Below are 372,572 nucleotides of genomic sequence, written 5' to 3'. Positions count from 1 at the left end.
CTTGCCTGCGAAAGCGGTGGCACAGGCGACATCTCCACCCGCAGTGCCGCCGCCTTCGTAGCCTCGCTAAAGCTCGACAACTCCCACATTTTGATTTGTGAACCCGCTCCAATGTGGGAGCTGGCTTGCCTGCGAAAGCGGTGGCACAGGCGACATCTCCACCCGCAGTGACGCCGCCTTCGTAGCCTCGCTAAAGCTCGACAACTCCCACATTTTGCTTTGTGAACCCGCTCCAATGTGGGAGCTGGCTTGCCTGCGAAAGCGGTGGCACAGGCGACATCTCCACCCGCAGTGCCGCCGCCTTCGTAGCCTCGCTAAAGCTCGACAACTCCCACATTTTGATTTGTGAACCCGCTCCAATGTGGGAGCTGGCTTACCTGCGAAAGCGGTGGCACAGGCGACATCTCCACCCGCAGTGCCGCCGCCTTCGTAGCCTCGCTAAAGCTCGACAACTCCCACATTCTGAATTGTGAACCCGTTCAAAGGTGGGAGCTGGCTTGCCTGCGAAGACGCCGGCACAGGCGTCATCTCTATCGACCATGCCGCCGCCTTCGTAGCCTCGCTAAAGCTCGACAACTCCCACATTTTGCTTTGTGAACCCGTTCAAAGGTGGGAGCTGGCTTGCCTGCGATGGCAGTGGGTCAGTCAATCAAGGGGTGACTGATACACCGCTATCGCAGGCAAGCCAGCTCCCACACAAGCCAGTGCCCACAACTGGATTGGCGTCAGGCGAGGTATTTGCGGAACCAGCCCAGCGTGCGCTCCCACGCCAGATTTGCCGCCGCCTCGTCATACCGTGGCGTCGAATCATTGTGGAAACCATGGTTGGCGCCCTTGTAGATAAACGCCTCATACGTGGTGCCCGCGGCTTTCAACGCCGCTTCATACGCCGGCCAGCCCTCATTGATCCGCGTATCCAGCTCGCCAAAATGCAGCATGATCGGCGCCTTGATGCGCGGTACGTCCTTGGCGTCCGGCTGGCGCCCATAGAACGACACCGCCGCACCCAATTCCGGGTAGGCCACCGCCGCCGCATTGGTCACGCCGCCGCCGTAGCAGAAGCCGGTGATGCCGACCTTGCCGGTGCTGCTGTCGTGGTGCATCAGCCATTCGATGGCGGCGAAGAAGTCGTTCATCAGCTTGGTCGGGTCAACGGTCTGTTGCAGGGCCACGCCTTTTTCATCGTTGCCGGGGTAGCCGCCCACCGAGGTCAGTCCATCGGGGGCCAGGGCAATAAAACCGGCTTTCGCCAGGCGCCGCGCGACGTCTTCGATATACGGGTTGAGGCCACGGTTTTCATGCACAACCACCACGGCAGGCAATTTGCCTGCGGCCTTGGCCGGGCGCACCAGATAGCCGCGTACGGTGCCGTTGCCCTTGGGCGAGGGATAGGTGATGTAGTCGGCGACGATATCCGGGTCGGTGAATTTCACCTGTTCGGCCAGCGCGTAGTTGGGGCTCAGGGCCGCCAGCAACGCCGAGGCGGTCAGGCCGCCAAAGGTGAACAGCGCGGCGCGGTCGAGAAATTCGCGGCGGTTGATCTTGCCGTGGGCATAGCCGTCGTAGAGTTCCAGCAGTTCGGGCGCAAAGTCTTTCGCGGTGAGACGAGTCATCGGTGCATTCCTCGATTAGCGGTGGCGGTCAATGTAAACCACCTTCAACCCTCGCGGCCATGGGCGGTGGCGGCCAATTGGCCGGTGTCGACGCGCACGAACACCGAGTCGCCAATGGCCGTCAGCACGTCACCCGCGTACACCTCGCAGACCACGCGGCTTTTGCGCCCCACATCGCCCTCGACCCGCGCGCGCAAGGTCAGCGTGATGCCCATGGGTGTCGGCTTGATGAACTTGATGCCCAGGTTGCCGGTGACGCAGTCGATGCGCGGCAGGCTACCGGGTTCGCGCTGCTCGGCTCGGTAGTGGTAGGCCATGGCCGTCCAGTTGGAATGGCAATCCACCAGCATGGCGATCAGGCCGCCGTAGACCAGGTCGGGCCAGCCGCTGTATTGGGCGTCGGGCAGATGTTCGGCGATCAGGTGGATGCCGTCGGCGTCCCAGCGGCTCTTGATGTGCAGGCCGTGGGGGGTGCTGGCGCCGCAGCCGTAGCAGATGCCTTCGGGAGCGGTAATGTCCTGGAGGGAAGCAGGGTGCATGAAACGTCCTTATTATTTTGGGGGGCTACTCTGTTTAGCAGGACACGGGCAGGATGGGAACACGGTGGCCTTACTTCTTGCGGAGCGTTGCATGAACCTTCGACTTTTCCCAATCGTGTTGCTGGCCCTGGGTGGGTTTTCCAGTGCCCAGGCCGTGGAGTACCGGGACGTCAACCGCGCGGCCAGCCAGATCAGCTTCACCTTCCAGCAGTTCGGGCAGCGGGTCTATGGCACGTTCGGCGAGTTTGAAGGGACGCTGGCGTTTGACACGCAGCACCCCGAGGCGGCCCATGCGCTGCTCACCATCCAGCTTGCCAGCATCGATGCCGGCAGCCCGGACGCCAATGATCAATTGCAGCGTCCGTCCTGGTTCGATACCGCGACCTATCCGCAGGGCGTCTACCAATCCAGCGGCGCCACGGCGCTGGGGGACAATCGCTTCAAGATCAACGGCAACCTGACCCTCAAAGGCATCACGCAACCGGTGACGGTGGATGTGGTGCTCAAGGAGCAGGGCGGCATTGGTGTGTTCGACGGCGAGTTCATCCTCAAGCGCGCCGACTTCAAGATCGGCGAGGGCGAGTGGGCCGGCAACAGCGTGGTGTCCAATGACATCCACATCAAGTTCAAGATGGTCGCGCCGCAACGCTAGCGGGCGAACTTCTTCGCGCCGGCCACGCTAGCGATGACCGCGACGGTGACCAGCACCATGCCCAGGCTGACCTGCTCATGCAGCAAGCCTGCCGCCAGCGCCAGGCCGAAGAACGGTTGCAGCAATTGCAACTGGCCCACCGCCGCGATACCGCCCTGGGCCAGGCCGCGATACCAGAACACAAAGCCGATCAGCATGCTGAACACCGCCACATAGCCCAGGCTCAGCCATGCAGGCAGGCTGATGCCGCGTAAACTCGCGGGGGCGAGGATCAGGCTCAACGGCAGCACCACCGGCAGCGACACTACCAGCGCCCAGCAGATCACCTGCCAGCCGCCGAGGCTTCGCGACAACTTGGCGCCTTCGGCATACCCCAGGCCGCACACCAGCACCGCCAACAACATCAACACGTCACCCGCCGGCGCCGCGCTCAAGCCTTGGGCAAACGCATAACCCATCACCAGCACGCTGCCCAGGATCGAAAACAGCCAGAACACCGGACGCGGACGCTCGCCGCCGCGCAGCACGCCGAACACCGCCGTGGCCAGCGGCAGCAGGCCGATAAACACGATGGAGTGGGCGGAGGTCACGTATTGCAGCGCCAGTGCCGTGAGCAAGGGGAAGCCGATGACCACGCCCAGCGCGACGATCACCAAAGGAGCCCACTGGTTGCGTGCCGGACGTTTCTCCTTGAATAGCCCTAACAGCAACAATCCGAGTACGGCGGCAATGGCGGCGCGGATCATGGTCAGGAACACCGGGTCGAACTCCATCACCGCCAAGCGCGTGGCCGGCAACGAGCCGCTGAAGATCACCACGCCGATAAAGCCGTTGATCCAGCCCTGGGTGCTGCTGTCCAGGGTGTTGAGAGAAGAAGTGCGTTCCATGGGCAGTGGCCTGAAAAGAATGATTGCGTGCTGGCCATCCTAAAGTTGAAGATTAGTACAATCAAAAAATTGTCATGGATACAGCCCTATGCCGCGCGCCCGCTACAAGTCGCTGGTCGATACCTTTGCCGCCGCCATCCGCAACGGCGACATGCCGCCCGGCACGCGCCTGCCGACCCATCGGCAATTGGCCGCCGAGCATGGCTTGGCGCTGGTCACCGCCAGCCGGGTGTACGCCGAGTTGGAGGCCATGGGCCTGGTCAGCGGTGAAACCGGGCGTGGCACCTTTGTGCGTGAGATCGCCTTGCCGCCAGGGCAGGGCAGCGGGCAGATGAACGTTGCAACGGGCATGCTGGACCTGAACTTCAACTATCCGTCACTGCCGGGCCAGGCGGATTTGCTGCGCACGGCCCTGCGCCAGTTGGCATTGTCCGGCGACCTGGAAGCGCTGTTGCGTTATCAGCCCCATGCCGGTCGCATCCATGAGCGCGCCGTGCTGGCCCATCACCTATTGAGCCGAGGGCTGGCGGTCGAAGCCGAGCAGGTGCTGGTGGTCAGTGGCGCACAGCACGGATTGGCAGTGACGATGATGGCACTGCTCAAACCAGGGGATGTGATCGCCGTCGATGCGCTGACCTATTCGGGCTTCAAGGTGCTGGCCGAGACCCTGCACCTGGAAATCGTCGCGATTCCTGTCACGCCCGCAGGCCCCGACCTCGATCACTTGCAGCAGCTGTGCCGCAAGCGCCCGGTGCGCGCGGTGTACAGCATGCCGACCCTGCATAACCCGCTGGGCTGGGTCATGAGCCTGGAGCAGCGCGAGCAATTGGTGGCCATTGCCCGCCAGCACAATCTGATGATTATCGAGGACGCCGCCTACGCGTTCCTGGTCGAAAACCCGCCGCCGTCCCTGGCGACCTTGGCGCCGGAGCGCACGGTGTACGTGGGTGGGTTGTCGAAAAGTGTCGCGACGGGGCTGCGGGTCGGGTTTGTCGCGGCGCCTGCCGAGTGGGTGAAGGTGTTGGAACGCACCATCATGGCCACCACCTGGAACGTGCCGGGGGTGATGAGCGCGATTGCCGTGGGTTGGATCGAAGACGGTACTGTCGCCCAGTTGGAAGCGCAAAAGCGCGCGGATGCCCAGGCGCGCCAGGCGTTGGCGGCGCGGGTGCTGACGGGGCTGGATTACCTCAGTCACCCGTCATCGTATTTCTTGTGGCTGCCATTGGCGGAGGAGTTCCGCGCTGATCAGATCGCCATGACCTTGCAGCGCGAGCATATTTCCGTGTCCACCGCCGAGCCGTTTGCGGTATCGGCCCAGGTGCCCCACGCGTTACGCCTGGCATTGGGCTCGGTGGCCATGCCGGCGCTGCGCGAAGCGCTGGTGAAGGTGCGCAAGGTGGTGGCGTGGTAAATCAGTATTTGTAGGCCTGGCGCCCGATCAGCAGCCATTTGCCATGCTGCTTCTGCCAGACCTGGAAGTTATCGATGTCGGTGGGCACTTCGACGCCGCTGTTCACTGCCAAGGCGTGAAAGTGGTTGCGTACCAGGGCGGTGTCGCCGTTCAGGGTGATGGTCTGGTTCTGCATTTCCAGGGTCTTGAAGGCGCTGGTGTGGGTTTCCAGGTCGGCGATGAACTGCGCCTTGTTCTGCACTTTGCCGCTGGAATGGCCGTAGGTGAGCGTGTCGGAAGTCAGCGCATGCAGCTGCTTGAGGTCCAGGTGGAGCATGGCCTGGGTCAGTTGATCGACCGCTTGGGCCACGTCCTTTTCCGCTGGGGCGGCGGCCACATAGCCGCTGAACAGGCACAGAAAACCGATCAGCACTTTGACGTTGGGCATGGGTGTTTCCTTATTGTTGTGGGGGTGAATACGACGGCTTAAGTCGTCGTACAACCATGCAATATTTGTCAGCAAGAAAGAAAGTGAAATTTGAAATATCTTGAAAAGATTGGAGGGATTGCGATGAATATAAATATACGACGTCCTACTACTACAAATAATCCTGACCGATTCTTCCTGGCAAAGTGGCACATCGCTATGCTGTCCCCCAAACAACAAAACACCCGAGAGACAAAATGGAATTTGACTGGCACAGCGACATCATCACCCGCGCCACCCCTGTAACGCCAAGCTATAAAAACACCCAGAACGTACGCCGCTTCATGCTGGAGCACTGCGGCCCGGGGTTTAAATTCGATCGATCTTTCATGGCCTGGATTCGCAATGGCATCGCCAAGAACCTGGGCGATGCAGTGGATGAATGGCGGCGTCGCAACCCCGATCACCAGGAGTCGCGCGCGTGATCACCGAAGGCATGTGGGTGTTGGTCGACTACGCCAGCCACCTGACCCCCGGCCTGGCGCTGTTCGGCCTGTGGTTTGCGCTGACGCCCAAGACGCTGCCGGCGATGCGCATCCTGACTCTGCTGGCAGCGTTTGTGCTGATGCGCGACGTGATGACACCGTTGGGCATGTGGGCGCTGGGCAGCGAGGTGCAGATCGCCTTCAGCGCCAATGCGTTTGTGCTGGCGATGCTGGGCTGGCTCTCGGTGCTGCTGATCATGCTGCTGGCACGCATCGCGCCGGATTTGTGGCGGCTGATCCGCTGGACCCTCGGCCACCCTGGCATTGGCTTGGCGTGCGGGCTGGTGGTCGGGGGCTTGATCGGCGTGCCGCTGCGGATTTACCAAGGCATCGATGCGTCGACGATCCACGGCTATTGGGTGTGGTTGCCGGGCATGGTGGTGTTGGCGTTTGGCGCCAATGCCCTGGAAGAAGTGTTGTTTCGTGGGTTTTTGCAGGGTTACCTGGAACAACACGTCACGCTGTTGCGCGCGGCGTTGATCAGTGGGGTGGCGTTTGCGGCGTGCCATGCCTTCCTGGCGTTGAGCGTGACGCAACTGGGCTGGCCGGTGTTGCTCTTTACGTTGCTCGAAGGGCTGGCGTGTGCGTTGGTGCGCATGCGTTATGGCGTGTTGCCAGCGGCGGTGGCCCATGGTACGGCGATCTTGCTGATTGCGGTGCCCTATATCCCCTGATTTGAAATACAAAGCCAAAGGTGGGAGCGATCAATGTGGGAGCTGGCTTGCCTGCGATAGCGGTTTGTCAGCAAAAGATCTACCAACTGAACCACCGCCATCGCGGGCAAGCCCGGCTCCCACAGTGACCGCGGTGAGCCTGTATTAGAGTGTTTAGGCTACTGGCAACGGCGGCGTACGCGGCGGAACCTGGCGTTTGCTCCCCGTCGCTTCAAACGCCGCCGCAAAGCGCAGCAACGCCGAATCATCATAGGCACGCCCGGCAAACGTCAGCCCGACCGGCATGCCAATGTCCGCCATCACACCCATCGGCACGGTGACCGTCGGGACGCCCAGGTGGCGGATCGCCAGGTTGCCGTTGGCCACCCAGATGCCATTGCTCCAGGCGATATCCGCCGACGCTTCGTTCACATCCGCATCCGCCGGGCCTACATCGGCCACGGTGGGGAACAGCACGGCGTCGAGGCCGAGGTTGTCCATCCAGTCTTCCAGGTCCAGCCGCCGGGTTTGCTCCAGGCCGCGCAGGCCGTCGGGCACGGTGCTGATCTCGTTCCACGGGGTGATGCCGCGTTCGGCCATGCGCACGTACTCGTCCATGCCGGCGGCGAGGTCGTCTTCACGGTTAGGCAAGGTGCCGGGGTCGTGGGGGAAGATTTTCGGGCCGTCCACATCCGCTAGGCGGTTGAGGCTTGGGTCGCCGTTGGCACGCAGGAAATCGTCGAAGGCCCACGCGGACAATTCCCACAGCTCATCGTGGAGGAATTCCTTGGACACCAGGCCACGGGTAAACACCGTCGGCGCGCCGGGGCGATCGCCTTCGCAGTTGGACACCAGCGGGAAATCCACCTCGATAACTTCGGCACCGGCCGCTTCCAGGGCTTGGCGCGCGGCCTGCCACAGGTCGATCACCGTGGCGCGGGTGTTGATCTTTTGCCCGGTCGGGCCGCCGATGCCGGGTTTCTCGCTGGTGCCGGCGTCGGCATCGGCGTTGATGTACATGCGCGGCACACCGAAGCGTTTGCCGGCCAGGGAGGCGGCATCCACCGCCAGTTCCGCGTAGGACGCCGGGCGTACCGAGGCTACGCTCGGGATCGGCACCCAGGGTTGCAGGCGCCACAGGTCGCCACGGGTGTCGGGGTCTTCGGCGACCACCACGTCGAGCACTTCCAGCAGGTCGGCCATGGTGCGCGCGTAGGGCACCACCACGTCCATGGTCGGCGTCAGCGGCCAGTTGCCACGCACCGAAATCACTCCACGGGACGGGGTGTAGGCACACAGGCCATTGTTGGACGCAGGGCCTCGCCCGCTGGACCAGGTTTCTTCCGCTAAACCGAACGCCGCAAAGCTCGCAGCCGTGGCGGTGCCGGCACCGTTGGACGAGCCAGAGGCAAACGGTGCGGTCAGGTAGTTGGCGTTGTAGGGACTTTCGGCGCGGCCATACACACCGCGTTGCATGCCGCCGTTGGCCATCGGCGGCATATTGGTCTTGCCCAGGCAGATCGCCCCGCCGGCACGCAGGCGCTCGATGGTGAAGGCGTCGCGGTGCGCGACGAGTTTGGCAAAGGCCGGGCTGCCGGATGCAGCGGTCAGGCCCTTGACCAGGTAGCTGTCTTTGGCGGTGTACGGAATGCCATCCAATGGCCCCAGGGTTGCGCCCTTGGCCCGGCGCGCATCGGACGCCTGGGCTTCTTCAAGGGCTTGCGGGTTGCGCACGACCACGGCGTTCAGCGCGGTGGCGGTCTGGGGGCCGTCATAGGCGTCGATTCGCGCCAGGTACGCCTGGACCAGTTCAACGGCAGTGGTCTGGCCGGATTCCAGCGCAGCGCGCAATTGGGCAATGGAGACTTCGGTTACTTGCATCACGTTTTTTTCGCCGCCTTCAAGTGGGGGTATGGCGGCAGTCTACGTACAGATATTTCACAAAACCAGCGCCGAATAGTCCGCATAGGCGGTACGCATTATCTGCCAAGTGTGTGCGTCAGCCGGAATCAGATGTTCGATACGCAGGGAGGTGAGGGTGATGTCCTGGGGCATGCCGAAGGTGGTGAAGGTGGAGAGGAAGTTCAGCTCGCCCTGGCTTGAGCGGATGCGGGTCAGCACCAGGGGTGGCATTTCCCGGGGCAACTCGCTGCCCGTTGGCGCCGGCAACTCTGCGAGCAATGCGGCCAGTTCAGGGTTGCCCAATGCCTCGCGGGTGGCGCGTTGCCAAGCCAGGGTGCGGATCTCGTCGGCATTGTTCAGGTGATCGCCGAGGCCGCCGGGTTGCAGCAGGGTACCCAGCAGGTTCAAGCCAGCGGCCGCATCCGGCGGTATGCCCACCAAGCCAAACAACACGGCGGTACTTGCGTTGGCCGCCAGCACCTCCCACTGGCTGCCCAGCAGGATTGCCGGCGCGGGATTGTTGGCGTGCAACACATGGTCCACGGCTTCGCGAATCGCCGCCATGGCCGGCGCCTCAAGCGGCGTGGCGCCGTAGCGCGGGGCGAAGCCGGCGGCGAGGAACACACGGTTGCACTGCTCCAGCGGCACCTCCAGTGCCGTCAGCAAATTGTGCAGCGTGGCGGAGCTGGGTTTGGCGCGGCCGGTTTCCAGGCAACTGAGGTGGCGCTGGGAAACCCCGGTGATCAAGGCCAAGTCGAGTTGGCTGAGCTTGGCCTGGCGACGCAGTTGGCGCAGCTGTTCGCCGGCGCTGGGTGGGTTGTCCATGAGCGGTTCATGACCTCCGAGGTCATTGCGAGGGGCGCAACCTTATCACTAACGTGGGCCTCCATCATTCCAAGGACGAGACCATGCACAGACCCTACATAGCCCTGGCCGCTTTGCTGGGATTTACCCTGTATACCTTGTTCACGATGCTGACGGCGGAGCAGTCGCTGCTGGCGTTTGGGCGGGAATTGCTGGCGCGGCCGGACACGGCGCAGGTGGTGATCGACCTGTATCTGATGGCGGCGCTGGCGTGTGTGTGGATGTATCGGGATGCGCTTGGGCGAGGGCGGTCGCTGCGTTCGGTGCTGCCGTATTTTTTGCTGACGGCGGTGTTTGTGTCAGTGGGGCCGCTGCTTTATATCGTGGTGAAGGGGTTCAGGGATGAATGATCTTTTACCGGTCTATGCGGTGTGCGTGTTGGTGCTGTGCGTGAAGATGTTCGCCATTTCCTGTTATCAGGGATATTTCCGTATACGGGGGCGGGCGTTTACCAATCGGGAAGATGCGGCTTTTTTTAATCGCAGCGCGCAGTGCGAGGAGCTGCCACAAGTCGCCAGGGCCGCGAAGGCGTGGGCGAATGACTTGGAAAACATCCCGCTGTTTTTTGTGTTGGGCGGGTTGTGTGTCGCGCTGCAAAGTGACAGCGCCGCGATCCTATGGCTGTTCGGTGTTTTCACCTTGGCGCGGGTGCTGCATACCGTGGCGTACCTGATGGGATGGCAACCTTGGCGCACACTGGCCTATGGCGTGGGGGTGGCCTGCCTGTTCGGCCTCGGATCCTGGATCTTGGAGAGCACCGCCGATCAAATGTGGGAGTTGTCGAGCTTTAGCGAGGCTACGAAGGCGGCGGCAGTGCTGGTAGAGATGTCGCCTGTGCTGCCGCCATCGCAGGCAAGCCAGCTCCCACAGGCGGCGGCATTGCTGGTAGAGATGTCGCCTGTGCTGCCGCCATCGCAGGCAAGCCAGCTCCCACAGGCGGCGGCATTGCTGGTAGAGATGTCGCCTGTGCTGCCGCCATCGCAGGCAAGCCAGCTCCCACAGGCGGCGGCAGTGCTGGTAGAGATGTCGCCTGTGCTGCCGCCATCGCAGGCAAGCCAGCTCCCACAGGCGGCGGCACTGCTGGTAGAGATGTTACCTGTGCCGCCGCTTTCGCAGGCAAGCCAGCTCCCACAGTTGAGTGGGTTCACAGATCAAGATGTGGGAGCTTTGGGGGCTATGGGTTGAGGAACGCCTGGTAATTGTCCTTGGTGATCTGCTGATAAGGAATCGTCAGTTCAGCGGTGTACGGTTCCTTCTTCACCATCTTCACCGCCAGGTCAATCGAGCCCACCGCCTGGCCTTTATTGTCCTGGTACACCGTCACCAGCAATTGGCCCTTTTTCACTGCATCCAACCCGGCTGGGCCGCCGTCGCTGCCTGCCACGAGGATGTCCTTGCCCGGTTGCATGCCAGCCTGGCTGATGGCCATGGCGGCGCCAATCGCCATTTCATCGGCGTTCGCCGCCACTGCGTCGATCTTGCGCCCGGAGACGATCCAGTTGTTCATCAGGTCGATCGCCTTGTTGCGCTGCCACTCCGCGGTTTGTTCCTCGACGATCTTGATCTCCGGGTAATCCTTGAGCACGGTCTTTACCCCCAGCGTGCGGTTGTGGGTGGCGTTGTTGGACAGCAGCCCGAGCATGATTGCCAGGTTGCCCTTGCCGCCCATTTTCTCGGCCAGGTAGCGCATCTGGATCTCCCCGGCCTTGACCTCATCGGAGCCCACATAACCGACACCCGGCGGCAATTGCTGGGCATCCGGGCGGCGGTTGACGTAGACCAGCGGGGTCTTGGCCTGTTGGGCATTGGTGCTCATCTTCGCCGTAGCGGCGGTGTCCACCGGGTTGACGATGATCGCGTCCATGCCCTGGGCGGTGAAGTTCTGCACCTGGTTGAGCTGACGCACCACATCGCCTTGGGCATCTTCGAATTGCAGGGTCACGCCGGGCAACTCCTTGGCGTGGGCGGCCATGTAGTCGCGCATCTGCGCGAGGAATACATCATCGACCTGGGCGATGCTCACGCCGATACGGATATCGGCCAGCGCCCACGGCGTGACGGCAAGGGTAAACAGTGCCGCAAGGACGTGCTTCTTCATGGTTTTGCTCCGTTGTTATTGTTGTTAAAGCAGGGGTGATTCAGGCCTGGCGCTTGGCGCGCATCTGCGCCACCGCCGCCGCGAAGTCCGAGAGCGGCCAGCGTTCGCTCAGTGCCTGTTGCATCAGTTGTTGTCCGGTTTGCGGGGCGAGGCCTTTGAGCGGCGGATCGGTGTCGAGGTTGGTGGGGAAGGAATAACCGTCGGCCGTGCAAGCGATTACGGCCTCGGCATCCAGGGACGGATTGGCCAGCAGCGCCGGGTACACCGCGAGCATCATACGGTCGCGGTCGAGGGCTTCCATGGGTTTGCCGAACGCCGAGGAAATTTGCAGCAGGTTGGCCATGCGCTGGCGGTCGGCGGTGCGGTTGGTGCCGGCGGCGTGGAACAGCGCCGGGTTGAAGAACAGCAGGTCGCCCTTGTGAAGCGGCAACTGCACCGCGTGTTGCTGGAAGTAGTCGATAAACTCTTCGCGGCGCCATGCCAGGTAACCCAAGGCGTATTGCTGGGAGAACGGCAGCAGTTGGGTCGGCCCGGTTTCCAGCGGCATATCCGTGTGGGCCACCGCGCCTTGCAGCGTCAGATATTGGGACAGCACGTGCAAGGGCAGGGGGAAACGTTCCACCACATCATTGGTTTGGAAACCCAGGTGGTAATCGCGGTGCGGCTGCTGCGCCTGGCCGCCGGGATGCACCACGTTGACCTGCGCCGTCACCTGAAAACTCGGCCCCAGCCACGCCTCGGCAATCAGCCCCAGCAGCGGATTGGCGTAGTACTCGGCAAACGACTCGGGCGACTGCAACGCGGCTTTCTGCAACGAATTCCAGATGCGCCCGTTGCTGCCGGCCTTGGCGAAGTGGTCGGCGGCCACGCCTTGGGCGGCCTCATTGGCAAAGATCGCCTCGAACACCTGGCTGTGCCGGTCCACCACTTCCAAATCTTCATAGGCCCGGCGCACCACCATCACCCCCGGCCCGTCACGGAACAGCCGGTGCAGCTCATTCATCACGCTGCGGCGGTCGCTGTTGCGCAGGGTCTGGGCCTGATAGATCGGCACATTGCTCAGCACCTCCTGGCACAGCGGGTAATCCTCGGCCTGCGCCTGCTGCGCACAAAGCTGGCTGAAATCCGCCAGGCGTACGGCCTCAGCGCTGACAAACGCCGACATCACACACACCCTGGCAGGCTCAAGGCCTGGTGCGGTTGCGGGCTGCCACCGTCGGTGCAGCCGACCACGCCTTGTTCCAGGTCGATCACCGAGCCGGTCATCATCCCCGATTCGCTGGACAGCAAAAACGCCACGCTGCGCGCCACTTCCTCCGGCTTGAGCAGGCGCCCGAACGGCTGCGCGCTTTCGGCCTCTGCCAGCCAGCCGTCCTGGGCACCGTGGTACTGGCGTTGGATATCATCTTCGTGGGGCGTGTCCATCCAACCGATGTTTAAGCCGTTCACGCGGATACGGTTGCGCAGCGCAGTGAACGCGACGTTCTTGGTGAGGATCGCCAGCGCGCCTTTCGACGCCGCATATGCACTCAAAAACGATTGCCCGCCATGCCCGGTAACGCTCTGGATATTCACCACGGCGCCTTCCACACCTTTACTGATCATCAGCTTCAGCGCTTCCTGCATGAGGAAAAACGGCGCCCGCACATTCACCGCAAATAGTGTGTCGAACAGCTCCGGCGAGGTGTCGAGGATGGTGCCGCGATCCGACATGCCGGCGCAGTTCACCAAGCCGTGCAAGGTGCCGAAGTGGGTGCGCGCCGCGTCGATGATCGCCCGGCAATCCTCGACCTTCTCCAGGTCCGCCTCGACAAAAAACGCCTGGCAATCCAGCTGGGCCAACTGCCGCACTTGCTCCTCGCCCTGGGCACGGCGGCGCCCGCAGATGATCAAGCCGGCGGCGCCACGCCGGGCCAAGGTGTGCGCGACAGCGGCGCCGAGGCCCTGGGTGCTGCCGGTGACGACAAAGTATTGGCCGCTGAACGAGGTGGCGAGATCGGTGTTAGGCATGCAGTTCTCCTGAATTTTTGTTGTTGTGCATCACCTGGCTCGACGCCGGGCAAAACTGAGACTAGCATTGCGAAACCTCAGTAACGCCCAAATAAGACCTCAAAAACACCTCAGGCGAACCGCATGCTCGAACGCGCAAAACACTTCTCCATCAAGCAACTCGCGACCCAGGCGGGCGTGAGCAAAGCCACGGTCGATCGTGTGCTGCACCAGCGCGGCAGCGTGCATGCGCAGACCCGGCGGCGCATCGAGCAGGCGTTGGATGAGCTGGAGTCCCAGGAGAAAAACGGCCTGGCGGTTGGCCGCACCTTTCATGTGGACGTGATCATGCACACGCCCAAGCGCTTCAGCGCCGCGGTGCAGGCGGCCATCGTCGCGCAACTGGCCAGCCTGGCGCCGTTTCGGATTGCCCCGCGCTTTCACCTGTTCGAAGAGATCGAACCCCAGGCCATGCACGACCAACTGTTGCGCTGCCTCGACACCGGCAGCCAGGGCGTGGTGCTCAAGGCTGCCGATGAACCGGCGGTGAACCAGGCGGTCAAGCAACTGATCGCGGCGGGCATTCCGGTGGTCACCCTGGTCACGGACCTGCCGCAAAGCGAGCGCATCGGCTACGTCGGCATGGACAACCGCACGGCTGGGCAGACCGCCGCGTACCTGATGTCGCGCTGGTTGCCGACGGTTGCCCAGGACGTCGCCGTGGTGATCGGCAGCGAGTTGTTCCGTGGCGAAGAAGAACGCGAGATGGGCTTTCGCGCCTGGTTGCGCGGGCGCGCCGCGCACCTGCGGGTGCTGGACATCAGCGGCGGTTACGGCGTTTACGACCGCACTTTTGAGCGTGTGACCCAGGCGCTGAAACACCATCCCGAGTTGAAGGCGGTGTACAGCGTCGGCGGCGGCAACCGCGCGATTGTCGATGCCTTCGCCGCCCTCGAACGCCCGCTGGACGTGTTTGTCGGCCACGACCTCGACGAAGAAAACCGCCAGCTGCTGCGTGAAGAAAAAGTCGCCGCAATCATCGACCACAACCTGCAGATCGACGCGCGCAGCGTGTTCCTGCACATCCTGCAATTTCATCGGCTGTGGAAGGCCGGGCCGATTGCGCCGTCACAGGTGCAGATCGTCACGCCGTTCAACCTGCCGGACTGAATCTCTCCCCAACAACAAAACCAGGAGTGTTCACCATGCTACGAATCGCCGTTCTAGGTGCCGGGCGCATCGCCAAGATCCATGCCGCCAACGTCGCCGCCCACCCAGATGCCACGCTGGTGCTGGTGGCCGATCCCTGGCGCGAGGGAGTCGATGCACTAAGCACGCAATTGGGCTGCGAGGCGGCTTACGATTGCGCCGCCGTGCTCAGCCGTGAAGACATCGACGCCGTCGTCATCGGCACACCCACCGACACCCATATCGACCTGCTGCTGGCAGCGGTGGCTGCGGGCAAGGCGGTACTCTGCGAAAAACCCATCGACCTTGATATCGCCAAGGCGCGCAGCGCAGCAAAGGCCGTGGAGCGCCAGGGCGGCCAGGTGATGCTCGGCTTCAACCGGCGTTTCGACCCCGACATGCTGCGCCTGCGCCAAGCCCTGGATGCCGGGCAGATTGGCGCCGTGCGCCAAGTGATCATCACCAGCCGCGACCCCGGCCTGGCCCCGCGTGACTACCTGGCCCACTCCGGCGGCATCCTGCGCGACATGACCATCCACGACTTCGACACCGCGCGCCATCTGCTTGGCGAAGAACCGGTGGAAGTCAGCGCCATCGCCAGCCGGCTGGTGGACCCCAGCCTGGCCGAGATCGACGATTACGACAGCGTGATGGTCTTGCTGCGCACCGCCTCGGGCAAGCAATGCCATATCAACTGCTGCCGCCAGGCGGTGTATGGCTATGACCAACGCGTCGAAGTGTCCGGCGCCAGCGGCGTGTTGCTCACCGACAACCATCGGCCCAGCACCTTGCGCCACTGGAGCGCGGAGCACACCGAGGCGATGGAGCCGTTGCAGCATTTCTTCCTGGAGCGGTATGCGGATGCCTATCGTAATGAGCTGACGCAGTTCATTGATGCGCTGAACAGCGGCCAGCCGCTGCCCACCACCATGCGCGACGGTTTGTATGCGTTGCACCTGGCGGATTGTGCGCTGGAGTCGGTGAAGAGTGGGCGGAGTGTGGCGGTGAGTTACGATTTTTAGTGGTAGGTGTGGTTGGGAAATGGGGACGGCCCCCATTTCCCCTGATGCGACGAATCGCGGTTAAATCAATCCGAGCTTAATGGCTATGCCAGTGGTCATCATGACCGCTATGAGCCCGAACGCGCTCCATTGCAGACGCACGAATTTAAGTTTGAGCGCGACTGGAAAACCTGCGAGATCTGCGGTGCTCAGCGTACCTCTTTTGATGTGGATCCTTGGAAACGTGACGACTCCAGAGATGCCACCGATCAACAGCAATTTCCCCCATGGCCCCCCATGCCGCAACGGCGCCCTGACTGTGATTGCCGAACTGTTTTTCAGGTGTTCTAGGATGAGGTCCAATTTTGTATAGGCAAGGTGCAGACAAATACCAATCCATAGAAAAATGCCGGCAAAGTCTGTCAAGGCAATAACCAAAAACACCTTGTCGCCTATGCTCAGGCTCATTTAACGGCCTCATAAATCTTTTCCCCTACCTGTTCACCCGCTGCCCCGCCTACAACTCCAGCGGTGACGGAGGCTGCACCAACAACGACGACAGCACATGCCAAGCTCGCAACACCTGCTGTCGGCACACCAAGGGCAATACATATTGCGGTGACGGACGAACCCGATAAAATCGCCCCTACGATTGCGCCCCCACCAACGCTGCCAACAAAGCTACCCGTTTCCGTAAACTTGATCTTCTCGCAGGCTTCTTGGTTACCCGCAGAACACACGTTTTTCACCTTCATATAAGAAGCCCCACCCCCAATCGCTGTACCGACCCAGCCTCCATGTTTGATCACCGTCGAAGCTTTCGCCAACTGTTGGATGTGGGTCGCGTAACCAGGTATCTGGCCCGGTGCCCCGGCCTGTGTCCACCGATGAACAAGGCTACGGCTTGATATCCCCAGCGCGATTTTCAGGTTGGGATGGTCGGGGATACCAGCGCTTCTGCGGGTCAGGGAAGTGAGGTGAGTATCAAGCCGGGCCAGCAGGTTTTTACGTTCGGCGAAGAATTCGGGTGATCGTAAGTGCCCATCCTTGAGAAACGCTTTTTGGTGCAGGGCTTCGATCTCTTGCAAGATTGTTTTCAAGCTATCCAGATTCCTCGCGAGCATGGATTCACCCGCTCCGATAGCGGTTGAACTGTGGGCCAGGAAGCTTTGGATCTGCTCGCGATGGCGCATCATGAAGTCCGCATCGGCTGTACTCAGAGGGTTTATAGCGTCATGGGTGAGTGCTGCGGCTGCCAGTAACTGGTTTTCTTCTTTGCTGCATTGAAAATTGTTTGGGTCGCCAAGCACGATCAATGAGCCGGCTTTAACGTTGTCTGTTCGAGGATTGAGCGTTCGGAACTTGGCCATTATCGCTGGGTCTGGCGTTGGAAATAACGTGGCCTCCAGCGCTTCGCGGGTCGTGCTTTGGGGGACGATATAGAAGCCGGGTTCTTCACCTTGTGGGCTGTTAAGCGCAGAGGGCGTCCAATTACGCAAAGGACTGTACGTCGGCTGATTCGGGCCTGCCGAACTGTGGGCTTGACCCACTGGCGCCGGTTCAGCGGCCCGTCTCGTGGCTGGTGGTTCGTAGCTTTCGTTGCGATAGATGGCGGTGTAGACCGAGGGAATGAATCTGGCGCGGCAGGGGCAACTGCTGAAGCTGTCCAGCGTGCCGGCCATCAGCCTGCCATGGCTGTTCATGTGTGAAATACCGCCGAGTATTTTATATATGCCCGGGTGCTTTCCACAGGTCACGCGGTCTCCCTCACAGGCGTGGAGGAGGCCATAGATGTTTATGCTGGGGTCGCCATCCAGGACTTTCCCGCCGCAGGTAGTTTTATCACCCAAGCCAATGAAGTGTCCGTCACTCATTCAAAATGTCCTTTTTATGCAGTCAGTAAACGTGCGTTTATTGCGCAGTTACCCTGATAATTTGGATATTCGAAGTACAGTCGGACGCTTCCGGCCTTCACTTAGGAAAAGTCAGCTGGATAGGTAGGGATGGTGCAGGTGGGGTCGCTGCACGGTGAAAATCACCCTCAGCGACGATTAGCCAAACGAACTCGCTCCGGTGCGATCCACCAACCGAATGCTGTCACGCCCACCGCGCTTGGTTTCATAGAGCGCGGTGTCCCCGTGTTCGATCAACTCCGTCAGGCTCGCCGGCGGCTGGTCGAACAGGTTGGCGCCGATGCTCAAGGTCACCGCTGTCGGGGTCGCAAAGGTTTGCGAGGTGAATTGAAAAAATTGCCCGCGCAGGCGGCTGCCGAGGTCGACGATTTGTTCGGTGGAGGCTGGATGCAGCAGGATCACAAACTCATCGCCACCCAAGCGCGCGACCAATGCGCCACGGGGCACCACTGCGCGGATCATCTCGCTCAAGGCAATCAGCAGACGGTCGCCGGCGATGTGGCCGTAAAGGTCGTTGACCGGCTTGAAGTTGTCGATGTCGATCAACAGCAGTGCGCCCGGACGGGCCGGGGACACCTGGGCCAGCAAGCGCGGCGCGCGCAGGTCCAGGGCGCGGCGGTTGTAGAGGGCGGTCAGCGGGTCGCGGGCGGCGAGGCGGGCGATCTGCTGTTCGCGGCGATAACGTTCCGAGCCGGTCATCGACAACGCGATCAGCATGATCGCCATCGCGCCTTCCACCAACGACACCTGGATGATCTCGCCCTTGAACGCCGCCAGGTCGATCAAGGTACCGGGGATCAACACCGACAGCGCCTTGGCCACATAGAACGAGCCGTGGATCAGCAGCACATAGCGCAGTTGCACCGCGCCGATGCTCAATGACTTGCCGTGTGGGCGCAGCAGGCTGCTGGCACACAAAGTCGGCGCCGCTACCAGCAACGATTGCACCGCCAGCATGGCTTTGGACCACGGCAAGTCGGCCGGCAACAGCAGCATGCCCAGCCACACGACGGGCATCAGCAGCCACCACCGCGACAGCCGTGCCTGGGTAAACCGCGCCACGCCGAGCAAAAACAGGAAGTGGGCGATCACCAGCAAGCCATTGGCGAACCAGATGCCGATCATCAGGAAGCCGCTGCTGCGCAGCAAGGCGAGGGTGGAGCCGACGCTGATGGTCGCGAAACCGGCGCTCCAGCACAGCAGCGACGGTTCGCGCACGCTGCGCCATTCAACGGCCAGGTACAGGGCGGCCGCAGCGGCCAGGGCCACGGTGAGGGCCAAAATCGTAGGAGGGTCGAGCGTCATGTCTAGCCGGGTCTGCCTGGTGTGCGTTTAAACCGGGATTGTAAGCGCACACGCAGGTTTTCAGAACACTCATCGTCATGGCATTCAGCCATGCCGATGATCGGTGGTTCAGACGCCTTTGGTAGAGGGCAGCAATATCGTCAGAATGCCCACTAGCGGCAGGAACGAACACAGCTTGTAGACGTACTCGATGCCATGGTTATCCGCGAGCAAACCGAGCAGCGCGGCGCCAATCCCACTGAAGCCGAACATCAGGCCGAAGAAGATCCCGGCGATCATGCCGACGTTGCCGGGCACCAGCTCCTGGGCGAACACCACGATGGCGGAGAAGGCCGAGGCGAGGATAAAACCGATCACCACGCTGAGCACGGCGGTCCAGAACAGATCGACGTAGGGCAGGGCGAGGGTGAACGGCGCGGCCCCGAGGATCGAGAACCAGATGACTTTCTTGCGGCCGATCTTGTCGCCAATCGGCCCGCCGGCAAAGGTGCCCACGGCGACTGCACCGAGGAACAGGAACAGGTACATCTGCGAACTGGCGACCGACAGGTGGAACTTCTCGATCAGGTAGAAGGTGAAGTAGCTGGTGAGGCTGGACATGTAGAAGTACTTGGAAAATACCAGCACGGCCAGCACCACCAAGGCAAAGGTCACGCGGCCCTTGGACAAGCCATGGGTGGCTTTACCGCCTTGCTTGAGCTTGAACAGGCTGAGGTGGTTGCGATACCAGCGGCTCAAACCGTAGAGCACCAGGATGGCAAACACCGCAAACAGGCCGAACCAGGCGACATGGCCCTGGCCGTAGGGAATGATGATCGCCGCTGCGAGCAATGGGCCGAGGGCGCTGCCGGTATTGCCGCCGACCTGGAACGTCGATTGCGCCAGGCCAAAGCGACCGCCGGACGCCAGGCGCGCGACGCGCGAGGTTTCCGGGTGGAAGGTCGAGGAACCCACGCCCACCATGCCTGCGGCGAGCAGGATCGCCGGGAAGCTGCCGACAAACGCCAGCATCAGGATGCCGATCAAGGTGCAGACCATGCCGGCGGGCAGCAGCCATGGTTTGGGATGGCGGTCGGTGTGGTAGCCGATCCACGGTTGCAGCAGGGAGGCGGTCAGCTGGAAGGTCAGGGTAATCAGGCCGACCTGGGCAAAGCTCAGGCCGTAGTTGGCCTTGAGCATCGGGTAGATCGACGGCAGCACGGCCTGGATCAGGTCATTGATCAAATGCGCCAGGGCACAGGCGCCGAGAATGCGCATGACCAAAGGGCTGGCTTGGGGCGTGGCGGTGGCAGCAGCGGGTGACGCGGTCAGGGTCGACATGCAGGCATTCCATACAGGGTGGCGAGTACTTGAGCTCACCATCTATTTCAAAATGATTCGGTGCCCATGCTAGATTTGCCGAAAATGCCTGTCTCGCGAAATTCGGGCAGCAATCATCGCAAAAAGGGCGAAATGATCAAATCACTGGATAAATTTCTACAGGAAATCGACGAAGGCGACTGGACGGTGATCAGTTCGGCCACCGATTACCCCGAGAACTGGGTGATCCCCGAGCACAGTCACGAGAAGCACCAATTACTCTACGCCATCGAAGGCGTGATGGTGGTGCACTCGGCACAAAGCCAATGGACGGTGCCGTCCAACCGTGGGTTCTGGATGCCGTGCGGGCAGGTTCACTCGCTGCGGTGCGTAGGGGCGCTGAAAATGCGCAGTGTGTTTGTGCGCCCTGAGGCGTTCCCCAACCTGCCGAGTGAAACCAAGGCGGTGAGTATCTCGCCGTTGTTGAGCGAGCTGATCAAGGCCTCGGTGAGCCTGAAACCGCCGTATGCCGAAGACTCGCGGGATGCGCGGATTATGCACCTGATCCTCGATGAGCTGGCGTTGCTGCCGGCCTTGCCGCTGTCCCTGCCACAGCCTGGCGATCCGCGCATCCAGCGGATCTGCGCGGCGTTGCAGGACGATCCGGGCGACGCCTCCACCGTAGCCGACTGGAGCGAACGCCTGGGCCTGGACCAGAAGACCATCCAGCGCCTGTTCCGCAAGGAAACCGCACTAACCTTCGGCCAATGGCGCCAGCAGGCGCGCTTGTTGCTGGCGCTGGAGCGCATTGCGGTGGGGGAGAAGATTATCGACGTGGCCCTGGAGCTGGGCTATGAAAGCCCCAGCGCCTTTACCAGCATGTTCAAGAAACAGTTTGGCAAGACGCCGAGTCAGTTTTTCAGGTAGGGCAAACTTAAACATTCAGAAGGAATGATGTACCTGTGGCGAGGGAGCTTGCTCCCGCTGGAGTGCGTAGCGCTCCCAAAATCTTGGGGCCGCTACGCCGCCCAGCGGGAGCAAGCTCCCTCGCCACAGGTGGGGTGTTTACCCTTTTTGCCGATCCGCTCAGTTGATCCGCGGATGTTGCTGCACCAGGTTCTCGCGCTTGGCTTCCAGCTCGGCAATCTCGGCATCGATGTCTTCGATCTTCTGCTCGATATTGTCGTGATGCTCCTGCAACAACTCCTTGGCTTCGGCCATGTCCGATGCCGCCGGCGCTGCACCGCGCAGGGGTTTGTTGGCGGTTTCCTTCATGGTCAGGCCGGTGATCAGGCCAACCACGGCAAACACCATCAGGTAGTAGGCGGGCATGTACAGGTCGTTGGTGCTTTCCACCAGCCAGGCCACGGCCGTCGGGGTCAGGCCGGCGATCAACACCGAAACGTTGAAGGCACTGGCCAGCGCGCTGTAACGCAGGTGGGTGGGGAACATCGCCGGCAGGGTCGAGGCCATCACGCCGATAAAGAAGTTCAGCACGATGGCGAGGATCAGCAGCCCGGCGAAGATCAGGCCGATCTTGCCGCTGGTGATCAGCATGAAGGCCGGGATCGACAGCACCAACAAGCCAATGCTGCCGGCGATGATGAAGGGCTTGCGGCCGATCTTGTCGCTGACAAAACCAATGAACGGTTGTACGAACAGCATGCCGACCATGATGGCGATGATGATCAGCACGCCGCTGTTTTCTTTGTAATGCAGGTTATGGGACAGGTAGCTCGGCATGTAGGTGAGCAGCATGTAGTACGTCACGTTGGTCGCGGCGACGATGCCGATGCAGGTCAACAGGCTGCGCCAGTGTTTGGTCGCGACTTCCTTGAAGGAGACTTTGGGCCCGTGGCTCAGGCCTTCGCGGTCGCCTTGTTCGAGCTTGTCCATGTGCTGCTGGAACGCCGGGGTTTCTTCCAGGGCGTGACGCAGGTACAGGCCGATGATGCCCAGGGGCAGGGCGAGGAAGAACGGCAGGCGCCAGCCCCATGTTTCAAATTGTTCTTCACCCAGCACGCTGGAGATCAACACCACCACGCCCGCGCCAAGGACGAAACCGGCGATGGAGCCGAAGTCGAGCCAACTGCCAAGGAACCCGCGTTTACGGTCGGGGGCGTATTCGGCCACAAAGATCGACGCGCCGGTGTACTCGCCACCCACCGAGAAACCCTGGGCCATTTTGCACAGCAACAGCAGGATCGGCGCCCAGATGCCAATCGTGGCGTAACCGGGGATCAGGCCGATGGCAAAGGTGCTCAGGGACATGATCACGATGGTGGCGGCGAGGACTTTCTGTCGCCCGTATTTATCGCCGAGTGCACCAAAGAACAGGCCGCCCAGCGGGCGGATCAGGAATGGCACGGAGAAGGTGCCCAGCGCGGCAATCATCTGCACGCTGGGGGAGGCGTCGGGGAAAAACACCTTGCCGAGCACGTAGGCGACGAACCCGTAGACGCCAAAGTCGAACCATTCCATGGCATTGCCCAATGCAGCGGCAGTGATCGCCTTGCGCATCTTGGTGTCATCGACAATGGTGATGTCTTTCAATCCGATGGGGTTGACGCGTTTCTTGCGAGCTTTCATGGGGACCACTCTAAATCTGAACAGGGGAGGTGCCATCGCCGCGATGGCACCGCTCTGAAAGGTCAGATACAAGCGGACACGAAATAATTCACCGGATGGCGCATTTTTTATTGTCTTGCGCAAAAACAAGGTGGGAGCTGGCTTGCCTGCGATGGCGGTCTGTCAGTGAAAAATCTGAGGCTGACCCACCGCTATCGCAGGCAAGCCAGCTCCCACAGTTGAGCGATGTCGGGTGAATGGGCATTGTCATCCTACAACTGCTTTTGCCTTGTGCGTCACATACCTCAATAAACCGCAATCTTTCACATTGACAGCGTGTAGGGCTCCCGCTATAAAAGTCACAGTTGTACGACGACATATGACGTAACGTATGTCCTATCTAACAAAAATAAAAAAGTGATGCCATGAACTTGAACGAGCCCATCAACGCCCAGCGCGTTGGCCAAGCGGTAGGCAACTATCGCTGGACCATCTGCGCGATGCTGTTCTTTGCCACCACCGTCAACTACCTCGACCGTCAGGTGCTCAGCCTCCTGGCGCCACAGTTGTCCACGCAATTTGGCTGGAGCAATACCGACTACGCCAACATCGCGGCGGTGTTCCAGTTTGTCTACGCCATCTCCATGCTGTTTGCCGGGCGCCTGGTCGATAAGATCGGCACCAAGACCGCCTATGTGGTGGCGATTGGCATCTGGTCCACGGGCGCCATCATGCATGCGTTCTCGGTGCCGATGGGCGAGGGCATTGCCGCCGTCAGCGGGGCGATTGGCTTGGCGGTGATTCCGGTGTCGATTGCCGGTTTCATGCTGTCCCGTGCGGTATTGGCGATTGGCGAGGCGGGTAACTTTCCGATTGCGATCAAGGCCACGGCGGAGTATTTCCCCAAGAAAGAACGCTCATTCGCCACCGGCATTTTCAACTCCGGGGCCAACGTCGGTGCGATCCTGGCGCCGATTTGCGTGCCGTTGATCGCGGGCCTCTGGGGCTGGGAAGCGGCGTTTATCGTGATTGGTGCGCTGGGTTTTGTGTGGGTGGCGGTGTGGATCGCGCTCTACGAGAAACCCGAGCAGCAAAAGCGCCTGTCCGCGGCGGAACTGGCCTACATTCGCAGTGACGAGACCGTACAGCCGTTCACCCCGGCGCCTACCGGTGCGGCGGGGAAAAAAGTCTCGTGGTTCAAGCTGCTGACCTACCGTCAGACGTGGGCATTTGCCTTCGGCAAGTTCATGACCGACGGCGTGTGGTGGTTCTTTCTGTTCTGGCTGCCTACGTACCTGTCGGCGCAATACGGCATGAAAGGCGCCGATATCGTGATGCCGCTGGCGGTGTTGTACAGCATGACCATGGTCGGCAGCATCGGTGGCGGCTGGTTCCCCAGCTACTTCATGGCCCGGGGCGACGCGCCGTATGACGGGCGCATGAAAGCGATGTTGATCATCGCCCTGTTCCCGCTGGTGGTGTTGTTGGCGCAGCCGTTCGGCTATATCAGCTTCTGGGTGCCGGTGTTGCTGATCGGTGTGGGCGCATCAGCGCACCAGGCGTGGTCGTGCAATATCTTCACCACCGTGTCCGACATGTTCCCGCAGAAAACCGTGGCCTCGGTGGTTGGTATTGGCGGCATGGCCGGCGGCCTCGGCGGCGTGGTGATGACCAAGATCGGCGGTTGGGTCTTCGACTACTACAAGTCGATCAACGACATCCACACCGGCTACATGATCATGTTCGCGATCTGTGCGCTGGCGTACCTGGTGGCCTGGAGCGTGATGAAGACGCTGGTGCCGCGCCACAAGGAAATCACTGACCTTTAACCCGTCACTTCCCGCGCTGGCTGCAGCGCGGGAATGCCTCACAGGTCCCGCGCCCAGGTCTGGCTGACCAATTCCTTGCCAAAGCTTTGGGTGGGCTCCTCTTCAATCAATTCAAACCCCGCCTTCTGGTACAACTTGCGTGCATTCACCAGCGCGCTCATCGTCCACAACACCATGCGTTTATAGCCGGCATGCCGGGCGAACCGCAGGCACTCATCCACCAGGCGCTGGCCGATGCCCATGCCACGCGCGCTGGCGTCGACGTAGAGCATACGCAGCTTGGCGGTACTGTCGTCATGGCGCACCACGAACACCGAACCCACCACCTCACCGTCCTTTTCTGCGATCCAGCAGCGCTCGCAACTGGGATCAAATTCGCGCAAATACTTGGCGACGATCTCCGCGACCAACGCTTCGAACTCCCAGTTCCAGTGGTACTCACGCGCATACAGGGCCGACTGTCGCTGTACCACCAGGCCCATGTCGCCAGGCTGCGGATCGCGTAGCAGGAAGCTCGGCGCCGTGCCTTGCAGCAGGGTCTGGATGCGCTGCATGGCGGCGGTCAGTTGCTGCTGTTGCGGTTCGGGCAGGGCCTGCAGCAAGGCGATCACTTCATCCTGGGTCTTTTGCTCCAGGGGCGCCAACACCGAGCGGCCGAGGTCGCTGAGGTGCAGTTGCACGGCGCGGGCGTCGGTGACGGAGCGGACTTTCTGGATCAGGCCTTGCTTTTCGAGCCCGCTGATCAGCCGGCTCAGGTAGCCCGCATCGAGGCTGAGCATCTGGCACAAGTCAGTGCTGGTCAGGTCGCCACGGGAAGACAGCTCGTACATGACGCGGATTTCGGTGAGCGAGAAGGCGCTTTGCAGCAGGTGTTCCTGCAACACACCGATCTGGTGCGTGTAGAAACGGTTGAAACCGCGGATGATGCCGGCGCGTTCGACAAGGGAGGTGGAAGACATGATGGAGTCCATATGGTTGCCTTGAGCAATTATATTGTTGCCTTGGGCAAGTATGTCAATGCACACATCCACTGAACCTCCTGGGTCGAGTCGCACCTAACCCCGTATCATCTCGTCCTTATCCCCGCCAGGCACTCCCATGACTCATCCACGCATCGGCTTTGCATGCCAATACAAGCATCCCGAACGCCTGCTCTCGGCCAGTGCGCTGAAATTGATCGAAGGCCCGTACAACCCGCGCACCACCACCCTGCGCTGGATGGAGGGAGTCACGCCCCAAGTGGCGCGCGCCAAGCTGGTGGAAGTGGTCACCCATAACCTTGCCGCGCAATTGCACCTGCTGCGCTACGTCGCCGGCTTGCCGCCGACCTTGCGCATGCTGCGCCTGAGCAGTGATTTGTTGCCGTTCTACAGCCACCCGAAAGTCGCCGCAGTGTACAAGGACCCGGCCATCGAACAGCAGTTGATCGAGGGCTTTGCCGCCATCGGCGAACTGGCGCGGGCGTCGGATATCCGCCTGTCGTTTCACCCCGGCCAATATTGCGTGCTCGGCTCGGAAAACCCCGGTGTGGTGGAAAACAGCCTGGCCGAATTCGAATACCACGCCGACATGATCCGCATGATGGGTTACGGCCAGCAGTTCCAGGACCTCAAATGCAACGTGCACATCGCCGGCCGCCTGGGCGTCGAGGGCACGCGTGCGGTGTGGGGGCGCCTGTCGCAAGTGGCGCGCAACTGCATCACCTTCGAGAATGACGAAAAGACCTACGGCCTCGACCACTGCCTGCAAGTGGCCGACCTGGCGCCTGTGGTGCTGGATATCCACCACTGCTGGATCAACGAAAACGACTACATCGACCCCCACTCGGAACGGGTCGCGCGGGTCATCGACAGCTGGCGCGGTGTGCGCCCGACCATGCATTACTCCCAGCCGCAGGAGAACTTGCAGGAATTGGGCTTTGACGCGGACCACAAGCTGGAAATGGATGCGCTGATGCAAGTGGTGTCCAAACGCGATTTGTACGGCCATAGCGCGCAGATGTGGAACCGCTGGACCAATGACTACGCGCTGCAGTTTCTCGACCGTTTCGACATCATGCTGGAGGCCAAGGACAAGAACGTCGCGTCCCTGGCGTTCTATGAGCATTGGCAGCGGCGCCAGGCGTGAGGGCGATCATTTCTTGCCATTCAGGGGGATGACCAGCGACACCCACATGTTCCAGCCATCGGGGCGGTTCTTGGCATCGAACTCGTAATAGCCCTTGATATTGGCATACCACAACTCATCGCTCACCTTGAAGAAATGCCCGGCCTGCGGGCCAATCCCGGCGACCCGTGACTTGAAATCCCCCAACGTCGCGCCGCTGCCACTGTCGCCGGTGACTTGTTCGAAGTAGTAACCGACCAGGCCGACCAGGGTTTGCGAGCTGAGGAAGTGCGAGGCGCTCAGGTCGAGGTGGGCGTCGATGCCGTTCTGGTAGCGGGTGTCGCGGTTTTCCCAGTTGTAGGTCATGCCGGCCACGGCGGAGAACTCGTTGGTCTTGTCGAAGTAGGTGTAGCCGCCGCCGGCATCCAGCGCGGCGTGGCCGAGGCCGATATTCACCAGGCGGTTGGGGTCATAGGCGCCGATGGGCAGGTTGCCCATGGTGTAGGCCATGAAGTTGTGCACGCCGTGGTTCCATTTCAAGGTGCCGAGCAGGTACAAATCGCTGCCGCCCTTGAGGCTGTCATGGGTCCCGCCGGAAAACGAACGGCCGCGCGGGCCGGTGACCGTCGCATCGATACTGGCTTCGGATCGCGCCACCGCACCCACCGCCGAAATCGCCGCCTGGGCACCGCCCAATACGGGCGTTTCAAAGGTATAGGTAGGGCTGGCAAAGAGCAGGTCGGCCTCCGCATCCAACCCGACCACGGTACGCCCGCCGCGTGGGAAGGCCTTGTTTTTGTTGTCGCTGGCTTTGACGTGGTAGTAGATCAGCGGCAGGCTCCAGCCAGGCGTGACCGGGGCGGCGGCGAGGGCGCCGAACTGGCCGGGCAGCCAGAAGCTGATGCCGCCATCGTCGGCGTGGGCCAAGGCCAGGGGGAGCAGGGCGACTAGGCCCAATACGCTTGTCTGTCTGGTCATAGGACTTCCTATCCAAAAGGCCATGGATGGCGGTTGGCGCCACCGCTCTCAGTGCCTTCGGACGCGCTGCGCTCCCAACGGCTGCTTGAGCATAGTCCAGGGATTGAAGAGTGTTGCCCGGCCACGCGCCGCCGGGCATGCTCTGTGACCGACACAAGGAAACGTCCCCATGCCTACCCTGCATCTGCTCTGCGGCAAGATCGCCTCCGGTAAATCCACGCTCGCCAACCGCCTCGCTGCCGAACACGCCGCCATCGTGCTCAGCGAAGACCACTGGTTGGCACAGCTCTATCCGGGGGAAATCCTCTCTATCGCGGACTACCTGCGCAGCGCCCAACGTATCCGCGGCGTGCTCGGGCCGCTGGTGATCCGCCTGCTGCAATCGGGGGTCAACGTGGTGCTGGATTTTCCAGCCAACACCCTGGCCAACCGCGAATGGCTGCGCGACCTGGCGCAGACGGCCCAGGTGCCGCACTGCCTGCATTACCTGGAACTGGACGACGCCTCATGCCGCGCCCGGCTGCATGCCAGGAATGCCCGGGGCGAGCATGATTTCGCGGCGACTGATGCTGAGTTCGACCTGATTACCCGGCACTTCTGTGTGCCGAGTGAGGAGGAGGGGGTTGGTGATTGAGGTGCATCGCCTGACGATGTGATTGCGCTGTGCCAGGCGACGGTTCCAAGTTTTTGAATGGTGAACCTCGTCAAATGTGGGAGCTGGCTTGCCTGCGATAGCGCCGGCACAGGCGAAACCTCTATTGCCTGACCGACCGCTTTCGCAGCCTCGCTAAAGCTCGACAGCTCCCACAGGGGATCGGGTTTGCAGGCTGGTGCAGGCGTACACCGTTCAAAATGTGGGAGCTGGCTTGCATGCGATAGCGGCGGCACAGGCGAAACCTCTGTTGCCTGACCCACCGCCATCGCAGCCTCGCTAAAGCTCGACAGCTCCCAGAGGGGATTGGGTTTGCAGGTTGGATCGGCGCAAGGCTTAGGACTTGAACCGCCCCACCAACCCATTCAACTCATCCGACAGGTTCGACAACCGCCCCGAGTCGTCCTGCGCCGAGTTCGCCAGGCTTTCCACCAGTAGTGCTTCGTCGTAGATCTGCTGGATATGCCGGTTGATCTCTTCGGCCACGCTGTGTTGTTCCTCGGCGGCGGCGGAGATTTGCAGGTTCTGGTCGCGGATTTCGTTGACCGACAATTGGATGCCCTCGAAGCTGTCCCGCGCGCTTTCGATGGACGACACGCTAGCCCGTGACAGGTCCAGGCAACTGCCCATTTTCTGGGTGACTTCCTGGGTCTTGGTTTCCAGGGTGCCGAGCAGGTTTTCGATCTCGCCGGTGGAGTCCGAGGTGCGCTTGGCCAAGGCCCGTACTTCGTCGGCCACCACGGCAAACCCACGGCCTTGATCGCCGGCCCGGGCGGCTTCGATGGCGGCGTTGAGGGCCAGCAGGTTGGTCTGCTCGGCAATCGCGCGGATGGTGCCGAGAATCTGGTTGATGCTGCGGCTGCCGGCTTCCAGCTCGACCATGGCCTGGGACGATTCGGTCAGGCGGCGGCCCAGGCGGTTGACGTTATCGGTGGTCACTTCGATCTGCTGCTTGCCTTCGGCGACGCGCCGGTGGCCGTTCTCCGCCGACTCGGCGGCGCCGCTGCACGAACGGGCGACTTCGTTGGCGGTGGCGACCATCTCGTTGAACGCCGTGGAGACCAATTCCACCGCTTCGCGCTGGCGCCCTGCAGCGTCATTCATGTTGTTCGCCACTTCGCTGTTGACCCGTGAAGCATCCTGCAAATTGGCCGATGCGGCGCCGATGTGCTGGATCAACTGACGGATCGCCGCGAGGAACTTGTTGAACCAGCCGGCCAGTTCGGCGGTTTCGTCCTTGCCCTGCACGTGCAGCTCATGGCGCAAATCGCCTTCGCCCTGGGCGATGGACTGCAAGCCGGTGCTGACCTGGCCGATGGGTTTGACGATGACCTTGGAGAACGCCGCCGCCACCAGCCCGAAGATCAGCACCAGCACCGCGACGATCGCGCTGGTGAGGTAGGTCATGCGCGTGGCCTGGGCCATCACTTCGTTGTATTCGATCAGGCCGACATACCGCCAGCCAAGGCCAGGCGAGGTCCAGATATTGGCCATGTAGCGCACGCCATTGATCACCACCTCGGTGGAACCCTGGGCGGTATTGGCCAACTGAGCGTAGGGCTCGCCAAGGTCTTTGAGGGGCTTGAAGTTGTGCGCGTTGTCGCGCGGGTCCACCAGCACCACGCCGTCTTCGATCAGCATCACGTAGCCGCTTTCGCCGAGCTTGATGCTCTTGACCAGCTCGGTGAGGTTCTTCAGCGAGACGCTGACCACAAATACGCCCTTGGGCTTGCCGGTGTTATCCAGCAACGCGCGCGCGGTGCCCACCAGCGCCACATCGTCTTTGTCGTAGTAATACGCCGGGGTGCGTACGGTCTTGCCGGGGCTGGCCATGGCCGCCTTGTACCAAGGGCGCGTGCGCGGGTCATATTTGGCCAGTTGCGGGTCGTCGGGCCATTTGGCGTAAGTGCCATCTTCCAGGCCGATGGACAGGATCGCAGCGGCGGGGTGGGTCGCACCGTAGCGCGCAAAGTGCTCGATTACCTGTTGCGCCTCGGCCGGCATCGGTTGGCTGGCGGCGTTGGCGGGTTGGTAGTCCTTGAGGGTGTTCACGGAAGTGTATACAGGATCGGCGGACAATTGATCGACGTTCTGCGTCGTGCCGTCGAAAAACTGGCGGATGTTGCCATCGATCTGGCGTATTTCCCGGGTGCTGCCATCGATGAACTGATCGACCGCCTGGGTTCGCGTGTTCATGACGGAGATCACCGCAACCAGGCTGACCGGGATAAAAGCGACGGAAACGAAAGCAAGGACCAGCTTATTTTTTATTTTCATCGAGACGACCATCAGCGGGGAGGGCGGCCAAATCGTCGCTTCTGGATGGAGGGCGGCGATTTGCTATCACTGCTATGTCGGCCTGTGGGTCGAGAACCTTTAGCTATTTTTTGTCTACAACTCTGATCACTTATTGTCGTAACACGGGTTTGCCTGTTTTCGGGGCAGTCGTGCCGGGTAAGATGCCGCCTGCACCTCATCTTGATCAAGGACATGGCATGGCGCTCATCACGGAACGCGTAGAACTGGCTCGCAACGGGGCCAATGACAAGGTTATCTGCCGCATGGCCTCAGGCTGGGCGGTGATGGGCGATGTGCAGTTTTTGCCGGGGTACTGCCTGCTGTTGCCCGACCCGGTGGTGGCCAGCCTCAATGACCTGGATGCTGAGGCCCGTGCCACTTACTTGCTGGACATGGCCCGTCTCGGCGATGCCGTGTTGCAAGCCACCGATGCCGTGCGCATGAACTACGAGATTCTCGGCAATTCCGAGCCGGAACTGCATTGCCATATCTTCCCGCGTTATGCCTCGGAACCGGAGGACAAACGGCGGATGCCGGCCTGGTTTTACGACTGGAAAAATGCCCCGCCTTACGTCGAGGCGCTGCACGGCCCGCTGCGCAAGGCGTTGGCGCAACTGCTGGAGGCGCCGGCCAATGCGTGAACGCAAGGCCTCGCGCCTGCTGGTGATCAGCCCCGCCCATGAGGTGCTGCTGTTTCGCTTTGTGCATAAGGACGGCGCATTGGCCGGGCAAAACTACTGGGCCACACCCGGCGGCGGTGTTGAAGACAGCGAGAGCTTCGAAGCCGCAGCGATACGCGAACTGCGCGAAGAGACTGGCCTTGTATGCAATAGCGTTGGCGCATGCGTGGCCGACCGGCGCGTTGCCTTGATGCTGCCCTGTGGCGAAACAGTGCTGGCCATCGAGAAATATTTCGTCGTGCATGCGCCCAGCACGGCGCTGTCAAAAGCCGAGTGGACCCTGTCAGAAACCCAGGTCATGGCCGATCACCATTGGTGGTCTGTCAGCGACCTGAAGACCACCGCCGACACAGTTTGGCCAGAAGCGCTGCTCCAGATGCTGCAAGACGCAGGCATCTGACCCCACTCAGCGCGTGTAGCCCGGCACTAGTCGAAACGCTTCGGCGACACGCGTTGGATTCGGCAACGCGAGCACACGGCGGTACAGCTCTTGATGGGCTTTGCACACCTCAGCGGGGGCGTGTTGGGTCGGGTTTCGATAGGCGTCGTAGGTGCCAGGCTCGGCGTGGTTGAACACACGGTTTAGATCGGCCCGGGCCTGGGCGGTCGGGGTCACGTCACCCGTGACCTCGGCGGCCGCCTTGACCAGTTCACGTCGGCTGTCCCGTGTGTCCGTGAACAGCGCCAGCAAGGTGTCTGGCATTGCGCTGTAACCCCCGGGGTAGACGCCGCTGAGGTAGAACGCGCAGATCTTCTCGTCGCCTTGCCCCACGGCGTTCACCAGCGCCGCCTGGGCTTGCCAGAACCTTAACAGTTGCGGGGCCGGGGCCTTGCGCAAGGCATCCTGGATCAGCCAGGTGTCGTGATCCCGCGTAAGCTTATCGAACGCGGTAAAGGTTGAGGCCTTGTCCAGGGCTTTTTGTGCCTTGGCCTTTTCCACCTCGTACTGCGCAGGCGCGTCTTCGGCCAGGGTCTTGAGCTGGAAATACTTGCGCAGGTGGGCGTCCAGTTGTCCCGGTTCCCGCAGCTTCGCCAGGCGCGCGTCGGTGAAGTCGCGGGCATCTGCTGTGGCGGTAATGATGTGTTCGCGCTTGAGTTCAGTGATGTCGGGGAACCACATGTCTTCACGGCCGGTCGCCAGCACTTTGTCGACGAACTGTTTGGACGCACCGTGTTTGAGCAGCGCGTCACGGTACTGCTCGACGACGGCCGCTGATGCCGCGCCCGATTCGAACAGCGTCGCGGCATGAAAGCCCAGCTTGCCTTCAGCGCCGAGCAAACGCTGCTTGCCGGACATGAATACCAACGCGCAGGCACTCACGCACTCGCGGTTGGTATAGGTGTTCAGGCCCTTGTCTTCGATCAGTCGCGCGATGGCCCGCGCTTCGCCGAACAGGCCGCCCACGCTGTCCAGTTGCACCGTGGTGACGTTGGGGTGATCGGCCACTGCCTGCTCGAAGGCTGAAAAACTGCCGGGCGCGATGCCGCCGTTGAATTCCAGCTCGCTATCGCTGAGCGCAGTGATGCGGTAGGCGGGCAGCGCATTCGGGTCCATGGCCAGGCGCAGCGCCGCCTTGAACGCGGGCACCACATCGAACAACGAGTAAGCCGTTTGCACCGCGCCGACGATCACCAGTATGCGCACCACGGTGACCCAGCGCGACTTGCCGCCGCGCTGGCGGTGGTGCCGGGCTGAACGCCAGACGCCCACCCCTTGCCAGAGTGTGACGGCCAGCGCGCCGGCCATGAACGGCACGCCCATCATCAGCAAGCCGGTGGGGCTTGGCGGGTTACGCACCAGCATGAAGTACAGCGGTGAAGTCGCCAGCAGGCACACCAGGCTGAGCAACACTTCGTTGATCCAGAATGAGTGGGCCAGCGAGAACTCGCCGCGCCAGTGGCGGACCAAGTAATTGCGCGGTGAAGAGGCGACGGCTTCACTCATGATCGGTACCGATGGTCACGCTCAGGCCCGCCTGGCGGGCCAATTCGAGGGTGTGTTCAACGCGGTCGGCATCCACGATAAACCCGACGTAATCGTCATCGCCTGAGTCCAGGTGCAGGTAGCGCTTGTCGAAACCGGCCAGCCATTGATCGAAGCGCTCCAGTACTTCCAGCATTGGCCGGGTGCCGGTGTGTTCATAGTGGTAGGGCGTTTGCACGCCGCTGGCGGCCACCAGGTAGGGCGCCAGGTATTCAAAGCCATCGAAGCCACGAAAGTCGACGCCGAGCAGGGCAAGGTCGGTGAGCTTCTGGCCTCTGGAGGTGTCGAGCAGGCCTTCGGTCAATGCGCTGGCGGGGGCTTGGTCCACGGCATATTTACGCAGGACGCGGCGCACGAGTCTCGCGCTTTCTGCCTCGGGCATACGCGCCAGAAGGGTTTCGGTGAACACCTTGAGTGCCTGTTTTTGCGCCACAGATTCGGGCGAGCGCATCTCGCGCATGATCGCCGCATGGCTGGCGTTTGTTTCATCGGGTGGCGGCATAGTGAAGCGGCCACCGAACAACCGATCTAAAAAGCCCATCGCATTCCCTCGCTGTAGACCTGTTGCGAAAGGCGCGACCATAGCGGTTTTTTTACGGACTGGCCAACCGGTATCACTGTTTGTCGGTACACTGCGCGCCCAAAAAATCAGCAAGGAAGCGCTGGATGCTCCTGCGCGCTCACCGTAGTGAAGGTCAGTCATGAAGATGAAGCAGTGGTTCGAACCGTGGGAATGGGTTGTTCTTTTTTGCGTGATGGTTGCAATTGTTTTGTACGCGAAAACTGTACGCATCAGTGAGTGGCCGCTGGCTACGGGTGGCTTCTTGTGTGTGGTCGCCGTCTTGCTGTTCGGCCTGCTCCTGAATATGAAGACCCTGCGCATTCGCAAAGGGATCTTGATGATCGGGCTCGGTGTGATGACGTCGATGATCTACAAGTTTGGCGTCGCGGAGTATGGGAAGTGTGCGCTTGAACTGACTCACGCGCCGGGTACGTGCACGGCCTATGTGCCGCTCTATGTATTTACCGCCGCCAATACCATCGATACCGTGATCCTGCTGATAACCATCGCGTGCGGTGGTGTCGGCGGTAGCATCCTGGCGGCTCACGGCGACGTCACCGCTACGGATGCCAAAAGCACACCACCGGCAAATCCCGGCGATATCTACACCTTGCTTGAGTCGATCGAAAGCAAACTGGACCGCCAGAACGCCAAGCTGAACCTGGTTTGCGCTGGCGCATTCGGGGTGTTGCTACTGGTGATTGCGCGCGTGTTTTCCTGAGCTCAACACGCTAGCGCCGGCTCAACGCCAACTTCGCCGCAAACAGCACAAAGATCATCCCGGTGGTGCGGTCCATCCACTGGATGACCTTTTCCCGGCGCAAGAACCCGGACAACGGCTGCGTGGCGCCAATCAACACCAGCGACCACGCCAGCCCCAGCACCACATGGATGCTCACCAGGCCAAAGGTCCAGGCGATCAGCGAGTGCCCTTGGGGAATAAACTGCGGCAGGAACGACACGTAGAAAATCCCCACCTTGGGGTTCAGCACATTGCCCAGCATGCCTTTGAGAAACCAGTTGCCGTCGGCTTTGCCCTCCACATCGGCTGACGCCAGCGAGCGCCGTGGACGCAGCAGCATGTTCAGCCCCAGCCAGGCCAGGTAAGCCGCGCCGCAGTATTTGAGCAGGTTGTAGGCCACTTCCGAGACCGCAATCAGTGCGCCCAAACCGAACGCAACGGCCGCGCCCCACAGCAGGCAACCTGCATTGATCCCGAGGGTGGCCTGCAACGCCTGGCGCTTGCCCTCCACCGTGGCGGTCCTCAGCACCAATGCAGTGTCGAGGCCGGGTGTAAGCGTCAGCAACGTGGCGGCGAAGGTAAAGGCGAGGAGGTTATCGGCGATGGACATGGCGTTGGCATCCACAAGAGGCGAGGGTGGACGTTAGCGCATGCAAAGGCGCCCTGTAAAAGGGCGCGTGAAGGGAAGGGCTCAGCGATTGAAGCGTGCGACCAACGCGTATTGGGTGGCGGCGGTATTGGTCAGTTCTTTGCTCAAGTCGGTGGACTGATGAGCCTGGATCGAGGTCTGGTCGGCCAGCCCGGCAATGGTGGTGATATTGCGGCTGATTTCCTCGGCCACCGCGCTCTGTTCCTCGGTGGCAGCGGCGATTTGCGTGGTCATGTCGGTGATGTGCGACACGGCCTCGCTGATGCCGACCAGTGCCTGGTCCGCCTCCAGCACCCACGCCACGCCTTCCTGGGCTTGGCGCTGGCCGTTTTCCATGCTGTGTACGGCGTTGTTGGAGGACGCCTGCAATTGCGTGATCAGCGCATGGATCTGCGTGGTGGATTGTGAGGTGCGTTGTGCCAGTTGGCGCACTTCGTCGGCCACCACCGCAAAGCCACGGCCCATGTCGCCGGCGCGGGCGGCCTCGATGGCGGCGTTGAGGGCCAGCAGGTTGGTTTGATCGGCAATGCCTTTGATCACGTCCACCACGCTGCCGATTTCGTCGCTGTCGCGGGCCAGTTGGGCGACGGTCACCCCGGTTTCGCCGACCACGGCGGAGAGGCGCTCGATGGCTTCGCGGGTATCGCGTGCCACCTCGCGGCCGCGTCCGGTGAGGGCGTTGGCTTGCTGGGTGGCATCGGCGGTGCGCTGCACGTGGCTGGCGACTTCCTGGGTGGTGGCGGCCATCTGGTTGACGGCGGCCGAGACTTGTTCGGTTTCCACGCGCTGGCGGTCCAGGCCTTGGGCGCTGGCGCTGGCTAACTGGTCGGATTGGCCGGCGAGGGCGCTGAGTTGTTCGGCGCTGTCTTGCAGGCGGGTGAGGCAGGTTTTCAGGCGTGCGGACTGGCTGAGGAACGCGGTTTCCAGGCGCCCTTGAGGGCCACGGGCGTCGCTGTACATCTGCGCGATCAACGCGTCTGACGTCGAAGGCTCCACGCCGCGCAACAAGCGCAAGGTGCTGCCCTGGCGCACACGCGCGCACAGCACGCCGACCGGTATCGCCACGGCAACGGCCACGGCCACGGCGATAGGCGCACTGAGGAACAGGCCCGCCAGGCTCCCGGCCACGCCGGTTGCCACGTAGGGCACGCAGTTCAGCGCTGCTGGCAGCCACGCGTCCTGGCGCGATACACCGGGTTTGCCGGCGCTGATGCGCCGGTACAGCGCCTGGGCGCGACGGATCTCATCGGCGCTGGGCTTGACCCGTACCGACTCGAAACCGACCACCGTGCTGCCGTCGAAGATCGGCGTGACGTAGGCGTTGACCCAATAGTGGTCGCCGGTCCTGGAACGGTTCTTGACGATGCCCATCCACGGCAGGCCCTGCTTGAGCGCGCTCCACATGTGCGCGAAAACTGCTGGTGGTACATCGGGGTGACGCACGATATTTTGCGGTGCGCCGATCAGATCGGCCCTGTCAAAACCGCTGATTTCAACGAAGGCGTCGTTGCAGTAGGTGATCACACCTCTAACGTCGGTGGCGGAAATAAGTTTTTGCTGAGGCGCGAGTGAAATCTCGCGCTGTGTGACTGGCTGGTTGTTGCGCATTCCGACTACTCCCTGGTTGCACTCAGCCAATCGGCCTCAGCTGGGAAAAGATTAATCTACATTGGCTATTTCGCCAGCCATTGGTCAAAAGCCTGAAACTTCCCGATGAAAAACCTCATAATGGCGGCCATTTTTGTTTAGCCGTTATTCTGGTGTGCCCGCATGGAAATCAAGGTCAACTTTCTCGACAACCTTCGACTTGAAGCCAAGTTCGACGACTTCACGGTTATTGCCGACCAACCCATCCGCTATAAAGGCGACGGTTCGGCACCGGGGCCGTTCGATTACTTCCTGGCTTCGTCGGCGTTGTGTGCGGCGTACTTCGTAAAGTTGTATTGCTCCACGCGCGATATTCCCACCGACAATATTCGCCTGTCGCAGAACAACATCGTTGACCCGGAAAACCGCTATAACCAGATCTTCAAGATCCAGGTCGAGTTGCCGGCGGATATCTCCGAGAAAGATCGCCAAGGCATCCTGCGTTCCATTGATCGTTGCACCGTGAAGAAAGTGGTGCAGGCCGGTCCTGAGTTCATCATCGAAGAAGTTGAAAACCTCGACGCCGATGCCCAGGCCTTGTTGATGCCCAACTCCACCTCCGAAGCGGGCACTTATATAGCGGGCAAGGACCTGCCGCTGGAGCAGACCATTGCCAACATGTCGGCGATTCTCGCCGGCCTGGGCATGAAGATTGAAATCGCGTCGTGGCGCAATATCGTGCCCAACGTGTGGTCGCTGCATATCCGCGATGCCCATTCGCCGATGTGCTTTACCAACGGCAAGGGCGCGACCAAGGAAGGCGCATTGGCGTCGGCGTTGGGCGAGTTTATCGAGCGGCTCAACTGCAACTTCTTCTATAACGATCAATTCTGGGGTGAAGAACTGGCCAACGCGCCGTTCGTGCATTACCCGGATGAGCGCTGGTTCCAGCCTGGCCCTCAGGATGAGCTGCCGGCGGAAATCCTCGATGCCTACTGCCTCAAGGTCTACAACCGCGACGGCGAGTTGCGCGGTTCGCACCTGTACGACACCAACTCGGGCAACGAAGCGCGCGGTATCGTGTCGCTGCCGTTTGTGCGCCAGTCCGACGGTGAGGTGGTGTATTTCCCGTCCAACCTGATCGAAAACCTCTACCTCAGCAACGGCATGAGCGCTGGCAACACCCTGGCCGAAGCCCAGGTGCAATGCCTGTCGGAGATCTTCGAGCGGGCGGTGAAACGCGAAATCATCGAAGGCGAATTCGCCTTGCCGGATGTGCCCGCCGACGTGCTGGCCAAGTATCCGGGGATCCTCGCCGGTATCCAGGGCCTGGAAGCCCAGGGTTTCCCGGTGCTGGTCAAGGATGCGTCCCTGGGCGGTGAATTCCCGGTGATGTGCGTGACCCTGATGAACCCGCGCACTGGCGGCGTGTTCGCCTCGTTTGGCGCGCATCCAAGCCTGGAAGTGGCGCTGGAGCGCAGCCTTACCGAGTTGCTGCAAGGTCGCAGCTTCGAAGGCTTGAATGATCTGCCAGCGCCGACCTTCGAAGGCCAGGCGGTGACCGAGCCGAACAACTTCGTCGAGCACTTCATCGACTCCAGCGGTGTGGTGTCGTGGCGCTTCTTCAGCGCGCAGTCGGACTACGAATTTGTCGAATGGGACTTCTCCGGTGAAGGCGCCGACTCCAACGCGCAGGAAGCCGCGACCCTGTTCGGCATCCTTGAAGGCATGGGTAAAGAATCCTATATGGCGGTGTACGAGCACCTCGGCGCCACCGCCTGCCGCATCCTGGTACCGGACTACTCGGAAATCTATCCGGTGGACGACCTGATCTGGGACAACACCAACAAGGCACTGTTCTTCCGCGCCGACATCCTCAACCTGCACAGCCTCGACGATGTCGAACTCAACGCCTTGGCCGAGCGCCTGATCGAAAGCGAGCTGGACGATTACACCGACATCACCACCTTGATCGGCATCGAGTTCGACGACAACACGGCCTGGGGCCAGTTGACCATCCTCGAATTGAAACTGCTGATCTTCCTCGCCTTGCAGCAACATGAGGAAGCCAAGGAGTGCGTGGAGATGTTCCTGCAATACAACGACAACACCGCCGATCGTGGCCTGTTCTACCAGGCGATGAATGCGGTGCTGGAGATGGAACTGGACGACGACCTGGAACTGGCGGACTACGAAGCCAACTTCCGCCGGATGTTTGGCAATGAGCGGATGGACGCGGTGATTGGCTCGGTCAATGGCAGCGTACGGTTCCATGGTTTGACGCCGACCAGCATGAAGCTGGAAGGGTTGGATCGGCATCAGCGCCTGATTGAGAGCTACAAGAAGCTGCATGCGGCGCGGGCGAACATGACCTCAAGTTAACCCGGCAAGCGTGGGAGCTGGCCTCTCTGTAGGGCCTGGCTTTTCTGTGGGAGCTGGCTTGCCTGCGATAGCATCACCTCGGTTCATCTGATGCACCGAGTTGCCTGCATCGCAGGCAAGCCAGCTCCCACAAAAAGCGGCTTCCACACGAACAAGTGTCCAGGCACAAGCCAGCTTCAAGGCAAGCCTTAGATGTGGGCCAACGCCCGCGCCAGGTCCGCCCGCAAATCCTCCACATCCTCAACCCCCACCGACAACCGCACCAACCCATCACCAATCCCCAACTGCGCCCGCGTCGCGGCTGGGATGCTGGCATGGGTCATGATCGCCGGGTGTTCAATCAGGCTTTCCACGCCTCCCAGGCTTTCAGCCAGGGCGAACAGCTTCACGTTTTCCAGGAAGCGTGTAGCGCCCGCCAGGTCTGTGCGCAAATCCACTGAAATCATCCCGCCAAACCCGCGCATTTGCCGGCGGGCCAGTGCGTGCTGTGGGTGGGAAACCAGGCCAGGGTAGTAAACCCGCGCTACCTGCGGCTGTTGCTCCAGCCAGGTGGCCAGGTCGAGTGCGTTGCTGCAATGGCGCTCCATGCGCAGGGCCAGGGTCTTCACGCCGCGCAGGGTGAGGAAAGCGTCGAACGGCCCGGCGATGGCGCCCACGGAGTTCTGCAGGAAACCCACGCGTTCCGCCAGTCCGGGGTTGTCGCCGACCACGGCGATGCCGCCGATTACATCCGAGTGGCCGTTGAGGTACTTGGTGGTGGAATGCACTACCACGTCGAACCCTAGCTCCAACGGCCGTTGAATCCAGGGGCTGGCGAAGGTGTTGTCGGCCACGCAGATAATTCCGCGCGCCCGGCAGATTCGTGCGATGGCGCTGAGGTCGGTGAGGCTGAGGAGCGGGTTGCTGGGCGTCTCGACCCAGACCATGCGCGTATCGTCCTGCAATGCGGCTTCGAACGCCGGCACATCACTCAAATCCACAAAGCTGAAGCGGTGCCCGGCACTGCGTTGGCGCACCTTGTCGAACAAGCGGAAGGTGCCGCCATACAAGTCATTGCCGGAGACGATGTGGGCGCCGGCGTCCAGCAACTCCAGCACCGTGGAAATCGCCGCCAGCCCGGAAGCGAAGGCAAACGCCTGGCTACCACCTTCCAGATCTGCCACGCAACGCTCCAGGGCAAACCGCGTGGGGTTGTGGGAGCGCCCGTAATCGAAGCCCTTGTGCACGCCGGGGCTGTCTTGCAGGTAGGTGGAGTTGGCGTAGATCGGTGGCATCAGCGCGCCCGTGGTCGGGTCGGGGCTTTGCCCGGCGTGGATCACACGGGTGGCAAACGCGCTTTTATCGGGCAGGCTCATGCAAGGGATCTCCGTAGGTGGTTGAGCAGATCTACGCGGGTGATCAGGCCATGGAAGCCGGAGGCGTCGGCAATGATTGCGACCAGGCCGCGATCCAGTTCTGCCTGGAGTTCGGCGAGGCTGGCGCTGGGGTCCAGGGTTTCAACGCGGTCGGTCATGGCGCTGGCAACCACCATGGTGAAATCCGCAGCGTCATGGTGCAGGCCCAGCAGGATGTCGGATTCGTCGATCACGCCCACCAGTTGCTTGCCGTCCACCAGCACCGGCAGTTGGGATACGTCGGCCAGGCGCATGCGCTGGAAAGCGGTGAGCAGGGTGTCGTCGGGGCTTACGCTGATCACGCGGCCGTCTTCGAAGCGGCGGGCGATCAGGTCGCGCAGGTCGCCGTAGTGCTTGTATTGCAGCAGGCCTGCGTCGTTCATCCATTGGTCGTTGTAGACCTTCGACAGGTAGCGCGTGCCGGTGTCGCACACAAAGGTGACCACGCGCTTGGGCGAGGTTTGTTCGCGGCAGTAGCGCAAGGCGGCGGCAAGCAAGGTGCCGGTGGACGAGCCACCGAGAATGCCTTCGGCCTTGAGCAGTTGGCGGGCGTGGTCGAAGCTTTCTTCATCGCTGATGGAGTAGGCGTGGCGCACGCTGGACAGGTCGGCAATCGAAGGGATGAAGTCTTCGCCAATGCCTTCCACGGCCCACGAGCCGGGTGTTGGCAGGGTGCCGCTGCGGCTGTATTCAGCCATCACCGAGCCCACTGGATCGGCCAGCACCATCGTCAGTTCAGGTTGCACGCGCTTGAAGAAGCGGGTCAGGCCGGTGAGGGTGCCGGCCGAGCCGACGCCCACCACAATCGCGTCCACATCGTGCTCCGTTTGCGCCCAGATTTCCGGGGCGGTGCCGGTCTCGTGGGCGAGGGGATTGGCGGGGTTGTTGAACTGGTCGGCGAAGAATGAACCGACAATGCCTTTGGCCAGGCGCGCGGCGACGTCCTGGTAATACTCGCGGTGGCCCTTGCCCACGTCTGAGCGGGTGATATGCACCTCGGCGCCCATGGCCTTGAGGTGCAGCACCTTTTCCGTGGACATCTTGTCGGGCACCACCAGCACCACTCGGTAGCCCTTGGCCCGGCCCACCAGCGCCAGGCCCAGGCCGGTGTTGCCGGCGGTGGCTTCAATGATGGTGCCGCCAGGGCGCAGGCGGCCGTCGCGTTCGGCGGCGTCGATCATGGCCAGGCCGATGCGGTCCTTGATCGAGCCGCCAGGGTTCTGGGATTCGAGTTTGAGAAACAGCGTGCAGGGGCCGGTGTCGAAGCGACTGACCCGAACCAGCGGCGTGTTGCCGATCAGTTCGAGCACGGCGGGGCGGGAGAGGCTGGGCATGGTGTCACCTGTTACGGGGATCGTAGGTGGGACAGCAAAGTGCAAGGCATGCCTTGGACCATAGGCCGGGATCGCAGCGCTCGCCAGCGGCGAGGCGGTTGCCTGTCTGTTATTGGCGCATCACCTGGTCCATGACCTCGGCCTGCCACTCGAAGTAAGGGTTGAATGTCAGCCGTGCATGCACCTTGTCCGGCTCGCGATAGCCCCAGGCCGAATACCACACGGGCTTGCCGTCGAGGCAGTGTTGCAGGCCTTCATCCGTCTGGCCGTTCCAGCACTCCGGCTGCTGGCCCTGACGACCGTATTGCGGGTTGCCCGGGGCGAACAACACGCCCATATGGGAAAACTGGCTGATGCGCTCGGCCGGCAAGTAGTCGCTGCGCACCAGGATGCGCGGTGATCGCTGCGGGGCTGGCAGTTCGCCGTACCAGATCATCCGCGAGGCTGGGTGGGGGAAACGCATGGTAAAGGTTTCCCTCACGAACTGCACATCCACCACGGAGTCATGGGCGGCACTGACGATCAGCACCGGGCGGTCAAACGTTGTGTCGGCCAACTTGTCGCGCACCGCTGCGCTGGTGCGATAGAACTGGGCAAAACCGTTGGTGGGGACGTTCTGGTAGCGCAGTGGCGACTGCAATTGCCGTGGGCCCTCGGGGTCACGTAGCCAGGGCTTGACGTAGGTCAGCCACGGCAGCATCCAGATAAAGCGGTTACGCGCCTTGAACGCCGGAGAAAACATCAGCAGGCCGGCGATGCCCGGATCGTCCATGGCGTACTCCAGCACCAGGTTGGCGCCGGTGGAGAAACCGCCCAAATAGACCTGGTCCACGTCCTGGCGCAACAGTGCCACTTGTTGCGCCACCGTCCTGCGCCAGTCGGCGATATCGACCTCCAGCATGTCGTAGGGCTGCGTACCATGCCCGGGCAGCAGCAGCGTGCGCACCCGATAACCCCGTGACGCCAGTTGAGCGCCAATGTCGCTGAACGACCCCGGCGAATCCCCCAGGCCATGTACCAACAGGACGCCATGGCCATTGGGTGTTTGCGCGACCCATTCGCGCGGCGCATTCCAGTCCAGTTCCAGCCCGTGGTCGGGGTTTTGGAAGCGCCGGTCACGCTCAAGACTCGCCAGCGTTTGCTGGCGGTAGTGTTCGAAACTGTTGGGGCTGGGCGCGGACAACGCCGTGGAGCGGTCGGCGCAACCCACCAGGCTGAGCAGCACCAGCAAACGCAGAAAGTTCATCGCATACCCCCAAGTGGCGCAGAATGCAGCCGACCTTACGCGGCTGCCCGCCTGCTATCCAACCGGCAAACGCCCCAACGGCAAGGGAAAATATAACGATTGGTAACCGGCGCAGCCGGTGCTGAATCGCACTGTAGGCGGCTTCCTACAACTGCTTGAACCGGGCGATAACTTTGTCACTGGCACGCTGCATCGGCGCCCGCAGCTCACTGCCGATCAAGTCTTGCAAGGCCAGTGCGGCTTTTACCGGCGCGGGATTGGGTTCGATAAACATCGTGTTGATCAGTGGCAGCAACTGGAAAAACGTCGCCCGCGCCTCAGTCAACTGGTTATCACGCACTTGTTGCCACAGCGCCACGAACTGTTCCGTTCGCACATGGGCCGACGCCGCAATCGCGCCACTGGCGCCCAGGCACAGCGCGTTGAAGATCTGCTGGTCTTCGCCGCACAACACGTCCACCTGGCCGCTGGCCAACAGCGCCAGGGTATTGCCCAGGTTGCCGCCGCAATCCTTGATGGCCTGGATGCGCGGATGGCTGACGATATTGAGCAAGGTCGATTGCTCGAAGGTCACGCCGGTGCGGTAGGGAATGTCATAGAGGATGACCGGCACGCTGGAAGCATCGGCCACCGTGCGGAAAAACGCTTCCAGCCCGGCCTGGGACGGGCGGATATAACTCGGTGCCGGCACCAGCAGGCCGGCGACCGGGCGCTTGAGGATTTGCTCCTGGAATTGCAGCAGTTCGATCTGGTTATTGCCCGACAGGCCCATCACCACACGCTGCGCAGGTACTTGCTGCAACACCGCATCCAGCACCGCCAGTTGTTCTGGCCGGCTCAGTGATGCCGCTTCGCCCGTGGTGGTGCACACCATGATCCCGGCCACGTGTTTTTCCAGCAGGTGACCGACCAGCCGTTGCAGGCCGCCAAAGTCGATGGCACCGTCCTGAAACGGCGTGACCACGGGAACCCAGATACCTTGAAACGCTGACATGCACTTTCTCCTGATGATTGACCGATCAAGTCACCGTCAGAAGGGCAGAGGGAATTGTGCAAGGGGGGAGACCGTCGCGCTCAATGTCCTGTCAGCTCATCTGACGGGACAGCGCGCCCCGGTCACATGAGCGACTGTTTCTTCGATTTGAGGGCGTGCGCCACGCAACCTTGCGCCTTGGCAATCGAGCCAATGACGGAAAGGTTAACCAGCGACTTAGTAGACATGAATTGTCACACCCTGAATGAGGCGAACATCTTCAGGGGATGTGAGCGAATGTGTCAAGCCCCGGCGACGGCGCCTCTAAAAGCGCTCATCGAGTATGGCTGGCAAGGTGATGTCCTTGACGAAGCTGGCCGAGGACAGGCTCAACGCCATGCGCACCACCTGCACCACATCGTGCACGGGAATCGCGTGGCCCTCACCGCGTTGCGCGGCATGGTCGCGCGGCGTGCTCAGTGGGTCTTCGGTATTCAGGTAGCCCAGGTTCAGGCACGTCACGCCCAGCCGCTGCTGGCGATAGCCCTCGCGCAAGGCGTCGGCGATACCGCGCAGGGCGAACTTGGAGGCACCAAAGGTCACTTCCGGGCGGCCACTTTGCGGCAGGCCGGAGGTCGAGCCGGTGAGGATGATCCTGGGGTTTGCGCTGTTGAGCAGCACCGGCAACAGCCGCTTGATCAGCAACAGCGTCGAGGTGATGTTGCAGGTCACAATGGCTTCGATCTGGCTGTCGTCGTCTGTCAGAAAGTTATACGCCGGGTCGAAGGCGAGTTCTTCCCAGATGCCCAGGTTGTAGATCAGCGTGTCCAACCCGCCTTCGGCGACCGCCGCAGCTATGGCCTGCGCGGCTACGGCGGGCTCAGCCAGGTTGGCCTCGACCCAGTGCACGGTGACGCCAGTCTTGTGGTCCAGGTGTTCAGGTTGGCTGCGGGACACGCCGATCAACGTATCGCCGGGCTCGCCGAGGCCTTCGATGAGGGCTTTGCCCAGGCCTTTGCTCGCGCCGATCACTAGGGTTTTCATGGGTTGTCTCCTTGACTGGGGGGCTGCTCGTCGTGTTCAGCGGCTGATTCTGGCGTAAGGCTGCGGTGTTAACCAAGCTCCGCGTTGGTCTCGTCCGCCCACATCGTCCCAGGCTCTGCCGCCGCAGGATCGACGTGTCGGATGTTGGCCAGGCAATGTTCCATCGTGGCGTCGCGCAAATGCTCCTGAAAGATGCACAAGCAGCGGGCGAACTGCATCAGCGTGGAGTTGATGAAAACGCGGGTGTTGTCGGCGTCGTGGTTGAAGTAGACGATCTCGCGGTTTTTTTGATCAAGCGCCAACACATCGCCCGACCCCGTATGGCCCAAGGGGTAGTAGTGATCGGCAATCCCGAAAATCGTCAACCTGCGGACGATTTCTGGTGCGCTGTAGGCTTCAAAGCTCAGGAAGGGTGGCGCGTCCCGGGGGAGTCCGTGTTTGAGCAGGAAGCCGGCCTCTTCGGCGGGCATGCCGGCAAGGTCGCTGGGGTTGAAGGCAATGAATTCGGCAAAATCCAGGTCCAGTTCAGGCGGTGTAGACGGCAGCGCGGCGATGAATTGTGCTTTGAAATCGAAGTCCGTCATGTGTGTTTGCTCGTCGGTTTGCAGGGTTGGCGCGGTGACTCAATTGTGCAGTGACCGGGGTATGCCCGCTCACTGCGGATGCGAGGCTTTTATCCCGTCAGAAACTGTACTTCGCCGTGACCGTAAAGTTACGCGGGTCGCCGTACACATCATACGGGCTCCACGTCGAGTTGCTGGCGATCCCCTGATAGTACTTTTTGTCGAACACGTTGTTGATGTTCAGTTGGGTGTCCAGGTGTTTATTGACCTGATACCCGGCCATCAGGCCCACCAGGGCATAGGCCTCCTGCTCGATATGGAAGTTGCCGAACACATTGCGGCCCTTGTTGTAGGTGCTGCTCTGGCTGTAGAGGTTGGCACCGATCCGCCAGCGGTTCAGCTCGCCTTGCAGGCGATAGGTGGTGTTGGCCTTGAACATATGACGCGGCACGTCAGTGTCGAACAGGGTGCCTTCCTTGGCGGCGTCGGCATCTTTTTCGTACTTGGCCTGGGCGAAGGTGTAGCCGGCGCCCACTTGCCAGTTCGGCGTCAGTGCGCCGTTGATCTCCAGCTCCACGCCCTGGCTGCGCACTTTGCCCGCGGCCTCGTAGCAACCGTAGGCGCCAACCGGGATGAATGTGCAGGTTCTGGCGTCCGCCACTTCTGCTGCGCGGTTGAGCTGGTCGATCTGGAACACCGACGCGCTGGCATTCAGTGCGCCGCCAAAGTATTCGCCCTTGATGCCCACTTCGTAGTTTTCCCCGGTGATGGGCTTGATTCCGCCACCGTCGCCGTTCTTTTCGGTCTGGGGCTGGAAGATGTCGGTGTAGCTGGCGTACACCGAATGGTTGTCGTCCAGGTCGTAGATGACACCGGCATACCGGGTGAGGTGACGCACCTCGCGGGTTTTGCCCGAGGTGTAGTACTGGTCGTTGATCTGGTCGTAGATCGAGGTCGCGTCGTACCAGTCCAGGCGGGCGCCGAGGATGACTTTCAGCGGGTCGGCGAGGTTCCAGCGGGTGGTGACGTAGAGCCCTTCCTGATCGACTTTCTCGCTGAGGGTGTACACGTCCGGCACGCTTGGCCGCGCCAGGCCGCTTGGGTTGAAGCGGTTGATGTCGATCTTGTCGACGAACACCGTGCCGCCAACGGCCTCAGTCTTGAGTTGGCGCTTGCTGGCGCCCACCACCAGTTCATGTTGGCGGCCCAGGAGGGGGAAGGGGCCGCTGGCGAAGAAGTCGTAGGTGGACTGGTCGAAGTCGCGGCCCTGGTTGAACACGCGTTGGCGGTAGGTGGCGTCGTTGTTACGCTCCAGCACGGCGCCCATCATCTTGAAGTCGGACCAGTTTTTCGACGCGCCCAGGTGCAGGCGCCAGTCGTTGTCGAAGCGCTGGTCGAACTCGGCGAACAGGGTCTTGTTGTCGATGTCCTGGTGCGACCAGCTGTAGCCGAAGGTCTTTGAACGTGAAAAGCCCATGTGGTGGCCATTGGGGCCCACCGGCAAGCCGCCCCAGTTGATGTTGTTATTGTCATTCTGCTCGGAGGCACCGACGGTCAGGGTGGTGCTGTCGCTCAGGTCGAACTCGCTGACGCCGTAGAACACGCCGCGTTCGCGGCCGGCGTAATCCTGATAGCTGTCCTTGTCGTTGTAGGCGCCGACAAAACGGCCACGCAGGGTGCCGCTATCGTTGACCGGGCCGCTGATGTCCAGCTCGCTGCGGTAGTTGTCCCAGCTGCCGGCACTGGCGGTGATGCTCGCCTGGAAAGCCTGGGTGGGACGCTTGCGCACCATGTTGATGGCGGCCGAGGGGTTGCCGGCGCCTTGCATCATGCCCGTGGCGCCGCGTACCACTTCGACACGGTCATAGGGTGCGAGGTCGGCGGTGGCGACCCAGTCGGCGTTGTAGGTGGTGGGCAGGCCGTCGAACATCAGGTTGGTGATGGGAAAACCACGGGCAAAGAACTCGCTATTGGCCGGCCGTGCAGCGGCCAAGCGTAGCCCGGGTGTGGCCTGGACCACATCGTCGAGGCTGCGCATGCCTTGATCGTCCATGCGTTGGCGGGTTATCACGGTGACCGACTGCGGCGTTTCCCGTAGGGACAATGGCAGCTTGGTTGCGGTCTGCATGGCTCCCGTGGTGTAGGAACTGCTGTGTTCCGTCGTGGCACCGAGGTTCAGGCCGCTGATGTTGGTGGCGCCCAACTCAAGCGCCCCGGAATCGCCGCCGCGCGGTACCAGCAGGTAGTTGCCGCTGGCACTGCGCATCACGCTCAGGCCGCTGTCGTCCAGCAGGCGGCTGAGACCTTCGTGTACGTCGTAGTCCCCGCGCAGTGCCGGCGCGCGCTTGCCTTGCACCAACGCCGGGTCGAAGGGCAGGGTGATCCCGGCCGACTGGGCAAAGCTGTTGAGCGATTCCTCCAGTGGACCGGCGGCCAATTCGTAATGACGACTCTCAGCCTGCGCGGCCTGCACCGCAACACTGGCCAGTAGAATGCCCTGGAGGGCAAGTGCAAGGGCACTGCGCGACAGCGACCGAGGGGAAATCAAAGCAGAGGACATGAACGACGAGCTCCTTTCGAATAACAGGGGGTATGTCCTGTTTGTCGAAGGACGGGGCAAAACCCGTAAATCTTTTTGCGATTATTTATCGTCTGGCTCAACGGGCGATCACGCGGGTCCAGAGCGGCGTAAAACGCTCGACACGTACCGGTAGCGAATCGCTCAGGGCGCTCAACGCGCGGTCGATGTCGTCCAGCTGGAAGACCCCCGACACCTCCAGTTGCGCGATGGCGGGATCGCAGCGCAACCAGCCGTGACGGTAACGCGCCAATTCGGCGGTCAGGTCGCCCAGGCGCATGCGCTTGGCCACCAGTTGCCCACGGGTCCAGGCGCTAGCGTTGAGGGTGCTGGCCTCGACGCGTTGGCTGCCGCCGAGATTGATCAGGTATTCCTCGCCGGCGGCGATCAAGATCGGTTCGCCCTTGCTGTGAATCGCCACCACGCCATCCTCGACCCGAACCCGTGTGCCGTGCTGTTCATCACGCACGCCGAAGGCGGTGCCGATCGCCTGCAACTGCGCGTGCCGGGTGCTGACCCAAAAACTGCGACGCCCATCAGGTGCGGCGCCGTCCTTGCCGGTATCGACAAATATTTCGCCGCGCCGCAGTGTGATCAGCCGGCGCTGGGCAGTGAATTCGACGTCGACTGAACTGACGGTGTTCAGTTGCAGGCGCGTGCCATCCTGCAGCAGGAACTGACGCCGTTCGCCCACCCCAGTGGCATAGTCCGCGCCCCAGGGCAGCTGCGTGCTGTCACGCAGCTGCCAGCCGGTGGCCCCGGTGATGAGCAACCCCATTCCCAGCAATTTGAGCGCGTGGCGCCGGCTGTGATGGCCGCTGTGCAAGCGTTCCAACGTATCCATCGCCACTGTGCCCGGCAGTGCGGCCAGCGTCTGGAAGGACGCGTCGCTTATACTCAGCGCTTGCCAGGCGGTTTCATGCAGCGCATCGGCCTGGCGCCAATCCAGGCAGGCTGCCAGCACTTGAGGGTTTGAACCGGAGGATTCGATCCGCACCAGCCAACCGATGGCTTGGTCCAGTACGTTATCGGGCAGGGGATGTGTGCTCATCGTTGAGCCAGGTAGCAATGGCGAATGGCGCTGGCCATGTACTTCTCCACCGACCCGAGGCTCACGGCCAGGCGCACGGCGATTTCCTTGTAGCTGAGCCCCTCCAGGCGCGATAGCAGAAAAGCCATGCGCACCTTGGGGCGCAGGCCATCGAGCAACGCGTCCACGCGCGCCAGGGTTTCCAGCAGGATCAACTGTGATTCCGGCGACGGCACCTCAGCCTCCGGCAAGTGAGCAATGGCCTCCAGATAAGCCCGCTCGACCCGCTGCCGGCGCACCCGATCAACCAACAAACCATGGGCCACCGCACTCAACCAGGCCCGTGGCTGGCGCAACTCCTGCAACCGCTCTGGCTTTCCGAGGATGTGTACAAACGTATCCTGGGCCAGGTCGGCGGCGCTGTCACCGTGGTGCAGCCGCCTGCGCAACCAGCCCAGCAACCAGGCGTGATGATCGATGTACAACGCGCGAATATCGGCGTGCGGGGCTGGGGGCGTGGATGACGACGACACAGAAAGCCTCTGCAAGAACACAGTGCATTTGAGAATTCATCGCATCCTAGTGTTTGTCAGTCGTCGTCAGCAAGTAAAGCCTGCATTTATTCCTGGCTTATGCCCGCCGCGCCATCAACAACACCGTCGCCGCCGCCGACAACAACCCCGCGCAGCAGCGATTGAATATCCGCTTGCCCCGCGGCTCGGCAAACCAGCGGCGCATGTGCAGGCCCATATAGGCGTAGGCGCTGATGGCGATCCATTCCAGCACTAGGAACATCGCGCCCAGCAGGGCGAATTGCGGGGTGATGGGTTGGCCCGGGACAACGAACTGCGGGAGAAAGGCGGTGAAGATGAGGATGGCTTTTGGATTACCCGCCGCTACCAAAAACTCCTGCCTCGCCAACGCCCACAAGCCTACCTTGGCTGTCGCCGCTTCCGACTCCCCTTGCGGATCCGCCCGCCACAGCTGAAACGCCAGGTAAAACAGGTACGCCGCCCCCAGTATCTTGATCCCATAGAACAACAACTCCGAAGTTTGCAGCACCACCGCGAGGCCGGCAGAGGCGAGGGCGATCATGCCGGCGAAGGCCAGCAGGCGGCCGATGCCGGCCAGGCAGGAGGTGCGGTAGCCGTAGCGGGTCGAGTTGCTCACCGACAATAGGTTGTTGGGGCCGGGCGCCATGTTCAGGGCGAAGCAGGCGGGGAGGAAAAGGGCTAGGGTGGCGAGGTCCATGGCGGCTCCGGGTTCGCAGGGTGGGGTGGAAACGTGAGAGTAAAGGGTGGGCAGGCCCTGGGCAATTCGGCTGTATTTTTCATCAAGGTAGCTAAGCAAGTTAGCTATATGTTAATTTCTCGCCTCCCCAAATAGCCAGAGCCGCACCCATGAAGTCCCCCCAATCCCCCGCCGAGGACCCACGCACCCTGCAAATCGCCAGCGATCCCGTCGGCCAACAGCTGCAACAGATCGCTATCCTGACGCGCAAATCCGCCAGCCACCTGGGCGCGGCGCTGGGCATCAACCAGACTGACATGGCCGCGCTGGAGCACCTGATCACCGACGGCCCACTGCCGCCGACCGAACTCGCCGCGCGTCTCTCGGTAACCACGGCAGGCATCACCCAGGTCATCGACCGGCTGGAACGTGCGGGGCATGTGGTGCGCGAGCGGCAAGTGGAGGACAAGCGCCGGGTGTTGGTGTGTCCACTGCCCGCCTCGGTGGCGCAGGCGTATCGGCATATTGCGCCGATGCTCGGTGGGTTGAGCACAGTACTCGGTGCGCTGGAAGGTCAGGATCGCGCGGTGGTCGAGGCGTTTCTGGGGCGAGTAATCGAGGTTTACCGCAGCACGTTGCCGGGGACCGCTCATGACCTCTAAAACGGTATTGATCAGCGGCGCCAGCATCGCCGGCCCCGCGTTGGCGTATTGGCTGGCCCGGCAGGGCATGGACGTTACGGTGGTCGAGAAGGCGCCGGCGTTTCGCGATGGCGGGCAAACCATCGACGTGCGCGGGGCAGGGCGTGTGGTCGTGCAACGCATGGGGCTGGAGGCACTGATTCGGGCCAACAGTACCCATGAACAAGGCATCGCCTTCGTTGACCAAGGCAACCGGACCAAGGCCTTCATCGGTGTAAATGCCTTTGACGGTGACGGCCCGATCGCCGAGCTGGAAATCCTGCGCGGCGAACTCGCCAAGCTGTTGATCCAGCAGAGCGAGGATCGGGTCACGTACCGCTTCGGTGACAGCATCAACGCCCTGGAAGACGATGGCGACCAGGTGCACGTGCGCTTCGAGCAGGGCGTTGAACAGGTTTACGATCTGGTCATCGTCGCCGAAGGGATTGGCTCCGCGACGCGCAATCAAGTGTTCGGCAATGAAGTCGAGCGCCGCTCCCTGGATCTCTACACCGCGTACTTCACCGTGCCGCGCGCGCCGAGCGATGGCCAGGTGATGCGCTGGCACAACCTGCCGGGTGGCCGTTGCATCTGTTTGCGCCCGGACAACCTGGGCACTACACGCGCGTTCTTGTCGTTTCAGCAAGCGCCCAGCGGTTATGAAAAGCTCACCCGGGACGCACAAGTCGCGTTGCTCAAGCGCGTGTTTGCCGATGCCGGCTGGGAAGCGCCCCGCGTACTCGCCGCGCTGGAACACGCCAGCGATCTTTATCTGGACGCGGTGGGCCAGGTCAAAATGCCGCGCTGGTCCAAGGGCCGCATCGCGCTGGTCGGGGACGCCGCCTACTGCGCATCGCCCATCAGCGGCATGGGCACCAGCCTGGGGCTGTGTGGCGCCTATGTATTGGCCGGCGAACTCGGGCGTCACGCTGACCACCGCCAGGCATTTGCGGCGTATGAAAAGCTGATGCGGCCTTACGTCAAGCAGGCGCAGAGCGTCCCCAAGTTCGCCCCACGGCTGGCATCGCCGCACTCGCGCGCGGGCATTGCCCTCGGCCACGCGGTGTTGAGGCTGGCTACCGCACCGGGTTTCAAAACCCTGTTCGGCAAGCTCCTGTCGCCGAAAGCCGACGCCATCGAGTTGCCGTGCTATGACGAGGCCCGTATTACTAAAATCCCCTAGACCTTCACAAAGGATTACATCGCTCAAGGCGTTCGCGCCGTATGGTCTGTGCCTTCTGGCACAACCTGGCGAACCGCCCATGCAACCCAGCAGCACGCGTGTAAATCCTGACCTCATCAACATCCGCCGGCTCTTCGCCACGCCTTTGGCGAGCCTTCAATACCCCGATGCAGAATGGCTCAACGCTGAGCTGAAGACGCTCATCACCACCCGCATGGCGCAGGACCTCTGCGGTACCCAGTGCAGCAACGATGGCGGCTGGCAATCCGCCCACGACTTCGCGCAGTGGGGCGGGGAGGCCTGTGATGCATTGGTGGCCTTTGCCAGGGAATTTGCCAATCAACTGACCGCCGTTCACCACGCACAACACGGCTTCATCGAGCCCGCTTTCGAATGGACACTCAACGCCTGGGCCAACGTGAATAAGGCCGGTCATAGCAACGCTTTGCATGGCCATCCTGGCGCATTCTGGTCTGGCGTTTACTGGGTCGATGCAGGCGGGCGGGAAGAAGACGCCAGCGTCGGCGGCGACCTGGAGTTCATCGACCCACGGGGCATGGTGGCCTCGACCTACAACCCGGCGCTGCGCATGCGCGTGGAAGATTGCCTTACGGCGGGATTCAGCAGCACCTGCTCGGCCACCAGCGGCACCTTCGTGATGTTTCCGTCCTGGCTGATGCATGCCGTACGGCGGTTTGAAGGGACCCGGCCACGGATGTCCATCGCATTTAACTTCGGTGTGTGAATGGGTTTATGTGATTTTGGTATCAGTGCTATGTGATTTAGCCGGTTTATCGATCAATGCGTGAACGGTAGTTTGCTCTTCAAGCCAATACGGAGCACTGACCTGATGCGCACCACACTGAAAACCACCTTCATGGCCGCGATGATCGGCATGTCCGGCGCCGAACTGCAAGCGGCCGACTACAAGCAAAACCCCTTCACTTTGACGTACGCCGGTGCGCTGACGAAGAACGAGCCCGGCAAGGTCAACATCCACCCGGTGAGCTACAAGCTCAATGGCCTCGACATCGCCGCCAACGTCTACACCCCGGCGAACTATGACGCGACGCACAAATACCCGGTGGTCGTCGTCGCCCACCCCAATGGCGGCGTAAAAGAGCAGGTCGCCGGCCTGTATGCCCAGCGCATGGCCGACCAGGGCTACATCACGATCACCGCCGATGCGGCTTATCAAGGTGCCAGTGGTGGCGAGCCGCGTAACGTCGACAAGCCGGCCCATCGCATTGAAGACATCCATGGCATGGCCGACTTTATCGCCAACTATCCCGGCGCCGACGCCACGCGCCTGGGCTTGTTGGGCATCTGCGGCGGCGGCGGGTATTCCCTGGCCGCGGCGCGTACCGACAAGCGCTTCGCCGCGATTGCCACGGTGAGCATGTTCAACTCTGGCCTGGTGCGGCGCAATGGCTACCAGGACTCGCAAGTCGCCACGATCCAGGAGCGCCTGCAACAAGCGTCCGCCGCCCGCGCGCAAGAAGCGGCTGGTGGCGCGGTGGTGTACACCGGCGACGTCAAGCTGACCGATGAACAAATCGCCAAGCTGCCGTTCGACCTGTATCGCCAGGGCTTTGAGTATTACGGCAAGACCCACGCGCACCCCAATTCCACCTTCAAATACACCCTGAGCAGCCTGCTGGACCTGATGAGTTTCGACGCCACCGACCAGATCGAACTGATCGACAAGCCGCTGCTGATGATCGCCGGCAGCAAGGCCGACAGCCTCTACATGACCGAGCAGGCGTTTGCCAAGGCCACAGGCACCCAGGACAAACAGTTGTTCAAGATCGAGGGCGCCACGCACATCGAAACCTATTGGGTGCCTGCGTACGTGGACAGCGCCATCGACCAACTGACGGCGTTTTACGCCCGCACGCTGTGAGGGGCTCGGTATGAAAAGCACGCTTTTAGGCATTGCACTGTGCGCCACAGCGCCGTTTGCGGCAGGCGCCGAGAGTGGCGGCGAATCACAGCAGATCCGCCGCGCCAACAGCCAGGCGCCGATGGTGGGGCCCGAGGATTATTTTTCCGGGAAGGTGCGGGTGGATCCGCTGTTTCCCGCGTCCGAGGAGATCAATGCGTCCGGTGCCTACGTCAGTTTTGAGGCGGGCGCACGGTCGGCCTGGCACACCCACCCGGCGGGTCAACGCTTGGTGGTGATGTCGGGTGTCGGTTTGACCCAGGAGCGGGGCAAGCCGGTGCAGCGCATCCTGCCGGGGGATGTGATCGTCTGCCCGCCGGGCGTCAAGCACTGGCATGGTGCTGCGCCGAATAGCGCGATGATGCACTTGGCGGTGACCGGATCGGTTGACGGCAAAAACGTCGAGTGGCTGGAAAAAGTCACCGATGCGGAGTACCTCAAGCCGTTGCCCAAAGCGGCCATCGGCAGTGCGCTCTCAGCCAGACAACAGGCCATCCCGCTGATTGCCGCCGCGACGGCAACCAGCAATCTGCCTGCCTTGAACGCCGCGTTGAACCAGGGCCTGAACGCCGGCCTGACGATCAGCGAAGCCAAGGAAATCCTTGTGCAGCTGTACGCCTACACCGGCTTTCCCCGCAGCCTCAACGCCCTCGGCGAGCTGATGCGCGTGGTGGAAGCGCGCAAGCAAGGCGGTATTAACGATGAGCAAGGACGTGAGCCCGTCGCGCTGATCCCCGTCGGCGAACAGTTGCTGATCCTCGGCAAAGCCAACCAAACCAAAATCGCCGGCGCCCCGGTCCAAGGGCCGCTGTTCGAGTTCGCCCCGGTGATCAATCAATACCTGCAAGCACACTTGTTTGGCGACATCTTCGCGCGGGATAACCTCGACTGGCAGAGCCGCGAACTGGCGACCGTCGCCGCGTTGGCTGTCACTCCCGGCGTCGAAGCGCAATTGCGCTCACATATCGCGGCGAGTCTGCGGGTGGGCTTGAGCGACGCGCAATTGCGTGAAGTGGCGCGGTTATTGGCCGAGCAAGGTGATGTCGCCGCTGCCAAGCGCACCACCGAGGCACTCGAGCAGCACTAGCCGCGATAACGCAGGGTATCGCGCACCAGGGTAAACGCCGGCGAGCTTTGGCGCCGGCTCGGGTAATACAGGTGGTAGCCGGAAAACGGCTCACACCAATCCTCCAGCACCCGCACCAGGCGGCCCTGCGCCACGTGCTCCAGCACCAGGTTCTCCGGCATGTACGCCAACCCCAAGCCCTGGAGCACCGCCTCCAGGCGCATGGCGATGGTGTTGAACACCAACTGCCCCTCCACCCGCACGTTCAACGCCTGGCCGCCTTTTTCGAACTCCCACGCATACAGCCCGCCATGGGTCGGCATGCGCAAAGTGATGCAATTGTGCGCCATCAACTCGTTGGGAATCACCGGCACCGGATACCGCGCGAAATACGCCGGCGACCCCACCACGGCCATGCGCATATCCGGGCCGATGCGCAGGGCGATCATGTCCTTGGCGACCTGCTCACCGAGGCGCACCCCCGCATCAAACCCCTGCGCGACGATATCGGTGAAGCCGTAGTCCACAATGATCTCGATATTCAGGTCGGGATGGTCCGGCAGCAGCTTGCCGAGCATCGGATGCAATACCGAAATCGCGGCATGCTCCCCGGCAGTGATCCGCAACCTGCCGGCGGGTTTGTCCCGGTACTTGCTGAGCAAGGCCAGCTCGCTGTCGATCTCCTCGAAGCGCGGCGCGATCACCTGCAACAGGTGCTCCCCGGCCTGGGTCGGCGACACGCTGCGGGTGGTGCGCGCCAGCAGGCGTACGCCCAGGCGTTCTTCCAACTGGCGCATGGCACGGCTCAAGGCCGGTTGCGACATGCCGAGGCGGGCGGCGGCGCGGGTGAAGCTGCGCTCCTGGGCGACGATGGAGAAGATGGCCAGTTGGTCGTAACGATCGGCGCTCATTGATACGGCTCTGGTATGAATGGAAGGTGATTATGCCTGTTGAAATGCCCATCGGTTAAGAACATGCGCAGTACCTGTGGCGAGGGAGCTTGCTCCCGCTGGAGTGCGCAGCGCTCCCAAAATCTTGGGGCCGCTACGCAGCCCAGCGGGAGCAAGCTCCCTCGCCACAGATACAGTGTTTGCCCTTGACTGAGTGGCATGAGTTTCTGTCATGCAATGGCGGCAGACTTGCTCCAACGTGCATTTCCTACCCGAAGAGGGACGACTTCGATGATCCGTACCGCATTGCCCTCCGACGCCCAGGCCATTGCCCAGGTGCATATCCGCAGTTGGCAAGACGCCTATCGCGACCTGATGCCGGCCGACTACCTGAACTCGCTGAGCGCGACCCTGGCACGGCGAGAAGCGTTCTGGCGCCGCTCGATTGAATCGGGTGAATCCAACGTGGTGGTCGCCGAGCTGGATAGGCAGGTGGTTGGCTGGATATGCATGGGCGCTGGCCGTGATGAAGATGCTGTCGTGGGGGAGAGCGGTGAGGTGATGGCTATCTACGTGTTGGCCGAGCATTGGCACACGGGCGTAGGGCTGGCCTTGTGGGAAGCCGGTGTGCAGCAGCTGAAGGCGCAGGGGTTCCAGCGTTTGACGCTGTGGGTATTGGCGGGGAACGAACGGGCTATCCGATTTTATCGCAGGGCAGGGTGTGTTGAAGAAGCGGGAAGTGAGCGCACGCTGGAGAGAGGGGGCGTTACGTTGGTGGAGCTGAGGTACCAGATGCCACTACGCTAAGGCATACATTTATTTCGGGCATCATGGCAATATGACTCCTCACGGAGAAGGAGCATTCGGCACCAGGCGAAGCCTGATGTCATGCACATAGGGATAATGGAAATGGCTTCTATTCAGGTAGATGGTGAGGACAAGACCGCAAAGATCAGCGACTGGGCGATTCGCTGGAGCGACAAACACAACACCATGGAACTGACCTGTCACTTCCCCTCCCAGAAAAAATACACCCGTCCGCTCAGTAACTGCCAAGTTTCGCCCACCCGCGAACTGACCAATGTCTTGCTGCGCAAGCCCGGCAGCACGATCGCCACGCCCATTGCCAAGGCTACGATCTACGGCGAGCGTTATGCCATCGTGCATTACCCGGGCGCCGAAAAGCCCTATGTCCATAAGATGGACGGCATCACTTTTACTGCCCCGACATCAATGAAGGACACGCCGGTCTTCCGCTATTTGACGACCGTGGCGAATGCCCGACAGGATCATGGTGAATCGAAGACTGATCGTGAAATCGCGAGCAATGTGGTGCGCCAGCTCGAAAAACTGCCTGCTATCGCGGGCACTGCCTTGCAGGCCTATTGTACGGGGCGCAACGGTATGCTCGCGCCGGGTCAGGGCTTCATCTATCCGTTTGGGCTCAACGAGAGCCAGCTTCAGGCGGTCGAGCGGGCGTTTAGCGCGCAAGTCAGCGTGATCGAAGGTCCACCAGGGACTGGCAAAACTCAGACGATCCTCAACATCCTCGCCAATATTCTGTTACGTGGTCAGACGGTCGCGGTGCTGTCCAACAACAATGCCGCCGTGGAAAACGTCTACGAAAAGCTGGAGAAATATGGCCTTGGCCATTTGGTCGCCAAGCTTGGCAACAAGGACAAGCGCGAGGCCTTTTTCGCCGATCTGCCGGCGTGGCCACCAAGCGCGCCCGAACCGGCACCGTCCCTGGATGACGTTCAGGCCTTGTTGGCCCGCTTAAGACAGCATCTGCAAGACCACAACCGGGTTGCACAGCTGCAAATCGAGCTGGACGAACTGGTCATTGAGCGACGCTACCTGCAACAGTGGCAGGCAGAAAACGATGTGCAGGCCACAGGCTCGCTCGACAAGTACGGGCTGACACCGCGCAAGACTGCGGACCTCATGGCCTACCTGGCTTACCTCGGCGAGCAGCGCATTCATCTCAAAGACCGCATCGAGTTACTGTTTAAATTCAGAATTTTTCGCACCAAGGCATTCGCCGAGGGAGAAGGGCGTTTTGCCGTTTTCCATGCATTGCAGATGCACTACTACGACAAGTCGATACGGGACAAGGAAGCGGAGCAGAGGGCGTGCCGTGAGTCGTTGGCACGCGCGAATTTCACGGCCCTGCTGAAAGAGCTGACAGCCGCATCGATGCACCATTTGAAGCACCATCTGCAACTTCAGGCACCGCCGTCGGACAGCTTTGATGTGAAAACGTACTGCCGGCATTTCGATGCCTTCGTGCAGCGCTTTCCCATCTTAGGCAGCGGCACGCACTCCATCGTCAATTCGATCGCGCCGGGAGCGGTCCTCGACTACGTGATCATCGACGAAGCCTCTTTACAGGACATCGTGCCGGGCATCCTGCCATTGGGCTGCGCAAAGAATTTGATAGTCGTTGGAGACAACCGTCAGTTGCCGCATATCCCTGTGGCATTAGGCCTTCAAGCGCCTGCCGAGGCCTACGATTGCGAGCGTTACAGCCTGCTGGATTCGTGCATTGCCGTGTTCCAGGACGCGTTGCCCAGAACCCTGCTTAAAGAGCATTACCGCTGCCATCCCAGGATCATCCAGTTCTGCAACCAACAGTTCTACGATAACGCACTGGTGCCGATGACCGAGGACAAGGGCGAAGACCCCCTACGCCTGGTGGTGACAGCCAAGGGCAACCATGCCAGGAAAAACACCAACCTTCGGGAGTTGGACTCCTTGCTGAAGGTGCTTGAGGACGAAGGGCAGCCGATCGGAATGGACAGCGAAGGTCGCGGTTACATCGCCCCGTTCCGGGCGCAAATCAATCTTGCCGACACGCATTTGCCGACGGACTTCGTCAAGGACACCGTGCACAAGTTTCAGGGGCGCGAATGCGACGAGATCGTCTTCTCCACGGTGCTGGACAAGAAGCGCTACAACCAGATGCAAACACGCCTGGATTTCGTCGACGACCCCCACATGATCAACGTGGCAGTTTCGCGAGCCAAACATCGCTTCACCTTCGTGACCGGTGACGAGGTGTTCACTGGCAATAATGGCCACATTGCCGCACTGATCCGCTACATCAGCTATTACGCGCAGGACGAGCAGATCATCCGCGCACCGGTGGTGTCGGCATTTGACTTGCTGTACCGCGAATATGACCAGTCTTTGGCACGCTTGGACGCCCGCCTGCGACCCGAGGATTCACGCTATAAGTCCGAGCAGATCGTGGAACAGTTGTTGCGCGAAGCTCTGTCGGCCCCGGCGTTCCAGGCATTGACGTATCACACACAGATCCAGCTGGATCAGGTCGTATCGCCGAGTAGCCTCGACTGGACGGCGCCCCAGCGAGCGTTCATGAAGCGCGCCAGTTGCGATTTCGTTATCTATTTCAAAGTGGGCAAGCAACCGATAGGGGTGATCGAGGTCGATGGCGGGTACCACGACCAACCCATACAGGCAGCTCGGGATGCCATGAAAAATGAGATTTTGGCTAGAAGCGGTATTCCTATTTTGCGGCTGCGGACGGTAGAGAGTGGTATTGAGCGCAAAGTTGGCGATTTTATCGGGCAGTGGGGCAGTTCTACGCATGGAACATTAGCACCAGGCTAGAAGGTGAAGCGCCTGATTTAATATTCTGCTGCTGGTCGCGAGTGGTAAGAACTAAATGAAGTTATTATAAGGAGATTAAAATGTGGGTAGATAACATTCAAGTGGGTATAGACTTGGCCACCAGTGTGACCATATTAATTGCAGTGGGCACGTTTTGGGCGAATTCCATTAAAGAGCGAAAAATCGGCGTGGCCGACAGCGCCAGGTCAACGATAATAGAGAACATAAATATTTCCATCACTGACATGGCGAAATCGTTCAACTCATTCGTTATGTTGAACACGTCGATTGAGAAGAAAATAGACATCCCTTTGAGTCAGGGGGCTGAGTATTTTGCCGAGTATTTGAAAGTCGAAAAAAAGGCAGCGAAAGAAATCGTCGAGCTGTTTAGGAAAAGCATATCCGCCATGGGCGAGTTTTATGAGAAAGGGGAGATGCTGAAATATACAATCTTCCCTTCTTTGTATTCTATCGGTGACGAAAGTGAAGCTGTAAATATAATTAAAAAAGAAATCAGCGATGTCATGGACTCTTACAATGAAAGTAACAGGTCTTACTTGTCATACCTTGAGTCCGTTCTGGCCCTGAGTGCGGGGCTCGAACAGTTCAGGGACGAGGGTTCAGATATTTCATATTCAAAAATAGCAAATGATTTGAGTCGCGTCGTGGACGACAGTGATCATTTCTTGTTTTTAAAAGCATTCATCAAGGATGAGAAGGTAGACAGCTTTAAAGCCTCAATAGCTAAGAGCATCGCCGACATGACAGAAGACGAAAAGAAAATACGCGTCTCTCTGATTGAAACACTCTTGTCATTGATGGAGGCAAACCCTGAACTGGTTATCGCTCATGCGTTGGAATCCCTCAGCTTCAAGCTTCAAGAAAACAGAACTCAATGTAAGGAATTTTTAATAACGCTCAGTGCTGTATCCAGCAAAATGCAGCAGAGGTCCGGTAATTTTTCAGTGAAAAAAGCCTACGAAGACTTGAGTTCGGAGAAGTATTTCGATACCAGAGGCACAATAAGATAAGTGCCTGAGTCAATCGTTTACGCGTGTTGAAAACGCGGCCTTTAGGCTCGATAGCCCGATTTCCTGCACTAGGAAGTCGGGCTTTTTACTTCTATTGCACGTGAGTCTTTAGTTAGTCCTGCCAGCTCGGTCGCCAGGCCAGTCGCTTCTTGTCGATAGTCTTTGTTCCAAGCATATGTCCAGTCATCAGGCCTTCCCTCGTCGTCCCATTGCGCCAACGCCAGCCCGTTGATGATCTCCAGTTCGAACCAAACACGCTGCCAAGCGATGGCGTCCTCAACCAAAGCAATGTCTTGCCACAGGAACTCGGTTTGCGCGACAAAAGCCGACCATGCGAACAGATCCTCTGATGCTCGTAAGCCGAGCGTTAGCCAGTCATTTCGGGCACCCAATTTACGACTCCTTATAAAACGTCTACGCCAGGATAGAGCTCCGCAGGCGGATGGTAATCAGAATCCTCGAAGCGGCTATTGCTGTGGTGGGTTTTCGCCGTCGGCCCGTCGCCTTTGTAGGTCACCTGCGAGTTTGGCGTGAGATGCCAGCCGTCTCCCTCCTTGTCGCGCTCGATCAGCGACGGGTACAGCGTACAGCTGCCTGCCGAGCCCGAAGTCAGCCGGAACTGGTAAAAGTGCCCAGGCAGGGGCGTGAACTTCGCGGTAACGTAGCAGGATTGGGTACGCGCCCCCTCCCAGAACATGCCCACGTGCGTTTCGATGCCGGGTCTGACCCGGGTTTCGTAGTAGTCCGACGTGAGATTTTGCCCGGCTTTGGGCATCCCCTCATCCTGCGTAAGGGGGAACGGCAGTGGACCAGTGCGAATGACACCGCCTGAACGTGCACCGTTTTCGTATTGGTACAGATCGGCATGCTGCGTGAAGTTGACGATGCGTATCCAGGCGGGGTTGGGCTCGTTTGCAGGGGCCGTGAAGTAATCGGTGTGTGGGAAATACTGGCAGCCAGCGAAAAACGGCAGGGCCAGCAGGCAGAGGGCAGGGCGTATCGACATGGAGCGTGTCCTTTTGCGGCGTCGGGCTAGAGACCACAAAAAAGGACGCGCATTGCGTGACCGGCAAAATTTCGACGGGCCGCTCATGGCCGATTGTGTTGAAAAAGTCGGTGTTGATACTCTCATCGGCTCTAGTGGATGGGTTCCGGGTAAATGCTCATGTTGACTGGCTTGAATCATCTTACGTTGGCGGTTGTGGATCTCTCCCGCAGTGTCGAGTTTTACCGTGCGCTTCCTGGCTTTAAATTGGCCGCTCGCTGGGAAGCGGGCGCTTATCTTTCATTAGGTGATCTCTGGCTTTGTCTGTCTCTTGATGAAAACCGACTGTTGGAGCAACTGCCTGATTACACCCACTACGCATTTTCGGTGGCGCAGGATGATTTTGAACAAGTCACCGCTTGCTTGCGGCGTCTTGAGGTTACCGAGTGGAAATCCAATTCCAGCGAAGGTAGCTCTTTTTATTTTGCAGACCCCGATGGGCATCGCCTGGAAGTGCATGTAGGCAGCCTGGCTTCCCGGCTTGAACAATGCCGGCGGCAGCCGTATGCGGGTATGGAGTTCTTCGATTGATCTTGTTGACGGAGGAGGCTGATACAACGCACCCCAACTGTGGGAGCGGGCTTGCCCGCGATGGCGGTGGATCAGTGAAGCCTGTATCAAGACGCATGTTGTAGGCTTGGCATCATCATGCCCGCTGACCGATCACCCGAAAGACCCTTGTGAAATGGAAGTCATCTAATGTTCGAACGCAACAAACTGGTTCCAGAATTAATGGTAACCAACCTGGAGAGCAGCCTGAATTTCTGGGTTTCTTGCCTGGGATTCAAAGTAGCTTATCAACGCCCAGAAGACGGATTTGCCTACCTTGATTTGAGCGGCGCTCAAGTCATGCTTGAGCAGATTGATCCCAGCGCGGGCCAATGGCTGACCGCGCCACTCGCCAAGCCGTTTGGTCGAGGTATCAACCTACAGATCGATGTTGAGGCGGTCGCACCGATCATGCAGAAACTTGAACAGGCTGGATTTGCGCTGTACCTGGAATGCAAAGACACCTGGTATCGGGCGGAGCATCTGGAAGTCGGCCAGCGCGAATTCATCGTTCAGGATCCTGATGGTTATCTCGTCAGGCTGGTAGAGCGGTTGGGTCAGCGACCGGCTTGCTCAAAGTGATTAACATGTACGCCGTTTCAACAGGAAGACTGCGATGGATCTGAAGTTCAGTCACGTAGATGTACTGGTCAATAATCTCGAAGAAGCCTGTGCCTACTACGCGCAGATACTGAATGCCAGAATCTCCAAAACCCTCATCTGGGAACGAGGCGGCCTGCACGTGCGCTACGCGATTGCGCTGATCGGCCAAGAGCGTTTCATGTTGGTCCAGCCATTGGCGGGGAACCTGAGGGAGCTATTGGACGCCTCGGGAGAAGGGATGATTTATCGCCACTGTTATTCGACGCCGGATATTGAGAAGGCCTACGACGAACTGATGGCCGTCGGTGTTCAGCCAGAAGACGAAAACGGAAAGCCGTTGGCCCGCGCCAACCTGCAATCGCCGTCGGGGGCACGGATTATTTGGTTGCCTAAGCGGTTTGGGCACTTCTCTATCGAAATCCTGGAAGACAAAGCGCTAGAGGCGTTTATAGCGGCAGCGTTTTCTTGAGTAGCGGATACAACGCGATCGCCGTTCACTGGTTCAGAAACTTGATTACAGCACTGGCGAACAGTTCTGGCTGATCAAGCATGATGAAGTGAAAACTGCCGTCAATGCGCCTGAAGCTGATGTTTGGGGCAGGAGCATAGGCGTTTCGGAACATTGCATCGACGTGGGACGCGTCTACGCCGAAAAGCGCATCGTAGGCGTAGACGACCTCAACAGGCACCTTGATGCGTCCAAGCTCAGGCCGGAGGTCTGAGACCATCAATTCATACATGGCATCGGCCATAGTCTTTCGGTCCGAGTTTAACCCCGCCGCGACCAAGCCTGGCCTGACCGCTTCAGTTTTGGCGAGGCGGGCGATGGAGGCATGCTGCATGGCTTGCGCCTGCTCAGGCGTTGCCGCCAACATTGCATCACGCATTGCAGCCGCATGCGGGGCCGCCGTTTCACTGGTCGCGGAGGGATCAAACAGCAACGTATAAAAGGGCATCGCATCAACAATCATCAGGCGTCCCACTTGATCGGGATGACGAGCACCTAGCATCAGTGCCACCTCGCCACCCAACGAATGACCGATGATGACCGGCGACTCGATGCGCTGGCTGCGAATGTATTCAGCGATCGCCTCGACCGTGGACGCGACTACTCTCCCGTCTGGACGGGATACAGCAGGCGAGCCGGCAAACCCAGCTACCTGTATTAGATGGAGACGGTGGCTGAGCCGTAATCGGGAGGCCAAATCTGCCCATACTTCGTAGGACGACGCAAATCCCGGGATCAAGATGATATCTGTGCCCGAGCCTTGTACCTGCACCGAGATACCACCCTCGTTCACCGTGCCTGATGGCAGGGACGCAGGCTGAGCTGGCGATGCTGCCAACAGCGCCAACAGGGTGCCGATCCCGGCAAGGATCATTCCTGCACGCATTGAGCTCCCCTTTTCGCGCAATGAGTAGTGATGGTTACACCGACAGGTAGGCCGCTTAACGGGCTCATAGCCACTCCTTTGACTGAATAAGTACTGCCACTATACGGAGCACAAAGACATCAGAAAATTATCCTCGCCTGCAATTATGGGCTTCCGCTTTGGGTCGATAGCAGCGCTTCATTACAGGCTACTACCGACCCGAAGCGGATATTGCCTGTAGCTGAAGTTGACCGACCATGAGTCCGTATTGCAGCATGGAATTGAAGTGTGGTACCGCTGATCGGCCACTCTGTAAGCGCGACCTTCGCACCTAACCGGAAGAAGCTCATGATCATGGTGTTATCGAAAGTCGAACTCAAGGAACTTTCCGTAAAAGCGGAAGCAGAGGGTTTAACGCTGAGTGATCTAGCCCCCATTAGCGAAAGGTTCGGCGTTGCACCGCATGATGTGCTGAACGAACTGTCCGTCGCGGTTGCGGAAGGCTATCTCCAAGGATCTCTACCCTATGATTTTTGCGAGGGCGTTATGAACGGGATCATAAATGCTGTGGTTGAAGTAGGCTTGACTAACGATATGCCTCAGCCCGCTTTCTCGCTTTACCAGGCATTCGATCAAGGTGAATGGTTCCGCAGTAACGACCCACCGGAAACTGACCCCTGTGAGAAATACACGAAGTATGTGGTCGGGGAAATAATGCGTACCCTTAGAGACTAATTTTCACAGATCGGCACGTTTCCGCTTTTCGGCTGGAAGGTAGTGGATCGAACGCCGCTTTTGGCCGATCTCTACCTGTCGCGAGGGCCGTAATCGACCCGAAAAGGACACTCGTTGCTGGAAGCCGTCGGCCAAAACCGGCTTCCGATTCACATTGGGTTGTCAGCTTCTTTGGCGCTCGACAGGCCCGGCGGGTCGGGCCTGCATTGAATTACTTGCGCTGCAAATGCTGCCGGGACTGTTTCACTCGAAGGGTCTGGCCAGGACTCATGATCCGGCTGAGAGATTCTTTCCCTGCGTACACGGGTTAAAAATCTGGTTAATACTCTCGCTGGTTCCTACATAGGTGGTGGTACCTGGTACCGCAACAGCCGAGTAATTCTTGCGATCGGTGACCTGAATAAAATTTCCTTGCCCAGCCGTGAAGCTCTCAGTGCTTGGCGGCACTAAAACGCTCAGGAACTGGGCTTTCTTGTCGAGGGCCAAGGCACCTCCCACGGTAATTGGCGCCAGCATGGCGGCCCAACGCTCACTGAATAGGTAGAAGGTATCGGCTGTGGCTCTGCCACTTTGCAGGTGGGAGCACTGCACATCGCTGGCGTTGATGACTTCAGCTTGCTGGTAGACGCCGCCCTTATAGATGGCCAGCACTAGCTTGCTCTTGGTCAGCACACCCAGGCCTTGCTTGGGTCTGCACACTTGCAAATCACCATAGGGAAATAAGCACCAGTTGGTTTCGGTGATAGTGACGATTTCGTCTGCGCTGAGCTTCAAGTCGCGTTCAATATTGGCGCGGGCTTCCGGGGTTTGGTAAGGGATGGCGCATGCGCTCAATAGAGCTGCGAGGGTAAGAGCGAGTAGCGGGGTTCTCATTAAGCGTCCTTTGCTGCTTGAAGGTAGATGTAAATGACGAATGTTTTTTCAACTCTCTTTCTTCAACACTCTACGAGTCAAGCAATCGCGAGATCAGGAGAAAATAGCCGTCGTTGAGATCGGGTTCTGAGACAAGAACATCAACGCGGACGATGTGATCGACAGGCTCTGGCCGCTGACGACGGCTGAGCAGATCGTCCACCGGTAAAGGCACCGGGAAAATTATACAGATCGCGCCGAGTTTAAAGAGCTGTTGGCGAATCTGCTAAAAAACGTCGTTTGAATTTCTCGACAGCGAGTGCGCGACTCAGACCCATTTTGGGTCAGAAGCCGCGTCGTGCGCTGGTGTCTAGAAAGCAGCTATCGTGAGCGTCCGCTTTTGGCCGATTGCTGCCTTTCGCGAAGAGCATCCTAGCGTCGATTTTAGCCGGTCACAGCATGCAGAAATGGGCTATCAGCGAAATCACCGTGTCGATCTTTTAGCTTGCTGAAACGTTTCATCACGTTTATAAAAATGGCACAACTCCAAGAAAGGCTGCCGCCATGACCCCGCTCAAACTTTTTGTTGCCATCAGCGCACTGTCCGCTGCCTCCCACGCCATGGCCTGGGATTACGTTCTGCTCGACACTGACAAAGCCGCCCAGAGCTGGCAGATCACCAGTCAACAACTCGGAATAAAAACCGACAAACCCTTCAGCGTTACCTTGCGCACCTTGCACGGGGGGCGGCAGGAGGGCGTTAGCATCGTCGACATTGATAACGGCACGATGAAACTCTCGGTAGTGCCGACTCGCGGAATGAACGTTTTGCAGGCCTCGGTTGGCAATGTACGCATGGGCTGGGATTCGCCGGTCAAGGAAGTGGTCAATCCGTCTTTTATCGAACTTAATGGCCGCGGTGGCCTGGGCTGGTTGGAAGGTTTCAATGAGCTGGTCACCCGCTGCGGATACGAATGGGTCGGCCACCCCGGCGTCGACAACGGCGAACTGCTGACCCTGCACGGCCGAGCCGCAAACATTCCTGCGAATAAAGTCACGCTGCATATCGATGAAAAACCACCGTACGCCATTACCCTGCGCGGCGAGCTGAAAGAGCAGGCGTTCAAGAAGGTCGACTTTTCGGTCGCGACCGAACTGGTGACCGAACCCGGCAGCGTCGTGTTCGCCCTCAACGACACGCTGACCAACAACGGCGACTATCCGAAGGAATACCAGGCGCTGTATCACAGCAACTTCAGCACCCCGTTCTTGGAGCAGGGCGCTCGTTTCGCCGCGCCGGTGAAACAGGTGTCGCCGTTCAACGACAAGGCCAAGGACGATCTGCCCGACTGGCAAACCTACCGCGCCCCGACCAGGGACTACGACGAAACGGTATACAACGTGGTGCCGTATGCCGATGCCAAAGGCGATACGTTGACCGTGTTGCATAACAAGGCCGGTAGCCTGGGCGTTGCGGTCGGCTTCAATACCCAGACACTGCCCGTGTTTTCCCTGTGGAAAAACACCGACACCGAAGGCCAGGGCTATGTCACAGGGCTGGAGCCTGGGACAAGTTTTTCCTACAACCGCCGTTATCAGCGGCCACTGAATCTAGTACCGACAATTGGGCCCAAGGAACACAAGCAGTTCCGCATCAGCTATAGCTTGCTGGCGGATAAGGCGGCGGTGGATAGAGCGTTGAAGCAGGTTAGCGAGATTCAGGATGGGCGGGAGACTGAGGTGCGGCAGACGCCGTTGGTTGATCTGACCAAGGGGTGACACAGGCTGGAGCATCGTTTATGAGGGACAGATTTATTTTTCAGAAATAACTCTGTCCTTTTTTTGATTCAATTTCCGCCATCCGCCGCTTCAGCTTTGCGCTGGTGAAATTGCGGTCGCGGTTGTTGACCGCCTTGAACCTATCAGGCTCTCTATACTGGCCTTCCCGGATGGTAAATAGAGCACAAAATATGCCCGACGCACCCAATCAAAACTCCCCAGTCATTTTGGTCCCGGCTCAACAAAGCGATTTGGACAATCTTGTAGCCATTCGAATTGAGGCTATGCGCGAAAGTCTGGAGCGAGTTGGGCGATTTGATCCGGTGCGTGCACGCGAACGGTTTCTTAGCGGTTTTGAAGCCCGCAACACACACTACATCGAGGTATCTGGAGAGAGGGTTGGTTTTGTCGTGGTCAAGCATCACCCCAATGAACTCTTGCTCGACCATTTGTATGTGAGACCGAACGCGCAAGGATCAGGTGTAGGGTCTGCTGTTCTCACTCAGATTTTCAAAATGGCGGATGCAGCTGCGCTCTCTATTAAAGTGGGTGCTCTCAAAGAAAGCGCTTCGAATCGCTTTTATATCCGCCATGGCTTCCAGTTCGTCGAAAGCAGCGAGTTCGACAATTATTATGTTCGTCAGAGCGTTCCGGCGGTTGGCCCAGATTGCTAGCTGGATGTGATGCATCTCGATGTACGTTTTCACACTCCCCCCCCCATGGAACTTTCCCAAAAAATGATGTCAATTTGATGGCTCATTGCAGCAACAAGATCATCTTGGATCAGCCAGCGTCAGGCTATTTCCTGACACCCTAGGGAGAGAGTGATGAGAGCCATCATTGCGATGTTATTGATGTTGAGTACCTACGCCCATGCTGGTTGCGGCAACATCAGTGACAGCGATCAACGCGCTTATTGCAATGCCAAAATCAACGGGCAAAGCTGCGGCAACATTCAAGACAGCAACTTGCGTAACGAATGTGAAGCCCTACAGCGTTGATCTCCGAATCACGCGGGATCAGCACTCTTCATTGACGCCGACCCCATAGAAAAAGTAGAAAAGGGACAAATTTATCTCAGAAAAGATAAATAAAGTTTGTCCCCTATATGCGTTTGGGTTCTTGCTTCGGCTTGCTCTTGCTGAGAACAAACCACACCGCTAAACAAATGAGGCCGCCGCCGTACAAATGCGCGGCCGAAAGACGTTCACCAAGGAACATCACACCCCACATAACGCCGAAAGGAGGGATAAGGAAGGTCACGGTCAGCGAACGCACCGGCCCGATATCCGCGATCAAGCGGAAGTACAGAATGTACGCACACGCAGTGCAGATGAAACCCAACGCAACCAGTGCTATCCATGCCTCTAGGTTACCCCAGCTCGCCGGTGGGTTTATTGCGGTTGAGACTCCGAAAAACGGTACGAGAAACAGTGTCGCGCCAATCTGACTGCCAAAAGCTACGAGTTTCGCTTCAAGCCCACCCTTGTCAGCTACCCATCGTTTCGTCAGAAATCCTGCTGCACCGTAGCAACTGGTGGCGACTAAACATGCCAACGCGCCCATGACCACGTTCATTGAAAGTGTGACGGGGCCGGTGCTGGTCAGCAACGTAATGCCCATAAGCCCGATCAACACGCCGACACCTTTTTTCAGTGTCAACGAATCGCTGAAACACATCCAACCGATCAAGACGCCCATCATCGGTGTGGTCGCATTGAAAATTGCTGAATAGCCGGCAGGTAACAGCAGTGCTGCCACGCTATACATCAAAAATGGGATGCCCGAATTGATAACGCCCAATACCATGGTCTGCCGCAGCTTGCCTTTGAAGTCGACCTTGGTTTTTAAAATGGCAAGAATGACGGCCAAGCCAATAGCGCCCAACAACACGCGAAAAAATGCAGTCGGCAACGCACCCAAAATAGGAGCCGAGATGCGCATGAAGAGGAAACTGGCACCCCAAATCGCCGCCAGAGCAAGTAGTCGAACATAATCGGATAATTTCATGGGTTGCCTTCAGCGCTGTTCGTTAACTCAAAATGACTCGAGAATTGCATAGCGAATGCCGAGCAATCCCAAAATGTATTGGAGTGGTTGAGGGGGAAGAGGCCGGCTATACGGACGTCATGGTGGACTCCTCTAAGTTTGGAGTCTCATCGTAAGGGCCTTCGAAATGTGCTAGCACTCCGATTCTTGCTGCCGAAAATGAAGCAGAAATAGGGGGCAGATTTATTTCTGAAAAAATATATCTGTCCCCTAGTAAGTGCTGTGTTCAGCCAGAGGACGAAAGTGGAAAGCCGTTGGCCCGCGCGAACCTGCAATCCCCGTCGGGGGCACGGATTATTTGGTTGCCTAAGCGGTTTGGGCACTTCTCTATCGAAGTCCTGGAAGACAAAGCGCTGGAGGCATTTATAGAGGCTGCGTTTTCTTGAGTAACTGATACACCACGATCCAAATGTGGGAGCGGGCTTGCCCGCGATGGCGGTGGATCAGCAACACATATATCAAGACGCGCGTTGCAAGTGCAGCGACCCGAACGCGCGTTGACTGGCTAAAGGCTAGATCGCAGTGGGTACAGGCCCTGCTTCCGTATTTGCAACGACCGCACGCAAGCGTTGACCGATAACATCCAACAGATCACAACCATCGCGTAGCGGAATGGCCAGCAATTGTGCGAAGTCCGAAAGCACCACGGCATCGGTGTCCAACTCGCTGCGAAAGGCGATGTTTTCCAGGACTTGCGTCACAGTACGAATACGAAAATCCGCCATCGCTTGCAGCACATCAAGTGGTGCTTCGGAATCGATCAGCAGGGATGCGGTAACCAGATCGATACCGGTCAGCGGGATATATCTTTCCATCGTTTGAATCGCCCAACACGCTCCAGACTTTCGCGCATGGCCTCAATTCGAATGGCTACAAGATTGTCCAAGTCGCTTTGTTGAGCTGGGACCAAAATGACTGGGGAGTTTTGATTGGGTGTGACGGGCATACTTTGCGCTCTACTTACCATCCTGGAAGGCCAGTATAGAGAGCCTGATATGGGGTTCCCACCATCGATCCTGTTAAAGTCCTTCCCTGAACACACCCCACGGACAGCTCCATGGACCGACTCCACCCACCTGGTATCGACCCAGACGGTTACATCCTCACCTTACCCAACATCCAAACGCAGCCACAGTTTCAGAATTTGCTGGCAGACGTTTGCATGACACTCACGCGGTCGAACCCTCTGCTGGACGGCATTTACCTGTACGGCAGCGTCGCGAGAGGCGACGCCGTGCCGGCTGTTTCCGATCTGGACCTGACCCTTATCCTGCAAAGCCATCCCGCACCGCAAGATTTGGAAATACTGGAGTCGAAAAGGCGCACGCTGGAAAGTCGGCATCCCGAAGTCACCAAGATCGATTTCGATATCGGTAGTCGTGCTGAAGTCTTGGCGGCTGACAATCGATTGAGCTGGGGATATTGGCTCAAGCATCACTGCCGTTGCCTATGGGGCAATGATCTGAGCAAACGCTTCGACCGGTTCAAGCCATCGCGTGATATCGCCATTGCGGTAAATGGTGACTTTGCATCCGTACTGAAGCGCTATGCCGATCTTATCGATCAAGCGGCCACACCAACGCAATCCCTACGCTTGCAACGCGAAGCGTCGCGCAAACTCATCCGGTCAACGCAAGTACTGCGTTCCGAACAGGACTTGTTGTGGCCGCAAACACTGGAAGAACATGTCGAACTGTTCGTTCAGCATTTTCCGAGCACGCGCATGCAGATCTATTTTTTCTTGTCCCAGGCAAAGAGCCCGGACGCCAATTCAAAAGAATTTACAGCTCAACTGCGTAGTTTTTTGCACTGGATGGCTTCAGAAACCGCTTAAGTCCACATTGAGACGGCCTGCCCAAAGCAGGCCTTGCCAAAGCTCAAGCAACCCCTTCCACCATCACCAACGCCCCCACCACCAACGCCTCCATCCCCCGCGCCAACTCCACCTCCATCTCCGCCTCTTCAGCGGCACGAGAGGTCTCCACCACCGGTTCCCGCTGCGTCACCGTATACACCGTATCCGCCACCGCCATGCAGTGAAACGCCACCGTCGCCAACAGCCACCGCGCCTGTTCCTTGCTCACCCCAAACCCCTGCGCAATCAACGCCTGATGCCCATCAATCTTCGCCAGCATCGGCGCGGTCGCGGCCGCGCGGCGGATCACGTAGGGCGTGAGGCCTGGGTGGGTTTTGACGAATTCGCGTACCGAGGTGGCAAACACGATCAGGTAGTCCTTCAACCCACCGTCGGCGTCGCCGCAGTCCTGGGGGATCTGCCAGCGGGTGAAGATTTCTTCGGCAACCATGGCTTTGAGCGCTTCGAGGTTGGCCACGTGTTTGTACAGCGCCATATGGCTGACGCCCAACGCGGCCGCCAGGCCGACGAAGGTGATGTTGGGCAGGCCCATCTCGATGCCGGCGTCGACGATGCGTTCGCGGGTGATGCTCGGCGGGCGGCCGCGGGTGGCGGGTTTTTTTGCGGGTTCCATGGGTATTCCTTAATCGCTGAACACAAGGTTGTAGCTGTCTTGTCGGCTTTGCGCAAATTAGTTTATAGTCATGCAACTAAATATGATTCTGATTCTCAAACGGACTTTTTCTGTCAATGGACTCTCCTGAAGCGGCTTCGGCCAACCCTCAAGTCGCAGGCACGCTTAGCCGGATTCTGATGCCTATCCGTGGGCGTCTTTACATAGCCGCCGGGCTGGCCGCTGTCGGCGCCATGCTGACGTTGGTGCCGCTGGCCGCCATCGCCCATATCGCCGCAGGTGTACTCGGCGCAGGCGGTCAGCTGTCGATTGAAGTGTGGTGGGTTGTTGGCCTTAGTGCTGTCAGCCTTTTCGCGGGTATGGCGTTGATTTTTACCGCTGAGCTGCTCGCCCACTTGGCCGACAATCGCCTCACCCATCATTTGCGCCGCGCGATCACCCAGCGTCTGAGCCGTGTGCCGCTGGGTTGGTTCAGCAGCCGGGCCTCGGGCGAAGTGAAACGGGCGATGCAGGACGACATCAATACGCTGCACAGCCTCACCGCGCACTTCTATACCACCGCTGGCCGCGCGGGCGGGGCGGTGCTGGTGTCGGCTGTTTACCTGTTCGTCATGGACTGGCGCTTGGCGCTGGTGGCGCTGTTACCGTTTGCCGGGTATTTCCTGTTTTTCTCGCGGGCCATGCGCGCCAGCGGCGCGAGTATGCAGGAATTTGTCGGCGGGATGGCTCGCATCGACAACGCGGTGGTGGAGTTCGTCAACGGTATTCCGGTGGTCAAGGCGTTCGGCGCCAGCGGCAAGGCGCACGGGGCTTATCGCAGCGCTATCGACACGTTTGCCACGACCTTTATCGACTTCACCCGCCCGCTGGTGGCGTCGATGGCGAATGCCAATGCGATGATCGCGCCGGTCACTGTGCTCGGCGTGGTGCTGGCGGCCGGTACGCTGTTTGTTGGCCTGGGCTGGATCGCGCCGGTGGACGTGCTGCCCTTCGTCTTGGTGGCGCCGGGCCTGAGCGCGCCGTTGCTGCTGTTGCACTACATCACCCACGATTTGAACAATGCCACCGGCGCCGCGCAGCGCGTGCAGGGTTTGCTGGACACGCCGGCGCTGACCCAATCGGGCGTGCAGTTGGCTAGCGGTAATACGATCTGCTTTGAGCAGGTCGGCTATGCCTATGAACGCGAGCACGCGGTGCTCAGCGATATCAATTTCACCCTGCAACCGGGCACCACCACGGCCATCGTCGGCCTGTCCGGTGCCGGCAAGTCAACGCTGGCGCGCCTGCTGCTGCGGTTTTTCGACCCCAGCCGTGGGCGCATCACCCTCGGTGGCGCCGACCTGCGCCACCTCGACACGCCGCTGTTGTACCAGCGCATCGGTTTTGTGCTGCAAGAGGTGCGCCTGATCAACGCCAGTGTGCGCGACAACATCGCCCTCGGCCGACCGTCCGCCACCCAACTGGAGATTGAACACGCCGCGCGCACGGCGAACATCCACGACCGCATCCTGCTGCTACCACGCGGTTATGACTCGGTGATCGGCGAAGACGCCCAACTCTCCGGCGGCGAACAACAGCGCCTCAGCATCGCCCGTGCGGTGCTGCTGGACCCACCGGTGCTGGTACTCGACGAGGCCACCGCCGCCGCCGATGCCGACAATGAAGTGGCGATCCAGGAAGCCCTGTCGCGCTTCGCCCAGGGCCGCACGCTACTGGTCATCGCCCATCGGCTCGACACGGTGATGCACGCCGACCAGATCCTTGTGATCCACGACGGCACCCTGCACGAGCAGGGCCGTCACGCCGACCTGCTGGCCCACGGCGGGCTCTACGCGCGGTTATGGCAACTGGGCGATTACGCCCGCAGCGAATCACAGGCGGTGCAACCATGCTGAAGACTTTTGTGCGCCTGCTCGGTGAAGACGCGCCCACGCTGCGCCGTTATGCCGTAATGGCGGTGTTCTACGGCCTGCTCAGCGGGCTGACCCTGATTACGTTGGTGCCGGTGATCAGCCATCTGTTGCTCGGCGATGTCGCGGGCGCCGGGCGTTGGCTGATTGCGCTGCTGGTCGGCGTGATGGCTTGCGCGCTGTGGCGCCGTGCACTCGACAAGGCCGGTGTGGCCGTCGGCGTGGCGGTGCTGCAAGGTGCGCGGCAACGCCTCGGCGATCACGTGGCGCGCCTGCCGGTGGGCTGGTTCAACGCGCAAAACAGTGCGCGGCTCGGCCATCTCATCACCCAAGGCATGATGGCGGTGGCGCAGTTGCCGGCGCATGTGTTCACCCCGGTGATCAGCGGCGCGGTGACGCCGTTGGTGCTGGTTGCCGCACTGTTCGCGTTGCACTGGCCGCTGGGAGTCCTGGCATTGCTGGCGCTGCCGGTGTTGGTGGGCGTGATGCTGCTTACCGCACGCCTGGGCCACAGTGCCGACAGCACTTATCAGGAGAATTTCGCCCAGACCAGCCAGCGCATGGTCGAGTTCGCCCAAGTCCAGTCGGTATTGCGCGCATTCAATGGCAGCGGCGGCGCAACGCGTTTGCTGGACCAGGCCATCGACCAGCAGCGCCAGTCCGGCCAGCGTTTGATTTATCGCTCGTCATTGTCGGCGGTGCTCAACGCCTGGGCGGTACAAGCGATCTTCTGCGCGTTGCTGGTTGCGGTCGCCCTGTGGTGCGACGCGCTGGCTACCGACGAAGCCATCGCCGCCTGCGTGGCCCTGGTGTTGGTGTGTCGTTACATCGACCCGCTGCTGGAAGTGGCCAGTTACGGCGAGATCCTGCGCAGCGCCAACGCCCAGCTCGATGCGGTGCACAGCATTCTTGCCGAGCAGCCGTTAACGGTCGCCACGCAGCCGAAAATGCCAACAGACAGCTCGGTGGAATTGCGCAGCGTCAGCTTCCGTTATGCGCCCGACGAGCCCCAAGTGCTGCGTGGGGTAAGCCTGCGCATCGAGCCGGGCAGCATGACCGCGCTGATCGGCGCGTCGGGCTCGGGCAAGACCACCCTGGTGCGGCTGCTGGCGCGTTTCTTCGATGCGAGCCGGGGCCAGGTGTTGGTCGGTGGCGTGGATGTGCGCGAGATGTCCGAAGCGGTGCTGGCCGCGCAGATCAGTCAGATTTTCCAGGACACCTACCTGTTCCAGGGCAGCATTGCCGACAACATCCGCCTCGGTAAACCGGGCGCCAGCCTGGCCGAGATTACGGCGGTCGCGCAGCAAGCCGGGGTGGCCGAGATCGTTGCGCGTTTGCCCCTGGGTTTGCACACGCCGGTGGGCGAGGGCGGGGCGCGGTTGTCAGGGGGCGAGCGCCAACGCATCGCCATTGCCCGAGCGTTGCTCAAGGACGCGCCGATCTTGCTGGTGGACGAAGCCACCGCCGCCCTCGATACCTACAACCAGGCCGCCATCGCCGAGGCGCTGGCCCGGTTGCGCGGGCGCTGTACCTTGATTGTGATCGCGCATCAGTTGTCGACGGTGGCCATGGCCGACCAGATTGTGGTGCTGGATGACGGTGAGATCGTCGAGCAGGGCACGCCTGCGACCTTGGCGGCCTGCGGTGGGCGGTACGCGCAGTTCCTTGCCCAGCGCCGGGCGGCCCGTGGTTGGCGGATTGCATGATGCGTCTAGTGGGCTGTGGCGTGTTGCTGGTGCTGTGCGGTGTGTCGCTGCTGGTCGGCGCCCGCGAGATCGACCCGTTGGCATTCGACGGCGATGCCTGGCTGACGCTGACGGCCAGCCGCCTGCCGCGCCTGGCCGCGCTGGTGCTGACCGGCGTGGGCTTGGCGGTGTGCGGGGTGATCTTGCAGCACATCCTGCGCAACAAGTTCGTGGAACCGGGGACCACCGGCGGCCTGGACGCGGCCAAGCTCGGCATCCTCGTATCGCTGGGCGTGGCGCCGGCCGCCAGCGCTGGCGTGCGCATGCTGTTTGCGCTGCTGTGTTGCTTCGCCGCGAGCCTGGTGTTCCTGGCGATCATCCGGCGCCTGCGCTTTCAAAACACCTTGCTAGTGCCGGTGATTGGCCTGATGTACGGCGGCGTGCTCAGCGCCATCGCCGAGTTTTATGCGTACCGCCACAACATCCTGCAAAGCATGCAGGGCTGGTTGCTGGGGGATTTTTCCAAGGTGGTGCAGGGCAACTACGAGATCATTTACCTGATCCTGCCCATCGTCGCGCTGGCTTACCTGTATGCGCAGCGTTTCACCGTGATGGGCATGGGCGAGGGCATGGCCACCAGCCTGGGCCTGAACTACGCGGCTACGGCGGCGCTGGGCCTGTTGCTGGTGGCCGTGACCGTGGCGGCGACGGTGATCACCATCGGTTCGATCCCCTTTGTCGGCCTGGTGATTCCCAACCTGGTGGCCTTGTACTACGGCGAAAACCTCAGCCGCACGCTGCCCATCGTCGCTCTCGGCGGTGCCGCGTTGTTGCTGGCCTGCGACATTCTCGGGCGGCTGCTGATCTTCCCGTTCGAAGTGCCGATCGGCCTCACCGCCGGCATCGTCGGCGGCGGGTTGTTCCTGGCGTTGATCGTCTGGAGGCAGCGATGAAGCGGCTGTGGGCCTTGGTATTCGCCCTGGCGTTGGGCTTTGTGCTGTTCCGTTCGGGGCTGGATGTTGACTACGTGATCCCCAAGCGCCTCGCGCGGTTGGCGGCGATGTGCATTGGCGGCGTGTGCGTGGCGTGGTCGTCGATCATCTTCCAGACCCTCACCGGCAACCGCATCCTCACGCCGGCGATCATGGGCTATGAAGCGGTGTACCTGTTGTTCCAGGCGTTGCTGGTGCTGGTACTGGGCACCGCCAGCTTGGTGTTGCTGGGCAGCCAGGGCAACTTTGTGCTGTCGGTGCTGCTGATGCTTGGCTATTCCTGGGCGCTGCAACGCTGGTTGCTGCGCGAGGGCAACAGCAACGTGTACTTCCTGTTGCTGCTGGGCCTGGTGTTGAGCCTGGTGATCGGCACGGTCACGCAGTTTGTGCAGTTGAAGATCAGCCCCGGCGAGTTTTCGATCCTGCAAGGCTTCAGCCAGGCATCGTTCAATCGGGTGCAACCGCAGCAATTGCTGTTCTCGGGGCTGCTGGTGGCGGCGCTGTGCCTGGGGTTTGCACGTACCTTGCCGACCCTCGACGTGCTGGCCCTGGGCCGCGACCAAGCCGTGTCGCTGGGGGTGGATTACCCGCGCGTGGTGCGCCTGCAACTGGCATTGGTGGCGGCGTTGGTGGCGATTTCCACCGGGCTGCTTGGGCCCACGGCGTTCATGGGCGTGTTTGTGGCCAACACCACTTATGCGTTGGCGCGCACCTTCCGACACCGCGTCACGTTGCCCATGGGCAGCGCAGTTTCCATCGCGATTTTTATCGCGGCGCAACTGCTGGTCGAGCACGTCTTCAACTACAAGACCACCGTCAGCATTCTTGTGAACCTGCTGTGCGGCACGTATTTCCTGGCGCTGATGCTGCGCACCCGAGGCACCCGATGATCACTGTGCACAACCTCCACAAAACCTACGGCAGCAAGACCGTGCTGGCCGGCGTCAACGCGAGCTTTGCGGCCGGGCGCCTGACCTCGCTGATCGGCCCCAATGGCGCCGGCAAGACCACGTTGCTGATGATGATCGCGCGGCTGATGGCGCCGAGCGGCGGCGACATTCGCCTGGAGGGCCGCGAGGTCGGCGACATCCCGCTGCGTGACTACGCCAAGCGCGTGGCCACCTTGCGCCAGGCGCCGGATTTCAACCTGCGCCTGACCGTCGAGGAACTGGTGGCCTTCGGGCGCTTCCCCTACAGCCGTGGCGCGCTGAGCGCCGAAGACCACCGCGTGATCGATGACGCGCTGAGCTTCCTCGCGCTGCAACCGCTGCGTCATGCCTACCTCGACGAACTCAGCGGCGGCCAGCGGCAGATGGCGTTCCTCGCCATGACCATCGCCCAGCAGACCGACTGCCTGCTGCTCGACGAACCCTTGAACAACCTCGACATCAAGCACGCCGTGCACATCATGCGCGCACTGCGCCGGCTGTGTGACGAGCAGGGTCGCACGGTGATCCTGGTGGTGCACGACATCAACTTCGCCGCCCATTACTCCGACCACATCCTCGCCATGAAAGCCGGCGCCGTGCATTGCGCCGGCAGTGTGGCCGAGGTGGTCAACGAAACCCGCCTGGGCGAACTGTATGACCTCGACTTCGAGATCACCCACGGCGCCCGTGGCCGCCTGTGCAATTACTTCAACCCCGCATGAGAACTCCCATGAACCGCACACACACCGCCTGGGCCTGCGCCCTGTTACTGGTCGCGTTCAGCGCAGGGTCGGCATCGGCCGCCGCCGCCGCTCCCATCAGCGTGACGCACGCGTTGGGCACCACGCTGATCCAGCCGCCCGTACAACGCGTAGTCGCCCTGGACATGAACGAAGTGGATTTCCTCGACCAACTGGGCGTGCCAGTGGCCGGCATGCCCAAGGACTTCGTGCCGCAGTTTTTGCAACGCTACAAGGACGACGCGGCGGTGGTGGACACCGGCGCCATCGTCCAGCCGAACCTGGAGCGGGTGCACGCGGCCAAGCCGGACCTGATCCTGATCACCTCGTTGCAGGCCCCGCACTACGGCGAACTCAGTGAGATAGCGCCCACCGTGCATTTCGACGTGGATTACCGCGACAGCCAGAAGCGCCATATCGAAGTGATCAAGCAGCACCTGCTGACCCTCGGGCAGATCTTCGCCAAACAGGCCCTGGCGCAACAGCAGGTCGCCGCCCTCGACGGCAAGGTTGCAGAAGCGAAACGCATCACTGCCGACCGCCCCGAGCGCGCCCTGGTGGTGCTGCATAACAACGGCGCGTTCAGCTCGTTTGGCGTGCAGTCGCGCTACGGTTTTGTGTTCACCGAACTGGGGGTGAAACCGGCCAGCCCGACCGCCGAGGCCGGCTTGCATGGCCAGCCGATTTCCAGTGAATTCATCCAGCAGGCCAACCCGGACATTCTCTACGTGGTCGACCGCACGGCGGTGATGGAGCACCGGCCGTTGCTCAACGCGCACACCCTGGGCAACCCGTTGTTGCGCCAGACCAACGCCTGGAAAACCGGGCGCGTGGTGTTTGTCGATGCCGACGCCTGGTACGTCATGGCGGCCAGCCCGAGTTCGATCAAGCAAGTGATCGCCGATGTGCTCCAGGGCTATCAACCCTGATTCCAGGCGTTAACCCCGCTTCAAACTGCCAACACTAAAAAAACATCCCACCTTACGGAGCCTTCCATGACTCACCGTACACGTACCCCTGTGCCCGCTCGTCCGGGTTTTGCCCCCATGGCCTTGCTCGGGCTGGCGATCAGCAGCGCCCCCGCGTTCGCCGAAGAACTGGCGCAAGCCGAAGAAAACCGCGTGTCCACTTTGCCGGCGATTCGCGTCGAGGGTGAAGCGCCGGCCGCCGACCTGCCGCTGACCTATGCCGGTGACCAGGTGGCGTACGGCAGCCGGCTCGGCCTGCTGGGCAACAAGGACTTTATGGAAACGCCGTTCAGCACCATCAGCTACACGGAAAAGTACATCGCCGACCGCCAGGCCCAGACCGTCACCGATGTGATCGCCGCGACCGATCCGGCGGTGTTCAGCAATGGCCTGAAGGGCACCTACAGCGAGAACTATTCGATCCGTGGTTTTGCCACCAGCATCAGCGACGTGACCATCGACGGACTGTTTGGCGTGGCGCCGTACTACCGCATTTCGCCGGAGATGTACGAGCGTATCGAAGTGTTGAAAGGCCCGTCTGCGCTGCTCAACGGCATGCCGCCGGGCGGTTCGGTGGGCGGCATGGTCAACCTGGTGCCCAAGCGTGCCGGTGCGCAGCCGTTGACGCGTTTCACCACCACCTACATGTCCGACGCACAGTTCGGCGGCCACCTCGACGTAGGCCGACGTTTTGGCGATGAGCAGCAATTTGGCGTGCGCTTCAACGGCATGTACCGCGATGGCGACACCGCGACCGAGCATCAACAGCAGAAAGCCCAGTTGAATTCGTTGGGTTTGGATTGGCGCGGCGAGCGGGCGCGGCTGTCGGCCGATCTCTACAACAGCGAGGACCGTGTGCGCGGGCAAAACCGTGGGATCAGCCTGGCGGCGAATGTGGCCGTGCCCAAGCCGCCGAAGTCCGACACCTTGCTCAACCCGGACTGGGCGTTTGTCGATACCAAGGACCAGGGCGCGATAGTACGCGGCGAATTTGACCTGACTGAGCAACTGCTGGCTTACGCGGCGTTCGGCGCCAGCGAGACCCACTACCGCTACAGCGGTGCGATGTCGGCCCAGGTGATCAACAACGCCGGGGATTTGAAGACCACCATGGGCCAGCTGAAGATGGACATCGAGAAAACCTCGGGCGAGGCGGGGCTCAAGGGCAAATGGCAGACCGGGCCGGTCGGGCACCAGTGGGTGGTCAACGCCACGCGTTATGCCGACAAGCAAAAGGACTACGGCCGGCGTTGGGTGCCCGGTGCGGATTGGCTGACCAATATCTATCACCCAACCTGGGGCCCAGAGGCGCCGCGCAGCTTTGCGCCGGTGGCGCACACCGAATCCACGCTGACCAGCTACGGCGTGGCGGACACCTTGTCGATCCTTGACGACAAGGTGCAACTGACCCTTGGCGTGCGCCGCCAGAACGTGGTCACGGACACTTTCAATACCACCACCGGCGCCCGCAACAAGCCCGGCTATGACGAAAGCGCGACAACGCCCGCCGCAGCCGTGGTGGTCAAGCTCACGGAGCAGGTCTCGGTGTATGCCAACTACATCGAGGGCCTGAGCAAAGGCGCGATGGCGCCGATGACGGCGGCCAACTACGGCGATGTGTTCGCCCCGTATAAATCCAAGCAGAAGGAAATCGGCCTCAAGCTCGACCTGGGCACGTTTACCCACACCCTCAGCCTGTATCAGATCGAACGGCCGGGCAGCTCCACCGATCCGGTGACCAATGTGTTTTCCTTTGGCGGCGAGCAGCGCAACCGTGGGATCGAGTGGGGCTTCTTCGGCTCGCCTATCGACGATGTGCGCCTGATGGGCGGCGTGGCCCATGTTGATCCGAAAATCACCAAGTCGCCGGGGGGCGATGATGAAGGCAAGACGGCCACCGGCTTGCCCAAGCTGCAAGGCAAGCTCGGTGTGGAGTGGGACACGCCGCTGGTGTCCGGCCTGACGCTGACCGCCAACGCGACGGCGGTTTCCCAGCAATACATCAGTGATGACAACGCGCAGTCGATCCCCGGCTATACGATTTTCGACCTGGGCTCGCGGTATGCAATGCAGGTCGCCGGGCGGCCGGTGACCCTGCGTGGCGCCGTCACTAACATCACCGACAAGGCCTATTGGGGCATGCCGTTGACGTCCAGCCTGGGGCTGGGCGCACCGCGTACGTTCGAGTTGTCGGCGACGGTGGATTTCTGAGGATAAGACCGCAACCCGTGGCGAGGGAGCTTGCTCCCGCTGGACTGCGCAGCAGTCCCCGCTTGTCAAGCAAAGAGCAGGGGCCGCTTCGCGACCCAGCGGGAGCAAGCTCCCTCGCCACAGGGATCGGGTTGGTTTTAGAAGGCAATGCGCAACCCCAGCGTGCCTTGGCGGCCATTGAAAGCGTTGCTGTCCAGGTTGCGGTTGAAGCCCACTTCGCTGTAAAGGCTGACGCCCGGCGCCACGGTCAGGTTGGCGCCGAGGCTGATGCCCAGGGTGGTGGATTTCTGCTCGGTATCAATGTCGGTGACATCGGCAAACGTCACCGTGTTCTTGCCGCCCCGGGTGTGCCAGACATTGGCGCGGGCATAGGGTTGCAGCGGCATGCCATTGACCTCGTAGTCAGCGCGCAGGCGTACGCCCAGGCGGGTGGTGACGGTAGTGTCGGCTTTGTACGCAACGTCGGAGATACCGTCGTTCTGGCTGTCCAGTTTGGTCTTGCCAACGATCAATTGGGCCTGGGGCTCTACGACCCATTTGGCAGTCACCTGGAACGGCCGGCCAACTTCCGCCGAGGCCGAGACGTTGTGCCCATGGGTGTTCATTTTTACACCACGATCCGACTCGTTATGGCCGTCGAGGCGCGTGCCCATCAACACCATATCCAGATAGGCCTGGTCGGCACCAATCCACGTCACATACGCACCCAGGCTGTCGCCGCGCAGGGTGGTGCTGCCCGCGTCCTTGTCCTGCCAACCACCATTGAAACCTTTGACATCGCCCGTCAAGCGACTATGGCCGACGAAGAACCCGGCGTGCACAACCTGGTCGTCGTCAGTGCGGTGGGTGAACAGGTCAGTGCCCACTTGAAACCCGCTGATCGAGCTGTTGAGCGTGGGGCTGACCGTACCCGCAAAGCTTTGCCGGCTGTTGCTGCCGTACACCCGGCCCCAACCTGCGCGTAGAGGGTCGGTCTGTTGCTGGCTCTGTTCACCCATGCGTTCGTGGTAAGTGCTGAGCATGCGCTGGACGATTTGCTGGGCGGCAGGAAACAGTGCAGCGTAGATCGGTACTTCGGGGCGGTAGATAGGAATCGGCGTGATCCCCGGGTTGGGCGGCAGCGGCGGTTCGTCAGGGCCGGGGCTCGGGAGCGGGACGATAATCACCGGGTCCGGTGGGGCGACCGGTACGGTGGAGCGCAAGTAATAGTTCTCGGCCGTGCCAGCGGTGACTCCACCCTTGAACAAGCGATAGTCAAACGCCCCGGCAGACACCGGGCCGGCCAGCGTAAAAGCCCCGGCGCTGCCGCTGGCGCCGTTGGTGGCTTGCACCACTTGTATCCCGTCCAGCAATGTCGCCGCGCCCGCGCCGCCAAGGTTGGTGACGGTGACGCTGGTGCTACCGCTGATGGTGCCTTGGCTGATCACCAACTTGTCGCTGTGCGAACCGTCGGCACCCAATTCGCTTTGGAGCCGGAGTTTGCCGTTGTTGCCGTTGTAGTTGCCATTGACCGTCAGGGTATCGGTGGCGATGGCGCTGCCGGTTGTCATGTCGATGTTGCCATTGTTGTTCAGCGTCACGAGTTGGCCGGCGGTGAAGGGGCTGAGCACGCCGGTATCCACCAGCAACGTACTGCTGTCATTGACCGTCATTGCGCCGGTCTGGCTGCCAGGGTCACCGAACACAAGGGTGCCCCCGAGTCTGAAGGTGGACGCATTTTCCAGTGTCACCTGCTCCCAACTGGTATAGCGCCCCGGCGTTGCGGCCTGGGTGTTGTCGAACGTTAGCGTGTCGCTGCCCGTGCCGCCGTCAATCAGCGGCGTGGAAGAAAGGAGGGTTTCATTCAGGTTCTGCAATAGCGCTGTGTCGTTGTCGGGGCCGAGCAGAATAAACCCGTTGACTCGCCCACCGCCGATCCAACTGAAATGGTCGGCGCCGGTGCTCGCAAGAATTTGCCCGTTGATGGTGCCGCCGGTGACGGTGATGATGTCCGAACCGCCACTGGTGCTGACGTTGCCGCCGATGAAAGCGGTGCCTGAAATCAGAATGGTGTCGTCATCAAAGCCGGTCACCAGGTTATTGATGATGGTCCCGCCACTCATGTCGAAGATGTTTTTGTCGAGTTTCATATCCACCCGGAGGATCGAACCGCCGGTCATCTGGGCCTCATCTCCGTCTTCGAATGCACCTTTGATCGTGCCACCACTCATGAAGAACTTATCGCGCCCGTCGCCTTGGGCCAGCGAAGCAATTGTGCCGCCGCTCATGGAAAAGCTGTCAACGCCAGCCCCTTGGCTGACCGCCCCCGCCTGGCCGCCGCTGATTTGCACGACGTCGGCCCCCAAACCCAGGTTTATAGCGCCGTCGACCGTGCCTTTGTTCAAGCGAAAGATATTGGGGCCGTCGCCCATATTTATGTTGCCGGTGATGACCGTGTCCTGGGCGTCCAACTGCACCAGATCGCCGCCTGGGCCTAGCGTTATGTTGCCGGCGATCTGGCTATTGCCGCTGGGGAACAGCACCTGGTTGTCACCGGTAAGCGCGGTAATGCCGGGGTCGGTGCCGCTGGTGCAGGTAAAGATCTGGCCCGTGGGCCCGGCGGAGACGACGCAGGCTGCTGGGGCGAGGAGAGGCCATGCAACCAGGACTGCAGAGGTGGCGAACCCGAGGTACAGCGTGGGGAGTGTCCGTGCGCGCATGACCGGTCCTCGTGAAGAGGGGAGTTGTTCCAACACCGACGTTATTCGGTGTGGCCCAGACCATGACAACGTTATGCGCGATACGGATCAGGGACGACGGGTTACCTGTTCAAAAACACCGGCCAATGCAAAGGGTTGGCATGGGTTTCTCGACTGCACCTGAACCTGTGCAGCGTTTTTTGCACCTTAGTCGTGGATTGCACCTGCCGCCACTGTCAGAAATAACAGGTATAGACGAGTGGGCGCCTAGGCAAAAACGATTTCATAGGGCTCGCGCATGCGCTCCAGCAACACCTGGGCGAGCATCGGCGCCAGGCCGATCTCGGGGTCGCCGGCCAGTTGGCTGGCGTAGGCATGGGTGGCGTGCAGCTTGCGCGCCACGCTCCAGGTATCCAGGCGCACCTTGCGCGCGCGCTGCCAGGGAATCAGTGAGGTTTCCCGCGCCGGCCAGTGCCACGCCCAGATGGGCAGTTCGTAGTGGCGAGCGCCCACCAGGCTGCAGGCTTTGGCGCTGGCGCGGCCGACCACGTCATGGTCGTCGTTGCCGTCGTTGCGCCAGGTGCTGAAGACCACATCCCCTGGTTGCAGGTAGCGCGCGATAAATTGACTCAAGGGTTGTTCGCGCGCAGCCAGGGCGTTGTCGCAGAAGCCGCCGCGAATCCACTTCAAACTGTGCAGCGGCATGCCCAGGCGGCGCAGGGCCTCGACGCTCTCCTGGGGGCGCACCACACTCAAGCGGGCCGCCGGCCACACATGGGAGCCGGGATGGCTGGCGCTGCCATCAGTGACCGAGATCAGTTGCAGCGGGTGATCAAGGGTGCTCAGCAGTTGCAACAAGCCGCCGCAGGCCAGCACTTCATCGCCAGGGTGCGGGGCAATCACCACCACGCGGGTGCCCGGTGGCACCAGCGTGCTCGGATTGATCACGGGGATTTGCGCCAGCTGCGGCGCACTGTTCCAGATTTGCGCCGGGCCACGGCGGCCTTCGCTTAACGAGGCAAGCTTCATGGGTGTCACGTCCTTGTCGGTGAATGCGGGTCGTACCCCGTTGACGGGACGACGCTCTTTTATTCACCACAGGCTCCGCTGTGGTGATTGCGCGGCACTCCAATCCTGGATTGCCAGCAAGGCGTCCTCAGCATAGTCAAGGATTCGTCGCTTTTACATCTTGTAATGTCGTTTTTTTACAGACCTGGTGGCTGGGTCACGCCTCGTCCTCGTATTGCAGCTCGAACAGCAACAGCGAACGGCCGGTGACCGCGTACTCGTGATTGAAATCAAAGCGTTCCTGGCCACGTACCGAGGGCTGGTTGGTATCGACCATGCAGGTCCAGAAGCCGCCTTCCGGCACTGGCGGCAGGCGGAAATTGACCATGTCATGGTGGGCATTCACCACCAGCAACAAGGTGGCGTCGGCCCCGGGGCGGCGGATCCCGGTTTCCTGGGCGCGGCCATCCATCAGCATGCCCAGGCAGCGGCCATGGCTGTCGTGCCATTGCTCGGTGGTCATTTCGTTGCCGTCCGGCGCGAGCCAGGTGACGTCTTTGACGCCGATGTCTTCGTTGTAGTCGCCCACCAGGAAGCGCCCGCGCCGCAGGATCGGGTAAGCCAGGCGCAGCTTGATCAAGCGCTTGACGAACTTGAGCAGGGCCTTGCCATCGTCGTCCAGGTCCCAGTTGACCCAGCCGATTTCGCTGTCCTGGCAGTAGGCGTTGTTGTTGCCGTGTTGGGTGCGCGCGAACTCGTCACCCGCCACCAGCATCGGCGTACCTTGAGCGAGCAGCAGGGTGGCGAAGAAGTTGCGCATCTGGCGCAGGCGCAGCGCGTTGATTGCCGGGTCGTCAGTGGGGCCTTCGACACCGTGGTTCCAGGACAGGTTGTTGTTGCTGCCGTCCTGGTTGTTCTCGTCGTTGGCTTCGTTGTGCTTGTCGTTGTACGACACCAGGTCATGCAGGGTGAAGCCGTCGTGGGCGGTGATGAAATTCACCGAACTGTAGGGGCGACGCCCGCGATGGTTGAACATCTCGCCGGAGGCGGTCATGCGCGCGGCAAAGTCGGCCAGCTGGCCGTCATCGCCTTTCCAGAAGGCGCGCACGGTGTCGCGGAAACGGTCATTCCATTCCACCCAGCCCGGTGGGAAGTTGCCGACTTGATAGCCGCCAGGGCCGCAGTCCCAGGGCTCGGCGATGAGTTTGAGCTGGCGCAATACCGGGTCCTGGCGGCAGGCCACGAGGAAGCTGTGGCGCTCGTCGAAGCCGTCGCGGTAACGGCCGAGGATGGTCGCCAGATCGAAGCGGAAACCATCCACGTGCATCTCGTTGGCCCAATAGCGCAGGGAGTCGGTGACCATTTGCAGCACGCACGGGTGGCTCAAGTCCAGGGTGTTGCCGGTGCCGGAATCGTTGATGTAGAAGCGCTTGTCATCGGGCATCAAGCGGTAGTACGAGGCGTTGTCGATACCGCGCATGGACAGGGTAGGGCCGCGCTCGTTGCCTTCGGCGGTGTGGTTGTAGACCACGTCGAGGATCACTTCGAGTTTCTGCTCGTGCAGGTGCGCGACCATTTCCTTGAACTCGGCGATCTTGCCGCTGGCCAGGTAACGCGGGTCGGGGGCGAAAAACGCGATGCTGTTGTAGCCCCAATAGTTGGTCATGCCTTTTTGCAGCAGGTGCTGGTCATTGACGAAGGCATGCACGGGCAGCAGTTCTACCGATGAAACGCCGAGCTGGCGGATGTGCTTGAGCACATCATCTTCCATCAGCCCGGCGCAGGTGCCGCGTACCGCTTCGCCCACCGAAGGGTGGCGCATGCTGATGCCGCGCAGGTGGGTTTCATAGATGATCGTGCGGTCCCACGGCACGCGCACCGGTTGATCGTTGCCCCAGGTGTGCGCCGGGTCGATGACCTTGCACTTGGGCACGAAAGGCGCGCTGTCGCGTTCGTCGAAACTGAGGTCGTCGTCCGGGTGGCCGATGGTGTAGCCGAACAGCGCCTCGGACCATTTCAGCTCGCCCACCAGCTGTTTGGCGTAGGGGTCGATGAGTAATTTGTGGTGGTTGAAGCGGTGGCCGTTGGCTGGGTCATACGCACCGTACACGCGGTAGCCGTAGATCAGCCCTGGGTGGGCGTCGGGCAGGTAGCCGTGGAAGGTTTCGTCGGTGTATTCAGGCAGCTCGATACGTTCCAGCTCGACCTCGCCGGTGTCGTCGAACAGGCACAGTTCAACCTTGGTGGCGTTGGCCGAGAACAGCGCAAAATTGACGCCCAGGCCATCCCAGGTGGCGCCGAGGGGGAAGGGCAAACCTTCACGAATGCGCGACGGCTCGTCTTTGGGCGTCGGCGGGGTTTTGTCGGGTTTGCTCATGGGGTGCTCCTGCAAAAGGGTTTTCTCGAGGCGAACGCGGCCTAGCTGACAGTGGTCAGGTCAACATCGGATTTAGATTGAAATGCGTCCCCTGTGGGAGCGGGCTTGCTGTGGCGAGGGAGCTTGCTCCCGTCCGACAGCGCAGCTGGAGCCGGCTTTTTGGGGGCGCTTCGCACCCCAGCGCAAGCAAGCTTGCTCGCCACAAAAAGCCCGCTCCCACAGGGAATCGGTGTTTAGCCGGCGGGCTTGCGCGGTGCCTTGGGTTTTTTCTCGGCCGCAGGCTTGGCCGCTGCTGGCTTGGGCTTGGGCGGCGCTTTTGGCTTGGCCTTAGGCTTACTCGGCGTCAACGCTTCCGCCTCCGCCAGCTTGCGCGCCATCTCCCAATGCCGCGTGTCCTGGCCGTGGGGTTTGCCTTCCGACTCCCAGATCTGATGGGCCAGTTCCCGTATGCGTTTGTCTTCAGTACTCATCGCAATGCTCCTCACAGAAAATTTTCAGCTTTCTTGATCATCAGGATTGATAAAGACATTGACCGGGAAATCCCCCAGGGCAGTGCTTAGCGCCAGCTCCTTGTTTGGTGTGACTGCGCCTGTGTGGAAAAGTCCCTTCCATTTTTGTGCCGTGGCGGCGAACGGTAGTACGACCCGCGTATCGCCCCAAACCTGCGCATTGATCAGGGGTTGCACACCGTTTTCAAGCAAGTGATGAGACCAGCGCGGCACCACCACCACGAGGTGTTTGCCCTGATGTTCACGGGCGAACGCAACAACGTGTGCGGCGTGTTTGCCCAGCACTTGCAACGGCAGGTAGCGGCCGCTGCGAAACAGCCCGGGATGGGCCTTGCGCAAGGCCAATGCCTGGGCGATCACGGCTTGTTTGATACGCCCGTCGCGCCAGTGCGACAACAGTTCGCCGATGTCCGGTGGGGTGTGCAGGGCCTGTTGGCGTGCGTCGAAGTCCACCGGGCGACGGTTGTCCGGGTCCACCAGGCTGAAGTCCCAGAACTCGGCGCCCTGGTACAGGTCCGGTACACCCGGCACGGTGATGCGAAGCAAGGATTGCGCCAGCCCGTTGATCGCGCCGGCGCGGGCGATCACCTCGGCGGCGTCGCCGATGGCCGTGCGCAGCGGCTGCCCGGCGTCGCTTTGCAGCAAGTGCGTGAGGAAGGCTTCGACGCCTTGCTCATAGGCCTCGTTGGGCGCGCTCCAGCTGCTGTGCAACTTGGCTTCGCGCAGGGCTTTTTGTTGCCACTGCCAAAGGCGCGATGGATAGTCGGCGAAGTCTGCGTCCAACGGCCAGCTGCCCAACAGCACTTGATAGAGGATCAACTCATCGCCCGCCGAAGGGCTGGTGTCACTGCGCAACGGCGCCGCTAGGCTGCGCCAATGCTCCACCTGTTCGACGTACCACGGCGCGCATTCGCTGAGCACCGCCAGGCGCGCACGGCTGTCTTCGCCGCGTTTGTGGTCATGGGTGGCGGTGGCCAGCAAGTTGTCGGGAAAGCTGTGCAGGCGTTGCTGGTTGGCGGCATGGAAATCGGCCAGCGGCGCACTGAACTGCTCGGTGCTGAAGCCCACATCGTTGCGCGACAGCAGCACTGCCGAGCGATAGAACGCGGTGTCTTCCACGGCCTTGGCGGCGGCGGGCGAGGTCAGTTGCTGAAAGCGCACGCAGGCATGCTTGAGGATCTTGCGCTCACGGCCCACCGGGCGATCGCGCCACGGCTGGCCGCCGAGCCAGTTGGCCAGGTGATCGAGCACCGGCCAGTCGCCTTCGCCCAAGGTGCTGCGGGCACCGTCCATGGCCTGCTGGAACAGTTTGTCATCGGCGGCGCTGCGGCCTCGGGCACTGATATAGGTGCGGTACACCGGAAAGTGCACGATCAATTCCTGCAAGGCGCGCCGGATCGCGCCGAGGGTCAAGTCGCGGGTCATCACATCGTCGCGGGCTACTTGCAACAGCGCCTGGGCGACGCTTTCAAAGTCGCCACCGAGGGAGCCATTGAGGATTTGCTGGCGGGCCAGTCGCGCTTCTTCGATAAACGCCGAGGGGCGCTCGCTGTGGCGGCTCCACAGATCGGCCAGCGGGGCGAAGCCGTCGGGGTGATGTTGCAGCAACGACAGCTGGTTCATGAATTCGTAGCCGGTGGTGCCGTCCACTTGCCAGTCTTCACGCAGCGTTTCGCCTTCGCCGAGGATCTTCTCGACAAAGATCGGCAAGTGCCGCCCCGGCGCCAAGGCGTCCACGCGACGGCGCAGCTTGCGGCAGTAGCCCCGTGGGTCGGCGAGCCCGTCGATATGGTCGATGCGCAGGCCATCCACCAAGCCTTCGTTGATCAGTTCGAAGATCTTGCCGTGGGTGGCTTCGAACACGGCGCTGCGTTCGACCCGCAGGCCGCCCAGTTCATTGACGTCGAAGAAGCGCCGCCAGTTGATGTCGTCCGCCGCGGTGCGCCAGCTGGCCAGGCGGTAGGCCTGTTGCTCCAGCAAATGGTGCAGGCGCGCGAAGTCGAATGCCGCCAGTTGTTGCTCGATGGCGTGCAGCACCGCCGCGTCAGTGGCGCGCTCGGCCAACGCCTGCTTGAGCCATGCGGCCTCGTGGTAGGCATCGTCCTGATCGGCGAGGGCGCTGAAGCGTTCGGCCATGGGCTTGAGCAATACCCCGGTGCCGAGGATCTCGGCGTAATCCCGGGGGCAGATCGGGAAGCGATGCTCGTAATGCGCGACATAAAACGCGCCGTGAGCCGCATCAAACTGCAGGGTCACGGTGCCGCTCTGCAAGGCTTCGCCGTAGTCGCTGCCGAGAAAAGGCATGAGCAACTGACCCTTGAGCAGTGGGTCTGGCGAGTGCCACTGGATATCGAAGAATTCGCTGTAGGGGCTCAAGCGTCCCCATTCCAGCAGGTCCAGCCACCACGGGTTATCCGCGCCGCCGACGGCCATATGGTTGGACACGATATCGAGGATCAGCCCCATGTCGTGGGCCCGCAGCGCTGTCACCAGGCGGCGCAATGCTGCTTCACCGCCCAGCTCTGGATTGACCTGGGTTGGGTCGACCACGTCGTAGCCATGCATGGAGCCAGCGCGCGCACTGAGCAGCGGCGAGGCATACAGGTGGCTGATGCCCAGCGCGGCGAAGTACGGCACCAGCGGCACCGCGTCATCCAGGGTAAACCCGGCGTGGAATTGCAGGCGTTGGGTGGCCCGTAGCGGCAGGTCTGTCATCGGTCACGCTCGTGGGCCTGGTTGCGGGCCACGGCCAACAGTTCCAGGCGGCGGGCGGCGCCGGCGTTGTCGAGCAGGCTGGAGGCTTCGCCCGCCAGGCGGCGGCGCCAATTCGGGTGGGTGTCGAGGGTGCCCGGCAGGTTGGCTTGTTCCTCCACGCCGAGGGCATCTTCCAGCGGCAGCAATACCAGCGGCGCCCTGGTGTGGCCGAGGTAGCGCACGCTGGCGTCGATCATATGGTCGGTATCGTTGCGGATTTCATCGACGAAATTCTGTGGGTCCTGGCTCAAGGCCTGGCGCAGCGCCTGGCGTTCGCGCAGGCGGTGTTCGCTCCATTGCTCCACGGTGGGCGCGTCGATCAGGCCCAGCTCGATATTCCACTCGATATCGCGGCTGTGCCACCAGCCGTTGAGGGTCGGCAAGTCGTGGGTGCTGGTGGTGGCGAGGGCGTTGTCGGGCCAGTCGAGGATGGGTTTGAACTGGCCGTCGTGGCCTTGTTCGAACAGCAGCACGCGCATGCCGAGAATCGAGCGGCCGCTGAGTTTTTCGCGCAGGCCGTCGGGCACGGTGCCGAGGTCTTCACCGAGGACGATGGCCTGGTGGCGGTGGGATTCCAGGGCCAGCAGGCGCAATAAATCGTCCACCGGGTAATACAAGTACGCGCCTTCACGCGGCGAGGCACCCATGGGGATCACCCACAGGCGTTGCAGGCCCATCACATGGTCGATGCGTAAGCCACCGGCGTGGGCGAAGTTGGCCCGCAGCATCTCGATAAAGGCGCGGAAGCCGTTGCGCTTGAGGCCTTCGGGGGAGAACGCGGAAATGCCCCAGCCCTGGCCGGCGCGGTTGAGGATGTCGGGCGGTGCGCCCACAGTGAGATTGGCGAGCAGTTCATCCTGGCGGCTCCAGGCCTGGCTGCCACCGCCGTCGGCGCCCACAGCGAGGTCGGCGATCAGACCGACGCCCATGCCGCTGCCGCGGGCGGCTTGCTGTGCGCGTTCGAGGCTGCGTGCGATCAGCCACTGGCTGAAGGCGAAGTAGCCGATTTCGTCGCGATGTTCCTCGGCGAACTGCGTAAGTGCCGGGCTTTGCGGGGTGCGCCATGCTTCGGGCCAGTGGCGCCAGTCGAGGTCTTCGCCGGCGGCGGCGCGCAGGGTTTGCACGGCTTCGAAGCGGCAGTGGTTTTCCAGGGCTTCGCCGCCGGCCTGGCGGAAGCTGAGGAAGTCGGCGTGTTGCGGGTGCTCGCCGTGGCGGAAGTCTGCATACAGCGCGCGCAGCAGGCGTTGCTTGGCCTGGGCGGCGGCGGGCCAGTCGATCAGGTCGAGTTGTTCGAGGCGGTGCAGCTCTTCGCTCAGGCCGATGGCTTCAATCGCATTGCGCACTTCGCGCTCGCCGAGGATGCAGGCGGGCGAGGCGTACAGGCTGTTGAGGAACAAGCGGCTGGACGGCGAATACGGGCTGTAGCGCGTGGTGTCGGCGCTGAACATCGCGTGCATCGGGCTGATCGCCAGGGCGTCGGCGCCGCGTTCGGCGGCGGCGCGGGCCAGGTGTTCCAGGGCCAGGGTGTCGCCGAAACCGCCATCGCCGAGGCGGCGCAGCGCATAGAGCTGGGCGCTGAGGCCCCAGGCGCGGGCAGGGTCGCTGTTGACGGCTTCGGCCACGCTGTAGCAGTGGGTGGGGGCGACGGCGAGGGTGAAGGTCTGGTCGGCGATATGCACCTGGTGATAACCGAGGGCGATGACGCCGGGCAGCACCGCGTCGCCATCCAAGCGCAGCTCCAGGGTTTCGCCGTCTTCCAGGCTGACCCGGCACAGGGTGTCGGGCTCGAAGTAGCGCGCCAGGTCGAGGCCGGCGCCGCTGTCGATGGTCATCAGCGGCGGCAGGTGTTTGGCGTGTTGCACCTGCTCCAGTTGCAGCAGGCTGGCGTCGATCTCGGCGTCGCTGTCGGCCGGGTGGCCCAGGCCCTTGAGCACGGCGCGCAGGGCGTCAGGTTGTACACGTTGCGGGCGGCCGTTTGCGTCGATCCAATCGACGGCCAGGCCCGCTCGGCTGGCGAGGATTTCCAGGTTCGCTTCGCTCAAGGGTGCTCTCCAACAGGGGATAGGGTGACGCGTGCGCTGTAGGGCGGCAGGTGCGCGCCTTGGTGCGCAGGCGTTTCGAATAGCAGGTGGGTGCTGGCGGGATGATCGAGGGCGGTGGCGCTGAGGTTGAGGTCGATCTGCAACAGGCTGCCGTTGCCCAGGCGCCAGCGCGCACTGACCGCGCCGTCGGCCAGCACCTGCGCGCCCAGCGCCACGCTGCCGGGGAGGTGCGGCATCAGGTGCTGATGGCGCAGGCTGAGCAGGTGGCGATAGAGATCGCTATGTTCGCTGGCGGCAAACGTGGGGGTCGATTGGGCAAAGGTGGCCGGGGCGTTCGGATCGGGAATGCGTGCGCGCAGCGCCGGGTCGTGGAACGCGGCGAAGTCGGCAAACTCGTTGCGCCGGCCTTCGCGCACGGCGTCGGCCAGTTCGCCGTGGTGGTCGGTGAAAAACAGGAACGGCTCGCGGGCGTTGACCTCATCGCCCATGAACAGCAGCGGGATCATCGGCGACAGCAGCAACAAGGCGGTCGCGGCGCGCAGTGCCTGGGGCGAACAGAGTTGGTGCAGGCGTTCGCCAAGGGCGCGGTTGCCGATCTGGTCGTGGTTCTGCAAGAACAACACAAAGGCGCTGGGCGGCAGGTGCGCGCTGGGTTCGCCGCGCGTGTGGCCGTGGCGGGTGGTTTCGCCTTGGTAGATAAAACCTTCGCCCAGGCAGCGCGCCAGTTTGGCCGTGGTGTCGCGGGCGAAGTCGCTGTAGTAGGCGTCGGTTTCGCCGGTGAGCAACACGTGCAGGGCGTTGTGGCCGTCGTCGTTCCACTGCGCGTCGAAGTCATGCTCCAGCAGGTTGGCCTGGTTGAATTCGTTTTCCAGCACCAGCCAGACGTGACGGCCAATATCCACTTGCTGGCGCACACGCCGGGCGAGGGTTGTCAGGAAGTCCGGGTTATCGATGGCATGCACGGCGTCCAGGCGCAGGCCGTCGAAGCGGTATTCCAGCAGCCACATCAACGCATTGTCGAGGAAGAAGTCACGCACTTCGCGGCGTTCAAAGTCGATGCCGGCGCCCCACGGCGTGTGCACGTCTTCGCGAAAGAAGCCTTGGGCGTATTGGCCGAGGTAATTGCCATCGGGGCCGAAGTGGTTGTAGACCACGTCGAGGATCACCGCCAGGCCGTGTTCGTGGGCGCTGTCGATCAGGTGCTTGAGCTGCTCGGGCGTGCCGTAGGCGGCGTGGGGCGCGTAGGGTAAGACGCCGTCGTAGCCCCAGTTGCGCTCGCCGGGGCATTGCGCGAGCGGCATCAATTCAATCGCCGTTACGCCCAGCTCGGCCAGGCGCGGCAGGTGTTGCTCCACGCCGGCGTAGCCGCCCAGCGCGCCGACATGCAGCTCGTAGATCACCGCTTCATGCCACGGCCGGCCTTGCCACTGGCTGTGGCGCCAGGGGTAGGCGAGCGGGTCCACCACCAGGCTCCAGCCGTGTACATCCGAGGCCTGGGCGCGGGACGCGGGGTCGGGGACATCCCGTTCCCCGTCGATATTGAAGCGGTAGCGGGTGCCTGCCGCGCAGGCGATCTCGCTTTCAAACCAGCCTTCTGCCTGGGGCAGCATGGCGATGGACTTGCCGTTTTCCAGTTCAACGCTGACGTAATACGCATCTGGCGCCCACAAGGCAAAACGCGTGTGTTGCGCGTCCAGCATGATTGCGCCGTGGGGCCAGGTTTCCAGAGTCCGTGACGGCATCTATAGAGACCTCCCAGGTTTATTTAGCGGATTTCCCCAGGGCCTTGGCCACCAGTTGCTCGTACAGGTCGGCGTAGGGTTCCACCGCCTGGCACCAGTTGAAGGGTTGAGTCATGGCGCGGCAACGCATGGCGTTGAGCAGGCGCGGGAAGGCGAAGACCTTGAACGCGCGGCTAAGCGCTTCCCTGTAGCTGTCCACGGTGGACTCATTGAACAGGAAGCCAGTGACGCCATCCTCGATGGTGTCCGCCAGCCCGCCGGTATTGCGCGCCACCGGCAGCGAACCGAAGCGCTGGGCGTACATCTGGCTCAGGCCGCACGGCTCGTAGCGCGACGGCATCAGCAGGAAGTCGCTGCCGGCGAACATGCGCCGGGCGTCGGTTTCGTTAAAGCCGATGCGCACCCCAACCTGGCCGGGGAAGCGCAACGCCAGTTCGCGCATGGCCTGTTCTTCTTCCGGTTCGCCACGGCCGATAATCGCGATCTGCCCGCCCTGTTCGACGATAAAGCTGGCCACGGCTTCGGTGAGGTCGAGGCCTTTCTGATAGACCAGGCGCGAGACCACGGCAAACAGCGGGCCGCTGGAGTCGTCCAGGCCAAACAGATTGCGCACATGGGCGGCGTTGATCGCCTTGCCGTCCCAGTCGCCGATATTGAAGTTGTGGGTCAGGTGGCTGTCGGTGGAGGTTTCCCAGCTTTCATCGATGCCGTTGGGGATACCACTGAGCAAGCCTTGCTGGGTCTTGCTGGCGAGGAAGCCATCGAGGCCGCAGCCGAATTCGGGGGTGGTGATTTCCTGGGCGTAGGTCGCGCTCACCGTGGTGATATGGCTGGAATACGCCATGCCGGCCTTGAGAAACGACATCTTGCCGTAGAACTCCATGCCTTCCTGTTGCAAGGCGTGGGGTGGAATGCCCAGCTCCGGCGTCGAGGCCAGGCTGACCACGCCTTGATAGGCGAGGTTATGGATGGTGAACAGGGTCGGCGTGCGTGACCCACGCCAGTGCATATACGCCGGGGCCAGGCCAGCGGGCCAGTCGTGGGCGTGCACCAGGTCCGGGCACCAGTGGATCTGCGCGAGGTTGGCGGCCATGTCGGCGGCGGCCAGGCCGAGGCGGGCGAAGCGGATATGGTTGTCCGGCCAGTCGCGGCCGTTGTTGGCGCCGTAGGGCGTGCCTTCGCGCTCGTACAGTTCGGGGCAGATCAGCACATAGATGACCAGGCCATCCTTTAGGTCCATGCGCCCGATCTTGCACGGCGGCAGCGCCGCGTGGCCGCCCAGTTCGCCGATGATATGGATCGGGTTGTCGCTTTCCATCACCTGCGGGTAACCGGGGATCAACACGCGCACATCATGCAGATGGGCCATGGCGCGGGGCAGGGCGGCGGAGACGTCGCCCAGGCCGCCGGTTTTCACCAGGTCGGCGAATTCGGAGGTGACGAACAGGACTTTCTTGCGATTGGGATTCTGACTCACGACCGGCCGCGAAGTGGCTGGCAGATCGATCAATGAAGACCCCTCTACCGGCTGACTGACACGCTCTCCCTGAACATCTACAGCGGCACTGATCATAGTTCTCTCCCACATGTTGGTTGGCTAATGGCCCGCTGCCATCAGCTCCGATGACCGCTTCCTGCGGTCAGGCGCACAAGCACTGTACAAACTGGCAAGGCGTATGCCAGTTGCACGTTTTGCTCGAAAAGATTGGATGGACGGGCGTTGGGTGTGAACCGCGTGCGCTCGCCTTACTTTAAAACTGGACCTACGGCAGAGTTGGAAAGTTTCGATTTTTTGCGGGGTTTTTGTTTTCGAACGGACCCATCGGTCATCAGTCTAGGACAGATCCTAGAGCTCGTAGGGTTTGTGAGAGAATTTTGTAGGACAAAAAACTTGTAACCATATGCCGCCTTGAAAAAGCCTTTGCTGTGGCGAGGGAGCTTGCTCCCGCTGGGGCGCGAAGCGGCCCCAAAAATCTTGGGAGCGCTGCGCACTCCAGCGGGAGCAAGCTCCCTCGCCACAGAGGTGCATACGCCTCAAAATGGTGCGTCAGCCAAGCACGCGAATGGGCGTGTCGTTGGCCCAGGCCTGGATGTCTTCGATCATTTGCCCATAGAACTGCCGGTAATTCTGCTCGCTCACATAGCCCACATGGGGCGTGGCCAGCACATTGGGCAAGCGGCGGAACGGGTGATCCAGCGGCAGCGGTTCATCGGCGAACACATCCAGTGCGGCGCCGGCCAGTCGGCCACTTTCCAGCGCGTGGATCAGCGCCTGTTCATCCACGATCGGCCCGCGTGCGGTGTTGACCAGGCGCGCGCCCGGTTTCATCCAGCCCAGCGCTTGTGCATCCACCAGGCCTCGGCTGCGGTCGCTGAGTACCAAGTGCACGGTGAGGATGTCCGCCTGTTCGAACAGCCGTTGTTTGCTGACCCAGGTAACACCGGCTTGCGCCGCGCGCTCGGGCGTGAGGTTTTCGCTCCAGGCGATCACGCGCATGCCGAACACCTGGGCAAATTGCGCGACTTTCTGGCCGATGCTGCCCAGGCCGAGAATGCCCAGGGTCTTGCCATGCAGGTCGCCGCCCAGGCCGACTTGCCAGCCACCGGCGCGCAGGGAGTTGGCTTCGGCCACCAGGTTGCGGGTCGAGGCCATGATCAGCGCCCAGGTCAATTCCGGTGCCGCCTGTTTATAGCTATCGGTGCCGCACACCTGGATACCCAGGGCCTTGGCGGCGGGAATGTCGATGGCAGCGTTGCGCATGCCGCCGGTTACCAGCAGCTTGAGTCGGGGCAAGCCTTGCAGCAGGGCCTGGTCGAAGGTGGAGCGCTCGCGCATCACGCAAATCACGTCGAAGCCCCGCAAACGGTCGATCATCGTGGCGGTATCCGCCGGGTAATCGTGCAGGAAGTGCACCTGGCCCACACTGGCCAGCACCGACCAATCCACTACACCACTGGCGACCTGCTGCCAATCATCAATGACTGCAATCTGTACCGACATTCACGCGTACCTCGAACAAGGTGGGATGAGTAGTCGGCGAATTAAGCAGGGATTGGCACCCAGTGCAAGGTCACGGCGGCGAGCACGGCGTAGCGCAGGCTTTTCGCCACGGTCACCAGCAACAGAAAGCGCCACAACGGCTCGCGCATCACCCCAGCCACCAGGGTCAGCGGGTCGCCAATGATCGGCAGCCAACTGAGCAGCAAGGTCCAATGGCCCCAGCGCTGGTAATGCCGGCGCGCCTTGTCCAGCTGTTGGTCGCTGACCGGAAACCAGCGCCGCCCCTTGAAGTGCTCGACCCAGCGCCCCAGCCACCAGTTGGCCAGCGAACCGAGGACATTGCCCAGGGTGGCAACCCCCAGCAGCAGCCACAGGCTGTAATGCCCGCTGAGCAGCAGGCCCACCAGCACGGCTTCCGATTGCAACGGCAACAAGGTCGCGGCGCCAAACGCCGCGAGGAACAGCCCCAGGTAGCCGGCGATCATTGCGCCGGGTAGTCAGCCACCACTACATCTTTACCTTCACGGGTCAGGCCGATGACTTGATAGGCCTCGCTGCGGCCGTCCACTTCCATGCCGGGCGAGCCCATCGGCATGCCCGGTGCGGCAAGGCCCAGTAAATCGTCGCGCTTGCGCAAGGCCAGCACCTGCTCGGCGGGCACGTGGCCTTCGACAAACTTGCCGTCGATCACGGCGGTATGGCACGAACCCAGGCGCGGGGCGACGCCGAGGCGTTGCTTGACGGCGCTCATGTCGGCTTCGACGTGGTCATTGACCTTGAAGCCGTTGCTTTCCAAGTGGCTGATCCATTTTTTGCAGCAGCCGCAATTGGCGTCGCGGTGCACGTCGATGGGGATCAGGTCGGCCGCCTGGGCGAGGGTGGAGGTGAACAGGGCGGACAGCAGGGCCAAGCGCAATGGGGTTTTCATGATGGGCTCACACGGTGATGGTCGGGGCGATCATGCCGACGTCATCGCAGGCAAGCCAGCTCCCACTGGGGGGAGCTGTGGCGGTAATGTTTCTAAATTATACAAAGGGTGGGTTTTCCAGCCGATGCTTGAGCTGGTCCAGGGCAATCGCCGACAGTTCGAGCATGCGCTCCTGCAAGGTGGCCAGTTGCAATTCGGTTTCATAGATCAGCACACGCTTGAACAGGGTGCCGTCGCGGTGGGGCTGCAAGAAGTAGTGAATCGAGCCGTCAACGGCCAGGGAGGTGAACACGGTCTTGAATTCGCTGGGGTGCCGGGCAATTTGCACGCGGTAGCTCATGGGCACGCGTACGCCCAGCAGGTCGATGTACTCGGTAAAGCGCGCGCCGACGGGGAGGGAACCGAGGGTGCCGGTGTCGGCACTGAGGGAGGTGGGGTGCCATTCGTGCCAGCGATCGGGCTGGGTAACGTAATCGTAGACGGCTTCGATAGGGGCCTGGATAAAGCGTTCTTGACTGATCCGCTCCAAGCGGACCGACTGCTCGACAGCGCGCATTGCACACCTCCTGTGTGGCGTTCTTAGCACTGGGAACTGTCAGAATAGTCCGACTCCCGCGCTTTGCACGGGAGTACGCGAGCAATTGATCAACGGACTTTGAAGCGACTCATCAGGGCGATTACCCGGCCATTGGCGTCCAGCAGGCTTTGGGTATTGGTTTCGGTGGCGTGCCCGCTTTGCACCAGTTCTTCGACCATATGGCGGATGTGCACCATGCTGCGGTTGATCTCTTCGGTGACCGCGCTTTGTTGCTCGGCGGCGGTGGCGATCTGCGTGCTGAGGTTGTTGATATGGCTGACGGAGCCGGCCATCTCATCCAGGCCGGTGTTGACCCGGGCCGTGGCATCGGCCGCCGACTGGCAACTGGCCTGGGTATTTTCCATGGCCGCCACCGACGTGCTCACCCCGCTGGTCAGGCGCGCGAGCATCTCGTTGATCTGCGAGGTGCTGGCCTGGGTGCGCGCCGCCAGTGCGCGCACTTCGTCCGCGACTACGGCAAAGCCCCGGCCTTGTTCGCCGGCCCGCGCCGCCTCGATGGCGGCATTGAGCGCCAGCAAGTTGGTCTGGCCGGCAATCGCGCCGATCACACCGAGGGTTTCAGTGATGCGTGCGGCGTCCTGGCGCATGTTTTCTACGCTGTGGGTAGCGCTGGACACTTCGCCGATCAAGGCGCTGACGCTGTTGGACGCTTCGCCCACCACCACGCGGGAACGGTCGGCGTGTTCGTTGGCGCGTTGGGTAAACGCCGCGGTTTCGGCGGCGTTCTGCGCGACGGTGTCGGCGGTGGAGCTCATTTCGGTGATGGCGGTGACGGTCTGGTCGGTCTCCGAGGCGTGGCGTACCAGGATCTGGTTGGTCTGCGCCGACGTCTGCTGCAACTGCGCAAGGCCCGACGACATGGCGGCGGTGGCCTGGGTCACTTCGCCGATCATGTTTTGCAGGTAGACGATAAAACGGTTCACCGAATGGCCGATGGCCCCCAGTTCGTCCTCGGCGCGGATGGTGATGCGGCGCGTCAGGTCGGCATCGCCGGCAGACAACGCGTCGATATTGCTCTTCAGCGACTTCATGCGCTGCACCAGTTGGAGGATCGCGTAGACCTGCAACAGCACCAGCAACAACACCATGGGAATTTGCAGCAGGGCCAGGCTGCCCAGTACGTCATTGCGCTGGGCGGTGATCAGCGACGTGGGCAGGGCGGTGGCGAGGAACCACGGCGTGCCTTCGATCGGGCGCATATAGAAGGTGCTGGCGACGCCGCCGTTGTCGAACTCGGCGCGCTGCAACCCTTGGTTGTGCTGGGCCAGGGCTTTGCTGACCTGGGCGGCAAAGGCCGAGGTGCCGGTCAGTTCGCTGATGTTCTTCAACACCACCGGGCCGCTGATGCGCGAGCTGTTGCTGATGATCTTGCCGTCAGCTTCGACGATGAGCATTTGCCCGCCGATGTCTTTTTCCTTGCTGGCCACCAGGTCATTGAAGAAACCCAGGGTCACGTCGATGGTCGCCACGCCGTACGCGGCGCCGTCACGCTGGATGGCCATGGCGCAGTTGGTGCGCGGCTCCTGGCTGGCGTCGTCTTTATACGCGGCAGCCCAGGCGCATTGGCCGCGCGGCGAGGCGAGGCCGCCTTTGTACCAGCTCTGGTCGTAGTAGTTCGGCGCGGGGTCGCTGTTCCAGAAGGTGTTGACCGCCAGCTTGCCCGAGGCATCGCGGTGCCAGAACGTGCTGTGTTTGTTGCGCCCCGGGGTGCGCTGGTTGGGCAACGGCCAGATGCCGCCGCCAAAGACTTTCAGCTCGCCATACTGGTCCACCAGGCCCGGCAGGACCTTGTCGATGGCATCGCTGTCGAGCAGGGGAATGGTTTGGGTGATGGTGCGTTGCTGGGCTTGAACCTTGTTCAGTTCGCCCTGGATCTGTTCGGCCACTTCGCTGACGCGGTTGAGCACCACCTGTTCTTCGGTGTGCTGCAACTTGGGCGCGACCAACTGGCCGATGCCGACGACGGTCAAGACAAATAACACCAGGACGAACAGCACCAAAAACAGGGTGTAGCGGGCTTGGATGGAGCGCAGTGCAGGCATGGGGGGTCGTCCTTACGAAGCGTTTATTATTCACGCGGCTTTGTTGGAGCTTCGTAGGGCTATCGGCTTGGGTATCAGGAGCTTTAGGTACGTTCGTGCAAGAAAGTCGAGGCGCCGTTTGCCGGCGCCTCATCTTTATATGTCCAGCATCGCCATGACCGCTTCGGGGTAGCGCAGGCCGGCGGTTGCCTGTGCCGGGAAGATTGCTTCCAGCGCGGCCAATTCGTCAGGCGCCAGGGTGATCGACAGGGCCTTCACGTTTTCTTCCAGGTATTTGCGCTGCTTGGTCCCGGGGATCGGGATGATGAAATCGCCCTGGGCCAACACCCATGCCAGCGCCAGTTGCCCGGCGGATACGCCTTTGTCTGCCGCCAGCGCCTGCACCTGGTTCACCAGCAGCAAGTTTTTCGCAAAGTTATCGCCCTGGAAGCGCGGGCTGAAACGGCGGTAATCGTCCGCCGCGAAATCATCCGGGCTGTTCAATGCTCCGGTGAGGAAGCCACGGCCCAGCGGGCTGTACGGTACAAAAGCGACGCCGAGGCGCTGGCACGCCGCGAGGCAGCCGTTGTCTTCCTGGTCGCGGCTCCAGAGCGAATATTCGCTTTGCAGGGCGCTGATGGGATGGACCTTGTGCGCCCGTTCCAGGGTGGCCGCAGACGCTTCACTGAGGCCCAGGTAACGCACCTTGCCTTGGGTGACCAGTTCGGCCATGGCGCCGACGGTTTCTTCGATGGCCACTTCGGGGTCGATGCGGTGTTGGTAGTAGAGGTCGAGGGTGTCCACGCCGAGGCGGCGCAAGGTGCCGTCGATGGCCGCGCGGATGTATTCGGGGCGGCCATCGACGCCGCGCAGCGCCGGGTTGGCCGGGTCGCGGACGATGCCGAACTTGCTCGCCAGGAACACCTGGTCGCGCTTGCCGGCGATGGCCTGGCCGATCAGGCTTTCGTTGGTGTGGGGGCCGTAGATGTCGGCGGTGTCGAGGAAGTTGATCCCCAGTTCCAAGGCGCGGTGCAAGGTCGCGATGGCCTCTTGGGTGTTGGTGCCAGTGGTATAGAAATCGGTCATGCCCATGCAGCCGAGGCCGATGGCGGAGACAAGGGGGCCGTTTTTGCCAAGTTGACGGGTGTGCATGGGTGCAGCTCCTGGGTGGGGTAGGACGCTATTGTTACCCTCGACAAAACCTGGATAAACCGGCTAAAACAGCTATCACTATTCGTAAATTCTAAATAATCGACAGGGAAGGCTGCCTTGGACCGTTTTAATGCGATGCGCGTGTTTACTCGGATCGTCGAATTGGGTGGCTTCGCCAAGGCCGCCGACAGCCTGCAACTGCCGCGCGCGTCGGTGACGGTGCTGATCAAGCAGTTGGAAGCGCACCTGGGTGTGCAGCTGTTGCAGCGCACCACGCGTCAAGTCAGCCCTACGTTGGATGGCGCCGCGTATTACCAGCGCTGCGTGCGCTTACTGTCAGACCTTGAGGAAACCGAGGCGGTATTTTCCGTCAGTCGCCAGAGCCCACGGGGCACCTTGAGCGTGGACATGCCCTCCGGCATCGGGCGGTTTATCGTGATCCCGGCGTTACCGCAATTTACCGCGCGTTACCCGCAGATCGAGCTGGAGATCGGCCTCAATGACCGCCCGGTGGACCTCATCCGCGAAGGGGTGGACTGCGTGCTGCGCGGTGGCCCGCCGCTGGATGAATCGCTGGTGGCGCGGCCCTTGGCGATGATGGAACAGGTGACCCTGGCCAGCCCCGCCTACCTGGAACGCATGGGTGTGCCCACTTCCCTTGACGAGTTGGTGGCCCATCACCAGATGGTCGAGTACGTTTCCAGCACCAGCGGCAAACGTTTTGGCCTGGAGTTTCAGCTGGGCAGCGAGCTGCGCGCGATCAATCTGCCCAAGCGCATTGCGGTCAACAGCGCCGATGGCTACTTCGCGGCGTGCGCGGCCGGATACGGCCTGATCCAGGCACCGCATTACCACGCCATGCGCCAATTGGCCGAGGGCACGTTGGTGCCGGTGTTGGCCAAACTGCCGGTGCCGGAAATGGCGCTGACGGCTTTGTACCCGCCACACCGGCAGTTGTCCCAGCGGGTGCGAGTGTTTGTGGATTGGCTGGTGGAGTTGTGCGCGTCCCCGGGCCTGGGGTTGCGTCGATAACGTCAGCGTCAGGCAAGCCAAAGCGCGTCATCGCCTGTAACATGGGGCCTGGCCGACCCTGGCGCATCCCTGGCAAGGGTGATGGGCTTGGCGTGTGTCGGCGAAATACAGTGGCTACATTCTCAAGATTCAGGAACCGTCATGACTCAAAAGCAACGTTTGAAATATTCGATTCTGATTGCCCTCACGGTACTGGCGACGATGTTTGGCTTGTCCTACCTGCAGAACATCGGGGCCATCAGCGAGAAAACCTTCCAGTACATCGCGATTTCCGTCGCCGTGATCGTGGTGGTGATCAACGGCATCATGCGCCGCAAGGTCAAGCCCAACTTCTGAGTCAGGCGCGGCCTTCGAGTACCTTGGCAGCCTCTGCATGGAGGCTGTAGCTTTTATCGGCATTGAGGGTGATCACGCCCTCGCTGCACAGGCGCTTGAGCACCTCACGCACGCTGAGAAACGACAACGGAATGCCCAGCTCCAGCAAATGGCTGTGCACGCCGCGTACCCCGAGGGTGCGCTGGTTGTCGGCGGCCGTGAGCAGGGCGTCGATGACCTTCAGCCGGATCAGGCTGGTGCGTAGGCCAAAATACTTGAGCAAATGGCGAATCCGTTGGTTGCCTTGCTGTTCCGGCGCCTTGCCAAAGGCGTGGCCGCCGTTGCCAAACGTGGCCTCGGCGGCGGGTGAATGTCCATCCGTGGGCAGTTGCGAGTTGTACATGCAATAAAACTCCTTATCAGAGCCTGATCAGGAAAATGAGCGCTCTTAGTTAATAAGACGAACGAGCAGCCGAAATCATGAAGTTTTAGATGTGTAAATTTCGTCAGTATCGGTTTTGTCACGGCGATTAAGCCTTTGCCTGCCTAAATTGTTCCCGGTCAATTGCGTCCTTACGGTGGGGTAGCTACCCCTCGCGAGGGTGTTCAATTTGACGGTGGAGTCGGCGTGATTATTTTCAACGGGTTGTCCAGGGTGTGTGTGGCGGGTGTGTTGCTGGGCTTGAGCCTGGGCGCATCGGCACGGGAGCAGGTGACGCAGGCGTCGGCGCAGATCCAGCGCACCGGCTTTGGCGTGCCGCATATCCGCGCCAACGATGAGCGTGGCTTGGGCTACGGCATCGGCTATGCGTATGCCCAGGACAATATGTGCCTGCTGGCCAACGAAGTGGTCACAGTGAGTGGCGAGCGCTCACGCTTCTTTGGCCCGGAGCAGGCCACGCTGGAAGAACGCAACAACCTGGCCAGCGACGTGTTTTTCACCTGGCTGAATACGCCGCAGGCCGTCGCCACCTTCTGGAACGCGCAAACGCCGCAGATCCAGCAGCGGGTCGAAGGCTACGTGGCGGGTTACAACCGCTACCTGAAAGAGCACGGCGCACCGGCACAATGCCAGGCTGCGTGGGTGCGGCCGATCACGCCACAAGACGTGGTCAAGCTGACCCGCCGCTTACTCGTCGAAGGCGGCGTGGGCCAATTCGCCGAAGCGCTGGCGGGGGCAACGCCGCCTGGTGTTACCACCGGCATACAGGCCAGCGCCCAACGCTTCGAAGTGGCAGCGGCCAATCAGCAGCGCTTTGCCCTGGACCGTGGCAGCAACGCGGTGGCGGTAGGCCGTGACCGCTCGTTCAATGGCCGTGGCATGTTATTGGCCAACCCGCATTTTCCGTGGGTCGGTGGCATGCGTTTTTATGAGATGCACCTGACCATTCCCGGCCAGTTGGACGTGATGGGCGCCGCATTGCCGGGCCTGCCGGTGATCAACATCGGCTTCAACAGGCATGTGGCCTGGACCCATACGGTCGATACGTCCAAGCATTTCACCCTGTATCGCTTGACCCTGGACCCCAAGGATTCCACGCGCTATCTGCTGGACGGCAAATCTCTCCCGCTGGATAAAACCACGGTGACCGTCCAGGCCAAACAACCCGACGGTAGTCTCAAAGCCGTGTCCCAGACGCTCTACAGCTCCCAATTCGGCCCAGTCGTGCAATGGCCCGGCAAGCTGGACTGGGACAACCACTACGCCTTCAGCCTGCGCGACGCCAACCTGGGCAACGACCGCGTGTTACAGCAGTGGTACGCGATGAACCGCGCCGCCAGCCTCAAGGAACTGCAAGCCTCGGTGCATACCCTGCAAGGCATCCCGTGGGTCAATACCCTGGCCGCCGACGACCAGGGCCAGAGCCTGTACATGAACCTGTCGGTGGTGCCGAACGTCAGCCAGGCCAAGCTCGCCCAATGCAGCGACCCGCGCGCCGGCCTGCAACTGATCGTACTCGACGGCGCCCACAGCGCCTGCGCCTGGGACATCGACCCGCGCGCGGCCCAGGCCGGGATCTTCGCCGCCGACCAACTGCCGCAGCTGGAACGCAGCGACTATGTGCAGCACTCCAACGACTCGGCGTGGATGGCCAACCCCAAGGCGCCGCTGACCGGTTTCTCACCGGTCATCAGCCAGGACCACATCGGCCTGGGCCCCCGTGCACGCTTCGCCGTGCAACGCCTGCAATCCCTGGAGAGCAAGCCGATCAGCGTCACCGACCTGCAACATATGGTGATGGACAACGAGGTGTACCTGGCAGGGCTGGTCATGCCAGACCTGCTGGCGTTCTGCGCCAAACACCTGGGCGCCGACGCCGCTGCGTTGCAACCGTTGTGCACCAGCCTGAAAGCCTGGGACCAGCGCGCCAACCTCGACAGCGGCCTGGGCCTGGTGCACTTCATCAACCTGATGGACCACCTGCAGCAGATCCCCGACGCCTGGCGCGTCGCCTTCGACCCGGCGCAACCGCTGACCACGCCACGCGGCCTCGCCATCGACCGCGAACCTGTCGCCACGGCCCTGCGCGAGGCGATGCTTGCTTCGGTGGCGGATGTCAATAAGTTGGGCCTGACCGCCAACAGCCGTTGGGGCGATATCCAGGTCAGCGGCCAAACCCCGATCCACGGCGGCCCGCAGGCACTGGGCATCTACAACGCCATGCAAACCGTCCCGCGCGCCGACGGCAAACGCGAAGTAGTCAGCGGCAGCAGCTACCTGCAAATCGTGACCTTCGACGACAAAGGCCCCCAGGCCCAAGGCTTGCTGGCGTTCTCCCTGTCCAGCAACCCAGCCTCCAGGCACGCCAAGGACCAGACCCAGGCCTTCTCCGAGAAAAAACTCAGCCCGCTGCCGTTCACCGACGCCCAGATCAAGGCCGACCCGCAATACCAGCAGCTCCAGATCAAGGAGTAGAGCAGGCGCGCAACCCCTTGAAAGCGCTGCGAAATATTTTTGAAATCAAGGGGTTGCACGCTTTGGCAAATACGTACATAATGGCGCCCATCGAACGCAACGAAGCATTAAAAACTTCAGTGTATTCAATGAGTTAGAGTAGAGGCAGGCTTCATTAGCCCACTCAAGTTTGCATGCGGTGAGTGCCAGTGATTAGGGCATTGATCGTTTGAGGCCGAGTAGCAAAATGGTTATGCAGTGGATTGCAAATCCACCTACGCCGGTTCGATTCCGACCTCGGCCTCCACTCTTGAAAACCCCGTAGATTAACGTCTACGGGGTTTTTTATTGCCTGCGATTTGATGCGTGTGTTTACACCGCAACTTCAGCCTCTGTGGGCGTTCGCATAATGCGTTTTGTGTAAGCGTTTTTTATGATTTTTGAAACTGTTTTTTCAATCACGAAGTACGAGGCGATAGACAGCAAAACCAGCATCACGACGAAGATGGAAAAATTAATAGTGTTGGACTCAAACATATATTGGGAAGGGATCGTCTGAAAAGCAAGATGGGCCGGTGCTTGCAGGATGTAAAGCGAGTAGCTGGACTCACCGAGTATGACGAGTGCCGGCATACATGATATTTTTTTAAGCAGATTATTTGCGATTGCACATAAATAGATTGCAGGTGTGAATAGAATCGCGGTGAAACTGCTCGCATACGCTATATGCTCGCCTATTGCAGCGTCTATGCTGGGGCCGTAGTCAATGACTTTGCCAATGATGGCGAATAGCAAGAGACTGAGAATAAGTGCAGTCTTTTCACCGATTGCCTGGCGCCATACGCCTGCCTTGAAAAAGAGCCCAGCGGTAAAGCCCAGGACGAAACTGCACAAGTGTGAAGGCGGGAAGTAGTTAATCAAGGCGTGCGCGAGGGTGCCGGCTCCGTCATGTTGGCTTGTGCGACTGTAGTAGCTGAGTACGACCTGGCTGGCAATCCAAAGAAGTACGGCGGACGCAAGCCATGTGCCGAGGCTTGATTTTTTCTTTGCACTACTTAGTAAAAGCAGCAGTGGGCAAATGGCGTAAAAAAACATTTCTACTGAAACGGACCATCCAGGGTAATTCAACGTGGTGGCTTTTGTCGGGAACCACGATTGGATAAGAGTGGCAGACAACAAGAATGTCCCGTTGAAAGAGCTTCTTGTGATTACCATAAAAGCTAACAGCGCTATTAAATATATTGGCAGGATTCTTGCCACTCTATTCACATAAAACTGTGAGGCGGAGATGGTCTTTTTTGTATTCGATAGGGCCAGCACGAACCCGGACAGGACAAAAAAGAACGTGACCATGATCGGCCCGCAATTCAGTATGGTTGGCAAGTTCTTATAGATGAGTGTGTCTGGTCCGTAGTGGAATATAACCACCACGAGCGCTGCAATAAAACGCAAGAATGTAAGTGACTCAAGTCTTTCTACGGTTGTTGCATTTTTTCCTGACGCGTCAATGGTGCTGCCGACCTGGTTTTTTTGTTCCGGCACGGTGCCTTTGCCTCTTGAATGTATCGTAAATGTACGACTTTATTCGCGCGAGGATACCACGTCATTTATGTGCCAGGGCTTACGGTTACATTGCATCCGTTCGTGCCGTCAGAGGGGCCGCAAGGGGGACTGATTCGGGTGTGGTGTTCCGTCTGTTAGGGTTGCAACTCACCCTGCGCCGGTTCGATCCCGACCTCGGCTTCCACTCTTGAAAAGTACCTCACCGCGCCGTATACCCCACCCCAAGCTCCCACCGCGACTGCCAATGATCAACATACCGCCGCGCTATCTCCGGCGTGCCCTTGATCACCAGCACATTCTCCGAATTCGCCGTTTCCGCAGACGTCGCATAATTGAATGACCCCGTTTGCACCGTGCTGCCATCAACGATAATCACCTTGTCGTGCTGCAGGTAAAAGTGGTCACTGGTACGCAGTTCCACCCCATTGCGGCTGACAAAGTCCATGGCCGTGGTACTGGCCTTACCCAGGTTGCGCTTCTTGTCGATGACCACCCGCACCTTCACACCGCGCTTCTGCGCCTCGACCAACGCCCGTGTGATGTCAGGCGCTTGAAAGGCGTAGGCCAGCATCTGAATGCTGTGCCGCGCGCTGCCGATGGTCTCCAGTACCAACGTACGCGCCGAACCTTCTGGCGAGAAACCGACGGCAATGCTGGGTTCAGCCAGAGAGAGGGGCGATAAGCCGAGCAGGGCCGCCAAGGTGATGCATCGAACGATCATCATGTTTCAAACCCCGATAGCGCTATGCGCAAACGCTTGGTTCGCAGCGCGTTGTAAGTTTAAAAATACAAAGCCTACCAACACGTTACACGATAGCCGTGACGCCGTCGGCTTTCGCTTGTCCTATCTCTCGCGAAACAAATATTGCCAAGCAGAGAGTGTTTTCATGAAGTTGAATTACCTGACCAAGGCGGCCGTCGTGGTCGCGCTGTTGTCCACCCTTTCGGGTTGCTGGATGTTCATGCCACCACCAGGTGGTGGTGGTGGTGGTGGTGGTGGTGGTGGTGGGCACGGACAAGGCGGTGGCCACGGTGGTGGTCCAGGCGGTGGCGGTGGTCAGCGCTAAGTAGTGCATCCGGGGAGCAAGCCGTTGCGGTTTGCTCCTTTTTTTTGTGCGGCGAAAGTGTATTCCCCGATCCACCCCTAGCTGTACGGGGCGTTCAGCCCGGTAAACCTCTACTGTCACAGGCCTGTCACCACTGTCTGGATGCTGCGCCATGTTCATGTCTACCAGTCTGCTCTCAGCCTTTGTGCTGTTCGCTTTCGTGTCTTCGATCACCCCGGGGCCCAACAACACCATGCTGCTGGCGTCGGGGGTGAACTTCGGGTTTCGTCGCTCGATGCCCCATGCGCTGGGGATCAGCATCGGTTTCATGCTGTTGGTGATTGCGGTGGGCCTGGGGTTGGGCGAGGTATTCAAGGTGTTTCCGTGGGCCTACACGCTGTTGCGTTATGTGGGCGCGGCATATCTGTTGTACCTGGCGTGGAAGATCGCGACGTCCGCCGGTATGTCCGAGAGCAGTGATGCGCACGGCAAGCCGATGACGTTCCTCGGCGCGGCGGCGTTTCAGTGGGTCAATCCCAAGGCGTGGATCATGGCGCTGGGGGCAATCACCACCTACACGCCGGCCGAGGGTTATGTCACCAACGTGCTGGTGATCGCCTTGGTGTTTGCCGTGGTCAACCTGCCCAGCGTGTGTGTCTGGGTGGGCTGTGGCAGCGGCCTGCGCAATGTGTTGCGCGAGCCGCATTGGTTGCGGGTGTTCAACTGGTCAATGGCGGGCTTGCTGGTACTGTCGTTGTACCCGATGTTGTTTGCCAGCTGACGGCGTTACACCGGCGAGATGGTCGCCAGCAGGCCGATGCCGATGGTCAGCACTAAAAAGCCGAACAGGAAAATTGCCATCTTGGTCATAAGGCCTCCGAAGGGAAGGGGGCGCCAGGAAGTGTCCTGGTGCACTCGACAAGGGTGTCGGGAGTGGGCGTATTGTCCGCCCGGGGCAGTTTTCGATACAGAGGCAGATGCTAAAGAAAAAACCGTATCAGATGCGCGTTCAGGCGCCTGGCTTCAGCCTGTGCAGGGTGGCGTATTTTTCAAGCTCAGCCCACATCCTTGTGTTTATGCGCCCGCCAACCTGTAATCTTTACGCTCGATAGTGACCGTTACCGTGCCAGTGCGAGGATGTATGCGACGTCTGTTGAGCAAATACCGTTACGCCATTATTTTCTGGCTGTGCTTCGGCATCTTCCGCACCTCTCTGGCCGACTGGAACCCCATCCCCTCCGGCTCCATGCGCCCAACCTTGGTGGAGGGCGATGTGGTGCTGGTCAACCGCGTCGCCTACGACCTCAAGCTGCCGCTCACCGACATCTCGGTATTCGCGCTGGAAAACCCGCAACGCGGCGACGTGGTCACCTTCACCTCGCCCAAGGACGGCGTGCGCCTGATCAAGCGCATCGTCGGCATCCCCGGCGACACTCTGCAAATGAAAAACGAGGTGCTGTGGATCAATGGCGTGCCGGCCACTTACATGGATGAGCAAGCCATCAGCGAGCGCATTTCGCCTGATCAATCCATCGCCGGGATCAAGCTCACCGAGCTGGCGAGCAACAGCCAGCGCACAGTGCAGTTCATGCCCCAGGTGCGCGCGCGCCGCGACTTCGGCCCGCTGGTCGTGCCTGCCGACAGCTACTTCATGCTCGGCGACAACCGTGACAACAGCGCGGATTCGCGCTACATCGGCGTTGTGCCGCGCCGATTGCTGATCGGTCGCGCGCACCATATCCTGGCGTCCGCGCAGATCCTCGATCATTGGATGCCGCGATTTCGCCGATTTGGTGCGCCAATCCTCTAAGATGGCGCCCACTGCACCAACAACAATAAAGTGGGCAACCCCTCGATGGAAAGACGCCAGTTCAGCGGTGGCATGAAAGGCAAGAACCTGCGCTACCTGAATGACAACCCGCAACAGCCGTCGCCGGTCACCCGTGTCGGCTTTGTGCTGCTCGAACACTTCTCCCTGCCCGCATTCACCCAGACCCTCGACACCCTGGTCACCGCCAACCTGCTGCGCCCGGATCTGTTTGCCACACGCACCTTTGGTTGGGACGATGGCGAAGTCATCAGCGACCTTGGCCTAGTGATCCGCCCGGACGCGCGCCTAGACGTCGCGGCGTTGCAGGAGTTGGAATTGCTGGTGATTTGCGGTGGTTTTCGCACCGAACTCAAGGCTGGCGACGACTTTGTGCAACTCTTGCGCGTTGCCGCTGAACAAGGCGTGGGCCTCGCGGGGCTGTGGAATGGCTCGTGGTTCCTTGGCCGTGCTGGTTTGTTGCAGGGCTACCACTGCGCGATCCACCCGGAACATCGCCCGGCGTTGGCGGAGGTGTCCAAGGCGGCCCACGTCACCAGCGAACCCTTTGTGATCGATCGCGACCGGCTCACGGCGTCCAGCCCATCTGGGGCGTTTCATATGGCCCTGGACTGGATCAAGAGCCTGCACGGCAAAGCCTTGGTCGAAGGCATCGAAGACATCCTGGCGTTTGAAGAATCGCGCTACCGGCGCATCAAGCCGACGGAAAACGTCAGCGTCAGCGCGCCGCTGCGCGAAGTGGTCAAGTTGATGGACGCCAACCTCGAAGAACCCCTGGAACTGGACCAGTTGGCCGTGTACGCCGGCCGCTCTCGCCGCCAGCTTGAGCGGTTGTTCAAGGAGCAACTGGGCACCACGCCGCAACGCTATTACATGGAGCTGCGCGTGACCGAAGCGCGGCGGTTGTTGCAGCACACCGAACTGTCCCAGGTGGAAGTGCTGGTGGCCTGCGGGTTTGTGTCGCCGAGCCATTTCAGCAAGTGCTATAGCTCGTACTTTGGGTATCGGCCTTCCAAGGAGAAGCGGTTGGTCAAATAGTCAGGTGGTTGGCAGTACCACCGCTATCGCAGCGATGCGGCGACCCGACAAGCCAGCTCCCACAGGGGGGCTGCGAACACGGTCAAAATGTGGGAGCTGGCTTGCCTGCGATAGCGCCAGCCCAGACAACATCCAAACCCCAGACCCACCACCCAATGCAACGATTCGCCCCCACACCCCTCATATGTCTACACCCAACGTTTCACCACGACAGGTATCGGGCTTATGACGGCGGCGGACAACGATCATGTGAACTGGCTGGTGCAACAGTCGATGCTGCACGCGGCACGCCAGCGGGCCAGGCTCTATTCCGGGCAAGGGCGCCTTTGGCAACAGCCTTACGCACAGACCCGGCCACGGGATGCGACGGCGCTGTCCTCGGTGTGGTTCACCGCCTACCCGGCGTCGATTGTCACCCGTGACGGCGGTACGGTGCTGGAAGCCCTCGGCGATGAAAGCCTGTGGCAGGCCTTGTCGAAGATCGGCATCCAGGGCATCCACAACGGCCCGCTGAAAAAGTCCGGTGGCCTCAGCGGCACCCAGCACACGCCGACCATCGACGGCAATTTCGACCGCATCAGCTTCGACATCGACCCGCAACTGGGCACTGAAGCGCAGTTGCAGGCGCTGACGCGCATGGCCGCCGCGCACAATGCGGTGATCATCGACGATGTGATCCCGTCCCACACCGGCAAGGGCGCGGATTTCCGCCTGGCGGAGATGGCCTACGAGGACTACCCCGGCCTGTACCACATGGTGGAGATCCGCGAAGAAGACTGGCCACTGCTGCCCGACGTCGCCGACGGCGATGACGCGCACAACCTCAGCCCTTCGCAGGTCGATGCCCTGCGTGACAAGCACTACATCGTCGGCCAGTTGCAGCGGGTGATCTTCTTCGAGCCCGGCGTCAAGGAAACCGACTGGAGCGCCACGCCGGTCGTCCTCGGCGTGGACGGCAAGCCGCGCCGCTGGGTGTACCTGCATTACTTCAAGGCCGGCCAGCCGTCACTGAACTGGCTGGACCCCAGCTTCGCCGCGCAGCAGATGATCATCGGCGACGCCTTGCACGCCATCGATGTGATGGGCGCGAAGATCCTGCGCCTCGACGCCAACGGTTTCCTCGGCGTGGAACGCAAGCTGGACGGCACGGCGTGGTCGGAAAGCCACCCGCTGTCGATCACCGGCAACCAACTGCTGGGCGGAGCGATTCGCAAGGCGGGCGGTTTCAGCTTCCAGGAGTTGAACCTGACCGTGGACGACATCGCCGCGATGTCCCACGGCGGCGCGGACCTGTCCTATGACTTCATCACGCGCCCGGCCTACCAGCATGCCTTGCTGATGGGCGACACCGAATTCCTGCGCTTGATGCTGCGCCAGATGCACAGCCTGGGCATCGACCCCGGTTCGTTGATCCACGCCCTGCAAAACCACGACGAACTGACCCTGGAACTGGTGCATTTCTGGACCCTGCACGCCCATGACAGCTACCAGTACCAGGGGCAGACTTTTCCCGGCAACAGCCTGCGCGAGCACATCCGCGAGCAGATGTACGAACGCCTGGCGGGCGAGCAGGCGCCGTATAACCTCAAGTTCGTCACCAACGGCGTGGCTTGCACCACGGCCAGCATCATCACCGCGGCGCTGGGCATTCGTGACTTGGCTACCATCACGCCGACGGATATCCAGCAGATCCGCCAGATCCACCTGCTGCTGGTGATGTACAACGCCATGCAGCCGGGGGTGTTTGCCTTGTCCGGCTGGGACCTGGTGGGCGCGCTGCCATTGGCGGCTGACAGCGTGGCGCATTTGATGGGCGATGGTGACACGCGCTGGATTCATCGCGGCGCCTATGACTTGGTGGACCTCAACCCCGACGCTGAACTGTCCGCCGGGCAGATGCCGCGCGCGCAAAGCCTGTATGGCAGCCTGAACAGCCAATTGCAGGACCCCGAATCCTTTGCCTCACAGCTGCAAAAAATCCTCGCAGTGCGCCGTGCCTACGATATTGCCGCGAGCCGCCAAATCCTCGTGCCGGATGTGCAAAACCCTGGGCTGCTGATCATGGTTCACGAACTGCCAGCGGGGAAGGGCACGCAAATCACCGCGCTGAACTTTGGCGCGACGGCGATCACTGAAACCCTGCACTTGCCCGACATTGCGCCGGGGCCGGTGGTGGACATTATCAATGAGCGGGTGGAGGGCGATCTGACGGCGGAGGGTGAATTCACCATTACTCTGGATGCATACGAAGGCTTGGCACTGCGCGTTGTCAGCACCACCCCGATGTTGTGATTGAACTCGGTCAGCTCCCACAGAGGCCAGGTTCCACAGATGTTCCGCATTGGCCTCAGAGTTGGAAGCGATACCCCACACCATACAACGACTCAATCGGCGTTTCCCCCGGGCACACCTGCTCCAGCTTGCGCCGCAGGTTACGTATATGGCTGTCCACCGTGCGGTCGGTCACCACGCGGTGGTCGGAGTAGAGCTTGTCCAGCAACTGGTCACGGGAAAACACCCGCCCCGGCGCACGGGCGAAGGTGTTGAGCAGGCGTAGTTCCAGTGGCGTCAGGTCCAGGGCCACGCCGTCGAGGGTTGCCTGGTATTGGGTTTCGTCGATCACCAAGCGCGGTGCGGCATTGGTCAGCAGTTGCGGGCCACGGCGCAGAATCGCCTTGACCCTGGCCACCACCTCCCGTGGGCTGAAGGGCTTGCAGATGTAATCGTCCGCCCCCAGTTCCAGGCCGAGCAGGCGGTCCACTTCTTCGACGCGGGCGGTGATCATGATGATCGGCACCGCGCTGAACCCACGCAGGTCCTGGCACAGTTGGATGCCGTCGCGGCCGGGCAGCATCAGGTCCAGCAGGATCAGCTTCGGCGAGTGCGCACGCACGGCGGGCACCACTTGCAGGCCGTTGTCCAGGCACTGTGTGGTGTAGCCGGCGGCGTTCAGGTAGTCCTGCATCAGGGCGGCGAGTTTGGGTTCGTCCTCGACGATCAGAATGTCCATGGCTTATACGCTCCGGGGCAGGCGCAGGGTCAGCCACAGGCCGCCGAGGGGCGAGTGATCGGCGCTGAGGCTGCCGCCGTGGGCGAGGGCGATGCTGCGACAGATCGCCAGCCCCAACCCGGCGCCGCCGCTTTCACGGTTGCGTGAGGATTCACCCCGGTAGAAGCGCTCGAACAGACGCGGCAGCTGACTGGCCGAGACGCCGGGGCCGGAGTCCATGAATTCGATGCGCAGTTCATCGCGCTCAACGGCGGCGCTGATACGCACCACGCCGCTTGGGTCGGTATAGCGCACGGCGTTCTCCAGCAGGTTGGAGAACAACTGCTGCAAGCGATCAGCGTCTGCGACCAACTCCAGCGGCTGGCTCGGCAGCTCCAACTCCACGCGTAACCGCCGGGCATTGAGGCGCTCCTGGAACATCGCCACGCTGTGTTCCAGCAACTCGTTCAGCGCGCACGGCGCCTTGCGATAGGTCAGGGCGCCAACGTCCGCCAGCGACAGCTCATACAGGTCATCCACCAATTTGCTCAGCATGCTGACTTCGCCTTGCAGCGATTTCATCGTGTTCTGGTCCAGGCTGCGCACGCCGTCTTCAATCGCCTCCAACTCGCCCCGCAGCACCGACAGTGGCGTGCGCAGCTCGTGGGAGACATCGGCCATGAACTCGCGGCGCATCTGTTCGTTGCGCTCCAGGGTGTAGGCCAACTGGTTGAAGTCGCGGGCCAATTGGCCGACTTCATCGTTGGACGCGACGGCCACACGGCTGCTGTAGTCGCCGCTGGCCAGGCGGTGGGTGGCGGCGGCCACGCGCTTGACCGGCTCCAGCAACGTGCGGGCGATCCACCAGGCAATCAGCATCGCCATCAGCAGCGAGAACAGGCCCATCACCAGGCTGGTACGCAACTGGTATTGCTGGAAACGCTCGCCGCCGGCCTCGGTGACGCTCTGGAACGGCGTCACGGCGAGCCAGCCGACGGTTTCACCGGCCACCACAATCGGCAGGGCCAGGGCGTCGTCGCCAATGGCCGGGTAGCCGGTCACGCGTTTTTTGTCTTTATCCAGCAGGGCGATGCGGAACAGGGCGCCGGTGAGGTCGGAGATCTGCGGCGTCTTCAAATCGCGCACCGCCTGCTTTTCACCCGGCTCGGGGCGCATCACTTCAAACCAGCGGTCCGGCTGGTTGCGAAAGAACTCCCAACCGCCCTCACGCTCGTAGGCGGCCGCCAGGCGCGGCACCACCGGGGCCATGCGCTCCAGCGCCTGCTCATTGATATAGCCAAGGAAGCCCCGACCAAAACTCCAACTGGTGGCCACGCCCATACTCAGGATGACCAGCAGCACACCGGCCAGCACTGCGATAAACAACTTGGTGGAGATACTCAACTTCATGCGTGCAGGGCCGTGGTTAAAAAGACACCCGCCCATTTAGGCCCCCAGGCGCGAAAGATTCAACCCAGGCGGGCAATCTTCAATTTTCCTGCACATTTACCTCGCAGCATAAGGGTAAGGCTTGCGCCACCCCGTCTTGCAGAGGCAGATATGAGCACCAAATTCTTCGCCAAATACCTGGTCACCGCCGCCGTTTTCCTTTCCCTGATCCTGCTCGCGGTACTCGGCGGCTGTTCCGCCGGTGACCCGGCCCCGCAGGCCGTGACGCCACAGGTCACGGTGCTTACCGTACAACCGAAAGCCCAGGTGCTGACCACCGAACTGGCCGGGCGCACCCAGGCCTTTATGGTCGCCGAGATCCGCCCGCAGGTCGGCGGCATCGTGCAGCAACGCCTGTTTGTCGAAGGCGCCGAGGTCAAGGCCGGGCAAGCGCTGTACCAACTGGATGCGGCGCCCTACAAGGCGGCGCTGGCCCAGGCCGAGGCCACGTTGAGCAAGGCGCGCGCCACGTTGAAATCGGCACAAACCACCGCCACGCGCAACGCGCAGCTGGTGAAGATCGACGCCATCAGCCAGCAAACCCACGAAGACTCCCAAGCCTCGCTGCTGACCGCGACCGCCGACGTGCAAGTGGCCGAGGCCGACGTGGCCACCGCGCGCATCAACCTCGGTTACACGCGCATCAGTTCGCCGGTGGGCGGGCGCATCGAAACCTCCACCGTCACCCCCGGCGCATTGGTCGTGGCCAACCAGGACACCGCCCTGACCACCGTGCAGCAACTCGACCCGCTGTACGTCGATGTCGTGCAGTCCACCACCGAACTGCTTGGCCTCAAGCGCGACCTGGCCAGCGGCGTGTTGCAGGCCAACGCCGACGGTGAAGCGCGCATCAGCCTCAAGCTGGACGATGGCAGCACCTACAACCACGAAGGCCGCCTGACCTTCAGCGGCGTCAGCGTCAACCAGAGCACCGGCACCGTGACCTTGCGTGCGGTGTTCGCCAACCCCGAGCATTTGCTGTTGCCGGGCATGTACGTGCGCGGCGTGCTGGAACAGGCCCGCGACGCACAGGCGATCCTCATCCCGCAACAGGCGGTGACCCGCAGCGCCAGCGGCGTGACCTCGGTGTTGCTGGTGGTGGATGGCAAAGTCGAGCAACGCGTGCTGACGGTCGACCGCGCTGTGGGCAACCAATGGTGGGTGACGGCCGGGTTGCAGGCCGGTGACCAGGTGATCGTCGAAGGCGGGCAAAAAGTCCGCGTCGGCGCGGTGGTGCAAACCAAGGCCGCCGTTGCCGGCGCACTGGCGCAGGAGGGTTGAGCATGGCGCGTTTTTTTATTGATCGACCGATTTTTGCCTGGGTCATTGCCATCGTGATCATGCTCGGCGGTGCGCTATCCATCAGCCAGTTGCCGCTGGAGCAATACCCGGACATCGCGCCGCCGACGGTGCGCATCTCCGCGACCTACACCGGCGCGTCGGCCAAGACTGTCGAAGACTCGGTGACCCAGGTCATCGAGCAGGCCCTCACCGGCCTCGATAACCTGACCTATATGTCGTCGTCCAGCAGTTCGGCGGGCAGCGCCAGCATCAACCTGACCTTTGGCGCCGGCACCGACCCTGATGTGGCGCAAATGCAGGTGCAGAACAAGCTGCAACAGGCCGAGTCGCGGTTGCCGCAGTCGGTGCAAAGCGAAGGCTTGACGGTGACCAAGGGCGGCTCGGACTTCCTGATGATCGCCGCACTGGCCTCGGACAATCCCAGCGTCACCGGCACGCAGATCGGTGATTACATCTCCAGCACCTTGCTCGACTCCATCAGCCGCCTCGACGGCGTCGGCGAGGTGCAAACCCTCGGCTCGGGCTACGCCATGCGCATCTGGCTGGACCCGGCGCTGCTGGAAAAATACGCGCTGATGCCGTCCGACGTGAGCAGCGCCCTCGAAGCGCAGAACACCGAAGTCTCCGCAGGCCAGCTTGGCGCGTTACCGGCGGTCAAAGGCCAGCAGCTCAACGCCACCATCACCGCGCGCAGCAAACTGCAAACCGCCGAAGAATTTCGCAATGTGGTGGTCAAGTCCAGCAGCGACGGCGCGCTGGTGCTGTTGGGTGATGTGGCCACGGTAGAACTGGGCAGCGAGAGCTATGACGTCAACTCGGCGCTCAACGGCAAGCCAGCCGCCGCCATGGGCGTGCAACTGGCGGCCGGCGCAAATGCGCTGAGCGTGGGCGAGGCGGTCAAGGCCAAGCTGGCGGAACTGGAGCCGTTCTACCCCACTGAAATGCAGCTGAAAAACGTGATTGCCTACGACACCACGCCGTTCGTGAGCCTGTCCATCGAGGAAGTGGTCAAGTCCCTCGGTGAGGCCATCGTGCTGGTGGTGCTCATCATGTTCCTGTTCCTGCAGAACTTTCGCGCCACGCTGATCCCGGCGATTACTGTGCCGGTGGTGCTGCTCGGCACGTTTGGCGTGCTCGCGTTGTTTGGCTACTCGATCAACACCCTGACCATGTTTGCCATGGTCTTGGCCATCGGCCTGTTGGTGGACGATGCGATCGTGGTGGTGGAAAACGTCGAGCGGGTGATGAGCGAAGAAGGGCTGTCGCCCCTGGAGGCCACGCGCAAGTCGATGGCGGAGATCACCAGCGCCCTGGTGGGTATCGCGCTGGTGCTGAGCGCGGTGTTTATCCCCATGGCGTTTTTTGGCGGTTCGACGGGGATTATCTACCGGCAGTTTTCCGTGACCATTGTGTCGGCCATGGTGCTCTCAGTGCTGGTGGCGATGACCCTGACCCCGTCGTTGTGCGCCACGCTGCTGAAACCCAGCCATGCCCAGGGCGGCTTCTTCGGCTGGTTCAACCGCAGCTTCGAGCGCAGTTCCCTGGCCTATGAACGCCTGGTGGGCGGCGTGTTGCAACGTGGGCGCCGCAGCCTGTTGATCTATGGGCTGGTGGTGGCGGCGATGGCGGCGGGGTACGCGAGCCTGTCCACTTCGTTTCTGCCGGACGAGGACCAGGGCATCCTCATGGCGCAGATCCAACTGCCGGTGGGCGCCACCGACAGCCGCACCCAGGCGGTGATGACCCAGTTCGAGGACTACCTGCTCAAGCAGCCGGAAGTCGAGGCGATGATCAGTATCACCGGCCTGGGCATGGGCGGTAACAGCCAGAACACCGCGCGCGCGTTCATCCGTCTCAAGGACTGGAGCGAACGCTCGGCCAGCGGCCAGGACGCAGCCTCGATTGCCCAGCGGGCGACGCTGGCGCTGCAAAGCATTGGTGATGCCGACGTGTTTGTCATGCAACCGCCGGCGGTGCGCGGCCTGGGCCAGAGTTCTGGGTTCGATTTGCAGCTCAAGGACCTCGGTGGCCTTGGCCACGATGCGCTGGTGGCGGCCCGTGAACAATTTATCGAACTGGCCAAGCAAGATCCGCGCTTGCTCGGCGTGCGCAGCAACGGCCTGGACGACACGCCGCAGCTCAAGGTGAGCATCGACGACCGCAAGGCCGGGGCCTTGAGCCTGAGCACCAGCGATATCAACACCACCTTGTCCACGGCGTTGGGCGGCAGTTATGTGAATGACTTCCTCAACCAGGGCCGCGTGAAGAAGGTGTATGTGCAGGGCGCCGCCGAATCGCGCATGCAGGCCGCTGACCTGAGCCATTGGTTCGTGCGCAACAGCCTGGGCGAGATGGTGCCGTTTTCGTCGTTCGCCAGCAGCGCGTGGAGTTACGGCTCGCCGCTGTTGGAGCGCTACAACGGCAGCGCGTCCCTGGAAGTGGTGGGCGACCCGGCGCCGGGCGTGAGTTCCGGCGCGGCGATGGATGCGGTAGAAGCCATCGTCAAGCAACTGCCGGCGGGCATTGGTTATGAGTGGACAGGGCAGTCGTACCAACTGCGCCTGTCCGGTTCGCAGGCGCCGTTGCTGTATGCGGTCTCGGTGCTGTTTGTATTCCTCTGCCTGGCGGCGTTGTACGAGAGTTGGTCGGTGCCGTTTTCGGTGATCCTGGTGGTGCCGCTGGGCGTGGTCGGCGCGGTGTTGGCGACCAAGGTCAGCGGCTTGAGCAATGACGTGTACTTCCAGGTGGGGCTGTTGACCACCGTGGGCCTGGCGGCGAAGAACGCGATCCTGATCGTCGAGTTCGCCAAGCACCTGCAAGAGCAGGGCGCAAGCCTGCGCGAGGCGACGTTGATGGCGGTGCGCCAACGCCTGCGGCCGATCCTGATGACGTCCCTGGCATTTATGTTCGGCGTGCTGCCCCTGGCCCTGAGCAGCGGCGCAGGTTCCGCCGGGCGGCAGGCCATCGGCACGGGCGTGTTGGGCGGCATGTTCAGCGCCACGCTGCTGGGGATCTTTTTTGTCCCGCTGTTCTTCGTGATGATCCGCCGCCGTTTCGGTCGCGTGTCGACTCCATCTGCTTCTACAGGTGACGCATGATCAAGTTTCACTGGCCCTTGCTGGCCGTCCTGGCGCTGAGTGGTTGCGTCAATCTGGCGCCGACGTATGAGCGGCCCGAAGCCCCCATCCCCGTGCAGTGGCAAGCCGGCGTCAACGGTGATGTCGCGGCGGATATCCAATGGCAGCAGTTTTTTACCGACAGCCGCCTGGCTCAATTGCAAACGCTGGCCTTGGCCAACAACCGCGACCTGCGCTTGGCCAGCCTGAATATCGAAAAGGCCCAGGCGCAATACCGCATCCAGCGTGCGGCGGCGTTGCCGAGTATTGATGCCGGTGTGAGCGGCACCCACAGCCGCACGCCGGGCGCGTTGTCGAGCAGCGGCGTGGCGTCTACCAGCCATGACTACAGCGCGCAATTGGGGTTGAGCAGTTATGAAGTGGACGTGTTTGGCCGCGTGCAGAATCTTCAGGATGAGGCCCTGCAAGCCTATCTGGCGCTGACCGAAACCCGGCGCAGCACGCAGATCAGCCTGGTCGCAGAAGTGGCAACCGCGTGGTTGACGTTGGCCGCCGACAACGAGCGCTTGCAACTTGCCCAGGACACTCTGTCCAGCCAGCAGACCACTTATGAACTGACCCAACGCAGCCACGCCCTCGGCGGTTCTGCCGCACTGGCGGTGGCCCAGGCGCAAACCACTGTGGAGTCGGCGCGCGGCGACGTGGCGGAGTATCAAAGCCAGATCCTGCAAGACCGCAACGCGTTGCGCCTGCTGGTCGGCAGCGACATCCCCGACACGCTGCTGCCGGGCACGCGGCTGGAGTCTGCCGCTGCATTGGTGCAAGTACCGGGTGAATTGCCGTCGAGCCTGTTGCAGCGCCGGCCCGATGTGCTGGCGGCGGAACACAGCCTGCAATCGGCGAATATCGATATTGGCGCGGCGCGGGCGGCGTTTTTCCCCACCATCAGCCTGACGGCCAATGCGGGTTCTGCCAGCTCGGCCTTGTCCGGGTTGTTCAAGGCTGGCAGTGGCGCCTGGACGTTTGCGCCGAGCATCAGCCTGCCGATTTTCGATGCCGGCAGTAACCGCGCCACACTGGATGCGGCCAAGGTCGAAAAGGAGATCCAGGTGCAGACCTATCAACAAACCCTGCAAACCGCGTTCAAGGAAGTCGCCGATGCGCTGGCGGTGCGCAGCACCCTTGACCAGCGCTTGGCCGCGCAGCAGGCATTTACCGAGGCCAGCCAGAAAAGTTTCGACTTGTCCGATGCACTTTATCGCGCCGGTTCGCAAAGCTACCTGGAAGCCTTGGATTCACAGCGCTCGCTGTACAGCGCCGAACAGGACCTGATCACCTTGCGCCTGGCCGAACAGAGCAATCGGGTGACGTTGTACAAGGTCATGGGGGGAGGGTGGCAGTAAGCCTGCGTTGATCCGCTGTAGGAATGCCACTAGGATCATGGCCTTTTTCAAGGGAATGAGACGATGCTGGCAAACTTGCAAAAGATTGGCGCGCTGTTCGCGGCGAGCCTGGCCCTGACCGGTTGTATCCATTACGAACACGACAGCGCCAAAGGCAAGCCTGCCGAGCAGGTCGTGACGATCCAGCAGTTCGATAAATCGCTGACGATCGTCAAGATCGACGGGGAACAGACCCTGTACTGGTTAAGCCGTCAGAGCGAATACCGCGTGGGGGCTGGCGTCCATACCCTGCAGGTGCGCAAGTTCATCACTGCGCAGACGCATACGGCATTGCTTCCACTGACGGTGGAGCTGGCACCGGGGCGCACGTATGGGCTGTATGGTTTTTCGTCGTTGAACCAGTGGAGCTACGACGTTCGTGACATCGAGACGGGGCAAAGTGCCTCGGTCGTCAAGCCGTGAGGGATCACACTATGCTGCGCACGTTGTTCACCCATGCCTTGGCGCTGAGCGCCGTGTTCGCGAGCTCCGGCGCCTGGGCGTGGTACAGCGAGGGCGACAAGATCGTCATGACCCTGCAGGAGCGCCAGTATTGCCGCACTTGGGAGGCTGATGGCATTGCCGCCATGATGGCCCGGCAGGAAAACACCGAGCCGCCTTGGCAGGGGAGCGGCACCACTGATATGGAAAAAAGCATCCGCACTGTGTTTATGCGTCAGGTCCAGGATTACCCGATTGAAAGCACCAAAGAAGCCCGCATGGCGGTCATTGAGAAATACGGCAAGCAGATGGAGATGCGCTGCTTTGGGATGATTACCTCAAAACCGTCAAGCAAAGCACCCTGATCACGGCCACGGCGTGGGCGCCGGTTTGGGCTGCTTCTTGAAGTAGCCCGTGCGCAGGTAGCGCGCCAGGCGCCAGATGCCGTAGGCCACCGCCGCCACCAGCACGCCGCCGATGATGTAACCGATCGCCAGGCCTTGCTCGTAAGAGGTCAAGTAGCCCCGGCGCCACAGGTGTACGGCGTCGGCAATGGTTTTTGGGGTTTGAATCCACACGATGATGGACAGGAGATATATCGGGATCGAGGCCACAAGACGTAGCCAGTAAACAGTCGTGCTCATCTCGTTTCTTCCTTGGGGTGTGTCACCGAGCGCGGCATATTATAGCTTTTTTGATACCAAGTTTAGCCCGGTGAAGCTGGCGTAATGATGGCTACGCGGCGTATAAAGTTCGCCAACTGCAATCGAGAACTTGCCATGAACGTCACTATCGCCAGCACCCCCAGCGCAGCAACCACACCCACGGTGAGCAGTGCCAGCAGCACTAACACCACGGCGACGGACACCACCACTACCGAAGCCTCCAGCACCACCACCAGCACCACCACCAGCGCCGGCACCGACAGCAAAAAGGCCGGTGGCGCAGGCGCAGGCGCGGCAACCACCTCGACCTCGGAAGAGTCCGATACCGTCAAGGCGCTGAAAAAACAGATCGAAGAACTGCAAAAGCAGCTGCAAGAACAGCAGCAAGCGGTGCAGAAAGCCCAGTCCAGCAAGCAGAGCGATGAGGCCAAGATGGCAGCGGTCGCGGCGGCGCAATCCCAGGTGAGCGCTACCTCGGCGGCATTGCAGACCGCCACGGCAGCGTTGTTGCAAGCGGTCACGGCTGAAGGCGGAGACACCTCGGGCACGTTGGTCAGCACCACGGCCTGACGCCACGCCTCACTTCGCCACGGCAGCCATCAGCAGCTTGCGAATCTCTCCGGTAATCGCACTTTTGGTGCCTTGCTCCAGAATCCCCACCCGCCGTACCGCCAAGTCGCCCGGCAGCGGCAGTACGCGCAGGCTGGGGTCTTTGTGCCAGTCAAAGTTCTTCAGCAACGGCACGATTGCCACGCCGACTTGCTGGCGCACCAGATCGGCGATGCCGATGATCGAGTTCAGCTCCAGGATCTCCAGCGGCTCCACCGACTCACTCTTGATGATCGACTGCACCTTGCGGCCCACGGCGGTGGAGCGGTCGTAACGAATGAAGGGCTGGGTGCGCAGCAACTCCACCGCGTCGTTGATCCCGGCGGTCTGCGTGGCATTGGCGAGCATGACGATGGGTTCGTTGTAGAGCAGGGTCCAGCTCAAGCCATCGAAGTTTTGCCGTGCCGTCTCGATCAGCAACGCGGCGTCGAGCTTGCCGGCCTGTACCAGATTGGCCACTTCGTCGGAGCGCGCAGTCATCAGGTTCACCGAGATGCGCGGGTGCAGCTTTTTCAGTTGCACCAGGCAATTGGCGAGCAGGCCCATGCCCGAAGTAATCCCGCCAATCGACACCTCACCCTCCATGGCCTCGCCATCGGGCGCTTCGGCGATCATCTGCTCGTAGTCCGCCAGCAGGCGCTTGGCCTTGGGCAGCAACAGCACGCCATCGCGGCTGAGCTTGATCTGCCGCTGGCTGCGGTCGAACAGCGGGCGGCGCATCTCTTCTTCGAGGGCGCGCATTTGCTGGCCGACGGCGGCATTGGTGAGGGCCACGCGGTCGGCGGCAGCGGCAAAGCTGCCGTACTCGGCGACGGCGATAAAGGTCTTGAAGAAGCGAATGCTGCTCATGGGAGGGCCCGTGGTCGTGGGTGTGGCTGCATCGTAAAGGTTTTGTTTACTCAGGCTAAAGTTTAATTAGTTTTTCTTTTTATAGCGCCCGGCCAATACTCAAATCCGAACTGACTCGGCGAATTTCCCCCATGAGCAATCTTGATACCAACCCTGAAGACGCAGCCCTGCGCGCTGCCAAGAACGTCTACCACCTCGGCGCGACCACGGTGTATTCCCACGCCCAGGACAGCCGTTTTGCCTACACCCTCTACGTACCGGAAACCATCGAAGACGCCAGCCGGCCCATCGACCTGGTGGTGTCGCTGCACGGCTCGACCCGCGCCATGGAGATCTACCGCAACGGCTTCGCGGAGTTTGGCCGCTGGAACGATTGTGTGATCCTGTCGCCCCTGTTCCCAGTCGGTGTGCTGGGGGATGGCAATGGCGATGGCTACAAGCAGATGGTCGAGGGCGATATCCGCTACGACCAAATCCTGCTCGACATGATCGCCAACGTCGGCCAGCGCTACGGCCGCAGCTTCGATACGTTCGCACTGTTCGGCTATTCCGGTGGCGGGCAATTCACCCATCGCTTCTGCTACCTGCACCCGGAAAAACTCTGGGCCGCCTCCATCGGCGCGCCGGGCTCGGTGACCTTGCTGGATGCCGACCAGGACTGGTGGGTCGGCGTGCGCGACTTTGCCGCGCGCTTTGGCAAGCCGCTGAACCTGGCGGCCTTGCAGCAGTTGCCGGTGCACATGGTGGTGGGCGAGGCCGACCTGGAAACCTGGGAAATCACTCACCGCGAAGGCGGCAAGCACTACATGGCCGGCGCCAACACGGCGGGGCGCACGCGCCCGGAACGCCTGGCCAGTTTGAAGGCCAGCTTCGAAGCCGCTGGCGTACAGGTGCAGCTCGACCTGCTGCCCAACGTCGCGCACCAGGGCATCAAGGCCATGCCGGCGGCCCAGGACTTTTTCGCCAAGGTGTTGCGCCGCAAGCGCAGCCTGGGCTGATTCACCGCTGCACGCTGCACTCAGAACAGACCGTATAACAATAACCAAGGATTCACTCATTCTGATGCCGGTCCTGCCTTGGCCCACGCCAACGACCGGAATATTTCTTCAAGGAGTCTTTCTCCCGTGAATAACTACGTAAAGACGGCGCTGGCCGTCGCGCTATCGGCGTGCACGTTTTCCATGGCCGTCGCCCAAGACAAGGTCATCAGCGTTGGCCTCAACGGTGATATCCGCAGCACCGACCCGGGCGTCAACCGCGACGACAACACCGACGCAGTGATGATGCACATCGTCGAAGGCCTGGTGGCGTACCGCGAAGACACCAGCATCGCGCCGATGCTCGCCAGTTCGGTCGCCGTGTCGCCGGATGGCCTGCGCTACACCTTTACCCTGCGCGATGGCGTGCACTTCCAGAATGGCCAGGTGCTGACCGCCAAGGACGTGCAATGGACCTGGCAGCGTTACCTCGACCCCAAGACCCAGTGGCGTTGCCTGGCGGAGTTCGACGGTCGCGGTGCGGCCAAGATCGTCGATGTCGCCGCCCCCGACGCACAAACCGTGGTGTTCACCCTGGACCAGGCCAACGGCTTGTTCCTCGCCGCCATGGCCCGCCCGGACTGTGCCGGCAGCGGCATCTTGCACCCAGACTCCCTGGCCGCCGATGGCAGCTGGCGCGCACCGATTGGGACCGGGCCGTTCACCCTGGGCAAATGGCAGAAGGGCCAGTACGTCGAACTTGACCGCTTCAAGGACTACAGCCCACGGGCCGAGGCCACGCCGGACGGCTACACCGGCAACAAGCAGGCGTTTGTCGACAAGGTGCGCTTTGAAGTGATCCCCGATTCCGCCTCGGCCAAGGCCGCACTGCTGTCGGGTGGCGTGGACCTGCTGCCGGATGTCACGGCGATGGACGCTGCGCAACTCAAGCAGGTCAAGAACCTGCAAGTGCAAGTCAGCCCGATCATGACCATCAGCGGCCTGCTGTTCCAGACCCGCGACCCGTTGCTCAAGGATGTGCGCATCCGCCGTGCGGTGGCGTTGTCCCTGGATTACGCGCAGATGGTCGCGGCGCTGTCCGACGGTTTGTCGGTGGTCAACAACTCGGTAATTCCCACCGCCAGTCCTTACTACGACGCCACCGCGCACCAGGGCTACACCTACAACCTCGACGAGGCCCGGCGCCTGTTGAAAGAGGCCGGCTACAGCGGTGAAAAAATCCGCATGCTGGTCAACAAGCGCTACCCGCAGATGTTTGACCTCGGCCTGCTGAGCCAAGCCATGGTCCAGGCGGCTGGCTTGAATATCGAGATGGAAACCCTGGAGTGGGGCACCCAGTTGGAGCGCTACCAGACCGGCAGCTACCAGATGATGGCGTTCTCCTACTCGGGGCGTTTCGACGCCGCGCAAAGCTACGAGTCGGTGATCGGCGACAAGGACAAGGAACCGCGCAAAGTCTGGGACAACCCCGAGGCCCTGGCGATCCTGCGCGAGGCCCAGCGCGAAGTGGACCCCGCCAAGCGCCGGCCCCTGTTCGACCAACTGCACACGCTGATGCTCAAGGATGTACCGATGGTGGTCGTCTACAACGGCACCGCCATCGGCGCCATGGGCAAGCGCGTTGAAGGTTACCGTTCCTGGCCTGTTGCCAAGCCGCGCCTGTGGGGCGTGAAGCTGGCCGACACTTCCAAGTAAGGCATAGCGCTATGTTTCGATTCATCTCACACAGGCTCGGCATGGCAGTGCCGACCCTGTTGCTGATCTCGGTGATTGTGTTTGCCTTGATCCGCCTGATCCCCGGCGACCCCGCTTTGCTGATGCTCGGCGACATGGCCGACCCGCAAAGCCTGGCCGACATGCGCAGCAGCCTGGGGCTGGACCACTCGGTGGTGACCCAGTACCTGATCTGGATCAAGTCGGTGCTCAGCGGCGACCTCGGCGTGTCCATCAGCAGCCGCCAGCCGGTCCTGGATTTGCTGGTGGAGCGCTTCAGCGTCAGCGCCACGGTGGTGCTGGTGGCGGTGCTGCTGGCGACGTTGCTTGCTGTGCCAGTGGGCTTGCTCGCGGCCTGGAAGCAAAACAGCGCAATGGACCTGGGCCTGGTGGCGACGGCGACGCTGTTGCTGTCGGTGCCGAGTTTCTGGCTGGGCTTGTTGCTGCTCTACGTGTTCGGCATTCAACTGGGCTGGTTGCCGGTGATTGGTTATGTCGGCTTTGGCACTGATCCGATGAAGGCGCTGACCTATGTGGTGCTGCCCATCGTCACCCTGACCCTGGTGGAGTTCGGCGCCATTGCCCGCATGGCCCGGGCCAGCACCATTGAAGTGCTGCGTCTGGAATACATCGCCCATGCCCGGGCCAAGGGCTTGTCGGAGAGCGCGGTGCTGTGGAAACACGCCTTGCGCAATGCCTTCGCGCCGACCTGGACCCTGATCGGCCTGATCCTCGGCAACCTGCTCGGCGGCATCGCGGTGCTGGAAACCGTGTTCACCTTGCCCGGCATCGGCCGGCTGATGGTCGACGCAATCTTCTCCCGCGACTACCCGGTGTTGCAGGGTTGCCTGCTGCTGATTACCTGCATCTATGTGTTGGTCAACCTGTTGGTAGACCTGCTGTATCCGCTGTTCGATCCAAGGGTGAAGCTATGAACCTGAAGACTTCTGCCTTGCCCGGCGTAGGGGCGATCACGCCGCGTCGACGTCGGCGCTACCCACCGCTGAATGCGCTGATTGGCGGCGGCTTGCTCGCAGCCCTGGTGTTGCTGGCCTTGCTCGGTGTGGTGTGGACGCCGTACGACCCGCTCAAGCTCGACCTGCTCTCACGCCTGCACGCACCAGATGCCGCGCACTGGCTGGGCACCGATGAATTCGGCCGGGATGTGTTCAGCCGCTTGATCATCGGCGCGCGCACCAGCCTGTGGATCAGCCTGCTGTCGGTCAGCGTGGCGGTGGTCTGCGGCACGCTGATCGGCATGCTCGCCGGTTACCTGCGCGGCTGGACCGACCGCATCCTGATGATGCTCAACGATGCGTTGCTCGCGTTCCCCGGCATCCTCATGGCCCTGGGCATCATGGCGATTGTCGGGGCCAGCCAGTACGGCATCGTGCTCGCCCTCGGTATTGCCTACACGCCGTCGGTGGTGCGGGTGGTGCGCGGCAGTGTGTTGTCGTTGCGCGAGCTGGAGTTTATCGAGGCGTCGCGGGTGATCGGCAACTCCGAGCTGTACACCATGTTCCGCCACATCACGCCCAACTGCCTGGCGCCGTTGTGTGTGCTGGCCACCAGCATGTTCGGCTGGGCTTTGCTCTCGGAGAGCGCGCTGAGCTTCCTCGGCCTGGGCGTACCACCACCGGCCGCGACCTGGGGCAGCATGCTCTCGGCGAGCCGCACCTATATCTCCAATGCGCCGTGGCTGGGGATCTTCCCGGGCATCTTTATCAGCCTGACGTTGCTGGCGATCAATCTGTTCGGCGATGCCTTGCGTGATCGTCTCGACCCGCGCATGAGGAAATGAGCATGAGCGTACCCGTGCCTTTGTTGGCCGTTGAAAATCTACAGATTCGCGTCGGTGTGGACGGCCCGCTGGCTGTCGATGATTTCAGTTTTACCCTGGCTCCCGGCGAAATCGTCGCGCTGGTGGGCGAGTCCGGCAGTGGCAAGACCATGGCCGCCCGCGCTGCGATTGGCTTGCTGCCGGCGCCGATGCAGGTGTGCGGCGGGCGCATCACCTTCCAGGGCGAGCCGCTGGACAGCAACAATGCCAAGGCCATGCGTGAGGTGCGCGGCGCGCGGATCGGCATGGTGTTCCAGGAACCGATGGTCTCTCTCAACCCGGCGCTGACCATTGGCCGGCAGATGAGTGAGGCGCTCAAGCTGCACACCGCACTGGATGCGGCGACGATCCGCGAGCGCTGCATCGCCATGCTGCAACGCATCGGCATCAAGGACGCGGAAAAGTGCCTGGCGTCCTACCCGCACCAGTTCTCCGGTGGCATGCGCCAACGCATCATGCTCGCCTCGGTGATGCTGCTGCGCCCGGCGCTGTTGATCGCCGATGAACCGACCACGGCGCTGGACTGCCTGGCGCAACTGGACGTGATCGAGTTGATGTTGGAGCTGACCCGCGAGCAGGGCACGGCGATTCTGTTTATCAGCCATGACCTGTCGCTGGTGGCGCGCTACGCCCACAAAGTGGTGGTGATGCGTGCGGGCAAGGCGGTGGAGCAGGGGCGTATCGAAGATATCCTCTTCGCGCCCAAGGCCGAATACACCCGCCAGTTGCTCGAAGCACTGCCCCGGCGTGGTGAGCTGGTGCCATTGCCGGCGGCGGACGCGGCGTTGTTGCAGGTGCGCGATGTGTGTATCGAACACCCGGGACCCCGAAGTTTTTGGGGGCGCAGCGTGCCCAAGCGCGTGGTGCATTCGGTGAACCTGAGCATTGCCCCGGGTGAAACCCTGGCCCTGGTCGGCGGCAGCGGCTCGGGCAAGACCACCCTCGGGCGGGCGGTGGTCGGCTTGGTCAACCCGTGCGCCGGGGCAATCCTGTTCCAGGGCGTGGATATCCTCAAGGCCGCCAACCGCGTGCATCGCCTGCAATGCCAGATGATTTTCCAGGACCCGTATTCGTCCCTCGACCCGCGCATGACCGTCGGCCACATCCTCGCCGAACCGCTGCGCCATGAGCCGGCCCTGAGCGCCGCGCAAAAACGTCAGCGCGTCACCGACACCCTGGTGGACGTGGGCTTGCCCGAGCAGTTCCGCGAGCGTTTCGCTCACCAACTGTCGGGCGGCCAACGTCAGCGCGTGGCGATTGGCCGGGCGTTGGTGCGGCGGCCCAAGCTGGTGATCGCCGACGAGCCGATTTCCGCGTTGGACATGACCATCCAGAAGCAGATCCTCGAACTGTTCGAGCGCCTGCAACGCCAATACGGCTTCGCCTGCCTGTTTATCTCCCACGACCTCTCGGCGGTGGAACGCATTGCCCATCGGGTGGCGGTGATGAACCAGGGCGAGGTCGTGGAAATGGGCCCGCGCGACACGATCTTCGACAGCCCGCAACACCCGTACACCCGCCGCTTGCTGGCGGCGGCGAGCCCCTTGGAGAAACGTACGGATGGCAGTTATCGCCTGCGCGCCAGTGTGATTTAGGTACTGCTGCACCCCAGGCCATGTGTTGCACCTCATCCCTCGTCAGTCGCGGATTGACGAGGCGGGCGAAGCCATGGCCGAAGAAAACAAAAACAACCCCACTCAACCTGTCTGCCAGGAACCTGCACATGAATAACCGCATCACTAAAGTCGTCACCGGAGCCAGCGTCATGGGCGCCGGGTTTATGCCCTTGCTGGCCCACGCCGACTTTGTCGCCGACAGCAAGGCCGCGCTGGAATTGAAGAACTATTACTTCAATCGCGATTACCGCGAAGACAGCGGGCAGAACAAGCGCGCCGAATGGGCGCAGGGTTTTATTCTCAACGTCGAATCGGGGTTTACCGAAGGCACGGTAGGGTTTGGCCTGGACGCGGTGGGCATGCTCGGCGTGAAGCTCGATTCCAGCCCGGACAACTCCGGCACCGGCCTGCTCGCACGGTCCAGCGTGGCCGAACCGGGCTCGCCGAGTTATGCCCGCCGCGCACACGACAACTACTCGAAACTGGGGATCACCGGCAAAGCGCGCCTGGCCAAAAGCGAGCTGCGCGTGGGCTACATGGTGCCCGACCTGCCGACCCTGCAACCCAATCTCAGCCGCCTGTTCCCGCAGAGTTTCAGCGGTACGGCCGTCACGTCCAAGGACATCGACAACCTGACCCTGAGCGCCGGCCAACTGGACCAGGTCAAGCAGCGCGACTCCACGCACTACGAAGACATGGGCCTCACCAGCCAGTACGGCGCCTACAAAAGCAGCGCGAAAAGCGATGAATTCCGCTACGCCGGCGGCGAGTACAAGCTCACGCCGAACACCGCGCTGACCTATCAATACGCGCAACTGGAAAGCCTCTACCAGCAGCACTACCTGGGCGTGAAAAACAGCTTCAAGTGGGGGCCCGGCACGTTCAAGACCGACATTCGCTACTTCAACGCCAGCGAAGACGCCGCCGCCCTGGCCGGCAAGGTGGACAACCGTGCGTTGAGCACGCGCATCGGCTACAGCCTGTACGGCCACAACCTCAGCGGCGGTTACCAGGCGCAGTACGGTTCGACACCGTTCACCTACGTGGACGGCACCAACACCTACCTGTTCACCGAGTACCAACTGGCCAACTTCTCCCAGACGGGCGAGCGCGTGTGGCATGCCCGCTACGACTATGACTTTGCCTCGTTGGGCTTGCCGGGCCTGCTGTTCTCGACGCGGTATGCCAAGGGTGACAACGCCAAGGTCATCGGCTTCAAGGGCGAAGGGCGTGAGTGGGAGCGTGACTTGAGCCTGGGCTACGTGGTGCAGAGCGGCACGTTCAAGGATGTGTCGCTGCGTTGGCAGAACGCCAGCGCCACCAGCAACTTCGCCCGTGACACCAACGAAAACCGGCTGATCCTGGGTTACACCGTGGCGCTCTGGTAGCCGTCATGGCGTGCAACAGGGGCAGCCTGTTGCACGCCCAAGCAATGCAAGTGAGGGGATAGATCAGATGACAAGTTTGCCGTTGCGCCGGGCCTTGCCCAGTCAACAACGTGTATCGGCGCGGGGCGTCAGTGATTTCATCGAAGCGGTGAATGCTGCGGGCCTGGAATTGCACAGTTTTATGCTCTACCGCGACGGTGCGGTGGTGGCCGAGGCGTTCTGGGCGCCGTATCGCGCCGAGCGCCTGCACGTGCAGCATTCGGCGACCAAGAGCTGGGTGTCGATGGCCGTCGGGTTGTTGGTGGATGACGGCGTGCTGTCGCTGGACGCCAAGGTGGTGGACTATTTCCCTGCCGATTGCCCGGCCGTCATCAGCGCCAACCTGGCGGCCATGACCGTGCGCGATCTGCTGACCATGCGCACCGGGCACCGCCAAGGTATCTCCGGTGGCGCGTGGCGCGGGCGCAGTGACAGTTGGGTCAAGTTGTTCCTCAATGAACCGGTGGAAGACGCGCCTGGGCAGCGGTTTATCTACAGCAGTGCGTCTAGCTTCATGCTCTCGGCCATCGTCAGCGTGGTTAGTGGCCAGACGGCATTTGCGCTGTGCAACGCGCGTATTTTCCAACCCATGGGCATGGGCCCGATTGAGTGGGACCTGGCCCCCGGCGGCTTCAATACCGGTGGCAATGGCTTGAGTTGCAGCACCGAAGATTTGCTCAAGTTTGGCGTGCTGCATTTGCAGCAAGGCCAATGGGACGGGCAGCAACTGTTGTCCGCAGAGTGGGTGGCCGAAGCCACCCGTGGCCACGTCGATGATGTGTGGATGGGCGCCTTCGACGGCAAGCGTTACCTGGGCCGCGATGAATCGAGCGACGCCGCCGTCACCCGCCGCGAAGGCTACGGCTACCAGTGGTGGATGACCTTGCACGGCGGTTATTACGCCTCCGGCGTGTTCGGCCAGCAGTGCATCGTATTGCCCCGGCATAACGCGGTGATTGCCTTTACGGCGGGCTTGCCCCTGGGCGAGCGGCGCTTGCACAGCCTGCTCTGGGAACACCTGCTGCCGGCGCTGGGCGTGCCCACCGATGGCGCGGCGGACGCCGAATTGGCGCGGCTGTTGGCCAACCAGCGGCGGCCGTCCCTGACGGGGGCATCGCGCTCGCCACGCCAGGCGGAGTTCAGCGGCACGTTTGTGATGCAGGCCAATGAAGACCAGGTCAGCCAAGTGCGCCTGGCGTTCGGCCCTGACTATTGCGACTTCTACCTCACCGACCCCCGTGGCACCCATTGCATTCGTGCCGGGCTGGTCGATGCCATCGAAAGCCAGACAGGCATGACCGGCCACTATCTGCACCACCAATACCAACCGGAGATCACCCCGGTGGTGGCGCAGGCGCGCTGGAGTGAAGACGGCGTGCTGAACATGACCTGGCAGTTTGTCGAGACGGCGTTTTGTGACCAGGTCACTTGCCGGATCGAAGGCGGCACCTTGTCGGTGGACCGCAGTGTCAACGTTAACGCCGGCCCGTTGCAGCGCCCGACGCTCATCGGCCATCAGACCACCGTATTGCAGGAGCACTTATGACCACGACTTCCAACCCGGCCTTCTGGGCACCGTTCACCCCGATGCGCCAGTTCCAGCAACAACCGATGATGTTCGCCAGTGCCGACGGCATGCACTACACCACCACCGATGGGCGCCGCGTGCTGGATGCGATGGCCGGCCTGTGGTGCGTGAATGCCGGGCATGGCCAGCCGAAGATCGTCGAAGCGATTCGCGAAGCGGCGGGGCGCTTGGACTTTGTCTCGTCGTTCAAGATGAGCCACCCCCAGGCGCTGGAGATGGCCGAGCGGTTGATCGAGATCAGCCCAGCGGGCATGGAGCAGGTGTTTTTCACCAACTCCGGTTCAGAGGCGGTGGACACGGCGTTGAAGATCGCCCGCGCGTATCACCAGGCGCGGGGCGATTGCCGCCGGACCAAGCTGATCGGGCGGGCCAAGGGGTATCACGGCATGGGGTTCGGCGGGCTGTCGGTGTCCGGCATCGGTCGGCAGAAACGCGACTTTGGTCCGTTGCTGGGGGAAGTGTCGCACCTGCCGCTGCCGTACGACGCGAGCATGCGTTTCAGCGCCGGTCAGCCTGAACACGGCGCCAGTTATGCCGATGCGCTGACGCAGTTGCTCGACATCCAGGACCCCAGCACCGTCGCCGCCGTGATCGTCGAACCGGTGACCGGTTCCGGTGGCGTGTACCCGCCGCCCCAAGGCTATTTGCAGCGCCTGCGGGAGATCTGCACGCGCCATGGCGTGCTGCTGATTTTCGACGAAGTGATCACCGGCTTCGGTCGCGTCGGCGACAGCTTTGCCGCGCAAGCCTTTGGCGTCACCCCGGACTTGATCACCACCGCCAAAGGCCTGACCAACGGCGCTGTGCCCATGGGCGGCGTGCTGGTCAGCGCGGCGGTGTATGAAGCGTTCATGGCCGGGCCGGCCAACGTGATCGAGTTGATGCATGGCTACACCTATTCGGCGCACCCGCTGGCGTGTGCGGCCGGGTTGGCGACCATCGAGGTGCATCGCGAGCTGGGCATCAATCAGCACGTCAACGCGGTCAGCGGGCTGTGGCAGTCGGCGGCGTTGGCCTTGCGCGGGATTGGCCCGGTGCTGGATGTGCGCACCCTCGGCCTGCTTTGCGCCGTGGAACTGGAACCGCGCCCCGGTGCGGCCGGCGCACGCGGCAGTGAGGTTGCGCAGTGGTGCTTCGACCACGGCGTGCTGGTGCGCGGCTCGGGCGACACCATCGTGATTTCACCGCCGCTGGTGATCAGCCCGCAGGAGATCGCCCAGGTGTTCGATACCTTGGCGGACGCCTTGAACCATGTCGCTTGAAGGGAGTGCGGGGCATGTCGGATCTGTTTGAGTTCTACATCGACGGTGCTTGGGTAAAACCCCATGGCAGCGATATCGACGCGGTGGTAAACCCGTCCACCGAGCAAGTGATCGGCCGCGTGATGCTCGGCGATGGCGCGGATGTAGACCGCGCTGTCGGCGCCGCCCGGCGGGCCTTCCCGGGGTTCGCAGCGACGTCGTTGCAGACGCGCATCGACCTGCTGCAAGGCATCATCGACGCGTACAAGCGCCACAGCGAGGCCTTGATCGAAGCGGTGCACCTGGAGATGGGCGCGCCGCTGTCCCTGGCGCGCAGCGCCCATGTGCCGGCAGGCCTCGGCCATCTGGTGCAGGCGCTGGACGTGTTGCGCGACTACCGCTTCGAGCGGCGCCTGGGCAACACGCTGGTGGTGCGCGAGCCGATCGGCGTGTGCGCGCTGATCACCCCGTGGAACTGGCCGCTCAACCAACTCACCTGCAAGCTGGCGCCTGCGCTGGCGGTGGGCTGCACGATGGTGCTCAAGCCCAGTGAGCGTGCGCCGTTGTCCGCGCAGATCATCGCGCAAGTGCTGCACGAGGCCGGAGTGCCGCAGGGTGTGTTCAACCTCGTCCATGGCGACGGCCCTGGTGTGGGCGCGGCGCTGGCCAGCCACGCTGACGTGGACATGGTGTCCTTCACCGGCTCGACCCGCGCCGGCGTCGCGGTGGCCAAGGCGGCGGCGGACACGGTGAAGCGCGTGTCCCAGGAGTTGGGCGGCAAGTCGGCGAATATCCTCCTCGACGATGCATTCCTGCCGAGTGCCGTACGCCACGCGGTGCTGGGTTGTATGCGCAACAGCGGCCAGTCGTGCAACGCGCCGACGCGTCTGCTGGTGCCGCGTCAGCAGCAAGCGGCGGTGATCGCGATTGCCGAGGAAGTGCTGGCCCAGGTGTGTCATGACGACAGCAACCCGCTCACGGCCGTCGGCCCGGTGGCGAACGCCATGCAGTTCGAGCGGGTCCAGGCGATGATCGCCGAAGCCATCGCCGAAGGGGCGCGTTTGGTCGCCGGCGGGTTGGGCCGGCCCCAAGGGATTGAGCGCGGTTACTACGTGAAACCGACGGTGTTTGCCGACGTCACGCCGCCCATGTTGGTGGCGCGGGAAGAAATCTTCGGCCCGGTGCTGGCGATCATGCCCTACGACAGCGAAGCCGAAGCAATTGCCATCGCCAATGACAGCCCTTATGGCTTGTCGGGCTACGTCACCTCATTGAGCCTGGAACGCAGCCGCGCGGTGGCGCGCCAACTGCGCACCGGCATGGTCCACCTCAACGGCGCACGGGCCGATCAGGCTGCGCCGTTTGGCGGCTACAAGCAGTCGGGCAATGGCCGTGAATGGGGCGAGTTGGGGTTTGACGAGTACTTGGAGAGCAAGTCGCTGTTTGGGTACTAGGGGGAGGGCGGGGCGGCTGAATGATCAGCCGCCGTACCTTCAATTCAGTAACGAATCATCACCGATTTCAGTTCCGTGTAATCGTCGATAAATGCCGCGCCGAACTCGCGGCCGATCCCCGATGACTTGATGCCGCCGAACGGCACCGCCGGGTCGAGCATTGTGTGCATATTGACCCATACCGTGCCCGCTTGAATGTCCGGCACCAGGCGCAGGGCCTTGGACAGGTCGTTGGTCCACAGGCTGGCGCTGAGGCCGTAGGGCGTGTTGTTCATCAGGTGCAGCAGTTCTTCCTCGGTGTCGTATGGGAAAAACGTCGCGATGGGGCCGAAGGTTTCTTCGTTGAGCAAGGTGTCGTTGACGTCATTGGCAAGAATGATCGTCGGCTCGACGTAGCAGCCAGGCCCGTCGATCAGGTTGCCGCCGTAGACAATCCTGTTGTTTTGCGCGCGTGCCGTATCAAAAAAGCCTGCAAGTTTCTGTTGATGCTGTTTGTTGGTGACAGGGCCGAACTGGGTGGTTTCATCCAGGGGCGAGCCGATTTTCAGGGCGGCCAGGCGCTGGGCGAGTTTTTCCATGAGGGGTTCGATCTGCGAGCGGTGGGCAAAAAAACGCTCGGCGGCGGCGCAGATCTGGCCGGAGTGCAGGAAGCCGGCCTCGATGATGCCGTCGGCGGCTTTATCCAGGTCGATGTCGCGCAGGAAAGCCGCCGAGTTCTTGCCGCCCAATTCCAGGGTGGCGCGGGTCAGCTTGGCGTCCATCGCGCCTTTGCCCACGGCAATCCCGGTGGGCACCGAGCCGGTGAAGGAGACTTTATCGGTGCCCGGGTGTTCGATCAGCGCTTTGCCGACAGCGCCGCTGCCTGTCACCACGTTCAAGGCGCCGGGTGGCAGGCCGGCTTCGCTGGCCAGTTCGGCGATGCGCAGGATCGTCAGCGGGGTGAATTCGCTCGGCTTGATGATCACGCTGCAACCGGTGGTCAGGGCCGAGGCCAGTTTCCAGATGGCGATCATGGTGGAGAAGTTCCACGGCACAATACCCACCACCACGCCGACGGGCTCGCGCAGGGTAAACGCGGTGTAGCGTTCGCCGGCGAAGGAGGGCAGCGACGGGGTGATGGTTTCGCCGGTGATTTTGGTCGCCCAGCCGGCGTAGTAGCGCAGGAAGTGGGCGGCCTGGTCGACCTCGAACGCGCGGGCGATGTGAATGATCTTGCCGGATTGGCAGGTTTCGATCTGTGCCAGTTCCTCGCGATTTTGCTCCAGCAGGTCGGCAAGCTTGAACAACACCGCCGCGCGGGCGGCCGGGCTGGTGTTGGACCAGATCCTGAAACCCCGGTTGGCGGATTCGACGGCACGATCCACATCGCTTTGGGCCGCATCGCTGACTTGCGCGATGGCTTCGCCATTGGCCGGGTTGATGACCTTGAGTTTGGCGTGGCTGCTGCTGGCGACATAGCCGCCATCGATGTAAAGGCCGTGATCACGCCCGAGAAACTGGCTGACGCGGGGAAGCAGTGGGATATCACTCATGGGGGCAGGCTCCAAAAATCCAGCAGGTGACTGTGCCGCGCTCTAGGCGCAGGCCTTTACACGGAAAAGTACGCTGGATGCTGGCGTTTATCTTGACTGTGCGTGTCACGCACATGACTGAGCCTGCCAACTTGCGGGCTATGAAAAGTACAACCTTCTACGTGGAACGTGCATTTTCCACGGCTTTTGCGCGACCCATACTGGCCCGGTCTTTTCAGCGTTCCTGGCCAGGCGCCACGGTTTTCCCTCCATACCGTGGCTGTTCGGCACTGGAAGCGCTCACCTCCAATAATAAAGAGCCCCGCCATGAAAAAGCCCAATCCTCTGCTTGAAGACCTCAAGGCCGTGTTGCCTGCCATTGCCGCCAACGCCTTTACGGCCGAAAAAGATCGCAGTGTTCCCGCCGAGAATATCGCCCTGCTCAAAAGCATCGGCATGCACCATGCGCTGCAACCACGAAAGTACGGCGGCCTGGAAATTTCCCTTCCCCAGTTTGCCGATTGCATCGCGCTGTTGGCCGCGTCCTGCGCCAGTACTGCCTGGGCGATGAGCCTGCTGTGCACCCATAGCCATCAATTGGCGATGTTCTCGCCGACTTTGCAGGACGAGGTGTGGGGCGATGACCCGGATGCCACCGCCAGCAGCAGCATTGCGCCGTTCGGACGCACCGAGGAAGTTGACGGCGGGGTGACCTTTAGCGGCGAAATGGGCTGGAGTTCGGGGTGCGATCACGCGGAGTGGGCGATCATGGGCTTTCGCCGCAAAAACGCCGAGGGCAGCCAGGACTATTGCTTCGCCGTATTGCCCCGCAGCGATTACGTGATCCGCGATGATTGGTATGCAGTCGGCATGCGCGGCAGCGGCAGCAAGACGTTGATCGTCAAGGATGCCTTTGTGCCTGAGCACCGCATCCAGAAAGCCAAGGACATGATGGAAGGCAAGTCCGCAGGCTTCGGTCTCTACCCGGACAGCAAGATTTTCTTCGCACCATACCGGCCGTATTTTGCCAGCGGCTTTTCCACCGTCAGCCTGGGGATCGCCGAGCGCATGCTGGAGGTATTCCGCGAAAAAACCAAAACCCGCGTGCGCGCCTACACCGGTGCTGCGGTGGGCGCCGCGACGCCGGCGTTGATGCGCCTGGCCGAGTCCACCCACCAGGTCGCCGCAGCACGCGCCCTGTTGGAAAAAAGCTGGAACGAGATCGCCTGGTACAGCGAGCAGCACAGGTACCCGAGCCGTGAAACCCTGGCGTTCTGGCGGACCAATCAGGGCTACGCCACCAAGATGTGTATCCAGGCCGTGGACCGCTTGATGGAAGCCGCCGGCGGTGGTGCCTGGTTTGAAAGCAACGAGCTGCAACGCCTGTTCCGCGATTCCCACCTCACCGGTGCACATGCCTACACCGACTATGACGTGTGCGCGCAAATCCTCGGACGCGAGTTGATGGGGCTTGAGCCCGATCCTTCGATGGTCTGATCCCCGCCGTAGCGCTATTCCCATAACAACAAACAGGGCTGGTCCGTGGGTCAGCCCGGGAGTTTTTCATGTCTGAAGTCCTTGCATCGCAACCCGCCAACCCATTCGACGCGCGCGCGTTTCGCCGTGCCTTGGGCAACTTCGCCACCGGTGTCACGGTGGTGACAGCGGCAACCGCCAGCGGGCGTAAAGTCGGCGTGACGGCCAACAGCTTCAACTCGGTGTCCCTGGACCCGCCGCTGATCTTGTGGAGTATCGACAAACGCTCCAACAGCCACGAGGTGTTTGAAGAGGCGAGCCACTTCGCGGTCAACGTGCTGGCGGCGGATCAGATCGATTTGTCGAACAATTTTGCCCGGCCGAAGGATGACCGCTTCTTTGAGATTGAATTCGAACCGGGGGAGGGCGGTGCGCCGGTGTTTGCGGACTGCTCGGCGCGTTTTCACTGTGAAAAGTTCCAGCAGGTCGACGGTGGCGACCACTGGATCATGATCGGCAAAGTGGTGGCGTTTGACGATTTCGGCCGTTCGCCCCTGCTGTATCACCAGGGCGCCTACTCGATGGTGCTGCCCCATACGCGCATGACCAAGCGCGACGAAGGCCAGCCGCCCAGCAGCCATTTCCAGGGGCGCCTGAGCCACAACCTCTACTACCTGATGACCCAGGCGTTGCGGGCGTATCAGGCCAGCTACCAGCCGCGGCAGCTGTCCACCGGGCTGCGTACCAGTGAAGCGCGGATGTTGATGGTGCTGGAAAATGACGCCGGGCTGGACCTCAACCAGTTGCAGCGTGAAGTGGCGATGCCGGTGCGTGAAATCGAGGAGGCGGTGGCCAATCTCAAGCGCAAGGGCCTAGTGGTTGATGACAACGAGCGTGTGCGGCTGACCGTCAAAGGGGTGGATGAGACCGAGTCGCTGTGGACCATCGCCCGGGAACAGCAGGACAAGGTGTTTGGGCAGTTTTCGGTTGAACAGATCGACACGTTCAAGGCCGTGCTCAAGGCGGTGATTGCCAGCTGAGGTTTGTTGTATCTGTGGCGAGGGAGCTTGCTCCCGCTGGACTGCGCAGCAGTCCCATTGTTGGGGCCGTTTCGCGACCCAGCGGGAGCAAGCTCCCTCGCCACAGGTTGCTTTTACTCTTTTAGAACGGTACGGCGACGGTCACCTGGCTGTACAGGTTGGTGCCGTTGCCGCCGACTTGATTGCCGCCGGTGTTTTCATCCTGCTTGGGTTTATAGAGGCCAATAAGCGGGGTGATGATCAGGTGCTCGTTCACCGCCCACTCCGCAAACACATCCAGCTCGCGTCCGCTAAGGTCGAGGTTGCCGTGCTTGTGGGTGGTTGAATAATCAAAGAACAACGTGCCCACCGTGAGGTTTTCCAGCGGGTGCACCTTGAGCGCCACATGCTGGATCGCGGTATTGCTGTTGAAGGGCCCCGCGTAGTTGGCGGCCACTTCGCCCTGGAACCAGGTGCCATAGCCGGTGCTGTAGCCGTTGAACATGGAGTCCCAGCCTTCGGAGTAGCGGCTGTAGCGGTAGGTGATGTCGGGGCTCCACAGGGTATCGGCGAAGGTGTAGCCCGCTTCGGCATACCAGGCTTTCTCGGCGCCGGCGTCCTTGTCTTGCCAGGCGTATTCAAAACCGAAGTGGGCGTTCTTGATGCCCGCGTCGCCGCTGCCGCGCAGGCTGTAGATGTCCATGCCTTTGCGTTGCTGCTGGAAGTCGCTGGCGTAGCGCTTATCCACGTCGATGCCATGGATGTAGGTCAGGCCCAAGGTGCCGGGTGCTGCGCTGTAGTCCAGGGTGCCTGCGGCCATCTCGGTCTTGGCCTGGGCGCGGTTGTCCGACTTGATCCACATGACACTGCCGTGCACCCCGTCCTTGCCACCCAGGCGCAGGACTGCGGTTTCATCGAAGGCGTGGCGGGCGGCGAGGTAGTAGGCGCCGCCGCGATTCAACGCACCGTCCGCCGGGCCTTTGCCGAAGTTCAGGCCGTCATCGTTGATGATAAAACCGTTGCCCAACTGGATGATCTGCCGCCCGAAGGACAGGTCCACGCCGTCTTTGCCCAAGGCTGGGAACAAGTCGCCGGAGCGCCAGCCGGCGAAGGCTTCGTCGAATTTGGTAGTGCGTTCACTGCCGTTGCTCAGGCCTGCGGCATCGCCGTCACCCCAGGTGCCCGAGCTGACCAGGTTGGCCGTGCCATACACGCTGCCGTAGCTGCCTAGCGTACGGTCCAGGCTCAAGCCATATTTGATGAACCCTTCGCGCCAGGTGGAACCACCGGTCGTGCCGTCGTAGTTCTTGCGGCTGTTGAACAAGCCATAAACGGCAAGGAAATTGCCGTTGATATGCGTATCGCTGTCGGCATACAGCTCATAGGCCTGTGCGGCCTGGGCGCACGCAGCGCTGGCCAGTCCCAGCGCCACGGCGATTGAGAGTGAACGGGTAGTCGAGGTGTGCCCCATGGTTATTGCCCCTGTTGTTGATGTGCGGTTGTAGGTCAAGCGCGCCATTAATGGGGGGTTGAGGGGGTGGCGTCTTTAACCACCGTGCCAGCCATTTGACTCAGCTCGCCAGTTGCACGCGGTTGGCAGGCTGCAACAAATCGGGCGGCAGCCGTGGGCAAGACGCTCTTGGAGCAGGGGCGCACAGTGAGGGTGTGCGGCGACGCCAGCCTCCTGTAGAAAGGAGCAGCCTGTCGCTACTTACGCCAACCTAACGTCAGGGACATTAGAAAATGTCGAGCAACCATAAGCTCACTGAGCACTTGAATCGCGGAACGGTGGGGTTTCCTACCGCACTGGCCAGTACCGTAGGCCTGATCATGGCCAGCCCGGTCATCCTTACGGCCACCATGGGCTTTGGCATTGGCGGCAAAGCCTTTGCCGTGGCGATGGTAATCGCGGTGGTGATGATGCTGGCCCAGGCCACCACGTTTGCCGAAGCGGCGGCGATCTTGCCCACCACCGGCTCGGTGTATGACTACATCAACTGTGGCATGGGGCGTTTTTTTGCCATCACCGGGACGTTGTCGGCCTACCTGATCGTGCATGTGTTCGCGGGCACCGCAGAGACGATCCTGTCCGGGGTCATGGCGCTGGTGAACTTCGAACACCTCAACACCCTGGCCGAGTCGGCCGGTGGTTCGTGGTTGCTGGGGGTGGCGTTCGTGATCAGCTTCGGCATTCTCAACGCCTTTGGTGTCAGCGTGTTTGGGCGTGCGGAAATCATCCTGACCTTCGGCATGTGGACCACGCTGATGGTGTTTGGCGTGCTGGGGTTGATCGCGGCGCCGGCAGTGGAGCTGGACGGCTGGTTTGGCGAGTCGTTGGTGGGCAGCGACCCGATGACCATCTTGTCGCTGGTGGGCATGGCCATGTTCATGTTTGTGGGCTGTGAGTTTGTCACGCCGCTGGCGCCGGACTTGCGCAAATCCGCCTCGACCATGCCCAAGGCGATGCTCCTGGGCCTGGTGGGCGTGGCATCGTGCATGTTCATTTATGGCGCGGCGATGAAACGCCAGGTGGAAAACCTGGTGCTGGACCCGGCGACCGGCCTGCACCTGCTGGATACGCCGATGGCGATTCCCAAGTTCGCCGCCCAGGTCATGGGCGATATCGGCCCAGTGTGGCTGGGCATCGGCTTCTTGTTTGCCGGCGCTGCCACCATCAATACGCTGATGGCCGGTGTGCCGCGCATCCTGTATGGCATGGCGGTGGATGGGGCGTTGCCGAAGGTGTTTACGTATCTGCATCCACGCTTCAAGACACCGCTGCTGTGCATCCTCGTGGCAATGCTGATTCCGTGCCTGCATGCCTGGTACCTGGGCGGTAACGTGGACAACATCCTGCACCTGGTGCTGGCGGCCGTGTGTGCCTGGAGCACCGCTTACCTATTGGTCACGCTGTCGGTGGTGATCTTGCGTATCCGTCGGCCGGATCTGCCACGGGCCTATCGCTCGCCGTTCTTTCCGCTGCCGCAGATCATTTCCAGCGCGGGGATTTTGCTGGGTATGTGGTTTATCACGCCGCCCGGCATGAACCCGGCGGATGTGTACATTCCGTTTGGCGTGATGTTGGGCTGTACCGCCGTGTACGCGTTGTTCTGGACGCTGGTGGTGCAGAAGGTCAACCCCTTCAAGCCGGCGCGGGTGGAGGATGTATTGGCCAAGGAGTTCGCCATGGAACCCGGTATTCAGGCGCGTGAGGAACTGGATCATGCTTGCAAGGCTGTCTGAGCTGTTCGGCGCCCCGCGTGCGCCGACGGGGTATCGTCCGGGGGCGACGCTTGAGCGTGTGCGGCGCAACCTGGGCCAGCCCTCGTTTGAGTTTTCGGCCCCGGTGCGCGCGCGGTTTCAGTTCGGTTCAGAGGGGCCGCTCATCGAGGTGCATGAGCGCGCCGAAGCGCAGTTGCTGATGCATGTGGTGCTCACGGAGTTTCGCTTCCACACGCCCGCTTCACGGTGGAGCGAGGGGTGTTACCAAGTGCACCACACGGGGGCCATCCGCCGGACAGGTCTGGTCTGTCGCCGCCGAAAAGGGCCGCAGGACTTTGCCGATGGGTTGACCCGTGAACTGAGCGCCAACCCAGCGTTGCGCGAGGCGCTGATGCCGCTGGATTTCAAGAAGATCACCCTTGAATACGCCCACGGCGGCTGGAACGTGGCGTTGGAGCATATGGGCGGCAGCGAGGTGGTCAATCGCATGCCGGCTTTTCGCCGCTATATTTCGTTGAGTATTGAACAAACCCGCCTGTTGCAGCAGAGCATTTTGGCCCTTCACCAGGTGCTCAAGACGCTTTAAGCCTTGAGTGGCATGGCTTGTGCTTATGTACTTTGCATAGATCTACAGTTGTGCGCCTATAGATAACATGTTAACTATTGGCGCACAAAAATAAGCATCGCGTGCGGAGGTATTCATGAGCATCCATCAGGCTGCCTGGGACGGGCTGGACCAATGGACCACCACCATGCAGGCATTGTGTGGTCGTTTCGAAACCCAACTGGCGTTCAATCGTTCGCTGTTTATTGGTGACATTTCCACCTGGTCCCATGGCGGGCTGTCATTGGCCAATATGCGCACCAATGCCGGTAATATCGTGCGTTACGGTGATCGTGCCGATTGCGACAACGACGAGCACTGTTTCCTGGTCAGCCAGCGCACCGGCTACTCCCACATCACCCAGGGCGGCGTGACCATCCAGTTGGCGCCCGGCGACCTGATGCTGATGGATTCGGTCGGCCCTTGCGCGATTGCTCCCCACGGCCTGATCGAGCATGTGTCGCTGTCCTTGTCGCGCGCGCAGGTGCAGCGCCAGCTCAAAGGCGTCTCGCCGATCTTTGGCAAGATCTCGTCGACCAAAGCCTGCGGGCGCATGCTGCATTTGCTGATGGACCAGGCGTGCAAGGGCAGTGACGGCACCGACAGCGCGGCGGCCGAGGGTGAAGCCTTGCAGAGTGCCTTCATCCTGCTGCTGGCTTCCGGGTTTGAACAGGCCGAGGAGAAGACCAACGATGCTGCCGTGCTCGGCGGCGTTAACCTGCGCAGCTATGTGCAGAAGGTCATCGATGAGTCCTTGGCCCAGACCAATCTGACACCCGCGTGCCTGGCGGGGCGCCTGAAAATTTCGGTCAGGCATCTTTACCGGCTGTTCGAGGAGGAGGGCGACAGTGTGTGCCGTTACATACAGCGTGCGAGGCTTGAGCGCAGCGCCACGGACCTGGCCAATCCGTTCCTGCGTGCGGAGTCGATCACCTCGATTGCCTATAAGTGGGGGTTCACCGATTCCGCGCACTTCAGCCGCTCGTTCAAAAAACACTTCGAACAATCGCCCAAGGATTTTCGCGCGCAGGCGCTATCGGGCGCCTTGGCGGGTGCCGCCTGACTGTTAATTGATTAACGACTTGACCGCGTAGCGGGCGATGGCTACTCTCGCGACTTCTCCCTACCGACCGGTAGGCAGTCAGTCGTGAGTTCAAGATGAAATCGATCAATCCAAGCAGTCCCACATTGAAATTCGCCATAGCCTTGGGTGCCATTGGCGCCCTCGGCCCGTCGGCCGTGGACATGTACCTGCCCAGTTTGCCGGAGATGGCGCTGGAGTATTCCGCCAGTGTGGCCAGCATTCAGCTGACACTCACGGTGTTCCTGCTGGCGATGGGCCTTGGCCAATTGCTGTTCGGCCCTGTCGTCGACGCGTGGGGGCGCCGGCGCCCGCTGATTGCCGGTCTCGTCCTGTTCAGCGTGAGCGCGCTGGTGGCCGGTGCCGCACCGACGCTGGACTGGCTGCTGCTGGCGCGCTTCGTTCAGGGACTGGGCAGTGCGCTGACCCTGGTGGTGATCATGAGCATGGTGCGTGATGTCACCCAGGGCGTGCAGGCGGCCAAGCTGTTTGGCTTGCTGATGACCATCGAAGGCGTGGCGCCGATTATCGCGCCGGCACTGGGCGGCTATATTGATGCGCACTTTGGCTGGCGCGCGGTGATGGTCGTGCTGGCGGCCCTGGGCGCATTGGTGGCGGTGAACTCCATGGTGGTGCTGCGGGAAACCTTGCCCGTGAACAAGCGTGAGCCGCTGAACTTCCAACGGGCAATCCGCACGTACGCACGCATCGCCCAGGACCTGCGCTTCCTGCAACCGGCGCTGGCCTTGTCAGCGGTGTTCTTCTTCCTGTTCGCCTACATCGGTGGCGCCACGTTCATCTACCAGAATGACTACGGGTTGCCTGCCGCCCAGTTTGGTACCCTGTTCGGCGCAACCGGTATTGCGATCCTGGTCGGGGCTTCGCTGGCGGCGAAGCTGGTGGGCAAATACGGCCTGGCACGCATGGCCGTAGCGGGCTCCTGCTGCATCGTTGCCGGTGCGCTCATCGCTTGTGCGGCCGCAGCCGCCGGGCTGGGCTTGTACTGGCTGGTGGCCGGAGTGGCGCTGGCGTTGCTGGGCGTGGGGATTGCAGAAACCACGTTGATGACGCTGGTGATGTCTTCGCAAACCACCGCGCTGGGTTCGACCGCTGCGTTGCTGGGGGCCTTTCAACTGGGCATCTCGGCGTGCGCCACACCCTTGACCGGCCTGGTGAGCAGCCACGGCGCCACGGCGTGGGGCGGCTTGCTGGTGCTGTGCGCCGCTGTCGTCGGGGTGCTCACCTGGATCAGCGTGCGCCAAGGCAAGGCTGACCAGATCACCGCGTTAAATCATTGATAAAAGATCGCTGGCAAGGATATTCAGATGAAAGTGCTCAGCCCCTCAGCGGGCAGAATTTGCGACATCGCCCTGGTGCATTTCGCCGAGCGGGGCTACGACGCCTCGTCACTCAACGACATCGCGGTGCTGGCGGGCATGCGCAAGCCGTCGTTGTATGCGCATTTCAAAAGCAAGGATGACCTGTTCAGTGCGGTGCTGGATTTGGCATTGACCACCGAACGTCAGTACCTCGAAGAACGGTTTGCCGTGGCTGCCAACGCTTCGCTTAGCCTCGACATGCTGTACACCGACCACCTTGCGCAGCGTTATGAGTCTTCAGCAGCGCTGCGCTTTCTACTGCGCACGGCGTTTTTTCCACCAGCCGAACTCAAGGGGCAGGTGAGTGCGGGTTTTGAAGCTTATCTTGAACGCATGCGAGAACTGTTTGGGATCAGCCTCACGGCCAAATACCCAACGCTGAACGCCACGGACCTGGGGATCTTCCAGGACGCGTACATCGGGCTGATCGACAGCCTGCATGTCGAACTGATCTACGGTAACGCGGACACTTACCGCCGCCGCGTCGCCGCCTTGTGGCGAATCCTCGGGGACTCGATAGCCCTGGCGGCCGGGCAGGCATAAAAAAACCACTGCCGAGGGTCGGCAGTGGTCATCAGTCAGTGACAACGATGCGATCAAGCGACAGCGAAGTAGTGTTTAACGAACTCTTCGCTGACAATCTCCCACACCACGGCTGTGCCCTTGATCACGAACCAGCTGTCACCCACCCCGTAACGCGTGCTGTTGCCTGTGGCTTCTTCCGTGAGGATCACTTCCCCGGTGACCACGGTGGCTTGCTCGTTGAACGGGTATTCCATGCGGAACTTGCCCTTGGTGGTGCCGAAGTAGGCGCTGCTGACCGGGTCGGTGGGCGCGCCAAAGGTCATCTTGCCAAAGGCTTTGACTTCGCCTTCGAGGATGGTCGAGCCGAGGTCGGCCACGGTGCCCCAGGCATCCAGTGCCGACAGTTTGATGTGTTGCTCTATGGTGGTAATGGTCATGGCAGTTCTCCAGTGAGTCGTGTGAGCGGGTCTGTCAACGGCGGCCGTTGAAGTAGCCCGAGAGTTGGTGAAGGCTTTTGCCGGCCGTGAGGATCAAGGGGCGGATATGGTCCTTGCCGAGAATTTGTGCGTGCTTGACGGAGCTGATCAGGTTGTAGCGTGACGAGCCTTCGCTCATGCCCTCGGCCAGCACCTTGCAGATAATGTGGCTCGGGGTGACGCCAAAGCCCGCGTAGCCCTGGACGTAAAACGCGTTCGGGCGCCCGCTCAGCGTGCCGATTTGCGGGAACAGGTTGGCGCCGGTCGCCATGGGTCCGCCCCAGGCGAGGTCGATCTTCACGTCCTTGAGGTAGGGGAAGATGTTCAGCATCAGTTGGCGGTTCCACGCCTTGAGGTCTTTGGGAATATGCTCGATCACCGGCGTGGCCGCACCGAACAGCAGGCGGTTCTCATTGGTCACCCGGTAGTAGTCGATCACCGGGCGGATATCGCTGTAGGCGCCACGAATCGGGCTGATGCGTTGGATCAGTTCTTCCGGCAATGGCTCGGTCATCATCTGGAACGCGTAGGTGTTGATGGTGGTCTTGTGCAGCTCCGGCTCCAGCTTGTTGAGGAAGCTGTCGCAGGCCCATAGCAACTTTTCAGCTTTCACCGAGCCACGCCCGGTGCGCACGGTGATCTGTTCACCGTAGGTCACTTCGAGGGCCGGGCTGTGTTCAAAGATGCGTACACCGAGGCCGGACGCCGCCTTGGCTTCGCCCAGCAGCAAGTTGAGGGAATGCACATGGCCACCGCCCATGTGCAGCAGGGCGCTGCTGTAGGCGTCGGAGCCGATGATCTGCTTGACCTCGCTGCCCTCCATGAAGCGGATCTCATCGCGGGTATTGATGCTCTTGAAGTCTTTCTCCCAGGCCCGCAGGGTTTTCGCCTGACGCTCATTGAAGCCCATGTAGCCGTAGCCATGGCAGAAGTCTGCATCGATGGCGTATTTGGCGATGCGGTCCTTGATGATGCCCGCGCCCAATTCGCTGATTTCAAAGATCTCGCGCAGGCCTTGTTCGCCGACGCTGCTTTTGATCTTTTCCAGGTCGTGGCCGATCCCCGCCATGATCTGGCCGCCATTGCGCCCGGTACCGCCGAAACCCAGGTAGCGCGCCTCCAGGACCACGATATTGGTGATGCCTTTTTCGGCCAGCTCCAGCGCGGTGTTGATGCCCGAAAAACCGCCACCAATGATCACCACTTGCGCTTCGATATCCTGTTCCAGGGTCGGGAAGGCGAGGTTGTATTTTTTGGTGGCCGAGTAATAGGTTGGCGTTTCGATAGTGATCATGGCGCGGCCTGAATAGATTGAAAAAAACGTCACGACAAGGCGTTAGCAAGCCCTGTTCCATGGCGCACATTAAGGGCCTAACGAGCGGTAGGTGTCTTGACTGTGCCTGCCTTCGCTTTTGTACCTGCGTGCCATCGCCAGCGCCAGCTGGCTGATGCAGAACCACAGGATGGGCAGGCTGTGATAAGTTGGTTAACGTATTAACAAAATAGCTGGCTGTGAAGCATGTCCAAACCCCGCCCGTCCTTGACCCTCAATCTCTTGCAAGCACGCGAAGTCGCCATGCGTTTTTTCCGCCCTTCACTCAATGAACATGGGCTGACCGAACAGCAGTGGCGCGTTATCCGCATCCTCACTCAGCAGGGCGAACTGGAAACCAATCGCCTGGCCGACTTGGCCTGCATTCTCAAACCCAGCATGACCGGTGTCCTGAGCCGCATGGAAGCGGCTGGCCTGGTGCATCGGCGCAAGGCCGATCAAGACCAGCGTCGGGTCTTGGTGACGCTGGCAGCAGGCGGGCAGGCGTGTTTTGCGTCAATGAGCGATTGCATGGAGCAGAATTACCAGCGCCTGCAGGAACGCTTCGGCGCCGAGAAACTCCAGACCTTGCTGGCCTTGCTCACAGAACTGAAGGCGATCAAGCGCTAGGCAAAAAGACCGCTGCATTCACATGCAAGCGGTCTGGGTACAGGGCGATACCGGCCTTAGTAAACGCCGCCGCCAGCATTGCCGGGCAGCGGCGTGTCCTTGAATTTACCGGCCAGGGTTTGCAGCCCGCGCATCAGCACCGTGGTGTCGACACCGACCGCGACAAACGCCGCGCCCAGTTCGATATAGCGGCGCGCCAGGGTTTCGTCGGCGCTGAGAATCCCGGCCGCTTTGCCCGCCCGTTGAATGCGCACGATCGCGTCCTCAATCGCCGCTTGCACGTCAGGATGGCCAGGGTTGCCACGATGGCCCATGGCGGCGCTGAGGTCGGCAGGCCCGATAAACACCCCGTCAACGCCTTCCACCGCCGCAATCGCGTCGAGGTTGGCCAGCCCTTCGGGGTTTTCAATCTGCACCAGCAGGCACATTTGCGCGTTGGCCAACTCCAGGTACCCGGGGATGCTGTTCCAGCGCGAAGCACGCGCGAGCGCACTGCCAACACCGCGAATACCCTGGGGCGGATAGTGCATCGCGCGCACCAGCTGGCGCGCCTGTTCGGCGCTTTCCACCATTGGTACCAGCAGCGTCTGCGCGCCAAGGTCCAACACCTGCTTGATCAGCGCCGTATCGCCAATCACCGGGCGAATCACCGGTTGGCTGACGTAGGCCGCCACCGCTTGCAGCTGGCTCAACATGCCGCGCAGGTCGTTGGGCGCGTGCTCGCCGTCAATCAACAACCAATCGAAGCCGGCATTGGCCGCCAGCTCCGCGCAATACGCGTCCGCCAGGCCCAGCCATAATCCGATTTGCGCGGTGCCGCTGCCCAGGCGTTGCTTGAATAGATTTACCGGCATATCCATGACAGGTTCCTCGTCAGACAAAACGGCAGGAGATGGAACCGAGCATGTCGTAGTCGACATGGAAGGTATCGCCGGGATTGGCGGCCACCGGGCGCGTAAACGAGCCTCCCAGGATGATCTGCCCGGGCTGCAGCGTGACGTCATACGGCGCCAGCTTGTTCGCCAGCCAAGCCACGCCTTTGGCCGGGTGGTTGAGCACGGCGGCGGACACCCCGGATTCCTCGATCACGCCGTTGCGGTAGAGCACGGCGGGGACTTTGCGCAGGTCGATGTCCGTCGGGCGCACCGCGCGTCCGCCCATGACCACACCGGCGTTGGCCGCGTTGTCGGAGATGGTGTCGAAGACTTTGCGCGTGGCCTTGGTGTGCGGATCGATTTGCTGGATGCGCGCGTCGATGATCTCCAGGGCGGGGATGACCCATTCGGTCGCGTCCAGCACGTCGAAAATCGTGCAGTTCGGACCTTTTAGTGGCTTGCCGAGGATAAAGGCCAGCTCCACTTCGACCCGGGGCACGATGAAGCGGCTGAACGGGATGTCGGTGCCTTCGTCAAAGATCATGTCGTCCAGCAGCGCGCCGTAATCCGGCTCGGTGATGTTCGAGGAGACTTGCATCGCGCGCGAGGTCAGGCCGATCTTGTGGCCGACGAGCTTGCGGCCATCCTGGATTTTTTTCTCGACCCAGGCCCGTTGAATGGCATAGGCGTCTTCGATGGTGATGCCGGGGTGGTCGAGGGAAAACTGGCGCACTTGCTCGCCAGAGCGTTCGGCCTGGTCCAGTTGTGCGGCGGCTTGCTGTATCACGCTGGAAGGAAGCATGTTCAGGGTCTCTTACTGTGGATTGACGATGGCGGCCTGGGTGCGCAGCACCAGCAAGGCGCCCAAGGTGATAAAGGCCGCGAGGACATACAGGGCCAGGCTGGCGCTTTGGGTGTTGTCGCGCATCCAGCCGATCAGGTACGGCGCCAGGAACGACGCAATGCTGCCGAAGGAACTGATCAGGGCGATGCCCGCCGCTTGGGTCGAGTTGGATAAGAACGCCGGAGGCAGTTGCCAGAACATCGGCAACGCGGCACTGGCGCCCATGCCGGCGATGATCAAGCCCGTCATCACCAGCAACGGGTTTTGTGGCAGCAAGCCGGCGATGGCAATGCCGGCGGCGGACATCAGCAGCGGCACCAGCAAGTGCCAGCGGCGCTCGCGATTACGGTCCGAGGAACGCCCGCAGGCAATCATGAAAAAACAGCCCGCCAGGTACGGCACGGCGCTCAGCAAGCCGACCTTGCCATCGCTGCCAATGCCGGCGCCGTGGATCAACGACGGCATCCAGAACGCCAGGGTGTTCACTGCGAGCATGACAGCGAAATACACCGCCACCAGGACCCATACCTGGGTGTCTTTGAGGATGCCGGCAAACGAGGTGATGGCTTTGCGTTGCTCTTCGCTGTGCAGTTGCTCACGCAGCTGGGCTTTTTGCGCATCTGTCAGCCAGTTCACGCTTTCAAAAGAGTCAGGCAGGCATTTGAGGACCACCAGCCCCAGCAGCACCACCGGGGCGCCTTCAATCAGGAACATCCACTGCCAGCCGCGCAGGCCGCCAAAGTCGTGGAAGGCCTCAAGGATGCCGCCCGACAATGGGCCGCCGATCACCCCGGCCATCGGCACGGCAATCGCGAACAGTGCAGTGACCTGGGCACGCCGACGCGCCGGGTACCAGCGATTGAGAAACACCAGAATGCCCGGGAAGAATCCTGCTTCCGCCACACCGAGCAAAAAGCGCAGTACGTAGAAACCGGTGGCATCGTTCACGAACAGCATGCTGGTGGACAAGATGCCCCATACCACCATCAAGCACGCGATCCAGCGACGCGGGCCGAAACGGTCCAGCGCCAGGTTGCTGGGCACGCCAAACAAGGCATAGGCGACAAAAAACAAGCCGGCGCCGAAGCCGTACACGGTGTTGCTGAAGTGCAGGTCGGCACTCATCTGCATCTTGGCAAAGCCAATGTTGATGCGGTCCAGGTGGGCAAACAAATAGCACACCAGCAACAGCGGCATGAGCCGCCAGGTGATGGTGCTGTGGGTGCTGTCTTGCGAGTTGCGCAAAGGCTGTGTGGCAGTGTTGGCTGTGCTCATGATGTTGTACTTCTTTTTATATGAGATAGGCACGGGAGGAGGGCGGCAGGCTGCCCTCAGCTGGATTTGTTGAACAACGGGTGCAGGCTGCTGTGTTTGGCGTCGTAGACCTGCGCCGCGCTTTCATCGATTTGCAGGGTGATGCCCAGCGGGCGGCGCTGGAGGATCGGTTCCAGGTGGGCGCGCAGCACCGCCAGCAAGCTGTCGCCGACGGCCTGGTGCACGGCGTGGCTGCGGCCGCTGCCCATGCGCAGGTTGGCGTAGCAAAAACCGTAGTCGCCCTTGCCGTCGGCCACTGCGCTGTGGGTCGCCGGGTAGGCCAGCACGCGGGTGCCGCCCGTGGGGAACACGGCTTTGCCGGATTCGTCGCGCTGTTCCAGCATGGTGTCGGCCAGGGCACGGCACAGCGCAGAAACGTCCGTCTCTTGCTCAAGCTCGGGGGTGTAAAGCAGCACCAGGTGCGGCATGTCGAGTCTCCTGCGATTAGAGGCGGCTGGTGGATAACACCGCGCCAGGGTTGGCCGCTTGAGCCGGGGGAATGTTGGCGCCGTCTTGTGGCGTCACCGGGAACACCACGTTGATCTGCCCTGTGCCGGAGGAACCGAAGTAGGGCGTCAGCACTTCGGCCTTGCCGTCATAGTCACTCCAGCCCAGCGCGCCGAGGAGCATGGCGGTGTCATGCATGAACCCTTCGCCGTGGCCTTTGGCCGCGTATTCCGGGAGCATGCCGCAGAACTCCGGCCACTCGCCGTCTTCCCACATTTTCACCACGCGGTGATCGAGGGTTTCCAGGAACGGGCTCCAGACTTTGGTGGCAAAATCCGGCGCCTGGCCGTTCTGCGCAAAACGGTGCGACAGCGAGCCACTGGCGAGGAACGCCACCGTGCCGTCGTAGTGATCTTCGACGGCCTTGCGCATGGCCCAGCCCAGGCGCGCGCTGTCCGCCAGATAGTGCGAGGTGCACAGGGCCGACACCGAGATCACCTTGAAGTCCTGGTTCTGGTTCATGTAGCGCATCGGCACCAGCGTGCCGTACTCCGGGCCGAGGGTGGTGGCGTGGTGCGCCATGGTCTCGACCTGGAAACGGTTGCATTCCTCAGCAAGCAACAGCCCCAGTTCAGTGTTGCCGGGGAACTCGTACGGCATGTTGCTGATGAAGTGCGGCAGTTCATTGCTGGTGTACACGCCCTTGAAATGCGGGCCGCACAGCACGTGGTAATTGGCGTTGACCAGCCAGTGCGTGTCGAACACCACGATGGTATCGACCCCCAGTTCGCGGCAGCGGCGGGCGATTTCATAGTGGCCGTCGATGGCCGCCTGACGAAAGCCCTGGCGTGGGCCGGGCAGCTCAGAGAGGTACATGGACGGAACGTGGGTGATCTTGGCGGCTAATGCCAGCGTGCCCATGATGAGGCTCCTTTCTTGTTGTTGGGTGCTTGTGCGGCGAGCTTCCATGAATATAAGGGAAGCCCGCCGCACACGGTGGTCCGGTTACACGCCCCAGCGCGGGATGTGGTGGCTGCCCATCGAGATGCATACGTTCTTGATCTCGGCGAACACCTCGAAGCTGTACTGGCCGCCTTCGCGACCGGTGCCGGAGCCTTTCACACCGCCGAACGGCTGACGCAGGTCACGCACGTTCTGGCTGTTGATGAACACCATGCCGGCCTCAATGCCACGCGCCAGGCGATGGGCCTTGCCGATGTCCTGGGTCCAGATGTAGGACGCCAGGCCGTATTCAGTGTCGTTGGCCAGTTGCAAGGCTTCGGCTTCGTCCTTGAAGGGGATCAGGCACACCACCGGCCCGAAGATTTCTTCCTGGGCGATGCGCATGTTGTTGTTCACATCGGCGAACACGGTGGGCTGGATGAACTGCCCCTTGGCCAGATGCGCCGGCAGGTTGGCCGGGCGCTCCAAGCCGCCAGCCAGCAGGGTGGCGCCTTCTTCAATACCGATCTTGATGTAACCGGTGACTTTGTCGTAGTGGGCCTGGGTGATCATCGAGCCGACTTGGGTTTTCGGATCTTGCGGGTCACCGACGATCAGGCGCTTGGCCCGCGCGGCGAACTCGGCGACAAAGGCCGGGTACACGCTTTCCTGAATGAACACCCGGCTGCCGGCGGTGCAGCGTTCGCCATTCAACGAGAAAATCGTGAATAACGCTGCGTCCAGTGCGCGCTCCAGGTCGGCATCTTCGAAGATCACCACCGGCGATTTGCCGCCCAGCTCCATCGAATACTTTTTCAGGCCGGCGGTCTGCATGATTTTCTTGCCAGTGGCCGTACCGCCGGTGAAGGAAATGGCGCGCACATCGGGATGCCGTACCAGCGCATCACCGGCGGTTGCGCCGTAGCCCTGGATAATGTTGAGCACGCCATTGGGTATGCCGGCCTCGACGGCCAGGCGCCCCAGTTCATTGGCGGTCAGCGGTGACAGCTCGGACATCTTCAATACGGCGGTATTGCCCAGCGCCAGGCACGGCGCCGTCTTCCAGGTGGCGGTCATGAACGGCACGTTCCACGGCGACACCAGGGCGCACACACCCACCGGCTGGTACAGGGTGTAGTTGAGCATCTGGTCATCGACCGGGTAGGTGTGGCCGTCCATGCGGGTGCACACTTCGGCGAAGAAATCGAAGTTGTGGGAGGCGCGCGGGATCAACACGTTCTTGGTCTGGTGGATCGGCAAACCGGTGTCCAGGGTTTCCAGTTCGGCCAGGTGCGGCACGTTCTGCTCAATCAGCTCGCCGAGTTTGCGCATCAGCTTGGCGCGTTGCGCCGCCGGGGTGTTGGCCCACTTGGGGAAGGCTTCCTTGGCCGCCGCAACTGCTTGCGCGACTTCTTCGGCGCCGCCGCTGGCCACCTCACCGATCGCCTCGCCGGTGGCGGGGTTGTAGTTGATGAACACGTCTTTGCTTTCGACTTCGCGGCCGTTAATCCAGTGCTTGATCATGCTGTTCACGCCTCTTGCTCAGCGAGCTTTTTGTTCTTGAGAGTTTGCTGCTTGAAGAATTCGGCTTCGCTGACAATCCGGTTGACCAGGCGGCCGACGCCCTCGACTTCCACGATCACTTCATCGCCCGGGACCACATCGGCGAGCCCTTCCGGGGTGCCGGTGGCGATCATGTCGCCCGGTTGCAGGGTCATGAAGCTGGACAGGTATTCGATCAAGTAAGGGATGTCGAAAATCATGTCTTTGGTGCTGCCTTCCTGGCGCAGCTCGCCGTTGATCCAGGTGCGCAGCTTCAGGTTCGAGGCGTCAGGCACGTCGGCCACGTCGACGATCCAGGGACCGACCGGGGTGGTGGCGTCGCGGTTTTTCACGCGCAGGTTGGGGCGGTAGTAGTTTTCCAGGTAGTCGCGGATCGCGTAGTCGTTGCACACGGTGTAGCCGGCCAGGTAGTCCAGCGCATCCTCACGCTTGACGTTGCGTGCAGGTTTGCCGATTACCGCCACCAACTCGCACTCGTAGTGCATGTAGGCGACGTTGTCCGGGCGCCAGGTGATCTGCTCGTGGCCGGTGTAGGTGCCCACGGACTTAACAAAGGCGAGGGGTTCGGTCGGTGGCGCGAAGGCCAGCTCCGCCGCGTGGTCGGCGTAGTTCAAACCCAGGGCGAACATGCTGCCGGTGGCAGGCGGCAGCCACTCGACGGCGCTGGCCGCGACGCGGCGACCGTCGGCGAGGTGTAGGGTGTTGTCGTCGCCTTCCACGGTTGCGTTATGTATGGCGCCTTCAAAACGGATACGTGCGTGTCTCATACAGCGGCCTCCTGCTCGGCGACGATGTGGTTGACCAGGCTGCCCAGGCCGCTGATCTGCACTTCAACCCGATCACCCGGCAGTACGTCGACGCGGCCTTCCGGGGTGCCGGTGATCAGCACGTCACCTTCGTGCAGGGTCATGAATTCAGTGATTTCGGCAATCAGTTGCGGGAGGCTGCGCACGAAGTTGGCCGTGGAGTTTTCCTGGCGCAGTTCGCCGTTGACCAACAGCTTCAGGCTTAGGTCGTGGGGTTCTTTAACCTGGTCGCGGGGAATCAACGCGGGGCCGATCGCGCAAAAACCGTCTCGGCATTTGGCCTTGACCGCCGGGCGGTAGTAGCTGTCTTCCGGCAGGCTGAATTCGTTGACGATGGTGTAGCCGGCCACGTAGTCGAGGGCCTGTGCCTCACTGACGCGACTGGCGTCTTTGCCGATCACCACGCCCAGCGCCGGGCCGGGCTGCAGGTGTTGCACGCCCGCAGGGTAAATCACTGCCTGATCATGGCCGTTGCGCGTATTGGGCGTCTTGATAAACAACACCGGTTTGACGGGCGGCTGTTTGTACGGCGCTTCGTGGAATTGAGCGAGATGCAGATCAACCAGACCCTGGTAGTTCAGTGCAACACCGAACAGGGTGCCGGTCGCAGCGTCATGCAAGGCACGGCTCATGCTTTTCTCCTGGCAGGGGCGGGGCGCGGTTGGCCTCGCCTCAATTGTTAATGTGTTAACGTTATAATTAAGATGTTAACGATCGTCAAGGCCTGTGCCAGTGGCGAAAGTCTTTTTGCAGGCGCACCATGAGCGGCGCTGCAGGCGATACCGACAAAAATAATGAGTAAAGACAGATGAACGATCGTCACCCGATTCCCAACATCAACATCGGGCAGGTCTACGACCAGCGCTACAGCGACAGCGAGGTGCACTACGACAAGCTGGGCAACCTCGCCGGCTTTTTCGGGCGCAATATGCCGGTGCATCGGCACGACCGTTTTTTCCAGGTGCACTACGTCAAAAGCGGTGCGGTGCGTGTCTACCTTGATGACCAGCAATACCTGGAGTCGGGGCCGATGTTTTTCCTCACGCCGCCGACGATCCCGCACTCGTTCGTCACCGAAGCCGACAGCGACGGGCATGTGCTGACGGTGCGCCAGCAACTGGTCTGGCAATTGATCGAGAGTGACCCGGGCCTGGCGCCGGGCCCGCAACTGGCGGCGGCGTGCGTCGCGCTGGATCGGCTGGCCCCCGAATATCAGGGCGAAGCGTGGCGATTGGCGTTTTTGTTCGAAGAGTTGCGTGTCGAGATGAACAACACGGCGGCAGGCCACGGCGCGGCGCTGTTGAGCCTGACGCGCCTGATCATGATCAGCCTGCTGCGGCTGTGCGCAAATTCCCTGGAGGCGACACCCGCGCGCCATGAGGACTTGCAGATTTTCCATCGCTTCAACGAGCTGATCGAAGCCCGCTACCTTGAACACTGGACGCTGGCGCGTTATGCGCAGGCCACAGGCGTCACCGAGGCAAGGCTCAATGACGTGTGCCGACGTATCGCCGACTTGCCCTCCAAGCGCCTGGTGCTTGAGCGCGTCATGCAGGAAGCCAAGCGCTTGTTGCTGTTCACACGGGGCTCGGCCAACGAAATCTGCTATCAGCTGGGCTTCAAGGACCCGGCTTACTTCAGTCGTTTTTTCCAGCGCTACGCGCAGATGACCCCGGGGGAGTATCGGCAACGTCAGGCGGGTTTGCGCTAGCGCCAGCATCGGTCTGTTCCGTCTTCATCCAACGGCTGCGAAAAAAAAACCGCGCAGGGCGCGGCTGAAGAAAGAGAGACCCATGCTGATGGATTTTACGCGGCACGGACATGCGCTTTACGGTGGTTCGATTGCACTTTTCACGGCGTTAGAACAGCGACAGGTTGTAGCCCACGATCAGTCGGGTTTCGTCGATGTCGGTGGTCAAGCCGCCGCCGGAGCGCAACGTGGCATTGCGCAGGCGGATGTTCAGGTTCTTGAACGTGCCACTCTGCACCACATAGCTCAGGTCGGTGTCCCGCTCGCGCTCGGTGCCGCCACTGACGCGGTTTGTGTCGATGTGGGAGCCGCTGACGTAACGGGTCATGAAGGTCAGCCCCGGCAGGCCCATGGCGGCGAAGTTGTAGTCATAGCGCAGCTGCCAGGCGTCGGTTTCGGCTTTGGTGAAGACGTTGATCGTGACCAGGTTGACGGAGTAGGGGTCAAGGCCCGGGTAGGCAAAATCACCTTGCCCCGACAGGTTCTGGTACCCCACGCCGAGTCGATGACCGCCGATGCTCAAGCTTTCCATGCCGTTGAAAAACCGATTGTTGATCCGGCCGCCATCCACGCGGGTGGCGGCGCGCAGGCGGTGGTCGCCGTCTTCACGGGTGACGAAATAGCGCAGGTCCGAGCGCAGGCTGACCCCGCCGCCCAGGGGCATGTCATGGGTGAAACCGGCGAAGTCCTGGCTGTAGATGTCCTTCATACGCGCGTGGTAGTAGCTCGCGGTGAGCGTGGGGGTCAGCGCATAACTGCCGCCGGCCAGGTCCAGGTAGCGGGTGTTGACGCCAGCGTAGCTCATGGAATCGTTGCTGCTGGAGTCCCGCAGGTTCTGTTGCTCCAGGCGGCCCAGGTTCACGGTCAAACCGTCGAATTCCTTGGAGGTGATCAGTTCGCCGCTGTAGGTGGAGGGCAGCAGGCGCGTGTCGTTGAACGCGGCCACCGGCAGTTGCGGTTGCAGGGTGCCCACTTTCAGCACGGTCTGCGACAAGCGCACTTTGCCGGTCAGCCCCAGCTCGCTGTAGCTGTCGGCAGCCCGGCCACTGGCGCCGTAGGGCAACAGGCCGGTGCCGTGGCGGTCCGGGCTTGAGTCCAGCTTGAGCCCCAGCTGGCCCAGTGCATCCAGGCCAAAGCCCAGTGTGCCGTCGGTAAAGCCGGACTCGTAACGCAAGACCAGGCCCTGGGCCCATTCAGTAGCCTGGCTTTGCGGCGCATTGGCTTGGCGATAGTCGCGGTTGAAGTAGTAGTTGCGGGTTTCCAGCGTGGCTTTGCTGTCCTGGATAAAGTCGGCAAAGGCGTGGAACGGGAGGGCGGTGGTGCACAGGCTCAGAGAGGCCAGAGCACTGCGGGTGCTGACGCGCATGGGGTGATTCCTTGTTGTTTTTATTGGGATCGTTGGCAGGAGCTATGGGTGCCTCTTTGTGTCGTTAACATATTATCGATAACATAAAAAAGCAAAGCCTTCCTGCAACACTTCGTGCGGTTGAGGCGACACGCAATCTGCCCGGCGGTTGCACCGGAGGGCTGTCGACCTTAATCTCACTGTTCTTCCACAGCGCGCGCACGACATGGCCAATCCCAGACCTTCTCTGACCCTCACACTGCTCCAGGCACGCGAGGCCGCAATGGCCTTCTTTCGTCCAGGGCTCAACGAACATGACCTGACCGAGCAGCAATGGCGCGTAATCCGCATCCTGCGCCAGCAGGGCGAACTGGAAAGCCACCAGCTGGCCAATCAGGCGTGCATTCTCAAGCCCAGCATGAGCGGCGTCTTGAAACGCCTTGAGCGCGATGGTTTGGTGACACGGCGCAAATCCAGCGAGGATCAGCGGCGTATTTTTCTCAGCCTGACGGTGCAGGGGCACCAGTGCTTTCTGTCGATGAGCGAGGGCATGGAGCGTGGCTATCTGGAGATCCAGCGCCAATTCGGCGAAGACAACATGCAGCAGTTGCTTGAGTTGCTGGGCGAGCTGAAAAAGATCAAGCCTTGAGGTGGCAGTGTTTGATCAGCAAAACCCGGGGCTTGATTGACGGTTTTATAAGGGGGGGCTGTCACAGGTTTTCAGGTCAAATGCCCAGAAGTATTAAAGAGGCTGGATGGATGCCGTCAAACACCTTTGTACAAAAAATTGATCGGCTGATAGGCCTAATTTCAAACAGGCCCGCGGATATGGTGAGATTGGTTGATCAGGAAGTTTTTGAATTAAGCCAACTTGGCGAACCCTCTGCGGCAAAATTCCTTCTACCGCTTTTAGATGATGGCTGCCCTCATCATGAATGCATGTTTTCCATTATCCACACGGCAGAAGCTGCGCCGCTGGATGCGTATGTCGCGGATTTGCTTGCGGTCTTTCCCGCGATCGCCGCAAGCAATCCTGAGTGGGCCTCCATTATTTTGCTTCGCGTTTTGAACAGTGACCCCGCACGCGAAATCATTGTTGGAGCGTTGCGCAAGTCAGACAAGCCAACCCAGACGGCGGTGGCATGTATTGCACGTCAGATAAATGAAAGAAGCCCAGAATTTATGGGTAAGACGATGGACGTTCTGCTGGCTGCTCGCACTTAGTTCCTATGGCCGCATGATCATCGACTACATGCGCTCTGTTTCAACCAACAGCGGCCTGCCTCACCTTACGACTCAATCCCGGTGTCTTACCCGTAATACGTTTGAATGCACGACTGAAAGCAGCCTGCGATGTGTAACCCAAACGCTGCGCCACCTCTTCAATCGGCAGCCTTTCCAGGGTCAGCCACTGGCTCGCCAGGCGAAGGTAGCCGGCGAACTCGTCTTTCTTGGCCTGGGCCTCGGCCAGCATCGATACCAGGCCAAAGATGTCGGCGCGAGCTTTGCTCAGCAGCAGGTTCAACTCCTGGATTTCGTTCTCCAGCAGCAGGCAATGCTGTTGGTACATTTCCAGGGGCGAGGGGAGGCCGAGCCATTCGCAGGTGTCTTCATCGATGTTCATGGTGGGTAAATCCGAATGCTGTATGTGCATACAGTAATATAGGTTTGAGCGTGACGCGATTTGAGGCGACGAGCTGTATCAATTTTGGGTTTTGTGTACAGTCGGCAGGACGCCGGAAGGCAGGAATTGCGGAACAGCTTCAGAAATTGCGGAACAGAAACACTAAGGGCCTGCATGAAGTTAATCACGCAAGCCCTTGATATATATGGTGCCCGAACCCGGAATCGAACCGGGACGCCCTTACGAGCGGGGGATTTTAAGTCCCATGCGTCTACCAGTTTCGCCATTCGGGCGGTAGCGCGGTGCAGCAGGGTTGGGAATATATAGGCCCAGGCGCTTCGGTGCAAGTTCGAATAGCACCTTTATAGTGCTCATGCGTGCAGGAAAAAGCTCGGTAGATCAGTGATCTACAAAAGATTCGTGGCGTGATTCAGAGGAGTTGAGCGGCGCCCGCGCAGGCAGCGCCACATTGGCATTACACGAATGGCTGGCCACTGAAGCCCCGTGGCAAACGCTGCAAGCCGGGCAAGTCGGTGAGGCGTTGGGCCCACGCGCTGCGCCAGTCGCCGGCGGTTTGGGTTTTAGCGCGGCGGGCGCTACGGCGGGCCGCGTTGCGTTGGGTGCGGCGCGCTTCTTTGTACGCATCGGTGTTACGGCAGGTACGGCACTTGACCCGGTTCAGCTCGGTGCTGGAGGGGAGGTTGGTGCCGTGGTGGCCGCAGGCAAGATGGCCGGCGACCTTGAAGTGAATGACCATATGAGCATCTCCTTCTTATCGGTGAGGGTGGGAAGGCTTTTCCCGGTGCCTCAACGTTGTGACCCCGCCTGTACAGCCGCGTTCGCTTTAGTTTGGTACGCTGCCGCGCACCCAATCATAAAAAGGAAGCAATGATGAGCGTCGAAACCCTGCCACACGAGGGCAGTTGCCGCTGCAATCGCGTGCGTTTCAGTGTCAGCGTGGCCCCGGTGATCACCATGGCGTGCCACTGCGCCGGTTGCCAGAAAATGTCCTCCAGCGCGTTCTCCCTCAGTGCCTTGATACCGGCGAGCGGCTTCACTGTCACCGCTGGCTGCCCAGTCATCGGCGGCTTGCATGGGGTGGACCGTCACTACTTTTGCCCCCATTGCATGAGCTGGTTGTTTACGCGCCCCCATGGCATCGATGAGTTCGTCAATGTGCGCGCCACCTTGCTGGATAACGCCAGCGACTACGTGCCCTTCATGGAAACCTGGACCCAGGAAAAACTCGCCTGGGTCACCACCCCAGCCGTCGAAAGCTTTGCGCAATTGCCGCAGCCGGAGGCGTTCCCGCGGTTGTTACAGGCCTACGCTGAGTTCACCGCGCGCTGAGTTCAGTCAATCAAGGCCAGCAGGTCGGTGTCGCCCACATCCACACCGGCCTGGCTCAACAGTGTGGTCACTTGGCCGCGATGGTGGGTCTGGTGGTTGAAGAAGTGCAGCAACAGGCTGAAAAAGTCCTTGTTGGCCGCGACGCCGCGCATGTTGTGGTAGTGCAAGCGGTGCTCAAGTTCGGGCGTTTGCAGGGTGTTGACCCAGTCGATGATCAATCGATCCAGCCAGGCGCGATAGGCGGCGAGTGAGCGCAGGTCGGTGAAGGCCAATTGTCTCAGATCGGCTGGCATGGCGATAGCGTCCAGCGGCGCCAGCGCCAAATAACCCGCCGGGTGTTGGGCAAAGCGCTTGAGCCACACCGTATCGCCGAGGGCCAGGTGGTTCAGCGTGCCGAGGATCGAGCCGAAAAAGGCTCGCCGATCCTCCAGCAGTTGCGCGTCCGTGAGGTGGCTGGCAGCGTCATACACCTTTTTGTTCATCCACTGGTTGTAGCTTGCCATCAGCGTGATGTGTTCGATCCGGTTCACGGGGTTGCTCTCTCGAAAGCGGGGTGGCGCCATCATAAGCCGCGCCCGCCCGGCGGTCATGGTGTTCCGGCAGGCACGGGCTATGGTTGTTAGACGCCAACAGTGCGCCCTCGGAGGGTCACAGCATGAACACCAGCGATCTACTGGAACAACTCCTGCGCTCCGGACAATCCGGCGGCGGTGGCTCGGGCAATGGCCTGGGCGGGTTGCTCGGCGGTTTATTGAAAGGCACCAGCACCGGCAATGCCTCGGCGGGCGGCGGTTTAGGCGGGTTGCTGGGCGGGCTCGGCGGCCTGTTGGGCGGCGGGGCTGCACGTCCTGCGCAAGGGCGCACTGGCGGGATGAATTACGCGGCACTGGCATCGCTGGGCATGATGGCCTTCCAGGCGTATCAGGCCTGGCAGAGCCAGCAGGCCAGCCAACCGCAAGCCGCTTTCCAGACGGCGGACCAGCTTGACGGCCCCGAGGCCGAAGCCCATAGCCATGCGGTATTGCGTGCCCTGATCGCCGCTGCCAAGGCCGATGGGCGCATTGATGAAAAAGAGCAGCAGATGATTTCCAACGAGCTGCGCCAGCACACCGATGACCCGCAGTTGCAACAGTGGCTCGACGCCGAAGTCGCCAAGCCGCTGGATGCCACGGATTTCGCCGAGTTTGCCGGCGACCCGGCGGTGGCTGCCGAGGTGTATCTGGCCAGCGTGCTACTGGTGGACGACCAGCAGGACGCTGAACGCAATTACCTGGATGATCTGGCGGCGCAACTGCAACTCGATCCGCAGTTGCAGCTGCACCTGGAGCAACAGGCCAAAGCCTAGAAGCGCAACGTGGCGCCGGTGGTCAGCCATTGATCACGGTCACCGCTCAGGCTGCGCCCGACGATCAGGTCCACATCGACAAACTCGCCCAGGTGCAGGCGCGGACCGGCTTGCCAGGCCTGGTCGCCGCCGCGCTGGCCGTAGCGCTCGCCGATCAGCGTGAGGGCGGGCGCCAGTTGATACTCGAAGCCGCTGCCCCAGGTCAGGCGGTGGTTTTGCTCGCCATCATCGTAAGCGTGGGTCCAGCCCGCATTCAGGTTCAGGCGCAGCGCCTGCAAGGGCTGCCAGGTCAACGGAACGTTCAGGTCCGCCCCATCAAAGGCGTGCCGACGATCCAGCGCAACGTGCGCCCCGGCGGCCACGGCCATCTCCAACCCCAAGTCTTCCCGCGACAGCACCTGCGCCTTGAGTTGCGGGCTGACCTGGCTTTCGCCGCCCGCCCGCGAGAGGGCTGCGCCCCATTGCACGGAGGGCAAGGCACTGAAGGTGCATGCGGGCGACAGCGTTTCGCTGTGGCTGCTGCCCTCGTGGCGGTTGGCGCTGAACCAGGCGTCCACGTTGCAGGTGCCCGGCGCATTGATTGCGCCATCGTCGACTACGTAGGCACCACCGGCGGCATGGGCCTTGGACAGCAGCGCTATCAGCAACAGCACGGCCAGGGTCAAGCCGATAAAAACCAGGTTACGCCGCAGTGCACGGCGCTTCGCTGGTGGTAGCAGCAACAAGGTGTGGCGCGCGCCGCGATAGTGACGCGCACGGTATTTGGCAAACCCATCCGGGCGTTGCGGCGTGTGTTTGTTGTGCATGATGCACCTCGCGTGAATTCAGCTTTCTACGGTCAGCACCGAAATGCCGCTGGCTTTGGCCTGGCAGACCAGCTCCGACGTGTCGTCACCACCCGGCAGGGCGATGACCACGTCGGGCCGGCTGTCGGTCAGCATGAAATGGTTGCGCTGGCGCTCCGCCTGTTTGCCGTGGCGTTGCCAGTTGGGCGGGTAGCGCACCACGTCGATGCCCAGTTCCCGGGCCCATTCCTCGACGTCGCTGCCAAGGAACTGGTTGCCGCCGTGGATCAATACCTGCACCGGGCGCAGGCGGTGGTAAGCGTCCAGCACTTGGCGGGACTTCTTGGTGTCGGCGTAATGACGACCTGCACAGATCAAGACGCGCATATTCGAATCCTTGTGATGCACGGTGACGGCCGGGCGACCGCCACCGTTTGAACGGCGGGGGGATCAGTACCACTGCTTGAAGCGGCGGATGTAGATCGTTTTCATCAGTTGCGCCACGCAGCAGTAGCTGAGCAGGGTGCCCACCAGCCATGGGAAGTACGCCAGCGGCAGCGGTTGCAAGCCGACCAGGGTGCCCAGCGGCGAGAACGGCACGTAGATCCCCAGCGCGATCACCACGCAGGTCATCATCAATACCGGCCATGCGGCGGTGCTTTGGAAGAACGGGATCTTGCGGGTGCGCAACATGTGCACCACCAGGGTTTGCGAGAGCAGCCCCTCGATAAACCAGCCGGACTGGAACAGGGTCTGCATCTCCACACTGTTGGCGCTGAACACGTACCACATCAGTGCAAAGGTGGTGATGTCGAAGATCGACGAGGTCGGCCCGATCCAGATCATGAAGCGGCCGATGTTTTTCGCATCCCACTTGCGTGGCTTGGCCAGGTATTCCTTGTCCATCTTGTCCCACGGCAGGGCCAGCTGGGAGATGTCGTACATGAGGTTTTGCAGCAGAAGGTGAATTGCCAGCATTGGCATGAACGGGATAAACGCACTGGCCACCAGCACTGAGAACACGTTGCCGAAGTTGGAACTGGCGGTCATGTTCAGGTACTTCATGATGTTGCCGAAGGTTTCGCGGCCTTTGAGCACGCCTTCTTCCAGCACCATCAGGCTCTTTTCCAGGAGGATGATGTCGGCCGATTCCTTGGCGATGTCGGTGCCGCTGTCCACCGAGATGCCCACGTCGGCGTCACGCAGTGCCGGTGCATCGTTGATGCCGTCACCGAGGAAGCCCACCGTGTGGCCGTTGGCTTGCAGGGCCTTGAGCACCCGGGATTTCTGCAACGGGGTCAGCTTGGCGAATACCGTGCGTTCTTCCACGCGGCGCAGCAGGGTGGCGTCGTCCATCGCTTCGATTTCTGCGCCGAGCAGTGGCTGGCCGGGTTCCAGGCCGACCTGGCGGCAGATCTTGCTGGTGACCACGGCGTTGTCGCCGGTCAGCACTTTTACCGCTACGCCGATTTGTTGCAGCGCGGCAATCGCCGGGCCTGCGGTTTCCTTCGGTGGATCGAGGAAGGTCAGGAAGCCCTGGATCACCAGGTTACGTTCATCGGCGGTGGTGTATTGCTGGCGGGCCAGGGCCTTGGGAATGTTGCGCGTGGCAACAACCAGCACGCGGAAACCGTCTTCGTTGTAGTCGTTGGCCAGTGCCAGCAACTCGTTGCGGCGGCGCTCATCCAGCGGTACGGCGTCGCCGCCTTCCATCACATGGGTGGAAATGCTCAGCATCTCCTCCACGGCGCCCTTGCACACCAGCAACTGATCATCGGCGGCATCCTTGACCACGATGGACAGGCGACGGCGCACAAAGTCGAAGGGCAATTCATCAACCTTGCTGTAGGCAAATGGCACCTGGAACTTGGGATTTTGCTCCGAGAACTGCACCACGGCCTGGTCCATCAGGTTTTTCATGCCGCTTTGGTGATGGCTGTTGAGCCACGCCAGGGACAGGACTGCGTCATCGCGCTGGCCAAAGGCGTTGACGTGATGTTCGAGGATGATCTTGTCCTGGGTCAGGGTGCCGGTCTTGTCGGTGCACAGCACGTCCATCGAACCGAAGTTCTGGATCGCGTTGAGGCGCTTGACCACCACTTTGCGCTTGGCCATCGCCGTGGCGCCCTTGGCCAGGTTGGCGCTGACGATCATCGGCAGCATTTCCGGGGTGAGGCCGACGGCAACCGCCAGGGCGAACAGGAACGCATCGCCCCAGTCACCCTTGGAGAAACCGTTGAGCAGGAACACGATCGGCACCATCACCAGCATGAAGCGGATCAGCAGCCAACTGACGCTGTTGACCCCACGGTCGAACGCGGTCTGCACCCGCGAGCCGACAATCGCCTTGGCCAGCGAGCCAAAGTAGGTGCGTGGCCCAGTGGCCACCACCACGGCCTTGGCCCGGCCGCTGACAACGTTGGTGCCCATGAAGCAGATGTTCGGCAAGTCCAGCAGGTTGCCTTGGTCGGCGGCCGGCGGCGCGGCGGATTTTTGCGTGACGTCGCCGAGGGTGTCGTATTTTTCCACCGGCAAGGCTTCGCCAGTGAGCACTGCCTGGCTGATGAACAGGTCGCGGGACTCGATCAGGCGGATGTCCGCCGGGATCATATCGCCGGCGGATAGCTGCACGATGTCGCCGGCCACCAGGTCGCGCATCGGTACTTCGCGCAGGGTTGGCTGGGCGCCGACTTGTTCACGACGCAGCACGGTGGCGGTGGTGCGCACCATGGCTTTCAAGGCTTCGGCGGATTTCGCCGAGCGGTGTTCCTGCCAGAAGCGCAGCAGGCTGCTGAGCAGGACCATAGTCATGATGATGATCACTTTGGTCAGGTCGACTTCTTCACCAGCTTGCAGCGGCAGCCAATAGTCGGTGACAAAACTGATGCCGGCCAAGGTCAGCAGCACGTAGATGAACGGGTTGTTCAGCGCTTGCAGGAACTGCACGATGGCGTGTGGCGGCTTGTCATGGGCGACTTCGTTGTAGCCTTCCCGGTGCAGGCGTGCAGCGGCGTCCAGCTCTGTCAGGCCATCCTGGGTGGCACGCACGTTGGCCAGGGTGGCCGACAGGCCGTTGTGGGCTTCGCGGGCGGCGCGCATCGACAATTTGGTGTCGGCGTCGGTGGTGGTTTTCTTGTGCAGTGGCGTGTTTTTTACGGCGCTCATGGTGTGTACTCCTGTCGCCAATTCTCGACAAAACATACCCGGTACTTACCTGCTGACAGGCGAGCGAAAGCATGCCGAGCCGCGGACTTCGCGATCGGTTCAATAGAATGTCTTAATAACTTTTTGTTGCCGCGTTAGTTAAATAGCGCGCAGCGAATTACAACTGGAATAGTTCATAGAGAACTCCAGGCTATTGATCAGTTAGTTGCTGTTTCCAGCAGGATTAAGCGGCGCGCGCGCTCAGGTAGAAACCGAGCAGCAGGCCAGCTTGTGCCAGGCTGGAAACCTTCGGTCTCTGTGGGTCCTGCGGGTCGGCGTGATCCCAGTGCTGCACCAGTTGGCCGCTTTGCGGGCAGATACGCCAATGCGCCAGCGGGTGAGCCGGGCGCACTTGAGGGGAGGGTGTGGCAAAGGCTGAGCGGGTCGGGGAAAACCCCACCGGCTCACGGCACAGCTTGGCGCGCAGGGCTGCGGCTAGCGTGCGAATATCATGTAAAACAAAGGCTTGGAAGGTCATAACACACCTCGGGACCGGACGGGCGACCGGTGAGGCAGTTACGGTGGAGCATCGAGCTCTAGCGCAGCTTACCGGACCGGAAAACGAGTCCTGTCATATTCTGGGTTGGGCGCCCGATGCCCGCAAACGCGGTGCTCGGACAGCGACTAGATACTGTGTCCATTGGCTTCTTTTGTGAGGTTTAAAAAAGGCCCCAGTTGCGGGCACGGGCAATCTACTCAGGCAGTTACAAAATGTCAACGGATGATTAATTAAATTACCCGTTGTTCAGAGTTCATTCAGACAAGAGGCACTTGGAAGTTACTCGATATATAACTTCAAATGCCCTGGGCCGCGAGTACGGCCAGATAGAGCAATACCAAACCACAGGCACCGTAACTGATGCGTTGCCAAGTGGGCGATGCGTTCTGGCGCAACAGGTTCACCAAGCCGGCGATCAGAAAACACGACAGTACCGACGCCAGCATGAACCCGGCAAAAAACATCAGCGTCTGCCCATGGCTCGGCGTGGCGCCGACGATGCCCGACAGTGCACTGCCCAAGGCGCCCCAGTAGACGATGTTTTTCGGGTTGGCCAGGGAAATGGTCGCGCCCACTGCCAAGGCATTCTTCGCCGAACTGGCCGGTGCGCTGTCGGCTTGCGGCAGATTCCACGCATCCAACAGGCTGCGCACGCCGAGCCAGCCCAGGTACAGCGCGCAGGCCACGGTCAGCGGCACGCGCACCGCGTCATGCTGGATCAGCAGCGCAATGCCGGTAAGGCCGATCACCGCCCAGACGGCGTCGCCCACCAATGAGCCGATCTGTACCAACAACGCCGGGGTGAAACCTTGGAGCAAGCCACGGCGCAGGGTCTCCGCCAGCACGGCGCCGGGGGACAGGCAAAACACGAAACCAAACACCAGCGCGTAAAAGAAGATCGTCAGCATGCCCGCGTCCTTTCGAGAAAGGGCACGAGCATAGCCAGATTGGGGCGGGCAGTTCTAGTTTTTGCGCTTACAACAGCGCGATTCGTTCAAGTTCAGCCTGCAACTCAGCAGCGCCAAGACGCGCAAACGGCAGTGCGAAAAACGCCCGGCAGCGGCTTTCGATGGTTTCCAACGTGGCGTGAAAGGCGGCGTCGAGCATCGCTTCGTCCCCGTCCACCTCAGACGGGTCTTCCAGCCCCCAATGCGCCTTCACGGCCGGCCCGAAATACACCGGGCAGGCTTCGCCGGCGGCCTTGTCGCACACGGTGATCACCAGATCCGGCGGGCTGCCTTCAAACGCGTCATTGCCTTTGCTGTACAAGCCGTCGGTGTTGATACCGGCGGCCGCCAGCGTCGTCAGGCTGCGCGGCAAGACCTGGCCCTTGGGGAAGCTGCCGGAACTGATGGCCTCGAAACCCTCTGGCGCCAGGTGGTTGAACACCGCCTCAGACAAAATGCTGCGGCAACTGTTGGCGGTACACATGAACAGGACTTTCATTTCAAATACTCAAGCGCAAGGCGAGGGCGGCAAGGGTGATCAACAGCACCGGTAAGGTCAGCACAATCCCGACCTTGAAGTAGTAGCCCCAGGTGATGGTGATGCCCTTGCGCGCCAGGATATGCAGCCACAACAACGTGGCCAGACTGCCAATCGGGGTTATTTTCGGGCCAAGGTCGCTGCCGATCACGTTGGCGTAGATCATCGCGTCCTTGACCACACCCACGGCATGGCTGGAGTCGATGGACAACGCGCCGATCAATACCGTCGGCAGGTTGTTCATCGCCGAAGAAAGCAAGGCCGTCAGCACGCCCGTGCCCATGGCCGCGCCCCAAACACCGTAGGTGGCGAAGGTGTCGAGCCAGGTCGCGAGGTACGTGGTGAGGCCGGCGTTGCGCAAGCCGTAGACCACCAGATACATGCCCAGGGAAAAAATTACGATCTGCCACGGCGCTTCCTTCAGCACCTTGCGCGTGGAAATCTTGTGGCCCTTGGCGGCAATCACCAGCAGGAGCAGGGCGCACACAGCGGAAATCGCACTGATGGGAATGCCCAATGGCTCCAGGGCGAAACAACCGATCAATAGGATGCCCAGCACCCACCAGCCGGCACGGAAGGTGGCGCGGTCATGGATCGCACTGGCCGGATCGGCGAGGTCAGCGGGGTCGTAAACCTGCGGGATATCGCGGCGGAAGAACCACAGCAGCACCGCCAGCGTGGCCGCGACGCTGACGAGGTTCACCGGCACCATGACGGCCGCGTATTCGTTGAAGCCAATCTTGAAGTAATCCGCCGAGACGATGTTCACCAGGTTCGACACCACCAGCGGCAGGCTCGCGGTGTCGGCGATAAAGCCTGCGCCCATGACAAACGCCAGGGTCGCCGCCGGGGAAAAGCGCAACGCCAGGAGCATCGACATCACGATGGGCGTGAGGATCAGCGCCGCGCCGTCGTTGGCAAACAGCGCCGACACCAGTGCGCCCAGCAGCACCATATAGGCAAACAAGCGTCGCCCGCGCCCACGGCCCCAACGCGCCACATGCAGCGCGGTCCAGGCGAAGAAGCCGGCTTCGTCCAGCAACAGGCTGATGATGATCAGTGCGACAAAGGTGCCGGTGGCATTCCAGATGATGTGCCACACCACTGGAATGTCCGCCAGGCTGATCACGCCACAGGCCAGGGCGAGGATGGCGCCCATCGTCGCGCTCCAGCCGACGCCGAGGCCCTTGGGCTGCCAGATGACCAGAATGATGGTGAACAGAAAAATGCCAATGGCGACAAGCATCAATAAAAGCTCCGATGGCTCAGCAGCAAGCGCTGGCCCGTTGAGGTCTGTTGCCCATTGCATCCAGACGTTGGGTGTCGGCATGCAACCACGGCAGGTTGGCTTGCAGGGTGATGTCCAGCACCTGGGTGACCCAGGCCGGCAGTTCCGGATTGATGCGGTAGTAGATCCACTGACCCTGGCGACGATCCAGCATCAGCCCGCAATTGCGCAGTTGCGCCAGGTGACGGGAGATTTTCGGCTGGCTGTCATCCAAGGCATGGATCAGTTCGCACACGCAAAGTTCGCCTTCGCGCGCAACCAATAACGTCAGGCGTGCTCGGGTGGCATCGGCCAGGCATTTGAACAGTTCGGGAGGGGAGATGAGCTCGGACATGGCCAAGGCCCTATACATATGGGAAATCGAATATACGTATTTCCATATATGTACGTCAAACCGGTTTTTGATTGATATGGATCAAGCGCCTGGGAATCTGTCGCAAGTGATTGAAATTAAAATGAAACACGAATGTCCTAAAGTGCCTGCCATTGCTTATGAAGGAAGAACCCGCGTGACCCGTGCCACTCGCAACCTGCGCAAGACCCTCGATTCCGTCGCGGAAAATAACGAAACCGCCGCGTTCGACCTGATGCGCGCCGTGGAAAAACTCGGCGATGAAGTGCTGCGCCAGCGTTTGCTCAATACCATCCACCGCCTTAATCAGGATGCCCACGAGCTGCGTGAAGCACGTGATGCGGTCGAGCGAGTGTCGGTCCGGCTGGCGTGAACACAGGGTTTTATAGAAGGAAACAGTTCCCCGGGAACGGCTGGAAGCGATGCCGCAACTCAGCGTCAGGATGCTTATTAACGCCTGACAGCCTGAGGTGCCAACATGATACCGCCAAGAGTCGTGGGCTCGTATTTTGACGCAACGGTGCGTCACATCGACGCCAACACCCCCGAACAGCAACCCCAAGTCCCTGCGTTCGGATCGCCATCAGGCGTGGTCGAAAACCCTCCCAAGACTTTCCGCTTGCGCTCGCCTACCGTCACGGCCGAGCTTGCTGACTACATCAAGACCCTGACACCAAGCTTTCTCACTCCGGCACAGAACGCGTCAAACATCATCAGGGCTGCGATCAAGAGCACCTGGAAAATCGATATTGAGCCTGATCAGGCCCGTATCGTGACGTTCAACTATGAAATCGGCCAACCCAAACCCGCCAATGGGAAACTGCTCAATAGCATCACGCTGACGGATGCCGCGCTCAAGAACATGCGTGATAAAAATCCGGAAGATGAGTCGGCCACGGCCGACACACCGTGGTGGCAAAAGATGTTGAAGGAGGCAGAAAAGGGTTCGCCGTTGGCGATCGCGATTGAACATACCCGTTCTATCATCAATTTCGCACATACCCATGAGTACATCGTCCCCGCGTTTAAGTCTGACCCTCGGCATGTGTATCAAACCAGCGAAAAGCTCCACCACACGCCCCAGGCCTTTCGGGACTTGAATCGCCAGACTGAACTCGCAAAGCCCTACAAGGCTCACTTGGACACGTTCTGGCCGGCGAATGAAGAGAAATACCGACTCAGCAGCAAGTTCGCATTTGCCAGCGCGGCCCAGATACAGCTCCAGGACGCCAGCCTGAGCAACTATGAAACCACCTTGGCGATGCGCGCCGCAGGCTTCGGGGCGCGCAGTCGCTTAAGCGAGATGACGGTGGATGAGCTGAAGGCGCCCTACAAGGAGGACCCCACTATCGAGACCGGGTTGCTGTCGATCAACGGCAATGCCTCGACGGACCTCATCTATGTCACCGATAAGCAGTCGCGCTTGAATGCCCAAGGTAAGAAGATCAACCACACCCTGTTGTACATCCCCGGCAACTCCTCGCCGATTCATCGATTTGACAGCGTTGCACAGATGAAGAACTGGTTGGCGGATCAGGCGGCAGATCCGCACAAACGCGCGCAACTGTGCACGCATTTCAAGGAAAACGATCAAGACGACAAGGTGTTCACTGATGGCGTCAAACAAGCGCTGGTGGGCCTTGGAGGGTGGTCTGAGGCGCAAAAGCCGAATAAATGGGGGTTTGACTCGATTAATGAATGGGACCCGCAGACCTACATCACCACTGTTCCTGTAAGCCGCGATCCGTTTCAAACCATGACCCAGCGACAAAAGGCCCGCTCTTACGCAGACGCCGCCCATGACATTGTCACCGACGGTGATGTACTCAAGCGTCGGGTGATCAACCTTGCCGAGGCTGCCACCACTGCCGCGCTGATGCTGACGCCACTGGCGACGGTCATTCCAGAAGTGGCCATGGCCGTGGAGGCTGCTTACGTCGCTGCCGGCGTTGCTGAAGTCGGCGTAGGCATTGATGACGCGGTGCACGATAAGTCCACGGCAACGGACCGCAGCGTATTCGGGTTGCTCAACGCCGCACCCGCGCTCGTCCACCTGCCTTCGCGGTTGCCGGGCCTGTCGGCAATGACGGGCGGTACCGAAGCCGTGGCGCGTGCCAGCACACCCCCCGTCGAGTTTGAAGAAGTATTGAGCGGCGAACACCCGCCCGAAAACACTCAGGTGGTTGAGTTGGCGGGTGATGAGACCCGCGTGGGTACCAACAAGCGCGTGCGCCTCGACGAGACGCAAGATGCGGACGATATAAAACGCAGCAAGCCCGACGAAGACGTGAGGGATTTGGACAAAATCAACGATCTGGTGTTTACCTTTATCGACACTTACAACGGTGCTGAACGCTTGAATATTGTCGCCCATGGCGCCTTGAGGGGCAGTGGGCCTGATGCCGTCGCGGATATGGTGCTTGATGATGTGCCGTACGATGCGTCCGAACTGGTGGATATGCTGTGGGACCACAATGTGCCCACCGAAAAGTACGCCAATATCCGCTTGTTGATGTGCAACTCCGGCACCGGCGGTGAACGCTCTTTTGCCGCGCAGTTCCAGGAGTATGTCGACGTACCGGTCAAGGCATACGCCAGTAAGGTGACGGGGGAGTTCACCCTGGATGACCTCGCCGAGGTTTTTGCACCTCAGGCGCGCACCAAAAAGCTGGTGCAATTTGACGGCGTACTACCCGCGGAGCGCCGCCACCGAGTGATCAAGCGCAATCCTTACTCAGCAGATGCGCAAGGCGAGGACTACGACAAATACTTGAAATTCGCCTACGACCCCGTGCATTTCCCCCCTCGATCAGAAAACCCCAAGGCGGTGGTGGCCGGTGACTCGATGCCGGTGCTTTAACGCGCGCAAGATCGTTCAAGACAAGGCCCTTGTTACGCTGGCATGCTTGGCGACCACTCGTCGATGAGCCGTTTCCATGCCAGCTGCCTTACCTCATTACGCCTTCGCACGCGGCGCCATCGCCGTCATCCCGTTGTCTTTGGCCTGTGCGCCGTGGGGGCTGCTGGCCGGCTCCATGGCCATTGATGCGCAATTCACGCCGCTGCAAGCCCAGGGTTTATCCGCCATTGTGTTCGCCGGCGCCGCGCAGTTGGTGGCGATCGGCATGGTCAAGAGCGGCGCGAGCCTGATCTCCATTGTGCTGACCACCTTGCTGCTGACCTCCCAGCATTTGCTCTACGGCATGCACATGCGCCCGACACTGTCGGCGCTCAACACCCGCTGGAGGATGAGCCTGGGGTTTCTGCTCACCGACGAATTCTTCGCCCTGGTCAGCCACTATGACCGCCAGACGTTTAACCGCTGGTATGCACTGGGCGTCGGCTTGACGTTCTACGTCGCCTGGAACCTGTTCACCCTCGCCGGTATCGTGCTGGGCAAGAGCATTCCGGGCCTGGACCAGTTGGGCCTGGAATTCTCCATCGCCGCAACCTTTATTGCGCTGATCACCCCGGTGGTCCGTGATGTGCCGACCGTGGTCTGTGTGGCCGTGTCGTTGCTGTTCTCGGTGTGGCTGAGCTTCCTGCATTGGGAATCGGCCGTGGTGGTCTCCGGCGTGCTGGGGATGAGCGCCGGGTATGCCTGCAAACGGCTGGGAGTAGGGCAGCGATGATCTACATCATGATTGTGACGATGGGCCTGGTGGTGTTTCTCAACCGCTACCTGTTTATCGAGCCGCGTTTGCCGGTGCGCCTGAACCGTGGTGCGCGGGAGTTTCTCGGGTTTGCGGTGCCGGGGATGCTTACGGCGATTTGCGGGCCGATCATCTTTCTGGCCGACCACCAGCATCTCAACCTGAGCCCGACCAACCCGTATCTGCTCGCCGGCATCAGCGCGGTAGCGCTGATGTATTGGACGCGCAACGTGCTGCTGACGGTGCTGTTGAGCATGGCGTTGTTCTATCTGTTTCGCTGGCTGCTCTGACGTCCAGGCGAAAAAAAGCCCGCGGGAGGGCGGGCTGAAGGGAGACTTCTAAAAATGAGCGTGGCCACTATAGGTGGCCCGTTCTCCCTTCACAGTGAAACTAAATTCATGCTGGCGTGTTGCATCAGCTCTTGGCGTTGAGCTTGCGCAGTTCTTCATACGTGGCCGACTGGACGAACCAGAAACCGGAAATGATGCACCACGTCAACGTGCCGCCGATCAGGACCGCCAGGCCCGTCAGGAAACTTGCACCGAACATTGTCACCAAACCCATCAGCCAAACGAAGGCCAGGGCGATGTAGAGCACAGTGTTGTTGACGCTGATGACGAAATCTTTCATGACGCTTCCTTGTAGAGAATATCCCGTTGACCTCCTCAGTGAGATCAACGTTGGCATCATAATGCCATGTGCCAGCAGGCGCTACCTTTGGCCCCTTGGTCGCCGGCAAGTGGTAGAGTCGCGTTTTTTTGCGACGGAGCAATGGCATGCACAAGGTGGTAGTTGGCGCATTGGTACTGGCGGCACTGGCCGGCTGCGCAGGTTCGAAGATGAAAGACGCGCGCGCGGGCACGCCCTACAAAACTCTGGCTTCGGATAAAGCCACCCTGGTGGTTGCGGAATGCATCCAGTTCGGCTGGCAGGACGAAAGTGTGTTTGGCGTGGATGCGGGCGGTTTCAAAGAGCCTAACGGGGCAGGCGGCTTCACCGTGTACACCACCGGCGGCGATTACTTTGTCGATGTGCAAAGCGCGGGTGCCGGCGCCACGGTCAAGTACTACGCCGTTGAAGACAACATGCCCGCCAAGCGCCGCCTGGCGGCACTCGCGACTTGCCTGTAATCCGTTGCCTTAGTGGTTTTAGGAAATGCCCGGCGGGACAGCCGCCGGACATTCGCTTATCATTCCTCCCGCTCGTTCGACGTGATGGCTCTTTACCAGTACACGGACGTCGAGGCTGACACGTCGGACGAGCATCCTTTTTCTCCTAGCGCGGCATATAACCCAATTGCCAGCGTCGTGGAATCTTCAGCGACACCACCCCCAACAACGCCGCCAACCCACCGCTGACCACCAGCGCCTTCAGGCCCATCTGCTGCTCCAGCAATGCGCCGAGCACCGCCCCGATAAACATTCCGCCCCACGGAATCAGTTGCACACGCCAGCCATTGCGCCGCTCCCCCAGCATCCAACGCCCCAGGCCGCGGCCAAAACGCGACAGCGCGCCCGTGACGTACGTCAGGCCCACCGGCAAGCCGTTGACCTCTTCCACCGCCGCATTGAGCATGCCCATCGCAATGATCGCCGCCAGCAAGGCGGGCAGGGTTTCATCCATAGGCAAAACAGCTGCGCCGCACAGCAGGGCGGCGATGCACAGCAGCAAGGGCAGGGCATGCCGGCGACTGAGGCGGCTGACCATCACACCCAACGCATTGCCGACGACAAATGTTGCTACTAGCAACAGCAACCGACCCGTCAACCCCAAATCCCCCGCACTGATCGCCACCGCCAGCCGCGTGGTGTTGCCACTCATGAACGAGACAAAATCGCCACTGGCCATAAAGCCAATGGCATCGGTCATGCCCGCCAGCACCGAAAGGCTGGCGACCAACATCAACCCGACCCGGCCGCGCCAGCGTTGGCGGTGAGCGTGTAGGGCATTGGCGTAAGGCTTGGGGGACGACGGCAGCATAGGGCTGGGCTCCGTGTGAGATTATTCGGCCACTACCGTAGGACGCTTTGACAGCCCGCGCAATGACCTCAAGCACACTCCAGGCGCCAGCCTGCGCTTTCCCAGCTCAGGTAATGCGTCGGCCGGATTGCCCGCGTGAACGCCTCATCATGGGACACCGCGACTATCGCCCCGGTAAACCCTTGCAGCGCCTGCTCAAAAGCGAGCACCGATTCCAAGTCCAAGTGGTTGGTGGGCTCGTCCAACAACAGCAACTGCGCAGGCGTTTTGCGCCACAAGGCAATTGCCATCGCGGCCTTCAGCCGTTCACCGCCGCTGAGCTGCCTCGCCGGTTGAGTCACGCGCAACGCGTCCAGTTGCAAAAGGGCCAGGCGCGTACGCAGTTCGGCTTCCGTCAGTGGCGTGTCGAGCCGGTTGAGCTGTTCGACGATGGAGTGCTGGTCATCGAGCAGCACGAGGTGTTGATCGATATAGGCGCAGGGCACATGCACGCTGCAAACCCCGCCAATGGCCTGCCAATGACCCGCCAGCACCTTGAGCAACGTGGATTTGCCGCAGCCGTTCGGCCCACGCACCGCAACGCGAACGGGGCCCGCTAGATGAAGGTCGAGGCCTGTGCGGGCGAGCCAAGGCAGGTCAACATCCACCAGCTTCAGCACCTGTCGGCCGTTGGGCACGGTCGAGGTGGGCAACGTCAGCAAGGTCGGCGTTTCATCCTGCACGCGTTGGTAGGCATCACTCACCCGGGCGTCGAGTTCGTGCTTGTGGGCACGGTGTGCACTGCCCACCCTGCTGACGATTTCGCCGGCGGCGCCTTTCCAGCGAGCCTTGGTGAAACGGTCCACGTTGGCGGTGTCTGCCTGCTTGCGCGAACGCGCGGCATGCCGTTGCAAATTGTCATGGTCTGTTTGCAGGCGCTGTCGTTCGCGGCTGCGGGTCAGGCGTGCGTGTTCCAGGGCCGCGACTGCCGCATGCTGTTCGGCGTCACGCTGCTGGCGGTAGGCATCGTAATTGCCGCCGTAGACCTTGGCGCCAAGGGGTGAGAGTTCGATGATGCGCCCCAGGGTGTTGAGCAGTTGCCGGTCGTGGCTGACCACCACTAGGCCGCCGCGCCAATCAGCCAATCGGTGCAACAGCCACTCGCGGCCGCTGCGGTCGAGGTGGTTGGTCGGTTCATCGAGGACCAACAAATGTGGTGCAGCCAGCAGCGCGCCGATCACCGCCACCCGCGCCAATTGGCCGCCGCTGAGTTGATCGGCCAGGCTGTCAGGCCCCAGGTGTTCCAGGCCAGCGTTATCCAGCGCGTGGCGCAGGCGTTCGCCGAGGTCCCAGCGGTCGTCGATCAGTTCTAGATCTTGCAGTTGCGCCGTGCCGCTGGTCATTCGTTCAAGGGCAGCCAAGGCCGGGGCTGTGCCGGTGAGATGGGCGACGGTTTCGCCGGCGGCAACGTCCACGCTTTGCGGCACGTAAGCCACGCTGGCGGAATGCCTCAGGGTGCCGGAGGAGGGCGGTAGGCGCCCGGCGATCAATTTGGCGAGGATGCTTTTGCCTCGGCCGTTGCGCCCGACGATGCCGGTGGGCGTGTGATCGATGGTCAGGTTCAGGTCTTGCAGTAACGTTTCGCCATTGGCGAACTGAAAGCCCAGGTGTTGCAGGGAAGCTAATACGGGCAGCCGGTTGACGTCAGTCATCAGCACCTCCAAGAAAATGTCGAACAGGCCAACAAGCGCGCCGGGCGGCTTGTTGCAGATACATTTTGGAAGGCTTAGATGTTCACGTCGGCGGTCGTCCTGATACACGGAAGGGACGCAAAGGCTAACCCTGCTTGGCTGTTTTCGGCAAGCCCGCTGCCAATTTTTCCAAAAACATCGCCAGCGCCACCTCTTCCGCCTTGAGCCCCTTGCGCACTCGCGGCTTGGGCAATTTGGACAGTTGCCCGAGGCTGAAATGCTCCAATACGGCTGGGTGGATGTAACACTTGCGGCACACCGCCGGGGTGTTGCCCAGTTGCTTGGCAACGTCCTTGACCGTCGCCACGATATGGCGCTTGGCGTCGGATTCAGGCTGCCACTCCAGTTCGCGCAAGACCGCCAGCGCCAGGGCTGTCCCGGCCCAGGTGCGGTAGTCCTTGGCGGTGAAGTCGGCGCCGGTGAGGCTGTGCAGGTAGGCGTTGACGTCATGGGAACTGACGGTGTGCCGTTCGCCGTCCGCGTCGAGGTATTGGAACAGGTCTTGCCCCGGCAGCTCCAGGCAGCGCTTGACCACCGTTGCCAGTCGCCGGTCCCGGACGCTGACCTGGTGCTCCACGCCACTCTTGCCACGGAACTGGAACTGGATCTCGCTGCCCTTGATGTCGACATGCCGGTTGCGCAGGGTGGTCAGCCCATAGGACTTGTTCTCACGCGCGTACTGGCTGTTGCCGACGCGGATCAGGGTGGCATCGAGCAGCATCACCACGGTCGCGAGGACCTTCTCCCGGGTGAAACCAGGCTCGGCGATCTGAGCTTCAAGTTGCTTGCGCAGTTTTGGCAGCGCTTTGCCAAACGCCTGGAGACGCGAGTACTTGTCGCTGTCGCGTACCTCACGCCAGCGCGGGTGATAGCGGTACTGCTTGCGCCCACGGGCATCGCGGCCGGTGGCTTGCAGATGGCCGCGCGGGTCGGCGCAGATCCACACATCGGTGTAGGCCGGTGGTACCGCCAGGGCGTTCAGGCGCTGGATTTCAGCCGCATCCTTGATCCGCACGCCCTTGGCGTCGAAGTACTGGAATTTGCCACGCAGGGTCTTGCGGCGAATGCCGGGCTGGGTGTCGTCAACGTAGTGCAGGTCGCGGGGCAGCGTGGCGTCAGGCATGGCGAAGTTCCTTGGCAACAATCAGGCCGGTATGCCTGATTGACCGCAGCCCTGCGCCGTCGTGCCAAAAAGCTTGTTTAGGCGAGGACGGCCACCGCCTTGATCTGCGCCCACAGCGCCTGGCCGGGGTGCAGTTGCAACTGATCGCGGGAGAACCGTGTGATACGCGCCAACAGCGGTGTGCCGGCCGCATCCAGGCGCACGAGGACGTGGGCATTGTTGTCGGCGCCCAACTCCTGGGTAACCGTCACCGGCAAGCGATTGAGGATGCTGCTGTGTTCCTCCGCCTGCAGGCTGAGGCTCACGTCCCGTGCCTGCACCTTGACCCGTAACGCCTTGCCCACCGCCAGCGGCGCATGGGCCACGCGCATGTGCAAGGCACTGGCGGGCAGTTGCAGGGTCAGCAATTGATAGTGTTCGTCGTAGGCACTGACTGTGCCATTGATCACCACGCCGGCGTCGTCACCGGAGGCCATCGGCAGGTCCAGCCGCGCCAGGGTTTCGCCGATGGGGCCGCTGGCCAGGGCCTTGCCGTCATTGAGCAGGACGATGTGATCGGCCAGGCGCGCCACTTCGTCCTGGGCATGGCTGACGTACAGCACGGGGATATCCAGTTCATCGTGCAGGCGTTCGAGGTACGGCAGGATCTCGCCCTTGCGCTTGCTGTCGAGGGCCGCCAGTGGTTCATCCATCAACAACAACTGCGGGCTGGTGAGCAGTGCGCGGGCGATGCCGACGCGTTGCCGTTCACCGCCCGACAAGTGTTGCGGGTGACGATCGAGCAAGTGGCCGATCCCCAGCAGTTCGGTGGCTTGGGCCATGTCCACGCGGCGCTGTTGGCGGGCAATGCGCTTGAGGCCGAACTCCAGATTGGCGCGCACCGACAAATGCGGGAACAGGCTCGCCTCTTGAAACACATAACCCAGCGCGCGCTTGTGCGGGGGGACGAACAGGCCCTTTGCGCTGTCTTGCCAGACCTCGTCGTTGATCTGCACAAAACCTTGCTCGGCCCGTTCCAGCCCGGCGATGCAGCGCAAGCAGGTGGTTTTGCCGGAGCCCGAGTGGCCGTACAAAGCGGTCACCCCGCGACCCGGCAGTTGCAGGTCCACATCAAGGGCAAATCCTGAGTAATCGAGTTGCAGGCGTACATCAATCATCGCGGTCAGCTCCAGCCCATCTTGGTTTTACGGCTGGAGTAGAGCGCCAGCAACACGAGGAACGCGAACACCACCATGGAGCCCGCCAGCCAATGGGCCTGGGCATATTCCATGGCTTCGACGTGGTCGTAGATCTGCACCGAGACCACGCGGGTCTTGTCGGGGATATTGCCGCCGATCATCAACACCACGCCGAACTCACCGACGGTGTGGGCGAAGCCGAGAATCGATGCGGTGATAAACCCCGGACGGGCGAGGGGCAGGATCACCGTGAAAAACGTGTCCCAGGGATTGGCGCGCAACGTCGCCGCCACTTCCAGGGGGCGCGTGCCGATGGCGGAGAAGGCATTTTGCAACGGCTGCACCACAAACGGCATGGAATAGATCACCGAGCCGATCACCAGCCCGGCGAAGCTGAAGGTGAGGGTGCCCAGGCCCAGCCATTGGGTGAACTGGCCGAAGTAGCCATTGGGACCCATGGTCAACAGCAGGTAAAAACCGATCACCGTCGGTGGCAACACCAACGGCAAGGCGACGACCGCGCCAATGGGGCCGCGCCACCACGAACGGGTGCGTGACAGCCACAGGGCAATCGGAGTGCCGATGACCAGCAGGATCACGGTGGTCAGTGACGCCAGCTTGATGGTCAACCAGATAGCGGAAAAATCGGCACTCGATAGCGGCATTTAGAGCTCGTAACCGTAGGACTTGATAACGGCCGCGGCTTTTGGCCCTTTCAGGTATTCAATCAAGGCCTTGGCAGCGGCGCTGTCCTTGCCCTTGTTGAGGATTACCGCGTCCTGCTTGATCGGGTCATGCATGGACGACGGGACGATCCACGCCGAACCGCTGGTGACTTTGCCGTCTTTATAGATCTGCGACAAGGCCACGAAGCCCAACTCGGCGTTGCCGGTGGACACGAATTGATAGGCCTGGGTGATGTTCTGGCCTTCAACCAGCTTGTCCTTGACCTTGTCGGTCAAGCCTTCCCGTGCCAGCACTTGGGTGGCGGCCAGGCCGTAGGGCGCGGCTTTCGGGTTGGCGATGGACAGGTGTTTGAAGTCGTTCTTCTTCAACACTTCGCCCTTGGCATCGACATAACCTTCTTTTGCCGACCACAGCGCCAGGGTGCCCACCGCATAGGTGAAGCGCGAGCCTTTGACGGTGTCGCCTTCGCTTTCCAGTTTTTGCGGGGTGGTGTCATCGGCGGCAAGGAACACTTCGAACGGCGCGCCGTTCTTGATCTGCGTATAGAACTGGCCGGTGGCGCCGTACGCGGCGACCAGTTTGTGACCGGTGTCTTTTTCGAAGTCGGCGGCAATCGCCTGGATCGGTGCGGTGAAGTTGGCCGCGACAGCGACTTGCACTTCATCGGCGTGGGCCGAACCGAAGGCAAGGGCAGCGACCAACGCGGCCAGGCGTGAAACACGAATCTTCATAGAGCAGCTCCTGAGGGTGTACGGCTTGTTATAGGTAGAAGGCGTTACCGCTATTTACGGGAATATATAGCGGTTAGCCATTGCCGGTACAGTGCCAAGTTGCCCCAGGTGTCAGTTTTTCGTAAGTTTGGCCAGCGCCTGTGAGGCCAATTCGCGTGTCAGGTCATAGGTGGAAATGTCTTTGCCCAGGCGCAACGCCTGGCCCGACCACAGGTTGCTGAAACCTGCTTCGTCCTTGGCCTTGAGTGGAATCAGCGCGCCGCCGGAGGTAGGAAATGCCGGCGCTGCCGGGTTGATCGCGCCCAATTCACGCATGACCCGATTGACAATGCCCCGTGCCGGGCGGCCGGTGAACAGGTTGGTCAACGCGGTTTCGCTGGCCTGGGCATGGCGCAAGGCATGGTGATGGGACGGCGTGACATTGGCTTCCGGGGTGAACAGGTACGCGGTGCCAATCTGCACCGCCGAGGCGCCCAGGGCGAAGGCCGCGACAATCCCCCGTGCATCACCGATGCCTCCGGCGGCGATCACCGGCACGCTAACGGCGTCGACGATTTGCGGCAGCAGGGCGAACAGGCCGATCTGGGTGTTGAGGTCATCGCTCAGAAACAAGCCACGATGCCCACCGGCTTCACTGCCCATGGCGATGATTGCGTCACAGCCGTGTTGTTCCAGCCAGATCGCTTCTTCCACGGTGGTGGCCGAGGACAGCACCTTGGCGCCAGTGGCTTTTACTCGATCCAGCAGGGCTTTTTCCGGCAGGCCAAAGTGAAAGCTCACCACTTCGGGACGGAACTCTTCTACCACCTGGCAGGCGGCGTCGTTAAACGGTTCGCGATTGGAGACGGGCGTCGGCGCGTCAAAATCCGCACCCAATTCGAGGTAATAAGGTTTCAGCAACTCTTTCCATTTCTGATCGCGTGCGGCATCGGGCTCGGGCGGCTGGTGGCAGAAGAAGTTGACGTTGATCGGCCGCGTGCTGGCCTGGCGAATCGTGCTGAGGGCTTCACGCAGTTGTGCGAGGCTGAGCGCCGCCGCCGGCAGCGAGCCCAGTGCGCCCGCGTTATTGGCGGCGATGACCATGGCCGTGGTGGTACCGACCGCCATGGGGGCCTGGATGATCGGCGTGTCGATGCCCAGCAGATCAATCAGGCGGGTGTCTGGCCAGGTGCTCATGGGATGCGTCTCCAGCGTTAGTAAGATTTTTCGCTGTTTTAGCAGGGCCCATGGTCGCCGGCCACTCTGTTTTATTCACTGGACGCGGGCGCATTTTCGTGCGGGTCAGCTGTCACTTTCGCGAGCCAGTAAGCGCCGCTTGCGCTCCACGCCCCAGCGATAGCCCGACAGCTCGCCATTGCTGCGCACCACGCGATGGCAAGGGATCGCCACTGCCAGACTGTTGGCCCCGCACGCCTGGGCCACTGCGCGGAATGATTTGGGTGCGCCGATACGCTCGGCGATCTGCGCATAACTGGCGGTGCTGCCCAGCGGGATGTCGCGCAGGGCTTGCCACACCCGTTGCTGAAAGGCGGTGCCACGTAGATCCAGTGGCAGGTCCAGCCCGAGGGCGGGCGCCTCGATGAAGCCCACGACTTGCGCGACCGTTTGTTCGAAGCGGCGATCTGCGCCCACCAGGTTGGCCTTGGGGAACTGATCCTGCAGGTCGCGTACCAGCGTGTCCGGGTCATCCCCTAGTAAAATGGCGCACACGCCACGGCTGCTTTGCGCCACCAGAATCGCCCCCAATGAACATTGGCCAACTGCGAACAGGATCTCGCTGTTGGTGCCACCGGCCTTGTAATCGCTGGGTTTCATGCCGAGCAACTGATCGGCCGCCTCATAAAAGCGGCTGTTGGAATTGAAGCCTGCCTCATACAGCGCATCGGTGACCGAATGCCGGCCCTTGAGCCCCTCACGTACTTTACGGGTGCGCTGGGCACTGGCGTAGCCCTTGGGCGTCAGCCCGGTGACGGCTTTGAACACTCGGTGAAAGTGAAAAGGGCTGAGCCCCGCGCGCAGGGCGAGCGTGTTGAGGCTGGGCGGGCTGTCGGCCTGTTCGATGTGGCGACACGCCTCGGCGACCAGTTGCCCATGATGGGCGGCCAATTGGGTCTGGTCACCGCTCGCACGTTTGCTTGCGCGGTAACCAGCGGCTTCGGCTTGTGCCGGGGTGTCGAAGAACTGAATATTTTCCGGGCGTGGCAACCGCGAGGCGCTACTGGGGCGGCAATACACGCCGGTGGTTTTTACGCCATAGACAAATAATTCATCGGCCTTGGGGTCGCGGGCGACGATGGCAGCCCAGCGCGGATCTTGTTCGGTATTCATGGGCGGCACTCTTGACGGGTCTTGCGCAGATTAACCGTGCATCGGTGGCCTGGCACTCCGAAGCTTGCGGTCAAATCAGCCGGCGGTGCGAAACGTCAGGTTGATGCGTTGCGGGCCCATGATCGGGTGCAGGCCTTCCTGAATTGGCATCACGCCGTGAAAGCGCAGGCGATCGACGCCGCCCCAGACCACGACGTCGCCATGGAACAGCGAAACTTTTTGCGTCCGGTCACTGCGCTCGGGGCCACCAAACAGAAAAATCGCCGGCAAGCCGAGGGACACTGACACCACCGGTGCGGTGTAGCGGCGTTCGTTCTTGTCCTGATGCAGGGACATCTTGGCGCCGGGCACGTAGCGGTTGATCAGGCAGGCGTCGGGTGCGAAGTCGATGAAACCGGCGTCTGCCGCTGCCTGCACCGCTAATTTGCGCAACGCGGCAGGCATGGCCGGCCACGGCAGCTGGCTGCGCGGGTCGAGTGGGGAGTAGCGGTAGCCGTGGGCGTCGGTGGTCCAGCCCAGCTCACCGCAGCTGCTCAACGCCGCCGACATCGTAAAACCGCCTGGGGTGACCATCTGCCGAAACGGTGATTGCGCCAACACCTGGCGCAGCGCTGGCAGAAGACGTTCGATCCAGGGCAGGGCATAACCCCTTAGCACGTAGGACTCGTCGCCGATTTGTTCACGCCCTGCGGGTTGTTGCAGGGCGTCATCGGCGAACAGGTCGGCGGTGGGGGCGGGCATGGGCTTACAGCGCCTTGCTCACAGTGATGTCGGTGATTTCATCACTGGCATCGTGGATTTTGGCCAGGGCTTGCTTGGCTTCTTCCACGCTGTTGCTGTGCAGTTGGGCGAACTCGAAGCGGCGTTCGCCGTTGAGTTTGTACTTGATCACGTATTTGGTGGTAGTCACTGCTTATTTCCTGTGGCGAGTCCGAATCAGCTCAGCTTGGTGCTGGTGCGACGAACGATACGAATCTTGTGGGACAGTGCGGGTTTGCGCGTCACGCTGATCGCACGGCGGGTGACCACGTCCAAGGTAATGTTCCAAAAACCGGTGCTTGGCGCGGTGATCTTGGCGGGAAACTTGTCGAATGCGCCGCCGTGGTAGGTGTGGCGGCCGCCATTTTTGAAGCTGCGAAAGTTCGCATCGCTCATCAGACGAATATTACAAGTCTGCGAGCATTCGATGACGACAATGTCCCCCTCGTTGAGGTGCTCGCGCTGGTGGATGAATTTCATGGGGTGTCTCCAGAAGGGCTTTTTCTGAAAAATCAGAACGATACGTAGGTTAAGATGGAGTTTATCAGCCCCAGCGCTTTTATTATCGTGCCGTTGTCGATGACATCGACAATTTAAAACAGTTATTTACCGAGTTATCAGGGATAAATCCTACGTTGGCGGGAGAAATTTACCATCCTCGCTGTCGTAGGATCTTTATCGGAGGTTTTGTATGAAGTGGAGTGTGTTGGTTCTGGCCGTGGCGCTAGGTGGGTGTGCCTCGGTTGCCGATATCAAGCAGACCCCTCCCACGTTGGCTGTCATTTCTGGCAAGAAGCCGCAGGAATATGCCGCCTGTGTGGTCCACAAGCTGTCGGCTACGCGTCGCCCGTCGCAGATTGAGCCACACAAGGACGGCGTACAGGTGATTGTTCCGCAGAAGTTTTCTGCCGATCCTTCGGCCATTTTCGAAATCGAAGAACGTTCCAGCGGCAGCAGCATCAAGCTCTACGAGAGCATGTCCAATGTGCCGATCCGTCCGGGTGATGTGAAAAAGGCTGGGGAAGATTGCATTTCCGGCTGATGCCGTTGCGGAATATCAGATATGAAACGTGAACACGTCAAAGCGCGCCATGCCGAGGGCCAGATCTCGGCCACCCACGTGATCCAGAATCCCGCCGACCTCGGCGAATGGATCGTCTTTTTCAAGAAAAGCGGCGGACGCAGTTTTTTCCTGGTGGACGATCAGGATGAGGTCGAATCCTTCGCCAGCCTTGATGCGCTGACCGAGACCCTGCGCGGGCTGGGGATCAAGTTCGCTGAAGTCCACCTGTAACCCAAAGGGCTACTTGCAGACCACCACCACGCTGCGGCTTTTGTAATTGCCGACGTCCTTGCCCAGAGTCTTGTCGCCCTCACTCAGGGCCGGCGTGCCCTCGGTGCCGACGATGCGGTAACCGGTGCCTGCGCAGGACGCATCAGCTTTTTCGTAGCAACTGGCCCACGAGTTGGCCTCGCCCGAGCAATCGACGGTCAGGCCTTGCTCGCCGTTTTTCAGATAGACGTCAGAGGTGGTGGTGCACCCGGCAAGCGCCAGTACCGCAGTCAGTGCCAGAATTTTGTTCATGGGTAGGTCGTCGTAGAGGGTGTTGGAGGGCGCGTCGAAACGCTCGTTGAGCGTCTGCGCAAGACTATAGCGAACTGCCACCAAGGTACAGGCAAACACAAAAAAGCCCCGTAAACCGGGGCTTTTGCGCAAGGCGCCGAGGCTTACTTGCCTTTGGGACGCTTGCTCGATGCGTGGCCGGCTTCATCCACAAACACTTCAGCAACCGCCGCCGCTTGGCTTTCGGTCGCAAAAGCACCGGCAACGCTGTCGCCGTGGAAGTTGATCAGGTGCCAACCGTCCGCACGCTTGGTGATCAGGTAGCCGTTTACGCCTTTTGGTTCTGACATCTATTGAGCATCTCGTGGTCGGGTTCAAGGCTGTCATGATAGCGCCAAATGTCGCGGCCCCGCGCAAGTTATTCCAATCCAATGTACAACCGCGAAAAGCGTGCTAAAAAGGTTGCAGCCCTTTAAAACAGTGAGGGCTGGCCTTTTTTTGCCCTGCCGGTGACGACGCTGTCTGTAAGATAAGCGGAACTTACACCGACATTTTTTCTCTATGTTGACATCGCAACGCCAGCAGGACCCATTGTAAGGTGACTGCGGCCTGATTAGACTGCGCCGAATTCCGTACGCACAGCCCTTTGTAAGGACTTATATGATCAAGAAATGCTTGTTCCCAGCAGCCGGTTACGGCACTCGCTTCCTGCCAGCGACCAAAGCCATGCCTAAAGAGATGCTGCCGGTGGTGAACAAGCCACTGATTCAGTACGGCGTCGAAGAGGCACTGGATGCCGGCCTGAACGAAATCTCCATCGTGACCGGTCGCGGCAAGCGCGCCCTGGAAGACCACTTCGACATCAGCTACGAGCTGGAAAACCAGATCAAGGGCACCGACAAGGAAAAATACCTGGTTGGTATCCGCAAGCTGCTGGACGAGTGCTCGTTCTCCTACACCCGTCAAACCCAGATGAAAGGCCTTGGCCACGCAATCCTCACCGGCCGCCCGCTGATCGGTGACGAACCGTTCGCCGTGGTACTGGCGGACGACTTGTGCGTCAACCTGGAAGGTGACGGCGTGCTGACCCAGATGGTCAAGCTGTACCAGAAATACCGTTGCACCATCGTTGCGGTTCAAGAGGTTGATCCTCAAGAAACCAACAAGTACGGCGTCATCGCCGGCGACGACATTGGTGATGGCCTGATCCGCGTCCGTGACATGGTTGAAAAACCGGCGCCGGAAGATGCCCCATCGAACCTGGCGATCATCGGCCGTTACATCCTGACCCCGGACATCTTCAAGCTGATCGAAGAAACCGAGCCAGGCAAGGGCGGCGAGATCCAGATCACCGACGCCTTGCTCAAGCAAGCCAAAGATGGTTGCGTGATTGCCTACAAGTTCAAAGGCCGTCGTTTCGACTGCGGTGGCGCTGAAGGCTACATCGAAGCAACCAACTTCTGCTACGAGCACTTCTACAAGACTGGCAAGGCTTACTGATTCACTGGTAGCCAAACCGGTTTTAAGCGAAAGCCACCTTCGGGTGGCTTTTTCGTTTTTCAGGACCCTGTAAGTCGGTATGCTGATGTCCTGCCGAGGAGAGTGAAATGGCCTACGATTTTGACTTATATGTAATTGGCGCCGGTTCCGGCGGTGTTCGCGCAGCGCGTTTTGCTGCAGGGTTTGGTGCCAAGGTGGCTGTGGCTGAAAGCCGCTACCTGGGCGGCACCTGCGTCAACGTCGGCTGCGTGCCGAAAAAACTCCTGGTGTACGGCGCGCACTTTGCCGAAGACTTCGAGCAAGCCAGCGGTTTCGGCTGGTCGCTGGGGGAGGCGAATTTTGATTGGGCGACCCTGATTGCCAACAAGGATCGCGAGATCAATCGCCTCAACGGCATTTATCGCAACCTGCTGGTCAACAGTGGTGTGACCCTCCACGAAGGCCATGCGCGCCTGGTTGATGCGCACCAGGTGGAAATCAATGGCGAGCGCTTTACCGCCAAACATATCCTCATCGCCACGGGTGGCTGGCCGCAGATCCCGGAGATTCCGGGGCGCGAGCATGCTATCGGTTCCAATGAGGCGTTTTTCCTCAAGGAGCTGCCCAAGCGCGTGCTGGTAGTGGGTGGCGGCTACATTGCTGTTGAGTTCGCAGGAATTTTCCATGGCCTGGGTGCGAAAACATCGTTGTTGTATCGCGGCGACCTGTTCCTGCGCGGCTTCGATGGCGCGGTGCGCACCCATCTCAAGGAAGAGCTGACCAAGCGCGGTCTGGATTTGCAGTTCAATGCCGATATCGAACGCATCGACAAGCAAGCCGATGGCAGCCTGAAAGCAACCTTGAAAGACGGTCGAGTGCTGGAGGCGGATTGTGTGTTCTACGCCACTGGCCGGCGCCCGATGCTGGACAACCTGGGCCTGGAAAACACTGGGGTCAAACTCGACAAGCGTGGTTTTGTCGAAGTGGACGACCTTTACCAGACGGCCGAATCGTCGATCCTCGCCATTGGTGATGTGATCGGTCGCGTGCAACTCACGCCGGTTGCCCTGGCCGAGGGCATGGCGGTGGCGCGCCGCTTGTTCAAGCCTGAGCAATATCGTCCGGTGGACTACGCGATGATTCCGACGGCGGTGTTCAGCCTGCCGAACATCGGCACCGTAGGGCTGACGGAAGAAGAGGCGAAGGAGAAGGGGCACACGGTGCAGGTCTTCGAAAGCCGTTTCCGGCCGATGAAGTTGACCCTGACCGAATGCCAGGAAAAAACCTTGATGAAGCTGGTAGTGGATGCCGACACCGACAAGGTGTTGGGTTGCCACATGGTCGGCCCGGATGCCGGCGAAATCGTCCAGGGCTTGGCGATCGCACTCAAGGCGGGCGCGACCAAGCGGCATTTCGATGAAACCATCGGCGTGCATCCTACGGCGGCGGAAGAGTTCGTCACCATGCGCACGCCTGTGGCGGGCTGATCAGGCGTCTGGCGTTGCCTCTGGTGCCGTTGCAACGACGGCGGCCAGGCGCAATGCCTCGATGCTGGCCTGGGCCTTGATGAGGTCCAGTTCCAGCGTCTTGTTCACCTGCTGGTGTTCTGTCAGCGCCTCCTGGCGGGACTGGCACTCCAGCACGGCCACGCGCAAGCGCTCCTGAATCAGGCTGCGTTCGCCGTCTATCTGGCTCACCTGTTCGTTCAACTTGGCCTGCTGGGCTTGGTCCTTGCGGGCCTGCTCCTGCGCGGTCGCCAGCTCCTTGGCTGTGACCCGGTGCTCAATCAGCAGCCGCTCGTTGTCGCGGTGCAGCTGGGTGATTTCATCCTGACGCACCATGGCGCTCTGCTGCGCCTGGCGTAGCTCAGCCTGCACCTGTTGCAACTGGCCTTCATGGCGACGCTGTTCCTGCTCACGCTGCTCCTTGATGGCATTGCGGTAATGCTCCAGGGCGTCGCGGGCGTGCAGGTGTTTGTCTTCCAGCGAACGGATCTGTTCGTCCTTGTCATTGATGCGCAGCTCGTAATCGCTGCAGGCCTGGCTGAGGCCGGCGTTACGGGTTTGCTCGGTCTGCAGGCTGGTGCTGGCGGTTTGCAGGGCGGCGCTTTCTTCGACCAGGGCGGCGGCCTGGATATCAAATTGCTGCTTGAGCTGGCCGTGGGCTGCTTCCAGGGTTTCTATCTGGGCGAGCAGGGCGGTTTTCTGCTGTTCGAATTGCGCCAGAGCCTGGTCGATGGGCTCTTGGGCTTTCTCTTTCAGGCGTTGCGCCAGTCGCGCGACCAACTCACCCAGCTCATCGTCGAGCGGTGCCTGGGTGATGGTGAGGCGCGATTCGCTGTCGTCCAACTCCTTCAAATAGCGGTGAATTGTAGTCTTTGAGCCGGTATTGCCCATCTCGATGCGTACGGCATCGATGCTTGGGTTCTCGCCGCGAGCGAGGATCGCCAAACGTGCCGTTTGAACGACTGCTTTGTTTATGCCGCCACGTGCCATGGGGTCTCCGTCGATTTAGTACTGTGGTACGTAGTATGTAGATACGTACCATATCATGAATAGATTCTCGTTAAAATTCATGATTTAACAGATGTGATATTGGCGTATTATCCCGCGTGATTGACAGTTTAACCGCGTGAACACCCGCAAGCAGTACGAATAGGCCTCCCATGAGCGATCTGGACCGTTATCTCAATGCCGCCACCCGCGACAACACGCGGCGCAGTTACCGCGCGGCCATCGAGCACTTCGAAGTGAGTTGGGGTGGCTTCCTGCCGGCCACCAGCGACAGCGTGGCGCGTTACCTCGTGGCCCATGCTGGCCTGCTAGCCGTCAACACCTTGAAGCTGCGCCTCTCGGCGTTGGCGCAGTGGCACACCAGCCAAGGCTTTCCCGACCCGACGAAAGCGCCGGTAGTGCGCAAGGTGCTCAAAGGAATACGTGCCGTGCACCCGGCACAGGAGAAACAAGCCGAGCCATTGCAACTCCAGCATCTGGAGCAGGTGGTGGCGTCGCTGGCGACGGAAGCGCAAGCGGCTGCCCAAACCCATGACCAGCCGCGCTTGCTGCGTGCAAAGCGCGACACGGCGTTGATCCTGCTGGGCTTCTGGCGCGGCTTTCGCAGCGATGAGTTGTGCCGCCTGCAGATCGAGCATGTGCAAGCCACCCCCGGCGCCGGCATCAGCCTGTATCTGCCGCGCAGCAAAAGCGACCGCGACAATCTCGGCAAGACCTACCAGACCCCTGCGCTGCTGCGCCTGTGTCCAGTGCAGGCCTACAGCGAATGGCTCAGCGCCTCGGCGTTGGTGCGCGGCCCGGTGTTCCGTGGGATTGATCGCTGGGGCAACATGGGGGAGGAGGGGCTGCACCCCAACAGCGTGATCCCGCTGTTGCGCCAGGCGCTGGAGCGCGCCGGCATCGCCGCCGACCTCTACACCAGCCACTCGCTGCGCCGGGGCTTTGCAACCTGGGCCCATCGCAGCGGCTGGGATCTCAAGTCGTTGATGAGTTACGTCGGCTGGAGCGACATGAAATCGGCCATGCGCTATGTTGAAGCGACGCCCTTTCTCGGCATGACCTTGGCGACGCAGCCGCTGCTTTAAGATTTCTTCTATTAATACTGTCACCTGATAGAGAAAACCAATCGCGAGCATCAGGTTTGCCAATGAGCCATCGGCGTAGAGAGTGAGTAGGATTCATCCCATCAACTTGTTAAGCCCTTCTACAAAACCTGACGGAGAATCAACGATGCCTATCATCAACAGCCAAGTAAAACCGTTCAAAGCTACCGCCTACAAAAACGGCAACTTCGTAGATGTGTCTGACGCTGACCTGAAAGGCAAGTGGTCCGTGGTGTTCTTCTACCCAGCCGACTTCACCTTCGTTTGCCCAACCGAGCTGGAAGACCTGGCTGACAACTACGCCGAATTCCAGAAACTGGGCGTCGAAATCTACAGCGTTTCCACCGACACCCACTTTGCCCACGCGGCCTGGCACAACACTTCGCCAGCCATCGGCAAAATCCAGTACACCATGATCGGCGACCCAACCCTGACCATCTCTCGCAACTTCGACGTGCTGATCGAAGAAGCTGGCCTGGCAGATCGCGGTACGTTCGTGATCAACCCAGAAGGTCAGATCAAGATCGTTGAATTGAACGACGGCGGTGTTGGTCGTGACGCTTCCGAGCTGCTGCGCAAAATCAAGGCCGCTCAGTACGTTGCTGCCCACCCAGGCGAAGTGTGCCCAGCCAAGTGGAAAGAAGGCGAGGCTACCCTGGCTCCGTCCCTGGACCTGGTTGGCAAGATCTAAGTCTGTGAAGCACCTCAGGGCGGAATACACCGCACCTTAAGTAAGCTGCATCCGCCCTCAAAAACGCCCGGGCGATATTCGCTCGGGCGTTTTTTTTACCCAGAATTAAAGGAATCGCCCGTATGTTGGACGCCAATCTTAAAGCTCAGTTGAAGTCATACCTGGAACGGGTCACCCAGCCGATCGAGATCGTCGCCTCCCTCGATGACGGCGCGAAATCCCAGGAAATGCTTGCCCTTTTGCAGGACGTTGTCAGCCTCACCACGCTGATTACCCTGAAAACCGATGGCAATGATGCGCGCAAGCCATCGTTCTCCATCAACCGCCCGGGTGCCGAGATCAGCCTGCGTTTTGCCGGCATCCCGATGGGCCATGAATTCACTTCGCTGGTGTTGGCCCTGCTGCAAGTCGGTGGCCACCCGTCGAAGGCCAGTGTCGAAGTAATTGAACAGATCCGCGCCCTGAAAGGCGAGTTCAGCTTCGAGACGTACTTCTCGCTGTCCTGCCAGAACTGCCCGGACGTGGTCCAGGCCCTGAACCTGATGGCTGTGCTCAACCCGAACATCCGCCACGTCGCCATCGACGGCGCGCTGTTCCAGGCAGAAGTGGATGAGCGCCAGGTGATGGCGGTGCCCAGCGTCTACCTTAACGGTGTGAACTTCGGCCAGGGCCGCATGGGCCTGGAAGAAATCCTCGCCAAGCTCGACACCAGCGGTATTGAAAAAGCCGCCGAGAAAATCAGCGCCAAAGACGCGTTTGACGTGCTCGTCGTCGGTGGTGGCCCAGCCGGTTCGGCAGCCGCTATCTACGCAGCGCGTAAAGGCATCCGCACTGGCGTCGCCGCCGAGCGTTTTGGCGGGCAAGTGCTGGACACCATGTCCATTGAGAACTTCATCTCGGTGCAGGAAACCGAAGGGCCGAAACTGGCCAGCGCCCTTGAGGCCCACGTGCGCCAATACGACGTGGACATCATGAACCTGCAGCGCGCCAGCGCTCTGGTGCCGGCGAAGAACCCAGGCGAGCTGCACGAAATTCGCTTCGAAAGCGGTGCGACCCTCAAGTCCAAGACCGTAATTCTGGCCACCGGCGCCCGCTGGCGCGAAATGGGCGTGCCGGGCGAGCAGGAATACAAGGCCAAGGGCGTGTGCTTCTGCCCGCACTGCGACGGCCCATTGTTCAAAGGCAAGCGCGTGGCGGTGATCGGCGGCGGTAACTCCGGCGTGGAAGCGGCCATCGACCTGGCCGGCATTGTCAGCCATGTCACCTTGCTGGAGTTTGACAGCAAGCTGCGCGCCGATGCTGTGTTGCAGCGCAAGCTGTTCAGCCTGCCGAACGTTGACGTGATCACCAGCGCGCTGACCAGCGAAGTCAAAGGTGATGGCCAGAAAGTCACTGGCCTGGCGTACAAGGATCGCGACAGCGGTGAGTTCAAGACGGTCGATCTGGAAGGCATCTTCGTACAGATCGGGCTGTTGCCGAACACTGACTGGCTCAAAGGCACCGTAGAGCTGTCGCCTCGCGGCGAGATCATTGTCGATGCCCGTGGCGAGACTTCATTGCCGGGCGTATTTGCCGCCGGTGACGTCACCACGGTGCCGTACAAGCAGATCGTGATTGCGGTGGGCGAGGGCGCCAAGGCTTCCCTGAGTGCTTTTGATCACTTGATCCGCACCTCATAAGTTGTCTGCCTGAAATGAAAAACCCCATGAGTGATCATGGGGTTTTTTCGTTCCCACGCTTTGCGTGGGAATGCATCCAGTGACGCTCCGCGTCACGCCACATACTTACATGGGCGCTGGCTGGATAATCTCGACCCAGTACGCATCCGGGTCCTTGATGAACGCCAGGCTCTTCATGCGGCCATCGCTCAGGCGCTTCTGGAAATCACAGCCCAGGGCTTCGAAACGCTCGCAGGCGGCCACGATGTCCGGCACGGAAATGCAGATATGGCCAAAGCCGCGCGGGTCGGTGTTGCCGTTGTGATAGGCAAAGTCGGCGTCGTTTTCGGTACCGTGGTTGTGGGTCAACTCCAGGATGCCGGGAATCGACTTCATCCACTGCGTGCGCTCGGCTGCATCGGCCGGGATCTGGGACTTGTCCACCAGCGCCAGGAAGTACAGGCTGAATTCTGCTTCCGGGAAATCGCGTTTTTCCACCAGGGAGAAACCGAGAACACGGGTATAGAAGTCCAGCGATTTGGTGATGTCCTTGACCCGCAACATGGTGTGGTTGAACACGAAGTTCGAGGTGGCGGTGTCTGGTTGGGCGGTGACGCCCGGGAAAGTGTTCAGTTCGTGCAGGCTCATGGGCCCTCCAGAAAAAATGGGGCAAAGCGGTCCCTTGGCTTGCGGCAAGCATCCGTGCAGCCGGGTCATGATACGCAAGGGCCGGCCAGTGCGCCAAATGAAAAAGGTAACGCCGGCCTTGCGGCTCATGGGGGCGGGGCTCAAACTTTGGCGCTGGAACCTTGGGTGTTTTTCGCAATGATCGAATTTCGTAAACCGTTGTTGAGCGCTGTGTGTGTGCTGCTGGCCAGTCCGTGGGTGCTGGCGGCCGACCCGGAAATTCATTGGCCCAGTGGCTGGCAGGTCGAGGAAGTGGTGCCGGACGGCGAGTCACCGGCAAATCCTGCTGTGGTATCACGCCAACGCGCGATCAAGAACGATGAAAATGGCACGACCTTGATGGTCATGGAGTTGACCGCTACGCCGATTGAAGCCGGGCACAAAGTTAATCTTCAAGGTGTGTTGCTGGAAATGCGCAAATCCATCCAGAAAGAGTTTGCCCAAGGCGGCTATCAAAGTGTGTGTAGCAAAATGCACCCAACGACATTGAGTCGCCTTGATGCGCTGGAAACTACTTGTGTGATTACCGAGAACGGGCGGCACGTGCTCTCGCAAACATTGGTTGGCGCAGTTGATATGGATAAGGCGTATGTTTTTTCTTATGCCGGGCAGGCGCAAGCCTATGAGACCAGCAAGGAGGAAGTCACTTCGGTGCGCAATAGCCTGAAACTTTGAAGGTGTTGCATTGGTCGATTTTGAACAAAGTGAACTGTTAGTTAAGTTCGTTATCGAACCCGCAAAAAAGCCCCGCATGTGCGGGGCTCTTTTTTAGTGCGCTCTGATCAGCCGCGCAGCCAGGAATCTACAGTGGCAGCGCCGTACTGTTCTTTCCAGGCTTTCAGGCCGCGGTGGTTGCCGCCTTTGGTCTCGATCAGCTCACCGGTGTGCGGGTTGTGGTAAACCTTGACCACACGGGCGCGGCGCTGTTTAGGGGCGGCGGCAACAGCTGCACCGGCCTTGCCTGGGTTAGGGTCGAGGATGGAGATGATGTCACGCAGGCTTTTGCCGTAGCTTTTCATCAGCGCTTGAAGCTTTTCTTCAAATTCGATTTCTTTCTTCAAGCCAGCGTCATTCTTCAAGGTTTCCAGCTGGGCCAGCTGCTCTTGAAGGGCTTTTTCTGCTGCGCGAAATTCGGCGAGTCTGGACAAAATCTGTACTCCAATAATGTAGTTGGCTGATATCAACTGCAGGCAAAGCTATAAGCCAAAAGCTTTAAGGCGGCTCAAAAAAGAGGCCTTTCTGCGCGTTTTGCACCGGCAGAAAAAATTGTAGTAGTTAATCCGCCGGGAGTAAATAACGTCTTTGTCTAAATAAGATTATTTCATGATGTTAGTCCGTGGCTATTCAATGGCGCGCCAGGGACTCAGTGAACTCATCGCAGGGTAACGGCCGGCCGAACAGATAGCCCTGTAGGAAATCCACGCCTTGTGCCGCCAGGTACTCGCACTGCTCCGCAGTTTCCACGCCCTCGGCAACAATGCCTAGGTCGAGCTTGCCGGACAATTCTATGATGCTGTCGAGAATATGCCGCGAGAGTGCGTCCACGCCGATCATCGCGACAAAACTTTGATCGATTTTCAAGTAATCGACATTGAAGTTGCGCAAGTAACCCAAGCTTGAATGGCCAGTGCCGAAGTCATCAATGGCGATCAACACCCCTAATTGGTGCAAGGCATCGAACAGTTGGCGGGTGATATCGGTCGGCGTGATCAATTCGCGTTCGGTCAATTCCAACACCAGCGTGACCTGGCCAGGCGTGAAGGCGGCGAGAAACTCACGGCAATCTTGCACCAGCTCCAAGTCCTGGCAATGGCGCGCGGTGATGTTCACGCCGATGTGGAACCCCGGGCAGAAGCGCCCGGCATGGGGCGCCAGTTGTACGGCGGTCTGGCGCAGCAACGCGCGCGTCATGGGGACGATCAGGCCTGAATGCTCGGCCAGGGGAATAAACAAATCCGGGCGTACGAGGCCTTCTTTCGGATGTTGCCAGCGCATCAACACTTCGCAGCCCGCCCATTCGCGGGTATCCCCACGCACGACCGGTTGGTAATAGGGAATGAACTCGTTCGCGGCCAATGCCCGTTGCAGCTCATGGGTCGGCGCCGAAGAGCGTTTTTGCAGCCAATGCGCGAGAAGGCCGGCCAAAATGCCGAAGAACACCAACAGGCTGAAGAAACCCGGATATCGGGCCTCCATGTAACGCCACACTTCGCCTGCCGGCATACCGGCTTCCACGCTGTAGTCATAGCGCGTCGATGCCAAGTGTTGATGGGCTACGGCAAACTGCGGGACGGCAGTGTCTCGCACCTTGCCATCGGCCCCCAGCCAATGCGGGCCGACTTGCAAGACCAACTGCGCGTAGCGGCTGATCAGGCGCAAGGCGTTGGTCAAGTGATAGCCATCAATCGAGGCAAACGCCGCTTGATCGCCCTCGACCAGCCGATAGACCAGCAATGCGGTATCGGGCGTGACCGGGTTGCCATTCATCAGCCACAGGCGGCCATCCACGTAGTCCTCCGGGTTGACCTTCGACGCGTAAGCATCACCAAACAGCGAGCTGCAATAGATGTTCTTCTGCCAGGACAAGGTGGTTGCGCGCACAAATGGCCGGCGTGTGACCTGCTCGCGCAGTGCCAGTTGCGCAGCACTGTCACACGGCTGGCCCGCCAGTGGCAGCAGGGCTTGGGCGGCGAGGGCGGTGTTGTCGAGCATCAGGTCGAATTGGCGCACGGCTTCATGGGCGGTTTGCGCGGTGCTTTGTTCGAGGCTGCGTTCGGCTTGCCAGTACAGGATCACCATGCCCAAGGCGATCGGCAACACGGCACTGAGGGAGGTGATCAGGTAGCGACTGGCGCGGTTACGCGGGCCGTTCAGAGTCAGGGGCATTGGGGGCACGGCCTGTTGCAGTATGAAAAAACGCCGGAGGGCAAATCAGCTTGATTCGATGATAGTTGGCCGGGCCGAAATTAGCTTGCGCTACCTAGCCGTTCGGTCAGTAGGCACCGTCAGAATAGTTACCTAACATCGAACCGTCGGTTTTGCTTTAGGGACGGTCAAGTCATGAAAAGCATCGGGTTCGCGACACTACTGGTTGCACTGGCCAGTTCCACTTTTGCGGCAGATGGCACCATCACCATTACCGGTGAAATCACCGGCACGACCTGCGTCATCAGTGGTGGGGCAGGTGGAGCGCCGGGGCCTGGCAAAGATTTTTCTATCGCGTTGGATAAAGTCCAGACGTCGGCGTTGGCGGCCAGCGGGCAGGTCGCTGCCAGCAAGCCGTTCTTCATCCAGATCGGGGATGCCAGCTGTACGGCAGGTTCGGCGGCGGTGCTGTTTGAGAGTTCCAGCCCGGCGGTCAATCGGGTTTCAGGCAACCTGATCAACCTCGCCGCAGCGGGTGCTACCAATGTCGAAGTACAGATCGTCGACCTGTTGGCAAACAAGGAGATTCACCTGGGCTTGGGGACGAGTTCCACGGTAGCCACCTTGGTCAGCGGCGTTGCGACGCTGCCATTCGCCGCTCAATACATAGCGGTCAACGGGGCGGCGACCCCTGGCCCGGTGCAAACCAGTGTCCAGTATTCCGTGACATTTCCCTGATTGAGCCACCGTTAGCGGGAGGGCCTGTCGATGATTGCTGGCAGAGGGGTAGAGGCAGGCCTGATTGCGCTGGTGCTGTGGGTTTCGTTACCGGCTTTCGGCGGAGTGATCATCAGTGGCACACGCCACATCTACCCTGAGAAGTCCCGGGAAATCAGCATTCAGGTCAGCAACGAGGATCCCAAGTCACCCAGGCTGGTACAAGCCTGGCTGGATCGCGGTCGGGCGCCTGAGCTCAGTGACGTGCCCTTCAGTCTGGCGCCGCCGGTGTTTCGCATCGATGCCGGCAAGGGGCAGGTGATCCGCCTGGCCTACACCCGGGAGCCGCTGCCGGGTGATCGCGAATCGTTGTTCTGGCTCAACGTCCTGGAGGTCCCGCCCAAGCCGCATGATGTCGGTACGGCGGCAGAGGGCGAGCGCAACTACCTGCGCTTCGCCTTCCGCATCCGTACCAAGGTGTTTTTTCGCCCGGCCCAACTGCCGGGCAAGCTAGACGACGCTATTCCTCAATTGCGCTGGAGCCTGCAACGCGGCCCGCAGGGCGCGCTATTGCGGGTGGACAACCCCTCGGCGTATCACGTGACCTTTCACGAAGTCGCGTTGGCGATGGGCTCCCGTACCGGCGCCACATTGCTGGCCGGCGAAACGGGAATGGTCGCGCCCGGAGACAGTTTGACACTGGCCGTGCGTCAGGCTTCTCCCATGGTGATTCCTGCCGATGCCCAGGTGCAGTTCAAGTACATCAATGATTACGGCGCCTTTTCTACGCCGCAGCGTGCCGCGCTGCGCTTCTGACATGAACAGGCAAGGGCTGTTCTGTGGTGTGGTCGGCGCAGTGCTGACCTCGTCAGATACCGTCAGCGCGCCGTCCCTGACCTTTGACTTGCAAGCCTTCAGCAGTCAAGTCGCGCCCAATGTCGATATCTCCCGGTTCAATACCCATAACCTTATGAGCCCTGGCATTCATCGCGTGGACATCGTCGTCAACGGCCAGCGTCAAGGGCGGCGCACGCTCGAATTCGTTGCCCGCGATGCTGCCAACGACGCCCAGCCTTGCGTTGACCTCGAGCTGCTGGCGTTGCTGGGCGTCGATCCGGGCCGGCCCTCCATCACATCGCCTGCACTGCAACAGCCCTGCACAAGCCTTGAGCAATGGCTGCCGTTGGCGACCAGCAGCATCGATGCCGGCGCGCTTGAGTGGTCCGTCAGCATTCCCCAAGCCAGCCTCAAACGCCGCGCCCGGGGGTATGTTGACCCGGCCTATTGGGACGATGGGATTGACGCCGGCTTGCTCAACTATACGTTCAGCGCCTCGACGCGCACCTCGGGCGAGGGCGCAGACCGACGCTATCTGGGACTCACCAGCGGTATCAACCTGGGCAGTTGGCGTTTGCGTCACCAGGGTGCGCAGGCGTGGAATTCACGCACGGGCCTGCAACGCTATCAACACACCGCGACTTACTTGCAGCGCAGCATCGCCCCCTGGCAAGCGCAGCTGACCTTGGGCGACAGCTTCAGCGGCGGGAAGGTCCTGGAGGGTGTGCGCTTGCGCGGTCTCAGTTTGGCGACGGATGAGCGCATGCGGGCGCAGTCACTGCAAGGTTATGCACCCCAGGTCCACGGGATCGCCGAAAGCATCGCCACGGTGACCATCCGCCAGAACGGCTTTATCGTGTATGAAACCACGGTGGCGCCAGGACCGTTCGTGATCGGCGACCTGTATGCCACCGGTTATGGCGGTGACCTGACGGTAAACGTGGTGCAAGCAGACGGGCGGCGCAGCAGCTTTATCGTGCCCTGGTCAGTGGCCCCGCAGTTGCTGCGGGTGGATACCCACTCGTTCAACCTCAACCTGGGGCAGGTTCGCCAATACGGCCAGACGGATAGCAGCCCTCGGGTATTCCAGGCGTCGTTGGCCCAGGGTGTGAGCAATTACCTGACGTTGTACGGGGGCGGCTCGTTTACCGAGGGGCATCACTTGACAAAATTGGGGGTTGCCCTGGGCACACCGTTCGGCGCGTTTTCCCTGGATGGCAGCCAGTCGCACACCCGCTTGCCAAGGCAGCCGAACCTGGCGGGCCGAAGCGTGGGCATTGGCTACAGCCATTCGCTGCCGGCCAGTGGTACCCACCTCACTCTCGCCATGTACCGTTATTCCACGCGCGGTTACCTGGGCCTGAACGATGCCCTGAACCTTCGCGAACGCGCCCGTGATGCTCGGGGCAGCCAAGACTTTGCCCGGCAAAAAAGCCGTATGGACCTCACCATCAGCCAGGAATTGGGGCAGGGCACCCTGAGCCTGTATGGCAGTTCGGTGGATTTCTGGCGCAGGCAGGATGGGCGCCAGACCTCGTTCACCCTCAGCTACGGTTCGCAGTGGCGCGGCGTGTCATGGAACCTTTCCGCCCAGCGCGCAAGGATTGAGGACACGCGCCTTGCATTGACCGACCGCGAGTCCAGCGACGAGGTGTTTTTCGGCTCCGTCGGCCAGCGTGGCCGTTTGGACAATCGCCTGATGTTGACGCTGTCCATGCCCCTGGGCGGTAGCCTTCATGCACCCTCGATCAACACCACATTGTCCCGCGACAGAGGCGACCGCCGAGGCAGCCAGCAACAGTTAGGGATCTCGGGGTTACTGGGGGAGTTCGGCGAGGCCAGTTACGGCCTGTCCGGCACCCGCAGCCGTGCCGAGGGCGAAACGTTCAATATCGCCAATGCCTACGCCACTGTGCGAACGGGAGTAGGACAGTTGCGCGGTGGGTATGCCCAGGCGCGGAACGGCACGCAACTCTCGTTCAGTGCCGAAGGCGGCGTGATTGCCCATGCCGACGGCATCACCTGGGGGCCGAGGATGGGTGAAGCCTCTGCATTGGTGCAGGCACCCGATGCACAAGGTGCAAGGCTTGGCGGCGCCGGCGGTGTACGCATCGACCGTCGCGGCTTCGGTGTGGTGCCGTCCCTCAGGGCGTTCCATGGCAATAGCATCGCTATCGACCCCCGAGGCATGGCCGTGGATGTGGAGCTCAAGGAGTCGGTACAGCGCGTGGTGCCGACTGCGGGCGCGGTGACGCGGCTCACATTCGAGACGCTCAGCGGGCGGGCAGTGGTTATTAGGGCGCAGCAAACCAACGGCAAACCGCTGCCGTTCGCCGCGCAAGTCCTCGATGAGCAAGGCCGTGAAGTGGGCGTGATCGGCCAGGCCAGCAAGGCATTTGTCAGGGGGATTGCCGAGCGCGGCACGCTGGCGGTGGTGTGGGGAAAAGCGGCCGCAGATCGCTGTTTCATCGCGTATCGCCTGCCAACACCGACGTCGACACAACGCCAGATCAGTGCCGATGTGCTGGTCGCCGAGTGTGTCCAGGGTGCTGATGTGCCCGGGGTAACGACGCGATGAGTCGGCGCCGCTGCCTGTTCGCCGCGATGAGTCTGAGTATCGCCGGCGATGCCTGCGCGTTTGCCACCTGTGACCCGGGGGCGCCGACCGTGTTGTCGATTGCGCCTATCGAGGTCCCCGCCAACCCACAAATGGGCGAAGTGTTGGGCGATCCCAACGGCTATCCCTTTGATGTTCCCGACGCCATGCGTTGCACCTACGATCCCAACGTCGTGATCGATTACTGGTCGTACATGACGTTCACCCGCAACCGCCCCTTTATCGGCTACTGGCTCAACGCGCTGGACTGGCGGATGCCGGTGTACCAGAGCGGCGTGACGGGCGTCGGGATCGGCATGGTCGCGCAGGATCGGGATGGTGGGGACTATTTGGGCGTGGGTGGCCAAACCACCCTGCGTTCCAGGGAAAACCCAGGTATTGCCAGCTGGGGCGTAAGAGGGCGGCTGTTTTTCTTCGTCACCGGCAATATCCAAGGCGGGCTTATGCCTGGCCAGACGCTGGCGTCCCTGAATGTCTATACGTCCGATCGCATGCATGACATTCAGATCGCCAACGCCCGCATCGGGCCGCCGCGCCAACCTACCTGCAGGGTCTCCACACCGTCGCTGGCGATGCACCTGGGTGAAGTCTCGATCCGCCAGTTCGACGGACTTGGCAGTGTGGCCGGCAGCACAACGGAAACCATCAGCCTGGACTGCAGTGGCGGCACCGGTGCGGCGTTGGACGTCAGCGTGACCCTGACAGACCAGAGCAACCCCGCGAACCGCAGCGATCGCCTATCCCTGGCTGCGGGCTCGACGGCTTCGGGGGTGGCCTTGCAATTGCTCCACAACAGCCGATTGCTGAGCTACGGCGACCCCAACCCATGGCTGGCCGGCAGCACGGACAACGGCGTGTTCCAGATCCCACTGACCGCGCGCTACATCCAGACCGAAGCATTCATCCGCCCAGGGACGGCCAACGGCCTGGCGACGTTCACGATGAGTTACCGGTGAGCCGCCTCGGCATGCTCGGATTACTGGCCTGCCTGGTCGCCCGCAGCGCCGGGGCCGACATCGTGCTCGACCGCACCCGGCTCATCTACCTGGCCAGCGAGCGCAACGTGAGCATCACCTTGACCAATCTGGCCGACAGTCCGCGCCTGGTCCAGGCCTGGATCGATGCGGGGGATGCCCAAGTGCCACCGGAATACAGCGACGTGCCGTTCACCGTGACGCCGCCGATGCTGCGGATCGACCCCGGCAAGGGCCACGCGTTGCGCATTGCCGTGCAACCGCCGCCGGCACTGGCGACGGAAACCGTGTATTGGCTCAATGTGTTGAGCATCCGGCCCTCGCCCGCAGCGCAAACCGGCAACGCCCTGCAATGGGCGTTTCGCACCCGCATCAAAGTGTTCCTGCGCACGACTCAACGGCCCGAAGGCGATCAGCCCAGCTTGCGCTGGCGCCTCAATCCCTCACGCCTGGAAGTGCACAACCCGAGTGCTTACCACGTCACGCTGTCGCTCGTGGCGCTGAGCGTCGACGGCCACGAATATCGCAGCGACACGCCTCCCATGGTCGCGCCTTATGCCACGCAGGCTGTACCGCTCGATGCCGCTTGGGATACACCCACGGGCCAGGCCACCGTGCGTTTCAGCCTGCTAGACGACCACGGCATTACGCGCGATTACGAGCAGCGGCTGTGAACATCCTGCGCCAATTCGATAAAGGCCAAGGTCGCGGGTGATGCCTGGCGCCGGTCCAGTACCGCCAGGCCGATGGGGCGCGCGATGGCGGGGGCGAGAGGGCGCGCCACGTAGCGTGGGGCCGCCACTTGAGGCAACGAACCCTCGGCCACCAGGCTCACACCGTCGCCTCGGCTCACCGCTTCAAGGGTGCTTAACAACTGAGCGCAGCGAAAGCGCACTTTCGGCACCAACCGCGCGCTACTGAACACCCGCGTCACCAGTTCCGCCGAGCCGGCCTCGGTCAGGATAAAAGGGTCGTCGCACAACGCCTCCAGGGTGATGGCCGGGCGAGATGCCAGCGGATGATCGGCAGGCAGCAGCGCCACCAACTGGTCTTCGAACAGGGCAAACGTGTCGAAACGTTCCTGTTCCAGCACCACAAACCCGACGTCGATGCGCCGCTCGTCCAGCCATTGCATCACCTGGCGATCCGGGCCTTCGTCGATATGCACCTCGATCCCTGGATACGCCAGGCGAAAGCGCGCCAGGACAGGTGGCAGCAACCGATTGGACGACGTGGGCCCGAACGAGCCGATGCGCAGCGTGCCGCGTTTCATCCCACGGGCGTCGGCAGCCTCCTGTTGCAGGGTGTTGGCCAGGCCGAGTATGGCGCGTGCGCGCAGCAGCAGTTGCTGGCCGATGTCACTGAGTTCGACCTGGGATTGGTGACGGCGGAATAATTCCACGCCCCATTCCTGTTCCAGTGCCTTGATGGCGTGGGACACCGCTGATTGGCCGATGCCCAGGCGGTGGGCTGCGCTGGTAAAACCTTGCAGTTCGGCCACCAGGGAGAAAATTTCAAGTTGGGTCAGGGTCATGAGTAATCACTCATTTTACGATGATTGAGTATTAGCCGAAGAATACGTCAGTCCTTCTATTACCCGAGCATTGATTGATGAATTTCTCCGCAGACCACCGCACCTATTGGAAACTCGCGACCGTGACGATGATCTGGGGCGGCACCTTTGTCGCCGGTCGTTACCTGGCAGCGAGTGTCGATCCGCTGCTGGCGGCCAGCCTGCGCTTTGTCGCGGCCAGCCTGGCGTTGTTGCTGTTCATGGCTTTTGCGCGCATTCCACTGGTGTGCCCAAGCCCGGCGCAGCTGCTGCGGTTGGCGTTGCTGGGTTTCTGCGGGATCTATGTCTACAACCTGTGCTTCTTTTATGGCCTGCAGTCCATCAATGCGTCGCGGGCGTCGCTGATTGTCGCGTTGAACCCGGCGGTGATCGGGCTGGCGTCGTGGCTGTTGTTCAAGGAGCGTTTCAGCCGGGCCAAATGGCTCGGCATTGCCCTGTGCCTGGGCGGTGCGGCGACCGTGATCGTCAGTCGCAACCCACAGTTGCTGCAAGGCAGCGCGCACGCCTTGCGCGGTGACCTGTTGATTTTCGGCTGTGTGCTGGGTTGGGGCGCGTACTCGGTGTGTTCACGCGGGCTGAACCACAGCCTGGGCCCGTTGCAGACGGTGACGTGGTCGATTCTGTTGGGCACAGCCATGCTGGTAACCACCACGCTGGTCACCGGGCGCTTGACCGTAGAAGGGCTCAGTGCAATTCATTCGCCCCAGGTGTTCAGCCTGCTGTACCTCGGGGTGCTTGGCTCGGCTCTGGCGTATATCGGTTACTACGATGGCCTGCGTCGCATCGGTGCCACCCGCGCCGGCGTGTTCATCGCGCTTAACCCGCTGACCGCTGTGGTTTGCGGTGCGTTGCTGCTGGGCGAACCGCTGACCTGGCCGATGCTTGGCGGCGGGGCGGTGATCCTGCTGGGTATCTTCCTGTGCAACAAACCCCTTGCGCAGGCCAGGCCGATGGGGATTTGATAAGAGTACGGACAAATCCGGTTACGCTGTGTAGAATCGATTTACGCATACAAGAATATGGACTTGCGCTCACGCAAGCCTCGGCCGTCAGAGACTGATGCAACCATGAAGCTACTGGGCTCCCCCCTCATCTTTGGTGACTTCCTCGCCCGCAGCGTGCGAGGCCTGTCCTGTGCGCCACCTTCCGACCTCATCCTTGCTCGCAATTAACCCTGTGTTTATTACAAGAATGATGAGGTGCCACCATGGCAGATCTATACGAAAACCCAATGGGCCTGATGGGCTTTGAATTCATCGAGTTCGCCTCGCCGACGCCGGGCACCCTGGAGCCGATCTTCGAGATCATGGGCTTCACCAAGGTCGCGACCCACCGCTCCAAGAACGTCCACCTGTTCCGCCAGGGCGAGATCAACCTCATCCTGAACAACGAACCCAACAGCATCGCCTCCTACTTTGCGGCCGAGCATGGCCCGTCGGTGTGCGGCATGGCGTTCCGCGTCAAGGACTCGCAACAGGCCTACAACCGCGCGCTTGAACTGGGCGCCCAGCCGATCCATATCGAAACCGGGCCGATGGAACTGAACCTGCCCGCCATCAAGGGCATCGGCGGCGCGCCGCTGTACCTGATCGACCGTTTTGGCGAAGGCAGCTCGATCTACGACATCGACTTTGTATTCATCGAAGGCGTGGACCGCAACCCAAAAGGCGCGGGCCTCAAGGTTATCGACCACCTGACCCACAACGTGTATCGCGGGCGCATGGCCTACTGGGCCAACTTCTACGAAAAACTGTTCAACTTCCGCGAAGCGCGCTACTTCGACATCAAGGGCGAATACACCGGCCTGACCTCCAAGGCCATGAGCGCCCCGGACGGCATGATCCGTATCCCGCTGAACGAAGAGTCCTCCAAGGGCGCCGGGCAGATCGAAGAGTTCCTGATGCAGTTCAACGGCGAGGGCATCCAGCACGTGGCATTCCTCACCGAAGACCTGGTCAAGACCTGGGACGCGCTGAAGAAAATCGGCATGCGCTTCATGACCGCGCCGCCAGACACCTACTACGAAATGCTCGAAGGCCGCCTGCCGAACCACGGCGAGCCGGTTGACCAGTTGCAGGCACGCGGGATCTTGCTGGACGGTTCGTCCATCGAAGGCGACAAGCGCCTGCTGTTGCAGATCTTCTCGGAAACCCTGATGGGCCCGGTGTTCTTCGAATTCATCCAGCGCAAGGGCGACGATGGGTTTGGCGAGGGCAACTTCAAGGCGCTGTTCGAGTCCATCGAGCGTGACCAAGTGCGTCGTGGTGTGTTGACGGCTGACTGACCGTTTTCAACGCTGAAAAAGCCCGGTAGAGGACACCCTCTACCGGGCTTTCTGCTTTCTGGCATGGAACGTTCGCGCGGTTGCGGTTCACAGAGACGGCAGGGCAGCAGGAATTAACCTGCCCCGCTGACAAGAGAACTTCGCTATGACCACAATTACCTCCGCACCCGCCTCTTCGTTCGGACCGCACGTGCACAGTGAGCCAATCCGCCCAAAGCGAGATATCGCGTTTACCGAGGGATGGCAGGCCGCCAACAACGCGCGCAAAACATTCATTGAAAAGAGCCAGTCGGAATTTCGGGATGGCACATTGAGTGCCAAAGGCAAAGCACTGGCGCAAGGGTCATTAACCCGCGATGCCCAAGGCACGCCTGGCATGCAGGTTTCCACGTTTGCGGTGGACGGTTTTCAGGCGAAAGATATCGCGGTGATCCAGCGAGTACCACCCAGCGCCGAAGGCACGAATTTCTTGCTGTATGTCCCTGAGGAACCAGGGCCATCCTTTCACGAATTCAAAACGCGTGAAGAGATGACCGCCTGGGTCAAGGAGCAAGCCCATGATCCCGAGAAACAGGACAAATTTGCAGCCCATTTCGCGCCGCAGAACAGAGAACAGGTCAAGACGACACTGACTCAGTTTGCTGACAACGATGTAAACGCAGTGGTCGGCAGCTACGGCTATGAAAAAGGCGATATTTTCACCCGCTTGAATAAAGACGTCACCGAGCCGCCTGCACCCGTCTGGGGCTTGAGCAACACGTCTTTCGATGCGTTCGATAGGAACGGCCATCCCATCTATAAAGGGTACCTGCAGGATGGGACGAAGGTGACCTACAGCTACGATTCTTACGGAAATCTGGAGGGCGCGCGCGGCGAAAACACGCGGTATTTTGTACGGAACGGGTTGAACAGCTATAAGCCGCTAGTGCCGATGACGGAAAAACAGTGGGCGCGCGAAATCCACGCTCAAACGATGGACAATGTTGGGGCCAATGATAGGGCCGGGATGTTTCACGAGTTCATCAGGCAACTGCGAAACCCCGGGGAAGGGATCGGAACTGCGTTGATTGCGTTCGGCGTGCCCTCAGACGTTGCCTACTCAATTGAAGAAATCGTCAAGAACCCCGTCAAGGGCACGTTACTGCAACTGAACCATGGCAACCGACTTGGCAAGCTTTTGGGCGTTCGCAAGGACGCGATGGGCAAGTGGCTTGAAAAGGTCGGCGGTGAAATCCAAAGCCGGATACCCCGGTACGGTGCTGTCAGGGACAAACTCAACACACTTGCAGGCATCCTGGAAAAATATGGTCCGCCTGCCCCTGATACCGATACCAAAGTGACTGTTTAAGCCTGCAAAAAGGGGTACGGACACCCCGTTTCAACTCCAATCATGTCCTGCGCTGACGCACCAGATGCTTGAACCCTTCGTACACCAGCACCATCACCGCCAGCCAGATCGGGATATAGGTCAGCCACTCGCCCGCCTTGATGCCTTCGCCTAGCAGCAGCGCTACGCCCAGCAACAACACCGGCTCAACGTAGCTGAGCAGCCCGAACAGGCTGAACGCCAACAAACGACTGGCAATGATGTAGCTCACCAGCGCCGACGCACTGATGACACCCAGCGTCGGAATCAACGCGTACAACTTGGGCTGGGCGTCCAGCACGGCAAAACCCTGCTCGCCGCTTTGCACGAACCACCACGCCACCGGCAGCATCAGTGCCATATCCAGCCAGAGCCCGCCCAGGTGGTCAGTCTTGAGGTACTTGCGCACCACGAAGTAAACCGGGTAACCGATGATCACCACCAGCGTCGCCCAGGAAAAACCGCCGGCCTGGTACAACTCGTTCAGCACCCCAAGGCCCGCAAAAAACACCGCTAGCTGTTGCAGGCGCGACAGTCGCTCACCCCAGACCAGGCGGCCGGTCAGCACCATGGTCAACGGCAACAGGAAGTAACCCACCGACACATCCAGGCTGCGACCGTTGAGCGGTGCCCACATGAACAACCACAATTGCACGCCCAGCAACGCGGAAGAAACCAGCACGCCCGCGATCAGCTTCGGCTTGGCCGCCAGCACCCGCAGGAGTTCCCACACCCGTCGCCATTCGCCGCTGACAACCATGAACACCGTCATGCACGGCACGGTCAGCAGCATGCGCCAGCCGAAAATTTCCAGGCCGCTCAACGGCGTCAGCAGTGACGTGAAGTAATACATCACGGCAAACAACACCGAGGCCAAAACCGATAACACCACACCTTTAGACACGCAGTCCTCGCGAAAACCAATTGATACAAGAGAGGCGAGGATTATGGAGCTTTTGGCGTGAGAGGGTTGCGCTGTTTTGGGGCGCTTTTCAGGAAAATTTCTCGCTCATGCACGGTAAGTGCATGCATCTTGTGGCGAGGGAGCTTGCTCCCGCTGGAGTGCGCAGCGCTCCCAAAGTCTTGGGGCCGCTACGCAGCCCAGCGGGAGCAAGCTCCCTCGCCACAACAAGCTCCATAGCCACAGTGGATCAGGTCATGGGCGGGCAATTCGGCCCGAAACGAAATGGCTGACATCATTGAAGCCCGGTGTAGACGAATGCCCCGGCGTGACCAGCGTATCAATGAAGGCTTCATCCTCAGCCGTGATCTGCACATCCAGCGCACCGGTGTAGGCATCCCACTGCGCCTCGGTACGCGGCCCGACAATCGCCGAACTCACTGCCGCATTGTTCAGCACCCAGGCAATCGCAAACTCGACAATCCCCACGCCGCGCCCTTGGGTGTACTGCTGGATCTGCTGGGCAATGCGCAGTGACTCCACGCGCCATTCGGTTTCGAGGATGCGTTTGTCCTGGCGCGCGGCGCGGCTGCCGGCCTCAGGCGTGACATCCGGCGCATATTTGCCACTGAGCACGCCCCTGGCCAACGGGCTGTAAGGCACCACGCCCAAACCATAGGCTGCCGCCGCCGTGATCTGCTCGACCTCGGCCTGACGGTTGACGATGTTGTACAACGGTTGGCTGATCACCGGCTTGTCCACGCCCAGGCGCTCGGCCACGCGAATCACTTCGGCGATGCGCCAGCCACGGTAGTTGGACAGCCCCCAATAGCGGATCTTGCCCTGCCGGATCAGGTCGCCAATCGCCGACACCGTCACTTCCAGCGGCGTGTCGTGGTCTTCGCGGTGCAGGTAGTAGATGTCCAGGTAGTCGGTGTCGAGACGGGTGAGGCTGGCTTCCAACGCATTGAAAATACGTTTGCGGCTCAGGCCACTGCGGTTGGGCATGCCATCCGCCGGGCCAAAGCCGACTTTGGACGCCACCACCCAATCCTGCCGATGGCGGGCAATGGCTTCGCCCACCAGTTCCTCGGAGCGCCCAGCGGTGTAGACGTCCGCCGTGTCGATAAAATTGATGCCCTGGTCCCAGGCCTTGTCGATGATGCGCAGCGAGTCCTCGGTGCTGGTCTGTTCGCCAAACATCATGGTGCCCAGGGTCAAGGCACTGACCTTCAACCCGGACTGGCCCAACGTGCGGTAAATCATGGATAACTCCTCCTGGTCGTGAAACGTGAGCCATGCAATACCAGACTCGAACGCTCTGGAACAAGCCCTGCACGCGTTTCTTCATGTACTCAGCAAGGCCTGGCAACGGTCCTGTAAAAACCGCTGCAACACTTTCACACGTTCCGACACTTGCAGGCGATGGGGGCACATCAGGTTGAAGGGCGCCGGTTCCCCTTGCCAGTCCGCGAACAACGGCACCAGCCGGCCAGCGGCGATATCGCCCACCACATCCAGCCGCGCCTTGTAGGCAATGCCGTGGCCGGCCAGGGCCCAGCGGCGCACGACCTCACCGTCGTCGCTGAGAAAATCCCCGCTGACCTCGACCTCCTGCAACTGCGTGCCCCGCTGAAAACGCCAGGTCTTGCTCACCTGGCCCTGGCGCATGTAGCGCAGCGCGCTGTGCCGGGCCAGGTCCATGGGCTCAAGCGGCGTTCCGTGGCGCGCCAGGTAAGCGGGGCTGGCACAGGCGACGCGGCAGTGTTCGGTGGCGATGGGCAGCGCCACCAGGCTGGAGTCCTGGGGCACACCAAAGCGCAGGGCGATGTCCACCGTTTCGCGGAACAGGTCGGCGTTGCTGTCATTGAGCAGCAATTGCAGGCGGATATTCGGGTGCTCGGCCTTGAACGCATCCAGCCAGCCCAGCAGCACATTGCGCCCAAAATCCGACGGCGCCGCCAGTTGCAGCAAGCCGCTCAAGCCCTGGCTTTGTTGCTTGAGCGCCAATTCACCTTCGGCCAAGGTCGCCAACGCCACGCGCACGCTGTCGAGGTAGCGCCGGCCTTCTTCGGTCAGGCGCATGCTGCGGGTGGAACGGGCCAACAGGCGCATGCCCAAGCGGGTTTCCAGGCGCTTCAAGGCAATGCTCGCCGCCGCCGGGGTGAGGCCAAGCCCACGGGCGGCGGCAGACAAGCTGCCGGTATCTGCGGTGCGCACGAAGACTTCAAGGTCGAGAATTGAGCTCACTTGTAAAAATCCTTTAAAGATCTTGTCGTTTTACCGGGATTTTTCGCCGATTACCAAGCTGGGAAGATGAACGCTCACTTTTCAACCAGGACATTTCTCCATGACTTCTTCCCTCAACGGCAAAACCGTCATCATCATCGGCGGCAGCAGCGGCATTGGCGCCGCCGTGGCCAAGGCCGCTGCGGCCCAGGGTGCAGAGGTGGTTTTGGCCGGGCGGCGCTTGGTCTCAGGCGTGGAAAACGGCCTGCGCAGCGAACCGGTGGACGTCACCGACGCCGCCTCGCTGCAACGCCTGTTCGACAGCGTCGGGCGCTTTGATCATCTGATCTACACCTCGGGCCCGAGCGTGCGCGCAAAAACCCTGGCCGAGACCGACCTGGACGAAGCTCAGGACAACTTCAACGTGAAACTCTGGGGCGCGCTGCGGGTGATCCAACTGGCGTTGCCTTACCTCGACGCACACGGCAGCATCAGCCTGACCTCCGGGCAACTGGGCCGCAAGTTCGTGCCGGGGCAGTTCATCAAGGTCGGCATCAACGCGGCGACCGAAGCGCTGGGCAAGCAATTGGCCAAGGAGTTGGCGCCGCGTCGGGTCAATGTGATCAGCCCGGGGGTGATCGATACGCCGGCGTATGCGGGGTTGGCGGAGGAACAGCGGCTGGCGATGTTCGCCAAGGCGGGCGGCGCGCTGCCGGTTGGGCGGGTAGGGCAGGCGGAGGAAGTGGCGGCAGGCTATGTGCTGGCCATGGAGAATGGCTTTATGACCGGCGCCGTCATCGACATCGACGGCGGCGGCCTGCTGTAAATAAACCTGTGGAAGGTGGCTTGTGTGGGAGCTGGCTTGCCTGCGATAGCGGTGTTGGATTCACCACCGCCATCGCAGGCAAGCCAGCTCCCACATGGACCGCATCAGGCCTTGAGGGTGCGGGTCATTCGGAGCGCGAGCACACTGCCAGCCACAATCACCGCTGCCAACAGGTACAACGCAATATCCGTAGACCCCGTGGCATCCTTCACAAACCCGACGATATACGGGCTGAGGAACCCAGCCATCTGCCCCATCGAGTTGATCAACGCCAACCCACCGGCCGCCGCACCTGCGCTAAGCATCGCAGTCGGTACCGGCCAGAACATCGGCAAGCCGGTGAGGGCGCCCATCGTCGCGATGGTCAGGCCCAGGATGGCAATGGCCGGCGTGGTGGCGAAATTCACCGCAATCAACAAGCCCACGGCGCCCATCAGCATCGGCACCACCAAGTGCCAGCGCCGCTCTTTGCGCAAGTCAGCCGAGCGGCCCACCAGCAACATGAACACCGCCGCCAGCAGATACGGGATCGCACTCAGCCAGCCGATCACCAGGTTATCGCTGAAGCCCAGGTTCTTGATGATCGACGGCAGCCAGAAATTGATCGCGTACACGCCGCTCTGGATGCAGAAGTAGATCAAGCCGAACGCCCAGATCGCCGGGTTCTTGAACACTTCGGCAAGCGAATCGGTGGTGGTTTTCGGTTTGTTGGCCAGGTCGGTCGCCTGGTCGGCTTCCAGCACGGCACGCTCGTGGGGCTTGAGCCATTTGGCGTTGGCGAAGCTGTCGCTGAGCAGGAAGTAGGCGAGGGCGCCAAGGATGACGGTGGGCACGCCTTGCAGCAGGAACATCCACTGCCAGCCCGCGAGGCCACCTTGGCCGGCGGCGAAGTGGTTGAGGATCCAGCCGGAGAACGGGCTGCCCAGCAAGCCAGACACCGGGATCGCCGACATGAACAGCGCCATGATCCGCCCACGGCGGAAGGTGGGGAACCACTGCGAGAGGTACAGCACCACACCGGGGAAGAAGCCCGCTTCGGCGGCACCGGTAAACAGGCGCAGGGTGTAGAAGTGCGTCGGCGTGGTGACGAACAGCAGGCACGTGGACAACGTCCCCCACACGATCATCATCAGCGCAATCCAGCGCCGTGGGCCGAACCTGGTCAGCGCCAGGTTGCTCGGCACGCCGCACAGCACGTAGCCGATAAAGAAGATCCCGGCGCCCAGGCCGTACACGGTTTCGCTGAACTTCAAGGCATCGAGCATCTGCAACTTGGCAAAGCCAACGTTTACCCGGTCGAGGTAATTGAATAGATAGCAGATGAAGATGAAGGGGATCAGGCGCAGGGTGATGCGCTTGTAGATGGCGTTTTTATCGTCATCGGTGGCCAGTGCGGCAGTGGCGCTCTGTGACATGGCAGTCTCTCTTTATTATGATTTTTTGCGATGCGAGGTTAACGTTGATCGCCCAAACAGTCTCGGTGACGTGACGGGGCACTGTCTTTGTGCCTGCGCACAGCGAAGATCCCTTTGCGCTGTGCCTGTGAACAACCACCTTTCAGGAAGTTAGCCCCATGTTCGAGCTCGATCATGACTTGGCGCAGGATATTGTCGATCGCACCATGGCCATCCTGCCCTATAACGTCAATGTCATGGACAGTCAGGGGCTGATTCTCGGCAGCGGCGAGCCGGAGCGCATCAACACCCGCCACGAGGGCGCGCAACTGGTGCTGGCCAATGGGCGCGTGGTGGAGATCGACGGCCAGACCGCCAAGCACCTCAAGGGCGTGCAACCGGGCATCAACCTGCCGCTGCTGCACGATCAACGCCTGATCGGCGTACTGGGCATTACTGGCGAGCCGGAAGGGCTGCGCACCTACGCCGAACTGGTGCGCATGACCGCTGAAATGCTCGTCAGCCACCGTCACCAGCAAGTCGAACAACAGTGGCGGCGCCAGCGTTGCGATGACCTGCTGGCATTGCTCCTGGCCGAAACCGGCGACTCTCCGCGCCTGGTGGACGAAGCCCAACAGCTGGGGCTCAAGCCACAGCTGGCGCGCACGCCGTACCTGTTTGAGCTGGGCCCGGGCCAATCGGCAGAAGCCTTGAGTGCCTGGCTGACCTCGCGTTACCCGGACAGCTGGTGCGTCAGCTCGGCGCAGTTTTCCCTGCTCTGGTGCCGGCCTGCGGCGGCGCAGGTGGACAACCCAAGGTTGCTGGAAAAGCTCGAAGGCGCAGGCTGGAACATCCTGCGCGTCGCCGTGGGCGGGCAGGCCGATGGCCTCGCCGGCCTGCGCCGTTGCTACCGGCGTGTCGGCGACTTGCTGGCCTACGGTCGCGATGTGCTGCCGCACTCACGCCTGCTCACCCTCAATCGCTTTCGCCTACCGGTGATGCTCTGGCGCCATCGCAACGATGACGCCCTGGACGAGTTGCTCAACCCCCTGCGCAAAGTGCTGGCCAAGGACAGCAACGGCCAATTGCAGGCGACCCTGCGCAGCTGGTGCGAACACGACGGGCAAAGCCAGGCCTGCGCCGACGCCTTGGGCATCCACCGCAACAGCCTGCGCTATCGCATGGAGCGTATCGCCGAGCTCAGCGGCGTCGATCCGTTGACCCTCGATGGCATGCTCGCCCTGTATCTCGGCGTGCAACTCTTGCCCCAGGCTTTGTAGAAATGAACAACAAAGCCCAAGCGTACTTGTGCATCTGACCGGCGTCATTGGCGCTGCCAACTGGCAGCATGGGCGTTATAAAAACCGGAGAAAGCCCATGAAAATCATCATCGCCCCCGACTCGTTCAAGGACAGCCTGAGTGCAGAAGGCGTGGCCCAAGCTATCGCGGCAGGCTTGGCCGAGATCTGGCCGGATGCGCTGTTGGTGCAATGCCCGATGGCGGACGGTGGTGAAGGCACGGTTGAGTCGGTACTCGCAGCGTGCAACGGCGAGTTGCGCAGCCAGACCGTGCAAGGCCCGCTGGGCGGCACGGTTGAAGCCCATTGGGGCTGGCTGGCCGACAGCCACACGGCAATCATCGAGATGGCTGAAGCCAGCGGCCTGCAACTGGTTCCGCCTGGGCAGCGCGACGCCTGTTCCAGCACCACGTTTGGCACCGGCGAACTGATCCGCGCCGCCCTCGACCTCGGCGCCCAGCGCATCATCCTGGCGATTGGCGGCAGCGCCACCAACGACGGTGGCGCCGGTGCGATGCAGGCACTTGGCGTGCAGCTGTTCGACGCCGAGGAACACGCCTTGCCACCCGGCGGCCTGGCCCTGTCGCGCCTGGCCCGGATTGATCTTGCACGCTTGGACCTGCGCCTGGCAGACGTACGCTTTGAAATCGCCGCAGACGTCAACAACCCGCTCTGTGGCCCGCACGGCGCCTCGGCCATCTTCGGCCCGCAAAAAGGCGCGAATCCCGCACAAGTCCAACAACTGGACGCTGCCCTCGGCCACTTCGCCGACCATTGCGCCCGCGCCCTGGGCAACGACGTACGCGACGAGCCCGGCAGCGGCGCGGCCGGTGGCTTAGGGTTTGCGGCCAAAGCGTTCCTCGGTGCGCAGTTTCGCGCCGGCGTCGAAGTCGTCGCTGAACTGGTTGGCCTGGATGCCGCCGTACAAGGCGCCGACCTGGTGATTACCGGCGAAGGCCGTTTCGACGCCCAGACCCTGCGTGGCAAAACGCCGTTCGGCGTGGCACGCATCGCCCAACGGCATAACGTCCCGGTGATCGTCATCGCCGGGACCCTTGGCGAAGGCTACGAACAGATGTACGCCCATGGTGTAGAGGCGGCGTTCGCCCTGCCGAGTGGCCCGATGAGCCTGGAACAGGCGTGCAGCGAGGCGCCGCGGTTGTTGCGCGAGCGTGCGGCGGATATTGCGCGGGTGTGGCGGGTGGCTGTGCGGGGCTGATCCCGGCCACCAGCGTGTCGGCTCAGTTTGATACGTCGCACGCTGAAAAACGTTCGGGTTTGCGGCCATAAGCCAAGTACTGGCCGACATATTGGTTCACGCAAGCGCTTCGATCCGCAAACGACACACCATGCTGGTGGGCGCCCTTGAGCAAAACCATGTGTGTGTTCGGCAAGCTGTCAAATGCACGGAGGGCGCCGGTACTGGGGGTTTGGTCGTCATACTCGGCCTGTACCATGACGATGCTGTCCACTTGTGCCATGCGTTCAAGGGGAACACCGGTTTTTTGTCGCCCATCCCAACCCGCACAATGCCGTGCAGCAAAAAAACTGCCGCCGATTGGGTAGTGGGTCGCATAGAAGTTTTCCTTGCCTGTCCAGAACGCTTCGTCTGAGGCTGCCGAGTCGTTGCACAACACCGTACTGCGTACAGATTCAGCCGGTGTCAGTTTCAGGGTGCCGAGCGCAAAGCCGTTCCACGGCATAGGGCGACGGGTGGCGTCGAGCAGGCTGGTAAATGCCTGCCGCGCCGCGCCATCCACCTGCGCGTCCGGGCTGAACCGATGCGCTTGTGCTTTCTTTGCCAGCACTGTGTCGTCCAACTGCGGCGCATCACGTAACCAGTCACTCAGTATGCGTGCGGCCATCAGGTGTTCAGTGGAACTGTAAAACAGGCTATCAGAACGTAAAGCAGCCCTGACCTCGGGTAATAGGCGCAGGAAAACACCGTGCACGGCTTTCGGGTCATCGCCCATCAGGTAAACCGACGGGTTGCTGGCCGCTTTCTCGGCAACAAACCGGAAAAAAATCCGTTCTTTCTCCGGGGCGCCATTCAAACTGGCGTTTTGGAATGTAGACGTCCAATCCACGCTTGAGTCCATGACCATGCGGCCCACCTGACTCGGAAACAGCCCGGCGTACCAGGCGCCCAGCCATGTGCCGTATGAGTTGCCAAAATAATTGAGGTTGGGTTCCTTGAGCAGGACGCGAACGAACTCCATGTCGCGCGCGGTCTGTTCGGTATTGATGTAGGGTGCCAATCGTTGGCCGGCACAGCCTCGCGCCACTACTTGCGCGTTGTGTTGCAGGGCTTTGACATTGGCCACGGAACGGTCCTCGGTGATGTCGTTTTGCGCGACGATCACTTCGTCCGATACACACACCAATTGCGAGTCCGACGCACTGCCTTGGCCGCGAGGTGTGAGGCCAATGACGTCATAGGTACGGGTGAGATGTCGATAGGGTTCACCTTCGGGCCTTTCTCCGTAGCGCTTCCAGAGGCCTGCCAGATACACCGTGAACACATCGCTGCCGTTGGTGCCTGGCCCACTGGGGTTGGTAAATACTGCACCCTCACGCTTATCTGGTTGCTCGGCGGCAACACGCGTGATGTCCAGGCTGATGGTGCCAAGTGATGGGTTTGAATGATCCAGCGGTACTGTGACGATGCCGCACTGCGTTCGGGCGAGCACCGTGGGGTCCAGTGCAGCAGTGGGAATGCCTGCACACGAGGCCAGCCATCTGATACCCGGCTCCGGTTGCTGTTTCGTCGCACATGCGCCTGCCGCCAACAACCCGATAACACCGATGCAGCCCGCCAATAACCGTTGTTTGATCACGTTATAGCCATTCCTGTGCGGATTCGGTAAAGCCCCGAGTATTGCAAAGCGATCCTTGCCAGGAATGTAGGAAGCGGTCGCTACCTTGCACGCGAAAACGCGACTTTCCATGGAGCCGTCATGGCCTCTACACTGGTCGGCCACGTGTCTTTCAAAGGATGAAACACCATGCACACGCCTGAACCCCATATCGTCATCCAGCGCTTTACCGAGGTCCACCTTGAGGGCGTCGCCGCGCTCTATAACGAACCGGCGGTGTGCCGACAGGTGCTGCAAATGCCTTTCCAGTCGGTGCAGGCGTGGCGCAATAAACTGGAGCTGGACAACGAGCGGCGCCTACAGCTGGTAGCGGTGCATGGCGGCGAGGTGATCGGCCAACTGGGCCTGGAACAGTTGCTGCGCGTGCGTCGCAGCCATGTCGGCTCGTTCGGCATGGGCGTGGCGCCGGCCTGGCAGGGCAAGGGGGTGGGCTCGCGGCTGTTGGCGGCCGCGCTGGACGTGGCCGACAACTGGATGAACCTGCGCCGCGTCGAACTGACGGTGTACGCCGATAACGAAGCCGCGCAGCAGCTGTACCGCAAGTTCGGTTTCGAGGTTGAAGGCCGCATGCGCGATTATGCCCTGCGCGACGGCGTGTTCGTCGATACCGTGAGCATGGCGCGCCTGCGCCAATCGGCTTAGTCCTGCAACGCAAACGCCACCGCAGCCTGCGCATGCAGCTCGGTGGTGTCCAACAGCGGCAGGTCGCTGTGCTCCGGTTTGATCAGCAGGCCGATTTCCGTACAACCGAGAATGATCGCCTGGGCGCCACGCGCGGCCAGGGCCTCGATCACCCGTTGGTAGACCTGGCGCGACGCGTCGCTGATCACGCCGACACACAATTCCTCGTAAATGATCCGGTGCACAGCCTGGCGCTCGTCCGCCTCAGGCACCAACACGGTCAACCCGTGCGCAGCCAGACGCGATTTGAGAAAGTCCTGCTCCATGGTGAACGCGGTGCCCAGCAGGCCGACCGTCAACGTACCGGCTTCCACTGCGGCCAACCCAGCGGCATCGGCAATGTGCAGGAACGGAATCGACACCGCCGCCTCGATACGTGGCGCCACCAGGTGCATGGTGTTGGTACACAGCACCACGCAATCGGCACCACCGGCTTGCAGGCGACGCGCGGCGTCTTCGAGGATCAGCGCGGTGTCGTCCCAGCGCCCGGCGTGCTGGGCTTGCTCCACCGGGCCGAAGTCCACGCTGTACATCAACAGTTGCGCCGAGCGCAGCGGGCCGAGTTGGTCGCGTACGCGCTGGTTGATGATGCGGTAATACTCGGCGCTGGATTCCCAGCTCATGCCGCCGATCAGGCCGATGGTGCGCATGCGATGCTCCTTACAAGGAAAGTCGCATCACCTTACCCATCGGCCGCCGAATAGTCATACGCAGTTGCCCGCCAAATCACCGGAGCAGTTTACATATCCAGGTTGATCCAGCCCGGCTTGGCCTGCTCCGGCGCGACGGCGTTGACCTGTTTGCCGGTGGCCTGTTCCACCCGCCGCGCCACGTCCGGGTCGTCCGCGAAGGGGATCAGGCTGGCTTCATCCAGGCTTTTCTCGGATTGCCCGCGCAAGCAATATTCCACGGCGCCATACAGGCACAGCAGCATCAGCCAGCCCCACATCAGGCGATCCGCGCGTCGAGCTGCGCCAGGCGCACATCCGCCACACGTACCGTGCGCCAGGTGTTGTAGGCCATCAGCAGCATGCCCGTGAGGAAAAACACTCCCCCGGCGAAACGCACGACAAACCCTGGGTGACTGGCCTGCAACGCCTCGACAAACGAGTAGGTAAGGGTGCCGTCATCGTTCACCGCGCGCCACATCAAACCCTGGGTAATGCCGTTGACCCACATCGAGGCGATGTACAGCACTGTGCCGATCGTGGCGAGCCAGAAGTGCAGGTTGATCAGCGGCACGCTGTGCATCTGCTCGCGGCCGAACACCTTGGGGATCATGTGGTACAGCGCACCGAACGTGATCATCGCCACCCAGCCCAACGCGCCGGCGTGGACGTGGCCGATGGTCCAGTCGGTGTAGTGGGAGAGGGCGTTGACGGTCTTGATCGCCATCATCGGCCCTTCAAAGGTGGACATGCCGTAGAACGCCAGTGACAGCACCAGGAAGCGCAGGATCGGGTCGGTGCGCAACTGATGCCAGCCACCGGACAAGGTCATCATGCCGTTGATCATCCCACCCCAGCTGGGGGCCAGCAGGATCAGCGACATCGCCATGCCCAATGACTGCGCCCAATCCGGCAGCGCGGTGTAGTGCAAATGGTGCGGGCCGGCCCAGATATACAGGGTGATCAACGCCCAGAAGTGCACGATGGACAGGCGATAGGAATACACCGGCCGCCCGACTTGTTTCGGCACGAAGTAGTACATCATCCCCAAAAACCCCGTCGTCAGGAAAAACCCCACGGCGTTATGCCCATACCACCATTGCACCATCGCATCGGTCGCCCCGGCGTACACCGGGTAGGACTTGAACCAATCCACCGGAATCGCCAAGTGATTGACCACGTGCAACATGGCGATCACCAGGATAAACGCGCCAAAAAACCAGTTGCCCACGTAGATGTGCCTGGCCTTGCGCCGCACAACGGTGGTGAAGAACACCACCGCGTAAGCTACCCACACCACCGCCATCCACACCGCGCCAGAGAACTCGATCTCCGCATATTCCTTGGTGGTGGTGTAGCCCAGCGGCAGGCTGATCAGCATGATCACGATCACCGACTGCCAACCCCAAAAGGTAAACGCGGCGAGGCGATCGGAATACAGCCGCACCTGGCACGTGCGCTGTACCGCGTAATAGCTGGCGGCAAACTGGGCGCTGCCGGCAAAACCAAAGATCACCAGGCTGGTGTGCAAGGGGCGCAAGCGGCCAAAGGTGGTCCAGGGCAAGTCCAGGTTCATCTCGGGCCAGACCAGTTGCGACGCGATCCACACGCCCATGGCCATGCCAACGACGCCCCAAACAATGGTGGCAATGACGAATTGACGGACGACTTTATAGTTATAGGCCTGTCCGATTGTTGCTGTGCTCATGCTCAGTCCTCCCACGGTTCCAAGTGGCGGGCACTGTAGGAAGGGTGGGCAAAACAAAACAGGCTCAGAAAAAGCTCATTACTACGGATCAGTAGACTTGGCCTAAAAACGCGGCTTTCAGGCGATCTGATCCGCTTTTTAAGACTGCACCTGAATCTTCAACGCGCTGCGCCGTAGGTGCATAGTCGCCCCCATCATCTGATGAGGCAGTGACATGTACCAGTACGACGCATACGACCGGGCGCTGGTGTTCGAGCGTGTGGCGCAGTTTCGTGACCAAGTCCGGCGCTTTATCGCGGGAGACTTGAGCGACGCGGAGTTTTTGCCATTACGCCTGCAAAACGGCCTGTACCTGCAAAAGCATGCCTACATGCTGCGGGTGGCGATTCCCTACGGCACGTTGAGCGCCGAGCAACTGCGCACTCTGGCCAGCATCGCGCGGGATTACGACCGGGGCTACGGCCATTTCACCACGCGGCAGAACCTGCAATTCAACTGGATCGAATTGCACCAGGTGCCCGATATCCTCGAGCGCCTGGCCCACGTCAACATGCATGCCATCCAGACCTCCGGCAACTGCGTGCGCAACATCACCACCGAAGCCTTTGCCGGGGTGGCCGCCGACGAACTGCTGGACCCGCGCCCACTGGCGGAGATCCTGCGCCAATGGTCGACCATCAACCCGGAATTCCTGTTCCTGCCGCGCAAGTTCAAGATCGCCATTTGTTCGGCCCGTGACGACCGCGCCGCGATCATGATGCATGACATCGGCCTGTATCTTTATCACGACCACCAGGGCAACAAGCTGTTGCGCATGATGGTGGGCGGCGGCCTGGGGCGCACGCCGATCCTCGGAGTGCAGATCCGCGAAGGCTTGCCGTGGCAGCACCTGTTGTCCTACGTCGAGGCGGTGTTGCGGGTGTACAACCGCCATGGCCGACGGGACAACAAATACAAGGCGCGCATCAAGATCCTGGTCAAGGCCCTGGGCATCGAAGCGTTTGCCCGCGAGGTGGAGGAGGAGTGGCAGTACCTGCGTGACGGCCCGGCGCAATTGACCGACGCCGAGTATGAGCGCGTGGCCGCGGCCTTCGTCCCGCCCACCTATGCAAACCTGCCGGGCACCAACCTGGCCTACGGCACCGCGTTGACGGAAAGCCCCGCGTTTGCCCGCTGGGTCAGCCGCAATGTGATGCCGCACAAAGTCCCGGGCTACACCAGTGTGGTGCTGTCCACCAAACCGGGGATCAGCGCACCGCCCGGTGATGTCACGGCCGAGCAAATGGACGCGGTGGCGCAGTGGTCGGAACGCTTCGGCTTTGGCGAAATCCGTATCGCCCATGAACAGAACATCGTGCTGCCGGATGTGCCCAAGGAGCACTTGCATGCGCTGTGGACACTGGCCTGCGCCCACGGCCTGGGGGCGGCAAACGTCGGCCTGCTCACCGACATCATCGCCTGCCCAGGCGGCGACTTCTGCGCCTTGGCCAACGCCAAATCCATCCCCATCGCCCAGGCAATCCAGCAGCGATTCGACAACCTGGACTATCTGCATGACCTCGGCGAGATAAGCCTGAACATTTCCGGTTGCATCAACGCCTGCGGCCACCACCACATCGGCAATATCGGCATCCTCGGCGTGGATAAAAACGGCAGCGAGTGGTTCCAGGTCACCCTGGGCGGCGCCCAGGGCAATCACAGCGCCCTGGGCAAGGTGATCGGCCCCTCGTTCAGTGCCGCCGAGATACCCGATGTGATCGCACGGGTGATCAATACCTTTGTGCGCTACCGCGAAAGTGAAGAGCGCTTTGTCGACACGGTGCAGCGCATCGGCCTGGAACCGTTCAAGGAACGGGTGTACGCCGGGCGCCTGGTGGACGCGTGAGGCGTTAGTCATACGCGGCAGCGTTGCATCTGCCATGATCGGCCTTCGCAACCTGGCTCACCCAAGGAGATCCGCAATGGACGACGTACAACAACTGGGCGAGATGCTTCGTCATTACGCCGACAGCGAAGCGCACAAAAAGCAGCAATTCGACGTGCAATCCGCCCGTTGGGCACAAAAGCTCGGCGAGTTGTTCGGGCAGATCGAACAGTGGCTGGAGCCGGTCAAGCAGGTGGGCTTGCTGGAAGTGCACCGTGAAGCCTACGTCGCCAGCGGCCCCAGCGTGCCGCTGGAGACTTCGACCTTCAAGACCGAGAAGCTCAACGTGCAGATCACCGGCAAGAGTGTCGAGTTTGTGCCGGAAGTGATGGGCGCAGGCGGGCTGATCTCGGTGTCGGTGATGGGCCTGACCGCCGCCCGCCACGGCAGCGTGTCGCTGGTGCTGCCGGCGGACAAGAACGATTGGCTGTGGAAGAAGACCAATGGCCTGAAGGACCCGGACACCTTTGGTTTTGACGCGAACTTCCTGGCGTCGCAGTTGCAGAGCCTGATCCCGCGCGAGCGCCTATAAGGCTCAGGCTGCCGAGCAACCGGTGTGGCGAGGGAGCTTGCTCCCGCTGGAGTGCGCAGCGCTCCCAAAATCTTGGGGCCGCTGCGCAGCCCAGCGGGAGCAAGCTCCCTCGCCACAGGTACGGTGTTCGCCTGGCGGCTACTTCAACGCAGGGTCGCCGGGGTTGAGCTTTTTCCAACTCTGCATGATCACCTGCGCTTTCGGCTCCTGGCCGTTTTCCAGGTAGTACTGGATCAGCGACAGCCGTGCATTGCGGTTATACGGCTGACGCTGGAGCAGGCTTTCCAGGTGTTGGCAGGCGTCGTCGACCTTGCCGCTGTCATGCAGCGCCACCGCAAGGACAAAGGTGTACTGGGCGCTGGCCGGGTCCAGGCGCACGGCGTTGCGCAGATACGGCATGGCGCTCGCTGAATCACCTGCGCGAATCGCCATCAAGCCTCGGGTGTGTTGCAACAAGGCCGCGTCCGGGTGCTGCGCCAGCTGGTCCGCGATCAGGCTGCGCGCTTCCGGCCCACGGCCATTGGCTTCCAACCACTGCGCCAGGGTCACCAGCGCCGGGAAGAAATCCGGGTCACGCAACAGGGCGCTGCGCAGTTGGGCTTCGACTTTGTCGCCACGGCCGCTGGCCTGGTAGAGCATCGCCAGGTTGAGGTTGGCTTCGGCGCGCTCCAGCAGGCTCAGTTGCACCTGTTCGTACTCGGCGATGGCGCTGCTCCACGCCGGGCCTTGGCCGGGAACGCTGAGCAGATCCCGCGCGGCGAGGATGCGCACGGCGCGCACCGGATCGCGCAGCAATGGCCCATAGAGGGCGACACGCTCCGGCGGCGGGAGCAGGGCGCTGACCGCACGCACGGCACTTTCACGCACTTGCGGCGCCGGGTTGCCAAGGTCCTTGGTGGCGAGTTTCAACGCCTGTTCACTGGGGTAGTTGGGCAACTCCACCAACAACGTCGCACGCTGGATTGCCGGCAGGTTGCCCCGCGCCAGTTGCTCATACAGCGCCTGGGCCGCGCCCGGTTGGCCGCCACGGATCAACGCCATGCTCTCGGCGTAGCCTGGCGCCTTGAGTACATCACGGGCGCCGGGCGGGATGCTGAAACTGTGGTCATGGCGCAAGTCATTGCCCATGTAGACCTTGCCCGGCATATGGCAATCGACACAGAACGCGCCGGCCTTGCCCATGTGCTGGGCGGAGTCGTAGTCCTTGGCCTGCAAGCCGCGTCCATCCACCGTGGCGATGGGGGTTTTGCCGGCGGTGTTGTGACATTGCAGGCACACCGCGTTGCCCGGCGCCTTGAGTTCATTGCTATGGGGGTTGTGGCAGTTGCTGCAGCGCACACCTTTATCGGCCATTTTGCTTTGGGCGAAGGAACCGTGTTCGAACACTTCATCCTTGATCTTGCCGTCCAGCGCATACAGCTCACGGGTCAGCACACTGGGCAGGTAGTCGTCCATCAGCCGTTTGCCGACGGTGAAACCATCCCCCAGTGGCGCGCGGCGCGCATGGCAGCGGGCGCAGGTTTCGAGTTCGACGGTGGCGTCCTTGTCCTTCAGGTCTACAGCGAAACCGGCGTGCAGCAGGTCGCCTTTTTTCGTCGCCCACTGCAGGTGGTTGGAGGCCGGTCCGTGGCAGGCCTGGCAACCCACGCCCAGGCTGTTCCACTGGCTGTCGAAGGTGTTTTTTACCGGGTCGAAATTGCGTTTGTAGCCGGTGGTGTGGCATTCCACGCACATGAAATTGGCGTTCTGGCTGGGTTTGCTCCAGTGCAGCGGGTTCTTGAAGTTCACGCCCTGGCCCGGGTACAGGTGAAACCAGCGGTTCTGCTGCATATCCCACGCCACGCCCAGGGCTTGCAGGCGACCGTCGCCGACGTCGATCAGGTATTGCTGCAACGGTGCGATGCCAAAGGTGTACGCCACCTTGAAGTCGCCAGCCTGCCCGTCGTGGCCCGGCGTATTGACCCAGAATTCGGCGCCCCGTTGATAAAACCGCGTGGTCTCGCCTTCGGCGCTGAACGTGACATCGTTGAAGTCGGCCGGCACCGTCTGCGGCGTCGCCACCTGCATCGCCAATTGGTGGTGGGAGCCTTGCCAGTCCTTGGCCTGGGCCTGGTGGCAGCCCTGGCATTGTTGCTCATCGACCATCTGCGCCGGAGCAATCACCGTGGGTTTGGCGGCGACAACGGGCGCTGCCAGCCGAGGCGTACTGGTTTGCAGGAAAAACCAGATCGCGGCCATGGCCAACAACAGCAACACAATCAATACGGGGTAGAGGAAACGACGGTATGAATCACGGTGGGGTACGGCTTTTTTGGCTTTTTTGGGCTCTGGCATTCCGACTTCCGCTGTCTTGATGCGTGGACGCTCTACGGCGCGCTTAAGCTGTGTGCAGCTTTGACGCAGGTCACAGGTCTGTCAAACCTGGCACATGAAATAACCGCTATTTCCCCAGACTTGGCTATACCTACAGCTCAATGTTTCAGTGATGACCGCCAGGGAGTTCAATGATGAAACTAAGGCTAGTGATCAGCACGCTGTGTGTCGCCTCGCTCGGACTGACAGGCTGTGCCAGCAAAGTCACGCAACCGGACGAGTATTCCGGCTTTCTCTCGGACTACAGCCACCTCAAGCAAGCCCAGTCACCGTCCGGTGCCGAGGTGATGCGCTGGGTCGATCCCAAGCTCGACCTGAGCCGCTACACCGCCGTCTACGTCGAGCCGACCCAGTTCTACCCCAAGCCCCAGGCCACCGCGAAGATACCGGAAAGCACCCTCAACGGTATCAACACCTACTACAACCAGGCGCTCAAGCGTGAGCTGGAGAAATCCCTGCCACTGGCCAACGCCCCTGGCCCCGGGGTGATTGTGGTGCGTGCGGCGATCACCGCCGTAAGCAGCAAGACCGAAGCCCTCGCGCCGTACGAATACATCCCCGTCGCGCTGGTCGTGGCCGCCGCCAGTACCGCGTCTGGGCACCGTGACCAGGAAACCACCTTGGGCACCGAGGCACAGTTCCTTGACGGCGCCAGTGGCAAGGTGATCGCCCAAGTGGTGCGCAAAGGCACCGGCAAGCCGCTGGCCAACGAAGCCCAGGTGATGAAGGCCGACGATGTGAAAAGCGTGATTGATGGCTGGGCGTCGGACCTGCATCAGTCTTATGTAAAGCTGAAAAAACACTAAGGCCCATTCGCTAAGCAAGGCCTAAAAGTAACCTGTGGCGAGGGAGCTTGCTCCCGTTGGACTGCGCAACAGTCCCAGGCTTTCAAACAAAGAGCTGGGGCCGCTTCGCGACCCAACGGGAGCAAGCTCCCTCGCCACAGGTACAGTGTTGCCTCTGGTTTATGGGGTGATAAACCAGCGGTAGTACGGGTTCGCACTGTCCTGCTGCAACACCTCCCGGATATCCCGTCCCCAAGCATCGCGATCACCGTCATAGGCATGCAGGCTGGCGCGGTAGAACTGCATCAGGCGCTGCTGTTCGGCGGCGAGGGTGCGGCTGAAGGCGGCGTCGGCGTTGAGCAACGGTGCCGGTACGCGCAGGTCGAGCAGGGCGGGTAGGACACGGGTGATTTCTTTACTGCGTACCCACGGCGCGTATTCGATGCGCGGCTGGTCATCGGTGACCGGCAGCGCGTTGGCGGAGAAGCGCTCCAGCCCCTGGCGATCGGTGACCCAGGTCGCCAGCAAGGTGGCGGCCGAATCGATGCCCACCTCGGCCAACGCGATGCTGACTCCGGGCTGGTCGAAACGCTGGCGAATGCGCGTGGCGTCCAACTCGATGGGTTCGCGAGAGCCCACCAGCAGCATCTCGTGGAATTCACTGGTCCACAGCGAGGCATACGGGAACACGTTCAGGAAGCTGCGCACCAACGCGCGGGAATCGTCGATGTTTTGTGTCGGCAACGGCAGCCACTGGGCCAGCAGGCCGTTTTTCTCCAGGCGCGACGCGGCCAACTGGTAGAAGTCCTGGGAATACAGGTTTACCACGCCAGCGGCGGAGGGCGGTGGTGGTTCCAGGGTGATCAGGTCATAGGCGTGCGGAGTGCGCAGCAACTCCTGGCGACCATCGCGCAGGCGCAGGTCGATGCCGGGGTCAGTGGCGGCATTGAAATTGCCTTTGAACAGCGGCGCCGCGTCGATCACTGCAGGTAGCAGCTCGGCGACCACGCGCTGTTCCAGGCCTGGATAACGCAACAACGCGCCCGCCGTGATCCCGGTGCCGAAGCCGATCACCAGCGCCGACTTGGGTTCACCGTTGTGAATCAACAGCGGCAGCAACGCCTGCACGCGCATATAGCGCAGGGACGGCATGGCGTCACCGGTATTGGATACGCCCTGGATATACAGGCGCTGAAACGCCCGCGCGCCCTGGCCTTGGCTGACCACCGCGACCGTCGCGCCCCGGCCTTCCTGATAAAACGCCAGGCTGGCATTACGCGCTCCCGGCAGCAATTTCGCCAGGCGATCCACCGGTGTTAGCAGCGCTACGGCCAGTGACACCAGGCCCAGCGCAACCACCGCTTGGCGCCGGCCCTTTTTCACGCCATGGCCCCGGCGCACGGCCAGGTAACCCACACCAGCGGCAATCAGCGCCAGCAACCCCAAGGTACGCACCAACCCCAGCCAGGGGATCAGCACAAAACCGCAGAGCATCACCCCGACGATCCCGCCCAGGGTGTTGAAGGCCACGACCGCACCGACATCACGCCCCACATGGAGATGTCCGACACTCAGGCGCAGCGCCAAGGGAAACGCCGCGCCCAGCAACAGCGTCGGCACAAACACGATGCACAACGCAGCGACTGCAAACCGTGCGCTCATCCCTGGCAACTCGCTACCGCCCAGGCTCAGCACCAGCGCCTCGGCCTGGGTTTGCAGCAGCACCAGCCAGCGCCCGAGCAGGGCGATTTCCAGCAACGCGACCAGCCCCGCGCCCGCGATCAACAGGCCAAATACACCCCAAGGATCGCGAATCCGTTCCACCCGCCGCGACATCAGTTGGCTGCCGATAAACAACCCGCACAGGTAAGTGGCGAGTACCACGGCAAACGCATAGGTGCGCGTACTCATGAATTGCACGATGGACTGCGACCAGACCACCTCGTACCCCAGCGCCACGCCACCGGCAATGGCGTACAGCACCAGGGCCAGGCGCGCCGGCGGCCCACTGCGTGTAGGCGCGACCACCACCGGCCCATGATGACGCACAGCAGCCAGCGCACCTGCCGCCGCGACGAGGTTGAACAGCGCCGCCACCAGCGCACTGCCACGCACGCCAAACTGCGCGATCAGCACAAATGCCGCGAGCAAGGTGCCGACAATCGCGCCCGCCGTGTTCGCCGCATACAAACGTCCGCCGGCCTGGCTCAAGCCCTTGGCGTCGATGCTCAGCGCACGCACCAGCACCGGCAGCGTGCCGCCCATCAACAACGCCGGCAGGCCCACCAGGGCAAACGGCAGCGCCCAGGCCAACAGGCCGATGCGTGCTTCCAGCCAGGCAAACGGAAACGCCGCCGTGCCCAGCGCCCAAGTGGCGCCAACGCCGAACAGGGCGACCAATAATTCCAGACCTGCATACAACAACAGCGGCCGCGCGAAGCGGTCCGCCAAACGCCCGAACAGCAGCCCACCGAGGGCCAGCCCGGCAAAAAATGCGCTGATGCCGGTGGTGATTGCATACACCTCCACGCCGACCACCAACGACAGTTGCTTGATCCAAAGCACCTGGTACACCAACGCCGCGCCGCCGGAGATGAACAGGAGGAGGGCGGGAATCAGGATCGAGGGGGTGTTGCTGATTTCTATCGGCTTGCTGGCGGTGCGTGCGGTCATGACCAAATCCCAGAATGCGCAGAGAACCCTGTGGGAGCTGCTTTGTGTGGGAGCTGGCTTGCCTGCAATGCAGGCACCTCGGTCTATCAGCAATACCGAGGTGATGCAATCGCAGGCAAGCCAGCTCCCACACAAGCCAGTCTCCAGATGGGTTGTCGTGTCAGTTATTGAGCCGGTGCGGCCTTCCGCTTCGCTTCGATTTGCTGATCAACCTGCGCGCGAATCTGATCAATGCTGAAACTCGCCGGTTTCTGGCTCGGTGGGTACTCAACAAAGGTTTGCAGGAACTGCGCCGACTTGGTCACCGCCACCGCTACCAGGTAGACGTTTTTCGTGCTCCAGTCGTAGTACTGATCAGAGACCACGTCCGCCCGTTCATACGGGTCCATGCGCAGGTTGAAGATCTTCGGCACCCGCAGGCACACAAAGGGCTCGCTCCACACCTTGAACCCACCGGGCGCGCGCTGTTCGCAGTACACCGCTTTCCAGTTGCCAAAGCGCGCCGAGACCAGGACCCCGTCATCGTTGAAGTAGTAGAACTCGTCACGAGCGCCTTTGGGTTGCTGGCCGGTCAGGTACGGCAACTGGTTGAAACCGTCCAGGTGCACCTTGAAGCTCGCACCGCCGGAGGTCGGGGCCCAGCCCTTGAGCAACTTGTCCTTGACCTCGGTATCTCCCGCAGCCGCCAGCAGCGTGGGGAACCAGTCCATGCCCGAGAACATCTCGTTGGAGACCTCGGCCGGCTTGATCTTGCCCGGCCAGCGGATCATCGCCGGTACGCGATAGGCGCCTTCCCAGTTGGAGTTTTTCTCATTGCGAAACGGCGTAGTCGCCGCGTCCGGCCAGGAGAACTGGTTCGGTCCGTTGTCGGTGGTGTAGACCACGATGGTGTTGTCGGCGATTTTCAGGTCGTCGAGGGTTTGCAGGAGTTTGCCCACATCGCCGTCGTGTTCCACCATGCCGTCGGCGTATTCGTTGCCGGGCATGCCACTCTGACCCTTCATCGAGTCGCGCACGTGGGTGAACAAGTGCATGCGCGTGGTGTTCATCCACACAAAGAAGGGCTTGTCGGCTTCGGCCTGTTTCTTGATGAACGCCTGCGCAGCGGCCGTGGTTTCGTCGTCGATGGTTTCCATGCGCTTGGTGGTCAAGGCGCCGGTGTCTTCGATCTTGCCGTCGGCGAAGCTGTGGATCACCCCACGGGGCGAGTTGGCCTTGACGAAGGCGGCGTCGTCCTTGGGCCAATAGGGGCGCTCCGGCTCCTCTTCGGCGTTGAGGTGATAGAGGTTGCCGAAGAACTCATCGAAACCGTGGTTGGTGGGCAGGTATTCATCCTTGTCGCCCAAGTGGTTCTTGCCGAATTGCCCGGTGGCGTAACCGAGGGACTTGAGGGCCTGGGCAATGGTGATGTCGCGCTTTTGCAAGCCCACCGACGCCCCCGGCGCGCCGACCTTGGACAGGCCGGTGCGCAACGGCGTCTGCCCGGTGATGAACGACGAGCGCCCGGCCGTGCAGCTGTTCTCCGCGTAGTAGTCGGTGAACATCATGCCTTCCTTGGCGATCCGGTCGATATTCGGGGTCTTGTAGCCCACCACGCCCATGGAATAGGCACTGATGTTGGTTTGCCCGATGTCATCGCCAAATATCACCAGGATATTCGGCTTTTCAGCGGCCCAGGCGGATGCCGAGGCCCCTATCACCGAGACCGCCACCAGGGCGAGTTTCGGCAGCCACTTACGTATGCGAGTCATAAGACTTGCTCCTTGGTAGGGCTTGAGTCGCAGTGCATGCGACCTGCGGATTTGCTTATTGCACCTCTGCTTGCACAGCTGGATCGAACGGGTAGATACGGCGCCAGTCGCGCGCCATGTCCACCACGGTCCAGTGCTGTGTCTTGGCCAGGTCCAACGCCTTGTCCAGGCGCCCCACCTGAGAATTGCGGTCATAGGCCCATTCGCGCTGGGCGTCGGTGTGGTGCACCAGGCCCATCAGGCGCTTGCCTTTGCCGGCGGCGGTCCACTGCAGCATTTGCAGGTCGCCGTCGGAGTTGCCGAAGGCCAGGATCGGCCGCCGCCCGATGATCGAATCGATGCTTTCCGGCTTGCCCGGGCCGTCGTCGTTATGGGCCAGCTTGGCGGTGCGCAGCACCTGCGGCTGGCCGTCCTTGAGTTGGTACTGGGTGACGAAACTCGAGCCGATCACCTGCTCCGGTGGCACGCCGTACACTTCTTCGGCAAACGCGCGCATAAACGCGGTGTCGCCGCCGGAGACGATGTAGGTCTTGAATTGCTGGCTGCGCAGGTAGTCGAGCATTTCCAGCATGGGCTGGTAGATCATCTGGTCGAAGGGCTTGCCGGTCTTGGGGTGGCGGGCCTGTTTCAGCCAGTTCTTGGCGTTGTCGATAAACGCCTCGGTACTGATCCCGGTGTGAGTTGCACCGATGATTTTCAGCAGGCCGTCCATGCCGCTGGCCGCGAGCGCCTGATGGTCGCCTTCCAGCACCGCCTTGAACGGTTGGGTGGTTTGCCACTCGGGGTGCTGGGGCGCCAGGCGCTTGACTTCGTCAAAGGCGAACAGCACCTCGAAATACGCCGGTTGTTCGGTCCACAGGGTGCCATCGTTGTCGAACACCGCGATGCGCTCGGCGGGCTTGACGTAATCCTTGGAACCTTCGGTGGTGACCGCCTGGACGAACGCGATGATCTGTTGTTTGTTCGCGCCTTCGTGCCACGAGGGCAACGGGTCGGCGGCGAAGGCGGGCAGGCTCAACAGAAACAACAGGGGCAGGGCAGAACGCAGCGACGTCATGGGAAGTCCTTTTCGTGACGAGGGTTCAGTGGAAGCAAGCGTAGTCGACGACACCACCAACGCAATGCAGCCCACGTTTTTCGCGAGGTCCGCGTCATTCGCGGCCATACGACATGCAACAGATAACCCGCAAGAATCAGCGCCGCGATGGATGCGATCCACAGCAGCAATTGCCGGGGGAACGGCCAGTGCCGCTGTTCGATGGCAAACGTCGGCGTGTAGGCGCTGATCGCCTGTGCCTCGACCGTCAGCGCCGGCCATTGCGCCACTTGCAGGCGATGGTTGCGGCTGTCCCACCACTTCACGCTGATGGCCGGCAGGGTGTAATGGCCGCCGTGTTCGACGCGGTACACCATCGCGTCAATGCGCTGGCCACCGGTGACGCTACCGCGCCCATCATCGAGGTTGCTGATGCGCGGCGCTTGCGGGTACAGGCGCAGGCCGTTGATCGGCGCGGCGCTCGGGGGGGGCAGCGACAAACCTGGGGTGTTGTCGGCTTGCAGGGTGAGGGTGCGCGTGAAGCTGTCCCCGACTTTAAGGTCATGGGCGGCCAGGGTCTGGCTCAAGCGCACGGCGCTGGCCACCAGCACTGGCTCGTCGGGCGCGAAACCTGGGGGCTGGGTTGCGTCAAAGGCCAGCGCCTGGCTCTGCGCACTCAACGGCGCGCTGGCCTGACCGGGTTGGGCGCTGACCGTCAGCGCCGGCACGCTGAAATGTTGCGCCACGTTCGGCGTGATGCCGTAGCTGTAGCGCATGCCATAAAAGGCCTGCCCGTCAATCACCTGGGTGGTGTGTTCGGCTTCGCCATTGGGTGCCTGCACCCGTGCGCCGGGCAACTTGAGGTCTGGCAAGGTCGCAGCAGCGGTAAACCAGGTGTCGGTCAATACATCCACTTGTAGGTGCAGCTGTTCGCCGACCACCACTGAACTGCCCGGCAGCAACTGAACCTGCACGCGCAGTTGCGGTTCGGCCGCCCACAACGGCCCGGCGAGCAGCAACAGCACGCCACAGCAGCGGTTCATGGCTGCACCGCCTGGTCCTGGAGGGCGAATTTACGTCGCAGGAAATTGGCCGGCGAGGTGGTCAGGTTCTGCAACCACAGCGCATCGTTGTTCGCTTGTTCGGTCTGGACCGTCTTGCTCTGGCCCTTGCCGGGGGCCTTGTCGAACTTGACCTCATCGGGTTTGACCTCCGGGGTGTTGTTCGCCGCGCTTTCGGTGTCCTTTTTCAAGGCGATTGCCAGGGCCAGGTTGGCGCGGGCCTCGGGGAAATCCGCTTGCAGTTGCAGGGCCTGTTGGTAGGCGCTGATGGCGTCATCGAACTTGAAGCGCCGCACATGGATATTGCCCAGGTAGAACGCCGCTTGCGCCGTGCTCATTGCGGCGAACGTGGTTTGGGCCAGGTCATAGTCGGCGGCGTTGTAGGCGGCGATGCCTTTCCAGTACGGGTCGACAAACCGCGCGGCAGCCTCCGGGTAGTGATGGTGTTCGAAGGCCCAGCGACCTTGCTGGTCCGGCGTGAGGAATGGATTGGCCTCGGCTTGCGTGGGCGGTAGCAGCAAGCCCAGCAGCAACACGGCGGTCCAATTCAGGCTCCAGCCGCGCCGCACACTGAACAGCGCCAGCAGCAACAACGGCCAGCACAGCCAATAGCCGGCGTCCTTCCACTGCAATAGGCGCTGTTGCTCGTCGGCGGCCTGGAAATGTTGCTGGGCATGGTCTTCGATCCAGTCCAGGTCGTCGTCATTCAAGGTCAGGCTGGCCAGCGGCGCGTGGGCGGCCGAGGCCAGTTGCTTGAGCGTGGGGCTGCTGCCGAGGCCAAGGACCAGCACTTGCAGCGCGCCTGCCTTGAGCATGGGCAATGGTGCGGCGCCATCGGTCACCAGCAGCAACGTGCCGGGCGTTTGTCCGAGCAAGCGCTGGGCCTGGGCGATCACCCCGGCAACGTCCTCGCCCGGCTTGTCTATCAGGTCCGTGCTCAACGCCTGGATAAAGGTGTCGAGCAACGCCGGATCGTCAGTCGGTGGCAACACCAAATGGGCGCTGCCGGCGAAAACCAGCAGCGCCGTGCGTGCACCTTTGCGGCGCTGGACCAGGTCGTGCAGTTTGTGTTTGGCGGCGGTCAGCCGGGTCGGCGGCACATCGGCAGTGTCCATGGACGCTGACAGGTCCACGGCGATGATCAGCGGCGCGCGATTTTCCAGGAACTGCGGGCGATCCTGCTGCCAGGTCGGCCCGGCCGCGGCGATGGCGCCGAGCACCAGTAATGCGCTGAGCAGATGCACCGGACGCAACCGATGCGGGTCGCTGGGCGTGAGCAGCAGATACGGCAACAAGTGCGGGGCGATGTTGCCGCGCAGGCGCCGTTGCAGGTCACGACTGCGCCGCCAGAGCAGCGGCAACGTGGCACCGAGCAACGCCAGCAACAGCCACGCAGGGCGCAGGAAGTGGAACTCACTGAGGTCCATCCGCCACCTCCCGTTTGAAGCGCTGCTGCCAGAACGCTGCGCCCAGGTGATACACCGCGAGCAACAGCAGCGCAGCCCCCAGCGGCCACCAGAACAGGTCGCGCTTGGGCTGGTGGCTCAGAGTGTTGACTTGGTGCGGGGTGATTTGGTCGAGGGTGGCGTAGACCTGGTTGAGGCTGTCGCGGTCCTCGGCACGGAAATAGCGGCCGCCAGTCGCGTTGGCAATCCCTTGCAAGACGCTCAGGTTGACCTTGGCTTCACCACTGGCCTGGGGATCGCCGATGCCGATGGTGTGGATGACCACGCCCTTGGCGGCGGCCATGTCGGCAGCGTGGTCCGGGGTGATCGCGCTGCTGGTGTCGTTGCCGTCGGTGAGCAGGATCAGCACCTTTTGCGGCTCGTGGGCCTGATCCAGCAACTTCAGGCCCAGGCCGATCGCATCGCCAATCGCCGTATTGGGCCCGGCCATGCCGATGCCGCTGTCGTCCAGCAACAGTGACAGGCTGGTGTGGTCGAGGGTCAATGGCGCTTGGGGAAACGCACCACTGCCAAACAGGATCAGGCCGATACGGTCGTCCTTGCGCTGTTGGATAAAACCCTGCACCACCTGTTTGACGGCGGCGAGGCGGTCGATCTTGTGCCCGTCGGCGGCGGTAAAGTCCTGGGTTTGCATGGACTGGGAAATATCGATGGCCAGCATCAAGTCGCGCACCGGTTGCTGGCGTTCGATGGGCTTTTCCACCCACACCGGGCGGGCGATGGCCAGGACCAACAAGCTCCAGACCAGCAGGTTCAGACACATCTGCGGGCGATTACTGCGCGCGCCATGGGTAGCGGGGACCTCACCAACCGCCTGGCTCATGCCGCGAAAAAATGGCACCCGCACCGCGCTGCGCGCTTCCTGGTACGCGGGCAAATAGCGGTAGGCCAACCACGGCAACGGCAGCAGGAGCAGGAGCCATGGGTAGTCAAGCTGCCACATGGTGTTGCTCCACCCAGGCTTTGCACTGGGCCAGTATTTGCGGATGGTGTAACGGCGCGCCGTAGGCGAGTTGCGCCAGTTGTTCGCTAAAGTCCTCAGGCACCGGCGCACCGGTATGGCGTTGCAGGAAGGCTTGCCACTCGGCCCCGCGCAAGCTCGGCACGCGCTGGTGCTCCTGCGGGGGCAGCGGCATCGACAGGGCGACACGCTTGAGCAAGGCCGGCAGCTCGCGCAGATCGCTCATGCGCTCCAACTGCGCCAAGGCTTCACGTCGATAGGCATTGCGCCGCCAATGTAGCCACTTGCGCACGCCCAACACCAACAATCCCAGTACCAGCAGCCCCAGCAACACACCCCAGCCCCAGGTCTGCGGCCAATAACTGACGGGTGCGGGCAAGCTCAACTCCTGGAGTTGTTCGATGCTCGGCACGTGGGTCGTCACCGGCGTTTCCCCAGTTCGTTGCGCAACTGCACGGCGGCAGGCAAGGCCGTGCTGATCATCAACAGCGGCACCTGGCTGCGGCGCAACAGGCTGGCGACGTCTTTGAGGCGCCCGCCGAGAAAATCCCCCAAGGGCTGGCGCACCTTGCGTTGGCTCACCGCCAGCTCCACTTGCAACTGGCCTTGAGTGATCAGCAATTGCCCGCTGCTGGGCACGTTGAGCGCCAAGGGGTCATAGACCTGCAACGCCACAACGTCGTTGTGTGCCGACAGTTGTTGCAGCAGTTGCAAGGTGCGCGGGCCGGCACCGGCAAAGTCGCTCACCAGGCAGATCAGGTGGTCATGGCCGGCCACGGCCAGGCATTGTTGCAAGACCCGGTCCAGTTGGCTGTCACCTTCATGGTCGGCATTGCTGGCGTTGAGTTCGGCGTTTTGTTGCGCGATGCGGCTGCACAAGGCTTCCACGCGCTTGCGACTGCGCAACGGCGCCACGCTGTCGATGCGCGCATCGTTGAACACCAGCCCGCCGACCCGGTCCCCGGCGTTGAACACCATCCACGCGGCCAGCGCGCCCAGTTCGGCAGCGACGGCGGATTTGAAGCTGCGCACCGAGCCGAAAAACATCGACATGCGCTGGTCCACCACGATGAGCGCGGGGCGGTCGCGTTCTTCGGTAAAGGTGCGCACCACCGGCTTGCCGGTGCGCAACGACGCGCGCCAATCCAGATGGCGCAGGTCATCGCCCGGTTGGTAGCGGCGCAGTTCATCAAAGTTCAGGCCGCGCCCGCGCAGGCGTGACGCGTGGTTGCCGGCCAGCAGGCTGCCTTGGGGCTGGCGCGCGACAAAACTCAGGCCCCGCGCCTGGAACTGCAAGGCCATCAACTGCGCCAGGCTGACATAGACCAGGCCGTCGGCGTTCATGCGGGCAGCGCCACTTTGCTTAACAGGCGGTCTAGCACCTGATCGGCACTGACACCATCGGCCACCGCGTCATAACTCAGTTGCAGGCGATGGCGCAGCACCGGGTGGAGCACGGCGTGCACGTTGTCCGGGGTGACAAATGCCTGGCCCTGCAACCACGCATCGGCGCGGGCACAGCGGTCCAGGCCGATGCCGCCACGGGGGCTGGCGCCAAGGCTGATCCAGCGCGCGAGGTCAGGGTCGTAGTCGGCGGGATGGCGGGTGGCGTTGATCAGGTCGATGAGATAGCGGTCGAGGGCCGGGGAGACCTGGATCGCGCTGACTTCCTGGCGGGCGGCGAAGATCACCTCCTGCGCCAGGGTGAAGCCCTGGATGGCCTGGGTCGCGGCGGCCTGTTCTTCTTCGCGCAGCAGGCGCAACACCTGGCTTTCATTGTCGGCGCTGGGGTAATCCAGCAGCAGTTTCATCACAAAACGGTCCATCTGCGCTTCCGGCAACGGGTAGGTGCCTTCCTGCTCGATGGGGTTTTGCGTGGCGATCACGATAAACAACGGCGGCAGCGGGTGACTGGCGCCGGCCACGGTGATCTGGCGTTCTTCCATGGCTTCCAGCAGCGCGGCCTGGACCTTGGCCGGGGCGCGGTTGATTTCATCGGCGAGGATCAGGTTGCCGAACAACGGCCCGGGCTGGAAACGGATTTGGTTCTGGCCATCGACCTGGTGCAGCACTTCGGCGCCGGTGATGTCGGACGGCAACAGGTCGGGGGTGAACTGGATGCGGCTCATCTGCGCATCCAAGTGCCGGGCCAGGGCCTTGACCGTGCGGGTCTTGGCCAACCCCGGCAGGCTTTCCAGCAGCAGGTGACCGTTGGCCAGCAGGCCGAGCAGGATCTGGCGGATCACCTGGTCCTGGCCCAGGACACTTTCGGCCATGCTGGCTTGCAAGGCTTTCACATCATTGAGCGCTGTCATGCCATTGCTCCTTGAACGCTGGGTCACCAGGGGGCGGCGACCACGATGTATTGCACCGAGCTGCCGACGTAACGCGGCTGGTACCAGGTGGGCCCGCAATGCTGGTAGGCCACGCCATTGGCAACCACCGATACACACTCCGCCGGCACCGCGCTGACCTGGGTGCCGATGGCGAGGATGGTTGCCGTGGTGGCCCCGACCACCGCTGCCGCCGCCCAGGGGTGATACCAATCATCCGGGTGCGGAGGAGGCGGTGGTGGGGGCGGCGGCGGTGGAGGCGGCCTTGGCCCCGGATAAGGGTGTGGCCCCGGCTGCGGGTGGGGCTCGGGGTGCGGCGGCATTGGCCGTGGCGCGGGCATGGGATGGGGCATCGGTGGCGGTGGCCGATACCCACCACCGCTATGGGGCACCACGAAAGTCCGTGCGCCGCCACCGCCGCGTATTTGCCAGGCCTGGGACTCCAGGGGCAAGACGAGCAGCACCAGCAAGATCGTCGCCGTGGCCTTCATGGCTGTTCTCCCTGTGGCTCCAACTGTTGCAGGGGCACAGCCCGGGCGCCGGGCGGCGGCACAAAATCAAAGTCGCGAGGCTTGATCGCACTGTCGAGCTGCCAGTGATAGTTGACGCTGTGCCGTGGTTGCTCAGCCGTGTCGCGTCGGCTGATCACCAGGCGGCAGGGCAGGGGCCGTGGCCCTTGGCGCACCCACAGTTGCCAGTCGATGTCCGGCTGGCGATAGGCGTAGTGGGTGCAGGCGTGGCCGTCGAGGGTGTCATTGCCGATCAGCAGTGCGCTGCTGATGCCCACGTCCTTGGCGGTGCCGGGGTGCCAGCGGAACAGGTCGGCCAGGGGCAGTTCGATGCCGTAGCGTTCGCTTAACTGGTCGAGTAACCCGCTGATATCGGCCGGTGCGGTTTGGCTGGCGAAGTAACCGCTGCGGCTGTCATACAGGGTGAAGCGTTTACCGTTATAGAACAGGCTGCGGCGCTTGCCGTCGCTTTCCAGCGAGACGTGCAATTTGTCCGGCTGGCGTGCGAGCAATCGTGCCTGATGGCTGAACTCGACCACCTGGCCATTTTCCAGGACCTGGTCGGTGTGGCTGCTGGCGTCGATGCGAAACTGCTGCAGGCTGCGCAGGTAGGCGCCCATCTGGTCCAGGGCGACGAGAGCCCTGGGTTCCAGTTCGTCGGCCGAGACGGCGTTGGCCAGCAGTGCCAGGCAAATCAGTGAGCAATGAAAGCGGGACATGGCGCACCTCGTTCACAGCATGAAGGTTGGAATCACCGGGATGAATGACAAGCGGAAATTCCAGCGGGGGCTGATCTGATCGTCGGCGTGGATCACCGAGTACTGCACTTCACCGGAGATACGCACCGGCAGCTTGCCAAAATTGACGATGCGTCCTGCGCCAAGGCCAATGGGGAAGTTGACCCGGTTACCGCCGTCGGCTTTCCAGTCCACCGTGATATTGGGCGTCATGCCGACGCGCCATTGGCTGGGGCCGGGGATTGCCCGTTGGATGAAATACTGGATATTGCTCAGGCTGACGTCCTTGCGCCGCGAGTCGCCGCCGACCGACCACCAGTGCTGCGGGAAGAACCCCAGGGTCCAGTCTTCACCCAGGTAGGCCGCTACGAAAGCCGGGCCGAGGGCATACTTGCCGGTGCCGAGCACGTCTTTCTCGGCGGTCGGAAACATCGCTGTCGGGCCAACGCCCCAGACCAGCTTGCCGCCGTTGGCAAAGCGGATCGGTTGCTTGGGCGAGAACACGCCCACATAGGCCATGTCGCCAAAACCCGAGGTGCGGTCGAACGGATCGTTGACCACCGAGGGGAAATCACGGTCAGTCAGCACGCCATAGGGGCTCATGCCGATCAGGTTGCCGGCCTTGGCATTGACCGGGGCACTGACGTAGCTCAGGGGGATGCGATTGATCAGGTTCCAGTCCTCGCCGATGGAAATCGGGAAGGTCGGCATGAAACTGTATTTGCCCAGGTAGCGCGTGCCGTTGCTGTGGGGACCTTTGAGCGCGCTGTAATCGAACTGGTTGAACAGCAGCACCAGGTTGCCCACCGGGTTGTCCATCAGCTTGGCGATTTGTTCGGTAGACGGGTCGCAACCGGCCTTGACCACTTGCTTGAGGTCGATATCGAAGTCTTGCTGCAGGCGATGGCAGGTTTCGGGGTCGGACTTGGAGGCGGTGGGTGTGCTGCCGAGGTCGGGCAGGTTGGCCGCAGATACGCCGCAACTGGAGAGCATCCCGAAGATCAGCGGCGAAGCACACAAGCGGGCACGTGAAATCATGGCGTTACGTATCCTTGTAAACGGCCTGAAATCGGGGGTACGTGCCCGGCCTACAGCGGCCGGGCACGGGGTGTTACTTGAGCGGGGTCAACGGTGGCAGCTTCCATTGACCGTTACCCACCTCAGGCTTGGGCAGGTAAATACGCAGCACGGCATAAAACGGGCCCGGTGGGGCCGGCAACCAGTTGCTCTGTTCGGTTTTCGGCGGCTCGTGGTGTTGCAAGGCCAGGGTCAGGCCGCCATCGGCGTCCAACTTGAGGTCTGGCAGCATCCGCGAATTGATCAGGTAGCGTTTCTTGTGGTTGGGCACCAGCAGCTTGGTCTTGGCGTCGTACATGGTCAGCGACCAGAACGCCTCGGCGGGTGGCAACTGGTCCTTGGCGAAGTGCACGGTGTAGCTGTGGCGCGCGCCGTTGGCCGGTTTGCCTTCGCTGTCGACGAAGTAACTCAGGTAGATCGCTTCGTCGGTGGAGTTGCCGAAAATCCCTAGGTCGGCGCCGGCGTAGCGGTACAGGTAGTTGTTTTTCAGGCGGTCACGGCTGCCGAACAGGTCGCCGCTGCTCACTTGGTGCGTGTCAATCTTGTCTTTCTTGAATGCGGCAAATTCGGCGCGGCCATCGGCGATGCCGTCTTCGAGGGCCTTGCGTTGTTCAGCCGTCAACTGGTGGGCCTTGAACGGCGCGCCCGGGGCGATGCCGATCTTGGCAAAGCGCGCCATCAGGTCTTTTTCGCTGTCCTGGGGCTGGGCAAAGGCGAGCATGAAGTTCAGGTAGCGAAACAGCTGCGGGCCTTCCGTCATGGTGGCCGTAGGCTTGGGCCATTCGATCTTCGGCACGGCGGCCGGCGCCGGTTGTTTCACGTAGCTGCTCAGGGGCTGCACCTTGTAGCCGGCCTGGATCTGCTTGACCTTGCCCAGGTCTTTTTCATCGAACAACTGCGTGCGATAGAGCGCGTAGGCGATGTTGCTTTCGCTGTACACCACGCGGTCGATGTCCACCGGCTGCTGGCCTTTCCAGTCCGGGCCGGCAACCATGTAGTGGCCGCCGTTGTTGCCGGTGCTGCGGGTGCCCAGGTAGGCAAAGTTCTGCGTGTACAGGTCGATCAACTGCACCGAGTAGTAACGGTTGTCGTCGATTTTCGGCAACGTCAGCACCTGGGGCTCGCGGCGCAGGTCCATCCATACGAACGAGTAGGGCGTGTCCGAGTTCGGGGTGACGAACGCGGTGTCCTTGGGGCTGAACACCTGGGCGGTGTTGCCAATACGGTTGAACGGCGCCTTGAAGTTGGCGCCGCCTTTGTCCACGGCCTGGGTGTACAGGGTCTTGTACATCGCCACCACCGGGTAGCCGTACAGGTAGGCTTCCTTGGCAATCGCCCGCGCCTCTGCCGGGGAGGCGGTGAAGTCGGCCAGGGCGCCGGTGCTCATGAGTATCGAGAGGCTCGCCAACAGCAGGCGCGTCGGTTTTCCAATCATGTTGTTGCGTCCTTCCAGAGATCTTTTTAAGGGCGTGGGATGAAGGCGCCGAGTTAACCGGTTTATTTGCCGAACGTCACGTTAATCCCTGCGAACAACGTGAACTGCGGCAAGCCATCGCCTTTGCGTGCCACCGTCCATTGCGGTTCGACGTAGGCGTTGACGATGTTGCTGCCGGCTTTCCAGGCCTTGCCCGCCCCCAAGCCAATAGGGATGTAGTGGGTGTCGTTCTTTAAATCGAAGGTCCAGGTGCCGGTGGAGCGCAGGTACCAACCCTTGGGCAGGTTATGAATGATAAACGGCTGGAAAGTTGCACTCTCGACATGGGCGCGGTCGTGATCACCGGCAAAGGAACTTTGGTATTGCACCAGCGCGCCCAGCAGCCCGCGTGGCGAGGCGTCGATGGCGATGGCGGCGAGGCCGGCCTGCCATTTGCCGGTGCCCAGTTCATCGTGTTCGGCGGTGGGTGCGGTGAGCTGCGGGCCGATGCCCAGTTGCACGCCTTCGGTCTTGAGCAAAAAGATGTCGAACAGGTTGAGGTCGCCGATGCCGGTGCTGTAGCCGCTGCGGGGATCGGGGCGGGTACTGAGGGGCAAGGTGGCGCGCAGCAACTGCGGTACGCCGATGAAATCCGACGGGGCGATGGGCAGGGTCCCGCGCAGCAACAGGTCATTGGTGTGGGCGTTGCTGTCGTACAGGCGAGGGGTGTAATAGTCCTGCAGGTTGGCGCCCGGCGCTAGGTTGAGCGGGTTGTTACTCTTGTTGGCGGTCTCGGCATTGTCGGCCCGGGCAGAAAACCCGGGCAATACCAGAGCGGCCAGCAACAATGCCAGTGCAGACGATGACCTGAACATGCGAGTTCCCCAATTCCTTGGAAACGGGCCCGAACGTGCAGGAATCGATGCGGTCGGGCAGCCCTGTTCACTCAGTCGTGTAGGGCGTGTCGTTTGAAGCTAGCAGTTAAATTCAGGCGCGCTAGCTATCCGAACGAATTAGTTGCTTGGTGTGGGGGATATCACGGTTTTCAGACGGGCAGCATCGATTTGACTTTGTCCCGCAACTGGTCGATGGAGAACGGCTTGCCAATCACCTGCATGCCGGGCGGCACGTCGATGTTTTCCGCGTAGCCGCTGGCGAACAGGATGGGCAGCGCAGGGCGCAGTTCGCGGACCTTGGTCGCCAGTTGCTTGCCGTCCATGTCCGGCAGGCCGACGTCGGTCATCATCAGGTCGATCACCTGGGCGGTGTTTTGGATCACCGCCAATGCTTCTTCAGCGTCTGCGGCTTCAAGCACGTTGAACTCCAGTTCTTCAAGTACATCGACGATCAGCATGCGCACGATGGCGTCGTCTTCGACTACTAGGATGGTGGAGGCAGCGGGCATAGTGAAAATTCCTGAAAAATGAAGGTGCTGGTCTTGATAGGGTGGAAGGCAACTCTGTAGTGAGTGGTGAGAATGCCAGCAAGTTCCGAAACAATTGCTGGCATTGTGACGCTCACGCTCAAGAATGTCGCTTACAACCTCACAGCGCCTTGCTGAACAAGTCCTCTACTGCACTTCGGTTGATTTTTGTCGAGCTCAAGTCGCTTTCTTCGAAGCGGCTGACATTGTACTGATTCTCACCGCTGGCCGACTTGAACGGACGTTGCGTCGCGGCAATCTGGCCATCGCCCAATACCTTGGCCATACCTTTTTGCATGGACTCCAGCGTCGTAAACGTCACGTAGCCCGAATTGGGCTCGTAGAAAAACCACTCGACCTTGGTGCTTTTGTCGTCCACGCCTTTCTCGACTTTGATGCCGGCCAACATTGCATGATCCTTGGTACCAAGCCTCAATGTTCTGGAGTCGGAAAAGTTGGTCAATTTGTCGATGATTGCCTGGTAACCCACACGGGATTCCGGGGCGCCCATGTGGAACGTATCAAGCGTGCCTACCTGGTCCTGGAGGCCGCGGACGCCATCGATAAACTTCCCTGAACCCGGTGCGCCTGGATTATTCGTCGCCTTGTTCAGGTTGCTCAAAAAGACGTGCTCCTGGCCGCGATGGATGGCCAGGGCCAAGGCGTTTGACAGGCCCGCGCATTCACCTTTTGACGCCAAATCGGTTTGAGCCGTGAAATGGATCTGAGACACGGGGGAGATGTGCACGCCTGGCGCATCCACGTCTTGCTTCAACAGTGCGGACGTATATTTGGCGTCCTCGATTCGACTCGCCCTCAACTCCCTGGCCAAAACCCCCATTTCATCAGGACGTCGGCCAGGCTTTTCAGCCAATTGCCGAAGTTGCGCAGAGTCCATGCCTGGCCTGTAGTCGGGTAGGCCGTTGATACGCCCGGTGTTGTAGCCCCGATTGTAGGCAGGGAGGTTGTTGGGGGCTTTTGCTTGCGCAAGGTTTGCATTGAGTTTCACAAAGTAGCCGCCCTGGTTTGCTTCGCCCGCAGGTGCCTGGACCCAAGGAGCGCCTCTGGGGGTAAAGTCACTGATGGGCAGGCCATAGGGCTGATTGGTGACGTGGTTATAGGCATACCACTGTTGGTTTTTCAGCACTGCCGGGCCCTCAATCGGCAGCCCGCCGACGTTGTAGGTACCAATCAATGTCGGCCCATGTTGTTTGCTGGCCGCTTTCAACAGATCATAATTGCCGGAAGCACCGCGCAACGTATTGATACCTTGCACCGCCTTGGAACCAAGGTATTTCAGACCGCTGCCGGTCAACCGTGCGGTGCCAACCGCCAGGTCACCCAGCCCACTGAGTGGGTTGATCGAACTGAGGGTGGCGGCGCCAATCACTTTGGCGACCTTGAACGCCTTGGTCGCCGCCGAGACCGCGCTGGTGCCAATTCTCAATGCTTTGCCGATGGTGCCGACACCGGCGGTCAAAAAACCGAACACATCCAGCGCGAGGTCAAACGCGCCGTCACCGTAGTTGCCCTGCTTGAAGTTGACGATGGCCGAGCGAAAGGGAATCAGGTTCAGCAGGAAGTCGCCAAGCCCATCGGCGAGTCCCTGGCGGCGGTCTTCGGTGGTGAGGCCCCGTGCCTGTGCCTTGATCTGGGGGTTGTCCAGGTCGAGGTGTTTGACCAGGGTGTCAGCAATGACCTGGGTTCGCGACGAGAGAAAGCTGTCTGGCACCGTGCCCGCTGATGGCTCTGGTGCGCGCTCTTTAAGTGCCGCGCTATCAGATGCCTCGAACGCGTTGGTCTGGTGGACAACCCTCCCGCTACGGCTCTCTTTAACAGTCGTGTGCCAATTCGCAACGGGCGCAATCACGCCCTTGTTGAAGTTGATTTCATAGGCTTTGGTCACGCCGTTACGCGTGATGCTAACCAGCAGTTCCTGGCCTGGAGGGAGTTGGGTTCTGTCAGTGAACCCAGTGCCTAACTGATAGGAGGTGTTTTGAAAGAAGCTGACATCGCCGTACTCGAAGTTCTTGCGGTCTTCCAGTGGCAGTTGGGCGATCAGGTGTTTGATGACAGTGCCTACGGCGGTCTTCTTGTCCTCGATGCCCTTGGCAAATTGTTGGTCGAACTCATCGCTTATGTCGAAATGCGCGTCGGCATTCATTTGCGCAATCGGGATGCGGCTGTCAGCCGTGTGAAACACCAAATCGGGATGTTTCAAGTCCATCATCGCGATATCCAGCATGGAATGCAGCCCGGTCAGCAGCTTGCCATACCCCGAACCTTTACCACCTTCGGTGTGGATGTCGTGCCCAGTGGTGACCGAAATCACCTTTTCCTCAAACAGGGCCTCTTGGCCGGGGAAGCGCTTTTTCAGTTCCGCCAGGGCCATGTCCCTGCGCGAGGGAAGCTCGGTGTCCAACGCCGTTGTCGCACTCGCCATCAGCGTGTTGCGTGCGTTGAAGGCCTGGGTCAAGGCTGTAAAGTCTGCACTGTCATATAGGTCGTCGTCTTTGCTGGCCAGCACACCATTGGCCACGCCCCAATCCAGCACCGCTGCCTTTTGCGCACTTTCGGTGGCCACCGGGTCGACCAGCGCAGCCGACTTGGCTTCGAGCATGACCTGGGTAAAGGTCATGTTGGCGACCTTGCCTGGCGTCTGGGCTTCAATAGTGGCCGCAGCAACCGCCAGGTTGAGCCAGGCAGGGCTGCCGTAGGTGACGCTGCTGGGGATGTCTTTGATCAGGAACACTGGGGCGCGGGCGGCCAGCAGCAGATGCGCAGCCGCAGGCGCCATTGCCGGGCTGGTCTTGCCCTGGCTGATCAGGTGTTGAACAAGGCGCTCAAGCACCGCTGATGCCGACATCCCCAGGTTTTGCGTACCCGCCAGGTCAAAACCGGCCACCGTGTTGCGGCGCGGCGCAGTGATGGACTCCGGGTCCAGCTGCAATGCCATGGCGGCGAGCAGGTAGTCGTTATTGCTGCCAGGCGTGGCGATGCCATGCATTTTTTCCTGCAAGGCTTTGCCCATCAACTGCGCTTGCGCACTGCTGAGCAGCGCGTCCAGCAACGTGGCGGGGTCCTCCAGGGTTTGCGTGGACAAGGGTGTGCCCAAGCGCAGGAACTCGAGGATGCCGCCCTTGGTTTGCATGACCAACGGCTGATCGGCCAGGTGATGGGCGTGACTCATCGCGATCGTGCGCAATCGCCCCTGTGCATCGGCACTCAACGGCACCGGCCAGGACAGCGCGCCGCCCAGGCTCCCCAAGGGGTGCTCCAGCGCCCGGCCAGCCACGGCTTTGGCAAGCCCAGTCAGGGATAAGTGGTTGGTGGGTGCCGGCAACCCCAGGTGTTGGATAAATCCAGCCACCGTGACGCGATCGCTTGCCTCCCTTGGGTGCGAGGAGCCTGGGTGCAGATTCATCGGCGTAGTGTTCAGCGCGTTGGCCACTGCTTGCGGCGTTGCGTCAGCGCCCAATTGCGTGGCGATTTGCTGGAGTTTTTCACCGAGGCTCTTCAAATCCTGCTTGTCAGCCAGTGCGGTTTTCAGCGGCGACGTCGTCGGCGTTGAACCGCTGCCCTGAGAGGTTAGGCGTGGCGGGGGTGGCGATGCTTGCGTGGATTGCGCCATTGAGGATGTAGGTAAAAAAGAGGTGAGCGAGTTTTGCGCGACCGTACTGGACATGTGTGGGCACCTATTTGTTAAGGAAGTTCGCGTCTTTTTGTAAGGAGGTTCCCTGTTCCTATGACGCATCAAATGTGTGGCCCACGTTGTCACTCAGGTTCCGATCACGCGGTTGTCGCGGTGTAAGGAATTAAATCAATTGCCGCGAAAACCGCGCTCAAACATGGCCTCTGCAGCGTCTTTGGGGCAAACTCCCGGGTTTCCGCACTTGGCCAAGGCATGCCCATGACTCCTGCGTCGTCCATCGATGAAAAGAGCTTCCGTAACCTCCTGAGCCGAAACGTAGCCTTGCCCCTGGGTGTTGGCGTGCTCAGCGCGGTGTTTTTCGGGTGCCTGATCACCTACTTGCTGACCGTGATCCAGTGGGTGGAGCACACCGACCGGGTCATCAATAACCTCAACGAGTCATCAAAACTGACAGTCGACCTGGAAACCGGCATGCGCGGTTTTCTGATCACGGGCGACGAGCATTTTCTCGATCCGTATGAAGTGGCCAAGCCTCGGATCATTGCCGATTTGCGTAATTTGCAGGATTTGGTCGCGGACAATCCCCAGCAGGTGGATCGCCTCAAGCGCCTGGAAGCCTTGCAGACCGAATGGAACAAGTACGCCGAATCAATGATTGATATGCAGCGCACCAGCGGTGACTACCGCAGTGCGGTAAAAGCCGGCCGGGGCAAGCGCCTGACCGATGAGATCCGCAAGGAATATGACGACGCGGTGGCGATGGAGCAGCAGTTCCGGATCACCCGTAACGAAGAAGTCACCCGCACCACCGTTATCAGCGTCATCCTGTACCTGACGTTTGTCCTGGGGCTGAGCGGCTTTCTGGCCTACGCCGGTAGAAAGAACCTGCTTTCATTATCAAAGAGTTATAGCGACAACCTGACGTCGCAGCAGAGGATCGCGCTGCGCCTGGAACAACAGGCCTGGCTGCGCAACGGCCAGACTGAACTGGCCGAGCAGGTGCTGGGCCAACTGACCCTGAACATGCTGGGTCGCAACATCCTGCAATTCTTCGCCCAGTACATGGGCTCGGCAGTGGCCGCGCTGTACGTGCGTGAAGAACACGGCGGTCTCAAACGCGTCGCCACCTACGGGTTCTCCCGCGAACAGGAACAACTGGAACAGGCGATTTACAACGACGAAGGCATCGTTGGGCAGGCCGCCCAGCTTGATCGCCTGATTCGTCTGGACGATGTGCCAGTGGACTACTTCAAGGTCAGCTCCGGCCTGGGCGAAGGCCCAACCCGCAGTGTTCTGGTGATGCCAACCAGCGATGATGGTCGCGTCAATGGCGTGATCGAACTGGGTTTCCTGCGCCCACTGGACGATCGCGACATCGAACTGCTGGAACTGATTGCCGGCAACATCGGCACCTCCATCGAAGCCGCGCGCTATCGCCAACGTTTGCAGGAAGTACTGGCCGAGACCCAGCAGCTCAACGAAGAGCTGCAAGTGCAGCAGGAAGAACTCAAGACCGCCAACGAAGAGTTGGAGGAGCAATCGCGCATCCTCAAGGAATCCCAGGCCCACCTGGAAACCCAACAGGCAGAACTGGAGCAGACCAACGAGCAACTGGCCGAGCAGACCCAGACCCTGGCCGACCAGCGCGACGCCATGGACCGCAAGAACGTCGAACTCAGCCAGGCCCAGCTCGACCTTGAGGATCGCGCCGACGAATTGCAGCGTTCCAGCAAGTACAAGTCCGAGTTCCTCGCCAACATGTCCCACGAACTGCGCACGCCGCTGAACAGCTCGTTGATCCTGGCCAAGCTGCTGGCGGAAAACCCCCAGGACAACCTCAGCGCCGAACAGGTCAAGTTTGCCGAGTCGATCTATTCCGCTGGCAATGACCTGCTGAACCTGATCAACGACATCCTCGATATTTCCAAGGTCGAGGCCGGCAAGCTGGAAGTGCGCCCGGAGAACTCCAGCGTCGCACGCCTGGTGGACGGCCTGCGTGGCATGTTCGAACCGCTGGCGGCCGACCGCAAGCTGGGCTTCCAGGTGGAGGTGCAGGCAGGCACGCCGGCCATGCTGTTCACCGACCGCCAGCGCCTGGAACAGATCCTCAAGAACCTGCTGTCCAACGCGGTCAAGTTCACCGAACAGGGCGCGGTCAGCCTGTCCGTCTCCCGCGCGCCGGGGGAGGGCATTGCCTTCACCGTGCGCGATTCGGGGATTGGCATTGCGCTGGACCAGCAGGAAAGCATCTTCGAAGCCTTCCGCCAGGCCGATGGCACCACCAACCGCCGTTATGGCGGCACCGGCCTGGGCCTGTCGATTTCCCGCGACCTGGCGACGCTGCTCGGCGGTTACATCAGCGTGACCAGCGAACCCGGCAAGGGCAGCCTGTTTACCCTGGTGCTGCCGGAGCAGTATGTCGAGCGCGGCGAAGACGCGGCGCCGATCGAACAGCCGCGCCAAGTGGTGGTGGCACCCGCGCCAACGCCGGTGAAGGTTTCGCCGTTGCCGGTGGCCGACGCCAACCTGATCCCGCGCTTTGCCGATGACCGCGACAAGGCCCCGTTCACCACCCGCTGCATCCTGGTGGTGGAAGACGAGCCGAACTTCGCCCGTATCCTTTTCGACCTGGCCCACGAACTGGGCTACCACTGCCTGGTGGCCCACGGTGCGGACGAGGGCTACAGCCTGGCCGAGGAATACATCCCCGACGCAATCCTGCTGGACATGCGCCTGCCGGACCATTCCGGCTTGACCGTGTTGCAACGCCTCAAGGAGCACGCCAACACCCGGCATATCCCGGTGCACGTGATTTCCGTGGAAGACCGCGTCGAAGCCGCCATGCACATGGGCGCTATCGGCTATGCGGTGAAACCCACCACCCGTGAAGAGCTCAAGGACGTGTTCGCGCGCCTGGAAGCCAAACTGACCCAGAAGGTCAAGCGCGTACTGCTGGTGGAAGACGATGACCTGCAACGCGACAGCATTGCCCGCCTGATCGGCGACGATGACATTGAAATAACCGACGTTGGCTACGCCCAGGCCGCACTGGACCTGCTGCGCACCAACGTCTACGACTGCATGATCATCGACCTGAAACTGCCGGACATGCTCGGCAACGAGCTGCTCAAGCGCATGGCCACCGAGGACATCTGCTCGTTCCCACCGGTGATTGTCTACACCGGACGCAACCTGACCCGCGACGAAGAGGCCGAGCTGCGCAAGTATTCGCGCTCGATCATCATCAAGGGCGCCCGTTCGCCAGAGCGCCTGCTGGACGAAGTCACACTCTTTTTGCACAAAGTCGAATCCCAGCTGTCCCATGACCGCCAGACGATGCTCAAGACCGCCCGCAGCCGCGACAAGGTCTTTGAAGGGCGCAAGATCCTGCTGGTGGACGACGATGTGCGCAACATCTTCGCCCTGACCAGCGCCCTGGAGCACAAAGGCGCCGTGGTGGTGATCGGGCGGAACGGCCGTGAAGCCATCGACAAACTCAATGAAGTGGACGATATCGACCTAGTGCTGATGGACGTGATGATGCCGGAGATGGACGGTTACGAGGCGACCGCCTTGATCCGCCAGGACCCACGCTGGAAGAAGCTGCCGATCATCGCCGTGACGGCCAAGGCCATGAAGGACGATCAGGAGCGCTGCCTCGCGGCGGGCTCCAACGATTACCTGGCCAAGCCGATTGATCTGGACCGTCTGTTCTCACTGATTCGCGTATGGCTACCGAAGATGGAACGCATTTAAGTGGAGCGAAGTTTTTTGGAAAAAAGCAGCGATATCGAGCTGCGCCTGTTGATCGAGGCGATTTACCTCAAGTACAGCTATGACTTTCGCGACTACTCCGGCGCATCGGTCAAACGCCGCGTGGCCCACGCGTTGCGCCAGTTCGACTGCGCGACCATCTCGGCGCTGCAAGAGCGGGTGCTGCATGACCCGGCGGCGTTCATGCAGTTGCTGCAATTCCTGACGATCCCGGTGAGCGAGATGTTTCGCGACCCGTCGCACTTCCTGGCGATCCGCCAGGAAGTGGTGCCGCTGCTCAAGACCTACCCGTCGATCAAGATCTGGATCGCCGGTTGCAGCACGGGGGAGGAGGTGTACTCCATGGCCATCCTGCTGCGCGAAGAGGGCTTGCTGGAACGCACGATCATCTACGCCACGGACATCAACCCGGCGTCCCTGGACAAAGCCAAGCAGGGGATCTTTTCCCTGGAGAACGTGCGGGCCTACACCGCCAATTACCAGCAGGCCGGTGGGCAACGTTCATTTGCCGACTACTACACGGCGGCTTACGATTACGCGATCTTCGACAAGACCCTGCGCGAGAACGTGACCTTTGCTGATCACAGCCTGGCGACCGATAGCGTGTTCTCAGAAACTCAATTAATTTCGTGTCGTAACGTACTGATTTATTTCAATAAAAAGTTGCAGGACCGCGCCTTCGGATTGTTTCATGAGTCGCTGTGTCATCGCGGCTTCCTGGTGTTGGGCAGCAAAGAGACCCTGGATTTCTCTGCCTATAGCAAGCAATTCGAACCACTGGTCAAGCAAGAACGGATCTACCGAAAATCATGAACGACGCTGCAACAGGCCCGATTCGCGGGATTGAAGCCATCGTCGTCGGCGCTTCCGCCGGCGGTGTAGAGGCGTTGCTGAGTATTTTCGGCGACCTGCCGCCGGGTTTCGGCTTGCCGATCGTTGCCGTGTTGCACCTGCCGGACGAGCGTCGCAGCCAATTGGCCGAGGTGTTTGACCGCCGCATCACCCTGCCGGTGGTGGAGGCTCGCGACAAAGAGCTGATCAAGCCCGGCACCCTGTACTTTGCCGGCCCCGGCTATCACCTGTCGGTGGAGCAGGATCGCAGCCTTTCGCTGAGCCAGGAGGACCGCGTGCATCACTCGCGACCCGCCATCGATTTTTTGTTCGAATCCGCCGCCGATGCCTATGGCAGCGGCCTGTTGGCGATCCTGTTGACCGGCGCCAATCAAGACGGCGCCCGGGGCCTGGCCCATGTCAAGCAACAGGGTGGCACCACCGTGGTGCAAGACCCGGCCGAAGCACGTGTGGCCGTGATGCCCCGCGCCGCGCTGGCACTGCATACACCTGACCACATTCTTTCGTTGAGCCAGATTGGCTCATTGTTGGCTTCCCTGGAATATTCCCCATGTTAAGTACTGTCCAGGCCAAACTGCTGATCGTCGACGATCTGCCGGAAAACCTGCTGGCCCTCGAAGCGCTGATCAAGCGCGAGGATCGCCAGGTGTTCAAGGCATTGAGTTCCGACGAAGCCTTGTCGCTGTTGCTGGAACACGAGTTCGCCATGGCGATCCTCGATGTACAGATGCCCGGTATGAATGGCTTCGAGTTGGCCGAGTTGATGCGCGGTACCGAAAAAACCAAGAACATCCCGATTGTGTTTGTCAGCGCCGCTGGCCGCGAACTCAACTATGCCTTCAAAGGCTATGAAAGCGGCGCGGTGGACTTCCTGCACAAACCGCTGGATATCCACGCGGTGAAGAGCAAGGTCAATGTGTTCGTTGATCTGTACCGCCAAAGCAAAGCGATGAAGCAACAGGTCGAAGCCCTGGAGCGCAGCCGGCGCGAGCAAGAGCTATTGCTCACACGCCTGCAAGCCACCCAGGCCGAACTGGAGCAAGCGGTGCGCATGCGCGACGACTTCATGTCGATTGTCGCCCACGAAGTGCGCACGCCCCTGAACGGCCTGATTCTCGAAACCCAACTGCGCAAGATGCACCTGGCCCGGGACAACGCGGCAGCGTTTACCCTGGACAAGATGCACGCCATGGTTGACCGCGACGAGCGCCAGATCCAAAGCCTGATCCGCTTGATCGAGGACATGCTCGATGTGTCACGTATCCGTACCGGCAAACTGTCGATCCGCCCGGCGCGCTTCGACCTCGCGCAACTGGTGCGCAACCTCGTGGAAAATTTCGCCCAGCAAGTGGCAGCGGCTGGTTCTACCATGCAACTGGCCGCCGCCGGACCGGTGGAAGGCAACTGGGATGAGTTCCGCATCGAGCAGGTGGTCACCAACCTGCTGACCAACGCCCTGCGTTATGGGGCCAAAAGCCCGGTGGAGGTGCGCGTCTACAGCGAACACGGTGAAGCACGGGTAGAAGTGCGCGACCGTGGCATCGGCATCAGCGAAGACAACCAGAAGCGTATTTTCCAGCAATTCGAACGCGTGTCCGCCAGCCAAGTGGCGGCGGGCCTGGGCCTTGGATTGTTTATTTCCGAGCAGATCGTTGCAGCCCATGGCGGCACCATTGAGGTCGAAAGCCAGATAGGCGAGGGCGCCTTGTTCCGCGTGTGCCTGCCCTTTGAGGCGGCGCAATGAAATCAATCGTCACCTCGACGCAACCTCTGCGTGACCCCATGGTCGTAATTGCAGCTATTGACCGGACAAAGGCTTCCCATGAGTGAAGATGCACAAGATGTTGTACTGATCGTCGAAGACGACGAATCGATTATGTTTGTGCTGGGTGAGTACCTGGCCGGCCTGGGCTATCGGGTGTTGAAGGCCATCGATGGGGAGCAGGCGTTCGAAATCCTCGCGTCCAAGCCACACCTGGACCTCATGGTCACGGACTACCGCCTGCCCGGCGGCATTTCCGGGGTGCAGATCGCGGAACCGGCGATCAAGCTGCGCCCGGAATTGAAGGTCATCTTCATCAGCGGTTACCCGCAGGAAATCCTCGACTGCAACAGCCCGATCACGCGCAACGCACCGATCCTCGCCAAGCCGTTCGACCTGGATACACTGCATGAGCATATCCAGCGGTTGTTGGCGTAACGGCCGCGTCGGCGCCGCGCCATGGCGCCGATCGTTTCAGTGCGTCAGGGTTGTAACCGGCTGACATTCGCATGGAGCTTGCTGGCCGGTGTATACGCAAATTGCCACCCTGGCGTTCCGTTCACCCCATCGAGGAAGTCCTGCAAGCCTTTGTGCTTGCCGTTGTCCAATCGGTAGACCTGCATTCCACCGATAAACTGTGGGGGATTGCCATTGCGGATCATCGCGACATCCAGCTCCGGGCTGTTGGTATTGAATAGAATCAGCTCATTGTCGATGGTTTTCTGCACGTACACCGTGTGGCCGAACTCGCCCCCTTCATGCGCATGCTTGAAGTTGATCAGCCCGGACTCGGTGATTTCGGCAGGTTTGAAGGTTGTTTTGATGCTGCCCGGCTTGATCCCCATGAGCTCAAGGTAGCGCGGCGAGTAGTTGGTACCTCCCGTGCGGACTGTGCTGGCTTTGACAGCGTCGAATACGTTGGCTGACAACCGTTTTTCTGCTTCACCCACGCGTATCGATGCCTCATAGCAGATCAGGCCTCTATTGGCAGGATTGGCATGCAGCACTTCCCAGTTCCTTGCCAATTCCAGGCTGGACAGGCCGCGTGACGTGTTGGATGGGCCCAGCGGCGCCTCGTATAAGGCTTTGAAATCAGCACTGTTTACGCTGTTTTGCAGCTGCCAGGCATCGTCATGGTCAAACACCTTGAATTCCAGAGCCTTTCGGTCATTTCCATGGGTTTTGTAGTGAACATTCATCTTCTTGTCGTTAAATAGCTTATTCAAGCCGCCCTCCATGGCCCCTGCATCTGTAAAACTCGCCAGGCCATGGTTAGGGTCATAAAAATAAAATGTCTTCTCGCCACCCTCGACCCTGACGCCGGCGGCCATTGCATGATCTGGGGAGTCAATCATGACTGACTTTGAAACCGCCGATGCGTCCAGCTCCTTGACCATGTTTTGATAGGTCATCTGCCGGATCGGTTTACGTGCATGGAAGGCGGTTTCTGCGCCTACTTGCACCTGAAGTTTGCGTAAGGACGCCATGAAGCGCCTGGAGGCGGGATCAGCAGGAAAAGCGGCAGCGAAGTACATGTTCTTGAGCAATACCTGCTCTTTACCTTCGGCAACAGCACTTGCCATAGCGCGCGCAAGCCCCGCGCATTGTCCGTCGGACAATTGACCCGTCCGGGAGAAGTAGACGACTTGTGGCATGGGTATCACACTGCCAAAGCGGGGCTCGATATTATCGATAAAGCGGGCAACACCACGTCGGCCAAACTCATAGGCTATCTCGTCGTATCGCCTTACGAGTACACCCACCTGCTGTGGTGTCATGTCTTGGCGTGCGGCCAATTTCATCAGGTCTTCAATCTTCGAGGAGGCGGAGAGCCCTGGGACACTGCTTAAGCTTCCATTGAGGTAGCCGCTTTCGAATGCCAATTTCCCGTCTCCACTCCTATGTCCGATGACGGTTCTTTTCCAAATTTTGACCGTGGCATCGTCAATCCGCTTGACGGGGTCTTTTGCCGTTGCCCACGAACCCAGCTGTGCCGAAGGCACAAAATCATTCAGGGCCTTACCGTAAGGCTGTTGAGTAACGACGTCAAAGGCGTACCACTTATGGTTTTTCAGAATGGCCGACGTCTCGCTTACCTGCTCGCCTACCTTGTATGTACCCTCGGCAGCCGCCTCGTATTTTCGACTGGCCTGCAACAGGTCATAACGACCAGCGGTCCCGCGCAACTTTCTGATTGAAGCGACTGCCTTTTGCCCCCCACGAAACACCGCCGCCCCCAACCCATCCATGGGGTTGAGTACGCCCAGGGCCGCTCGCCCGAACGTTCTGCTGACTTGACCCAGCGTGGCAACGCTACGCGCAGCTGTGTTCAAGGCTTTGCCACCTTTCGCAGCGGTACCTGCCACCACCAGAAAACCCAGCGCATCAAAGGCCAGGTCGACAATCCCATCGCCGATATTTCCGGCCTGGAAATTCTTTATCGCCGAATACAGGGGAACCATATTCAGCAGTAGCTCGCGGCCTCTTTTGTACCATGGCTGGCGACTTTCAAACCGCGTTTGCCCGCGGGCTTGGGATTCGTAGGAGGCGATATCGGCGTCCTTCACCGCGGCGTCGACGATCAAGGCTGTACGTTGGCTGGTGAAACTTGCGGGTACCCCAGCCGGCTGCTGGCTATTGCTTGCCGCGCCCTGAGACGCTGGACTTGAGGCCACTTGACCGTACCTGCGATAAACGCGACCGTTCTCATCGGCATGCTCTCCGAGCGTTACGTCTCCCAGTCCCGTGCGTATAAGGGTGTTGTCTTTCAAATTGAGTGCGTAGGTCAGCACCTCACCACGAAAGGTTGTTTTGAGCAGCAGGCTACGGTCATTTGGCATCCTGTTTTCGGAAACCATACCAAAAGGGTCTCGCGACACCTGTGTGTCCGTCATCACCGTAAGGTTGCCGAACTCGATACGTTGCCGGTCTTCCAGGGGCAGCCGGGCAATCAGGTGCTTCGTCTGGGTGGCGATGGCCTTATCCATTTCGACACAGTAGGCCCCAAACTCCCGCGCGAACACCTCGTTCATGTCCGGTGATTGACGCGTGGTTTTCAGACGCTCGAGCGGCACTTCAGGACTGGTGGACTTCCACCCCCAGGCTAGCGACTCCGTGGTGCCTTTGTGCAAATAGAGATCTACGATCGAGTGCGGCCCCACATCATCACGGTCTTGGGCGCTGGTTGTGGACTGCAGGCACTCCTTTTCAAAATCGATACCTTCACCAAACGCCTTTTTCAGCTCCGCGAGTGCCATCTCCCTGCGCGTTGGCATCGGCGTGGAGAACGTATGCGATGCAGCACTCAATTCCAGCATTTGCTGATCGTAAGCCGTTTTGACGGTCTGCATCTGCGCTGGGCTGTATTGCCCGTTGGCGTTCGAACGGATAATGCCATTGGCCACTCCCCAATCCTTGAGCGCGGCGTGCTGAGCGGCGTATTCGACGGCCTGCTCTTGTTGCGTCACGGGAGGGCGATGCGCATGGGTCATCACCTCGGCATAGGTCATATCCGCAGTCGAACCTGGCGCCTTGGCTTCCAGGCGTGCGATGGCTACTTGAAAACTGACCCAGGAATGGGAACCCACAGTAATGGCGGCAGGTATCTGCTTGACGAGATAGGCGGGGGCGCGGTGTGCCAGCAGCAGGTATGCGGCAACGGGAGACAACTCGGCACTGGCCTTTTGTTGACTGTGTAGATGGTTGGCCAGTGCCTGGGCCACGGTCGACGGACGTTCGCCGATATGCGACTGATTGGCGAGGTCAAAGCCTGCGATGTTGTCGTGTCGCACGCCTTGCGTATTATCCAACAAGGTTTCCTTATCCAGTGAAACCTGCAGCGCAGCCAGCAGCCAGTCGGCGTGACTGGTGGGGGTGGCCAGTGCCCCATTTTTGCGCTGCAGCCCTTCGCCGATCGCTTTGCCGGCCGCAGAGGCAAGGATGTCGTTGATCACTCTGCGTGGCTGGGCCAGGTCGGTTTTGCCCCACACTTGATGGCGCGTCAGCAGTTTGAACAGCCCGTGGTCTTCCACGTCAGGGAGTGTCTGGATCGGATGGTAATACAAACCCGCTTTATCGTCCGAATGGAGGGGGACGGCCCAGGACAGGGCGCCACCAAGGTCCCCGTTACCCGGTTGTATAGGTGCGAAGGCCGTTACGCTCTGGGCGAGTTGGGCGAGTTCAAAATGGTCGGACGGCATCACCCAGCCTGCATCTTCAATGAACTGCTTCAAGCTGACACTTTCACCAGCCCCCAGGGGCATAACCGTGTCCTCCAGGCATTGCGAGAGGATCTCGCTGACCTTGCTGCGCGCTTGGGCCGGGATCACGCGGTTATGTGCTTCGTCCAGCAAGTTGAGGTTATCCAGCTCCTTCAGGTACTTCTCGATGAAGGCGGGCATCAACTTATCCATCACGCTCGCCTTGAATGCGTGCCGATGTTCGATGTTGTCCAACAATTCCTGTTGGTCTTGGGGAAAGGCAAGGGTGCCCGGCCCGGCAAATCCTTTGCTCTGGGTCAGCTGCGCCGCCCGTTGGGAAGCCTGCGCCGCATTGGTTGGAACCGTCTCACCGTAGAACGCCGCGATTTCGCTGACCTGCGCGCTATCGTCCTTTGGGCCAAAAATGTAGGTTTTTCCAGCGGCGAGGGCAGTCGTCGCCTGCAAGATAAACGGCCAGACAAGAGGGAGTTCCTTGCCACGGTTAAAACTCGTCGCTCCGAAATATTCAATTGAACCTGCTGGCGATTTGAGGCGCATTGCCGCATAACCCGGCCGGCCGCCGTCAGGTGGAAATAGTGTGATCGGCTTGGAGAGGTCGACGTTATTTGCCTGCGCCCATTGTGTGAAATCAGCCGTCTGCAACAGTCTCTTCAGATGCTGGTGCCATTGACCAAAGCTCGATGCTGGCGAGATCGGGGCAATCCGCTCGCGCCCAATGGAACCTGCGTTATCACCGCCCTTGATCAATGCAGCGGCGTACGCTTGGTAAAGATGCGCGCCGTCGCGCGATGCGGAGGGCGGTAACGGTGCCTCCGTGTGAGCGGCTCGTGCCTGGGCAGCGAGAGCGTTCGGCAATAGGGCCGTGGCTGGCACGGAGGGGCGCAGGGGAAGGGCATTCAGGGTCATCAGCAGTTACTCGATCAGGGCTAATACGCCCCGGTTCTTTAGTACCGGGCGTTGCCTGTTCGTGTCGCCTGATGACGGTTTGATTCCGATGGTCCTACAGCGCTTCGTTTCCAAACACTACAAACTAGGGGAACTACATCCTATTGCTTGATCATCTCCCGCACCTTGGCCGTCAATAAGTCAAAGGTAAACGGCTTGGTGATCAATTGCATGCCCGGGTCTAGGAATCCGCCGCGCACCGCTGCGTGTTCGGCATATCCAGTGATAAACAGCACCTTCAGCTCTGGCCGGATCTGCCGGCCGATTTCCGCCAGTTGCCGCCCGTTCATGCCGGGCAACCCGACGTCGCTGATCAGCAGATCGATCCGCTGATCAGATTCGATGATCGGCACCGCCGTATCGGCATCCCCTGCCTCGACAAAGCCATAGCCCAACTCCTTGAGCACCGCGCTGACCAAGACCCGTACCGCCGGATCATCCTCGACGATCAGCACCGTCTCACCGGCGTTGGCAAACGGCAGCAGGGTCGGGTTAACCACATCATCGGCAACGATCTGGCCAGCAAAACGTGGCAGAAACAGGCTGACCGTGGTGCCTTTGCCGACCACGCTATGAATCGTGACATGCCCATGGGACTGGCGCGCAAACCCGTAGATCATCGACAGCCCCAGGCCGGTCCCCTGACCAATGGGCTTGGTGGTAAAAAACGGGTCGAACACGCGGCCCATTACGCTTTCTGGGATACCGCAGCCAGTGTCGCTGACGCTCAATTCCACGTAGTCACCGGGTTTCAGCGTGCCATAGGCGGCGGTGAAGACGCTGTCGAGGTGGCGGTTGCCGGTTTCCACGGTGAGGCCGCCGCCGCTGGGCATGGCATCACGTGCGTTGATCACGAGGTTGAGCAGGGCGCTTTCCAGTTGGTTGGGGTCGGCTTCGGCGGTCCACAGCCCATCGGCGAGGCGCATGTCCAAGGCGATGCTTTCGTTGATGCTGCGTTGCAGCAGCTCGCCCATGGCACTGACCAACGTATTGAGCTCCACGGGCTTGGAATCCAGGGATTGGCGCCGCGAAAACGCCAATAGCCGATGGGTCAGGCCCGCCGCGCGGTTGGCGGAGGTCACGCCCAGGTCGATCAAGCTGTCGAGGTCATCCAGCTTGCCCCGCGATACCCGCCGGCGCAGCAGCTCCAGGCTGCCGATAATGCCGGTGAGCATATTGTTGAAGTCGTGGGCGATGCCACCGGTCAACTGGCCAACCGCTTCCATCTTTTGCGATTGGCGCAAGGCGTCTTCGTTGTGGCGCAATTGCGCGGTGCGCTCTTCTACCTGCTGTTCAAGGGTTTCCAGAGTACGTTGCAGGCGCAACTCACTTTCACTCAGGTCGATCAAGCGGTCGCGGGCTTCGTATTGGCGGCGCCGACCACGCAAGGCCGTACTCACCTGGCTGATCAGGGTGACCGGGTGAAAAGGCCGCTCCAGGAACGTCACGTTGCCCAGCAAGGGGCTCAGTTGCGAGGAGCCGTTCTGTCCGCTGCCGCCGTGATGGGTCATCAGCACAATCGGCAAGTCCGACCACGCTGGCTGCTGGTGCAGGATCTCCAGCAACGGCTCCAGCTCCACCCCAAGCAACGCTTCGGCCGCCACGATCACTAAGCCGGCGCCTTGTTCCAGCGCTTCGCACAGCGCACCCAGGTCGCTGGCGACGATGCCACTGTAGCCGGCTTCCTTGAGCATCATCAGCGCCAATGAGCCGTCGCGGCCCATCGGCGCCAGGATGATTGCGCGCTCGGAAAAGGGCGAAAGGCCCGGCATCAGCCCATGTCCTTGAGCAGTGGCGAGCCGGCGCCCATATACGTGGGAATCCCGCGCAGTACGCCCTGGAAGTTGTTCAGTGGCTCACCGACGGTCATGCCGCGACTGCCGATGCGGTATTCGCGAATGGTGGATTCATGGGAGCCGGTCCTTTTCTTGATGATCGAAATCGCCCGGCGCACCTCACCGATCGCTTCGAAGTAACGCAACAGGATCACGGTGTCGGCCAGGTAAGTGATATCCACCGGCGCCTGCATATCGCCTACCAGCCCGTGTTGGGCGACGGTCATAAAGGTCGCTGCACCCCGGCGGTTGAGGTACAGGAGCAGTTCGTGCATGTGCAGGATCAGCGCGTTTTCTTCCGGCATCGCGGCCGTGTAGCCGTTGATGCTATCGATCACCACGGTTTTGATGCCGCTGTCATCCACGCAACGGCGCACGCGGTGGGAGAACTCACCGGGAGATAGCTCGGCCGCGTCCACCTGTTCAATCAGCAGATTACCGGTGGCTTGCAGCGCCTCCAGGTCGATCCCCATGTTTTTCATGCGTTCGAACAACAGGCCCAGCTCTTCGTCGAAGATAAACAGCGCGGCTTTTTCGCCACGGGCCACGGCCGAGGCGGCGAAGATCATCGAGATCAGCGATTTGCCGGTACCGGCCGGGCCGAGGATCAGGCTGCTGGAGCCGGTCTCGATCCCGCCGCCGAGTAGCGAATCCAGCTCCTTGATGCCGCTGGTCAGGGTCTGGCGGTTGTAACCACCGCGGTGTTCGGCCGCCACCAGGCGCGGGAACACATGCACGCCGTCCTGCATGATGGTGAAGTCATGGAAACCGCCACGGTATTTCTGCCCGCGGTACTTCACCACCCGCACCCGGCGACGTTCCGCGCCGTAGTTGGGCGTCAGCTCTTCCAGGCGGATCACGCCGTGGGCGACGCTGTGCACGGTCTTGTCGAGGGATTCGGTGGTCAGGTCGTCCAGCAGCAGCACGGTGGCGTCATAACGCACGAAATAGTGCTTGATCGCGAGGATCTGCCGGCGATACCGCAGGGAGCTTTGCGCCAGCAGGCGAATCTCCGACAGACTGTCGACCACCACACGGGTCGGCTTGACCCGTTCCACTACCTCAAAGATCTGCCGCGTTGCTTCGCCCAACTCCAGGTCGGACGAATACAGCAGGCTTTGTTGGTGCTCGGCGTTGAGCAGGCTTTCGGGTGGGGTCAGTTCGAAGATATGGATGTTGTCGTCCAGGTCCCAGCCGTGGGACTTGGCACCTTGGCGCAATTCACGCTCGGTCTCGGACAGGGTGATGTACAGCGACTTCTCGCCGTTTTTCGCGCCGGCCTGCAAAAAATGCAGGGCGACGGTGGTTTTGCCGGTGCCGGGTTCACCTTCCAGCAAGAACAGGTGGCTGCGCGATAGCCCGCCGGAAAGAATGTCGTCCAGACCTTCGATACCGGTGGCCGCCTTTTCACTGAACAGCTCGTTGGATGTAGACAAGAAGTGCCCTCGGGTCACGGATCAATAGAGGAACGCGCCGCCTTGGGCGCGCCATATTTACTTGACCGTGATGGCCCGTAGCCGTTCAACGATTTTTTTTCGAGGGCGCTACAGGCCTTGCTGCAAGGCCGGGTCGTCGGGATTTTGCTGTTCCAATTGGGCGAGCAATACCTGGACGTTCTGCAACTGGCCACTTTCCTTCCAGTAGTTGACCAACAGCACCCGTGCTTTGCGGTTGGCGGGATGGCGTTGCAGGATTTCTTCCAACTGCCGTTGTGCGGCTTCCAGTTCGTTCTGCGCGTGCAGGGTGGTAGCCAGGTCGTAGCGATAATCCTGATTGTCCGGCTCCAGCTCCACGGCCTTGGACAGGCCAAGCAACGCATACGGACGCTCGCCGTGGTGCAGCAACCACAGGCCGAGGGCGTGTTGCAGATAGGCTGAGTCAGGGTGCGCCGCCAGTTGCCGCGCGAGCAATTGGCGGGATTCCTCGCTCTTGCCTTGTTTATCCAGCAACTCGATTTGCGCGACCACCGCCTGCAGGTTGTCCGGCTGCAAGCGCATGGCCTGTTCCAGGGCGTTTTGTGCATCCGTCAGCAAGGCGCTGTGGATGTACAGCTGCGCCAGTTGAATCCAGCCCTCGGCGGTTTCGGGTTGGGCCTTGAGGTATTTGACGAACTCGTCGAGCACCTGCTGCAAGGGGCCGAAGTACAGGCCCAGGGTGTCGGGCGACAGACCGAGCAGGGCGTTGGCGGCGGCAAAGCGCACGCTTTGTTCCGGGTCGTCCAGTGCCGGGCCGAGCAACAGCGTGCGCTGGCCGCTGGGCACCAGGCCGACAATGCTGTGGATCGCCGCTTCACGCACTTGCGGCGACTCGCTCATCAGGTCCTTGTCGGCCAGCTTCAAGGCTTGCGGGCTGGGGTAATTGGGCAACTCGGCGTGCAGCGCAGCGCGGCGCTCCGGGGACAGGTCCGGGCGGCCCAATTGCTGATACAACACGCGCGCCGCCCCCGGCTCGCCATTGCGCGCCTGTTTCAGGGCTTTGGAATAACCATGGGCAATTGCCGGCGGCACGGCCACCTGGCTGGAGCGGGAGAAATACCAAGTGATCAGCACAATCAACAGCAGGGCGCACAGGCCGACGATGGAGTAACGGCGTGACTTAGACATGCAGGCGTCCGCAAGTATTACAAAGCCGTCAGCTTCGGTCAGCGCAGGGCAGGTGTCAAACCCGCGTCAGGTCAGCACGTATTCCACCGGCTCCAGGGCGGGCGGCAAGTCGGTTTCACCGAGGGCGGCGCGCACCTCGCGCTCCAGGTTGCGCAGGATGGCGTTGCACGGCAGGTCGTTTTCGTCGAAACCGAACGGGTCTTCGAGGTCATCGCCGATTTCGTCGAGGCCAAAGAAGGTGTAGCTGACGATGGCGGTGAACACCGGCGTCAGCCAACCGAGCGGCTCGGCCATGGCAAACGGCAGCAGGATACAGAACAGGTAAATAGTGCGGTGCAGCAGCAGGGTGTAGGGGAAGGGCAGCGGTGTGCTCTTGATTCGCTCACACGACGCCTGCACTTGGCTCAGGCTGACCAGGCGGGCTTCCAGCTGGGTATAGCGCCACTCGCTGATCACCCCGCGTTCTGCCAGTTCGGAAAAGCGCGCGCCCAGTTGTTGCAGCACGCTGTCCGGCAGGTTCGGGTGCGGCGCCGCCACCGCTGCCCAGGGCTTGATCGCCAAGGCTTCATCTTCGTGGCGCAAACGCGCGATCAGCCCATGGGCAAAACCACACAAGCCGCGCAACAGCCCGGCACGCTCAGGCGAATCCCCCAGCACCTGGGTTTCGCGGATCAGCGAGCGCACATCGATGATCATCTGCCCCAATTGCTTGCGGCCTTCCCACCAGCGGTCGTAGCAGGCGTTGTTGCGAAAACTCATGAAGATCGAAAGCGACAGGCCCAATAACGTAAAGGGCGTGGCGTTGACCTTGGAAAAGTAGGCGGGGTGCCAGGTTTCCACCAGCACGATCACCGACGCCAGCAACGTCACCAGCAGGCTACGCAAGGCAATGCGCTTGGCAATCGAACCCTTGAGGGAAAACAGGATGCCCACGAGGTTGGGCTTGGGACGAACAATCATCGGGTGGGGACTTCTTTGGTGGCGCAGGCCCTCAGGTTAGAAGCTCGCTGCCAACGCGTCCAATCGCTTGGGCTGACCGGTTGATCGGCGGGGTCGATGACTGGCCAAACCAGTCAGCCATGTTGATAGCTTTGACCATTGCTGCTGGGGCGCGCTAGAGCGACTATTTCCGTGGTTTACGTCCTGAAAATAAAAAAACACAGAAGGATTTGAAGCGATGCGTGACTACTTGGCTGCCACCACCGGATTTGACTACCCGCACACTGTTGACGCCGCACTGGCCGGCACCCTGCAAGGCCTCAATGCCTGCGTGGAGTGCTGTGACCGCCACGCGCTGCCAGGGCGCATCGCGTTGTTCTGGGAGGGCAAGGACGGGCGCAGCGCCACCTCGACCTTTACCGACTTGCAGGACCAGGCCGCACGCTTCGCCAATTTCCTCCTGGCCCAGGGCGTCAAGCGTGGCGATAAAGTCGCGGGGCTGTTGCCGCGCACGGCGGAATTGCTCGTGGTGGTGCTTGCCACTTGGCGCATCGGCGCGGTCTATCAACCGTTGTTCACCGCCTTTGGCCCCAAGGCCATCGAGCACCGCCTGACCAGCTCCGGTGCGGCGCTGGTGGTCACCGACGCGGTCAACCGGCCCAAACTGGCGGAAGTCGAAGGCTGCCCGACCATCGTCACGGTCACCGGCGCCAAGGGCGAAGGCCTGGTGCGCGGCGATTTCAGTTTCTGGGCCGAGCTGCCCACCTATTCCAATGTCTGTGAGCCGGTGCTACTGGGCGCTGACGAGCCGTTCCTGCTGATGTTCACCTCGGGCACCACCGGCCCGTCGAAAGCGCTGTCGGTGCCGCTCAAGGCCATCGTCGCGTTCCAGAGCTACACCCGCGACGCCGTGGACCTGCGCCCCGAAGACGCGTTCTGGAACGTCGCCGACCCAGGCTGGGCTTACGGCATCTACTTCGGCGTGACCGGCCCGTTGTCCATGGGCCACCCGATCACCTTCTACGACGGCCCCTTCACTCTGGAAAGCACCTGCCGGGTGATCAACAAATACGGGATTACCAACCTCACCGGCTCGCCCACTGCCTACCGCCTGTTGATTGCCGGCGGCGAGCAGTTCGCCCATTCGATCAAGGGCAAGCTGCGCATCGTCAGCAGCGCCGGCGAGCCGCTGAACCCGGAAGTGATCCGCTGGTTCGCCGACAACCTAGGCGTGACCATCCACGACCACTACGGCCAGACCGAACTGGGCATGGTGCTGTGCAATCACCATGGCCTTGAGCACCCGGTGCATGTCGGCTCGGCCGGGTTTGCCTCGCCGGGGCACCGCATCGTCGTGCTGGACGATGATTACCAGGAGTTGCCAGCGGGCCAGCCAGGCATCCTCGCCATCGACCGCGAGCAGTCGCCGATGTGCTGGTTCGCCGGCTATGACGGCGTGAAGACCAAGGCATTTGTCGGCAAGTACTACCTGAGCGGCGACACCGTGGAGCTGAACCCCAACGGCAGCATCAGTTTTGTCGGGCGCAGTGACGATGTGATCACCACGTCCGGTTACCGCGTCGGCCCGTTCGACGTGGAAAGCGCGCTGGTGGAGCACCCGGCGGTGATCGAAGCGGCGGTAGTCGGCAAACCGGACCCCGAGCGCACCGAACTGGTGAAAGCCTTCGTGGTGATCAACAGCCAATACCGCGCCACCCCGGAGTTGGCCGAGGAGCTGCGCCTGCACGTGCGCAAACGCCTCGCCGCCCATGCCTACCCACGGGAAATCGAATTTGTCAGCGACTTGCCCAAGACCCCGAGCGGCAAGCTGCAACGTTTTATCTTGCGTAACCAGGAAATCGCCAAGGCGGCGGTGGCCTGATCCACTTTTAAGGAAACAATGATGCAGATCGAAAACAAGGTATTCCTGGTCAGCGGCGGCGCTTCGGGCCTCGGCGCGGCCACTGCGGAGATGCTGGTCGCCGCTGGTGCCAAGGTCATGTTGGTGGACCTCAACGCCGATGCCGTCGCGGCCAAGGCCAAGCAACTGGGCGAAAATGCGCGTAGCGCCGTGGCCGACATCAGCCAGGAAGCGGCTGCCGAAGCCGCAGTGCACGCTGCCGTTGCAGCGTTTGGCGGTTTACACGGCCTGGTCAACTGCGCCGGCGTGGTGCGCGGCGAGAAGATCCTCGGCAAGAACGGCCCCCACGCCTTGGCCAGCTTTGCCCAGGTGATCAACGTCAACCTGATTGGCAGCTTCAACCTGTTGCGCCTGGCGGCTGCGGCCATCGCCGAAACCGAAGCGAATGCCGATGGCGAGCGCGGCGTGATCATCAATACGGCCTCGGTGGCCGCGTTCGACGGGCAGATCGGCCAAGCGGCGTATTCCGCCTCCAAAGGCGCGATTGCCAGCCTCACCTTGCCCGCCGCCCGTGAGCTGGCGCGCTTTGGTATCCGCGTGATGACCATCGCCCCGGGCATTTTCGAAACGCCGATGATGGCCGGCATGACCCCGGAAGTACGCGATTCCCTGGCCGCTGGCGTGCCGTTCCCGCCGCGCCTGGGCAAACCGAGCGAATACGCCGCGCTGGTGCGTCACATCATCGAAAACAGCATGCTCAATGGCGAGGTGATCCGTCTCGACGGCGCCTTGCGCATGGCGGCCAAGTAAGGAGTTTGAATCCATGACTGATCCCATCGTAATTGTCAGCGCCGTGCGCACGCCCATGGGCGGCTTCCAGGGCGACCTCAAGGGCCTGACCGCACCGCAACTGGGTGCTGCCGCGATTCGTGCCGCCGTCGAGCGCGCCGGTATCGCCCACGATGCTGTGGATGAAGTGCTGTTCGGCTGCGTACTGCCCGCCGGCCTCGGCCAGGCGCCTGCACGCCAGGCGGCATTGGGCGCCGGGCTGGACAAGTCCACTCGCTGCACGACCCTGAACAAGATGTGCGGCTCGGGCATGGAAGCGGCCATCCTGGCCCATGATTCGCTGCTGGCCGGCAGCATTGAGGTGGCAATCGCCGGGGGCATGGAAAGCATGTCCAACGCGCCGTACCTGCTGGACCGTGCGCGCAGCGGCTATCGCATGGGCCATGGTCGCGTGCTTGACCATATGTTCCTCGACGGCCTCGAAGATGCGTATGACAAAGGCCGCCTGATGGGCACCTTTGCCGAAGACTGCGCCGAGCACAACGGTTTTACCCGTGAGGCCCAGGACGCGTTTGCCATCGCCTCCCTGACCCGCGCCCAGCAAGCGATCAGCGACGGCAGCTTTGATGCGGAAATCGTCCCGGTGCAGGTCACCGTGGGCAAGGAACAGAAAACCATCCAGCACGACGAACAACCGCCGAAAGCCAAGCTGGACAAGATTGCGAGCCTCAAACCTGCCTTCCGCGACGGCGGCACAGTCACGGCGGCGAACTCCAGTTCGATTTCCGATGGCGCGGCGGCGTTGCTGCTGATGCGTCAGTCCGAGGCGCACAAACGCGGCCTCAAGCCTTTGGCGGTGATCCACGGGCACGCGGCGTTTGCCGACGAGCCGGGGCTGTTCCCGGTGGCGCCGGTGGGGGCGATTCGCAAGCTGATGAGCAAGACCGGCTGGAACCTCGACGAGGTGGACCTGTTCGAAATCAACGAAGCCTTTGCCGTGGTCAGCCTGGTGACCATGAGCAAGCTGGAAATCCCCCACAGCAAGGTGAATATCCACGGCGGCGCCTGCGCCCTGGGCCACCCGATTGGCGCGTCCGGTGCGCGCATCCTGGTGACCTTGCTCGCGGCCCTGCGCCAAAAAGGTCTCAAGCGTGGCGTCGCCGCCATCTGCATCGGCGGTGGTGAAGCCACGGCCATGGCCGTCGAATGCCTGTATTGATCAACTGCAGCTGCAAGTTTGTAGCTGCAAGCTTCAAGTAAAAGCTGATTGGCTTTGACTTGTTGCTTGCAGCTGAAAGCTTGTAGCTGCTCAAGGAATTTCCACCATGTTACCCAATGACGAACAACTGCAAATCAGCGACGCGGCCCGGCAATTTGCCCAGGAGCGCCTGAAACCTTTCGCCGCCGAGTGGGACCGCGAGCACCGCTTTCCTAAAGAAGCCATCGGCGAAATGGCCGAGCTGGGCTTTTTCGGCATGCTCGTGCCCGAGCAGTGGGGCGGTTGCGACACCGGTTACCTGGCCTACGCCATGGCCCTGGAAGAGATCGCCGCCGGCGACGGTGCGTGCTCGACCATCATGAGCGTGCACAATTCAGTGGGCTGCGTGCCGATCCTCAAGTTCGGCAACGACCAGCAGAAAGAACAATTCCTCACGCCTTTGGCCAGCGGCGCCATGCTTGGCGCGTTTGCGTTGACCGAACCCCAGGCCGGCTCCGACGCCAGCAGCCTGAAAACCCGTGCGCGCCTGGAAGGTGACCACTACGTGCTGAACGGCTGCAAACAGTTCATCACCTCCGGGCAAAACGCCGGGGTCGTGATTGTGTTTGCGGTCACCGACCCGGCGGCGGGCAAGCGTGGGATCAGCGCGTTCATCGTGCCCACCGATTCCCCCGGCTACAGCGTGGCGCGGGTCGAGGACAAGCTCGGCCAGCATGCGTCCGACACCTGCCAGATCCTCTTTGAAGACGTCAAAGTGCCGGTGGCCAACCGGTTGGGCGAGGAGGGCGAAGGCTACAAAATCGCCTTGGCCAACCTCGAAGGCGGGCGCGTGGGCATCGCCTCGCAATCGGTGGGCATGGCCCGCGCCGCCTTTGAAGCGGCGCGAGACTACGCCCGTGAGCGCGAAAGCTTCGGCAAGGCGCTGATCGAACACCAGGCCGTGGCATTCCGCCTGGCGGACATGGCCACGCAAATCGCCGTCGCCCGGCAGATGGTGCATTACGCCGCCGCCCTGCGTGACAGCGGCAAGCCGGCGCTGGTGGAAGCCTCGATGGCCAAGCTGTTCGCCTCGGAAATGGCCGAGAAAGTCTGCTCGGCCGCCTTGCAAACCCTCGGCGGTTACGGTTACCTGAGCGACTTCCCCCTGGAGCGCATCTACCGCGATGTGCGGGTCTGCCAGATTTACGAAGGCACCAGCGATATTCAACGCATGGTCATCTCACGCAATCTCTAAGGAGCCGATACATGAGTTACGAAACCATCCTGCTCGAAGTCCAGGGCCGCGTCGGGCTGATTACCCTCAATCGCCCACAAGCCCTGAACGCGCTGAATGCGCAACTGGTCAGCGAACTGAACCAGGCGCTGGACGGCCTGGAAGCCAACCCTGAAATCGGCTGCATCGTGCTGACCGGCTCGAAAAAAGCCTTCGCCGCCGGCGCCGATATCAAGGAAATGGCCGAGCTGACCTACCCGCAGATCTACCTCGACGACCTGTTCAGCGACAGCGATCGCGTGGCCAACCGCCGCAAGCCGATCATCGCCGCCGTCAATGGATTCGCCCTCGGTGGCGGCTGTGAACTGGCGTTGATGTGCGACTTCATCCTGGCAGGCGATGGCGCCAAGTTCGGCCAGCCGGAAATCAACCTCGGCGTGTTGCCGGGCATGGGCGGCACCCAGCGGCTGACCCGCGCCGTGGGCAAGGCCAAGGCCATGGAAATGTGCCTGACCGGGCGTTTTATCGACGCGGTGGAAGCCGAGCGTTGCGGCATCGTCGCCCGTATCGTGCCGGCCGATGAACTGCTGGAAGAAGCGCTGAAAGTCGCCACGCTGATCGCCGGCAAGTCGGTGCCCATCAGCATGATGGTCAAGGAAAGCGTGAACCGCGCGTTTGAAGTCAGCCTGTCGGAAGGCGTGCGCTTTGAGCGCCGGGTGTTCCATGCGGCGTTTGCGACGCTGGATCAGAAGGAAGGCATGGCGGCGTTTGTGGCCAAGCGTGCGCCCGAGTTCAAAGACAAGTAATTCCCGAACACAGAAGATCAAACTGTGGGAACTGGACCCTGTGGGAGCTGGCTTGCCTGCGATAGCATCACCTCGGTCTAACAGATAAACCGAGGTGTCTGCATCGCAGGCAAGCCAGCTCCCACATTGGGTTATGCAGTGTGTCAGTTAGAGTTGGTAGTTCTTGAGTTCCCTGGCAATCACCATCCGCTGAATCTCGCTCGTCCCTTCATATATCTGCGTGATCCGCGCATCCCGGTAGTAACGCTCCACCGGGTAATCCTCCAAGTACCCATAACCACCATGAATCTGCATCGCTGACGAGCAGACTTTTTCCGCCATTTCCGAGGCAAACAGCTTGGCCTGGGACGCTTCCGACAGGCAAGGCTTGCCGGCACTGCGCAGGCGGGCGGCGTGCAGGATCAGCAAGCGCGCGGCATTCAGGCGGGTTTGCATGTCGGCGAGCAGGTTGGCCACGCTCTGGTGCTCGATGATCGCCTTGTCGAACTGCACCCGGTCACGGGCGTAGGCCAATGCCGCTTCGAACGCCGCACGGGCGATGCCCAGGGCCTGGGCGGCGATGCCGATGCGGCCGCCTTCGAGGTTGGACAGGGCAATCGCCAGGCCCTTGCCACGCTCGCCCAGCAGATTGGCCTCAGGCACGCTGCATTGGTTGAGGGTCACGGCACAGGTGTCCGAGGCACGGATACCCATCTTGTGTTCCGTGCGGTCCACCACAAAGCCCGGCGTGTCGGTGGGCACCAGGAACGCGGAGATACCTTTTTTGCCGAGGTCGGGATCGGTCACCGCAAACACGATGGCCAGCTTGGCGCGCTTGCCGTTGCTGACAAACTGCTTGGCACCGTTGATCACCCACTGGCCGTCACGCAGTTCGGCACGGGTGCGCAGGTTGTGGGCCTCGGAACCGGCCTGGGGTTCGGTCAAGCAGAAGCAGCCAATCGCCTGGCCGCTGGCCAGATCGGCAAGCCAGGTTTGTTTCTGCGCTTCGGAGCCGTAGTTGAGGATGGGCCCGCAACCCACTGAATTATGGATACTCATCAGCGCGCCCGTAGCGCCATCACCCGCAGAAATCTCCTCGACGGCGAGGGCGTAGGCCACGTAATCCACGTAGGTGCCGCCCCATTCTTCCGGCACCACCATGCCCAGCAAACCCAGCTCGCCCATCTTGGCCACCAGGGCATCGTCGATCCACCCGGCTTTCTCCCAGGCTTGGGCGTGGGGCGCGATTTCACCCCGGGCGAAGTCGCGCGCCATGTCGCGGATCATCACTTGTTCTTCTGTGTATTCAATATCTTGCATGGCTTATCTCCCAACAGACTTGAAGTCACTGAAGAAGCTGTCGACCTGGTGCGCGTCCAGCTCAGCCACCGTGGCAGGGTTCCAGCGTGGGGCCTTGTCCTTGTCGATGATCAAGGCGCGAACGCCTTCGATCAGGTCGCCGCGCTCGAACCATTGACGGTCCAGGTGCAACTCCAGGGCAAAGCACTGTTCCAGTGGCAGGTGGCGGCCACGGCGCAGCATTTCGAGCGTGACTGCCATGGCCAACGGCGAGCGGGTTTGCATCAGCGCTGCCGTGGCGAGTGCCCATTCATGGCTGTCGGCAACGGTGACTTGCTGCAGTTGCTCGACGATGCTCGGTACGTCCGGCAAGGCGAAGAAGTGGTCGATGGCTGGGCGCAATGCGGCCAGTGGCGCATCCGGCAAGTGCTGTACGCCGAGTTTGGCGAGCAGGCCTTGCAGGTCCTTGAGGGGCGATTCGTGCCAGTGCAGGCGGTCCAGCTTCTGGTCGAGGTCGGCCAGCTTGGCGCTTTCCAGGTACCAGTCGGCCAAGCCGCAATACAGCGCATCGGCGGCGCGGATCTGCACGCCGGTGACCCCCAGGTAAATCCCCAGCTCACCGGGAATACGCGGCAGGAAGTAGCTGCCGCCGACGTCCGGGAAGTAACCGATGGCCACTTCCGGCATGGCCAGGCGGCTGCGCTCGGTGACCACGCGCAGGTCGGCGCCTTGCACCAGGCCCATGCCGCCGCCGAGGACAAAGCCATCCATCAAGGCGAGGACGGGTTTGCGGTAGTGGTGGATGGCGAGATCGAGGGCGTATTCCTCGACGAAGAAGTCTTCGTGCAGGGTGTCGCCGCTGTTGAAGCTGTCATACAAGGAGCGGATATCGCCCCCCGCGCAGAAGGCTTTTTCCCCGGCGCCGCGCAGGACCACCGCATATACCGTGGGATCGTCGGCCCAGGCGTGCAGGTGGTGGCTCAGGCTGCGGACCATGTCCAGGGTAATGGCATTCAGGCCGGCGGGGCGGTTGAGGGTGAGGTGGCCGATATGGTTGCGGACTTCGGCGAGTATGTCGGCTTGAAGATGGTCGGTGTGGCTTGCCTCGGATGAAACCTGAGCAGTCATCGCTAACTCCCTGCTTTTATTGTTCTTTATCAAGATGTTCGGGGACGAACCTTCTTGCGATCCTACCAGTGCAAATTTGCCCAGTACACCGGGGAATCATGCAGGTCGTTGTTGCATTTATGCGCGACGACTGAGCACTTCGCCAATGCTACGCCGACGCGCATGGCCTTGCGCCGCGTGGATCAGTTGCTCAAGCTCGGAGGGTTGCACATCGTAGAACTGCTCCATCTCGGCCAGGGCCCGTTTCAGGTCGGCGGCGGTGACCTCGGGGTCGATGACCGGCGCGCTGCTGCCCACCATCGCAGGGCCCGGCACTGGCAAACCCTTGGGATAACGCGTGCGCGTGGCGTTGTTGTAGGCCAACGCGCAGCCCAGCAATGCGCCAGCACCGAGCATCACCGCGCCCAGTTCTTGCCAGCCGAGGGCGATGGAGGCCGGGTCCGCCAGTACCAAGGTCATGGCCAGCCCGCCTGCGGGGGGATGCAGGCAGCGCAGCCAGCAGATCAGGATCACGGTCATGCCGGCGGCAAGGCACGCACTGCCCAGCGTTCGCCCCAGTACACGCGCTACCAGCAGCGCAACGACAGCGGCACACAGGTAGCTGCCGATAATCGACCAGGGCTGGGCCAGCGCACCGGATGACACTGCAAACAACAATACCGCCGACGCCCCCAAAGGGCCGAGCAGGTGCAGCGCCACCTCCATGCCAAATACCTGGGCGCACGCCCATACACTGAGCAGGGTGCCCAAGGCCATGCCGATGGCGGCACGGCTCCATTCGGCGGGACGGGTATTGATGGCAGCAGGTAACCAACGAGCAAGCATTGCGATAGATCCATAAACAGCAGGCGAAAAAAAAGGCTTGCCTGGTTTCCCGGAAAAGCCCTTGAAAGTTCCACATTTGGGGGAGGAACCCGCGCAGTGTGCCCACCTCGATGCAGCGACGCCACTGCATATTAATGCAGGTTAAATGCAATAAAATTGAAGATTAATAGGTGATAGGTGTAGACGAGTGGCTAACGACCCCCAGGATCCGATCACGGCTCTCTTCGCTCAGCAGCTGCTTGTGCAGGTTGTCGCGCAGCCCTGGGTCATCGGACAAGGGGCCATTCAACGCGACAACCGCGTCACGCAACCCCATCAGGCGGTGCAGGCCGACATGCAGCTGTTCGGGCATCTGCAGTGAGTGAGTTTCAGGCAATAAGTCATTGGGCACGGCGTGGTCCTTTCAATGAAGCCCGCCGCGTTTGAGTTCACGGCGGGCAGCGTCCTTGGCATGTTCCATTGGTAGTAAATAGTTACCGCAATTGGCGACCGAGTTTACATTTTGGATCCATGAGCGGGAATGGCAAAAGGCACCAGCCATTACGCATAGCTGTGTAGGAGCTTTCGTGAGGGAGCCGGCCGAAGCCGGCTGGATCAGGGTTGTGGCGTCGCCGTCAGGTGCAGCAGCACATAGGGATTTTTGTCGAACTCACCCACCAGTGTCGGGGTGAGCGCGCGCAGGCGGGGCTCCTTCAAGGCGGCGTAGTCGTCCTCGCTCATCACCAACCAGGCCGGAGCCTGCAACGGCGCCAGGTCCGTGGTTGACTGGGTGAACAACGGCACACGGTCGCACTCGAGATTGACCATCAGCTTGATCGCCTTGGCGTCTTTGCCCAGGCCATGCAACACCACGGGCGCAGGTTGCTGGTTGATCTGTGCCTTGACCGCCAGGCTGAAGGTGCGCGTGTCGTAGAGCGTACGCTCCAGCGGCTCGACCACCACGATGTAGGTCGCCCACAATGCCAGTACCGCCGCCAATGCCGGGCCTGCCGGACGCAAGCGCGGCTTGAACCACGCGAGCAACGCCAGTACCTGCAACGCGCCCAGCACGCCGAAGATCAGGCGCAAGTCGCCCACCTGCTCGGCGTAGCGGCGACGCACCACCAGCAGGCCAATGAACAGCAGCGCCGGCAACAGGGTCCAGATGCCCAGCAGCAAACCGCGCAGCCAGGCATACACACGCCCTTGGGTGACCTGAAACGGATACGCCGCAATGATTGCCGCCATCGGCAGCATCGGCAGCACATAACGCGCCTTCTTCGCCTGTGGGATTGACAGGCCGAGCATCACCAGCAAGCCCGCAGCCGCGCAGTACAGCACCAGTTGCAAGGCCGGCTCCGGCGCGCTTTTGCCGCCGATGGCCACCGCCAGCAGCACCAACAGGGCCATCGGATACGCCAGCGCGTAGTTGCCCATGGAACTGGTGAAGTAATACAGCACACCGCTGGAGCCTTCGCTGCCGTCCATGCGCCCGAGGAATTGCATGCGGATAACGTCCTGCATGAACACCTCGCCACCGCTGAGCTTGGCCAACAGCAGCAACACCCCGACACAGGCCATCAGCAGCGCCAGTGCAAGCAAGCCGAAGCTGAACAGTTGCCGCCACTGGCGGTTGATCAGGTAGTAGCTGCACAACACGCCGGTTGGGATCACCAGGCCAATCGGCCCGCGTATCGCAAAGCCTGCGATCAACAGCAGATACACCCAGTGCAGGCGTTTGCCCGCGCCGAAGTGATCATGGGCGTAACCCAGGTAAAACACCGCCAGGGTCACGGCGGCGAGCATCTGGTCCAGGGACACGGCGCGGGTTTCGCTGACGAAGGTGCTGCTGAGCACCAACATCGCCACGCTCAGCAGGCCCCAGCGCGGGGAGTAGGGCGCCGTGAGGCGGTACACCAGGATCACGATCACTGCCGAGGCAATCGCCGTCGGCAACCACGCCGTGAAGCTGGTGACCTGGCCCAGCGGCAACGAGAACAGCCAAGTCAGCAGCGTCGAGGTCGCCAGGTAATCGGCATACGGTTGGCCGTAGGTGGTGGGGAAGAAACTCGGGCCATGGCGCAACATCTCCTGGGCGAACAGCACGAAGCGTGAGTCAAACCCGATGATCGCTTGGTGCCAGTTGCCGGCGATAAACAGCAGCAGCGCCAACAGCCCCAGCAGCAGGGACTGGCGGCGCACTGTGGCATCTATTAAGAGCGCTTTGTTCACGTCTCAGGCTTCCACGACCTGATCTACCGATTGCGCCACCCACTGTTGCTGCGGCATCGGCAGTTGGCAGGAGTCGCCACGGCCGATCGGGAAGTATTGGAAGCCTTTGCGCGCCAGGCGTTCGCCGTCGTACAGGTTGCGGCCGTCGAAAATCACCGGGGTTTTCAGGCGCGAGTGGATCAGGTCGAAATCCGGCGCCTTGAATTGCTGCCATTCTGTGCAGACGATCAGGCCATCGGCGCCGCTCAAGGTCGATTCCGGGGTGCCCATCAGCATCAGCCGTGGGTCATCGCCGTAAATGCGCTGGGTTTCCTGCATGGCTTCGGGGTCGAAGGCGCGCACGTTGGCGCCGGCGGCCCACAGGGCTTCCATCAGCACGCGGCTTGGCGCATCGCGCATGTCGTCGGTGTTGGGCTTGAAGGCCAAGCCCCACACGGCAAAGGTCTTGCCCTTGAGGTCGCCTTTGAAGAACGCGTTGACGCGCTCGAACAGCTTGCTCTTCTGGCGCTGGTTGATCGCTTCCACCGCTTCCAGCAGGTCGCTGGAGCAGTTGGCCTGCTTGGCGCTGTGGATCAGGGCGCGCATGTCCTTGGGGAAGCACGAGCCGCCGTAGCCGCAACCCGGGTAGATAAAGTGGTAGCCGATGCGCGAGTCGGCGCCGATCCCCAGGCGTACTGCTTCGATGTCCGCACCCAGGTGTTCGGCCAGTTCGGCGATCTGGTTGATAAAGCTGATCTTGGTCGCCAGCATGCAGTTGGCGGCGTACTTGGTCAGCTCGGCGCTGCGCAGGTCCATAAAGATGATGCGGTCGTGGTTGCGGTTGAACGGCGCGTACAGGTCACGCATCACCTCGCGCACTTCTTCACGTTCGCAGCCGATGACGATACGGTCCGGGCGGCGGCAGTCGGCAACCGCCGAGCCTTCCTTGAGGAATTCCGGGTTGGAGACGATATCGAACTCCAGGTGACGGCCGGCCACGTGCAGGGCTTTTTCGATATGGGCACGCAGGGTGTCGCCGGTGCCGACGGGCACGGTGGATTTCTCCACGAGGATCACCGGGTCCACACGGTGACGGGCCACCGCGTCGCCCACTGACAACACGTATTTCAGATCGGCCGAACCGTCTTCGTCCGACGGCGTGCCCACGGCGATAAACAGCACTTCACCGTGTTCGACCGCGAGTTTTTCGTCATGGGTAAAGTGCAGTCGCCCGCTTTCCAGGTTCTCCTTGACCATCGCAGCCAGCCCCGGCTCAAAGATCGTCACATGGCCTTTTTGCAGCGACTCGACCTTGTTCTTGTCTACGTCCATGCAGATGACATCGTGACCGACTTCGGCCAATACGGTGGCCTGCACCAGACCGACGTAACCACTACCAAATACACTGATTTTCATGGGGCATTCCTGGGACTTGTGGTGCTAGCACGGCGAGAGTTGATAACCAGAACTCCAAGGATGACCAACGCCACCCCGAGGGTTTTTGAAAGCGAAAAATGTTCGTTGAACACCGGCAGGCTGGCGGCCAGCAGGTACACCAGCGCGTAGCTGATGCTCAGCAGCGAATAGGCACGGCCCAACGGCAGGTGCTTGAGCGCGCCCAGCCAGCAGAGCATCGACAGGGCATAGGCGAAGATCGCCAGCAACACCGCCCCAAGGGCGCCGAGGTCGATGGCGTTGCTGTTGAACGCGGTCAACCATTCGGTGGGCAAAGGCAGGCGCGTCATGCTCCAGCGCATGCCCAACTGGGCCGCACTGACCAAGCCGACGCTGGCCAAGGCCAGGGCAAAACCACGCACGCGGCTCATACCTGACGCCCCAGCAGTACGACACCGGCAATCACCAGCGCTACGCCCAGCCAGTGGCGGCCATCGATGGGCTCATGAAAAACAAACCGCGCCACCAGCGTGACCAGCACAAAATTGAGGCTGAGCATGGGGTAGGCGATGCCGACTTCCAGACGCTGCAACACCAGCAACCACACCAGCAGGCCGAGGCCCAGGCACACCAAGGCGGCCCACAGCCAAGGCGAGCGCAGCTTCAGCGCCCAGCCGTCCGGCAGGTCGCGCCAGCTTTCCACGGCGAATTTTTGCGAGACCTGGCCCATGCATGTGAGCAGACAGGCGGCCAATAACAGGAGCAGGGTGATCATGGAGCAGCCTGCGGGAAGATCAGAATCACGATGTTGCCTTGTTCAAAGCGCTGGCCGTCATTGGGCAGCAAGGCAACTTCGGCCATTTCATCGTCACCTTTAACCCGCATCACCACACCGACCGGGCCTTTTTTGCGCGCATCGCTCATCCACTGTTGTACTTGGGTGGTGTCGATCTTGCGCGCGGCGCTGTCCGGGAAGGCCAGGCCGTATTTGACTTCGCCGACGGTGTTGTAGAGCGTCACGTCCGGACGCGCCAGGCGCCACGAGAGTGCAGATGCCGCGCCGAGATCATTGCTCAGCAACGCCGTGGCCGGGCGCAGGGCTTGCAGGTGGTCGATGATGAATTGGTCCGGGGTCTTGTTGTAGACCACCGAATGGGGCAACGCGGCGGGTACCAGCGCCACCAGCAACCAACTGCCCATCACTGGCGCCGCCCACAGTTTCAACGGGCGCGCGGCCTGCAGCAGGTTGGCGATGATCCAGCCAAACAGGAAGACAAACACCAGCACCAGGCTGAAGGTTTCCTGGCCCGGCTCGTACACCGGCTTCTTCAATTGGAACCAGGTGAGTGCCAGCAGCGCGACGATGCCCACCACCAGGTTCAACCAGCCGTTGATGCGCAGCGCACGGCTGCGGCCTGCGGCCAATTTGTCGGCCAGGGCCGAGCCCATCAGCAACGCCAGCGGCAACAGGCACGGCATGATGTAGGAAGGCAGCTTGCCCTTGGCCAGGCTGAAAAACGCCAGGGGCATCAGCAGCCACAGCAGCAGGAATGCGGTTTTCGGCAGGCGCTTGTCCTGCCACGCCTGTTTGACGGTGGACGGCAACAACGCCACCCACGGCAGCGAGAACGCCACCAACAGCGGCAGGTAGTACCAGAACGGCTCGGCATGCTGGGCATCGTCACCGGCAAAACGCTGGATATGCTCGTGCCAGAAGAAGAAGTTCCAGTAATCCGGCTCTTGCAGGTGCACGGCCAGTGCCCACGGCAGGCTGACCACAATCGCCACCACCACGGCCACCAGGCCATAGCCCAGCAGTTCACGGAAGCGTTTCTGCCAGATCGCGTAGGGCAGGGCAATCAGCACCGGCAACAGCCAGGCGAGGAAACCCTTGGTCATGAAGCCCATGCCACAGGCAAAACCCAGCAGCGCCCAAGAGGCCAGGCGACCGTTGCGCGTGGTGCTGTCGAAGCAGAACCACAAGGCCACGCCGGTCAGGTTGACCCAGAAGGTGAACTGCGGATCGAGGTTGGCGTAGCCGCCCAGGGCCGCGACGCTGACAAAGCTCATGTACAGCACGGTGCTGATCAGGCTTTTCTGCGGGTCATTCCACAACCGGCGCGACACCAGGTACACCAGCAGGATGCTCAGGCCGGTGCTCAACGCCGAGGCAAAGCGCACACCGAACAGGTTCTGCCCGAAGATCGCCTGGCCCAGCGCAATCATCCAGTAACCGGCCGCCGGTTTTTCAAAATAGCGGATGCCCATGAAGTGCGGCGAAGCCCACTTGCCGGTCAGCAGCATTTCCTGGCTGATCTGCGCGTAGCGGGTTTCATCGGGGATCCACAGGCCATGGGTGGTCAGCGGCAACAGGTAAAACACGCCAAAGGCCAACAGCAGTAGAGGTAGCGCCAGACGCCGGATCATGCCTGCTGCACTCCAAGCCAACCCTCACGCCCGGGCAGGGCGCCACGCACCAGCTGTTGCTGGGGCAGGGTAGTCAGGTCCGCTGGCAACAAATCGCCGAGGGGTTTGAAGTCGATGCCGCGCTGCCCTGCCTGGGCCAGCAACTGGCGAAAATCATTGGCCATCAGAATCCCTTCTACTTCTGCGTGGATCGTATAGACGTTGAGCTTCGACTCGGCAAAGCGGTCGAGGATAAACGCATTGAAATCTTTGGCAGCCACCACCGGCCCGACGACTTCGTCGAAGGTCGGCAGGTCTACCGGAATTTGTGGGGTGCCTGCGCTGCCATCGGCCAAGGTTGGACGAAACAGGCTGGTGCCCCGGCAATCGCTGTTGTAGCGAAAGTTGAAGCCTTGCTTGGCTTGCACCACACGCTCATCGGCGCGCCAACCGGCGGCCGCTGAACAGTCGATGCGTTCACCGAGGATGTCGCTCAGCGTGTCAACGCCACGGCGGATCTGTTCGACCAACTGTGCCTCGCTCCAGCGCCCGGTGTTGGCCTGCCAGCCGTGGTGATCCCAGGCGTGCAGGCCGACTTCATGCCCGGCGGCCTTGGCCTGGCGCATCAGATGCCCCAGGTCGCGGCCAATCGGCTTGCCCGGCCACGCCGTGCCGGCGAGCAAGATATCCAGGCCATACAGGCCGACGGCATTGGAACGCAGCATCTTCCACAGGAACTGCGGGCGGATGAGACGCCACAAGTGGCGCCCCATGTTGTCCGGCCCGACGCTGAAGAAGAACGTTGCCTTCACCCCGGCTTCATCCAGGGTTTCGAGCAACCGTGGCACACCTTCACGGGTGCCACGGTAGGTGTCGACATCAATGCGCAAGCCTGCCTTCATTATTTCTTGTCCGCGATTTCGAGCATGGCTTCACGCAGGAAGAAGTCCAGGGTGTTGCCGATGGTTTCGCTCATCTCTACGGTCGGCTCCCAGTTCAGCAGGCGCTTGGCGTTTTCGATGCTTGGCTTGCGGTGTGCCACGTCCTGGTAGCCCGTGCCGTAGAACGCCTTGCTTTCCACGTCGCGGAAACCGGCGAACGGCGGGAAGTTGCCACGCAGCGGGTGGGCTTCGAACTGACGCAGCAGCTCTTCGCCCAACTGGCGGATGCTCGCTTCGTTTTCCGGGTTGCCGATGTTGATGATCTGGCCGTTGCACACGTCATTGTCGTTATCGATGATGCGTGCCAGGGCTTCGATGCCGTCGGCGATATCGGTGAAGCAACGCTTCTGCTCGCCACCGTCGAACAGGCGGATCGGCGTGCCTTCCACCAGGTTGAGGATCAACTGGGTGATGGCGCGGGAGCTGCCGATACGTGCCGAGTCCAGGCGGTCGAGGCGTGGGCCCATCCAGTTGAATGGACGGAACAGGGTGAAGTTCAGGCCTTTGGCGCCGTAGGCCCAGATCACGCGGTCCAGCAGTTGCTTGGAGACCGAGTAGATCCAGCGTTGCTTGTTGACCGGGCCGACCACCAGGTTGGAGGTGTCTTCGTCGAAGTACTGGTCTTGGCACATGCCATAGACTTCGGAGGTCGAGGGGAAGATCACGCGCTTGTTGTACTTGACGCAGTAGCGCACCAGCTTGAGGTTTTCCTCGAAGTCCAGTTCGAACACGCGCAGCGGGTTGCGGGTGTATTCGATTGGGGTGGCGATGGCTACCAGCGGCAGGACCACGTCGCACTTCTTGATGTGGTACTCGATCCACTCGGTGTGGATGCTGATGTCGCCTTCCACGTAATGGAAGTTCGGGTGGCTGCGCAGGCGCTCGATGGCGTCGGAGCCGATGTCCAGGCCGTAGACTTCGTAACGGTCGTCACGCAGCAGGCGCTCGGACAAGTGGTTACCGATAAAGCCGTTCACACCAAGGATCAGCACGCGGGTACGGCGCGGCTTGCGGCCGGACTCGGCACCGCGCAGCACCGAACCGTCCACCAGGCCCAGTTCGTTGGCCAAGGACGGGCCGGCCAGGTACAGGCCGTTGTCGTTGCGCTGGCCGAACTTGACCACCAGGGAGTCTTCACCGCAGGCGATGCGCAGCGGGTTGACGCTGATCACGCGGCCTGGAGCCAGGCCGTCATTGCCCTGGACCACTTCGGCTTGCCACACGATCAGCTTGTGCTCGCCCACGGCGCAGAAGGCGCCCGGGTAAGGTTGGGTCACGGCGCGGACCAGGTTGAACAGTTCTTCAGCCGGCTGTTTCCAGTCCAGCTTGCCATCGGCGGCGGTGCGGCGACCGAAGTAGGTGGCCTGGCTTTCGTCCTGGGCGGTTTCAGTCAGCTTGCCCTGGGCAAGTTGTGGCAGTGCATCGCGCAGCAGGTTGGTGGCGGCATCGCGCAGTTTGGCGTGCAGGCTCAGGCCGGTGTCGGTGCGGTCGATGATGACCTTTTGCTGGGCGAGGATCGCGCCGGCATCGGCGCGTTTGACCATGCGGTGCAGGGTCACGCCGGTTTCGGTTTCGCCGTTGACCAGCACCCAGTTGGCCGGGGCGCGGCCACGGTATTTCGGCAGCAGCGAACCGTGCAGGTTGAACGCGCCTTTGCGAGCGGTGGCCAGCAGCGGCTCGCTGAGCAGGTTGCGGTAGTAGAACGAGAAGATGTAGTCCGGGTTCAGCTTGGCGATGCGCTCGATCCACAGCGGGTGGTTGGCGTCTTCCGGCGCATGCACCGGGATGCCGTTGCGGGCGCAGAGTTGGGCGACGGAGCCGTAGAAGTTGTTTTCCTTGGGATCATCGGCGTGGGTAAACACCGCAGCAATGTCGTAGCCGGCAGTCAGCAGGGCTTCAATACCTGCACAGCCAATATCGTGGTATGCGAAGACAACGGCTTTTGAATTCATGACGAAACCTGATCAGAAGGAGAAGTAGAGGTGGTATGGGAGGACACCAGGCCGTCAACAATGACGACTGGCGCCGGTGCTGCCGGGGTGTTGCGCAGCACTTTTTCGATAAAGAAGCGTGGGCGGGCGCGCACGTCGCTGTACATGCGGCCCAGGTATTCACCCAGCAGGCCCATGCCGATGAACTGGCCACCGGTGAACACGAACAGCACCGCAAATAGCACAAACATGCCGTCGCCGGCCCATTGCGCGCCAAAGGCCAGGCGCATGACGATCAACGCCAGCGCAAACAGCACACCCAGGCCAGCCAGGCTGAAGCCGACGATGGACAACAGGCGCAGCGGGGTGGTGGTCATGCACGTCAGCAGGTCGAACATCAGGCTGATCAGGCGCATGGCGCTGTATTTGGATTCGCCGTGCTCACGCTCGGCGTGGTGCACGAGGATTTCCGTGGTATGGCGGGCAAAGCCGTTGGCCAGGATCGGAATAAAGGTGCTGCGCTCACGGCAGGCGAGCATCGCATCGACGATGGTGCGGCGGTACGCGCGCAGCATGCAGCCGTAGTCGGTCATGGCCACGCCGGTGGAGCGCTGCACGGCCAGGTTGATCAGGCGCGACGGCCAGCGGCGGAAGGCCGAGTCCTGGCGGTTGTTGCGCACGGTGGCAACCACGTCGTAACCCAGGGCGGCTTGCTCCACCAGGCGCGGGATTTCTTCCGGCGGGTTTTGCAGGTCGGCGTCGAGGGTAATCACCACTTCGCCCCGGCACTGCTCGAAGCCGGCCATGATCGCCGCGTGTTGGCCGTAGTTGCGGTTGAGGATCACCGCCACCACGTTGCTGCCGTCTTCGGCGGCGGCGTCTTCGAGCATTTGCGCCGATTTGTCGCGGCTACCGTCATCCACCAGGATGATTTCGTATTCGTAGGCCAGTTGCTTGCAGGCTGCGGTGGTGCGGCGCAGCAGTTCAGGCAGGCTTTCTTCTTCGTTGTAGACCGGGATGACGATCGACACGCAATGAATAGGGTAGGGTTTCAAAGATTCAAGACCTCGGGGTTAGCGCAACTTGGAGCGTGAAAACAGCGGTCGTCAGGGGCGGTTGACGCCTTACCTGATTAAACAAAGCGTGGAGTGGCGATTATTCATTCGACTTTCCTGGGATGGGCACTGGGGTCTTCCATGATGGCGTTTTGAGTAAAGCTCAAAAAAAACAAAGGTAAAGCCTAATCAACAGGTTAGTCGAGAAAACGCGGTTGGTTCTCAAGTCCTTGGGGCCAAGATTAAGCGTAAAAATGTTGAACGAATATGAAAGGCAGATGAAAAACTCGTTTATTTGACAGGTAGACAGCCAGGGTTCAGCTACCTGATCAGGCGCCTGAGTAGGGCATTCGTTTAAACCCTGCACAATGCCATTTATTGAAGAATCTTCTCTGCAAGACCCCGCAAGTGCCGGTAAAGTAAGCGCTCTCTTGCCAGGGTAATCGGATGAATAGCGTGCAGCTTTTACGGCCAGTGTTGATGGGGTTGTTGATGACCGTGGCGTGTGTCACGACGGTGCGGGCCGACGATGGAGTCGCGCTCACCAGCATCGACCAGGTGCCGGACGGCGTGGAAGTGCGCGGCAAACAGATCGCCGCTTATACCTGGGACGACAGCCAGGGCAAAAACCTGCTGGTGCTCGCCGAGCAGGTCAGCGAGCGCGATGACGATGGCACCCAATCCGCGTTTGTCTACGCGGCCCAATACCTGATCGATGGCAACCGTCCCAAGCGCATCTGGATGCTCTACGACGACGTGCAGCATTGTGAGTTCGACGCTTCACTGCGCTTTGACAGGGCCGCGACCAAGGTGACCGACCTGTCCGGCGATGGCATCACCCAGGCCACCGTGGGCTATTCGCGCACCTGTACCAGCGACGTCAGCCCCAATGAATTCAAGCTGATCATGCACGTGGGCAAGTCGCAAAAATTCCGCCTGCGCGGCGTCGACCGCTACGGCGCAAGCTGGTGGGACGAAGACGCGGGCGCACTGCGTGGCATGCCGTTGCCCAAGGATTGCAGCGTCGCCGCACAGCAGGCGCTGGTCAGCCAGTACAAAGAGCAGGGCACCGAATTGCCGTTGCCGGGTTGCTACAGCGAAGAGAAAGACTTCGCCAAGGCGCCGGAGGCGTACCTGACCTTTATGCGCCAGCACTGGTTCGCGCTGATGCAGAAGCAGGACACCGAATGGAGCCAGACCCAGACCCAACCGCAAGACGCTGTAGAGGACGATGACACGGCACCCTGATTTTGTGCCGCCGCCATTCCTGCGTTAGACTCAGCCTTCGCCAATTCACTAAATACCTCGATTAAACAAAGGCTTGTTCGAGGTATTTAATCCAAAGGCTGATCTATTTTGACCGAGTCCATCCGCAACCCGCTGACCCTCTACCTCACTCGCCTGGCGCCTTCCAGCCAGTTGACCATGCGCTACGTGCTGCAGGACGCCGCCGACCGCCTGGGCTTCGAGGACATCAACCTCGAAGAAATCGATTGGCACTTGCTCCAGCCAGAACACGTGATCGCCCTGGTCGCCGCCCTGCGCGAGGACGGCTATGCGCCGAATACTTCATCGCTGTATGTCAACGCCGTGCGCGGCGTGATGAATGAAGCCTGGCGCCTCAGCCTGATCAGCCAGGAACACCTGCTGCGCATGCGCACGGTCAAGGCCACGCCGGGCACGCGCCTGAGCCAGGGCCGCAACCTGCGGCGCACCTTGATCCGCGAAATGATGGACGTCTGCGCTGCCGACCCACGCCCCCAGGGCCTGCGGGATGCGGCGGTGATCGGCATCTTGTACGGCTCGGGCATGCGCAAGTCGGAGTCGGTCAACCTCGACCTGGCGCAGGTCAACTTCGAAGAACGCAGCTTGCGGGTGATCGGCAAAGGCAACAAGGAACTGATCAAATACGCGCCGGCCTGGGCCTTTGCCAAATTGCAGGCCTGGCTGGATTTTCGCCGTGAACACCTCAAGGAAGGCGAGCAGGACGACACGTTCCTGTTCAACCGCATTCGCCGTGGCAGCCATATCACCCGGGAGCGCATCACCAAGCATGCGATCTACTACATCGCCCGCCAGCGCGGTGAGCAAGTGGGGGTGAAGATCATGCCCCATGACTTCCGTCGTTCGTTTATAACGCGGGTGATTGAGGAGCACGACCTGTCGATTGCGCAGAAACTGGCGCACCACACCAATATCCAGACCACGGCGAGCTACGACGTGCGCGAAGATAATGAGCGGCGGCGGGCGGTGGATCGGTTTGATTTGTAGCGAAGGGTTAACACTGTACCTGTGGCGAGGGAGCTTGCTCCCGCTGGAGTGCGCAGCGCTCCCAGAATCTTGGGGCCGCTACGCAGCCCAGCGGGAGCAAGCTCCCTCGCCACAGGTGACTTTTACCCTTCACCTACGCGGGTCTCAGGAGGAGGGCGGAACACTCGCCAAATGCGCCGGTAAACGGCGCAACGTCCACAGTGTGGTGAGCATCGCCGCCACCGCGCACAGCGCGATGCCAATCAACATCGGCGCCGGCGTATGGTCGGCGAACACACCGACCACGGTCATCGACACCGCCGCCACGATCATCTGGATCGCCCCCAGCAACGCCGACGCAGAACCGGCCACTGCACCATGATCCTCCAGGGACAACACCCCGGCCGCCGGCAACAATAGGCCGAGGAACCCGAACCCAACAAACAACAGCGTCATCATCACCGCCAGGCTGTCGATCCACAGCGTGGTGATTGCCAATGCTGCCAGGAACACCGTCACCGCAATCACCGACCCACGAATCAACGGCGCCAAACCAAAGCGCGCACTGAGACGTGCGGTCAGTTGGCTCATGGCAAAGAACGACGCCGCGTTCAGGGCAAAACACAGGCTGAATTGTGTAGGCGTCAGGCCGAAATATTCGATGTACACAAACGGCGCGCTACCGATAAACACAAAGAACGTCGCCAGCCCAAAGCCGCTGACCACCGCCAGGCCGGTGAACACCGGATCACGCAGCAGCGCCCCATAACTGCCAAATGCGTTACCCAGGTTTTTCCCCAGGCGCCGCTCCGCAGGATGGGTTTCGGGCAACTGCACAATGGTCATCACCAGACAGGCCACGGCTACCACGGCGAGCACGGCAAACACTTCGCGCCAGCTCCAGATCGAAATCACCAGGCTGCCGGCCAATGGCGCCAGAATCGGCGACACACTCATCACCAGCATCAGCAACGCCATCAGGCGAGCGGCTTCGTGGCCGGTGTACAGGTCACGCACAATCGCCCGGGGAATCACCATCCCGGCACAGGCGCCAAACGCTTGCACGGCACGAAAGCCGATCAGCACTTCAATGGTCGGCGCCAACGCGCAGCCCACGCTGCCTATCGCAAAGATCACCAGCCCGGCATAAATGGGCGGCTTGCGCCCGAACACATCACTGATCGGCCCGTAGAACAGTTGGCACACGCCGATGATCATGAAGAACACCGTCAGGCTCATCTGCACCGCTGCCGGCGAGGCATGCAAGCTGGCGCCGAGGGTGGGGAGGGCGGGCAGGTAGATGTCGATGGCGAAGGGGCCGACAGCCGTGATCAAGCCCAGTAACAGGGCGAGGTGGGCGATGCTTCGAGACATGGGCAGTTCCGCGTGGAGCAAGGGTCGGTCAGCTTAAGGGATTCGTGCACATCCGCAAACTTGGGCTTCAATAACAAGCAGTTGATGCCGATAACACTACAGGCGCAGCCCAACTGGCAGCCAGGCATGGGGACACCAGCATGACGATCAAACTCCGCTTGATGCTATTGATTGCCACCGGGTTGGTCACGGCCTTGCTCATGAGCCTGGCCAGTTACGTGGGAAACGCGCGGATGGGCCACGCCGTGCAAGACAACGAAGTGAGCATGACGGTACTGCGCAACCACATGGAAGCCGACATGATGCACGACGCCCTGCGCGCCGATGTGTTGTCGGCCATGTTGGTGGGGTTGGGTAAAAGCACCAGCACCCCAGCCGAGGTCAACAGCGCCTTGCAGGAACACGCCGAGCACTTTCGCCAGGTCTTGGCGGACAACCTCAAGCTGCCGCTGGGCGATACGCTCAGGGCCAGCCTGGAACAAATCAAACCCAGCCTCGAGACCTACATCAGCACTGGCGAGCGCATTGTTGCCCTGGCCCTGAATGATCCCGAGGCCGCCCGCGAACAATTGACAACCTTTAACAGCGCTTTCAGCCAGCTTGAAGATCAAATGGCGAGCCTAAGCGAACTGATCGAAAGCAACACCCAGCAGACCAGCGCGGGCACACGACAGACCATTGCGAACGCCAACTTCACCTTGGGCGCGGTATTGATCGCGAGCCTGTTGTTGCTCTTGGCTCAGGGCCGCTGGGTCATTCTGAGCATCATGGGCCCGCTGCAGACGGCCAGCCGCATTGCCGCCAGTATCGCCCGTGGCAATTTGAGCGAACCGATCGTCGAGCCCGCGCGCAAGGACGAAGCCAGCGCGTTGATCCGCAGCCTCGCCACGATGCAGCGCGACTTGCGCGGCATGATCGAAGTGGTGCGCAGCAACGCCCATGGCGTCAATGGCATGAGCGAACAGCTGAGCCACGGCTGCCATGAAGTGGCCGGCAGCAGCCAGCAGCAAAGCGCAGCGGCGAGCACCATGGCCGCCGCAGCCAGCGAAATGACCGCCAGCATCGAGGAAATCACCCAGCATGCCGGTCGCGCGCTGGCGATGGCCAACCAGGCCGAAACCTTGGCCAAGGACGGCGGCCGAGTGATTCACCAAGTCGTCAGTGATATGGACGGCATTGCCCGCTCGGCGCAGCAGTCGGCACAGGTTATCCGCACGCTGGACAAGGAGTCCGAGGCGATCTTCAGCATCATCCAAGTGATCAAAGGCATCGCCGACCAAACCAACCTGCTGGCCTTGAACGCCGCAATCGAAGCGGCCCGCGCCGGCGAACAAGGGCGTGGTTTCGCCGTAGTCGCCGACGAAGTACGCAGCCTGGCCGGCCGCACCAGCGCATCGACCCAGGAAATCGCCAGCATGGTCGGACGCATCCAGCAAAACACCCGGGAAGCGGTGACCAGCATGGAGGAGGGCGTCGCCCAGGTAGACAAAGGCATGGCCGTGACCGCCGAAGTCGAACGGGCGATCCGCGAGATCCTGCAAGCCACGTTGAACACCACGGAGTTGGTGAACGACATCTCCCGCACCATCGGCGAGCAGAGCCTGGCCAGTAATGAAATCGCGCACCAGGTGGAGATGATTGCGGGGATGTCGGAGAGTAACAGCCGGGTGATCGCTGCGACGGCATCGACGACGGATGAATTGTCGTCGTTGGCGGGGGAGCTTTCGCAGTCGGTGGATCGGTTTAGGTTGTAGGTTGGGGGCTCAACATATAACTAAACTAAATGACTATTTAGTTTAGTTATAATTATATTGAATATAAGAGCAGGTAGGTCAGGGCGCTTTCTTGGCACTGTCACCGAGGCTGAACAAGCGCTTATTAACGGAATAACCGGCCACACGCCATTGACTGCCATCTTCGCGAAGCACCACTTTTTCTGTTGCGGGCCCGCCGCTGAACGTGGTGACACACTCGACAACCGCATAACTGCCAGCCGGAGCATCTGGCATCTGGGTGGTAAAACCGATCTGAGCGGAATTACGCTCCACAAACGTACCGAGCCCAACACGCATGGCCTTGATCCCATTAGTCCAGACCGCTTCGGAAGTCGTTGCCTTAAGCGACGGACTGGCAACCGGCCAAGTCTGATCGACACTGCCTGAATCGAGCAGCCGTAGAAACTCGACCGTAGCGTTGAACACATCACGCTGTTGTTGTTCGCTGGCAGGTTCCGACGCAATGACCTTGGGCGGATTCTTGTTGAAGCTGACATCACAGCCCGATAGCAGCAACGAAGATAAAAGCACAGCGGCGAGTTGCTTCATGCAAAGCCTCATCGGGTGGTGACGTCCGTGAAGCGAGTAAAGATGAGGAATGCGGGGGGCGCCATTGGCAGAGGGAAAATATGAAGCGTGGGATTTGCAATCTGGGCTGCAACGACCCTGGTCGGTGTATATGATGTTGCGCATAATGTATATTATGTTAAATAATATGTCAGGCCGGAACTTTCACCTGCCGAGCATCAAAGGACTTTATAGACCTCACTAACCACCTGCATCGTAGCCTCTTCAATCGTCCCTTCATTCCGACACAAAACCCACCCCTGATCCGCAACCGCGTCCTCGAACGCTTCGGTACACGCCATCTGTTCCTCCAGCGCGTGAATCACCGTACTCCCCAACCCACGCCGTCGCGCTGCCGCCCGCGTCCATGACAACTCAGGGTCCGTAACCACTCCAACATGCAAATCCGGCACCCGCACCCCTCGATCCAGATTCAACTGCAAAATCTCCCCAAACGGCACCAACCTGCGAAACGCTGCATCAGACGGATACCAACGATCAATCAGGATAATGCTGTCCACCGGCTGCTTGACCAACACATGCTGCGAGATCCAAGCTCGACTATCCGCCAGTCGCTCACACACCGCCCATTCCAACTCCCGGCAGGGATCTCTGGCGAGTTTGTTGACGAGCGCCATCGTTTCCCCCCTAAAGGGATCACTCTTTTTCTCACACAGGCGGATAACCTTTTGGCCCTGTGCCCGCAGTTCTCGGGTTACCGCCTCCAACAACGTGGTTTTCCCGGTCCCCTTGGGCCCATCAAGTGCAACAAACAGCGGACGATTCATGCGTCAAACAACAAGTGAAAAATTGGCGACCACTCTACCCCGAATTTCTGCCTAGCCGAACCGTGGAATCGCCAACCCCAAGCTTTCGCGCAAGGTCGTCCCTTCATACGCCGTGCGATACACCCCACGCTCTTGCAGCAACGGAATGACTTCCTGGGTGAAGCGGCTGAACTGCTCCGGGTGCCCTATATAGATGTTGAAACCATCCACCGCCCGCGCTTCGAACCAATCGGCGATTTTCTGTGCGACGGTGTCCGCCGAGCCCACGAACGCTCCCGGCCGCAGTTGTCGGCCGAACTCCACCGCTTGGCGCAAGCTGAAGCCTTTCTCCTGCGCCTGATCGGCAATGCGTTTGGCGGCGGTGAAAAAGCTGCTGCGCGCAGCCTCCAAACTCTCCTGGGGAAACGGTGCATCCAGGTCGTATTGGCTGAAATCATGCCAGCCGAAATTGCGCCCAAACTCCTTCAGAGCCAGTTCAAAACTATGGTCGGCGTGATGGTAATGCTGCTCGATTTCCCGCGCGTGCGCGTCGCTGTCGCCCACGTAGATTTCGGCGCCGGGCATCACCAGTAACTGTGATGGATCGCGCCCGTGTTGCACCGCCCTGCCCTTTATATCCCGGTAAAACGCCTGGCCCTGTTCGATGCTCGCGGCGTGGGTGAAGATCACGTCCGCCGTGGCGGCGCCGAGGTCGCGGCCTTGCTCCGAGTCGCCGGCCTGGAAGATCACCGGTTGGCCCTGGGGCGATCGTTGGATGTTCAGCGGGCCGACCACGGAAAAATGCTCGCCTTTGTGATCCAGGCTGTGCAGTTTGCTGGGGTCGAAGAATTGGCCGGTGGCGCGGTCACGCACGAAGGCGTCGTCTTCGTAGGAGTTCCACAGCCCTTGCACCACTTGCACGTGTTCGGCCGCGCGGCCGTAGCGTGTGTCGTAGTCGTAGTGCTCGTCACGGCTGTAATTGCCCGCCGTGCCGGGGTCGCCGCTGGTGACGACGTTCCAGCCGGCGCGGCCTTTGCTGATCAGGTCGAGGGAGGCCAGTCGCCGTGCGACGTTGTACGGTGAGTTGTAGGAAGTCGTCAATGTTCCCACCAGGCCCAAATGCCGTGTACTCACCGCCAGCGCCGATAACAACGTCAACGGCTCCAGGCGATTGAGGTAGTGGGATGGCGAGCCCGGGGTGATGAACTGGCTGTCGACGATAAACATCAGGTCGAACAGTGCCGCCTCGGCCTGGCGCGCGATGTCGATGTACCAGTCGACGTTCACGCTGGCATCGGCCGGCAATTGCGGGTCAAGCCACAGGTTGTGGCGGCCCGGCCCGCCGCAGCCCATGGTCAGGGCGCCGAGTTTTAGCTGTCGTTTGCTCATGTGTGGGGTGGTCCTTGCGGCGTTCAGGGCTGGGTTTTGGCGACGGCGGGCTGTAAGGCGCCGGCAAAGGAGTCGTCGAACAGGCTGGCAGCAGCGTAAGACTTGACCAGGCCTTCGCTGGCGAAAAAGTCCACGGTCTTTTGTGCGTCTACCGGCGATTGGGTGGTGACCGGCTCAACCGTTGTGCGGGCGCGGGCAAACCAGGCGCGGGCGATGTCGGCATCGGCGCGGGTGCGTTTGGCCCAGGCATCGGCGTACGCGTCGGCGTTGGCGGGGTTCAGGCGTGTCCAGTCGCGGGCTTTTTTCAGGCGCTGCAGGAAATCGCTGATCTGCGCGCGCTTGGTGTCCACGGCTTTGGTATTGGCGGCGATGTAGCTCTGGGCCGGGATCAAGCCGTCAGCCGTTGCCAGCACCCGTGCACCTTGGCGTTCCTGCTGGGTGACGTAGGGTTCCCAGGTGGCGATGACGTCCACCGAACCGCCTTCTAGCGCATGGGAAGCATCCAATGCACTGAGGTAACGAAACTCCAGCGAATCCCTAGCAACCCCAGCCTTGTCGAGTGCGGTCAACAACAGTTGCTGGCTCCAGGAACCTTTCCAGATGGCCGCGCGCTTGCCGGCAAGGTCCGCGAGGCTATGGATCGATGACTCTTTTTTCACCAGGATGGCCACGCCGTCGAGATTTTGCCGGGTGACGGCAATTACCTTGATCGGCGCACCCAAGGCCCCGAGGAACAGCACCGGCGCATCGCCGAGCAAGCCGATATCCAGGCTGTTGGCATTCAGCGCTTCGGCGACTGGCGAACCGGCGGTAAATTGTTTCCACTCCAGGGTATAGGGCAGGTTGTCCAGCACTCCCGCTGCCTCCATCACGGCCTGGGCGTTGTAGCTTTGGTCGCCGACGGTCAGGGTCTGCGCCTGGGCCGTCAGGCTCAGCAACGCGCCAGCCAGGGCCGCCGCCAGTGTTGTCAGGTAACGCACATCAATCTCCAGATGCCTTCTCGGGCAGGTCAGGTCGATCCGCGCGCGCGGTCTCGGCAGTATTCACAAGGTGGGCTACGATGAGGCCAGGATCGCGCCGTGTAAAATACCCATAATGCATAACGTAATTCTATAATAATGCGTTATATGCATTTTTATCATCGACGCACCCCACGGCACATTGCGCAGTGCCCGGCACCACCTACACTGATTTGAACCCGGTTTTTCCCGTGTCCTTTTCAGCGAGCCTGCCTGATGCAAATCGGCCTCCCTCGACAAGCCTCTTGCCTGGCGCCCTTGAGCCTGTTGTGCCTCGCCCTCGTCGCCTGCACCGTCGGCCCTGACTTCAAGCGGCCCGAGGTGCCGGCAGGCGCGGGCTATACAAAAGAGAACCTGACCAGTACCGCCCACGCCGACATCGACGCCGGCGGTGCCGCACAACGCCTGGTCGCCGGCCTGGATATCCCCGGGCAATGGTGGACGCTGTTCCGCTCACCCGAACTCAATGCGCTGGTCGAAGAAGCCTTGCGCGCCAACCCGGATGTCAGCGCCGCCCAGGCTGCGTTGCGCCAGGCCAACGAGCTGGTCTACGCCGACCAGGCGTCGCTGTTTCCTTCCGTCAGTGCCAATGCGTCGAAAACCCGCGAGAAGCTCTCCGGCGTGCAGACGGGCAGCCCGTCGTCACCGATTCTCACGGTCAGTTCCGCGTCGCTGAGCGTGTCCTACGCGCCGGACGTGTTCGGCGGCACCCGCCGGCAAATTGAGTCCAGCACGGCGCAAGCCGAGTACGAACGCTTCCAGCTGGAGGCGACGTACCTGACGTTGAGCGCCAACGTGGTCAATACCGCAATCAACCTGGCTTCCGTGCGCGACCAGGTCGCCGCCACCGAAGAAATCATCCGCCTGCAAAGCGGCCAGCTCGATCTGTTGCAGGCCCAGCGCCGGCTCGGGGCCATCGGCAATACCGACGTGCTCACCCAGCAAACCACCCTGGCGCAAACCCGCGCGACGTTGCCACCGCTGCAAAAGCAGTTGGCGCAAACCCGCAACCAACTGATGGCCTACCTGGGCCGCTTTCCCAACCAGGACCGTGGCGAGGCGTTCAACCTCGCGTCCCTGCACTTGCCGCAAGAGCTGCCGGTCAGCCTGCCCTCGGCCCTCGTCGGCCAACGCCCCGATGTACAATCGGCGCAAGCGCAGTTGCATCAGGCCAGCGCGAATATCGGCGTGGCCGTGGCCAATCAACTGCCGCAGTTCAGCATTACCGGGTCGCTGGGTTCTACGGTGGCCAGCGGGACCAAGCTGTTTTCGGCCGGTACCGGCGTGTGGAGCCTGGCCGGGGCGATTGCCCAGCCGATCTTTGATGCCGGCGCGCTGGAGCACCGCAAGCGCGCCGCCGTGGCCGCCTATGACGAGTCTGCCGCGCGTTATCGCGGCACTGTGCTCATCGCGTTCCAGGATGTGGCCAACGCATTGCGCGCGCTGCAAGCCGATGCCGATGCACTCAACCAGCAGGTGGTGGCCGAGCGCTCGGCGCAAGCCAACCTGGACCTGGTGCAAGCCCAGTTCAAGCTCGGCGCCGTGGCGTATATCAACCTGCTCACGGCCCAGCAGACCTACCAGAACACCGCGCTTGCGCGGGTGCGCGCGCAGGCGGCGCGGTACAGCGACACCACGGCGCTGTTCCAGGCCCTGGGCGGCGGCTGGTGGAACCGCCGCGACGTGGACCCCGCCACCGCAGGCCACCCGGACCGCTTCGGCCTGCCCACCTGGCAAGAACTCCGGCCGGCCCACACGGCGGCGACTGAACCGACTCATTGATACAGCGAGAACCTCCATGGCCGACGTCCAGACTGCCTCTCCCCTGCCCCCGGCCCCGCGCAAGCGGCGGCTGTGGAGGCCCATGCTGATCATGGTCGTGGTGGTCCTGGTGATTGTCGCGATCATTGCCGGGGTGAAATTCGTGCAGATCTCCGCGCTGATCGCCCAGTCCAAAGTGCCGCTGCCTGCCGCCGTGGTCACGGCCCTGCACGTGCCGTTCGAAGACTGGCAGCCCAGCGTCACCGCCGTCGGCTCGATCAAGGCCGTGCGCGGCGTGGACGTGACCACCGAGGTGGGCGGTATCGTGCGCAGCCTCGGCTTCAAACCCGGGCAGGAAGTGGCAGCCCAGGCGCTGCTCGTACAATTGAATGCCGACTCGGATATCGCCCAACTGCACGCGCTGGAAGCCACCGCCGACCTGGCTGCAATCGTGCTCAAACGGGACAAGGCGCAACTGGCGGTCAACGCGGTGTCCCAGGCCCTGGTCGACAGCGACACCGCCGACCTCAAGGCCAAGCTCGCCGCCGCCGAACAACAACGCGCGCTGGTGGAGAAAAAGTCCATCCGCGCGCCGTTTGCCGGACGCATCGGCATTACCGGCGTCAATCCCGGCCAGTACCTCAACCCCGGCGACAAGATCGCCACGCTGCAAACCTTCGATCCCATCTACATCGACTTCACCGTGCCACAGACCCAACTGGAAGCCATCGCCATCGGGCAAACCGTCGCGGTGACGGCGGACGGCCTGTCCAATCAAACCTTTACCGGGCGCATCACGACCCTCGACACCCAGTTCGATGCGACCACGCGCAACGTCACGGTCGAAGCCACCGTCGCCAACCCCAAGCAAAGCCTGGTGCCGGGGATGTTTGCCCGCGCCGTGGTCAACGCCGGCAGCCCGCAGCGCTACCTCACCGTGCCGCAGACCTCGGTGACCTACAACCCCTACGGCACCACCGTGTTCATCGCCACCGCGAGCAAGAACGACAAGGGTGAAGAAGTGCTCACGGCGCAACAGACCTTTATCAAGACCGGCCCGACCCGTGGCGACCAAGTGGCGATTGTGTCCGGGGTGAAGGAAGGCGACCTGTTGATCACCAGCGGCCAGATGAAGCTGAAAAACGGCTCGCCGGTGAAGGTCGACAACAGCGCCGCGCCCTTGAACGACCCCGCCCCGACTCCCCAAGAACACTAAGGGTGCGCCATGAAATTTACCGACACCTTTATTCATCGGCCGGTCTGGGCCGTGGTGGTCTCGCTGTTCATCCTGATCCTGGGGCTGCGCTCGATCTTTGAATTGCCGGTCAACCAATGGCCGCGCACCGAAAACACCGTGGTCACCATCACCACCGCCTACTACGGTGCCGACGCGTCCACCGTCGCCGGGTTTATCACCCAGCCGCTGGAGTCGGCGATTGCCCAGGCCCAGGGCATCGACTACCTGTCGTCATCGAGCATCACCGGCGTGTCCACCATCACCGCCACCCTGCGGCTGAATTACGACGCCAGCAAGGCGCTCACCGAGATCAACACCCAGGTCAACTCGGTGAAGAACCAGTTGCCGGCGCAGGCCCAGGAACCGGTACTCACCGTGGCGGTCGGGCAAACCACCGACGCCATGTACCTGGGCTTCTACAGCGACACGCTGCCCACCAACAACATCACCGATTACCTGGTGCGCGTGGTCAAGCCCAAGCTGGATTCGGTGCAGGGCGTGCAAACCGCCGAGATCCTCGGCGGGCGCCAGTTCGCCCTGCGCGCCTGGCTGGACCCGGACAAGCTGGCGGCGCATAACGTCACCGCGCAGGATGTGGCCACCGCCCTGGCCAACAACAACTACCTGTCCGCCGTGGGTTCCACCCGTGGGCAAACGGTCACGGTGGACCTAACGGCCGGCACCGACTTGCACACCGTGGACGAATTCAAGCAACTGGTGATCAAGCAGAAAGGCGATGCCCTGGTGCACCTGGAGGACGTAGCCAATGTCACCCTCGGCGCCGAAAGCTACGACAGCAGCGTGGCGTTTTCCGGCAAGCGCTCGGTGTTCATTGGCATCAAGGTGGCGCCCAGCGCGAACATCCTGACCGTCGCCGACAGCGTGCGCGAGGCGTTCCCCGAGCTGCAAGCACAGCTGCCCGCCGGCGTGCGCGGCGAGATTGTGTATGACTCCACCGCCTTCATTAACACCTCGATTGTCGAGGTGGTGAAGACCCTGGCCGAAGCCATGGTGATTGTCTCGGTGGTGATCTACCTGTTCCTCGGCTCCTTCCGCGCGGTGATCGTGCCGCTGGTGGCGATCCCGCTGTCGCTGGTCGGGACCTTCTTTGTCATGTACCTGCTGGGTTACTCCATCAACCTGCTGACCCTGCTCGCCTTGGTGCTGGCGATTGGGCTAGTGGTGGATGACGCGATTATCGTGGTGGAAAACGTCGACCGGCATATCAAGGAGGAAGGCAAAGGCGTGCTGGAGGCCGCGCTGGTGGCGGCGCGGGAACTGGGCGGGCCGATCGTGGCGATGACCGTGGTGCTGGTGGCCGCCTACGTGCCCATCGGTCTGCGCAGTGGGCTGACTGGGGCGTTGTTCAAGGAGTTCTGTTTTTCCCTCGCGGGGGCGGTGACCGTTTCCGCCGTGGTGGCGCTGACCCTGTCGCCGATGATGACCTCACGCCTGTTCAAGCCCGGTCAGGAAGAAGGCCGCTTCGCCCGCCGCCTCGACGGCTATTTTGACTGGCTGCGCGGGCGCTATCACCGCATCTTGTCCGGGGGCCTGGATATCTGGCCGGTGCTGGTGACCTTTGGGTTTGTCCTGTTCCTGCTGGTGGCCGCCAGCGGCATGACGGCCAAGAGCGAACTGTCGCCCACCGAGGACCAGGGCCTGGTGTTCATGCAGATCAAAGGCCCGCCGACCGCCTCGCCGCAGCAGATGGAACGCATTGCCGACCAGGCCTTCCAGATCGCCAATAAAGAGGCCGAATACGCGCAAATGTTCCAGCTCACCGGGCTGCCTGCGCTGAACCAGGGCCTCGGCGGCGTGCTGCTCAAATCCTGGGGCGACCGTACACGCTCCCAGGCCGAGCTGATCCTGGATTTGCAGCAAAAATGGAACCAGGTGCCGGGCGCAACCATCGCAGCGTTCCCGTTGCCATCACTGCCGGGGGCGCAAGGCTTGCCGGTGCAGTTCGTGATCACCACCACCGACTCGGTGGAAAACCTCAACGAAGTCGCCCAGGCGGTGATGGCCGAAGCACAGAAGCAACAGCTGTTCTGGTTCGCCGACATGGACTTGAAACTGGACAAACCCCAGGCACGGCTGGTGGTCGATCGGAAAAAAATCGCCGCCCTCGGCATGACCCAGGCCGACGTCGGCGCCGCGCTGTCCGCCGCGTTGGGCGGCAACTACGTGAACTACTTCTCCACCGCCGGGCGCTCGTACAAAGTGATTCCCCAGGTGTTGCAGGTGGACCGCCTCAACCCCGAGCAGATTCTCGACTACTACATCCGCACACCAGCCGGCGCGATGATCCCGGCGCGCACCGTGGCGCATATCGAAACCTCGACGCAACCGGAGTCGATCAACCACTTCCAGCAACTCAACTCGGCGACCCTGGCGGGCGTGAGTGGCGTGGCCCAGGGCGAGTTGCTGGGCAAGCTGAACGCGATCCTCAACAGCATCGCGCCCTCGGGCTACACCTCGGATTTCGCCGGCGAATCCCGGCAGTTCATCCAGGAATCCGGGGGGTTCGTCGGCCTGCTGCTGTTTTCGATCCTGATCGTCTATCTGGCACTGGCGTTCCAGTTCGAGAGCTTTCGCGACCCGGTGGTGATCCTGTTTTCCGTGCCGCCCGCCCTGTTTGGTGCGCTGGCGTTTATCACCATGGGCTTCGCCTCGATCAACGTGTACACCCAGGTCGGCCTGGTGACGTTGCTGGGGTTGATCACCAAGCACGGCATCTTGATCGTGCAATTCGCCAATGAACTGCAACGGGCCGGCCGCAGCAAACGTGAAGCGATTGAAGAGGCTGCGGCGGTGCGTTTGCGCCCGATCCTGATGACCACCGCCGCGATGGTGCTCGGCGTCGCGCCGCTGGTCTGGGCCTCGGGGGCCGGGGCTGCGGGGCGGCATGACATGGGCCTGGTGATCTTCAGCGGGCTGTCGATCGGCACCTTGCTCACGCTGTTTATGGTGCCGGCGATGTATATGTTTATTGGCGCCACTCACTCACACGCTGCTGAATCGGTGCAGCACCCTATGTGAATTGCGCATGGGCCATTCTCAAACGTCATAATCCTACCTTTTCCTACATGGTAATCTCGCACGTCCACCCACAGGCATTGATCGTATGCAGTCAATGGCCCCACCAGGAAAGATCATGCCGAAAAAGTCCCACACAGCCCTGCGCCGTCATTTCCGTGAACTGCTGGCAACGCCTGCGTGCGTTGAAACCGCTTCTGTCTTTGACCCGATGTCCGCCCGCATCGCCGCCGACCTGGGCTTCGAAGTTGGCATCCTTGGCGGCTCCGTCGCCTCCCTGCAAGTACTGGCAGCCCCCGACTTTGCCCTGATCACCCTGAGTGAATTCGTTGAGCAGGCCACCCGAATCGGCCGCGTCGCCCAACTGCCGTTCATTGCCGACGCCGACCACGGCTACGGCAACGCCCTCAACGTGATGCGTACCGTCGAAGAACTTGAGCGTGCCGGCGTGGCCGCGTTGACCATTGAAGACACCCTGCTGCCAGCGCAATTCGGGCGCAAATCCACTGACCTGATTTCCATCGAAGAAGGCATCGGCAAAGTGCGCGCCGCCCTGGAAGCGCGGGTTGACCCCGAGCTGTCGATCATCGCCCGTACCAACGCCGGCGTGTTGCCCACCGAAGCCGTGATCGAACGCACCCTGGCCTATCAAAAAGCCGGTGCGGATGGGATCTGCATGGTCGGTGTCAGCGACTTCGAACACCTGGAAAAGATCGCCGAACACCTCACAGTGCCGTTGATGCTGGTGACCTACGGCAATCCAAAGCTGAATGACGCTGCACGTCTGGCCAGCCTTGGCGTGCGTATCGTGGTGGCCGGCCATGGCGCCTACTTTGCGGCGATCAAAGCCACCTACGACAGCCTGCGCGCCCAGCGCCAGCTGACCCACAGCACCTCCAACCTCAGCGCTACCGAACTGACGCACACCTACACGTTGCCCGAGAACTACGTGGCGTGGGCAAAAGAGTTCATGGATGTAAAAGAGTAGTCCTTACCTGCCAGGTAAGCGGTGAATGCCCTCCTACTGCCTTGGGCTCACCGCCACCGTTGGCACGCGTCAGTCCCCTCCCCCCGCCTTAAAAGTCATATCGCGCCGTTGCGCCCAGCGTCCGCGGAGTGCCCAGCACCCCGGTATACGCGCCGTTTGGCGAGTTCCACAGCGTGGTGTAGTAGGTCTTGTCGAAGGCATTTTTAAGCCACAACGACACGTCCCATTGCCCATCCCCCCAATTCCCCCGCAGCCCCGTGGACAGGTTGACCAACCCGTAACCCGGCAATTGCGCTTCGCGCGAATCGTCCACCGTACCCACCGCATGGGAGCGCCACGCATAGCTGCCGTTCACATACGGCTGCAAACCGTTATTCATCTGCCATTGATAGCTGGCGCTGGTGTTGTAGATCCATTTCGACGCCCCGACCACCGCGTGCCCGCTCAAATCACACGCGGCGGGCGCTCCGGGGCGCAGGGCGACTTCGGCCGGGCACGGCGCATCCTCGTAAGACAGGTAGCGCACGTCATTCCATGAACCGTTCACGCTGAGCGTCAAGCCCCGCAGCGGCCGCCAACTGCTTTCCAGCTCCAGGCCACGGCTGCGCACGGTGCCGGCGTTGGTCAGGTAGCTGGTGAGGTTGGCGTCGTCGTAGGCGTTGGTCTGGTAGCCGTGGACCACGGTCCAGAACAGGTTGGCGTTAAGCAGCAGGCGCTGGTCGAGCAAGGTGGTCTTGACCCCCAGCTCGGCATCGTTGGCGCGTTCGCTGCCGATCAACAGCGAGTCGGCCCCGGCAACCGGCGCACTGGCCACACTGAGGTTGACCCCACCGGACTTCTCGCCGTGGGACAACGACGCGTACGCCAGCACGTTCTCGTCCACCTGCCAGGCGAGGCTGGCCAGCGCCGAGGGGCTGAAGCTGTAGAGGCTCAAATCACCCGAGTCATACGCGCCGAGCCGCCCGGTCCTGGCGCCCGCCGCTGCGCCCGATACCGCAGCACCGCCCACCGGCGCGTTGCGCGTGACCTGCGCCAACTTGCGTTCATAGGTGCCGCGCACGCCGAGGCTGAAATCCAGGCTTGGCGTCAAATGCCAGGTGCCCTGGGCAAACGTGGCAAAGCTGTCGGTGTCGACCGTGCCGTGCCCCACGCTGCTGACATTGTTCAGCGCGCCTTGCGCGGTGCCGTTCCAGGTGTCGGCCAGCGGGCCGTAATCGGTGAACACGGTGTTGCGCATCTCCTGGCGGAAGTAATACGCGCCCAGCACATAGTCAAAGTGTTCACCCACCGGCGAGGCCAGGCGCAGTTCCTGGGAATACTGCTTGTCCCGCGCGGATTGACCGACGTTGTGCATGACATCGACGTTGAGTTCGTCATCGTTGCGCGGGGTGAAATCCCACCAGCGATAGGCGCTGATGGCGGTCAGCGTGTAGTCGTTGGGCAATGTCCAGTTGGCTTCCAGCGAGGTGCCGCCCTGGAAAACCTTGACGCTCTGGTCGGCGTCCAGGTTGACCCGGCGCCCGCTCACCAACGTCGCGCCCACGGCGGCGGCGCGCTGCTCGTAGCGGTTGACGCCGTTAATGGTCGGCCCGGTGCTGAACAGCGAACGGGTGCCGGCGCTGGAGTCTTCTTCGTGGTAGTCGGCGACCCAGCGCAGGTTGAAATCTGCGTTGGGCTGGAACAGCAACTGCGTGCGAAAGCCCTGGCGTTGCCCGCCGCCGAGGGTGTTGCCGTTGTATTGGTTCTCGACGTAGCCGTTTTCATGGGTGCGATACAGCGCAATCCGCCCGGCCAAGGTGTCGTTGAGCGGGCCGGAAAGACTCGCCTGGGTTTGCACGTAACCGTCCTCGCCCAGTGACGTCACGAGGCTGCCCTGCGGGGTAAACGTGGGGCGCCGCGTGGTGATGTTGAGTACGCCCGCCGTGGTGTTCTTGCCAAACAAGGTGCCTTGAGGCCCGCGCAGCAGCTCGATCTGTTCGACATCCAGCAGGTCGAACACCGCCATGCCCGGGCGGCCCAGGTACACGTTGTCGAGGTAAATCCCGGCGCTGCCCTCCAGGCCATCGCTGGCCGGGTTGTTGCCCAGCCCGCGAATCGACAGGCTGGATTGGCGCGCATGCATAAACGCCACGTTGACGCTGGGCATCGCCTGCTGCACATCCTGCAAGCGATACAGGCGCTGTTCCTCCAGGGTTTGCGCGCCGAGCACGCTCATGGCCACGGGCACTTGCTGGGCGTCTTCGCTGCGCCGGCGTGACTCCACCGTCACTGCTTGCAGCACGGTGTCGGCGGGCTCAGGTAACGTCTCGGCCGCTGCCGGCAGCCCTTGGATCAGCGCGCAAACGCCCAGTGCAGCCACGCTCAAAGGGCGCGAATAAAGCAGAATCATCGGTGGTTCCTTAAGTCTGGGATGAGTCGATACTTCGCTGCGCGTGGCCTGCGTGAGCGTGATCGTTGCGGGGTTGAGTCAGTCGCGCAGCCAGGGCAGGTCCTGACGCTGGTAGCGGTGTGCGCGGAAGATCGCGTTGTTTTCCCCCGGCAAGTAGCGGCGGGAGGCCTCGTCGGGGTAGGTGGCGAAGTGCGGGTTGACGTATTCCCACACCACTTCACCGGCCGGGGTGACTTCGAACAAACGCCCGAAATTGGCCTCGGTCACCAGGGTGTTGCCGTTGTGCAGGCGCTGGGCGCCGCCCATGAACGGGGTGAAGAACGCATAGCCCGGGGTGTCGGCGTATTGCCACACGATGCGCTGTTGCTGCGGGTCGATTTCAACGATGCGCGAGTGCGGCATGCTGATGTGCGGGCGGGAAATACCGTTGTCGAACACCAGGATGTTGCCGTTTTCCAGCTCGCTCGGGCAGTGCTGCTGCGCCACCAGGTCGTGCCCGAGGCGCCATAGCACCTCGCCGCTGCCACGTTGCACGGCAATCACCGACGACACGCTGCGCAGGCTCAGGATGACCTTGCCGTCACGGCCCGGCGAAACCGCGTTGGTCATCGGCCAGTGGTAGCGCTCGAACGTCGCGTGCAGGGGGTAATCCTCGGGACGCAGGTGTTCCCAGCTGCGCCACTCCCACACCACCTGGCCTTGGCGGTCGACTTCCTTGACCACATCGGCATAGATCACCCCACCGGCCGCCTCGCTGCCGGGAATGCCGCCGACCACGCGGCTGGCCAGTTCCGCGCTGAGGGGCTCGACGGTGGTGTACAGCAGGTTGCCGTTATCCAGCCATTGGGCGTCGTGGTGGTGCAGCAGGTCCGTGTGTTCCCACACCACTTCACCTTCTGGAGTGACTTCACTGAATGCCCCGCCGTGCCACACCGACCAGCCGGGGAACAGCTCCGGGGAGTCCGGGTGGTTGCCGTTGTAGCCGAGGTTGCCGTTGGCCAGGATCACCGCGTCGCGGCCGGGGCGTTGGGGCAGCTTCCAGCGGTGGACGACCTCGCCGTCGAGGTCGATCAGGAAAACGTTGCCGTCGGCGGTTTGCGGCGCGAACAAGGTGTAGCCGCCGGCGCTGCGGGTGTGATCTACGCCGATCAGGCCGGTCTTCTGGCGTTTGAGGGTGGTGCTGTGCATGGCTTTTCTCCGGGTGCAGGAACCCCTGCCGGCGGCACACCGGCAAGGTCAAACGTAGGGATCAGTTAGGTGGTAGGAAGGTGTTGAAGCGCGTGTCGAAGATCTGCCCGACGTCCAGCGGGCGCGGGATCACCCGCTCGGCGGCGAACAGGTCCGCCAGGCGCTGTTGCAAGGCGATGACCGATGGATCAATCGGTACGTAACGCAAGTTTTGATGAGCGAGCATGTCGCGCACCAATGTCAGCGGCAGCCGCGTTGTCTGCGCGAACACCTGCGCCCAGGCGTCCGGGTTGGCCGTGGCCCAGGCCTGCGCGCGGGCGAGCCTGGCGAGCAAATCGCCGGCCTCGGCGGCGCGTTGTGGGTCGGCCAGCGCCTTGAGGCTCGCCAGGGTGAAGTTCTGCCCGGTTTCCGGCCAGGCATCGCCGTCTACCAACACACGGGCGCCCCGCGAGGTGGCCTGGCCGACAAAGGGGTACCACACCGACCAGGCCTCCAGCCGGCCACTGGCAAACGCGGTTTGCGCGTCGAGCGGGTTGACGTAGGCAATGTTCACATCCCGTGTCGTCAAGCCGGCCTGGTGCAGCGCCGCCAGCAGCAGGTAGTGGCCGCTGGTGCCTTTGGCCACGGCGACGCGCTGGCCCTTGAGGTCGGCGACACGCTGCACGCTGGAACCTTGCGGCAGCAACAACGCATTGTTGTTCTGCGCCCCGCTCGCCACGCCAATGATGCGCACATCAAAACCACCGGCCTGGGCAAACACCGGCGGCGCATTGCCGACCACGCCGATATCGATGGCGCCGGCGCTCAATGCCTCCAGCAGCGTGGTGCCGGCGTTGAACGGATGCCACGCCAGCGCGGCCGGCAGGTCCTGGTCTTCACCGGACGCGTGCAGCATGGCCTGGATCAGGCCGCTCTGGTCTCCGACCTTTAGCGCCGCCGACACCGGTTGCACCATCAACAGCGCCGCCAGGCACGCCAACCCGGCCAGGCGGCGCCGTACGGGGTGCTTGGCAGCATCAGGTTTTAGCGTCATTGTCGTGCCCTCATTTTTGCGTTGAACCCAGTATGTCGAGGCTCGCCGTGACGCTCCATGCCAAACACCCCTCCTTTACTGCCACGTCGGACAACGGCGTGCGCACGGTCGTCGTGCTGGCGTTCGATGACTTGCTGCTGCTGAACGCGGCCGGGCCGCTGGAGGTGTTTGCGGCGATTCCGCGCCTGTTGGGCGGTGCGGCGCCGTATCGCCTGCTGTTGGCGTCGCCATTGGGGGGCGTGGTGACGTCGGTCTCGGGGATCAGCGCCAACACCCTGTCGCTGGAGCAGATCGATGCACAGGCGCCACTGATCGACACCTTGATTGTCGCGGGCGGCCCCGGCATGGCCGCGCTGGAGGCTAACGAGCAAGCGTGCGCCTGGTTGCAGCGGCGCGCGGCGCATATCCGCCGTCTGTGCTCAATCGGCACCGGGGCCTTTGCGTTGGCCGCCGCCGGTTTGCTGGATGGGCGCAAGGTGGTGACCCACTGGAAATTTGCCGATGAACTGCAGGCGCGCTACCCCAAGGTCATCTGCCAGACCGACGTGCTGTACCTGCACGACGGCAACCTGTGGACCTGCGGCGGTGCCACTGCCGGCATCGACCTCGCCCTCGGGCTGGTGGAGCAGGACCTCGGCGCCGAGGCCGCGCTGTCGTTGGCGCGCTATTTCACGGTGTTCCTGTGGCGCTCGGGTGAACAGCCGCAGTTGAGCGCTTCGCTGAATGCGCAGTCCACGGCTTTGCGTACAGATCCCGATGTGCGCCTGGCGCGCTTGCATGCGTGGATTGCGGGGAACCTCAACGGTGATCTGCGGGTAGAACGCTTGGCCGAGCAATTCGGCATGAGCCCCCGGCACTTTGCCCGGGCCTACGTCGCCGCCACGGGCGATACGCCAGCGCAAGCGGTGGAGAGCCTGCGCCTGGAGGCCGCTTGCCGGGTGCTGGCGACCACCAACGAGCCGATCAAGCGGATCGCCGAAACGGTCGGCTTCGGTCGTGAAGAACGCATGCGCCGGGCGTTTCAAAAACAATTGGGCACCAGCCCGCTCGGTTATCGCACGCAAATGAAGGCTGCGCCCGCCAGCCAGCCGCCGTTCCCGATGGGTATCGCCTTACACGGCTTGGCGCACTAAGCCCCTCAACTTAAAACTATCCCAACGAAAAAAATCCGCCGCAGAGTCTGCGGCGGCAACCAAAGGATTTTGTCGAAGCAGAGCGGCTAAGACAGGTCCCACGCTACACCTCCCGCCGCTTAAATTATGTGAAGTTTAATTAATCGAGTTTCATCCTTTGCCTGGCTGTAGCCCCCGCAAACTGGGCTTAGAATCAACTTCGGCAACCACGCCGAACACAATAAAAAACCGTAACGCCCACCTTGTAAAACTCTGCCGATCATACGTTTTGCGCCATTTAAAAAGTGCGGTGTTTCTGTGCGCGCGCTTATTACCCGGGGAAGTGAATACCATGATTAAGCAGTCGAGCCTGTTAGCGCTGGCGGTGTGTGCCGGTATCAGTCAGATGGCCTTTGCCGAGTCCGTGACGGACCAGGCGGATGCCAAGGGGTTTATCGAAGGCAGCAGCATTACCGGGCTGTTGCGCAACTACTACATGGACCGCGACCGCCAAAGCGGCAAGGCCGATAACCGCGACTGGACCCAAGGCGCCATGCTCAATTACGCCTCGGGTTTCACCCAGGGCACGATTGGCTTTGGTGTCGATGCCTACGCCTACGGCGGATTGAAGCTGGACGCCACCCACGCCGACGCCGGCACCGGCAACCTGCCCACCGATCGCCATGGCGACCCGGAAAACGCCTACGGTTCCGTGGGCGCAGCGGTGAAGGTGAAGATCTCCAAGACCGAGCTGAAATTCGGTGACATGCAGCCCACCGCCCCGGTCTTCGCCACCGGCGGCACGCGCCTGCTACCTCAGACCGCCACCGGTTTCGACCTGACCAGCAGCGAAATCGCCGGCCTCGACCTGGAAGCCGGGCACTTCACCAGCACCAACAGCGGCATGACCAGCAACCATGACCACGATATCTATGCGACCTACGCCAACATCCCCGCCAACAGCGCGAGTTTTGTCGGCGGCAAATACACCTTTACCCCGAACCTGAGTGCCACCTTGTATGCGGGCGAGCTGGACGATATCTGGCGCCAGTACTACACCAACCTCAACTACGTGATCCCGTTGCCGAATGACCAGTCGCTGGCGCTGGACGGCAATCTGTACCGCACCCTCGACACCGGCAGCGCCAAGGCCGGGGCGATCAACAACACCACTTACTCGCTGGCGGCGGCCTATTCGTTCTTGCAGGCCCACACGCTGACGCTGTCGTTCCAGAAGGTGCATGGCGACACGCCGTTTGACTACATCGGCACCGGCAACAATGGCGCGGGTGAAGGCGGCGACTCGGTGTTCCTCGCCAACTCGGTGCAGTGGGGCGACTTCAACGGCCCGGGCGAACAGTCCTGGGGCATCCGTTATGACCTGAACATGGCCAGTTACGGCGTGCCGGGCCTGAGCTTCATGGGCCGCTATATCAACGGTTCGGACATCGATGGCACACACACGCCCGCGCACAGCGCCTACGTCAACGACTACGGCTCGGATGGCGCTCATCACGAGACCGACCTGGAAGCCAAATACGTGATCCAGAGCGGGCCGGCGAAGAACCTGTCGCTGCGGGTGCGCGATGCCATCGTCTCGTCGAATGCCGACCAGGGTGACGGCAACTTGAACGAGCTGCGGCTGATCGTCGATTACCCGTTTACCTTGCTGTAGTTTGCCCCTGCGGTCATTTTCGCGGACCATGGGCGCCTTTCTGAATCTGCCAATGAGAGGCGCCCATGGCCAACCACGACCTGTCCTACACCCCCGACCCGGATGCCGACTCGATTTCTTCTGACGTTGTCGGTTTCAACGGCATCCTGGTCTCCACCCAGATCCCGACCCGCGCCGATGGCAGCCTGGAACTGGGCGACGCCACCCTGCAAAGCGAATGCACCCTGCAAGCGCTGAAAGTCGCGCTGGAAAAGGCCGGCAGCTCGATGGACCGGGTGATGCATTTGACTATCTACCTGACGGACATGGCTGATCGTGCCGCGTTCAATGAAGTCTACAAGCGCTTCTTCGCCAAGCCGTGGCCGGTGCGGGCGGCGGTGGGCGTTGCTTCCCTGGCCGTAGAAGGCATGCGCGTCGAAGTCACTGCAATGGCCGCAAAAGCCTAAGCCAGACACAGCCTAAAAAATGTGGGAGCGGGCTTGCCCGCGATAGCGGTGTGTCAGTCAAAGATATATTCACTGAACCGCCGCAATCGCGGGCAAGCCCGCTCCCACATGGGATCTCATTGGCTCCAGCGCCCTGTGGTAGGTGCCCCCCCAGCGTTTCACAGCTACAATGCGCGCCTCAACCGTGACAAGCCTGACTAAAAAAACTATGTCCTTGCCCAAGCATCACCTTGAATTGCTCAGCCCTGCCCGCGATGTGGCCATTGCGCGCGAGGCGATCCTGCATGGCGCCGACGCCATCTACATCGGCGGCCCAAGCTTCGGCGCCCGCCACAATGCGTGCAATGACGTGAGCGACATCGCGTCACTGGTGGAATTCGCCCGCCGTTACCACGCTCGCGTGTTCACCACGATCAACACGATTCTGCATGACAACGAACTGGAACCCGCGCGCAAGCTGATCCATCAGCTCTACGACGCCGGTGTCGATGCGTTGATCGTGCAAGACCTGGGCGTGATGGAGCTGGATATCCCGCCCATCGAGCTGCACGCCAGCACCCAGACCGACATCCGCACCCTGGGCCGCGCGAAGTTTCTCGACCAGGCCGGTTTCTCGCAGTTGGTATTGGCCCGTGAGCTGAACCTGCAAGAGATCCGCGCCATCGCCGACGAAACCGATGCCGCCATCGAGTTCTTTATCCACGGCGCCTTGTGCGTGGCGTTCTCCGGACAGTGCAATATCTCCCACGCGCAGAACGGCCGCAGCGCCAACCGTGGCGATTGCTCCCAGGCCTGCCGCCTGCCGTACACCTTGAAAGATGACCAGGGCCGCGTCGTGGCCTTTGAAAAGCACCTGCTGTCGATGAAAGACAACAACCAGAGCGCCAACATCCGCGCGCTGGTCGAAGCCGGCGTGCGCTCGTTCAAGATCGAAGGCCGTTACAAGGACATGGGCTATGTGAAGAACATCACGTCCTACTACCGCCAACGCCTCGACGACGTGCTTGAAGACCGCCCGGACCTGGCTCGCGCCTCCAGCGGCCGTACCGTGCACTTCTTCCTGCCCGACCCGGAAAAAACCTTCCACCGGGGCAGCACTGACTATTTCGTCACCGACCGCAAGGTCGATATCGGCGCCTTCGACACGCCGACCTTTACCGGCTTGCCGGTGGGCGTGGTGGAAAAAGCCGGCAAGCGCGACTTGCAGGTGGTCACCCATGAGCCGCTGTCCAATGGCGACGGCCTCAATGTGCTGGTCAAGCGCGAAGTCGTGGGTTTCCGCGCCAACATCGCCGAGCCCAAGGGCGAGTTCGAAGAAGACGGCGAGAAGCGCTACCGCTACCGCGTCGAGCCGAACGAAATGCCGGCCGGCCTGCACCAGTTGCGCCCGAACCATCCGCTGAACCGCAACCTCGATCACAACTGGCAACAGGCGCTGCTCAAGACCTCGTCCGAGCGCCGTATCGGCCTGACCTGGGCCGCGCGCCTGCGTGAAGAACAGCTGGAAGTCACCGCCACCAGCGAAGAAGGCATCAGTGCCAGCGTCACCCTGCCCGGCCCGTTCGGCGTGGCCAACAAGCCAGAACAGGCGCTCGATACCTTGCGCGACCTGCTCGGCCAACTGGGCACCACCGAATACCACGCCACCGACATCCAGCTGGATGCGCCGCAAGCGTTCTTCATCCCCAACTCGCAGCTCAAGGCCTTGCGCCGCGAAGTGATCGAAGCGCTGACCGCCGCCCGTGTTGCTGCGCACCCGCGTGGTGGGCGTAAAGCCGAAACCACGCCGCCGCCGGTGTACCCGGAAGCGCATCTGTCGTTCCTGGCCAACGTCTACAACCAGAAGGCCCGTGATTTCTACTACCGTCACGGCGTGAAGCTGATCGACGCCGCCTTCGAAGCCCACGAAGAGACCGGCGAAGTACCGGTGATGATCACCAAGCACTGCCTGCGCTTCTCGTTCAACCTGTGCCCGAAACAGGCCAAGGGTGTCACGGGCGTGAAGACCAAGGTCGCGCCGATGCAGTTGATCCACGGTGATGAAGTGCTGACCTTGAAGTTCGACTGCAAACCCTGCGAGATGCACGTGGTGGGCAAGATCAAGGGGCATATCCTCGGCCTGCCGCAACCGGGCAGCGCAGTGGAGCACTTCAACCCGGAAAACATTATTTTCCAGGGTACGCACTAACCTTCTGGGAGCGGGGCCACCACCAGCCCCGCTGCAACCCCGCAGCCGCCAGCAGAATTGCCGCTACCCCCAACCATTGTTGCCAGCCCAGGCGATGCCCGAAGGCGATCCAATCGACGAAGATCGCCGCAATCGGGTAGATAAAGGACAAGGCGCCGGTCAATGCGGTCGGCAGTTTCTGGATCGCGCCGTACAACAACACATACATCACACCGGTGTGCACCACGCCCAGGGTCACCAATGCCGCCCAGGCAGTAGGCGCCACAGGCACACTGCCCCACGGCACCAGCGGCGCCAGCAACACAGCGCCGGTGGCCACCTGGATCAGCGCCATCAAATGGGGCGGTACGTCTTTCAAGCGCTTGATGATCAGCGCGGCAATCGCATACAAAAACGCTGCGCCCAACGCCAACGCGATACCCGCCAGGTAATCCCCACCGCTCTGCTGCGAGCCATGGGCGGTCACAATCGCGAGCATCCCGATAAACGCCACGCTCAACCACGTGAGTTTCTGCACGGTGATTTTCTCGCCAAGGAACACCGCCGCAAGCATCACCAACATGAACGGCTGCACGTTGTACACCGCCGTGCTGATGGCGATGGACGCGTGGGAATAGGATTCGAACAGCAGCAGCCAGTTACCAACGATGGCCACACCGCTGAGCATTGCCAGCCCGAGCTTGGCCCCACTCAGCAGGTCCAGGCGCAGGTAACCCAGCAAGGCGCACACCAGCAGCAAGGTCAGCCCGCCGATCACGCAACGCCAGAACACCACCTCGATCACCGACACGCCTGACACCAGCACAAACCAGCCAATGGTCCCCGAAATCAGCATGGCGGCGACCATTTCCCACGAACCGCGACGGATGGATGTATCCACGATTGATGCTCCTCAAGTGAGGCTCAATTATGGCAATCTGCTGGGCAGCGCCTCCAGCGACTAAAAAAGGCCAGACACCCGAATCACCTTTTCTTATTAGGCAAATCCCATGATCGACAGCATCGACCAGCAACTGATCGCCGCCTTGATGGACGATTCGCGCCTGTCCCTCAAGGCCCTGGCGGGCATCACCGGGCTGTCATCGCCCAGCGTCGGCGAGCGTCTGCGCCGCCTCGAAGAGCGTGGGGTGCTGACCCACTACACGGTGGACATCGACGCCAAACACTTCGGCTACCTGCTGCAAGCCATCGTGCGCATCCGCCCGCTGCCAGGGAAGTTGCAGGAGGTTGAGCGGCAAATCCAGGCGATTCCCGAGTTCACCGAGTGCGACAAGGTGACTGGCGATGACTGTTTTATCGCGCGGTTGCATGTGCGCACCATGGAGCAACTGGACACCCTGCTCGACCGGCTCAATGTGTATGCCGAGACCAACACGGCCATCGTCAAGAAAACCCCGGTGAAACGGCGCTTGCCACCGTTGGGTGGTGGGAACGATCAATCCAATTGAGGGTTTATCGCAAAACCAAGACATCAAAACGCCACAATCTCTGCTACTGTCCAATGACCTCATCTCCTCCTCGTCGCCTCATCGCGATCTTCTGTGAGCATGCTCTGCGCCCTCGTCGGCTGACGCGGGCGGGCCTGAACCTCACGGAATGACCCCGCAATGGACACACCTTTACCCGGCCCCGCGCAATCACGCGCCGAAAAGATCGTCGAGTTCAAACGCCAGAAAACCCTGCTCAAGGCCGGCGCCCTGCAGGATGCCATCTTCAACAGCGCGTACTTTTCCAGCATCGCCACCGACGAAAAAGGCGTGATCCAGATCTTCAACGTCGGCGCCGAACGCATGCTTGGCTATGCCGCTGCCGATGTGGTCAACCGCATTACCCCCGCCGACATCTCCGACCCCGTCGAGCTGATCACCCGCGCCGCCGCCCTCAGCCTCGAACTCGACACGCCGATCACCCCGGGCTTTGAAGCCCTGGTGTTCAAGGCCTCCCGGGGCATCGAAGACATCTACGAGCTGACCTATATCCGCCAGGACGGCAGCCGCTTGTCGGCGATGGTCTCGGTGACCGCCCTGCGCAACCGCCATGACACCATCATCGGCTACCTGCTGATCGGCACCGACAACACCGCGCGCAAGCAGGAAGAAGCCGAGCGCAAAGGCTTTGAACGCGCCCTGGAAGAAAAGAACCTGGAGCTGGAGCACGCCAGCCACATGAAGTCCGAGTTCCTCGCCACCATGTCCCACGAACTGCGCACGCCGTTGAATGCGGTGATCGGGTTTTCCGAAGCGCTCAAGGACGGGCTGGTGGGTGACATGACCGAGACCCAGCGCGAGTACATCGGCGATATCTTCACCAGCGGCCAGCACCTGCTGTCGTTGATCAACGACATTCTCGACCTGTCCAAGGTCGAAGCCGGGATGATGGAATTGGAACTGGAAGCGGCTGAGCTGCCGGGGTTGCTGGCCAACAGTTTGCTGATCGTGCGTGAGAAGGCGGCGTTGCAGCAGATCCAGTTGAAGTTGGACAGCCCGGATGACTTCGGCACCCTGGCTCTGGACCTGCGCAAGACCAAACAGATCATCTACAACCTGCTGGCCAATGCGGTGAAGTTCAGCGAACACGGCAGTTGCGTGACCCTGGCGGTGCGCGAGGTCAAGGCTGACCAAGTGGGCAAGATCCCCGGGGATTGGCCGGTGCACAGCTTTGACGTGCCGCTTGGCGCGCATCAAACGTTTTTGCAGTTCAGCGTCAGCGACACCGGCCTGGGCATCGCAGCAGACGACATGGGCAAGCTGTTCAAGGCCTTCAGCCAGATCGACAGCAGCCTGGCACGCAAATTCGAAGGCACTGGCCTGGGGCTGGCGATGGTCAAGCAACTTGTCGACCTGCACGGCGGCAGCGTCGCTGTGGCCAGCCGCGAAGGCCTCGGCGCGCGGTTCGTGGTGTGGCTGCCGTTGCGCCGGGCTGCCAACCTGGAGGCGCCGTGGCCGACATCCTGATCATCGAAGACAACGAAGCCAATATGCGCCTGGCGCGCTTGCTACTGACCAATGCCGGGCACAGCGTGCGCTGGGCCGCCGATGCGGAAAGCGGCCTGACCCTGGCCCGCGAACACCAACCGGCGCTGATCCTGATGGACATCCAACTGCCGGGCATGGACGGCCTGGCCGCTACCGCCCTGCTCAAGCACGACCCGCTCACCGCGCACATCCCGGTGATCGCCCTGACCGCCATGGCGATGAAGGAAGACCGCGAAAAAACCCGCCTGGCCGGCTGCGACGCCTATGTGATCAAGCCCTTGCGCTACAAGGAGCTGTATCAGGTGATCGACACGCTGCTTAACACACCGCCACTCAGATGAGTCCCCACTATGGCTACGCTGCTGATCGTCGATGATGAACCCCAGGTGCGCAAGCTGTTGGAAACCCTGTTGCAGTACGAGGGCTACCACACCCTCAGCGTTGGCTCCGGCGAGGAAGCCCTGGCCCTGGTGGCAGAGCAACCGCCGGACCTGATCCTGCTGGACATCATGATGCCCGGCATGGACGGGTTTGAAGTGGCCAACCAGCTCAAGGGCAACCCGGCCACGGCGAATATCCCGATCATCATGCTCTCGGCGTTGAGCGAGCCGAGTGCGCGCCTCAGCGGCCTGCAAACCGGTGCCGAAGAGTTCATCAGCAAACCGGTGGAGCGCGTCGAGTTGTGGCTGCGGGTGCGCAACTTGTTGCGGCTGAAAAGTTACGGCGATCAATTAAAAAGCCACAGCCTGATGCTCGAACAGCAACTGCGCGAGCGCGGCACTGAAACCGCGACGATGAATGTCCACGACCTGGCACGCCTGGACCTGCAAAACGCCCTGCGCCAGGCGGTCAAGGCCAACGAATTCAGCCTGCACTATCAACCCAAGCTGGACCTGGGCAGCGGCCAGGTTTCTGGCCTGGAAGCCTTGCTGCGCTGGGATCGCCCAGGTTATGGCGCGGTGTCGCCGGCGGTGTTTGTGCCGATCCTGGAGAGCCTGGGTTTGATCATCACGGTGGGGCGCTGGGTGATCGACCAGGTCTGCCGGCAGATCGCGATTTGGCAAGGCAGCGCCGTCGGGGCGGTTGAAGTGTCGGTGAACGTGTCCGGCCATCAGTTGATGGAAGGCGACCTGATCTCGGATATTGCGCAAATACTTGCAGACACCGGGGTTGCGCCGCATTGGCTTGAAGTGGAGCTCACCGAAAGCTCACTGATGGAAAACACCCAGCACACCATCAGCAGCCTGCAACGCCTGCGCGACATGGGCGTGAAGATCGCCATCGACGACTTTGGCACCGGCTATTCCAGCCTGGCGTACCTGCGCCGTTTTCCGTTGGACACGCTGAAGATCGACATTGCGTTTATCCGTGAAGTCACCAGCAACCCCCAGGATGCCGCCATCGCCCGCACCATTATCGAACTGGCCCACAGCCTGAAGCTGCGCGCCGTGGCCGAGGGCGTGGAAACCGCCGCGCAACTGGCGTTCCTGAAGGAAGCCGGCTGCGATCAGATCCAGGGCTACTGGGTGAGCAAACCGTTGCCGCTGGAGGCGCTGGAACGGTTGCTGCTGGAACAGCGCCGCTGAGCACACCGGTTTATTCCTCCGGCGTATCAATCAGCGGCACCTGCGCATCATCCATCAGCGAACCGGGGTCTTCGTTGCCCGGGTCGTTGAGTTCCTCGTCCGGTTCGTCCTCACGTTCATCCGACATGACCTGCACCTCTATGAACCCGGGTTATCCACCTGGATATAAAACGCGTAGGCGCCGAGCAACAGCCAGAACACCATAAACAGCCACGGCGCACGCATAGAGAATAGCAGTGACTTGCGATAGCCCTTGTGGGACGACTCCGTCTCGCAGAACAGCGGCGAATCGTCATAAGCCAGGCCCATCACCGGTTCGCTGCGCAGCAACTCGCTTTGCTTGTAGTGCCAGTGGTCGATGATCTCGTACGCCGCACGAATCCCCGGCCAGGCGTTCAGCGAGCTGAGGATGCCGAGCAAGACCAGGAACACCGGCACCACCAGGGTGAACAACTTGCCCCACTCTGGGTTGAGGTTGCCCATGCCGGACACGAAGGCTATGACCAGGAACGATTGTGCGGTGAGGTAGGCGTCGGTGCGGTTGGCCAGGATGGTGGTTTCGTACTGGATCTCGCGCCGGTAGAAGTCCAGGCGGTCCTTGGGCGAGCCGAAGATCTTGGCATTGTGTTCACTGTGGTCGGTCAGGGCCGTTTCCGGGGAATGCGGCGAGATGATTCTGGGCACGGCGGTGCTCCAAGAAGTTTCGAGTGACGTTAGAAGAACGGGCGGGAGGTGAAGTTCAAGTTTGTTCATGCACCAATCTGAAGCAGCGCACGCCCCCAACTGTGGCGAGGGAGCTTGCTCCCGCTGGGCTGCGCAGCGGCCCCAAAATCTTGGGAGCGCTGCGCACTCCAGCGGGAGCAAGCTCCCGCGCCACAACAAGCTCCCTCTACACAACAAGCCCACTCACCCTGGGTTTCGGCACAAGCATTGCTTTAGCCCTTCATCACTGCCCGCACACAGGAGCATCCGTTACCCCCCGACCCAAGAGCCAACCCCATAAGAAAGTAAGGACCAGGCCCAGTGGCACCCTTAGCCACGGGCTCATAAAAACATGCGTTTTTCAAAGCGGCAGTGCCACCCAAGCGTCCCTCGGCACTGACAAGGTACTGGAATGGCTCGATCTTTCTTCGATGAAATGAATGACGCAAACGGCGTGTGCCGTGCGCACTATCAGGAATTCTCCCGCTGGCTGGCCAACACGCCACCGGAACTGCTGGCCCAGCGTCGCCGCGAAGCCGACTTGCTGTTTCACCGCGCCGGGATCACCTTCACCCTCTATGGCGACGAGCAGGACACCGAGCGCCTGATCCCCTTCGACATCATCCCCCGCAGCATCCCCGCCAGTGAGTGGAGCGTGATCGAACGCGGCTGCATCCAGCGCGTCACCGCGCTGAACATGTTCCTCGCCGATATCTACCACGACCAGCGCATCATCAAGGCCGGGATCATTCCCGCCGACCAGGTGCTGGGCAACGAGGGTTACCAGAAGGCCATGGTCGGCCTCGACCTGCACCGCGACATCTACTCCCACATCTCCGGCGTCGACCTGGTGCGCGACGGCGACGGCACCTACTACGTGCTGGAAGACAACCTGCGCACCCCCAGCGGCGTGAGCTACATGCTCGAAGACCGCAAGATGATGATGCGCCTGTTCCCCGAAGTGTTTGCCAAGCAGCGCATCGCGCCGGTGGACCACTACCCCAACCTGCTGCTCAAGACCCTGAAAAGCTCAAGCCGCCTGGACAACCCCAACGTCGTGGTGCTCACCCCCGGCCGCTTCAACAGCGCGTTCTTTGAACACGCCTTTCTCGCCCGGGAAATGGGCGTGGAACTGGTGGAAGGCGCCGACCTGTTCGTGCACGACCTCAAGGTGTTCATGCGCACCACCGACGGCCCCAAGGCCGTGGACGTGATCTACCGGCGCATCGACGACGCGTTCCTCGACCCGCAGGCGTTCAACCCCGAATCGATGCTCGGCGTGCCCGGCCTGGTCGCCGCCTACTGCGCGGGCAACGTGGTACTGGCCAATGCCATCGGCACCGGCGTCGCTGATGACAAGTCGATCTACCCCTATGTGCCGGAGATGATCCGCTTCTACCTCGACGAAGAACCGGTGCTGCAAAACGTGCCGACCTTCCAGTGCCGCAAGCCCGATGAACTGTCCCACGTGCTGGCGCACCTGCCGGAACTGGTGGTCAAGGAGACCCAGGGCTCCGGCGGCTACGGCATGCTGGTGGGCCCGGCGTCCACGGCGGCCGAGATCGAGGACTTCCGCCAACGCATCAAGGCGCGTCCCCATGCGTATATCGCCCAACCCACGTTGAGCCTGTCCACCTGCCCGACCTTTGTCGAAAACGGCATCGCGCCCCGGCATATCGACCTGCGGCCGTTCGTGCTATCGGGCAAGGAAACCCGCCTGGTGCCCGGTGGCCTCACGCGCGTGGCCTTGCGTGAAGGCTCGCTGATCGTCAACTCGTCGCAAGGCGGCGGAACCAAGGACACCTGGGTGGTGGAGGGCTGATTATGTTGAGTAGAACCGCCGCAGATCTTTACTGGATGTCCCGTTACCTGGAGCGCGCCGAGAACCTGGCGCGCATGCTGGAAGTCAGCTATTCGCTGTCGCTGATGCCCCAATCCGGGCGCAGCGATGGCCTGGATGAACTGGCGATGTCGCTGCTCAGTAGCGGCACCCTCGACAGCTACCTGGAACGCCACAAGGAACTGGATGCCGAGCGTATGTTGCACTTCTTCGCTCTCGACGAAGAAAACCCCGCGAGCATCTACAACTGCCTGCGCGCCGCTCGCGGCAACGCGCATGCGGTACGCGGGCGCATCACCGCCGACATGTGGGAAAACCTCAACGCCACCTGGCTGGAAATGCGCAGCATCGCCGCCGGCGGCCTGGCGCGCCACGGCATCAGCCACTTCTGTGATTGGGTCAAGCAACGCTCGCACCTGTTCCGTGGCGCCACCTCGGGGACCATCATGCGCAACGACGCCTACCGGTTTATCCGCCTGGGCACCTTTGTCGAACGCGCCGACAACACCTTGCGCCTGCTGGATGCGCGCTACGAGATGTTTGGCGAAGAGTCGGAGGAAGTCAGCGACGTCTCGGCGCGCGGCTATTACCAGTGGAGCGCCCTGCTCCGCGCGTTGTCGTCGTTCGAGGCGTACACCGAGCTGTACCCGAATGCGCTGAATGCACGCTCCGTGTCCGAGCTGCTGTTACTGCGCAGCGACGTACCGCGCTCGTTGCACGCGTGTATCGAGGAATTGAGCCACATCCTCGCCGACTTGCCCGGCAGTTACGGGCGCACGGCGCAACGCTTGGCGGCAGAGTTCGAAGCGCGGCTGCGGTATACGGGGATTGATGAAATCCTTGAGGACGGCCTGCACAGCCGGCTGACGGACTTTATCGACACCGTGCGCGAACTGGCGCGGGCGATACACAGCTCTTACCTGGAAGTGGTCTAGCTCAACAGGCGTGGCCCGGATTTTGTGGGAGCTGGGCTTTTGTGGGAGCTGGCTTGCCTGCGATGGCATCGCCTCGGTCTCACTGATGTACCGAGGTGTCTGCATCGCAGGCAAGCCAGCTCCCACATAAGACCATTCATACATCAGGTGTTTACTGGGTTTTCACCAATACCGGCTCAGCGCGGTACTGGTCAGGAAACAGCTTTTTCAACTGCGCCACCTTTGGCAAGTCATTGATCACGATGTACGGGTAAGACGGGTTTTCAGTAAGAAAGTCCTGGTGGTAGGCCTCCGCCGGGTAGAACGGCTTGCCCATCTCGATCCGCGTCACGATCGGCTTGTCGAAGGACTTGGCGGCATCCAGTTGCGCGATATACGCCTGGGCGACTTTTTGCTGCTCGGCATCCTGCGCAAAGATCGCCGAGCGGTATTGCGTACCCGTATCCGGGCCCTGGCGGTTGAGTTCTGTGGGGTTGTGGGCCACCGAAAAGTAGATCTGCAACAGCTTGCCGTAGCTGACTTTGCTCGGGTCATAGGTGACGGAAACCGCCTCGGCATGGCCGGTATCGCCCGCGCTGACCGACTCATACTGCGCCGTACCTGCCGCGCCGCCGTCATAGCCGGAGACCGCGTTTTTGACGCCCTGCACGTGCTGGAAAACGCCTTGTACGCCCCAGAAGCAGCCGCCGGCGAAGACCGCCGTTTGCAGGTTGGCCGAGGCTGGCAGGTCCAGCGCGGGTGGTGCGATGACGACGGCATCATCGGAAGAACCAAAGGAAAACGCCTGGGCTTGGCCGATAAAGGCAACCAACGCCAGCACCGGTAAACATCTCAAGATTTTCATAGATATCACTCCAAAACACGGTCAACTGTGGGAGCTGGCTTGCCTGCGATAGCGGTGTATCAGCGCCAGATTAGGTGGCTGACCTACCGCCATCGCAGGCAAGCCAGCTCCCACAAAAGCCAGCTCTCACAGTTATAGGGTTGTCGAATCAGCCAAAGGTAAAGGCATACGCCGCCACATTCGGGTCCAGAAACTCAATGCTGAAGGTACGGTCCTGCACCTCACCCGGCTGGCGCACCAGTTGGTACAAGCGCTGTTCAGTCACCGCACCGCTGCCATCCGGCGCCACGTCCGTGCCGTGGGCTTCGCCCGGGGCCTGGCCGTCCACCGTGACCTTGAAACGCACCGGCTTGCCATCCGCGCCAGGCGCCAGCACCAGGTGCAAGTCACGGGCGTGGAAGCGGTAGACGATGCGCCCACCCGCCTGCTCCAGCGTGACTTGCTGGCCGCCCACGTTCCATTGGCCTTCCAGGGTCCAGTTGTTCAGCGCCAGTGGGCCGGACTTGACGAAGTTCTCGGCGCGCTGCGCGCCCAGGTAGGTTTCCGGCGACTGTACGGTGTTCAGGTCCGGCGCCTGTTGCACGCCCTTGGCGTCCACGTCGATCAAGCCGCCCGCGACGTTTTGTGCGCCGGCTTCGCGCAACAACTGCTGGATCACCCGCTCCGATTCGGCATAGTCGCCCTCGCCAAAGTGGTGGTAGCGAATCTGGCCGTTGGCATCGGCAAAGTAGTGCGCCGGCCAGTACTGGTTGTTGAAGGCGCGCCAGATCTTGTAGTTGTTGTCGACAGCCACCGGGTAGGTAATGCCCAGGTCCTTCATGGCCTGGGTGACATTGCCCACATCCCGCTCAAAGGCAAACTCCGGGGCGTGTACGCCAATCACCACCAAGCCCTGGTCGCGGTACTTCTCGGCCCAGGCTTTGACGTAAGGCAAGGTGCGCAGGCAATTGATGCAGGAGTAGGTCCAGAAATCCACCAGCACCACTTTGCCCTTGAGCGCCTCGGCGCTCAGCGGCGGGCTGTTGAGCCATTGCACGGCGCCGTCCAACGGCGGCAGCGCGCCTTCGATCGGCAGCGCATCGCTGGCGTGGTTGGCCGCCATCATCATCGCTCCACCCTGTGCTGGCGGCTTGGCGCTCAAGCGGTCCACCAGGCTTTGTTCCAGGCCACCGGTGGACGCCGTCGACAAGCGCGACAACACACCAGTGTCCAGGCCCAGGGCAATCGCTGCGACACCCACCAACATCAGCGCGCCAAGGCCGCGACGCAGCCATTCACCAGCGCCCAGGGACTTCTTCATCAAGCCAAAGACTTTACCGCCGACCAGCAACGCCAGCGCCAGGGACGTCGCTGCACCGGCGGCGTAGGCCAGCAACAGCAAGGTAGTGCCGATATTGGCGCCCTGCAGCGCGGCGCCGGTCAGCAGCAGCCCCAGAATCGGCCCGGCGCACGGCGCCCAGAGCAACCCGGTGGCCACGCCGATCAGGAACGAAGCGCCCGCACGCGGCCTGGCGTCGGCCCCGGCGGCTTCCGACAAGCGACTGCCGGCGGCCACCAGCGGCCGCGTCAGGCGTTCCGACAGCTGGGGCAGCAGCAGCGTGAGTCCAAACAGCGCCACGCAGAGCAACGCGAGCCAGCGCCCGTATTGATTGACTTGCACCACCCAGCCGCCGCCCACGGCGGCCAGCGTGGCCACCAGGGCAAACGTCACCGCCATCCCCGCCAACAGCGGCAAGCCACTGCGCAAAAACGGCTGCCCGGTGCGAGCGAAGACAAAAGGCAGAACCGGCAGGATGCACGGGCTGACGATGGTCAGCACGCCGCCCAGATACGCGAGAAGCAGAAGCCACATGGGATAAGACCTTATAAGAAAGAAACATTGGCTTACGCCGCCGTGAACGTCATGGCCGCGCCATTCATGCAATAGCGCAGGCCAGTGGGTCGTGGGCCGTCGTCGAACACGTGCCCTTGGTGACCGCCGCAACGGCGGCAGTGGATTTCGTTGCGTGCCATGCCGAAAGAACGGTCGGTACGGCTGGCCACCGCGTTGTCCAGCGGCTGCCAGAAACTCGGCCAACCGGTGTGGCTGTCGAACTTGGTAGTTGAGGAGAACAACGGCAATGCGCAACCTGCACAAGCAAAGGTGCCGGCGCGGTGCTCGTCATTCAGTTTGCTGCTGTAGGGACGCTCGGTGCCCTCTTCGCGCAGCACGGCGTATTGCTCAACGCTGAGCAGGCTGCGCCACTCGGCGTCGGTGTGGCTGACCTCGAAGGTTTCAGCCGCCTCGGCTTCGCTGACCAGGTTGAGTTGTTTCAGCAAGCCACCGGCGAGGACGGCGACACCCAGGCCACCGCCGGCCAGCAGGATTTGTCTGCGTGAGTACATAGGTTTCTCCATTCAAGGCCCTGTGGCGAGGGAGCTTGCTCCCGCTGGAGTGCGCAGCGCTCCCAAAAAAAAAGCCGGCTCCAGCTGCGCTGTCGAGCGGGAGCAAGCTCCCTCGCCACATACAAGCCATTCCCCAACTGCAATGACGCCATCCTGCCCCCCGGCCGGTCGCCAAATCCTCACGCAGAGTTAAACAATTCGTGATAACTACACTGAGGCAAAAGCCGCACAATGCGCCGACTACAAGCCAAGGTTTCGCTTACATGGATCAGCCCAAACGTGTCCTGGTGGTCGAGGACGATGCCCATATCGCCGACTTGATCTGCCTGCACCTGCGTGACGAGCAGTTTGACGTGGTGCACAGCGCCGATGGCAACGAGGGCCTGCGCCTGCTGGAGCAAGGCGGTTGGGATGCGCTGATCCTCGACCTGATGCTCCCCGGCGTCGATGGCCTGGAAATCTGCCGCCGCGCCCGCGCCATGACGCGCTACACGCCAATCATCATCACCAGTGCGCGTTCCAGTGAACTGCACCGCATCCTCGGCCTGGAGCTGGGCGCCGACGATTACCTGGCCAAGCCATTCTCGATGCCGGAGCTGGTGGCACGTGTCAAGGCGCTGCTGCGCCGGGTGGACGCCATGGCGCGCAACCTGAAGATGGACGCCGGCAGCCTCGACCTCGGCCAGTTATTCATCAACCCGCTGACCCGCGACGTGACCCTGCAAGGCCAGCGCCTGGACCTGACGCCGCGTGAGTTCGACCTGCTGTACTTCTTCGCCCGCCAGCCGGGCAAGGTGTTTTCGCGCATGGACCTGCTCAACGCCGTGTGGGGCTACAGCCACGAGGGCTATGAACACACGGTCAATACCCATATCAATCGCCTGCGCGCCAAGGTCGAGACCGACCCGGCCAATCCGGCGCGCATCCTCACGGTGTGGGGCCGTGGCTACAAGTTTGCCGAGAGCGCGCCATGAAGCTGACCCTGACCCAGCGCCTGTCGGTGGTGTTTGCCGTGTTGCTGCTGATCTGCAGCGGCACCTCGGCGTGGCTGCAAGTGCGCTCAAACCGCATGCACGAGCTGGAAGTGGTGCAAGGCCTGTCCCGCGACCTCGCGGCGCACATCGCCCGTGACACGCAACTGATGGACGCCGATGGCCTCAAGCCCGAGGCCGTGCGCATGCTGTTCAGCCAACTGATGCTGGTGAACCCGAGCGTCGAGGTGTACCTGCTCGACATCGACGGCCGCGTGGTCGGCAATGCGGCACCCAGCGGGCACTTGTTGCGCGACCGCGTCGACCTGGCGCCGGTGCGGCGCTTCCTCAGCGGCGCCATGCTGCCGATCCTCGGCGATGACCCGCGCAGCGTCGAGGGGCGCAAGGTGTTCAGCGCCGCACCGCTCAAGGCCAACGGCAAGCAGACCGGTTTCCTGTACGTGGTATTGCTGGGTGAAGCCCACGATGTGTTCGATGCCAAGGATGCGACCGGCATGGCGTTGAAGATCGCGCTGTGGTCCATCGGCCTGGTCGCATTGTTATGCCTGATGGCGGGCCTGATCGCCTTTGCCTGGATCACCCGCCCGCTGCGCCAATTGACCGACAAGGTCGCGCAGTTCGATATCAACGGCGCGCCGAAAACCCCGGAGCCCGCCACCGAACCGCTGCACAGCGGTGACGAAATCGCCGTGCTCGACCACGCCTTCGTGCAAATGGAGAACCGCCTCGGTGAACAGTGGCGTGCCCTCACCCACCAGGACCAGGAACGCCGGGACATGGTCGCGAACATCTCCCATGACCTGCGCACCCCGCTGGCGTCGTTGCACGGCTACCTGGAAACCCTGTCCCTCAAGGACGCCAGCCTCAGCCCCGAAGACCGCCGGCGCTACCTGGGCATCGCCCTGGACCAGAGCCGCAAGGTCGGCGGCCTCGCCCAATCCCTGCTGGAACTGGTGCGCCTGGAGCACGGCTTTGTGCAGCCGGTAATCGAAGGGTTTTCGCTACCGGACCTGGTGCAGGACGTGTTCCAGAAGTTCGAACTCACCGCCGAAGCCCGCGCCATTACCCTCACGGCCACCCTACCCCCGCAGGTGCCGACGGTGCTGGCCGACCTCGGCTTGATCGAACGGGTACTCACCAATCTGCTGGACAACGCCCTGCGCCACACGCCGCTCAACGGCGAAGTCGAAGTGATCCTCGCGCCGGGCGCCGAAGGTGTCGCCGTGACGGTCAGCGACAGCGGCCCGGGCATTGACCCCGAGCTGCGCGAAGGTTTGTTCCTGCGCGCCTTCACCATAGGCGGCGCGCGCCGCGATGGCGGCCTGGGGTTGCGCATCGTGCACCGCATCCTGCAATTGCACGGGCGCAGCATCCGCCTGGTGGAGCGCCCCGGGCGCGGCGCGACGTTTACCTTCTCCCTAGAAAGGCAAGCATCAAGCCGTTGACCTGTTGCCCTTGCTCGTTCTGGATCCAGTGACCGCAGTTGGCCAATACGTGTTGCTCCAGATCGGGCACGGCCTCCGGCATGCGCTTGAGGGTGTGGGCTTCAAACACCCCGACCGGGTCGCGGTCGCCGATCAGGAACAGCGTGGGTTGCAGCACCTGCCGGCCGGCCAGGGGCTCGGTGCGCTGCCAGTTGCGCGGGAAGTTGCGATACCAGTTCAGTGCGCCACGAAAGCCCTGTTCGGCGAAGGTGTGCACGTACACGTCGAGGTCCGCGCGGGTACACCACGACGGCAATGCACCGGGCGCGGCAACGCCGTCCAACAAGCGGGCGTTGGCGGGTTTCTTTTGTAAAAACACATCCTGGTCCTGCATGAACAGGCGCAGGGTGCGTTCGATATCGGCGTCCAGTTCCTGCTCGGCGACGCCGGGTTCCTGGAAATACAGGATGTAATTGAAGCGGTCGGCGTACAGCTCGCGCATGATTTCAATCACCGGCCGCCGTGCGCGCCCGGCGAACGGCACCGACAGCGTGATCAGGCGCGTCACGCGCTCAGGCTCCAGCAACGCCAGGTGCCAGGCCACCACGGCGCCCCAATCGTGGCCGACCATTACCACCTGGGTGTGGCCGAAATGGTCCATGGCCTGCTGGATATCGGCGCACAGGGTCAGCAAGTCGTAGTCGGCGATTTCGGCGGGCGCGCTGGATTGGCCATAACCCCGCATTTCGGGGACAAACACCCGATAACCCGCCGCCACCAGTGCCGGGATCTGCAAACGCCAGGAGTGCCAACACTCGGGGAACCCGTGCAGCAACCAGACCGGCTGGCCGTCCTCGGGGCCGGCGATGTGCACACTCAGCGTAATGCCGTTGACGGGGATCAGTTGCTGGCGCATGGGTGTGCCCTGTGTGAAGGTTTTTACCCAGCGTGGAGGATTGCCGGCGCCGGCGCCAGCATCATTGATGCCGGGAATGCCTCACTCCACCGCCCACCAGCGGGGCAGCAGTTGCCGCACCCGCGCCTCGCCGAAGCGGTCGTCGATCAACATCACCACACCCTCGTCCTGCTGGCTGCGGATCACCCGCCCGGCGGCCTGCACGACTTTTTGCAACCCTGGATACAGATAGGTGTAGTCATAACCCGCGCCAAAGATCGCGGCCATGCGCAGCTTCATCTGCTCGTTGACCGGGTTCAGTTGCGGCAACCCCAGGGTGGCAATGAACGCACCAATCAACCGCGCGCCGGGCAGGTCGATGCCTTCACCAAAGGCGCCGCCGAGCACGGCAAAACCAATGCCTTGGCTGTGTTCGGTGAACTGGTCAAGAAACGCCTGGCGCTCCGCCTCGGCCATGCCCCGTGACTGTTGCCACAGCGGGATCTGCGGGTGGCGCTCGGCGAGCAATTGCGCCACCTGTTGCAGGTAATCAAAGCTGGAGAAAAACGCCAGGTAGTTACCCGGCCGTTGCGCGAACTGAGCGGCGATGAGCGCGACGATCGGCTCCAGCGAGGCTTGGCGGTGCACGAAGCGCGTAGAGATTGCATCGACAATCCGCACCTGCAATTGCTCAGCCTGGAACGGCGATTCCACGTCGATCCACGCCGTGTCGGGCGGCAGCCCCAGCAGATCGGCGTAGTAATGCCGGGGGCTGAGGGTCGCGGAAAACAGCACGCTGCTGCGGGCGGCGGTCAGGCGCGGGCGGATAAATTCGGCCGGCACCACATTGCGCAGGCACAGGGTTGAGCTGCTGCGCTTGCCGTTGAGCTGGCGCTTGCTGATGTCGAAGATGAAGTGTTCGTTGAACAGCTCGGCGACCTTGGCAAATTGCAGGGCTTCGAAGTAGAAGGTTTGCAGCTCGCCGCTGAGGGCTTCGGGCTGCTCATTAAAATAGTCCCCCAGGGCGCTGGTGCATAGGCTCAGGGCTTGCAGGAGTTTTTCCGGGCGGGCGGCATAGGCCTGGTACGGCGCGAGCTGGTCCTTGTGCAGCGCATTCCATTCGCGGTTCAGGCGTTGCAGGGGTTTCTTCAGCGGTTCGGGCACCGTATCGCGCAGGATCTTGAGGCTGTACTGGTCGAGGCTGGCGCTGTACATCGAGCGGGCGCGCTCCACCAGGTTGTGGGCCTCGTCCACCAACACGGCCGCACGCCACTGGTTGAGCTGGGCGAGGCCGAACAGCATGGCGCCGAAGTCGAAATAGTAGTTGTAGTCGGCGACCACCAGGTCGGCCCAACGCGCCATTTCCTGGCTCAGATAATACGGGCACACGCTGTGGGCCAGGGCCACGTCGCGCAGGCTGCGCTGGTCGAGCAGGCGCACCTGGGCGGCGGCGGCACGCGCGGCGGGCAGGCGGTCGTAGAAGCCTTTGGCCAACGGGCACGAGTCACCGTGGCAGGCTTTGTCCAGGTGTTCGCAGGCTTTGTCACGGGCCACCAGTTCCAGCACACGCAGGGGCAAGTCGGGGCTGCTGCGGTGCAGCACGCTGGCGGCGTCGAGGGCGAGCTTGCGCCCCGGGGTCTTGGCGGTAAGGAAAAACACCTTGTCCAGTTGCTGCGGCGCCAGCGCCTTGAGCAGCGGGAAGATGGTGCCGATGGTCTTACCGATGCCGGTGGGCGCCTGGGCCATCAGGCAGCGGCCGGTGGTGACGGCCTTGTACACCGTCTCGGCCAGGGCACGCTGGCCCGTACGAAAGCCGGCGTGGGGGAAACCCAGGCTTTGCGCCGCGAGGTTGCGGGCATCGCGGTGCTGCATTTCCTGCTCGGCCCAACCGAGGAACAACGCACACTGCCTGTTGAAGAACGCCTCCAGCTCCGTCGCCTGGGCACTTTGGCTGAGCACGGTCTCGCCTTCGCCGACGATATCGAAGTACACCAGCGCCAGGTTGATCTCGGCCAGCCCGAGTTTCTGGCACAACAGCCAGCCGTACACCTTGGCCTGGGCCCAGTGCAGTTGGCGATGGTTGGCGGGCTGGGCGTCGAGGTCGCCGCGATAGGTCTTCACTTCTTCCAGGCGGTTGGTGTCCGGATCATAGCCGTCCGCCCTGCCCCGCACCTTCAGCTGTTGGTACTCGCCCTCCAGGGCCACTTCGTTCTGGTAGTGCGCACTGCGCCGCGAGGCGACGGTGCGATGGCCGACGATGCCTTCCTGGGCGCTGGGCGACGGGGTAAACCGCAGGTCGAGATCACCAACCTTGGCCGTGAACTCACACAGCGCACGCACGGCCACGCTGTAGCTCAAAGCGCAGGCTCCGCCCAACGCACGTAGCAGACGGTGACCGGCATCTGGTGCTGGGCACAGAATTCCAGCCAGCGCAGTTGGTTGTCTTGCAGGCGGTCACCGGGGCCCTTGACCTCGATCATGCGGTAGGTGTTTTGCGCAGGCCAGAACTGGATCAGGTCGGGCATGCCGGCGCGGTTGGCGCGAATGTCCAGTAACAGCCGGTCGAACCAGTGGCGCAGGTGGGCGGCGGGCAAGCAGGCCAGTGCTTGTTCCAGCAATTCCTCCGTGAGCAGGTTCCAGAATACAAAAGGCGACTGGATGCCCCACTTTTCCACGAAGCGTTGGCGGATCGTGGTTTTGTAGCGCTCATCCGCTAGTTGTTCGAAACAGGCGTCAAACAACGCAGCGCGGCGCGCGTGGAAGTCTTCGCTGTGCAAGTCCACCGGCCCACGCTGGAATGGGTGGAAAAACGAGCCCGGCAGCGGCGCGAAGATAGCGTCCCAGCACAGCAGGCCAAACAACGAATTGATCAGGCCGTTCTCGACGTAATGCACCGGCGCCTCGGGCGTGCTCAGGTGCATCTGCACACTGGTTTCCACCGACTCCAGCGGTTGCGGCAACGCCAGGTCCAGGCGGCTGACTTCGTGCGGCTTGACCTTGGGCAGCGCCGGCGCCCCCAGTTTGCGCCGCAGACGCGGTAGCACCCGCAGCAGGTGTTGGAGCTCGGCAGGACTTTCCGGCGCCTGTTGCGCTGCGCTTGCCAGTTCCATGGCCTGGGCGTAGTCCTCCTGGCGCTCCAGCACACGGATCAACCGTGCACGGGCGCCGGGATAGGCGCAGGTGCGGTAGATCTGTGCGGCCAGGGGCAACTCGGCCAGACGCTCGCAATGCTGACCGAGTTGGAACGCCAGCTTGGCCCGGCGCCGTTCCAGCCAGGGGTTGTCGGTGCTCAGGGTGGCGATGTGCGTCAGTACGTCCGTGATCGGTTCACCGGCCTCGAAGGCTTGCTGGCAAGCATGCAGGAACAGAAACCCCTGCACGTCATCACGGCTGCGCAAGCCCCGGGATTCGGCGCAGATATCCACCTTTTCGTAGGTGTAGATGCCCAGGTCCGCCAGCACGAACTCGGACCAGTCCTGGTATAGGTTGCCGAAGAACATCAAGCGCAGGCGGTCGCACAGGTCCATCACGTTGAGGCTGTACAACGTGTCGGGCAGTTCCGGGCACCAGGTGGCAAAGCTGCGGCTGTCGGGAAACTGCGCCGCCAAACCTTCCAACCAGTCGGCCTTGTTGCCCTTGGGGTTGTCGATCCAGGGCTTGAACGCTACGAGGATTTCGCCTTTTTGCAGCAAGGCGAACAGCGCCTCAAAGCTCAGCGGGCAGTGCTCGTCGATCCAGCCCAGGCGCAACAACGGCTCCGCCGCTGCGCGGGTACAACCGATTTCCAGGTAATTGAGTTTGCCCGCACGAAAATGCACACCCTTGCGCATGACCATGCGCACCAGCAAGGCCTGGGAGGCTTGCGGCAAGCTGTCAAATTGCTGAATGAACTGCGTTTCATCGGGGTCGAGCAGGTCGGCATAGCGTTGCCCCAGCCATTGCAGGACCTGACGGAAGTTTTGCAGGTAATAAAGCGGGTCTTCGAGGGGATTGGCCATGGCGCACAGGGGTCAAATACTGGTTATGCATACAGAGTGCCGCTGCCAGTGCCTTGTTGCAATCGGTAATAGATAAATGGCGCACGCAACTTTTTGTATAAAAGTGATCTGATGGGTGAGCCGATGGCGTAAAATTTGTGCCCCGCAGCCCTTGGCGCGGGACTTTTCAGGGTTGATAGGTAAGGGTTATGAGCATGAAGAATTTGGGTCTGCCACTGGTTGCACTCACTTTTCTGGTATTGGCCGGTTGCGCGACGCAAACGGTGGTGACATTGCAAAATGGCACGCAGTATTTGACCAAGGACCTGCCGAAAACCAACTCTGCCGATGGTTTCTACGAATTCACTGATATTGCTGGCAAGCGTGTGCGGGTGAAGGCTGCGGATGTGGCGACCGTTATCAAGGAAAAGTAATCCTCGCTGCATGTGAGAGCTGGCTTGTGTGGGAGCTGGCTTGCCTGCTCCCACAGTTGCACTGCATTTCAACATTTAGCTGATCACAATCCCCTCTCCCGTCCAGCCGCTCACGCCGACCAGCGTCACCGAATCACCACCCACACTGATCACCGTATCCCCACCCTGCTCCCGGTACTCCACACTGCCCTGCACCTCCTTGAACACCAGCCTGTCCGTCGGCTGATAGCCAATCACCCGATCCTGCCCAAACTGCCCGCTGAACAGAAACGTGTTGTGCCCGCTGCTGTCACGGATCGTGTCATTACCCTTGCCGCCTTCGATAAAATCCGCGCCCTTGCCGCCCTGGATCAGGTCGTTGCCGTCACTGCCGATTATGAAGGTGTTGCCCTTATGGGGCTCGGCGTTGCGGTTGAGGTCTTGTACCCAGGTCGTCGCGCGGGCCGGGTCGGACAGGTTGGCGACGATCACCGTGGAGTCGCGGGTCATCTGTTCGTAGAAGCCGGACTCAAGGACACGCGTGAGACCATCGCCATAGCCTGTGGGCAGGTGAGAAATCCAGGTCGGCAGGTTGGCGATGGAAAACGGCAGCACATTCCACAAGGTCGAGGCGTAGTGGTCGTTGAAGCTGACGATGTTGTCGGTGCTCGACTCATGGGGTTTGTCATGCACGCCGAGGGACGACAGGTTGAACGCTGAACCGTCCAGCGCACGAAACACCGGGTCGTTCTCGTAGCCGATATTGAGCACCTTGTCGCTACTGCTTTGGGTCGGCGAGGCGTAGGCCACGTAGTTGGCGTCCCTGTAGAAACCCGACCACTTGTTGCCACTGAGGTCGGCCATGCTGTTGACTGCCAAGCCACCCAGGCTATGGCCGCTGACCACCACGTCCTTGCCGCTGAGGCCGTGGGCGCCGGCGTAGTCGGCAACGTGCTTGAGCAAGGTGCCGAACGCTTCGCCGCTGTAGTTCTTCGCGTAGTCCTTGGGGCCCAGCGCGGCCATCAGGTCGCTGACCAAGTCGCCGATGGAGTCGCTGATCAGGCTTTCCCGGGGCCCGGAGGTGCCGCGAAAGCCGATGCCGATCTCCAGCAGTTTGCCGGCGGCGTCGTACTTGCCCAGCACTTCCACTTGCGCGCTGGTGTAGCCGGCCTTTTCGCCAAAGAACGTACCGCGCGCATCGACCTTGCCGGCGTAACCCAGGGTGCTCGCACTGATGGGCGTCCAACCGGCTTTCTGCACCGCGTCCAGGGCGGCTTTTTCCGAGTCCGGGTTCCAGGGAATGCCAGGGATAACCCCTTGGGAATCCGTGCCACCGAGCAGCGCGCCAACCAAGGTCGCCGGCAAGCCCCAGCCCAAACCATTGTGCTGGTAGCCCACGGCAAAGCCGTTATCAAGGTTGTGATAGCTGTACAACGTGATTGCCATGGCGTCGGCGAACAACGCCTTGGAACCCTCGGTACCGAGGTTTTTATAATCAAAAATACCCATCGTAGTGCCTCTCTGATCGTTCCCACGCTCCGCGTGGGAATGCCGCCCTGGACGCTCTGCGTCCATTCTTATTATCGTGCCGGCCCAAACGCCTCATCCACATTGGCCAGGTCGGTGTCGCGCAGGTTGCCGGCGTAGTAGTGCAATTTGGTCCAGGCCATCAGGTAGTCATAACGCGCCTGGGCCAGGTCGCGGCGCGTGCTGTAGAGCTGCTGCTCGGCGTTGAGCGCATCGAGGTTGACGCGCTCGCCGCCGAGGATGCTTTGCTTGGTCGAGACCACCAGCGCTTCGGCCGACGTCAACGCCTTCTGGTACGCGCGCAATTTGCTCACCCCCGACAGGCACGCGCTGAACTGGCGACGCAGTTCGATCAGGGTTTCGCGGGTCTTGCCCTCCAGTTCGTACTCGGCCTGCTCCATGGCACGGCTGGCCTGGCGCGTAGACGCGGAGATACCGCCGCCGGCATAAAGCGGCAGGCTCACTTCGACGCCGATGGTGTTGGTGTCGTAGCGCTGGTTGTAGGTGTTGCCGCTGTCGGACTCTTGCTGGCGCGAACTGGCGTACGCAGTGACTTTCGGCAGATGCCCGGCGCGGTTGCGCTCCACTTCATAACGCGCCACTTCCAGGGCCTGGCGCTGGGACGCCAACGTCGGGTTGTTGCTGATCGCCAGCTCGTGCCAGGTGTCGTAGTTGGCCGGGGTCAAGGTAAACGCAGCAAACCCCTGGTTCAGCGGCGCCAGATCACCGATGTTGACGCTGGGCACACCGATCAACGCACCCAGTTCCCTGAGCGATGCGTCCTGCTCGTCCAGCGCCTGTATCTCTTCGGCGGTGGCCAGTTCATAACGGGATTCGGCTTCGAGAATGTCCGTGCGCGTGCCCTCGCCCTGCTGGAACAAGTGCCGGTTCTGCTGGAACTGCTGCTCGAATGCCTTCTTCTTGGCGCGGGCAATGTCGATCTGGTCCTGTGCGAACAACGCCTGGGTGTAGTAGGACAACACCCGCACCAACAACGCCTGGCTCTTGTCGCGAAAGCTCTCATCGGCGAACAGCGCCTGGGCCACGCCCTTGCGGTAGTTGGCGTAGGCCTCGTAGTCGAACAACGGTTGTTGCAGGCTGAAGGTGGAGCCGTAGCTGTTGTAGTTGCGGTCATCGTGGTACGTGCCACCACGCCCGTCGGGCAAGGTGGCCTGGGAGTTGTTGCGGCCCTTGTTGTAGTTGTAGGACAGCTTGGGCAGCAGGCCGGCGCGGCCGATGGTGCGGTTTTCCAGGCCGGCGTCGCGCTCCTTGATCGCGCCAAGGAACACCGGATCGTTGCGCAAGGCTTGTTCGTACACGTCGAACGGGCCCATGGCGGCGTGGGCACTGGTGCAGCTCAACAGCAAGGCGATAAACACCGGTTTCATGCTTATTCCTCGGTCAACGCGGAGCCGGCACGATCCAGCAGCGGCTTGAACAGATAGTTGAGCAACGAACGCTCGCCAGTACGCACAAACATCTCGGCGGGCATGCCGGGCTTGATCACCAGGCCGTGGAGTTTCTCCAGCGCCATGTCGCTGACCGTGGTGCGCAGCACGTAATACGGCGCGCCGGTCTTTTCATCGAGCATCTGGTCGGCCGAGATCAGGCTGACCTGCCCCGGCACCCGTGGTGTGCGGCTCTGGTTGAACGCGGTGAAGAGGATGTCCACCGGCAGTTGGGTGCCGACCTTGTCCACCAAATGCACGGGCAGGCGCCCTTCGACTTCCAGGCGCGTGCCCTGGGGCACGATTTCCAGCAGGGTTTCCCCGGCGCGCACCACCGCGCCCACCGTGTGCACGCTGAGGTTGACCGCAATGCCATCGGCCGGCGCGTTGATCTGGCTGTGTTGCAGGTCGAACCCGGCCGAGGTCAGTTGCTGTTCGAGGGTCAGGCTGCGCAGTTGCGCGTCGGCCAGTTGGCTGCGCACTTCCTTCTGGTATTCCTCGCTGTGCTGTTGAAGTTTCAGACGCGATTCGAGGATGCCCTGCTCCACCCGCCCGCTTTCGCCGGTGTTCTGCGCCAGGTCCTGCTGCACCTGGGACAGTTGGCGCTGGTACTCCAGCAGGCGGTTGCGCGGGATGTAGCCGTTGTCGGCCAAGGGTTGCAGGTTGCCCAGTTGATCGCGCAGGGATTGGGCCTGGGCCGTCAGGTCGCTGCGCGCCCGGCGCATGCCGCCGAGTTGCGCGGTGGCGCCGTCGATATTTGCGCGAATCCCGGCCTGTTCACGGGCAAAGGCTTCGCGACGGCTACTGAACAGTTGGCGTTGGCCTTCCAGGACCAGCGCCAGGGCGGGATCGGCATCGCTGCTCAGCTCGGCGGGAAAGGTAATGGCCGCGAGGTTGTCACGCTCGCTCTGCCAACGCGCCACGCTGGCCCAGGCCATGCGGTACTGCGCTTGCAGCGATTGCACATCGGCCTGGTGTTGGGTCTGGTCGAGGCGAAACAGCGGCTGGCCCTGTTTAACGGCCTCGCCTTCACGCACCAGAATCCCAGTGACCACGCCGGGGCTGAGGGTTTGCACGGCCTTGCGCTTGCCCGACACCACCACCGTGCCTTGCACCGGAATGCCTTGGTCCAGCGGTGCCAGACTGGCCCACAGGAAAAATCCACCGGCACCCAGCACCGTCAGCAGCCAGCCCATGCGCACAAAAAAACGCGCGTCGTGTTGTTCGTGGATCATGCTGGCATCCTCTCTTGAGGCGGTTGTTCACGTTGCCCGGACAAGGCCCGCAGCACTTCCTGGCTGGGGCCGAACACTTGCAACTGGCCCTCGTTGAGGACCAGCAACTTGTCAGCCTGGGCCAACGCCGCCGAACGGTGGGTGACCAGCACCACACTGCTGCCCTGGGCCTTCATCTGCACAATGGCGCTGGCCAGCGCGGCTTCGCCCTGCGTGTCGAGGTTGGAGTTGGGCTCATCCAGCACGATCAACCGTGGCCCGCCGTACAACGCTCGGGCCAGGGCCACCCGTTGTTTCTGCCCGCCAGAAAGGCCGCCGCCGTTGTCACCCAGCAGCGTGTCGTAGCCTTGGGGCAGGCGCAGGATCAGCTCATGCACCCCGGCTTGTTGCGCGGCCTGCACCACAAGCTGCGGGTCGGCCTGGCGAAACCGCGCGATGTTGTCGGCGATGCTGCCGCTGAACAGTTCGATGTCCTGGGGCAAGTAGCCGATGTGCGGGCCGAGGTCGTCGCGGTCCCAGCGATGGATGTCCGCACCGTCGAGGCGCACGGTGCCGGCCAGGGTCGGCCACACGCCCACCAGCACGCGGGCCAGGGTGGACTTACCCGAGCCCGAGGCGCCCAGCACGCCGAGCACCTCGCCCGCGCCGAGGTTGAAACTGACGTGGTGCAAGGTCGCCACCCGCCGCCCCGGCGGGCCTGCGCTGACCTGCTCGAAACTGATCTGGCCCTTGGGCGCCGGCAGTTTCATCGGCTCGACGGCCTCGGGGCTCTCGCGCAGCAACGCGTCCAGACGCTGGTAGGCCAACTTGGCCGAACTCCACTGTTTCCACACCGCAATCAGTTGGTCGATGGGGCTGAGCACGCGGCCCATCAGGATCGAGCCGGCAATCATCATGCCGGCGGTCATCTCGCCTTTGATCACCAGCAACGCGCCCAGACCCAACACCAGCGATTGCAGGCACAAGCGCAGGGTCTTGCTCAAAGCGGTGATCACCGAACCGGTGTCGCTGGCCTGGTTCTGCAAGCCGAGAAACTGCGAATGCACGGCGAACCAACGCTGACGCAGCGCGCCGAGCATGCCCATGGCCTGGATGGTCTCGGCATTGTGCAAATGGCTGGTGGCCAGTTGGGTGGATTGCTGCGAGTAGCCGCTGGCTTCGCCCAAGGGTTTTTTCGTCAGGTATTCGTTGAGACACGCCAGGCCGATCAGCAGCAATGCCCCGGCCGTGGCCAGCACGCCGAGCCAGACGTTGAACAGGAAGATCACCAGCAGGTAGATGGGAAACCACGGCGCATCAAAAAACGCGAACAGCGCCGGCCCCGTGATGAATTGGCGGATGTGGGTCAAGTCCCCCAATGACTGCCCGGCATGCCCTTGGCCGCGATGCAGGTTGCGTTCAAACGCGGCCTTGTAGACGCGCAGGTTGAAACGCCGCTCCAACTGGCTGCCGATGCGGATCACGATAAAGCTGCGAATCGCCTCCAGCGTGCCAATAAACACAAAGAAGCCGACGACCATCAGCGTCAACATCACCAGGGTGGTTTCATTCTGGGAAGACAGCACGCGGTCATACACTTGCAGCATGTAGATCGACGGCACCAGCATCAGCAGGTTAATCAATGCCGTGAAACAGCCAACGCTGAGCAAGACACTCTTGTATTCACCCAGCGCTTTGAATAAAGGCGGCGTGGCCATAGCTTGCGATCTTCCTTGAACCAAATAGCGCGCAATAGTTACCCGCACCCCGAATAACGGAGCGAGCAACTAATAAATCAAGTTATAGGCTTATAACCGACAACTAAGGCAGGCGTTGCAATATCACTTCCGTGCCGGAAAGTGTGCGGCCTGTATATTCACCGTTCTTCTGTCGATTCAAATGGGTAATCCCGGTGCCGTCGGCATTCATCAGCCAGATGCCGTCCGGCGTCGGTAGCCAGGTCTTGGGGGTGTCCCCCAGCCATTGTTCGGCGCACGCTACATCGCCGCGCACGGCATTGGGTGCCAATAGGTCCAGGGCACACACCTGGTCCTGCTGGTGCAGTTGCCAGTGCCCGGCCAGTTGGGCGCTGCTGGGTAAAACGAGGCTACTCGCCATAACGGGGGCTCCTGCCGACATGAACATTACCTGCACCACGCAGGCAATAAAGTGGGTAAAACGCTGCATCTTCACGCTCCATCGGGAAACGCGGCGCCGAAACGCCGCGCTGCTACATCACGCCACGATGTCGCTGACGGCTGCCTGGCCCACGGTGGTGACGAGGAAATCCGCCACGCCGTGCCCAGAGAAGTCTACCGCCAAGGTGCCCAGGTTGGTGCCTGCGGCGTAGGTCAATACCGCGTCGCCGGCGTGCCCGGTGAACGCATTGACGAACGTCAGGCCTGCGCCTTTGGTGATGCCGCTGAGGTCGATCTTGTCTGAACCGGAGGTGAAGTCAAAGATCTTGTCCGCAGCCCCAGGCTTGGAATCGGAGCTGGCACCAAACACAAAGGTGTCGTTGCCCGCGCCGCCCCACAGTTGGTCGGCCCCGCCGCCGCCGTAGATGATGTCGTTGCCAGCACCGCCCTTGATCAGGTTGGCCGCGTTGTTACCGATGATCAGGTCGTTGCCGGCGCCACCGAAGGCATTCTCCACGGTCACGCCCTTGGCGATGGACACGTTGCCCACCAGCCCGCCAACGTCGGAGAACGAGGCCTCATTGAGGTTGATCTTCTGGTTTTGGGTAAAGCCGGAGAAGTCCAGGGTGTCGTTGCCACCGCCGTCCCACACCGAGAACACCAGCTTGTCGGCATTGGAAGTGGCGCTGTAGAAATCACGCCCGGTGTTGGAGTTGAACCCGTAGGTGGTGTCGCCGGCGCGGGTGTTGTAGTTGGCGCCGTAGAGCTTCTGGATCGCGGCAATGTCGTCGATCAGCGGCCCGGAAGCATAGGCTTCAACCCCGCCTTTACTGAAGTTCTGGTTGGTGTTGCTCTCGCTCCAGTAACTCATGACGCTGTAGCCGCGCGTGTCCTGTCCATAGGACGCGTCGTTGTAGGTCGGTGCGCCTTCGCCGGCGTTGTAGTCACCGGGATGCGCCAGGCCCAGGGTGTGGCCGATTTCGTGGGTCAGGGTCTGCCGGCCATAGTTGTTCAGGTCCGGGGTCTTGTTCGGCGTGTAGCTACTGTTGGTCAAGTACCACGAGGTGCCGTCGTAGCCTGCGCCGGTGCCGGGCAGGTAGGCGAACGCCGCCGCGCCGTCCTGGCCGCCGCTGTAGTTGCCGAAGGTCATGTGGGCGTCACCGCCGCTGGCCTTCTCGGTGAAGGTGACGTTGGCCACATCCGCCCAGGATTGCATGGCCAGCGCGGCCTGTGCTTTTTGCTGTGCGCTGAACTGGCTGAAGCCCGAGATACCATGTTTGTTCATGGTGCTGGACGACGCCGAGGTCAGGAAGGTGTAGGTCAGATCGATCTTGCCGTTGCCGTCAACGTCCCGGTAGGCCGCTCCGTCGCGCAGCAGCTGGGTGGCAGCCTGGTCGACGGTGTAGGACGGTTTGCCATTGACCGTGAGGTTGCCGCCACGGTCATACAGATGGCTGAAGCTATCGATTTGCGAGTAAGCGGTGCTGGCTTGCGCCGCCGACACGATAGCCTTGTCTTTAACTTTTGACATAAACGTACTTCCTTGTTTGCAAGTGCATCAGTCTTTGATCGATAGGAACCCCGCGGGCGAGATCGTCCTATCACTCGCCTCTTTTGAAGGCGTAAGAAAACTGACACAACTTGAAATCTTTCGTCTACATCTTTTCTTGCACACAAAACACGCAAACAATTTGCGCAAATAGTTGCGTACCGTATCTGTTGGGCGGACTTGGTTTTGTCCGACAAAAAACAGCACCCCCTTATTTAAATATTAAATAGCGCTAAAGCCGCGCAACTTGCGCGGCAGCATTAGTTAATGGATCCAATATATTGGCACGGTGTCATTGGCGACATTAAACAGCCACTACTTACACTAATATATGCAGTTGCCCCCTATTACCGGGACACACTCCAGCCGGTTTTATGCAATGCCGCCAACAGCGTGTCGCCGTGCAGGCCCGGTACGCGCACGCCGTCGTCGGTGTCCATGTCTTCGCCGGCGAGGATCGCGTTGATGATCGCCTCTTCCACCGCTTCTGCCGCCGCGCTGAACAGCGGCGAGATATGGTCGTTGTTGACCATCTGCAACGCACTGCTCAATGGCAGGCTTTTTCGCCCGTAATCGGCCGCCGGTAAATCCTGGTTACCGGTGGCAAAGGCCAGGAACAGGTCGCCGCTGGAGTCCTCGGTGCCGCCGCCTGTGCGGGCGATGCCGATGGACGCGCGCTGCGCCAGGCGCGTGCATTGGTGCGGCAAGAGCGGTGCGTCGGTGGCGATGATCACCACGATGGAACCCATGCCCGGGGTGCCCCGTTCGGCAAATGGCGAAGGAATATCCATCAACCGCCGGCCCACCGGGTAGCCATCGACCCGCAACTCCTGGCGCTTGCCGTGGTTGGCCTGCACCAGCACGCCGACGGTCCAGCCGCCCTGCTCCGCCGACAAGCACCGCGACGCCGTGCCGATGCCGCCCTTGAACTCATGGCAGATCATCCCGGTGCCGCCGCCGACGGCGCCTTCCTGCACTGGGCCGGATTCGGCATTGTCCAGCGCTTCGCGCACATGCTCAGGCCCGACGTGCTGGCCCCAGATATCGTTGAGCAGGCCGTCGTAGGTTTCCATCACCACCGGCATGCACCAATACACCGCCGGGTCCGCCAGACGCTCGCGCTCCAGGGCGATCAGGGTGTCGCGCACAATACCGATGCTGTGGGTGTTGGTGATGGCCAGCGGCGTGGTCAGCAGCCCCGCTTCGCTGATCCACTCCAGGCCCGTCGCGTCACCGTTGCCATTGAGCACGTGGTACCCGGCAAAACACGGTTGTTGCCGCGCCTCACCGGCACGTGGCTGCACCACGCTGACCCCGGTGCGCACCTGTTTGCCCTTGATGCGGGTCTTGAGTGTGCTGTGGCCGACCCGCACGCCCGGTACGTCGGTGATGGCGTTCAACGCGCCGGGGGTGCCCAGGCCCAAGGTGATCCCCAATTGCCGTGCTCGCATAACCACTCCTTACAATTTCTGATACGCCGGACTCGACCGGCCACTGATGCAATAGAAAATCACCGACACGGCCAGCAAGCCGGCAATGATCATAACGTCGCGCACGGACGCCGCAGCGACCAGGGTCGCCAGCAGATAGCCGGCGCCCACTACCGCCAGTAACGCCGGCAATGGCCACAGCGGCATGCGATACGGATGTTCGCGATCGCGCAGCCACACCCGGCTCATCAAGGCGCTCAACGCCACCACCAGGTACACCAACATGATCAGCAATACGGTGAACGAGGTGAGGTCGGCGAGATTGGAACTGAAACTGAGCAGCGCCGAAGGCACTGCCAGGAACAGCGTCGCCAGCCAGGGCGAATCCCAGCGCGGGTGAATACGCGTGAACAAGGTGTTGATGCGTGGCGTCCACAGGGCATCACGGCCACTGCTGAACACCACGCGGCCGATCTGGATCACGATCGCGACAATGGCATTGAACACCGAGAGAAAGATCCCCGCACTGACCAGCCGCGACAGGGTTTCGTTGCCATGACTGGTCAACAGGTAACCGATGGGGTCCGGGCTGCTGATCATCGCACTCAGGGACGGCGCGCCGATCAACAACGCAGTGATGGGCACCAGTTCGATCACCACCACCAGCCCCAACGACCACAACACCGCCTTGTGCACGCCCTTGCCGCCGCACTTCATGTCTTCGGCCAGCAATACCGCCGGGCCATATCCGTTGAACGAGAACAGGCCAATCCCCACCGCACCGATCACCAAGGCCCAGGGCGCCAGGTGCAGCACGCCGTTTTCGACGATCTGCGGCTGGAACAGCACGCTGGCCGGCTGCACAGGGTTGCCGAAACCGAGACACACGATCACCAACAACGCCGCGACTTCCAACAGCAGGCACGTGCCGGTGATCCAGGCGTTGAGCTTGATGTTGAGGATGGCCAGGGCGTAACTGCACACCACGATGACCAGGGCGACGGTTTGTGAGTCGAATTTTGTGCCCAGCGCATTATTCAGATACGTCGCCGCACCGGTGGCCAATACCGGCGGGATGAACAGCAGCATCACCAACACCGTCAGGAACGTCGCATAACCGGCCATGCCACCAAACACCCGCTTGGCGTACACATATTCGCCGCCCGCGCTGTTGTGGGCGCGGCCCAGTTCGGCGTAACAAAAGGCGAACATCAACGCGAGCAACGCGGCCAGCACAAACGCGAGGAACACGCCGCTGCCGGCCTGCTGGATGGCAAACGGCGCAATGACAAACACGGAGCTGGCGGGCGTGACGGCGGAGACGGTGATGGCCACCACATCGAACACACTCAGCGTGGGTTTAAGCACGCCGTCTGGCGTGGGAGAAGCACTCATATCGTTATCCTCTGCTGTTTTTTTTGGTGTGAGGCAGAAACGAAAAATGAAGCCTTGTCGGGATATGTTTCCCGTTGAATAGAGCCGACGTTATCCCCTCGGCCGTTGTCAGCCAATTCCCCTATTGGAGTACTCCCCTTGACGCCGCCGGGCAAAAGCCGAAACCTTGGCCGATCTTTTGTCCATGGGAGCCTGCGCTATGAGCCTGTTCAGGGAAGTCGGCCTGCACGCGGGCCTGGGCCGTACCGTCGCGCATATCGGCACCGAGCGCTTCTGGAAACAGTTGGTGCTGTTGCTGCAGCAATGCCTGCCCTTCGATAACGCCTTGGCGATCTTCTACCCCACCGATGGCACGCCGCTGGCGCTGGAGGAATACGACGCGCAACCCACCAGCAAACCCGCGTCGATGCTGGTGTACCTCAATGGTTTGTACTTGATCGACCCGTTTTTCCAGGCCTGCCGCGAGGGTTTCAGCAGCGGCGTGTACCGCCTGGAGGAAGTGGCGCCGGACCATTTTCGCCAGAGTGAGTACTTCCTCAACTACTTCCACGACAACGTGCTGGAAGACGAGGTGCAGTTCATTCTGCAAGTGCCCGGCGCAGGAACCTTGTCATTGTCCCTGGGCATGCAGCGGCGGTTCAGCGCTGAAGAGACGGGACTGCTGACGATGGTGGCCGCCTGGGTATTGCCGCTAATGCAGCAGCATTGGCAACAAAGCACCCAGCGCGCACCGGCGATGGACAGCCAGATCCGCGATGCGTTGAGTCACTTTGGTTGCGGCGTGCTCTCGGAGCGTGAACTGGAGATTGCCCGCCTGGTGCTGCGCGGGTTCTCGTCCAAGGCCATGGCCGAGCGCCTGAATATCTCGCCGGATACGGTGAAGGTGCACCGGCGACATCTGTACGCGAAGCTGGATATCTCGTCACAGCCGGAGCTGTTTTCGTTGTTTATCCAGTCGTTGGGGCATGATCTGGAACACCCATGATCGCGGTATAAAGGCCACCAACCGGAAGAAGCAGTGGCACTGGGTCGGTTGGTGGCAGCCTTCACTTGGCTTCAGGCGATACGTTGTAAGTCACATCAAATACTACAGTTTCCGCGACTAAATACATTCTTCCCGAAACCTCCTGCGTATCGGGGTTGTTTGTGACGGTGATGAACCCCGACTCCGCGAGGTGGAGCTGGTCGCCAGGTGTAAGAATTGCCGCATAGTTAAACGGTTGCTCCCCCACACGGTACGTACCATCGGGTAGATAGGCCCTTGAAATCACCGCGAGAACCCCCGTTGCGTCAGCGGGGTTTGCCGGTGACGAATGGTATTGCTCGCCCGCAAACTCGGTACGTGGGGAGTTTATATAGTTCAAAGCGTCAGCTGAGAATGGCCTGCTCGCATTGCCCTCTTTCACCGTACCCCTCATGTAGTCGGCTTCTTTCTTACCCGGCTCCGGTATCAGGTGTGTCCACTGTTGATGTGCCATATCTGTTTCTCCTTGGTTTGTTTTAGCGTTGCGCCTGTATTAAATCAGCACGCAACGCAAAAAAAACCTGTCAGAAATGACACCTTGTACCGGCAGCTTTTTATCGCCAAATCAACTATAGACAATTCAGCATTCCCGCCAGAAGCCCTTCATCATTTAATGGGGGCTATAGAATTTTATATGCTCAGGCATCAACTTCACATTATCGACGCGAATCGAAAACAGTGGCCCGTCAGGCGTGAGTTTCATATTTAGCGTACTTACGCCAAAAGCATTATGGGTAATTTGTACATCCCCCACTTCCCTTGGTAGTTTCTGCTGAATATAAATGGCTGTTATACCGTTCTCCTTCAACACTCCGGAGAGATCGATCTGGTCTTGTTTTGGGTTGAAATTCAAGATCGTATCCGGGTCATTGCTCAGGGAATCGCTGGCCTTTTCATACTTGAACGTATTGGCACCTTTTGCGCCCAGCAATTGGTCACCACCGCCACCGCCAACCAGGATCGAGTCCTCGCCAGGCTTGGCTTCAAGCCGTTCGCGACCATCGGTGCCCCGCAACACGGGGCGGCTGTTTTCAGGGTACGTCCAGTTATCGACGGGCGGGAGACTTTGTACTGATGACATAGTGTTGACCTGTTGGGAAATATATTGAATCAAAGGCGACATGCCTAAGCGCAAAGAAACTTCGCACGGCAAAGACATCGCTTTCCATTCGGTTTTCTTAACAGCCTATTTCCTAAAAACTGCGACATTTCTGCATAAAAAATAAATATTCTTTATCAAGCCACCCAAACCAGTGTTATATCGGCAGACCTGCTGCCGACAGAACAAATTGCAGCACATTATTCATCGGATGGTTGCTGGCCACTTCCCATTAGCCAGCAACATTTAGCCGAAATAAAACACCCTATGCTCGGTAGGGTGCTCTTAACGCCCCATCCGAATGGTGTTCCACACCCGCGTCCGAATCCTATCGATATTCAACGGCATCGCTTCTAACGCAAACAACTTGCCCATCATTTCTTCGCTCGGGTAGATCTTGGTATCCGCCTTGATCTCCGGCTCCACCAGGCTGTCAGCCGCACTGTTGCCGTTGGCGTAGTGCACCGAGTTGGTGATGTCGGCCATCACCTTGGGCTCCAGCAGGTAGTTCATGAACGCATAACCAGCCTTTTCGTCCGGGGCGTCGGCAGGCATGGCCACCATATCAAACCAAATGGCAGCGCCTTCCTTGGGGATCTGGTAACCGATCTTCACGCCGTTCTTGGCTTCCTTGGCGCGGCTTTCGGCTTGCAGCACGTCGCCGGAGAAACCGACGGCCACGCAGATGTCGCCATTGGCCAGGTCGCCGGTGTATTTCGAGGAATGAAAGTAAGCCACGTAGGGCCGCACTTTCATCAGCAGCGCTTCGGCTTTTTTGTAGTCCTCGGGGTTCTTGCTGTGGGGTGGCAAGCCCAGGTAATTGAGGGCAATGGGCAGCAATTCCGGGCCGTTGTCGAGGATGGCCACGCCACATTTGCTGAGTTTCTCCATGTACTCGGGCTTGAAGATCAGGTCCCAGGAGTCCACCGGGGCGTTATCCCCCAACACGGCCTTGACCTTGTCGATGTTGTAGCCGATGCCGGTGCTGCCCCACAGGTACGGGAAACCGTGGGCATTGCCGGGGTCGTTGTTTTCCAGGGCCTTGAGCAGCACCGGGTTGAGGTTTTTCCAGTTGGGCAACTGGCTCTTGTCGAGCTTTTTCAAGGCGCCGCCCTGGATCTGCCGAGCCATGAAGTGGTTGGACGGAAACACCACGTCATACCCGGAGTTGCCGGTCATCAGCTTACCGTCGAGGGTTTCGTTGCTGTCGTACACGTCGTAGCTGAAACCGATTCCGGTCTGCTTCTGGAAGTTCTTGGTGGTGTCCGGCGCGATGTAGCTGGACCAGTTGTAGATTTTCACCGTCTCGGCGGCCTGGCTGATAGAGGCCACCAACATCAAGGGCAACAGGGCAATGGCTTTCATGGTTCGATTTCCTGGCGGTTTTAGGGCTGTTTTTATGGCAGGCGATCAAGGATCAAAGCGTTACAGAATCAATACGTAGGTCTTGCGCACAGTGTCCTGGATGTCCCAGATACCGGTGCTGTTGGCTGGCAACATCAGTGCATCGCCGGCTTCTATGTGGACGACGTCACCGTTGTCCGGGGTGAAGGTGCAGCGACCCTGGATGAAATGGCAAAACTCCTGGGATTTGATCTGGCGGCGCCAACGGCCGGGGGTGCATTCCCAGATGCCGGTTTCGACGCCGTCGCTGCGTTCGACGCTCAAGGTCGAGGCCACGGCGATGGGCTCGCCAAGGGGCACAGCCACTGGCGACGAGTCCGGCAGGTGGGCATTCAACGTGTCTTTGAATTGAGTGATGCTCATGGGTTTTCCCGTGTGAGTGGAACGGTTCAGTGCATGAAACCTTCCATGAAGCCCGCCACGCCGGTCGCCAACTTGCGGCGCCAAGGGGCGCTGTTGGGGTTGGCCAGCACCTGGTCTTCATGGACAAAACTGCGAATGATCGCGTTGTAACCCAGCCAGCGGCACGGCTCGGGTTCCCAGGCCTTGAGGGCCTCGAGGCCATGCTCGCGGATCACCCAGGGTTGCTGGACCAGCGGCGTGTCGTGGCCGAGGATCAAATCCGCAAGCGTGCGCCCGCCAAGGTTGGTGGCACCGACGCCCTCCCCGCCATAACCACCGGACAGTGCGATGCCGGTCTTATGGTCGCAAAGCATGTGCGGTCGGAAATTTCGCGACATGCCAAGGTTGCCGCCCCAGGAATGGGTAATCCGCACGTTCTTGAGCTGTGGGAAAAGCTCGCCGAACAGATAACGGCGCAGCTCCACTTCGCTGTCCGTCAAATCGAAGTCGTGGCGCAGTTTGCCGGCGAACTGGTAACCGCCACGGGCGCCGAACACCAGGCGATTGTCCGCCGTACGCTGGCCATAGGTGACCTGGCGACTGCTTTCGCCGAACGCCTGGCCGTGGCTCAAGCCGATTTCGTCCCAGGTGCTGGCGGGCAGCGGCTCGGTGGCGACGATCAGGCTTTGCACCGGCAGTTGATAACGGCCCAGGGGCGGCAAAGTGTTGGCATAACCCTCGACGGCTGGCACCACCCAGGCGGCACGAATAGTGGCCTTGGCAGTGCGCACGCTGCCGGATTGCCAGTGGGTGGCTGGGGTATTTTCGTAGATTTGCACGCCCATGCTTTCAACCACCCGCGCCAGGCCACGCACCAGCTTGGCCGGGTTGATAGTTGCAACGTGGGGTGCATAGATACCGCCATAAGGCTTGGCGATGCGGATCTGTTCGGCCAGTTGCTGCGGGGCCAGCCAGCGATAATCGGCTTCGGTCAGGCCCTGGGCGTAGAGTTTGTCCAGGTAACGGCGCAGGCTGCCTTCCTGTTCGGGGTAACGCGCGGCACAGTAAAGGGCGCCGCCTTTGCGGTAGTCGCAATCGATGCCTTCGCGGGCCAGGACCTGGGCGACTTCATCGGGAATGCCATGCAACAGGTCAAACGAGGCGCGCCGTTGCTCGGGCGGTAGGTCGGCCAGCAGACGGTCTTCACCGAGCAGGTTGCCCATCAACCAGCCACCGTTGCGGCCTGACGCGCCGAAGCCGGCGGTTTGCGCTTCGACAATTGCGATATTCAGTTCAGGTGCCTGGCGTTTCAGGTAGTACGCGGTCCACAGCCCGGTGTAACCGGCGCCTATGATGACCACATTGACGTCCAGGTCGTGCTCCAGGGACGGCCGCGCCACCAGCGGGTCGTCCAACTGGTCCATCCATAAACTGATATTGCGCCATGCTGGCATGCCCGCTTCCCCTACCTCGTTTCGATAGGGCTGATCCTAGAGCGCGGTGTTACGGCATGTCTTGCGCGCGTGCACGCAGGGAAATTTGTTTGACATAGGCCTTGGGCGACTGGCCAGTGTGCTGGCGAAATGCACTGTAGAAGGCCGACAACGAATTGAAACCGGCGGCGAACGCGAGGTCATCGACCTTGATCGGCGGCGTGGCAGTGTCCAGTGCCGCAAGCAAATGCTGGAGCCGCGCCTGGTTGACGTAGCGGTAGAAGCTTTGCCCGAGCACCTGGTTGAGCAAGTAGGAAATCTGATTCCTGCTGTAGCCACACTCCTTGGACACCCGCTGTAGATCCAATTCTGGGTCCAGATAGGGTTGCTTGCATTCGAAGTACTGCTGCAAGTCATTGGCCATATGCCCCAGTTGCTGGGGCGACAACCCCAGGCGGCTGACGGTGGGGCGCAGCGCCTGGGCGGGCTGTTCGTGCACCAGGGACGCGTATTCATTGACCCGCCAGATCAACCCATCGCGCACAGTAATAGCTTCGCTGGTGCGAAATGACACCAGGCCCTGGCCACCGCGCAGGGTGATGCGGTATTGGATAAAGGCGGTGTCGCCATCGGCGCGGATGCGGTCGGTGTGTTCAATTGCCTCGTCCGCCGCCCGTGGCATGCTGGCTTGCAGGTACGCGCGTAATTCGGCAAAGCGGATTACACGGTTCTGGAAGAAATCGTGGTACTGGATGTCCGGGTGGTAGTAGGACATCACCCCATCAAGATCGCGATGCCGCCAGCACAAGTGATGGCGCAGCACCAAGTCGCTGGTGGCTTGAGTGTGCGGGCGGTCATCGTCTGCGGCGATGTTTGGCATGGGCGGCTCTGAGGCGGGTAAACCGTGGAGATTGCCGACTTTTGCTGGTGGCGACAATGGCCAATGGGCGCTTTTGGCTAATGGCATATTGCCCAGTCATCAGTAGGACATGACCCACGTCAAACTTCAGGAAAACAACCGCCGAACGGAACGCAAAAAGTCGCCTGGCGTTTACGAACGAATGCTATTTTTAAACTCTCCAACGCCACGACCAATGAAGGCCATGGCTCCCTGCCGCGAGCAAAAGGAAGCGCTCAATGAACAAGGTAGGCAACATGAACAAAGTGACATTCCCCAACGCCTGCCAGCTGATGCGCTGGCATTTCCATCCAATAGGCTTCGAGGGCAGCATGGACGCGCCTGGCAGCATGGTCGCCCGCCTGTTCGACCGTGCCAGCGGCGAGACATTGATCGCCATTGCCGGCATTCCCTGTGCCACGGTGATGAACGCCGCCGATGTGGAGCGGATCATCGAGGCGGTGGAGGATGAGCTGGAATCGTTTGTGCCGCCGCAGTCCTTGCGGGCCTGACCTCAACCCATCAGACGACGAAAATCCAATGTGGGAGCGGGCTTGCCCGCGATAGCAGTGTGTCAGTCACCGGATATGGCAACTGATATACCGCTATCGCGGGCAAGCCCGCTCCCACAAGTTTTTTGTGTTGGCAGGTCAGCCGCGTTGGTCGTCGAAAAACGCCTTCTTGCCGTCTACCCGCTCCGACGCCTTGGGCACATTCACCGACTGCCCTTCAGACTTTTCCACATGCCAATAGCAATGGCTCACGGCGCGGGTAATGCCCACATACGCCAGGCGCAGCACCTCGTCCTTTTGCGCATTGTCATACGGTTCGCTGTCACCGTCCTTGCCCAGCCCTGCCATGCGGTAGACCTGGTTCTTGTAGGGGGAGCTGGTGACATGCTGGCAATCACCAAGCAGAAACACCGCATCCGCCTGTAGGCCCTTGGCACTGTGATAAGTCAGTTGCTTCAGCCTGCGTGCGTGGGGCGGCAAGCTAGAATCCACATTAACTACAGACTGAATATGCTCTTGAATCAATAACTTATCGCTACTTTTTCGATACAACATCAACACCGTTTCACCGCGCTGGTAGTGCTCCTGCAGTTGCTGACCCAGCGCCACCTCATCGCGCTCCAACACCTTGACCGGCACCAGCGCCTTTGGCGCGCCACTGGCTTTTGCCTTTTTGCCAGGAATCGCCGGCGCGGCGCGCACGATATGCTCGGCCGCGTCAATGATGTGCTGGTGGCTGCGGTAGTTCTCGCCAAGCATCACGCGCGTGGTCGCAGGCGACGGGAACTCCTTGTTGAACTCCATGAAGTACTTCGGCGAACTGCCGCGCCAGCCGTAGATCGACTGCCAGTCATCGCCCACGCACAGCAGCGAAGAGCGCTGCGCGCCGCGCCCGACGTGCATGGCCGGGCCGCGACTGCGGATCTCCCGCAGGCTGGCGCGAATCCACGAGACGATTTGCGGCGACACGTCCTGGAATTCGTCGATCATCAGGTGGGACAGCGGCCGCAACAGCGGATCGCTAAGCAGCTTGAGGTTTTCCGGGGTGTTCTCGCCGAACAGCGAGAACATGCGGTTGTAGGTCATGATCGGCGGCGACTGGTCGAGCAGGTGATCTTCCAGGGCTTTCCAGAAAATGCTCAGGGCCTCGAAGAAAAACCGGTCCGGGTCGTCCTTGGCAAAGCTCATTTGGCCGACCGCCGTGGACACATCCAGCCCGAGGTTCTCGATAAACCCGGCGGCCATCACAAAGCAGTCCAGCAGCGGCGCCGACACCAGCTCGCCCTTGACCTTGTAATCAAAGCCAGGCCCGGCGCTGGCATCGCCGGCCAGACTGCTTACAAGGCGCTTTGAAGATTCGTAGTTATCCAACCATATCAATGGCTTGCGAAAGAAAGCTTGAAACAGTGTGCGCTTAACCGCCCACTCCGCACGCACCGACAACTTTGCATTGGGCCGGTTGATCTGGGGGTTTTCGCGAGAATCGAAGCCCAGCACCACCCAGGCATCCAACTCGGGGATATAGCCATGGCAATGGAACTGCGCGCCATTGATTTCCACGGTCTGCCGGTTGGGCTCGATGCCCTTGATCGGCCAGGCGCCTGCACGAAACCACAGGTCTTCGACGAGGTCGCAGAGCTCTTCGTCGCGCTTGGCCGCCAGTTCGGTCACCGCCACGCGCTTTTGCACGTCAGGATGGTCGCGTTCCAGCTCCTTGAGCTGCAACCCGTGCCGGGCCAGCGGCGCGATCAGCTCGCGAAATCGCGCGTGCTGGCCGTGCAGCCGGTGATAGCAGGCGTTCATCTGCTGGCGTTGGGCGTCGTTGATACGCAGGTCAAACGGGTTGCTGTCCGCGTCTTCAACGCCGGCGCTGAGGTTCTCGAACGCTTGCAACCGCTCAAAACCCGGCAGGCTGCGCACCATCGGCAGGATGCGCGAGTGAAAGGTGCGCACCACTGCCTGGGCCTCTTTGATGCCAAGGGGTTGGCCCCACAGGCTGAGAATATCCATGAGCTTGTGGATGAAGTCTTTACGCGACTCACGGGTGAAGGTCACGACGGTCATCGAACTCAGCTCAAAGCCCAGGTAATGGGTGAGCAGCAGGATACGCAGCACCAGCGAGGTGGATTTGCCCGCCCCCGCGCCCGCAATCACCGAGGTGGACGGCGTGTCGCTGAAAATCATCTTCCATTGCGCCGCGCTCGGCTGGGCATGGGCCGGCAGCAGCCGTGCTACATCAGCCTTCATGCGTTTCTTCAACTCGGCGGTCAGCGGCAGGCGCCAATCATCGAACAGACTGTCGTCAACGCCGGGGGCACGGTGCTCATCGGGACGAAAGTCACGGATCAACAGGACTTGCCGGCCTTCTTCGATGCCATCGGCCTTGCCTTCGCGGTAGCCATACTCGACACCTGCCTCGTGCCCACTGCGAAAACCATCTGCCTGCCCATGCAACCAGGAAAACCGGTGCTGGGCGCGCAAACGCGTCAACCCATGGCCAAACAGGCGCGCGGCGAGGCGCTTGAACAGGGGCATGTCTGCCAGTGGGCGCAGTTCTGGGGGCAAATCAGGGGTGTGTTGCGGCACGCGGACTCCAGCGATGAGGTTGGTTTTGGCGAATGCGCCATGGTCGCCGGAATCGACGCGCAGTTCCAGCCAATTGCTTTACCGTCATGCAGTTAGGCGATGAAGTGAAAGTCAAAACCCCAGCAATCGATCTGCTAAATCGATAGGAATCAGGCAGTTTTTACGCTTTTTATCGATCATGCTCTGCTGGATCATAGGTGCCATCCACAGGAGACGATCATGCTTGAACTTCGACCTTTCAACACGCTGGGCGGCGCCCACCATGGCTGGCTTGACGCCCATCACCACTTTTCATTTGCCGAATACCATGACCCTTCGCGCATGCACTGGGGCAATTTGCGCGTGTGGAACGACGACATCATCGCGCCCGGCACGGGTTTCCCGCAGCACCCACACCGCGACATGGAAATCATCACCTATGTGCGCGAGGGCGCCATCAGCCATGCCGACAACCTCGGCAACAAAGGCCGCACCGAAGCGGGTGACGTACAGGTGATGAGCGCGGGCACGGGGATCGCCCACAGCGAATACAACCTGGAGGCGACGCCGACCAAGATCTTCCAGATCTGGATCATCCCGAATGAAGGTGGGCTGCCGCCGTCGTGGGGCGCCAAGCCGTTTCCGAAAGAGGGCCGCGATGGTTTTGTGACCTTGGCCAGCGGCAAGGCTGGTGACAATGAAAGCCTGCGCATTCGTGCGGATGCGCGCTTGGTGGCGGCCAATCTGAAAGCTGGGGAAAGCGCGGAATACCGGCTGGATAGCGGACGGCGTGCCTACCTGGTGCCGGCGACGGGTGTGATTGAAATCAACGGCTTGCGGGCACAAGCTCGGGATGGTGTGGCGGTTGAGGATGAGGCGGTGTTGCGGGTAACTGCAATTGAGGACAGTGAGATCGTGTTGGTCGATCTGGCCTGATACCTGACTTCAATGGATAAAAATGTGGGAGCGGGCAAGCCCGCTCCCACATTTTGGGGGCTGTGGGGTTATTGGGAGATCGCGCCGTCCACCAACACCTGCGCCTCTTCCACCAACTGCTTGAGGTGATCTTCGCCAACAAAGCTCTCGGCGTAGATCTTGTAGATGTCCTCGGTGCCCGATGGCCGCGCCGCGAACCAGCCGTTTTCAGTCATGACTTTCAAACCGCCAATCGCCTGGTTGTTGCCCGGCGCGTGGCTGAGGATCTGCTGGATGCTTTCCCCGGCCAGTTGCGTGGACGTGACCTGCTCCGGTGACAGTTTGCCCAGCAGGGCTTTCTGCGCCGGGGTCGCCTTTGCATCCACCCGAATAGCGAACGGCTCGCCCAAGGCGTCGGTCAGGCCGCGGTAGATCTGGCTTGGGTCCTGGCCTTTGCGCGAGGTCATTTCTGCGGCCAACAGGGCCGGGATCAGGCCGTCCTTGTCGGTGCTCCAGACGCTGCCGTCCTTGCGCAGGAACGATGCACCCGCGCTTTCTTCACCGCCAAAACCCAGCGAGCCTTCAAACAGGCCATCGGCGAACCATTTGAAGCCCACCGGCACTTCGTACAGGCGACGGCCAATGCGCGCGGCCACACGATCGATCAGGCCGCTGCTGACCACGGTCTTGCCCACCGCCGCGTCGGCGCGCCAGTCGGGACGGTTCTGGAACAGGTAGTCGATGGACACCGCCAGGTAGTTGTTCGGCGCCAACAGGCCGCCGGACGGCGTGACGATGCCATGGCGGTCGTGGTCCGGGTCACAGGCGAAGGCCACGTCGAAACGTTCCTTGAGGCCTATCAACCCTTGCATGGCGTAGCTGGACGAAGGGTCCATGCGGATCTGGCCGTCCCAGTCCACGCTCATGAAGCGGAACGTGGAATCCACTTCGGTGTTCACCACGTCCAGGTTCAGGCGGTAGTGCTCGGCAATCGCCGACCAGTAGCGCACCCCTGCTCCGCCCAACGGGTCCACGCCCAGGCGCAGGTCGGCGCTGCGGATGGCGTCCATGTCGATCACATTGATCAGGTCGGCAACGTAGCTGTTGAGGTAGTCATGGCGATGGGTGGTGTCGGCCTTGAGCGCCTGGGCGTAGGTGATGCGCTTGACCCCAGCCAGCTTGTTGGCCAGCAGTTCGTTGGCCTTGGCTTCGATCCACTTGGTGACGTGGGTATCGGCTGGGCCGCCGTTGGGCGGGTTGTACTTGTAGCCACCACTTTGCGGCGGGTTGTGGGATGGCGTAATGACAATGCCGTCAGCCAGGCCAGTGGTACGGCCGCGGTTGTAGCAGATGATGGCGTGGGAAATGGCCGGCGTCGGCGTGTATTCGTCGCCTTCGGCCAGCATCACATGGACGCCGTTGGCGGCGAGCACTTCCAGGGCGCTGGCGCCGGCCGGCGTCGAGAGCGCGTGGGTGTCGAGGCCGACGAACAACGGGCCGTTGATGCCCTGTGCTTCACGGTACAGGCAAATGGCCTGGCTGATAGCGAGCACATGCCATTCGTTGAAGCTCAGTTCGAATGAGCTGCCACGGTGCCCGGAAGTGCCAAAAGCGACACGTTGAGTGGAGATCGCTGCATCAGGCTGGCCGGTGTAATAGGCCGTGACCAGTCGCGGGATATCCACCAGCAACTGGGCTGGCGCCGGCTTGCCCGCAAAAGGACTGATTGTCATGCATAAACCTCAGAAAGAAGGATTCGGAAAAAATGGCAGTTTACTGGGAGTTGGACTACTGCGCGATGGTATCTATCCCATAGAAGAAGTAGAAATTTCACACAATCATCAGCCTAGCCAAGCTGCGACTGATGCAATGCGTCGGCCAATGCGTCCAAGGCCGCATCCAGGTTTGGATGCCCATTGAAGGCGTGGCTCACTCGCACATGCTGCTGATGCAGGCCGCCGAGGCTGAACAACTCACCCGGCGCAATCACCACCTGTTGAGCCACCATGCGCTGAAACACCTGGCGCATGTCCACCAGCGCCACCGATTGCAGCCAAAAGCTCGCCCCGGCGGTCGGCATCCGGTAGCTCACACGCCCCTCAAGGCGCGCATCCAGGCGCTGGCTCATGGCATCGGTTTGTTCCTGAAGACGCTGGCGCAACGTGCGCAGGTGTTGGTCGAAACGCCCGCTCTGGTAAAGCCGCGCAATGGCGCGCTGGCGGATTGATGACAGGCGAAATGCGCGCAGCAGGAATTGACGTTGCAGTTCACTGCTCAAGTGGCGGGATAACACATAGCCGTAGGGCGCTTCGGCACCGAGGGTCTTTTCGAACGATGAAAACACGATCAGCCGCTCAGGATTGACCAGGTTACGTAGCGCGGGCAGGCGGGGGCCGAAGACCAGTTCGCCAAAGGTGTCGTTCTCCAGCAACCAGCAGCCGTGCTGGTCCAGCAGATGCGCCACCTGCAAACGCTCGGGCATTGATAGCGCCGCCCCGGACGGCAGGCTGGCCACCGATGACAGCAACACGACGTGCACCGGTTCATCGCGCAAGAGCCGCTCGAATGTCAGCACGTCCAAACCGCCATCGACCTGCCACGGCAGTTCGAGCACGCGCACGCCGGCGGCCTGCAACAAGCGCAGGATCAGCCAGTCGCAGGGCGACTCGACAAGCAACGTGGTGCCCTTGAGGCCCAATACATCAATGAGGATTTCCAGTACGCCCTGCAGATCCGCGCCGACATACACCTCATCGGCCTGCCAGCACCGGGTGGGCGATGAGGTGTAGCGTGCCGCCAACGCCGCCCGTAGTTCCCAGACGCCGCAGGGTTGCGACCACGGTTGCAGGTGACGCGGGTAACGGCGTACCAGTTGGCGCTCCAACATCAGCAGCGTGCCGTCCAGCGTCGCCAGCAACGCCGGCTCGTCGCCACTGAGCACCACCATTCTCGGGCGCCGCGCCGCTGCGTAGAGTCTTTCCAGCAGATCGCCCGTGGATGCCATCAGCGGGTTGCCGGCCACGGGCCAGGCAAAGTACCCGGACTTGGCCACGGAATAGACCCGGCCCTCCTTTTCCAGCAACGAATACGCGTACTGGATCGTAGAGATGGACACGCGCAAGCGTGTCGACAGCTGCCGCAGGGACGGCAGCCTGACGGGTGTCTCCAGGCTGACTTCGTTGATCAGGTTGATCATGTAGCGGTACACCGCCTGATAGGCAAAGTCCGCCTGCCGCTCCCCCCGCAAGTTCATTGCGACACATCCGCGTGACGTAATCCAGACACGCCTCAGCGCCCGGACAACTGAAACGAGCGCACTTCGACGCCGCCCAGTGAGCGCAGGCTACGCCGGCTGCGTGCACCGGCGCTGTGATCGATCGACAAGGGGCGCTTGCGATACAAGTGCTGAAGCAACGGCAGAGGCAGCCCGCTGGTGTCGGTCACCCACTGTTGCAGCATTTCCGCGGCCGACTTGCCTTGCAACACCTTGTGCAGCTCCGGCAGCGCGACCAGCATGCCCGGGTGACATTGGCGCAGGTAGCCTTCCAACCGCTCGCCATGGTGAATGAAAGGTGAGTAAAGCAGGCACGTCAGTTGCCCCTCCTCCAGTCCGAAGAACTCCTGGGCATAGGTCGCCGACAACACTCGCCCATCCTGACTGCTCGCCCCGGCAATCAAGTGCTCAGGGATTCTTCGATGACACATGTAGTCCTGTGCCTGGCGGACAAATCCTTCAACCCCATCTTCGTAGGAAAGTTCGCGCAGGCACTGGGCCTGCAATCCACACAGATGAGCCATCAGCAGTGGATTGGGAAAGTCTGGATGGCTGAAATGAAAGCTGAGTGGGTCCGGTTTGCGGGCCAGAAATTCAGTCAGCAACGGCGTCGACCCTGGGTCCACCTCGCCGAGTAGATCGGCAATGCCGATGTAGGCCAGATGCCGGTGTCCCCCTCGTCCTGGGCTCTCATTGGCCACGTACTGCTCACCATAGAGGTCGCGATAGCATCCGACGCTCCACTCTTCCATGCGTGCAAACAGCCCATTGAGCGATATCGGCTTTCCGGGAGGCATGGCAACGCCAGCCTTCAAGGCGTTCTTTTTCAGCCACGCCAGGTATTGGCCCTGTTTACGCGGTGAATCCCCACTGACCAGCGCATGGACCCCGCCATTCCAGGTAGTGACGCGCTGGTAGAAGTCACCGAGGGACAGGTAGGTGTCATTGCGCAGCGTGGCGCGAACGTCCCCGGACGTCAGATGCCCGATCATCAACATGGCTCGCTGGCTGACTTCCCGCCCGGCACTTGATGCGGGCCGCTGGTGGTTAAAGGGCAAGACTTCCTGGTTTTCCACCATCAGCAGTTCCACCCGCGGATCGTCATGGAAAAACAACGCGCTGTAGCCCTGCTGGAGGGTATCAAGCGTGGCTTGCGTCATGCCCGCGTGGCGCAATGTCGCGACCCGCAAATGAAAGGTCTTGGGCGCCCGGCCGGCAATCGACAATTGCGCTGCACGCAGCAGCGCCAGTGTGTAGGTGCTGACTTCACCACCACCATGGGCGACCAGTACCTTGTAATTCCCCACTTGCTCCATCCCGCCTGCCGCCACCACGATCCGCTGAATCAGCAATTGCAGTGCGGTACGTTCGACGCGCGAAAAGTGCCCAATCAAACGTTGCAGAACTTGTTGGTAAACATAGTTCATGGCTTGTTCGTGAATTGCGCTCATAGTTCTACTACCCAAGTTGAAATATCAGTTTCAAGCAATTACTTATTAGCACTCGCTCGACCCATTACATCTGTAGGTTTGACGTTTATTGCTCGGCATTTCGACTAACAAACACTAGCACCTTGCAACAAAAGCATCGCAAGCGAGCATCCATTCACTTGGTCGCCATGCCGCTGCGAAAGGCTGACGCGCTAGCCTAGGCTTGTGTTTCCGCCACACCTAGGAATGCTCCGACAACCTCCTACACCCCTTTAACCGGGAATTTAAAGACGCGTCCGACGTATATAAATCAACCGTATTAGCGGAACCCTTGTAAGGCTATGGGCACACAGAGTAGCAATCTGCTTAGTACCAGCAGCGCCAAGTGTAAATGTCAGATATTCAATCATCGCTCAATCCTTGAGATGACAGTGAGGCCACAATTATCGGCGCTCGAATAATGATTAACAGATACAGAAAATCGTCCGAAACCAGCGCAGATGAAAAGCTGCCAGGACTTTGTTTTCGCCCACACAACAACGCCGCACTGAAATTCAGTGCGGCGTCAGGGACAAAGGTATTGTTTGCGGGGCTTGGGGCCCGAACAGCGGCTCAACCAGGGAACGGGTTAAGCCCTGTCAAATGGCGCATTTACCCCATCCATTTGGATGTTGGTGCATTCATTTACGAATACTCCTACAGCTCAAACAGCTTCAACCTGCAACGCAACACGCTCACGACACGGGCATTCGTCCATGTAGCGGTGCGCTTCGACAAATTGGCTGAACGCAAATACCGTGGTTTTCAGCGGCACCAGCACGCGGTCGGCGGTGAGCTGGTTGATATCACGCAAGGCGCGCTGCAAGGCCACGTGGTCCTGGGTGATGCCCAGTTCCGGTTTGCCGGTGAAGTTACCGATACAGTGCACAAAGAACTGAATGTTCTTCTGGAACGCTGCACACGCCGGGAATGGCGTCTGGTTGCCGCCCTGCAAGCCATACAGCACCAGGCTGCCACGCGGGGCCAGCACATCGCCAAGCAACGACATCTGCGGGCCACCCAAGCCATCGAACACCACGTCCACGCCGCGGTTATCGGTGAACTTGTTGATCTGCATAAGCAGGTCCTGTTCTTCGGTGACGATGACTTTTTCTGCGCCGAGCGACAGTAAATACTCGCGCTCTGCGCTGTCCTTGGTGGCCGCAATCACCCGTACACCCAGGGCCTTGCCCAGCTGCACAAAGGACGGGCCAGCGCAGTGGCTCGCGTCCGTCACCAGGGCAAACTGGCCGGGTTTGACCCGCGCCAGATCCACATAGGCAAAGTAGGCGATCAACAGCGGGGTGTAATGCACACTGGCTTCGATCGGGCTCAAGACGTCCGGGTAACGGGTCAGGGCCGAACGGGGCAAGACGATCAGCTCGCCATACACCGGGTAATCATTAGGGCTCTCGGCCGGAAAACTGGCGACTTTATCGCCCACTGCCAAGTCATCCACGCCTTCGCCCAGGGCGACAACCACCCCGGCCATCTCATGGCCAAGGCCGGACGGCAGGCGCGCATGAGACGACGCCAGGTTCTGGCGCCACAGAATGTCGTACCAACTGATGCCGATCGCTTCGACACGCACCTGCACTTCGCCCGGTGCGGGCTGCGCGGCTACATGCTCTTCGCACTTGAGCACCTCGGCCGGACCAAACTTGTGAAAACGGATCGTGCGGGACATCGCAAACCTCGTCAAAGTAACCTCTAATGCCATGAACTCTATCTGGGCTTTCCCGGTAAGACCACAGGTCACCATTAATAGTCGACATGCCTGTCATTGATTCCGCTCCCGAGGAAAAGACCCCGGCTAACGTAGGAAAACTCAATTAGCCGGTGCAGAGTACCAGCCTTTCCCCGTAAGATTCATGCCGGTCATGCTTTTCTAATCGAATCCAAGGGGTTCTTTCATGGCCGCTCTCGTCAAGCTCGCTGACTCATCCAGGACACAAGATGAACCGTAACGACCTGCGTCGTGTCGACCTTAACCTCTTGATCGTATTCGAAACCTTGATGCACGAGCGCAGCGTGACCCGCGCCGCCGAGAAACTTTTCCTCGGCCAACCGGCGATCAGCGCGGCGTTGTCGCGCCTACGCGGGCTGTTCGATGACCCACTGTTCGTGCGCACCGGCCGCAGCATGGAACCGTCGGCCCGCGCCGTGGAAATCTTCGCCCTGCTCTCCCCGGCCCTGGACTCGATTTCCACCGCCGTCAGCCGTGCCGCCGACTTCGACCCGGCCACCAGCACTGCGGTATTCCGTATCGGCCTGTCCGACGACGTTGAATTCGCCCTGCTGCCCCAACTGCTCAAGCGCCTGCGCGCCGAAGCCCCCGGCATCGTGCTGGTGGTGCGCCGCGTCAACTACATCCTCATGCCCGGCCTGCTGGCCTCCGGCGAAATTTCCATCGGCGTCAGCTACACCGCCGACCTGCCGGCCAACGCCAAGCGCAAGCTGCTGCGCCGCAGCGTGCCCAAACTGCTGCGCGCCGACAGCGTGCCGGGCAGCCTGAGCCTCGACGACTTCTGCGCCCGCCCCCATGCACTGGTGTCATTTGCCGGCGACTTGAGCGGTTTTATCGACGAAGAACTGGAAAAACTCGACCGCAAACGCCACGTGGTACTGGCCGTACCGCAGTTCAACGGCCTGGGTACGTTGCTGGCGGGCACGGATATTGTCGCCATCGTGCCGGACTATGCCGCCGAAGCCCTGACGGCTGCGGGCGGCTTGCGCGCGGAAGAACCGCCGTTGCCGGTGCGCTCGTTTGAGTTGCATATGGCGTGGCGTGGGTCGCAGGATAATGACCCGGGGGAAAGGTGGTTAAGGTCGCGGATCCAGATGTTTTTTGGGGATCCTGACAGCTTGTAGTATCGGGCACCGAGCAGGCACCCCACACCTTACGTCCCACTCTTCACCTTACTCCAAACCCGCGTCCGCACCCGCTCCAACTTGAGCGGCAGCGGCTCCAGCGGAAACAGCGTATCCAACACCAATTTCGCCGGATACACCCCAGGATTATCCCGCACCCGCTCCTCCAACAACGCCGTGGCGTCCTTGTTCGCATTGGCATAACTCAAGTAATTGGACGTCTGCGCAATCACCTGCGGGCGCAGCATATAGTCGATAAACGCCAGCCCCTGCTGGGGGTTCGGTGCATCGTTGAGCAGCACCAGGCTTTCGACCCACACCGGCGCGCCTTCCTTGGGGATGCTGTATTGAATGTGGCGGCCACTGCCGGCTGCATCGGCGGCTTTCTTGGCGTCCATCACGCCGCCGGCCCAGCCGACAACGGCGCAGATGTTGCCATTGGCGAGGTCAGTGATGAAGCGCGATGAGTCGAAGTAGCGGATGTGCGGGCGCAGTTTCAGCAGCAGTGCCTGGGCTTTCTGGTAGTCGTCCGGGTTCTGGCTGTTGTAGGGCAGGCCCAGGTAATGCAGGGCGATGGGGATGATTTCACCCGGCGCATCCAGCATGGCCACGCCGCAGGTGTCCAGCTTGGCGAGGTTTTCCTCTTGGAAGATCAGGTCCCAGGAGTTGACCGGTGCGTCGGCGCCGAGGATGGCGCGGACTTTTTCCACGTCGTAGCCAATGCCCGTGGTGCCCCACAGGTACGGCACGGCGTAGCGATTGCCGGGGTCGTTGCTCTGCACCTTGGCCAGGATGGCCGGATCAAGGTGGGTTGCGTTGGGCAACTGCGCGCGATCCAGCTCCTTGAGCACGCCCGCCTTGATCAGGTTGGGCAGCAGGTCGCCGGTGGCCACCACCACGTCGTAGCCGCTGCGGCCGGCCATGAGTTTGCTCTGCATGACTTCACTGTTGTCGAACACGTCATACGCGCTGTGTATGCCCGTCTGCGCCTGGAAGGTTTTCAGCGTGTCGGGGGCGATGAAGTCATACCAGTTGTAGATATTGACCTTCGGTTCTTCTGCCTGGGCGCAGGTCACTGCGCCACTGATCAAGCAGGCCAGGCCCCATCGTACGTATCGAGTCAGGATCATCGAGCACTCCAGGGCGTTGCCGCCCGATTATTGTTTTGGTTGGGGAAGATCGATCAGCGCAGCAGCAGCTCCCGGCGTCCATCGGCGTGTTGCACGCTTTCGCCGCTCAGGTACAGGCGGCGATCATTGAGGTAGTGGTAGTCCGCGCGGGCGGCGTCGAGTTGTGTCATGTCCAGGGTGACGACCTGGCGGGTTTCGTCGCGCCCCGCCTCGAACAACACGCGGCCGAACGGATCAACCACGGCACTGCCGCCAGCGAAAACCAGGCCGTCGTCGCCCTCGCCGACGCGGTTGACCATCACGCTGAACACCTGGTTTTCCTGGGCGCGGGCCATGATGGCGGTGCGGTGCACGGGAGCATAGGGGTCCATATTGCCGTTGGTGACGATGATCAGCTCGGCCCCCAACTGCGCCAGGGCACGGGCTGTTTCCGGCAGTTCGATGTCGTAGCAAATCAGGATGCCGACGCGGATGCCCTTCCACAGCGCCGTGACAAAACGGTCGCCCGGAGTAATGTCGCCGCGCTCGGAAGGCCATAGGTGGGTCTTGCGATAACGCAACGCGATGCCCTCGGGCGTGACCAGCACCGAGGTGTTGTAGTGCACGCCGGCATCGCTCTCGACCAGGCCAATGACCACCGACACACCACGCTCGCGCACCGCCTGCTCGATTGCACGCAACGCCGGGCCGTCAAGGGGCTGCGCCACCTCGGCCAATTGTTCGCCGGCGACGAAGCCCATCAGATGGGTCTCGGGAAACACCAGCAGGTCGGTGTCCGTGCCACACGTGGCGATGGCTTCCAGGGCGCGTCGCAGGTTATAAGCAGTGTCGCCGTCACGGCCGGCCAGTTGCATGAGTTCGATCTTCATCGTGGATCCTTGTGCACAGTAAGCTGGCAACGAGTATGGGCCGTACCCCCATGGCACAAAATCACTTCGATGGGGTAACCCCGAATGGGTAGCGAGATGCACCTGACCTTGCAGGACCTGGCCTGGCATGACGCCGTCGGCCGGTTGATCGAAACACTGGACCAACCGAATTTCTGGACGTCACTCACGCGCCTGCTCGGGCGTTATGTGCCGATGGACAACTGGGTGGTGTTGATTTTCAGCGCAGGGCGCCCGCAGCTGCTGGCCGAATCGCCGGCACAGGAAAGCGCCAGCGACTCGCTGTTCCAGGACTATCTCAAAGGCTTGTACTTGCTCGACCCGTTTTACCTGGCCAATCGTGAAGCGCCGCAAAGCGGCTTGTTCCAGTTGGATGACGTGGCACCGGAATGCTTTGAGCAGACCGATTATTACCAGCGCTACTTCCGCCTCAACATCGTCGCCGACGAGATCCACTTCAATGTGCAACTCGACGCGGAGCGCACCCTGAGCCTGTCCCTCGGTAGCAGCACACGCTTCAGCCACGAACACTTCGCGTTGCTCGGGTTGATCCAGCCTTGGGTCGCCGGGCTGATGCGCCAGCGTTGTGGGTTTGAACAGGGCTTCAAGCGCGCACCAGAACCCGCCACAGACTGGCAGGAACGCGTGGACTCCCCCGGGCTGCACATCAGCTCAACCTTGACCAGTCGCGAAACCGAAGTGGCCCAGTTGATGCTCAGTGGCTGCTCGAACAAAGAGATCGCCCGCAAGCTGGCGATCTCTGCCGAAACGGTGAAGGTGCACCGCCGACACCTGTACAACAAGCTGGGGATCAAGTCCCAGTCCGAGCTGTTCCTGTTGTTCCTGCAAGCTCAGGAGTGAGGCGCCCAGCCGACCTGTTTCAGCGCCGCCAGCAGTTGCTCGGGCTTGAGGGCCAGCGCGGTCTTGCCCCGGCCGCTCAGGTCGTTGGCGGCCAGCATGGCGTTGAGGATCGCTTCTTCAACCGCGTCCGCCGCCGCGACAAACAACGCCGAAATATAGTCGTTGTTGACCATCTGCAACGCCGTCGTCGGCGGCCCGGGCTGCCCCAGGTCGGCCACCGGCAACCCGCTGTTGCCCACCGAGAACGCGATAAAAATATCGCCACTGTCGTCTTCGGTGCCGCCACCCACCCGTGCCAAGCCGATGCTCGCGCGCTGCGCCAGGCGTGTGCATTGGTGCGGCAATAACGGCGCATCCGTCGCCAGGGTAATCACGATGGAACCCATGCCAGGCACGCCGACTTTCACCGGGCCGTCATAGGGTGAAGGCACATCCTTCAACACGCTGCCAACCGGGTAACCCGCCACCCGCAATGCGCCGCGCGCGCCGTAGTTGGCCTGCACCAGCACGCCGACGGTCCAACCGCCCTCCTCGTCGCTCAACACCCGTGACGACGTACCGATGCCGCCCTTGAACTCATGGCAGATCATGCCGGTGCCACCGCCCACACAACCCTCCTGCACCGGTCCGCTACGGGCATCAGCCAGCGCCGCGTGGACATGCTCGGCCGTCACGTGCTGGTCCCAGATATCACTGAGGATGCCGTCGTAGGTCTCCAGCACCACGGGCATGCACCAGTAGGTGTGCTGCTGGCCCATCTCACGCTCGGCGGCGACCAGCGCATCACGCACCACGCCGACGCTGTGGGTATTGGTGTAGGCGATGGGCGTGGTCAACAGGCCGGCTTCGCGAATCCACTCCAGGCCCGTGGCGTCGCCGTTGCCATTCAACACATGCACACCGGCAAAACACGGCGCCAGGTGCGCGGCAACCGCACGCGGCTCGATGACGGTCACGCCGGTGTGCATGGAACGGTCGGCGTGCTCGGCATTGAGGGTGTGATGACCGACGCGCACGCCGGGCACGTCGGTGATGGCGTTGAACGCACCCGGCTGGCCGTCGCCGATGGTGATACCCAGATCTCGTAAACGCATGTTTTTACTCTCAATTGTCGAGTGAAGAACGTGCGGCGAGTCTAGGTTCACCCTGCGGCGGTGACGATAACCCTCTATTGTTACCCCCGAGGCGTTAGGCCGGCCGCGATGCAGACTCGAGTAAAGTGCGGCCCTGCTCCCACAACCCGGTCATGCGCCACTGCTGCTCCAGCACACCCTCGCCAAACGGCTGCACGCCGCCGAGGTTTTCCCCCAGTGCCTGGAAGTAAGCGCCCTCTTCAAACAGCAGGATCCATTCAGCCGATTGCAGCAGGTTCGGCCCGAAGAACGTCGCGCCGCCATTGGCTTCCAGTACCGCTGGCGTGTGCGGGTTGGCGGCGAGTACGTCGAGGATGTACTCGGATTCGGGCTGACGCCGGTCTATGTACACCGGCAGCTCGCGGGCCAGCGTCACCCGTTGCGCAGCGGCGTAGTTGAGCGGGAACACACGATGCGCTGCCGCATACCCACCCAAGTACGGCGTGTGTACATGGATCACCACGTTGACTTGCGGCGCGCCGCGAAAGGTCGCCGCATAGCGTCGGCCACCGCCGCCCTGGCGGCTGGCGCTCAACGGCTGGCCCGGCGCCAGGTGTTCGTCCAGATGCACCACGCCGTCGTAGCTGGCGACCACCGCACGGATGCTCTGGTCATCGTCCCACGGGCCGGGCGTGGCCACGACGATCAGCAAGTCGCTGCCCGGCACCCGTACATGGGCCTGGAAGGTGTTGGTGGCGGTCAAGGTACGGGTGTCCTTGAGCACCTTGAAAATCTTCGCGGTATCGCGCTTGGTCTGTTCGACCTGGTGCAGCAGGGCTTCACTCAACGGGGCAGGCTGGCTCATCTGACGGACTCCAGAATCAGGGAAAGGTTGTTCCTCCTCTCAGCACGAGTTGTGCCAGCCGCCACAGGCCCGTGATCCGGGGCATTGGCACCGTAAGGATGTTGTCTCCCCAGCAACCACTGCTGACCGACTGCTGCCACAGCAGCACCCGGCGCCGCGCGTAGCCGGGTCGCGCCCGCAATTACGCTGCCCCGGGGGACTGGCATGGGCGTTGCTATCAGCCTCTGCAACGTTTTCCATTTCTTTTCGGGAGCCTGTATGAGCACGGAGTTTTTCTGGCGGTTGCCCCTGGGCACCGACGGCCAGCAACTGAGTACAGACCTGCACAATCGCGGTAGCTTCAACCGCAGCCCTGGGCATATCGCGCCAGGCTATCGGCCCAACGGTGAGCCGGATGGCTTCACCTATATCGACTACATCGCGCAGGTGGCCAAGGCCGCCGAGCTGGCCGGTTTCGAGGGCGCGTTGTTGCCCACCGGCCCGGAGCCGTGGATTGTCGCTGCCGCGCTGGCCCGCGAGACCCGGCGCATCCGTTTCCTGGTGGCGTTCCAGGCCACCTGGACCCTGCCCGCCTACGCCGCGCAGCAGGCCGCGATCCTGCAACACCTGAGCCACGGGCGCCTGGACTGGAACATCATCACCGGCGGCAACCCGGCCAGCCAGCGCGCCCAGGGCGACTTCCTCGACCATGACCAGCGTTACCGGCGCACCGGCGAGTTCCTCGACATCATCCAGGGCCTGTGGGAGCACGAGCAGTTTTCCTATGAAGGCCAGGTCTACCAGCTGGAGAACGGCTCGCTGCCCCCTGGCCTGCGCGCCGAACGCAAACCCGGCGTGTACTTTTCCGGCTTTTCCGAGCCGGCGCTGGACGTCGCCGCCAAACACGCCGACGTGTACCTGAACTGGGCCGAGCCGTTGGACAAACTCCAGCCGCACATGGACCGGGTGCGCGAACGCGCCGCGCAACAAGGCCGCGAAGTGCGCTTCGGCCTGCGCGTGGACCTGTTCGCCCGGGAAACCGAAGAAGCCGCCTGGCGCGACCTGCGTCGCCAGTTCGACGCCGTGGGCAATCGCGGCAGCAGCGAGGCCAAGGCCTTTGTTGGCGGCTCGGATTCGGTGGGCGCCGCACGCCAGACCGCGTACCACCAGAATGTCGACCGCTTTGAAGACCTGATCATCGGCCCCAACCTGTGGGCCGGTTTTGCCAAGGCCAAGCCCGGCCCCACCGTGGGCCTGGTGGGCAGCCATGAAAACGTCGCCGAACGCCTGGCCGAGTACCGTGACGCGGGCTTCTCGACCTTTATCCTCGCCAGCAACCCACACCTGGAAGAAGCCCTGCGCATCGGCCAGGAAGTATTGCCACTGGTGCAAGACCGCCCTTCGCGCTGAACAGGATGACCATGAGCACACCTTCTCTCGATACCCTCTGGTACACCCACAGCCCGGTGCCGACCGGCCTCGGCATCGCCGTGGAATCCGGGCGCCTGGCCGAAGCGTTCCTGCCTTCGGGCACCAATATCCAGGCCTTGCGCGAATCCAGCGAACGCGACATCCGCGAAGCCCACTACGACCATCACCTGCCCAACTCCGTGCGCCACGGCGGCAACATCCCGGCGATCTGGGCCTATGCCAATGGCGGCGACACGCGCCTGCTGGGGTTGTCGTGGAGCGATGAAGTGCAGCTGATCCTGACCACCGTCGAAAGCGGGGTGAAAACCGTACGCGACCTCAAGCACCGCCGCTTCGGCATCCCCAAGTGGGCCAACGTGCAGATCGACTTCACCCGCGCCCAAGCCCTGCGCGGCCTGGAGAACGCGCTGAAGCTGGAAGGCATGAGCGTCAGCGACGTGGACCTGGTGGACTACCCCTACGGCGGCACTTACAGCGATGAACAGATGCGCCACGTCCACGGCGCCCAGGTGTCGTTCGGCTTCAACCGCGCGCAACGGCGCAACAATGAACTGATCGGCCTGCTGCGCGGCGACATCGACGCGATCTTTCTCAAGGGCGCCCACGCCGTGCAACTGGCTGCCGAGTTCGGCCTGCATGTGGTGATCGACACCGGCTCCCACCCCGACCCGATGATCCGCTCCAACAACGGCACGCCGCGCACACTCACCGTGGACGGGCATTTGCGCGAGCATCACTTCGACGCCGCGAAAACCATCGTCGACTGCGTGCTGCGCGCCGAGCAATGGGCCTGGGCCAATCCCGAGAAAACCCGCCAGTTCCTCGCCCGCGAACTCAACACCAGCGAGTACTGGGTGGCCACGGCCTATGGCGAAGATGCCCATCGGCGCCTGCGCACCATGCTTGATGAACAGTCGATCCTGGCGTTGCAGGACTTCACCGATTTTCTCCATCGCTGGCAGTTCATCCCACGGCGTTTCGATGTGCGTGACTGGATTGATTTCAGCGTGCTGGAAAGTGTCCTCGGTGCCACTTCACGCTTGTCTGTCTAGTTTCATGACGCGCACCTTGGCCGGCTTGCCGGCCTTTTTTTCGCCCCGGGAAAAACCCGCCTGCTCACCCGTAAACAGCCCCTTGCTGACCGGCTGCTGCTGGGGCAGCAACACCCTGCGCAAACCCGAATAAAAACCATATATATCAACAACATAAAACTTGGCACAGGCCCTGCTATAGAGCTGTAGCTTTCAAGGTTTGCAGCGCACTTAAAAGACAACTTAAGCAGACCGAAAAGTACCAGCACCATTACTTTCGGAGGGGTTATGTACCGCATCAACAGGATCACCCACAGCCTATGGCTGGCCACGGCATTGACCGGCACGCTGCACAGCCTGCCCGTATTGGCGCAGGAACAAACGCCCGCCGCCGACGACAGCGCGCCCACCCTCAAATCGGTGACGGTCACCGCCCAGCGCCGCGAAGAAAGCGTGCAGGACATCGCCAACGCGGTCAGCGCCGTGTCCGGCGAAAGCCTCGGCCAGACCGGCACCGACTACATCGGCAAGGCCCTCAAGTTCGTGCCCAACGCCCAGGCCAACAACCCGGACGGCGATGCACGACCGCGCTGGTACATTCGTGGCGTGGGCACCGGCGACCAGGGCGCCGCCACGGTGTTCCCGGTGGGCGTGTACGTCGACGATGTGTACCTCAACGCGCCGCTGGCGGGCGGCGACCCGCTGTTCGACCTGGACCGCATCGAAATCCTGCGCGGCCCGCAAGGCACGCTCTATGGCAAGAACACCACCGGTGGCGCGGTGAACATCCTGACCAAAAAGCCGACCTTTGAGAACGACGGCTACGCCACCCTTGGCTACGGCAGCAAGAACGAAAAAATCGTCAATGGCGCTATCGGCGGCACCCTGGTGGAAGACCGCCTGGCCGCGCGCGTGTCGCTGTATTCCAAGGAACGCGACGGCTTTATCAAGAACGTCTACGACGACAAGGATTACGACCGCGTCGACAACAAAGCCGTGCGCCTGCAATTCCTCGCCAAGCTCAACCCCGACCTCACCGCACTGTGGACCCTGCACGACAGCCAGACACGCGGCACCGCAGCAGGTCTGTTACCGGTGGGCCGCTTCCCGTGGCTGGGCGGCTATAACCGCAGCAACCCGGACCGGCGTTACATCGACAGCAACGTCGACAATAAATCGAAGATCGAGCACGCCGGCACCGCGCTAACCCTCAACTACGACCTGGGCGACTACCGCCTCACCTCGATCAGCGCCTACGACGAAACCAAGCAACGCAGCATCAGCGATGACGACCTGTCGCCGGTAGAAAGCGGGCGCAACTACACCAACAACCGCTGGCGCCAGTACTCCCAGGAATTCCGTGTTGCCTCGCCCACCAGCGAAACCCTGCGCTGGATCCTCGGCACGCACTTCTTCCACGAAGACCTGCAAAGCGCTGGCGCCACCTCGGCCTTACCGGATGAAGGCGCGTCTGAGGCCAGCTACACCGGCACCTCGTTCAGCCATAAAAACACTAGCTACGCACTGTTCGGCAACCTCGCCTACGACTTCACCGACCAGTTCACCGTCACCGGCGGCCTGCGCTGGACCCGCGAGAAAAAAGCCATCGACCTGGACCTGGTGCAAACCACCGGCAGCAACTTCAACGGCGACTGGTGGGATTCAGGCTCCCTGCAAAACCCGGTGGACGTGACCGGCGCCGGCATCACTACCAACGGTAATGCCAAGCGCAACAAGACCTGGAGCGCGGTGACCTACGACCTGACCCCGGAATACCGCATCAACGACAACCTGCGGGTGTATGCCCGTTATGCCAAGGGCTTCCGCTCGGGGGCGTTCAACACCGGGTTGTCCAGCAGCCTGGAGCAGTTGAGTACGGTGCAGCCGGAGACCCTCAATTCCTATGAACTGGGGCTCAAGTCCGAGTGGCTCAATGGTCGGGTGCACGCCAACGCCAACGTCTTCTACTACGACTACAAGGACATGCAGGTCAGCGCTACCACCACCACCGCCAGCGGCAGCCTGGTGTCGTTGCTCACCAACGGCGCCGAAGGCACGGCGCGCGGCGCCGAGTTCGAACTGGAAGCCCAGGCCACCGACAACCTGCACCTGCAATTGGCCGCCTCGGTATTTTCCAGCGAGTTCACTGGCGACCTGTGGAAGGGCAACAGCTTTATCCGCGCGCCACGCCACACCTACGCGCTGGGTGCCGACTACCGCTTCCCACTGGATATTCCCGGCGCCCTGGTCCTGGGCGGCGACCTGCGTTACCAAAGCAAGGAGTACTTCATCTCGGCGTACCAGCAGTCGCAGTGGACCTGGCTCAACCAGGGCGGCTACACCGTCAGCAATGCGCACCTGAGCTACACCACCGCCGATGAGAAGTACAACATCACCGGCTTCGTCAATAACCTCACCGACAAGCAGTACCAGAACCACGGCATTTCCCTCAACCGTGGCAGCGCGCCGTATTGGGCGTCGTTCGGTGACCCGCGCACCGCCGGTGTGACCGTGACGGCGAAGTTCTGAGGATGCCCGTGAAGACCTCGCGCCCGGGTTTCCTGGTCAACTTCATGCTGCTGGCCACGTTCAGTGGCGCCACCATCGGCATGGCCAAGATCGTCACCACCTTGTACGCCCTGTCGCTGGGGGCGAACGCCATGCAGGTGGGGATCATCTCGGCCATGGAATCTTTAGGGATGGTGTTTCTCACCCTGCCTGCGGGTTTCGTGATCGCCCGTTATGGCGCCAAGCCGATCTATTTTGTGTCGAGCCTTGGCCCGATGCTGGTCAACCTGCTGATCCCACTGTTCAGCGGTTGGCTGTGGCTGGCGCTGGCGCAGTGGCTGATCGGCTTGTTCATTCCGTTTCGCATCGTGGCAATGAACAGCGCCTTCCTGCGCGAACTCAAGCACCTGGGCCTGAGCAAAGCCGGCTGGTATCGCGGCGCCTTGACCCTGGGCCTGGGCTTGCTGGGGCCGCTGCTGGGCAACCAGTTCAGCGGTGAGGGCCAGTTTCACTGGGCCTTTGTGCTGATCAGCCTGTGCTTTGGCGCGATGGCGGTGTACAGCCTGAGCTTCTGGGAAGGTGAACCGCCGAGCGAGCGCGCGCCTGCGCTCAACCTGGCGGCCATGTTCAGCGAAGCCCGTGAGCTGCTGGCGCATCGGGAGATCCGCGAGCCGTGCGCCATGGAGGCGCTCAACAGCGCGAGCACCTCGGTGTTCAGCACCTTCATCATCCTCTTTGCGCTACAGGAGGCGGGCTTGTCCCAGGACCGTGCGGTGGCGTTGGTGGTGATCGAAGGGGTTGGCGCGGTGCTGGCGCTGTTTGGCCTGGGCTACTTGCTGCGCCATCTCAGCCAGAGCTTGGCCTATGGCTTGAGCCTGGTGTTCGGCATCGCGGCGCTGCTGCTGATCGGGCTGAGTCGGGACTTTGTCTGGCTGGCCCTGGCGGGGGTTCTGCTGAGCCTTGCGGCCGCTGCGTTGCACCTGCTGAACATGAACCAACTCAGCCAGCAGGTGCAGGACAAGAGCAAGGTGTCGGGGCTGTTCCAGCTCGCCTCCATGGCCGGCGGTTTTGTCGGCGCGATGGCGGGCGGTGTGATCAGTTACCTGATCGGCCTCGGCCCGCTGTTTGTGTGTTGGGCGCTGCTGATCCTGGTGATTGCGCTGGCTTGGTATGCAGCGCGGCGCCAGGTGCCCGTCGCGGCCTGACTGCTGCTGTAGCAGCAGTGCACCAGCAACGCGTTGCCCTTGCAGCAGCGCGGTTGCCCGCCTTCACCCGTGTTTGCCGGGCCTTGGGCCTTGGCATACAAGCTGCACTATTGCCCTCAAGCAGACTGATAAGAGTGTACCCATGCCCCAACCTTCACTGCCGGTGCTTGCGTCCCGGCTCTCTTGGCTGATTTCGCCGCTGGCCTTGCTTGGCCTGTGGGCCGGCGTCGCAGCGGCCGGGGTATTCCCCCGGCAGTTGCTGGTGCCGCCCGGCCAGGTGTGGCGCACCTTTGCGCTGCTGCTGGAAAACGGCGAGCTGTTGGACCACTTGTTCACCAGCCTCGGCCGCCTGGGCTGGGGCCTGGGCATTGGTGCCGCGAGCGGGTTGCTGTTCGGCTTGCTGATGGGCTTGTCGAAAACCGTGGAAGCCTATTGCGGGCCGCTGTTCCATAGCCTGCGGCAGATCCCCAGCCTGGCCTTGATTCCGCTCTTGGTGCTGGTGTTCGGCATCGATGAAATCTTCAAAATCGTCATCGTTGCCGAGGCGGCGTTTTTCCCGCTGGCATTGGCCACCAGCCAGGGCGTCAAGGGCATTCCCCGCAGCTATTTCGAAGTGGCGGCGGTGTATCGCCTGCCCTGGCTGAGCCTGGTCAGGGCGGTGGCGTTGCCAGCGGTGACGCCGCAGATTGTCACCGGCCTGCGCATCGGCCTGACCCGCGCCTGGGTGGTGCTGATCGCCGCCGAACTGCTGGCGGCCGACAGCGGCCTGGGGCAGATGATCGAGATGGCGCGGCAGATGTTGCGCATCGACGTGGTCATGGTCGGTATCGTCGTCACCGGCCTGGTCGGCTTCGCCCTCGACTGGTCCCTGCGCCGCCTTGAGCGCCGCTTGCAGCGCTGGCAACCGACGCGGGTGGCGCCATGAAACGCCTGCTCCGCCACGCCCGTGGCGCGCTGCTGCCCCTACTGTTACTGGCCGCCTGGGAATATGCCTCGCGCCAGGGCGCCAGCGGCGCGTACGCCGTGGTGCCGTTGGCACAGGTGGCGGCCGGGTTGGTGGAGATCGTCGGCAACGGCGAGCTGCTGACCAACCTGCTCGCCAGCCTGCTGCGCACCAGCCAGGGCCTGTTGCTTGGCGTGCTTGCCGGCACCCTGATCGGCGCCAGCATGGCGTTGTCCAACTGGGGCGAGCGCTTGATTGCACCGCTGTTCCATAGCCTGCGGCAAGTGCCGATGCTGGCCTGGATTCCGTTGATCGCGTTGTGGTTCGGCAATGGCGAAAGCTCCAAGGTGCTGATCATCGCCCTCGCCGCCAGCTACCCGATGGCCCTCAACACCTTCGAAGGCTTGCGCCAGGTGGATGCGCGCCACCTCGAAGTCGCCCAGGCCCTGGTCCTCAGTCGCCGCCAACGCTTTGCCTTGGTGCTGCTGCCATCGGCACTGCCGAGCCTGTGTACCGGCGTGCTGCAAGCGATTGCCTTCGCCTGGGTCACGGCGGTGGGCAGCGAACTGTTCCTCTCGGCCGGCCCCGGGCTGGGCAACCTGATGATGAATGCCGAAGCCGGCGCGCGCATGGAGATCATCCTGCTGTGCGTGATCAGCATCGCCGCCCTGGGCTACGGCATGAGCCTGTTATTCACCTGCCTGAGCCGCTACCTGCTGCGCTGGCGCCCCTGATTCTGGAAGGCTTGGACATGACTGCAATCGCACCGGACATTGTTTCCCTGACACCCCACACCCTGCCCGGCGCCCTTGAAATCAAAGGGCTGAGCAAGGACTACCACCTCAAGGGCCAGCGCCTGCCCGTGCTTGACGGCATCGACCTGAAGGTCGCCCCCGGCGAGTTCGTCAGCATCGTCGGCCCCAGCGGCTGCGGCAAATCCACCTTGCTGCGCTTGATCCTCGGCCTGGACAACGACTACAGCGGCCAGATCCTCCTCGACGGCCAACCCGTCACCGGCACCAGCCTCGACCGTGGCATCGTGTTCCAGGACCATCGTCTGTTCCCATGGATGACCGTCAGCCAGAACATCGCCCTGGCCCTGAAAAACCACCGCCTGAGCGCCCAGGCCAAGCAGCAGTTGGTGGATGAACACATCGCCAAGGTCAACCTCGAAGGCTTCGCCGACGCCTACCCGCACCAACTCTCCGGCGGCATGGCCCAACGCGCCGCCATCGCCCGCGCGTTGATCAATACGCCAAAAGTGCTGTTGCTCGACGAACCCCTGGGCGCCCTGGATGCCCTGACCCGGGTGTACCTGCAACAGGAACTGCAACGCATCTGGGTCAAGCAGCGGTGCACGGTGATCATGGTCACCCATGACATCGAAGAAGCGCTGTACCTGGGAGACCGGGTGATCGTGATGCAGGCGCATCCGGGGAAGATCCGGCGGGAGATTGCGGTGGGGTTGCCCCATCCGAGGGATCATCTGTCGCCAGAGTTGCACGCGTTGAAGGCGCAGTTGCGCGCTGAGTTACTAGGGGAACATCAGGCCTGACACATCCAAAAAATGTGGGAGCTGGCTTGCCTGCGATGGCATCAACTGGGTGGACCTGATGTACCGAGGTGTCTGCATCGCAGGCAAGCCAGCTCCCACAGGGGACTTGTGTCAGGCCAGTGCCGTGTGCAGCTCAATCGGCCTTGGCCGGATACCCGCCAATCGGCGGCAACTCTCCAATTTTCTCCAAGCGCGCCCGCACAATATTGCGGCTGATCCCCAGCAACCGCCCCGTCTGCAACTGGTTGCCATGGCAGAACTGGTACGCCGTGCGAAACACCTGTTCCTCGATATGATCGAACAGGTTGTCCAGGTTCTTCTCAAACAAACTGATCAACGCCGACTCCAGGTCGCCGCCCGCCGCAGGCAGCGCCTGGATCTCCTGGCGCACCGCCGCACTCATCTCCACCAGGTGCAAATCCCCCGGTTGGATCAACTGCTGGCGGCACACCAGCAACGCGTGGTGAATGGCGTTTTCCAGCTCACGGATGTTCCCCGGCCAGTTATGCGCCAACAGCTTGCGCTCGGCCTCGGGGCTCAGTTGCGCGCTGCTGTAGCCCAGGCGCCGGCAGTGTTCGGCGACAAAAAATTCGGTGAGCGGCAGGATGTCTCCCGGGCGCTCGCGCAGTGGCGGCAGGCGGATGGTGGCGACGTGCAGGCGGTAGAACAGATCCTCGCGGAAATTGCCCGCGACCACCGCATCCGCGAGGTTGATATTGGTCGCCGCCACCAGCCGCACGTTGATCGGAATCGGCGTGCGCGAGCCTAGGCGCACCACTTCGCGCTCCTGCAACACCCGCAGCAATTTGACCTGCATGCCCAACGGCAAATCGCCGATCTCATCGAGGAACAAGGTGCCGCCGTTGGCCGCTTCAAACCAACCGGCCTTGTTCTGCGTGGCACCGGTAAAGGCGCCCTTCTCATGGCCAAACAGTTCGCTCTCCACCAGGGTTTCGGGGAACGCGCCGCAGTTCACCGCGACAAAGTTGGCCTGGCTGCGCCGGCTCAGGTTGTGGATCTGCCGCGCGACCAATTCCTTGCCGGTGCCGGTCTCGCCGATGATCAGCGCGTTGGCTTCACTGGGCGCCAGGCGCTCGATGCGGTTGAGCAGTTCCTGGGAACGCGGGTCTTTGAAAACCAGTACGGTGGCCCGCACCGTTTTGCTCAGTTCACGGGCGTTGGGGTGGGTGAGCAATGACATCTTACGGTCCTGTTTCCAAAGTACTTGGGCGCCATAGTGAACCAAGCCACATAGATAAAATAATTATTAATTGGCATTTGAATATTCCAATAAAACATATGAGATGCACTGCTGCTGGAGCAGCAATCCATCAGCAATCGCTCGCTGCTGATTCAGCAAAATCCCCCAAGAAAACGCACCCACATCCCGAAAACAGGGGACATGGGCGCCTGGCATGCATTCTGCGTTGTCCCTCGGCATTCGTCGTTTGAACCCCGAGGCTTTTGCATGAATTTAACCCGCCCCATCCCCGCGCTGCTCGCCGCCTTGCTCGTCGCGCCCCTGGCCAGCGCCGTTGAAATCGACCCGCAACGGTTGAGCCAACTGGACCAGGACATCCAGCGCGCCACCCCGCAGTTGATCGAACTGCGCCATGCCATCCACCAACATCCCGAGCTGGGCAACCGCGAATTCGAGACGGCCAAACGCGTCGCTCAGCGCTTGCGTGAACTGGGGCTGACGGTGCAGACCGAAGTGGCCCACACCGGCGTGGTGGCGATCCTGCGCGGCGGCAAGCCTGGCCCGGTGGTGGCGATCCGCTCCGAGCTGGA

Annotated in this window: 329 protein-coding genes, 2 tRNA genes and 10 pseudogenes (1 of these 341 only partly in view); 150 read left to right on the top strand and 191 right to left on the bottom strand. The window is 61.5% G+C overall.

The window, feature by feature from the left end; translation table 11 throughout:
* Nucleotides 1–725 precede the first annotated feature (725 nt).
* Nucleotides 726–1,613: a YghX family hydrolase gene (gene yghX, locus ACU688_RS15085; protein ID WP_448185386.1), complete on the bottom strand. Its 888-nt coding sequence runs from the start codon at nucleotides 1,611–1,613 to the stop codon at nucleotides 726–728.
* A gap of 44 nt (nucleotides 1,614–1,657) precedes the next feature.
* Nucleotides 1,658–2,152, bottom strand: coding sequence for a PaaI family thioesterase (locus ACU688_RS15080; protein WP_448185385.1), 495 nt, complete (start codon nucleotides 2,150–2,152; stop codon nucleotides 1,658–1,660).
* A 91-nt stretch (nucleotides 2,153–2,243) separates the two neighbouring features.
* Between ACU688_RS15080 and ACU688_RS15075 the strand changes: the two genes are divergently transcribed.
* Nucleotides 2,244–2,804, top strand: coding sequence for a YceI family protein (locus ACU688_RS15075; RefSeq protein WP_448185384.1), 561 nt, complete (start codon nucleotides 2,244–2,246; stop codon nucleotides 2,802–2,804).
* On the opposite strand, the gene ACU688_RS15070 is transcribed toward ACU688_RS15075, so the two are convergent.
* Nucleotides 2,801–3,691, bottom strand: coding sequence for a DMT family transporter (locus ACU688_RS15070; protein ID WP_448185383.1), 891 nt, complete (start codon nucleotides 3,689–3,691; stop codon nucleotides 2,801–2,803). The two genes, ACU688_RS15075 and ACU688_RS15070, sit on opposite strands and share 4 nt — an antisense overlap.
* Before the next feature lie 88 nt (nucleotides 3,692–3,779).
* On the opposite strand from ACU688_RS15070, the gene ACU688_RS15065 reads away from it, so the two are divergent.
* Nucleotides 3,780–5,105, top strand: coding sequence for an aminotransferase-like domain-containing protein (locus ACU688_RS15065; protein ID WP_448185382.1), 1,326 nt, complete (start codon nucleotides 3,780–3,782; stop codon nucleotides 5,103–5,105).
* 1 nt (nucleotide 5,106) lies between these two features.
* Here the strand turns inward: ACU688_RS15065 and ACU688_RS15060 are convergent, their stop codons facing one another.
* The gene (locus tag ACU688_RS15060) at nucleotides 5,107–5,532 is read right to left on the bottom strand and encodes a nuclear transport factor 2 family protein (RefSeq protein ID WP_448185381.1); all 426 of its coding nucleotides are present in this window, start codon (nucleotides 5,530–5,532) and stop codon (nucleotides 5,107–5,109) included.
* Between the two features lie 236 nt (nucleotides 5,533–5,768).
* Here ACU688_RS15060 and ACU688_RS15055 point away from each other — a divergent pair, with 236 nt between their 5' ends.
* Together ACU688_RS15055 and ACU688_RS15050 are read left to right on the top strand one after the other, a co-directional pair.
* Entirely contained in the window at nucleotides 5,769–5,996 is a 228-nt protein-coding gene (locus tag ACU688_RS15055) for a DUF6434 domain-containing protein (RefSeq protein ID WP_448185380.1), read from the top strand.
* Nucleotides 5,993–6,730, top strand: coding sequence for a CPBP family intramembrane glutamic endopeptidase (locus ACU688_RS15050; RefSeq protein WP_448185379.1), 738 nt, complete (start codon nucleotides 5,993–5,995; stop codon nucleotides 6,728–6,730). The genes ACU688_RS15055 and ACU688_RS15050 overlap by 4 nt, the downstream gene beginning before the upstream one ends.
* Nucleotides 6,731–6,883: 153 nt before the next feature.
* Here ACU688_RS15050 and ACU688_RS15045 read toward each other — a convergent pair whose 3' ends face one another.
* Both ACU688_RS15045 and ACU688_RS15040 read right to left on the bottom strand, forming a co-directional pair.
* Complete coding sequence (locus ACU688_RS15045) at nucleotides 6,884–8,593, bottom strand: amidase (RefSeq protein WP_448185378.1); 1,710 nt, start codon at nucleotides 8,591–8,593, stop codon at nucleotides 6,884–6,886.
* 54 nt (nucleotides 8,594–8,647) lie between these two features.
* A complete protein-coding gene (locus ACU688_RS15040) occupies nucleotides 8,648–9,436 on the bottom strand; it encodes a helix-turn-helix domain-containing protein (RefSeq protein WP_448185377.1) in 789 nt (262 codons plus the stop codon).
* An 83-nt stretch (nucleotides 9,437–9,519) separates the two neighbouring features.
* Between ACU688_RS15040 and ACU688_RS15035 the strand changes: the two genes are divergently transcribed.
* Nucleotides 9,520–9,825, top strand: coding sequence for a DUF2834 domain-containing protein (locus tag ACU688_RS15035; RefSeq protein WP_448185376.1), 306 nt, complete (start codon nucleotides 9,520–9,522; stop codon nucleotides 9,823–9,825).
* Nucleotides 9,818–10,222, top strand: a pseudogene (locus tag ACU688_RS15030) (MAPEG family protein); the annotation flags it as partial. The gene ACU688_RS15035 and the pseudogene ACU688_RS15030, both read left to right, overlap by 8 nt.
* Nucleotides 10,223–10,649: 427 nt before the next feature.
* Here ACU688_RS15030 and ACU688_RS15025 read toward each other — a convergent pair.
* Genes ACU688_RS15025 through ACU688_RS15015 form a run of 3 tightly spaced genes read right to left on the bottom strand, consistent with a single transcriptional unit; the run spans nucleotide 10,650 to nucleotide 13,583 of the window.
* Nucleotides 10,650–11,573, bottom strand: a complete 924-nt coding sequence (locus ACU688_RS15025) for a sugar ABC transporter substrate-binding protein (RefSeq protein WP_448185375.1) — start codon at nucleotides 11,571–11,573, stop codon at nucleotides 10,650–10,652.
* Between the two features lie 40 nt (nucleotides 11,574–11,613).
* Nucleotides 11,614–12,738 (bottom strand): phytanoyl-CoA dioxygenase family protein, encoded by a 1,125-nt coding sequence (locus ACU688_RS15020; protein ID WP_448185374.1) that lies wholly within the window; start codon nucleotides 12,736–12,738, stop codon nucleotides 11,614–11,616.
* A complete protein-coding gene (locus tag ACU688_RS15015) occupies nucleotides 12,738–13,583 on the bottom strand; it encodes an SDR family oxidoreductase (RefSeq protein ID WP_448185373.1) in 846 nt (281 codons plus the stop codon). The genes ACU688_RS15020 and ACU688_RS15015 overlap by 1 nt, the downstream gene beginning before the upstream one ends.
* 123 nt (nucleotides 13,584–13,706) lie before the next feature.
* Between ACU688_RS15015 and ACU688_RS15010 the strand changes: the two genes are divergently transcribed.
* Both ACU688_RS15010 and iolG read left to right on the top strand, forming a co-directional pair.
* Complete coding sequence (locus ACU688_RS15010; protein ID WP_448185372.1) at nucleotides 13,707–14,732, top strand: LacI family DNA-binding transcriptional regulator; 1,026 nt, start codon at nucleotides 13,707–13,709, stop codon at nucleotides 14,730–14,732.
* A 35-nt stretch (nucleotides 14,733–14,767) separates the two neighbouring features.
* Nucleotides 14,768–15,772, top strand: coding sequence for an inositol 2-dehydrogenase (iolG, locus tag ACU688_RS15005; protein ID WP_448185371.1), 1,005 nt, complete (start codon nucleotides 14,768–14,770; stop codon nucleotides 15,770–15,772).
* 60 nt (nucleotides 15,773–15,832) lie between these two features.
* Here iolG and ACU688_RS15000 read toward each other — a convergent pair whose 3' ends face one another.
* From ACU688_RS15000 to ACU688_RS14985, 4 genes are all read right to left on the bottom strand, one after another.
* Nucleotides 15,833–16,219, bottom strand: a complete 387-nt coding sequence (locus ACU688_RS15000; protein ID WP_448185370.1) for a hypothetical protein — start codon at nucleotides 16,217–16,219, stop codon at nucleotides 15,833–15,835.
* On the bottom strand, nucleotides 16,216–17,625 hold the full coding sequence (locus ACU688_RS14995) for a PAAR domain-containing protein (protein WP_448185369.1): 1,410 nt from the start codon (nucleotides 17,623–17,625) through the stop codon (nucleotides 16,216–16,218). Before ACU688_RS14995 ends, ACU688_RS15000 begins: the two co-directional genes overlap by 4 nt.
* Nucleotides 17,626–17,802: 177 nt before the next feature.
* Nucleotides 17,803–18,969: a GGDEF domain-containing protein gene (locus tag ACU688_RS14990; protein ID WP_448185368.1), complete on the bottom strand. Its 1,167-nt coding sequence runs from the start codon at nucleotides 18,967–18,969 to the stop codon at nucleotides 17,803–17,805.
* Between the two features lie 108 nt (nucleotides 18,970–19,077).
* Complete coding sequence (locus ACU688_RS14985) at nucleotides 19,078–20,289, bottom strand: MFS transporter (protein ID WP_448185367.1); 1,212 nt, start codon at nucleotides 20,287–20,289, stop codon at nucleotides 19,078–19,080.
* 84 nt (nucleotides 20,290–20,373) lie between these two features.
* On the opposite strand from ACU688_RS14985, the gene ACU688_RS14980 reads away from it, so the two are divergent.
* Entirely contained in the window at nucleotides 20,374–21,195 is an 822-nt protein-coding gene (locus ACU688_RS14980; RefSeq protein WP_448185366.1) for an AraC family transcriptional regulator, read from the top strand.
* A 159-nt stretch (nucleotides 21,196–21,354) separates the two neighbouring features.
* Here the strand turns inward: ACU688_RS14980 and proP are convergent, their stop codons facing one another.
* On the bottom strand, nucleotides 21,355–22,857 hold the full coding sequence (gene proP / locus ACU688_RS14975; RefSeq protein ID WP_207042780.1) for a glycine betaine/L-proline transporter ProP: 1,503 nt from the start codon (nucleotides 22,855–22,857) through the stop codon (nucleotides 21,355–21,357).
* A 404-nt stretch (nucleotides 22,858–23,261) separates the two neighbouring features.
* Between proP and ACU688_RS14970 the strand changes: the two genes are divergently transcribed.
* Complete coding sequence (locus ACU688_RS14970) at nucleotides 23,262–24,665, top strand: MFS transporter (RefSeq protein ID WP_448185365.1); 1,404 nt, start codon at nucleotides 23,262–23,264, stop codon at nucleotides 24,663–24,665.
* Nucleotides 24,666–24,703: 38 nt separating this feature from the next.
* On the opposite strand, the gene ACU688_RS14965 is transcribed toward ACU688_RS14970, so the two are convergent.
* Nucleotides 24,704–25,624, bottom strand: coding sequence for a bifunctional helix-turn-helix transcriptional regulator/GNAT family N-acetyltransferase (locus ACU688_RS14965; RefSeq protein ID WP_448185364.1), 921 nt, complete (start codon nucleotides 25,622–25,624; stop codon nucleotides 24,704–24,706).
* 139 nt (nucleotides 25,625–25,763) lie between these two features.
* On the opposite strand from ACU688_RS14965, the gene ACU688_RS14960 reads away from it, so the two are divergent.
* Nucleotides 25,764–26,792 (top strand): UV damage endonuclease UvsE, encoded by a 1,029-nt coding sequence (locus tag ACU688_RS14960; RefSeq protein WP_448185363.1) that lies wholly within the window; start codon nucleotides 25,764–25,766, stop codon nucleotides 26,790–26,792.
* Nucleotides 26,793–26,798: 6 nt separating this feature from the next.
* Here the strand turns inward: ACU688_RS14960 and ACU688_RS14955 are convergent, their stop codons facing one another.
* Nucleotides 26,799–27,749 carry a SphA family protein gene (locus tag ACU688_RS14955; protein ID WP_448185362.1) on the bottom strand — a complete coding sequence of 317 codons (951 nt, stop codon included), beginning with the start codon at nucleotides 27,747–27,749 and terminating at the stop codon, nucleotides 26,799–26,801.
* 169 nt (nucleotides 27,750–27,918) lie between these two features.
* Between ACU688_RS14955 and ACU688_RS14950 the strand changes: the two are divergent.
* Nucleotides 27,919–28,405 (top strand): annotated as a pseudogene (locus ACU688_RS14950) (P-loop nucleotide/nucleoside kinase family protein).
* A 332-nt stretch (nucleotides 28,406–28,737) separates the two neighbouring features.
* Here the strand turns inward: ACU688_RS14950 and ACU688_RS14945 are convergent.
* The gene (locus ACU688_RS14945) at nucleotides 28,738–29,505 is read right to left on the bottom strand and encodes a methyl-accepting chemotaxis protein (protein ID WP_448185591.1); all 768 of its coding nucleotides are present in this window, start codon (nucleotides 29,503–29,505) and stop codon (nucleotides 28,738–28,740) included.
* Nucleotides 29,506–29,592: 87 nt separating this feature from the next.
* Nucleotides 29,593–30,597 (bottom strand): annotated as a pseudogene (locus ACU688_RS14940) (cache domain-containing protein); the annotation flags it as partial.
* Here ACU688_RS14940 and ACU688_RS14935 point away from each other — a divergent pair.
* The 3 genes from ACU688_RS14935 (at nucleotide 30,596) to ACU688_RS14925 (ending at nucleotide 31,779) form a co-directional block, all read left to right on the top strand.
* Entirely contained in the window at nucleotides 30,596–30,781 is a 186-nt protein-coding gene (locus tag ACU688_RS14935; protein ID WP_448185361.1) for a hypothetical protein, read from the top strand. The pseudogene ACU688_RS14940 and the gene ACU688_RS14935 overlap by 2 nt on opposite strands.
* Before the next feature lie 115 nt (nucleotides 30,782–30,896).
* Nucleotides 30,897–31,340 carry an HIT family protein gene (locus ACU688_RS14930; RefSeq protein WP_448185360.1) on the top strand — a complete coding sequence of 148 codons (444 nt, stop codon included), beginning with the start codon at nucleotides 30,897–30,899 and terminating at the stop codon, nucleotides 31,338–31,340.
* The gene (locus ACU688_RS14925) at nucleotides 31,333–31,779 is read left to right on the top strand and encodes an NUDIX hydrolase (RefSeq protein ID WP_448185359.1); all 447 of its coding nucleotides are present in this window, start codon (nucleotides 31,333–31,335) and stop codon (nucleotides 31,777–31,779) included. Before ACU688_RS14930 ends, ACU688_RS14925 begins: the two co-directional genes overlap by 8 nt.
* Before the next feature lie 6 nt (nucleotides 31,780–31,785).
* Here ACU688_RS14925 and ACU688_RS14920 read toward each other — a convergent pair whose 3' ends face one another.
* A complete protein-coding gene (locus ACU688_RS14920) occupies nucleotides 31,786–33,324 on the bottom strand; it encodes a COG3904 family protein (protein WP_448185358.1) in 1,539 nt (512 codons plus the stop codon).
* A complete protein-coding gene (locus ACU688_RS14915) occupies nucleotides 33,317–33,904 on the bottom strand; it encodes a DUF6630 family protein (RefSeq protein ID WP_448185357.1) in 588 nt (195 codons plus the stop codon). The genes ACU688_RS14920 and ACU688_RS14915 overlap by 8 nt, the downstream gene beginning before the upstream one ends.
* A gap of 160 nt (nucleotides 33,905–34,064) precedes the next feature.
* On the opposite strand from ACU688_RS14915, the gene ACU688_RS14910 reads away from it, so the two are divergent.
* Nucleotides 34,065–34,646, top strand: a complete 582-nt coding sequence (locus tag ACU688_RS14910) for a hypothetical protein (RefSeq protein WP_448185356.1) — start codon at nucleotides 34,065–34,067, stop codon at nucleotides 34,644–34,646.
* A 10-nt stretch (nucleotides 34,647–34,656) separates the two neighbouring features.
* Here the strand turns inward: ACU688_RS14910 and ACU688_RS14905 are convergent, their stop codons facing one another.
* From ACU688_RS14905 to ACU688_RS14895, 3 genes and pseudogenes are all read right to left on the bottom strand, one after another.
* A complete protein-coding gene (locus tag ACU688_RS14905; protein WP_448185355.1) occupies nucleotides 34,657–35,277 on the bottom strand; it encodes a LysE family translocator in 621 nt (206 codons plus the stop codon).
* Between the two features lie 81 nt (nucleotides 35,278–35,358).
* Nucleotides 35,359–36,303, bottom strand: a pseudogene (locus ACU688_RS14900) (methyl-accepting chemotaxis protein); the annotation flags it as partial.
* A gap of 348 nt (nucleotides 36,304–36,651) precedes the next feature.
* Nucleotides 36,652–36,924 (bottom strand): annotated as a pseudogene (locus ACU688_RS14895) (PAS domain-containing protein); the annotation flags it as partial.
* A 162-nt stretch (nucleotides 36,925–37,086) separates the two neighbouring features.
* Between ACU688_RS14895 and ACU688_RS14890 the strand changes: the two are divergent.
* A complete protein-coding gene (locus tag ACU688_RS14890; RefSeq protein ID WP_448185354.1) occupies nucleotides 37,087–39,285 on the top strand; it encodes an OsmC domain/YcaO domain-containing protein in 2,199 nt (732 codons plus the stop codon).
* Nucleotides 39,286–39,473: 188 nt separating this feature from the next.
* On the opposite strand, the gene ACU688_RS14885 is transcribed toward ACU688_RS14890, so the two are convergent.
* The 10 genes from ACU688_RS14885 to ACU688_RS14840 all read right to left on the bottom strand — a co-directional run bounded on the left by ACU688_RS14885 (nucleotide 39,474) and on the right by ACU688_RS14840 (nucleotide 50,698).
* Nucleotides 39,474–40,640 (bottom strand): cystathionine gamma-synthase, encoded by a 1,167-nt coding sequence (locus ACU688_RS14885; protein ID WP_448185353.1) that lies wholly within the window; start codon nucleotides 40,638–40,640, stop codon nucleotides 39,474–39,476.
* Nucleotides 40,637–42,013 carry a pyridoxal-phosphate dependent enzyme gene (locus ACU688_RS14880; protein WP_448185352.1) on the bottom strand — a complete coding sequence of 459 codons (1,377 nt, stop codon included), beginning with the start codon at nucleotides 42,011–42,013 and terminating at the stop codon, nucleotides 40,637–40,639. Before ACU688_RS14880 ends, ACU688_RS14885 begins: the two co-directional genes overlap by 4 nt.
* A 109-nt stretch (nucleotides 42,014–42,122) precedes the next feature.
* Complete coding sequence (locus ACU688_RS14875) at nucleotides 42,123–43,259, bottom strand: alpha/beta hydrolase (protein ID WP_448185351.1); 1,137 nt, start codon at nucleotides 43,257–43,259, stop codon at nucleotides 42,123–42,125.
* A gap of 145 nt (nucleotides 43,260–43,404) precedes the next feature.
* Complete coding sequence (gene dapA, locus ACU688_RS14870; RefSeq protein WP_448185350.1) at nucleotides 43,405–44,253, bottom strand: 4-hydroxy-tetrahydrodipicolinate synthase; 849 nt, start codon at nucleotides 44,251–44,253, stop codon at nucleotides 43,405–43,407.
* 303 nt (nucleotides 44,254–44,556) lie between these two features.
* Entirely contained in the window at nucleotides 44,557–45,276 is a 720-nt protein-coding gene (locus ACU688_RS14865; RefSeq protein WP_448185349.1) for an SDR family NAD(P)-dependent oxidoreductase, read from the bottom strand.
* Nucleotides 45,277–45,344: 68 nt separating this feature from the next.
* Nucleotides 45,345–45,860 (bottom strand): SUKH-4 family immunity protein, encoded by a 516-nt coding sequence (locus tag ACU688_RS14860; RefSeq protein WP_448185348.1) that lies wholly within the window; start codon nucleotides 45,858–45,860, stop codon nucleotides 45,345–45,347.
* 97 nt (nucleotides 45,861–45,957) lie between these two features.
* Complete coding sequence (locus ACU688_RS14855) at nucleotides 45,958–48,399, bottom strand: TonB-dependent siderophore receptor (RefSeq protein ID WP_448185347.1); 2,442 nt, start codon at nucleotides 48,397–48,399, stop codon at nucleotides 45,958–45,960.
* Between the two features lie 97 nt (nucleotides 48,400–48,496).
* A complete protein-coding gene (locus ACU688_RS14850) occupies nucleotides 48,497–49,468 on the bottom strand; it encodes a FecR domain-containing protein (RefSeq protein ID WP_448185346.1) in 972 nt (323 codons plus the stop codon).
* Nucleotides 49,465–49,980: a sigma-70 family RNA polymerase sigma factor gene (locus ACU688_RS14845; RefSeq protein ID WP_448185345.1), complete on the bottom strand. Its 516-nt coding sequence runs from the start codon at nucleotides 49,978–49,980 to the stop codon at nucleotides 49,465–49,467. Before ACU688_RS14845 ends, ACU688_RS14850 begins: the two co-directional genes overlap by 4 nt.
* A 97-nt stretch (nucleotides 49,981–50,077) precedes the next feature.
* Nucleotides 50,078–50,698: a LysE family translocator gene (locus ACU688_RS14840; RefSeq protein WP_448185344.1), complete on the bottom strand. Its 621-nt coding sequence runs from the start codon at nucleotides 50,696–50,698 to the stop codon at nucleotides 50,078–50,080.
* A 149-nt stretch (nucleotides 50,699–50,847) separates the two neighbouring features.
* On the opposite strand from ACU688_RS14840, the gene ACU688_RS14835 reads away from it, so the two are divergent.
* From ACU688_RS14835 to ACU688_RS14815, 5 genes are all read left to right on the top strand, one after another.
* The gene (locus ACU688_RS14835; RefSeq protein WP_448185343.1) at nucleotides 50,848–51,339 is read left to right on the top strand and encodes a MarR family winged helix-turn-helix transcriptional regulator; all 492 of its coding nucleotides are present in this window, start codon (nucleotides 50,848–50,850) and stop codon (nucleotides 51,337–51,339) included.
* Nucleotides 51,329–52,540 carry an FAD-dependent monooxygenase gene (locus tag ACU688_RS14830; protein ID WP_448185342.1) on the top strand — a complete coding sequence of 404 codons (1,212 nt, stop codon included), beginning with the start codon at nucleotides 51,329–51,331 and terminating at the stop codon, nucleotides 52,538–52,540. The genes ACU688_RS14835 and ACU688_RS14830 overlap by 11 nt, the downstream gene beginning before the upstream one ends.
* A 79-nt stretch (nucleotides 52,541–52,619) precedes the next feature.
* Nucleotides 52,620–53,285: a TIGR02466 family protein gene (locus ACU688_RS14825; protein WP_448185341.1), complete on the top strand. Its 666-nt coding sequence runs from the start codon at nucleotides 52,620–52,622 to the stop codon at nucleotides 53,283–53,285.
* A 102-nt stretch (nucleotides 53,286–53,387) separates the two neighbouring features.
* The gene (locus tag ACU688_RS14820; RefSeq protein WP_448185590.1) at nucleotides 53,388–54,443 is read left to right on the top strand and encodes an alpha/beta hydrolase; all 1,056 of its coding nucleotides are present in this window, start codon (nucleotides 53,388–53,390) and stop codon (nucleotides 54,441–54,443) included.
* A gap of 10 nt (nucleotides 54,444–54,453) precedes the next feature.
* On the top strand, nucleotides 54,454–55,569 hold the full coding sequence (locus ACU688_RS14815; RefSeq protein WP_448185340.1) for a (R)-mandelonitrile lyase: 1,116 nt from the start codon (nucleotides 54,454–54,456) through the stop codon (nucleotides 55,567–55,569).
* On the opposite strand, the gene ACU688_RS14810 is transcribed toward ACU688_RS14815, so the two are convergent.
* Nucleotides 55,566–56,459 (bottom strand): LysR family transcriptional regulator, encoded by an 894-nt coding sequence (locus tag ACU688_RS14810; protein WP_448185339.1) that lies wholly within the window; start codon nucleotides 56,457–56,459, stop codon nucleotides 55,566–55,568. The two genes, ACU688_RS14815 and ACU688_RS14810, sit on opposite strands and share 4 nt — an antisense overlap.
* A 270-nt stretch (nucleotides 56,460–56,729) precedes the next feature.
* Here ACU688_RS14810 and ACU688_RS14805 point away from each other — a divergent pair, with 270 nt between their 5' ends.
* The 3 genes from ACU688_RS14805 to ACU688_RS14795 all read left to right on the top strand — a co-directional run bounded on the left by ACU688_RS14805 (nucleotide 56,730) and on the right by ACU688_RS14795 (nucleotide 61,102).
* The gene (locus tag ACU688_RS14805; RefSeq protein ID WP_448185338.1) at nucleotides 56,730–57,245 is read left to right on the top strand and encodes a GNAT family N-acetyltransferase; all 516 of its coding nucleotides are present in this window, start codon (nucleotides 56,730–56,732) and stop codon (nucleotides 57,243–57,245) included.
* A gap of 102 nt (nucleotides 57,246–57,347) precedes the next feature.
* Nucleotides 57,348–60,071, top strand: coding sequence for an AAA domain-containing protein (locus ACU688_RS14800; protein ID WP_448185337.1), 2,724 nt, complete (start codon nucleotides 57,348–57,350; stop codon nucleotides 60,069–60,071).
* A gap of 80 nt (nucleotides 60,072–60,151) precedes the next feature.
* Entirely contained in the window at nucleotides 60,152–61,102 is a 951-nt protein-coding gene (locus tag ACU688_RS14795; protein ID WP_448185336.1) for a hypothetical protein, read from the top strand.
* 68 nt (nucleotides 61,103–61,170) lie between these two features.
* Here the strand turns inward: ACU688_RS14795 and ACU688_RS14790 are convergent, their stop codons facing one another.
* Nucleotides 61,171–61,494, bottom strand: a complete 324-nt coding sequence (locus tag ACU688_RS14790) for a hypothetical protein (protein ID WP_448185335.1) — start codon at nucleotides 61,492–61,494, stop codon at nucleotides 61,171–61,173.
* An 11-nt stretch (nucleotides 61,495–61,505) separates the two neighbouring features.
* The gene (locus tag ACU688_RS14785) at nucleotides 61,506–62,108 is read right to left on the bottom strand and encodes a hypothetical protein (RefSeq protein WP_448185334.1); all 603 of its coding nucleotides are present in this window, start codon (nucleotides 62,106–62,108) and stop codon (nucleotides 61,506–61,508) included.
* Between the two features lie 159 nt (nucleotides 62,109–62,267).
* On the opposite strand from ACU688_RS14785, the gene fos reads away from it, so the two are divergent.
* From fos to ACU688_RS14770, 3 genes are all read left to right on the top strand, one after another.
* Nucleotides 62,268–62,678, top strand: a complete 411-nt coding sequence (gene fos, locus ACU688_RS14780) for a fosfomycin resistance glutathione transferase (RefSeq protein WP_448185333.1) — start codon at nucleotides 62,268–62,270, stop codon at nucleotides 62,676–62,678.
* A gap of 168 nt (nucleotides 62,679–62,846) precedes the next feature.
* Nucleotides 62,847–63,278, top strand: coding sequence for a bleomycin resistance protein (locus ACU688_RS14775; protein WP_448185332.1), 432 nt, complete (start codon nucleotides 62,847–62,849; stop codon nucleotides 63,276–63,278).
* 34 nt (nucleotides 63,279–63,312) lie between these two features.
* On the top strand, nucleotides 63,313–63,768 hold the full coding sequence (locus ACU688_RS14770; RefSeq protein ID WP_448185331.1) for a VOC family protein: 456 nt from the start codon (nucleotides 63,313–63,315) through the stop codon (nucleotides 63,766–63,768).
* 25 nt (nucleotides 63,769–63,793) lie between these two features.
* Here the strand turns inward: ACU688_RS14770 and ACU688_RS14765 are convergent, their stop codons facing one another.
* Nucleotides 63,794–64,693: an alpha/beta fold hydrolase gene (locus ACU688_RS14765; protein ID WP_448185330.1), complete on the bottom strand. Its 900-nt coding sequence runs from the start codon at nucleotides 64,691–64,693 to the stop codon at nucleotides 63,794–63,796.
* A gap of 327 nt (nucleotides 64,694–65,020) precedes the next feature.
* On the opposite strand from ACU688_RS14765, the gene ACU688_RS14760 reads away from it, so the two are divergent.
* Nucleotides 65,021–65,407 (top strand): hypothetical protein, encoded by a 387-nt coding sequence (locus ACU688_RS14760; protein ID WP_448185329.1) that lies wholly within the window; start codon nucleotides 65,021–65,023, stop codon nucleotides 65,405–65,407.
* A gap of 267 nt (nucleotides 65,408–65,674) precedes the next feature.
* On the opposite strand, the gene ACU688_RS14755 is transcribed toward ACU688_RS14760, so the two are convergent.
* Nucleotides 65,675–66,280: a hypothetical protein gene (locus ACU688_RS14755; protein ID WP_448185328.1), complete on the bottom strand. Its 606-nt coding sequence runs from the start codon at nucleotides 66,278–66,280 to the stop codon at nucleotides 65,675–65,677.
* Between the two features lie 543 nt (nucleotides 66,281–66,823).
* On the opposite strand from ACU688_RS14755, the gene ACU688_RS14750 reads away from it, so the two are divergent.
* A complete protein-coding gene (locus ACU688_RS14750) occupies nucleotides 66,824–68,038 on the top strand; it encodes an aldose 1-epimerase family protein (protein WP_207042854.1) in 1,215 nt (404 codons plus the stop codon).
* 64 nt (nucleotides 68,039–68,102) lie between these two features.
* Here ACU688_RS14750 and ACU688_RS14745 read toward each other — a convergent pair.
* Nucleotides 68,103–68,180: pseudogene (locus ACU688_RS14745) on the bottom strand (hypothetical protein); the annotation flags it as partial.
* A 49-nt stretch (nucleotides 68,181–68,229) separates the two neighbouring features.
* Here ACU688_RS14745 and ACU688_RS14740 point away from each other — a divergent pair.
* Together ACU688_RS14740 and ACU688_RS14735 are read left to right on the top strand one after the other, a co-directional pair.
* Nucleotides 68,230–68,712 carry a GNAT family N-acetyltransferase gene (locus ACU688_RS14740; protein WP_448185327.1) on the top strand — a complete coding sequence of 161 codons (483 nt, stop codon included), beginning with the start codon at nucleotides 68,230–68,232 and terminating at the stop codon, nucleotides 68,710–68,712.
* Between the two features lie 153 nt (nucleotides 68,713–68,865).
* Nucleotides 68,866–69,039 (top strand): hypothetical protein, encoded by a 174-nt coding sequence (locus ACU688_RS14735; protein WP_448185326.1) that lies wholly within the window; start codon nucleotides 68,866–68,868, stop codon nucleotides 69,037–69,039.
* Nucleotides 69,040–69,142: 103 nt separating this feature from the next.
* Here ACU688_RS14735 and ACU688_RS14730 read toward each other — a convergent pair whose 3' ends face one another.
* On the bottom strand, nucleotides 69,143–70,048 hold the full coding sequence (locus ACU688_RS14730) for a DMT family transporter (protein ID WP_448185325.1): 906 nt from the start codon (nucleotides 70,046–70,048) through the stop codon (nucleotides 69,143–69,145).
* Nucleotides 70,049–70,308: 260 nt separating this feature from the next.
* Between ACU688_RS14730 and ACU688_RS14725 the strand changes: the two are divergent.
* Nucleotides 70,309–70,473, top strand: a pseudogene (locus ACU688_RS14725) (VOC family protein); the annotation flags it as partial.
* A gap of 126 nt (nucleotides 70,474–70,599) precedes the next feature.
* On the opposite strand, the gene ACU688_RS14720 reads toward ACU688_RS14725, so the two are convergent.
* Entirely contained in the window at nucleotides 70,600–70,902 is a 303-nt protein-coding gene (locus tag ACU688_RS14720) for a hypothetical protein (protein WP_448185324.1), read from the bottom strand.
* Between the two features lie 5 nt (nucleotides 70,903–70,907).
* Nucleotides 70,908–71,033 (bottom strand): annotated as a pseudogene (locus ACU688_RS14715) (GNAT family N-acetyltransferase); the annotation flags it as partial.
* A gap of 111 nt (nucleotides 71,034–71,144) precedes the next feature.
* Here ACU688_RS14715 and ACU688_RS14710 point away from each other — a divergent pair.
* Complete coding sequence (locus tag ACU688_RS14710) at nucleotides 71,145–71,921, top strand: nucleotidyltransferase domain-containing protein (RefSeq protein ID WP_448185323.1); 777 nt, start codon at nucleotides 71,145–71,147, stop codon at nucleotides 71,919–71,921.
* 43 nt (nucleotides 71,922–71,964) lie between these two features.
* Here the strand turns inward: ACU688_RS14710 and ACU688_RS14705 are convergent, their stop codons facing one another.
* A complete protein-coding gene (locus ACU688_RS14705) occupies nucleotides 71,965–72,576 on the bottom strand; it encodes a TetR/AcrR family transcriptional regulator (RefSeq protein ID WP_448185322.1) in 612 nt (203 codons plus the stop codon).
* A gap of 116 nt (nucleotides 72,577–72,692) precedes the next feature.
* Here ACU688_RS14705 and ACU688_RS14700 point away from each other — a divergent pair, with 116 nt between their 5' ends.
* From ACU688_RS14700 to ACU688_RS14670, 7 genes are all read left to right on the top strand, one after another.
* On the top strand, nucleotides 72,693–74,471 hold the full coding sequence (locus tag ACU688_RS14700; protein ID WP_448185321.1) for an ABC transporter ATP-binding protein: 1,779 nt from the start codon (nucleotides 72,693–72,695) through the stop codon (nucleotides 74,469–74,471).
* Entirely contained in the window at nucleotides 74,465–76,192 is a 1,728-nt protein-coding gene (locus tag ACU688_RS14695) for an ABC transporter ATP-binding protein (RefSeq protein ID WP_448185320.1), read from the top strand. Before ACU688_RS14700 ends, ACU688_RS14695 begins: the two co-directional genes overlap by 7 nt.
* The gene (locus ACU688_RS14690) at nucleotides 76,192–77,124 is read left to right on the top strand and encodes an ABC transporter permease (RefSeq protein ID WP_448185589.1); all 933 of its coding nucleotides are present in this window, start codon (nucleotides 76,192–76,194) and stop codon (nucleotides 77,122–77,124) included. The genes ACU688_RS14695 and ACU688_RS14690 overlap by 1 nt, the downstream gene beginning before the upstream one ends.
* Nucleotides 77,121–78,053 (top strand): iron chelate uptake ABC transporter family permease subunit, encoded by a 933-nt coding sequence (locus tag ACU688_RS14685; protein WP_448185319.1) that lies wholly within the window; start codon nucleotides 77,121–77,123, stop codon nucleotides 78,051–78,053. Before ACU688_RS14690 ends, ACU688_RS14685 begins: the two co-directional genes overlap by 4 nt.
* Nucleotides 78,050–78,814, top strand: coding sequence for an iron ABC transporter ATP-binding protein (locus ACU688_RS14680; RefSeq protein ID WP_448185318.1), 765 nt, complete (start codon nucleotides 78,050–78,052; stop codon nucleotides 78,812–78,814). Before ACU688_RS14685 ends, ACU688_RS14680 begins: the two co-directional genes overlap by 4 nt.
* 8 nt (nucleotides 78,815–78,822) lie before the next feature.
* Nucleotides 78,823–79,761 (top strand): siderophore ABC transporter substrate-binding protein, encoded by a 939-nt coding sequence (locus ACU688_RS14675; RefSeq protein ID WP_448185317.1) that lies wholly within the window; start codon nucleotides 78,823–78,825, stop codon nucleotides 79,759–79,761.
* Between the two features lie 66 nt (nucleotides 79,762–79,827).
* The gene (locus ACU688_RS14670; protein ID WP_448185316.1) at nucleotides 79,828–82,011 is read left to right on the top strand and encodes a TonB-dependent receptor; all 2,184 of its coding nucleotides are present in this window, start codon (nucleotides 79,828–79,830) and stop codon (nucleotides 82,009–82,011) included.
* Between the two features lie 137 nt (nucleotides 82,012–82,148).
* On the opposite strand, the gene ACU688_RS14665 is transcribed toward ACU688_RS14670, so the two are convergent.
* The 15 genes and pseudogenes from ACU688_RS14665 to ACU688_RS14600 form a co-directional block, all read right to left on the bottom strand.
* A complete protein-coding gene (locus ACU688_RS14665) occupies nucleotides 82,149–84,710 on the bottom strand; it encodes an autotransporter family protein (RefSeq protein WP_448185315.1) in 2,562 nt (853 codons plus the stop codon).
* 246 nt (nucleotides 84,711–84,956) lie between these two features.
* On the bottom strand, nucleotides 84,957–85,718 hold the full coding sequence (locus ACU688_RS14660) for a PIG-L deacetylase family protein (RefSeq protein WP_448185314.1): 762 nt from the start codon (nucleotides 85,716–85,718) through the stop codon (nucleotides 84,957–84,959).
* Between the two features lie 196 nt (nucleotides 85,719–85,914).
* Complete coding sequence (glgX, locus tag ACU688_RS14655) at nucleotides 85,915–88,074, bottom strand: glycogen debranching protein GlgX (protein WP_448185313.1); 2,160 nt, start codon at nucleotides 88,072–88,074, stop codon at nucleotides 85,915–85,917.
* A gap of 233 nt (nucleotides 88,075–88,307) precedes the next feature.
* Entirely contained in the window at nucleotides 88,308–88,544 is a 237-nt protein-coding gene (locus ACU688_RS14650) for a DUF2934 domain-containing protein (RefSeq protein WP_448185312.1), read from the bottom strand.
* 24 nt (nucleotides 88,545–88,568) lie between these two features.
* Nucleotides 88,569–91,298: a malto-oligosyltrehalose synthase gene (locus tag ACU688_RS14645; RefSeq protein WP_448185311.1), complete on the bottom strand. Its 2,730-nt coding sequence runs from the start codon at nucleotides 91,296–91,298 to the stop codon at nucleotides 88,569–88,571.
* On the bottom strand, nucleotides 91,295–93,379 hold the full coding sequence (malQ, locus tag ACU688_RS14640; protein WP_448185310.1) for a 4-alpha-glucanotransferase: 2,085 nt from the start codon (nucleotides 93,377–93,379) through the stop codon (nucleotides 91,295–91,297). The genes ACU688_RS14645 and malQ overlap by 4 nt, the downstream gene beginning before the upstream one ends.
* Complete coding sequence (gene treZ / locus ACU688_RS14635) at nucleotides 93,376–95,121, bottom strand: malto-oligosyltrehalose trehalohydrolase (protein WP_448185309.1); 1,746 nt, start codon at nucleotides 95,119–95,121, stop codon at nucleotides 93,376–93,378. The genes malQ and treZ overlap by 4 nt, the downstream gene beginning before the upstream one ends.
* 19 nt (nucleotides 95,122–95,140) lie before the next feature.
* Nucleotides 95,141–96,694 (bottom strand): glycogen synthase GlgA, encoded by a 1,554-nt coding sequence (gene glgA / locus ACU688_RS14630; RefSeq protein ID WP_448185308.1) that lies wholly within the window; start codon nucleotides 96,692–96,694, stop codon nucleotides 95,141–95,143.
* A 474-nt stretch (nucleotides 96,695–97,168) separates the two neighbouring features.
* Nucleotides 97,169–98,122 carry a D-2-hydroxyacid dehydrogenase family protein gene (locus ACU688_RS14625; protein ID WP_448185307.1) on the bottom strand — a complete coding sequence of 318 codons (954 nt, stop codon included), beginning with the start codon at nucleotides 98,120–98,122 and terminating at the stop codon, nucleotides 97,169–97,171.
* 41 nt (nucleotides 98,123–98,163) lie between these two features.
* Complete coding sequence (locus ACU688_RS14620; RefSeq protein ID WP_448185306.1) at nucleotides 98,164–98,607, bottom strand: YqaA family protein; 444 nt, start codon at nucleotides 98,605–98,607, stop codon at nucleotides 98,164–98,166.
* Nucleotides 98,604–99,050: a DUF411 domain-containing protein gene (locus ACU688_RS14615; RefSeq protein ID WP_017735722.1), complete on the bottom strand. Its 447-nt coding sequence runs from the start codon at nucleotides 99,048–99,050 to the stop codon at nucleotides 98,604–98,606. The genes ACU688_RS14620 and ACU688_RS14615 overlap by 4 nt, the downstream gene beginning before the upstream one ends.
* Nucleotides 99,051–99,147: 97 nt before the next feature.
* The gene (locus tag ACU688_RS14610) at nucleotides 99,148–99,606 is read right to left on the bottom strand and encodes an SRPBCC family protein (protein ID WP_448185305.1); all 459 of its coding nucleotides are present in this window, start codon (nucleotides 99,604–99,606) and stop codon (nucleotides 99,148–99,150) included.
* Between the two features lie 89 nt (nucleotides 99,607–99,695).
* The gene (locus tag ACU688_RS28090) at nucleotides 99,696–100,508 is read right to left on the bottom strand and encodes a methyl-accepting chemotaxis protein (RefSeq protein WP_491723749.1); all 813 of its coding nucleotides are present in this window, start codon (nucleotides 100,506–100,508) and stop codon (nucleotides 99,696–99,698) included.
* A gap of 48 nt (nucleotides 100,509–100,556) precedes the next feature.
* Nucleotides 100,557–101,690, bottom strand: a pseudogene (locus ACU688_RS28085) (HAMP domain-containing protein); the annotation flags it as partial.
* A 135-nt stretch (nucleotides 101,691–101,825) separates the two neighbouring features.
* A complete protein-coding gene (locus ACU688_RS14600; RefSeq protein ID WP_448185303.1) occupies nucleotides 101,826–102,821 on the bottom strand; it encodes an aldo/keto reductase in 996 nt (331 codons plus the stop codon).
* A 117-nt stretch (nucleotides 102,822–102,938) separates the two neighbouring features.
* On the opposite strand from ACU688_RS14600, the gene ACU688_RS14595 reads away from it, so the two are divergent.
* Together ACU688_RS14595 and ACU688_RS14590 are read left to right on the top strand one after the other, a co-directional pair.
* Entirely contained in the window at nucleotides 102,939–103,853 is a 915-nt protein-coding gene (locus ACU688_RS14595) for a LysR family transcriptional regulator (protein WP_448185302.1), read from the top strand.
* 141 nt (nucleotides 103,854–103,994) lie between these two features.
* Entirely contained in the window at nucleotides 103,995–104,189 is a 195-nt protein-coding gene (locus tag ACU688_RS14590) for a hypothetical protein (protein ID WP_124527649.1), read from the top strand.
* 1 nt (nucleotide 104,190) lies between these two features.
* Here the strand turns inward: ACU688_RS14590 and ACU688_RS14585 are convergent, their stop codons facing one another.
* Complete coding sequence (locus tag ACU688_RS14585) at nucleotides 104,191–104,571, bottom strand: fe2+ zn2+ uptake regulation protein (RefSeq protein WP_207042928.1); 381 nt, start codon at nucleotides 104,569–104,571, stop codon at nucleotides 104,191–104,193.
* A gap of 225 nt (nucleotides 104,572–104,796) precedes the next feature.
* Between ACU688_RS14585 and pvdQ the strand changes: the two genes are divergently transcribed.
* Both pvdQ and ACU688_RS14575 read left to right on the top strand, forming a co-directional pair.
* On the top strand, nucleotides 104,797–107,085 hold the full coding sequence (gene pvdQ / locus ACU688_RS14580) for a bifunctional acylase PvdQ (protein ID WP_448185301.1): 2,289 nt from the start codon (nucleotides 104,797–104,799) through the stop codon (nucleotides 107,083–107,085).
* Between the two features lie 212 nt (nucleotides 107,086–107,297).
* Nucleotides 107,298–107,371 (top strand) — tRNA-Cys (locus tag ACU688_RS14575).
* Between the two features lie 65 nt (nucleotides 107,372–107,436).
* Here ACU688_RS14575 and ACU688_RS14570 read toward each other — a convergent pair.
* Together ACU688_RS14570 and ACU688_RS14565 are read right to left on the bottom strand one after the other, a co-directional pair.
* Nucleotides 107,437–108,606, bottom strand: a complete 1,170-nt coding sequence (locus ACU688_RS14570; protein ID WP_448185300.1) for an acyltransferase family protein — start codon at nucleotides 108,604–108,606, stop codon at nucleotides 107,437–107,439.
* Nucleotides 108,607–108,826: 220 nt separating this feature from the next.
* Nucleotides 108,827–109,351: a phospholipase D family nuclease gene (locus tag ACU688_RS14565; protein WP_448185299.1), complete on the bottom strand. Its 525-nt coding sequence runs from the start codon at nucleotides 109,349–109,351 to the stop codon at nucleotides 108,827–108,829.
* 163 nt (nucleotides 109,352–109,514) lie between these two features.
* On the opposite strand from ACU688_RS14565, the gene ACU688_RS14560 reads away from it, so the two are divergent.
* From ACU688_RS14560 to treS, 5 genes are all read left to right on the top strand, one after another.
* The gene (locus ACU688_RS14560) at nucleotides 109,515–109,694 is read left to right on the top strand and encodes a hypothetical protein (protein ID WP_448185298.1); all 180 of its coding nucleotides are present in this window, start codon (nucleotides 109,515–109,517) and stop codon (nucleotides 109,692–109,694) included.
* Nucleotides 109,695–109,845: 151 nt separating this feature from the next.
* Entirely contained in the window at nucleotides 109,846–110,454 is a 609-nt protein-coding gene (locus tag ACU688_RS14555; RefSeq protein ID WP_448185297.1) for a LysE family translocator, read from the top strand.
* A gap of 360 nt (nucleotides 110,455–110,814) precedes the next feature.
* Nucleotides 110,815–111,483: a signal peptidase I gene (gene lepB, locus ACU688_RS14550; RefSeq protein ID WP_448185296.1), complete on the top strand. Its 669-nt coding sequence runs from the start codon at nucleotides 110,815–110,817 to the stop codon at nucleotides 111,481–111,483.
* Nucleotides 111,484–111,555: 72 nt separating this feature from the next.
* Entirely contained in the window at nucleotides 111,556–112,539 is a 984-nt protein-coding gene (locus ACU688_RS14545; protein ID WP_448185588.1) for a GlxA family transcriptional regulator, read from the top strand.
* Nucleotides 112,540–112,764: 225 nt separating this feature from the next.
* Nucleotides 112,765–114,831 (top strand): maltose alpha-D-glucosyltransferase, encoded by a 2,067-nt coding sequence (gene treS, locus ACU688_RS14540; RefSeq protein WP_448185295.1) that lies wholly within the window; start codon nucleotides 112,765–112,767, stop codon nucleotides 114,829–114,831.
* Nucleotides 114,832–114,886: 55 nt separating this feature from the next.
* On the opposite strand, the gene ACU688_RS14535 is transcribed toward treS, so the two are convergent.
* Entirely contained in the window at nucleotides 114,887–115,549 is a 663-nt protein-coding gene (locus tag ACU688_RS14535; RefSeq protein ID WP_448185294.1) for a response regulator, read from the bottom strand.
* Nucleotides 115,550–115,552: 3 nt separating this feature from the next.
* Nucleotides 115,553–116,974, bottom strand: a complete 1,422-nt coding sequence (gene baeS / locus ACU688_RS14530; protein WP_448185293.1) for a sensor histidine kinase efflux regulator BaeS — start codon at nucleotides 116,972–116,974, stop codon at nucleotides 115,553–115,555.
* A gap of 114 nt (nucleotides 116,975–117,088) precedes the next feature.
* Between baeS and ACU688_RS14525 the strand changes: the two genes are divergently transcribed.
* From ACU688_RS14525 to ACU688_RS14505, 5 genes are all read left to right on the top strand, one after another.
* Nucleotides 117,089–118,258, top strand: a complete 1,170-nt coding sequence (locus ACU688_RS14525) for an efflux RND transporter periplasmic adaptor subunit (RefSeq protein WP_448185292.1) — start codon at nucleotides 117,089–117,091, stop codon at nucleotides 118,256–118,258.
* A 2-nt stretch (nucleotides 118,259–118,260) separates the two neighbouring features.
* A complete protein-coding gene (locus ACU688_RS14520; RefSeq protein WP_448185291.1) occupies nucleotides 118,261–121,377 on the top strand; it encodes an efflux RND transporter permease subunit in 3,117 nt (1,038 codons plus the stop codon).
* The gene (locus ACU688_RS14515; RefSeq protein WP_448185290.1) at nucleotides 121,374–122,759 is read left to right on the top strand and encodes an efflux transporter outer membrane subunit; all 1,386 of its coding nucleotides are present in this window, start codon (nucleotides 121,374–121,376) and stop codon (nucleotides 122,757–122,759) included. The genes ACU688_RS14520 and ACU688_RS14515 overlap by 4 nt, the downstream gene beginning before the upstream one ends.
* Nucleotides 122,760–122,822: 63 nt before the next feature.
* On the top strand, nucleotides 122,823–123,221 hold the full coding sequence (locus ACU688_RS14510; RefSeq protein WP_448185289.1) for a hypothetical protein: 399 nt from the start codon (nucleotides 122,823–122,825) through the stop codon (nucleotides 123,219–123,221).
* A gap of 11 nt (nucleotides 123,222–123,232) precedes the next feature.
* Nucleotides 123,233–123,604 carry a hypothetical protein gene (locus ACU688_RS14505; RefSeq protein ID WP_448185288.1) on the top strand — a complete coding sequence of 124 codons (372 nt, stop codon included), beginning with the start codon at nucleotides 123,233–123,235 and terminating at the stop codon, nucleotides 123,602–123,604.
* Here ACU688_RS14505 and ACU688_RS14500 read toward each other — a convergent pair whose 3' ends face one another.
* A complete protein-coding gene (locus tag ACU688_RS14500; protein ID WP_448185287.1) occupies nucleotides 123,605–123,883 on the bottom strand; it encodes a hypothetical protein in 279 nt (92 codons plus the stop codon).
* Nucleotides 123,884–124,018: 135 nt separating this feature from the next.
* On the opposite strand from ACU688_RS14500, the gene ACU688_RS14495 reads away from it, so the two are divergent.
* Complete coding sequence (locus tag ACU688_RS14495) at nucleotides 124,019–124,474, top strand: hypothetical protein (RefSeq protein ID WP_448185286.1); 456 nt, start codon at nucleotides 124,019–124,021, stop codon at nucleotides 124,472–124,474.
* 9 nt (nucleotides 124,475–124,483) lie between these two features.
* Here ACU688_RS14495 and ACU688_RS14490 read toward each other — a convergent pair whose 3' ends face one another.
* Nucleotides 124,484–125,362: a LysR family transcriptional regulator gene (locus ACU688_RS14490; RefSeq protein WP_448185285.1), complete on the bottom strand. Its 879-nt coding sequence runs from the start codon at nucleotides 125,360–125,362 to the stop codon at nucleotides 124,484–124,486.
* 131 nt (nucleotides 125,363–125,493) lie between these two features.
* Here ACU688_RS14490 and ACU688_RS14485 point away from each other — a divergent pair, with 131 nt between their 5' ends.
* The 9 genes from ACU688_RS14485 to ACU688_RS14445 all read left to right on the top strand — a co-directional run bounded on the left by ACU688_RS14485 (nucleotide 125,494) and on the right by ACU688_RS14445 (nucleotide 137,239).
* Nucleotides 125,494–126,360 carry an alpha/beta hydrolase gene (locus ACU688_RS14485; RefSeq protein WP_448185284.1) on the top strand — a complete coding sequence of 289 codons (867 nt, stop codon included), beginning with the start codon at nucleotides 125,494–125,496 and terminating at the stop codon, nucleotides 126,358–126,360.
* Between the two features lie 126 nt (nucleotides 126,361–126,486).
* Nucleotides 126,487–128,055 (top strand): ABC transporter substrate-binding protein, encoded by a 1,569-nt coding sequence (locus ACU688_RS14480; protein WP_448185283.1) that lies wholly within the window; start codon nucleotides 126,487–126,489, stop codon nucleotides 128,053–128,055.
* 11 nt (nucleotides 128,056–128,066) lie between these two features.
* Nucleotides 128,067–129,008: an ABC transporter permease gene (locus tag ACU688_RS14475; RefSeq protein ID WP_017529519.1), complete on the top strand. Its 942-nt coding sequence runs from the start codon at nucleotides 128,067–128,069 to the stop codon at nucleotides 129,006–129,008.
* Nucleotides 129,005–129,874, top strand: a complete 870-nt coding sequence (locus tag ACU688_RS14470; RefSeq protein WP_448185282.1) for an ABC transporter permease — start codon at nucleotides 129,005–129,007, stop codon at nucleotides 129,872–129,874. The genes ACU688_RS14475 and ACU688_RS14470 overlap by 4 nt, the downstream gene beginning before the upstream one ends.
* Before the next feature lie 2 nt (nucleotides 129,875–129,876).
* On the top strand, nucleotides 129,877–131,508 hold the full coding sequence (locus tag ACU688_RS14465; protein WP_448185281.1) for an ABC transporter ATP-binding protein: 1,632 nt from the start codon (nucleotides 129,877–129,879) through the stop codon (nucleotides 131,506–131,508).
* Nucleotides 131,509–131,636: 128 nt separating this feature from the next.
* Nucleotides 131,637–132,917 (top strand): OprD family porin, encoded by a 1,281-nt coding sequence (locus ACU688_RS14460; RefSeq protein WP_448185280.1) that lies wholly within the window; start codon nucleotides 131,637–131,639, stop codon nucleotides 132,915–132,917.
* Between the two features lie 67 nt (nucleotides 132,918–132,984).
* Nucleotides 132,985–134,502, top strand: a complete 1,518-nt coding sequence (locus ACU688_RS14455; RefSeq protein WP_448185279.1) for a serine hydrolase domain-containing protein — start codon at nucleotides 132,985–132,987, stop codon at nucleotides 134,500–134,502.
* Complete coding sequence (gene aptA / locus ACU688_RS14450; protein ID WP_448185278.1) at nucleotides 134,499–135,806, top strand: omega-aminotransferase AptA; 1,308 nt, start codon at nucleotides 134,499–134,501, stop codon at nucleotides 135,804–135,806. Before ACU688_RS14455 ends, aptA begins: the two co-directional genes overlap by 4 nt.
* A gap of 14 nt (nucleotides 135,807–135,820) precedes the next feature.
* Nucleotides 135,821–137,239: an aldehyde dehydrogenase family protein gene (locus ACU688_RS14445; protein ID WP_448185277.1), complete on the top strand. Its 1,419-nt coding sequence runs from the start codon at nucleotides 135,821–135,823 to the stop codon at nucleotides 137,237–137,239.
* A gap of 44 nt (nucleotides 137,240–137,283) precedes the next feature.
* On the opposite strand, the gene ACU688_RS14440 is transcribed toward ACU688_RS14445, so the two are convergent.
* Nucleotides 137,284–138,771, bottom strand: coding sequence for an aldehyde dehydrogenase family protein (locus tag ACU688_RS14440; protein ID WP_448185276.1), 1,488 nt, complete (start codon nucleotides 138,769–138,771; stop codon nucleotides 137,284–137,286).
* A 306-nt stretch (nucleotides 138,772–139,077) separates the two neighbouring features.
* Between ACU688_RS14440 and ACU688_RS14435 the strand changes: the two genes are divergently transcribed.
* The gene (locus ACU688_RS14435) at nucleotides 139,078–140,247 is read left to right on the top strand and encodes a p-hydroxyphenylacetate 3-hydroxylase oxygenase component (RefSeq protein WP_448185275.1); all 1,170 of its coding nucleotides are present in this window, start codon (nucleotides 139,078–139,080) and stop codon (nucleotides 140,245–140,247) included.
* A 68-nt stretch (nucleotides 140,248–140,315) separates the two neighbouring features.
* The gene (locus ACU688_RS14430) at nucleotides 140,316–141,266 is read left to right on the top strand and encodes a p-hydroxyphenylacetate 3-hydroxylase reductase component (RefSeq protein WP_448185274.1); all 951 of its coding nucleotides are present in this window, start codon (nucleotides 140,316–140,318) and stop codon (nucleotides 141,264–141,266) included.
* A 121-nt stretch (nucleotides 141,267–141,387) separates the two neighbouring features.
* Here ACU688_RS14430 and ACU688_RS14425 read toward each other — a convergent pair whose 3' ends face one another.
* The gene (locus ACU688_RS14425; protein ID WP_448185273.1) at nucleotides 141,388–142,716 is read right to left on the bottom strand and encodes an alginate export family protein; all 1,329 of its coding nucleotides are present in this window, start codon (nucleotides 142,714–142,716) and stop codon (nucleotides 141,388–141,390) included.
* A 272-nt stretch (nucleotides 142,717–142,988) separates the two neighbouring features.
* Between ACU688_RS14425 and ACU688_RS14420 the strand changes: the two genes are divergently transcribed.
* The 5 genes from ACU688_RS14420 (at nucleotide 142,989) to ACU688_RS14400 (ending at nucleotide 148,074) form a co-directional block, all read left to right on the top strand.
* Complete coding sequence (locus tag ACU688_RS14420; protein WP_448185272.1) at nucleotides 142,989–144,488, top strand: APC family permease; 1,500 nt, start codon at nucleotides 142,989–142,991, stop codon at nucleotides 144,486–144,488.
* Complete coding sequence (locus ACU688_RS14415) at nucleotides 144,469–145,053, top strand: DUF3156 family protein (protein ID WP_448185271.1); 585 nt, start codon at nucleotides 144,469–144,471, stop codon at nucleotides 145,051–145,053. The genes ACU688_RS14420 and ACU688_RS14415 overlap by 20 nt, the downstream gene beginning before the upstream one ends.
* A gap of 115 nt (nucleotides 145,054–145,168) precedes the next feature.
* Nucleotides 145,169–146,134: a transcriptional regulator FeaR gene (gene feaR / locus ACU688_RS14410; protein WP_448185270.1), complete on the top strand. Its 966-nt coding sequence runs from the start codon at nucleotides 145,169–145,171 to the stop codon at nucleotides 146,132–146,134.
* Between the two features lie 95 nt (nucleotides 146,135–146,229).
* Entirely contained in the window at nucleotides 146,230–147,450 is a 1,221-nt protein-coding gene (locus ACU688_RS14405) for a multidrug effflux MFS transporter (protein WP_448185269.1), read from the top strand.
* 27 nt (nucleotides 147,451–147,477) lie between these two features.
* Nucleotides 147,478–148,074: a TetR/AcrR family transcriptional regulator gene (locus ACU688_RS14400; protein ID WP_448185268.1), complete on the top strand. Its 597-nt coding sequence runs from the start codon at nucleotides 147,478–147,480 to the stop codon at nucleotides 148,072–148,074.
* 53 nt (nucleotides 148,075–148,127) lie between these two features.
* On the opposite strand, the gene ACU688_RS14395 is transcribed toward ACU688_RS14400, so the two are convergent.
* Together ACU688_RS14395 and ACU688_RS14390 are read right to left on the bottom strand one after the other, a co-directional pair.
* Entirely contained in the window at nucleotides 148,128–148,493 is a 366-nt protein-coding gene (locus ACU688_RS14395) for a cupin domain-containing protein (protein WP_448185267.1), read from the bottom strand.
* Nucleotides 148,494–148,527: 34 nt separating this feature from the next.
* Entirely contained in the window at nucleotides 148,528–149,826 is a 1,299-nt protein-coding gene (locus tag ACU688_RS14390) for an NAD(P)/FAD-dependent oxidoreductase (RefSeq protein ID WP_448185266.1), read from the bottom strand.
* A gap of 225 nt (nucleotides 149,827–150,051) precedes the next feature.
* On the opposite strand from ACU688_RS14390, the gene hpaR (ACU688_RS14385) reads away from it, so the two are divergent.
* Nucleotides 150,052–150,474, top strand: coding sequence for a homoprotocatechuate degradation operon regulator HpaR (hpaR, locus tag ACU688_RS14385; protein WP_448185265.1), 423 nt, complete (start codon nucleotides 150,052–150,054; stop codon nucleotides 150,472–150,474).
* A gap of 56 nt (nucleotides 150,475–150,530) precedes the next feature.
* Here the strand turns inward: hpaR (ACU688_RS14385) and hpaI are convergent, their stop codons facing one another.
* From hpaI to ACU688_RS14345, 8 genes are all read right to left on the bottom strand, one after another.
* The gene (gene hpaI, locus ACU688_RS14380) at nucleotides 150,531–151,334 is read right to left on the bottom strand and encodes a 4-hydroxy-2-oxoheptanedioate aldolase (RefSeq protein WP_448185264.1); all 804 of its coding nucleotides are present in this window, start codon (nucleotides 151,332–151,334) and stop codon (nucleotides 150,531–150,533) included.
* Nucleotides 151,335–151,347: 13 nt separating this feature from the next.
* Nucleotides 151,348–152,151, bottom strand: coding sequence for a 2-oxo-hept-4-ene-1,7-dioate hydratase (gene hpaH, locus ACU688_RS14375; protein WP_448185263.1), 804 nt, complete (start codon nucleotides 152,149–152,151; stop codon nucleotides 151,348–151,350).
* A gap of 12 nt (nucleotides 152,152–152,163) precedes the next feature.
* Nucleotides 152,164–153,468 (bottom strand): MFS transporter, encoded by a 1,305-nt coding sequence (locus ACU688_RS14370; protein ID WP_448185262.1) that lies wholly within the window; start codon nucleotides 153,466–153,468, stop codon nucleotides 152,164–152,166.
* 56 nt (nucleotides 153,469–153,524) lie between these two features.
* Nucleotides 153,525–153,935, bottom strand: a complete 411-nt coding sequence (locus ACU688_RS14365) for a 5-carboxymethyl-2-hydroxymuconate isomerase (RefSeq protein ID WP_448185261.1) — start codon at nucleotides 153,933–153,935, stop codon at nucleotides 153,525–153,527.
* A 16-nt stretch (nucleotides 153,936–153,951) separates the two neighbouring features.
* Complete coding sequence (hpaD, locus tag ACU688_RS14360; protein WP_448185260.1) at nucleotides 153,952–154,875, bottom strand: 3,4-dihydroxyphenylacetate 2,3-dioxygenase; 924 nt, start codon at nucleotides 154,873–154,875, stop codon at nucleotides 153,952–153,954.
* A gap of 84 nt (nucleotides 154,876–154,959) precedes the next feature.
* Nucleotides 154,960–156,420 carry a 5-carboxymethyl-2-hydroxymuconate semialdehyde dehydrogenase gene (gene hpaE / locus ACU688_RS14355; RefSeq protein WP_124524655.1) on the bottom strand — a complete coding sequence of 487 codons (1,461 nt, stop codon included), beginning with the start codon at nucleotides 156,418–156,420 and terminating at the stop codon, nucleotides 154,960–154,962.
* A 5-nt stretch (nucleotides 156,421–156,425) separates the two neighbouring features.
* Nucleotides 156,426–157,226 carry a fumarylacetoacetate hydrolase family protein gene (locus ACU688_RS14350; RefSeq protein ID WP_448185259.1) on the bottom strand — a complete coding sequence of 267 codons (801 nt, stop codon included), beginning with the start codon at nucleotides 157,224–157,226 and terminating at the stop codon, nucleotides 156,426–156,428.
* Complete coding sequence (locus ACU688_RS14345; protein ID WP_448185258.1) at nucleotides 157,223–157,897, bottom strand: fumarylacetoacetate hydrolase family protein; 675 nt, start codon at nucleotides 157,895–157,897, stop codon at nucleotides 157,223–157,225. The genes ACU688_RS14350 and ACU688_RS14345 overlap by 4 nt, the downstream gene beginning before the upstream one ends.
* Before the next feature lie 176 nt (nucleotides 157,898–158,073).
* Here ACU688_RS14345 and hpaA point away from each other — a divergent pair, with 176 nt between their 5' ends.
* The gene (hpaA, locus tag ACU688_RS14340) at nucleotides 158,074–158,976 is read left to right on the top strand and encodes a 4-hydroxyphenylacetate catabolism regulatory protein HpaA (protein WP_448185257.1); all 903 of its coding nucleotides are present in this window, start codon (nucleotides 158,074–158,076) and stop codon (nucleotides 158,974–158,976) included.
* A gap of 148 nt (nucleotides 158,977–159,124) precedes the next feature.
* Here the strand turns inward: hpaA and ACU688_RS14335 are convergent, their stop codons facing one another.
* Nucleotides 159,125–160,381, bottom strand: a complete 1,257-nt coding sequence (locus tag ACU688_RS14335) for an OprD family porin (RefSeq protein ID WP_448185256.1) — start codon at nucleotides 160,379–160,381, stop codon at nucleotides 159,125–159,127.
* A gap of 205 nt (nucleotides 160,382–160,586) precedes the next feature.
* Here ACU688_RS14335 and hpaR (ACU688_RS14330) point away from each other — a divergent pair, with 205 nt between their 5' ends.
* A complete protein-coding gene (gene hpaR / locus ACU688_RS14330) occupies nucleotides 160,587–161,009 on the top strand; it encodes a homoprotocatechuate degradation operon regulator HpaR (protein ID WP_207043026.1) in 423 nt (140 codons plus the stop codon).
* A gap of 11 nt (nucleotides 161,010–161,020) precedes the next feature.
* Nucleotides 161,021–161,584 carry an Imm30 family immunity protein gene (locus tag ACU688_RS14325; protein WP_448185255.1) on the top strand — a complete coding sequence of 188 codons (564 nt, stop codon included), beginning with the start codon at nucleotides 161,021–161,023 and terminating at the stop codon, nucleotides 161,582–161,584.
* 40 nt (nucleotides 161,585–161,624) lie between these two features.
* On the opposite strand, the gene ACU688_RS14320 is transcribed toward ACU688_RS14325, so the two are convergent.
* From ACU688_RS14320 to ACU688_RS14310, 3 genes are all read right to left on the bottom strand, one after another.
* On the bottom strand, nucleotides 161,625–161,984 hold the full coding sequence (locus ACU688_RS14320; protein ID WP_448185254.1) for a helix-turn-helix domain-containing protein: 360 nt from the start codon (nucleotides 161,982–161,984) through the stop codon (nucleotides 161,625–161,627).
* Nucleotides 161,985–162,190: 206 nt separating this feature from the next.
* Nucleotides 162,191–162,277 (bottom strand) — tRNA-Leu (locus ACU688_RS14315).
* 182 nt (nucleotides 162,278–162,459) lie between these two features.
* A complete protein-coding gene (locus ACU688_RS14310; RefSeq protein WP_448185253.1) occupies nucleotides 162,460–162,741 on the bottom strand; it encodes a hypothetical protein in 282 nt (93 codons plus the stop codon).
* A gap of 134 nt (nucleotides 162,742–162,875) precedes the next feature.
* On the opposite strand from ACU688_RS14310, the gene ACU688_RS14305 reads away from it, so the two are divergent.
* Entirely contained in the window at nucleotides 162,876–163,334 is a 459-nt protein-coding gene (locus tag ACU688_RS14305; protein WP_448185252.1) for a GFA family protein, read from the top strand.
* A gap of 2 nt (nucleotides 163,335–163,336) precedes the next feature.
* On the opposite strand, the gene ACU688_RS14300 is transcribed toward ACU688_RS14305, so the two are convergent.
* Nucleotides 163,337–163,864, bottom strand: a complete 528-nt coding sequence (locus ACU688_RS14300; RefSeq protein ID WP_448185251.1) for a DinB family protein — start codon at nucleotides 163,862–163,864, stop codon at nucleotides 163,337–163,339.
* 125 nt (nucleotides 163,865–163,989) lie between these two features.
* Between ACU688_RS14300 and ACU688_RS14295 the strand changes: the two genes are divergently transcribed.
* A complete protein-coding gene (locus tag ACU688_RS14295; RefSeq protein WP_448185250.1) occupies nucleotides 163,990–164,679 on the top strand; it encodes a DUF533 domain-containing protein in 690 nt (229 codons plus the stop codon).
* Here ACU688_RS14295 and ACU688_RS14290 read toward each other — a convergent pair.
* From ACU688_RS14290 to ACU688_RS14255, 8 genes are all read right to left on the bottom strand, one after another.
* Nucleotides 164,676–165,485, bottom strand: coding sequence for a PA4824 family protein (locus tag ACU688_RS14290; protein ID WP_448185249.1), 810 nt, complete (start codon nucleotides 165,483–165,485; stop codon nucleotides 164,676–164,678). The genes ACU688_RS14295 and ACU688_RS14290 overlap by 4 nt on opposite strands.
* 18 nt (nucleotides 165,486–165,503) lie before the next feature.
* Entirely contained in the window at nucleotides 165,504–165,851 is a 348-nt protein-coding gene (locus ACU688_RS14285; protein WP_304631438.1) for a DUF2493 domain-containing protein, read from the bottom strand.
* 63 nt (nucleotides 165,852–165,914) lie between these two features.
* Entirely contained in the window at nucleotides 165,915–168,629 is a 2,715-nt protein-coding gene (gene mgtA / locus ACU688_RS14280) for a magnesium-translocating P-type ATPase (RefSeq protein ID WP_448185248.1), read from the bottom strand.
* 223 nt (nucleotides 168,630–168,852) lie between these two features.
* Complete coding sequence (locus tag ACU688_RS14275) at nucleotides 168,853–169,146, bottom strand: hypothetical protein (RefSeq protein WP_448185247.1); 294 nt, start codon at nucleotides 169,144–169,146, stop codon at nucleotides 168,853–168,855.
* Between the two features lie 317 nt (nucleotides 169,147–169,463).
* Entirely contained in the window at nucleotides 169,464–170,075 is a 612-nt protein-coding gene (locus ACU688_RS14270; RefSeq protein ID WP_448185246.1) for a LysE family transporter, read from the bottom strand.
* A gap of 67 nt (nucleotides 170,076–170,142) precedes the next feature.
* A complete protein-coding gene (locus ACU688_RS14265; RefSeq protein ID WP_448185245.1) occupies nucleotides 170,143–170,613 on the bottom strand; it encodes an arsenate reductase ArsC in 471 nt (156 codons plus the stop codon).
* A 1-nt stretch (nucleotide 170,614) separates the two neighbouring features.
* Nucleotides 170,615–171,898 carry an arsenic transporter gene (locus tag ACU688_RS14260; protein WP_448185244.1) on the bottom strand — a complete coding sequence of 428 codons (1,284 nt, stop codon included), beginning with the start codon at nucleotides 171,896–171,898 and terminating at the stop codon, nucleotides 170,615–170,617.
* 19 nt (nucleotides 171,899–171,917) lie between these two features.
* Nucleotides 171,918–172,274 (bottom strand): metalloregulator ArsR/SmtB family transcription factor, encoded by a 357-nt coding sequence (locus ACU688_RS14255; RefSeq protein ID WP_448185243.1) that lies wholly within the window; start codon nucleotides 172,272–172,274, stop codon nucleotides 171,918–171,920.
* A gap of 175 nt (nucleotides 172,275–172,449) precedes the next feature.
* Between ACU688_RS14255 and ACU688_RS14250 the strand changes: the two genes are divergently transcribed.
* The 4 genes from ACU688_RS14250 to ACU688_RS14235 all read left to right on the top strand — a co-directional run bounded on the left by ACU688_RS14250 (nucleotide 172,450) and on the right by ACU688_RS14235 (nucleotide 176,235).
* Entirely contained in the window at nucleotides 172,450–172,665 is a 216-nt protein-coding gene (locus ACU688_RS14250; RefSeq protein ID WP_448185587.1) for a hypothetical protein, read from the top strand.
* Between the two features lie 147 nt (nucleotides 172,666–172,812).
* Entirely contained in the window at nucleotides 172,813–175,152 is a 2,340-nt protein-coding gene (locus tag ACU688_RS14245; protein ID WP_448185242.1) for a dermonecrotic toxin domain-containing protein, read from the top strand.
* 76 nt (nucleotides 175,153–175,228) lie between these two features.
* On the top strand, nucleotides 175,229–175,924 hold the full coding sequence (locus ACU688_RS14240; RefSeq protein ID WP_448185241.1) for an AzlC family ABC transporter permease: 696 nt from the start codon (nucleotides 175,229–175,231) through the stop codon (nucleotides 175,922–175,924).
* Entirely contained in the window at nucleotides 175,921–176,235 is a 315-nt protein-coding gene (locus ACU688_RS14235) for an AzlD domain-containing protein (protein WP_448185240.1), read from the top strand. The genes ACU688_RS14240 and ACU688_RS14235 overlap by 4 nt, the downstream gene beginning before the upstream one ends.
* Before the next feature lie 124 nt (nucleotides 176,236–176,359).
* On the opposite strand, the gene ACU688_RS14230 is transcribed toward ACU688_RS14235, so the two are convergent.
* A complete protein-coding gene (locus tag ACU688_RS14230) occupies nucleotides 176,360–176,575 on the bottom strand; it encodes a hypothetical protein (protein ID WP_017734230.1) in 216 nt (71 codons plus the stop codon).
* A gap of 146 nt (nucleotides 176,576–176,721) precedes the next feature.
* Here ACU688_RS14230 and ACU688_RS14225 point away from each other — a divergent pair, with 146 nt between their 5' ends.
* Nucleotides 176,722–177,075, top strand: a complete 354-nt coding sequence (locus tag ACU688_RS14225) for a hypothetical protein (protein ID WP_448185239.1) — start codon at nucleotides 176,722–176,724, stop codon at nucleotides 177,073–177,075.
* Nucleotides 177,076–177,220: 145 nt separating this feature from the next.
* Here the strand turns inward: ACU688_RS14225 and ACU688_RS14220 are convergent, their stop codons facing one another.
* From ACU688_RS14220 to ACU688_RS14170, 11 genes are all read right to left on the bottom strand, one after another.
* Entirely contained in the window at nucleotides 177,221–177,925 is a 705-nt protein-coding gene (locus tag ACU688_RS14220) for a YoaK family protein (protein ID WP_448185238.1), read from the bottom strand.
* A gap of 68 nt (nucleotides 177,926–177,993) precedes the next feature.
* Complete coding sequence (locus ACU688_RS14215) at nucleotides 177,994–179,616, bottom strand: ABC-F family ATP-binding cassette domain-containing protein (protein WP_448185237.1); 1,623 nt, start codon at nucleotides 179,614–179,616, stop codon at nucleotides 177,994–177,996.
* Nucleotides 179,617–179,740: 124 nt separating this feature from the next.
* Nucleotides 179,741–180,778: a DNA topoisomerase IB gene (locus tag ACU688_RS14210; protein ID WP_448185236.1), complete on the bottom strand. Its 1,038-nt coding sequence runs from the start codon at nucleotides 180,776–180,778 to the stop codon at nucleotides 179,741–179,743.
* Nucleotides 180,779–180,855: 77 nt separating this feature from the next.
* Nucleotides 180,856–181,935, bottom strand: coding sequence for a molybdenum ABC transporter ATP-binding protein (gene modC, locus ACU688_RS14205; protein ID WP_448185235.1), 1,080 nt, complete (start codon nucleotides 181,933–181,935; stop codon nucleotides 180,856–180,858).
* Between the two features lie 5 nt (nucleotides 181,936–181,940).
* Nucleotides 181,941–182,621 (bottom strand): molybdate ABC transporter permease subunit, encoded by a 681-nt coding sequence (gene modB / locus ACU688_RS14200; protein ID WP_017734225.1) that lies wholly within the window; start codon nucleotides 182,619–182,621, stop codon nucleotides 181,941–181,943.
* Nucleotides 182,622–183,374 (bottom strand): molybdate ABC transporter substrate-binding protein, encoded by a 753-nt coding sequence (gene modA / locus ACU688_RS14195; protein ID WP_448185234.1) that lies wholly within the window; start codon nucleotides 183,372–183,374, stop codon nucleotides 182,622–182,624.
* A 111-nt stretch (nucleotides 183,375–183,485) separates the two neighbouring features.
* Nucleotides 183,486–184,550 carry an NAD(P)H-dependent flavin oxidoreductase gene (locus tag ACU688_RS14190; protein WP_448185233.1) on the bottom strand — a complete coding sequence of 355 codons (1,065 nt, stop codon included), beginning with the start codon at nucleotides 184,548–184,550 and terminating at the stop codon, nucleotides 183,486–183,488.
* A 105-nt stretch (nucleotides 184,551–184,655) separates the two neighbouring features.
* A complete protein-coding gene (ada, locus tag ACU688_RS14185; protein ID WP_448185232.1) occupies nucleotides 184,656–185,702 on the bottom strand; it encodes a bifunctional DNA-binding transcriptional regulator/O6-methylguanine-DNA methyltransferase Ada in 1,047 nt (348 codons plus the stop codon).
* A gap of 75 nt (nucleotides 185,703–185,777) precedes the next feature.
* Nucleotides 185,778–186,443 (bottom strand): DNA oxidative demethylase AlkB, encoded by a 666-nt coding sequence (gene alkB / locus ACU688_RS14180; RefSeq protein ID WP_448185231.1) that lies wholly within the window; start codon nucleotides 186,441–186,443, stop codon nucleotides 185,778–185,780.
* 4 nt (nucleotides 186,444–186,447) lie between these two features.
* Nucleotides 186,448–186,612 carry a hypothetical protein gene (locus ACU688_RS14175; RefSeq protein WP_017734220.1) on the bottom strand — a complete coding sequence of 55 codons (165 nt, stop codon included), beginning with the start codon at nucleotides 186,610–186,612 and terminating at the stop codon, nucleotides 186,448–186,450.
* Between the two features lie 26 nt (nucleotides 186,613–186,638).
* Entirely contained in the window at nucleotides 186,639–186,941 is a 303-nt protein-coding gene (locus ACU688_RS14170; protein WP_003173824.1) for a DUF1883 domain-containing protein, read from the bottom strand.
* Between the two features lie 211 nt (nucleotides 186,942–187,152).
* On the opposite strand from ACU688_RS14170, the gene ACU688_RS14165 reads away from it, so the two are divergent.
* Complete coding sequence (locus tag ACU688_RS14165) at nucleotides 187,153–187,503, top strand: hypothetical protein (protein ID WP_448185230.1); 351 nt, start codon at nucleotides 187,153–187,155, stop codon at nucleotides 187,501–187,503.
* A 21-nt stretch (nucleotides 187,504–187,524) separates the two neighbouring features.
* Nucleotides 187,525–187,755 carry a hypothetical protein gene (locus ACU688_RS14160; protein ID WP_124524695.1) on the top strand — a complete coding sequence of 77 codons (231 nt, stop codon included), beginning with the start codon at nucleotides 187,525–187,527 and terminating at the stop codon, nucleotides 187,753–187,755.
* A gap of 9 nt (nucleotides 187,756–187,764) precedes the next feature.
* Here the strand turns inward: ACU688_RS14160 and ACU688_RS14155 are convergent, their stop codons facing one another.
* Together ACU688_RS14155 and ACU688_RS14150 are read right to left on the bottom strand one after the other, a co-directional pair.
* Nucleotides 187,765–188,046, bottom strand: a complete 282-nt coding sequence (locus ACU688_RS14155) for a hypothetical protein (protein ID WP_026136449.1) — start codon at nucleotides 188,044–188,046, stop codon at nucleotides 187,765–187,767.
* Nucleotides 188,047–188,189: 143 nt separating this feature from the next.
* A complete protein-coding gene (locus ACU688_RS14150) occupies nucleotides 188,190–188,375 on the bottom strand; it encodes a hypothetical protein (protein ID WP_017734216.1) in 186 nt (61 codons plus the stop codon).
* 310 nt (nucleotides 188,376–188,685) lie between these two features.
* Here ACU688_RS14150 and galU point away from each other — a divergent pair, with 310 nt between their 5' ends.
* Both galU and gorA read left to right on the top strand, forming a co-directional pair.
* Nucleotides 188,686–189,525 (top strand): UTP--glucose-1-phosphate uridylyltransferase GalU, encoded by an 840-nt coding sequence (gene galU / locus ACU688_RS14145; RefSeq protein ID WP_003212579.1) that lies wholly within the window; start codon nucleotides 188,686–188,688, stop codon nucleotides 189,523–189,525.
* Between the two features lie 107 nt (nucleotides 189,526–189,632).
* Entirely contained in the window at nucleotides 189,633–190,991 is a 1,359-nt protein-coding gene (gorA, locus tag ACU688_RS14140) for a glutathione-disulfide reductase (protein ID WP_448185229.1), read from the top strand.
* Here the strand turns inward: gorA and ACU688_RS14135 are convergent, their stop codons facing one another.
* Nucleotides 190,992–191,999: a DNA-binding protein gene (locus ACU688_RS14135; RefSeq protein ID WP_448185228.1), complete on the bottom strand. Its 1,008-nt coding sequence runs from the start codon at nucleotides 191,997–191,999 to the stop codon at nucleotides 190,992–190,994.
* A gap of 170 nt (nucleotides 192,000–192,169) precedes the next feature.
* Here ACU688_RS14135 and ACU688_RS14130 point away from each other — a divergent pair, with 170 nt between their 5' ends.
* From ACU688_RS14130 to ahpF, 3 genes are all read left to right on the top strand, one after another.
* Nucleotides 192,170–193,102, top strand: a complete 933-nt coding sequence (locus ACU688_RS14130) for a site-specific integrase (RefSeq protein WP_448185227.1) — start codon at nucleotides 192,170–192,172, stop codon at nucleotides 193,100–193,102.
* A gap of 145 nt (nucleotides 193,103–193,247) precedes the next feature.
* Complete coding sequence (ahpC, locus tag ACU688_RS14125) at nucleotides 193,248–193,811, top strand: alkyl hydroperoxide reductase subunit C (RefSeq protein WP_010210361.1); 564 nt, start codon at nucleotides 193,248–193,250, stop codon at nucleotides 193,809–193,811.
* A gap of 122 nt (nucleotides 193,812–193,933) precedes the next feature.
* Nucleotides 193,934–195,490, top strand: a complete 1,557-nt coding sequence (gene ahpF, locus ACU688_RS14120) for an alkyl hydroperoxide reductase subunit F (RefSeq protein WP_124524699.1) — start codon at nucleotides 193,934–193,936, stop codon at nucleotides 195,488–195,490.
* A 105-nt stretch (nucleotides 195,491–195,595) separates the two neighbouring features.
* On the opposite strand, the gene gloA is transcribed toward ahpF, so the two are convergent.
* Nucleotides 195,596–196,117, bottom strand: coding sequence for a lactoylglutathione lyase (gene gloA / locus ACU688_RS14115; protein WP_448185226.1), 522 nt, complete (start codon nucleotides 196,115–196,117; stop codon nucleotides 195,596–195,598).
* A gap of 177 nt (nucleotides 196,118–196,294) precedes the next feature.
* Here gloA and ACU688_RS14110 point away from each other — a divergent pair, with 177 nt between their 5' ends.
* Entirely contained in the window at nucleotides 196,295–196,831 is a 537-nt protein-coding gene (locus ACU688_RS14110; RefSeq protein WP_448185225.1) for a DUF4946 domain-containing protein, read from the top strand.
* 107 nt (nucleotides 196,832–196,938) lie between these two features.
* On the opposite strand, the gene ACU688_RS14105 is transcribed toward ACU688_RS14110, so the two are convergent.
* Together ACU688_RS14105 and ACU688_RS14100 are read right to left on the bottom strand one after the other, a co-directional pair.
* Nucleotides 196,939–197,304 (bottom strand): histone-like nucleoid-structuring protein, MvaT/MvaU family, encoded by a 366-nt coding sequence (locus ACU688_RS14105; RefSeq protein ID WP_124524701.1) that lies wholly within the window; start codon nucleotides 197,302–197,304, stop codon nucleotides 196,939–196,941.
* A 196-nt stretch (nucleotides 197,305–197,500) separates the two neighbouring features.
* Nucleotides 197,501–199,042: an EAL domain-containing protein gene (locus tag ACU688_RS14100; RefSeq protein ID WP_448185224.1), complete on the bottom strand. Its 1,542-nt coding sequence runs from the start codon at nucleotides 199,040–199,042 to the stop codon at nucleotides 197,501–197,503.
* Between the two features lie 174 nt (nucleotides 199,043–199,216).
* Between ACU688_RS14100 and ACU688_RS14095 the strand changes: the two genes are divergently transcribed.
* The 5 genes from ACU688_RS14095 to ACU688_RS14075 are packed head-to-tail and all read left to right on the top strand — an operon-like array spanning nucleotide 199,217 to nucleotide 204,840.
* Nucleotides 199,217–199,759: a fimbrial protein gene (locus ACU688_RS14095; RefSeq protein WP_448185223.1), complete on the top strand. Its 543-nt coding sequence runs from the start codon at nucleotides 199,217–199,219 to the stop codon at nucleotides 199,757–199,759.
* A 30-nt stretch (nucleotides 199,760–199,789) separates the two neighbouring features.
* On the top strand, nucleotides 199,790–200,554 hold the full coding sequence (locus ACU688_RS14090; protein WP_448185222.1) for a fimbrial biogenesis chaperone: 765 nt from the start codon (nucleotides 199,790–199,792) through the stop codon (nucleotides 200,552–200,554).
* Nucleotide 200,555: 1 nt separating this feature from the next.
* Nucleotides 200,556–203,153 carry a fimbria/pilus outer membrane usher protein gene (locus ACU688_RS14085; RefSeq protein ID WP_448185221.1) on the top strand — a complete coding sequence of 866 codons (2,598 nt, stop codon included), beginning with the start codon at nucleotides 200,556–200,558 and terminating at the stop codon, nucleotides 203,151–203,153.
* Entirely contained in the window at nucleotides 203,150–204,148 is a 999-nt protein-coding gene (locus ACU688_RS14080; protein WP_448185220.1) for a fimbrial protein, read from the top strand. Before ACU688_RS14085 ends, ACU688_RS14080 begins: the two co-directional genes overlap by 4 nt.
* Before the next feature lie 11 nt (nucleotides 204,149–204,159).
* A complete protein-coding gene (locus ACU688_RS14075) occupies nucleotides 204,160–204,840 on the top strand; it encodes a fimbrial biogenesis chaperone (protein ID WP_448185219.1) in 681 nt (226 codons plus the stop codon).
* Here the strand turns inward: ACU688_RS14075 and ACU688_RS14070 are convergent.
* A complete protein-coding gene (locus ACU688_RS14070; protein WP_448185218.1) occupies nucleotides 204,822–205,700 on the bottom strand; it encodes a LysR family transcriptional regulator in 879 nt (292 codons plus the stop codon). The genes ACU688_RS14075 and ACU688_RS14070 overlap by 19 nt on opposite strands.
* A 77-nt stretch (nucleotides 205,701–205,777) precedes the next feature.
* Here ACU688_RS14070 and ACU688_RS14065 point away from each other — a divergent pair, with 77 nt between their 5' ends.
* The 3 genes from ACU688_RS14065 to ACU688_RS14055 all read left to right on the top strand — a co-directional run bounded on the left by ACU688_RS14065 (nucleotide 205,778) and on the right by ACU688_RS14055 (nucleotide 209,371).
* Complete coding sequence (locus ACU688_RS14065; protein ID WP_448185217.1) at nucleotides 205,778–206,701, top strand: DMT family transporter; 924 nt, start codon at nucleotides 205,778–205,780, stop codon at nucleotides 206,699–206,701.
* A gap of 245 nt (nucleotides 206,702–206,946) precedes the next feature.
* Nucleotides 206,947–208,023, top strand: coding sequence for a 4-hydroxyphenylpyruvate dioxygenase (hppD, locus tag ACU688_RS14060; protein ID WP_448185216.1), 1,077 nt, complete (start codon nucleotides 206,947–206,949; stop codon nucleotides 208,021–208,023).
* A 145-nt stretch (nucleotides 208,024–208,168) separates the two neighbouring features.
* Complete coding sequence (locus ACU688_RS14055) at nucleotides 208,169–209,371, top strand: dermonecrotic toxin domain-containing protein (RefSeq protein ID WP_448185215.1); 1,203 nt, start codon at nucleotides 208,169–208,171, stop codon at nucleotides 209,369–209,371.
* A gap of 40 nt (nucleotides 209,372–209,411) precedes the next feature.
* On the opposite strand, the gene rarD is transcribed toward ACU688_RS14055, so the two are convergent.
* The 3 genes from rarD to ACU688_RS14040 form a co-directional block, all read right to left on the bottom strand.
* Nucleotides 209,412–210,293, bottom strand: coding sequence for an EamA family transporter RarD (rarD, locus tag ACU688_RS14050; RefSeq protein WP_257780708.1), 882 nt, complete (start codon nucleotides 210,291–210,293; stop codon nucleotides 209,412–209,414).
* A 252-nt stretch (nucleotides 210,294–210,545) separates the two neighbouring features.
* A complete protein-coding gene (locus ACU688_RS14045; protein ID WP_448185214.1) occupies nucleotides 210,546–211,556 on the bottom strand; it encodes an aldo/keto reductase in 1,011 nt (336 codons plus the stop codon).
* 81 nt (nucleotides 211,557–211,637) lie between these two features.
* The gene (locus ACU688_RS14040) at nucleotides 211,638–212,540 is read right to left on the bottom strand and encodes a LysR family transcriptional regulator (RefSeq protein WP_448185213.1); all 903 of its coding nucleotides are present in this window, start codon (nucleotides 212,538–212,540) and stop codon (nucleotides 211,638–211,640) included.
* Nucleotides 212,541–212,640: 100 nt separating this feature from the next.
* On the opposite strand from ACU688_RS14040, the gene ACU688_RS14035 reads away from it, so the two are divergent.
* Nucleotides 212,641–213,345: an SDR family oxidoreductase gene (locus tag ACU688_RS14035; RefSeq protein WP_448185212.1), complete on the top strand. Its 705-nt coding sequence runs from the start codon at nucleotides 212,641–212,643 to the stop codon at nucleotides 213,343–213,345.
* Between the two features lie 104 nt (nucleotides 213,346–213,449).
* Here the strand turns inward: ACU688_RS14035 and ACU688_RS14030 are convergent, their stop codons facing one another.
* Nucleotides 213,450–214,760 (bottom strand): MFS transporter, encoded by a 1,311-nt coding sequence (locus ACU688_RS14030; RefSeq protein WP_448185211.1) that lies wholly within the window; start codon nucleotides 214,758–214,760, stop codon nucleotides 213,450–213,452.
* Between the two features lie 158 nt (nucleotides 214,761–214,918).
* On the opposite strand from ACU688_RS14030, the gene ACU688_RS14025 reads away from it, so the two are divergent.
* Nucleotides 214,919–216,019: a sugar diacid recognition domain-containing protein gene (locus tag ACU688_RS14025; protein WP_448185210.1), complete on the top strand. Its 1,101-nt coding sequence runs from the start codon at nucleotides 214,919–214,921 to the stop codon at nucleotides 216,017–216,019.
* A gap of 97 nt (nucleotides 216,020–216,116) precedes the next feature.
* Complete coding sequence (locus tag ACU688_RS14020; protein ID WP_448185209.1) at nucleotides 216,117–217,256, top strand: glycerate kinase; 1,140 nt, start codon at nucleotides 216,117–216,119, stop codon at nucleotides 217,254–217,256.
* A gap of 22 nt (nucleotides 217,257–217,278) precedes the next feature.
* Here ACU688_RS14020 and ACU688_RS14015 read toward each other — a convergent pair whose 3' ends face one another.
* Entirely contained in the window at nucleotides 217,279–218,985 is a 1,707-nt protein-coding gene (locus tag ACU688_RS14015) for an alpha/beta fold hydrolase (RefSeq protein ID WP_448185208.1), read from the bottom strand.
* Between the two features lie 57 nt (nucleotides 218,986–219,042).
* On the opposite strand from ACU688_RS14015, the gene ACU688_RS14010 reads away from it, so the two are divergent.
* Nucleotides 219,043–219,555: a GNAT family N-acetyltransferase gene (locus ACU688_RS14010; RefSeq protein WP_448185207.1), complete on the top strand. Its 513-nt coding sequence runs from the start codon at nucleotides 219,043–219,045 to the stop codon at nucleotides 219,553–219,555.
* Here the strand turns inward: ACU688_RS14010 and ACU688_RS14005 are convergent.
* The 3 genes from ACU688_RS14005 to ccoN all read right to left on the bottom strand — a co-directional run bounded on the left by ACU688_RS14005 (nucleotide 219,552) and on the right by ccoN (nucleotide 221,970).
* Nucleotides 219,552–220,244: an aspartate/glutamate racemase family protein gene (locus tag ACU688_RS14005; protein WP_448185206.1), complete on the bottom strand. Its 693-nt coding sequence runs from the start codon at nucleotides 220,242–220,244 to the stop codon at nucleotides 219,552–219,554. The two genes, ACU688_RS14010 and ACU688_RS14005, sit on opposite strands and share 4 nt — an antisense overlap.
* A gap of 89 nt (nucleotides 220,245–220,333) precedes the next feature.
* Nucleotides 220,334–220,543 (bottom strand): cbb3-type cytochrome c oxidase subunit 3, encoded by a 210-nt coding sequence (locus tag ACU688_RS14000; RefSeq protein WP_017735569.1) that lies wholly within the window; start codon nucleotides 220,541–220,543, stop codon nucleotides 220,334–220,336.
* Nucleotides 220,543–221,970, bottom strand: a complete 1,428-nt coding sequence (gene ccoN, locus ACU688_RS13995) for a cytochrome-c oxidase, cbb3-type subunit I (RefSeq protein ID WP_448185205.1) — start codon at nucleotides 221,968–221,970, stop codon at nucleotides 220,543–220,545. The genes ACU688_RS14000 and ccoN overlap by 1 nt, the downstream gene beginning before the upstream one ends.
* Before the next feature lie 214 nt (nucleotides 221,971–222,184).
* On the opposite strand from ccoN, the gene ACU688_RS13990 reads away from it, so the two are divergent.
* Nucleotides 222,185–223,855, top strand: coding sequence for a nitrite/sulfite reductase (locus ACU688_RS13990; protein ID WP_448185204.1), 1,671 nt, complete (start codon nucleotides 222,185–222,187; stop codon nucleotides 223,853–223,855).
* Nucleotides 223,856–223,931: 76 nt separating this feature from the next.
* Nucleotides 223,932–224,426 (top strand): hypothetical protein, encoded by a 495-nt coding sequence (locus tag ACU688_RS13985; protein WP_448185203.1) that lies wholly within the window; start codon nucleotides 223,932–223,934, stop codon nucleotides 224,424–224,426.
* Nucleotides 224,427–224,564: 138 nt separating this feature from the next.
* Here ACU688_RS13985 and ACU688_RS13980 read toward each other — a convergent pair whose 3' ends face one another.
* Complete coding sequence (locus ACU688_RS13980) at nucleotides 224,565–226,760, bottom strand: tetratricopeptide repeat protein (protein WP_448185202.1); 2,196 nt, start codon at nucleotides 226,758–226,760, stop codon at nucleotides 224,565–224,567.
* A gap of 173 nt (nucleotides 226,761–226,933) precedes the next feature.
* On the opposite strand from ACU688_RS13980, the gene ACU688_RS13975 reads away from it, so the two are divergent.
* On the top strand, nucleotides 226,934–227,605 hold the full coding sequence (locus ACU688_RS13975; RefSeq protein ID WP_448185201.1) for a DUF3313 domain-containing protein: 672 nt from the start codon (nucleotides 226,934–226,936) through the stop codon (nucleotides 227,603–227,605).
* Nucleotides 227,606–227,764: 159 nt separating this feature from the next.
* Here the strand turns inward: ACU688_RS13975 and ACU688_RS13970 are convergent, their stop codons facing one another.
* From ACU688_RS13970 to ACU688_RS13895, 16 genes are all read right to left on the bottom strand, one after another.
* Nucleotides 227,765–230,257: a fused MFS/spermidine synthase gene (locus tag ACU688_RS13970; RefSeq protein ID WP_448185200.1), complete on the bottom strand. Its 2,493-nt coding sequence runs from the start codon at nucleotides 230,255–230,257 to the stop codon at nucleotides 227,765–227,767.
* A gap of 164 nt (nucleotides 230,258–230,421) precedes the next feature.
* Nucleotides 230,422–232,008 carry an arylsulfatase gene (locus tag ACU688_RS13965; RefSeq protein WP_017738107.1) on the bottom strand — a complete coding sequence of 529 codons (1,587 nt, stop codon included), beginning with the start codon at nucleotides 232,006–232,008 and terminating at the stop codon, nucleotides 230,422–230,424.
* Nucleotides 232,009–232,063: 55 nt separating this feature from the next.
* Nucleotides 232,064–233,065 carry an HAD family hydrolase gene (locus ACU688_RS13960; protein ID WP_448185199.1) on the bottom strand — a complete coding sequence of 334 codons (1,002 nt, stop codon included), beginning with the start codon at nucleotides 233,063–233,065 and terminating at the stop codon, nucleotides 232,064–232,066.
* Nucleotides 233,062–234,087: a hypothetical protein gene (locus ACU688_RS13955; protein ID WP_448185198.1), complete on the bottom strand. Its 1,026-nt coding sequence runs from the start codon at nucleotides 234,085–234,087 to the stop codon at nucleotides 233,062–233,064. Before ACU688_RS13955 ends, ACU688_RS13960 begins: the two co-directional genes overlap by 4 nt.
* Nucleotides 234,084–235,532, bottom strand: a complete 1,449-nt coding sequence (locus tag ACU688_RS13950) for a VWA domain-containing protein (protein ID WP_448185197.1) — start codon at nucleotides 235,530–235,532, stop codon at nucleotides 234,084–234,086. Before ACU688_RS13950 ends, ACU688_RS13955 begins: the two co-directional genes overlap by 4 nt.
* A complete protein-coding gene (locus tag ACU688_RS13945; RefSeq protein ID WP_448185196.1) occupies nucleotides 235,519–236,514 on the bottom strand; it encodes a vWA domain-containing protein in 996 nt (331 codons plus the stop codon). Before ACU688_RS13945 ends, ACU688_RS13950 begins: the two co-directional genes overlap by 14 nt.
* The gene (locus ACU688_RS13940; protein ID WP_448185195.1) at nucleotides 236,501–236,956 is read right to left on the bottom strand and encodes a DUF4381 domain-containing protein; all 456 of its coding nucleotides are present in this window, start codon (nucleotides 236,954–236,956) and stop codon (nucleotides 236,501–236,503) included. Before ACU688_RS13940 ends, ACU688_RS13945 begins: the two co-directional genes overlap by 14 nt.
* Nucleotides 236,953–237,876, bottom strand: coding sequence for a DUF58 domain-containing protein (locus ACU688_RS13935; RefSeq protein ID WP_448185194.1), 924 nt, complete (start codon nucleotides 237,874–237,876; stop codon nucleotides 236,953–236,955). Before ACU688_RS13935 ends, ACU688_RS13940 begins: the two co-directional genes overlap by 4 nt.
* Nucleotides 237,873–238,847 (bottom strand): AAA family ATPase, encoded by a 975-nt coding sequence (locus ACU688_RS13930; protein WP_448185193.1) that lies wholly within the window; start codon nucleotides 238,845–238,847, stop codon nucleotides 237,873–237,875. Before ACU688_RS13930 ends, ACU688_RS13935 begins: the two co-directional genes overlap by 4 nt.
* Nucleotides 238,848–238,870: 23 nt before the next feature.
* On the bottom strand, nucleotides 238,871–239,356 hold the full coding sequence (locus tag ACU688_RS13925; protein WP_448185192.1) for a hypothetical protein: 486 nt from the start codon (nucleotides 239,354–239,356) through the stop codon (nucleotides 238,871–238,873).
* Complete coding sequence (locus tag ACU688_RS13920) at nucleotides 239,353–240,093, bottom strand: DUF2092 domain-containing protein (RefSeq protein ID WP_448185191.1); 741 nt, start codon at nucleotides 240,091–240,093, stop codon at nucleotides 239,353–239,355. Before ACU688_RS13920 ends, ACU688_RS13925 begins: the two co-directional genes overlap by 4 nt.
* Nucleotides 240,094–240,105: 12 nt before the next feature.
* Nucleotides 240,106–241,149 carry a transporter family protein gene (locus ACU688_RS13915; RefSeq protein WP_448185190.1) on the bottom strand — a complete coding sequence of 348 codons (1,044 nt, stop codon included), beginning with the start codon at nucleotides 241,147–241,149 and terminating at the stop codon, nucleotides 240,106–240,108.
* A 73-nt stretch (nucleotides 241,150–241,222) separates the two neighbouring features.
* Nucleotides 241,223–242,623, bottom strand: coding sequence for a DUF1254 domain-containing protein (locus ACU688_RS13910; RefSeq protein WP_448185189.1), 1,401 nt, complete (start codon nucleotides 242,621–242,623; stop codon nucleotides 241,223–241,225).
* A gap of 62 nt (nucleotides 242,624–242,685) precedes the next feature.
* Nucleotides 242,686–243,477, bottom strand: coding sequence for a hypothetical protein (locus ACU688_RS13905; protein ID WP_448185188.1), 792 nt, complete (start codon nucleotides 243,475–243,477; stop codon nucleotides 242,686–242,688).
* A 170-nt stretch (nucleotides 243,478–243,647) separates the two neighbouring features.
* Complete coding sequence (locus ACU688_RS13900; RefSeq protein WP_448185187.1) at nucleotides 243,648–244,007, bottom strand: response regulator; 360 nt, start codon at nucleotides 244,005–244,007, stop codon at nucleotides 243,648–243,650.
* 139 nt (nucleotides 244,008–244,146) lie between these two features.
* A complete protein-coding gene (locus ACU688_RS13895) occupies nucleotides 244,147–247,803 on the bottom strand; it encodes an Mcf1 protease effector domain-containing protein (RefSeq protein WP_448185186.1) in 3,657 nt (1,218 codons plus the stop codon).
* A gap of 132 nt (nucleotides 247,804–247,935) precedes the next feature.
* On the opposite strand from ACU688_RS13895, the gene ACU688_RS13890 reads away from it, so the two are divergent.
* The 5 genes from ACU688_RS13890 to ACU688_RS13870 all read left to right on the top strand — a co-directional run bounded on the left by ACU688_RS13890 (nucleotide 247,936) and on the right by ACU688_RS13870 (nucleotide 254,503).
* The gene (locus tag ACU688_RS13890) at nucleotides 247,936–251,433 is read left to right on the top strand and encodes a response regulator (RefSeq protein ID WP_448185185.1); all 3,498 of its coding nucleotides are present in this window, start codon (nucleotides 247,936–247,938) and stop codon (nucleotides 251,431–251,433) included.
* Entirely contained in the window at nucleotides 251,434–252,264 is an 831-nt protein-coding gene (locus ACU688_RS13885; RefSeq protein ID WP_370694898.1) for a CheR family methyltransferase, read from the top strand.
* Nucleotides 252,261–252,860 (top strand): chemotaxis protein CheB, encoded by a 600-nt coding sequence (locus tag ACU688_RS13880; RefSeq protein WP_448185184.1) that lies wholly within the window; start codon nucleotides 252,261–252,263, stop codon nucleotides 252,858–252,860. Before ACU688_RS13885 ends, ACU688_RS13880 begins: the two co-directional genes overlap by 4 nt.
* Nucleotides 252,854–254,047 (top strand): hybrid sensor histidine kinase/response regulator, encoded by a 1,194-nt coding sequence (locus ACU688_RS13875; RefSeq protein ID WP_448185183.1) that lies wholly within the window; start codon nucleotides 252,854–252,856, stop codon nucleotides 254,045–254,047. The genes ACU688_RS13880 and ACU688_RS13875 overlap by 7 nt, the downstream gene beginning before the upstream one ends.
* Nucleotides 254,048–254,125: 78 nt before the next feature.
* On the top strand, nucleotides 254,126–254,503 hold the full coding sequence (locus tag ACU688_RS13870) for a response regulator (protein ID WP_029290496.1): 378 nt from the start codon (nucleotides 254,126–254,128) through the stop codon (nucleotides 254,501–254,503).
* A 44-nt stretch (nucleotides 254,504–254,547) separates the two neighbouring features.
* Here the strand turns inward: ACU688_RS13870 and ACU688_RS13865 are convergent, their stop codons facing one another.
* From ACU688_RS13865 to ACU688_RS13845, 5 genes are all read right to left on the bottom strand, one after another.
* Entirely contained in the window at nucleotides 254,548–259,191 is a 4,644-nt protein-coding gene (locus ACU688_RS13865; protein ID WP_448185182.1) for an Mcf1 protease effector domain-containing protein, read from the bottom strand.
* 140 nt (nucleotides 259,192–259,331) lie between these two features.
* Nucleotides 259,332–261,002 (bottom strand): ATP-binding protein, encoded by a 1,671-nt coding sequence (locus ACU688_RS13860; protein WP_448185181.1) that lies wholly within the window; start codon nucleotides 261,000–261,002, stop codon nucleotides 259,332–259,334.
* On the bottom strand, nucleotides 261,002–262,501 hold the full coding sequence (locus ACU688_RS13855) for an ATPase domain-containing protein (RefSeq protein ID WP_124524742.1): 1,500 nt from the start codon (nucleotides 262,499–262,501) through the stop codon (nucleotides 261,002–261,004). Before ACU688_RS13855 ends, ACU688_RS13860 begins: the two co-directional genes overlap by 1 nt.
* Nucleotides 262,502–262,609: 108 nt before the next feature.
* Complete coding sequence (locus tag ACU688_RS13850; RefSeq protein WP_448185180.1) at nucleotides 262,610–263,668, bottom strand: tetratricopeptide repeat protein; 1,059 nt, start codon at nucleotides 263,666–263,668, stop codon at nucleotides 262,610–262,612.
* A gap of 66 nt (nucleotides 263,669–263,734) precedes the next feature.
* Entirely contained in the window at nucleotides 263,735–264,628 is an 894-nt protein-coding gene (locus tag ACU688_RS13845) for a bestrophin family protein (RefSeq protein WP_448185179.1), read from the bottom strand.
* 217 nt (nucleotides 264,629–264,845) lie between these two features.
* Between ACU688_RS13845 and ACU688_RS13840 the strand changes: the two genes are divergently transcribed.
* From ACU688_RS13840 to ACU688_RS13820, 5 genes are all read left to right on the top strand, one after another.
* The gene (locus ACU688_RS13840; protein ID WP_448185178.1) at nucleotides 264,846–266,489 is read left to right on the top strand and encodes an AMP-binding protein; all 1,644 of its coding nucleotides are present in this window, start codon (nucleotides 264,846–264,848) and stop codon (nucleotides 266,487–266,489) included.
* Nucleotides 266,490–266,510: 21 nt separating this feature from the next.
* Nucleotides 266,511–267,278 (top strand): SDR family NAD(P)-dependent oxidoreductase, encoded by a 768-nt coding sequence (locus ACU688_RS13835; protein WP_448185177.1) that lies wholly within the window; start codon nucleotides 266,511–266,513, stop codon nucleotides 267,276–267,278.
* A 13-nt stretch (nucleotides 267,279–267,291) separates the two neighbouring features.
* Nucleotides 267,292–268,476: an acetyl-CoA C-acyltransferase gene (locus ACU688_RS13830; protein ID WP_448185176.1), complete on the top strand. Its 1,185-nt coding sequence runs from the start codon at nucleotides 267,292–267,294 to the stop codon at nucleotides 268,474–268,476.
* Nucleotides 268,477–268,582: 106 nt separating this feature from the next.
* Nucleotides 268,583–269,710: an acyl-CoA dehydrogenase gene (locus ACU688_RS13825; RefSeq protein ID WP_448185175.1), complete on the top strand. Its 1,128-nt coding sequence runs from the start codon at nucleotides 268,583–268,585 to the stop codon at nucleotides 269,708–269,710.
* 11 nt (nucleotides 269,711–269,721) lie between these two features.
* Nucleotides 269,722–270,495 (top strand): enoyl-CoA hydratase, encoded by a 774-nt coding sequence (locus ACU688_RS13820; RefSeq protein ID WP_448185174.1) that lies wholly within the window; start codon nucleotides 269,722–269,724, stop codon nucleotides 270,493–270,495.
* A gap of 147 nt (nucleotides 270,496–270,642) precedes the next feature.
* Here ACU688_RS13820 and ACU688_RS13815 read toward each other — a convergent pair whose 3' ends face one another.
* The 12 genes from ACU688_RS13815 to arnC form a co-directional block, all read right to left on the bottom strand.
* Complete coding sequence (locus ACU688_RS13815) at nucleotides 270,643–271,794, bottom strand: acyl-CoA dehydrogenase family protein (RefSeq protein ID WP_448185173.1); 1,152 nt, start codon at nucleotides 271,792–271,794, stop codon at nucleotides 270,643–270,645.
* A 3-nt stretch (nucleotides 271,795–271,797) separates the two neighbouring features.
* Nucleotides 271,798–272,901 carry an enoyl-CoA hydratase/isomerase family protein gene (locus ACU688_RS13810; RefSeq protein WP_448185172.1) on the bottom strand — a complete coding sequence of 368 codons (1,104 nt, stop codon included), beginning with the start codon at nucleotides 272,899–272,901 and terminating at the stop codon, nucleotides 271,798–271,800.
* 117 nt (nucleotides 272,902–273,018) lie between these two features.
* Nucleotides 273,019–273,726: an HPP family protein gene (locus ACU688_RS13805; RefSeq protein ID WP_448185171.1), complete on the bottom strand. Its 708-nt coding sequence runs from the start codon at nucleotides 273,724–273,726 to the stop codon at nucleotides 273,019–273,021.
* A 163-nt stretch (nucleotides 273,727–273,889) separates the two neighbouring features.
* Nucleotides 273,890–274,117, bottom strand: coding sequence for a hypothetical protein (locus ACU688_RS13800; RefSeq protein ID WP_448185170.1), 228 nt, complete (start codon nucleotides 274,115–274,117; stop codon nucleotides 273,890–273,892).
* Between the two features lie 203 nt (nucleotides 274,118–274,320).
* On the bottom strand, nucleotides 274,321–275,937 hold the full coding sequence (locus tag ACU688_RS13795; RefSeq protein ID WP_448185169.1) for an ArnT family glycosyltransferase: 1,617 nt from the start codon (nucleotides 275,935–275,937) through the stop codon (nucleotides 274,321–274,323).
* Nucleotides 275,938–275,940: 3 nt separating this feature from the next.
* Nucleotides 275,941–277,332 carry a UDP-glucose dehydrogenase family protein gene (locus ACU688_RS13790; RefSeq protein ID WP_448185168.1) on the bottom strand — a complete coding sequence of 464 codons (1,392 nt, stop codon included), beginning with the start codon at nucleotides 277,330–277,332 and terminating at the stop codon, nucleotides 275,941–275,943.
* A complete protein-coding gene (gene arnF / locus ACU688_RS13785; protein WP_448185167.1) occupies nucleotides 277,329–277,742 on the bottom strand; it encodes a 4-amino-4-deoxy-L-arabinose-phosphoundecaprenol flippase subunit ArnF in 414 nt (137 codons plus the stop codon). Before arnF ends, ACU688_RS13790 begins: the two co-directional genes overlap by 4 nt.
* Nucleotides 277,739–278,086 carry a 4-amino-4-deoxy-L-arabinose-phosphoundecaprenol flippase subunit ArnE gene (gene arnE / locus ACU688_RS13780; RefSeq protein ID WP_448185166.1) on the bottom strand — a complete coding sequence of 116 codons (348 nt, stop codon included), beginning with the start codon at nucleotides 278,084–278,086 and terminating at the stop codon, nucleotides 277,739–277,741. The genes arnF and arnE overlap by 4 nt, the downstream gene beginning before the upstream one ends.
* On the bottom strand, nucleotides 278,083–279,738 hold the full coding sequence (gene arnT / locus ACU688_RS13775; RefSeq protein ID WP_448185165.1) for a lipid IV(A) 4-amino-4-deoxy-L-arabinosyltransferase: 1,656 nt from the start codon (nucleotides 279,736–279,738) through the stop codon (nucleotides 278,083–278,085). Before arnT ends, arnE begins: the two co-directional genes overlap by 4 nt.
* Nucleotides 279,735–280,619, bottom strand: coding sequence for a 4-deoxy-4-formamido-L-arabinose-phosphoundecaprenol deformylase (arnD, locus tag ACU688_RS13770; RefSeq protein ID WP_448185164.1), 885 nt, complete (start codon nucleotides 280,617–280,619; stop codon nucleotides 279,735–279,737). Before arnD ends, arnT begins: the two co-directional genes overlap by 4 nt.
* Complete coding sequence (gene arnA, locus ACU688_RS13765) at nucleotides 280,619–282,610, bottom strand: bifunctional UDP-4-amino-4-deoxy-L-arabinose formyltransferase/UDP-glucuronic acid oxidase ArnA (RefSeq protein WP_448185163.1); 1,992 nt, start codon at nucleotides 282,608–282,610, stop codon at nucleotides 280,619–280,621. Before arnA ends, arnD begins: the two co-directional genes overlap by 1 nt.
* The gene (gene arnC, locus ACU688_RS13760) at nucleotides 282,607–283,644 is read right to left on the bottom strand and encodes an undecaprenyl-phosphate 4-deoxy-4-formamido-L-arabinose transferase (RefSeq protein ID WP_448185162.1); all 1,038 of its coding nucleotides are present in this window, start codon (nucleotides 283,642–283,644) and stop codon (nucleotides 282,607–282,609) included. The genes arnA and arnC overlap by 4 nt, the downstream gene beginning before the upstream one ends.
* Before the next feature lie 447 nt (nucleotides 283,645–284,091).
* Between arnC and ACU688_RS13755 the strand changes: the two genes are divergently transcribed.
* Nucleotides 284,092–284,892, top strand: coding sequence for a M949_RS01915 family surface polysaccharide biosynthesis protein (locus tag ACU688_RS13755; RefSeq protein ID WP_448185161.1), 801 nt, complete (start codon nucleotides 284,092–284,094; stop codon nucleotides 284,890–284,892).
* Between the two features lie 108 nt (nucleotides 284,893–285,000).
* Nucleotides 285,001–285,915, top strand: a complete 915-nt coding sequence (locus ACU688_RS13750; RefSeq protein ID WP_448185160.1) for a site-specific integrase — start codon at nucleotides 285,001–285,003, stop codon at nucleotides 285,913–285,915.
* 144 nt (nucleotides 285,916–286,059) lie between these two features.
* On the opposite strand, the gene ACU688_RS13745 is transcribed toward ACU688_RS13750, so the two are convergent.
* A complete protein-coding gene (locus ACU688_RS13745) occupies nucleotides 286,060–287,268 on the bottom strand; it encodes a multidrug effflux MFS transporter (protein WP_448185159.1) in 1,209 nt (402 codons plus the stop codon).
* Nucleotides 287,269–287,408: 140 nt separating this feature from the next.
* Here ACU688_RS13745 and ACU688_RS13740 point away from each other — a divergent pair.
* Together ACU688_RS13740 and ACU688_RS13735 are read left to right on the top strand one after the other, a co-directional pair.
* Nucleotides 287,409–288,164: pseudogene (locus tag ACU688_RS13740) on the top strand (MCP four helix bundle domain-containing protein); the annotation flags it as partial.
* Entirely contained in the window at nucleotides 288,159–289,022 is an 864-nt protein-coding gene (locus tag ACU688_RS13735) for a methyl-accepting chemotaxis protein (protein ID WP_448185586.1), read from the top strand. The pseudogene ACU688_RS13740 and the gene ACU688_RS13735, both read left to right, overlap by 6 nt.
* Nucleotides 289,023–289,100: 78 nt before the next feature.
* Here ACU688_RS13735 and ACU688_RS13730 read toward each other — a convergent pair whose 3' ends face one another.
* The 4 genes from ACU688_RS13730 to ACU688_RS13715 all read right to left on the bottom strand — a co-directional run bounded on the left by ACU688_RS13730 (nucleotide 289,101) and on the right by ACU688_RS13715 (nucleotide 292,746).
* The gene (locus ACU688_RS13730; protein WP_448185158.1) at nucleotides 289,101–289,592 is read right to left on the bottom strand and encodes a DUF4019 domain-containing protein; all 492 of its coding nucleotides are present in this window, start codon (nucleotides 289,590–289,592) and stop codon (nucleotides 289,101–289,103) included.
* 197 nt (nucleotides 289,593–289,789) lie between these two features.
* Entirely contained in the window at nucleotides 289,790–290,398 is a 609-nt protein-coding gene (locus ACU688_RS13725) for a dTMP kinase (RefSeq protein WP_448185157.1), read from the bottom strand.
* A gap of 51 nt (nucleotides 290,399–290,449) precedes the next feature.
* Complete coding sequence (locus ACU688_RS13720) at nucleotides 290,450–291,766, bottom strand: LLM class flavin-dependent oxidoreductase (protein ID WP_448185156.1); 1,317 nt, start codon at nucleotides 291,764–291,766, stop codon at nucleotides 290,450–290,452.
* A 23-nt stretch (nucleotides 291,767–291,789) separates the two neighbouring features.
* Nucleotides 291,790–292,746, bottom strand: a complete 957-nt coding sequence (locus tag ACU688_RS13715) for an ABC transporter substrate-binding protein (RefSeq protein ID WP_448185155.1) — start codon at nucleotides 292,744–292,746, stop codon at nucleotides 291,790–291,792.
* 255 nt (nucleotides 292,747–293,001) lie between these two features.
* Between ACU688_RS13715 and ACU688_RS13710 the strand changes: the two genes are divergently transcribed.
* The 4 genes from ACU688_RS13710 (at nucleotide 293,002) to ACU688_RS13695 (ending at nucleotide 299,807) form a co-directional block, all read left to right on the top strand.
* Complete coding sequence (locus tag ACU688_RS13710; protein WP_448185154.1) at nucleotides 293,002–294,567, top strand: efflux transporter outer membrane subunit; 1,566 nt, start codon at nucleotides 293,002–293,004, stop codon at nucleotides 294,565–294,567.
* Between the two features lie 82 nt (nucleotides 294,568–294,649).
* Nucleotides 294,650–295,762 carry an efflux RND transporter periplasmic adaptor subunit gene (locus ACU688_RS13705; RefSeq protein ID WP_448185153.1) on the top strand — a complete coding sequence of 371 codons (1,113 nt, stop codon included), beginning with the start codon at nucleotides 294,650–294,652 and terminating at the stop codon, nucleotides 295,760–295,762.
* A gap of 9 nt (nucleotides 295,763–295,771) precedes the next feature.
* A complete protein-coding gene (locus ACU688_RS13700; protein ID WP_448185152.1) occupies nucleotides 295,772–298,822 on the top strand; it encodes an efflux RND transporter permease subunit in 3,051 nt (1,016 codons plus the stop codon).
* Nucleotides 298,823–298,937: 115 nt separating this feature from the next.
* Nucleotides 298,938–299,807 (top strand): isocitrate lyase/PEP mutase family protein, encoded by an 870-nt coding sequence (locus ACU688_RS13695; RefSeq protein ID WP_448185151.1) that lies wholly within the window; start codon nucleotides 298,938–298,940, stop codon nucleotides 299,805–299,807.
* 88 nt (nucleotides 299,808–299,895) lie between these two features.
* Here the strand turns inward: ACU688_RS13695 and ACU688_RS13690 are convergent, their stop codons facing one another.
* The 3 genes from ACU688_RS13690 to ACU688_RS13680 form a co-directional block, all read right to left on the bottom strand.
* A complete protein-coding gene (locus tag ACU688_RS13690) occupies nucleotides 299,896–302,196 on the bottom strand; it encodes a TonB-dependent receptor (RefSeq protein ID WP_448185150.1) in 2,301 nt (766 codons plus the stop codon).
* Nucleotides 302,197–302,274: 78 nt separating this feature from the next.
* Nucleotides 302,275–303,384: an aryl-sulfate sulfotransferase gene (locus ACU688_RS13685; RefSeq protein ID WP_448185149.1), complete on the bottom strand. Its 1,110-nt coding sequence runs from the start codon at nucleotides 303,382–303,384 to the stop codon at nucleotides 302,275–302,277.
* Nucleotides 303,385–303,445: 61 nt separating this feature from the next.
* Nucleotides 303,446–304,417, bottom strand: coding sequence for an ABC transporter substrate-binding protein (locus ACU688_RS13680; protein ID WP_448185148.1), 972 nt, complete (start codon nucleotides 304,415–304,417; stop codon nucleotides 303,446–303,448).
* A gap of 47 nt (nucleotides 304,418–304,464) precedes the next feature.
* Here ACU688_RS13680 and ACU688_RS13675 point away from each other — a divergent pair, with 47 nt between their 5' ends.
* The 4 genes from ACU688_RS13675 (at nucleotide 304,465) to ACU688_RS13660 (ending at nucleotide 309,838) form a co-directional block, all read left to right on the top strand.
* Complete coding sequence (locus tag ACU688_RS13675; RefSeq protein ID WP_448185147.1) at nucleotides 304,465–305,550, top strand: GlxA family transcriptional regulator; 1,086 nt, start codon at nucleotides 304,465–304,467, stop codon at nucleotides 305,548–305,550.
* Between the two features lie 331 nt (nucleotides 305,551–305,881).
* Nucleotides 305,882–307,204 carry an OprD family porin gene (locus tag ACU688_RS13670; RefSeq protein WP_448185146.1) on the top strand — a complete coding sequence of 441 codons (1,323 nt, stop codon included), beginning with the start codon at nucleotides 305,882–305,884 and terminating at the stop codon, nucleotides 307,202–307,204.
* A 65-nt stretch (nucleotides 307,205–307,269) separates the two neighbouring features.
* Entirely contained in the window at nucleotides 307,270–307,650 is a 381-nt protein-coding gene (locus tag ACU688_RS13665) for a RidA family protein (RefSeq protein ID WP_448185145.1), read from the top strand.
* Between the two features lie 208 nt (nucleotides 307,651–307,858).
* Complete coding sequence (locus ACU688_RS13660) at nucleotides 307,859–309,838, top strand: peptidase U32 family protein (RefSeq protein ID WP_017738168.1); 1,980 nt, start codon at nucleotides 307,859–307,861, stop codon at nucleotides 309,836–309,838.
* Here the strand turns inward: ACU688_RS13660 and ACU688_RS13655 are convergent.
* On the bottom strand, nucleotides 309,816–310,718 hold the full coding sequence (locus ACU688_RS13655) for a DMT family transporter (protein ID WP_448185144.1): 903 nt from the start codon (nucleotides 310,716–310,718) through the stop codon (nucleotides 309,816–309,818). The genes ACU688_RS13660 and ACU688_RS13655 overlap by 23 nt on opposite strands.
* 109 nt (nucleotides 310,719–310,827) lie before the next feature.
* Between ACU688_RS13655 and ACU688_RS13650 the strand changes: the two genes are divergently transcribed.
* The 4 genes from ACU688_RS13650 to ACU688_RS13635 all read left to right on the top strand — a co-directional run bounded on the left by ACU688_RS13650 (nucleotide 310,828) and on the right by ACU688_RS13635 (nucleotide 314,399).
* Nucleotides 310,828–311,286, top strand: coding sequence for an Lrp/AsnC family transcriptional regulator (locus ACU688_RS13650; RefSeq protein WP_448185143.1), 459 nt, complete (start codon nucleotides 310,828–310,830; stop codon nucleotides 311,284–311,286).
* A 159-nt stretch (nucleotides 311,287–311,445) separates the two neighbouring features.
* Nucleotides 311,446–312,792 (top strand): sensor histidine kinase, encoded by a 1,347-nt coding sequence (locus ACU688_RS13645; protein WP_448185142.1) that lies wholly within the window; start codon nucleotides 311,446–311,448, stop codon nucleotides 312,790–312,792.
* Nucleotides 312,777–313,154, top strand: coding sequence for a response regulator (locus ACU688_RS13640; RefSeq protein WP_448185141.1), 378 nt, complete (start codon nucleotides 312,777–312,779; stop codon nucleotides 313,152–313,154). The genes ACU688_RS13645 and ACU688_RS13640 overlap by 16 nt, the downstream gene beginning before the upstream one ends.
* Nucleotides 313,155–313,163: 9 nt before the next feature.
* Entirely contained in the window at nucleotides 313,164–314,399 is a 1,236-nt protein-coding gene (locus ACU688_RS13635) for an EAL domain-containing response regulator (RefSeq protein WP_448185140.1), read from the top strand.
* Between the two features lie 138 nt (nucleotides 314,400–314,537).
* On the opposite strand, the gene ACU688_RS13630 is transcribed toward ACU688_RS13635, so the two are convergent.
* Complete coding sequence (locus ACU688_RS13630) at nucleotides 314,538–315,083, bottom strand: hypothetical protein (RefSeq protein ID WP_448185139.1); 546 nt, start codon at nucleotides 315,081–315,083, stop codon at nucleotides 314,538–314,540.
* Nucleotides 315,084–315,513: 430 nt separating this feature from the next.
* Between ACU688_RS13630 and ACU688_RS13625 the strand changes: the two genes are divergently transcribed.
* Nucleotides 315,514–316,923: a circularly permuted type 2 ATP-grasp protein gene (locus ACU688_RS13625; protein WP_448185138.1), complete on the top strand. Its 1,410-nt coding sequence runs from the start codon at nucleotides 315,514–315,516 to the stop codon at nucleotides 316,921–316,923.
* Between the two features lie 2 nt (nucleotides 316,924–316,925).
* Nucleotides 316,926–317,876, top strand: a complete 951-nt coding sequence (locus ACU688_RS13620; RefSeq protein ID WP_124524790.1) for an alpha-E domain-containing protein — start codon at nucleotides 316,926–316,928, stop codon at nucleotides 317,874–317,876.
* A gap of 151 nt (nucleotides 317,877–318,027) precedes the next feature.
* Here ACU688_RS13620 and msrA read toward each other — a convergent pair whose 3' ends face one another.
* The 3 genes from msrA to msrB form a co-directional block, all read right to left on the bottom strand.
* On the bottom strand, nucleotides 318,028–318,720 hold the full coding sequence (gene msrA, locus ACU688_RS13615; protein ID WP_448185137.1) for a peptide-methionine (S)-S-oxide reductase MsrA: 693 nt from the start codon (nucleotides 318,718–318,720) through the stop codon (nucleotides 318,028–318,030).
* A gap of 148 nt (nucleotides 318,721–318,868) precedes the next feature.
* Nucleotides 318,869–320,572, bottom strand: a complete 1,704-nt coding sequence (locus ACU688_RS13610) for a cytochrome c biogenesis protein DipZ (RefSeq protein WP_448185136.1) — start codon at nucleotides 320,570–320,572, stop codon at nucleotides 318,869–318,871.
* Between the two features lie 32 nt (nucleotides 320,573–320,604).
* Complete coding sequence (gene msrB / locus ACU688_RS13605; protein WP_448185135.1) at nucleotides 320,605–321,105, bottom strand: peptide-methionine (R)-S-oxide reductase MsrB; 501 nt, start codon at nucleotides 321,103–321,105, stop codon at nucleotides 320,605–320,607.
* Nucleotides 321,106–321,368: 263 nt separating this feature from the next.
* Here msrB and ACU688_RS13600 point away from each other — a divergent pair, with 263 nt between their 5' ends.
* Both ACU688_RS13600 and ACU688_RS13595 read left to right on the top strand, forming a co-directional pair.
* A complete protein-coding gene (locus tag ACU688_RS13600) occupies nucleotides 321,369–322,079 on the top strand; it encodes a response regulator transcription factor (protein WP_448185134.1) in 711 nt (236 codons plus the stop codon).
* Nucleotides 322,076–323,542: a sensor histidine kinase gene (locus tag ACU688_RS13595; protein ID WP_448185133.1), complete on the top strand. Its 1,467-nt coding sequence runs from the start codon at nucleotides 322,076–322,078 to the stop codon at nucleotides 323,540–323,542. The genes ACU688_RS13600 and ACU688_RS13595 overlap by 4 nt, the downstream gene beginning before the upstream one ends.
* On the opposite strand, the gene ACU688_RS13590 is transcribed toward ACU688_RS13595, so the two are convergent.
* The 3 genes from ACU688_RS13590 to ACU688_RS13580 form a co-directional block, all read right to left on the bottom strand.
* Nucleotides 323,505–324,437: an alpha/beta fold hydrolase gene (locus ACU688_RS13590; protein ID WP_448185132.1), complete on the bottom strand. Its 933-nt coding sequence runs from the start codon at nucleotides 324,435–324,437 to the stop codon at nucleotides 323,505–323,507. The two genes, ACU688_RS13595 and ACU688_RS13590, sit on opposite strands and share 38 nt — an antisense overlap.
* A gap of 81 nt (nucleotides 324,438–324,518) precedes the next feature.
* A complete protein-coding gene (locus ACU688_RS13585; protein ID WP_448185131.1) occupies nucleotides 324,519–326,774 on the bottom strand; it encodes an ATP-dependent DNA helicase in 2,256 nt (751 codons plus the stop codon).
* Nucleotides 326,771–328,414 carry a VRR-NUC domain-containing protein gene (locus ACU688_RS13580; protein ID WP_448185130.1) on the bottom strand — a complete coding sequence of 548 codons (1,644 nt, stop codon included), beginning with the start codon at nucleotides 328,412–328,414 and terminating at the stop codon, nucleotides 326,771–326,773. The genes ACU688_RS13585 and ACU688_RS13580 overlap by 4 nt, the downstream gene beginning before the upstream one ends.
* A gap of 188 nt (nucleotides 328,415–328,602) precedes the next feature.
* Between ACU688_RS13580 and ACU688_RS13575 the strand changes: the two genes are divergently transcribed.
* Nucleotides 328,603–328,827 carry a YgdI/YgdR family lipoprotein gene (locus ACU688_RS13575; protein ID WP_207042239.1) on the top strand — a complete coding sequence of 75 codons (225 nt, stop codon included), beginning with the start codon at nucleotides 328,603–328,605 and terminating at the stop codon, nucleotides 328,825–328,827.
* Nucleotides 328,828–328,902: 75 nt separating this feature from the next.
* Here the strand turns inward: ACU688_RS13575 and ACU688_RS13570 are convergent, their stop codons facing one another.
* From ACU688_RS13570 to ACU688_RS13535, 8 genes are all read right to left on the bottom strand, one after another.
* Complete coding sequence (locus ACU688_RS13570; RefSeq protein WP_448185129.1) at nucleotides 328,903–330,315, bottom strand: polyurethane esterase; 1,413 nt, start codon at nucleotides 330,313–330,315, stop codon at nucleotides 328,903–328,905.
* Between the two features lie 71 nt (nucleotides 330,316–330,386).
* The gene (locus ACU688_RS13565; RefSeq protein ID WP_448185128.1) at nucleotides 330,387–331,721 is read right to left on the bottom strand and encodes a TolC family outer membrane protein; all 1,335 of its coding nucleotides are present in this window, start codon (nucleotides 331,719–331,721) and stop codon (nucleotides 330,387–330,389) included.
* 2 nt (nucleotides 331,722–331,723) lie between these two features.
* The gene (locus tag ACU688_RS13560; protein ID WP_448185127.1) at nucleotides 331,724–333,016 is read right to left on the bottom strand and encodes an HlyD family type I secretion periplasmic adaptor subunit; all 1,293 of its coding nucleotides are present in this window, start codon (nucleotides 333,014–333,016) and stop codon (nucleotides 331,724–331,726) included.
* Nucleotides 333,013–334,713, bottom strand: coding sequence for a type I secretion system permease/ATPase (locus tag ACU688_RS13555; protein ID WP_448185126.1), 1,701 nt, complete (start codon nucleotides 334,711–334,713; stop codon nucleotides 333,013–333,015). Before ACU688_RS13555 ends, ACU688_RS13560 begins: the two co-directional genes overlap by 4 nt.
* Before the next feature lie 103 nt (nucleotides 334,714–334,816).
* Nucleotides 334,817–335,182, bottom strand: coding sequence for an AprI/Inh family metalloprotease inhibitor (locus tag ACU688_RS13550; RefSeq protein WP_448185125.1), 366 nt, complete (start codon nucleotides 335,180–335,182; stop codon nucleotides 334,817–334,819).
* A 48-nt stretch (nucleotides 335,183–335,230) separates the two neighbouring features.
* Nucleotides 335,231–336,664, bottom strand: a complete 1,434-nt coding sequence (locus ACU688_RS13545) for a serralysin family metalloprotease (RefSeq protein ID WP_448185124.1) — start codon at nucleotides 336,662–336,664, stop codon at nucleotides 335,231–335,233.
* 365 nt (nucleotides 336,665–337,029) lie between these two features.
* Nucleotides 337,030–338,133 carry a DmpA family aminopeptidase gene (locus tag ACU688_RS13540; RefSeq protein ID WP_448185123.1) on the bottom strand — a complete coding sequence of 368 codons (1,104 nt, stop codon included), beginning with the start codon at nucleotides 338,131–338,133 and terminating at the stop codon, nucleotides 337,030–337,032.
* Between the two features lie 9 nt (nucleotides 338,134–338,142).
* Nucleotides 338,143–339,507, bottom strand: coding sequence for an APC family permease (locus ACU688_RS13535; RefSeq protein ID WP_448185122.1), 1,365 nt, complete (start codon nucleotides 339,505–339,507; stop codon nucleotides 338,143–338,145).
* Between the two features lie 199 nt (nucleotides 339,508–339,706).
* Between ACU688_RS13535 and ACU688_RS13530 the strand changes: the two genes are divergently transcribed.
* Nucleotides 339,707–340,492 (top strand): helix-turn-helix transcriptional regulator, encoded by a 786-nt coding sequence (locus ACU688_RS13530; protein WP_448185121.1) that lies wholly within the window; start codon nucleotides 339,707–339,709, stop codon nucleotides 340,490–340,492.
* Nucleotides 340,493–340,553: 61 nt separating this feature from the next.
* On the opposite strand, the gene ACU688_RS13525 is transcribed toward ACU688_RS13530, so the two are convergent.
* The 6 genes from ACU688_RS13525 to ACU688_RS13500 all read right to left on the bottom strand — a co-directional run bounded on the left by ACU688_RS13525 (nucleotide 340,554) and on the right by ACU688_RS13500 (nucleotide 345,689).
* Nucleotides 340,554–340,985 (bottom strand): hypothetical protein, encoded by a 432-nt coding sequence (locus tag ACU688_RS13525; protein WP_448185120.1) that lies wholly within the window; start codon nucleotides 340,983–340,985, stop codon nucleotides 340,554–340,556.
* 156 nt (nucleotides 340,986–341,141) lie between these two features.
* Nucleotides 341,142–341,654 (bottom strand): M10 family metallopeptidase C-terminal domain-containing protein, encoded by a 513-nt coding sequence (locus ACU688_RS13520; protein WP_448185119.1) that lies wholly within the window; start codon nucleotides 341,652–341,654, stop codon nucleotides 341,142–341,144.
* A gap of 261 nt (nucleotides 341,655–341,915) precedes the next feature.
* Nucleotides 341,916–342,995: a polyamine ABC transporter substrate-binding protein gene (locus ACU688_RS13515; protein WP_017739287.1), complete on the bottom strand. Its 1,080-nt coding sequence runs from the start codon at nucleotides 342,993–342,995 to the stop codon at nucleotides 341,916–341,918.
* A gap of 60 nt (nucleotides 342,996–343,055) precedes the next feature.
* The gene (locus ACU688_RS13510) at nucleotides 343,056–343,397 is read right to left on the bottom strand and encodes a cupin domain-containing protein (RefSeq protein WP_124524810.1); all 342 of its coding nucleotides are present in this window, start codon (nucleotides 343,395–343,397) and stop codon (nucleotides 343,056–343,058) included.
* A gap of 26 nt (nucleotides 343,398–343,423) precedes the next feature.
* Nucleotides 343,424–344,830 (bottom strand): NAD(P)/FAD-dependent oxidoreductase, encoded by a 1,407-nt coding sequence (locus ACU688_RS13505; RefSeq protein ID WP_448185118.1) that lies wholly within the window; start codon nucleotides 344,828–344,830, stop codon nucleotides 343,424–343,426.
* Nucleotides 344,831–344,879: 49 nt separating this feature from the next.
* Nucleotides 344,880–345,689 (bottom strand): helix-turn-helix transcriptional regulator, encoded by an 810-nt coding sequence (locus ACU688_RS13500; protein ID WP_448185117.1) that lies wholly within the window; start codon nucleotides 345,687–345,689, stop codon nucleotides 344,880–344,882.
* Between the two features lie 257 nt (nucleotides 345,690–345,946).
* Between ACU688_RS13500 and ACU688_RS13495 the strand changes: the two genes are divergently transcribed.
* Entirely contained in the window at nucleotides 345,947–346,219 is a 273-nt protein-coding gene (locus ACU688_RS13495; RefSeq protein WP_017739291.1) for a DUF1652 domain-containing protein, read from the top strand.
* 138 nt (nucleotides 346,220–346,357) lie between these two features.
* Here the strand turns inward: ACU688_RS13495 and ACU688_RS13490 are convergent, their stop codons facing one another.
* The gene (locus ACU688_RS13490; RefSeq protein WP_448185116.1) at nucleotides 346,358–348,805 is read right to left on the bottom strand and encodes a UvrD-helicase domain-containing protein; all 2,448 of its coding nucleotides are present in this window, start codon (nucleotides 348,803–348,805) and stop codon (nucleotides 346,358–346,360) included.
* A gap of 219 nt (nucleotides 348,806–349,024) precedes the next feature.
* Here ACU688_RS13490 and ACU688_RS13485 point away from each other — a divergent pair, with 219 nt between their 5' ends.
* Complete coding sequence (locus ACU688_RS13485; RefSeq protein WP_448185115.1) at nucleotides 349,025–349,720, top strand: pirin family protein; 696 nt, start codon at nucleotides 349,025–349,027, stop codon at nucleotides 349,718–349,720.
* 68 nt (nucleotides 349,721–349,788) lie between these two features.
* Here ACU688_RS13485 and pgm read toward each other — a convergent pair whose 3' ends face one another.
* The 4 genes from pgm to ACU688_RS13465 form a co-directional block, all read right to left on the bottom strand.
* Nucleotides 349,789–351,432, bottom strand: a complete 1,644-nt coding sequence (gene pgm, locus ACU688_RS13480; RefSeq protein WP_448185114.1) for a phosphoglucomutase (alpha-D-glucose-1,6-bisphosphate-dependent) — start codon at nucleotides 351,430–351,432, stop codon at nucleotides 349,789–349,791.
* Between the two features lie 113 nt (nucleotides 351,433–351,545).
* Entirely contained in the window at nucleotides 351,546–352,952 is a 1,407-nt protein-coding gene (locus tag ACU688_RS13475; RefSeq protein WP_448185113.1) for an aminotransferase-like domain-containing protein, read from the bottom strand.
* A 35-nt stretch (nucleotides 352,953–352,987) separates the two neighbouring features.
* Complete coding sequence (locus ACU688_RS13470) at nucleotides 352,988–354,424, bottom strand: hypothetical protein (protein WP_448185112.1); 1,437 nt, start codon at nucleotides 354,422–354,424, stop codon at nucleotides 352,988–352,990.
* A 682-nt stretch (nucleotides 354,425–355,106) separates the two neighbouring features.
* Entirely contained in the window at nucleotides 355,107–356,129 is a 1,023-nt protein-coding gene (locus ACU688_RS13465) for a zinc-dependent alcohol dehydrogenase family protein (RefSeq protein WP_257781519.1), read from the bottom strand.
* 269 nt (nucleotides 356,130–356,398) lie between these two features.
* Here ACU688_RS13465 and ACU688_RS13460 point away from each other — a divergent pair, with 269 nt between their 5' ends.
* On the top strand, nucleotides 356,399–357,313 hold the full coding sequence (locus ACU688_RS13460; protein WP_017739298.1) for a LysR family transcriptional regulator: 915 nt from the start codon (nucleotides 356,399–356,401) through the stop codon (nucleotides 357,311–357,313).
* 29 nt (nucleotides 357,314–357,342) lie between these two features.
* On the opposite strand, the gene ACU688_RS13455 is transcribed toward ACU688_RS13460, so the two are convergent.
* Together ACU688_RS13455 and ACU688_RS13450 are read right to left on the bottom strand one after the other, a co-directional pair.
* Entirely contained in the window at nucleotides 357,343–358,443 is a 1,101-nt protein-coding gene (locus ACU688_RS13455; protein WP_448185111.1) for an extracellular solute-binding protein, read from the bottom strand.
* A gap of 53 nt (nucleotides 358,444–358,496) precedes the next feature.
* On the bottom strand, nucleotides 358,497–359,312 hold the full coding sequence (locus ACU688_RS13450) for a carbon-nitrogen hydrolase family protein (RefSeq protein ID WP_448185110.1): 816 nt from the start codon (nucleotides 359,310–359,312) through the stop codon (nucleotides 358,497–358,499).
* 96 nt (nucleotides 359,313–359,408) lie between these two features.
* On the opposite strand from ACU688_RS13450, the gene ACU688_RS13445 reads away from it, so the two are divergent.
* Entirely contained in the window at nucleotides 359,409–360,191 is a 783-nt protein-coding gene (locus tag ACU688_RS13445; protein WP_448185585.1) for a helix-turn-helix transcriptional regulator, read from the top strand.
* Here ACU688_RS13445 and ACU688_RS13440 read toward each other — a convergent pair.
* Nucleotides 360,182–361,285 (bottom strand): DmpA family aminopeptidase, encoded by a 1,104-nt coding sequence (locus ACU688_RS13440; RefSeq protein WP_448185109.1) that lies wholly within the window; start codon nucleotides 361,283–361,285, stop codon nucleotides 360,182–360,184. The two genes, ACU688_RS13445 and ACU688_RS13440, sit on opposite strands and share 10 nt — an antisense overlap.
* A gap of 94 nt (nucleotides 361,286–361,379) precedes the next feature.
* The gene (locus ACU688_RS13435; RefSeq protein ID WP_448185108.1) at nucleotides 361,380–362,129 is read right to left on the bottom strand and encodes a class II aldolase/adducin family protein; all 750 of its coding nucleotides are present in this window, start codon (nucleotides 362,127–362,129) and stop codon (nucleotides 361,380–361,382) included.
* Nucleotides 362,130–362,387: 258 nt separating this feature from the next.
* Here ACU688_RS13435 and ACU688_RS13430 point away from each other — a divergent pair, with 258 nt between their 5' ends.
* From ACU688_RS13430 to ACU688_RS13400, 7 genes are all read left to right on the top strand, one after another.
* Nucleotides 362,388–363,518 carry an LLM class flavin-dependent oxidoreductase gene (locus tag ACU688_RS13430; protein ID WP_448185107.1) on the top strand — a complete coding sequence of 377 codons (1,131 nt, stop codon included), beginning with the start codon at nucleotides 362,388–362,390 and terminating at the stop codon, nucleotides 363,516–363,518.
* Between the two features lie 11 nt (nucleotides 363,519–363,529).
* Nucleotides 363,530–364,591 carry an aliphatic sulfonate ABC transporter substrate-binding protein gene (locus ACU688_RS13425; RefSeq protein ID WP_124524463.1) on the top strand — a complete coding sequence of 354 codons (1,062 nt, stop codon included), beginning with the start codon at nucleotides 363,530–363,532 and terminating at the stop codon, nucleotides 364,589–364,591.
* A gap of 267 nt (nucleotides 364,592–364,858) precedes the next feature.
* Complete coding sequence (locus ACU688_RS13420; protein ID WP_448185106.1) at nucleotides 364,859–367,099, top strand: TonB-dependent receptor; 2,241 nt, start codon at nucleotides 364,859–364,861, stop codon at nucleotides 367,097–367,099.
* Nucleotides 367,100–367,101: 2 nt separating this feature from the next.
* Entirely contained in the window at nucleotides 367,102–368,283 is a 1,182-nt protein-coding gene (locus ACU688_RS13415; RefSeq protein ID WP_448185105.1) for an MFS transporter, read from the top strand.
* Nucleotides 368,284–368,425: 142 nt separating this feature from the next.
* Entirely contained in the window at nucleotides 368,426–369,208 is a 783-nt protein-coding gene (locus tag ACU688_RS13410; RefSeq protein ID WP_448185104.1) for an ABC transporter permease, read from the top strand.
* A complete protein-coding gene (locus ACU688_RS13405) occupies nucleotides 369,205–369,960 on the top strand; it encodes an ABC transporter permease (RefSeq protein WP_448185103.1) in 756 nt (251 codons plus the stop codon). The genes ACU688_RS13410 and ACU688_RS13405 overlap by 4 nt, the downstream gene beginning before the upstream one ends.
* 17 nt (nucleotides 369,961–369,977) lie before the next feature.
* Nucleotides 369,978–370,781 carry an ABC transporter ATP-binding protein gene (locus tag ACU688_RS13400; RefSeq protein ID WP_448185102.1) on the top strand — a complete coding sequence of 268 codons (804 nt, stop codon included), beginning with the start codon at nucleotides 369,978–369,980 and terminating at the stop codon, nucleotides 370,779–370,781.
* Between the two features lie 133 nt (nucleotides 370,782–370,914).
* Here ACU688_RS13400 and ACU688_RS13395 read toward each other — a convergent pair whose 3' ends face one another.
* Nucleotides 370,915–371,982 (bottom strand): sigma-54 interaction domain-containing protein, encoded by a 1,068-nt coding sequence (locus ACU688_RS13395; protein WP_448185101.1) that lies wholly within the window; start codon nucleotides 371,980–371,982, stop codon nucleotides 370,915–370,917.
* 267 nt (nucleotides 371,983–372,249) lie between these two features.
* Between ACU688_RS13395 and ACU688_RS13390 the strand changes: the two genes are divergently transcribed.
* Nucleotides 372,250–372,572 carry the beginning of an amidohydrolase gene (locus tag ACU688_RS13390; protein WP_448185100.1) on the top strand. The gene runs 1,027 nt beyond the window's last position, so the window shows 323 of its 1,350 coding nt (coding positions 1–323); the start codon lies at nucleotides 372,250–372,252; its stop codon lies off the right edge, out of view.

Source organism: Pseudomonas acericola (SeqCode) (genome assembly GCF_053456465.1).
The sequence above is the reverse complement of the archived record's forward strand: the minus strand, read 5'-3'. Positions and strand labels throughout refer to the sequence as shown.

What these genes read in the sequence shown, in the direction of transcription:
- yghX (WP_448185386.1), bottom strand. Translation starts at nt 1,613, where the DNA reads ATGACTCGTCTCACCGCGAAAGACTTTGCGCCCGAACTGCTGGAACTC.
- ACU688_RS15080 (WP_448185385.1), bottom strand. Translation starts at nt 2,152, where the DNA reads ATGCACCCTGCTTCCCTCCAGGACATTACCGCTCCCGAAGGCATCTGC.
- ACU688_RS15075 (WP_448185384.1), top strand. Translation starts at nt 2,244, where the DNA reads ATGAACCTTCGACTTTTCCCAATCGTGTTGCTGGCCCTGGGTGGGTTT.
- ACU688_RS15070 (WP_448185383.1), bottom strand. Translation starts at nt 3,691, where the DNA reads ATGGAACGCACTTCTTCTCTCAACACCCTGGACAGCAGCACCCAGGGC.
- ACU688_RS15065 (WP_448185382.1), top strand. Translation starts at nt 3,780, where the DNA reads ATGCCGCGCGCCCGCTACAAGTCGCTGGTCGATACCTTTGCCGCCGCC.
- ACU688_RS15060 (WP_448185381.1), bottom strand. Translation starts at nt 5,532, where the DNA reads ATGCCCAACGTCAAAGTGCTGATCGGTTTTCTGTGCCTGTTCAGCGGC.
- ACU688_RS15055 (WP_448185380.1), top strand. Translation starts at nt 5,769, where the DNA reads ATGGAATTTGACTGGCACAGCGACATCATCACCCGCGCCACCCCTGTA.
- ACU688_RS15040 (WP_448185377.1), bottom strand. Translation starts at nt 9,436, where the DNA reads ATGGACAACCCACCCAGCGCCGGCGAACAGCTGCGCCAACTGCGTCGC.
- ACU688_RS15035 (WP_448185376.1), top strand. Translation starts at nt 9,520, where the DNA reads ATGCACAGACCCTACATAGCCCTGGCCGCTTTGCTGGGATTTACCCTG.
- ACU688_RS15025 (WP_448185375.1), bottom strand. Translation starts at nt 11,573, where the DNA reads ATGAAGAAGCACGTCCTTGCGGCACTGTTTACCCTTGCCGTCACGCCG.
- ACU688_RS15020 (WP_448185374.1), bottom strand. Translation starts at nt 12,738, where the DNA reads ATGTCGGCGTTTGTCAGCGCTGAGGCCGTACGCCTGGCGGATTTCAGC.
- ACU688_RS15015 (WP_448185373.1), bottom strand. Translation starts at nt 13,583, where the DNA reads ATGCCTAACACCGATCTCGCCACCTCGTTCAGCGGCCAATACTTTGTC.
- ACU688_RS15010 (WP_448185372.1), top strand. Translation starts at nt 13,707, where the DNA reads ATGCTCGAACGCGCAAAACACTTCTCCATCAAGCAACTCGCGACCCAG.
- iolG (WP_448185371.1), top strand. Translation starts at nt 14,768, where the DNA reads ATGCTACGAATCGCCGTTCTAGGTGCCGGGCGCATCGCCAAGATCCAT.
- ACU688_RS15000 (WP_448185370.1), bottom strand. Translation starts at nt 16,219, where the DNA reads ATGAGCCTGAGCATAGGCGACAAGGTGTTTTTGGTTATTGCCTTGACA.
- ACU688_RS14995 (WP_448185369.1), bottom strand. Translation starts at nt 17,625, where the DNA reads ATGAGTGACGGACACTTCATTGGCTTGGGTGATAAAACTACCTGCGGC.
- ACU688_RS14990 (WP_448185368.1), bottom strand. Translation starts at nt 18,969, where the DNA reads ATGACGCTCGACCCTCCTACGATTTTGGCCCTCACCGTGGCCCTGGCC.
- ACU688_RS14985 (WP_448185367.1), bottom strand. Translation starts at nt 20,289, where the DNA reads ATGTCGACCCTGACCGCGTCACCCGCTGCTGCCACCGCCACGCCCCAA.
- ACU688_RS14980 (WP_448185366.1), top strand. Translation starts at nt 20,374, where the DNA reads ATGCCTGTCTCGCGAAATTCGGGCAGCAATCATCGCAAAAAGGGCGAA.
- proP (WP_207042780.1), bottom strand. Translation starts at nt 22,857, where the DNA reads ATGAAAGCTCGCAAGAAACGCGTCAACCCCATCGGATTGAAAGACATC.
- ACU688_RS14970 (WP_448185365.1), top strand. Translation starts at nt 23,262, where the DNA reads ATGAACTTGAACGAGCCCATCAACGCCCAGCGCGTTGGCCAAGCGGTA.
- ACU688_RS14965 (WP_448185364.1), bottom strand. Translation starts at nt 25,624, where the DNA reads ATGTCTTCCACCTCCCTTGTCGAACGCGCCGGCATCATCCGCGGTTTC.
- ACU688_RS14960 (WP_448185363.1), top strand. Translation starts at nt 25,764, where the DNA reads ATGACTCATCCACGCATCGGCTTTGCATGCCAATACAAGCATCCCGAA.
- ACU688_RS14955 (WP_448185362.1), bottom strand. Translation starts at nt 27,749, where the DNA reads ATGACCAGACAGACAAGCGTATTGGGCCTAGTCGCCCTGCTCCCCCTG.
- ACU688_RS14945 (WP_448185591.1), bottom strand. Translation starts at nt 29,505, where the DNA reads ATGAATGACGCTGCAGGGCGCCAGCGCGAAGCGGTGGAATTGGTCTCC.
- ACU688_RS14935 (WP_448185361.1), top strand. Translation starts at nt 30,596, where the DNA reads ATGACGGAGATCACCGCAACCAGGCTGACCGGGATAAAAGCGACGGAA.
- ACU688_RS14930 (WP_448185360.1), top strand. Translation starts at nt 30,897, where the DNA reads ATGGCGCTCATCACGGAACGCGTAGAACTGGCTCGCAACGGGGCCAAT.
- ACU688_RS14925 (WP_448185359.1), top strand. Translation starts at nt 31,333, where the DNA reads ATGCGTGAACGCAAGGCCTCGCGCCTGCTGGTGATCAGCCCCGCCCAT.
- ACU688_RS14920 (WP_448185358.1), bottom strand. Translation starts at nt 33,324, where the DNA reads ATGAGTGAAGCCGTCGCCTCTTCACCGCGCAATTACTTGGTCCGCCAC.
- ACU688_RS14915 (WP_448185357.1), bottom strand. Translation starts at nt 33,904, where the DNA reads ATGGGCTTTTTAGATCGGTTGTTCGGTGGCCGCTTCACTATGCCGCCA.
- ACU688_RS14910 (WP_448185356.1), top strand. Translation starts at nt 34,065, where the DNA reads ATGAAGATGAAGCAGTGGTTCGAACCGTGGGAATGGGTTGTTCTTTTT.
- ACU688_RS14905 (WP_448185355.1), bottom strand. Translation starts at nt 35,277, where the DNA reads ATGTCCATCGCCGATAACCTCCTCGCCTTTACCTTCGCCGCCACGTTG.
- ACU688_RS14890 (WP_448185354.1), top strand. Translation starts at nt 37,087, where the DNA reads ATGGAAATCAAGGTCAACTTTCTCGACAACCTTCGACTTGAAGCCAAG.
- ACU688_RS14885 (WP_448185353.1), bottom strand. Translation starts at nt 40,640, where the DNA reads ATGAGCCTGCCCGATAAAAGCGCGTTTGCCACCCGTGTGATCCACGCC.
- ACU688_RS14880 (WP_448185352.1), bottom strand. Translation starts at nt 42,013, where the DNA reads ATGCCCAGCCTCTCCCGCCCCGCCGTGCTCGAACTGATCGGCAACACG.
- ACU688_RS14875 (WP_448185351.1), bottom strand. Translation starts at nt 43,259, where the DNA reads ATGAACTTTCTGCGTTTGCTGGTGCTGCTCAGCCTGGTGGGTTGCGCC.
- dapA (WP_448185350.1), bottom strand. Translation starts at nt 44,253, where the DNA reads ATGTCAGCGTTTCAAGGTATCTGGGTTCCCGTGGTCACGCCGTTTCAG.
- ACU688_RS14865 (WP_448185349.1), bottom strand. Translation starts at nt 45,276, where the DNA reads ATGAAAACCCTAGTGATCGGCGCGAGCAAAGGCCTGGGCAAAGCCCTC.
- ACU688_RS14860 (WP_448185348.1), bottom strand. Translation starts at nt 45,860, where the DNA reads ATGACGGACTTCGATTTCAAAGCACAATTCATCGCCGCGCTGCCGTCT.
- ACU688_RS14855 (WP_448185347.1), bottom strand. Translation starts at nt 48,399, where the DNA reads ATGTCCTCTGCTTTGATTTCCCCTCGGTCGCTGTCGCGCAGTGCCCTT.
- ACU688_RS14850 (WP_448185346.1), bottom strand. Translation starts at nt 49,468, where the DNA reads ATGAGCACACATCCCCTGCCCGATAACGTACTGGACCAAGCCATCGGT.
- ACU688_RS14840 (WP_448185344.1), bottom strand. Translation starts at nt 50,698, where the DNA reads ATGGACCTCGCCACCCTAGCCCTTTTCCTCCCCGCCTGCTTCGCCCTG.
- ACU688_RS14835 (WP_448185343.1), top strand. Translation starts at nt 50,848, where the DNA reads ATGAAGTCCCCCCAATCCCCCGCCGAGGACCCACGCACCCTGCAAATC.
- ACU688_RS14830 (WP_448185342.1), top strand. Translation starts at nt 51,329, where the DNA reads ATGACCTCTAAAACGGTATTGATCAGCGGCGCCAGCATCGCCGGCCCC.
- ACU688_RS14825 (WP_448185341.1), top strand. Translation starts at nt 52,620, where the DNA reads ATGCAACCCAGCAGCACGCGTGTAAATCCTGACCTCATCAACATCCGC.
- ACU688_RS14815 (WP_448185340.1), top strand. Translation starts at nt 54,454, where the DNA reads ATGAAAAGCACGCTTTTAGGCATTGCACTGTGCGCCACAGCGCCGTTT.
- ACU688_RS14810 (WP_448185339.1), bottom strand. Translation starts at nt 56,459, where the DNA reads ATGAGCGCCGATCGTTACGACCAACTGGCCATCTTCTCCATCGTCGCC.
- ACU688_RS14805 (WP_448185338.1), top strand. Translation starts at nt 56,730, where the DNA reads ATGATCCGTACCGCATTGCCCTCCGACGCCCAGGCCATTGCCCAGGTG.
- ACU688_RS14800 (WP_448185337.1), top strand. Translation starts at nt 57,348, where the DNA reads ATGGCTTCTATTCAGGTAGATGGTGAGGACAAGACCGCAAAGATCAGC.
- ACU688_RS14795 (WP_448185336.1), top strand. Translation starts at nt 60,152, where the DNA reads ATGTGGGTAGATAACATTCAAGTGGGTATAGACTTGGCCACCAGTGTG.
- ACU688_RS14785 (WP_448185334.1), bottom strand. Translation starts at nt 62,108, where the DNA reads ATGTCGATACGCCCTGCCCTCTGCCTGCTGGCCCTGCCGTTTTTCGCT.
- fos (WP_448185333.1), top strand. Translation starts at nt 62,268, where the DNA reads ATGTTGACTGGCTTGAATCATCTTACGTTGGCGGTTGTGGATCTCTCC.
- ACU688_RS14775 (WP_448185332.1), top strand. Translation starts at nt 62,847, where the DNA reads ATGTTCGAACGCAACAAACTGGTTCCAGAATTAATGGTAACCAACCTG.
- ACU688_RS14770 (WP_448185331.1), top strand. Translation starts at nt 63,313, where the DNA reads ATGGATCTGAAGTTCAGTCACGTAGATGTACTGGTCAATAATCTCGAA.
- ACU688_RS14765 (WP_448185330.1), bottom strand. Translation starts at nt 64,693, where the DNA reads ATGCGTGCAGGAATGATCCTTGCCGGGATCGGCACCCTGTTGGCGCTG.
- ACU688_RS14760 (WP_448185329.1), top strand. Translation starts at nt 65,021, where the DNA reads ATGATCATGGTGTTATCGAAAGTCGAACTCAAGGAACTTTCCGTAAAA.
- ACU688_RS14755 (WP_448185328.1), bottom strand. Translation starts at nt 66,280, where the DNA reads ATGAGAACCCCGCTACTCGCTCTTACCCTCGCAGCTCTATTGAGCGCA.
- ACU688_RS14750 (WP_207042854.1), top strand. Translation starts at nt 66,824, where the DNA reads ATGACCCCGCTCAAACTTTTTGTTGCCATCAGCGCACTGTCCGCTGCC.
- ACU688_RS14740 (WP_448185327.1), top strand. Translation starts at nt 68,230, where the DNA reads ATGCCCGACGCACCCAATCAAAACTCCCCAGTCATTTTGGTCCCGGCT.
- ACU688_RS14735 (WP_448185326.1), top strand. Translation starts at nt 68,866, where the DNA reads ATGAGAGCCATCATTGCGATGTTATTGATGTTGAGTACCTACGCCCAT.
- ACU688_RS14730 (WP_448185325.1), bottom strand. Translation starts at nt 70,048, where the DNA reads ATGAAATTATCCGATTATGTTCGACTACTTGCTCTGGCGGCGATTTGG.
- ACU688_RS14720 (WP_448185324.1), bottom strand. Translation starts at nt 70,902, where the DNA reads ATGGAAAGATATATCCCGCTGACCGGTATCGATCTGGTTACCGCATCC.
- ACU688_RS14710 (WP_448185323.1), top strand. Translation starts at nt 71,145, where the DNA reads ATGGACCGACTCCACCCACCTGGTATCGACCCAGACGGTTACATCCTC.
- ACU688_RS14705 (WP_448185322.1), bottom strand. Translation starts at nt 72,576, where the DNA reads ATGGAACCCGCAAAAAAACCCGCCACCCGCGGCCGCCCGCCGAGCATC.
- ACU688_RS14700 (WP_448185321.1), top strand. Translation starts at nt 72,693, where the DNA reads ATGGACTCTCCTGAAGCGGCTTCGGCCAACCCTCAAGTCGCAGGCACG.
- ACU688_RS14695 (WP_448185320.1), top strand. Translation starts at nt 74,465, where the DNA reads ATGCTGAAGACTTTTGTGCGCCTGCTCGGTGAAGACGCGCCCACGCTG.
- ACU688_RS14690 (WP_448185589.1), top strand. Translation starts at nt 76,192, where the DNA reads ATGCGTCTAGTGGGCTGTGGCGTGTTGCTGGTGCTGTGCGGTGTGTCG.
- ACU688_RS14685 (WP_448185319.1), top strand. Translation starts at nt 77,121, where the DNA reads ATGAAGCGGCTGTGGGCCTTGGTATTCGCCCTGGCGTTGGGCTTTGTG.
- ACU688_RS14680 (WP_448185318.1), top strand. Translation starts at nt 78,050, where the DNA reads ATGATCACTGTGCACAACCTCCACAAAACCTACGGCAGCAAGACCGTG.
- ACU688_RS14675 (WP_448185317.1), top strand. Translation starts at nt 78,823, where the DNA reads ATGAACCGCACACACACCGCCTGGGCCTGCGCCCTGTTACTGGTCGCG.
- ACU688_RS14670 (WP_448185316.1), top strand. Translation starts at nt 79,828, where the DNA reads ATGACTCACCGTACACGTACCCCTGTGCCCGCTCGTCCGGGTTTTGCC.
- ACU688_RS14665 (WP_448185315.1), bottom strand. Translation starts at nt 84,710, where the DNA reads ATGCGCGCACGGACACTCCCCACGCTGTACCTCGGGTTCGCCACCTCT.
- ACU688_RS14660 (WP_448185314.1), bottom strand. Translation starts at nt 85,718, where the DNA reads ATGAAGCTTGCCTCGTTAAGCGAAGGCCGCCGTGGCCCGGCGCAAATC.
- glgX (WP_448185313.1), bottom strand. Translation starts at nt 88,074, where the DNA reads ATGAGCAAACCCGACAAAACCCCGCCGACGCCCAAAGACGAGCCGTCG.
- ACU688_RS14650 (WP_448185312.1), bottom strand. Translation starts at nt 88,544, where the DNA reads ATGAGTACTGAAGACAAACGCATACGGGAACTGGCCCATCAGATCTGG.
- ACU688_RS14645 (WP_448185311.1), bottom strand. Translation starts at nt 91,298, where the DNA reads ATGACAGACCTGCCGCTACGGGCCACCCAACGCCTGCAATTCCACGCC.
- treZ (WP_448185309.1), bottom strand. Translation starts at nt 95,121, where the DNA reads ATGCCGTCACGGACTCTGGAAACCTGGCCCCACGGCGCAATCATGCTG.
- glgA (WP_448185308.1), bottom strand. Translation starts at nt 96,694, where the DNA reads ATGATCAGTGCCGCTGTAGATGTTCAGGGAGAGCGTGTCAGTCAGCCG.
- ACU688_RS14625 (WP_448185307.1), bottom strand. Translation starts at nt 98,122, where the DNA reads ATGTCGGTACAGATTGCAGTCATTGATGATTGGCAGCAGGTCGCCAGT.
- ACU688_RS14620 (WP_448185306.1), bottom strand. Translation starts at nt 98,607, where the DNA reads ATGATCGCCGGCTACCTGGGGCTGTTCCTCGCGGCGTTTGGCGCCGCG.
- ACU688_RS14615 (WP_017735722.1), bottom strand. Translation starts at nt 99,050, where the DNA reads ATGAAAACCCCATTGCGCTTGGCCCTGCTGTCCGCCCTGTTCACCTCC.
- ACU688_RS14610 (WP_448185305.1), bottom strand. Translation starts at nt 99,606, where the DNA reads ATGCGCGCTGTCGAGCAGTCGGTCCGCTTGGAGCGGATCAGTCAAGAA.
- ACU688_RS28090 (WP_491723749.1), bottom strand. Translation starts at nt 100,508, where the DNA reads ATGTCGTCGGGCCTTGCGCAGTTGCAGCAGACGTCGGCGCAGACCAAC.
- ACU688_RS14600 (WP_448185303.1), bottom strand. Translation starts at nt 102,821, where the DNA reads ATGCACACCCGTCAACTTGGCAAAAACGGCCCCCTTGTCTCCGCCATC.
- ACU688_RS14590 (WP_124527649.1), top strand. Translation starts at nt 103,995, where the DNA reads ATGACTCAAAAGCAACGTTTGAAATATTCGATTCTGATTGCCCTCACG.
- ACU688_RS14585 (WP_207042928.1), bottom strand. Translation starts at nt 104,571, where the DNA reads ATGTACAACTCGCAACTGCCCACGGATGGACATTCACCCGCCGCCGAG.
- ACU688_RS14565 (WP_448185299.1), bottom strand. Translation starts at nt 109,351, where the DNA reads ATGATGATCGTTCGATGCATCACCTTGGCGGCCCTGCTCGGCTTATCG.
- ACU688_RS14560 (WP_448185298.1), top strand. Translation starts at nt 109,515, where the DNA reads ATGAAGTTGAATTACCTGACCAAGGCGGCCGTCGTGGTCGCGCTGTTG.
- ACU688_RS14555 (WP_448185297.1), top strand. Translation starts at nt 109,846, where the DNA reads ATGTTCATGTCTACCAGTCTGCTCTCAGCCTTTGTGCTGTTCGCTTTC.
- lepB (WP_448185296.1), top strand. Translation starts at nt 110,815, where the DNA reads ATGCGACGTCTGTTGAGCAAATACCGTTACGCCATTATTTTCTGGCTG.
- ACU688_RS14545 (WP_448185588.1), top strand. Translation starts at nt 111,556, where the DNA reads ATGAAAGGCAAGAACCTGCGCTACCTGAATGACAACCCGCAACAGCCG.
- treS (WP_448185295.1), top strand. Translation starts at nt 112,765, where the DNA reads ATGACGGCGGCGGACAACGATCATGTGAACTGGCTGGTGCAACAGTCG.
- ACU688_RS14535 (WP_448185294.1), bottom strand. Translation starts at nt 115,549, where the DNA reads ATGGACATTCTGATCGTCGAGGACGAACCCAAACTCGCCGCCCTGATG.
- baeS (WP_448185293.1), bottom strand. Translation starts at nt 116,974, where the DNA reads ATGGGCGGGTGTCTTTTTAACCACGGCCCTGCACGCATGAAGTTGAGT.
- ACU688_RS14525 (WP_448185292.1), top strand. Translation starts at nt 117,089, where the DNA reads ATGAGCACCAAATTCTTCGCCAAATACCTGGTCACCGCCGCCGTTTTC.
- ACU688_RS14520 (WP_448185291.1), top strand. Translation starts at nt 118,261, where the DNA reads ATGGCGCGTTTTTTTATTGATCGACCGATTTTTGCCTGGGTCATTGCC.
- ACU688_RS14515 (WP_448185290.1), top strand. Translation starts at nt 121,374, where the DNA reads ATGATCAAGTTTCACTGGCCCTTGCTGGCCGTCCTGGCGCTGAGTGGT.
- ACU688_RS14510 (WP_448185289.1), top strand. Translation starts at nt 122,823, where the DNA reads ATGCTGGCAAACTTGCAAAAGATTGGCGCGCTGTTCGCGGCGAGCCTG.
- ACU688_RS14505 (WP_448185288.1), top strand. Translation starts at nt 123,233, where the DNA reads ATGCTGCGCACGTTGTTCACCCATGCCTTGGCGCTGAGCGCCGTGTTC.
- ACU688_RS14500 (WP_448185287.1), bottom strand. Translation starts at nt 123,883, where the DNA reads ATGAGCACGACTGTTTACTGGCTACGTCTTGTGGCCTCGATCCCGATA.
- ACU688_RS14495 (WP_448185286.1), top strand. Translation starts at nt 124,019, where the DNA reads ATGAACGTCACTATCGCCAGCACCCCCAGCGCAGCAACCACACCCACG.
- ACU688_RS14490 (WP_448185285.1), bottom strand. Translation starts at nt 125,362, where the DNA reads ATGAGCAGCATTCGCTTCTTCAAGACCTTTATCGCCGTCGCCGAGTAC.
- ACU688_RS14485 (WP_448185284.1), top strand. Translation starts at nt 125,494, where the DNA reads ATGAGCAATCTTGATACCAACCCTGAAGACGCAGCCCTGCGCGCTGCC.
- ACU688_RS14475 (WP_017529519.1), top strand. Translation starts at nt 128,067, where the DNA reads ATGTTTCGATTCATCTCACACAGGCTCGGCATGGCAGTGCCGACCCTG.
- ACU688_RS14470 (WP_448185282.1), top strand. Translation starts at nt 129,005, where the DNA reads ATGAACCTGAAGACTTCTGCCTTGCCCGGCGTAGGGGCGATCACGCCG.
- ACU688_RS14465 (WP_448185281.1), top strand. Translation starts at nt 129,877, where the DNA reads ATGAGCGTACCCGTGCCTTTGTTGGCCGTTGAAAATCTACAGATTCGC.
- ACU688_RS14460 (WP_448185280.1), top strand. Translation starts at nt 131,637, where the DNA reads ATGAATAACCGCATCACTAAAGTCGTCACCGGAGCCAGCGTCATGGGC.
- ACU688_RS14455 (WP_448185279.1), top strand. Translation starts at nt 132,985, where the DNA reads ATGACAAGTTTGCCGTTGCGCCGGGCCTTGCCCAGTCAACAACGTGTA.
- aptA (WP_448185278.1), top strand. Translation starts at nt 134,499, where the DNA reads ATGACCACGACTTCCAACCCGGCCTTCTGGGCACCGTTCACCCCGATG.
- ACU688_RS14445 (WP_448185277.1), top strand. Translation starts at nt 135,821, where the DNA reads ATGTCGGATCTGTTTGAGTTCTACATCGACGGTGCTTGGGTAAAACCC.
- ACU688_RS14440 (WP_448185276.1), bottom strand. Translation starts at nt 138,771, where the DNA reads ATGAGTGATATCCCACTGCTTCCCCGCGTCAGCCAGTTTCTCGGGCGT.
- ACU688_RS14435 (WP_448185275.1), top strand. Translation starts at nt 139,078, where the DNA reads ATGAAAAAGCCCAATCCTCTGCTTGAAGACCTCAAGGCCGTGTTGCCT.
- ACU688_RS14430 (WP_448185274.1), top strand. Translation starts at nt 140,316, where the DNA reads ATGTCTGAAGTCCTTGCATCGCAACCCGCCAACCCATTCGACGCGCGC.
- ACU688_RS14425 (WP_448185273.1), bottom strand. Translation starts at nt 142,716, where the DNA reads ATGGGGCACACCTCGACTACCCGTTCACTCTCAATCGCCGTGGCGCTG.
- ACU688_RS14420 (WP_448185272.1), top strand. Translation starts at nt 142,989, where the DNA reads ATGTCGAGCAACCATAAGCTCACTGAGCACTTGAATCGCGGAACGGTG.
- ACU688_RS14415 (WP_448185271.1), top strand. Translation starts at nt 144,469, where the DNA reads ATGCTTGCAAGGCTGTCTGAGCTGTTCGGCGCCCCGCGTGCGCCGACG.
- feaR (WP_448185270.1), top strand. Translation starts at nt 145,169, where the DNA reads ATGAGCATCCATCAGGCTGCCTGGGACGGGCTGGACCAATGGACCACC.
- ACU688_RS14405 (WP_448185269.1), top strand. Translation starts at nt 146,230, where the DNA reads ATGAAATCGATCAATCCAAGCAGTCCCACATTGAAATTCGCCATAGCC.
- ACU688_RS14400 (WP_448185268.1), top strand. Translation starts at nt 147,478, where the DNA reads ATGAAAGTGCTCAGCCCCTCAGCGGGCAGAATTTGCGACATCGCCCTG.
- ACU688_RS14395 (WP_448185267.1), bottom strand. Translation starts at nt 148,493, where the DNA reads ATGACCATTACCACCATAGAGCAACACATCAAACTGTCGGCACTGGAT.
- ACU688_RS14390 (WP_448185266.1), bottom strand. Translation starts at nt 149,826, where the DNA reads ATGATCACTATCGAAACGCCAACCTATTACTCGGCCACCAAAAAATAC.
- hpaR (WP_448185265.1), top strand. Translation starts at nt 150,052, where the DNA reads ATGTCCAAACCCCGCCCGTCCTTGACCCTCAATCTCTTGCAAGCACGC.
- hpaI (WP_448185264.1), bottom strand. Translation starts at nt 151,334, where the DNA reads ATGGATATGCCGGTAAATCTATTCAAGCAACGCCTGGGCAGCGGCACC.
- hpaH (WP_448185263.1), bottom strand. Translation starts at nt 152,151, where the DNA reads ATGCTTCCTTCCAGCGTGATACAGCAAGCCGCCGCACAACTGGACCAG.
- ACU688_RS14370 (WP_448185262.1), bottom strand. Translation starts at nt 153,468, where the DNA reads ATGAGCACAGCCAACACTGCCACACAGCCTTTGCGCAACTCGCAAGAC.
- ACU688_RS14365 (WP_448185261.1), bottom strand. Translation starts at nt 153,935, where the DNA reads ATGCCGCACCTGGTGCTGCTTTACACCCCCGAGCTTGAGCAAGAGACG.
- hpaD (WP_448185260.1), bottom strand. Translation starts at nt 154,875, where the DNA reads ATGGGCACGCTGGCATTAGCCGCCAAGATCACCCACGTTCCGTCCATG.
- hpaE (WP_124524655.1), bottom strand. Translation starts at nt 156,420, where the DNA reads ATGATCAAGCACTGGATTAACGGCCGCGAAGTCGAAAGCAAAGACGTG.
- ACU688_RS14350 (WP_448185259.1), bottom strand. Translation starts at nt 157,226, where the DNA reads ATGAGACACGCACGTATCCGTTTTGAAGGCGCCATACATAACGCAACC.
- ACU688_RS14345 (WP_448185258.1), bottom strand. Translation starts at nt 157,897, where the DNA reads ATGAGCCGTGCCTTGCATGACGCTGCGACCGGCACCCTGTTCGGTGTT.
- hpaA (WP_448185257.1), top strand. Translation starts at nt 158,074, where the DNA reads ATGAACGATCGTCACCCGATTCCCAACATCAACATCGGGCAGGTCTAC.
- ACU688_RS14335 (WP_448185256.1), bottom strand. Translation starts at nt 160,381, where the DNA reads ATGCGCGTCAGCACCCGCAGTGCTCTGGCCTCTCTGAGCCTGTGCACC.
- hpaR (WP_207043026.1), top strand. Translation starts at nt 160,587, where the DNA reads ATGGCCAATCCCAGACCTTCTCTGACCCTCACACTGCTCCAGGCACGC.
- ACU688_RS14320 (WP_448185254.1), bottom strand. Translation starts at nt 161,984, where the DNA reads ATGAACATCGATGAAGACACCTGCGAATGGCTCGGCCTCCCCTCGCCC.
- ACU688_RS14310 (WP_448185253.1), bottom strand. Translation starts at nt 162,741, where the DNA reads ATGGTCATTCACTTCAAGGTCGCCGGCCATCTTGCCTGCGGCCACCAC.
- ACU688_RS14305 (WP_448185252.1), top strand. Translation starts at nt 162,876, where the DNA reads ATGAGCGTCGAAACCCTGCCACACGAGGGCAGTTGCCGCTGCAATCGC.
- ACU688_RS14295 (WP_448185250.1), top strand. Translation starts at nt 163,990, where the DNA reads ATGAACACCAGCGATCTACTGGAACAACTCCTGCGCTCCGGACAATCC.
- ACU688_RS14290 (WP_448185249.1), bottom strand. Translation starts at nt 165,485, where the DNA reads ATGCACAACAAACACACGCCGCAACGCCCGGATGGGTTTGCCAAATAC.
- ACU688_RS14285 (WP_304631438.1), bottom strand. Translation starts at nt 165,851, where the DNA reads ATGCGCGTCTTGATCTGTGCAGGTCGTCATTACGCCGACACCAAGAAG.
- mgtA (WP_448185248.1), bottom strand. Translation starts at nt 168,629, where the DNA reads ATGAGCGCCGTAAAAAACACGCCACTGCACAAGAAAACCACCACCGAC.
- ACU688_RS14275 (WP_448185247.1), bottom strand. Translation starts at nt 169,146, where the DNA reads ATGACCTTCCAAGCCTTTGTTTTACATGATATTCGCACGCTAGCCGCA.
- ACU688_RS14270 (WP_448185246.1), bottom strand. Translation starts at nt 170,075, where the DNA reads ATGCTGACGATCTTCTTTTACGCGCTGGTGTTTGGTTTCGTGTTTTGC.
- ACU688_RS14265 (WP_448185245.1), bottom strand. Translation starts at nt 170,613, where the DNA reads ATGAAAGTCCTGTTCATGTGTACCGCCAACAGTTGCCGCAGCATTTTG.
- ACU688_RS14260 (WP_448185244.1), bottom strand. Translation starts at nt 171,898, where the DNA reads ATGCTTGTCGCCATTGGCATTTTTCTGTTCACCATCATTCTGGTCATC.
- ACU688_RS14255 (WP_448185243.1), bottom strand. Translation starts at nt 172,274, where the DNA reads ATGTCCGAGCTCATCTCCCCTCCCGAACTGTTCAAATGCCTGGCCGAT.
- ACU688_RS14240 (WP_448185241.1), top strand. Translation starts at nt 175,229, where the DNA reads ATGCCAGCTGCCTTACCTCATTACGCCTTCGCACGCGGCGCCATCGCC.
- ACU688_RS14235 (WP_448185240.1), top strand. Translation starts at nt 175,921, where the DNA reads ATGATCTACATCATGATTGTGACGATGGGCCTGGTGGTGTTTCTCAAC.
- ACU688_RS14230 (WP_017734230.1), bottom strand. Translation starts at nt 176,575, where the DNA reads ATGAAAGATTTCGTCATCAGCGTCAACAACACTGTGCTCTACATCGCC.
- ACU688_RS14225 (WP_448185239.1), top strand. Translation starts at nt 176,722, where the DNA reads ATGCACAAGGTGGTAGTTGGCGCATTGGTACTGGCGGCACTGGCCGGC.
- ACU688_RS14220 (WP_448185238.1), bottom strand. Translation starts at nt 177,925, where the DNA reads ATGCTGCCGTCGTCCCCCAAGCCTTACGCCAATGCCCTACACGCTCAC.
- ACU688_RS14215 (WP_448185237.1), bottom strand. Translation starts at nt 179,616, where the DNA reads ATGACTGACGTCAACCGGCTGCCCGTATTAGCTTCCCTGCAACACCTG.
- ACU688_RS14210 (WP_448185236.1), bottom strand. Translation starts at nt 180,778, where the DNA reads ATGCCTGACGCCACGCTGCCCCGCGACCTGCACTACGTTGACGACACC.
- modC (WP_448185235.1), bottom strand. Translation starts at nt 181,935, where the DNA reads ATGATTGATGTACGCCTGCAACTCGATTACTCAGGATTTGCCCTTGAT.
- modB (WP_017734225.1), bottom strand. Translation starts at nt 182,621, where the DNA reads ATGCCGCTATCGAGTGCCGATTTTTCCGCTATCTGGTTGACCATCAAG.
- modA (WP_448185234.1), bottom strand. Translation starts at nt 183,374, where the DNA reads ATGAAGATTCGTGTTTCACGCCTGGCCGCGTTGGTCGCTGCCCTTGCC.
- ACU688_RS14190 (WP_448185233.1), bottom strand. Translation starts at nt 184,550, where the DNA reads ATGAGCACCTGGCCAGACACCCGCCTGATTGATCTGCTGGGCATCGAC.
- ada (WP_448185232.1), bottom strand. Translation starts at nt 185,702, where the DNA reads ATGAATACCGAACAAGATCCGCGCTGGGCTGCCATCGTCGCCCGCGAC.
- alkB (WP_448185231.1), bottom strand. Translation starts at nt 186,443, where the DNA reads ATGCCCGCCCCCACCGCCGACCTGTTCGCCGATGACGCCCTGCAACAA.
- ACU688_RS14170 (WP_003173824.1), bottom strand. Translation starts at nt 186,941, where the DNA reads ATGAAATTCATCCACCAGCGCGAGCACCTCAACGAGGGGGACATTGTC.
- ACU688_RS14165 (WP_448185230.1), top strand. Translation starts at nt 187,153, where the DNA reads ATGAAGTGGAGTGTGTTGGTTCTGGCCGTGGCGCTAGGTGGGTGTGCC.
- ACU688_RS14160 (WP_124524695.1), top strand. Translation starts at nt 187,525, where the DNA reads ATGAAACGTGAACACGTCAAAGCGCGCCATGCCGAGGGCCAGATCTCG.
- ACU688_RS14155 (WP_026136449.1), bottom strand. Translation starts at nt 188,046, where the DNA reads ATGAACAAAATTCTGGCACTGACTGCGGTACTGGCGCTTGCCGGGTGC.
- ACU688_RS14150 (WP_017734216.1), bottom strand. Translation starts at nt 188,375, where the DNA reads ATGTCAGAACCAAAAGGCGTAAACGGCTACCTGATCACCAAGCGTGCG.
- galU (WP_003212579.1), top strand. Translation starts at nt 188,686, where the DNA reads ATGATCAAGAAATGCTTGTTCCCAGCAGCCGGTTACGGCACTCGCTTC.
- gorA (WP_448185229.1), top strand. Translation starts at nt 189,633, where the DNA reads ATGGCCTACGATTTTGACTTATATGTAATTGGCGCCGGTTCCGGCGGT.
- ACU688_RS14135 (WP_448185228.1), bottom strand. Translation starts at nt 191,999, where the DNA reads ATGGCACGTGGCGGCATAAACAAAGCAGTCGTTCAAACGGCACGTTTG.
- ACU688_RS14130 (WP_448185227.1), top strand. Translation starts at nt 192,170, where the DNA reads ATGAGCGATCTGGACCGTTATCTCAATGCCGCCACCCGCGACAACACG.
- ahpC (WP_010210361.1), top strand. Translation starts at nt 193,248, where the DNA reads ATGCCTATCATCAACAGCCAAGTAAAACCGTTCAAAGCTACCGCCTAC.
- ahpF (WP_124524699.1), top strand. Translation starts at nt 193,934, where the DNA reads ATGTTGGACGCCAATCTTAAAGCTCAGTTGAAGTCATACCTGGAACGG.
- gloA (WP_448185226.1), bottom strand. Translation starts at nt 196,117, where the DNA reads ATGAGCCTGCACGAACTGAACACTTTCCCGGGCGTCACCGCCCAACCA.
- ACU688_RS14110 (WP_448185225.1), top strand. Translation starts at nt 196,295, where the DNA reads ATGATCGAATTTCGTAAACCGTTGTTGAGCGCTGTGTGTGTGCTGCTG.
- ACU688_RS14100 (WP_448185224.1), bottom strand. Translation starts at nt 199,042, where the DNA reads ATGCCCCTGACTCTGAACGGCCCGCGTAACCGCGCCAGTCGCTACCTG.
- ACU688_RS14095 (WP_448185223.1), top strand. Translation starts at nt 199,217, where the DNA reads ATGAAAAGCATCGGGTTCGCGACACTACTGGTTGCACTGGCCAGTTCC.
- ACU688_RS14090 (WP_448185222.1), top strand. Translation starts at nt 199,790, where the DNA reads ATGATTGCTGGCAGAGGGGTAGAGGCAGGCCTGATTGCGCTGGTGCTG.
- ACU688_RS14085 (WP_448185221.1), top strand. Translation starts at nt 200,556, where the DNA reads ATGAACAGGCAAGGGCTGTTCTGTGGTGTGGTCGGCGCAGTGCTGACC.
- ACU688_RS14080 (WP_448185220.1), top strand. Translation starts at nt 203,150, where the DNA reads ATGAGTCGGCGCCGCTGCCTGTTCGCCGCGATGAGTCTGAGTATCGCC.
- ACU688_RS14075 (WP_448185219.1), top strand. Translation starts at nt 204,160, where the DNA reads ATGCTCGGATTACTGGCCTGCCTGGTCGCCCGCAGCGCCGGGGCCGAC.
- ACU688_RS14070 (WP_448185218.1), bottom strand. Translation starts at nt 205,700, where the DNA reads ATGACCCTGACCCAACTTGAAATTTTCTCCCTGGTGGCCGAACTGCAA.
- ACU688_RS14065 (WP_448185217.1), top strand. Translation starts at nt 205,778, where the DNA reads ATGAATTTCTCCGCAGACCACCGCACCTATTGGAAACTCGCGACCGTG.
- hppD (WP_448185216.1), top strand. Translation starts at nt 206,947, where the DNA reads ATGGCAGATCTATACGAAAACCCAATGGGCCTGATGGGCTTTGAATTC.
- ACU688_RS14055 (WP_448185215.1), top strand. Translation starts at nt 208,169, where the DNA reads ATGACCACAATTACCTCCGCACCCGCCTCTTCGTTCGGACCGCACGTG.
- ACU688_RS14045 (WP_448185214.1), bottom strand. Translation starts at nt 211,556, where the DNA reads ATGATTTACCGCACGTTGGGCCAGTCCGGGTTGAAGGTCAGTGCCTTG.
- ACU688_RS14035 (WP_448185212.1), top strand. Translation starts at nt 212,641, where the DNA reads ATGACTTCTTCCCTCAACGGCAAAACCGTCATCATCATCGGCGGCAGC.
- ACU688_RS14030 (WP_448185211.1), bottom strand. Translation starts at nt 214,760, where the DNA reads ATGTCACAGAGCGCCACTGCCGCACTGGCCACCGATGACGATAAAAAC.
- ACU688_RS14025 (WP_448185210.1), top strand. Translation starts at nt 214,919, where the DNA reads ATGTTCGAGCTCGATCATGACTTGGCGCAGGATATTGTCGATCGCACC.
- ACU688_RS14020 (WP_448185209.1), top strand. Translation starts at nt 216,117, where the DNA reads ATGAAAATCATCATCGCCCCCGACTCGTTCAAGGACAGCCTGAGTGCA.
- ACU688_RS14015 (WP_448185208.1), bottom strand. Translation starts at nt 218,985, where the DNA reads ATGGAAAGTCGCGTTTTCGCGTGCAAGGTAGCGACCGCTTCCTACATT.
- ACU688_RS14010 (WP_448185207.1), top strand. Translation starts at nt 219,043, where the DNA reads ATGCACACGCCTGAACCCCATATCGTCATCCAGCGCTTTACCGAGGTC.
- ACU688_RS14005 (WP_448185206.1), bottom strand. Translation starts at nt 220,244, where the DNA reads ATGCGCACCATCGGCCTGATCGGCGGCATGAGCTGGGAATCCAGCGCC.
- ACU688_RS14000 (WP_017735569.1), bottom strand. Translation starts at nt 220,543, where the DNA reads ATGTGGGGCTGGCTGATGCTGCTGTGCCTGTATGGCGCCGTGGAATAT.
- ccoN (WP_448185205.1), bottom strand. Translation starts at nt 221,970, where the DNA reads ATGAGCACAGCAACAATCGGACAGGCCTATAACTATAAAGTCGTCCGT.
- ACU688_RS13990 (WP_448185204.1), top strand. Translation starts at nt 222,185, where the DNA reads ATGTACCAGTACGACGCATACGACCGGGCGCTGGTGTTCGAGCGTGTG.
- ACU688_RS13985 (WP_448185203.1), top strand. Translation starts at nt 223,932, where the DNA reads ATGGACGACGTACAACAACTGGGCGAGATGCTTCGTCATTACGCCGAC.
- ACU688_RS13980 (WP_448185202.1), bottom strand. Translation starts at nt 226,760, where the DNA reads ATGCCAGAGCCCAAAAAAGCCAAAAAAGCCGTACCCCACCGTGATTCA.
- ACU688_RS13975 (WP_448185201.1), top strand. Translation starts at nt 226,934, where the DNA reads ATGAAACTAAGGCTAGTGATCAGCACGCTGTGTGTCGCCTCGCTCGGA.
- ACU688_RS13970 (WP_448185200.1), bottom strand. Translation starts at nt 230,257, where the DNA reads ATGACCGCACGCACCGCCAGCAAGCCGATAGAAATCAGCAACACCCCC.
- ACU688_RS13965 (WP_017738107.1), bottom strand. Translation starts at nt 232,008, where the DNA reads ATGACTCGCATACGTAAGTGGCTGCCGAAACTCGCCCTGGTGGCGGTC.
- ACU688_RS13960 (WP_448185199.1), bottom strand. Translation starts at nt 233,065, where the DNA reads ATGACGTCGCTGCGTTCTGCCCTGCCCCTGTTGTTTCTGTTGAGCCTG.
- ACU688_RS13955 (WP_448185198.1), bottom strand. Translation starts at nt 234,087, where the DNA reads ATGAACCGCTGCTGTGGCGTGCTGTTGCTGCTCGCCGGGCCGTTGTGG.
- ACU688_RS13950 (WP_448185197.1), bottom strand. Translation starts at nt 235,532, where the DNA reads ATGGACCTCAGTGAGTTCCACTTCCTGCGCCCTGCGTGGCTGTTGCTG.
- ACU688_RS13945 (WP_448185196.1), bottom strand. Translation starts at nt 236,514, where the DNA reads ATGTGGCAGCTTGACTACCCATGGCTCCTGCTCCTGCTGCCGTTGCCG.
- ACU688_RS13935 (WP_448185194.1), bottom strand. Translation starts at nt 237,876, where the DNA reads ATGAACGCCGACGGCCTGGTCTATGTCAGCCTGGCGCAGTTGATGGCC.
- ACU688_RS13930 (WP_448185193.1), bottom strand. Translation starts at nt 238,847, where the DNA reads ATGACAGCGCTCAATGATGTGAAAGCCTTGCAAGCCAGCATGGCCGAA.
- ACU688_RS13925 (WP_448185192.1), bottom strand. Translation starts at nt 239,356, where the DNA reads ATGAAGGCCACGGCGACGATCTTGCTGGTGCTGCTCGTCTTGCCCCTG.
- ACU688_RS13920 (WP_448185191.1), bottom strand. Translation starts at nt 240,093, where the DNA reads ATGTCCCGCTTTCATTGCTCACTGATTTGCCTGGCACTGCTGGCCAAC.
- ACU688_RS13915 (WP_448185190.1), bottom strand. Translation starts at nt 241,149, where the DNA reads ATGATTTCACGTGCCCGCTTGTGTGCTTCGCCGCTGATCTTCGGGATG.
- ACU688_RS13910 (WP_448185189.1), bottom strand. Translation starts at nt 242,623, where the DNA reads ATGATTGGAAAACCGACGCGCCTGCTGTTGGCGAGCCTCTCGATACTC.
- ACU688_RS13905 (WP_448185188.1), bottom strand. Translation starts at nt 243,477, where the DNA reads ATGTTCAGGTCATCGTCTGCACTGGCATTGTTGCTGGCCGCTCTGGTA.
- ACU688_RS13900 (WP_448185187.1), bottom strand. Translation starts at nt 244,007, where the DNA reads ATGCCCGCTGCCTCCACCATCCTAGTAGTCGAAGACGACGCCATCGTG.
- ACU688_RS13890 (WP_448185185.1), top strand. Translation starts at nt 247,936, where the DNA reads ATGACTCCTGCGTCGTCCATCGATGAAAAGAGCTTCCGTAACCTCCTG.
- ACU688_RS13880 (WP_448185184.1), top strand. Translation starts at nt 252,261, where the DNA reads ATGAACGACGCTGCAACAGGCCCGATTCGCGGGATTGAAGCCATCGTC.
- ACU688_RS13875 (WP_448185183.1), top strand. Translation starts at nt 252,854, where the DNA reads ATGTTAAGTACTGTCCAGGCCAAACTGCTGATCGTCGACGATCTGCCG.
- ACU688_RS13870 (WP_029290496.1), top strand. Translation starts at nt 254,126, where the DNA reads ATGAGTGAAGATGCACAAGATGTTGTACTGATCGTCGAAGACGACGAA.
- ACU688_RS13865 (WP_448185182.1), bottom strand. Translation starts at nt 259,191, where the DNA reads ATGACCCTGAATGCCCTTCCCCTGCGCCCCTCCGTGCCAGCCACGGCC.
- ACU688_RS13860 (WP_448185181.1), bottom strand. Translation starts at nt 261,002, where the DNA reads ATGCCGGGCCTTTCGCCCTTTTCCGAGCGCGCAATCATCCTGGCGCCG.
- ACU688_RS13850 (WP_448185180.1), bottom strand. Translation starts at nt 263,668, where the DNA reads ATGTCTAAGTCACGCCGTTACTCCATCGTCGGCCTGTGCGCCCTGCTG.
- ACU688_RS13845 (WP_448185179.1), bottom strand. Translation starts at nt 264,628, where the DNA reads ATGATTGTTCGTCCCAAGCCCAACCTCGTGGGCATCCTGTTTTCCCTC.
- ACU688_RS13840 (WP_448185178.1), top strand. Translation starts at nt 264,846, where the DNA reads ATGCGTGACTACTTGGCTGCCACCACCGGATTTGACTACCCGCACACT.
- ACU688_RS13835 (WP_448185177.1), top strand. Translation starts at nt 266,511, where the DNA reads ATGCAGATCGAAAACAAGGTATTCCTGGTCAGCGGCGGCGCTTCGGGC.
- ACU688_RS13830 (WP_448185176.1), top strand. Translation starts at nt 267,292, where the DNA reads ATGACTGATCCCATCGTAATTGTCAGCGCCGTGCGCACGCCCATGGGC.
- ACU688_RS13825 (WP_448185175.1), top strand. Translation starts at nt 268,583, where the DNA reads ATGTTACCCAATGACGAACAACTGCAAATCAGCGACGCGGCCCGGCAA.
- ACU688_RS13820 (WP_448185174.1), top strand. Translation starts at nt 269,722, where the DNA reads ATGAGTTACGAAACCATCCTGCTCGAAGTCCAGGGCCGCGTCGGGCTG.
- ACU688_RS13815 (WP_448185173.1), bottom strand. Translation starts at nt 271,794, where the DNA reads ATGCAAGATATTGAATACACAGAAGAACAAGTGATGATCCGCGACATG.
- ACU688_RS13810 (WP_448185172.1), bottom strand. Translation starts at nt 272,901, where the DNA reads ATGACTGCTCAGGTTTCATCCGAGGCAAGCCACACCGACCATCTTCAA.
- ACU688_RS13805 (WP_448185171.1), bottom strand. Translation starts at nt 273,726, where the DNA reads ATGCTTGCTCGTTGGTTACCTGCTGCCATCAATACCCGTCCCGCCGAA.
- ACU688_RS13790 (WP_448185168.1), bottom strand. Translation starts at nt 277,332, where the DNA reads ATGAAAATCAGTGTATTTGGTAGTGGTTACGTCGGTCTGGTGCAGGCC.
- arnF (WP_448185167.1), bottom strand. Translation starts at nt 277,742, where the DNA reads ATGAGCCGCGTGCGTGGTTTTGCCCTGGCCTTGGCCAGCGTCGGCTTG.
- arnE (WP_448185166.1), bottom strand. Translation starts at nt 278,086, where the DNA reads ATGATCACCCTGCTCCTGTTATTGGCCGCCTGTCTGCTCACATGCATG.
- arnT (WP_448185165.1), bottom strand. Translation starts at nt 279,738, where the DNA reads ATGATCCGGCGTCTGGCGCTACCTCTACTGCTGTTGGCCTTTGGCGTG.
- arnD (WP_448185164.1), bottom strand. Translation starts at nt 280,619, where the DNA reads ATGAAGGCAGGCTTGCGCATTGATGTCGACACCTACCGTGGCACCCGT.
- arnA (WP_448185163.1), bottom strand. Translation starts at nt 282,610, where the DNA reads ATGAATTCAAAAGCCGTTGTCTTCGCATACCACGATATTGGCTGTGCA.
- ACU688_RS13755 (WP_448185161.1), top strand. Translation starts at nt 284,092, where the DNA reads ATGAATAGCGTGCAGCTTTTACGGCCAGTGTTGATGGGGTTGTTGATG.
- ACU688_RS13745 (WP_448185159.1), bottom strand. Translation starts at nt 287,268, where the DNA reads ATGTCTCGAAGCATCGCCCACCTCGCCCTGTTACTGGGCTTGATCACG.
- ACU688_RS13735 (WP_448185586.1), top strand. Translation starts at nt 288,159, where the DNA reads ATGCAGCGCGACTTGCGCGGCATGATCGAAGTGGTGCGCAGCAACGCC.
- ACU688_RS13730 (WP_448185158.1), bottom strand. Translation starts at nt 289,592, where the DNA reads ATGAAGCAACTCGCCGCTGTGCTTTTATCTTCGTTGCTGCTATCGGGC.
- ACU688_RS13725 (WP_448185157.1), bottom strand. Translation starts at nt 290,398, where the DNA reads ATGAATCGTCCGCTGTTTGTTGCACTTGATGGGCCCAAGGGGACCGGG.
- ACU688_RS13720 (WP_448185156.1), bottom strand. Translation starts at nt 291,766, where the DNA reads ATGAGCAAACGACAGCTAAAACTCGGCGCCCTGACCATGGGCTGCGGC.
- ACU688_RS13710 (WP_448185154.1), top strand. Translation starts at nt 293,002, where the DNA reads ATGCAAATCGGCCTCCCTCGACAAGCCTCTTGCCTGGCGCCCTTGAGC.
- ACU688_RS13705 (WP_448185153.1), top strand. Translation starts at nt 294,650, where the DNA reads ATGCTGATCATGGTCGTGGTGGTCCTGGTGATTGTCGCGATCATTGCC.
- ACU688_RS13700 (WP_448185152.1), top strand. Translation starts at nt 295,772, where the DNA reads ATGAAATTTACCGACACCTTTATTCATCGGCCGGTCTGGGCCGTGGTG.
- ACU688_RS13695 (WP_448185151.1), top strand. Translation starts at nt 298,938, where the DNA reads ATGCCGAAAAAGTCCCACACAGCCCTGCGCCGTCATTTCCGTGAACTG.
- ACU688_RS13690 (WP_448185150.1), bottom strand. Translation starts at nt 302,196, where the DNA reads ATGATTCTGCTTTATTCGCGCCCTTTGAGCGTGGCTGCACTGGGCGTT.
- ACU688_RS13685 (WP_448185149.1), bottom strand. Translation starts at nt 303,384, where the DNA reads ATGCACAGCACCACCCTCAAACGCCAGAAGACCGGCCTGATCGGCGTA.
- ACU688_RS13680 (WP_448185148.1), bottom strand. Translation starts at nt 304,417, where the DNA reads ATGACGCTAAAACCTGATGCTGCCAAGCACCCCGTACGGCGCCGCCTG.
- ACU688_RS13670 (WP_448185146.1), top strand. Translation starts at nt 305,882, where the DNA reads ATGATTAAGCAGTCGAGCCTGTTAGCGCTGGCGGTGTGTGCCGGTATC.
- ACU688_RS13665 (WP_448185145.1), top strand. Translation starts at nt 307,270, where the DNA reads ATGGCCAACCACGACCTGTCCTACACCCCCGACCCGGATGCCGACTCG.
- ACU688_RS13660 (WP_017738168.1), top strand. Translation starts at nt 307,859, where the DNA reads ATGTCCTTGCCCAAGCATCACCTTGAATTGCTCAGCCCTGCCCGCGAT.
- ACU688_RS13650 (WP_448185143.1), top strand. Translation starts at nt 310,828, where the DNA reads ATGATCGACAGCATCGACCAGCAACTGATCGCCGCCTTGATGGACGAT.
- ACU688_RS13645 (WP_448185142.1), top strand. Translation starts at nt 311,446, where the DNA reads ATGGACACACCTTTACCCGGCCCCGCGCAATCACGCGCCGAAAAGATC.
- ACU688_RS13635 (WP_448185140.1), top strand. Translation starts at nt 313,164, where the DNA reads ATGGCTACGCTGCTGATCGTCGATGATGAACCCCAGGTGCGCAAGCTG.
- ACU688_RS13625 (WP_448185138.1), top strand. Translation starts at nt 315,514, where the DNA reads ATGGCTCGATCTTTCTTCGATGAAATGAATGACGCAAACGGCGTGTGC.
- ACU688_RS13620 (WP_124524790.1), top strand. Translation starts at nt 316,926, where the DNA reads ATGTTGAGTAGAACCGCCGCAGATCTTTACTGGATGTCCCGTTACCTG.
- msrA (WP_448185137.1), bottom strand. Translation starts at nt 318,720, where the DNA reads ATGAAAATCTTGAGATGTTTACCGGTGCTGGCGTTGGTTGCCTTTATC.
- ACU688_RS13610 (WP_448185136.1), bottom strand. Translation starts at nt 320,572, where the DNA reads ATGTGGCTTCTGCTTCTCGCGTATCTGGGCGGCGTGCTGACCATCGTC.
- msrB (WP_448185135.1), bottom strand. Translation starts at nt 321,105, where the DNA reads ATGTACTCACGCAGACAAATCCTGCTGGCCGGCGGTGGCCTGGGTGTC.
- ACU688_RS13600 (WP_448185134.1), top strand. Translation starts at nt 321,369, where the DNA reads ATGGATCAGCCCAAACGTGTCCTGGTGGTCGAGGACGATGCCCATATC.
- ACU688_RS13595 (WP_448185133.1), top strand. Translation starts at nt 322,076, where the DNA reads ATGAAGCTGACCCTGACCCAGCGCCTGTCGGTGGTGTTTGCCGTGTTG.
- ACU688_RS13590 (WP_448185132.1), bottom strand. Translation starts at nt 324,437, where the DNA reads ATGCGCCAGCAACTGATCCCCGTCAACGGCATTACGCTGAGTGTGCAC.
- ACU688_RS13580 (WP_448185130.1), bottom strand. Translation starts at nt 328,414, where the DNA reads ATGGCCAATCCCCTCGAAGACCCGCTTTATTACCTGCAAAACTTCCGT.
- ACU688_RS13575 (WP_207042239.1), top strand. Translation starts at nt 328,603, where the DNA reads ATGAGCATGAAGAATTTGGGTCTGCCACTGGTTGCACTCACTTTTCTG.
- ACU688_RS13570 (WP_448185129.1), bottom strand. Translation starts at nt 330,315, where the DNA reads ATGGGTATTTTTGATTATAAAAACCTCGGTACCGAGGGTTCCAAGGCG.
- ACU688_RS13565 (WP_448185128.1), bottom strand. Translation starts at nt 331,721, where the DNA reads ATGAAACCGGTGTTTATCGCCTTGCTGTTGAGCTGCACCAGTGCCCAC.
- ACU688_RS13560 (WP_448185127.1), bottom strand. Translation starts at nt 333,016, where the DNA reads ATGATCCACGAACAACACGACGCGCGTTTTTTTGTGCGCATGGGCTGG.
- ACU688_RS13555 (WP_448185126.1), bottom strand. Translation starts at nt 334,713, where the DNA reads ATGGCCACGCCGCCTTTATTCAAAGCGCTGGGTGAATACAAGAGTGTC.
- ACU688_RS13550 (WP_448185125.1), bottom strand. Translation starts at nt 335,182, where the DNA reads ATGCAGCGTTTTACCCACTTTATTGCCTGCGTGGTGCAGGTAATGTTC.
- ACU688_RS13545 (WP_448185124.1), bottom strand. Translation starts at nt 336,664, where the DNA reads ATGTCAAAAGTTAAAGACAAGGCTATCGTGTCGGCGGCGCAAGCCAGC.
- ACU688_RS13540 (WP_448185123.1), bottom strand. Translation starts at nt 338,133, where the DNA reads ATGCGAGCACGGCAATTGGGGATCACCTTGGGCCTGGGCACCCCCGGC.
- ACU688_RS13535 (WP_448185122.1), bottom strand. Translation starts at nt 339,507, where the DNA reads ATGAGTGCTTCTCCCACGCCAGACGGCGTGCTTAAACCCACGCTGAGT.
- ACU688_RS13530 (WP_448185121.1), top strand. Translation starts at nt 339,707, where the DNA reads ATGAGCCTGTTCAGGGAAGTCGGCCTGCACGCGGGCCTGGGCCGTACC.
- ACU688_RS13525 (WP_448185120.1), bottom strand. Translation starts at nt 340,985, where the DNA reads ATGGCACATCAACAGTGGACACACCTGATACCGGAGCCGGGTAAGAAA.
- ACU688_RS13520 (WP_448185119.1), bottom strand. Translation starts at nt 341,654, where the DNA reads ATGTCGCCTTTGATTCAATATATTTCCCAACAGGTCAACACTATGTCA.
- ACU688_RS13515 (WP_017739287.1), bottom strand. Translation starts at nt 342,995, where the DNA reads ATGAAAGCCATTGCCCTGTTGCCCTTGATGTTGGTGGCCTCTATCAGC.
- ACU688_RS13510 (WP_124524810.1), bottom strand. Translation starts at nt 343,397, where the DNA reads ATGAGCATCACTCAATTCAAAGACACGTTGAATGCCCACCTGCCGGAC.
- ACU688_RS13505 (WP_448185118.1), bottom strand. Translation starts at nt 344,830, where the DNA reads ATGCCAGCATGGCGCAATATCAGTTTATGGATGGACCAGTTGGACGAC.
- ACU688_RS13500 (WP_448185117.1), bottom strand. Translation starts at nt 345,689, where the DNA reads ATGCCAAACATCGCCGCAGACGATGACCGCCCGCACACTCAAGCCACC.
- ACU688_RS13495 (WP_017739291.1), top strand. Translation starts at nt 345,947, where the DNA reads ATGAACAAGGTAGGCAACATGAACAAAGTGACATTCCCCAACGCCTGC.
- ACU688_RS13485 (WP_448185115.1), top strand. Translation starts at nt 349,025, where the DNA reads ATGCTTGAACTTCGACCTTTCAACACGCTGGGCGGCGCCCACCATGGC.
- pgm (WP_448185114.1), bottom strand. Translation starts at nt 351,432, where the DNA reads ATGACAATCAGTCCTTTTGCGGGCAAGCCGGCGCCAGCCCAGTTGCTG.
- ACU688_RS13475 (WP_448185113.1), bottom strand. Translation starts at nt 352,952, where the DNA reads ATGAACTTGCGGGGGGAGCGGCAGGCGGACTTTGCCTATCAGGCGGTG.
- ACU688_RS13470 (WP_448185112.1), bottom strand. Translation starts at nt 354,424, where the DNA reads ATGAGCGCAATTCACGAACAAGCCATGAACTATGTTTACCAACAAGTT.
- ACU688_RS13465 (WP_257781519.1), bottom strand. Translation starts at nt 356,129, where the DNA reads ATGTCCCGCACGATCCGTTTTCACAAGTTTGGTCCGGCCGAGGTGCTC.
- ACU688_RS13460 (WP_017739298.1), top strand. Translation starts at nt 356,399, where the DNA reads ATGAACCGTAACGACCTGCGTCGTGTCGACCTTAACCTCTTGATCGTA.
- ACU688_RS13455 (WP_448185111.1), bottom strand. Translation starts at nt 358,443, where the DNA reads ATGATCCTGACTCGATACGTACGATGGGGCCTGGCCTGCTTGATCAGT.
- ACU688_RS13450 (WP_448185110.1), bottom strand. Translation starts at nt 359,312, where the DNA reads ATGAAGATCGAACTCATGCAACTGGCCGGCCGTGACGGCGACACTGCT.
- ACU688_RS13445 (WP_448185585.1), top strand. Translation starts at nt 359,409, where the DNA reads ATGCACCTGACCTTGCAGGACCTGGCCTGGCATGACGCCGTCGGCCGG.
- ACU688_RS13440 (WP_448185109.1), bottom strand. Translation starts at nt 361,285, where the DNA reads ATGCGTTTACGAGATCTGGGTATCACCATCGGCGACGGCCAGCCGGGT.
- ACU688_RS13435 (WP_448185108.1), bottom strand. Translation starts at nt 362,129, where the DNA reads ATGAGCCAGCCTGCCCCGTTGAGTGAAGCCCTGCTGCACCAGGTCGAA.
- ACU688_RS13430 (WP_448185107.1), top strand. Translation starts at nt 362,388, where the DNA reads ATGAGCACGGAGTTTTTCTGGCGGTTGCCCCTGGGCACCGACGGCCAG.
- ACU688_RS13425 (WP_124524463.1), top strand. Translation starts at nt 363,530, where the DNA reads ATGAGCACACCTTCTCTCGATACCCTCTGGTACACCCACAGCCCGGTG.
- ACU688_RS13420 (WP_448185106.1), top strand. Translation starts at nt 364,859, where the DNA reads ATGTACCGCATCAACAGGATCACCCACAGCCTATGGCTGGCCACGGCA.
- ACU688_RS13415 (WP_448185105.1), top strand. Translation starts at nt 367,102, where the DNA reads ATGCCCGTGAAGACCTCGCGCCCGGGTTTCCTGGTCAACTTCATGCTG.
- ACU688_RS13410 (WP_448185104.1), top strand. Translation starts at nt 368,426, where the DNA reads ATGCCCCAACCTTCACTGCCGGTGCTTGCGTCCCGGCTCTCTTGGCTG.
- ACU688_RS13405 (WP_448185103.1), top strand. Translation starts at nt 369,205, where the DNA reads ATGAAACGCCTGCTCCGCCACGCCCGTGGCGCGCTGCTGCCCCTACTG.
- ACU688_RS13400 (WP_448185102.1), top strand. Translation starts at nt 369,978, where the DNA reads ATGACTGCAATCGCACCGGACATTGTTTCCCTGACACCCCACACCCTG.
- ACU688_RS13395 (WP_448185101.1), bottom strand. Translation starts at nt 371,982, where the DNA reads ATGTCATTGCTCACCCACCCCAACGCCCGTGAACTGAGCAAAACGGTG.